This window comes from Phycisphaeraceae bacterium, from assembly GCA_040222855.1.
In the GTDB taxonomy this organism is placed as follows: Bacteria; Planctomycetota; Phycisphaerae; order Phycisphaerales; family Phycisphaeraceae; genus Mucisphaera.
In genome coordinates, this window is record JAVKCD010000025.1 from 519,045 (window position 1) to 943,019 (window position 423,975).

The 423,975-nt window shown below is 61.7% G+C and carries 363 protein-coding genes and 5 tRNA genes (1 of these 368 cut by a window edge); 201 read left to right on the forward strand and 167 right to left on the reverse strand.

The features are described from left to right. The 3 genes from RIG82_11950 to RIG82_11960 form a co-directional block, all read left to right on the forward strand. Positions 1-1,528: the 3' portion of a hypothetical protein gene (locus tag RIG82_11950; protein ID MEQ9461653.1), read on the forward strand. Its footprint begins 203 nt before the window's first position; 1,528 of the gene's 1,731 nt are visible here — the last part of the coding sequence; its start codon lies off the left edge, out of view; the stop codon is at positions 1,526-1,528. 125 nt (positions 1,529-1,653) lie between these two features. Next, positions 1,654-1,776, forward strand: coding sequence for a hypothetical protein (locus RIG82_11955; GenBank protein ID MEQ9461654.1), 123 nt, complete (start codon positions 1,654-1,656; stop codon positions 1,774-1,776). After that, a complete protein-coding gene (locus RIG82_11960) occupies positions 1,773-1,907 on the forward strand; it encodes a hypothetical protein (GenBank protein ID MEQ9461655.1) in 135 nt (44 codons plus the stop codon). Before RIG82_11955 ends, RIG82_11960 begins: the two co-directional genes overlap by 4 nt. 237 nt (positions 1,908-2,144) lie before the next feature. Here the strand turns inward: RIG82_11960 and RIG82_11965 are convergent, their stop codons facing one another. The 5 genes from RIG82_11965 to RIG82_11985 all read right to left on the reverse strand — a co-directional run bounded on the left by RIG82_11965 (position 2,145) and on the right by RIG82_11985 (position 6,007). Then, the gene (locus tag RIG82_11965; GenBank protein ID MEQ9461656.1) at positions 2,145-3,107 is read right to left on the reverse strand and encodes a hypothetical protein; all 963 of its coding nucleotides are present in this window, start codon (positions 3,105-3,107) and stop codon (positions 2,145-2,147) included. 23 nt (positions 3,108-3,130) lie between these two features. Then, positions 3,131-3,544, reverse strand: coding sequence for a PGPGW domain-containing protein (locus RIG82_11970; protein MEQ9461657.1), 414 nt, complete (start codon positions 3,542-3,544; stop codon positions 3,131-3,133). Between the two features lie 70 nt (positions 3,545-3,614). Next, complete coding sequence (gene trpB / locus RIG82_11975) at positions 3,615-4,829, reverse strand: tryptophan synthase subunit beta (protein ID MEQ9461658.1); 1,215 nt, start codon at positions 4,827-4,829, stop codon at positions 3,615-3,617. A gap of 108 nt (positions 4,830-4,937) precedes the next feature. Then, complete coding sequence (locus tag RIG82_11980; GenBank protein MEQ9461659.1) at positions 4,938-5,264, reverse strand: PilZ domain-containing protein; 327 nt, start codon at positions 5,262-5,264, stop codon at positions 4,938-4,940. 20 nt (positions 5,265-5,284) lie between these two features. Continuing rightward, a complete protein-coding gene (locus RIG82_11985) occupies positions 5,285-6,007 on the reverse strand; it encodes a B12-binding domain-containing protein (GenBank protein MEQ9461660.1) in 723 nt (240 codons plus the stop codon). Positions 6,008-6,235: 228 nt separating this feature from the next. Between RIG82_11985 and RIG82_11990 the strand changes: the two genes are divergently transcribed. Together RIG82_11990 and RIG82_11995 are read left to right on the forward strand one after the other, a co-directional pair. Continuing rightward, a complete protein-coding gene (locus RIG82_11990; GenBank protein MEQ9461661.1) occupies positions 6,236-7,219 on the forward strand; it encodes a M48 family metallopeptidase in 984 nt (327 codons plus the stop codon). Between the two features lie 2 nt (positions 7,220-7,221). Beyond that, positions 7,222-7,983, forward strand: coding sequence for a ubiquinone/menaquinone biosynthesis methyltransferase (locus RIG82_11995; protein ID MEQ9461662.1), 762 nt, complete (start codon positions 7,222-7,224; stop codon positions 7,981-7,983). Between the two features lie 98 nt (positions 7,984-8,081). On the opposite strand, the gene RIG82_12000 is transcribed toward RIG82_11995, so the two are convergent. Next, a complete protein-coding gene (locus RIG82_12000; GenBank protein ID MEQ9461663.1) occupies positions 8,082-9,887 on the reverse strand; it encodes a SpoIIE family protein phosphatase in 1,806 nt (601 codons plus the stop codon). Between the two features lie 138 nt (positions 9,888-10,025). On the opposite strand from RIG82_12000, the gene RIG82_12005 reads away from it, so the two are divergent. After that, a tRNA-Pro gene (locus RIG82_12005) sits at positions 10,026-10,099 on the forward strand. A 105-nt stretch (positions 10,100-10,204) separates the two neighbouring features. Here RIG82_12005 and RIG82_12010 read toward each other — a convergent pair. After that, a complete protein-coding gene (locus RIG82_12010) occupies positions 10,205-10,828 on the reverse strand; it encodes a hypothetical protein (GenBank protein MEQ9461664.1) in 624 nt (207 codons plus the stop codon). Positions 10,829-11,000: 172 nt separating this feature from the next. Here RIG82_12010 and RIG82_12015 point away from each other — a divergent pair, with 172 nt between their 5' ends. Genes RIG82_12015 through RIG82_12030 form a run of 4 tightly spaced genes read left to right on the forward strand, consistent with a single transcriptional unit; the run spans position 11,001 to position 12,834 of the window. After that, entirely contained in the window at positions 11,001-11,867 is an 867-nt protein-coding gene (locus tag RIG82_12015; GenBank protein ID MEQ9461665.1) for an SMP-30/gluconolactonase/LRE family protein, read from the forward strand. Between the two features lie 49 nt (positions 11,868-11,916). Further along, complete coding sequence (locus RIG82_12020; protein ID MEQ9461666.1) at positions 11,917-12,111, forward strand: type II toxin-antitoxin system VapB family antitoxin; 195 nt, start codon at positions 11,917-11,919, stop codon at positions 12,109-12,111. Then, a complete protein-coding gene (locus RIG82_12025) occupies positions 12,108-12,461 on the forward strand; it encodes a PIN domain-containing protein (protein ID MEQ9461667.1) in 354 nt (117 codons plus the stop codon). The genes RIG82_12020 and RIG82_12025 overlap by 4 nt, the downstream gene beginning before the upstream one ends. A gap of 4 nt (positions 12,462-12,465) precedes the next feature. Next, a complete protein-coding gene (locus tag RIG82_12030; GenBank protein ID MEQ9461668.1) occupies positions 12,466-12,834 on the forward strand; it encodes a DUF2237 domain-containing protein in 369 nt (122 codons plus the stop codon). Between the two features lie 200 nt (positions 12,835-13,034). Here the strand turns inward: RIG82_12030 and RIG82_12035 are convergent, their stop codons facing one another. Beyond that, on the reverse strand, positions 13,035-13,580 hold the full coding sequence (locus tag RIG82_12035; GenBank protein MEQ9461669.1) for an MGMT family protein: 546 nt from the start codon (positions 13,578-13,580) through the stop codon (positions 13,035-13,037). Positions 13,581-13,765: 185 nt separating this feature from the next. Between RIG82_12035 and hpnH the strand changes: the two genes are divergently transcribed. From hpnH to RIG82_12055, 4 genes are read left to right on the forward strand one after another with little or no spacing between them, the layout of a single operon-like run. Beyond that, positions 13,766-14,911: an adenosyl-hopene transferase HpnH gene (gene hpnH, locus RIG82_12040; protein MEQ9461670.1), complete on the forward strand. Its 1,146-nt coding sequence runs from the start codon at positions 13,766-13,768 to the stop codon at positions 14,909-14,911. A gap of 9 nt (positions 14,912-14,920) precedes the next feature. Then, positions 14,921-15,454 carry an HAD hydrolase family protein gene (locus RIG82_12045; protein ID MEQ9461671.1) on the forward strand — a complete coding sequence of 178 codons (534 nt, stop codon included), beginning with the start codon at positions 14,921-14,923 and terminating at the stop codon, positions 15,452-15,454. 21 nt (positions 15,455-15,475) lie between these two features. Continuing rightward, entirely contained in the window at positions 15,476-16,024 is a 549-nt protein-coding gene (locus RIG82_12050; protein MEQ9461672.1) for a hypothetical protein, read from the forward strand. 17 nt (positions 16,025-16,041) lie between these two features. Further along, the gene (locus RIG82_12055) at positions 16,042-17,847 is read left to right on the forward strand and encodes a serine hydrolase (GenBank protein MEQ9461673.1); all 1,806 of its coding nucleotides are present in this window, start codon (positions 16,042-16,044) and stop codon (positions 17,845-17,847) included. 3 nt (positions 17,848-17,850) lie between these two features. Here RIG82_12055 and RIG82_12060 read toward each other — a convergent pair whose 3' ends face one another. Both RIG82_12060 and RIG82_12065 read right to left on the reverse strand, forming a co-directional pair. Then, positions 17,851-19,251, reverse strand: a complete 1,401-nt coding sequence (locus RIG82_12060; GenBank protein MEQ9461674.1) for a dihydroorotase — start codon at positions 19,249-19,251, stop codon at positions 17,851-17,853. 41 nt (positions 19,252-19,292) lie between these two features. Next, positions 19,293-19,610, reverse strand: a complete 318-nt coding sequence (locus RIG82_12065) for a hypothetical protein (GenBank protein MEQ9461675.1) — start codon at positions 19,608-19,610, stop codon at positions 19,293-19,295. Positions 19,611-19,756: 146 nt separating this feature from the next. Here RIG82_12065 and RIG82_12070 point away from each other — a divergent pair, with 146 nt between their 5' ends. Both RIG82_12070 and RIG82_12075 read left to right on the forward strand, forming a co-directional pair. Then, positions 19,757-21,973 (forward strand): hypothetical protein, encoded by a 2,217-nt coding sequence (locus tag RIG82_12070; GenBank protein MEQ9461676.1) that lies wholly within the window; start codon positions 19,757-19,759, stop codon positions 21,971-21,973. Beyond that, positions 21,973-22,911, forward strand: a complete 939-nt coding sequence (locus RIG82_12075; GenBank protein MEQ9461677.1) for an ABC transporter ATP-binding protein — start codon at positions 21,973-21,975, stop codon at positions 22,909-22,911. The genes RIG82_12070 and RIG82_12075 overlap by 1 nt, the downstream gene beginning before the upstream one ends. A 140-nt stretch (positions 22,912-23,051) precedes the next feature. Here the strand turns inward: RIG82_12075 and RIG82_12080 are convergent, their stop codons facing one another. Further along, positions 23,052-23,993 carry a hypothetical protein gene (locus RIG82_12080; GenBank protein MEQ9461678.1) on the reverse strand — a complete coding sequence of 314 codons (942 nt, stop codon included), beginning with the start codon at positions 23,991-23,993 and terminating at the stop codon, positions 23,052-23,054. Positions 23,994-24,137: 144 nt separating this feature from the next. Here RIG82_12080 and RIG82_12085 point away from each other — a divergent pair, with 144 nt between their 5' ends. Then, positions 24,138-25,256: an Mrp/NBP35 family ATP-binding protein gene (locus RIG82_12085; GenBank protein MEQ9461679.1), complete on the forward strand. Its 1,119-nt coding sequence runs from the start codon at positions 24,138-24,140 to the stop codon at positions 25,254-25,256. A gap of 9 nt (positions 25,257-25,265) precedes the next feature. On the opposite strand, the gene RIG82_12090 is transcribed toward RIG82_12085, so the two are convergent. From RIG82_12090 to RIG82_12100, 3 genes are read right to left on the reverse strand one after another with little or no spacing between them, the layout of a single operon-like run. Beyond that, positions 25,266-25,844: a rhodanese-like domain-containing protein gene (locus tag RIG82_12090; protein MEQ9461680.1), complete on the reverse strand. Its 579-nt coding sequence runs from the start codon at positions 25,842-25,844 to the stop codon at positions 25,266-25,268. A 27-nt stretch (positions 25,845-25,871) separates the two neighbouring features. Next, positions 25,872-27,557, reverse strand: coding sequence for an FAD-dependent oxidoreductase (locus tag RIG82_12095; GenBank protein ID MEQ9461681.1), 1,686 nt, complete (start codon positions 27,555-27,557; stop codon positions 25,872-25,874). 16 nt (positions 27,558-27,573) lie between these two features. Continuing rightward, positions 27,574-27,894, reverse strand: coding sequence for a metalloregulator ArsR/SmtB family transcription factor (locus RIG82_12100; protein ID MEQ9461682.1), 321 nt, complete (start codon positions 27,892-27,894; stop codon positions 27,574-27,576). A 123-nt stretch (positions 27,895-28,017) separates the two neighbouring features. Between RIG82_12100 and RIG82_12105 the strand changes: the two genes are divergently transcribed. Both RIG82_12105 and RIG82_12110 read left to right on the forward strand, forming a co-directional pair. Then, a complete protein-coding gene (locus RIG82_12105) occupies positions 28,018-28,368 on the forward strand; it encodes a helix-turn-helix transcriptional regulator (protein MEQ9461683.1) in 351 nt (116 codons plus the stop codon). Next, the gene (locus tag RIG82_12110) at positions 28,365-30,170 is read left to right on the forward strand and encodes a hypothetical protein (protein MEQ9461684.1); all 1,806 of its coding nucleotides are present in this window, start codon (positions 28,365-28,367) and stop codon (positions 30,168-30,170) included. Before RIG82_12105 ends, RIG82_12110 begins: the two co-directional genes overlap by 4 nt. A gap of 159 nt (positions 30,171-30,329) precedes the next feature. Here the strand turns inward: RIG82_12110 and RIG82_12115 are convergent, their stop codons facing one another. Both RIG82_12115 and RIG82_12120 read right to left on the reverse strand, forming a co-directional pair. After that, positions 30,330-31,520, reverse strand: a complete 1,191-nt coding sequence (locus RIG82_12115; GenBank protein ID MEQ9461685.1) for an 8-amino-7-oxononanoate synthase — start codon at positions 31,518-31,520, stop codon at positions 30,330-30,332. A 34-nt stretch (positions 31,521-31,554) separates the two neighbouring features. Continuing rightward, on the reverse strand, positions 31,555-31,878 hold the full coding sequence (locus tag RIG82_12120) for an HU family DNA-binding protein (protein ID MEQ9461686.1): 324 nt from the start codon (positions 31,876-31,878) through the stop codon (positions 31,555-31,557). A 197-nt stretch (positions 31,879-32,075) separates the two neighbouring features. Between RIG82_12120 and def the strand changes: the two genes are divergently transcribed. Together def and fmt are read left to right on the forward strand one after the other, a co-directional pair. Beyond that, positions 32,076-32,588 (forward strand): peptide deformylase, encoded by a 513-nt coding sequence (def, locus tag RIG82_12125; GenBank protein MEQ9461687.1) that lies wholly within the window; start codon positions 32,076-32,078, stop codon positions 32,586-32,588. Beyond that, positions 32,588-33,589, forward strand: a complete 1,002-nt coding sequence (fmt, locus tag RIG82_12130; GenBank protein MEQ9461688.1) for a methionyl-tRNA formyltransferase — start codon at positions 32,588-32,590, stop codon at positions 33,587-33,589. Before def ends, fmt begins: the two co-directional genes overlap by 1 nt. Positions 33,590-33,918: 329 nt before the next feature. Here the strand turns inward: fmt and RIG82_12135 are convergent, their stop codons facing one another. The 3 genes from RIG82_12135 to aspS all read right to left on the reverse strand — a co-directional run bounded on the left by RIG82_12135 (position 33,919) and on the right by aspS (position 38,356). Beyond that, positions 33,919-34,617, reverse strand: a complete 699-nt coding sequence (locus RIG82_12135) for a hypothetical protein (GenBank protein MEQ9461689.1) — start codon at positions 34,615-34,617, stop codon at positions 33,919-33,921. 73 nt (positions 34,618-34,690) lie between these two features. Further along, a complete protein-coding gene (gene asnB / locus RIG82_12140) occupies positions 34,691-36,553 on the reverse strand; it encodes an asparagine synthase (glutamine-hydrolyzing) (protein MEQ9461690.1) in 1,863 nt (620 codons plus the stop codon). A 3-nt stretch (positions 36,554-36,556) separates the two neighbouring features. Then, on the reverse strand, positions 36,557-38,356 hold the full coding sequence (gene aspS, locus RIG82_12145; protein MEQ9461691.1) for an aspartate--tRNA ligase: 1,800 nt from the start codon (positions 38,354-38,356) through the stop codon (positions 36,557-36,559). 115 nt (positions 38,357-38,471) lie between these two features. Here aspS and RIG82_12150 point away from each other — a divergent pair, with 115 nt between their 5' ends. Then, positions 38,472-39,167: a riboflavin synthase gene (locus tag RIG82_12150; protein ID MEQ9461692.1), complete on the forward strand. Its 696-nt coding sequence runs from the start codon at positions 38,472-38,474 to the stop codon at positions 39,165-39,167. An 11-nt stretch (positions 39,168-39,178) separates the two neighbouring features. On the opposite strand, the gene RIG82_12155 is transcribed toward RIG82_12150, so the two are convergent. The 4 genes from RIG82_12155 to gluQRS form a co-directional block, all read right to left on the reverse strand. Then, positions 39,179-41,071, reverse strand: a complete 1,893-nt coding sequence (locus tag RIG82_12155; GenBank protein MEQ9461693.1) for a DUF4914 family protein — start codon at positions 41,069-41,071, stop codon at positions 39,179-39,181. Positions 41,072-41,240: 169 nt separating this feature from the next. Continuing rightward, positions 41,241-42,434 (reverse strand): PP2C family protein-serine/threonine phosphatase, encoded by a 1,194-nt coding sequence (locus RIG82_12160; GenBank protein ID MEQ9461694.1) that lies wholly within the window; start codon positions 42,432-42,434, stop codon positions 41,241-41,243. 61 nt (positions 42,435-42,495) lie between these two features. Next, positions 42,496-43,002, reverse strand: a complete 507-nt coding sequence (locus RIG82_12165) for a DUF192 domain-containing protein (protein ID MEQ9461695.1) — start codon at positions 43,000-43,002, stop codon at positions 42,496-42,498. After that, positions 42,981-43,976, reverse strand: a complete 996-nt coding sequence (gene gluQRS, locus RIG82_12170) for a tRNA glutamyl-Q(34) synthetase GluQRS (GenBank protein ID MEQ9461696.1) — start codon at positions 43,974-43,976, stop codon at positions 42,981-42,983. Before gluQRS ends, RIG82_12165 begins: the two co-directional genes overlap by 22 nt. A 20-nt stretch (positions 43,977-43,996) precedes the next feature. Between gluQRS and purN the strand changes: the two genes are divergently transcribed. Further along, positions 43,997-44,626 carry a phosphoribosylglycinamide formyltransferase gene (gene purN / locus RIG82_12175; GenBank protein ID MEQ9461697.1) on the forward strand — a complete coding sequence of 210 codons (630 nt, stop codon included), beginning with the start codon at positions 43,997-43,999 and terminating at the stop codon, positions 44,624-44,626. Here the strand turns inward: purN and RIG82_12180 are convergent. Next, a complete protein-coding gene (locus tag RIG82_12180; GenBank protein ID MEQ9461698.1) occupies positions 44,623-45,162 on the reverse strand; it encodes a DUF2726 domain-containing protein in 540 nt (179 codons plus the stop codon). The genes purN and RIG82_12180 overlap by 4 nt on opposite strands. A 165-nt stretch (positions 45,163-45,327) precedes the next feature. Between RIG82_12180 and RIG82_12185 the strand changes: the two genes are divergently transcribed. Next, the gene (locus RIG82_12185) at positions 45,328-45,996 is read left to right on the forward strand and encodes a class I SAM-dependent methyltransferase (GenBank protein MEQ9461699.1); all 669 of its coding nucleotides are present in this window, start codon (positions 45,328-45,330) and stop codon (positions 45,994-45,996) included. 19 nt (positions 45,997-46,015) lie between these two features. Here the strand turns inward: RIG82_12185 and RIG82_12190 are convergent, their stop codons facing one another. Continuing rightward, the gene (locus RIG82_12190; protein MEQ9461700.1) at positions 46,016-46,591 is read right to left on the reverse strand and encodes a uracil-DNA glycosylase family protein; all 576 of its coding nucleotides are present in this window, start codon (positions 46,589-46,591) and stop codon (positions 46,016-46,018) included. A gap of 173 nt (positions 46,592-46,764) precedes the next feature. Between RIG82_12190 and RIG82_12195 the strand changes: the two genes are divergently transcribed. The 3 genes from RIG82_12195 (at position 46,765) to RIG82_12205 (ending at position 50,177) form a co-directional block, all read left to right on the forward strand. Then, positions 46,765-47,646: a LamG-like jellyroll fold domain-containing protein gene (locus tag RIG82_12195; protein ID MEQ9461701.1), complete on the forward strand. Its 882-nt coding sequence runs from the start codon at positions 46,765-46,767 to the stop codon at positions 47,644-47,646. A 150-nt stretch (positions 47,647-47,796) separates the two neighbouring features. Next, complete coding sequence (gene shc / locus RIG82_12200; GenBank protein MEQ9461702.1) at positions 47,797-49,746, forward strand: squalene--hopene cyclase; 1,950 nt, start codon at positions 47,797-47,799, stop codon at positions 49,744-49,746. Further along, complete coding sequence (locus RIG82_12205; GenBank protein MEQ9461703.1) at positions 49,728-50,177, forward strand: hypothetical protein; 450 nt, start codon at positions 49,728-49,730, stop codon at positions 50,175-50,177. Before shc ends, RIG82_12205 begins: the two co-directional genes overlap by 19 nt. Before the next feature lie 8 nt (positions 50,178-50,185). Here the strand turns inward: RIG82_12205 and RIG82_12210 are convergent, their stop codons facing one another. Both RIG82_12210 and RIG82_12215 read right to left on the reverse strand, forming a co-directional pair. Then, entirely contained in the window at positions 50,186-50,314 is a 129-nt protein-coding gene (locus RIG82_12210) for a hypothetical protein (GenBank protein ID MEQ9461704.1), read from the reverse strand. Positions 50,315-50,385: 71 nt separating this feature from the next. After that, entirely contained in the window at positions 50,386-50,928 is a 543-nt protein-coding gene (locus tag RIG82_12215; protein MEQ9461705.1) for a hypothetical protein, read from the reverse strand. A gap of 283 nt (positions 50,929-51,211) precedes the next feature. Between RIG82_12215 and RIG82_12220 the strand changes: the two genes are divergently transcribed. Then, positions 51,212-51,745 (forward strand): fasciclin domain-containing protein, encoded by a 534-nt coding sequence (locus tag RIG82_12220; protein ID MEQ9461706.1) that lies wholly within the window; start codon positions 51,212-51,214, stop codon positions 51,743-51,745. 67 nt (positions 51,746-51,812) lie between these two features. On the opposite strand, the gene RIG82_12225 is transcribed toward RIG82_12220, so the two are convergent. The 8 genes from RIG82_12225 to cmk all read right to left on the reverse strand — a co-directional run bounded on the left by RIG82_12225 (position 51,813) and on the right by cmk (position 59,041). Next, the gene (locus RIG82_12225) at positions 51,813-52,127 is read right to left on the reverse strand and encodes a hypothetical protein (GenBank protein MEQ9461707.1); all 315 of its coding nucleotides are present in this window, start codon (positions 52,125-52,127) and stop codon (positions 51,813-51,815) included. A gap of 57 nt (positions 52,128-52,184) precedes the next feature. After that, positions 52,185-52,910 (reverse strand): 1-(5-phosphoribosyl)-5-[(5-phosphoribosylamino)methylideneamino]imidazole-4-carboxamide isomerase, encoded by a 726-nt coding sequence (gene hisA, locus RIG82_12230; GenBank protein ID MEQ9461708.1) that lies wholly within the window; start codon positions 52,908-52,910, stop codon positions 52,185-52,187. Positions 52,911-53,010: 100 nt separating this feature from the next. Further along, a complete protein-coding gene (locus tag RIG82_12235; protein MEQ9461709.1) occupies positions 53,011-53,583 on the reverse strand; it encodes a gamma carbonic anhydrase family protein in 573 nt (190 codons plus the stop codon). After that, on the reverse strand, positions 53,580-55,262 hold the full coding sequence (nadB, locus tag RIG82_12240) for an L-aspartate oxidase (GenBank protein ID MEQ9461710.1): 1,683 nt from the start codon (positions 55,260-55,262) through the stop codon (positions 53,580-53,582). Before nadB ends, RIG82_12235 begins: the two co-directional genes overlap by 4 nt. Before the next feature lie 9 nt (positions 55,263-55,271). Further along, entirely contained in the window at positions 55,272-55,742 is a 471-nt protein-coding gene (locus tag RIG82_12245; protein ID MEQ9461711.1) for an LEA type 2 family protein, read from the reverse strand. A 46-nt stretch (positions 55,743-55,788) separates the two neighbouring features. Further along, a complete protein-coding gene (locus RIG82_12250) occupies positions 55,789-57,633 on the reverse strand; it encodes a carbon starvation protein A (protein MEQ9461712.1) in 1,845 nt (614 codons plus the stop codon). A gap of 41 nt (positions 57,634-57,674) precedes the next feature. Further along, entirely contained in the window at positions 57,675-58,355 is a 681-nt protein-coding gene (locus RIG82_12255; protein MEQ9461713.1) for a lysophospholipid acyltransferase family protein, read from the reverse strand. Beyond that, the gene (cmk, locus tag RIG82_12260; GenBank protein ID MEQ9461714.1) at positions 58,352-59,041 is read right to left on the reverse strand and encodes a (d)CMP kinase; all 690 of its coding nucleotides are present in this window, start codon (positions 59,039-59,041) and stop codon (positions 58,352-58,354) included. The genes RIG82_12255 and cmk overlap by 4 nt, the downstream gene beginning before the upstream one ends. A 53-nt stretch (positions 59,042-59,094) precedes the next feature. On the opposite strand from cmk, the gene RIG82_12265 reads away from it, so the two are divergent. Both RIG82_12265 and RIG82_12270 read left to right on the forward strand, forming a co-directional pair. Next, positions 59,095-59,766, forward strand: coding sequence for a site-2 protease family protein (locus tag RIG82_12265; GenBank protein ID MEQ9461715.1), 672 nt, complete (start codon positions 59,095-59,097; stop codon positions 59,764-59,766). A 31-nt stretch (positions 59,767-59,797) separates the two neighbouring features. Beyond that, positions 59,798-61,336 carry a sulfatase gene (locus RIG82_12270; GenBank protein ID MEQ9461716.1) on the forward strand — a complete coding sequence of 513 codons (1,539 nt, stop codon included), beginning with the start codon at positions 59,798-59,800 and terminating at the stop codon, positions 61,334-61,336. 64 nt (positions 61,337-61,400) lie between these two features. Here RIG82_12270 and ppdK read toward each other — a convergent pair whose 3' ends face one another. Together ppdK and RIG82_12280 are read right to left on the reverse strand one after the other, a co-directional pair. After that, positions 61,401-64,268 (reverse strand): pyruvate, phosphate dikinase, encoded by a 2,868-nt coding sequence (gene ppdK / locus RIG82_12275; GenBank protein MEQ9461717.1) that lies wholly within the window; start codon positions 64,266-64,268, stop codon positions 61,401-61,403. Between the two features lie 176 nt (positions 64,269-64,444). Continuing rightward, entirely contained in the window at positions 64,445-65,344 is a 900-nt protein-coding gene (locus tag RIG82_12280; protein ID MEQ9461718.1) for a hypothetical protein, read from the reverse strand. Between the two features lie 381 nt (positions 65,345-65,725). Between RIG82_12280 and RIG82_12285 the strand changes: the two genes are divergently transcribed. Further along, entirely contained in the window at positions 65,726-66,202 is a 477-nt protein-coding gene (locus RIG82_12285) for a DUF1772 domain-containing protein (protein MEQ9461719.1), read from the forward strand. A gap of 339 nt (positions 66,203-66,541) precedes the next feature. Here RIG82_12285 and RIG82_12290 read toward each other — a convergent pair whose 3' ends face one another. Together RIG82_12290 and RIG82_12295 are read right to left on the reverse strand one after the other, a co-directional pair. Continuing rightward, positions 66,542-67,279, reverse strand: a complete 738-nt coding sequence (locus RIG82_12290; GenBank protein MEQ9461720.1) for a hypothetical protein — start codon at positions 67,277-67,279, stop codon at positions 66,542-66,544. 103 nt (positions 67,280-67,382) lie between these two features. Beyond that, a complete protein-coding gene (locus RIG82_12295) occupies positions 67,383-67,976 on the reverse strand; it encodes an NADH-quinone oxidoreductase subunit B family protein (GenBank protein MEQ9461721.1) in 594 nt (197 codons plus the stop codon). A 253-nt stretch (positions 67,977-68,229) separates the two neighbouring features. On the opposite strand from RIG82_12295, the gene RIG82_12300 reads away from it, so the two are divergent. After that, positions 68,230-68,898: an MBL fold metallo-hydrolase gene (locus RIG82_12300; protein MEQ9461722.1), complete on the forward strand. Its 669-nt coding sequence runs from the start codon at positions 68,230-68,232 to the stop codon at positions 68,896-68,898. On the opposite strand, the gene RIG82_12305 is transcribed toward RIG82_12300, so the two are convergent. Further along, the gene (locus tag RIG82_12305; protein MEQ9461723.1) at positions 68,871-69,887 is read right to left on the reverse strand and encodes a Gfo/Idh/MocA family oxidoreductase; all 1,017 of its coding nucleotides are present in this window, start codon (positions 69,885-69,887) and stop codon (positions 68,871-68,873) included. The two genes, RIG82_12300 and RIG82_12305, sit on opposite strands and share 28 nt — an antisense overlap. 91 nt (positions 69,888-69,978) lie before the next feature. Here RIG82_12305 and RIG82_12310 point away from each other — a divergent pair, with 91 nt between their 5' ends. Then, a complete protein-coding gene (locus RIG82_12310) occupies positions 69,979-70,389 on the forward strand; it encodes a thioesterase family protein (protein MEQ9461724.1) in 411 nt (136 codons plus the stop codon). A gap of 79 nt (positions 70,390-70,468) precedes the next feature. On the opposite strand, the gene RIG82_12315 is transcribed toward RIG82_12310, so the two are convergent. From RIG82_12315 to RIG82_12335, 5 genes are all read right to left on the reverse strand, one after another. Continuing rightward, on the reverse strand, positions 70,469-71,485 hold the full coding sequence (locus RIG82_12315) for a LacI family DNA-binding transcriptional regulator (GenBank protein MEQ9461725.1): 1,017 nt from the start codon (positions 71,483-71,485) through the stop codon (positions 70,469-70,471). A 348-nt stretch (positions 71,486-71,833) separates the two neighbouring features. After that, a complete protein-coding gene (locus tag RIG82_12320; protein MEQ9461726.1) occupies positions 71,834-73,588 on the reverse strand; it encodes a hypothetical protein in 1,755 nt (584 codons plus the stop codon). 32 nt (positions 73,589-73,620) lie between these two features. Beyond that, the gene (locus RIG82_12325) at positions 73,621-73,998 is read right to left on the reverse strand and encodes an FHA domain-containing protein (protein MEQ9461727.1); all 378 of its coding nucleotides are present in this window, start codon (positions 73,996-73,998) and stop codon (positions 73,621-73,623) included. Between the two features lie 154 nt (positions 73,999-74,152). Further along, on the reverse strand, positions 74,153-74,698 hold the full coding sequence (locus RIG82_12330; protein MEQ9461728.1) for a PEP-CTERM sorting domain-containing protein: 546 nt from the start codon (positions 74,696-74,698) through the stop codon (positions 74,153-74,155). Positions 74,699-74,786: 88 nt separating this feature from the next. After that, positions 74,787-76,571, reverse strand: coding sequence for a hypothetical protein (locus RIG82_12335; GenBank protein ID MEQ9461729.1), 1,785 nt, complete (start codon positions 76,569-76,571; stop codon positions 74,787-74,789). 467 nt (positions 76,572-77,038) lie between these two features. Here RIG82_12335 and RIG82_12340 point away from each other — a divergent pair, with 467 nt between their 5' ends. From RIG82_12340 to RIG82_12350, 3 genes are all read left to right on the forward strand, one after another. Next, positions 77,039-78,175, forward strand: coding sequence for a saccharopine dehydrogenase C-terminal domain-containing protein (locus RIG82_12340; GenBank protein MEQ9461730.1), 1,137 nt, complete (start codon positions 77,039-77,041; stop codon positions 78,173-78,175). Between the two features lie 101 nt (positions 78,176-78,276). Further along, the gene (locus tag RIG82_12345) at positions 78,277-79,818 is read left to right on the forward strand and encodes an aldehyde dehydrogenase family protein (GenBank protein MEQ9461731.1); all 1,542 of its coding nucleotides are present in this window, start codon (positions 78,277-78,279) and stop codon (positions 79,816-79,818) included. Between the two features lie 25 nt (positions 79,819-79,843). Next, positions 79,844-81,412 (forward strand): peptidoglycan-binding protein, encoded by a 1,569-nt coding sequence (locus RIG82_12350; GenBank protein MEQ9461732.1) that lies wholly within the window; start codon positions 79,844-79,846, stop codon positions 81,410-81,412. Positions 81,413-81,487: 75 nt separating this feature from the next. Here the strand turns inward: RIG82_12350 and RIG82_12355 are convergent, their stop codons facing one another. Continuing rightward, the gene (locus RIG82_12355) at positions 81,488-82,498 is read right to left on the reverse strand and encodes a peptidoglycan recognition family protein (protein MEQ9461733.1); all 1,011 of its coding nucleotides are present in this window, start codon (positions 82,496-82,498) and stop codon (positions 81,488-81,490) included. A 209-nt stretch (positions 82,499-82,707) separates the two neighbouring features. Here RIG82_12355 and RIG82_12360 point away from each other — a divergent pair, with 209 nt between their 5' ends. From RIG82_12360 to dacB (RIG82_12380), 5 genes are read left to right on the forward strand one after another with little or no spacing between them, the layout of a single operon-like run. Next, positions 82,708-83,754: a prepilin-type N-terminal cleavage/methylation domain-containing protein gene (locus tag RIG82_12360; GenBank protein ID MEQ9461734.1), complete on the forward strand. Its 1,047-nt coding sequence runs from the start codon at positions 82,708-82,710 to the stop codon at positions 83,752-83,754. Positions 83,755-83,814: 60 nt separating this feature from the next. Then, positions 83,815-84,819: a nucleoside recognition domain-containing protein gene (locus tag RIG82_12365; GenBank protein MEQ9461735.1), complete on the forward strand. Its 1,005-nt coding sequence runs from the start codon at positions 83,815-83,817 to the stop codon at positions 84,817-84,819. Beyond that, a complete protein-coding gene (locus tag RIG82_12370; protein ID MEQ9461736.1) occupies positions 84,819-85,361 on the forward strand; it encodes a nucleoside recognition domain-containing protein in 543 nt (180 codons plus the stop codon). Before RIG82_12365 ends, RIG82_12370 begins: the two co-directional genes overlap by 1 nt. 51 nt (positions 85,362-85,412) lie before the next feature. Continuing rightward, a complete protein-coding gene (dacB, locus tag RIG82_12375; GenBank protein ID MEQ9461737.1) occupies positions 85,413-87,008 on the forward strand; it encodes a D-alanyl-D-alanine carboxypeptidase/D-alanyl-D-alanine-endopeptidase in 1,596 nt (531 codons plus the stop codon). Between the two features lie 29 nt (positions 87,009-87,037). Further along, positions 87,038-88,474, forward strand: a complete 1,437-nt coding sequence (gene dacB, locus RIG82_12380) for a D-alanyl-D-alanine carboxypeptidase/D-alanyl-D-alanine-endopeptidase (GenBank protein MEQ9461738.1) — start codon at positions 87,038-87,040, stop codon at positions 88,472-88,474. A 64-nt stretch (positions 88,475-88,538) separates the two neighbouring features. Here dacB (RIG82_12380) and RIG82_12385 read toward each other — a convergent pair whose 3' ends face one another. Next, positions 88,539-89,576: an LD-carboxypeptidase gene (locus RIG82_12385; GenBank protein ID MEQ9461739.1), complete on the reverse strand. Its 1,038-nt coding sequence runs from the start codon at positions 89,574-89,576 to the stop codon at positions 88,539-88,541. 92 nt (positions 89,577-89,668) lie between these two features. Here RIG82_12385 and RIG82_12390 point away from each other — a divergent pair, with 92 nt between their 5' ends. After that, the gene (locus RIG82_12390) at positions 89,669-92,605 is read left to right on the forward strand and encodes an FAD-linked oxidase C-terminal domain-containing protein (protein ID MEQ9461740.1); all 2,937 of its coding nucleotides are present in this window, start codon (positions 89,669-89,671) and stop codon (positions 92,603-92,605) included. A 78-nt stretch (positions 92,606-92,683) separates the two neighbouring features. Beyond that, complete coding sequence (locus RIG82_12395; protein ID MEQ9461741.1) at positions 92,684-94,087, forward strand: DUF839 domain-containing protein; 1,404 nt, start codon at positions 92,684-92,686, stop codon at positions 94,085-94,087. Between the two features lie 63 nt (positions 94,088-94,150). On the opposite strand, the gene RIG82_12400 is transcribed toward RIG82_12395, so the two are convergent. Continuing rightward, positions 94,151-96,787 (reverse strand): hypothetical protein, encoded by a 2,637-nt coding sequence (locus tag RIG82_12400; protein ID MEQ9461742.1) that lies wholly within the window; start codon positions 96,785-96,787, stop codon positions 94,151-94,153. A 51-nt stretch (positions 96,788-96,838) separates the two neighbouring features. Next, a complete protein-coding gene (locus tag RIG82_12405; GenBank protein MEQ9461743.1) occupies positions 96,839-97,279 on the reverse strand; it encodes a (deoxy)nucleoside triphosphate pyrophosphohydrolase in 441 nt (146 codons plus the stop codon). Between the two features lie 122 nt (positions 97,280-97,401). Between RIG82_12405 and RIG82_12410 the strand changes: the two genes are divergently transcribed. Both RIG82_12410 and RIG82_12415 read left to right on the forward strand, forming a co-directional pair. Next, positions 97,402-98,034 (forward strand): hypothetical protein, encoded by a 633-nt coding sequence (locus tag RIG82_12410; GenBank protein MEQ9461744.1) that lies wholly within the window; start codon positions 97,402-97,404, stop codon positions 98,032-98,034. Between the two features lie 148 nt (positions 98,035-98,182). Next, a complete protein-coding gene (locus tag RIG82_12415; GenBank protein ID MEQ9461745.1) occupies positions 98,183-99,232 on the forward strand; it encodes a lipid A deacylase LpxR family protein in 1,050 nt (349 codons plus the stop codon). Between the two features lie 31 nt (positions 99,233-99,263). On the opposite strand, the gene RIG82_12420 is transcribed toward RIG82_12415, so the two are convergent. Beyond that, on the reverse strand, positions 99,264-100,157 hold the full coding sequence (locus RIG82_12420) for an RNA polymerase sigma factor RpoD/SigA (protein ID MEQ9461746.1): 894 nt from the start codon (positions 100,155-100,157) through the stop codon (positions 99,264-99,266). Between the two features lie 370 nt (positions 100,158-100,527). On the opposite strand from RIG82_12420, the gene ispH reads away from it, so the two are divergent. Continuing rightward, positions 100,528-101,469, forward strand: a complete 942-nt coding sequence (gene ispH, locus RIG82_12425) for a 4-hydroxy-3-methylbut-2-enyl diphosphate reductase (protein MEQ9461747.1) — start codon at positions 100,528-100,530, stop codon at positions 101,467-101,469. A gap of 140 nt (positions 101,470-101,609) precedes the next feature. Here ispH and RIG82_12430 read toward each other — a convergent pair whose 3' ends face one another. Both RIG82_12430 and RIG82_12435 read right to left on the reverse strand, forming a co-directional pair. After that, on the reverse strand, positions 101,610-102,971 hold the full coding sequence (locus RIG82_12430) for a hypothetical protein (GenBank protein ID MEQ9461748.1): 1,362 nt from the start codon (positions 102,969-102,971) through the stop codon (positions 101,610-101,612). Between the two features lie 244 nt (positions 102,972-103,215). Beyond that, positions 103,216-104,739, reverse strand: a complete 1,524-nt coding sequence (locus tag RIG82_12435; GenBank protein MEQ9461749.1) for a GGDEF domain-containing protein — start codon at positions 104,737-104,739, stop codon at positions 103,216-103,218. A gap of 171 nt (positions 104,740-104,910) precedes the next feature. On the opposite strand from RIG82_12435, the gene RIG82_12440 reads away from it, so the two are divergent. The 18 genes from RIG82_12440 to RIG82_12525 all read left to right on the forward strand — a co-directional run bounded on the left by RIG82_12440 (position 104,911) and on the right by RIG82_12525 (position 132,790). Continuing rightward, the gene (locus RIG82_12440; GenBank protein MEQ9461750.1) at positions 104,911-106,245 is read left to right on the forward strand and encodes a DUF2868 domain-containing protein; all 1,335 of its coding nucleotides are present in this window, start codon (positions 104,911-104,913) and stop codon (positions 106,243-106,245) included. Further along, the gene (locus RIG82_12445) at positions 106,238-107,668 is read left to right on the forward strand and encodes a DUF3482 domain-containing protein (protein MEQ9461751.1); all 1,431 of its coding nucleotides are present in this window, start codon (positions 106,238-106,240) and stop codon (positions 107,666-107,668) included. The genes RIG82_12440 and RIG82_12445 overlap by 8 nt, the downstream gene beginning before the upstream one ends. Positions 107,669-107,827: 159 nt before the next feature. Then, positions 107,828-108,925 (forward strand): hypothetical protein, encoded by a 1,098-nt coding sequence (locus tag RIG82_12450; GenBank protein ID MEQ9461752.1) that lies wholly within the window; start codon positions 107,828-107,830, stop codon positions 108,923-108,925. 28 nt (positions 108,926-108,953) lie between these two features. Further along, entirely contained in the window at positions 108,954-109,094 is a 141-nt protein-coding gene (locus RIG82_12455) for a hypothetical protein (protein ID MEQ9461753.1), read from the forward strand. A gap of 14 nt (positions 109,095-109,108) precedes the next feature. Continuing rightward, positions 109,109-117,814, forward strand: a complete 8,706-nt coding sequence (locus tag RIG82_12460) for a peptidylprolyl isomerase (protein ID MEQ9461754.1) — start codon at positions 109,109-109,111, stop codon at positions 117,812-117,814. Positions 117,815-117,848: 34 nt separating this feature from the next. Then, the gene (gene hrpA, locus RIG82_12465) at positions 117,849-121,763 is read left to right on the forward strand and encodes an ATP-dependent RNA helicase HrpA (GenBank protein MEQ9461755.1); all 3,915 of its coding nucleotides are present in this window, start codon (positions 117,849-117,851) and stop codon (positions 121,761-121,763) included. Positions 121,764-122,032: 269 nt separating this feature from the next. After that, complete coding sequence (gene groL, locus RIG82_12470) at positions 122,033-123,730, forward strand: chaperonin GroEL (GenBank protein MEQ9461756.1); 1,698 nt, start codon at positions 122,033-122,035, stop codon at positions 123,728-123,730. A gap of 90 nt (positions 123,731-123,820) precedes the next feature. Next, the gene (locus RIG82_12475; GenBank protein MEQ9461757.1) at positions 123,821-124,147 is read left to right on the forward strand and encodes a co-chaperone GroES; all 327 of its coding nucleotides are present in this window, start codon (positions 123,821-123,823) and stop codon (positions 124,145-124,147) included. Positions 124,148-124,234: 87 nt separating this feature from the next. Beyond that, positions 124,235-125,848, forward strand: coding sequence for a chaperonin GroEL (gene groL / locus RIG82_12480; protein MEQ9461758.1), 1,614 nt, complete (start codon positions 124,235-124,237; stop codon positions 125,846-125,848). Positions 125,849-125,933: 85 nt separating this feature from the next. Further along, positions 125,934-127,070, forward strand: coding sequence for a molecular chaperone DnaJ (gene dnaJ / locus RIG82_12485; GenBank protein ID MEQ9461759.1), 1,137 nt, complete (start codon positions 125,934-125,936; stop codon positions 127,068-127,070). Positions 127,071-127,085: 15 nt separating this feature from the next. Beyond that, a complete protein-coding gene (locus RIG82_12490) occupies positions 127,086-127,631 on the forward strand; it encodes a nucleotide exchange factor GrpE (protein MEQ9461760.1) in 546 nt (181 codons plus the stop codon). A gap of 29 nt (positions 127,632-127,660) precedes the next feature. Beyond that, entirely contained in the window at positions 127,661-128,008 is a 348-nt protein-coding gene (locus RIG82_12495; protein ID MEQ9461761.1) for a zinc ribbon domain-containing protein, read from the forward strand. An 11-nt stretch (positions 128,009-128,019) separates the two neighbouring features. Beyond that, positions 128,020-129,273, forward strand: coding sequence for a tyrosine--tRNA ligase (gene tyrS / locus RIG82_12500; GenBank protein MEQ9461762.1), 1,254 nt, complete (start codon positions 128,020-128,022; stop codon positions 129,271-129,273). A gap of 9 nt (positions 129,274-129,282) precedes the next feature. Then, on the forward strand, positions 129,283-130,464 hold the full coding sequence (locus RIG82_12505) for a WD40 repeat domain-containing protein (protein ID MEQ9461763.1): 1,182 nt from the start codon (positions 129,283-129,285) through the stop codon (positions 130,462-130,464). Between the two features lie 103 nt (positions 130,465-130,567). Further along, positions 130,568-131,530, forward strand: a complete 963-nt coding sequence (locus tag RIG82_12510; GenBank protein ID MEQ9461764.1) for a DUF502 domain-containing protein — start codon at positions 130,568-130,570, stop codon at positions 131,528-131,530. Between the two features lie 60 nt (positions 131,531-131,590). Next, the gene (gene raiA, locus RIG82_12515) at positions 131,591-131,890 is read left to right on the forward strand and encodes a ribosome-associated translation inhibitor RaiA (protein MEQ9461765.1); all 300 of its coding nucleotides are present in this window, start codon (positions 131,591-131,593) and stop codon (positions 131,888-131,890) included. A 63-nt stretch (positions 131,891-131,953) separates the two neighbouring features. Further along, positions 131,954-132,433: a PTS sugar transporter subunit IIA gene (locus tag RIG82_12520; GenBank protein MEQ9461766.1), complete on the forward strand. Its 480-nt coding sequence runs from the start codon at positions 131,954-131,956 to the stop codon at positions 132,431-132,433. Positions 132,434-132,457: 24 nt separating this feature from the next. Continuing rightward, positions 132,458-132,790: an HPr family phosphocarrier protein gene (locus RIG82_12525; GenBank protein ID MEQ9461767.1), complete on the forward strand. Its 333-nt coding sequence runs from the start codon at positions 132,458-132,460 to the stop codon at positions 132,788-132,790. Here the strand turns inward: RIG82_12525 and RIG82_12530 are convergent. After that, positions 132,765-133,442 (reverse strand): CDP-alcohol phosphatidyltransferase family protein, encoded by a 678-nt coding sequence (locus RIG82_12530; protein MEQ9461768.1) that lies wholly within the window; start codon positions 133,440-133,442, stop codon positions 132,765-132,767. The two genes, RIG82_12525 and RIG82_12530, sit on opposite strands and share 26 nt — an antisense overlap. 12 nt (positions 133,443-133,454) lie before the next feature. Here RIG82_12530 and RIG82_12535 point away from each other — a divergent pair, with 12 nt between their 5' ends. The 6 genes from RIG82_12535 (at position 133,455) to RIG82_12560 (ending at position 138,445) form a co-directional block, all read left to right on the forward strand. Then, complete coding sequence (locus RIG82_12535) at positions 133,455-133,919, forward strand: DUF2752 domain-containing protein (GenBank protein MEQ9461769.1); 465 nt, start codon at positions 133,455-133,457, stop codon at positions 133,917-133,919. 12 nt (positions 133,920-133,931) lie between these two features. Continuing rightward, a complete protein-coding gene (locus RIG82_12540) occupies positions 133,932-134,567 on the forward strand; it encodes a hypothetical protein (GenBank protein ID MEQ9461770.1) in 636 nt (211 codons plus the stop codon). Next, complete coding sequence (locus RIG82_12545; GenBank protein ID MEQ9461771.1) at positions 134,564-135,223, forward strand: hypothetical protein; 660 nt, start codon at positions 134,564-134,566, stop codon at positions 135,221-135,223. Before RIG82_12540 ends, RIG82_12545 begins: the two co-directional genes overlap by 4 nt. Before the next feature lie 4 nt (positions 135,224-135,227). Beyond that, complete coding sequence (locus RIG82_12550; protein MEQ9461772.1) at positions 135,228-136,106, forward strand: hypothetical protein; 879 nt, start codon at positions 135,228-135,230, stop codon at positions 136,104-136,106. A 384-nt stretch (positions 136,107-136,490) separates the two neighbouring features. After that, the gene (gene rny / locus RIG82_12555; protein MEQ9461773.1) at positions 136,491-138,116 is read left to right on the forward strand and encodes a ribonuclease Y; all 1,626 of its coding nucleotides are present in this window, start codon (positions 136,491-136,493) and stop codon (positions 138,114-138,116) included. Between the two features lie 20 nt (positions 138,117-138,136). After that, positions 138,137-138,445: a PF20097 family protein gene (locus RIG82_12560; GenBank protein ID MEQ9461774.1), complete on the forward strand. Its 309-nt coding sequence runs from the start codon at positions 138,137-138,139 to the stop codon at positions 138,443-138,445. A gap of 3 nt (positions 138,446-138,448) precedes the next feature. Here the strand turns inward: RIG82_12560 and RIG82_12565 are convergent, their stop codons facing one another. Continuing rightward, positions 138,449-139,210 (reverse strand): isoprenyl transferase, encoded by a 762-nt coding sequence (locus tag RIG82_12565; protein ID MEQ9461775.1) that lies wholly within the window; start codon positions 139,208-139,210, stop codon positions 138,449-138,451. A gap of 68 nt (positions 139,211-139,278) precedes the next feature. Continuing rightward, on the reverse strand, positions 139,279-140,628 hold the full coding sequence (locus RIG82_12570; protein ID MEQ9461776.1) for an adenylosuccinate synthase: 1,350 nt from the start codon (positions 140,626-140,628) through the stop codon (positions 139,279-139,281). A 299-nt stretch (positions 140,629-140,927) separates the two neighbouring features. On the opposite strand from RIG82_12570, the gene RIG82_12575 reads away from it, so the two are divergent. Together RIG82_12575 and RIG82_12580 are read left to right on the forward strand one after the other, a co-directional pair. Continuing rightward, a complete protein-coding gene (locus RIG82_12575; GenBank protein MEQ9461777.1) occupies positions 140,928-141,368 on the forward strand; it encodes a hypothetical protein in 441 nt (146 codons plus the stop codon). Positions 141,369-141,598: 230 nt separating this feature from the next. Then, a complete protein-coding gene (locus RIG82_12580; protein MEQ9461778.1) occupies positions 141,599-142,075 on the forward strand; it encodes an Rrf2 family transcriptional regulator in 477 nt (158 codons plus the stop codon). A gap of 85 nt (positions 142,076-142,160) precedes the next feature. Here the strand turns inward: RIG82_12580 and RIG82_12585 are convergent, their stop codons facing one another. From RIG82_12585 to hemL, 3 genes are all read right to left on the reverse strand, one after another. Continuing rightward, complete coding sequence (locus tag RIG82_12585; protein MEQ9461779.1) at positions 142,161-142,331, reverse strand: hypothetical protein; 171 nt, start codon at positions 142,329-142,331, stop codon at positions 142,161-142,163. A gap of 429 nt (positions 142,332-142,760) precedes the next feature. Further along, positions 142,761-144,425 (reverse strand): phosphoglycerate dehydrogenase, encoded by a 1,665-nt coding sequence (gene serA / locus RIG82_12590; protein MEQ9461780.1) that lies wholly within the window; start codon positions 144,423-144,425, stop codon positions 142,761-142,763. A gap of 52 nt (positions 144,426-144,477) precedes the next feature. Then, entirely contained in the window at positions 144,478-145,860 is a 1,383-nt protein-coding gene (gene hemL, locus RIG82_12595) for a glutamate-1-semialdehyde 2,1-aminomutase (protein ID MEQ9461781.1), read from the reverse strand. A 155-nt stretch (positions 145,861-146,015) separates the two neighbouring features. On the opposite strand from hemL, the gene rpsO reads away from it, so the two are divergent. From rpsO to RIG82_12615, 4 genes are all read left to right on the forward strand, one after another. Next, a complete protein-coding gene (rpsO, locus tag RIG82_12600) occupies positions 146,016-146,285 on the forward strand; it encodes a 30S ribosomal protein S15 (protein ID MEQ9461782.1) in 270 nt (89 codons plus the stop codon). Positions 146,286-146,496: 211 nt separating this feature from the next. Further along, complete coding sequence (gene pnp / locus RIG82_12605) at positions 146,497-148,644, forward strand: polyribonucleotide nucleotidyltransferase (protein MEQ9461783.1); 2,148 nt, start codon at positions 146,497-146,499, stop codon at positions 148,642-148,644. A gap of 282 nt (positions 148,645-148,926) precedes the next feature. Next, the gene (locus RIG82_12610) at positions 148,927-149,154 is read left to right on the forward strand and encodes a cold shock domain-containing protein (protein MEQ9461784.1); all 228 of its coding nucleotides are present in this window, start codon (positions 148,927-148,929) and stop codon (positions 149,152-149,154) included. A gap of 66 nt (positions 149,155-149,220) precedes the next feature. Further along, positions 149,221-150,090, forward strand: a complete 870-nt coding sequence (locus tag RIG82_12615) for an ATP-binding protein (GenBank protein MEQ9461785.1) — start codon at positions 149,221-149,223, stop codon at positions 150,088-150,090. 66 nt (positions 150,091-150,156) lie between these two features. Here the strand turns inward: RIG82_12615 and RIG82_12620 are convergent, their stop codons facing one another. After that, positions 150,157-150,702, reverse strand: a complete 546-nt coding sequence (locus RIG82_12620) for a hypothetical protein (protein MEQ9461786.1) — start codon at positions 150,700-150,702, stop codon at positions 150,157-150,159. 245 nt (positions 150,703-150,947) lie between these two features. Here RIG82_12620 and RIG82_12625 point away from each other — a divergent pair, with 245 nt between their 5' ends. The 7 genes from RIG82_12625 (at position 150,948) to RIG82_12655 (ending at position 156,480) form a co-directional block, all read left to right on the forward strand. Continuing rightward, the gene (locus RIG82_12625; GenBank protein ID MEQ9461787.1) at positions 150,948-152,819 is read left to right on the forward strand and encodes a HEAT repeat domain-containing protein; all 1,872 of its coding nucleotides are present in this window, start codon (positions 150,948-150,950) and stop codon (positions 152,817-152,819) included. Then, positions 152,819-153,262, forward strand: coding sequence for a hypothetical protein (locus tag RIG82_12630; protein ID MEQ9461788.1), 444 nt, complete (start codon positions 152,819-152,821; stop codon positions 153,260-153,262). The genes RIG82_12625 and RIG82_12630 overlap by 1 nt, the downstream gene beginning before the upstream one ends. 240 nt (positions 153,263-153,502) lie before the next feature. Then, positions 153,503-154,090 carry a class IV adenylate cyclase gene (locus RIG82_12635; GenBank protein MEQ9461789.1) on the forward strand — a complete coding sequence of 196 codons (588 nt, stop codon included), beginning with the start codon at positions 153,503-153,505 and terminating at the stop codon, positions 154,088-154,090. A 24-nt stretch (positions 154,091-154,114) separates the two neighbouring features. Next, positions 154,115-154,507 carry a hypothetical protein gene (locus tag RIG82_12640; GenBank protein ID MEQ9461790.1) on the forward strand — a complete coding sequence of 131 codons (393 nt, stop codon included), beginning with the start codon at positions 154,115-154,117 and terminating at the stop codon, positions 154,505-154,507. Positions 154,508-154,558: 51 nt separating this feature from the next. Continuing rightward, the gene (locus RIG82_12645; GenBank protein MEQ9461791.1) at positions 154,559-154,951 is read left to right on the forward strand and encodes an acyl carrier protein; all 393 of its coding nucleotides are present in this window, start codon (positions 154,559-154,561) and stop codon (positions 154,949-154,951) included. Between the two features lie 4 nt (positions 154,952-154,955). Beyond that, on the forward strand, positions 154,956-155,468 hold the full coding sequence (locus RIG82_12650; protein ID MEQ9461792.1) for a hypothetical protein: 513 nt from the start codon (positions 154,956-154,958) through the stop codon (positions 155,466-155,468). A gap of 43 nt (positions 155,469-155,511) precedes the next feature. Then, positions 155,512-156,480, forward strand: a complete 969-nt coding sequence (locus tag RIG82_12655; protein MEQ9461793.1) for a WYL domain-containing protein — start codon at positions 155,512-155,514, stop codon at positions 156,478-156,480. On the opposite strand, the gene RIG82_12660 is transcribed toward RIG82_12655, so the two are convergent. The 6 genes from RIG82_12660 to RIG82_12685 are packed head-to-tail and all read right to left on the reverse strand — an operon-like array spanning position 156,468 to position 161,835. Then, positions 156,468-157,334, reverse strand: coding sequence for an NAD(P)H-hydrate dehydratase (locus RIG82_12660; protein MEQ9461794.1), 867 nt, complete (start codon positions 157,332-157,334; stop codon positions 156,468-156,470). The genes RIG82_12655 and RIG82_12660 overlap by 13 nt on opposite strands. After that, the gene (gene larB, locus RIG82_12665) at positions 157,331-158,125 is read right to left on the reverse strand and encodes a nickel pincer cofactor biosynthesis protein LarB (GenBank protein ID MEQ9461795.1); all 795 of its coding nucleotides are present in this window, start codon (positions 158,123-158,125) and stop codon (positions 157,331-157,333) included. The genes RIG82_12660 and larB overlap by 4 nt, the downstream gene beginning before the upstream one ends. Then, positions 158,122-159,525: a hypothetical protein gene (locus RIG82_12670; protein MEQ9461796.1), complete on the reverse strand. Its 1,404-nt coding sequence runs from the start codon at positions 159,523-159,525 to the stop codon at positions 158,122-158,124. The genes larB and RIG82_12670 overlap by 4 nt, the downstream gene beginning before the upstream one ends. A gap of 9 nt (positions 159,526-159,534) precedes the next feature. Continuing rightward, positions 159,535-160,272 (reverse strand): glycosyltransferase family 2 protein, encoded by a 738-nt coding sequence (locus tag RIG82_12675; protein MEQ9461797.1) that lies wholly within the window; start codon positions 160,270-160,272, stop codon positions 159,535-159,537. A gap of 50 nt (positions 160,273-160,322) precedes the next feature. Beyond that, the gene (gene rsmA / locus RIG82_12680; GenBank protein MEQ9461798.1) at positions 160,323-161,171 is read right to left on the reverse strand and encodes a 16S rRNA (adenine(1518)-N(6)/adenine(1519)-N(6))-dimethyltransferase RsmA; all 849 of its coding nucleotides are present in this window, start codon (positions 161,169-161,171) and stop codon (positions 160,323-160,325) included. A 10-nt stretch (positions 161,172-161,181) separates the two neighbouring features. After that, complete coding sequence (locus tag RIG82_12685; GenBank protein ID MEQ9461799.1) at positions 161,182-161,835, reverse strand: SGNH/GDSL hydrolase family protein; 654 nt, start codon at positions 161,833-161,835, stop codon at positions 161,182-161,184. A gap of 19 nt (positions 161,836-161,854) precedes the next feature. Between RIG82_12685 and mutL the strand changes: the two genes are divergently transcribed. The 3 genes from mutL to RIG82_12700 all read left to right on the forward strand — a co-directional run bounded on the left by mutL (position 161,855) and on the right by RIG82_12700 (position 168,296). After that, positions 161,855-163,804, forward strand: a complete 1,950-nt coding sequence (gene mutL, locus RIG82_12690; GenBank protein ID MEQ9461800.1) for a DNA mismatch repair endonuclease MutL — start codon at positions 161,855-161,857, stop codon at positions 163,802-163,804. A 259-nt stretch (positions 163,805-164,063) separates the two neighbouring features. Further along, entirely contained in the window at positions 164,064-166,220 is a 2,157-nt protein-coding gene (fusA, locus tag RIG82_12695; protein MEQ9461801.1) for an elongation factor G, read from the forward strand. Between the two features lie 78 nt (positions 166,221-166,298). Further along, positions 166,299-168,296: an ABC-F family ATP-binding cassette domain-containing protein gene (locus RIG82_12700; GenBank protein ID MEQ9461802.1), complete on the forward strand. Its 1,998-nt coding sequence runs from the start codon at positions 166,299-166,301 to the stop codon at positions 168,294-168,296. 11 nt (positions 168,297-168,307) lie between these two features. Here RIG82_12700 and RIG82_12705 read toward each other — a convergent pair whose 3' ends face one another. After that, positions 168,308-169,084: a HEAT repeat domain-containing protein gene (locus tag RIG82_12705; protein ID MEQ9461803.1), complete on the reverse strand. Its 777-nt coding sequence runs from the start codon at positions 169,082-169,084 to the stop codon at positions 168,308-168,310. A 100-nt stretch (positions 169,085-169,184) separates the two neighbouring features. Between RIG82_12705 and RIG82_12710 the strand changes: the two genes are divergently transcribed. From RIG82_12710 to pstB, 4 genes are all read left to right on the forward strand, one after another. Continuing rightward, positions 169,185-170,174, forward strand: coding sequence for a phosphate ABC transporter substrate-binding protein PstS family protein (locus RIG82_12710; protein MEQ9461804.1), 990 nt, complete (start codon positions 169,185-169,187; stop codon positions 170,172-170,174). A gap of 63 nt (positions 170,175-170,237) precedes the next feature. After that, a complete protein-coding gene (locus RIG82_12715) occupies positions 170,238-172,823 on the forward strand; it encodes an ABC transporter permease subunit (GenBank protein ID MEQ9461805.1) in 2,586 nt (861 codons plus the stop codon). After that, complete coding sequence (pstA, locus tag RIG82_12720; GenBank protein MEQ9461806.1) at positions 172,820-174,562, forward strand: phosphate ABC transporter permease PstA; 1,743 nt, start codon at positions 172,820-172,822, stop codon at positions 174,560-174,562. Before RIG82_12715 ends, pstA begins: the two co-directional genes overlap by 4 nt. A 22-nt stretch (positions 174,563-174,584) precedes the next feature. Then, positions 174,585-175,478, forward strand: coding sequence for a phosphate ABC transporter ATP-binding protein PstB (gene pstB, locus RIG82_12725; GenBank protein ID MEQ9461807.1), 894 nt, complete (start codon positions 174,585-174,587; stop codon positions 175,476-175,478). Between the two features lie 12 nt (positions 175,479-175,490). Here pstB and RIG82_12730 read toward each other — a convergent pair whose 3' ends face one another. From RIG82_12730 to RIG82_12745, 4 genes are all read right to left on the reverse strand, one after another. Then, entirely contained in the window at positions 175,491-175,745 is a 255-nt protein-coding gene (locus RIG82_12730; GenBank protein MEQ9461808.1) for a hypothetical protein, read from the reverse strand. A 141-nt stretch (positions 175,746-175,886) separates the two neighbouring features. After that, positions 175,887-177,098, reverse strand: a complete 1,212-nt coding sequence (locus RIG82_12735) for a DUF1343 domain-containing protein (protein MEQ9461809.1) — start codon at positions 177,096-177,098, stop codon at positions 175,887-175,889. 19 nt (positions 177,099-177,117) lie between these two features. After that, the gene (locus RIG82_12740; protein ID MEQ9461810.1) at positions 177,118-177,654 is read right to left on the reverse strand and encodes a hypothetical protein; all 537 of its coding nucleotides are present in this window, start codon (positions 177,652-177,654) and stop codon (positions 177,118-177,120) included. A 399-nt stretch (positions 177,655-178,053) separates the two neighbouring features. Next, positions 178,054-178,461 (reverse strand): NADH-quinone oxidoreductase subunit A, encoded by a 408-nt coding sequence (locus RIG82_12745; GenBank protein ID MEQ9461811.1) that lies wholly within the window; start codon positions 178,459-178,461, stop codon positions 178,054-178,056. Positions 178,462-178,658: 197 nt separating this feature from the next. On the opposite strand from RIG82_12745, the gene RIG82_12750 reads away from it, so the two are divergent. After that, positions 178,659-179,453 (forward strand): thymidylate synthase, encoded by a 795-nt coding sequence (locus tag RIG82_12750; GenBank protein MEQ9461812.1) that lies wholly within the window; start codon positions 178,659-178,661, stop codon positions 179,451-179,453. An 80-nt stretch (positions 179,454-179,533) separates the two neighbouring features. Continuing rightward, positions 179,534-180,046 carry a dihydrofolate reductase gene (locus tag RIG82_12755; protein MEQ9461813.1) on the forward strand — a complete coding sequence of 171 codons (513 nt, stop codon included), beginning with the start codon at positions 179,534-179,536 and terminating at the stop codon, positions 180,044-180,046. Here the strand turns inward: RIG82_12755 and RIG82_12760 are convergent. After that, entirely contained in the window at positions 180,027-180,452 is a 426-nt protein-coding gene (locus RIG82_12760; GenBank protein ID MEQ9461814.1) for a peptidylprolyl isomerase, read from the reverse strand. The two genes, RIG82_12755 and RIG82_12760, sit on opposite strands and share 20 nt — an antisense overlap. Before the next feature lie 84 nt (positions 180,453-180,536). On the opposite strand from RIG82_12760, the gene RIG82_12765 reads away from it, so the two are divergent. From RIG82_12765 to RIG82_12775, 3 genes are all read left to right on the forward strand, one after another. Then, positions 180,537-180,610, forward strand: a tRNA-Val gene (locus RIG82_12765). Between the two features lie 54 nt (positions 180,611-180,664). Continuing rightward, positions 180,665-181,627 (forward strand): phytanoyl-CoA dioxygenase family protein, encoded by a 963-nt coding sequence (locus tag RIG82_12770; GenBank protein ID MEQ9461815.1) that lies wholly within the window; start codon positions 180,665-180,667, stop codon positions 181,625-181,627. A 41-nt stretch (positions 181,628-181,668) separates the two neighbouring features. Next, the gene (locus tag RIG82_12775; protein ID MEQ9461816.1) at positions 181,669-182,637 is read left to right on the forward strand and encodes an ROK family protein; all 969 of its coding nucleotides are present in this window, start codon (positions 181,669-181,671) and stop codon (positions 182,635-182,637) included. Positions 182,638-182,663: 26 nt separating this feature from the next. On the opposite strand, the gene RIG82_12780 is transcribed toward RIG82_12775, so the two are convergent. The 6 genes from RIG82_12780 to RIG82_12805 all read right to left on the reverse strand — a co-directional run bounded on the left by RIG82_12780 (position 182,664) and on the right by RIG82_12805 (position 191,054). Then, complete coding sequence (locus RIG82_12780) at positions 182,664-184,112, reverse strand: MFS transporter (protein MEQ9461817.1); 1,449 nt, start codon at positions 184,110-184,112, stop codon at positions 182,664-182,666. A 90-nt stretch (positions 184,113-184,202) separates the two neighbouring features. After that, the gene (locus RIG82_12785) at positions 184,203-185,597 is read right to left on the reverse strand and encodes a DUF4832 domain-containing protein (protein ID MEQ9461818.1); all 1,395 of its coding nucleotides are present in this window, start codon (positions 185,595-185,597) and stop codon (positions 184,203-184,205) included. A gap of 17 nt (positions 185,598-185,614) precedes the next feature. Then, the gene (locus RIG82_12790; GenBank protein ID MEQ9461819.1) at positions 185,615-186,982 is read right to left on the reverse strand and encodes a Gfo/Idh/MocA family oxidoreductase; all 1,368 of its coding nucleotides are present in this window, start codon (positions 186,980-186,982) and stop codon (positions 185,615-185,617) included. Then, entirely contained in the window at positions 186,979-188,820 is a 1,842-nt protein-coding gene (locus RIG82_12795) for a sodium:solute symporter family protein (protein MEQ9461820.1), read from the reverse strand. The genes RIG82_12790 and RIG82_12795 overlap by 4 nt, the downstream gene beginning before the upstream one ends. Positions 188,821-188,894: 74 nt before the next feature. After that, entirely contained in the window at positions 188,895-190,112 is a 1,218-nt protein-coding gene (locus tag RIG82_12800) for a Gfo/Idh/MocA family oxidoreductase (protein MEQ9461821.1), read from the reverse strand. Positions 190,113-190,172: 60 nt separating this feature from the next. After that, a complete protein-coding gene (locus RIG82_12805) occupies positions 190,173-191,054 on the reverse strand; it encodes a prepilin-type N-terminal cleavage/methylation domain-containing protein (protein MEQ9461822.1) in 882 nt (293 codons plus the stop codon). 211 nt (positions 191,055-191,265) lie between these two features. Between RIG82_12805 and RIG82_12810 the strand changes: the two genes are divergently transcribed. The 9 genes from RIG82_12810 (at position 191,266) to RIG82_12850 (ending at position 200,910) form a co-directional block, all read left to right on the forward strand. Further along, complete coding sequence (locus RIG82_12810; GenBank protein ID MEQ9461823.1) at positions 191,266-192,369, forward strand: GntR family transcriptional regulator; 1,104 nt, start codon at positions 191,266-191,268, stop codon at positions 192,367-192,369. Positions 192,370-192,453: 84 nt separating this feature from the next. Continuing rightward, positions 192,454-193,107 (forward strand): PEP-CTERM sorting domain-containing protein, encoded by a 654-nt coding sequence (locus RIG82_12815; GenBank protein MEQ9461824.1) that lies wholly within the window; start codon positions 192,454-192,456, stop codon positions 193,105-193,107. Positions 193,108-193,255: 148 nt separating this feature from the next. Further along, positions 193,256-194,398 carry a PEP-CTERM sorting domain-containing protein gene (locus RIG82_12820; protein ID MEQ9461825.1) on the forward strand — a complete coding sequence of 381 codons (1,143 nt, stop codon included), beginning with the start codon at positions 193,256-193,258 and terminating at the stop codon, positions 194,396-194,398. 95 nt (positions 194,399-194,493) lie between these two features. Beyond that, on the forward strand, positions 194,494-195,672 hold the full coding sequence (locus RIG82_12825; GenBank protein MEQ9461826.1) for a spherulation-specific family 4 protein: 1,179 nt from the start codon (positions 194,494-194,496) through the stop codon (positions 195,670-195,672). A 28-nt stretch (positions 195,673-195,700) separates the two neighbouring features. Then, positions 195,701-196,537, forward strand: coding sequence for a sugar phosphate isomerase/epimerase family protein (locus RIG82_12830; protein MEQ9461827.1), 837 nt, complete (start codon positions 195,701-195,703; stop codon positions 196,535-196,537). Positions 196,538-196,569: 32 nt separating this feature from the next. Next, positions 196,570-197,595 carry a Gfo/Idh/MocA family oxidoreductase gene (locus RIG82_12835; GenBank protein ID MEQ9461828.1) on the forward strand — a complete coding sequence of 342 codons (1,026 nt, stop codon included), beginning with the start codon at positions 196,570-196,572 and terminating at the stop codon, positions 197,593-197,595. 16 nt (positions 197,596-197,611) lie between these two features. Continuing rightward, positions 197,612-198,724: a DUF5009 domain-containing protein gene (locus RIG82_12840; GenBank protein ID MEQ9461829.1), complete on the forward strand. Its 1,113-nt coding sequence runs from the start codon at positions 197,612-197,614 to the stop codon at positions 198,722-198,724. Continuing rightward, positions 198,724-199,296, forward strand: coding sequence for a GNAT family N-acetyltransferase (locus RIG82_12845; protein ID MEQ9461830.1), 573 nt, complete (start codon positions 198,724-198,726; stop codon positions 199,294-199,296). The genes RIG82_12840 and RIG82_12845 overlap by 1 nt, the downstream gene beginning before the upstream one ends. A gap of 141 nt (positions 199,297-199,437) precedes the next feature. Then, the gene (locus RIG82_12850) at positions 199,438-200,910 is read left to right on the forward strand and encodes a serine hydrolase (GenBank protein MEQ9461831.1); all 1,473 of its coding nucleotides are present in this window, start codon (positions 199,438-199,440) and stop codon (positions 200,908-200,910) included. Here the strand turns inward: RIG82_12850 and RIG82_12855 are convergent. Beyond that, positions 200,899-201,693 carry a heme-binding protein gene (locus RIG82_12855; GenBank protein ID MEQ9461832.1) on the reverse strand — a complete coding sequence of 265 codons (795 nt, stop codon included), beginning with the start codon at positions 201,691-201,693 and terminating at the stop codon, positions 200,899-200,901. The two genes, RIG82_12850 and RIG82_12855, sit on opposite strands and share 12 nt — an antisense overlap. A 131-nt stretch (positions 201,694-201,824) precedes the next feature. Between RIG82_12855 and RIG82_12860 the strand changes: the two genes are divergently transcribed. Continuing rightward, positions 201,825-203,243, forward strand: a complete 1,419-nt coding sequence (locus RIG82_12860; protein MEQ9461833.1) for an SLC13 family permease — start codon at positions 201,825-201,827, stop codon at positions 203,241-203,243. A gap of 123 nt (positions 203,244-203,366) precedes the next feature. Here RIG82_12860 and RIG82_12865 read toward each other — a convergent pair whose 3' ends face one another. The 3 genes from RIG82_12865 to RIG82_12875 form a co-directional block, all read right to left on the reverse strand. Continuing rightward, positions 203,367-205,403 (reverse strand): pentapeptide repeat-containing protein, encoded by a 2,037-nt coding sequence (locus tag RIG82_12865; GenBank protein MEQ9461834.1) that lies wholly within the window; start codon positions 205,401-205,403, stop codon positions 203,367-203,369. A gap of 300 nt (positions 205,404-205,703) precedes the next feature. Then, positions 205,704-206,837 (reverse strand): bifunctional methionine sulfoxide reductase B/A protein, encoded by a 1,134-nt coding sequence (locus tag RIG82_12870; protein MEQ9461835.1) that lies wholly within the window; start codon positions 206,835-206,837, stop codon positions 205,704-205,706. A gap of 104 nt (positions 206,838-206,941) precedes the next feature. Then, a complete protein-coding gene (locus RIG82_12875) occupies positions 206,942-207,718 on the reverse strand; it encodes a type II secretion system protein (protein MEQ9461836.1) in 777 nt (258 codons plus the stop codon). Between RIG82_12875 and RIG82_12880 the strand changes: the two genes are divergently transcribed. From RIG82_12880 to RIG82_12935, 12 genes are all read left to right on the forward strand, one after another. After that, positions 207,687-208,175, forward strand: coding sequence for a hypothetical protein (locus RIG82_12880; protein MEQ9461837.1), 489 nt, complete (start codon positions 207,687-207,689; stop codon positions 208,173-208,175). The two genes, RIG82_12875 and RIG82_12880, sit on opposite strands and share 32 nt — an antisense overlap. Before the next feature lie 109 nt (positions 208,176-208,284). Then, positions 208,285-208,605 carry a DUF4212 domain-containing protein gene (locus RIG82_12885; GenBank protein ID MEQ9461838.1) on the forward strand — a complete coding sequence of 107 codons (321 nt, stop codon included), beginning with the start codon at positions 208,285-208,287 and terminating at the stop codon, positions 208,603-208,605. Further along, the gene (locus RIG82_12890; protein MEQ9461839.1) at positions 208,605-210,635 is read left to right on the forward strand and encodes a sodium:solute symporter family protein; all 2,031 of its coding nucleotides are present in this window, start codon (positions 208,605-208,607) and stop codon (positions 210,633-210,635) included. Before RIG82_12885 ends, RIG82_12890 begins: the two co-directional genes overlap by 1 nt. Before the next feature lie 223 nt (positions 210,636-210,858). Further along, complete coding sequence (rpmF, locus tag RIG82_12895) at positions 210,859-211,044, forward strand: 50S ribosomal protein L32 (GenBank protein MEQ9461840.1); 186 nt, start codon at positions 210,859-210,861, stop codon at positions 211,042-211,044. Positions 211,045-211,046: 2 nt separating this feature from the next. After that, complete coding sequence (gene plsX, locus RIG82_12900) at positions 211,047-212,081, forward strand: phosphate acyltransferase PlsX (GenBank protein MEQ9461841.1); 1,035 nt, start codon at positions 211,047-211,049, stop codon at positions 212,079-212,081. Then, positions 212,078-213,088 (forward strand): beta-ketoacyl-ACP synthase III, encoded by a 1,011-nt coding sequence (locus RIG82_12905; protein MEQ9461842.1) that lies wholly within the window; start codon positions 212,078-212,080, stop codon positions 213,086-213,088. Before plsX ends, RIG82_12905 begins: the two co-directional genes overlap by 4 nt. A 32-nt stretch (positions 213,089-213,120) precedes the next feature. Then, positions 213,121-214,089 carry an ACP S-malonyltransferase gene (fabD, locus tag RIG82_12910; protein MEQ9461843.1) on the forward strand — a complete coding sequence of 323 codons (969 nt, stop codon included), beginning with the start codon at positions 213,121-213,123 and terminating at the stop codon, positions 214,087-214,089. A gap of 79 nt (positions 214,090-214,168) precedes the next feature. Continuing rightward, positions 214,169-214,918 carry a 3-oxoacyl-[acyl-carrier-protein] reductase gene (gene fabG, locus RIG82_12915; GenBank protein ID MEQ9461844.1) on the forward strand — a complete coding sequence of 250 codons (750 nt, stop codon included), beginning with the start codon at positions 214,169-214,171 and terminating at the stop codon, positions 214,916-214,918. A gap of 132 nt (positions 214,919-215,050) precedes the next feature. Then, positions 215,051-215,299: an acyl carrier protein gene (acpP, locus tag RIG82_12920; GenBank protein ID MEQ9461845.1), complete on the forward strand. Its 249-nt coding sequence runs from the start codon at positions 215,051-215,053 to the stop codon at positions 215,297-215,299. 113 nt (positions 215,300-215,412) lie between these two features. Next, positions 215,413-216,657, forward strand: coding sequence for a beta-ketoacyl-ACP synthase II (fabF, locus tag RIG82_12925; protein ID MEQ9461846.1), 1,245 nt, complete (start codon positions 215,413-215,415; stop codon positions 216,655-216,657). A gap of 111 nt (positions 216,658-216,768) precedes the next feature. After that, on the forward strand, positions 216,769-217,059 hold the full coding sequence (locus tag RIG82_12930; protein ID MEQ9461847.1) for a twin-arginine translocase TatA/TatE family subunit: 291 nt from the start codon (positions 216,769-216,771) through the stop codon (positions 217,057-217,059). A 35-nt stretch (positions 217,060-217,094) separates the two neighbouring features. Then, positions 217,095-217,168 (forward strand) — tRNA-Val (locus RIG82_12935). A gap of 59 nt (positions 217,169-217,227) precedes the next feature. Here RIG82_12935 and RIG82_12940 read toward each other — a convergent pair. After that, positions 217,228-220,038, reverse strand: a complete 2,811-nt coding sequence (locus RIG82_12940) for a serine/threonine-protein kinase (protein ID MEQ9461848.1) — start codon at positions 220,036-220,038, stop codon at positions 217,228-217,230. A 332-nt stretch (positions 220,039-220,370) separates the two neighbouring features. Here RIG82_12940 and RIG82_12945 point away from each other — a divergent pair, with 332 nt between their 5' ends. The 6 genes from RIG82_12945 to RIG82_12970 all read left to right on the forward strand — a co-directional run bounded on the left by RIG82_12945 (position 220,371) and on the right by RIG82_12970 (position 227,506). Next, the gene (locus RIG82_12945; GenBank protein ID MEQ9461849.1) at positions 220,371-221,309 is read left to right on the forward strand and encodes an ABC transporter permease; all 939 of its coding nucleotides are present in this window, start codon (positions 220,371-220,373) and stop codon (positions 221,307-221,309) included. A 25-nt stretch (positions 221,310-221,334) separates the two neighbouring features. Continuing rightward, positions 221,335-223,194 carry an ABC transporter substrate-binding protein gene (locus RIG82_12950; protein MEQ9461850.1) on the forward strand — a complete coding sequence of 620 codons (1,860 nt, stop codon included), beginning with the start codon at positions 221,335-221,337 and terminating at the stop codon, positions 223,192-223,194. 12 nt (positions 223,195-223,206) lie between these two features. Continuing rightward, positions 223,207-224,295 (forward strand): ABC transporter permease, encoded by a 1,089-nt coding sequence (locus tag RIG82_12955; GenBank protein MEQ9461851.1) that lies wholly within the window; start codon positions 223,207-223,209, stop codon positions 224,293-224,295. Next, the gene (locus RIG82_12960; GenBank protein MEQ9461852.1) at positions 224,292-225,530 is read left to right on the forward strand and encodes an ABC transporter permease; all 1,239 of its coding nucleotides are present in this window, start codon (positions 224,292-224,294) and stop codon (positions 225,528-225,530) included. The genes RIG82_12955 and RIG82_12960 overlap by 4 nt, the downstream gene beginning before the upstream one ends. 18 nt (positions 225,531-225,548) lie before the next feature. Next, entirely contained in the window at positions 225,549-226,613 is a 1,065-nt protein-coding gene (locus RIG82_12965; GenBank protein ID MEQ9461853.1) for an ABC transporter ATP-binding protein, read from the forward strand. Between the two features lie 362 nt (positions 226,614-226,975). Beyond that, positions 226,976-227,506: an iron-sulfur cluster co-chaperone HscB C-terminal domain-containing protein gene (locus tag RIG82_12970; GenBank protein ID MEQ9461854.1), complete on the forward strand. Its 531-nt coding sequence runs from the start codon at positions 226,976-226,978 to the stop codon at positions 227,504-227,506. 45 nt (positions 227,507-227,551) lie between these two features. Here the strand turns inward: RIG82_12970 and RIG82_12975 are convergent. Further along, positions 227,552-227,635 (reverse strand) — tRNA-Leu (locus RIG82_12975). A gap of 95 nt (positions 227,636-227,730) precedes the next feature. Here RIG82_12975 and rsmH point away from each other — a divergent pair. Genes rsmH through RIG82_13005 form a run of 6 tightly spaced genes read left to right on the forward strand, consistent with a single transcriptional unit; the run spans position 227,731 to position 234,241 of the window. Beyond that, positions 227,731-228,660: a 16S rRNA (cytosine(1402)-N(4))-methyltransferase RsmH gene (gene rsmH / locus RIG82_12980; GenBank protein ID MEQ9461855.1), complete on the forward strand. Its 930-nt coding sequence runs from the start codon at positions 227,731-227,733 to the stop codon at positions 228,658-228,660. A gap of 42 nt (positions 228,661-228,702) precedes the next feature. Next, positions 228,703-229,773, forward strand: a complete 1,071-nt coding sequence (locus RIG82_12985) for a LysM peptidoglycan-binding domain-containing protein (GenBank protein MEQ9461856.1) — start codon at positions 228,703-228,705, stop codon at positions 229,771-229,773. 2 nt (positions 229,774-229,775) lie between these two features. Then, entirely contained in the window at positions 229,776-230,144 is a 369-nt protein-coding gene (locus tag RIG82_12990; GenBank protein MEQ9461857.1) for a hypothetical protein, read from the forward strand. Between the two features lie 38 nt (positions 230,145-230,182). Further along, positions 230,183-231,889: a penicillin-binding protein 2 gene (locus RIG82_12995; protein MEQ9461858.1), complete on the forward strand. Its 1,707-nt coding sequence runs from the start codon at positions 230,183-230,185 to the stop codon at positions 231,887-231,889. Positions 231,890-231,928: 39 nt separating this feature from the next. Further along, positions 231,929-233,068, forward strand: a complete 1,140-nt coding sequence (gcvT, locus tag RIG82_13000) for a glycine cleavage system aminomethyltransferase GcvT (GenBank protein ID MEQ9461859.1) — start codon at positions 231,929-231,931, stop codon at positions 233,066-233,068. A 57-nt stretch (positions 233,069-233,125) separates the two neighbouring features. Next, the gene (locus RIG82_13005) at positions 233,126-234,241 is read left to right on the forward strand and encodes an acyltransferase (protein MEQ9461860.1); all 1,116 of its coding nucleotides are present in this window, start codon (positions 233,126-233,128) and stop codon (positions 234,239-234,241) included. 6 nt (positions 234,242-234,247) lie between these two features. Here the strand turns inward: RIG82_13005 and RIG82_13010 are convergent, their stop codons facing one another. Both RIG82_13010 and RIG82_13015 read right to left on the reverse strand, forming a co-directional pair. Next, positions 234,248-235,666: a class II fumarate hydratase gene (locus RIG82_13010; protein ID MEQ9461861.1), complete on the reverse strand. Its 1,419-nt coding sequence runs from the start codon at positions 235,664-235,666 to the stop codon at positions 234,248-234,250. Between the two features lie 153 nt (positions 235,667-235,819). Continuing rightward, the gene (locus tag RIG82_13015; GenBank protein ID MEQ9461862.1) at positions 235,820-237,604 is read right to left on the reverse strand and encodes a hypothetical protein; all 1,785 of its coding nucleotides are present in this window, start codon (positions 237,602-237,604) and stop codon (positions 235,820-235,822) included. 196 nt (positions 237,605-237,800) lie between these two features. Here RIG82_13015 and metK point away from each other — a divergent pair, with 196 nt between their 5' ends. The 9 genes from metK to RIG82_13060 all read left to right on the forward strand — a co-directional run bounded on the left by metK (position 237,801) and on the right by RIG82_13060 (position 251,952). Then, positions 237,801-239,024 (forward strand): methionine adenosyltransferase, encoded by a 1,224-nt coding sequence (gene metK, locus RIG82_13020; protein ID MEQ9461863.1) that lies wholly within the window; start codon positions 237,801-237,803, stop codon positions 239,022-239,024. A 29-nt stretch (positions 239,025-239,053) separates the two neighbouring features. Next, positions 239,054-240,820 carry a phosphoenolpyruvate--protein phosphotransferase gene (ptsP, locus tag RIG82_13025; protein ID MEQ9461864.1) on the forward strand — a complete coding sequence of 589 codons (1,767 nt, stop codon included), beginning with the start codon at positions 239,054-239,056 and terminating at the stop codon, positions 240,818-240,820. 183 nt (positions 240,821-241,003) lie between these two features. Beyond that, the gene (locus RIG82_13030; GenBank protein ID MEQ9461865.1) at positions 241,004-243,208 is read left to right on the forward strand and encodes an Rne/Rng family ribonuclease; all 2,205 of its coding nucleotides are present in this window, start codon (positions 241,004-241,006) and stop codon (positions 243,206-243,208) included. Continuing rightward, on the forward strand, positions 243,205-244,440 hold the full coding sequence (gene dxr, locus RIG82_13035; protein MEQ9461866.1) for a 1-deoxy-D-xylulose-5-phosphate reductoisomerase: 1,236 nt from the start codon (positions 243,205-243,207) through the stop codon (positions 244,438-244,440). The genes RIG82_13030 and dxr overlap by 4 nt, the downstream gene beginning before the upstream one ends. Before the next feature lie 16 nt (positions 244,441-244,456). Next, a complete protein-coding gene (locus RIG82_13040) occupies positions 244,457-246,472 on the forward strand; it encodes a site-2 protease family protein (protein ID MEQ9461867.1) in 2,016 nt (671 codons plus the stop codon). A gap of 134 nt (positions 246,473-246,606) precedes the next feature. After that, positions 246,607-248,880: a YidC/Oxa1 family insertase periplasmic-domain containing protein gene (locus RIG82_13045; protein MEQ9461868.1), complete on the forward strand. Its 2,274-nt coding sequence runs from the start codon at positions 246,607-246,609 to the stop codon at positions 248,878-248,880. After that, entirely contained in the window at positions 248,877-250,238 is a 1,362-nt protein-coding gene (locus RIG82_13050) for a GTPase (protein ID MEQ9461869.1), read from the forward strand. The genes RIG82_13045 and RIG82_13050 overlap by 4 nt, the downstream gene beginning before the upstream one ends. A 47-nt stretch (positions 250,239-250,285) precedes the next feature. After that, positions 250,286-250,774, forward strand: a complete 489-nt coding sequence (gene smpB / locus RIG82_13055) for an SsrA-binding protein SmpB (GenBank protein MEQ9461870.1) — start codon at positions 250,286-250,288, stop codon at positions 250,772-250,774. 8 nt (positions 250,775-250,782) lie between these two features. Beyond that, positions 250,783-251,952, forward strand: coding sequence for an MFS transporter (locus RIG82_13060; GenBank protein MEQ9461871.1), 1,170 nt, complete (start codon positions 250,783-250,785; stop codon positions 251,950-251,952). Here RIG82_13060 and RIG82_13065 read toward each other — a convergent pair. From RIG82_13065 to RIG82_13115, 11 genes are all read right to left on the reverse strand, one after another. Further along, the gene (locus tag RIG82_13065; GenBank protein MEQ9461872.1) at positions 251,923-252,354 is read right to left on the reverse strand and encodes a hypothetical protein; all 432 of its coding nucleotides are present in this window, start codon (positions 252,352-252,354) and stop codon (positions 251,923-251,925) included. The genes RIG82_13060 and RIG82_13065 overlap by 30 nt on opposite strands. Further along, positions 252,351-252,770 (reverse strand): alkyl hydroperoxide reductase, encoded by a 420-nt coding sequence (locus RIG82_13070; protein MEQ9461873.1) that lies wholly within the window; start codon positions 252,768-252,770, stop codon positions 252,351-252,353. Before RIG82_13070 ends, RIG82_13065 begins: the two co-directional genes overlap by 4 nt. Position 252,771: 1 nt before the next feature. After that, positions 252,772-254,196 carry a deoxyribodipyrimidine photo-lyase gene (locus RIG82_13075; protein ID MEQ9461874.1) on the reverse strand — a complete coding sequence of 475 codons (1,425 nt, stop codon included), beginning with the start codon at positions 254,194-254,196 and terminating at the stop codon, positions 252,772-252,774. Between the two features lie 5 nt (positions 254,197-254,201). After that, a complete protein-coding gene (locus RIG82_13080) occupies positions 254,202-255,569 on the reverse strand; it encodes a TIGR01777 family oxidoreductase (protein MEQ9461875.1) in 1,368 nt (455 codons plus the stop codon). A 68-nt stretch (positions 255,570-255,637) separates the two neighbouring features. After that, complete coding sequence (locus tag RIG82_13085; protein MEQ9461876.1) at positions 255,638-259,954, reverse strand: tetratricopeptide repeat protein; 4,317 nt, start codon at positions 259,952-259,954, stop codon at positions 255,638-255,640. Positions 259,955-259,958: 4 nt separating this feature from the next. Beyond that, positions 259,959-261,356 carry a sugar transferase gene (locus RIG82_13090; GenBank protein ID MEQ9461877.1) on the reverse strand — a complete coding sequence of 466 codons (1,398 nt, stop codon included), beginning with the start codon at positions 261,354-261,356 and terminating at the stop codon, positions 259,959-259,961. 32 nt (positions 261,357-261,388) lie between these two features. Beyond that, positions 261,389-263,926 carry a hypothetical protein gene (locus tag RIG82_13095; GenBank protein MEQ9461878.1) on the reverse strand — a complete coding sequence of 846 codons (2,538 nt, stop codon included), beginning with the start codon at positions 263,924-263,926 and terminating at the stop codon, positions 261,389-261,391. After that, positions 263,923-264,642, reverse strand: a complete 720-nt coding sequence (locus RIG82_13100) for an exosortase-associated EpsI family protein (GenBank protein ID MEQ9461879.1) — start codon at positions 264,640-264,642, stop codon at positions 263,923-263,925. The genes RIG82_13095 and RIG82_13100 overlap by 4 nt, the downstream gene beginning before the upstream one ends. A gap of 25 nt (positions 264,643-264,667) precedes the next feature. After that, a complete protein-coding gene (locus tag RIG82_13105) occupies positions 264,668-265,552 on the reverse strand; it encodes an exosortase/archaeosortase family protein (GenBank protein MEQ9461880.1) in 885 nt (294 codons plus the stop codon). Then, on the reverse strand, positions 265,539-266,513 hold the full coding sequence (locus RIG82_13110) for a hypothetical protein (protein MEQ9461881.1): 975 nt from the start codon (positions 266,511-266,513) through the stop codon (positions 265,539-265,541). Before RIG82_13110 ends, RIG82_13105 begins: the two co-directional genes overlap by 14 nt. A 107-nt stretch (positions 266,514-266,620) precedes the next feature. Beyond that, positions 266,621-267,409 carry a WecB/TagA/CpsF family glycosyltransferase gene (locus tag RIG82_13115; protein MEQ9461882.1) on the reverse strand — a complete coding sequence of 263 codons (789 nt, stop codon included), beginning with the start codon at positions 267,407-267,409 and terminating at the stop codon, positions 266,621-266,623. Positions 267,410-267,501: 92 nt separating this feature from the next. Between RIG82_13115 and epsC the strand changes: the two genes are divergently transcribed. From epsC to RIG82_13130, 3 genes are all read left to right on the forward strand, one after another. Beyond that, positions 267,502-268,440, forward strand: coding sequence for a serine O-acetyltransferase EpsC (gene epsC / locus RIG82_13120; protein MEQ9461883.1), 939 nt, complete (start codon positions 267,502-267,504; stop codon positions 268,438-268,440). A gap of 58 nt (positions 268,441-268,498) precedes the next feature. After that, on the forward strand, positions 268,499-269,200 hold the full coding sequence (locus RIG82_13125; GenBank protein ID MEQ9461884.1) for an LON peptidase substrate-binding domain-containing protein: 702 nt from the start codon (positions 268,499-268,501) through the stop codon (positions 269,198-269,200). Between the two features lie 165 nt (positions 269,201-269,365). After that, complete coding sequence (locus RIG82_13130) at positions 269,366-270,451, forward strand: metallophosphoesterase (GenBank protein MEQ9461885.1); 1,086 nt, start codon at positions 269,366-269,368, stop codon at positions 270,449-270,451. Between the two features lie 554 nt (positions 270,452-271,005). Here RIG82_13130 and RIG82_13135 read toward each other — a convergent pair. From RIG82_13135 to ispG, 4 genes are all read right to left on the reverse strand, one after another. Next, positions 271,006-272,034, reverse strand: coding sequence for a DUF1559 domain-containing protein (locus RIG82_13135; protein MEQ9461886.1), 1,029 nt, complete (start codon positions 272,032-272,034; stop codon positions 271,006-271,008). A gap of 198 nt (positions 272,035-272,232) precedes the next feature. Further along, a complete protein-coding gene (locus RIG82_13140) occupies positions 272,233-273,231 on the reverse strand; it encodes a prepilin-type N-terminal cleavage/methylation domain-containing protein (GenBank protein ID MEQ9461887.1) in 999 nt (332 codons plus the stop codon). Positions 273,232-273,601: 370 nt separating this feature from the next. Next, positions 273,602-273,674 (reverse strand) — tRNA-Ala (locus tag RIG82_13145). Between the two features lie 99 nt (positions 273,675-273,773). After that, positions 273,774-275,036, reverse strand: a complete 1,263-nt coding sequence (ispG, locus tag RIG82_13150) for a flavodoxin-dependent (E)-4-hydroxy-3-methylbut-2-enyl-diphosphate synthase (GenBank protein ID MEQ9461888.1) — start codon at positions 275,034-275,036, stop codon at positions 273,774-273,776. Between the two features lie 134 nt (positions 275,037-275,170). On the opposite strand from ispG, the gene RIG82_13155 reads away from it, so the two are divergent. Further along, positions 275,171-276,211 carry a class I mannose-6-phosphate isomerase gene (locus RIG82_13155; GenBank protein MEQ9461889.1) on the forward strand — a complete coding sequence of 347 codons (1,041 nt, stop codon included), beginning with the start codon at positions 275,171-275,173 and terminating at the stop codon, positions 276,209-276,211. A 184-nt stretch (positions 276,212-276,395) separates the two neighbouring features. Continuing rightward, positions 276,396-276,881 (forward strand): hypothetical protein, encoded by a 486-nt coding sequence (locus RIG82_13160; protein MEQ9461890.1) that lies wholly within the window; start codon positions 276,396-276,398, stop codon positions 276,879-276,881. Positions 276,882-276,883: 2 nt separating this feature from the next. Here the strand turns inward: RIG82_13160 and RIG82_13165 are convergent, their stop codons facing one another. Next, positions 276,884-278,470 carry a MiaB/RimO family radical SAM methylthiotransferase gene (locus tag RIG82_13165; GenBank protein ID MEQ9461891.1) on the reverse strand — a complete coding sequence of 529 codons (1,587 nt, stop codon included), beginning with the start codon at positions 278,468-278,470 and terminating at the stop codon, positions 276,884-276,886. An 80-nt stretch (positions 278,471-278,550) separates the two neighbouring features. On the opposite strand from RIG82_13165, the gene RIG82_13170 reads away from it, so the two are divergent. Beyond that, positions 278,551-279,078 carry a hypothetical protein gene (locus RIG82_13170; protein ID MEQ9461892.1) on the forward strand — a complete coding sequence of 176 codons (528 nt, stop codon included), beginning with the start codon at positions 278,551-278,553 and terminating at the stop codon, positions 279,076-279,078. 43 nt (positions 279,079-279,121) lie between these two features. Here the strand turns inward: RIG82_13170 and RIG82_13175 are convergent, their stop codons facing one another. From RIG82_13175 to RIG82_13200, 6 genes are read right to left on the reverse strand one after another with little or no spacing between them, the layout of a single operon-like run. Continuing rightward, positions 279,122-279,532, reverse strand: coding sequence for a rhodanese-like domain-containing protein (locus RIG82_13175; protein MEQ9461893.1), 411 nt, complete (start codon positions 279,530-279,532; stop codon positions 279,122-279,124). Further along, a complete protein-coding gene (locus RIG82_13180; GenBank protein ID MEQ9461894.1) occupies positions 279,510-280,613 on the reverse strand; it encodes a serine hydrolase domain-containing protein in 1,104 nt (367 codons plus the stop codon). Before RIG82_13180 ends, RIG82_13175 begins: the two co-directional genes overlap by 23 nt. Beyond that, entirely contained in the window at positions 280,613-281,983 is a 1,371-nt protein-coding gene (gene nuoF / locus RIG82_13185; GenBank protein ID MEQ9461895.1) for an NADH-quinone oxidoreductase subunit NuoF, read from the reverse strand. The genes RIG82_13180 and nuoF overlap by 1 nt, the downstream gene beginning before the upstream one ends. 53 nt (positions 281,984-282,036) lie before the next feature. Next, complete coding sequence (locus RIG82_13190) at positions 282,037-282,282, reverse strand: hypothetical protein (GenBank protein ID MEQ9461896.1); 246 nt, start codon at positions 282,280-282,282, stop codon at positions 282,037-282,039. A 12-nt stretch (positions 282,283-282,294) separates the two neighbouring features. Next, positions 282,295-282,819, reverse strand: a complete 525-nt coding sequence (gene nuoE / locus RIG82_13195; protein MEQ9461897.1) for an NADH-quinone oxidoreductase subunit NuoE — start codon at positions 282,817-282,819, stop codon at positions 282,295-282,297. Between the two features lie 33 nt (positions 282,820-282,852). Continuing rightward, positions 282,853-284,145, reverse strand: coding sequence for an NADH-quinone oxidoreductase subunit D (locus RIG82_13200; protein ID MEQ9461898.1), 1,293 nt, complete (start codon positions 284,143-284,145; stop codon positions 282,853-282,855). A gap of 126 nt (positions 284,146-284,271) precedes the next feature. On the opposite strand from RIG82_13200, the gene queG reads away from it, so the two are divergent. The 3 genes from queG to RIG82_13215 all read left to right on the forward strand — a co-directional run bounded on the left by queG (position 284,272) and on the right by RIG82_13215 (position 286,583). Next, a complete protein-coding gene (gene queG, locus RIG82_13205) occupies positions 284,272-285,300 on the forward strand; it encodes a tRNA epoxyqueuosine(34) reductase QueG (protein MEQ9461899.1) in 1,029 nt (342 codons plus the stop codon). Positions 285,301-285,365: 65 nt separating this feature from the next. Then, positions 285,366-286,169, forward strand: coding sequence for an enoyl-ACP reductase (locus RIG82_13210; GenBank protein MEQ9461900.1), 804 nt, complete (start codon positions 285,366-285,368; stop codon positions 286,167-286,169). Between the two features lie 42 nt (positions 286,170-286,211). Next, complete coding sequence (locus tag RIG82_13215) at positions 286,212-286,583, forward strand: hypothetical protein (protein MEQ9461901.1); 372 nt, start codon at positions 286,212-286,214, stop codon at positions 286,581-286,583. Between the two features lie 90 nt (positions 286,584-286,673). On the opposite strand, the gene rpsD is transcribed toward RIG82_13215, so the two are convergent. Beyond that, positions 286,674-287,297, reverse strand: a complete 624-nt coding sequence (gene rpsD / locus RIG82_13220; protein ID MEQ9461902.1) for a 30S ribosomal protein S4 — start codon at positions 287,295-287,297, stop codon at positions 286,674-286,676. A 234-nt stretch (positions 287,298-287,531) separates the two neighbouring features. Here rpsD and RIG82_13225 point away from each other — a divergent pair, with 234 nt between their 5' ends. Genes RIG82_13225 through RIG82_13240 form a run of 4 tightly spaced genes read left to right on the forward strand, consistent with a single transcriptional unit; the run spans position 287,532 to position 291,438 of the window. Continuing rightward, the gene (locus RIG82_13225; protein MEQ9461903.1) at positions 287,532-287,924 is read left to right on the forward strand and encodes a hypothetical protein; all 393 of its coding nucleotides are present in this window, start codon (positions 287,532-287,534) and stop codon (positions 287,922-287,924) included. 54 nt (positions 287,925-287,978) lie between these two features. Further along, positions 287,979-289,529, forward strand: a complete 1,551-nt coding sequence (locus RIG82_13230; protein MEQ9461904.1) for a S41 family peptidase — start codon at positions 287,979-287,981, stop codon at positions 289,527-289,529. Continuing rightward, a complete protein-coding gene (tsaD, locus tag RIG82_13235; GenBank protein ID MEQ9461905.1) occupies positions 289,526-290,626 on the forward strand; it encodes a tRNA (adenosine(37)-N6)-threonylcarbamoyltransferase complex transferase subunit TsaD in 1,101 nt (366 codons plus the stop codon). The genes RIG82_13230 and tsaD overlap by 4 nt, the downstream gene beginning before the upstream one ends. 14 nt (positions 290,627-290,640) lie before the next feature. Then, positions 290,641-291,438, forward strand: coding sequence for an MBL fold metallo-hydrolase (locus RIG82_13240; protein ID MEQ9461906.1), 798 nt, complete (start codon positions 290,641-290,643; stop codon positions 291,436-291,438). Positions 291,439-291,457: 19 nt separating this feature from the next. Here the strand turns inward: RIG82_13240 and RIG82_13245 are convergent, their stop codons facing one another. The 3 genes from RIG82_13245 to trpC form a co-directional block, all read right to left on the reverse strand. Beyond that, positions 291,458-292,171 (reverse strand): hypothetical protein, encoded by a 714-nt coding sequence (locus tag RIG82_13245; GenBank protein MEQ9461907.1) that lies wholly within the window; start codon positions 292,169-292,171, stop codon positions 291,458-291,460. Positions 292,172-292,308: 137 nt separating this feature from the next. After that, positions 292,309-293,298, reverse strand: coding sequence for a hypothetical protein (locus RIG82_13250; protein MEQ9461908.1), 990 nt, complete (start codon positions 293,296-293,298; stop codon positions 292,309-292,311). Positions 293,299-293,324: 26 nt separating this feature from the next. Then, the gene (trpC, locus tag RIG82_13255) at positions 293,325-294,140 is read right to left on the reverse strand and encodes an indole-3-glycerol phosphate synthase TrpC (GenBank protein MEQ9461909.1); all 816 of its coding nucleotides are present in this window, start codon (positions 294,138-294,140) and stop codon (positions 293,325-293,327) included. Between the two features lie 215 nt (positions 294,141-294,355). On the opposite strand from trpC, the gene RIG82_13260 reads away from it, so the two are divergent. Both RIG82_13260 and RIG82_13265 read left to right on the forward strand, forming a co-directional pair. After that, positions 294,356-294,880 (forward strand): metallophosphoesterase family protein, encoded by a 525-nt coding sequence (locus RIG82_13260; GenBank protein ID MEQ9461910.1) that lies wholly within the window; start codon positions 294,356-294,358, stop codon positions 294,878-294,880. 13 nt (positions 294,881-294,893) lie between these two features. After that, positions 294,894-295,415, forward strand: coding sequence for a GNAT family N-acetyltransferase (locus RIG82_13265; GenBank protein MEQ9461911.1), 522 nt, complete (start codon positions 294,894-294,896; stop codon positions 295,413-295,415). A 9-nt stretch (positions 295,416-295,424) separates the two neighbouring features. Here the strand turns inward: RIG82_13265 and RIG82_13270 are convergent, their stop codons facing one another. After that, on the reverse strand, positions 295,425-296,741 hold the full coding sequence (locus tag RIG82_13270; protein ID MEQ9461912.1) for a complex I subunit 1 family protein: 1,317 nt from the start codon (positions 296,739-296,741) through the stop codon (positions 295,425-295,427). A 97-nt stretch (positions 296,742-296,838) separates the two neighbouring features. On the opposite strand from RIG82_13270, the gene lepB reads away from it, so the two are divergent. The 4 genes from lepB (at position 296,839) to RIG82_13290 (ending at position 301,610) form a co-directional block, all read left to right on the forward strand. Further along, on the forward strand, positions 296,839-298,392 hold the full coding sequence (gene lepB / locus RIG82_13275) for a signal peptidase I (GenBank protein MEQ9461913.1): 1,554 nt from the start codon (positions 296,839-296,841) through the stop codon (positions 298,390-298,392). 449 nt (positions 298,393-298,841) lie between these two features. Beyond that, on the forward strand, positions 298,842-299,423 hold the full coding sequence (gene ilvN, locus RIG82_13280; protein MEQ9461914.1) for an acetolactate synthase small subunit: 582 nt from the start codon (positions 298,842-298,844) through the stop codon (positions 299,421-299,423). Positions 299,424-299,556: 133 nt separating this feature from the next. Beyond that, positions 299,557-299,946, forward strand: coding sequence for an aspartate 1-decarboxylase (locus tag RIG82_13285; protein ID MEQ9461915.1), 390 nt, complete (start codon positions 299,557-299,559; stop codon positions 299,944-299,946). 23 nt (positions 299,947-299,969) lie between these two features. Continuing rightward, the gene (locus tag RIG82_13290; GenBank protein ID MEQ9461916.1) at positions 299,970-301,610 is read left to right on the forward strand and encodes an ATP-binding protein; all 1,641 of its coding nucleotides are present in this window, start codon (positions 299,970-299,972) and stop codon (positions 301,608-301,610) included. Between the two features lie 2 nt (positions 301,611-301,612). Here the strand turns inward: RIG82_13290 and RIG82_13295 are convergent, their stop codons facing one another. From RIG82_13295 to ychF, 4 genes are all read right to left on the reverse strand, one after another. Next, a complete protein-coding gene (locus RIG82_13295) occupies positions 301,613-302,668 on the reverse strand; it encodes a FemAB family PEP-CTERM system-associated protein (GenBank protein ID MEQ9461917.1) in 1,056 nt (351 codons plus the stop codon). 61 nt (positions 302,669-302,729) lie between these two features. Beyond that, positions 302,730-303,332 (reverse strand): acyltransferase, encoded by a 603-nt coding sequence (locus RIG82_13300; protein MEQ9461918.1) that lies wholly within the window; start codon positions 303,330-303,332, stop codon positions 302,730-302,732. A gap of 57 nt (positions 303,333-303,389) precedes the next feature. Beyond that, positions 303,390-303,875: a hypothetical protein gene (locus tag RIG82_13305; GenBank protein MEQ9461919.1), complete on the reverse strand. Its 486-nt coding sequence runs from the start codon at positions 303,873-303,875 to the stop codon at positions 303,390-303,392. A gap of 149 nt (positions 303,876-304,024) precedes the next feature. Beyond that, complete coding sequence (ychF, locus tag RIG82_13310; GenBank protein MEQ9461920.1) at positions 304,025-305,119, reverse strand: redox-regulated ATPase YchF; 1,095 nt, start codon at positions 305,117-305,119, stop codon at positions 304,025-304,027. Between the two features lie 208 nt (positions 305,120-305,327). On the opposite strand from ychF, the gene gyrA reads away from it, so the two are divergent. Then, a complete protein-coding gene (gene gyrA / locus RIG82_13315; GenBank protein ID MEQ9461921.1) occupies positions 305,328-307,943 on the forward strand; it encodes a DNA gyrase subunit A in 2,616 nt (871 codons plus the stop codon). A gap of 17 nt (positions 307,944-307,960) precedes the next feature. After that, complete coding sequence (locus RIG82_13320) at positions 307,961-308,308, forward strand: STAS domain-containing protein (GenBank protein ID MEQ9461922.1); 348 nt, start codon at positions 307,961-307,963, stop codon at positions 308,306-308,308. A gap of 45 nt (positions 308,309-308,353) precedes the next feature. On the opposite strand, the gene RIG82_13325 is transcribed toward RIG82_13320, so the two are convergent. From RIG82_13325 to RIG82_13350, 6 genes are all read right to left on the reverse strand, one after another. Then, entirely contained in the window at positions 308,354-309,709 is a 1,356-nt protein-coding gene (locus RIG82_13325; GenBank protein ID MEQ9461923.1) for a hypothetical protein, read from the reverse strand. Between the two features lie 9 nt (positions 309,710-309,718). Continuing rightward, the gene (locus RIG82_13330) at positions 309,719-311,083 is read right to left on the reverse strand and encodes a hypothetical protein (GenBank protein MEQ9461924.1); all 1,365 of its coding nucleotides are present in this window, start codon (positions 311,081-311,083) and stop codon (positions 309,719-309,721) included. Between the two features lie 11 nt (positions 311,084-311,094). Beyond that, a complete protein-coding gene (locus tag RIG82_13335) occupies positions 311,095-311,502 on the reverse strand; it encodes a response regulator (protein ID MEQ9461925.1) in 408 nt (135 codons plus the stop codon). A gap of 85 nt (positions 311,503-311,587) precedes the next feature. Beyond that, on the reverse strand, positions 311,588-312,625 hold the full coding sequence (locus RIG82_13340; protein MEQ9461926.1) for a lysophospholipid acyltransferase family protein: 1,038 nt from the start codon (positions 312,623-312,625) through the stop codon (positions 311,588-311,590). A gap of 30 nt (positions 312,626-312,655) precedes the next feature. Further along, positions 312,656-314,005 carry a hypothetical protein gene (locus RIG82_13345; protein ID MEQ9461927.1) on the reverse strand — a complete coding sequence of 450 codons (1,350 nt, stop codon included), beginning with the start codon at positions 314,003-314,005 and terminating at the stop codon, positions 312,656-312,658. A 90-nt stretch (positions 314,006-314,095) separates the two neighbouring features. After that, entirely contained in the window at positions 314,096-314,578 is a 483-nt protein-coding gene (locus RIG82_13350) for a RidA family protein (GenBank protein ID MEQ9461928.1), read from the reverse strand. Positions 314,579-314,655: 77 nt separating this feature from the next. Between RIG82_13350 and fliM the strand changes: the two genes are divergently transcribed. Beyond that, positions 314,656-315,684, forward strand: coding sequence for a flagellar motor switch protein FliM (fliM, locus tag RIG82_13355; GenBank protein MEQ9461929.1), 1,029 nt, complete (start codon positions 314,656-314,658; stop codon positions 315,682-315,684). On the opposite strand, the gene RIG82_13360 is transcribed toward fliM, so the two are convergent. Then, positions 315,681-316,526 carry a hypothetical protein gene (locus RIG82_13360; GenBank protein ID MEQ9461930.1) on the reverse strand — a complete coding sequence of 282 codons (846 nt, stop codon included), beginning with the start codon at positions 316,524-316,526 and terminating at the stop codon, positions 315,681-315,683. The two genes, fliM and RIG82_13360, sit on opposite strands and share 4 nt — an antisense overlap. Before the next feature lie 53 nt (positions 316,527-316,579). Between RIG82_13360 and RIG82_13365 the strand changes: the two genes are divergently transcribed. Next, positions 316,580-317,254, forward strand: coding sequence for a phosphoribosyltransferase family protein (locus tag RIG82_13365; protein ID MEQ9461931.1), 675 nt, complete (start codon positions 316,580-316,582; stop codon positions 317,252-317,254). On the opposite strand, the gene pheT is transcribed toward RIG82_13365, so the two are convergent. Further along, positions 317,251-319,269, reverse strand: coding sequence for a phenylalanine--tRNA ligase subunit beta (gene pheT, locus RIG82_13370; protein ID MEQ9461932.1), 2,019 nt, complete (start codon positions 319,267-319,269; stop codon positions 317,251-317,253). The genes RIG82_13365 and pheT overlap by 4 nt on opposite strands. Before the next feature lie 114 nt (positions 319,270-319,383). Here pheT and RIG82_13375 point away from each other — a divergent pair, with 114 nt between their 5' ends. Further along, positions 319,384-319,608 (forward strand): DNA-directed RNA polymerase subunit omega, encoded by a 225-nt coding sequence (locus RIG82_13375; protein MEQ9461933.1) that lies wholly within the window; start codon positions 319,384-319,386, stop codon positions 319,606-319,608. Between the two features lie 21 nt (positions 319,609-319,629). Further along, the gene (locus RIG82_13380) at positions 319,630-320,241 is read left to right on the forward strand and encodes a flavoprotein (protein MEQ9461934.1); all 612 of its coding nucleotides are present in this window, start codon (positions 319,630-319,632) and stop codon (positions 320,239-320,241) included. Positions 320,242-320,243: 2 nt separating this feature from the next. Here RIG82_13380 and RIG82_13385 read toward each other — a convergent pair whose 3' ends face one another. The 4 genes from RIG82_13385 to RIG82_13400 are packed head-to-tail and all read right to left on the reverse strand — an operon-like array spanning position 320,244 to position 325,929. Continuing rightward, on the reverse strand, positions 320,244-320,711 hold the full coding sequence (locus tag RIG82_13385; protein MEQ9461935.1) for a pyridoxamine 5'-phosphate oxidase family protein: 468 nt from the start codon (positions 320,709-320,711) through the stop codon (positions 320,244-320,246). A 9-nt stretch (positions 320,712-320,720) separates the two neighbouring features. Next, on the reverse strand, positions 320,721-321,971 hold the full coding sequence (locus RIG82_13390) for an LL-diaminopimelate aminotransferase (protein ID MEQ9461936.1): 1,251 nt from the start codon (positions 321,969-321,971) through the stop codon (positions 320,721-320,723). A 1-nt stretch (position 321,972) separates the two neighbouring features. Further along, positions 321,973-324,783, reverse strand: coding sequence for an alanine--tRNA ligase (gene alaS / locus RIG82_13395; protein MEQ9461937.1), 2,811 nt, complete (start codon positions 324,781-324,783; stop codon positions 321,973-321,975). Between the two features lie 48 nt (positions 324,784-324,831). Further along, positions 324,832-325,929 (reverse strand): mechanosensitive ion channel, encoded by a 1,098-nt coding sequence (locus RIG82_13400; GenBank protein ID MEQ9461938.1) that lies wholly within the window; start codon positions 325,927-325,929, stop codon positions 324,832-324,834. An 82-nt stretch (positions 325,930-326,011) separates the two neighbouring features. On the opposite strand from RIG82_13400, the gene RIG82_13405 reads away from it, so the two are divergent. Further along, on the forward strand, positions 326,012-327,256 hold the full coding sequence (locus RIG82_13405; protein ID MEQ9461939.1) for a glycoside hydrolase family 57 protein: 1,245 nt from the start codon (positions 326,012-326,014) through the stop codon (positions 327,254-327,256). Between the two features lie 544 nt (positions 327,257-327,800). Next, entirely contained in the window at positions 327,801-328,595 is a 795-nt protein-coding gene (locus RIG82_13410) for a metallophosphoesterase family protein (protein ID MEQ9461940.1), read from the forward strand. 23 nt (positions 328,596-328,618) lie between these two features. On the opposite strand, the gene RIG82_13415 is transcribed toward RIG82_13410, so the two are convergent. The 6 genes from RIG82_13415 to RIG82_13440 are packed head-to-tail and all read right to left on the reverse strand — an operon-like array spanning position 328,619 to position 333,748. Beyond that, the gene (locus RIG82_13415; GenBank protein MEQ9461941.1) at positions 328,619-330,313 is read right to left on the reverse strand and encodes a UbiD family decarboxylase; all 1,695 of its coding nucleotides are present in this window, start codon (positions 330,311-330,313) and stop codon (positions 328,619-328,621) included. A gap of 20 nt (positions 330,314-330,333) precedes the next feature. Next, entirely contained in the window at positions 330,334-331,038 is a 705-nt protein-coding gene (locus RIG82_13420; protein ID MEQ9461942.1) for a methyltransferase domain-containing protein, read from the reverse strand. Further along, positions 331,022-331,579 (reverse strand): PH domain-containing protein, encoded by a 558-nt coding sequence (locus RIG82_13425; protein ID MEQ9461943.1) that lies wholly within the window; start codon positions 331,577-331,579, stop codon positions 331,022-331,024. The genes RIG82_13420 and RIG82_13425 overlap by 17 nt, the downstream gene beginning before the upstream one ends. A gap of 1 nt (position 331,580) precedes the next feature. After that, positions 331,581-332,045, reverse strand: a complete 465-nt coding sequence (locus tag RIG82_13430; protein ID MEQ9461944.1) for a DoxX family protein — start codon at positions 332,043-332,045, stop codon at positions 331,581-331,583. A gap of 30 nt (positions 332,046-332,075) precedes the next feature. Next, positions 332,076-332,864 (reverse strand): pyrroline-5-carboxylate reductase, encoded by a 789-nt coding sequence (proC, locus tag RIG82_13435; GenBank protein ID MEQ9461945.1) that lies wholly within the window; start codon positions 332,862-332,864, stop codon positions 332,076-332,078. An 8-nt stretch (positions 332,865-332,872) separates the two neighbouring features. Further along, positions 332,873-333,748 carry a prephenate dehydrogenase gene (locus RIG82_13440; protein MEQ9461946.1) on the reverse strand — a complete coding sequence of 292 codons (876 nt, stop codon included), beginning with the start codon at positions 333,746-333,748 and terminating at the stop codon, positions 332,873-332,875. A gap of 77 nt (positions 333,749-333,825) precedes the next feature. Here RIG82_13440 and RIG82_13445 point away from each other — a divergent pair, with 77 nt between their 5' ends. The 6 genes from RIG82_13445 to RIG82_13470 all read left to right on the forward strand — a co-directional run bounded on the left by RIG82_13445 (position 333,826) and on the right by RIG82_13470 (position 339,942). Next, positions 333,826-334,818, forward strand: coding sequence for an acetyl-CoA carboxylase carboxyltransferase subunit alpha (locus tag RIG82_13445; GenBank protein MEQ9461947.1), 993 nt, complete (start codon positions 333,826-333,828; stop codon positions 334,816-334,818). Positions 334,819-335,018: 200 nt separating this feature from the next. Then, entirely contained in the window at positions 335,019-335,360 is a 342-nt protein-coding gene (locus RIG82_13450) for a metalloregulator ArsR/SmtB family transcription factor (protein MEQ9461948.1), read from the forward strand. 50 nt (positions 335,361-335,410) lie between these two features. Next, the gene (arsM, locus tag RIG82_13455; protein ID MEQ9461949.1) at positions 335,411-336,298 is read left to right on the forward strand and encodes an arsenite methyltransferase; all 888 of its coding nucleotides are present in this window, start codon (positions 335,411-335,413) and stop codon (positions 336,296-336,298) included. A 216-nt stretch (positions 336,299-336,514) separates the two neighbouring features. Beyond that, positions 336,515-338,113 (forward strand): SulP family inorganic anion transporter, encoded by a 1,599-nt coding sequence (locus tag RIG82_13460; GenBank protein ID MEQ9461950.1) that lies wholly within the window; start codon positions 336,515-336,517, stop codon positions 338,111-338,113. 203 nt (positions 338,114-338,316) lie between these two features. Beyond that, positions 338,317-338,847: a hypothetical protein gene (locus RIG82_13465; GenBank protein MEQ9461951.1), complete on the forward strand. Its 531-nt coding sequence runs from the start codon at positions 338,317-338,319 to the stop codon at positions 338,845-338,847. Between the two features lie 48 nt (positions 338,848-338,895). Beyond that, positions 338,896-339,942: an aldo/keto reductase gene (locus RIG82_13470; GenBank protein MEQ9461952.1), complete on the forward strand. Its 1,047-nt coding sequence runs from the start codon at positions 338,896-338,898 to the stop codon at positions 339,940-339,942. 8 nt (positions 339,943-339,950) lie between these two features. Here the strand turns inward: RIG82_13470 and RIG82_13475 are convergent, their stop codons facing one another. After that, positions 339,951-340,700: a flavodoxin family protein gene (locus RIG82_13475; GenBank protein ID MEQ9461953.1), complete on the reverse strand. Its 750-nt coding sequence runs from the start codon at positions 340,698-340,700 to the stop codon at positions 339,951-339,953. Between the two features lie 233 nt (positions 340,701-340,933). Here RIG82_13475 and RIG82_13480 point away from each other — a divergent pair, with 233 nt between their 5' ends. The 12 genes from RIG82_13480 (at position 340,934) to RIG82_13535 (ending at position 357,646) form a co-directional block, all read left to right on the forward strand. Beyond that, complete coding sequence (locus RIG82_13480; GenBank protein ID MEQ9461954.1) at positions 340,934-342,730, forward strand: ATPase, T2SS/T4P/T4SS family; 1,797 nt, start codon at positions 340,934-340,936, stop codon at positions 342,728-342,730. Between the two features lie 48 nt (positions 342,731-342,778). After that, complete coding sequence (locus RIG82_13485; protein ID MEQ9461955.1) at positions 342,779-343,906, forward strand: type IV pilus twitching motility protein PilT; 1,128 nt, start codon at positions 342,779-342,781, stop codon at positions 343,904-343,906. Between the two features lie 175 nt (positions 343,907-344,081). After that, positions 344,082-345,821, forward strand: a complete 1,740-nt coding sequence (locus RIG82_13490) for an ATPase, T2SS/T4P/T4SS family (GenBank protein MEQ9461956.1) — start codon at positions 344,082-344,084, stop codon at positions 345,819-345,821. Between the two features lie 19 nt (positions 345,822-345,840). Continuing rightward, complete coding sequence (locus tag RIG82_13495; protein MEQ9461957.1) at positions 345,841-347,169, forward strand: type II secretion system F family protein; 1,329 nt, start codon at positions 345,841-345,843, stop codon at positions 347,167-347,169. Positions 347,170-347,206: 37 nt separating this feature from the next. Then, entirely contained in the window at positions 347,207-347,803 is a 597-nt protein-coding gene (locus RIG82_13500) for a hypothetical protein (protein MEQ9461958.1), read from the forward strand. Positions 347,804-347,825: 22 nt separating this feature from the next. Next, positions 347,826-348,908: a type II secretion system protein gene (locus RIG82_13505; protein MEQ9461959.1), complete on the forward strand. Its 1,083-nt coding sequence runs from the start codon at positions 347,826-347,828 to the stop codon at positions 348,906-348,908. A 9-nt stretch (positions 348,909-348,917) separates the two neighbouring features. Continuing rightward, positions 348,918-349,628, forward strand: coding sequence for a type II secretion system protein (locus tag RIG82_13510; GenBank protein MEQ9461960.1), 711 nt, complete (start codon positions 348,918-348,920; stop codon positions 349,626-349,628). A 14-nt stretch (positions 349,629-349,642) separates the two neighbouring features. Next, on the forward strand, positions 349,643-350,608 hold the full coding sequence (locus RIG82_13515; GenBank protein MEQ9461961.1) for a type II secretion system protein: 966 nt from the start codon (positions 349,643-349,645) through the stop codon (positions 350,606-350,608). Positions 350,609-350,624: 16 nt separating this feature from the next. Continuing rightward, the gene (locus tag RIG82_13520) at positions 350,625-351,674 is read left to right on the forward strand and encodes a type II secretion system protein (GenBank protein ID MEQ9461962.1); all 1,050 of its coding nucleotides are present in this window, start codon (positions 350,625-350,627) and stop codon (positions 351,672-351,674) included. Further along, complete coding sequence (locus tag RIG82_13525) at positions 351,671-353,134, forward strand: prepilin-type N-terminal cleavage/methylation domain-containing protein (GenBank protein MEQ9461963.1); 1,464 nt, start codon at positions 351,671-351,673, stop codon at positions 353,132-353,134. Before RIG82_13520 ends, RIG82_13525 begins: the two co-directional genes overlap by 4 nt. A gap of 34 nt (positions 353,135-353,168) precedes the next feature. Continuing rightward, entirely contained in the window at positions 353,169-356,723 is a 3,555-nt protein-coding gene (locus RIG82_13530; GenBank protein ID MEQ9461964.1) for a hypothetical protein, read from the forward strand. A 479-nt stretch (positions 356,724-357,202) separates the two neighbouring features. Then, positions 357,203-357,646, forward strand: coding sequence for an HIT family protein (locus RIG82_13535; GenBank protein MEQ9461965.1), 444 nt, complete (start codon positions 357,203-357,205; stop codon positions 357,644-357,646). 36 nt (positions 357,647-357,682) lie between these two features. On the opposite strand, the gene hisB is transcribed toward RIG82_13535, so the two are convergent. Then, complete coding sequence (gene hisB / locus RIG82_13540) at positions 357,683-358,291, reverse strand: imidazoleglycerol-phosphate dehydratase HisB (GenBank protein MEQ9461966.1); 609 nt, start codon at positions 358,289-358,291, stop codon at positions 357,683-357,685. 4 nt (positions 358,292-358,295) lie between these two features. Continuing rightward, positions 358,296-359,393, reverse strand: coding sequence for an aminotransferase class I/II-fold pyridoxal phosphate-dependent enzyme (locus tag RIG82_13545; protein MEQ9461967.1), 1,098 nt, complete (start codon positions 359,391-359,393; stop codon positions 358,296-358,298). Positions 359,394-359,511: 118 nt separating this feature from the next. Between RIG82_13545 and RIG82_13550 the strand changes: the two genes are divergently transcribed. Next, positions 359,512-360,696, forward strand: coding sequence for a DegT/DnrJ/EryC1/StrS family aminotransferase (locus RIG82_13550; protein MEQ9461968.1), 1,185 nt, complete (start codon positions 359,512-359,514; stop codon positions 360,694-360,696). A gap of 4 nt (positions 360,697-360,700) precedes the next feature. Here RIG82_13550 and rsmG read toward each other — a convergent pair whose 3' ends face one another. From rsmG to RIG82_13590, 8 genes are all read right to left on the reverse strand, one after another. After that, positions 360,701-361,432 carry a 16S rRNA (guanine(527)-N(7))-methyltransferase RsmG gene (gene rsmG / locus RIG82_13555; protein ID MEQ9461969.1) on the reverse strand — a complete coding sequence of 244 codons (732 nt, stop codon included), beginning with the start codon at positions 361,430-361,432 and terminating at the stop codon, positions 360,701-360,703. A 95-nt stretch (positions 361,433-361,527) separates the two neighbouring features. Beyond that, a complete protein-coding gene (locus RIG82_13560) occupies positions 361,528-362,748 on the reverse strand; it encodes an FtsW/RodA/SpoVE family cell cycle protein (protein ID MEQ9461970.1) in 1,221 nt (406 codons plus the stop codon). Then, complete coding sequence (locus tag RIG82_13565) at positions 362,748-364,934, reverse strand: penicillin-binding transpeptidase domain-containing protein (GenBank protein MEQ9461971.1); 2,187 nt, start codon at positions 364,932-364,934, stop codon at positions 362,748-362,750. Before RIG82_13565 ends, RIG82_13560 begins: the two co-directional genes overlap by 1 nt. Positions 364,935-365,144: 210 nt before the next feature. Beyond that, on the reverse strand, positions 365,145-365,543 hold the full coding sequence (locus tag RIG82_13570; protein ID MEQ9461972.1) for a F0F1 ATP synthase subunit epsilon: 399 nt from the start codon (positions 365,541-365,543) through the stop codon (positions 365,145-365,147). Positions 365,544-365,573: 30 nt separating this feature from the next. Further along, positions 365,574-366,686, reverse strand: coding sequence for a hypothetical protein (locus RIG82_13575; protein ID MEQ9461973.1), 1,113 nt, complete (start codon positions 366,684-366,686; stop codon positions 365,574-365,576). A 206-nt stretch (positions 366,687-366,892) separates the two neighbouring features. Then, positions 366,893-369,949, reverse strand: a complete 3,057-nt coding sequence (gene uvrA, locus RIG82_13580) for an excinuclease ABC subunit UvrA (GenBank protein MEQ9461974.1) — start codon at positions 369,947-369,949, stop codon at positions 366,893-366,895. Between the two features lie 134 nt (positions 369,950-370,083). After that, a complete protein-coding gene (rpsR, locus tag RIG82_13585; protein ID MEQ9461975.1) occupies positions 370,084-370,326 on the reverse strand; it encodes a 30S ribosomal protein S18 in 243 nt (80 codons plus the stop codon). 161 nt (positions 370,327-370,487) lie between these two features. Continuing rightward, positions 370,488-371,603 (reverse strand): Nif3-like dinuclear metal center hexameric protein, encoded by a 1,116-nt coding sequence (locus tag RIG82_13590; GenBank protein MEQ9461976.1) that lies wholly within the window; start codon positions 371,601-371,603, stop codon positions 370,488-370,490. A 105-nt stretch (positions 371,604-371,708) separates the two neighbouring features. On the opposite strand from RIG82_13590, the gene RIG82_13595 reads away from it, so the two are divergent. Then, positions 371,709-372,314, forward strand: a complete 606-nt coding sequence (locus RIG82_13595) for a hypothetical protein (GenBank protein MEQ9461977.1) — start codon at positions 371,709-371,711, stop codon at positions 372,312-372,314. A gap of 12 nt (positions 372,315-372,326) precedes the next feature. On the opposite strand, the gene RIG82_13600 is transcribed toward RIG82_13595, so the two are convergent. The 3 genes from RIG82_13600 to RIG82_13610 all read right to left on the reverse strand — a co-directional run bounded on the left by RIG82_13600 (position 372,327) and on the right by RIG82_13610 (position 376,279). After that, positions 372,327-373,529: an aminotransferase class I/II-fold pyridoxal phosphate-dependent enzyme gene (locus RIG82_13600; GenBank protein MEQ9461978.1), complete on the reverse strand. Its 1,203-nt coding sequence runs from the start codon at positions 373,527-373,529 to the stop codon at positions 372,327-372,329. Between the two features lie 120 nt (positions 373,530-373,649). After that, positions 373,650-374,615 carry a hypothetical protein gene (locus RIG82_13605; protein ID MEQ9461979.1) on the reverse strand — a complete coding sequence of 322 codons (966 nt, stop codon included), beginning with the start codon at positions 374,613-374,615 and terminating at the stop codon, positions 373,650-373,652. A 29-nt stretch (positions 374,616-374,644) separates the two neighbouring features. Continuing rightward, positions 374,645-376,279 carry a hypothetical protein gene (locus RIG82_13610; GenBank protein ID MEQ9461980.1) on the reverse strand — a complete coding sequence of 545 codons (1,635 nt, stop codon included), beginning with the start codon at positions 376,277-376,279 and terminating at the stop codon, positions 374,645-374,647. Between the two features lie 114 nt (positions 376,280-376,393). On the opposite strand from RIG82_13610, the gene RIG82_13615 reads away from it, so the two are divergent. Together RIG82_13615 and RIG82_13620 are read left to right on the forward strand one after the other, a co-directional pair. Then, a complete protein-coding gene (locus RIG82_13615; protein ID MEQ9461981.1) occupies positions 376,394-377,584 on the forward strand; it encodes an aminotransferase class V-fold PLP-dependent enzyme in 1,191 nt (396 codons plus the stop codon). A 62-nt stretch (positions 377,585-377,646) separates the two neighbouring features. Continuing rightward, positions 377,647-378,597, forward strand: coding sequence for a hypothetical protein (locus RIG82_13620; protein MEQ9461982.1), 951 nt, complete (start codon positions 377,647-377,649; stop codon positions 378,595-378,597). Here the strand turns inward: RIG82_13620 and RIG82_13625 are convergent, their stop codons facing one another. Together RIG82_13625 and RIG82_13630 are read right to left on the reverse strand one after the other, a co-directional pair. Next, a complete protein-coding gene (locus RIG82_13625; GenBank protein ID MEQ9461983.1) occupies positions 378,598-379,497 on the reverse strand; it encodes a sulfotransferase in 900 nt (299 codons plus the stop codon). A 7-nt stretch (positions 379,498-379,504) separates the two neighbouring features. Further along, a complete protein-coding gene (locus tag RIG82_13630; GenBank protein ID MEQ9461984.1) occupies positions 379,505-380,578 on the reverse strand; it encodes a hypothetical protein in 1,074 nt (357 codons plus the stop codon). A 216-nt stretch (positions 380,579-380,794) separates the two neighbouring features. Here RIG82_13630 and RIG82_13635 point away from each other — a divergent pair, with 216 nt between their 5' ends. Genes RIG82_13635 through RIG82_13645 form a run of 3 tightly spaced genes read left to right on the forward strand, consistent with a single transcriptional unit; the run spans position 380,795 to position 384,591 of the window. Further along, complete coding sequence (locus RIG82_13635; GenBank protein MEQ9461985.1) at positions 380,795-382,174, forward strand: O-antigen ligase family protein; 1,380 nt, start codon at positions 380,795-380,797, stop codon at positions 382,172-382,174. Between the two features lie 3 nt (positions 382,175-382,177). After that, the gene (locus RIG82_13640) at positions 382,178-383,425 is read left to right on the forward strand and encodes a radical SAM protein (protein ID MEQ9461986.1); all 1,248 of its coding nucleotides are present in this window, start codon (positions 382,178-382,180) and stop codon (positions 383,423-383,425) included. 14 nt (positions 383,426-383,439) lie between these two features. Continuing rightward, complete coding sequence (locus tag RIG82_13645; GenBank protein MEQ9461987.1) at positions 383,440-384,591, forward strand: glycosyltransferase; 1,152 nt, start codon at positions 383,440-383,442, stop codon at positions 384,589-384,591. 7 nt (positions 384,592-384,598) lie between these two features. Here RIG82_13645 and RIG82_13650 read toward each other — a convergent pair whose 3' ends face one another. Together RIG82_13650 and RIG82_13655 are read right to left on the reverse strand one after the other, a co-directional pair. Beyond that, positions 384,599-385,087 carry a hypothetical protein gene (locus RIG82_13650; GenBank protein MEQ9461988.1) on the reverse strand — a complete coding sequence of 163 codons (489 nt, stop codon included), beginning with the start codon at positions 385,085-385,087 and terminating at the stop codon, positions 384,599-384,601. A 3-nt stretch (positions 385,088-385,090) separates the two neighbouring features. Continuing rightward, positions 385,091-385,573, reverse strand: coding sequence for a hypothetical protein (locus tag RIG82_13655; GenBank protein MEQ9461989.1), 483 nt, complete (start codon positions 385,571-385,573; stop codon positions 385,091-385,093). 120 nt (positions 385,574-385,693) lie between these two features. Here RIG82_13655 and RIG82_13660 point away from each other — a divergent pair, with 120 nt between their 5' ends. Then, positions 385,694-387,223, forward strand: a complete 1,530-nt coding sequence (locus tag RIG82_13660; GenBank protein ID MEQ9461990.1) for a YifB family Mg chelatase-like AAA ATPase — start codon at positions 385,694-385,696, stop codon at positions 387,221-387,223. 188 nt (positions 387,224-387,411) lie between these two features. Here the strand turns inward: RIG82_13660 and RIG82_13665 are convergent, their stop codons facing one another. After that, the gene (locus RIG82_13665) at positions 387,412-388,203 is read right to left on the reverse strand and encodes a metallophosphoesterase (GenBank protein MEQ9461991.1); all 792 of its coding nucleotides are present in this window, start codon (positions 388,201-388,203) and stop codon (positions 387,412-387,414) included. Between the two features lie 143 nt (positions 388,204-388,346). On the opposite strand from RIG82_13665, the gene RIG82_13670 reads away from it, so the two are divergent. The 3 genes from RIG82_13670 to RIG82_13680 all read left to right on the forward strand — a co-directional run bounded on the left by RIG82_13670 (position 388,347) and on the right by RIG82_13680 (position 390,531). After that, positions 388,347-389,246, forward strand: a complete 900-nt coding sequence (locus RIG82_13670) for a helix-turn-helix domain-containing protein (GenBank protein MEQ9461992.1) — start codon at positions 388,347-388,349, stop codon at positions 389,244-389,246. A gap of 65 nt (positions 389,247-389,311) precedes the next feature. Continuing rightward, complete coding sequence (locus tag RIG82_13675) at positions 389,312-390,073, forward strand: phosphatidylserine decarboxylase (protein MEQ9461993.1); 762 nt, start codon at positions 389,312-389,314, stop codon at positions 390,071-390,073. After that, positions 390,070-390,531: a nucleoside deaminase gene (locus tag RIG82_13680; GenBank protein ID MEQ9461994.1), complete on the forward strand. Its 462-nt coding sequence runs from the start codon at positions 390,070-390,072 to the stop codon at positions 390,529-390,531. The genes RIG82_13675 and RIG82_13680 overlap by 4 nt, the downstream gene beginning before the upstream one ends. A 30-nt stretch (positions 390,532-390,561) precedes the next feature. Here the strand turns inward: RIG82_13680 and RIG82_13685 are convergent, their stop codons facing one another. From RIG82_13685 to RIG82_13710, 6 genes are all read right to left on the reverse strand, one after another. Continuing rightward, positions 390,562-393,261 (reverse strand): MMPL family transporter, encoded by a 2,700-nt coding sequence (locus RIG82_13685; GenBank protein MEQ9461995.1) that lies wholly within the window; start codon positions 393,259-393,261, stop codon positions 390,562-390,564. A gap of 56 nt (positions 393,262-393,317) precedes the next feature. Continuing rightward, complete coding sequence (locus RIG82_13690; protein ID MEQ9461996.1) at positions 393,318-395,453, reverse strand: ATP-dependent DNA helicase RecG; 2,136 nt, start codon at positions 395,451-395,453, stop codon at positions 393,318-393,320. Between the two features lie 121 nt (positions 395,454-395,574). Further along, positions 395,575-396,327 carry a PEP-CTERM sorting domain-containing protein gene (locus RIG82_13695; protein ID MEQ9461997.1) on the reverse strand — a complete coding sequence of 251 codons (753 nt, stop codon included), beginning with the start codon at positions 396,325-396,327 and terminating at the stop codon, positions 395,575-395,577. A gap of 251 nt (positions 396,328-396,578) precedes the next feature. After that, entirely contained in the window at positions 396,579-397,352 is a 774-nt protein-coding gene (locus tag RIG82_13700; GenBank protein MEQ9461998.1) for a hypothetical protein, read from the reverse strand. Between the two features lie 200 nt (positions 397,353-397,552). Next, a complete protein-coding gene (locus tag RIG82_13705; protein ID MEQ9461999.1) occupies positions 397,553-399,973 on the reverse strand; it encodes an NAD(P)-binding domain-containing protein in 2,421 nt (806 codons plus the stop codon). 42 nt (positions 399,974-400,015) lie between these two features. After that, complete coding sequence (locus tag RIG82_13710; GenBank protein ID MEQ9462000.1) at positions 400,016-400,813, reverse strand: DUF547 domain-containing protein; 798 nt, start codon at positions 400,811-400,813, stop codon at positions 400,016-400,018. A 144-nt stretch (positions 400,814-400,957) separates the two neighbouring features. Here RIG82_13710 and uvrB point away from each other — a divergent pair, with 144 nt between their 5' ends. Further along, on the forward strand, positions 400,958-403,039 hold the full coding sequence (gene uvrB, locus RIG82_13715; protein ID MEQ9462001.1) for an excinuclease ABC subunit UvrB: 2,082 nt from the start codon (positions 400,958-400,960) through the stop codon (positions 403,037-403,039). A gap of 28 nt (positions 403,040-403,067) precedes the next feature. Next, a complete protein-coding gene (locus tag RIG82_13720) occupies positions 403,068-403,760 on the forward strand; it encodes a hypothetical protein (GenBank protein MEQ9462002.1) in 693 nt (230 codons plus the stop codon). A 338-nt stretch (positions 403,761-404,098) separates the two neighbouring features. On the opposite strand, the gene RIG82_13725 is transcribed toward RIG82_13720, so the two are convergent. After that, on the reverse strand, positions 404,099-404,875 hold the full coding sequence (locus RIG82_13725; GenBank protein MEQ9462003.1) for a PEP-CTERM sorting domain-containing protein: 777 nt from the start codon (positions 404,873-404,875) through the stop codon (positions 404,099-404,101). A 205-nt stretch (positions 404,876-405,080) separates the two neighbouring features. Beyond that, a complete protein-coding gene (locus tag RIG82_13730) occupies positions 405,081-406,349 on the reverse strand; it encodes an SGNH/GDSL hydrolase family protein (GenBank protein ID MEQ9462004.1) in 1,269 nt (422 codons plus the stop codon). 147 nt (positions 406,350-406,496) lie between these two features. Here RIG82_13730 and RIG82_13735 point away from each other — a divergent pair, with 147 nt between their 5' ends. From RIG82_13735 to RIG82_13745, 3 genes are all read left to right on the forward strand, one after another. Next, positions 406,497-408,650: a PQQ-binding-like beta-propeller repeat protein gene (locus RIG82_13735; GenBank protein ID MEQ9462005.1), complete on the forward strand. Its 2,154-nt coding sequence runs from the start codon at positions 406,497-406,499 to the stop codon at positions 408,648-408,650. Between the two features lie 146 nt (positions 408,651-408,796). Beyond that, the gene (locus RIG82_13740; protein ID MEQ9462006.1) at positions 408,797-409,654 is read left to right on the forward strand and encodes an AraC family transcriptional regulator; all 858 of its coding nucleotides are present in this window, start codon (positions 408,797-408,799) and stop codon (positions 409,652-409,654) included. Positions 409,655-409,683: 29 nt separating this feature from the next. Continuing rightward, positions 409,684-410,526, forward strand: coding sequence for a phytanoyl-CoA dioxygenase family protein (locus RIG82_13745; protein MEQ9462007.1), 843 nt, complete (start codon positions 409,684-409,686; stop codon positions 410,524-410,526). Positions 410,527-410,755: 229 nt separating this feature from the next. On the opposite strand, the gene RIG82_13750 is transcribed toward RIG82_13745, so the two are convergent. Genes RIG82_13750 through RIG82_13770 form a run of 5 tightly spaced genes read right to left on the reverse strand, consistent with a single transcriptional unit; the run spans position 410,756 to position 416,272 of the window. After that, positions 410,756-412,081 (reverse strand): N-succinylarginine dihydrolase, encoded by a 1,326-nt coding sequence (locus tag RIG82_13750; protein MEQ9462008.1) that lies wholly within the window; start codon positions 412,079-412,081, stop codon positions 410,756-410,758. Then, positions 412,078-413,556, reverse strand: coding sequence for a succinylglutamate-semialdehyde dehydrogenase (locus tag RIG82_13755; GenBank protein ID MEQ9462009.1), 1,479 nt, complete (start codon positions 413,554-413,556; stop codon positions 412,078-412,080). The genes RIG82_13750 and RIG82_13755 overlap by 4 nt, the downstream gene beginning before the upstream one ends. Before the next feature lie 9 nt (positions 413,557-413,565). Further along, the gene (locus RIG82_13760) at positions 413,566-414,570 is read right to left on the reverse strand and encodes an arginine N-succinyltransferase (GenBank protein ID MEQ9462010.1); all 1,005 of its coding nucleotides are present in this window, start codon (positions 414,568-414,570) and stop codon (positions 413,566-413,568) included. Next, positions 414,567-415,442: an ion transporter gene (locus tag RIG82_13765; GenBank protein MEQ9462011.1), complete on the reverse strand. Its 876-nt coding sequence runs from the start codon at positions 415,440-415,442 to the stop codon at positions 414,567-414,569. Before RIG82_13765 ends, RIG82_13760 begins: the two co-directional genes overlap by 4 nt. Positions 415,443-415,492: 50 nt before the next feature. Continuing rightward, on the reverse strand, positions 415,493-416,272 hold the full coding sequence (locus RIG82_13770; GenBank protein ID MEQ9462012.1) for a prepilin-type N-terminal cleavage/methylation domain-containing protein: 780 nt from the start codon (positions 416,270-416,272) through the stop codon (positions 415,493-415,495). A 126-nt stretch (positions 416,273-416,398) separates the two neighbouring features. Here RIG82_13770 and RIG82_13775 point away from each other — a divergent pair, with 126 nt between their 5' ends. Then, positions 416,399-416,818, forward strand: coding sequence for a hypothetical protein (locus RIG82_13775; GenBank protein MEQ9462013.1), 420 nt, complete (start codon positions 416,399-416,401; stop codon positions 416,816-416,818). Between the two features lie 51 nt (positions 416,819-416,869). Here RIG82_13775 and RIG82_13780 read toward each other — a convergent pair whose 3' ends face one another. Further along, complete coding sequence (locus tag RIG82_13780) at positions 416,870-420,901, reverse strand: PKD domain-containing protein (GenBank protein MEQ9462014.1); 4,032 nt, start codon at positions 420,899-420,901, stop codon at positions 416,870-416,872. Between the two features lie 511 nt (positions 420,902-421,412). Here RIG82_13780 and RIG82_13785 point away from each other — a divergent pair. Beyond that, positions 421,413-423,975, forward strand: a 2,563-nt coding sequence (locus RIG82_13785; GenBank protein ID MEQ9462015.1) for a hypothetical protein, incomplete at its 3' end; no start/stop codon positions are given.

The window sequence follows — 423,975 nt, forward strand, 5'->3', positions numbered from 1 at the left end:
CAATAACAACAATCAGGTCCTGACCAGTATTGGTTCCGACGTATCTGGAATCATCATTGGAGGAACGCATCGTGTTGATGATGCCTATTTTCTTGACGGCCTGTTTGACGTGAGTATTAGTGGCAGCTTGCATACAGGAGAAAGTGCGACAGACACATATGACTTTGTTGTCGGAGCCGGTTTCACGTTCGGCAACCCGCTTGACGCTGATCGAGGTAGGTTTTCGAGCACAGATGAGTCTGGCAGCGTCAGCTTATCGATCTCCGGGTCTGGCCTTCTAGAAACGCGGGCTCTACTCGTGGGTGGCCCTAACGGCTACGGTCAGTTGAGCATCTATGACGAGGTACTTCAGGCAAATTTCATTGACATTAATAACGGTGGTATTACTGCAGAACCGGACTCTTTAGTGCTGGTGCAGGCCGGTACTGGCAACCTTCCGGGTGTTCGCAATGGGATCACTTTGGTGGGTGAAAACTCTTTGAATCCTGCCGTATTGCGCGTTAGAGATGGGGCTGAGTGGATTGGTGAAGGTCAAGTCACTATCGGCATCGAAGGTCATGGCAGGTTGTTCTTAGAGCCTGGCGCTTCTATGCAGAGTGGCTATTACAATAGCCCTACCTTCACTAGCGGGGCTATAGGTGGAGGCGTGGGTGCACTGGGCGAAGTTTTCATGGATACGAACTCATCATGGACCCAAGACGGAGCAATGACCGTAGGTTTTTCAGGAGCAGGCATCTTGAAGATGGATGCAGGCAGCCGTTTAGATAGTCGATTTGGCCTGATCAGTCGGCTTCCCGGTTCGTCGGGTGAGGTCATAATCGATGGTCAAGGCTCTGTTTGGAAGACCGATGAGGAATTCATCATGGGAGGTGATTTCTCTTTGAGTTCGGGAGCAGATGCGGAAGTCGTTGTCAAGAATGGCGGTCGTCTCGCCGTGGGTACCCGACTCGGGCTATTCGCCTCAGGCGTCCTGGACCTAACCGGCCAGGGTGAGGGCGGTGGGACTGTGGTTGTTGGCAGTGATCCCGACGTGTTTCTTAGCCCGGGTACACTGAAGATCCTGCCTGACGGATCAATGTTTAATGCCGGCACTATCAATGCTAATGTGGTGCTTGGTGGCGTGTTCAATCCGGGCAGTTCGATCGCAGATTCCACGATTAACGGCGATCTCATTCTCGAGTCAGGCGGCACGATTGTGATCGAGATCGGTGGCAAAAATAGCTTTGACCGTCTTGGGGTTTCTGGACAGTTCGATGCCAGTGATGGCGAGTTGGTTTTTCGATTCGTCAACGGCTATTCGCCCAAAGCTGGCACTCAGTACGAGTTTCTTGGATACAGCGAGCTTGTCTCACAGGCCAGTTCGACACGAATTGAGAATCTTGTCGATGGGTTTCAATACTCGCTGGTCAATGTCCCTAATGGAATCGCTTTGTTTTCAGAGTCCGACGGTGTGTTTATTCCTGAACCAAGTCTGGCCACACTCATTCTTACTGGGCTACTGGTACGACGAGGCGTAATGAAATCCTGATTAACTCATACGTCTTCACATCGCTTGTGTCATTTTAGAACTTAGTGGAACCAGTCGGTTACGACAGGCCTTGACTGAGCCACCAGTTATATTAGGACTTGGGGTGTGATTGCTGCGCTGGCGAGGTGCTGCTGACGGAGCGTGATGATTTCGGGCTGGTGGAGATCATCCGGAGCGGGGATGCGTTGGCTGGGCGGTTCATTGAGCGGTTGTCGACGGCGGGTCTGGGACGCTGCTGCCGTCGATGAATGATGCGGGGAGCGTGGCGTTTCGGTATTCTTTGGAGAGAGGCGGCACGGGTGTGCTGTTGTGGACGGTGCTGGAGGCGTTGGGGTTGGTTTCGTTGGGGGTCTTCGGGCTGGGGTGGCGGGTTGTGTGAGGGTGATGGCACCGCCGGGCTTGCGCCCGGGGCTCGTTTGATGCTTGGGTCGTTTGTTGTGGCGTGGGGTTGGCGAGGGGATGGGCCCATAGGCTGGCGCCTATGGTTCGTGACACGCTTGGGGCGGTTGATGGGGGTGGCGCTGCTTCGCCGAGGGTGGGCGGGGATTGAGGTGAGGTGGCGGGGTGGGGTGTTGGGGAGCAGAATTACGGTGATGGGCGTTGAGGTTGGGTGTCTTTAGAAGGCGAGTCCGAATCCGAGGGCGTAGCCTTCGGCGTTGTCGCCGATGATGTAGGCGGCGGTGAGGGAGAGACCGGCGTCGAAGGGGAGGATTTCGCGGAGTTCGAGTCCGGCACCGAGTTGGGCGTAGTTGGTGACGCCGAAGAGTTGTCCTTCGAGGAAGTTTCGGTATCCGGCGAAGGTTCGCCATCGGAGGGGCTGTCCGAGGAGTTCGACGCCTGTGGGTCCTGTGAGGTCAGCGCGGAGGGTGAGGAGCTGGATGCGGTTGGTGACGTCCTGGGCGGGGTCGTCGGAGTTGAGTGTGTCGGTGAATCGGAGGTCGTAGCGTGTTCGGAGTCGGAGGTGGAGGTCGTTGGGGAGAGGGCGCTGGTAGTCGAGCTTCGGGGCGACGCCGAGGCCTGCGGTGACGGCGTCCCAGTTGAAGGCGATACCGTCGGTGATGGCGGCGGTGACGGCTCTGCCGGGCCCGGAGTAGGTGGTGTCGTTTTGCAGGTAGGCGAGGTTGGCGTTGGCGATGAGGGCGAGTTTGAGGTCGGGGAGGATTTCGAACTCGGGTCCTGCGCCGACGATGATGCCGAGCGTGGACCATGTGGTTTCGACGCCTGTGGCGATGGCGGGGAGGGTTCCGTTGTAGATGTCTGGGAAGCGTTGCCTGGCGGAGGCGTAGCCGATGGCGGCCTCGGTGTAGAGGTGGGGGGCGTCTTCGCCGAAAATGGTGAAGCTGCGTGAGAAGGGGATGGAGAAGGCGGAGATGCGTGTGTCGGCGTCGTCGTCGATTGAGAGTCGGGTGCCTGTGAGTTCGAGTTCGTCGGAGAGGAGGATAAGTCCGTTGAAGGTTGTGGCGAAGTCGGTGGCGGCGAGGTCGTCGGAGAGCTGCTGACGGATCTGGGCGAGGGTCTGGCCGAGGGCGGGCGTGGTGAGGAGGAAGGTGAGGAGCAGAGGAACGAGGTGGCGCGTCATGGGGCAAGTTTAAGGGCTGGGGCTCAGGCTGACTTGCGTCGGGTGTGCTCGGCGGTGCGGTCGTCATCGGGGCCGAGGAGGGTATGGCTAAGGGTTTTGGCGTGTTGTTCGGCGGTGTTGATGGAGGCGTCGAGGACGCGGTGTTGGGCGCGGATTTTCTTGAGCAGGTGTCGTGCCCAGACGAACTCGGTGGCGAGGGTGACGAGTCCGAGGGGGAGGATGATCCAGCCGAGGGGTAGGGGGAGGATGAAGAGGATCCCGCCGAGGATGAGGATGGTGGTGCCGATGATGCCGATGACGATGCGACGGACCCACTTGGGGGTGCGCCAGCGTTTGGGGATTGGGCGGATGGCGAGTGGTGTGCGGGGGGCACGAGGTTGGTCGGGCTGAGCCTGACGCTGAGCACTGAGTCGTGTTGGGTGGTGTGTGGTGGTCATGTCAGGGCAGTCGATCCAAGTGCTGGTTCTTACAGCGTCCAGTGGTTTACGCCTGAGATGATCGGCAGGTTCAGGTGGTTTCCATGCCCAGGAGTCGGACGACTTCGTCGAGGTCTTTGTCGCCTCGGCCGGAGACGTTGATGAGGACGATGCTGTCTTTTGGCATGGTGGAAGCGAGGTCTAGGGCGTGGGCGACGGCGTGGGCGGATTCGAGGGCTGGGAGGATGCCTTCGTCGCGGGTGATGGCCTGGAATCCGTCGAGGGCGGCGGTGTCGGTGCAGGCGGTGTAGGTGACACGGCCAGCGTCGTGCCAGTATGAATGTTCGGGGCCGACGCCTGGGTAGTCGAGACCGGCGGAGATGGAGTGGACGTTGGAGGTCTGTCCGTCGGTGTCCTGCAGGACGTAAGAGAGTGAGCCGTGGAGGACGCCGGGTTGCCCGAAGGTGAGGGGCGCGGCGTGGTCGCCGAGTTGTTGGGATCGTCCGCCGGCTTCGACGCCAATGAGTTTGACGTTTTGATCCTGGATGAAGGGGTGGAAGATTCCGGCGGCGTTGGAGCCTCCGCCTACGCAGGCGACGATGACATCGGGGAGTCGTCCGATCTGCTTGGTGCATTGCTCGCGGGCTTCGGTTCCCATGACGGATTGGAAGTCGCGGACGATCATGGGGAAGGGGTGGGGTCCGACGACGGAGCCGATGATGTAGTGGGTGGATTGTGAGGAGGCCATCCAGTCGCGCATGGCGGCGTTGGTGGCGTCTTTGAGGGTGCAGGATCCGGATTCGACGGGGATGACGTTGGCTCCCATGAGTTTCATGCGGAGGACGTTGGGTCGTTGGCGTCGGATGTCTTCGGTGCCCATGTAGACGTCGCACTCGAGTCCGAGTCGGGCGCAGGCGGTGGCGGTGGCTACGCCATGCTGGCCGGCACCGGTCTCGGCGATGACGCGCTTCTTGCCCATGCGGAGGGTGAGGAGTGCCTGGCCGAGTGAGTTGTTGATTTTGTGGGCGCCGGTGTGGGCGAGGTCTTCGCGCTTGAGCCAGATCTGCCCCCCGCCGGCGCGTCTGGTGAGACCTGGCGCGAACTGAAGGGGTGTTGGTCGGCCGACGTAGTTTTTGAGGGTTTCTTCGAAGAGCTGTTTGAAGGCGGGGTCTTCTTTGGCTTCGGCGTAGGCTTGTTCGAGTGATCGGAGGGCGTGGATGAGGGTTTCGGGGACGTAGACCCCGCCGAAGCGGCCGAAGTAGCCGTTGGTGTCGGGTCGGAGGAGGATGGGGTTGGTGGCGGTCATGTTGATAGTTTAGCCCGCGTATGGGGTGGGGCGGGGGCTCTAAAATTATGAAAATGCACACAGCACGCCTTCGGCGTGCCATGTGCCACCCCGATGGATTAGGTTGAATCAGGCGGCGATGAGGGCTGATTCGGGGACGCCGAGACGGATGCCGAAGGCTCCGGTGTTGTCGATGCGGGCGACGGTAGCGGGGACCATGGCGTCGGCACGGAGGAGGCCTTGTTGTGATTCTGAGGGGAGGGTGACGTCGATGGGCTGGCCGATTTTGAGGGAGGCATCATTGGCGAGTCGGAGGCGGAGGCCGGTCCACGAGGCGTCAAGTGATTCGCCGGCGAGGTAGTGTCCGGTGAGTCCGCAGCGGACCTTGACGGCTTTGGTCATGGGCCAGCGGGGGTGGAGTCGGCGGTCGTCCTGGTTGCTGTCTTGATCTGGCATCGAATGAGTCTCCTGGGGTATCAGGCGGCGTTCTTGTTTTGTTGTTGCTGTCGTCGACGGCGTCCGACGGTGCGTTGTTCGGGGATCATGCGTCGTTCGGGTTCTTCGTTGATGACTTCGACGAGTTCGACGGGATCGATGGCCCAGAGGTCGGCACCGATTTCTTCAGCGAGTCCATCGGCGCGGTTGAAGACTCCGCCGCCGACGGTGATCTGGATGTTGGGGCAGGCGCCGATGTCGTGGAGGCGGTCGATGAGGAGTCGCGTCTGGGGGACGGTGGGGGGGATGCAGCCGAAGACGATGAGTTTGTGGATGTCGAGCTTGGCGAGTTCCTCGACGATTTCGTCGTTGGCGATTCCGCCGCCTGCGAAGAAGACTTCGTAGCCGTCGGCTTCGAGGAGGTCGGCGGCGAGTTGAGCGGCGAGTTCTTCGATGATTTCGTCGCCACAGATCAGGAGGACGCGTTGGTTTCGGGAGGCGTGGGTTGGGAGTTTGGGTTGTAGCTGGTTGATGATCTGGTGGAGTTGTCTGGTGGCGTAGTGGTAGGCGAGGTTGGTGAGTTGATCCTCGCGGTTGATCTTCTGGAGTTGCTCGAGGCATGGCCAGAGGATGGTGTTGATGACTTCGACAGGGTCTTCGACCTTGGTGAGTGCCTGCTCGATGATCGAGCGTGCCTCGCGGCGGTCGCCGGAGATCAGGTGGGTGAAGAACCGCTCGTTGCCCAGGTGTCGCTGGCTCGGCATGGGGTCAGAGTCCTAAATCATTCGGTCGCGTGTCGGGCTTCCTGCCCATCCGTCCGTCCCTGCGGCCGTTGGCCCTAGGGTTATCCCGAGGCTTGGAGCCTGGGTCACCAGAGGAGTCATCGGATTTTTCTGTGGCTTTGGGGATCAATCCGCGTTGAGGTCCGTTATCGAGGTCCGCGAAGTGATGAAGGGGGGTCTCGGGGTGTGTTGAGGGCGTAGAATGTGGGGATGAATGAGTCAAAAAGGGTTATGAGCGGTGCGTGGCGGTCCTGGGTGGCGGGCTTGAGGGGGGCTGCGCTATCGGTCCTGCTTGTGATGGGAGGGCTGTCGGGTTGTTCGACGAATCCGGCGACGGGTCAGTCGCAGCTCAATATTCTGAGTGAATCGAGGGAGATCACGCTGGGAGAGGAGGCGTCGCCTCAGTTTCTTGCGGAGTATGGGGGGGCATTGCCGGATGCTCAGGTGTTGTCGTATGTGCGGGGTCTTGGGCGTCAGCTGGCGGCGGTGAGTGAGCGGCCGGAACTGCCTTGGTCGTTTGAGGTGGTGGACTCGTCGGTGATCAATGCGTTTGCGCTTCCAGGTGGGAAGGTGTTTATCTCGCGGGGGTTGCTGGCGAAGATGACGAATGAGGCGCAGCTGGCGGGGGTTCTCGGGCATGAGATCGGGCATGTGACGGCGCAGCATATTGGTCAGCAGATGACGCGGGCGACTGGGATCCAGCTTGGTTTGGTGGTGGCGGGTGTGGCGGCGTCGATGTCAGATGAGGATCTGCTGGCGGTGCTTGGGGTCGCTGGGGGTGAGATGGCGGCGGGGGTGTATCTGTTGAAGTTCGGGCGGGATCAGGAGCATCAGGCGGATGAACTGGGGCTGCGGTATATGACGCGGCTGGGTTTTGATCCGATGGGGCAGGTGCAGGTGATGCGGATTCTTAAGGATGCGAGTGGGGGTGGGGGTTCGGTGGAGTTTTTATCGACCCATCCGCTTCCCGAGAGTCGGATCGAGCGGCTGGAGGGGATGATCCGTGAGCGTTACCCGGACTCGGGGACATCGGCTTATGGGTTTGGGGAGGCACGGTTTGAGCAGGAGGTGCTGAGTCGGTTGCGGGCGTTGCCGGCGGCGAAGCACCCGAAGCAGGGGGCTGACGCTGGGGGGGCGATGCCAGTGGTGGCGTGGTGTGGGTCGTGTGCAGAGTCGCATCGGGTGGGTGGTTGAGGATGGGTAAGGGTGGCTGGGAGCGTGAAGCGCTTGGCGATGTTCATGCAGCGTCGGATAAGGCGACGCGGGTGCGATCGATGTTTGCGGCGATCGCGCCGAGTTATGACCTGAATAACCGGCTGCACTCGGTGGGTCTGGATCAGTGGTGGCGGAGGCGGCTGGTTGCGATGGCGGGGGTGAAGGCGGGGGATGAGGTGCTGGATGTGGCGACGGGGACGGGGGATGTGGCGTTGGCGTTTGCGCGGCGGGGGTGTCGTGTGGTGGGTGTGGATTTCACGGCTGAGTTGTTGCGGATCGCGCAGGGCAAGCGTGTGGGTAAGGGGTTTGTTGAGCCGGTGTATGTGGCGGGGGATGCGACGCGGCTGCCGATGGCGGATGGGGCGTTTGATGTGGTGAGTATTGCTTTTGGGATTCGGAATGTGGATCGTCCGGAGGTGGCGTTGGCTGAGTTTTATCGGGTGCTGCGGCCGGGCGGGCGGTTGGTGATTCTGGAGTTTTCGACGCCTGGGTTTGCGCCGGTACGTTGGGTGAACTCGCTTTATTGCGATGTGATCATGCCGAGGACGGCGGCGTGGATCGCGGGGGATCGGGTGAATGCGTACCGGTATCTGCCGGCGAGTGTGGCGAGTTTCATGAGTGCGGATGAGATGAAGGGTGCGATGAGGGCGGCGGGTTTTGAGGGGGTGGCGGATCGTGGGTTGACGTTGGGGGTGGCGCGGGTTTATCGGGGGGTGAAGCCCTGCTTCGCCAAGGCTACGTAGGGTTCGGTGGTTTGAGGGGATGAGGTTCTGAGAGGAGGGCGGGCACAGGGCACTCGGCTACGCCGAGTTGCCCGGTGGCACCCGAGCGTGGAGGGGGGTCAAGCCCATTGGAGGGCGACGGCGGTGGCGTCGTCGGCGAGTTGGGTTCGGCCGGCGTGTTGTTCGATGGCGGTGAAGAGGCTCTGTACGGGGCAGGTCTGGGGCGGGAGCTGGTTGATGATGGACTGGATTCGTGGGAAGCCGAACTCTTCGGCGCGGCCTTCGTCATCGGGTTGGGCTTGTTGTTCGACCATGCCATCTGAGACGATGAGGAGGCATCCGCCTGGGTAGAGTTCGAGTGTTGCGGCGGGGTAATCGAAGGATGAGGCGATGCCGATGGGTGGCCCGCCTCGGTCGGCGAGGGTGAGCAACTCGCCTTCGGGTCGGCGGAGGAGAGCGTAGCCGTGTCCGGCGTCGACGTAGGTGAGGGTTCGTTGTTGGATGTCGATGACGGCGGCCCAGAGGGTGATGAATCGGCTGTCGGCGCAGCGGGCCTGGAGGAAGGTATTGAGGGCGGTGACGACTTTGGCGGGGTCGTGGGTGTGGTTGAAGGCGGCGTGGATGTATCCCTGGGCGGCGGTCATGAGGACGGAGGCGGCGACGCCTTTGCCTGCGACGTCGCCCAGGGTGATGGCGAGTCGTTGTTCGTTGAGCGGGATGACGTCGAAGAAGTCGCCGGAGATGACGCGGCCAGGGCGGCTTTCGCCGGTGTAGGTGATGCCTGAGATGGAGCCGGTTCGTTGGGGGAGGACGAAGGCCTGGGCTTCGGCGGCGGCGGCGAGGTCGGACTCGACGCGGGCGTAGCGTTTCTGGAGGTCGAGGCGCATGAGGTTGGAGAGGGCGAGGGCGGCGATCTGTGCGAGTCGGACGGCGAACTGGGTGGCGTCGGTGGAGAGTTTTGCGGCGCGACCGGTGCCGTGGCGGTTGTCGAGGTAGAGGAAACCGGCGACGGTGGGTCCGAGTTTGAGGGGGACGCAGAGGGCTTCGTCGATGCCGAGTTCGAAGACGGAGACGGCGAGGTCGGGGTCGGACTGCTGGCGAGTGAGTCGGGTGGGGAGGCCTTCGACGGCGGCGCGGCGGATGAGGGAGCGGGAGAAGCTGGGGCCGTCGGCCTGACTGGTGAAGGAGCCGTGGGCGGCGAGGACGGTGACGTTGGCGTCATCGGTCATGGGTCGGAGGATGGCGGCGTTGGTGTAGCCGGTTCCGCGGATGGCGGCTTCGAGGACGCTGGTGGCGAGTTGAAGTTCGGTGTCGGCATCGTGGATGGATTCGGCGCAGTCGAGGAGGAGGTTCATCCACTGGCCGGTGGATTTGTTGGCGGCGGCGGGTTCGACGAGGGTGATGTTGCCGTTGCTGCTGTGGGTGGTGTCGTCGAAGGTTTGGGAGAGTCGGCTGTCGGTGCCGCGGAGGGCGGGGTTGACGACCTGGAAGACCCAGGGGGCCATTTCGATGAGGTCATCGGGTTCGATGGGGTAGCGTTGGTCGGGTTTGAGTTTGATGCCGTTGAGGCGGGTGCCGTGCCGGGATCCACGATCGACGAGAAACCACCCCCCCTCGCCCCCCGCCCCCCCCGCACTCCCCGCACTCCCCCCACCCCCCGCTCCCCCCGCCTTGGGGTGGAAGGTGGTGGTGTCGGGGTTTTTGGGTTGTCGGGGGGTGTCGGTGACGAGCATGGCGTGCTCGCGGGAGACGGAGTCTTTTTCGATGAGTTGGAGGGTGTTGCCGGCTCGGCGGCCGAGGGTTACGGGGCCGGGGGGTGTGAGGGTGTGGTTGATGACGCGGGGCCCGGCGACGGAGACGAGGGCGAGGGTGGTCTGGGGGGCGTCGAGGGTGGAGGAGGGGGGTTTGGAGGCGGTCTGGGGCATGGGCGCGGCGTCCTGATTGTTGTCACCACCCGACTTAGGACAGTTTAACAGGTGGTGGTCGGAATCCGAGGTTTGATGTTTGGCGGAAGGCCGGAGATCGGCTAGGCTTACGGATTCCCCGCAAGGCGGGGCACAACTCGGGGCGTAGCGCAGCTTGGTAGCGCGCTTGACTGGGGGTCAAGAGGTCGCAGGTTCAAATCCTGTCGCCCCGACTTCGATAAAAACCCCTGAGAGATCGGGGGTTTTTGCTATTTCTGCCATAACTCTTTGTGTGCCCTAGACAGCCTTCTTTTATTTGGAGAAAAGTAAGTGTGGATTCATGGGCACATCAGAGAGGCCAAGAACGCATCGACTGAGCTCGCATGACAGTAGATTTCGCCCGAGACAGTGAGTGGATATCCATTGGCCTCATCTTTGGCTACTGCGTCTGCCAGCCGTTTATAAGCTTCATTGTCCGGCGAGGTGACGCCATACCGTCTCGCTAGCAGGATGACATGAACCATAAGATTGAATATTGCGGGGTAGAGATTTACGTACTGGCCATACCACTTCAAAGCATGCATTGCTAGTGGCTGCTGTTCGGCCTTGTATTTGGTGTCGATGGCCTGAATGGCGGTCAGGACTACTTCCCTGTCGATGAGGCAGAGAATGCCTAAGTCGCTGACCAGTGGCTGGTTGCTGATAGCTAGAGGCTTGACATTATGGGTAACCTCTCCACCGTGATGAAAATGATTACGAAGCGCCTTCATTGCTACGAATTCACCATGTTTGAATAAATCACTCCTCATCGCCTTAGGTACTCGGTCGTGCATGGAGTGAAGTGCGTTGGACCAGTTGAACAGAACGTCCTCACTTGGTGTTTCTACGAACGCGATGTAAGCGCGGCACAAGCGGGCTACTGCATCAGAGCCATCTTTTTTCATATTTGCCTTCACCATCATTAAGTTCCGCGCGTCCTTTAATTCTAAACTTATTGTTGCCAAATAAACTGCTCAGGCATCAGCAACTACAGAACTGTAAACCGAAACCGAGGGCTGCATCAGATGGCGTGAAGGGGACAGGTTGGTGAGTGTCATTTAGCCGGTGCTTTGTTGAGACTGGTAAACTCTTGTGATGAAAGCAATCCCAGGAGTGCCGGTGTTGAGGCTTGGTGAGGGGCCGGTTTGGTGGGGGGGTGTGTTGTGGTTTGTGGATATTGTGGCGGGGAAGTTGTGTCGGTATGAGCCGGAGACGGGGGGGTATGAGGATCGGGTGGTGGCGGAGTTGCTGGGGGCGGCGGGGCCTTGTGATGATGGGCGGTGGATGCTGGCGACGGAGCGGGGGCTGAGTTTGCTGGATTGGGGGAGCGGTGAGGTGGAGGTGGTCTCGCAGGTGCTGGCGGATACGGCGTTTCGGTTTAATGACGGGAAGGCGGACCCGGCGGGGCGGTTCTGGGTGGGGACGATGGCGACGGGGCGGGATGCGGGGCCGGGGTGGTTGTATCGGTGGGAGGCGGGCAAGGGTGAGCCGGAGGCGGTGCTGCCTGGGGTGACGATCTCGAACGGGTTGGACTGGTCGGCGGATGGGAAGCGGATGTATTACATCGATACGCCAACGCGGCGGGTGGATGTGTTTGATTATGACGTGGCGAGCGGGTCGATTCGTGATCGGCGGACGCTGGTGGAGATTCCGGAGGGGAAGGGTTCGCCGGACGGGATGTGTCTGGATGCGGAGGGGCACGCGTGGGTGGGTTTCTGGGGTGGGCGGTGCGTGCGGCGGTTTGATGGTCAGACGGGTGAGTTGTTGGCGGAGGTTGCGGTGCCGGCGTTGAATGTGACGAGTTGTTGTTTCGGGGGTGAAAATTACGAGACGCTTTATGTGACGACGGCGTCGGTGGGGATGTCGGAGGAGGAGCGTGCTGAGCTGCCGGAGGCGGGGCGGGTGTTTTCGGCGGAGGTTGGGGTGGGGGGGCGGGCCGGGCATGTGGTGCGGGTGGGATAGATTTCATAAAGTTCTTGGCCAACGCATCAATCACGGGTATGATTGATGCATGAGAACGACTGTCAATCTTGATGATGCGTTGCTGGAGCAGGCGGCGAAGCTGACGGGCGTCAGCAACAAGACGGCGCTGGTGAACAAGGCGCTGGAGGTGCTGGTGGCCCGGGAGAGCGCGCGGGCGCTGGCGCGGCTGGGCGGGAGTCAGCCGGAGATGAAGGAGATCCCGCGACGGCGATCGGCGTCGTGATCCTGGCAGACACGTCGGTGTGGGTGGAGCACTTTCGGGCGACGGATCGGCGGCTGTTTCGGCTGTTGGACGAGCAGGGGATCGTGCTGCACGAGATGGTGATCGGTGAGTTGGCGTGCGGCGGGCTACCGGAGCGGGCGCGGACGATCGGTCGGCTCAAGCGGATGCCACGGGTGCGGACTTGCGGTGCTGAGTCGTGTCTGGATCTGATCGAAGTGGAGGGTCTCGTGAGCCGAGGGATCGGGTGGGTGGACGTGCATCTGCTGGCGAGTTGTCTGCGGGATGGGGTGCGGCTGTGGACGCGTGACCGGAGGCTGCATGAGGTCGCCCGGGGACTTGGGCTAGGATAATGACATGGCAAAGAATGTGCTTGGGACGGAACTGGCTGAGTGTTCGCGGGACCCGTTGACGGGGTTTTACCGGGATGGGTGTTGTCGGACGGGTGCTGATGATGTGGGGTTGCACACGGTTTGTGCGCGGGTGACGGCGGCGTTTCTGTCGTTCTCGAAGCAGGCGGGGAATGATTTATCGACGCCACGGCCGGAGTATTCGTTTCCGGGGTTGAAGGCAGGGGATCGGTGGTGTGTTTGTGTGGAGCGTTGGAAGGAGGCGCTGGAGGCGGGTGTGGCTCCGCCAGTGGTGCTGGAGGCGACGCACATGTCGGTATTGGAGTTTGTGGAGATGGACGTGTTGGAGGAGCACGCTGTGGGGTCGGGGGCTTGAAGATTACGGCAGTTGCGCTCGCTTCATTGATGGGGGGAGTAAGTTTTTCAGGGGATGGGCCCACAGGCTCGCGCCTGTGGCTCGTGACGCGATCGGATCGATTCTTGGTGAACTGACAGGGCGTGATGATGCGCCACGGGTCACTCGCCTTTGGCTCGATGACCCGTGGCACCCATCGATGAAACTGAATGCTTTGGGGCTTAGAACAGCGTGATGCCTTCGGCGCGGAGGAGTGTTTCTTTGCGTTGTAGGCCCCAGCCGAAGCCGGTGAGTTGGCCGGAGGTTCCGATGACGCGGTGGCAGGGGATGAGGAGGGCGATGGGGTTTGAGCCGACGGCCCCGCCTACGGCACGGGCGGCGGAGGGGTTGCGGCCGAGGCGTCGGGCGATGTCGGCGTAGGTGGCGGTGCTGCCGTGGGGGATGCTCAGGAGGGCGTGCCAGACGGCTTTTTGGAAGGCGGTGCCTTCGGGGGCGACGGTGAAGGTGTGGGGCTGGTCGTCTAGGACTTGATCGAGGATGGTCTGGGCCACGGGGTCATCGTGCCTGGCGTGCGTGGGCAGGGGGGCGGTTTGGCGATCGTCTTCGAGGAGGTCGAAGGCACAGATGATGTGATCAGCGGTAGTGACGCGGATGCGGCCCAGGGGTGTGGTGGCAATGCCCCAGGCGAGGTCAGCCTCGGCGGGCTCGGGGAGGTGGTCGAGCCAGTGGATGGTGTGGTTTGGGAGGGTGAGGGTGGTGGTCGACATGCGTGGAGGATAGCCGGTGGGCACCGGTCGGGTGGGTAGCGCCTCGCTGGGTACACAGCAGCTACGCTGCAGTGTGACACCCGATCGGGTTGACCGGTGGGGTGATCCCGTAGACGATGGAGTTTGAGGGCGAGGGGTCTGTTGTAACTACCGACATCACACCGATTTCCCAGCAAGGACCAGGCATGGGCGTACCGATATCTCAGATGTGGACTGTGGCGAGTTACGTACTGGGGCAGAAGCTGCGGGGGAAGAAGCGTTATCCGCTGGTGCTGATGCTGGAGCCGTTGTTTCGGTGCAATCTGTCGTGTGCGGGGTGCGGGAAGATTCAGTATCCGGCGCATATTCTCAAGCAGAATCTGCCTGTTGAGGATTGTCTGAAGGCGGCGGACGAGTGCGGGGCACCGATGGTGTCGATTCCTGGTGGTGAGCCGTTGCTGCATCCTGAGATGGAGAAGATTGTCGAGGGGCTTATTGCGCGGAAGAAGTACATCTATCTGTGCACCAATGCGATTCTGTTGAAGGAGGCGTTGGAACAGGGGCGGTTTAAGCCGAGTAAGTATTTGACGTTCTCGGTGCACATGGACGGGCTGGAGGAGCATCACGACTTCGCGGTGTGCCGTGAGGGGACGTATGAGAAGGCTTATGCGGGGATCAAGCTGGCGGTGGAGCAGGGTTTCCGGGTCACGACGAACACGACGATTTTCGAGGGCGGGGACCCGAACAGCTTGCGGGGTTTCTTTGATGCGATGATGGACCTTGGTGTGGAGGGGATGATGGTGTCGCCTGGGTATGCGTACCCGAAGGCGCCGGATCAGAAGAGTTTTATGGCGGAGCGGCAGAAGACCAACGAGTTCTTCGAGATGCTGCTGAGCAATCGGAAGAAGCGGTGGGTATTTAATCAGTCGCCGTTGTTCCTTGAGTTTCTGATGGGCAAGCGAGAGTATGAGTGCACGCCCTGGGGGAACCCGACCTTTAATATGTTTGGCTGGCAGAAGCCGTGTTATCTGTTGCAGGACGGGTATGTCGACTCCTTTGAGGAGTTGATGGAGACAACGGACTGGGACAACTATGGCCGGGCGTCTGGGAATCAGGCGTGTCAGCAGTGCATGGTTCACTGCGGGTACGAGCCGTCGGCGGTGGATCACACGTTCTCGTCGTTTGGTGGGATGTGGGGGACGGTGAAGGCGATGGTGTTCAACGCCTACGCGAATCCTTCGGCGGGCAAGCGGTTGGCGGCGGAGGCGAAGAAGCCCCATGGTCCGTTGGTGCAGTTGGGGATCGAGTCGGCGGAGGAGGAGCGTGAGGCGGCGACGGCGGGTGCGGCGTAGACTGGTGATATGACTGAATCAGCTGAGAGTTCTGCGGATCATCTGGCGTTGCGGGTTGAGCGGCTGCCGTGTCCGGTGGCGGCGTTGATCTGTGATTTTGATGGGGTGCTGACCGACAACCGGGTGATCGTGCGGGAGGACGGGCTTGAGTCGGTGGTTTGTGATCGCAGTGACGGGTTGGGGTTGCAGATGGTGCGTGACTCGGGCGTGGCGGTGGGAGTGTTGTCGAAGGAGCGGAATCCGGTGGTGTCGGCGCGCTGCAAGAAGCTGGGGGTTGCGTGCATTCAGGGGATTGATGACAAGCTGCCGGTGCTGCGAAAGTGGGCGGAGGAGCACGGGGTCAAGATGGAGCACCTTGTTTACATCGGCAACGATGTGAATGATGTGGAATGCCTGAAGGCGGCGGGGTGCGGGGTGGCGGTGGCGGACGCTTATGACGTGGCGATGGAGGCCTCGGATTTTGTGCTCGAACGATCGGGTGGGTACGGGGCCGTGCGTGAGTTGTGTGATCTGATTCTGGCGCGGAATGCGCAGGCGAGTTAGTTAACTTCTGGAGGTCTTGTGATGGATCTGAGTGCGGCTCATCTACACGTGGCGCTGGTGCATCTCCCGATGATTGGCGTGGGGGCGGCGGCGATCCCGCTGATTGTGGGGTTGATCCTGAAGAACCGTGCGTGTACGGATACGGGGTTGTGGATGCTGGTGGTGTTTGGGTGGTCGATCGCGGCGGTGATGTCGACGGGTGAGACGGCGAAGGAGTTAGCGGAGCAGGGGTTGGGGATCGCGCCGTACCTGGATGAGGCGGCGTGGGGGATTATGGATCGGCATTACGATGAGGCGGAGGTCTACGCGAAGCTGGTTTATCTGACGGCGGCGCTGGCGTCGATCGCGATCGTGCTGCGGTGGTTCAAGAAGGTTGCCTGGCAGAAGCCGGTGGCGTGGCTGGCGGCGGTGGCGGCGGTGGTGAGCGTGCCGGGGATGGTCTATGTGGCGATGTCGGGTGGGCAGATCCGTCATCCGGAGTTTCGGCCGGATCGGCCGGTGCTCACGGAGCCGGTGGCGGTGCCGGAGGGGGTAGGCGATGTTGATGAAGAGGGTTACGATCGGGACTAAGAGAGGTTGGCCCGCAGATGCGTGGGACGGTCTGGATTTCTGGTTTTGCGGTGCTGTGGCTGTGGGCGGTTGCCAGCGGTCAAGTGGGTGATGATCTGCGGGCGGCGGCGCGGGAGCCGATGATGGAGCACCGAGCGGACCGTGTCATTGATTATGAGCACCTGGGGCGGGCGGATGCTGCGATTGAGGCGGCGATTCAGCGGGGTGAACTCCCGGGCGCGGTGCTGTATGTCGGGGATCGAGAGGGGGTTTTTTACCGGAAAGCGTATGGGGATCGGTCGGTGGTGCCGGAACGGGTGGGGATGGGGATCAACACGATCTTTGATCTGGCGTCCCTGACCAAGCCAATCGCGACGGCGACGGCGATTCATATCCTGATTGATGAGGGGAAGATCGAACTGGACGCGCCGGCGTCGGACTACCTCCCGGTCTTGAGGGAGAAGGATGCGAATGGGCGGATCACGATCCGAGAGTTGTTGCTGCATCACAGTGGGCTTCCGCCTGCCAATCCGATGAGCGACTACGAGGGAGATCGCGAGACGATGATCGCCAACGTGGCGTCCTGTGCACTGCGGGGTGAGCCGGGTGATGCGTATGCGTATTCGTGTCTGGGGTACATCCTGCTCGGTCAGATCGTGGCGGAGGTGTCGGGGCAGGCGTTGGATGTGTTCGTGACGGAGCGAGTGTTCGAGCCGCTGGGGATGACGGACACGGGGTACAACCCTGGTCCGGCGTACTTGGTGCGGACGGCGCCTACGGAGGTGGTGGAGGGCGAGGCGATCCTGGGGCGGGTGCATGACCCTCGGGCGTGGGCGCTGGGGGGTGTTTCGGGGAACGCGGGGTTGTTTTCGACGGGGCGGGATGTGGCGAGGTACGCGCGGATGATCCTGAATCGCGGGCAGTTGGAGGGGGCGCGGGTGATGTCGGAGGCGGCGGTCGAACGGATGTTGACGCCTGCGTCATTGGCGGACGGGACCGGATGGCGGACGCTGGGGTTTGATGCGCGGGGCTCGGCGACGTCGGCTCGGGGTGCGGTGATGGACCGGGAGTCTTCGGTCGGTCACACGGGGTACACGGGGACGGCGGTGTGGATCGATCCGAAGAATGATCTGTTCTATGTGCTTCTCACGAACCGGGTGCACCCGTCGGATGCGGAGGGTAAGGCGGCACCGGTGCGTCGAGATGTGGCGACGCTGGTGGGCGCGGCGGTGCTGGGGATTGCGGGTGATCCGGGGAAGGCAACGAAGGAGGCGCGTTTTCTGACGCCTCGGCCGCGGGAGCATCTGGAGGCGACGGCGTTCCTGCCGGAGGGTTTCGTGTTGAGGTTGCCGTACAAAGGCGGTTACGAGGTCGGCACGGGCTACGGGCATCAAGCGTCGTCGTGGACGCATAACACGATCGGTCGGGACTCGGCGGCGAATGACTATTTTGCGATCGACTTCGAGATGCCGGGGGGAACGGAGGTGCGGGCGGCGGCGGCGGGGCGTGTGATGACGAGTCAGGACCGAACGGGTAACGACGGTTACGGGCAGTACGTGGTGATCGATCACGGTCACGGGGTGACGACGATCTATGCGCACCTGTCGGAGCGGCGGTTCGGTGAGGTGAGCTACGGCGAGCCGGAGGTCCGGGTGGAGGCGGGGGAGGTGATCGGGCTGTCGGGGGATTCGGGGACGTCGTGGCCGCACCTGCACTTCGCGGCGCACACGGGGTCGCGGCTGTCGCACTCGGGTGCGGACGTGGGCGGGAAGGCGACAGTCCCGGAACCGATCGGGGGGTACTACGGGGTCCGGAAGGGTCAGGTGCTCAGCGGCGGCGAGTGACGGCTAGGGACGGTCCTGAGTCGAGGTCCGCTGCTCGATCAAGTCGATCAGGTCCTGTTCGGTGGCGGGGGGGCGGTGGTTGGCGGCCTTGAGTCGTTCGGGATCGCGGAGGAGTTTGATGTCGCCGGAGACGATGGTGGCGAGGGCTCGGCCGGTGACGGTTTGGCCTTGGAAGGGGCAGTTGCGGGACTTGCCGGCGAAGGTGGCGGTGTCGATGGTCCAGTTGTGGTTGGGGTCGATGAGGGTGATGTCGGCGTGGCTGCCGGTGGCGAGGTGTCCGCGGGCTTCGAGCTCGCAGAGTTCGGCGCCGCGCCAGGTCATCATCTCGATGAGTCGGGTCCAGGTGATGGTGTCGGTGTCGATGAGGGCTTTGATGTAGAGGGCGAGGGCGGGTTCGAGGCCGATGATGCCGTAGGGCGCGTCCTCGAACTCGAGGGCTTTTTCTTCGGGTGTGTGAGGGGCGTGGTCGGTGGCGAGGAGCGTGATGGTGCCGTCGGCGACGGCGGCGCGGAGGGCGTCGATGTCGGCCTGGCTGCGGAGGGGCGGGTTCATCTTGGCGAGGGTGTCGTAGCCGGCGCAGGCTTCGTCGGTGAGCAGGAGATGGTGGGGGCTGACTTCGCCGGTGATGCGGTGGACGTTGGGTCCGGCATCGTGTTTGGCGCGGCGGAGGAGTTCGGCACCGTTGGCGGTGGTCATGTGCTGGGCGTGCCAGCGGGTTTTGTATTGCTGATCGCGGGCGATCATGAGGTCGCGTTGGATCATGAGGTCTTCGGCGAGTCGTGGCCAGCCGGAGAGGCCGAGTCGTGCGGCGAGGGGGCCTGCGTTCATGGCGCCGCCGCCGAGAGTGGGGTCTTCGCAGTGCTGCATGATGCAGCGGCCGGTCATACCGACGTAGGTCATGGCCTTGGCCATCATGCCAGCGGAGGCGACGCCTGTGCCGTCGTCGGAGAAGGCGACGGCGCCGCGCTGGGCCATGAGGCCGATCTCGGCGAGTTCGCTTCCGTGTCGTGACTTGGTGAGTGCGCCGACGGGGAAGACGTTGGCCATGCCAGCGCGTTCGGCGCGTTCGTAGACGTAATCGATGCTGGCGTCGTCATCGAGGGTCGGGTTGGTGTTGGGCATGCAACAGACGGAGGTGAAACCGCCTGCGATGGCGGCGGCAGCACCGGTGGCGATGGTTTCTTTCTGCTCCTGGCCGGGCTCGCGGAAGTGGACGTGGACGTCGATGAGTCCGGGTGTCACGAGGAGGCCGGATGCGTCGAGGGTGGGTAGTCCGTCGGTCTGAGCCGATGTGAGTTTGCCGACAGAAGCTACGCGGCCGTCTTCGATGAAGAGGTCGGTGGTGGTGTCGAGGTTGTTCTTGGGGTCGATCAGACGCCCGCCACGGATCAGCAATCGGCTCATGGCGTCACGATAACAAGCCGGGCGGGGAGGCGGGGAGTTGGTCAGGCGGCTTGCTTTTTGGGGGTCTCTTGAGGCTGAGGCATGGCGAGGGGCCCGGAATCTTGGGCTTCGTCATCGTCGATGATCTCGACGGTGTCCTCGTCGTCATCTTCGATGACGGTGACGCCTGAGGAGCGTTGGACGCGATCGATGACGGAGTTGAGGTATTCGTTGCGGCGGCGGCGGCTCTCGCAGACGAGGTCGTGGCGGATGATTCGGAAGTGGGCGAAGCTGGTGAGGGTGCTCAGGGCACAGGTCAGGAGCATGTAGCCCATGAGGCCGAGGACCGCGAGCATGGAGAGGGTGACGTGGTTGAACACAAGAGCGGTATCGACTGGTTGATGGTGGGGTTCGCGCCTGATCGGGGTCGTGCGGTTTATCGGCCCCGCAGGGATGGTGCTGAGGGCTTAGAATCGGGTGCCCTGGGGCTTTGCTTATGAAGTATGTGCTGAGTTTGGCTGTTTGGATGTTGTTGTTAGCTGTGGTTGCGCCGTCAGCGTGGGGGCAGATTCGTCTGGAGGCGGAGCAGGCCTCGCTGGGGTTTGAGGGGTATCTTTATCCGGGGTTGTGGACGCCGGTCCGGGTGGGTGTGGAGAACACGACGGGTCAGCCGTTGGCGGTGCGGCTGACGGTGCCGGTTCGGGATAGTGATGGGGACCAGGTTCAGTATCAGCGGGTGGTGACGGTGGACGCGAACCGGACGGCGGATGCGTGGTTGTATGTGATGAGCCCGCAGTCGTTTCAGACTGTGGTGGAGGTGCGGGCGGCCAACGCTGAGACGGGCGCTTCGTATCCCGGTGTTCAAATCCGCAGTGCGTCGCCAGCGGTTGTGCATGCCAAGCGGGTTTTGGTGCTGTCGACGGGTCGGGTCGGGCTGGAGGATTATGTGGATGGGGTCACGCGGCACGAGCCGGTGTATCCGATCGAGGGTTTGACGCTGCGTGATCTGCCGGATCGTGCGCATGGGTTGGATGCGATCGATGCGGTGGTATGGGCTCCCGGCGGGGGCGATCCGGCGACAGCGCGATGGACGCCGGCGCAGCAGAATGCTTTGCGGGGCTGGGTGCGGCGGGGCGGTCATCTGGTGTTGATCCTGCCGTCGGCGGGTCAGACGTGGGGGGCTTCGTCGCTGGCGGACGTGTTGCCGGTGGACCCGAGGCGGATGGAGCGTGTGACGATCGAGCCGCCTCGCTGGCTGGGGAGGTCGCTGACCTCGGAACCGGTGACGATCACTGCGACGGCGATGATTCCCAAGCCTGGGTCGATGGTGCTGCATGAGCTTGAGGATGGCCGGGCTACGCTGGTGGCGGGGACTTATGGTTTTGGGCGTGTGACGGTGCTGGGCGCGGATGTTACGGATATCGCGCTGCGACGGATCGTGGCGGATGACGGGAGTTTTCGGGTGTGGCAGCGGGTCTTCGGCTGGCAGGCTCCGGTGCGTCCCAAGGCATGGATTGAGCAGCAGATCAGGCAGGGTGAGGTGACTTCTGAGGACTCGCCGGTTCGGGTGAAGGTCACACTTGATGAGGGGATGTCGGCGTATACCGATCTGCGGCGAGCGGTGGGGCCGTGGCTGAATCTGTTGCTGATTCTGCTGGCGGCTTACTGGGCGGTGGCGGGTCCGCTTAGTTATTTGGCGGTGCGTCAGCGTCAACGAACAGAGTTGGCGTGGCTGGCTTTTGCGGTGTGTGTGGTGGTCTTTAGTTTGTTGTCGTGGGTGGTGATCGCGTTTGCGGCACCAGCTCAGACGCAGGTGCGTCATCTCACGGTGCTGGATGTTGATGCGCGGGCGCGGATTGCGAGGGTCAATGGGTGGGCTTCGGCGTTCACGCCTGAGTTTGGGCGGGTCGCTATTCGGTTTGGGCATGAGCCGATCGTCGGGACGTATCTGTCGTCGCCGGGTTGGCCGGGTGCGGCGATGCTGAGCTTTATTGATGCGCGGCCTTATCCGGTTGAGGCTGACGACCCGTCGGGGTTGGGTGTGCCGTCGCGGTCGGCGGCTCGGATGGTGCGGTACGAGACGATGGGGCGGCTGGATGATCTTGGTTATCCGGGGACGTTTTACGACACACTGACGCTGGTGGATGGCTTGCCTTCGGGGACGGTGCGGCATGAGGCGCCTGCGCCGATTCGTTATGTGCGTGCGACGTTTCTTCCTTTTGGTGAGACGGCGGACCGGGCGATTACCTGGGCGATCGATGAGCCTTGGGTAGCGGGTGAGTCGCTAGCGATCGCGCCTGAGAACGCTGTGCGGCTGGTGAATCGACCGGGCGGGCTGCGGTTTGATCGGCAGCGGAGCCTGCGGAACGAGGGGCATCTGGGGGGTCAGTTGTCGGTGTTCCCGACGCAAGATGGGTGGCTGCAGACTTCGGAGGGTGCGTTGCGGCCTCGTCTGCTGGCGATGCTTCGTGTGCTGACGTTTTATGACCTGCTGCCAGCGCCACGGTTTCATCAACTGGAGCTGACGGATCGGGCGAAAGTCCTGAGGCGTGGGCAGCTCAAGCGTCTTGATCTGTCACAGAATCTGCTGCCGGGGCGGCTGATTCTGACGGGCCTGATCGAGGGGGCTGAGCTACCAGCGCCGCTGCTGATTGGCGGGCAGGAGCCCTCGTCTTCGGGGATGACGGCGGTGCGGATTGTGTACGACCTGACGGACGCCAGCGGTGGCGCGGAGACACGTTGATGGCGATGATTCAGACCAAGAATCTCACGAAGAAGTATGGCGACCTGGTGGCGCTGGATCACCTGGATCTGACCGTCGAGGCGGGGGATGCGTTTGGCTTTCTGGGTCCGAACGGGGCCGGGAAGACGACGACGATGAAGATTCTGGCGACGCTGTTGAAGCCAACATGGGGTGAGGCTCGGATCGACGGGCTGAGTGTCGGGCCGGTGAATGCCCAGGAGGTGCGGCGGATCATTGCGTATGTTCCGGATTTCTTCGGGTCATATGCAGACCTGACGGTGACGGAGTATCTGGAGTTTTTCGCTTCGGCTTATCAGATCAACGGGCCGGAGCGGCGGCGGGTGATCGGGGATGTGCTGGAGCTAACGGACCTGACGGGTAAGTCGTTGTCGGAGGTTAATGGTCTGTCACGCGGGATGCAGCAGCGGTTGTCCGTGGCGCGGGCGTTGCTGCACGACCCGAAGCTGTTGCTGCTTGATGAGCCGGCGTCGGGTTTGGACCCGCGGGCGCGGGTTGAGATGCGCGAACTGCTCAAGGAGCTGCATCGCATGGGCAAGACGATTCTGATCAGCTCGCACATCCTGCCGGAGCTGTCGGAGCTGTGTACGAAGTTCGGGATCATCGAGCGTGGGAAGCTGAGGTTTGTGGGGACCAAGGAGGAGTTGCTGCAACGGACCGAGACGGGGGCGATGCTCAGGGTGCGGGTGGCGGAGAAACCGGACTTGGCGCGGAAGGCTCTGGAGGGATTGACGGGTGTGCTCGAGGCGACGGTCGATCCGGATGGTATTCGCGTGCGGCTGGAGGCTCACCATCCGGAGACAGTCGGTCAGATTGCGCGATGTCTGGTGGAGGCGGGGTTGAAGCTGGTGGAGTTGCGGGCGGAGGAGGCGAGTCTCGAGACGGCGTTTATGCGGATGACCGAGGGGGCTGTGCAGTAGAGTCTGGAGGACGCGGATCGCCTATCCCCCTTGTCTTGACAGCGGGAGTTACAAAAAGAGACCCGACAGGCTATCGCCCGTCGGGATCCCGTGTCTCGCCACCTTTTCCGGTGTGCACGGAGCCACTAGCTCCGCATAAATCATAAATCGAGTTGGTCATCCTGTCGATTATTTTCTGCGGTCTGGCCTGATGATTCTTGTGAATCCAGGTCGTTCATGCCGGACCTTCGGTCCCGCTGGCCTCTGGGGCGTTCCTGCCTGCCTTCGCCAGACCCCCCACGTTCACGAGCGCCCTGCATCCGGCGTTCCATCTCTTCGCGGGCTTGTTCCACGTTGGCATCGAAGGTCTCGAACTGTTCTGTGGTCAGGAGTTCGCGGATTTCAGCGAGGCTGTCGATGAGCTTGGGAGCGGTTTGTCGGAGTTCACGGAACTCGGCCATGAGGCTTTGGAGTCGATCGCGGTCCTGAAGCTCCCGGGCGTCGCGGGCCTCGGCCATGAGGTCGCGGAGGGCTTGTTCGTTGGTCTCATGCCAGGCTTCGAGTTCTCCGCGAAAGGTGGCGGCGATCTCCATGACCTCATCACGTTGGGCGTCGTCGAGGTCGACGCCACGGAAGAGTTCGCGGAGCATCTGTCCTCGCTCGGGCTGTCCGGATCGAGGGGGCGCCATGCCGGGCTCACCGCCGGGCCCGCGGCGGTCGCCGAAGCGATCGCCACGCTCGGGTCCAGGGCCGGGGGCACCAAACTCGTTGCCACGAGGCCCTCTGCGGTCACTCATGCCGCGACCATCGCGGCCGGGTGGGGGCATAAAGCCTTGTTGGCCACGGGGTTGTCCCTGCATGCCACGGCGGCCGTCACGCGGATCGCCGAAGTCCTGTCCACGGGGTCCGCGCGAGGGCGGCGGCATGAACTCGTGGCCGCAGTTGGGGCAGGTCATCTCGGCGTGATGTCCTGGGGTGTTTTGGCCCATGCCCTGTCTGGGACCTGGCTGAGCGAAGGCTGGGACAACGGCGACGCCAGCGAAGCCTATAGCGACGGTAGCGAGTCCTGCGATGAGAAGGTTACGGGTAGTCGGGAGTTTCATGGTCAGGTCCTTTCCCTGATGGGTGGGTGATTCTCAAGCGGAGTAACGCTGTTGCGGGGGGTTCATTGCAGGGCAAGTCGAGAAATGCGTGGTTGGCTAAGGATCGCCGATCGACCTAGGATCGAGGTTTGAGGAGCATTCAGCATGGCAACGACAAAAGAACAGGTCCTTCAGACGCTGCAGACTGTGCAGGACCCCGAGCTTCACAGGGACCTGGTGTCATTGAATATGGTGCGTCACGTGGCGGCTTGTGATGGGGTGGTGCAACTACAGATCAAGGTGTCGTCGCTGAATGAAGATCTGCGTAAAGAGCTACGCGGGCGGATCGAGTCAGCGTTGCGTGCGATCGACCCGCCTGTGGAGAAGCTGGAGGTTGAGTTCGTGTCCGGGCTGGCTCAGGCAGGAGGTCAGAAGCCTCAGCCGCAGGCGACAGTGGGTGAGTCCGGCGAGAAAGAGAATCTGCTGCCAGGTGTTAAGCACATCATCGCGGTGGGTGCCGGGAAGGGGGGTGTCGGGAAGTCGACGGTGGCGGTGAATCTTGCGATTGGACTCGCCCGGCGGGGCGCGCGGGTTGGGATTCTGGATGGCGATATTTACGGGCCGTCGCTGCCGACGATGCTCGGGTTGGATCGGTTCAGCCCGAAGGCAGAGGGGAAGAATCTGCTGCCGTTTGATGTGCATGGGGTTTTTGCGATGTCGCTTGGGTCGCTGGTGGAGGATGAGAAGCCTCTGATCTGGCGAGGGCCGATGGCGCATGGTGCTTTCAGGCAACTGGTGACGCAGACGCTTTGGGGAGCGTTGGACTACCTGATTATTGACCTCCCGCCTGGGACGGGGGATGTCCCACTGACGATGGCGCAGTTGTTGCCGTTGACAGGTGCGGTAGTGGTGTGCACGCCTCAGAAGGTGGCGCAGGACGATGCTCGGCGGGCGGTGGCGATGTTCCGGCAGTTGCGGATCGAGGTGTTGGGAGTCGTCGAGAACATGAGCTACTTCATCGGTGACGATGGCAAGGAGTACGACATCTTCGGTAAGGGCGGAGCGGAACTGATGGCCCAGCAGATGGGTGTGCCGTTTTTAGGGCAGATTCCGATCAACACGGCGATCCGTTACAACGCCGACGCTGGCGATCCGACGGCGAACTACACGGGTGATGATCAACTCGCGAAGGAGTTGACGGCAGTCACGGAGAAGCTAGCGGCGCAGGTATCGATGCACCTGATGTCGGAGGCGGCGGATCGGCCGACGCTTTCGGTGAGGTAACAACCGGGATCAGATCGTGCAGTTTTGTGAGGATGGCTTCTTCTTGTTCCACGGCATTCGCGCCAGGAGCATGGCCATCCCGCAGGTGTCGGTGAGGCCTGCGAAGAGCAGGCCAGCGCCGACGAAGCCAGAGAGGCCGATGAACCAAGGGTGAACGATGGCGGCGAGGATCACGCCGAGGAGGATGAGTGATCCGGCGGTGATCTGGACCTGGCGCATGATGGAGATCGCGCCCCTGGCTCGGGTCACCGGGAGTCCGGCGTCGGCCCAGGCGGCGGTTCCGCCTTCGGTGTTGATGATGTTACTCAGACCTGCGGACACCAGGCGTTCACAGGCTTTGGCCCCGCGACCGCCAGCGTGGCAGATGACGTAAATCGACTGGTCATCGGTGGCTAGCGTTCGGATCGTGTCGGTGTCGAGCTGGTCGAGAGGCATCAGGCGGGCCTGTGGGATGTGGACGGCGTGATACTCGGCGGGCGTGCGGACGTCGATGAGCAGGGCGTTGGGGTCTGACTTAAGGTGCTTGGCGAGCTGCTCGGGGGTGATCGAGCCGTAGGCGGCGATTGGTGATTGGGCGGTGGTGGTCATGGAGAGGACTCCGGGTGAGTATTGCCTTCAGGCGTTGGCGTGTTCGCAAACGTTTGAGCGATTGCGGACGGTTGCGCCGCCAGCAAGTTCGAGGATGTTGCGGAAGCCGTGTTGGGCAAGCAATCGTGCGGCGACATGGCTGCGGACGCCGGAGGCGCAGGTCACGATGGTGGGTTTAGATGGATCGAGTTCGTTGAGGCGGTCGCGGAGGTCATCGACGGGGATGTTGATGGCGTGCTCTCCGGCACGCAGCGGTGCTTTGGCGACCTCGCTAGGCGTGCGGACATCCACCAGTTGATACGGGGTCAGGTCGGAGTCGCTGTCGGCGAAGGTGTCGGAGCCATCGAGGGCGTTGCAGGCGGCGAAGGCGGCCATGTGGAGCACGTCCTTGGCGGAACCGAAGGGTGGGGCGTAGGCAAGGTCGAGGTTGGCAAGGTCGCGGACGGTGCCCTTCATCGCCATGAGGGTGGCGATGACATCGAGTCGTTTGTCGATGCCCTCAGCGCCGACGGCTTGGGTGCCGAGCACGCGGCCGGTGGTCGGGGCGTAAGCGAGCTTGAGGGTGACGGGTTTGGCGCCGGGGAAGTAGCCCGCGTGATGATTGGCGATGACGGTGACGGTCTGCATCGGGATACCGAAGCGTTCAGCAGAGCGGTTGGTCAGGCCGGCGAGGCCTGCGGTGACGCTGAAGACCCGAACGATGGAGGTCCCGAATACATCACCCATCGGGGAGGCGTCGCCAGTGGCAGCGTGGGTGCCCGCGATCCGGCCGGCGCGGTTCGCAGGCCCGGCCAGGGCGATGCGCATCGGGTTGCCGGTCGGGCCATAGGCGTACTCGACGGCATCGCCGACGGCGTAGATATCGGGGTCGGAGGTGCGCATGAAGCGGTCGACGGTGATGCCGCGGGTCGAGCCGAGTTCGAGTCCGGCGTCCTCGGCGAGTTTGGTGTTGGGAATCACTCCGACGCCAAAGATGACAGCGCCGACAGCGACGGTCTCGCTGGACTTAAGCGTGGCGGTGAGGGTCTGGCCTTGTTGCTCGATGGCGACGACCTCGTCTCGGACACGGAGGTCGATGCCTTGTCGTTGGAGCTCCTCAGCGATCGGCGTGGCCATCTCGGGGTCCATTAGCGCGAGGACCTGAGGGGCGCGTTCGACGAGGGTGACGTGCATGCCGCGGACGCGGAGCTGCTCAGCCATCTCGAGTCCGATGTAGCCGGCGCCAACGACCAGGGCACGTTGCTGTTCCAGGCCTTCGAGATGGTCGTGGATAGCGTCGGTGTCATCGAGGTTACGGAGCGTGAAGACGCCGGGGAGCTCCTTGCCCGGGATCTCCGGGACGATCGGGCGGGCACCCGGCGCGAGGATGAGCTTGTTGTAGGGCAGGTCGAGTTCTTCGCCAGCGACGTGGTTGTGGACGCGGACGGTCTTGTTCGCACGGTCGATGCGGATGGCTTCATGCCTTGGGCGTACGTCGATACGGAATCGCTGGCGGAGGAGTTCCGCGGAGGCGACGGTGAGCTTGGCGCGGTCGGCGATCTCTCCGCCGAGGTAGTAAGGCAGTCCACAGTTGGCGAAGGATACGTGATGGTCTTTCTCGAGTAAGACGATGTTGGCGTGTTCGTTCATGCGTCGGGCGCGGGCTGCTGCGGACGCTCCGCCAGCGACTCCGCCGACGATCACGATGTTGAGATTCTGTTGGAAGGTGTTCATGGTGCTGTCAGTTCTGTCAGGTGGACAACTCGTCACGATGGGTCTGGAGGCACTCGATGATGAAGCTGGCCGCCGGGTGATGGACGCGGTAGAACGACTCGCGTCCCTCGCGCTCGACGCGGAGGATGCGGTGGGCTTTGAGTTGTGTGAGGTGGCCGGAGACGGCGGCCTGGGGCAGGTCCAGGGTGAGGGCGAGTTCGCCAACGGACAGGCGTCGGTCTAGGAGGGTCTCGATGAGGCGCAGGCGGTGCGGGTGAGCCATGACCCTGAGCAGCGGGGCGGCTGCGTCGAGCAGTTCGGTCGGCAGGGCATCACGGTTGGTGGTGGGTGGGCTCATTGCCTATCAATATATCGACAGATTTCGATAAATCAATCTATCAGGGAGGATAAATCTTGATTTTATTGTGGATCGAGTTGTCTTTGGCTGATACTATGTTTTACATAGCATAGGAGGCGTACTATGAAGCTGGAACGCGAGTTGATGCGGGGGGCAGGGCCGTTGGCGGTGCTCAAGCTGCTGGAGCCGGGGGAGAAGTATGGGTACGAGCTGGTGCAGTCTCTCGACAAGCAGACCGGCGGTTTGCTGGCGATGGGGCAGTCGACGCTGTATCCGATGCTCTACAACCTTGAGGCCAAGGGGCTGATCGCCGGGCGGAGCGACACGGCCGGAAGTCGGCCGCGGAAGTACTACCGGCTCACGACGCGTGGTCGGCGGAAGCTCGCCAGCGATGGGGCGCAGTGGGCTCGGCTGGTCGAGGCGATGCAGGCGCTCGGGCTTGGCGAGCAGAAGGCGGCGGGGGGGATGGCATGAACCGGAGCAAATCTCAGCCGCCGACGTTGATGAGAAAGCTACGGACGACGCCTCTGCTGGACCTGATCCGGGGTCGGCTGTCGGGGCGGCTGGACTGGCGGGGGTTGATCGAGCGGTGTGACTTGCCCGAGCCCTGCCGGGGAATCGTGCTGGAGGTGACCCGGCGGACGCGGCTGTGGCGGCACGAACGCTACGAGGTGGCGGGCGAGTTGATCGCGCACTTTGGTGATGGACTGGAGGCCGGGGCGACGGCGGAGACGCCGGTCGAGCGTTTCGGGGACGCGAGGCAGACGGCGCGACTGATCCGGCGAGCGAAGGTGCGCGGGCGGTCGGCGGTGTATCACGCGCGAGTCTGGACGGGCAGAGGGCTTGGGGCGGTGGTGGTGGGGTATGTGCTCGCGGCGGTGTGGCTGTCGATAGGTGAGCCGGAGCCGATGAGCGTGGATGAGATCATCGCCAAGATCAACGCCCCGCTCACCAGCATCCCTGACGACCAAAGAGCCTGGCCGGAACTTAAAGCCATCTTGATCGCGGTCACCGCCGCCTCACCCGAAACCGCCTTCACCGATGATCGCCGTGACGAACTCGAAGCTCAGTTCGGCACCCAAATACCGAAACACCTCGCAGAACTCACACCCAATAACCCCGCCTGGTCTCACGCAGAGAACTTCACGCACGATCATGCGTCCATGATCCAGCAGCTTATCGAAGTCACCCGCCACCCGCACCTCGGGTTCCATATCGATTTCTTCTACCGCATGCACACCGAGGACTATCAGGTCATCACCAACACACCGATCGGCGACCCGCTCTACCCCCAGCCGCCTGAAGACGACTGGGAGAGCATGACGACTGCTGAGAAGCTGGCCAAACAATCGACCATCAACACACCTCTCCCGCATCTCGGCTGGCTCCGCCGCCTCGCCCGCATTCTTGAAGTGGAGATGGTCGTCGCCCACCAACGGGGCGAGTCAGCACGTGTTCTTCATTGCCTCAGCGCCATCAGTCGCCTTGGGGACTGGGCCAGCGAACAACCCCTTCTCATCAGTTGCCTTGTCGATGTTTCTATCAAAAAGATCGCCATCAAACGACTGGGTCGCCTTCTCCAGCACCGGCCGGATATGTACGTCAACTCAGACCTCGCTTATGCCGCCCATCGCCTCGCCAGCATGCGCATCTCCGTGTCTGAAGGTATCGATTCGGAGTTCAGCATCTGGTTCGAGGACATGCTCGACCGCATTTACAACCAAGACGGCCAACTCTCCGACGAGGGCCTGGAGTTTCTTTTTCGACTCGATACCTTCTTAAACGGTGAGCCCATCGACGACAGAAATACGGCACCGACATGGTTCCACGACAAGTTTTTCGAAATTGCCACATCACGCTGGAGTTTCCGACTCGCCACTCCCCTCGCCGCCGTCTTGATCGCCGATCGCCAGGCACTAACCAATCAGATCGAGAAGTTGTTTCTGGAGATTACTGACTACGGGGACATGCCACTCGGTCAGATGATCCGATCAGACCCCGACAATCTCATCGAGGACATGGCCTCGACCACCTGGACAGGGCTTTACTACTTCCCGATCGTTGCCTATCTGCCGGCGATCTCTGCTGCCCACCGCACCCCCGCTGGCCTTCGCAGCGCACGAGATGCTCTACTCATCGCGATCGCAGCCGAACTCTATCGGCGCGAACACAACACATGGCCCGCTGATCAGCAAGCTCTTGTGCCCAAGTACCTCCCCAAAGCCTTCGCCGACGAATCCGATGAGCACCTAGCCCCCACTCCTCCTGCATGCTGACGATAACAACCAGTTAATCGTCTATGGCCGCGGCCTCGACGAGCATGATGACCATGCAAAACCTGGCGACCGCTCTTGGCCACAGATTGATTTCGACTTCGAGTACGACATCGCCACGGGAACCGATACTCTGATGATCCCCGATTCGGACTGGGTCCTTTATCCCCCGCCAGCACCGGGTGCCGACTGACTTACCGCCTCCACCACCCGCTCAACCTGCTCGTCCGTCAGATCAGCCCGCAGCGACAGCCGCACCCGCGCCGAGCCCGGTGGGACCGTCGGTGGGCGAATCGCGACGGCGAGGATGCCTGCGGACTGGAGTCGTTCGGCGAGCTTGAGGGCGGCGGGGGTGTCGCCAGCGATGAGGGGGATGATCGGCGTCGCGATACCCGACGCGAGTTCGGGGAGCGTCCAGCCGGCGCTGGTCAGGGCGGCACGGACGCGGGTGCTCATCTCGGTGAGTCGTTGCTGGCGGTGGGGTTCGTCGCGGAGGACGCTGATCGCTGCGGTGAGGGCGGCGGCCTGGCTGGCTGGTGTGGCGGTGGTGTAGATCAGCGAGCGGGCGCGGTTGATCAGGGTGTCGATGACGACGCGCGAGCTGGTGATGATCCCACCCAAACCGCCGAGGGCTTTGCTGGCCGTGCTGACGACGGCGAGGACGCGGTCGCTGACGGCCTGTACTTCGACGAGACCCGCGCCGGTCGCTCCGAGGACGCCGGTACCGTGGGCTTCATCGACGATGACGTGGGCATCGTATTGTTCAGCGAGATCACAGAGGGTTGGCAGGTCGGCGGCGTCGCCGTCCATCGAGAAGACTGAATCGGTCAGGACGAATCGTCGGTGGGCCGCGCGGCCGTGCCTATCGAGCAGGGCGGCCATGCGGTCATAGTCGCCATGGGGGAAGGTGCGAACGATCGCGCCGGAGGCGCGGGCGGCGTCGATAAGGCTGGCGTGGCTGAGCTTATCGAGGGCGATCAGGTCGCCGGGTTCGGCGAGGCTGGTCATCAGCGCGAGGTTGGCGAGGTAGCCCGAGCCTGTGAGCAGAGCGGCTTCGGCGTGTTTGAAGGCGGCGAAGGCCTCCTCGGCTTCGCGGTGAGGCGGGAGGTCGCCGACGACCAGCCGACTCGCGCCCGAGCCGGTTCCGTAGCGCTGGCTGGCTTCGGTGGCGGCCTGGATGAGCCTGGGGTGCTGGCTGAGGCCAAGGTAGTCGTTGGAAGCGAGGTTGAGCAGGTCGCGGCCGTGGAGGCGGACGATCGGGCCGGTGTTCTCGACCGGGCGGAGCTGGCGCAGCAGACCTTCGTCCTCGCGGCGGGCCAGATCCTCGCGTAAGTGATTGGTAAGACTGTCCATAGGTCCCTGCGTCGGTCAGCAGGGCAAGCCGAAATCAGATCTCGTCGTCGTCACTGTCGATGAAGGTGGCCTCTTCGCCGGAGAGGGTCTGCTTCATCAGACGGCCGATTTTGAACTTGACGGTCCTCTTGGGCGGGACCTCGACGGGCTCGAGGGTCTTGGGGTTTTGGGCCATGCGGGCTTGCCGCTGCTTGACCTCGAACACGCCGAAGTCTCGGAACTCCAAGCGGTTACCCTTGCCCAGCTCGATGATGATGCTGTCGAGGAAGCTCTGAACGATTTTTTTGACGACGACCCGCTTCTGGCCGGTGGCGTCGGCGATTTGGTCAATCAGTTCTTTTTTCGTGATCGTCGCCATGCGTGCGCCCTGCTTATGCGTCGCCTCAGCGAGGCTTACCCAGGTTCTCAGGCCAATGATTCTTGGGTGGGCCGACTGCGTCCCACTCGGATTGCAGTATGACAGTCGATTTGGGGGTGGTCAAGCGGCAACCCTTTGCTGTTAGTGAAATTAGCACTCCGGTTGAGACCCGGAGCGAGCGGTTCTAGCATGCTCAGATGCCGGTCGATCCCGCCAGACTGCAGATCGTGGTCCACCCCCATCCGGTCCTCCGTCAGAGGGCTCAGGAGGTCGCTGCGGTCACGGATGAGGTCCGGGGGGTGGCCCTGCGTATGCTGGACCTGATGCACGAGGCCCCTGGCGTCGGCCTCGCGGCCCCTCAGGTGGGTCTGAGCTGGCGGATGTTCGTCGCCAACCCGACCGGAGAGCCCGAGGACGACCTGGTCTTTGTTAACCCCCGGTTTGCGGAGTTGGGGCGGGATCAAGACCTCCATGATGAGGGCTGCCTGAGCCTGCCGGATATCACCTGCCAGGTCCGCCGACCGACGTTTGCGGTCATCGAAGCGTTGGATCTCCAAGGGCAGTCGTTCCGGCTGGCGGGGGAGGGGTTCGCGCCTCGTGTCTGGCAGCACGAGTACGACCACCTCGAAGGGGTGCTGATTATCGACAAGATGTCGCCCTCTGACCGGATCGCCAATCGACAGGCGCTGCGCGCTCTTGAGGAGGCGTGATGCGCATCGTCTTCTGCGGCTCCGGCGAGTTTGGCCTGCCGACGCTCGAATGGATCGCCAGCCACCACGAGTTGGTGGCGGTCGTGACGCAGCCGGACAAGCCGGCGGGGCGCAAACGTGTGATGACGCCAACACCGATCGGGGCCTGGGCTGATGCTCAGGGCGTCGAGACGCTGAGGTCGGAGAACATCAACACGGAAGCCGAACTTAACCGGCTGCGCGACTGGAAGCCTGATGCGACCATCGTCATTGCGTTTGGTCAGAAGATCGGTCCGGAAGCGATTGAGGCGATGGGGCGGTTGACGGTCAATCTCCACGCTTCACTCCTGCCGAAGTATCGGGGGGCCGCGCCGATCAACTGGGCGATGATCGAGGGCGAGACGCGCACCGGCGTCTCGGTGATCGGCCTGGCTCAGAAGATGGATGCGGGTGTGGTGTATCACCAGTCGTCGCTCGACATCGATCCGGCGGAAACCGCGGGCGAGCTGCACGATCGTTTAGCTTTGCTGGGGCCGAATGCGATCGGCGCGGTATTGAATCAACTCGATGCGGATCGACTTGCGCCGATCGAGCAAGACCACAGCCAGGCGACCAAGGCCCCGAAGTTCACCAAGGCCGATGGAACCGTTGACTTCAACCAGACCTGCCACCGGGTGCGCTGCCGGATTCATGGATTGACACCTTGGCCGGGATGCCGGGTGCGCTGGGTGGCCGCGGACGGCTGCGAGCGCGGGGAGCTGATGATTCGCCGGGTGAGCGAGGTGCCCGACCTCTCCTGTACGATCGGTCTGGAGTCGATCGAATCTCCTCCCGTGCCGGGCACACTGCTGGCCCCCAGCGAGGACAACCGCCAGCAAACGGACCTGATCGCCACCCCGGATGGCGCTGTCCGACTGATGGAGATCCAAGCTCCCGGTCGCAAAGCGATGAGCTTCCGGGAGTTTCAGCAGGGCAAGGGAATGACGCCGGGAGACCGGCTTGAGCCGTTTACAACTGAGTAGAGGCCTCATGGACAATCGTCTACTTTACGTCTCAGAGAAACTGCATGATGCAGTAATCACATTAGCAGTCGCCCCAGGTGATGTTCGTTCAAGGCTGGCAGCGGCATATATGAGTTTTCATCTCTTGAAACCCGGGGATTTTCCTGAGGATTTGAGAGCGGCTTACGCCTCTGTTGTTGATCGCTTAACCAAGTATGAGGGGGAGTACCGTGGTGAAGGCAGAGTTCACGCTAGCACTCGCCGAATGAAGCGTGCCACTGGGAGCAAGCTTGCTCGAACGATCGTATACCTTTGGGAAGAATCGGAACGACGGCTACGGATTGACTTTATCACTTTAGTCGCAGCACCAGCGGAAAGCTCACCAGCGCCAGTAACGACGACGCCGGCTCGGGCACGATCAGCGAAAAATCAAAGAGCGCCTGCGGGCCTGCGAACGAGTCATCGTTCGCGCTGGCTTCGGCGGTGATGGTGTAGTCACCCGGCAGAAGGATGCCGCTGAATCCCTGCAGACCGGTGAAGAGCACGCTGCCGAAGGAACCTGTGAACTCACCGATTTCTTCTTTTGCGATCTCACCCGACGGCCCTGTCAGGATGACCGAGGCACGGTTGAAACCAGTGGGGGCCGAGATGAAGCCCTCAAGGCTGTATGCGGTCGGTGATGTGACGGTGAAGGTCGCCTGAAGGTAGCTCGTCCCGCCCGCGAAGCCGGTGCCGACCCCGGCTCCTCCGTTTCCGGTGCCGGTTCCGTCGCCAGTAATCACCCAAGGGTAGATCGCGGACGTCTGCAGGGCCATGCCTGTGCCCCCGCCCCCGAACTGAGTGCTCGTGTAGCTGAAGGTGATGGAATCGTCATAGCAGCCAAAGCCAGAGGCACTCTTGCTGTCCGACATCGTGCCTGAGGCATCACCCGCGCTGGCCCTGACGCTACGGGTCTGCCCCGTCAACAGCACATCGCTTTTTGCCATCGCTGGCGTGAGCACCAGCGCGCCACCCAACAACCAACCGACGTTGACATGCAATCTCGACATCGCTTTCCTCCTTAAAACGATTAAAAGACCCGTTGATTGCAGTCTAACGCCGAAAGCCAAAAAACCTAGCGATCTAGTGTAAACCCTCAGCCCACAGGGACAGTTGCCAGAGCGCGAAGAGTCGGTGGCTGTGATCGCGGCGGCCATCGCAGTGCTCCTCGAGCATCTGCTGGATGGGCTGGGTCTGGAAGCCAACTCGTTGGAGCGCCTGGCCGGTGATCGCAGCTTCGAGTGGTTCGGTCAGGCGATTGCGCATCCAGTCGCCAAGGGGGATGGCGAACCCGCGTTTGGGGAGACGGGTGATCGGCTCGGGCACCAGTTCTGCTGCGAGTTGGCGGAGCAGGCCTTTGGGACGACCTCCGGGCATTAACACGGAGTCGGGAAGATGGCCAGCAAGGTCGCAGACTTGGGTGTCGAGGAGCGGACAGCGCACTTCAAGAGCCACCGCCATCGAAGCGCGATCGACTTTTCGCAACAGCACGTGCGGCAGGTAATGCGTGAGGTCCCATCGGAGCGAGGCGTGAACCCGGTCATGGGTTCCCGGCCAGTCAGGCACCATCGGTGCGTCGAACGGCTCGGTCTCGATCAGCCCGGGCATGAGTTCCCGGATCTGACCATCGCGAAACAGATGAACCATGTCGTGATACTGCGCCGCAGGATTTCGTCCGGCCCGCGCCGAATCAACTAGCCGGCGCACGCGCGTGCTCATAGCCCGAGGGCTGGTACTCGGCATCAGATCGGCGGGCAATCTCTTTAACCACCATCTGTGCTTGCGAAGCAGACGCATGGCGCGGTACCGATCGTACCCGCCGAACAACTCATCGCCTCCATCACCGGATAGCGCCACGGTAACGTGCTCTCTGGCTGCTTTGCAGAGCCAGTAGGTCGGCAGAAGGGAGCTGTCTGCCATCGGGTCCCAGGTCATGCTCATCAGCGATCGCAGGTCATCGGCCATCGAATCCGGTGAGGCTTGCAGGACGACATGCTCGGCCCCGATGTGCCTGGCGACACGCGCGGCGTTCTCCGTCTCGTCGTAACGGGCACCGGGGATCCGGACGCTAAAGCACCGCAGCCGATCGCCGCCTCGCTGTCTCAGTCTCTCCTGAGCCAAAGCGGCGATCACCGAAGAATCAATGCCCGAAGAGAGGAAGCAGCCCAGAGGCACATCCGACTCGAGACGTGAATCGACCGCCTCGGTCAAGACCTCACGCAAGGCATCGACAGCCCCGAGGCGCGTGCTGGTCTTGGAGATCGGTGGCGGGCGCCAGTACCGCTGGATGTGGATGGCCCCGGTTCGATCAACCTGCATGCTGTGTGCTGGTGGGACCTCGCCAATGCCCTCGATCAGTCCGTCGTCGAACGGATACCCGTAGCGGAGATACGTCAGCAGGGCGGTGGGGTTGATGACAATCGATTCCCCGCCCACCAGCAGGGCCGGGATCAGGCTGGCAAATCGAAAACCTGATTGAGTCCATTTCCAGTAGAGCGGTTTCTTGCCGGTCCGGTCTCTGGCCATGAAGAGCGTCTGCTCGTCTTCATCCCAGATCGTGAAAGCGAACATGCCGTGAAGGTGCTTGGGCAACTCGGCACCCCACTGCCTGTAACCGTAAAGCAGCACCTCAGTGTCGGAATGATCGGAAAGAAACTTGTGACCCCGCCGCTGCAACTTCCGACGGAGATCACGGTGGTTGTAGATCTCCCCGTTGAACACCAGATGCAGGGCACCTTTCGACTCGGTGCGGGTGATGTGCATCGGCTGCTGCCCACTGAGCAGGTCAATCACGGACAGCCGGGCATGGACCATCGAGCACCGACCGTGGTGTGAGACCCCTTCGCCATCGGGTCCACGGTGCTTGACGCAGGCCAGCATCGAGCGCAGCAGCGCCTCGTCGGTCGGCGTGCTGTCGTGTCGGAGAATGCCGGCGATCCCGCACATCGATCAGGCCGTCGGCGTCGCGGCTGGAGCGTCGGGGGGTGTGGGCTGCGGGAGATTCACTCGCAAGTGCAACTCCTTGAGCTGATCGAGATCGACTTCCGACGGGGCCCCGGTGAGGAGGTCGGCGCCGTTCTGAGTTTTCGGAAAAGCGATCACATCGCGGATGTTGGTCGTCCCGCAGAGGTGCATCACGATCCTGTCGAGGCCGAAGGCGATCCCGCCATGGGGCGGAGCGCCGTACCTGAGCGCATCGAGTAGAAAACCGAACTTCTCACGGGCTTCGTCATCGTCGATGCCCAGCACCTTGAAGACCTGCTTCTGCAACTCGGTGTTGTGCATACGGATCGAGCCGCCGCCGAGTTCCGAGCCGTTGAGCACCAGGTCGTAAGCCAGCGACCGAACGGCACCAGCGTCGCTCTCGAGTTTTTCGAGGTCTTCGGGGTTCGGGCTCGTGAAGGGGTGATGCAGGGAGTGGTAACGCTGGGCCTGCTCGTCCCACTCGACCAGCGGGAAATCAACAACCCAGACCCATTCCCATTGGCCATCGCGGATCAAGCCCAGGTCCTTCGCCAGCCGGACCCGCAGCTCGCCAAGCGCCCGATGCACGATCGCTGGCTTGTTGCTCACACCAAAGCAGACCAGGTCGCCGTCTTCAATGCCCAGTCGCTCGACCAAACCATCCGCGATGGACTCGATAAACTTGGCGATACCGGTGCTAAACGCTCCGTTCTCGCGCTTGACGACCGGCAACCCGCCCACGCCAAACTGCTTGACCCACTCGGCCAGACCGTCGGTCTCTTTCCGCGAGAGCTTGGCTCCGCCCGGTACGCGGATGGCCTTGACGACCCCGCCGGCCTGTATCGACGACGTGAAAACCTTGAAATCGGTGCTCTGTGCCAGGTCAGTTACATCAATCAGCTCAAGCCCGAATCGCAGGTCGGGACGATCCGAGCCGTACTTGTCCATCGCCTCGGCGTAGGTCATCTTCCGGATCGGCGGGACATCGACATCCAGCACCTGCTTCCAGATCGATCGCATCAGCCCTTCGTGGGTGTCGATCACGTCGTCCTGATCGACGAAACTCATCTCGACATCAAGCTGCGTGAACTCCGCCTGCCGATCCGCTCGCGGGTCTTCATCACGGAAACAGCGCACGATCTGGAAGTACTTGTCGATCCCGCCCGACATCAGGATCTGCTTGAAGAGCTGCGGGCTCTGGGGCAAGGCATAAAACTCGCCGGCCTGCAGACGACTCGGCACCAGGAAATCCCGGGCACCCTCGGGGGTCGAACGGCAGAGGAACGGCGTCTCGACCTCGTAAAAACCTTCGCCATCGAAGTAGTCACGCATGATCTTGGCGACACGATGCCGAGTGCGCATGATGTTCTGCATCGCCGGGCGACGCATATCGATGAACCGATACCGCAGCCGGGTTTCCTCACCGGTCCTCGCCGCATCATCCGGCGTAAACGGCGGGGTGTCGGTCTTGTTGAGGATCTCGACTTGTTTGGCATCAACCTCGATCTCGCCGGTGGCGAGCTTGGGGTTGGCCATCCCCTCCTCACGCCGAAGGCACACACCAGTGATCCGCACCACGTCCTCGTTGCGCAGCTTGTCCGCGACCTCATGCGCCTGACCGCTCTCGGGGTGGAAAACGATCTGGGTGATGCCCTCGCGGTCGCGCAGGTCGATGAAGATCACCCCGCCATGGTCGCGATAGCTGTTCACCCAGCCGCACAGCGAAACAGTCTGGTCAACGTGATCCGCCCGAAGGGCGCCGCAGTGGTGTGTTCTCTGGGCCATAGCCCGTTCATCCTGTCAGGTTAAAGTTCTGATATCCGGTGAGGGGGCGGCAGTTTACCCGACATCGGCTCACCCCGACGGCGACCTGAACCCCGCGACCGACTAAGCTCTGGACATGTTCACCGGCATCATCCAGACCATCGCAACCGTCGCTGACACCACCCCCACCCAAGCGGGCGTCCGCCTGACCATCGACACCCAAGGCTGGGTTCCCGATCGTGGCTATCAGCCCACTTTGGGCGACTCGATCGCCGTCTCGGGCGTCTGTCTCACCCTCGCAGCGATCGAGAGCGGCGGGGCGGTCTTCGGCTTCGACGCTATCACCGAGACCCTTAACAAGACCACGCTCGGCCGCCTCCGGCCCGGCAGCAAGGTCAACCTCGAACCCGCGGTCCTCCCGACGCAGCCCATGGGCGGCCACACCGTCCAGGGTCACGTGGATGGCGTCGGGGTCATCACCGCCATCCACGATAATCCCGCCGACTGGCGACTCACCCTCCGCCCGCCCGACAAGATGATGCGCTGGATGATCCCCAAAGGCTCAGTCTGCATCGACGGCGTCTCCCTCACCCTTGCCGAGGTCGCCAACGACACCATCACCATCGCCCTGATCCCGACCACCCTCGAAATCACCACGCTCGGCCAGGCTCGCGTCGGCGACGAGGTCAACCTCGAAGCCGACGCCCTGGTCAAAGCTATTGTCCACACGATGGAGACCATGAAAAAGCAGGGCGGTGATAGCGAGGCGGTGACGATGGGGTTGCTAGCCCAAGCAGGCTTCTACAGAAGCCATAGCCCTAGCAGTAACTAACTAGGGTTATCTCAAGCCTCCGGCCCCAACGCCTCATACTCCTCCACAGTCGCGCCCGCCAAGCAGGCCTCGATGATCTTGCGGCCGTGCGGGTTCAGGTCCGATTCCTGCAGGAAGGGCGCGATCTGCTGATGGAAGAAACCGGTCAGGACCTCAGCACCCCGGTCATACCCCGCCTCGCCGACTTCCGGCTGCTTCTCCACCCGCAGGAACCCCTCGGGGATCTCTGTTCCTTCAACCTGCATGCTCTTGAGCGAGTAACCCAGCAGTGCTAAGCGCGCAGCCAGCAGCCGATCCTTCGGGAACACTGACGAACCACGCCTTGAGAGATATTCACGCACCACCCACTGAGGCGCAAAGCCGGTCTCCCAGCAGCCGATGTGCTGGTTCGGGATCAGCACGAACAGCGTCTCCTCCGTCTTCATAAACTGATCCAGCAGCAGGTTGGCCTGATCGACGGCTCGACCGGTCGCGAAAGGCCAATAGCTGCCCACACCCTCGCTGGTCATGCCCTCGGTATCAACAATCGACGGATTGGCATGACCTCGAGGGGCCACCAGCCGCCACAGCCACGCCAGCGCTGGCGGGAGGATGTTGAGCATCCCCAGTACGCCATAGGTCGGCTTCTCAGCCGTGCAGGGGGGCGTCCGGACCCCGAAGCTTCTCACGTCCACCGTCACCGGGTCCATCACGATATTCGGATAATCCTTCCGCGGCATGATCACCCGTGGGTTGGGACAGGGCACGCCCGGCGAATCGTGGATTGGCTCCCAGATCAGCGCCGTGCTCTCGGGCTTGGCGTCAATGTTCATAAACAGCAGCGGAGAAGGGGGGTTGATCGTCATCGCTTCAAGATGCGGGTCTGTCCCGTACTTCGTGATGTGATTCACCCTCAGAAACCAAGCGTCCTCGGCATCAAACAGCGTCAGTTTCTTGACCTCCGGCTTCTGGTAATCCGGATGACACAGTGCCATGTCATCAGTGACCGGGTTTAGCCGGCATCCGCGCGGCAAAACCAGATACTTGGAGTCACCCGTGACCGTGTTGGTCCCGAGCCGGATCTGCCCGTCTTCTTCACGGTGCATCTGCTCGAGCATCTCGCTCTTGCCGCCACCCGACGCCCCCTCGTGCATGATCGTGCAAGTGTTGTCGTAAGGCGTGACGACCTGAACCGTCGAGCAGTGCGCCGTCACCCAGCCCTCACCCTCACCCCGATTCAGCAGCACGCCGTAGATCCCCTTCTTCGCCGACGGACCCGGGTAGAGGTTGTAACTAAACAGCTCGTGAAGCGGCTCACGCCGGTTGTGCACGACGACCTGTCTCCCGCCAAAGTGCGTGTGCCGGAAGGGGGGTGCCACGTAGATGATCGCCTCGTGGAAGAAGTCCTCCCGGATCTGCTCGCGCGGAATAATCCCCTGGAGCATCGCCAGCCCAAGCCCGAAGAACGCCGCGTTCGCCGGACAGATCGCGACGGCCTCGGTCCCCTTGCCCGCGAGCCCCGCCTGAAAGAAAAAGTAGGCCAGGTCCTGGGTCTTGAGCCAGTCGAACGTCTGCTGACGCACATCTTCCCAAACCATGTCCGGGTACCGCTGTTCCCAGGTCCGCTTGCCGGTTGGCCGCTTATCGGCGATGACCATGCAGTCCGCATCGCGCCGACGCATATACGACTCGACGTAGTTGGCACTCACGCCGTTGCGTACCCGGCACACCTCCAGTTCCGGCACGAACCCGCGTCCCTCCACGTCGTAGCCCACCGTGAAAATACCACGCGCATCGACTTGATCTTTCGGGACCGCCAGCCGAACCAGCTCGTCGACACTCCCAACAAACGTGGCGGATTTCGCCTCACGAAGCACCGCCTCGGCCGATTGCGAGAGACTCACGGGCAACTCGGTCACACTCATTATTCAACTCCGTTTCTCTGTCTGGGTACGGCGTCCTGGCCACTGAACGCACCGAACCGCTACACCATAGCTCATCGCGAACCCTCGCCTCAACGCCTCACCGCGCACACAACAGCCGCAGCCCGGAGGTGTGCGAATTTCACAAAGAAACTGTTTTGATCCGTATAACTCACGCAGCCAGACACACCACCGTCAGGTCATCCTGTTGATGCAGCGAGCCTGCGTGACTAGACAGTCTCTGCTCCAGCGACACCAGCGAGTTCTCCGCCGACTCTTTGCCCAGATCATGGAACGCTTCGAGATATCGCGTGCTCGCCTCGCCCGCGACAGTGTCCGGGAAAGCCATCTCAAAACCATCGGAATAGATCAGCAAACGGTCGCCCGTACCCAACTCGACCTCAGCGACCTCGAACTCGGGATCCGGAAACACGCCAAGCAACGGGCCATCGCACGCATCAATCGTCTCGGTCCGACCGTCCGCCCGGAGCACCAGCGGCAACGGGTGACCGGCCCGCGCTATCCGCGCCGTCCTGGTCTGCTTGTCGTAGACGCCAAACACCGCCGTCGCAAAACGCACCTGCTCATCCTGGCGAGCCAGCAGCTCGTCATTGAGTCTCCGCAGCGCCTCCTCAGGCGGAACCGGCTCAGTCCGACCGGTGACCCGAGTCGGCAGCAGCGCGTGCTGCAACGCCTGGCGGATATACACCGTCAGCAGAGCCGCTGGAACACCATGCCCGACCGCATCAGCAACAAAGAACGCCAGATGCCGGTCATCAACTTCACGCGCATCATAGATATCCCCACTCACATACCCCGCCGGCCGCCAGAGCACATGGACATTCAAACCCTCACCACAAGGCAGCTCACGTGGCAGAAACTCTCGCTGCAACACCGCCGCCGACCGGAGTTCCTCATCAATCTTGTCAATCTGCTCGGCCAGCCCGACCTGCTCGCGCCCGATGCGCTCCACATCATCACTCAGCAGCCGGATCAGCGACGACTGGCTCATCAAACCCTGCAGCAACGCGATAGCACGGATCGGGTCCGTCGCTGGCGGACAGATCACCACCCCCGGCCTGTACACCCGTCCAAACCCGCGCCGCTCCGGCCAGCGTGTGAACATCGAGGGGATTGCCTCACGCTCGAGACGATCCAGCACCTCATAGGACAAAGGCCCCAGTGGCTCGTGCGACCGAAACCAGCAAGCCGCGGGGCGGTCCTGCTTCTCCAGCATCTCCGGGCCGATCAGCTTGACCTCCGGCCGATCGTTGACCGGCCAGCAACCTAGAAATCGTGTCAACTCCTGCTGAGCCGCCACCAGGTCCCCATCATCAACGATCAGCAGCGTCGCCGGTTCCGACATAGCCCAAGTCTCCCAACCGGAACGACCGTCAAGGCCACCGGCTCCAGACTTGGCTATCGGACTATCGAGCCATCGCCTTAAGCTGCTCTATTGGCAGCTCAATCACGTCCCCCTCTTCAATCGCCATGCCTTCGAGCAGCCCGCCTCGGATTTCAATAGCAAACTGAGCCGGCCACCGCGATCCATATCGCTTCAAGGCTAACTCCGGCCGGTCATAAGGCTCGACCTTCATCGCGTGCGTCTTCACCACGGTACCCCGACCATCCAGAAACAGGATGTCGATCGGCACCAGACACCGCCGCATCACGAACTCCCGCCTCGCCTCACTGGGAAACACAAACAACATCCCCCCGTCTTCCGCGATCTGCTCACGATCCGACAACCCCTGAAACCGCTGGTCCGCATCCGCCGCGACCTCCAGCCGAAACACCCGCCCATCCAGCGTGACCTCCTGATACTCCGCATCAGCGATCGCCTGCGCAATCTCCTCCTGCGTCTGCGGCTCCGGACCGCAGCCCATCAGCCCCACACTCACCGCCAAAATAATCAGCATCCATCGAGTAGCCACGCCACATCCTCCTGGGTGCACGTTACCGCGCCCCTCGGCAGCCGGTCCAGCGCAAAACCGCCAGCAAACTCCTCCGCCGACATCACCTCCCGCTCATCAAGAAACCCAGACCACCACGCGACCAACCCAATCACCCGCTCCGCCGACACACCCCGCTCCCGAAAGAACGCCACTCGCGTATCCCCATGCCGCTTGGCTAGCCGCCGACCATCCTCACCCACCACCAACGGAACATGCACATAATCCGGCAGCCGATCCTCCCAACCCAGAAACCGATACAGCCACCGCTGCCGAGCCGTCGCCTCAAGAAGATCATCCCCGCGCACCACATCCGTCACACCCTGCCGCGCGTCATCCACCACCACCGCCAGTTGATACGCCGGCAGCCCCGCCTTGCTCGCCACCACAAAATCCCCGACAGCCGCCTGCACATCCACCCGCACCGATTCCGCGAATCCATCCACGACCTCCACCTCCTCATCCGGGATCACCACCCGCCACGCCCACGCATCCTCCGAGAGCAACCCCCGATCCGCCGCCATCTCCGCCACCCGCGCCCACTCCGCATCGCTCCGCGGCCGATGAATCCCCGGATACCACACCTCATGATCCCCCCGATGCGGGGCCGACAACGATGCCTCGATCTCCTTCCGCGACGCCGGACACGGATAAATCAGCCGCTGCGCCAGCAGCCGATCCAGCGCCGCCTGGTACGGCCCAAGATCCGTCGCCTGATACACCGGCCCCTCATCCCAGTCCATCCCCAGCCACCGCAGGTCCTCGATCGCCCCCCGATCCGCCCCCGCCTTCACCCGCGGCCCGTCCAGGTCCTCCACCCGCAGCAGCACCCGCCACCCGCTCCGCCGCGCCATCGCCCAGTTGATCAGAAAAGTCCGCGCATTGCCCAGATGCAAAGCCCCCGTCGGCGACGGGGCGAGTCGAGTCACACGCTGGGGGACACCTGCTTCCTGCATCAAAGCGGTATCGTAAGGCCATGGCTGCTGCTGACCCGAAATCCCCCAAACTCGCCGTCCTCATCTCAGGCGGAGGACGCTCCCTCCAGAACCTCGCCGACCGCATCGCCGACGGCCGCCTCGACGCCTCCCTCGCCCTCGTCATCGCCTCGAACACCAAAGCCTTCGACGCCGCCCGGGCCCGCGACCTCCATGCCCAGGTTCCCATCCTCCAACTAAGAGGCAAGGACTACCCCGACCTCGGCACCTTCTCCGCCACCATCTTCCAGGCCTGCCGCGAACACCACGCCGACCTCGTCGTCCTCGCCGGCTTCCTCAGCCTCCTCAAGATCGCCGACGACTTCCAAGGCCGCGTCCTCAACATCCACCCGTCCCTGCTCCCGTCCTTCGGCGGGCCCGGCATGTACGGCCACCACGTCCATACCGCCGTCCTCAAACACGGCTGCAAGGTCTCCGGCTGCACCGTTCACCTCGCCGACGACCGCTACGACAACGGCCCCATCCTCATCCAGAAAACCAGCCCCGTCCTCCCCGACGACACCCCCAAGACCCTCGCCGCAAGAGTCTTCGAACAGGAATGCGAAGCCCTGCCCGAGGGCATCACAGCCGCATGGGACAGTGTCGTATCCTCTTCACAGAACAAGTCCTAACGAGGGCGATTCGAATAATCGGCATCCAGCACCTTCCGAAAGAAAGTTTCAAGCTCCCCGTGGTGATAGTCTGAGGCCACACGAACACGCAACAAGGGCAACCCAGCCGCTCGAAACGCCTCGTTCACAAACTTATCCCGTTCCACACGCTTGCCCCGCGCATGCGATCGATCATCCAACTCGATCGCCGCCACCGGCCGATTACCTAGAGAGATCAGAAAGTCCACGTGCTTCGACGACACGCGATTGAACCAGTGCTGCCACCTCGGCGTCCCGGGCGGCACCAGTAGGACGTCCGCGATCCGCACCTTCCGATGAACCCGCAGATCGAACATCCCAGCAACGCGCTCCAGATGACGATCAAACCGTTCCTCAGCCTCGCTGAGAAAATCAGGACGCACGACATAAGGCGTCTCGCCAGCATCCTTCCGTTTCCTCGAAGCCTCAGACCCGCTCGCCTCCGGCACACCGAAGAGCAGCACCAAGAGCCACCGAATAAACGCCAGGATCACATTGCGGGGACGATTCTTGCTCATGACCACAGCTTAGAATTAGAATCCTTTCTTGCCCCCCTTCCCCACCCCCAAATCCAAGGTCCGATAATGATAGTTATGTATAATTGATAGCAGAATCATGCTAAAAGGGCGGTCCTAAACCTCGCAAACACCTACACTTACGCCCATATCCCTCAGGAGACCGCCATGGCCAACAAAGGCCCCGACCTCACCCCCGCCATCCACGATTACCTCGACAACCTCTTCACCCCGCGACTCCCCGACCTCACCGAACTCAAAGCCGCCACCGCCGCAACCGACCAGCCGCAGATGATGACCGAGCCTCTCCAGGCCCAGCTCCTCGTCTTTCTCATCCACACCCTCAACGCCACCCGCGTCCTCGAAGTCGGCGTCTTCACAGGCGTCTCCACCCTCTGCATGGCCAAAGCCCTCCCATCCGATGGCCGCATCACTGCCTGCGACCTCTCCGAAACCTACACCACCATCGCCCGCGACGCCTGGCAGAAACACCACGTCGCCGACCGCATCGACCTCCGCCTTGCACCCGCCGACACAACCCTCAACAAACTCCTCGAAGAAGGCCACGCCGACACCTACGACCTCGCCTACATCGACGCCGACAAGGACCGCTACCCGACCTACTACGAACTCACCCTTCGCCTGCTCCGCCCAGGCGGGATCGTCGCCCTCGACAACATGCTCCGCTCCGGCCGCGTCGCCGACCCAGCCAACACCGACCCCTCCGTCGCCGCCATCCGCGACCTCAACGCCGCCATCGCCGCCGACAATCGCGTCGATATCACCTTTCTCCCAATGTTCGACGGCGTCCTACTTGCTCGAAAACGACCCGTCTGAACAAGTCCTCCTTGTGATATCACGCCAGTGCTTTGGCAATCGTGGTCCTGAGCCTGGGCACCAGCTTCTTCTCGAACCACGAGTTCTTCTTCAGCCAGATATTGTTTCTCGGCGAAGGATGCGGCAGCACCAATCGGTCTGGCAGCAACGCCTCATAATCCGCGACCGCTTCAGTGATCGCCCTGTAACGCCCGGATAAATACCGCTCCATCGCATATCTCCCGATCAGCAGCGTAAGTCGTAACTTCTTCATCCCCGATAGCATCCCCGGGTGCCAAAGCGGCGCACACTCCTGCCTCGGAGCAAGGTCTCCTGACCCGCCCTTACCCGGGTAGCAAAACCCCATCGGCATCAGGGCTACCTGCTTGGCCTCATAAAACACTTCATCCGTCACCCCCAGCCAGTCCCTCAGCCGCCTCCCACTCGCATCATCCCAGGGCACACCCGACTCATGAGCCACCGCCCCGGGTGCCTGCCCAATGATCACCAGCCGGGACGCCGACGAGACCTGAAACAGCGGTCGCGGACCCTCAGGAAGGTACGTCGCACATTCCCTACAGGAGCGAGCCTCCTTGATGACCTGAGTCAACTTCATACCACCCAGCTTAAAAAACAACAATGAAATCTGCCATATAACGCCCCAATCCACCTATCTTGACAGCCCGAGACCTCAAAAAAAACACGAAACGCTATCGCCAGCCTGTTCGAGGAGTTATGCTGACATATTCTGCAAGCTCATCAACGACAGTCCACTAGGAGAAAGTAATCATGTCAACCCGACGCACCCTCACCACCGCGCTCGCAGCGGCCACCACCCTGACCCTCGTCGCCAACGCCCCGGCAGCCCTGTTGCTGGAGTGGACCTTCGACGAAACCGGCGGACCCGCCATCAACTCCGGCAGCCTCGGTGCCGCTGGCGATGGAACCCTCGGTGCAACCACGACCCGCACCGCCAACACACCCTCTGGCTCCGGCTTCGCCGCTGACCTTAGCGCACCCGGCTCGACCAGCACCGTCTCCGCTGGCGACCTCGACATCATCGACGGCCTCACCACCTTCACACTCTCCACCTGGATCAACATCCAGGACCTCAACTCAGCCCAGGGCGGCTCCGGCAATGTCCGCCTCATCTCCGAGCAAGGCGGCGGAACCTTCCCCGGCCCGTCATGGAACCTCAACAACCCTAACGCTGGCGTCCGCGCCGCTGACAACGTCCGCACCGCGCTCTTCGTCGGCGGAGACTCTGCCTTCGGCGCTGGCTTCCAGGACCTTGTTGACATCGACGCCGAAGACAAATGGGTCTTCCTCGCCGTCACCGCCAACACCTCGGGCGCGAATCCCGTCATGGTCTTCTACGTCGGCGGGCAGAACACACCCCTTGTCGTCGCCGGTTCGACTCTGCTCCCCAACCTCGGCCCCGTCGCCTCAGACGGCGCAGCCGCCACCGAGTTTGGCATCGGCTTCACCTCCGCAGCCCCTACCGCCGACGTCTCGCTTAACGGCTATCAGGACAACGTCCGCGTCTGGGACGAAGTCCTCTCCCGCCAGGCCCTCGAAGACATCCGCATCGCCGACGGCGGCGGAATCCCCGAGCCCGCTTCCCTAAGCCTCCTGGCCCTCGGCGGACTCACCCTCCTCCGTCGCCGCTAAGCCACCGCAATACGTCCGATAACCTATCGATCTCCGAAGCGCGGCCATCAAAGGCCGCGCTTTTTCTTTCCCGCCCACCCCGATACCCTAAAATCTACGATTAAGCCCCCACACAGGCGCTGAACCCTAAGACCCACACTAGGAGACCCGATGGACAGCGCCCTCTCCGAGGCACTCGCCCACACCAAGTCACTAGCCAACGCTGGCGAACTCCGCACCCGAGTCCGCTCCGGCCTCGACGCCGCCATCGCCAAACTCCTCTCCCTCCAGCACGCCGACGGCCACTGGTGCGCCGAGCTCGAAGGCGACTCCATCCTCCAGTCCGAGTACATCCTCATGAAGTGGATCCTCGGGCAGGAAGACGACCCCCGGCTCCCCCACATCACCGCCTACCTCCGCAAACAACAACGACCCGATGGCACCTGGGGCCAGTACCCCGGCTCCCGCATGGACCTCTCCGCCACCGTCAAAGGCTACTTCTGCCTCAAGCTCGCCGGCGACGACGTCCGTGCCCCCCACATGCGCCGCGCCCGCGAAGCCGTACTCGCCGCCGGCGGAGCCGAACGCGCCAACACCTTCTCCAAGTTCTACCTCGCCTGCCTCGGACAGGTCCCCTACTCCGCCATCCCCTCGATACCGCCCGAAATCATCCGACTCCCCAAGTGGTTCTACTTCCACCTCGACAAAATCGCCTCCTGGACCCGGGCGATGATCATCACCCTCTCCCTCGTCGTCACCCACCGCCCCGCTCGCCAACTCCCCGATGACCTCGGCATCGACGAACTCTTTCTCTCCGAAAAAAACCGCGCCCGCCTTCTCCCCACCGTCCTCGACCCTCACCCCTTCTGGACACCCGCCTTCTCCTTCATCGACAAAGCCCTCAAACTCGTCGATCGCCTAGGCGGAACACCATGGCGGCCCGGCGCGATCCGCGCCATGGAACAATGGGTCCTCACCCGACTCAACCAATCCGATGGCCTCGGCGCCATCTTCCCGCCCATGGTCTACCTCCAGGTCGCCTTCCAGCTCTGCCTCGGCTACCCCGAAGACCACCCCGTCCTCGTCGAGGCCCGACGCCAACTCGACCGCTTCATGCTCAAAGACCCCGATACGGGCGACATCCACCTCCAGCCCTGCTTCTCGCCAGTCTGGGACACCGGCATCGCCGCCTACGCCCTCACCGACGCCGGACTCGACCACACCCACCCCGCCATGAACCGCGCCGCCGACTGGCTCATCAACAAAGAAGTCAAGATCAAAGGCGACTGGGCCAACAACCTCCCCGATGACATCCCCGCCGCTGGCTGGTTCTTCGAGTACGAAAACGCCTGGTACCCCGACTGTGACGACACCGTCATGGTCGCTATGGCCCTCCATCGCACCGGCCACCCCGACGCCATCGCCGCCGGCCAGCGCGGCGTCGACTGGGTCCTCGCCATGCAGAACCCCGATGGCGGATGGGCCGCCTTCGACAAGAACGCCGCCGGACGATCCATCCTCGAATACGTCCCTTTCGCCGACCACAACGCCATGCAGGACCCCTCCTGCCCCGACATCACCGGCCGCGTCCTCGAATGCCTCGGCCACCACGGCTTCACCGCCGACCACCCCGCCGTCCAACGCGCCATCACCTTCATCCAGTCACACCAGGACCCCGAAGGCCCCTTCTTCGGCCGCTGGGGCGTCAACTACATCTACGGCACATGGCAATCCATCGGCGGGCTCGACCGCCTCGGCTACGACATGACTCAGCCCTGGATCCTCCGCGCCGGCGAATGGCTCAAGTCCGTCCAACAACCCGACGGCGCCTTCGGCGAGTCCGCCGACTCCTACGAAGACCCCTCCCTCAAAGGCCAGGGCCCCACTACCGCCTCCCAGACCGCCTGGGCCATGATGACCCTCCAGGCCATCTACGGACCCAACGACCCCGCCGTCACCGCCGCCGCCCAATGGCTCATCAGCACCCAACAACCCGACGGCGACTGGCTCGAAACCGAATACACCGGCACCGGCTTCCCCCGCGTCTTCTACCTCCGATACCACCTCTACCGACTCTACTTCCCGGTCATGGCGTTAGGACGATGGCATGGATCACAATGAACGCCAATGAACGTCGTAGAGGTAGAGGCTTAAACGTCTCACTACCCGATAAACCCGATCCATTCTTTGGCTTGTTCGTGCCGCTGCTAGTTGCTTGCTACGGACTCTTCGGCGTGATCACCGGGCTCATCTACCTACCGAATACATCGGGGCTGGGTAACAGAGATATGGATCGACTGAAAGAACAGCTTCATGACAGCGGGATTGGCTATTTCCCGCAGACGAAAGATGAAACAATCATCTACACATTCGAGGGTCTCTCTGGCCGTCTGCTCGGAGGCGGTATCATGTGCATCGCTCTCTGCATGTATCTGATGCTGGATGTTTACCTAAGAAACAAATCACCAGAAGCACAAACGAAAGCGATCGGATTCTTTCTTGCTTCAGCCATAACTGGCATGTCACTCATTACAGCCTCGCTGATGCAGTGACCGGCCCCTCACCCCTCCAACTTCCCCTCCATCACCGGCCCCGACACCTCAAATACCCGCAGCAGCATCGCCTTCGTGATCGTCATCACCTCAGACGGCCAGTTCAACTCCGGACCGTTCCTATATCGCTGCGGCATCGCCCCTCATGACTGCAAGTCCACCTGCGCCAAAGCCACGGGTTGCACAAGACTCTACCTGACTCAACCCCTCACCGCCGCCGCATCGCCCCCAGCCCCAGCAGCACCAACCCCGCACCAAACGCCCCAGGCGTCGGCACCGCACCAGGCGTTGGGCCTGGATCGGAAACGCTCGCAGGGACATACAACGAGGCGTGAGATAAACCCTTGCCATTAGCGCTCGAAGCGTTGTTCTTCGCCGTACCAACTGTCAAAAAGTCTAACGATGTCACACCGGTGAATGAGGCATCGAAAAAGTAGTAGCTCGTGAAGGTGGCCGACTTCAGCGAAACAACAAACGGGCCGTCCTGAGCAAGATTAAAAGTCAGAGTCCCATCGTTCACATCAACACCAAAGTTGCCAAACGGGCCTGATGACTGGTTCTCGTTGGTCGTCCCCACATAGTCCCACACGATCGAACCATCCACCAAACCAAAAACATCGCCGTTCAATCGCGTCTCGCCGACCGAACCACCCCCCTGCGCATCGTTCTCTCCGAAAGCTCCTGCCGCAGCGGTTGCACTGGGCGAGAAATCGCCAACGCTCGCCGTTCCCCCCACTGTCGCAGCCTGCACAGAAACCGACCCTATCCCCACCGCCAACAGACCCACGCAACAGCGACTGACATCAAACATCTGGTTTCCTCTCACCTCGAGTGCTGCTCACTCTTGGCTTATAAAGCTTTTCTCTAGAATAGATTACCCGGTGAACCCATCCGCTGCCAGATGGGGAGAACCCTAGTGCCATCCCATCGATCCCTGCCTCACCCGCGCAGCACGCCTAGTGTTTTACGTACCCAAGGGCGCGGAGAGGAATCCTGCCCTCGGGTACCGAGAAACACCCCTGAAAGGACCTCTCATGCAATTCACAGCCTTTAGATCACTCCTCATCCCCGCCATCGCCGCCCTTACCCTCTGCTCAGCCCTCGCCGTGGCCAACCACCACAAAGATGCGGAAAAGAAAAAACCCGACATCGTTGATGTCGCCGTCTCCACCGGTCAGTTCAAGACCCTGGTCGCCGCCGTCAAAGCCGCCGACCTCGTCGACGTACTCAAGGGTGAAGGCCCCTTCACTGTCATGGCACCCAACGACGCCGCCTTCGCCAAACTCCCCGAAGGCACTGTCGAGACACTCCTCAAACCCGAGAACAAGGACAAGCTCGTCGCCATCCTCACCTACCACGTCATCCCCGGAGCCGTGAAAGCCGAAGACGCCCTCAAGGCCAAAAAGGCCAAGACCGTCCAAGGCGGATCACTCACCTTCGCCCTGGTGACCCATGGCGACCACAACCACGCTCAGGTCAATGGCATCGACATCCTCGCCACCGACATCGAGGCCTCCAACGGCGTCATCCACGTCATCGACCAGGTCCTTATGCCACCCGCCGAGTAATCAACCAAACCTCACACCCACCCGCCCTAACCGGTCGGTGGGTGCTTCTTAACTCAAACCCACAGCCTCACTCCGGAAACTCCGCCTCCAGCACACCCCCAGCAACCTCAAACGTCCGTAGCAAGGTCGCCTTCGTGATCGTCATCATCACTTCAGGCGGCCAGTTCAACTCCGGATCGTTCCGATATCGCTCCGGGATCACCCCCAGCGACAACGCCGACACCTCCTCCTCAACCCGCCGGCGACGACGCTCCGCCGCCTCGGTGTCCCCACGCTCAACCGGGTCCGCCAGGTCATACGCCAGCAAGAGCGTCGTCACCTGCCACTCAAAATAACCCTGCAACGGATTTTCGGAACCCTCATCCGATCCTGTCTTCACCATCGTCAACACTCCTTAGGTCTGGGTGCCACACTTTGCGAAGCAACGTGTGCCGCAAGCTCACTCACCCTCAAACACCCCCAACGCCTCCTCCAACGTAAACCGCCCCTCATACAACGACCGCCCGATGATCGCCCCCTCCACTGGCAGCTTCCGGATCGCCCTCAAGTCCTTGAGCGTACCCACCCCCCCGCTCGCCACCACCGGCACCAGCGTCGATTCCGCCACCTCACGAGTCGTCTCCAGACTCGGACCCTCCAGCGTCCCGTCCGTCGCAATGTCTGTATACACGATCGCCGCCAGCGGCCAGTCCGACACCCTCCGGGCCAGCTCCACCGCCGTCGTCTCCGTCGTCTGCTCCCACCCATCGACCGCGACCTTCCCCGCCTTCGCATCCAGCCCCAGCACCAGCCGACCCCGATACGTCGGATTCCCCATCAACCCCTCGAACCACGACCAGTTCTTCAAAGCCGCCGTCCCTAACACCACCCGCTTCACCCCCGCACGCAACAGCAAATCAATCGACACCTCCTTCCGCACCCCGCCACCAACCTCCACCTTCAACGACGTCTCCTTACAAATCGACTCGATAAACCGCAGGTGCTCCATCTTCCCCGTCCGCGCCCCATCCAGGTCCACCAGGTGCACCCACTCAGCACCCGCCTCCTCAAACGCCCGCGCCTGACTCAGCGGATCCTCCCCGTAAGTCGTCTGCCTACCGTAATCACCCTGATACAGCCGAACTACCTTCCCCCCTCGCATGTCAATCGCCGGAAATAAAATCACCCAATCGCCGCCTTTCTTCTGCCTTCACGAGCCCCGGGCGCAAGCCCGGGGTGCTCGCGTCCAATCACTCTGGATCATCACACAACACCACAAACAACCCTCAACCATACAACGGCGGAGGCGCCGGATGCTCCACCTCAACACCCTCCGGCGCATTCCCATCCCACGCACGAATCCGAGCATGCCCCGGCTCGCCCACATGCAGCTTCGCCAGCTCCACATAGTGCGCCGCCAGCCACGCCATGTACTTCTTCTCGTTCTCCGTCGTCTCCCGCACCACCTTCCCAGGCAGCCCCATCACCACCATCCCGTCCGGCACCTCCATCCCCGGCCGCACCACCGCCCCCGCCGCAATCAGACACCCCTTCCCGATCTTCGACTGCCCCAGCACCGTCGCCGACATCCCAATCAACGACCCATCCCCCACCTCAGCCCCATGCACCACCGCCGCATGACCGATCACCACGTCCGACCCGATGACGTTCGGCATCCCCGAATCGCAGTGGATCACCGCGTTGTCCTGCACGTTCGTCCGATCCCCGATCGCGATCGGCGCCACATCCCCGCGCACCGCCGCCCCGTACCAGAACGTCACATCCTTCCCGATGCGCACATCCCCCAGCACCCGCGCCGTGTCCGCCATGTAAACGCCATACCGATACGCCATGCTCATCGCGCCACCCCCGCTTCCGCCAGCTCCAGCTTCCTCGCCGACTCATGCCCACGCATCCACACATCCCGTACCCGAAACGCCGGCCGTGGCTCCGGATGATCCAGCCGAAAATGAGTCCCACGACTTTCCTCACGCCACAACGCCGACCGCGTGATCATCCCACCCGCCGTCAGCATGTTCTGCGCCTCCCACCCCGCCACGTCGTCAAAGATCTTGTCCATCGTATACCGCGCCCAGAAATCAATCATCCCCTCTACTTCACATAGCCGCTCGCCCGCCCGCTCAATCCCCACATGACGCCACATCACGCTCCGTAGCGACGACCGCACGTCTGACAAGTCCAACTCCGAACGATCTGAAGGCCGGATATCCGAGATCACCTTCATAGGCGTATGCCCCGACAACCCCGCAGCCCGCTCCCGCGCCAACACCCCCGCCCGCGACCCACACACCAACCCCTCCAGAAGACTATTCGACGCCAACCGATTCGCGCCATGGAACCCCGTCGCCGCCGCCTCGCCGACGCATAAGAAACTCTCGATGTTCGTCCGCCCGTGCGTGTCCGCCAGCACCCCGCCCACCATGTAATGCGCCGCCGGCTGGATCGGGATCGGCTGCTCCGTCGGATCGATCCCAAACTCGCGCAACCGCCGATCAATCCCAGGGAACCGCGCCGCAAAACGCCCCTTCTCAAAATGACGCACATCCAGATACACGTTCGTATGCCCCGTCTTCGCCATCTGCGCGACGATCGACCGGCTCACCACATCACGGGGAGCCAGCTCCGCCCGCTCGTCGTAGTCCGGCATGAACCGATGCCCCGTCCGATCCGTCAGATAAGCCCCCTCACCCCGCACCGCCTCGGTGATCAGCGACCGCGAAGCCCCCGCAATGTAAAGCGTCGTCGGATGAAACTGGATAAACGCCAGATCCGCCATCTCCGCACCCGCCCGATACGCCATCGCCAGACCATCCCCCGTCGCCACCTCCGGATTCGTCGACTCACGAAACACCTGCCCGCACCCACCCGTCGCCAGAATCGTCGTGTGCGCCCAGATCACCTGCAGCCCGTGCTTCGGGTGATAAGTGATCGCCCCCAGACAACTCGACGGCTGCCCTTCCCGTGTAATCAGGTCCAGCACAAAGCAGTTCTCAAACAACCGGACCCCTGCCGTTGACATCAGCCCCCGATAGAGCGTCGCTGCCAGCACCTTGCCCGTCGCATCACCATCCGCATGAACGATCCGCGGCACCCGATGCCCACCCTCACGCCCCAGACTAGGCAGCCGCGCCCCCTCCTCACCATCGAGCTTCATCCCCATCTCAACCAACCGATGAATCTGCTCCGCACTCTCACCAATAATGTCACGCACCACCCCCGACTCACACAGATCCCCACCCGCCAGCATCGTGTCCTCGACATGCGCCTCAACCGAATCATCCTCACCCAGCACCGCCGAAATCCCACCCTGAGCCCACGCCGTACTCGTCCGATGCCACGGACCCTTGCACGCAACAATCACATCCGCACCACCCCCCTTCCCACCCGCCGCCGACAACGCCGCCGACATCCCCGCCACACCCGACCCGATCACCAGCACATCCGTAAAAATCTGCGGCAACAACGTCGCCCGGAAGGGAATGAGATACCGCCGTTCTTCAAAGAACTCACTGAGCATCACAAACCCTCAACGATCCGCAGCTTTCGCCACAGGAACCTCCCCCGACCACGAAAAATCAGCCCGCGGAAGCGGGACACCCGTCTCCGTCAGGATCACCCGAAGATCCCCAGGCGGGGTGTACGTGATCTCACCCCGCGCCGTCATCGCTCGACCCGCCAACGACGCCAGCGACCCCGGCAACGCCGCCCGCAACTCGATCGTCTGAACACCACCCGCCGGAAGACTCACAGGCGGAACATCCGTATCCGAAAAACGCGACACACCCTCCACACTCACCGTCAGCGATGCCGTCCCGATCGCCACCGGCTCATCCCATGGGTTCTCCATCGCCACCAGCACCCGAAACGACACACCCTCAGAACTCTCGTCGATCACATCCACCCGCACCACCTCAACCCCCGGCCGAGGCGCTAGACAACCGCCCAGCACCGGACAAAGCACCACCAAAACCAACAGCAATCGCTTCGGAAATCCCATAAGCCCAACAGTTTAGGCCCACAGCGACCCACGCACCAACCCATCCTCAAATCCCCGCACCAACCCCCGTAAACGCCCCCCCAGGCCGCACCTTACGCCACACCACCGCCGCCTCCGCCACCATCCACACCTCCAGCGCCAACGTCGCCACCGCCACACCGATCAAAACCCAGTTCGGCCGCTCCGCCACCCACCAATCCCCCAACTGGGCCACCATCGCCCACGCCGGAATCACCAACATGAACACCATCGGAGCAATCAAAAACCACACCGGCTTGCCCTTGCGCCTCAAATAAAACGCGATCACCAGAAACGCCAACCCGCCCAACAACTGATTCGTCGCCCCGAACATCGGCCACAGAATCAACCCTCCACGGCCCGCATTCTCCCAACTCCAGACACTCCCAGGCGTCGGCATCGCCGCCATCACCACTGCCACCACCACCGCCAAACCCGTCGCCCCCCAACGACTCCGCAGCAACCCCCACACCGGTCCTCTGCGCAACCCTTTCGCTTCACCGCCCCGCGACAGCGTCCCCGCCAGCTCCTGCACCACATACCGCTGCAAACGACACGCCGTATCCAACGTCGTCCCCGCGAACGACGCCACCAGCACGCCCATCAACGCCACCGCCACCGTCTCCGATATCCCAATCGCCTCCAACAGATTCGCCGAGCCGTCCACAAACCCGCTGATCTTCCGCGCCAGCGAGTTCGCCGTCCCCCACGAGTCATACCGACTCGCCCACGCCTCCGAGCCCGTCAACACACCACCACTCGCACTCGTGATCCCAAGCCCCAACCCCGCCACACAAGCCAGGATCACGATCGTCGCCAGAAAACCCTCCGTCAGCATCCCCCCATAACCCACACACTGCGCATCCGACTCATTCTTGAGCTGCTTCGACGTCGTCCCGGAACTCACCAGACAGTGAAACCCGCTGATCGCTCCGCACGCGATCGTGATAAACAAAAACGGCAGCATCGCCGGTGCCCCCGAAGGAGCCCACTCAAACGCCGGTGCCACCACCTCCAACGGCACCCGCTCCCCCGTCCCCGGCAACGGAGCCCCGCCGATCAACGCCGCCACCAACAACCCCAGCACAATCAACCCCATCGCACTGATCAACTGCAGACTGTTGATGTAGTCCCTCGGCTGCAACAACACCCACACCGGAACCACCGACGCCACCGCGCTATAAAGCAGCAACGCAATCACCCACCACATCGGGCTCTTCTCAGCCAGATGATGATTGAACCCCGCCAGCACACCCACATCTCCGTAGATCACCGACAAATACATCAGCACCAGCACACCCAGCGACGGCAGCAACAGATTCGTCCCACCCCGACGCATCCACAACCCGATCATCACCGCCAACGGGACCTGCAACAAACAAGGCGTAATCGCCCCCGGATACGTCCTAAACACCGCCGCGATCACCAACCCGAAAATCGCCAGCACGATCGTCAACGCCATAAACAAAACAACAAGAAACAACACCCGCACCCGCGGCGCAATCACACGACCCGCAATCTCTCCCACCGTCTGACCACGATTCCGCAGAGACACCACCAGCGACCCGAAATCATGCACCGCCCCAATAAAAATCGACCCCATCAACACCCACGCCAACGCTGGCACCCAACCCCACATCACCGCAATCGCCGGACCCACAATCGGACCCGTCCCCGCGATCGACGTGAAGTGATGACCAAAAACCACGCTCGTAGGCGTCGGCACATAGTCCACACCATCCGTCAGCTTCCGCGACGGGCACACCGCACGATCGTCCAGCTCAAAAATACGCCGACCGAGCCATCGGCCATACGTCACATAAGCCACAACCAGCAGCAGCCCCGACAGCAGGGCAATCGCAAGAGGTCCCATCCGCTACAGCTTCCCCGCTACAACACCAACCCGCAAACCCCTCAACCCCACCGATCAAACCGCTCTCTCATCTCATCTACCTGCTCAGCCACCCGATCCCGCAGCAAACCCAGTGCACCCTCAGCCCCCAACGGAATCAACGCCTCCGCCTCAATCGGCTCACCAAGACTCAAACCCAGCCTCCCCGATAGCCGCGGAAAACCCCGACCCTTCGGCCAGATGTCATAAGCACCCTCCACCGCCACCGGCACAACCACTGGCTTCGCCCGCTTAATCAGCAGCATCAAGCCCGACTCAAACGGCTGAACCTCCCCATCCTCGGTCCGCGTCCCCTCTGGATATACCAGCAGCATCTGCCCATCCTTGAGCCTCTCAATAAACCCCCGCATCGCCGCCATATCCCCATCACCCTGACGCACCGGCAGCGAGTGCACCGAGTTAAGCAGAAACGCCAGCCACCCCTTCCGCCAAAGCGTCGACCGCGCCATCGAACAATACGTCCGACCCGGACACCCCAAGCACATCAACATCGGGTCGATGTACGACTGATGATTGCTCACCAGCAGCACCGGACCCGTCCGCGGAAGATTCCCGCCACCCCACAACCTCACCCGGTACAACACCAGACACCACACATACACCAGCGACTTCAAAAAGAACCACCACCGGTACTCCAGCCAGCTCCGCTCAATCCGCCGCTTCACCGCCTCATCATCACTCATCCGACCTCAACTCCCACCATCGCCCGCACCCGACCCGCCAGCAACTCAACCACATCCTCCAGCGACATCCCCGACGTATCGATCCGCTCCGCATCCTCTGGACAGATCAGCGGGCCATCGCTCCGACTCGCATCTTTCCGGTCCCGCAAAATAATCGCCTCACGGATCTGATCCAGGTCCACCGGCTTCCCCGCCGCCCGCAACTGATCCGCACGACGCTTCGCCCGAACCACCGGCGACGCATCCAGATAAAACTTCGCGTCCGCATCCGGAAACACCACCGAACCCTGGTCACGCCCCTCCGTCACCAGCCGCGGGTGCTCCGCCGCAATCCGCTGCTGCGCCTCAACCATCACCAGCCGAACCGGCGGCATCGACGACACATCCGACACCCACTGCGTCACATCCGTATCACGCAACCGATCCGTCAGATCACGATCACCAATCCACAGCCGAGGCGGACGACTCTCCCAATCAAAACGAATCTTCATCGACCGCGCCAACTCCACCACCGCATGACCCTCCGACTCAATATCAATCCCCCGATCCAGCGCCTTCGCCGTCAGACCCCGATACATCGCCCCCGTATCCAGCATCTCCAGCCCCAAACGCTCCGCCAGCAGCCACGCAGCCGTCGACTTCCCCGATCCCGCCGGCCCGTCCAATGTCACGATCAGTCTGCGCATGCCCCGAAGTCTACCGGCACCACACCAACCTCGCATACGCTTAACATGGGCCGATGATCGAGTTACCACCCCACTTCGGCTATCGCATGACGATGCTCACCGAGCCTACCACCCAGTTCTATGCCATCTGCTGGTTGTTAGCCATCGTCATCTCCATCACCCTCCACGAACTCGCCCACGGCTGGGCCGCCGTCCGCATGGGCGACGACACCCCCCTCCACGCCGGCCGCCTCACCGGAAACCCCATCGTCCACATGGGCCCATTCTCCCTCATCGCAATGCTGTTCATCGGTATTGCCTGGGGACAAATGCCCATCGACCCCTCTCGACTCCGCGGACGCCACGCCGAAGCCCTCGTCGCCGCCGCAGGACCCGCGGCCAACCTCATCCTAGCCATCGCCGCTCTCTCGTTACTTGGCATCCTCGGCCGCTTCGGCGTCCTCGTCGACGATAACCAGGTCGCGGAAAATGCCACAATCTTTCTCTGGGTGATGGGCTCCGCCAATCTCCTGTTGATGCTCTTCAATCTCCTTCCTATCCCACCCCTCGACGGTAGCCACATCCTCGCCACCTACAACCGCCCCTACCGCGATTTCTTCGCCGACCCCTCTAAACAAGGCTTCGCCCTACTCGCCTTCATCTTCGCCTGGATGATCTTCTCCCCCATCGTCGTCCCCCCCGTCCTCACCGCCGCCACCGCCTATCTCGACCTTCTCGCCGGCTGAGCCCGTCTCACCGGATTCACGGAGCGATCTTATGCGCAGCCTCACCCTCCTCCTCACCCTTCTCCTCACCACCCCCACCCTCGCTCAACCCGCAACAACACCTCCCAACATCATCTTCATCTTCTCCGACGACCACGCCGCCCACGCCATCTCAGCCTACGGCTCCACCCGCAACACCACACCCAACATCGACCGCCTCGCCGCAGAAGGCATGCTCATGCGCAACTTCTTCTGCGGCAACGCCATCTGCGCCCCCTCCCGCGCCACCCTCCTCACAGGACTACACAGCCACGCCAACGGCCAACGAACCAACCAGCAGACCTTCGACGGCTCCCAGATCACCTTCCCCAAACGCCTCCAGCAAGCCGGCTACCACACCGCCCTCATCGGCAAATGGCACCTCAAGTCCGACCCCACCGGCTTCGACCACTACGAAATCCTCCCTGGCCAGGGTCAGTACTACAACCCCGACTACATCCACCACACCCAAGGCCGCCACCGCGAACGAGGCTTCGTCACCGACCTCACCACCGACAAAGCCATCAACTGGCTCGACAACACCCGCGACGCAGACCGCCCCTTCCTCCTGATGGTCCACTACAAAGCACCACACCGAAACTGGCAACCAGGACCCAACGAACTCGCCCTCTTCCCCGACCCCATCGCCGAACCCGACACCCTCGAAGACAACCACCAGGGCCGCTCAGGCGTCCAGTCCCTCCAGGAAATGACCATCGCCAACGATCTCTGGTACGGCTTCGACCTAGCCCTCGATCACCCCGATGACACCAGCCAATACACCTACCAACAAACCGTCGCCCGAATGTCCCCCGACCAGCGACACGCCTACGAAGCCACCTTCGCCCAGGACAACGCAGACTTCCTCAAAGCCCAACCCAACATGACCCCCTCCGAGGTCCTCCGCTGGAAATATCAGCGCTACATCACCAACTACCTCCGCGTCGTCGCTGGCGTCGATCGCAACATCGGTCGCCTCCTCGACCACCTCGACAACACCAACCTCACCAACAACACCCTCATCATCTACAGCTCCGACCAGGGCTTCTTCCTCGGCGAAAAAGGCTGGTTCGACAAACGATGGATGTACGAAGAATCCCTCCGCATGCCCTTCATCGCACGCTGGCCCGGACACATCCCACCTAACACCACCTCCAACGCACTCGCCCAGAACATCGACATCGCACCCACCCTGCTCGACGCCGCCAACGCACCCATCCCAACCCACATGCACGGCCGCTCCATCCTCCCAATCCTCCGAGGCGACCAACCCGACTCACCCCGCGACGCCATCTACTACCACTTCACCGCCTCCGAAGCCTGGCACAAAGTCCCAGCCCACTACGGCGTCAGAACCGCCACCCACAAACTCATCTACTTCTACGACCACAACGCCTGGGAACTCTACGACCTCGCACTCGACCCCGATGAACGAAACTCCGTCTACAACGACCCCGCCTACGCCGACATCCAGACCAACCTCACCCACCGCCTCCAAGACCTTCGCACCCACTACTCCGACAACACCGGCAAGCCTCTGCCTACTGATTAGCCCATAAAAAAAGCCCGCCGGCAAAACGCCGGCGGGCTCATCAACAACTGAAATAGTCAACCGATCAGTCCATCAAAGCAGCCTGCGCCGCCGCAAGTCGCGCGATCGGCACACGGAACGGCGAACAACTCACATAGTTCAACCCAACCGTGTGGCAAAAACGGATCGACGCCGGATCACCTCCGTGCTCACCGCAGATGCCAACCTTCAGGTTCTTCTTCACACTCCGACCCTTGGCCACACCCATCTCAACCAGCTGACCAACACCCGTCGTATCCAGCGACTGGAACGGATCCTTCTCCAGAATCTCCTGCTGGATGTAGTGAGGCAGGAACGTATTCACATCGTCACGGCTGTAACCAAACGTCAACTGCGTCAGGTCGTTCGTACCAAAGCTAAAGAAGTCCGCATGCTCCGCGACCTCATCCGCCGTCAGCGCAGCCCGCGGGATCTCAACCATCGTCCCGATCAGAATATCCAGCTTGCCCTTGTAGGCCTTCGCCTTCTTGACCTCGGCAATCGTCTGCGCCGTCAGATCACGCAGAATCTCAAGCTCCTTCGCCGTACCCACCAACGGAATCATGATCTCAGGAACAGCCTTGACCTTCTTCTTCGCACACAGAATCGCCGCCTCGACGATCGCCGTCACCTGCATCACCAGAATCTCAGGATAAGTCACCGACAAACGACAACCACGGTGACCCAGCATCGGGTTCGCCTCATGCAACTGAGACACCCGCTGCTTCACCATCTCGGCCTTCACATTCAAAATCCTCGCCAACTCGGCTTGGCTCTTGTCATCGTGAGGCAAAAACTCATGCAAAGGCGGATCAAGCAACCGCACCGTCACCGGCAAACCATTCATCGCCGTAAAAATGCCCTCGAAATCGTCTCGCTGGTAAGGAAGCAGCTTCGCCAAAGCCGCCTCACGCGCTGGCTTCGAACTCGCCAGGATCATCTCACGCATCGCCGTGATCCGATCACCCTCGAAGAACATGTGCTCCGTACGACACAGACCAATGCCCTGCGCACCAAAATCACGCGCTCGCTTCGCATCCTTAGGCGTATCCGCGTTCGTACGAATCAGCAGCTTCCGATACTTGTCAGCCCACTTCATCACCGTCGCAAAATCACCCGACAGCTTAGGCTCAATCCGCGCAATCTCACCGACAAACACCTCACCCGAAGAACCATCGATCGAGATCGTGTCCTTCGGACCCAGCGTCTTGCCGTTCACCGTGATCTTCCGGCTCTTCTCATCAATGTGAACCTCGCCCGCACCCGCCACGCAGCACTTGCCCCAACCACGAGCAACCACCGCCGCGTGCGACGTCATGCCACCGGTCGAAGTCAGAATGCCCGCAGCACTGTGCATCCCGTCCACGTCCTCAGGACTCGTCTCCTTACGCACCAGGATGACTTTCTCACCCTCATGCGTCCGGTCAACCGCCTCCTCAGCCGTAAACGCCAACTTGCCGATCGCCGCACCAGGAGAAGCCGGGAGACCCGTCGCAATCGCCTGAGCCTTCTGCTTCGCAGCCGGGTCAAATGACGGCAGCAGCAGCTGCGTCAGATCATTCGCAGGAATCCGCTTCACACCCGTCTTCTCGGGGATCAGCTTCTCCTTCACCATGTCGCACGCAATCTTCACCGCCGCCGCACCCGTCCGCTGACCCGTCCGGGTCTGCAGCATGTACAACTTACCAGCCTCGATCGTGAACTCGATGTCTTGCATCTCTTTGTAATGCTTCTCGAGCTGATCCTTGATCTTCAGCAGCTCCTTATGGATCGCCTTGTTCCACTTCGGCATCTCCGCCACCGGCTGAGGCGTCCGGATGCCCGCCACCACGTCCTCGCCCTGAGCATTAATCAGAAACTCGCCATAAAACTTGTTCTGACCCGTCGAGGGGTTGCGCGTAAACGCCACACCCGTCCCACAGTCATCACCCATGTTCCCGAACACCATCGCCTGCACATTCACAGCCGTGCCCTTCAGGCCCGTGATCTCATTGATCTGCCGGTAACGAATCGCCCGCGTCGTCATCCAGCTGCTAAACACAGCCTCCACACCCTTCGCAAGCTGCTCATACGGGTCCTGCGGGAACTCCTCCCCCGCGTACTTCCGGTACACACCCTTATAAGCCTCGACCAGCTCCGACATCCCCTCCGCACTCAGGTCCGTGTCGTCCTTCACGCCATACTTGGCCTTGATCCGGTCAAACTCAGCTTCAAAATGCTCGTGATGAACCCCCATCACCACATCACCAAACATATTGATCAGACGACGATAAGCATCAAACGCAAAACGAGGCGAACCCGACGCGTCCTGCAAACCATCAACCGCCGCGTCATTCAAACCAAGGTTCAGCACCGTGTTCATCATGCCCGGCATCGACACCGCCGCACCCGAACGCACCGAAACCAAAAGCGGGTTCTTCGCGTCACCAAACTTCTTCCCCGTCTCCTTCTCCATCACCTTCATCGCCGAACGAACCTCGTCCATCATCCCCTTCGGCAGCCTCTTGCCCTCTTTGTAATAACGATCACAAGTATCCGTCGTGATCGTAAAACCAGGAGGCACCGGCAAACCGATCGACGTCATATCAGCCAGGTTCGCACCCTTCCCGCCCAACAAAAGCTTCATCGACGTGTCACCATCGGTCTTCGTCCGACCAAACGAATACACCATCTTCCCCGTGACCCGCTTCTTGCCCGCAGCCTTCTTCACGCCACGCTTGGCTACCTTCTTCTTCGCAGCCACTTTCTTCTTAGCTGACGACTTCTTCGAGGCGCCCTTCTTCGCCGTTGACTTCTTCGCAACCTTCTTGGTCACCTTCTTCTTCGACACCTTCTTCTTCGACTTAGTCTTCTTGGCCATGGCGGGGGAGAGGTCCTTCCTCGTGAGCTGGCGAACCAGCGGGTCTTCAACCATCGCCGTCGTCCTTCCAGGACGCCAGCGACAGGCCCGAGCAACATCATGCGCTCGGCAAATGTCCGGTACAGGAACAACCGAGCGATACTCGCACGGCTGATGAGAACAGAGAGTGTAGAAGATCAGCCATAACCGTCAAAAGCGACGGATCGCCAACACCCCCACCGCCAGCCGATTCATCCCCCCGCCGACAGATCCCGACCACCCGCCAGTGCCGCCGCTTGACGGATCAGCCCACTGATCCGCAGCCGCGCCCCCTGAGCCATCCCCCCAGCCGGCGGGTCCACCACCAGCACTTTCCCCTGATAAACCAGCCCAAACATCCCCTCCGACATGTAAACCAGCCCATCCACCGGGTCCAGCAACCACACCCCGCCTCGATCACTCACCTCCAGCAACGTCACCATGTGATACCGACCCGCCTCGAACTGCAAAGGCGTCATCGCCGGCATCATCACCCCACCCAACTGCTCCTGCGCCAGCCCCACCACCGACACCCCCGCCTTCCCCGCCAGCTTCCGCTCCATCGCCGCCGCCGCCCGCACCAACGTCGCCCCACGACCAGGCCGAGTCCTCGTCAACTCAGCCATCTCCGCCTCCGAAGCCCGCACCCCCAACAACCGAAGCGTCGTCGTACAAGCAGCCGGAACACAACTGTAATCATTCGCCTGCATCACCACCGCCGACCGACCAAACCCGCCAAACGCATTCGCAGGCGTACTCTGCAGCATCCACCACCCACCATAAAACAGATACACAAGCCCCAACGCACCCGCCGCCGCCGTCACACCCCCCTGCCGCCACCCCGCCGCCCGACCAAACGCCGCCCCAGCCAGCAGCATGAACACCGGCACACTCCCGACACCCTCAACAAACGACAACACACCCGCCGGAATGATCCGTAGCGTCACCTCCGGGTTATGCATCAACCACGCCCACACCCCCAACCACACCAACGACCCCAAGATCACCGACTCCGCCACCCAAGGCCGCCCCCGCGTCAAACGAACACCACCCCACCAAGCCATCACCGACAAACCCAGCAAACCGGCAAACCAAAACGAACTGCCATCCATGCCGAGCCTCCAACCCAGCCAGCCCTCCCGGACGCAGAACCAAAAACCAGCCAGCTCACTCTGGCCTTCGTCCAAAACCCACCTCGACTTAGTCACCCCCCACCCAATCACCCCAAAACCACACAACTCAACCCCCTTACCGGACCCAGACCAACCAACAACCCAAGCATGACACGAGTCCCGAACTTGCTTCGGGAGTCCATCCCCTCAAAAACCCTGCGTAGCCTCGGCGAAGCAGGGCCGGGTGCCACAGGTCATCGAGCCAAAGGCGAGTGACCCGTGCCCGCCACCAAGAACCACCAAGCGTTCGCACCCCACTCCTTGCCAAGCCAAAGACCTACCCACAAAATCACAAACCACCCTCACCATGGAGCCCACCCCATGCCAAACACCCTCCAACTCCTCACCCTCCTCACCGCCTTCGCCACCGCCATCAACGCCGGCGTCTTCTTCGCCTTCTCCAACTTCATCATGGCCGCCCTCGCCCGCTCCCCCGAACCCGAAGCCACCCGCGCCATGCAGCACATCAACATCACCGTCCTCAACCCCGGCTTCTTCGCCTTCTTCTTCGGCGCCCCCCTCCTCTGCCTCGGCCTCCTCGCCACTGCCTGGCTCACCCGCCCCACCGACCACCTCCCCCTCATCACCGCCGCCTGCCTCCTCCACACCCTCGGCTGCTTCCTCGCCACCATCGCCTTCAACGTCCCCCTCAACGAACGCCTCGCCAAACGCGACGCCGACGCCCCCGAAACCCTCACCCACTGGCGTCACTACCTCACCACTTGGACCCGCTGGAACCACCTCCGCACCACTGCCTCCGCCCTCGCAACCCTCCTCCTCACCTACACCCTCATCTGATCCCCACCACCAACAACCATTCCAAGCATGAAACGAGCCATAGGCGGAAGCATATGGGCCCATCCCCTCGCAACCCCACCACCCCAACAAGCGCAACACCCACGCCGGTTGTCGCAACACCCCTCATCCTAAAGAGCCCACAGCGCAAGCCGTGACTGCCGACCTCCAACCAACGCCGGGTGGCCGGGGTCCAGCGCAGCTGGCCCCCGGAACCATCAACCTCACCCCACCCCAACGAGCCCCCGACGGAAGTCGGGGGGGGCCTGCGTGGTACGTGCTCAAATCCTTAGAGATTTGGATTACTGACAAAAGAGCATCGTCATGAAATTCTGATGACAACTACTGAGCGTTGGTTGTCTCAATGCGAGCAATCAGAAGGTCGACTTCCTCTTCCGTCATGACCCAGCCGAGCGCCATCGTCCGGTTGATCGATGTGTAGATCTCAGATGACCACATGAGTTCTCCATCGATCCAAACACCCGTACGTTTGCCAATGTTCGCCGAAGTTAGCTCATGCAGCCTGTCCCCGGAAGCCTCCGTCAGCATCAGCGATACAGCAGGTCCACCCAGACGATTCTGTGTAGGGGACGCATCAAGAACGTCCCTATGGGTGAGGATCGCTTCCTCTCCAATATCAAAACCATCAACAAGTCTGATCTCAAGATCAATCGGGAGAATCTCCTGGGGTTCTGCCCATGTTGAAGATGGTGAAACAGGCATCAGAGAATAGTCAGCTTCAAACTCCAACGCGATCGGATTTGCTGCCAGCAAGGCAACGAGAACAAACGCACCGACTCGGAACTTTCCTGATCGATCACGCAGCAACCTAAGGATGCCGAACGACACGCCTACAGCAAACAACGCAGCAGCAGTTGTATGGATCCCATAGCCAAAGACGTACCACAGATACCATGGCAAGTAATCAAGCGTGATGAGGAGGTCAAGGACATCCAGCAAGAACTGGGCAAGGCGGAAACCGGCGACTGCAGCTGCAGCGGCAATGAGTAGCGTCAACAACTGCGAATTATCTTGGCGGTGACTGCCGACAGCATCACTTGGTAATGACTTGCTGTTCAACCGAAGAACCCCGTTCTGATTTGCGCCCAGCGGCAAGACTGGACTGACGTTTGCAAAGCACCTGAGCCGAGAGAACTGAATCTAAGCTGCTAACGCCGCCCCCTCACACCCCAACCCGCTCCACACCCTCACGCCCCTCCACCGAAACCCTCACCGGCTGCGCCCGCACCTCATGCGTCGGCGACACCGCAATATTCAACGGCAACCGCTTCCCATCCTTGTCCCGCGGAATCTCATCGTTATCAATGATCCGCTGGATCGCCATGATCCCCTCGATCAGCGTCTCCGGCCGAGGCGGACACCCAGGCACATAAACATCCACCGGGATGTACTGATCAATCCCCTGCACCACCGCATACGTATCAAAAATCCCACCCGTCGAAGCACACGCCCCCATCGAGATCACCCACTTCGGCTCACACATCTGCTGATAGATCCGCTGCAGCACCGGCAGAATCTTCACCGGCACCCGACCCGCCACCAGCATCAGGTCCGCCTGCCGCGGACTGAACCGCATAACCTCCGCGCCGAACCGCGCCAGATCGTAACGACTCGACGCCGCCGCCATCAGCTCGATCCCGCAGCAAGCCGTCGCAAACGGCATCGGCCACACCGAACTCCGACGCGACCAGTTCACCACCTTCTGCAGCTGCGTCGTCAAAAACGTGTCGGCGGGCAAAGCGGATTCAATTCCCATGCAAACATCCTCTGGAGTGATCAAAAAAGTCTAGGCGGGCCCCACACCCCCGACCGCCAACTCCCCCCGACACTACTCTATCGGAAAACCACACCCCCCTACACCGATCCGGACCGCTCCCGTGCGCACCAAAGCGGTCTGCCACACCCAGACAGGCCGCACCACCCGAAACCACCGCCGAACCCTTAAACCGCGATCATGCGCACATTCGGTTGTCAAAAACACCCCGCAAACCACGTTTGATTGACGAGTCATGCCAGAAAACAACCTCGAACTGCTCCGTTTCACCCTCGGAGCGTGGCAAACCAACTGCTACGTCCTCGCCGCCCACCCCGACCCCGGCAGCCCCTGCTGGATCATCGACACCGGCTTCGACCCCGATGAAATGCTCGACGCCATCGACGACAAAGGCTGGATCCCCTCCCGCATCCTCCTTACCCATGCCCACGTCGACCACATCGCCGGCCTCGGCCGCACCCGCGAACGCTTCCCCGATATCCCCGTCGCACTCCACGCCGACGAACGCAACTTCCTCGACCGACCCGACTTAAACCTCTCCGCCATGCTCCCCACACCCATCACCTGGCCCCCCGCCGAGGACACCCTCCACCACGAGGACACCCTCACCCTCGCCGATGGCCTCCACTTCCAGGTCCGCCACGTCCCCGGCCACTCCCCAGGCGGGGTCTGCTTCTACCAGCCCGATTCCGCCCTCGCCATCGTCGGCGACGCCCTCTTCGCCGGCTCCATCGGCCGCCACGACTTCCCCACTTCCGACGGCCCTCTACTCCTTAAATCCATCGCAGAACAGATCTTAACACTCCCCGACGAAACCGTCATCTTCCCCGGACACGGCCCCGAATCCACCATCGCCCGCGAAAAACAGACCAACCCCTACGTCGGCTCCAACCCCTCAGCCTGATCCGCCTCGACCGCAAGTCCTGATTCCGCAGAGGCATAGATCATCTCCATCAGCATCGAGTGCACCAGCCCATTCCGCGGACTCGTCAGCGGCTCCGCCTCCCCCCGGATCACCTCGATCAGATGATCGATCGGCTGTAGCGCCCCCCCCGCCACCGCCGGGTACTTCACCTCCGCCGGACCGTCCCACACCCGGATCCAGTTCCCGTTCCACCCGTCAATCTCGATCCGCCCCCGCTCAAAACAGAACACCATGAAGCTGCCAAACCCCGAAGCCGAGTCCCCGGCAAGGGTTATGTTCGCCGTCACATCCTCACCAAACCGCGCCAGGATCGACGCGTTGATCTCCACCGGCCCGCCCAGCTCATCCAGCCACGCCAGCACCCGCGTCGGCAGCCGGTCAATCGCCCAGCACACCGAGTTCAGCGGGTGTGCGCCCGAGTCGTACGCGAACCCCCCACCCGACAACGACACATCCTCACGCCAAGTCCCTTTCACAAACGGCCGCCACCCCTGGCTGATGTACCCCGACACCATCTGCAGCCGCCCAAAACGCTCCTCCCGGATAACCTCCCGCAGATAACGGAACTCCGGCGAATAAGGCGAGTTGTAAGCCACCAGCACGTGCTTCTTCGACGCCTCCGCCAGCTCGATCATCCGCCGCGCCCCCGCCACCGTCGTCACCATCGGCTTCTCCACCATAATGTGCAGATCAGCCTCCAACGCCTTGGCGATGTGCTCATCGTGCATCGTGTGCGGCGTCGCGATCACCACCGCGTCAATTCCCCCGTGCGCATACAGTTCATCCATCGACGCGTACCGCGCAACACCCGATGGCGTGACCTTCTCACTCTCCAGCAACACGTCAATGTTGGCCGCATTCGGATCGGCAAAGGCGACCGCCACCGCGTCATCACGCCGGAGCAGCCCGCTGAGGTGCTTACGCTGAATCCGCCCGCAACCGAGGAAGCCGATCCGGAGCTGGTTCATAACGTGATCTCCTGGAGTTCAACCTTGAAGTGGCGTCCCGGGGCACGGTCGCTAGCCTACGGCGTCATCCAGATTCTAATAAGGCAGCAGCATGAAGCATCCTGAAGCGGGTAAGCCCGTAAGCCTGACCATTGACGTGCAGGTTCGTTACAACGAGTGCGACCCTCAGGGCGTTGCCCACCACGCCTCCTACCCCATCTGGCTCGAAATCTCCCGGACCGACCTGCTCCGGGCTCAGGGCATGGCCTACAAGGACCTCGAAGCCCAGGGCATCCTCTTCGTCGTCGCGCGGATGAACCTCCGCTACCAGCGACCCGCCCGCTACGACGATGTCCTGTCGATTGATGTGACACTCGAACCCTCTGGCGGGGTCAAGCTGGTGCATGGGTATGTGATCCGTCGCGGAGACGAGGTGGTGGCCACAGCGGAAACCACGCTGGCGTGCATCGACCAGGCCGGGAAGCTGAGGCCCGTGCCGAAGGGATTGCTGGGAGAGGATTAAGCCGGCGCGCGGGGAGGCCCCCGTCAGCGGAAACAACATGGCCAGACGGGGGCCTCGTGGGTGGTCGCGATCTTTAATTCTATGCCGAGGCCCGAGACACCATCCGGGATTCCACAGTCAGCACCGTGTCGTGCGTCAGCGGCTGGTTGTCCTCGATCGCAGTGATCAGGTGATCGACCGCCATCAGGCCCATGTGTCGCTCCTGGAGATCGACCGTGGTCAGGGCGGGGGCGGTCAGCTCGGCGATCGGCAGATTGCCGTAGCCGACAACAGCGACCTCGCGGGGGATCTTCCACCCGCCTCGTTGGAGCATCTGGACGATGCGCGCGGCCCAGATGTCGTCGTAAGCGATGATCGCATCAACCCCCGCTTCGAGGACCAGCCGGTCAATCGCGGACTGGGTGTCTGTGCTGTCTGGCCAGGGGTCTGCCGAGCGCGGGAGCCGGACCGTGAACTCATCATTGCGTGACCAGCCGAGGTCTTCGGTGGCGAGATCGACGCCAAGGATGCGGTCATCGAGCCCGTGCTCGTGGCCGACGGGGAGGATCATGCCGATGCGTTGACGACCGGTGTCGGCGAGATAATGAACAACGGAGCGCATCGCGGCGCGATGATCGGGACCGATCCGCGTGTGGCCGGCGTTTGGCGATCCGATGGTGACGACGCGGCGGAAGCGTTCGAGCTGCTCGCCGAGGTTGTCGGCGTGGCCGAGCATCCCACGTGCAAAGCAGATCACGCCATCGAGGTCATAAGGTTCGAGCTGCGCGAGCGCATTGGCCAGCGCGTCCTCAGCGGAAGGCACCGTGTTGACGATCATCTGGTAGCCACGCATCCGCGCCGTGGTCAGCGCCGCCTGGATGATCGGCCCGTGGACAGGGATGGCCCCTGCGGGCAGGAGCAGGCCGAGCAGGCGCGTGGACTTCCCAGCGAGGTGGCGTGCGGCGAGGTTGGGCCGGTAGTCCAGGTCGCGGATGGACTGAGCGATCCGCGTCCTACGCTCTGCGGAGACGAGGTGAAGGTTCTTCTGGTTGAGCACGAACGAGACCTGTGTCTTGGAGACGCCTGCGTGACGGGCTACATCAGCGAGAGTGACCATGATTCGCCCTTTCCGGCCCGCCTCGTTGAGGGGATGTGCGGGCCTATGTGATCGATCCACCCGAGTCCGCCGGCCTCCGCCCGGCGTCGGGCCTCGGGGTTTCCCTTAGCCCGCCCTACATGACGTTACGCCTGCCAATGACAAAAGCGGCGCAGAATCGTGGCTGAATGCGCAAGTTTATCTCTGCGAGCCCAAATTCCCCAGACTTACATAAGTTGAGCACCGCTTACAGGTTAGGTTTCGTGGGCCTGGCTGATTGTGGGCGCAGGGACAAAATGCCCTGGCAGAGGGCGGCTCGCTTGGGAGCAGGGATGATCCGTGGCTTGGATGCTGATGGCGACGAGCGATTCAGGCCAGTCTGTTTGACCTGGTTCTGCGTGTCGAGAGGCCAAGGAGAGGCAGCAGGAGCGCCGCGGCTGTTGGCTCAGGGATGGCGGTGCCGGTCTGACCAAAGTTGCTGGCGAGAATCGAGAGGTCGATGAGGTCAACGGTGTTGTCGCCGTTGAAGTCGCCGCTTGCCCAGCCTGCTTCGGTGGACCCGAAGTTGCCCGCGAGGATCGAGAGGTCGATGAGATCGACGACGGCATCGAGGTTGGCGTCGGCATAGAGCGAGCCGAGGATGTTGGAGATCATCTCATCGATGTCGGCCACGGTGACCTGGTTGTCAGCCGTCAGGTCGGCGAAGTCGAGGAAGCGTGTGTCGCCGAGGAGTTTGAAGAGTTCGTCGATGTCGTAGGCGTCGATCTCGCCATCGACATTGACATCGCCAAAGGTCGCGAGGTTGGGGTTAAAGCGCACGCGGAGTTCTGCGGTGGGGTGATCAAAGACCAGGTCATCAAACGCGCCTGAGTTGATGTCGCCAAAGCTAAATGGCTCTGAAAAGAACAGTGAAGCGACCAGGTAGTTCATCCCGAGGATGCCGGGGAGGGTGAGGGTTTCCTGAGTGACCGGGTCAAGGACGGTGATATCGCCAACGAGGACGGGTGCGTTGAGGTACTTGAGGTGCCGCGGGTCATCCGGGTTGTTGGGATCGCCCTCGGCGGTGGGGATGACGAGTTCATTGAGGAAAAGCCCGGCGAGCTGGGTGGTCCCGCCGATGCCGCCAATGGACAGACGGAACTGATTGGGAGCTGGGGCTCCATCGATGAGCAGCGTTGGCGTGAGGGCGTTTTCGTCGTAGGTGATGCCGAGGTTGGCGGCGACCGCTTCGGAGAGGATTGAGGCGGCGGCACCCGTATCGAACAGCCAGCTATCGGTTGATGCGAGCCCGTTGTGGCGGATGGTGATGCCCGCGGGGGCATCGGATGGGATCGGTTCGCCGGTGAGTACGGCGAGGGGGTTGGGGCCGACGAAGGGGTTGCCATTGAGGGTCGGGGCCTCGGCCTGAGTGGGCGTGACCTGGGTGAAGCGATCGAAGTCGGCGTAGGTCATGCGGATGGAGCGATGGGTGCCGATGTTGGCGGTGGTGGGGTCGCCAAAGTCGTAAACCCGGGTGTCGATGGTGCCCTCGCCCAGGTTGACCAGTCTGGCGTCCATGTGAACGGACTTGTTCTGAAACAGCGGCATGCCGAAGACATCGAGGCCGTCGAGAAGCGGGTTGTCCGTGGCCCCGATGGGACCGATCTGTGTACGGACCGGACCGAAGCTGTGGTCGTAGACGCTGGTGTAGCTGGAGGCGTTGTCGATGTTGGCATCGGGTGTGTAAGGGGCGAGGTCGATGAAGACTTCATCGGAGACGTTGAAGGGGCTGGCTCCGCCGACGCCGACGTCTTCAAAGATGACGTCCTGGCCGCCGAACTGCTGGCGAGGTAGGCCCAGGGCGTCGGCGGTCTGTGTGCTGACGAGGATGCCCGAGGCGCCGGTGTCGTAAAAGGCTTGGATGTTGAAGGTCTCGAAGATGTCGCCGAAGAAGTCCTCCGCGAGGGCGGTCAGGGGCGTGGCGCTGCCGGGCAGCCGGATGGCGGCATTGATGCGGGGCTGGTCGAGAGAGGCGTTCTGGACGCCTTCGATGACGATCGCCTGGCTCGCGGCGGGCACGGCGAGCGTAAGGATCGATGTCAAGATAGAGAAGCCGCAGGTGCGGGCGGTAAGGGTATTGGGCATGGTTGAAGTAGACCCGCTGAAAGGGGTTTGGGCTAGTCGATCAGGGTCTGCTTCTCACGCTGGCCGGGCTGGCGAAATGCGGTGAGGGCGGATTCGATGGAGGGGAAGTCGCGGGTGGTGAAGATGAGGGTGGAGTCGCCGAGGGCGATGCGATCGCGGTCGGCCAGGGGGTGCTCCTGATCACCCTGGAGGGGCTTGTCGGCGACGGTGGTGCCGTGCCTGGAGCCAAGGTCCTGAGCCAGCCAGGCGTCGGATGCTGCGTCGTAACGGACGCGAAGATGCTTGCGGGAAACCCGCTGATCGAGGACCTGGAGGGGGAGGGACTCATCGCGGCCGACGACGACGGTGCCTTCGCGCAGCGGGAGGTACTTCTTCTGATCGGGACCGTCAATGAGGACGAGTGATGCCACGTCCCCACCATAGCAAAGAGGGTGGTTGTCGTGTAGGGGTTAGCGCCGTCAGCGGGGTGGTTAGGCCGAAAAAGAAACAGGCCCGCCTTTCGGCGGGCCTGTCTTATTCGAATCGGTTACTCAGACTAGCTGAGTGTGCCGTTCCGGGTCGTGATTACGCACGACGACGGAGGGCTGCGAGACCACCGAGGGCCAGCAGGGCGGCCGAAGCGGGCTCGGGGATTACTTCGGTGACGCTACCTTCGAAGATCACGTCATTGGCACCGTCACCAACGCCACCGAGGATGGTCGCGGTAACCGTATCGCCATCAGCGATGACGAGCTGGGCCAGACCGAAGGGGGCGCTGCGGTTGCTGTCGAAAGCGAAGACCGCCTCCAGGCTCGTGTCCGACTCGGTGGCCGAGACCAGCAGGTTGGGACGATCGAACGTGAAGAAGCTGTCGGTCGCGGCGAGAGCCGGGAAGAAGACCAGCAGGCCATCGTTCTGGAACTGAGCCGAGAGGCCCTGGACTTCCTGGTTCAGAGGACCAGAGAAGCTGGCGTTCATGGCGTTGAACTCGCCATCACCAACGAGGGTGAGGGTGTAGGTGCTGTAGCCAGCGAGACCCGTGGTCGGGGCCGAGGTGACTTCCAAGCTCAGGGCCGAGGCCGACGAGGCGGCGGCGAGAGCAACGGTAAGAGCGGAAACAGTCTTGAACATCTTAGTTTCTCCTTCGAAATCGGGAAAAAGGTGTGCGAGCAAAAGAACTATACACCAAACAGTGGTGTGTGCAAACGTTAGTTATGAGTTACTTACGTGAACGACGGAGGGCGGCGAGGGCACCGAGGCCGACGAGGGCCGCACCTGCGGGCTCAGGAACTGCGGCGACGAAGCCGAAGTTGGAAGCCAGGGTAGATAGGTCGATCAGGTCGACTACGCCGTCTGAGAGGGGGTTGAAGTTGCCTTCACCCCAGCCGCCCGAGAGGCCGAAGTTGGTGGCGAGGGCAGAGAGGTCGATCAGGTCGACGGCGCCATCGAGGTTGGCATCGCCGTAGACGGTGCCGAGGACACCTTCGATGAGGTAGTCGAGATCGACTTCATCGAGGACGAAGATTTCGTTCTCAGTGGCTGGGTCAGCAAGGGGGATACCGGTGAGTTCCGAATCCCAGACGCGGACGATGTCGTAGGTCAGCCAGCGATCCCAATCGGCGTTGAGGTAGCCGATGGTGCCGGTGGGGTTGGTGAGGATTTCGTTGACCAAGAGGTCAACATCGGTGCCGTTGGCGACGCCGTCAAAGTTGAAGTCCGCACGGATGCGGGCTGCGTTGAAGGAAGGAGCCGAGGTGGCGACTTCGAGGATCGCGTTGTCAATGATGGCGAAGTTGGCACCTTCTGGGCTGGCCGCGAGGGATCCAAGGAACGGGTCCTGAAAAGCGACCATCGGGTAGCCAGCGCCTGAGGAGGTCTGGTCGGTGCCTTCCTGGGTGGTGTAGTTGGCGACATCTTCCTGGAAGAGGACGACGGTGCCATCGATCACGTAGGTGATGTCACCATCGACGTAGTAGATCTCATGGGTGTTCCAGCCACCGCCGGTGACGGTCTGTGACCCGCCGGGATCGGCGAAGCCACCGGTGACGGTGCCGGTGTAGGTGATGCCAGCACCCGGGACGCCGGCCTGATTGGAGTTAAAGCCAGTCGAGGGGAAGGCGTTGCGGAGCTTGGCGGAGTATCCGTGGTCGGAGATGGCACCGTCGGAGAGCGTGGAAACGCGGGGGCCGGAGACCGATGAGCCCAGGATGGGATCGGCAACGGCCTGGATGTTGGCGTTGCCGGGGTAGAGCGTGCGGATATCGACGACGGTGGTCATCTCGACGTAAGAGGCGGCCAGGCCGGAGCGATTTTCCTGAACGACGTCGCCGTTAATATCGGTTTCGAAGTCGAAGCGAGGGGCAACCCAGAATCCGCCGTAGTTGGGGGCCCAGTCGATGCTGGAGCCGGAGTCAGCGGTGCTGACGAGGGACTGGCCCTGATTCGTCGTGGTGGGTGTTCCGATCTGCTGTCCACGGACGCGGACGTCGGTGGTGCTGGTGAAGTTGATGCCACCACCCGCGACGTTGGTCGTGCCGGTGAAAGTGCCGGTGAAGCGATCGTCGTCGCCGGTCGCGTGGAGCATGTCGAACTTGAAGACGTAGTTGGGGTTGGCGGTACCCGTACCGACCATGGGGGCACCGGTGCCGAAGAGGGCCGAGAGTGCCGGGCCTGTGCCGAAGTTGGCGTTGAGGCTGTCATCGTTGGCGGAGATCAGGATGCCGGTGGTGGAGCCGCCGCCGTTGGGCGAGGCGGGGAGGGTGTAGCGGAAGCCGTCGCCGAGGTCGGCGGCGTTGACGCCGTAGGCACCCACGTCGGCGTAACGCTGGAAGTCGGAGTAGTCGAGGTCGAAGATAGCGACGCCGGTGCCGCCATCGACTTCACCACTGAGGTGGGTCCAGTCGGAAGCGCTGTCGCTAAAGTTGTAGATGACCTGGGCGTTGGCCGAGGTCGCTGCGACGAGGGCAGCGCCGAGGAGGGCTGAGGTGGTGATTCGTGAGTTCATATTGCTATCTCTCCTTCGAGGGGACTTAATCGGATGACCGAACGTGGATCAACCTATGTGACATGCAGGCTTAACGATGTGTCCTTGAGTGAATAGAAGGTTTTGCCTTCCGAGCGATTCTCCCAATGCTGATGCTGAGGACTTCTCGACTCACTCTTATAGGACTAACGTACAATGTGTGCAGTGTGCCTCAAGACGAGGCAGAAGTCAATGGCGGTTTCGGCTGAGGTAGGGGTTTTTCGCACATCTGGGGTACGATTTTCGTCCTAATCGGCCTAAACGTCTGTTTGACGGGGGTTCTGGCAAGTTGGGTAGTTTTGGCTGTGGCGATGAATGAATTCTATGGGTCGATCACGGAGTATGGCCAAGTCTTATGCAAACTATTCCTGTGTTATACTGATGGGTTCGCGGCTGGCGGAGGGCTAGCAAGCGGTGTTCGCATATTTTGTGGAAGATAAGGACAGCTTATGACACACGTTCTGCTCCTGGGTGCCGGCAAGATCGGTACGGCAATCGCGACCTTTCTCAAATCGACAGGTGAGTACGACGTGCTGGTTGGGGATGTGAATGAGTCGGCGCTGGCGATCGTGAGCGAGCGAGCCGGGGTGTCTACGCGTCGGGTGGACGTGACGGACCGCTCGCAGCTGCTGGACGCCTTGAAGGGTCGGACGGTGGTGATCTCGGCGTTGTCTTATATGTTCAACCCGCTGGTGGCGGAGACGGCCTTAGAGGCTGGGGCGAGCTACTTTGACCTGACTGAGGACGTGGAGACGACGCGACGGGTTCAGGCCGTTTCGGCCAAGGCCGCGGATGGGCAGATCTTCATGCCGCAGTGCGGGCTGGCCCCTGGTTTTGTGGGGATCGTGGCGCACGATGTGGCCAAGCGGCTGGACTCGATCGACAGCGTTCAGATGCGGGTCGGGGCGCTGCCGATGTATCCGACGAATATGTTGAAATACAACCTGACGTGGTCGACGGATGGGTTGATCAACGAGTATTGCAATCCGTGCGAGGCGATTCACCGGGGCAAGAAGACCGAGGTCCTGGCTCTGGAGGGGTTGGAGCACTTTTCGGTGGACGGGGTGCGTTACGAGGCGTTTAACACATCGGGCGGGTTAGGGACGCTTTGCGAGACGCTAGAAGGCAAGGTTCAGACGCTGAACTACAAGACGGTTCGCTACATGGGGCATCGCGACCTGGCGGATTTCCTGATCAACGGGCTGCGGATGAACAGCAAGCGGGATGTGCTCAAGTCGATCCTTGAGGACGCGATTCCTATGACGACGCAGGACGTGGTGATTGTGTTCTGCACGGCGACGGGGATGATCGACGGTCGCTATTCGCAGATCAGTGACGCCCGGAAGATTTATCACGGGACCGTGGACGGAGCGCACTGGAGTGCGATCCAGATCACGACGGCTGCGGGCATCTGCGCTGCGGTGGACCTGCACACACAGAGTAAGTTGCCGCGGAAGGGTTTTGTGGCTCAGGAGCAGGTGCTGCTGGAGGATTTCCTCGCCAACCGTTTCGGTCAGTACTACGACTATGTGGGTCACCCGACGGTCAAGGTGAAGCATGTCGAGGCGGTCATCGAGTCGGTGTAGCGGCGGGGTTTACTGAGCGTTTTGTTTTATTTCCGGGCCAATTGGGTCCGGCCGGCGGGTTTGCTTTGATCACGACATCAATCTGTAAGGACACTGTGGCGATGAGCGATTTTGATTCGGTACTCAAGGGCCTTGGACTGACGAGCCATCCCGACGCGCTGGCGATCGGGCATTCGAGCCGTGCGTGTTCGGGGGCGAGTCTGACGGTGACCAGCCCGATTGATGGTCGCGCGTTGGCGACGATGAAGCTGGCTACGCCCGGGGATGCCGAGAAGGCGATTGATGCGGCAGCCGAGGCGTTTGTGTCGTGGCGGACCGTGCCAGGTCCGCAGCGTGGCGAGCTGGTTCGTCGTTACGGCAACAAGCTGCGGGAGCACAAGCAAGCTCTGGGGGCGCTGGTGACGTGGGAAGTCGGCAAGATCCCGGCTGAGGCGGAGGGTGAAGTCCAGGAAATGATTGATATCTGCGACTTCGCGGTCGGTTTGAGTCGGCAGTTGTATGGCTTGTCGATCCAGAGTGAGCGGCCAGGGCATCGGCTCACGGAGCAGTGGCACCCGCTCGGCGCGATCGGGGTGATCTCGGCATTCAACTTCCCTGTGGCGGTGTGGGCATGGAATGCTGCGTTGGCTTTGGTGTGCGGGGATTCGGTGGTGTGGAAACCGTCGGAGAAGGCCCCGCTTTGTGCGTTGGCGTGTCATGGGTTGCTGATGGAGACGATCAAGGAGTCGGCAGATCTTGAGGCACCGGAGGGGTTGTCGTCAGTGGTGATTGGTTTGCGGGATGTGGGTGAGGCGTTGTCGGGATCGAAGAAGCTGCCGTTGGTGTCGGCGACGGGTTCGGTACCGATGGGCAAAGCGGTGGGTGCTGCGGTAGGTGCTCGGCTCGGCCGGGCGTTGCTGGAGCTGGGCGGAAACAACGCGATGATTGTTACGCCTACGGCTGACCTCGATCTGGCGGTGCGGGCGATCACGTTCTCTGCGGTGGGGACTGCGGGCCAGCGGTGCACAACGCTGCGGCGGCTGATCGTGCATGAGAGCCTGAAAGATGAAGTGGTTGGCAAGCTGGAGAAGATTTTTTCGAGCGTGAAGATCGGCGATCCGACGCAGCCGGGTGTGCTGGTGGGGCCGCTGATTGATGCGGCGGCGGGGGATGCGATGGAGGCCTCGCTGGCGAAGGCCAAGGAGCAAGGCGGGAAGGTCCGTGGCGGCGGGAAGTTGACTGAGGGTGTTCCGGCGGGCGGGACGTATGTGAAGCCAGCGATCGTGGAGATCGATGCCAAGGCTCCGATCGTGCAGCATGAGACGTTTGCTCCGATTCTGTATGTGATGACGTATCGTGACCTGGATGAGGCGATTGCGATCCAGAATCATGTGCCGCAGGGCCTAAGCAGTGCTATTTTTACAGGGAGTGTTCTCGACGCTGAGGTCTTCTGCAGTCCAGCGGGTTCGGACTGCGGGATTGCGAATGTGAACATCGGCACCAGTGGCGCAGAGATCGGTGGCGCGTTCGGCGGCGAGAAGGAGACGGGTGGGGGGCGCGAGAGCGGGTCGGATTCGTGGAAGAACTACATGAGACGTTCGACGAACACGGTGAACTACACGACCGCCCTGCCGTTGGCGCAGGGGATCAAGTTTGATGTTTGACGGTTAGTTTTTTGAAGGGCCCGCCATGATGTTTCGGTTGCTGCCTGCTCTGCTAGCTCTGCTGGTTTCGCCGATGGTGGCGGCTGCCGGGACGATCGAGGTGTTTGGCCGGGTCGGCGATCTGATCCGGGTTGATCTCAAGGCGGCACGGGGTGGGACAAGCTTTGATCTTGGGTCGGTCATTGGCGGCGGGTTTGAGGTCCTGACTTCGGATGATGTGGAGGGACTGCCGTTTGCACAGACCGGGCGTTTTTATGTCGTGCCGGGTGTTGTGAACACGCCAAGGCGGAGCACCGAGTCGATCCTTGACCGAGGGTTCCAGGGGACGGTGCAGGTTCCTGTAACGATTGATGGGCTAGCACAGGATGTCGCTGTCACGGTGCGGCCTGGGTTCACCTACGACGGTCCGCTGCGGATACCTAACGATGGATCGAGTGTGGCGGTCGCGGCGGCGCAGCAGCGGCTGAACTTTCTGGGCTATCAGAAGGCGGGTGGAGGGTCGCTGGTGGTGGACGGGCTGACTGGCGCGGCGACACAGTCGGCGGTCCGGCTGTTTCAGGCGGTGGTGACGGCTACCGGGGAAGTGAATCCCGGCGGGTTTAGTGGGAATCTGGATGCGGGGACTGTGGCTTATCTGAATCTGGGCGGGACGCCGGAGTGGGTGAACCTGATTGACCCTGATCTGCCTTCAGCGGGTGGGCAGCGAGGCGGCGGATCGGTCGTGACGCATCCGAATGGGGTGCGGGGCAACTTCGACATCTGGACCAGCACGAGTGAGCGTTACGCGTCGAGTTGGACGATTGACACGGTGCTGGCGGCATCGGAAGCGATGCCGGGTCAGCACATCAACGCGATGACCATGCGGGACGGTGTGGGGTCGGTCTGCTGTCACAGCACGCACCAGGCGGGGCTGGATATCGATGTGCATATCCCGAGCTCGGTGTGGAACTACGGCAACGGGTCGCTGTCGGCAGATGAGCTGGAGGCGGTCGCGATCATGCGGGCGTTTTATGAGAACACGCCTTCGGGGGCGCGGGTCTGGCGGATCATTGTAAGCAACAACGACGTCCGGGAGGAGTTCAACAGGCAAACGGGGACGTCGGTCGCGGTCGGTGATTCCTCGGGCGTGCACCTGAATCACCTGCATATTGACCTGCAGCGGACGCGGCCGGCGTCGGGGCCTTCGGTGGCTGACGGCGATCTCGACCTGGATGACGTGCTCACTGTGGCGGATATCGACCTACTGGGATCGAATCTGGGCGGGGACCCGTTCTATTTTGATCTCACAGGCGATGGTGTCGTCGATGGCGACGATCTGGATGAGCTGGTGTGGAACGAGTTCGGTACGGTCTACGGGGACGCGAATCTCGATGGCGGGGTTGATCTCATCGACCTGTCGTCGCTGGCTGGTGGGTTCGGGCTAGCGGATCTTGGTTGGGGCGGGGGTGATTTCAACGCCGATGGGATGACGGACCTGATTGACCTGTCGCTGCTGGCCGGGAACTTTGGCGGGGGACAAGGGGTGCCAGAGCCCGTTGGCCAGTTGGCCTTTGTGCTGGCTACGACGATGCTAAGAAGAAAGCCGCGGTGTTAAACCGCGGCTTACAAGGTTTGGGTTGATGGGGTTCCTCACGCAGCACGCCAGAGGTGTGCCATGTGCCACCCGGAATCAGAATGGCATGCCGTCGAGTTCCTTCTTGGCACCCTCGACGACACGGTCCCAGTCGAACGCGGGGCCGGGGTCCTGCTTGACCTCGGTGAGGTGGTAGTGGCCGATGAGGCCGCGGAAGTTTTCCTGTTCTTCCATGGGCATCACGACCATAAGCGGGTCGCCGTTGGGGTCGGTGGGGTACTGAAGTTCGATGAGGGGGAAGACCTTGTGGAGGGCAGCGGTGAGTTTGATGAGGGAGTCATACTGCTCGGGCGTGAGGTCGTACTGGTAACGGGTTTCGTTCTGGACCGGGCCTTCGATCATGTGCTGGCGGATGGGGTAGCCGACGAAGTTCTTGGTGAGGACCCCGCCATCGCCGAGGGATTCGGGGACGGTGATGCGAACACGGCCTTTGTCATCGCGGGCGTACCAGCGGTCGAAGACCGGATCGTTGGGGTCGCGGTAGGCGCCCATGTTGGCGATCTCGATGCCGATGGAGCGGGAGTTGGCGTGACCGGCGTGCCAGGCGCGTTCTTTGAGGTCGAGGGTCTGGTAGATGGTGCCGTCGATGTCGAGCATGAAGTGAACCGAGAGCGTGCGCATGTCATGGAGCACTTTGAAGCACTGCTGGGAGGTCCCACAGACGTCGTAGTGGATGACGAACTGATCCACGGTGCGCTGGAGCAGGGGGAGGTCCCAGCCGCCGCCTCGGATCTGTTCGAGGGTCTCGGCGGGCCAGTCGCCTTTGTGGCGGAGGTTGAAGCGGTTGGGCTCGCGGACGAACTCCTTGGAGGCGTCCCAGTGGGATTCTTCCCAGGCGGAGAAGCGTCGTTCGACGCGGTAGGCGTCGTAGCCGTTGGGGTCGGTCCAGAGGACGACAGGTGCTCCGGTGTGGAAATACTGGCCAGCGGCAACGATCTCGTCGCCTTGGCGTTCGAAGGCGCTGGTGCCGGGGGTGGCGGAGCAGCCGGTCATCAGGAGGATGCCTGTGAGGATGGGCAAGAGGGCGAGTCGGGCAAAGAGGGGCATAAAAAGGCTCCGGAGGGTGTCATGGCTAAAACCGAGCTGCCTGTGGCGAAGTTTTTGGCCTGCGGCCGATGTAAGTCTTATACTAAAGTCTAGAAGATCGCGGAAGTCGATTAATCCCTAATGATGATGTAGAGCCGTCTCGTGGCCTGCGGGTTTTGTGGTTCTGGGTCGGGCTTCCGTGAGTCAAACCAAAATTGAGGACAGATTCTATGAGACTGAGTAAGACCCTAAACAGTGCATTTACGCTGATTGAGTTGCTGGTGGTGATTTCGATCATCGCGCTGCTGATCGGGATCCTGCTGCCGGCCCTGGGGGCGGCGCGGAACACGGCGCGGAATGTGGCATGTTTGTCGAACATTCGGCAGTTGGCGATAGCGAACTACTCGTACGCTACAGACAATGCTGGCTTCTATGTCCGACATGCCGAAAGCATGACTGCCAGTCCATTTTCCATGCGACTTGGGAATACTACTGAGTACTGGTGGTCATCAAAGCTAGTCTTGGGCAGCTACATGCCTGGACCTGCAACTTTTACTTGCCCAAGCTTCGAGACTTCACACTCGGAACTGCTTGAAGCGGGTATTGATCGGACCGGTAGTTCCTCGGATGCTAACCACCCCGGGAACAGCCGATGGAACACGGTGCATTACGGTGCCAATGCTTTTTTCCTGACCAATAGCTTCTGGTTCGGCAAGCTTGGCACCGGCTTCACCATCCCAGGCATTAGCGTTAGTCAAATGGATGCTCAATATCAACAGAACCAGAGCTTGAACGTAGTGACGTCAGAAGGGCCAATCAATACCGCCAATCTGGATTGGGTTCGTAATCCTACCGAGACGATTGCTTTTGCAGATTCAAAGGACAGGGCATTGGAGCTCTCTTCGTCCGGAGGCGGGTCGGGTCAGCGTGGCGGAGGTTCTTCGGCGGGTGGCTTGAACCAAGGCGGTGCGACACAGGGTGTTGGGTATCTGTATCCGGCTGGTGATGCCGCTGCTGGACAGGGAGGCTATGCACACGCCAGGCACAGCAATAGCATCAATGTTGCATGGGCGGATGGACATGCAAGTCCGGTAGCTATCGATCCTGAGCCAGGACTGGATGTTCCTGATGACCCTTACGACCTGAACGAACTGACCTCAATTCGTGCAAGCGATATCGAGGGCGTTAGTGCTGGTGGCGGGCAACGTGGTGGCGGGACCACCAACAGTAACGTCCAGGGCGGTGCCTACCTCGACAACCCGTGGGATCTCTGGTAACTCTCCCTTCCACGCTGGCGCGGTTTGATCTCGCTTAGGCTGGCGTGAAGGGATGATGGCATGATGAACTGGATCTGGGCGGGGCTGCTGGTGGCGGCCCTGCTTTTTGCATTCGGCGCGGATTTTTCGGACATCACGAGTGATCGGTATCGGAACGGGGAGGCGGTGCCGGTCGAGCTTTCATACGAGGGGGCTCTGACGGAGACGTTTCGGCCGGTGGAGGTGACGATCCTACCCGGGGCGTTTGTGTCTCATTTCGGGATTGAGGATGTGGGTGCCGCGGAGGAGATCCAGCGTCTGCTGGGCGAGCCGTTGGCTGGGGAGATTCGGGAGACGTCGGATGGCGTCGTGGAGCTGGTGCTGCCTGGGGACACGGTGTTGCCGGAGCCGCTGGCGACGATTGTGGGGATCGAATCGAATCAGCTGCGCAACGGCGGGATCGTGGCGAGGGTGACGGCGGATGGGAGGGGACTAGATTTCGAGTCCGTACGGCTGCTGAAGCTCAAGGGTCTGATGGCACGGGCCTTTGATGATGTGGAGTTCGCTGTGACCCTGTCTCTGGGGCTGATCGGGGTGTTGGCATTGTTCCTGGGGTTGCTGCGGATCGCTGAGAAGGCGGGGCTGATTGACCTGCTGGTGTGGTTCGTGCGGCCGGTGCTGGGTCCGTTGTTCCCGGAGATCCCGAAGGGGCATCCGGCGATGGGGATGATCGCGTTGAACCTGTCGGCGAACGTGCTGGGGCTGGGCAATGCTGCAACCCCGCTGGGGCTCAAGGCGATGAATGAGTTGCAGAAGCTCAACAGCACGAAGGACACGGCAACGAACAGTATGGTGATGCTGCTGGCGATGAACACCGCGAGCGTGCAGTTGATCCCGCCGGTGACGGTGATGGCGATCATGGGCGTGGTGGCGATCGACCTGTATCTGTCGATCCTGCTGGTGACGGGGTTGTCTCTGGTGTTTGCGATCACCCTGGCGAAGCTAACTGAGGGCTGGGGTTCATTCGGGAGGACGAACCCGGCGAAGACGCCTGTGTCGGCTCCGACGGAAGGGGGTGGGGCATAATGGACCTGCTGCGAGAGTACGCGACGGATTTCGGTGTCTTTGTGGTGCTGTTCATGATGGTGGGGTTCCCGGTGATCGGGATCCTGCGTGGCGTGAACGTGTACGAGGAGTTTGTGGAGGGCGCCAAGGAGGGGTTTAACATCGCGGTGATGATCATCCCGTACTTGGTGGCGATTCTGTTTGCGATCGGGTTGCTGCGGGAATCGGGTGGGCTCAGCGCGATCGCGGAGTTTCTGCGACCGGCGTTTGAGGTGCTGGGGATCCCGCCTGAGATCCTGCCGATGGCCGTGACGCGCCCGCTGACGGGTGGCGGGTCGGTCGGCGTGCTGGGTGATATGGTCAACAACTACGGTGTTGATCACATCGTGACGAAGATCTCGGCGGTGATTTTTGGATCGACGGAGACGACGTTCTACATCATCGCGGTGTATTTCGGTGCTGTGGGGATCCGGAAGATCCGTCACGCGGCGCTGGTGGGGCTTTCGGCGGATGTGTTTGCCATCATCATGGCGATCTACATTGTGCAGTGGCTGAATGGTTGAGTCTTGTATCCGATCGAGCATGGTCCCTGGTTGATATGGAGTTGATTCGTTATGGCAGACGTTTCTCGGCGGCGTGACGTGATCACCTCGGGCTGGTGTCCGAGCCTTGTGGTGTTGTTGTTGGTGATGATGACCTGCCTCGCGGGTTGTCAGACGATGCTCGAACCGAGGCCGACGGCGGCGAGCAACCCCCCTGCTGTTACAGAGGCGTCTTATGGTGAGTTGTTGGGCTTGCGGCTGGATGAGGTGCTGAATCGGCTGGAGGAATCCGGGACGGTGGTGGGGGTGCGTGTGCTGGATGCGGAGACCGGGGACGAGTTGACTGCGAATGCGTGGGCGGACTACCCGCTCAAGCCGGCGTCGAACATGAAGCTGATCAGCACGGCGATCGCGCTGGAGGTGCTGGGGCCGGAGCACACGTTCAAGACGTATCTGGCGCGAGAGGGTGAAGACCTCTATGTGGTGGGGACGGGGGACCCGGCGGTGGCGGACCCGGCGATCGCAGAGGCTCGGGGCGAGGAGCTGCTGGCGGTGTTTGATCGGTGGGCTGATGCGCTCAAGGCAGCGGGGATCACGGAGGTCAGCGGAGGGATCGTGGTGGATGAGTCGGCATACGAGAGCTTTCATACGCATCCGAGCTGGTGGCCGGAGGACCTGCTGTATTACTACGGGGCCCCGGTGTCGGCGCTGAATCTCAATGACAACTGTGTGGACATCACGGCAGAGGTGACTTCCGCTGGCCGGCCGGTGAAGGTGTCGCTGGTGCCAGCGACGCAGTCGGTCGAGGTGGTCAACCGGATGACGACGGACGATGGCGTGGAGCCTCACGAGCAAGCATCGGTGTACAAGGTGTCGGGCAAGAACACCTATGTGCTGACGGGCGAGTTGAAGGACGGACCGATGACGGCGAGTTTGCCGGTGTCGGACGCGGCGATGTTTTTTGGCGATGCGCTGCGGACGGCGTTACTGGAACGGGGGATTGTCGTGACCGGCGGGGTCCGGAAGGGAGTCTGGCCCGGAGAGGCGGGGATCGATGGGGACGAGCGGGTCGTGGCGGTGCACGAATCGACCATGGACGAGGTGCTCAAGCGGACCAACAAGCCGAGTATGAACCTGTTTGCCGATGCGCTGATGAAGGCGGCCGGTCTGGCGCATCAGCGGGCGAATGACCGGCCGTATCCGGGGTCGTGGCTCTCGGGGCGACGGGCCGTGGAGGCCTGGTTTGAGGAGGAGGGCATCGAGTCGATCGGGCTGGTGATCGCGGACGGATCGGGGTTGTCTCACAACAACCGGGTGACGGCGCGGATGATCTCGGACATGCTCCTGGTGATGCACCGGCACGAGGATGCGGCGATGTTCAAGGATTCGCTGACGATCGCTGGAGTGGACGGGACGCTGCGGCGGCGGATGACGGATATCGCTGGAGCGATGCGGGGCAAGACGGGGACGATCACCGGCGCGAGTGCGCTGTCGGGTTATGTGACGACCGAGGATGGACGTGAGCTGATCTTCTCGATCATCCACAACCGGAACCCGAGTTCGCGGGCGGCGCGGGCGCTACAGGATGAGGCGGTGCGGGTGATGTACTACGGGGCGGACTGGTCGCCGGAGCCTGCGGCTGCGGCTGCGGCTGCGGCTGCGGAGTAAATTGTTGTTGACTGATTGAGGATTGATGCATGAGGCGTTTTGCGAGCTGTCTGGCTGTGGTCTGGTTGTTGTTTGTCGCCGGTGCCTGCTGGGCAACGGTGGCGGAGCTAGGGGAGCGGGTCGGTGCCATCCTGAATCAAGTCGATCAGGAAGGTTTGGTGGTGGCGGCACGGGTGGTGGACCTGGAGACTGGCGCGGTCATCTTCGAGCAGAATGCGGATCAGCCCGTGAAGCCGGCGTCGAACCTGAAGCTGCTGGTCACGGCGGCGGCGCTGGACAAGCTGGGGCCGGAGGCGACGCTGGATACTTATCTGTATCTGGCGGGTGATGATCTGGTGGTGGTGGGGACGGGTGATCCGGCGTTCGGGGACCTGACGATCATGCAGGATCAGGGGCGGACGATGCTGGCGGGGTTTGATGACTGGGCGGAGGCGCTCAAGGCGAGGGGAATCACGGAGATCAAGGGTGACCTGCGTTACTACGACGGGGCGCTCGGTGATGAGTGGATCAGTCCGACATGGAGCCGTGGAAACCTGGTGCATTGGTACGGGGCTCCGTCGGCGGGGTTGAACCTGAACAACAACTGTATTGACATCGTGGTGGAGCCGATCGAGGGAAGTGATGGGGTGGGCCGGGTGAGCTATCTGCCCGAGGCGGCGATGATCCGGGTGGAGAATCGGACGGGTGGTGAAGGATCACTTCGGGTGGACAAGACGCCTGGGAAGCACGAGTACATCGTGACGGGGAAGGTGGAGCGAACGCGGACGTTTTACAAGCCGGTGGATGATCCGGGGCGGTTTTTTGCGGAGGCGCTCAGGGCGCATCTGGAGCGGCGGGGGATTGAGATCAATGGAGAGATTATTTGGCAGCCGAACGCAGAACGATCGGCTGAAGCCGTGCTGGTTGTGGCCCATGAGACCCCCCTGCTGCCCGTGCTCAAGCGAGTGAACAGCAACAGCCAGAACATGATGGCGGATGCACTGATGCGCATGGCGTTTCCGGCCAGAGCAATCAATCAGAATGATGAGATTGTGGAAGACTGGGAGCTTTCCGGGCTTCAAGTCCTAGGCCAACTTCAGGAGATAAGAACGCTGGTGCATGATGCCCGTGTTTTGGATGGCTCTGGCTTGTCTCACGACAACCGCGTCACGACGCTCCTGCTGTCTGGACTTTTGGTTTTGATGTCTTCCCACGAATATGCAGCGACCTACTACGACTCCCTCGCCATCGCCGGCGAGCGGGGATCGCTGCGGAATCGGATGAAGGAGGTGGCCGGGAAGGTCCGAGGAAAGACGGGAACGATCTCGGGGGTGCGGGCGAGCAGCGGGTATATCGAGACAGAGGAGGGTCGGAAGGTTGTTTATTCGCTGATCTATAACGAGGTCGCTGGCGGGAATGCAGGGAAGGTGCTGGCGGCGATGGACGAGGCCTGCGTGACGGTCCAGCAGTGGGATGATTGGGATTAGTTGAGTTTCTGAGTCGAGGGCTCGCCGTGCTTGACCTCGGCCGCCCAGCGACTTCGATCGTTACTCAGGCGTTGAGCCAATCCCAGTTCACAAGGTTGAAGTGGGCGTCGGGGGTGAGTTCGAAGGTGGCACCGAGGGGTAGTGGCGCGAAGCCGGGGCCGTGACCGACGGGGAGGCCGGTGAGAACCGGGATGCCACGTTCGCGGCAGGGGTTGATCAGCATGTGTTCGAGGGCCTCGGCCTGGGAGACCTGCGGGCGGAGGTCAGCGAGGCGACCGGCGGGGAGATGGGAGACGCCCCGATCCGCGAGTTCGGGGAGTTCCGAGGGGTCGGGTGCGGAGGCCAAGCGTTTGCCGGCTTCGTCGTCGCAGTTGGTGAAGTCGCCGAGGACCACGCCTGCGATGTCATCGAATGAGCCGGACTGCCAGAGGTGGGTGATAAAGCCGTCGAGCCGGTAGTGGTGCTCGTTGAGGTCCTCGAAGAAGAGGATCTTTCCGCTCTTGGACTTGGGTTGCCAGGGTGTGCCGAAGAGGGCGTTCCAGACCGAGACATTCCCCCCCACCACCGGTCCCCTGACAGGCTTCGCGGGCGCGTCGGTGAGATAGCGGAAGGCTTGGCCGTGCCAGGCGGGTGGCGCTTGTTTGCCATGAGCCCAAGCGAGAGTGGTCTCGAACTCGGTGGCGTCCATGGTGTTGAACGAGAGTGAGGCAGGCATGTTGGCGTGGAGGGTGGACCAGTTCCAGTGGTCGGCGACGTAGGCGTGGAGTGCGGTGATGTCGGAGTAGCCGATCAGCAGCTTGTGTGGAGGGACGCCGTGCTTGGTGGCTTTCTCGTCGAGCAGGGGCAGTAGCTTGGCGGCGCCGTATCCGCCTCGGGCGGCCCAGACAATGTCGATATCGGGGTCGCGGCCAGCATCGTAGAGGGCCTGGGCACGGGCCTGATCGGTGCCCGCGTGGATGTACCAGGTTTGGCTGACCTGGTCGGCGACCTTGAGAGAAAAGCCGGCATTGCGGAGGCGACTGAGTCCGATCTCCAGCTCAATCGGCGGGACGACAGAGGACGGGGCGACGATGGCGACACGTGTTTTGGCGGGGTTTGGCATGCCAGACAGGGTAGCGGATCGGGGCCGGGTGGCGGGGGCTGGCGGGTGCCCTATCATCTTGGGTTCTCAGAGTTTGTGAGGATGTTTAAGTGATGATTCAGCCTGCTGCGACGACCCACCGGACTTTCGATCTTCCAGCGATCGAGCGCGACTTACAGGCCGTAACTCGTGGGGAGGTGATGACGGACATCGTGAGCCGGGGGATCCACGCGACGGACGCATCGCACTATCAGATCATGCCAACGTGTGTGGTGGTACCAATGGATGAGGCGGACTGCGTGGCGGCGGTGCAGGTGGCGGCGAAGCACGGGCTGCCAGTGACGGCGCGGGGCGCGGGGACGTCGCTGTCTGGCCAGACGCATGGCGTGGGCATGGTGCTGGATGTGTCCAAGCACATGGACCGTGTGCTGGAGGTGAACGCGGAGGAGCGGTGGGCGCGGGTGCAGCCGGGTGTGGTCAGAGATCGGCTTAATGCGGAGTTGAAGTCGGCCGGGCTTCATTTTGCTCCGGACCCCGCGACGGGCTCGCGGGCGACGGTGGGTGGGATCATTGGGAACAACTCGTCGGGGACACGGTCAATTCTTTATGGCAAGGCGCAAGAGAACCTGATCGGATGCCGGGTGCTGCTGTCGGACGGGACCGTACTGGACCTGGACGCCTGTGATTGGGATCGGTGGTCGGCCAAGAGCCAGCAGGACGATCGCGAAGGGGCGATCTACAGGCGAGTTGGACAGATTATTGAGTCGAATAAGCAGGAGATTGCGGCGCGGTTCCCGAAGGTGATGCGCAAGGTTGGGGGCTACAACCTCGATGCGTTTCTGAGTGACCCGGCGACGACGCCTTGGAATCTGAGTGATCTGATCGTTGGTTCCGAGGGAACGCTCGGCGTCCTTCTTGAAGCGAAGATCAAGCTCGTCGAGAACCCCAAGGCGACGGCGTTGTGCGTCGTTCACTTTGATGAGCTGCTCCCGGCGCTCACCGGCTTGCCGGCGATGTTGGAGCACGGGCCGTCAGCAGTGGAGTTGCTGGATCACTATGTCATCGACCAAGCGATGGTCAACCCGGCGACTAAGGACCTGTGTCACTTTATGGAGGGGCATCCCAAGGCGGTTCAGATCGTCGAGTTTTATGGGATGGATCAGGAAGACGCGTCGCAGAAGGCAGAGCGGTTCGCCGAGGACATGAAGTCCAAAGGCATTGGATTCGCGCAGGCGGTGCGTCGTGATCCTAAGGAGATCGCCGAGGCGTGGGACGTTCGGAAACTGGGGCTGGGGCTGATCTCGAACACGCCAGGGCCCAGGAAGGCATTGGACTTTGTGGATGATGCCTGCATCCCCGTCGAGCATCTTCCGGCATATGTCGAGCGGCTGCTGAAAGTCTGTGAGGAGCACGGGACCAGTGCTGCGGTCTACGCGCACGCCTCGGTCGGTGTGCTGCATATCAAGCCTCTGATTGATCTGCATCACGAGGAAGAGCAGCAGAAGATGCGGGCGATTGCTTGGGCGGCGTTTAAGATGTGCAAGGAATATGGCGGGTCGTGGTCTGGCGAACACGGCGACGGATTGGTACGTGGTGAGTTCGTGAGGCCGTTCTTCGGAGACCAGATTTATCACGCTTTCGAGGAAGTCAAGAGCCTGTTCGACCCGGCGTGGTTGATGAATCCGAACAAGATTCTCGATGCCCCGTCGATGACCGAGCACCTGCGGTACGGCAAGGAGTATCGGCTCGATGTCATCCGAGAGACCGAGTCAAAGACGAACTACCACTACCGGGACCAAGGCGGTTTTGCGCACGCTGTCGAGCAGTGCAACGGCGTCGGAGCGTGCCGCAAAGTGGGCTCTGGGACGATGTGCCCTTCCTATATGGCGACCAAGGACGAGGAAGCATCGACGCGCGGTCGAGCCAATGCGCTGCGGATGGCGATGTCGGGCCAGCTAGGTGTGGACGCGATGACCGGCAAGCGGATGAAAGAAGTCCTGGAGCTTTGCCTGGCGTGCAAAGCGTGCAAGACCGAGTGCCCCAACGCTGTGGACATGGCGAAAATGAAATCGGACGTGCTGCAGATGATGCACGACCAGGGCGGCCTACCGGTGGGCTATCGGTTAATGGGAGATTCGCCGACGGCTGCGCGGCTGGTTTGCGGACCGCTGGCGCCGGTCGTCAACTTCGTGCAGGGTCTCTCGCCGTTCAAGTGGGTGCTTGAGAAGGTGGCGGGGATCGATTCACGACGACCACTGCCAAAGTTTGCCTCGTGGTCCCTGCAGGGCTGGTTCCGCAAGCGTTCGCGCCCGGCCAGCGGGACCGAGAAGACCGAGGTTGTTCTGTTCGACGACACCTATGCGAGCTACTTCGAGCCGAGCGTCGGCAAGGCGGCGGTGGAGTTACTCGAAGCGTGTGGGTACCGAGTGACGCTGGCGAGAGCCGGGTGTTGTCAGCGACCACGTCTGTCGAAGGGGATGGTTCGGGCGGCGAAGCGTGATGGAGAGAAGACGCTGCGGAATCTCGACGGCTATGCCAAGCGGGGCCTGCCGATTCTGTGCCTGGAGCCGAGCTGCGCTTCGTCCCTGTCTGATGACCTGCCCGATCTGATCGATGATGTCGAGCTTGGGCAGCGGGTGGCCCCGCAGGTGATGATGATTGATGCCTTCCTCGCTCAGGAGGCGGAGGCGGGAAGGCTGCCCGCCAGGCTCAAGTCGAGGTTCGACAAGCTTCTGATTCACGGCCACTGCCACCAGAAGGCACTCCAGAGCACCGCGGGCATGAAATCGCTACTGGAGCAAGCGGGCGGGGTGTCGTTCCACGAGGTCGATTCAGGCTGTTGCGGGATGGCGGGATCGTTTGGGTATGAGCAATACAAAGTGTCCAAAGATGTCTACGACCAGCGGCTTGGTCCGGCGGTCGAGCAAAGCAAGACTGCGGGTGAGACCGTGGTGGCCTGCGGGTTCTCCTGCCGGCATCAGGTCTCTGACTTTGGTGGCGTCAAAGCGAAGCACTGGGTTGAAGTCATGGCCGCAGAACCGTCGTCCTGATCTTTAACCTGATCTGAACGCGAGGCCGCGTATGATCTCCATAGAGATATCGAATGCGAACCAACAGGAGTGCTTGAGATGGTGCAGATGAATCGACGATCTTTTCTTCAGGGTGCGGCGGCGGTTTCGCTGGGCTTTGCGGGGCTTGATCTGTTGTGCCGAACCTCCGGCGTCACGCTCGCGGCGGCTACGGGGAACACGGGTTATGGCCCGCTGATGCCTGATCCCGCCGGGGTCTTGTCGCTGCCTGAGGGCTTTAGCTACCGGATCATTTCTCGGCTGGGCGAGGTCATGGACGATGGCCTGCTGGTTCCGGGGATGCACGATGGGATGGCCGCCCTGCCCGGGCCGGATGGCAAGACGATCGTCGTGCGCAACCACGAGATGCAGCCAACGCAAACCAACGAGAGTCCGTTCGGCCCTGACGGTCGGCTGATGAGCAAGATTGATCGGTCGCTGCTTTATGACGGCGAGACGCCCTGCCTAGGCGGGACGACGACTCTCGTCTACGACACCAAGACGGGGCAGCTCGACAAACACTTCCTGTCGCTGGCTGGGACGATTCGCAACTGCGCGGGCGGGCCGACGCCTTGGGGGAGTTGGATCACTTGCGAGGAATCGGTCACTGCCAAGGGCAACGGCTTTGCTGAGAATCACGGTTACAACTTCGACGTACCCGCTTCGGTGACGCCTCGGCTGGAGAAGCCTGTCGCACTCAAGGCGATGGGCCGGATGAATCACGAGGCGATCGCTGTCGATCCGAAGACCGGCATCGTCTACCAGACCGAGGATCGTGGCGATGGCCTGATCTATCGCTTCATCCCGAACGTCGCCGGGAAGCTCGCTCAAGGCGGCAAGCTGCAGGCGCTGGCGTTGGTGGACCATGCTTCGGCTGACACCTTCAACTACACCAACCGCGATGGCTCACATCGAGGCCTGCACATCCCTGTGCGAGAAGCCCTGTCGGTCCGGTGGGTGGATATCGAGAACGTCGAGGCTCCGAAGGACGACCTGCGATTCCAGGGCTATGGCAAGGGTGCGGCGCGCTTCGCGCGTGGTGAGGGAATGTGGTACGGCAACGACTCGATTTTCTTTGCCTGCACCAGCGGCGGGTCCAAGCGTGGCGGGCAAGTGTTCCGCTATGTGCCCAGCCGTTTCGAGGGCACGCCCGATGAAGCCCGATTCCCCGGACGACTGGAGTTGTATATCGAACCAGATGATCGCGGGGTGCTGGACATGGCCGACAACCTCACCATCGCACCGTGGGGCGATGTGGTGATCTGTGAAGACGGCGCGGACGAGCAGTTTGTCGTTGGCGTGACGCCAGAGGGGCAGGTCTATAAGCTGGCAAAGAATACGATCAGCAGCTCGGAGTTTGCCGGGGCATGCTTCTCGCCAGATGGATCGACGATGTTTGTGAACATCCAGAAGAATGGGCTGACGCTGGCGGTCACCGGACCTTGGGGCAAGCGAGTGAGTTGATGCGGGTAGCACTCACTTCATGCCACACGAGACATCGCAATCAAGTCGATGCTGATCGAAGGGCTATCGCCCGCCGATGGTGATGCCTGATTCCACTTCTTCGATCTCCTGCCGGAGTGCCTCGGAATCCTTACGGATCGTCTCGAGCAAGGCGGCCCCGAACTCGACAGAGAGATAGAAATAGCGTGCCACTTCGTGGTCAATCAGGAAGATCTCATCTTCGCTGATCTCGGGCATGATGAGCTGGCGTCCGCGATTGAAGTCCTTGAGTTTCGGCTTGGCCTGATCGGTGTTGAGATCGACGGCGTAACGCAGCACGATGCAGCGCATCAGACGTGTAAGGTCGTCTTCATCCCGGATAAGGATGGTATGGCGGGCGTGGCCGTTGGCATCGGGGCGGTTGAGTTCGTAGAGCAGGGAACGAAAGGTGTCCTGATCCGGGCAGTCCACAAGACGAACCTCGGGCAGAGCCTTGTCGAGAACACGGTGCGCCGGGTAATCCTTCTGAACGGTGTAGGTCAGGGCCAGCGCACGACCCGGCATCTTGTTGAACAACCAGCGGAAGCCGATGCTGATTCGCGGCACGGTGATGTTGAGCTTCTCACCCAGATAAGGAATCAGGAACTCGACGCCAGCGCCAGAGGGCCTGTCCTCACGGGGCTGGTAGAAGATGATCTTCCTCGGCCTGATGATTTCCTCGACTTCACGCCTCGCGATGACCTCGTACATCAGGTGATAAACGAGAAACTCCTCGCCGGGGATCCGATCTTCGAGAAACTGATTGAACGGGTAGCGCGTAGCCAAATCCGGGCGTGTACGGATGACGCGTTCGGCTGCATCCCGTGAACGCTGTAGCTCGGGGTTGTCGTTGAGAAAGGCCAGGTCGGGCACATCCTCGGCGCGGATACGGTAGACCTCGCCGAAGAGCTCGTTGTCGAATGAATCAAATACGTCCTTGTCTTCGGGGAGCACGCGGCCAGCGATGCCTGTGACCGGCAGAACGTAGGGCGTGATGACGATGATGACCTCGCGCTTGACGCGCTCACGAACAGAGGAACGAAACAGGTTGCCGACGACCGGGATATCGCCGAGCAGCGGGACTTTGTCCTGTTCTTCGTTGACTTCATTCGAAATCAGACCGCCGATGATAAACGGCGTGTTATTGGCGATGCGGGTGTGCGTCTGGACTCGCCGTGAAGAGATCCGCGGGGCGCGGCCTAGCTCGTTGCCATCCTGATCGACGACGACGAGGTCTCCACCCGGCACCTCGTTGGACACAATGCCGTCGACCTGCATCGTGACTTCCTGACCATCCGCCGCGATGCGCGGGCGGACGTTGAGGAGGATGCCGACGGGGATGTAGTCGAAGGAGAACTGGATGGTGTCGCCACCGGTTGCGCCACGAATGGAGGTGGCGATGGGGATGTCTTCACCAACGCGGATAGAGGCCTGCCGATGATCGAGCGTGAGGACCGACGGGCGGCTGAGGATCTCAGCGTCTCCCGTCCTGACCAGGGCCTGGACCTGCGTGCGCCAGTCGCCAGCGATGTCCGCAAGGGTCAGGTCGAACGTAGCGCGTTCGCCGAGCCGACTGTTGAACTCGGGTAATCGTCCGAGACTCAGTGCCTCGATCGAACCTTGCGGGACATCGGAGAGCTCCCACTGGACTCCGAGTCGATTCAAACCGGTTTCCGAGATCTCCAGGATCATGGCCTCGATCACCAGCTGGCGGGCCGGGACATCGATTGTCTCGCGGATACGCTTGACCAGCGATGAAAACACCTCGGGGTAAGCGGGGTCATAGAGCACCATCAACTGCATCAGGGGCGTGGCCGAGGTGAAGTTCTCCATCTCGCCAGCGATACTCGGCACAATCGAGAGCTTGAAGCTTCCCGTAGCTCGCTGGTCAGCACCGAGCCCAACAAGACCCGTTCCCTCAGCACCGGGCAGCGACATGATGATCGGCACGTTGCGGACATCGATCTCCTCCGCCGGTTCAATGATCCGGGCACCACCCACGCTGTTCTTGTCATCGCTACCGAACTTGAAGTTGATCGTCTGGTAGCCGAGCCCCTTAAGGATGCCCATGCACCGATCGGCCTCGATGTAACTCAGATCAATGATGCCTGTGGCGAGTTCTGCTGCGCGAACACGCCGGTAGAAGGTATCGACATTCTTCACGGTCTGATCGATCAGCTCGCGGACGCCGTCGAGGTCGTTGTTAGCCGCGGCACCATTGGGGGTGATGGTCTGCCCGTAGACCCATAGGTGTAGCGGCTGGTGATCGAAGAGTCGGTAGCCGAGTTGGATGTAGTGTTCGCCAGCCGAGGTGCGGCGGCGCAAATAGGTCGTGCCGCGAAGGTCGGGGGGGCCGGTAGGAAGAATCGCCCCGGGGTCCGGGATGATCTGGTAGCCAAGGGCCGCGGTGGCCTGCGAACGGACCACGTCGATCACCTCTTCAGCGATTTCCTCGGTCATCCGCTCCTGAGGCAGAAAGATGCCAGCGTTCGCCAACGACAGCGGGCGATCGTTCTGAGCGATCGCCAGACCCGGCAAAACAAGCATCAGCGTCAGACACACCAGCGTGATCTGGAGGGGGCGGAAGGCAGCAGGCCGGGCTGCATCAATCGTCACGGAGTGCACCTTCTTGTGTCGCTGGTCCTGGCGGAGGCTGATCGCGCGAACAACACCGGCGATCACTGCTTAGGATCGACCAGCGGCCAGGAATTCCACGAAAAAAGCCGGGTCTGGTTAGATGCGGAGGGCCTCGGCGATGCGTTGGATCAGCGCAAGGCTGGCCTCTGGGTAATCGCGCTCCAGAAGTTGCTCGGCATCGACCCAGGCGACCTGCTCAACCTCGATAGGGCGAGCCTGTCCCTCGATGATGGAACACCAGAACGCTTGGAGCCGAACATGTGCGTGCGGGTAGTGATGCTCCCAAACGCCTAATCCCTGACCGACCGCGACCTTCAGTCCGACTTCTTCATACAACTCTCGGGCCACACACGCCTCGATCGACTCGTCACCTTCACGCTTGCCGCCAGGGATTTCCCAGAGCCCTGGCAGAACCGTGTCGCCGCGGCGGAGCGTGACCAGAACGCGATCAGGATGACCAGCATCGGAACGTCTGATGACACCCAGACCGACGTCAATGGGCTGGGCGGTGACCGAGAGATGCGGAACCTGCTTCATCCACTCAGGATACGGCATGAGCACCCTATGTAAAAATTACCGAATCAAACCCGAACTAACGCTTGACAGGAGAATGATTACGGGTATTGTTAGGTCCAAACATTTAACGAACGGAGTGGCTTATGCTCTCATTACCTCAGATTCAGCGACATGTGCTTTCCAGCGATACGGACCAGCTCCTGGGCGATTTGGCTCGTAACGGAACCCTCCTGCCCTTGCCGATCCGCCTTCAGCTCTCACACTCGATCGAGGCTGGCCTTGGGCTTGCCCTGCGACGCGTGGCGGAGCTTACTCACGGGCCCACCCAGCTCAGCCGTACCATCATGGAGCGACTGCTTATGAGTCAGCAGACGCTGGAAGGTCAGGAGATTGTCGTGCTGGTGGCCCAGATGGCGGGTCTGGCAAGAGCGTTGTCCCTAGGCGTCGTGGACGCAGACCTCGAAACACCTGTGCTTCAGCGACTCAGAGAGCTGAGCTTCACCCTGGCCAGTCTGCAGGCCTCTGACGGGCTTCTGGGAACCACGACGGATTGCCGGGAAGCAGACAGGGTCCGAAGTTCGGCTTTTGCCGTGTACCTGCTGGCACCGGTTCGCGATGAGGTGTCGCTGGTGGGCATCGCTGCGCTTTTGACCGCTCTGGAGGAACGTCGCCCGCTCGATGATCCCGGCTCCGAAGAACTCGTTGAGGTAGCTCTGGCGACCTGGCCTCGGGGCCAAGGGGTTCGTGCTCAATGGCTGGACTCCCTAGCCGCGTGAGTCGTTCTGGATTCGGAACTGGCGGCTGGTATTTGCCTGCAGGCTGCGGTTTGGGGACAGTGCCCGGATGCAGGATGCGCTTCGCAGGATTACGGCAGGACGCCTCAATGGCTGGTTGACCCTATCTTTGATCTTGTGCGCCCTGTTGGTGAGCACCGAAACCCGGTCTTTCGCGGACAATAATCCTGCGGAATCTGCGGCTGAGGGCGCTCAAGCGGCCTCGGCGCGGCGTGCCGAGATCACTTTGTTTTTCGAGAATGACTCGACACCCCTCAAACTGATCGACCGGACCGATCGCCAGTACACCAGCGGGCTGGGCCTGCTGGTGGCTCACCAACCGGCTTGGGCGGAGAGTTTCTCGAAAACGCTGCCATCGTTTGATGGGCTCGACCGCCCCGCCGCGACCGCTGCGGGCTATATGCTCCAGCAGCAGATCTACACGCCGGATGATCTGCGTCTCCCAACGGCGGCCAATGGGGATCGGCGCTACGCGGGCTACGTGGCCGCGAGTGTCTTCGTCCAGCGGGCGGATGTGCGCACACTTGATCATCTCCAGATCGATTTAGGGGTCATCGGAGAGGCTTCCGGTGCCGAGATCACGCAACAAAACTGGCATGACGCCGTGGGAATTCAGGAGCCCCAAGCATGGGATACCCAGCTCGATGACGAGCCGACGTTCCAGATGATGGCGAGGAAGAAGTGGCGATGGGCTTTGTACGAGCGTGGGGACGCCTTGAGGCATGAGTTGATCCCCCGCGTCGAACTCGTCCTCGGAACGGTCAGGCGGCATGTCGCTGCCGATGTTCTCTGGCGGGCCTCGTTCATGGCCTTACCGAACGACTTTGGGCCGAGCCAACTCAATGACCCTGCCGCTCCCCTAGCTGGGTTGCCGTCACTTGTCGAGGTGTCACCGTTGGACCTGGAAAAGTCGTGGTGGGCTTATGGGTATGTGCGGGCTGGCGGGATGCTCGTCGAGCACGACACGTTTATTGAGGGCAGCGACTTCCAGACATCGACCGGGCTGGATGTAATGCCAGTGGTCGGTCGTGTTGAGATCGGGCTTGAAGCGGTCAAACGACTGGGAAGCGGGAAGTTACGCTTCGGCTTCTACCAGCGGTTTCTGACCGATGAGTTTGAGGGGCAGACACGCCCGCACAGTTATGGGGGGCTGGTGCTCAGTTGGTCGTGGGCACTCTGAAACGATGACGTGATCGTGTCGTTGCGATGGCTCAGGCTGATTGGCGTTTACGCTCGGCCTCGACGGCTTGACGGGCACGGACAGCGGCAAGGGGGCGATCGCTCTCGAGACGCCTCTGGAGCTTCCGGAGGGCTTCGATCTCGATCTGGCGGACACGTTCGCGGGTGAGTCCGATCTCGGCACCGATTTCCTTGAGGGTCATAGGCTCGTTGCCATCGAGTCCGTAGCGCAATCGCAGAATCCTCGCCTCCCGATCGTCGATCGCCTCCAGGAGCACGCGGATGGCATTGAGATCGTCATCGAGCGAGACCTGCATGTCGGGAGCAAGAGTTTTCTCGTCGGCAAGCATCTCGGAGAGCGTGGGGGCCTCGTTGTCTTCGCCGGAGCCGCCACGGGTGGGTCGCTGGGAAGCGCGGACCGCTTTGACGATGATGCGGATCTTCTTGGGGGGCAGCTCCATGTGCTGCGCGAGCTCATTGAGCGTGGGCTGCCGGCCCAGTTGCTCTTCCATCTCGCGGTTGGCACGCTTCCACTTGGCGATCAACTCGACCATGTAAGCCGGGATGTGAATGGGCTGGACAGCGTTGATGAGGGCGCGCTTGATCGCCTGCTTGATCCACCAGCAGCCGTAGGTCGAGAACCGAGCCCCCTGATCGGGGTCAAACCCCTCGACCGCACGCATCAGACCGATGTTGCCCTCTTCGATGAGGTCTACCAGCGGGAGCCCACGATTCATGTAGCGCTTGGCTATGGCAACGACCAGGCGGAGGTTGGACCGGATCATGTGCTCGCGGGATTTGGCGCAGTTCTCGTTGATGATTTTCCGGGCGAGTTGCTTCTCCTCATCAGCGGTGAGGAGGGGTGACTCGTCGATCTGGCTCAGGTAGAGTTCAAGACCGGACTTGAGGCCTTTACTGGTGGTCATGGACTTGCGTTCCCTGCGAGGTCGGGCCTGCTTGCCGGTCGGTTTTTGAGCGGTGTCCGTACGCATAAGGTTCCCCACGGGGCGATCGGCCATCGGAGAGGTCTTCTTTATGGTTACGCGTCTGATAAGAGATGCTGCTAGTTGACACAGAAATACTTGCCTGCAGTTATCTCCCACTTCGCCAGAATGATATCCGCGTTTTGAGGCAAAGCGAGGGGGTGAGGTCGGCTTTCCGCTGCATCAAGAAGGCGTTGAGACAGAAGGCGGTTTATCCGGATTGGCCTTCTGGGCAAACTGGTGAAACGGGTAAAAACCGGGACGGGTTAGGCTCTCGTTTTGTCGGGGCGTCCTGGTCGTCTATGATCCCGGCATGAAAATTATGCTCGCAAACCCCCGCGGCTTCTGCGCCGGGGTCAACATGGCTATCCAGACTGTCGAAGAGGCCCTGAAGCTCGTGGGGCGACCGCTGTACGTCTACCACGAGATCGTGCACAACCGGCATGTTGTCGATCGGTTTGTGAAGCAGGGTGTGGTCTTCGTGGACGAGATCGACGAGGTACCCGCGTCATCAACGGTCATCTTCAGTGCCCACGGGGTCAGCCCCGAGGTCCGAAGGCGAGCCAAGGAGCGGGGGTGCACGATGATCGATGCGACCTGCCCGCTGGTGACCAAAGTCCATATGGAGGCGGTTCGGTACGCCAGGCAGGGATACCGGATCCTGCTGGTGGGGCACGCCGGTCACGACGAGGTGGTCGGTACCGTTGGCGAGGCGCCCGATGCGATCACAATTGTCGAGTCAGTGGAGGATGTGGCCAAGCTGGAGCTGCCAGATGATGTCCCGCTGGTGTATCTCACGCAGACCACGCTGAGTATGGACGATGCCAATCAGATTATTGGGGCGCTGCAGAAGAAATACCCGCAGGTGAAAGCTCCGCCGAGCGAGGACATCTGCTACGCGACAACGAATCGTCAACACGCGGTTCGGCATCTGGCGGAGGACGCTGATCTGGTGCTGGTGGTGGGTTCCAACAACAGCTCAAACTCGGTGAGGCTGACGGAGATCAGCGAGAACTCCGGGACGCCCGCGTTTCTGATGGATGACGTGAGTGAGCTGCAAGACACATGGTTCGAGGGTGTGGAGACGGTGCTGGTAACCGCGGGCGCCTCTGCCCCCGAGGACTTGGTGCAGGAGATCGTTCATCGTCTGCAGACGACCTATGGCGGGACGATCGAGGAGTTCAGCGTGGTCGAGGAAGAGATGCACTTCAATCTGCCGATCACCTTGCGTGTGATGCAGAAGCAGCACGCTTAAGACATCTGGGTTGAGGTCTCCAGCAGGCGTCGCCATTGTCGCTTGCAATCACGATTCGCTCTACCACCGAACTGACTACAAAAAAGACCCCGGCCGCGTGGCCGGGGTCTTGCAGTCATATGAATCAGCGGTCGTTCGTCTTAGCGACGACGGACCAGAGCGAGACCAGCGAGGCCGATGAGGGCCGCCGAGGTGGGCTCGGGAGCAGCGACGCCGGTGCCGAAGCTACTGGCTAGCAGCGACAGGTCGATGAGGTCAACGACGGTGTCGGTGTTAAAGTTGCCGCCAGCCCAGCCAGCGGTCAGGCCGAAGTTGGAGGCGAGGGCCGAGAGGTCGATGAGGTCGACAGCGAAGTCGAGGTTGGCGTCGCCCTCAACCGTACCCAGCACGGTGGCGATCATCTCGGCGAGGTCATCGGCATCAACGGTTGTTGAGCCATCGAGATCGAACAGGAGGTCAGTCGACCCGTTGCGGATGGCTTCGGTCAGCAGATCGATGTCATCGGCATCAACCAACGTGTCGGCGTTGAAGTCGCCGGTGATCCCAACAGCGGCTTCCATGACTTGGATGAGGATGTTGTCCCAGTAAACTGGGTTGCCCCCCGAGGTGATGAACGAAGGGCCGCCGATACGGACCGAGCCGATACCGTTGGCCGTGGGAGCGTTGCCGGTTTCGACGACTTCGGCGTCAACAATCCCATCGGCAAGATAATCGAGGGTAAACGTCTGCGAAGTTTCGCCGACCGTAAGGGTAAAACGATGCCATACGCCGGGCTCACCATCGGGGATGAAGTTGGTGGCCGAAGCGTTGGGGATCGATGAGTCATCAGAATCGATGAACGAGCCGGGATTCTCGGGGTCTTCGATCTGGATAAAGATGGGGTCATCGTTTTCGTCGAGGTTCTGGGTCGTCAGGTCGAATGCCTGCCAGTTCGGGCCAGAACTACCGTGACCGGTATCAGCCCAGAGAATCTGGCGGTAACCGATCGCGGGGAATGCCTCGGTCAGATCACCGGAGTTGTCGAAACTGTTGTAGAAGCCCATCTCGACGATGTTGTCAGCGCCACCGCCCTGACGAAGACCGAGTGTGCGGCGGGTGTTGCCGTGGGTGCCGTCATCGAAGATATCGAAGGAGATGAACAGGGGATTGGCGTCCGTGGGGACATAGTTGTGGTAAGCGGGATCAAGGCCGGCGATGTCAGCAAAGGTCACGCTGCTGCCACTGCCACCGGCGGTCGTGGCTCCGAAGCCAACCGACGCCGCGCCGCCCGGGGTATTGTTGACGGTCTGGCCGCCTACCGGGAAGTTGAAGCTGTTCACGTCAGCCGAAAGGAACTGGAAGAAATCTCCATCACCCCACACGGCATCAACGGCAGCCTGGGGATCGACTTCGCCGAGATAGCTTTCGAAGTCCTCATCCATGATGGTCACGAGAGGGGTGAGGGCGAACGCCGGGGTGGCGAACGCGGCCAGAGCTGCTGCACCAAGCATTTTCTTCATCATGATTCTTAACCTCCTAAGGGATTGGTCTTTACAGAGAGCGATGGATCGAAGTTGAGTCCATCTCTCGACACTTGAGTATGGCCCATGAACGCTCGGGGGCCAGTAAACGCGGGTAAATGATCCACAGATAAGTATAAGACTAACCGCCTCACTTCTATAAGACAAGTGAATAACTGGCTTCTGGCAGATTTAACCGGCCCCAGCCCTAGAATGATAAGATGAGAAAAATAGCGGGCTCTGGCGGTCAGGCAGAGTGGCGAAGCGGCTGATCGGGGGCCGTCACAATGCGGTCGCGGCCGGCTTCCTTGGCCTCGTAGAGCGCCGCGTCGGCTCTGGAGATGAACTGCTCGGGACTGGAGGGCTTGGAAGCACCGGTTTTGAGCACCGCGACCCCCCCGCTGACGGTGACCTTGATCGAGTCGCCTTCCGGGAGTTGGAACGGCTCCTTGACCAGACAGACCCGCAATCGCTCAGCGATCTGCAGGGCGGACTCCTGTTCCGTGTCGGGCAGGACGAGCAGGAACTCCTCGCCACCAAACCGGCCGAGGCAAGCCCCCTGCCGCAACTGCCCGCTGAAGCGTTCGGTGGCCACCCGCAGCACATGGTCGCCAGCGTTGTGGCCGTGGCGGTCGTTGATGGCCTTGAAGCGATCGAGATCGAAGAGAACGATCGACAACGGACGAGACAAGGCGATCGCGCGTTCGTAGAGACGAAGCAGTTCTCGATCGAGTGCTCTGCGATTGAGCAGCCCGGTGAGACCATCCACATCGGCTTGCTTGCGCAGGCTGGCGTTGGCGTCGTCGAGCTTGGTGAGCCGCTGATGCTGATCCAGGGCGATCTCCTGCAGGAGCCGGTTGGCCTGCTGAAGCAACTCCATAGGATCAGCCATGCGGGTGGTATCAAACTGGAAGCTGCGCAGGAGCGAGTTCGCGGTTTCTCGCGTGTGATCAAGTACTGAGATGACCAAATCTTCACGAACGCTGAGTCCGGTCGCGGACTCGAGGAGTTTTCCGGCTATGGCATGGTCGGGAGTTTGTTCTTGATCGAGTGCAAGGGCGTCGGCAGCAAGACCGCCAAGCGCCGAAAGTTTGGCGAGGTGAGATGCGTGTCGCTTCTCCGGCTCGGCGTGCCAGCGGATGGCGTCAACGATCTCAGGGGGGAATCCCCAGGATCGAGCCAGCGCAGCACCGACGCGGGCATGGTCCGCTCCGTAGAGTTTGCACTCCGCAGTGGCCAGGTCCACGTGACTCTTGGTAGAACGAAGCAGGTCGTTGTAGGGGTCCCGCAGCTCGGCCAAGATCGCAAGGACGCCAAGGTCCTGGAGAAGCGAAGGCACGAAGATGTCATCGACGGCCTGCTGATCTTCGGTGGCTTTGGCGAACTCCAGGGCCGCAACGGCGGCGATCACGCTCCGTCGCCAGACGCACTCCAGGGCGGGCATCGTGTCAGCGGACTCACGAAGCATGGGTAAGAGCGAGAAACCGAGAGCGAGTGAACGTACTGCCTTGATCCCGAGCATGGCGACGGCGTGATCGACACTGGTGACCTGCTGACGGAGCCCGTAGCGAGCGCTGTTGACGACCTCCAGCAAGCGTGCTGTCAGAGCCGGGTCGACACGGATGACCTCACCGAGGTCAGCGGCGTTGGTATTGGCGCTCCGACAGAGCTTGAGCAGACGTATCGCCGCTGCGGGTAGCGTCGGGACCCGAGAAGACCCGACGATGCGATCAACCAGCTTCAAGGGGTCGTGAGAGGTGTTGAGGGTCATGCCGCGTACCATGAGAGTTGACCTCATCAAGATCGGGCGACCGATACGATGGCTTCATAGAAGAGATCGACAAAGGATGACGGATTGCTCGGACCCCTGATCCAGATTAGCCAGTCGCTGCACAAAAGAGCGGACCAGCCTCGCTCGGCTGGAACCGATAAGCCTGACCACGTGCTTATCGGTCATGCGCTGGGAGGAGACGCCCGCGCCGCCGAACGATGTCTGTTGGCCTGGAGTCGTGCGCAAGGCGCCGACTCAACTCACGCCAGCGGGTTTCTCTGGTTGATCCAGATGGGCATCTTGCTGGTTGGTGCTTTCCTGGGTGGCGGCTTGGCTGGAGCTCTGCTGGCTTATAGCGGCGAGCGCCCTGTGAATGTGCTCCCGCTGCTGGTTGTATTCGTACTGCTTCCCCTCGTATTAAGCCTGCTTTTCATCGTGGGCATAGTGACCCAGCGCTGGTGGCCACGGCTGCCGGTGCTTGGCGATCTCTCCACCGTGTGGTCAACCACGCGAATGATGGTGGCTCGACGCTGGCTGGAACGATCGCTGAAGGTTGAACTCTCAGGACCCGGTATCGATCGCGTTTGGAGCCCAATCGCCGGCTGGTTGGGCGCACGATGGAGTCTGGGTCTCGGTCTCGGCTTTCAGTCGGGAGGGTTGGTGGTGCTTATTGGGGCGGTCACACTAAGCGACCTTGCTTTTGGGTGGGCGACGACGCTGGAGGTCTCCAACGAGCGAGTTGCCCAGTGGGTACAAGCCTCCGCAGAGCCCTGGGTCTGGGCTTGGCCGCCAGCCACGGTTGACTATGAACTGATTGAGCGTTCCAGGGTCTACCGGCTCCCTGGGGATACAACGGGAGTCGAATCCGGCACACGTGAGGAGGGCGTCATCCTCGGCGGATGGTGGCGCTACCTGCTCATGGCCATGCTGGTCTATGGGCTGATCCCGAGACTTTTGACCTATGGCTACGCCGGCTGGCGGGTGAGGCACGAAGCACGCTCAGCGGTGCTAAGTCTCGATGGTGCCCGCGATGTACTGCTGGGGATGCTCGAATCGCCACTTCCGCTTGGCGATGGTCGCTCTGAGGGTGCCGTTGAGGCTCAAGGCTTGGCACGACTCGATCGCCAACCGGCAGCCGTTCTGTGGAGCGAGCCCGGTGACTGCTCGCAGAGCTGGAAATCCTGGGTCGATGATGGGTGGTCAGGGCCTTCGGGTTCGCTGAATGATCTCACGATCCTGACGCAACTCACCGGCAGTGACCACGGCGATGTGCTGGTCATCGTGCCAGGTTGGGAACCGCCGATGGGCGATCGTCTGGATGACCTCTCGGCGTTGCGGCAGCGACTGGGTAACCGCAATCAACGGATCGTCGTCGTGCTCGCATCACCCGACTCCAGGGCACTGGCGGAGGAAGAGATCAGTGACTGGCGGCGATGCCTCCTTGAACGAGGTGATCACGCGATGGCGTTGTCGATCGCTCCCGTCGAGGAGCCTCGCGATGCATGAGGTGCCGACCTTTGTCGTGGTGGGACATCCCAACAAGGGCAAATCGAGTGTGGTGGCGGCATTGACCCAGGACGACTCCGTGCGCATTGCCCCGAGGTCGGGGACGACGACCCAGAGCGAAGCATTCGATGTGACGATCGATGATCGCGTCATCTACCGGCTCGTGGATACGCCCGGTTTCCAACGCCCAAGACGCGCCCTGAGCTGGATGCGTGAACACGCATCGACCGCAGCGGATCGCCCGGATGCTGTGCGTGCGTTTCTCACACAGCACGCTGGCACAGGCGTGATGGATGAAGAATGCGCACTGCTTCAACCCCTCATAGACGGCGGGCTGGCGGTCTATGTTGTCGATGGCTCCGTGCCCTACGGGCCGGAGTACGAAGACGAAATGGAAATTCTCCGATGGACCGGACGCCCCGGACTGGGCCTCGTCAACCCGATACGAAGCAGCGAGCACCTCGACTCGTGGATCACGGCTCTTCGTCAGTTTCTCGGCGTGGTGTGTGTCTTCAATCCCGTCGAAGCCGACTACCGGGTACGCATCGATGTGCTCAATCAGTTCGGCACCATCGCCTCCGCTCACGATGGCCCCGCCATCACCGACAGCTTATCACTGCTCGAAGCGGATCGAGAGCGAGCGCACCAGCGGGCGGCACGGACCCTTGCCGAGTGGGTCGCCAGGGCTTTGACCGAACGCGTCGAGCAGCTGCTTGGCAAAGACGCCATCGTGACGGCGTGCGAGCCCGAGTTGCGCGATCAGTACCAAGAACAGCTACGCGAGGCTGAGAAGCGTTGTCGAAGTGAGGTGGAGCGGGTCTATCGACACCGGCGACTTGAACGGACCGAAGAGGCGCTCGCTTTTAACGAAGGTGACCTGTTTGCCGCCGATCGGTGGTACCTCTGGGGCCTGGATCGTCGGCAGATGCTGACGACACTCGGGGCTTCGGGTGTGACGGCCGGAGCGGCGGGTGGTGTCGTCGTGGATGTCGGACTGGGCGGCAGTTCGCTTGCAGCGGGGGCCGTCATCGGCTCGATGATCGGCGGGGCGTCGGGGCTCTGGGCGGGCCTGCGGTACAGCGACCGACTGGCCGATGTCCGACTCGGGCCGGTCAAACTAGCTGGCCGCCGGGCGATCTACGGCCCATCGACCAACCCGAATCTGCCCTTTGTTGTGCTCGGACGCGCATTGGCCCATCACCGAGTTGTGGCCCGCTGGTCCCATGCTCGCCGAGAGGTCATGGCCATCGAGCCCGAATCGGCCGAGGCCATTTGGCACGAGCCCGCGTTCGACGCCGTCCGGCGTGACCTCGAAATCGCCTTTAGAAAGATTCGCTCGACCAGAGGGGATGATGCCGCCATTCAACGGCTCTCAGGTCTTCTGAAGCCACTTTTATCCCTGACAGACTCCTATCAGGACTAGCCTCAAAATGAGACGACCCCTGCCAGCCGTCAAGCTTTTCTTCGACAACCCGACCGACACGACCGATAATGGTAGAAGCTACGCCTGAAGTGGCCTGAGGACAGGCTGCTGCGTGGCAGGGCTCAGCCCGCTTCGTTTTGGCCGACAGGAGCCCCCCGGATGGCATCCATAACCATGAAGCTCTCGGAGCGACTCTGGCGTTTGTTTGACTGGCGACGACCGCGACCCGTGAGCAGTGAGGAACATGCCGCTTCAAGCGGCACGCTGCCCCTGACCCCTGCGCGGGGTTCCAGAGAGACTACTACCAGCCGTCTCGAACAAGGCTATGAGCAGATCGTCGAGGTGATGGACGCCGTCAAGACCCACACCCGCGATCAGGCCGAGCGATCCGAGCGACTTCTTGAAGCGGTCTCCGATCTCCCCGAAGCGGTGGTTCATCTCCAGCAGGTGTCCGAAACCCAGCGGAAGATGGCTGCACTGATGCAGAAGCAGATCGCCTCGGCAGCCGAGGAGCGGACCGTGATGAACGCCGCCCTCGAACGGCTCGCCATCGCTTACGAGAGCGAGCGAGAGAGCCTGCGGGTCATTGCTGACTCACTCATGGACCGAAAAAAATCCGACGGCGTGCTCGCCGATCGTCTCGGAACCCTGGGCTCAACCCTCGGCCGCCTCGATGAGACCAGTCAGGCCAGCACGCTGATGCTCAGAACCCTGGCCGAGCGCACCAAGCGATCAGATACTCAAGTCCGCGATCTCTATGACAAGGGCCGTCGGCAGACGATGGTTCTGGCTGGAGTGAGTCTGGCAGTCGCCCTCGTCGCGGTCATTGTTGCTGGTGTTGCGGTGATCGCCGCCGGTGCATCCTGGGGGTCCGCGTATGGTGCGGATCCAGCACCCACGATCGTGGTCCCGATCGAGCCAACCACCCAATCCTTGGTGCCTTTGCCAGCACCGCCAGCAGTAACCGCGAAGGCCGCCCTCCCGGCAATCGCTGACGTGCCTCCGACTGTTGAAGCCGGTGCCCCAGCACCAGCGATTGAAGCGCCGCAGGCAGCTACGTCAAGCCCGCCTGCCGCGACGCAGCCCGCTGTGGAATCACTCCCGTCAGAAACACCGGTGATCGAAGCGACAACGCCTGTTCAAGAGATTGTCGATGAAGCGGCGGCGCTGATTGAGCCGGCAACCGATGACCTTGAAACAAAGCCCGAGACCGCGATCGTGAGCCCCGCGGACCCCGGAGTCGTGACCGGCGATTGAGCGAGTATTTGTGTTGAAGCAGTGCAAGATGTCAGCACGGCGTTCGTTTGACGCCGTGCTGTGCTGCGCAGACCGCATCCACAACACTCACCAGTACACGACCGAGAAGCCTTTGGACATCGTGCCGTTCCATCGAACCCTCCCGATCAGCCCGATCGTTACCCCCTGAGAACAGGTCCAGATATGAGCCGTTGGAATAAGAAGTTGCACCGAGATGAACCCGCGTTCGGCTACGGCATCCCAGCCCCCCTTGAACGACTCGAGGACCGGCTGTTGCTGACGGTTGACGTCAGCAACCCGATCAGCGATTTCACGGTAGCGGCGCAACTCAATGACCAGTCAGTCGATCTCTTTAATGTCTTTACCGATCCCGACGCGATCTACCGCTTCACACTCACCAACTCCGTCGGCACAGCCAATGATTTCTTCGACGTGGACCTGTTTGAGACCCAGACACCGATCACGGTCGCTAACTTCCGGGCCTACGCCGACAGCGGAGACTGGGTGAACACGCTGATTCACCGGGCTGTATCTGGCTTCATCATCCAAGGCGGTGGGTTCAACATCAACCCGGCATCTGATGCTATCGGTGATGTCACGAGCCGGGGACAGATTCAGAACGAACCAGGCATCTCCAACACGCGTGGCACGATCGCCATGGCTAAAGTTGGCGGGAACCCTAACTCAGCCACGAGCGAGTGGTTCTTCAACCTCGGAGATAACTCGGCAAACCTGGATAACCAGAATGGCGGCTTCACCGCTTTCGGTGAGGTTCTCGGTGACGGCATGGATGTCATTGATGCCATCGCGGCTTTGAATCGCGCTGTGATCGCCGAGTTGCCTACCGATACCAACAATCCTTCAAATCCTCTAGTCCCTGTCCTTGATGACACCGCCAACCCCGTCCTCGACGACACCAACCTCATCAGCTTCTCGTCCATCCGTGAGGCTTTGACCTTCACTGTTCTTAGTTCCGATCCGAGCATCGTCTCCGCCTCGATCGACGCTGATGGCATTCTAACCCTCGACTACAACGACGCTGCGAAAGGTGAGGCAACCATCACCGTTACGGCGACCGACGTGAATGGCAACGATACTGAAGAGCAGTTCATCGTCACCACCGAGGCGTCGACGAGGCCGGACCTGGCCGTCCAGAGCGTGACCGATGACATCGCCACGCAGATCAGCCCCGATGTCACGACCGATGGCACCATCAATGTCACGATCGAGAACCTCGGCGACGTCGATGTGCCCGAGGGCACCGAGATCCCCATCGGCGCCGTGCTCCGCCCCGTGGGCAACACTAATGACAGCCAAGACATCATCATCGGCACGTCCATCGTCACCGTTGGATCGGGCGACCTGACTTCCCTGGGGGGCACCCTCTCCGGCAGTATTCCCATCTCGATCCCTGCGGCAACGAACGTTGATGAGTATGAGATTCGGGTGGTCCTGGACACACTCGATGTCATCGATGAACCCAATGAAACTAACAACGATCAGGTCTCCAGCACGGTCACGATCGCCAACAACACCGACCTCAGCCCCACATCGGTGACCGCCTCGCTCTCCAGCAGTGGGGGCTTCTACACCCAGACCGGCAATCTGACCGGCACTGCCAGCGTCACCATCCTCAATCGTGGCCTCGACCTCACGGGAACCACGACCATCGAGGTCGGCTTTGCCTTTCGGCCATTGAATGCGACCGATGACACCCAGGACATCGACCTGGGAAGCGTGAATGTTGACCTCGTGGACCTCGATCTCGGGAACACGCAGACCCTCACTGGCCTGGCGTTGACGATCCCTGATCTGCTCCCCATCGGCTCGTTTGTCCTGGTGGCCAAAGTCAACCAGAACGATACGCCCGCTGAGGACAACACGAACAACAACGAGGCAGAGACTTCAGCGACGGTCTTTACGGTCCAGGCGGGCCGCGACTTGTCGATCAGCCTCGACACCAACGACTTGCCCTCAACGATCACTCGCGGGACCGGCACGCCTGCAACAGCGGACATCACCGTCATCAACGTCCTCGAAAGCCTCGATGCTGGACAGGAAGTCGCGGTCCAGTTCTTGCTCCGTCTGGTCGGCGCGATCGACAACACTGGCGACATCAGTGTTGGCACTCATGACCTCACCCTCGGAGCCCTCGATTTCCTTGGCACCGAATCCTTCACGGACCTGGACATCACAGTCCCCGCTGATGCAGCCGTTGGCGCCTACAACCTCGTTGCTGTCATCGACTCGAATGATGCACTCGGCGAGTTCAACGAGAACAACAACGAGGCGGTTGACGCGGGGGTGGTGACGATTGTCGCCGAAGAACGCCTGTCCTCCGTTATTACCGCCACAACACTGCCTGTCAGCCTCCCCTACCAGCGAGAGTTCGTGGCCGAAGTCACCTTATCGATCACGAACAATGGCGTAATCATTCCTGCGGGTCAAGATATCAATGTCGACTTCTTCCTACGCAGCAGCTCCGGAGATACAGCTCCTATCGGCTCAGTCCTGATTGACCAACTGGATGGACTGGCCACTGGCGACACACAGGTCTTTGAGAATCTTCAAGTGACCATACCGTCGAGCATCGATATCACCGGTCAAGGCGTGATTGATCTCGCTCCCAACGAGGCTCTCGCATTCGAACTCATTGCGAACGTTGACACCGGGTCCGTGCTGGACTCCGAACCACGTGAAGCAGACAACGTAGGTTTCATCGGATTCACAGTTATAAACAGGGCAGACTTAGCCGTCGTCTTAGATAGTTTTACCGGCATCACCGATGGCCAGATCGTGAACAACTCAGTTGGCGCTTCGGGCACGGTCACGTTTGACATCAGAAACAATGGCATCAACACCCCAGGGTCTTCCTTCGATGAAGTTCCCTATCACGTCGTGCTGCGCCCGACTGGAGGCGGCCTTGACCGGGTCATCAGTGATCCAACCCTGACGATCAATCTCGAAGCTCTGGCACCCAACGCCGTAGAAACGATCACCGATCTCGATTTCAGCGTTCCAGATGACATCGCGCCGGGCGAATACCAGCTTATCGTCACCGTTAATTCTGAAAATGCAACTTCAGATGAAGCCAATGACGTTAATAACGAAGTGATCCTTGCCACAATCACAGTCGATGCCCCCGACCTCACCGCCACGATCACGGGCACGACCCTCCCCGCAGCCATCCCGCAGGCAGACTCGCCGGGCACGGTGACCGTTGATCTCATCAACAACGGTCTGGATGTGGGGTCCTCTGTCAACATCGATGTCGAGGTCTTTCTTCGCCCAACGACTGGCCCGGACATCTCTATTGGCACAGCCACTGGCATTGCCATCGATGGCCTTGCTACGGGATCGCCTCAATCAGAAGTCATCAACGTCAACATCCCCGCCTCACAGGACCTTGGCGAGTACACTCTGGTCGTCGTTGTCGACACTGGCGATGCCGTGACCGAAACCGACGAAACCAACAACGCCGTGACCGGCGACACCATCACCATCGCCGACGCTCCCGATCTGACCGGCGCAATCACGGCGACCAGCCTGCCTCTCGTGCTGGATCAGTCGGCGACCGCCGGGACCGTGACGGTTGATCTGATCAACAACGGTCTTACGGTGGGGAACCCTGTCGCCATCGATGTCGAGATCTTCCTCCGCTCCGCAGATGATTCAGGTGATATCAGCATCGGCACGTCCACTGGCATTGACATCAGCGACCTGACGGCAGGCTCCCCACAGTCGGCTGTCATTAGCATCAATATCCCCGCCGCACTAGCCCTCGGTACCTACACCCTGGTGGTCGCCGTCGATACCGGCGACTCGGTAGCCGAAACCGACGAAACCAACAACACCGTCACCGGCAGCACCATCACCATCGCCGACGGGCCCGATCTGACCGCCACAATCACCGGGAGCACTCTACCCACAGCAGTCGATCAGGCCGCTACCGCCGGAACCATCACGATCGACCTGATTAACAACGGCGTCGTCTTAGGCAATCCCGTTGTCATCGATATCCAGGTCGCTCTCCGACCCACCAGTGCGGTCGATGATTCAAACGACATCACCATCGGCTCGTCACTCGCCCTGGACGTGAGTGACCTCGCCGCAGGCACACCGCTAGGCGAGCTCATCAACGTCACCATCCCCGCGATGACCGCGCCCGATGACTACATCCTCATCGTCAAGATCGATACGGGCGATGATGTCGCCGAAACCAGCGAAGTCAACAACACCGTCACCGGCGACACCATCACCGTCAACGCACCCGACCTCACCGGTCAGTTCACTGCAGTATCCGGTTTCGAGCGGTTCCTCGTTTTGGGCGCGGACGATACCGGCAACTCAGTCACCCTCCGCATCGACAACGCCTTCCTGGCCATCCCGAGTGCGACAACCATCGACGTGAGCATCGTCCTCCGCCCCTCAGCGGCCACGGACGCCTCGGGTGATGTCCTCCTCAATACAGACACCATCGACATCAGTTCACTGGCCGCTGGCGGGTCCACCACGCCGACGGTGATCTCCGCCGACATCACCGGCAATCCCTCAACTCTCCCCGTCGGTGATTACAGGGTCATCGCCATCCTCGACACCGGCGATGCGGTCACGGAGCAAGACGAGACCAACAACCTTGTCATCGGCCCCACCGTGACGATCGTCCTCGGACCTGATCTGACGGGCACCCTCAGCCAGCCCGTTGTCAGCGGGTTCATTGACGGCGCAGGCGGCACCATCACCACCACACTCTCTCTGACCATCGGCCTCATTGATGTCCCCGGCGGACAGAGCGACATCACCGTGACCTTCGGGCTCAGAGCCGAAAGCGATCCGGGCACCGGCCCCTTCGTGACCCTGGGCACTACAACCGTGGTGATCGCTGGCGAAACCGTCGGGACGGTGATTGATACGGTCGTCAACCTGACACTCAATAGCTCCACCGCCGTCGGTCTCTACGAGGTTGTGGGCTTCATTGATTCCAGCACCACCGCCCTCACCGACCCCGGCGACCTAACGGAGGAGAACGAAACCAACAACATCGCCAGCGGGGCATTTATTACCGTCGGCGAACCCACCGTGGTCTCAGGCAATGAGATCGCTGACATCACCACCAACGCTTCGGCTGGTAATCAGACGATCAATCTCTTCGATGTCTTCGATCATGGCAGCAATCTCTACCGCACAACGCTTCTGAACACACTGGCGGGGCAGGCTGACAGTTTCTTCATCCAGCTGTTCGATGCTCAGGCCCCGAACACAGTGCTTAACTTTCTCAACTACGTCGAGAGGGGTGATTTCAACAGCTCTTTCTTCCAAAGACTAGCCTCAGGTTTCGTCCTCCAAGCGGGTGGCTTTACCTTCGATACCATCAGCGACCGACCGATTCGCGTCCAGACCGATGATCCTGTCGACAATGAGCCCGGTATATCCAACACCCGCGGCACGCTCGCGATGGCCAAGGTAGCGGACGACCCGAACTCGGCAACCAGCCAGTGGTTCATCAATCTCAGCGACGACAACGCTGGCGTGGACGCGATCACAACGCCGAATGGCCTCGATTTCCAGAACGGCGGCTTTACCGTCTTCGGCCAAGTGATCAAGGGCAGCATGGACCTGATCGACGCGATCGCGGACCGCACGCCGAGTGACCTCTCAAACACACTTGGCAGCGATGTGTTCTCCGAAACCCCTCTCATCGACTCGGCGCTCCCCGGCGGGCTCGAGGACAACCTGTTTATCTTCGAGTCTCTCAACGAAGACTTGGCGTTCTCTTTGAGCAATGACAACCCCGCCGTTGTCAATGCCGTCATCGATAACGTCACCGGCGAACTAACCCTCGACTTCGTCAATGGCGGCTCAGGCACGGCAACCATCACCGTCACCGCCACCGACTCCGATGGACTCACCGCGCAGGATACCTTCACGATCACAACCTCCGCAGAGCCCGACCTCAGCGGCGTAATCACCAACACAACACTAGACCCTGATGAACGCCTCCCCGTAGGCAGAACTCACAACTTCAACGCATCGGTAGAGCTGACCAATCCCAGCGCGACCGCCCTTTCCGCGAGCCAGCAGGTCGCCGTGACGTTCGTCCTCCGCCCCGAAGGATCACCTGTTAGCCTCAATGACATCATCCTAAGAACGCTCATCGTGAATGTCAGCAATCTGGCCCCGTCAGCCACCACCGCACTCAACAACGTCCGTCTGACCATCCCTGAGTTCATCCCACAGGACCGCTACGAGTTGCTGGCTATCATCGATTCAAGCAGCGATCTGGCAGAATCGAATGAAACCAACAACACGGCCTCCGCTGGCGCAGGCATCAACACAATCATCGAACTGGATCAACCCGCCTTCGATCTCGGCATCGCATTCGGGAGCGCCTTAGACCTCCCCTCAACAACACTCACCTCCGGTGATGGCACTCGAATCCGCGTCCCGATCGAGATCATCAACCTCGGCAATGACCGGATCCCCAACCGAGCCACGACCTTCGCCTCGTTCTACGCCAGGCCGTCTGGCTCAGCAGGCAGCAGCGAGGACATCCTGTTAACCGTGAATCGGTCCAGCTTTATCCGTGTCAACGCCAGCTCGCTCAACCCCGGACAGAGCAGACGCATCAACACAACCATCGAGTTGCCACCCGACATGCCGATCGATGATTATCGAATCATCGCCGTGCTAGACCCACTGGTCGGTGTCTTTGACCCGACAACTGGTGAGTTTAGATCGGAGAGCAACCTCACCGACACCGCGTTCACCAACAACGAAGTCGTCTCCATCGGCACCATCGATGTGGTCACAGGGTCTGTTGATTTCTCCGCCTCGATCCGTAGAGAAACGCTGCCAGACACGACGCTAGCTGCCGAAAGCATCCGAGCCACGGTCTCCGTAGACCTCACCAACGTGGGCAACATCCGCAGCGCCAACGGCGCTACTGCCACCATTGAGGTGCGAGCCATCCTAGGGAGCACCGAAGTTGTTCTGGGGAGCGCCGAGAATGTACGCCTACCCGCCATCAAACCAGGTCAGAGCAGGACGATCAACGTCAGGCTCGATCTCCCCGATGGGCTGCCTCAAAGCATGACGATGAGTTCTGAGACCTGGACGATCGAGGCCGAGATCGTTGAACTCAACGGCATCACCGATGACAACCCGAGCAACGACACGACTGACTTCACTATCGAGGTCGCCAACCGTGCCGTCGATCTCACCATCGCACTTGACGACACGACCGTTCCCGCTTCCGCCATCGGCGGGGGAGACGGTTCACCCATCCGGGTGCGTGCTACCGTCACCAACGAAGGCAGTGATCTCGTTCCCGCCGGATCGTCAGTTGAGGTTCGCGTCTACGCCAGCACAGATGGTGATCCAGCCAACACGGACAATGTCCTCCTGCCTAGCCACAACCGCCTCCAGGACGGGACCATCGTCAACCTCAGCAACTTACGCCCCGGCCAGTCCAAACGAGTCAACCTGACCGTCGCGGTCCCGCCAGGGACCAACACCAACATGCTTGATGATGGCAACTATTTCCTTATTGTCGAAGTTGATTCCCTCGATGAAGTCGAAGAATCCGACGGCACGCCCGCCAGCACCGTCGCTGAAGACAACAACACCGACACCAGCGCCGGCACGATCGCCATCGTCAACGGTGCTGTCGATATGGTTGCGAGCCTCGACCGCGTCAGCCTCCCACCGGCAGTCCTCAGAAGCCAGAGTTTCCGAGGTTCACTGCGCGTCATCATCGAGAACACCGGGACGACTGCTCTGGCTGCCGGGCAGAAGGTGGACATCGAAATCCAGATAGTCCGAATCAGTGGAGGGTCTGCCGTCACACGCGTGATTGGAACGGCTGAAAACGTGAGCGTGAGCCGTCTCGACGCCGCGAGAAGCATCTCACGCAACGTGCGCATCAGCTCGGATGGCCTGCCAAGCGATGGTGTCTATGAAGTCCGTGCCGTGATCAACCCTCAGACCAGCATCGACGAGGACAACACCGACAACAACACCTCTGCTCTGGATCAGGATGGCTCAACCGTGTCAATGGTTGTCTTAGGCGACGAATACAAAGACATCTCCTTAGCCTATGGCAGCAGGTTCTCGCTCCCAACATCGACCGTGATCGCAGGGTCCAACACCCGTTTGTCGATTCCGGTTGAACTGACCAATCTTGGCAATGTCAACTTCGACCGCGGAGCCACCGCCACGCTCACCTACTTCGCCCGGCCGATCAGTGGGGCCAGCGATGGCTCTGATGATTACAGGCTCAGCCTCACCAACAACCAGACCTCACTCACCACGAGCATCTCCAACCTGCGCCCGGGACAGGTCAAAAACGCCAACGCCAACGTCACCCTCCCAGGCGGAATGCCGACAGGTAACTACACCATCATCGTCGAAGCCACCGCAACCGGAGAGCGAACCAGCAACCTCCCGTATGCGGGAGCCCCTTCAGTGCTCGGTAACAACCGGCTCACTTCCACAACCCGCTTGACCGTCCTAAACGACAACACCACCGACCTCGCGATCAGCGCCACGACGAATGGCTTTGACTCTACAACGCCCCTTGTTGGCACAATCACCGCCATCATCAGCAATGTGGGGAGCACTCGAATTGCTGCCAACCAGTTGATCGACCTCCAGGTCATCGCGACCAACAACGCCACCACGGCCCAGACAACCCTGTTGACCGTCCAGGACGTCTCGATTGCCTCCCTCGCCTCGGGCTCATCGCTCGATCGCGCACTCGCGATCAATGCGTCAGCCCTCGCAACCGGAACCTACACCATCGAACTGATCGGCACCCCGAAGCCTTCGCTGATCGAAACCAGCTCATCCAACAACCGTACCACGGTCTTCTCCGACTTTAACAGAGCCTGAGCCATCGCTGTTTGAGTGCTCTAAGCTACTGCCCATGCCACGGAGCGATCAGGTTGATTGGACACGACTCACCGCCCGACTCGACCGAGTCATGGCCGCAGATCGCGCCCACCTCAAAGACCTGATTAAACGCTGCCAAAACGCCGAGCGCGATGGCCACGCTTACGACCAGCACCGCGCACGCCTCGATCAGCGGATCGAAGCCTCTCAAGCACGCTACGAAAACAGACGCGCCCGGCGGCCAGCGATCAGCTACCCCGTTGACCTACCCATCACTGCTCATGCCGATCAAATCGCCGACCTCATCAGGGATCACCAGGCCATCGTTATCTGCGGAGAGACCGGCTCCGGCAAATCAACCCAGCTCCCCATGATCGCCCTCCAGGCAGGCCGAGGCGTCAGCGGGCTCATCGGCCACACCCAGCCAAGACGGATCGCCGCCCGATCGGTCGCCGCGCGCGTCGCCGAAGAGCTTGGCTCACCGCTTGGCCGCGACGTCGGGTTCAAAATCCGCTTCACCGACACCACCTCTGCCGACGGCTATATCAAAGTCATGACCGATGGCGTCCTGCTCGCCGAACTCCAGAGCGACCCACTGCTGACCGCCTACGACACCCTAATCATCGACGAAGCCCACGAACGCTCCCTTAACATCGACTTCCTCCTCGCCGCACTCCGCAGAATCCTCGACCGACGCACCGACCTCAAGCTCCTGATGACCTCGGCCACCATCGACCCCAAACGCTTCAGCGATCACTTCGCCACCCAAGGCAAACCCGCCCCCATCGTCGAAGTCGCCGGCCGCAGCTACCCCGTCGATGTCCGTTACCGACCCGTCGAACCCACGGAATCAAACCCCGAAGGGGACCCCACACGCGCCCTCATGGATGCCATCGACGAAGCCTTCCACGATGGCCCCGGCGATGTCCTCGTCTTCGTCGCTACCGAACGTGATGTCCGTGAAACCTCCCGACTGCTCCGCGGACGGTATGAAACCAAACGATCCAACAGCGTCGATATCCTTCCTCTCTACGCACGGCTCACCAGCCCCGAACAGAACCGCGTCTTCCGGGCTCACCAACGCCGACGTATCGTCATCGCCACCAACGTCGCCGAATCCTCCATCACCGTCCCCGGCGTGCGCTACGTCGTCGATACCGGGCTCGCCCGCATCAGCCGCTTCTCTTCAAGAGCCCGCGTCCAGCGATTGCCCATCGAACCGGTCTCGAAAGCCTCCGCCGACCAGCGCAAAGGACGCTGCGGCCGCGTCGGACCCGGCGTCTGCATCAGACTTTTTAGCGAAGAAGACTACGAAGCCCGCGAGGCCTACACCCCACCCGAAATCCTGCGCACCAACCTCGCCGCCGTCATCCTCAGGTCCATGGGCCTCGGCCTGGGCACCCTCGAACGCCTGCCTCTTTTAGAACAGCCCCGTCCCACCCGGATCAGCGATGGCCGTAAAACCCTCTACGAACTCGGAGCCATCGACAACAACGGCAAGCTCTCGCGCATCGGCCAGCAACTCGCGCGAATGCCCGTTGACCCACGCGTCGGTCGCATGGTCTTTGCAGCCGACCGGGAAAATGCCCTCAGCGAGGTCATCATCATCGCCGCAGCCCTCGAGGTAGGCGACCCCAGAGACCGACCCGCCGAACAGACCACCCAGGCCGACGCCGCCCACGATCGGTTCGCAGACGAACGCAGCGACTTCATGGCCTACCTCGAACTCTGGGATTTCTATCACGACCTCAAGGATAAACTCTCCCGTAATCAACTTCGAAAAGCCTGCGCCCAAAACTTCCTCTCTCCGACGCGCATGCACGAATGGACCGAGATTCACCGCCAACTCCGCGAGGTCGCCCTCGCCGGCGGACTCAAGCCCCAGCCAAGGAAAGACGACTTCGACGCCATCCACCGCTCTCTCCTGACCGGCCTGCTCAGCGGATTGGCTTACCTCAAGGACGAGCGCGAGTACATCGGCGCTGGCAATCAGAAACTCGTCCTCTGGCCCGGGTCCGGACTCGCAAAACGCAAGCCCAAGTGGATCGTCGCCGCAGAGCTGGTCGAAACCACACGCCGCTTCGCCCGCACCGTTGCCCAGGTCGATCCCAACTGGATCGAACCACTCGCAGAGCACCTCATCAAGCGCAGCTACCGCGAGCCGCTATGGGATCGCGCCGCCGGCAGTGTTATGGCCGACGAGCGCGTCTCGCTCTTCGGCCTCCCGGTCATTCCAAAACGTCGCGTCCGCTACGGCCGTATTGATCCCCAGGCCAGTCGTAAGATCTTCATCCACCAAGCCCTCGTCGCTGGTGATGTCGATCTGATCGATAAAGCCTTCCAGGCCAACCGCGAACTCGTCGGCCAGATCGAAGTCCTCGAAGCCAAAGCCCGAAAACGCGGTCTCCTCGCCGAATCCCACGCCATCTACGACTACTACGACAAAACACTTCCCGCTGGCGTCTTCGATGTCGTCACACTCCGCCAATGGCTCAAGCAGGAGCGACAACGCAACCCCAACGCCATGCGCATGAGCCGCAAGGACGCCCTCAAAGAGGATGCCGACTGGGTCACGCCCGAAGCCTTCCCCGACACCATCCGCTTCGGCCGACTCGACCTGCCCCTGGTCTACCGACTCGAACCCGGCGATCAACGCGATGGCGTCACCGTCGAGGTCCCGCGCGAGGCCGTCGGCCAGCTCGACGCCCACCGCATCAACTGGCTTGTTCCGGGACTGCTACCCGAAAAGATCGAAAGCCTTATCCGCCTGCTCCCCAAGGAAACCCGACGACGCCTTGTCCCCGCCCCAGAGATCGCACGCAAGGCCGCTAGCCTCCTCGCCTTCGGCCACGGCGGCTTCCGCGAAGCCCTCGCCCGAACACTCACTGATCTCGCCCAGGCACCTGTCGAAGCCAACTGGATCAACACCACCCGCGTCGAACCACACCTCCGCATGGCCATCGAAGTCTTTGACGCGCAAGGCAAGTCACTCATGGTCAGCCGAGACCTCAGCGAGGTCCGTCGCCGCTTCGGCCTCGATCTCGACTCCGAGGTCATCCCGGATGACCAAGCCTCGCCCTGGCCCCGCGTCGGCATCACCCGCTGGGACTTCGACGACCTCCCCGAATCCATTGAAGTCAAACGTGGCGGTTTGACCCTCCGTGCCTTCCCGGTCCTTCGAGATGAAAGGCAGACCGTCTCGCTCCGCCTGATGCAGGACCCCGACCAGGCCCACGCTGAGATGATGCGCGGACTGATCCGGCTCATCAGTCTCCAGATCGAGAGCGGACTTCGCCATCGCCTACGCCACGACCTCCGCATGGACAAACTGCGCCTCGACTTCGCCACCCTGGGCGACAGCCGAACCCTCGAGTCACAACTCATCGACCGCATCATCGAACGTGCTTACCTCGACGATGGCATCCCGATCCGACGCCGCTCTGCCTACGAGTCCCGACTCGACCGCGGCTGGAATCGACTTGAGCCCGTTACCGATGACATCCTCACCCGCACACAAGCCATCCTCACCCACTGGCAGAAGGCCTGTCTCGCAGCCGATCGAGTTCAGCGGCGCGAACCCTCTGCCGCAGCCGACCTCAATGGACAGATCGGCTACCTCATCCAACCTGCCTTCCTGATCCGCACACCATGGCCCTGGCTCGCCCAGTTCCCCCGATACCTCCGCGCCGCCGAACTCCGTGTCGAGAAAATCGAACGCGGCGAAGCCGGTCGCGATCGCCAACAGATGAAGCGGCTCGCCTTCTGGTGGAACCGCTACGCCAAACGCGCCACCGAACACCGCGCCGCCAGCCTCCACGATGACCAACTCGACCACCTCCGCTGGATGCTCGAAGAGTACCGCGTATCCCTCTTCGCCCAGGAACTGGGCACCGCCGTCGCCATCTCAGACCGCAAGCTCGAAGACCAATGGGCCCGCGTCAAAGGCTGACCCAGGCTGGCAGTGCTGTCAGACTCAACCATGCCAGCCTGCCAGCATGACAGCAGACCAGCCAGCCACGCCCTGTCCCTCTGACAGCGATACTCAACCTAACTCTCTGTTATTGATTGATTTAGCTAACAATCAAAACCCTGCCAAAGACATCCTCACACTGGCCCACCCCTTGCGGTATCCCACAGAGTCGGACCAACCCGACGTGCTGTACCCGCACAACAACCAAGCAACCGTCCCACTGGGACCCTGCTGGAGAACGACGAAACATGGCCGCCAAAGACCTCGTATTTGAAACCGAAGCACGCAAAAAACTCCTGGCTGGCGTTCAAAAGCTCTCCGCCGCCGTCAAGAGCACCCTCGGCCCCCGTGGCCGTAACGCGGTGATCGACAAGAGCTGGGGCGGACCAACCGTCACCAAAGATGGCGTCACCGTTGCCGAAGAAATCGAACTCCTCGACCCCGACGAGAACATGGGCGCCCAGCTCGTCAAAGAAGCCGCCAGCAAGACCTCCGACAAGGCTGGCGACGGGACCACGACCTCGACCGTCCTCGCCGAAGCCCTCGTCAAGGAAGGGCTCCGCCAGATCACCGCAGGTGCCGATGCCAATGCCCTGGTCCGCGGGATGAAGATCGGCGTCGAGCAGGTCGTCGCCAGCATCGGTAAGCTCGCCAAGCCCATCGACGCCACCCGCAAGGACGACATCGCCAACGTCGCCGCCATCAGCGCCAACAACGACATGACCATCGGCAAGATCATGGCCGATGCGTTTATGAAGGTCGGCAAGGACGGCGTCATCACCGTCGAAGAAGGCAAGAGCCTCGAAACCTACGTCGATGTCGTCGAAGGCATGCAGTTCGACCGCGGCTTCCTCAGCCCCAACTTCGTCACCGACCAGGACGCCATGGCCGCCGAACTCGAAAAGGCCTTCATCCTCGTCTACGAAGATAAGATCGACACCATCCAGAAACTGGTCCCCGTCCTCGAAAAGATTCAGGGAACCAAGCGTCCGCTCCTGGTCATCGCCGAAGACGTCTCTGGCGAAGCCCTCGCCACCCTCGTCATCAATAAGCTCCGCGGCGTCCTCAATGTCTGTGCCGTCAAGGCTCCGGGCTACGGCGACCGCCGCAAAGCCATGCTCCAGGACATCGCCGTTCTCACCGGCGGCACCGCCATCATGAAGGACCTCGGCATCGACCTCGACAAGGTCGAACTCGAGCACCTCGGCGTGGCCAAGAAGATCACCATCGACGCCGACAACACCACCATCATCGAGGGCGCTGGCGACTCGAAGCAGATACAGGCCCGCATCGAGCAGATCCGCCGCGAGATCGAGACCACCTCCAGCGACTACGACCGCGAGAAACTGCAGGAACGCCTCGCCAAGCTCGCTGGCGGCGTCGCCCAGATCTACGTCGGAGCCGCCTCCGAAGCCGAACTCAAAGAGAAGAAGGCACGCGTCGAAGACGCCCTCCACGCCACCCGCGCCGCCGTCGAAGAAGGCATCGTCCCCGGCGGCGGAGTCAGCTTCATCCGTGCCATCGACGCCCTCTCGAAGCTCAAAGTCAACTCCGAGGACGAACAGGTCGGCATCGACGTCGTGCGGCGTGCCCTACAAGTGCCACTCCGAACCATCGCCGACAACGCCGGCGAACGCGGAACCGTCGTTGTTCAGAAAGTCGCCGCAGGCAAGGGTTCCTTCGGCTTCGACGCCCTCAAACTCGAATACACCGACCTAGTTGAGCGTGGCATCATCACCCCCGCCAAAGTTGACCGTACCGCCCTGCAAAACGCCTCCTCTGTTGCCTCGCTTCTGCTGACCTGCGATTGCACCGTCACCTCCATCCCTGAAGACGAGCCCGCCGGTGCTGGTGCTGGCGGCCCGGGTGGAATGGGTGGAATGGGCGGCGGCATGCCGGGCATGGGTGGAATGGGCGGTATGGGTGGCATGCCCGGAATGATGTAAACCACCAACTGCCACACCACTTTCAATCAGCACGTTCACTGATCAAACACAACCAAACCAACACCCTCAAAGAGAGGCACGGATAAAAACATGGCCACTGCCACCAAAACCAAGACCAAAATCTCCACCAAGATCAAGCCCATCGACGACCGCGTCGTGGTCCAGCCCGAGGCCAGTGAAGAGAAGACGGCCAGCGGCATCTTCCTCCCCGAGTCCGCCAAGGAAAAGCCGGTCTCCGGTACCGTCATCGCCATCGGACCCGGCAAGCTCCAGGACGATGGCAACCGTACCCCCCTCAGTGTCAAGAAGGGCGACAAAGTGCTCTACGGCAAGTACGCCGGGACCGAAATCGAGATCGATGGCGTCGAGGTCAAGATCATGCGCGAGAGCGAACTGCTCGGCGTGGTCGAGGGCTAACACCAGCCCGCAACCTGAATCGTCACAGCTCCACCAACCGTGAATGACTTGGCTGGCTCACCGCCCGCCAGAGAGGACCAGCTAACGATGTCCAAGAAACAAATGATCTACGGAGCCGAGGCCGCCGTCGAACTCCGCAAAGGCCTTGAAAAACTCGCCGCAGCCGTCAAGGTCACCATGGGACCCACCGGCCGCAACGTGGTGATGGAAAAATCCTACGGCGGACCCAAGGTCACCAAGGACGGCGTCTCCGTCGCTAAGGAAGTCGAGATCGCCGAACCCTTCCAGAACATGGGAGCCAAGATGGTCGTTGAGGTCGCCAAGCGCACCTCCGACAAGGCTGGCGACGGAACCACCACCGCCACTGTGCTCGCCGAAGCCATCTACAACGCCGGTCTCAAGCACGTCACCGCAGGTGCCAACCCCATCGCACTCCAGCGTGGCATCAACGCCGCCGCCGAAGTCGCTGGCGAAGCGCTCACCGCCATGGCCACCAAGTGCAAGGGCAAGGATGACCTCAAGAAGGTCGCCACCGTCTCCGCCAATCACGACATCGAAATCGGTGAGATCATTGCCGAAGCGATCCACAAGGTCGGGGCCGATGGCGTGGTCGAAGTCGAAGAAGGCAAGTCCGCCGATACAACCCTCGACTACGTCGAAGGCATGCAGTTCGACAAAGGCTACCTCTCCCCCTACTTCATGACAGACCCCGGCACCCAGGAATGCGTCCTCGAAGACGCCCTGATCCTCATCCACGAGAAGAAGATCAGCAACCTCCCCGACCTTCTGCCCCTGCTCAACAAGGTCGCGATGGCGCAAAAGCCTCTTCTCATCATCGCCGAAGACGTTGAGAACGAAGCTCTGGCTGCCCTCGTGGTCAACCGCCTCCGCGGCATCCTCAAGGTCGCCGCCGTCAAGGCCCCGGGCTTCGGTGATCGTCGCAAAGCCATGCTCGGCGACATCGCCGCCCTCACCGGCGGAACCTTCCTGAGCGAAGACCTGGGCCAGCAACTCGAGACCGTCGAGATCGACGCCCTTGGCTCGGCCAAGCGAATCGTCATCGACAAGGATTCGACGACCGTCATCGAAGGTGCCGGCAAGAAGAAGGACATCAACCAACGCATCGATCAGATCCGCACCCAGATCGAAAAAACCACCAGTGACTACGACCGCGAAAAGCTCCAGGAGCGGCTCGCCAAGCTCTCCGGCGGCGTCGCCATCATCCGCGTCGGCGGGGCCACCGAGACCGCGATGAAAGAACGCAAAGACCGAGTCGATGACGCTCTCGCCGCAACCAAAGCCGCCGCCAACGAGGGCTACGTCCCGGGCGGCGGAGTCGCTCTCGTCCGCACCATCGAAGCTATCGAAGCCGCCCGCGCCAAGGCCAAGGGCGATGACAAACTCGGCTACGACATCATCGCCGAAGCCGTCGAAGTCCCGCTACGGCAGATCGTCGAAAACGGCGGCGGAGACGGCTACGTCGTCATCGAAAAAGTCCAGGAGCACAAGGGCAACTACGGCTACAACGCGGCCACTGGCGAGTTCACCGATCTCGTCAAGGCCGGCATCATCGACCCCGCTCTGGTCCCACGCACCGCCCTGATCAATGCCGCCTCTGTCGCAGGCCTCATGCTCACGACCAACGTCTTGGTCACCGAGCTGAAGGAAGACGACGAACCAGTCCCCGGCGCGGTTGCCTGATCAAGCAGCATCGACTGTCACGACGATGAAACACGGGCCCAGGGAACTCCCTGGGCCCTTTTCAGAAGCAGCATCAAGAGGTCTCATGGCAACCGATCGCGACTACTACAGCGTGCTTGGCTTAGAGAAGTCGGCCGATGCCGACACCATTAAGCGCGCTTACCGAAAACTCGCGATGAAGCATCACCCAGACCGCAACCCAGGCGACGCCGAGGCCGAAGCCAAGTTCAAAGAAGCCGCCGAAGCCTACGAAGTCCTCTCTGACGCGCAGAAACGACAACGCTACGACCAGTACGGACACGCCGGACTCCGCGGAACCAGCGGGCATGACTTCAACTCCATGCGCGCCGACGACATCTTCTCGATCTTCGAGGATATCTTCGGCGACGCCAGAGCTGGCGGAAGACGCTCTCGAGGTGGGCAGCGCGCCCGCCGAGGATACGACCTCGAAACCGAGGTCGAGATCAGCCTCGAAGACGTCGCAAACGGCACCGAACGTGAAGTCGAGTTCACCCGACAAGACACCTGCGAAACCTGCACCGGCACCGGTGCCAAACCCGGCTCGTCACCAGTCACCTGCGTGACCTGCGGCGGGGTCGGCCAGGTCCAGCAGCAGGGCTTCGGCGGGATGTTCCGCATCGCCACACCCTGCCCCGCTTGCCGTGGCGCCGGCCGCGTCATCAAAGATGCCTGTACCACCTGCAAAGGCTCCGGCCGCCAACCACGACACCGCATCCTGTCCGTTCGCATCCCACCGGGCATCCACGATGGTCAGGCCATCCGCGTCCCAGGCGAAGGCGAGCCCGGCAGCCAGGGCGGGCCCCGTGGCGACCTCCACGTCGTCGTCCGCATCACCAAGCACGCCCTCTTCGATCGTGATGACGACAACCTCATCCTCAGGATGCCCGTGAGCTTCGCGCAGATGACTCTCGGCGCCGAGATCGAAGTCCCCGGCCTCGGCCAGGAACACAAGACCTCCATCAAACCCGGAACCCAGCACGGCGAAACCCTCCGCCTCCGCGGGGCAGGCCTTCCCAATCTCCGAGGCGGCTCCACTGGCGACCTCATCGTCGTGCTCCAGGTCGAAGTCCCCCGAAAACTCACCTCCAAGCAGCAAAAACTCCTCCGCGAGTACGCCGAGACCGAAGACCACGATGTCCTCCCCGAAGCCCGAGGCTTCTGGGACCGCATGCGCGAGTACATTGGAACAGCCAAAGATTAGTGACCGGAGCTCGTCATGACAGACAACACACCCCCCACCGACGAACACAACAACCCCGATACCGAGCAGCACGATGATACGGGCCTGGAACTAACTCCAGAAGAACCCTTGAGTGAACTCGAACAACTCAGAATCGAACGCGACGAGTTCGAGTCCAAGTTCCTCCGCGCTGCCGCTGACTACCAGAACTACGCACGACGCGCAGGGCTCAACGCAGACGCCGCCCGCGAGCAGGCCGTCTTCGACACCGCCAAGAAACTCGTCAGCGTCATGGACGCTTTCGATCGCGCCCTCGCTATCGACCCTGAAAAAACCACCATCACCGACCTCCTCGCCGGTGTCAGCCTCGTCCGCGAAGAGTTCCTCAAAACCCTCAACTCCCTAGGCGTCGAACGCATCGAAGCCCAACCCGGCGAACCCTTTGACCCCGCTCGCCATGAAGCACTCATGCGCGCCAACTCCGACGACTACGAACCCAACCACGTCGTCCAGCAGTTCCAGCCCGGCTACGCTGCCCGCGGCAAAACCGTTCGCGGAGCACAGGTCAGCGTCAGCGCCTGACCCAGGCACCAAGCCACAAGAGACCCAACATGCCGACCTACGAATACCTCTGCCAGGCCTGCGAGCACCAGTTCGATGAGTTCCAGCCCATCACCGCCAAGCCACTCCGCAAATGCCCCGAATGCGGAAAGCAAAAACTCAAACGCCTGATCGGCACCGGCGCTGGCATCATCTTCAAAGGCTCCGGCTTCTACGAAACCGACTACCGCTCCGACGCCTACCAGAAGTCCGCCAAAGCCGAGACTGACGCCGGCAAACCCAAGGACGAGAAGAAAGCCGACACCAAGCCGGCAACCGACGCCGCCAAAACGCAAGCCAAATCCGAGAAACCCGCCGCTGAAGCCACGAAATCAGCCGAAAAACCCACAAAATCATAACGTGTAACCGGATGCCCCAAGCCCAAGCAACCACCTCCGACAACCTCTACGACGTGCTCTCCGAGCGCGGCCTTGTCGCCCAATCCACCGACGCTGACATCCGCAAACGACTCGAAAAACCCCTCAAGGCCTACATCGGCTTCGACCCCACCGCCGACTCCCTCCACGTCGGCTCCCTCGTCCCCATCATGACCCTCGCCTGGCTCAGCCGCTGCGGGCACAAACCCATCGTCGTCGTTGGCGGGGCCACCGCGCTTGTCGGCGACCCCTCCGGCAAAACCGAATCACGCCAGATGCTCACCCGCGAACAGATCGACACCAACGCCGCCGCGATGGTCAAGCAGATCGGCCGCATCGTTCCCTTTGGGGACGCACCCAACCACGCCATCATGCTCAACAACGCCGACTGGCTCGCATCACTGAGCTGGATCGAACTGCTCCGCGATGTCGGCAGCCGTGTCTCCGTAAACCGAATGCTATCGATGGAAAGCGTCAAAGCACGCATCGACAGCGAGTCTGGCATCAGCTACCTCGAGTTCAGCTACATGATCATGCAGGCTTACGACTTCGCACACCTTCACCGCGAACACGGCTGCACCCTCCAGATGGGCGGGCAGGATCAGTGGGGCAACATCGTCATGGGCGTTGAACTCGCCCGCAAACTCGATGACGCCTCACTCGCCGGACTCACCATGCCCCTCATCACCAAACCCGATGGCGGGAAGTTCGGCAAGACCGAAGCCGGCAACGTCTGGCTCGACCCCAACCGCACCAGCCCCTACGCCTTCTACCAGTTCTGGCGCAACACCCCCGATGACGCCGTCGGCCCCTACCTTCGCTACTTCACCTTCCTGCCGATAGACCAAATCCAAACCCTCGAACAACGCCAGGGCCAGGAACTCAACGCCGCCAAAGAAACCCTCGCCTACGAGGTCACCACCATCGTCCATGGCAAGGACCAGGCCAATAAAGCCCAGGAAGACTCACGAAAAGCCTTCGGCGCTGCGCAAGACGTCACCGGCGACAGCATCCCCCACGCGCCGATCGCCGAAAACGAACTCACCACCATTCGCGACCTCTTGGTGACCAGTAAACTCGCTGCCTCCAATGGCGAAGCCAAAAAACTTATCCAGGGCGGTGGCGTACGCCTCGGTGACGAAAAAATCAGCGATTTTAACCGGCCTGTGAGCAGAAACGACGCCCCGGAGGGGTATCTCCTCCTGAGGGTGGGGAAGAAGCGACTCTTCCGCTTCGACCTGGCCTAGAGACACACCATGCTCACCAAACCGGGACGCCTCACGGCAGCCCCCCTGCTCTGCTTCATCCTCACCGGATGCAGCACACCCCTCTTCACACCTTCGACCTGGGAACCGCCTCAGTCCCAGGAGCTCACAGCGCAGCAGTCAGACCCCAGCGTCACACCACTCGACTGGCGCGACTGGCCGGTCATGCCCGAGCCGGTCGTCGGTCACCGCGTGAGCCCCGGACCCGAGTACCTCACCGTCACAGGCGGAATCACAGGTCTCGGGCAGATGACGCCCGACATCCAACGATTCAACGGCTCAGCATGGACGATCTCAGAAGTCCAGCTCATCACCCCGCGTGCCTTCCACGCTCAGGTCCGGCTCAACGACACCCGAGTCTTCGTCGCAGGCGGGCAGACAGGCTCCGCCATGGAACCACAGGCCACCGACACCACCGAGATCGTCAACTTCTCCTTAGCCAACAGCATCCCCGGCCCCACACTTCCCGAACCGATGACTTCGCCCACCACCCACCTGCTCAGCGACGGCCAAGTCATCATCATCGGCCGCACCACAATCAGCATCTTCGACCCTCGCGATGCCTCCGCCATCCATTCATTCCCCCTCGCCGCCGAGCGAAGAAACCACGCCTCCGCTCTCCTGCCTGACGAACGGGTCGTCATCGTCGCCGGTCGATGCAACACCATCGAAGTCTTCGACCCCGCGACCATGACCTCATCGCTCCTCACCACCCAACTCCCCGCACAACTCGATGACCACCAGGTCGTCACCCTCCCCGATGGCAGAGTCTGGATTCTCGGCGGGCAAGAGACACAGACCGGCGAAACCACCGACAAAACATGGTTGCTATCGATCGAACCCTCCGAAGCACTCATCCAGGGCCCTCACCTCGACTACTCCACGGGCGTCGCCGACGCATGCCTCGTTCGCTCCGGAAACACCGCATGGCTCATTGGCGGAGAGTCACAACGCGCCCGCAAAGACGTCGAACTCAGCCTCGTCCGTCAGCTCGATCTCAAAAAAGTGAGCGTCGCTCAGCAGGCCGCGACCCGATTCGACCACGATGACGCCGCCGCCACCCTCTGGCGCGGACGCCTCGTCGTCCTCAGCGGGCTCTCCTACACACAACTCCTCGGACGCCGACTCCCCTACCCCAACGGTCAGGTCGAGTACGCTGTAGTCGATCGGTAAACACCGAATATCCTGGTTGACCCTCAACCGACCGATGACCTAGGGTGAACCACGGCCTGCTGTCCGGCGTAAACCGGCCCCTGACCACCCTAGACCTGGACTGATGACCAACTTCAAACGCTTCTTCTTTCGCGGACTCGGGATCATCCTCCCCACTGTCCTCACCGCCTACCTCTTGGTCCTCGTCTACGGTTTCGTCAACGACAACATCGCCGAACCGCTCAACCAGGGCGTCCGCGAAGCCCTGATCCAGTTCACCTACTACCCCACCGCCACTGACGCCGACATCGACCGACTCGCCTCCGACCTGCCCGGCGAGGTCGAGCAGGAATGGGCCCTCATCGATGATGACCGCAGGAACAAACTCGGCCCCTCCTACGGCCGCGCCCAGCAGATCGAAGCCAAACGACAGTGGCTCCGCGAAAAACCCGAAGTCGTCCTCGAAGCCAGACGACTCGCCCTCCGACGCGCCTGGGACTCCGTACAGATCGGCAACTGGTCCGCCCTCGACCTCGTCGGACTCGCACTTGCCGCCGTCCTGATCTACTTCGTAGGCGTGATCCTCGGCAGCTACCTCGGCAAAACCTTCTACCGACAATCCGAAGACTTCATCCTCGCCATCCCACTCGTCAGCCGCGTCTACCCCTCAGTCAAGCAGGTCACCGACTTCTTCTTTGGTGACAAACCCGCCAAACGACCACTCAACTTCAACCGCGTCGTCGCCGTCGAATACCCACGCAAAGGCATCTGGTCCGTCGGACTCGTCACCGGCGACACCATGCGCGACATCCAAATACGCGCTGACGCAGACTGCATGACCGTCTTTATCCCTAGTTCCCCCACGCCTTTCACTGGCTATGTCATCACCGTGCCCCGAACCGACACCATCGATCTGCCGATCTCCATCGAGGAGGCACTCAAGTTCGCCGTCAGCGGCGGAGTCCTCATCCCGCCCAGCCAGGTGATCTCAGATGACGAACACCGCGCAACCTACCGGCCCGAGATCACCGAACCCAAAACCCAGAACCCGCCGCAACCCGCCCTGCCACAGGCCGATTCCCAGTAGAATACGGCTCAGCCCAAGGCCACAAACACACGGGCCATCACGCCCGCCAGGAGGTCAGATTTGGACATCATCGTCACAGGCAAACACCTCGACGTGACCGATCCCATCCGTTCCTACGCAACCCAGCGGCTCGAAAAAGTCTCTCGCTACTACGACCGCGCGTCCAAGGCAGAAGTCGTGCTCGACAAGAACGACGCCAACACCTTCGCCGTCGAGATCATCGTCCACGTTGACCGACACGAGCACTTCGTCGCCCAGGACCACAGCGACGACCTCTACCGCAGCATCGACATGGCCACCGACAAGGTCGCCAGGCAAGTTCACGATCACAAGGAAAAAGTGCGCAACCACAAGGGCTAAGCCCCGCACACCCAGACAAGACCATAAACCCGTAGAATCGGGACGGACTTTCGAGGAACACGTATGAAGCTCCAGGCATTCATCGCCACACACGCCATCCTTCCCGACCTCGCCTCAACCACACGAGACGATGTCATCCGCGAGTTGATCGAGGCCGTCCTCCAGGACGCCGACATCGCCGACCCCGCCCTCGCACAATCACTCATCGATGCCATCATAGAACGCGAGAAACACGGCTCCACCGGATTCGGTAAAGGCGTTGCCGTCCCCCACGTCAAGCACGACAAGATCCTCAAAATGGCCGCCGCCGTAGGCGTCAGTCGCAAAGGCGTCGACTTCAACGCCCTCGACAAACAGCCGGTCTATTCCATCATCCTCCTGCTCTCACCCAAAGACCGTCCGGATGAACACCTCCAGGCCATGGAAAGCATCTTCTCTCAACTCCAGAACGATCAGTTCCGCAAGTTCCTCCGCCAGTCAACGACCAAGCAGGAAATCCTCGAACTCATCGAAGAAGCCGACGCCCAGCAACTCCCAAGCTGACCAACACCCCTGACCGAAGACGCGATGAACCAGCCCACCCCATCCTCATCCGGCCTCGGGCCGACCTCAGGCGGAGACGCCAACGGCCACCGTGCCGAGACAGTCGTCGTCATCCGCAACCGGCTGGGCATGCACGCCAGACCCGCGATGTCCTTCGTCGATACCGCCTCCCAGTTCTCCGCCAGCATCCAGGTCATCAAGAATCAGCAATCCGTCGACGCCAAAAGCATCATGCAACTCATGATGCTCGCCGCCACCCAGGGCACCGAACTCAAGGTCATCGCCGAAGGCACCGACGCTCAGGAAGCCGTCACCGCCATCGAAGACCTCGTTAACCGCGGCTTCGACGAAGAGTGATCCCCACCACCCCGTAGGCGATAGCACCCCCCAGCACGCCAGCGTGCAGCACCTGCTCTTGCGCACTCGCCGCCGCCATGCCCGCAACCACCGCGATCACCACCAACCGCACGCCCCCAAGCCCTGCCAATCGCCTCATCGACACCGGCAGCACCATCCCCACCGCCACCGCCGGGACGATGATCCCTTCTGCTCCAATCCCCATCGAGGCCGCCACCGCCAGACCCGCAGCCGGAAACGCCAACCCCTCAAACTCAGGCGACAACCGCCTTGTCCCCCAAGCCCGCACCAACCGTCCCGCACCACCCACAACCAACAAGACGGCCAGCCACAACCCGACTTCCTGATCCACTAGGACCACCGCTGGACACAGCACAAACGCCACCCAATCGACCATCAGGTCCAGCCGCCGACCCGCCTCGCTGGCCACGCCCCATCGTCTGGCCAACGGCCCATCCAATCCGTCCAGCACCGCCGCCACCATCATCCAGCCCAACAAAACCTCAGCTCCTCCCGAGCCCGCCGCCACAGCACCAACCAGCGCCAACAACGCAACCCCCACCGTCAGCAGATCAACCAACCAGCTCCTAAACCCCCGCTGCACAGGCGACGCTGGGTCCCTCAAGTTGTCCATAACCTGAAAACGGCTCATGATGCACAGCTTATGACGATTCGACGCCAGCACTGCCTCCGTCTGCCCAGGAAATCTGAGCATCGCCGACTCAAGCGACGCATCGCCGCAGTCCCCCTCGCGATCGCCTGCCTCGCCGCCCTCATCCTGCTCAGCACAATCGAGCCCGCCCGCGCTGGCTACGGCTCCCACCTGCAACTCGGCCTCGAGCCCTGCGGCTGGACCGAAAGCTTCAACATCCCCTGCCCGACCTGTGGCGTCACCACCGCCGCCTCCCTCGCCGCCCGTGGAAACCTCGTCTCCGCTTTCAACACCCAACCCTTCGGCACCTTCCTCACCCTTGGAATCGCCATCCTCTTCTGGCTCCAGGTCGGCACTGCCTTCCTCGGCTGGGCTGGCCCCGACTGGTCGCGTATCCTCCTCTCCCGACGACCCTGGCTCGTGCTCCTGAGCCTCTTGGTCATCGGCTGGACCTGGAAACTCATCACCTGGACCTGAAAGACCTCCCGGATGCCCCACCCCTCTCGATGGCCAAGTCTCCTGCTCCTGATCACGCTCACCCTGCCCATGGCAGGGTGTGATTTCTTCGCCTGGATGCTCCTGGGCGGGGAAGGAACCCGAGAAGTCGATGCCAGCTACACCGGACTCGACGGCAGAACCGTCGCCGTGCTCGTCGCTGCTGATGACCAGATCCTCTATCAGCACCCCGCTGCCGATCGGATCATCGCCCAACAGGTCGCCGCAGCGTTTGCCGAATCCATCCCCGACATCCGCCTCGCCGACCCCAGCACACTCGCGTCCTTCAAAACCCAAAACCCCTACTGGCAGAGCCTCCTGCCCTCGACACTCATCACCGGCCTTGGCGTCGATCGACTCGTCATCGTCAGCCTTTACGAATACCGCCTCCACGAACCCGGTAACGCCCACCTCTGGCGCGGCATCATGAGCGCCGATATCTCCGTCATCGAGGCCGAAGCTGAGGACCCCGACAACCCCAGTTTCTCGACCGTCGTCTCCACCGAGTACCCCACTGGGAGCAAGGTCGGCGTCCTCGCCTCCGACAGCCAGACCATTGAACTCGGGCTCCTCAAAACCTTCTCCACCCAAACCGCCAACCTCTTCCACGACCACGAGGTGCCCAAGTGACACGCCCTCGCTTCATGATCCTCACCCTCACGCTGATGACGCTCTTCTCTTCCGGCTGCCAGGAAATCGGCTACATCGCTGGCATCTTCACAGGATGGGCGGGCCTCGACCAGATCCCCGCCGTCTACGAACTGGAAGAACGCCCCACCCTGGTCCTTGTTGATGACCGCCAGGGACTCCTGGGCTCACCCGCCACCAGTCAGCAGGTCGCCAACGTCGTCGGCAATCGCCTCATCGCCCGCGCCGAGTTCACGGAGTCCATGATCATCGACCCCAGGCGGATCACCAAGGTCGCCGAAGAACTCGGCCCGCTCTACGCTCAGACCCCCATCGACGCCATCGGCCGAGCCCTCGACGCCGAGCAGGTCATCGCCGTCTCCGTCATCAGCGCCCAGCCCGAACTCGCCCCCGGCATCCTCCAGCCCAAAGCTCAGGTCCTTGTCGAAGTCATCGACGTCGCCTCCGGCCGCCGGCTGTTCCCCGCTGGCACGACCAGCAGCAACGTCGCCGCCGGATACCCCATCTCTGTGCAGCTCGGAACCCAGGCCTTCCAGGACGGGCGAGCCAGCATGCGCCTCGCCGCGAACGACCTTGCCCGGCTGCTGGGTCTGCGCATCGCACAACTCTTCTACGACCGCGAGCCCGACGAAGAGTAGCCCTATGATCCTCCACCTCGCGATCGCCCCCGACAACCTCGATGTCCTCCGCTTGGTCCTGGCCCGCCAAAAACGACCCAATGCCGTCATCGTCTGTGTCGGCGCAAGTCGCACCCGGCGCGTCCTCGACGCTGCTGGTCTCACCCCCAATCTCCTCATCAGCCCCCCGCTCGGCTCACCGGTCATCGGCTACCCCAGGATGCGCAAGATTGCGCAGACCTACCCGCAGCCCCTCCGGGTCATCGTCTGGTCGGACCGCGCCCAGACCTGGGCCCAATGGCTCTGGCCCGGCTTCCGGATCGACAACGCCATGCAGACGCCGATCGACCCCAGCCTCCTCGACCTCGCCGAATCCCTCCAAAACGACACCGACCCCGATCAAACTCGCGCCGCATGGCAGGCAAGGGCGGGCAGCAGCCCCGAAACCCCCTTCATCGGCCTGCTCACCGACCACGCTGAGGCCGCCAGAACACTCACCTTTGCCAGCGCCATGGCGGTGTACTGCGAAACCCACGACCTCCGCGGCCCCGCCACACCCAAACTCGTCATCGATCCCGAACTCACCGACCGCCCTGCCATCGAGGGTCTCTGGACCCGAGACGATGTCCAGAACGTCCTGCTCCAGGAACCCGACTGGCTCTGGCCCTGGCGACGCCTGCCCGCCCTCGATGCCGCCATCGTCCCCGCCGGTGCCCGCGAACCCGGACTCCTCTGCTCTCTCGCTCTCCAGGCAGGCTGCCCCGTCGCCCTGGAGGTCAAACGCCCCGACCGTGTCCCCGATGACCTCAAACACCACCCGCAGCTCCGCATCACCCCCGAAGGTGCCCCCAAGCCCCTCGCCGAAGCCCTCCTCGATCTCGTGCCGTACCCTTCCCTATCCTGACTCTTCCGCCAGACTTGACCCTCCCGGCCCCCGCCGACTACATTGTCAAAATAATGCAAGATTCTCCGGTGCTGAGGTTTACCTTAAACCCGCGCAGTCGAGAATCGGCGAGTAACTCGGCTCTCTGCACCACGGCGCGTGCCGGCAACAGAAGCCGATGAATCGGGCTCACACCATCGAGCCCGGACGCTCGGCCGGAAGGCCAGCGGGATAGATTGAGGAAACGTCTCCCAAGACGCGGCAACGCCGCGAGATGAGGTCTGGCCCTGATGACGCCCCAAATAGGTAGGGCGCCTTCTCCTTGCTGTACCCCACCCCGGCTCTCTCAATCCCCCCTGCTGAGCTTTCGGACGACCGCGTCAATAGGACGCACGAAGGCCCAGCATGACCATCATCACCCTGATCGCCGAAGTGTCCGATCTGATCGCCGCCTTCCTCCTGCTGGCTGGCGTGATCGGCGGGGCCATCGGTACCTACTTCCTGACCCGTTTCATGGGCACCCAGGCGCTGACCCAGGCCAAACGCGAAGCCGACAGCATCCTCAGCAACGCCCACGCTGAGGGCGACACACTCCGGAAGCAGATCGAACTCGACGGCCGCGCCGAACTGACCCAGCTCCGCGAAAACTTCGAAAAAGAAACCGAGGCCGCCCGCAACGAGATCAAAGAAGTTGAACGACGCCTCACCAAACGCGAAGACAACCTCGACCGTAAACTCGACAGCCTTACCAATCGCGAAGAGAACCTCTCCCGCCAGGAGGACGAGTTCAAGGACCGCGAGAACAAAGTCCGCGAGCGCGACGCCGAACTCGACCAACTCCTCAATGAGCACCGCGAGCTCCTCGACAAAGCTCGCGAAGAACAGAAGCAGGAGCTGCTACGGATCGGAAAAATCTCCGAAGACGAGGCCCGCAAGCAGGCCCTCCGAGCCATTGAACTCGAGGCTCAGGAAGAAGCCGGTCAGCTCATCCAGCGCATCACCGAACGCACCGAGCAGGAAGCTCGCCAGAAATCCCTCGAAATCACCCTCAACGCCATCCAGCGCTATGCCTCAGAGCACACCGCCGAGGCGACCGTTTCCGCCATTGCCATCCCCTCGGACGACCTCAAGGGCCGCGTCATCGGCCGCGAAGGACGCAACATCCGAGCCTTTGAGAAAGCCACCGGCGTTGACGTGATCGTCGATGACACCCCGGGCGTGATCGTCGTCTCATGCTTCGATCCCGTCCGCAGAGCCATCGCCTCCCAGTCCCTCCAGAAGCTCGTCGATGACGGGCGCATCCACCCCACCCGGATCGAAGAAGTCGTCGAGCAGATGGGTAAGGAGATCCAGGAACGCATCGTCAAGTACGGGCAGGACGCCTGCATCGAAGCCCACGTCCGCGGACTCCACCCCCGCATCTCCGAGATGATGGGACGCCTTTACTACCGGATGTCCTACGGCCAGAACATCCTCCGTCACTCGATGGAAACCGCGTACCTCTCGCAGGTCATCGCCGACCAGCTCGGACTCGATGGCGAGCTCGCGCGTCGCTGCGGGTTCCTCCACGACATCGGCAAGGCGATGGACCACGAAGTCGAAGGCGGACACCCCGCCATCGGCATGGAGTTCGCCCGCAAGCACGGCGAAACCGACGAGGCCGTCCTCAACGCCATCGGCGGCCACCACAACGACATCCCCTCGACCACTCCTTACACCCCGATCGTCATGGCCGCTGACGCCATCTCCGGCGCCCGCCCCGGCGCCCGCCGCGAGACCCTCGAAAAATACGTCCGCCGGCTCGAACAGCTCGAAGGCATCGCCATCGAGCACGAGGGCGTTCAGCACGCCTACGCCATCCAGGCTGGCCGCGAAGTCCGTGTGATCGTCGATCCGGACAACATCGACGACGCCCGCTGCGCCTACATCGCCCGCGACATCGCCAAACGCGTCTCTGAAGAGATGACGTTCCCCGGCGAGATCAAGGTCACCGTCCTCCGCGAGATGCGCACCATCGAGTTTGCCCGCTGATCACGGTCTAGGATGTCGGGATGGCCCCCCCTCAGGAACCCAAAACGCTCCGCTGCCCGCAGTGCCATGCACGGATGCAGCCGGGTGTTCTGCCCGTCTCAGGCGGGCTCAACTGGCTGCCCTGGTCGCCGAGCGCACGACCGATGATGGCCGAGAGCCTTCCGGGCACCCATGCCGTGCTGCGGGCCAACCGCCTGCCCGCATGGCGGTGCCGAGCCTGCGAACTCGTGCTGTTTAAGGTCGGACACAAACTCCGTGACCCCCTCGGCGAACCCGAAGAGCTTCCGCCGGAGTCCGATGACATCCATGACATCAACCCACGCCGATGAGGCTTACGCTTCTTCCTTGCCGAAGCGCCGCTTGCGGCTGGCGTAATCGCGGAGGGCCGTGCGCAGGTGCTCGGGTTGGAAGTCCGGCCACAGCACGTCCGTCACCCAGAGTTCCGCGTAGCTGATCTGCCAGAGCAGGTAGTTGCTCAGGCGCATCTCGCCCGAGGTGCGGATCAGCAGGTCGGGGTCGGGGCTCCCGGCGGTGCCGAGTCGTGAGCTGATCAGGTCTTCATCAACCTCCGCGGGGGTCAGATCGCCTGAGGCGACGTCATCGGCGATCGAACGCACCGCGCCGGTGATCTCGATGCGGCTGCCGTAGTTCAGCGCGAGGTAAAGGGTCAATCCCGTGTTGTTTCGGGTGAGTTCGACGTTGGCGTCGAGTTCTGTGAGCACCTGGCTGGGCAATCCCTCACGCTGGCCCAGGTGGCGGAAGCGGAGGTTGTTGTCGGTCAGGAGCGGACGCTGCGAGACGAGGTACTCGGTGTACAAGTCCATCAGGCAGCCGACTTCCGCCTCCGAGCGGGCCCAGTTCTCGGTGGAGAAGCTGTAGAGGGTCATCGCCTCGATGCCGAGTCGGCTGGCGGTCTCCACCACGGGCGGGGTGCGCATGGCCCCGACCTTGTGGCCTTCGCTGCGGTCGAGGCCGCGGGATTTTGCCCAGCGGCCGTTGCCATCCATGATGATGGCCACGTGCTTGGGCAACGCTGAGGCCGGGAGACCGAGAGTTTCGAGTTCCTGAGTCGAGTCGGAGGTTGTCGTGGTCATCGAGTCAGTTCCGCGGATCGTTGATCCAGGTGATGTGATCCTCCGACCGTGGCCTTACGCCCGTGTGTTCACGCTTGTTCGCGAAAGATGGTCTGGTCACGAGCGGGGCCGACGCTGATGATCGACACGGGGACGCCAACGACCTCCTCGATGCGGCGGACGTAGGCCTGCGCCGCATCAGGCAGGTCGTCGAAGCGGCGGCAGGTGGTGAGGTCGTCATCGAAACCCGCGACGGTCTCGTAGATCGGCTCGGCGCTTTCAAGGATCGAGGCGTCGGCGGGGAAGCGGTGGAGCTCCTGCCCATCGACGCGGTAGCCGGTGCAGAGCTTGAGGTCGCCAACGCCGGCGAGCACGTCGAGGAGCATGAGGGCGATGTCGGTCGCGCCGGAGATGCGGGTGGTGTAGCGGAGGGCGACGAGGTCGAGCCATCCGCAGCGTCGAGGTCGGCCGGTGGTGGTGCCGTACTCGCGTCCCTGTTCGCGGATGCGGTCGCCAGTGGCGTCGAAGAGTTCGGTGGGCATGGGCCCCCCGCCGACGCGGGTCTGGTAGGCCTTGACGATGCCGACGGCACCTGTCACGACGTGTCCGGGGACGCCGGTGCCGGTGTGCGCACCGGGTGAAGAGCAACTACTTGAGGTGACGAAGGGGTAGGTGCCGTGGTCGACGTCGAGGAGGGTGGCATTGGCACCCTCGAAGAGGATGCGTTTGTTGGTGTCGATGGCATCGTGGAGAAGCTCGGCGGTATCGGAGACGTGTGCGGCGAGGCGTTTGCCGTGGGCGAGGGCTCGCTCGATAAGTACCGACGGATCAAAGGGTTCAAAGGATTCGCCGAGGTCGGCTGCGAGAGCGCCGAGGGCGGTGTTTTTGATGCTGGCGATCTGGGGGATTTTGGTTTTGAGGGTTTGCGGGTTCTGGAGGTCGCAGACGCGGATGGCGGTGGAGCGGGTGGCTTTGTCGGCGTAGCAGGGTCCGATGCCGCGGCCGGTGGTGCCGATGGCGGCGGCCTCGCCGGATCCCTTGGTCAGGGCGCGTTCGACGAGGCCGTCCTGAACCTTGTGCCAGGGCATGACGACGTGAGCGCGGTCGCTGACGCGGAGGTTGGTCCCGATCGTAACCCCTTGTGCTGCCAGATCATCGATCTCTTTGACGAGTTGGTCGACGTCGATGACGACGCCGTTGCCCAGGACGTTGAGCTTGTCTGAGTAGAGGATCCCGCTGGGGATGAGGTGGAGGGCGTAGCGTTTGGTACCGACCTGGACAGAGTGGCCGGCGTTGGCCCCGCCGTTGTAGCGGACGACGGCGTCGAACTCGGGTGCGAGGAGGTCGACGATCTTGCCCTTGCCCTCGTCGCCCCACTGGAGGCCGACGATCACGCAGTGCTGGTGGCTGGCGATACGACGGGCGGCGGTCTGGTTCATAAGATCTGATTTTTCAAGGGTTTGCTGTTGGCTAGAGGGCATGAGCAGACCGGTCTATCGGGGTGCTTGGTGCGGTTGGGCGCGAAAGTGAGATGGTATCAGGCGGCAGGGATCGGTCCAAGCGGATTGTTGGGGTTTTCGTAGCTTGCCCAGCCGTCATAAGCCCATGTTTTTCAGGGTTTTGAGCTGAGGCTGGTGCGGCTGGGTTCAGTCACGATGCAGGAGGATCGATGGCTTGAGGGTCCGGTAACCCCCCCCCACCCCCCCGCTGCCAGCGTAATTCACTAGGAGTAGAAGTCATGGGTCGGATTCATCGCGGCGTTACGTTGTCAGAAGTCACTGTGTCGCTTGCGATTATCATCATGCTGGCGCTGATTGCGATCCCGCAGTACGGGGTGGCGGCGGTGGATCGGGATGCGGATGCGACGGCGGATATTGTGCGGGAGGTTCAGGCGAGTATTGACGCGTTTCACCAAGCTCGGGGGCGGTATCCCGGGACGGTGGAGGCGGACTGGTTCCCTCTGAATAAGATGGTAACCCCTTACCGGCCAGAGGTTAAGCGAACGATGATCGAGCGAGGGGGCTTTGGTGAGGCGGAGCCGTTGGACCCGCGGCTGAGTGGTCCTGCGGGGTACTGGTACAACGCGGAGACGGGTTCCTTCCGGGCGTTTGTGCCGGATCAGGGGACGCCTGGGGCGACGCAGAAGCTGTTTGAACGGGTCAATCGGTACGCGAGATAGCCCGAAGTCGTCAATCAAACGTGACCGATGGGGCTTAAAGTGCAACGCTTTGTGCGCGCGCGACGCTGGTGCGCATGGCTTGATGCTGATCTGCTAATCAGGTTATTTCGGTCTCTACATCCTGACAATCAGGGGACGCGGGGGTATGCTGAGTGCGAGCGGATGATGACGACCGTCCGGTTGTTTTATTTTTGACCATGCTGCACGGCTTGGGTCTGAAGGATGCTGACATGATCTATTCAAATGCGTGTGCTTACGCGATCCGTGCGATGAGCCGGCTGGCGATGCTTCGTCCTGACGGGTATGTGCTGCTTGACGAGTTGTGCGAGGGGTCGGACCTGCCGCGTCATTTTGTGGCGAAGATTTTTCAGGACCTAGTTCGGAAGGGTTTGCTGACGTCGGCGAAGGGTCGGGGCGGCGGGTTTGCGTTGGCGCGGAAGCCGGAGCAGATCAGTCTTTATGACATTGTTGAGGTGATTGACGGGGTGGAGAATCTCAACGCGTGCGTGGTGGGGATGCACCGGTGTGATGACCATCAGCCGTGCCCGCAGCATGATGAGTGGAAGCCGATCCGGAACCAGCTCAAGGAGTATCTGGTGCGGACGACGCTGGCGACGATGAGCGCGACGATGCAGCGGAAGCTGGAGCTGCTGGGTGAGAAGGTTCCGGAGCTGACGAGTAAGTCGAAGCCGGTGCGGTTGGGGTAGGGGTGTTGGTTGCGGATTACAGTGTTGTATTGAGTTAAACTATTACCAACTTATTCGTTCGTGCACTTTATTATTCTCGCCGAGTTCAAATAAGCTCGACACCCGGCGTGATGGTTTCCATATGTTTGCCGAAGCTATCGAAGCCTGATCTTCCCATTTTGTGTCGTTTGTTCTTGTGATCGATGAGGTCAAATCTGAAAACCCGAGCTTTGACTTTTTCCAGCATTTCCAGGTAGACCCAGATGTTGATCGTCATGCCAGCAGGTATATCGAAGGCTGTTTGCGAAGGCTCATTGCGTATGACAACATTCTTTTTGACGCGGTCGATTGGCTGGACTGCTATATCTACGTCGCAGATGTGAATCGACCAGTTATGTGGATTTGTCGCGCGGACATTAAAAATTGCATATCTGATCCCATCAGTGACCCGGCCATCGCAATGCTTGACTAAAAACAGAGGGGTTTTCGCCAGAAATTTAGACGGCCCCGTAGATCTCCAAGCCCGAGATTTATATCGATTAATTTTATGCTAAAAAGACTCATTCTATTTAGTCTATCTTGTACCCACAGAACATACTGCCCCGGTTTAGAGTTTATCGACCGATGACTGCGGCGGTGCGCGTTGACCCCAGGCTTGGCGCCTGGGGCTCGTATCTGTGGGAATCTTGATGTTTGAGAGGGGTGTTCAGTTGTGGACTGGGGCTAGTTTGACGGCGGCGGCTTTTAGGAGGCCGGGTTGGTCGGTGAGTTTGTCGAGGGTGGCCTGGTCGGGAGGGGAGTCGACTTTGAGGAGCATGAGAGCGGTGACGTTGCCGTCGGATCCGGCGCGGCGGGAGATGGTCATGTCGGCGATGTTGAGACCGGCCTGGCCGAGCATGGTGCCGACGAGGCCGATCATGCCGGGGCGGTCTTCGTTCTGGAGTAGGAGCATGTTGTCGCGGGGGATCATGTCCATGTGATAGCCATTGATCTCGACGATGCGTGGTTTGAGGTCGTCGTAGATGTGGCCGACGATTCGGCGGGCGCGGTCTTCGGGGTGGGTGCCGGGGTCGATGGCGTCTTTGGGGCCTTCTACGAGGATGGTGAGTTCGGTGGCGCTGCTGGCGGTGGCGTCGGAGGTGGTGACTTTGGAGGTGATGCCGCGTTCTTTGGCGACGGAGCCGACGTTGATGAGGTTGACGGGGGAGTCGAGTCGGTCGGCGAGGAGTCGGGTGAGGGCGGTGCGTTCGATGGTGGAGGCGGCGTGGGCGAGGTCCTTGCCTTTGACTTCGATGGAGACGTTGCAGAGTCCGCGGGTGATCATGGGTCCGATGAGTCGGGCCATGCGGTCGGCGAGGTCGGCGTAGGCGGCCTGGAGGGGTGTGAGATCGACGCGGAGCCCGCCAGCGTTGACGGCGCCTTTGATGCCTTCGCCGCGGAGGTAGTCCATGACGGCGTGCGCGGCGTCGACGGAGACGGCCTGCTGGGCTTCGATGGTGGAGGCGCCGAGGTGGGGTGTGACGAGGATGGCGGGGTGTTTTCGGAGGGGGTTGTCGGCGGCGGGTGGTTCTTCTTCGAAGACGTCGAGGGCGGCGCCGGCGATGAGTTTCTGGTCGAGTGCGGTGATGATGTCGGCTTCATCGACGACCCCGCCTCGAGCGGCGTTGATGACGAGGAGGTTGGGTCGGGCGGTTTTCATGACCTCGAGGTTGAGCATGCTGCGGGTGTGGGTGTTGAGGGGGACGTGGAAGGAGAGCATGTCGACTTTGGGGACGAGGTCTTTGAAGTCGCGAATGACTTTGACCTGTCCATCGAGGATGGTGTCGGTGTTGACAAAGGGGTCGTAGCCGAGGACGTCCATTTCGAAGGCGAGGGCGCGTTTGGCGACGGTTTGTCCGATGCGTCCGAGTCCGACGACGCCCAGGGTTTTTCCGGCGAGTTGTCGGCCTTTGAACTTGTTGCGGTCCCATCCGCCTTCGGCCATGGTTTTGTAGGCGGGTCCGATCTGGCGCGCGGCGGCGAGGAGGAGGGCGAAGGCGTGCTCGGCGGTGGTGATGGTGGAGGCTTCGGCGGTGTTGAGGACGAGGATGCCCTTGTCGGTGGCGGCGGCGAGGTCGATGTTGTCGATGCCGACGCCAGCGCGGGCGATGACCTTGAGCCTGCCGGGGTTGGCGAGGACCTCGGCGGTGATTTTTACGCCTGAGCGGACGATGACGGCGTCGTGGTCGCCGATGATGGTGGCGAGTTCATCTTCTTTGATGCCGGCGCGGTCGGTGAGGGTGGCGTCGGTCTGGGCGGAGATCCAGTCGAGGCCTTCCTGGGCGAGTTTGTCGGCGGCGAGGATCGAGAACGTCTGCGTGGCCGTGGTCACGGGGGTAGCTCCAGCGTCGGTTGTGGATACGGGGTCCGGTAGGGAAGGTGGTTTATGCGATCTCGGCGGCGGCGGCAAACCCGTAGGCGGAGGCCTGGATGGTCTGCTTGATGAGCTCGTCGGAGTGAGCGGTGGAGAGGAACCAGCACTCGTATTGGCTGGGTCCGAGGATGACGCCTCGCTCGAGCATGGCGTTGAAGAAGGCGGCGAAGCGGTCGGTGCGGCAGGCGGAGGCGGTTTCGTAGTTGGTGACGGGTTGATCGGAGAAGAAGAGGCAGAGCATGGAGCCGACGCGGGCGAGTTGGACGGGGACGCCGGCGGCGATGGCTTTGGCCTGGAGTCCTTCTTCGAGTTGCTTTCCGGCGCGTTCGAGTTGCTGGTAGACGGCGGGGTCCTGGAGTTCGGTGAGGGTGGCGATTCCTGCGGCCATGGCGAGGGGGTTCCCGGAGAGGGTTCCGGCCTGGTACATGGGTCCGGCGGGAGCGACGTGGAGCATGAGGTCTTTACGCCCGCCATAGGCGGCGCAGGGGAGTCCTCCGCCTATGACTTTGCCCATGCAGGTGAGGTCGGGTGTGACGTTGTAGAGGGTCTGGGCCCCGCCGGGGTGGACGCGGAAGCCGGTCATGACTTCGTCGAAGAGGAGGAGGGTGCCGTGGGCGTCGCAGAGGTCTCGGAGTCCCTGGAGGTAGCCGTCGGCGGGTGGGACACAGCCCATGTTTCCGCCAATGGGCTCGACGGCGAAGGCGGCGATCTGTCCGGGGTTGGCTTCGAAGATGGCTTTGGCGGCTTCGAGGTCGTTGTAGGGGACGAGGAGGGTGTTGCGCGTGATGGATTCGGGTACGCCTGGGGAGGAGGGTTGTCCGAGGGTCATGGCGCCGGAGCCGGCTTCGACGAGGAGGGCGTCAGCGTGTCCGTGGTAGCAGCCGGTGCATTTGATGATGAAGGGTCGTCCGGTGGCTGCGCGGGCGAGTCGGATGGCGGACATGGCGGCTTCGGTGCCGGAGTTGACGAATCGGACCATCTCGACGGATGGGACGGCGTCGATGACGAGTTTGGCGAGGGTGGTTTCGGCCTCGGTGGGCATGCCGAAGGTGGTTCCGCGGCCGGCGGCTTTAGATAGAGCTGCGAGGACGGTGTCGGGGGCGTGGCCGAGGATGAGCGGGCCGTAGGAGCCGACGAAGTCGACGTATTCGAGTCCGTCGATGTCGGTGACGATGGCTCCCTTGCCGCAACGGATAAAGACCGGCCCCCCACCACCACCCCCCGCATCTGAAGCGCCCCCTGCTGCTGCGTTGGTTTGTGGTGGGTTTGAGACGGCTTTGTAGGCTCTGACGGGGGATGAGACCCCGCCTGGCATGACAGCGGAGGCATCGGCGAAGGCCTTGGCGGAGGACTGTCGGCGGCTGGTGAGGTTGAGTTCGGCGGTGGTTGTCATAGGTTGGGTATGGTATCAGGCCGGTGGGAGAGGTCTTGCGGTTGAAGGGCCCCTCGGACTTGACTACACTGCGTGACTTCGCCCAAGGACCGCGTCGGGGCGGTGACAGCGCCCGATCCGGCCGCCAAGATGGCCCAGAAACAGGATTTAGACGGATGACGATTACAGCAGAACGCCGGACTGAGTTGACCAGTGAGTTTCGGCGGGATGAGAAGGACAGTGGTTCGCCGGAGGTTCAGGTTGCGATCCTGACGGAGCGGATCAAGGGATTGACTGAGCATCTTCGGGCTCACAAGCATGATTATTCATCGCAGCGAGGTTTGCTGTTGATGGTTTCGAAGCGGACTCGTTTGCTTCGTTACCTGTCCCGTGTCAACCACGCGAGCTATCGCGAGTTGATCGGGCGTTTGGGTCTGCGACGCTGACGTTGCGGGCACTCTGCCGGGTCACCGGTCCGGGATGTTCCCGGGTTGGTGCAGACGGCAGTCGGCTCGCGGCATCCGCAAGTTTTGCGATGTGCCCCCAGCCATCTGTCTTCTGCATGCTCCGTGACCCCGCTCCTTGGGATCCCCGCGTCGGCGTTGCCGATGTTCCCGAGGGTTGATCATTCGGGGTCACGAAAGGATGTTGAAGACGATGGCTATCCACCGTGTTGAGATGGAGCTTGGGGGTCGCACGCTATCGATTGAGACGGGGAAGATTGCGAAGCAGGCGACGGCGTCTGTGATGGTTCAGTATGGGGAGACGGTGGTGTTGGGGACGGTGGTTCACGGCCCGCCTCGTGAGGGGATTGATTTTTTCCCGCTGACGGTTGATTACCGTGAGAAGTACTCGGCGGCGGGTAAGTTCCCGGGTGGTTTCCGTAAGCGTGAGGGTGCGCCGAATACTAAAGAAGTGTTGACGATGCGGAACATTGACCGTCCGTTGCGGCCGTTGTTCCCGAATGGTTTTTTTGATGAGGTTCAGATCCAGTGCTGGGTGATGGCTGCGGACGGTCAGAACGAGCCGGATGTGTTGGCGGGGATTGCGGCGTCGGCGGCGCTGGGGATTTCTGGGGTTCCTTTTGATGGTCCGGTGGGTAATGTTCGGGTGGCTCGGGTTGAGGGTCAGTTGGTGATCATGCCGACGGTTGCTCAGAACGAGTATTCGGACCTGGACATGCTGCTTTGTGGTCATGAAGACGGTCTGAACATGATTGAAGTGGGGGCGATGCTGATTCCTGAGGACGAGATGGCTGACGCCATCGAGTTCGGTCATGGGCACATCAAGCAGATCGTGGGGTTGATCAAGGAGTTGAACGCGAAGGCTGGCAAGCCGGCGATTGAGTTTGTTTCGCCGGTGTCGGCTGAGGTTCGGCAGAAGGTTGATGCGTTGGCGGGCCCGCTGAAGGCGGCGAAGACGACGGATGGCAACAAGCTGGATCGTCAGGAGGCGGTGCGGACGTGCATCAAGGAGTTCATCGGTTCGGCGTTCCCGGAGCCGGCTGCTTCGGCGGGTGTGGGTGAGTTCAATGCGTGGCGCGATGCGGTGAAGCAGGCGAAGACGGCGGTCCATGATCTGGAAGAGCAGATCACACGTGAGATCATCCGGTCGGGTTCACGGACGGATGGTCGTGCGGCGAAGGACCTGCGGAATATCGAGGCGGAGGTTGGTTTGCTGCCGCGGGTGCATGGCTCGGCGCTGTTTACGCGTGGTGAGACTCAGGCGCTGGTGACGGCGGTGCTGGGTAGCGGGCGTGATGAGCAGATCGTTGACGGCTTGAATAATGAGTATGCGGAGAAGTTTTATCTGCACTACAACTTCCCGCCTTTCTCGGTAGGTGAGGCGAAGCGGATCATGGGTCCGGGTCGTCGAGAGATCGGTCACGGGATGCTGGCGCAGCGGGCGTTGCAGGCTGTGCTTCCGCCTGTGGAGGAGTTCCCGTATACGGTTCGCCTGGTGAGTGACATCATGGAGTCGAACGGGTCATCGTCGATGGCTTCGGCTTGTGGTGGTTCGCTGGCGTTGCTGGATGCGGGCGTGCCAATTGTGTCGCCGGTAGCGGGTATTTCGATCGGCATGATCAGCGGGGATGACTCGGGTCAGGACGATGTCTATCTGGTGGACATCCAGGGTGAGGAAGATCACTTTGGTGACATGGACTTCAAGGTGACGGGGACTGAGTCCGGGATCACGGCGATCCAGCTCGACCTGAAGACCCGTGGCCTGACGATGGATCAGATTCGCAAGACGTTTGTGATGGCTCGAGAGGCGCGGCTTGAGATTCTCAAGACGATGAATGCTGCGATCAGTACGCCGAAGGAGTTGTCTCCTCATGCTCCTCGGATGCTGACGGTGAAGATCCAGCCGGACAAGATCGGGAAGCTGATCGGTCCTGGCGGGAAGATGATCCGTGCGATCGAGGAGAACACGGGTGCGACGCTGACGATCGAGGAAGACGGGACGGTGTTCATCTCGGCGGTTGGCGCCGGGAAGGCCGAGGCGGCCCGCGAGGAGGTCGAGAAGATCTCGGCGGAGGTGAAGGTCGGCAAGACGTACAGCGGTCGTGTGACGGCGGTGAAGGATTTTGGTGCTTTTGTCGAGGTTATCCCGGGCCAGGACGGGTTGTGTCACATCTCTGAGCTGTCAGATGGCTTTGTGAAAAGCGTGACGGATGTGGTGAGCGTGGGGGACCAGGTCCGGGTGAAGGTGATCCTGGTGGATGACCAAGGGCGGGTGAAGCTGTCGCGGAAGGCTGTGCTTATGGAGGAAAATGAGCAGGAAACTGCTTCCACTCCGGCCTGAAGCGCTGTATCTTAACATTCGGTAGGCCTGCGTCCCCCCCTTTCAGGGGGGTGTTCGCTAAGCATGTCTGAGATGATGCAGGTTCTGCCGGGCCGCGTGGGCGGTCGACAGTACGAAAGGGTTGGTCTATGGACCGGCTTCCAGAATCCTTAATGGTTGTGTTTTTCGTCACCGGGTGGTGACCTCTGGTTTCTTTGCGTGCGCTGATGGCACGCCTGCACATCTCGTTTCTTTCTTTTCTAGTCGGGCATTCGCCTGCGATCTGTTGTGAAGGAGTTTCTTATGTCGATCCGTGGACGCGTGAAGTGGTTTGACCCGAAGAAGGGCTTTGGCTTTATCGTGGGTCCGAGTGAGGAAGACGTTTTTGTTCACTACTCGCACATTCACAGTGACGGTTTTAAGTCGCTCAAGGACGGCGAGGCGGTTGATTACGAGTTGATCGAGTCTGACAAGGGGTTCCAGGCTCGGGAAGTACAACGAGTCGGGAATCTAGAACACGCGACCGGCTGAACGTGGCTGGGTTGTGTTTGGGGACCTGAGTCGTCAGTCCGAGCGCGGTCGTTGTAAGCTGACTGCGTGATAACGGGTCTGATCCTTGGTTTTGTGGTTGGCGTGTGCGTAGCCGCGGCGGTTCTGGTGCCGTGGTCGCGGGGTCGGGTGCGTGCGAGCCGGTTGCGAGAGCAGAAGGCGGTGCGGGATGAGCGGCTGGCTGAGTTGACCATGCTGACGAGCGGGTTAGCGCACGAGATCAAGAACCCGCTGTCGACGCTGGGGCTGAATATTCAGTTGATTGATGAGGAGCTGGCGGAAGTGGACCGGCTGCTGGAGCCGGAGAGCCCGAGCGAGCAGAGTATCCGGCGGGTGCGTCGGCGGTTCGCGGGGTTGGGGCGTGAGACGCGGCGGCTGCGAGAGATTCTGGAGGATTTTCTGAGATTTGCGGGTCGCGTGAAGCTGGAGCGGCAGCCGGTTGATGTGAACGTGATGGTGGAGGAGTTGACTGATTTTTATGAGCCTCAGGCGACGGAGGCTGGGGTTCGGCTGCGGACTCAGCTTGATGCGGGTGTGGGTGAGATCATGGCGGACTCGCGGCTGCTGAAGCAGGCGCTGCTGAATCTGATGATCAATGCGGTGCAGGCGATGACCGAGGCTCGGGAGCGTGAGCAGGCCCATGGCGGGGCGAATGAGTTGCTGCTGCGGACGGAGCGGGTGAGTCAGGGGTTGCGTGACCAGGTGCGGATCGAGGTGACGGACACGGGGCCGGGGATGGATGATGAGGTCCGGTCGCGGGTGTTTCAGCCGTACTTTTCGACGAAGCGTCAGGGTACGGGTCTGGGGCTGCCGACATCGCGGCGGCTGATCGAGGAGCATGGGGGTCAGCTTGCGATGCACTCGGAGAGCGGACGGGGGACGTCGTTTCTGATCACGCTGCCGGTGGGTGGGGGGTGAGACGGGGTATGAAAAACCCCGATCGTGGGACCGGGGTTCGTGAGGCTGTGTTTTGGGCGGTAGGGTTTATTTACGGATTTCGAAGATGGACTGGGTTCGGAGGACGACGCCTGTGGAGCCGAGGAGGTGGTAGGCCTGGATGTGGTATTCCTTGCGGTACTTCTGGGCATCGACGAGGGAGAGGCAGGGGACGGCGTTGGCATCGACCCAGTCGTGTGAGATGGAGCCGGTTTCGATGGCGAAGTCCTGCATTTCCTTGAGGGTGGCGTTGTAGAGGTTGTCGGTGAGGTTTTCGGATTGGACGGTGGTGACGTAGGCGAGTCGGCCCTGCTGTTCCATTTCGTAGTCTTTTTCGCCCATGCAGGGGAGGGCGTGGACGAGTCCGCTTTCGGGGAGGTGGTCGCCGCGGTCGATGACGGTTTCGGTGAGGGTCTGGCCGGGGATCTGGAAGCGGACGATGTGCCCGCCTGGGATGAGCCAGGTCTCGATTTCGTACTCGCCGTGGCGGTCCATGCGTCGCCCCTGGAGCTTGAAGAGCTCGGGGTGGAGGGATCGGCTGTAGACGAGAAGTCGGAAAGACTGGGTAGACTGGGACTTATGGCTAACGCTCATGGGGATTCCTAGGTTGTTAAAGGCTGTGTACACGGGACCGGGAAGGCCGCCGTGGTTGTCGATCGGTTGTTATGGAATTATAGCGATGGGGTATCAGAGTGGAAGCGCTAAGTTGGGCTGTGGACTGGTTTTTTTGCATTGTGGTTGTGTGTCTGGTTGTACGACGTGGGGCTGTGGAGGGTTCGGGTGGGGTGTGCCGATAAAAGTGACTGGCGGAGCTAGCCAGACAGGATCGGTGACGGACTATGGGGCGACCCAGCCAGGGCCAGATTTTTGAGCGGCTGTCTCGTGAACTTGCTTCACGAGCGGATGGCGTGCTGCTGGCGGCGATTGATCATGCCCGGGCGGACGAGGTGCGTGGGCTGGTGGAGGTGGCGTTAGAGCATCCATCGAAGCGGTTGGTGTTGGGGTTGATCCGGCGGTCGTCGAGGCTTCATTCTCGGCAGATGGGGCGGCTGGCGGCGTATCTGGAGGGTCACGGGAATCTGCTGCGGGATGCTGCGGGGGCGCGGGATGCGGGTCTTAGAGCGGGGTGCTTGTCGGTGCTGGAGCATCTTGATGACCCTCGGGACTTGGATTTGCTGCGGTCGACGCTGGCGGATGAGCGGGCCGGGCTGCGGGCGCGGAGCGAGCGGTTGATGGTGCGGTGGGTGCGGCGGGTATTTGCGGATGATGAATCGAGTGCGTTGACGGCGACGACGGCGGAGACGGTGGGTGAGTTGTTTCGGCGGTTGGCGGATGGGCCGAGTGAGGCGTTGGCGTGGGGTCTGGCGGTGGCGGGGCCTACGCTGGGTCGTCGGGTTGAGGGCGTTCTGGAGGCGGCTCCGAGACGGCATGTGGCGTCGTTGGAGCGGGTGCTGAGTGAGGCGGATGATGTTCTGGTGGCGGATCGGCTGACGTGGTGGACGGGTGTGGAGGCGTTGGCGGAGCGTGCGGCGCGTGGTCTGGCGGGGGTACCGGTTCGGGATCAGCCGCAGCTGGTGCGTTATCCGGAGACGGCTTGTCTGGCTTCGGTGCAGCGGTCGGTGCTGGGGACGACCTCGGTGCAGAAACTCACGCGGCAGTTGGGGACGGCGGTGGTGTCGGGCGTTGCGGCGGAGCGATCGCGAACGGCCGAGGAGCGGGTGGCGGTGCTGGCTGATCTGGTGGGGGATGGTTCGGTGTCGGTGCGGAGCGTGGCGCTGCGGCAGTTGACGACGCTGGCGAATGAGACAGCGGAGGCGGCGCGGGTGATTGAGCGTTATCTGGGGGATGCGTCGGAGGACCTGGCGCGGGCGGCGATGGCGTGGCTGATTGGTGCGGGGAGTGGTCGGGATGTGCTGACGCGGGCGCTGCGGAGTCCTCATGCTTCGGTGCGGTCGATGGCGGCGGCACGGGTGGCCCCTGGTGTTTTTGAGGGGCTTTGTGCATCGTGGCCAAGGCTTGATGCGGAGCAGCGGCGGGATGCGGGTCAGAAGTTGATGCGGCTGGATGAGCGGCTGATTGAGCGGCTCGATGGTTTGCTGCGGCGGCCGGATCGGGCGCTGCGGTTGCGGGCGTTGGCGATGGTGCGGGAGCTGGGTCTGGCGGCGGCGCTGGAGCCGCGGGTGGCGGAGCTGGCGTCGTCATCTGACGAACGGCTGGCTTCGGCTGCGGTCACGGTGCTGGGTGTGAGTCGGACGGAGACGAGTGCGTTGTCGATCGAGCAGGCGCTTGGTCATGCGGATGGTCGGGTGCGGGCGAACGCGGTGGAGGCATTGCCTGCGCCGGCGAGTGAGACGGAGCTGCGGAGGCTGGTGACGCTGACGAACGAGCGTCATAACCGGGTGCGGGCGAATGCGATTGCGAGTCTGATTGATCATGCGCGGCTTGATCAGGCGCTGAGTCGGTTGCGTTTGATGCTGGAGGATGCGAGGGAGGCTCATCGGGCGTCGGCGATCTGGGTGGCGCAGTCTCGGGTGGTGGAGCCGGTTACGCCACGGCTGGTGGAGATGGCGGCGGGTGATCCTTCGGTGCGGGTGCGGGAGCGGGCCCAGCGGGCGGCAACGGAGGTGATTGTGCGTATTGAGCGCGAGGCGATGAATACGAGCAAGCTGCTGGCCTCGCGTAAGGCGACGCTAGCGAAGGGAGCTGCGTGATGGGTTTGATGATGTTGATGGCGCAGGTGGGGGGTCCGGTGGGTCCTAGTCGTCAGGACGCGATTGATCCGGGGCGGCTGGCGAATGTGGAGCTCCAGGCGGTTAGTGATGCGATTACGGGGAACTATGCGTATTCGGCGTGGTGGCTGGTGGTGCTGCTGAGTCTGGTGACGGTTGCGTTGGCTGTGGCGGTGACGCGAAAGGCGTGGCTGGCTTGGCGGGATCGGGTGATGGCGGCGTGGTTATTCTGGCGGGTGGCGCGGGACTGCGGGCTGAGTCGGCGTGAGATCGTGTCGTTGTGGCGAGCGGGTCGTGAGCGGCCGGTCGAGGTTCGGCTGGCGATGCTGCTGAGTTGCGGGGCGTTGCGGAAGTTTGGTGGGCCGGACGCTCGGGCGTGCGAGGGCAGGTTGTTTGGTGAGCCCGACGGTCGGATGGCTGCTTAACCCCCCTCCCCCCTGCACCGCGCACCTGCCGCCCTGCTTGGTGTATCGAGCGTGTCGTTATTGTCTGGTCGATAGCGTTCCTATCTAAATATGTAGTGGGTCGTGGATAACTTGGCGACGGTTTTAGTGATTTCACACAGCACGCCTTCGGCGTGCAATGTGCCACCCGGAGGACGCTATGATTGGTGTTGATGTGCTGCTGTGCTGTTGGCTGTACGCCCTTGAGCTTTGGAGAGACTGATGCCCCTTGAGATCGAAGCGAAGATGAAGGCGGTTGATTTGGGCGCGTTGCGCGAGCAGCTCAGGGCGATAGGTGCTGAGCGGTTGGGAGAGAGTTTGGAGACGAATACTTATTTTGATACGGACGACCACACGCTAAAGGCTCACGATCGTGGGCTGCGGGTGCGGATCAGCCGGTCGTGTGAGACCCAGGAGAAGGTGGTCTACATCACGCATAAGGGTCCGCGGTCGCATGGGGGTCTCAAGCGGCGGAGTGAGGCGGAGGTGGTGGTGGCGTCGGCGGATGAGGCGGCGGCGTTGCTGGTGGAGCTGGGGTATGAGCCGAGATTGACGTTTGAGAAGAAGCGGGAGCGATGGCGGATTGGCGAGACGGATGTGATGATCGATACGTTGCCGTTGCTGGGGGACTGGATCGAGATCGAGGGTCCGAGTGAGGCGGAGGTGGTGGCGGTGCGTGATCAGCTGGGGTTGGAGGAGAGCCCGCTGGTGAAGGCGAGTTATGTAGCGATGCTGCAGTCGTATGCGGGTGAGCAAGGGTTGCCGACGGACATGTTCCGGTTTGAGCAGGTTGAGTCGGCAAGCATGTGATCGTGAGAGGTTGGAGGGCGTGGTATGCGTTTTACGTTGATTGACCGGGTGCTTGAGTCGAGTGTGGAGCGGGTTGTTACGGTGAAGGCGGTGACGTCTGCGGAGGAGTATCTGGGGGATCATTTTCCTGGGTTTGCGGCGTTGCCTGGGGTGTTGATGGTGGAGGCGATGGCGCAGGCGGGGCGTGTGTTGGCTGGCGTGTTGGGGTTGGATAAGCGGATGATGATTTCGGAGGTGCGGAACGTGCGGTTTGCGGCGGTGGTCCGGCCGGGCCAGGTGTTGAGGGTGACGGTGACGCCTCGGAAGTTTTCGGAGGGGTTGCTGGCGTGTGAGGGTCGGGGTGAGGTTGAGGGTGCGTTGGCGGTGTCGGGTCGGTTTACGCTGGCCGCCGCTACGGCGGAGGGTGTGCTACCTTAAAGGGTTGTTGAGACGGACTATCTATCTTGGTGACGACACGGAGCAGACGGCATGGCGATGAGCAGGGACGAGGTATACGAGAAGGTTCAGGTGGTGCTGGAGGATGCGTTGGGTGTTGATCCGGATGAGGTGACACCTGAGGCAACGATCGGCCCGGACCTTGGTGCGGAGTCGATTGATTTTCTGGACATCGCGTTTCGTTTGGAGAAGGAGTTTGAGATCAAGATCGAGCAGGAGCAGATGATGCCGATGAACCTGCTGAACGATCCGAAGTATGTGCAGGATGGGAAGGTGACGGACGCGGGGATGGCGGAGCTGAAATCGCGGATGCCGCACGCTGACCTGGGTGAGTTTGAGGAGAGTCGTTTGGTGGAGGATTTTCCGAAGGTGTTTACGGTTGATGCGGTGGTGAAGTTCGTGCAGAGCCGACTGGCTGGGGCGTAAGCCGGTGCGCTGGGTCTGGATTGATCGGATTACGGAGTTTGTGGCGGGGGAGCGGTGTGTGGCGATCAAGTGCGTGTCGGCGGCGGAGGATGTTCTGCACGATCATTTTCCGGCCGAGGGTGGGCGTGAGGCGGAGCCGATGTTCCCGCATAGTCTGCTGATTGAGGGGATGGCGCAGACGGCGGGTGTTCTGGTGGGGCATCGGGGGAGGTTTGAGCACAACGTGGTGCTGGCGAAGATCGGGCGAGCGGAGTTTGTGCGGGTGGTGGGTCCGGGTGAGGTGGTGCGGTTTACGGCGACTCTTGATCGATACGACGACGCGGGGGCGGCGACTTCGGGGGTGTTGGAGGTGCTTGATCCGGTCGGTGGAGAAGCGAGGGCGCTGGGGCGCGTGGATCTGATGTTTGGGCATCTGGATGCGGAGCGGGCGGGTGATCTGGACCTGCCGGAGCGTCCTTTTGTGTTTACGGGGGCGCTGATGGATTTGCTGGATCGTTCGGGTGTGCCGAGGCCGTAGACTGGCGTGCGGGTCAGTGTTTCTCTTTTCTGGAGGGACATCGTTGGCGACTGTTCGACTAAGCCGGCTGATACGGTTGATCACGCTGGTCCAGTCGGGCCAGGCGAAGAGCCCTGATCATCTGGCGGATGAGTTGGGGGTGAGTCGGCGAACGGTTTTTCGTGATCTTGATTTGCTCAAGCAGGCAGGGGTGCCGTGTTATTTTGATGATGAGGGGTCGGGGTATCGGGTGGCGGAGCGGTATTTTTTGCCGCCTGTGAATCTGACGATTCAGGAGACGCTGGGTTTGTTGATGCTGGGGAAGACGGCGGAGTCGAGTCGTGATCAGCCGCTGGGCGTACCGGCGGTGTCGGCGATTCGGAAGCTGATCAGTGCGGTGCCGGAGCCGATGCGGAGTGCCTGTGTGGATGTGATGGATCATGTGTCGATCCGTCCCTCGGCACGGGTGCCGGGCGACCTGGAGACGCGTTATCACCAGGTGTTGCAGGCTTGCATTGATGAGGGTCGGGCTTGTTCGATTGATTACCGGGCTGCGCGAGCGAATCAAGACGAGCCGATTGTGCTGCATCCTTATGCGCTGCATTTTGCGGCGCGGGCGTGGTATGTGTTTGGTTATGCGGAGGCGTATGAGGAGGTGCGGGTGTTCAAGCTGGTTCGGCTGGGCGGGATTGAGCCGTTGGAGCGTCGGTTTACCGCGCCAAAGCGGTTTCGGGTAACGGACAAGATTGGCAAGGCGTGGCTGCTAATCCCGGAGGGGAAGGTGTATCGGATCGAGTTGGAGTTTTCACCGCGGGTGGCGCGGAATGTGATGGAGGTGTCGTGGCACTCGAGCCAGAAACAGCGGATGCTGGGTGACGGGCGGGCGCGGCTGAAGTTCGAGGTGGATGGGCTGGGCGAGATCGCGTGGTGGGTCTGCGGGTACGCGGATCAGGTACGGGTGCTGCGGCCGAAGAAGCTGGCGGATCGGGTGAGGGATATGCACCGGGCGGCGGCGGGGGCTTATGACTCGTGATGATGGTCGGCGATGGCCTGGGTGAGGTGATCGGCGAGTTCGCGGGCGAGGAGTCCGCGGTCGGTGTGGTGTTGTGACCAGAGGTCGGCGGCGCGGCCGTGGAGATGGACGGCGAGGCGGGAGGCGTTGAAGGGGTCCATGCCCTGGGCGAGGAGTGAGGCGATGGTGCCGGTGAGGACATCGCCTGTTCCGCCGGTGGCGAGGGCGGCGGAGCCGGTGTTGTTTTCTGCGGCGCGATTGCACGTGGCGGCGATCTGGGTTTTGTGGCCTTTGAGTACGACGGTGGCGGAGAGGGCTTCGGCGAGGGCCTGAGCTGCGTGGGGTCGTTGGACGGGATCGGTGGGCGAGGCGTCGATGCCGAGGGCGCTGGCGAGTCGGCCGAACTCGCCTGGGTGGGGTGTGAGGACGAGTCGGGGTGGTGTTGAGCCGGGGATGAGGCAGCGTTGGCGGAGGAGGGAAGCGAGAGCGTTGATGCCGTCGGCGTCGAGGACGACGGCGCGGGGCTGATCGGCGAGGAGGTGTTCAACGATGGACTGGGTGGTGCGGGTGATGCCGAGGCCGGGGCCGATGGCGAGGATGGCTTTCTTCTCGGGGTCGGCGCGGTCGATGGCGGCGAGTGCTTCTTTGGGGTCTTCGGGGAGGATGAAGCCGGTGGCGCTGGGTTCGAGGGCGATGATGGGATGGAGAACTTCGGCGGGGGCGGCGATTTTGACGAGTCCAACGCCGGTGCGGAAGGCGGCGCGGGCGACGAGGGCTGGGGCGCCGATCATGCCGATGGCCCCGCCTACGACGAGGACGGTGCCGAAGGTTCCTTTATGAGCGTCTTGAGGTCTTGGGGGTAGTGGGACACTCATTGTTCTTCTGCTTTGGCCTTGGGGCCAGAGGCGAGGGCGTTGATTCGGGCGGCGATGTAGGCGGCTCCAAAGCCGTTGTCGATGTTGACGGTGGCGATGCCGGAGGCGCAGGCGTTGAGGCAGCTCAGTAGAGCAGTGACGCCCTGGAAGTTGGCTCCGTAGCCGACGGAGGTTGGGACGGCGATGATGGGGGCGTCGATGAGGCCGGCGACGACGGAGGGGAGTGCTGCTTCCATGCCGGCGACGGTGATGACGACATCGGCGGAGCGGATCTCTTCGAGACGAGCGAGGAGTCGGTGGAGTCCGGCCACGCCTACGTCGGCGATGAGTTGGGTGGGTTGTCCGAGGGCGCGGCAGGTGACTTCCGCTTCGCGGGCGACGGCGAGGTCGGAGGTTCCTGCGGTGACGATGGCGATGGGGGACCTGGCGTCAGCGGTGGGTGCGTCGCCGATCATGACAGTGCGTGCGAGTTCGTCGATTTCGAGGGGATGGCCTTTTTCGAAGGCGGAGCGGACGAGTTGTAGATGGTCGCGGTTGCAGCGCGTGGCGAGGACGCATGAGCCCTGCTCGCGGAGGGTTTGTGCGATGGCGACGAGATGCTGTGCGGTTTTTCCTTCTGCGAAGATGACTTCGGCGGCGCCACAGCGTCGGGGTCGGTCGAGGTCGATGGTGGCGAAGCCGAGGGGTCGCGCCTGGAGTGACATGAGTTGCTCGCGGGCCTGTTCGCGCGTGAGTTTGCCGTCGCTGAGTCCGTTGATGATGTCGTCGATTGGCCCACGGGTGTCACTCATGGTGCTGATCCTATGCTGAGCAGGCGTTGGGCGTGTGGGCGGAGTTGATCGGCTATTTGATCAAGAACTGACTGATCGTAGAGGCCAAAGAACCAGTCGCGGCGGTTGGCGATCGTGTGGTTGGCGACGCCGGCGCGGGCGGTGGTTAGTTGGGTCTCTGCGTTGCGGATGGCTTGGGGGTGTTGTGACCGGAGTTGGTCGTTGATGGCGTGGATGCGTTGGAAGGCTTGCTGGCGGCGGAGTTGGTTGCGGTCATCGTTCATGTGTTCGATGAGGTGGTGTTTTTCGGTTGCCAGTTTCTGGTCTGCGTCTTCGACGTGGCGGGCGATGTTGTGGTGGAGGTGGTGGAGCCAGTGTTTGGCTTGGTGGAGGTCGTGTGGTGTGGCGACTGGGACGTTGAGGTTGAGGTAGGCGTCGGCGGTGACCATGGTCATGGGAGCGAGGGGCTCTTGCTGCCAGTCCTGCCACCAGGCTTCGGTGATACGGTCGTAGAGGTGCCCGCCTGTGCCGTGGATGAAGAGATCGACGAGCGCGGAGCGGAGGAAAGCGGTGAGCAGGAGGGCGCGGGGGAGGAGTCGGAGGTTGGTGTCGCGGGTGGGGGTGCCGTCGCTGAGGACGGGGATGGGTTTGGCGTCGGCGGTGTCGGCGAAAACGCGTTGGCGGGATTGCTTTGGCGCGAAGGCCCAGAGGGGGAGTTCGGTGAGGAGGTTATCGGTGTGGAGTGGGCTAATGCCGGCCTCGGGGAAGCGGAGGCAGGCGCGGTTGTAGGCGGTGATGGCTGTGGGTGCGTTGGCGATCAGTTTTTCAAGGAGTGTGTTGTAGGCGGGGAGTTGGGTGAGGTCGGAGACGAAGAGGACGGGGAGCGGGTCGTTGGGCCAGCGGGTTTGCGCGAGGAATGAGGTCATCTGCTGAGCGGAGGTGTCGCCTGGGAGGCCGTGTTGGAGGGTGTTTCTGAGTGCGGGGATGTTGGCATCTTGTGCGACTTGTTGGAGTTTTGAGGTTGGCAGGGGTGGTCGTGAGGCGGTGGGGAGGTCGCGGTGGGGTTCGGACGCGGTGATCTGGCGGGCGGTGGCTCGGTCGCCTGCGGTATGAGGGATGTCGAGGGACCAGATGTCGTGAAGATCCTGATCGACGACGATGTGGAGAGCCGTGACGCCGGCAGCGCGGGCCTCGCGGAGCATGAGGTCTTTGGCGAGGATGCCGGGGTGATGGAAGGTGGGCTGGTGGCCGGTGGCGAAGATGGATTTGTGGAGATCGGTAGGGTTGATGCGGCCGGTGCCGAGGCGGTCGGCGTGGGCGTTGATCAGGTCGGTGAGTTGTTGGGTGTCGTGGGTCTTGCTTCGAGGGGTGAGGCTGTCTGGCCAGTCGGCGACGCGCACCTGTGGGGTGAGGTCAGGCATGGCTTGGGCTCAGCCAGCCATACAGGGGCTGATCTTCTGTTCGGAGAGAGAGGGGTGTTTGGCGATTTCGTCCTGGAAGACCTCGCGGTAGTGTTCGAGGCGTGTGGCGGCGATATCGAGGGGCCCGCCAAAGCTGCGGTTAGGGTCGTTGTAGATGAGTCGGATGGGGACTTCGCGGACTCTGGTTTTGGTGGCGGCGGCCTGAACCCAGAACTGGAGGGGGATGGCATAGCCATCGACGTTGAGGTCGAAGTTGGTCAGAGACGAGACGCGATAGGCCTTGAAGCCGCAGAAGGCGTCGGTGATGGTGAGTCCGAGGCAGTCGCTGACCCAGCGGGTGACTTCGGCGTTGATCTGGCGGCGGTCGGCAGGCGGCGGATCGCCGCAGCGGGCGGTGTCGAGATAGCGGCTGCCGGAGAGGACATCGGCGTCGTTTTCTTCGATGGCTTTGTAGAAGTCGGGGAGGCTGGAGGGCTCGTGCTGCTCGTCGCAGTCCATGGTGATGAGCCAGTCGTACTGGTAGCTCTGGGCCCAGCGGAAGGCGTCGCGGATGGAGCGGCCGTAGCCGAGGTTGGTGCGGTGGCGGATGACGTCGACGGGTTGTTTAGCGAGGAGGGTGGGGGTTTCGTCGGAAGAACCGTCGTCGATGACGAGGATGTCGTCGGCGTAGTCGCTGACGCGGCTGAGGACGGGGGTGACGTATTTCTGTTCGTTGTAGACGGGAATGGCGACGAGGGTCCGTGGCATGAGGCACTCCATCGAGGGGGTGATGCGGACCCAGTGGGGCCGGAATGACTCTAGTCAGGCTGGGTCGAGGGGTCCAGCCCGATTTTAGAGAGGGCGATGAGGCCGTTGATATCGACCTGTTCAGGGCGATCGGTGGGGCTGATGCCCTGGGGCCAGGGGCGATCGCGGCCGAGGAGGGAGCCGAGTTGCTTGCGGCGGTGGCCGAAGACTTCGTGGAGGAAAGCGGCGAAGGTTTCGAGGTGTTCGAGGGGGAGTTCGGGGTGCTGGGATCGGGTGAGTCGGATGACGGCGGAATCGACTTTGGGGGGTGGGTAGAAGCAGCCGGGGGGGACTTTGCCGATGAGGTCTGCTTTGAAACTGACCTGGAGGAGGATGCCGAGGATACCGTAGGTTTTGGAGCCGGGTCCGGCGAGGATACGGTCGGCGACCTCTTTCTGGATGAGGGCGACGGCGTGGGTCATAGCGGGCATCTGGGCGGCGAAGTTGATCAGGAGAGGTGAGGCGGCCTGGTAAGGGAGGTTGGCGACCATCTTGAAGGGGTGGTCGGCGAGGGCTGTGGTGAGTTGCTGATTGAGGCCGTGCTTGCCGTCGAGGGCGTCGGCGAGGATGAGTTGGAAGCGGTCGCTATCGTCGCCGAAGCGTTCGCGGAGGAGTTGCTCCATGTCGCGGTCGATCTCGACGGCGATGACCCGTGCGCCGGTGTTGATGAGTTCTGCGGTGAGGACGCCGGTGCCGGGGCCGATTTCGAGGACGGTGTCGGAAGGCTCGAGGTTGGCGGCATCGACGATACGGCGGAGGTGGTTGGGATCGACGAGGAAGTTCTGGCCCAGGGCTTTTTTGGGGAAGAGGCCAGCGGCTGAGAGCTGATGTCGGATGCTGGGGCGCTGGGTGTTGGTCACGGGGAGCCGTTCACAGGGCGTTCGCGGCGGCGAGCCAGGCGTCGGCCATCTTGCGGTGGCCAGCGAGGGTGGGGTGGACGCCGTCTTCGGCCCAATACTGGGCCGGGGCGATTTCGAGGGCGTCGTCGAAAATGGTCTGGTAGCTGACGGGGACGGCGTCGAACTCGGCGACGAGGCGGTGGACGATCTCGCGGCGAGGGTCGAGGTTGCTGCGCATGGGGAGTTGTTGGCCGGCCCCGCAGGGGAGGACGAAGGGTTCGGCGAGGATGAGGCGCAGGTCGGGAAGGTGGTGTCGTGCCTGGTCGAGGAGGGCGCGGTAGGTGTCTTCGAAGGCGTCGTAGGAGGTGGGTGATTCGGGGTTGTCGGGTGAGAGTCCGTGCCAGGTGTCGTTGACGCCTATGAGGACGGAGAGGACGGTGGGCTGGAGGTCGAGGCAGTCGGTTTTCCAGCGTGCTTCGAGGTGGCTCATTCGGTCCCCGCCGATGCCGCGGTTGAGGACGCTGATGCCGGGGTAATCGGCTAGTAGTCGGGCGGCGCAGAGGCGGGCGTAGCCGAGACCGAGGCCTTCGGGGGTGTTGGGGTCGGTGACGGTTCGATCCCGGCCGGCGTCGGTGATGGAATCGCCTTGGAAGAGAACCCGGTCGTTGGCGGTGAGTGCGGCCATGGCTCGCTACGATAGATACGTGTCCGTGATCCGCCAACTGCCGCAGGTGCTGGTGAATCAGATCGCCGCAGGCGAGGTGATCGAGCGCCCCGCGTCTGTGGTGAAGGAGCTGATCGAGAACAGTCTGGACGCGGGCGGGACGCGGGTGGAGGTGACGCTTGAGTTGGGGGGGACGCAGCTGATCCGGGTGCACGATGATGGGAAAGGGATGGGGCCTGAGGACCTGTCGTTAGCGTTGGCTCCGCACGCGACGAGCAAGATCGCTGGGGCTGAGGACTTGGCGGCGATCGGGACGCTGGGGTTCCGGGGCGAGGCGTTGGCATCGATCGGGAGTGTGGCGCGGGTGCGGATCACGAGTCGTCCGGCGGATGAGAGCGATAGCGGGGCGATGATCCGGGCTGAGGGTGGTGTGGAGACGGGTCCGGAGCCGTGTGGGTCGCCTGGAGGGACGACGATCGAGGTGCGGGACCTATTTTTCAATACCCCGGCGCGGCGGAAGTTTCTGCGGACGGCGGGGACGGAGTACGGGCATTGTTACGAGGCGTTTGTGCGGACGGCTATGGCGCATCCGGGGGTTCACTGGACGCTGATTCACAATGGAAAGACCACGCTGGACCTTCCGGCGGCGGAGCCGGTGGAGCGGTGTCTGGCGATCCTGGGGCATGATCTGGTGGGTGGGTTGCTGGCGTTTGAGTCGGAGGCTCGGCCTGGAGGGGCGGGTGTTCGGGTGTGGGGGTTGGCGGGGACGCCTGATCTGGCTCGGCCGACGTCGCGGCAGCAGTATGTGTTTGTGAATGGGCGCCCGGTGCGGGATCGTAGCCTGAGTCATGCGGTGCGGGAGGCGTATCGGGGGCTGCTGGCGTCGGACAAACAGCCGGTGGCGGTGGTGATGGTGGAGGTGGCTGCGGAGAAGGTGGATGTGAATGTGCACCCGACGAAGTCGGAGGTGAGGTTTCATGAGCCGTCGGCGGTGCATGGGGCGGTGTTGTCGGCGATCCGGCAGGTGCTGCTGGGGACGGACCTGACGGCCCCGGCGAGTCTGGCGCGGTCGTTTGGAGGCGGCGTGGGGCGTCGAGATGAAGGGGCTGCGGTCTTGGGGTGGAAGGACGCGGGGGGGGCGACGGATGCGGAGCAACGGCAGGAACCGGTGCGGGCGTTTGTCGAATACTTCAAGCAGATGGCCCCGTCGCAGCAGAAGCTGGTGCTCGACGAAGTCACCCCCCTCCCCACCCCCCCACCCCCCCACTCCCCGCCACATGCAGCTAACTCATCTAACGCCGAGAGTCCTGAGTCATCCTGGGCTGGTTCATCTGGTGGGGGTGTGTCGGGTGAGGCTGAAGGAGGGGCGCTGCATGACGTGCGCGCTTATGGTCGAGCTACGCCTATTTTGCAGGTGCATGGCAGTTATGTGGTGACGGAGGATGATCAGGGGTTGGTGATTGTGGATCAGCACGCGCTGCACGAGCGGGTGATGTATGAGACGTTGTTGGAGCGTGTGCTGGATCAAGGCAAGCCGCTAGAGACGCAGCGGATGCTGATGCCGGTGACGGTGGCGCTGGAGCCGTCGGAGATCGAGTTGCTGGGGTCGCTGGAGCCGTTGTTGACGAAGGTTGGTCTGGAGATCGAGGCGATCGGGCCGCGGGCGGTGGCGGTTCAGGCGTATCCGAGCCTGCTGGTGAGCCGGGGTGTGGAGGCGGAGGGGTTTGTGCGGTCGCTGATGGACCTGGCGGCGGCGGGGAGGTTGTCGGGGGCGGCTGGTGAGTCAGAGGAGGCGGCGTTGCATGAGGTGCTGGACCTGATGTCGTGCAAGGCGGCGGTGAAGGCGGGGGATCGGCTGAGTGATGAGGAGTTGTCGTCGCTGTTGGCGCAGCGGGAGCGGGTGGAGCGGTCGAGCCGATGCCCACACGGTCGGCCCACGACGCTCCGGCTGACGCTACGGGACCTGGAACGGCAGTTTGGGCGGACTTAAGGGGGCTAAGGGGGTCTGAGGCGGGGTCCGATACTTGACTGTCGGCGTGTGGTGGGTAATCTTTAAGATTCGCTGCTGTGGAAAAGTCCGAAGTCTGTTGTGTGCCCTTTGGGGTAAGGGCTCTGGTTCAGGACCATATCAGCGTGCTTGTAGCAGGAACAGGAACCCGCCTCTGGGCGTTCCGGTCGGCACCGGATGAGCCTTGGGGTATTGATGATGAGCCGCGGCCGTGAGGCGGGCGGCGAATAGAGGTAAGGCCATGACGACCATCTCGGCAGATACAACGACGAACTCGAAACTGGCGAAGTTCCGCAACTTCGGTGTCTGTGCGCATATTGATGCGGGCAAGACGACAACGACGGAGCGGATTCTGTTCTACACGGGCAAGTCGTACAAGATCGGCGAGGTGCACGAGGGCACGGCGACGATGGACCACCTGCAGGACGAGCAGCAGCGTGGCATCACGATTCAGTCGGCGGCGACGACGTGCCCGTGGACCAAGGACGGCACCGAGTACACAATGAACCTGATCGATACGCCCGGGCACGTCGACTTCACGATGGAGGTTGAGCGTTCGATGCGTGTGCTCGACGGAGCTGTCGTGGTGTTTGACGGCAAGGAGGGTGTTGAGGCTCAGTCGGAGACGGTGTGGCGTCAGGCGGATCGTTACCGTGTCCCGCGCATCTGTTTCATCAACAAGATGGACAAGATGGGCGCTGACTTTGCGTTTAGCTTCAACTCGATCCATGAGCGTCTGGCTGCTCCGGCGATTGCTGTGCAGATGGCGATCGGTGCTGGTGATTCGTTTGAAGGCGTGATCGATCTGATCAAGATGAAGGCTTATTATTTTTCCCAGGAAGACAAGGGGACGACGGTTACCGAGGGAGAGATTCCTGAGAAGTATCAGGCCGAGGCTGACCGGCTGCGACATGATCTGATCGAGAAGGTTGCGGAGCTGGATGACAGCCTGACCGAGAAGTTTCTGATGGAGGAAGAGATCACGCAGGAGGAGATCAAGGCGGCGCTGCGTGCGGCGACGATTGCTCTGAAGGCTCACCCGGTTTTCTGTGGTTCTGCGCTGCAGAATATTGGTGTCCAGCGGCTGCTGGACGGCATTGTTGATTACCTGCCGAATCCGACCGAGGTTCCTGAGGTTCAGGGCACGGACCCGAAGGATGCTGAGATCAAGCTGACGCGTCCACACGACAAGACCGCCCCGCTTTCGGCGTTGGTGTTCAAGATCGTGAACGATCAGCACGGTGACCTGACGTATGTACGGATTTACTCGGGTACGCTGGAGAAGGGCACCCGCGTGCTCAACTCCAATAACGGCAAGCGCGAGATCGTGAGCCGTATCTTCGAGATGCACTCGAAGGACCGTATTGCCCGGGAGACGGCGGAGGCGGGTGAGATTGTGGCGGTGGTGGGTCTGAAAAACTCGCAGACGGGCGAGACGCTGTGCGATCAGGACAAGCCCATTGTGCTGGACCGTATGGACTTCCCGGAACCGGTGATCTCGATGTCGATTGAGCCGGCGTCGCAGGCCGACAAGGAGAAGCTGTCCAACGCACTAGCAACGATTCGTCGTGAGGACCCGTCGTTCCAGAGTCATTACGATGATGAGACGGGTGAGACGATCATCGCGGGGATGGGCGAGCTTCATCTTGAGATCATCACGGTGAAGCTGACCCGAGACATGAAGATTGGCGTGAATGTGGGTACCCCACGGGTGGCTTACAAGGAGTCGATCTCCAAGAAGGCCGAAGCTCGCGGGACTCACAAAAAGCAGACTGGTGGTCGCGGTCAGTTTGGTGATTGTACGATCACGGTTGAGCCGTTCACTGAGGATGAGGCCAAGGAGGCTGGCCTCGACTGGAAGGACGGCATGGCGTTTGAGAACAAGGTCATCGGCGGCGCGATTCCGAAGGAGTACATCCCGTCGGTGGGTGTTGGCTGTCGGGAGACGGCGAAGTCGGGCGTCTTGGCCGGTTATCCGTTGCTGGGCGTGAAGGTCACGCTGATCGATGGCAGCTACCACGACGTGGACTCGTCGCAGATCGCGTTTGAGCAGGCGGGCACGCTGGCGTTCAAGGAGGCCACGCGTCGGGCGGGGCTTCAGTTGCTCGAGCCGTTCATGAAGGTTGTGGTGACGACGCCTGACGAGTTCTTTGGCAACGTCACGGGTGATATGAATCGTCGTCGCGCGTTGATCGTGGGTGATGAGGAGCGTGGGAACACGCGGCTGATCACGGCGGAGGCGCCGTTGTCGGAGATGTTTGGTTATTCGAACACACTGCGTGGCATGACTCAGGGTCGTGCGAGCTACGCGATGGAGCCGCTTGAGTATCGTCCTGTTCCGCCTAACCTGGCGACGGCGATCCTTGAGGGCGAGGGTAAGGGCGGCAAAGGCAAGTAAGCCGACGGCGTCTTTGATTGATCGTGACAACGAGATAAGGAACCGAGCCGGCTCTGTTAGGGCCGGCTCGGTCAGTAGATGAGCCTGCTGAGTGTTGCCAACCTGGTGTTTAGCTTCGGCGACCGGACGATCCTCGACGGCGTGAACCTGACGGTTGCGGCGGGTGAGCACGTCGGGCTGGTGGGTCGTAATGGGTGCGGAAAATCGACGCTGCTGCGCCTGGTGGCGGGTCTGGAAGCGCACAAGCCAGAGAGTGGTCAGATCCAGTTGGCACGGGGGGCGCTGGCGGGGTATCTGCATCAGGACCCGAAGCTGGACCTGGAGCGGACGCTGGTGGAAGAGGCGAGGACGGCGTTTGAGGGGCTGGATCGGCTTCACGATGAGCTGGTGGAGATTGCGGAGGCGATGGGGACGGCGGAGGGGGACGAACTGGAGATGCTGCTGAAGCGTTATGAGCGGGTGGAGCATCGGGTTCAGTCGATGGGCGGTTTTGCTGTCGAACATCGTGTGGAAGAGACGCTGATGGGTCTGGGGCTGGATGAGCGGGCGTTCGGGGTGAAGGTGCGGGACCTGTCGGGTGGGCAGCGGGGTCGGCTGGCGCTTGCGAAGCTGCTGCTGAGTGATCCGGACGTGCTGCTGCTGGATGAGCCGACGAACCACCTCGATATCGCGGGTCGTCAGTGGTTGGAGAGCTTTCTGCACGACTACGAGGGCGCGGTGGTGCTGATCAGTCACGACCGGTGGATGCTGGATCGCGTGGTCACGAAGATCTATGAGCTTGAAGACGGTCGGATGGTGGAGTATCCGGGGAACTACGCGCAGTTTCGGGAGCAGCGGGCGCAGCGGACGATCGCGATGGCGCGGGCTTTTGATAAGCAGCAGACCAAGATCAAGCAAGAGCAGGCGTTTATTGATCGGTACAAGGCCGGTCAGCGGGCGCGGCAGGCTCAGGGGCGTGAGAAGCGACTGGAGCGTTTCAAGCGGGATGAGAGCCTGGATCGTCCGATGGAGCTGGACGCGATGAAGCTGCGGTTTGCTCCGAAGCGGCGCAGCGGCGACATCGTGCTGCGGGCGAACAAGATGGGGATGAGCTACGGGGAGAAGACGCTGTTTCGTGACCTTGAGATGGAGGTCAACCGGGGTGAGCGGATCGGTGTGATCGGTCCGAACGGTGCCGGCAAATCGACGCTGATTCGGTGTCTGTTGGAAGAGCAGTCGCCTACGCAGGGGACGGCGCGGGTGGGGGCGAGTGTGGACATGGGGCATTTCACGCAGACGCACGACGGGCTGAATATGGGGCAGACGATCGTGGAGTATCTGCGGTTGTTTACGCCTAACGATCTGGAGCAGGAGGCGCGTGACCTGGCGGGGGCTTTTTTGTTTACGGGTCAGGATCAGGACAAGCAGCTTGGGGTGCTGTCGGGTGGTGAGCGGGCGCGGGCGGTGCTGGCGGGGCTAATGTCGGGTGGTCACAACCTGCTGGTTCTCGACGAGCCGACGAACCACCTGGATATCCCGAGTGCGGAGCGGCTGGAAGCGGCGCTGCATGCTTATGTGGAGGGCGATCAGGGGTACTCGACGGTTTCCAAGCGGTCGGGTGAGGGGACGCTGCTGCTGATCACGCACGACCGGATGCTGCTGGACCGTGTGGTGAATAAGCTGCTGGTGCTCGACGGTCATGGAGGGTGTGTGGTGTTTAATGGCACGTACAGCGAGTACGTCGCGGCGAGTCAGAAGTCGGCGGCGAAGCCCGAGGCTTCTACGGCGGCCAAGCCGAAGAAGGCGGAGCCTGAGGTGGTGGCGGTCAAGCCAAAGAAGACCGAGAAGCCCGGGTCGAAGAAGGCGTCAAATAATCAGCGGAATCGTAGCGGGAGTGTTTCCAAGCTTAGTCAGGAATCGCTCGAGAAGAAGATCGAGCAACTGGAATCAAGGATCCAGGAGCTGGATGCGCAGCTGGTGGACCCGGAGTTTTACAAAGATGCTTCGGCGTTCTCGAAGGTGCATGACGAGCGGATGAAGCTGGCGGATGAGCTGTCGCCGCTGGAGATAGAGTGGGCGGCTCGGGCTGAGGCTTGAGTCGAGAGAGGTCAGTCGCTGGTGGCTCCGGCGGGCGGCTTGGGGGTGGTGTCACGGTCGTCCCAGGGGGTGAGGTGTTCGTAGAAGCGGGGTGGCGGTGCGTACGGGTTGAAGCGGTAGGGTCGGGCGTTCGCGAAGAGGCTGCTTCGATGTTCCTGGACCCAGCGAGCCCAAGGGGCGGGGTCGGTGCCGAGGGTCTGGCCTGTGAGGGTGGTGAGGCTGTCGCGAACGGAGCGGACGACGATGAAGTCGGGGTCGTCGAGGGCGGCGACGAGGACATCGACGACACTTGAGTCTCGGTACTGGCCGAGGGCGAAAGCGGCAGCGGCGCGGACCTCGGCGGCCTCATCGTCCTGCATGGTGCTGACGAGAGCGTTGATGGATTGAGGGTCGTGAAGACGCGCGAGAGCCGAGGCGGCTTCCCAGCGGACGACCATGATGGGGTCGGCGATGGCCTTAATAAAGATGGGTGCGTCGGTGGGGTCGGGCTGGGTCATCAGGGCGCGGATGGCGGCAGCACGAACCGTGGGGTCATCGTCATCCGTGAGGTCTCTGAGGAGCGTGGCGTAACCAGCTTCACGGACGAGTCCACGATCGGCGACGGCACTGGCGGCGTGCCTGCGGGCGTCGGGGTCGTAGGGGTTGACCAGTCCCTGAACCGCCTTGGGAGCGTTTGGAGGGAGCTTCTGTGCGTTGGGGCCGAGGCTATCGGGATCGCTGGAGCAGCTGGAGAGGGACAGAAGGAGGGCGGCGAGGAGGCACGTTCTGGATTGGGCGGGCTTGCTCATGGTCTATTAACATATCGCCCCCTGCGGGTCGCGGAGATTGTTCTACAATCCGAGTCCTGCTTATTCATAAACCATCAATCGAGCTGAACTCATCATGCGGATGCGAAACCTAAAGAATGTGCTGCTGATGGCCTTGGGCCTGACCTTGGCTGTCGGGGTTTGGGCGGGTGCGGCTGAGGTTGATCCGAACCTGCCGAAGTATGAGCCTGTGGAGGGTGTTTCGGGGACGATCAAGAGCGTTGGTTCGGACACGATGAACAACCTGATGGCGTTGTGGACCGAGGATTTTCGGCGGATGTATCCGGCGGTGCTGCCTGAGATCGAGGGCAAGGGGTCGAGCACGGCGCCAGCGGCGTTGATCGCGGGGACTTCGACGTTTGGTCCGATGAGCCGGCCAATGAAGGATGCGGAGATCGATCGGTTTGAGGAGAAGTTTGGGTGGAAGCCGACGCTGCTGCCTGTGGGCATCGACATGCTGGCGATCTATGTGAACAAGGACAACCCGATCGCTGAGCGTGGGCTGTCGATGGCTGAGGCGGATGCGATTTTTTCTTCGACTCGGAAGCTGGGGCATGATGACATCCGGACGTGGGGGCAGTTGGGACTGAGCGGGGACTGGGAGAACTCGACGATCAACATCTACGGTCGCAACTCGGTTTCGGGGACGTATGGGTTTTTCAAAGAAGCGATCATGGGAGATGGTGATTTCAAGTCGACGGTAAACGAGCAGCCGGGCAGTGCGGGGGTGGTTCAGGGTGTGGCCCGAGAGCGTTACGCGATTGGGTACTCGGGAATTGGGTACAAGACGGCGGATGTGGAGACGGTCCCGCTGGAGGTTGAAGAGGGTGGGGAGTTGATTTATGCGACCGAGGAGTCGGCGTTTTCGGGAGAGTATCCGTTAACGCGTTTCCTGTATGTCGCGGTGAACATCGAGCCGAACAAGGCGTTGGACCCACTTCGGCGTGAGTTCATCAAGTACATGTTTAGCCAGGCGGGTCAGCAGGTGGTGCTGAAGGATGGCTATCTCCCGATCACGGCGGTGATTGCTAGGCGATCACTGGGTGCGTGCAACATTGAACCGGGGTTCTGATTTAGAGTCCGGCGACGGGTTGCACCGGGTGTCGGTAGGCTGAAGCAACGGGCGATTCCGATTATGCCGAGCCAAAGCCAGTTCACCGGCCGAAACCGCCGGAAAACCACGGGTGTCTCGACGCGTCTTTTAGACAAGATCGCCCGAGTGATGATCACGGTCGGCGGGATCGGGACGATCATCGCTGTGCTGCTGGTGGCGGTGTTTCTGGCATGGGTGACACTGCCGCTGTTTCTCGATGCCGAGTTTGGAGATACGCCGACGGTGACGGTCGAGTCGGTGGAGTCGGAGACGCTTTGGGTCGGGGTGGACGAGCACAAGGTGCTGGCTTTGCGGGGGCTGGCGGACGGGTCGTTCCAGGCGATTGATCTGGAGAGCGGAGCCGTGGTCACAACGGAGCGTCCTATGGAGGGGCGAACGATGACGGCCTGGACACGTTGGCCAGCGAGTGATTCGGTGGTGTTGGGGTTTTTGGATGGGACGTTCGCGACGGGTCGAGTGGGTTTTGAGACGAGCTTTGTGGAGTCGGCGGGTCAGGATGAGGTCTGGTCATCGCTTGGCGTGGGGGAGACTCGACGCGTGGGTGATCGTGTGGCTGAGCGGATCGATGAGCGGCAACTGCGGGTGCAGGAGTTGGCGATCAGTTTCGACGACGCGATTCCCAGCGGGTCGGATGATCCTGTGCTGTTGCTGGACCGAGCCTCGGGCAGTGTGCTGGGAACGACGGTGGTGCTGCTGACCGAGGCTCGTGATGAGCTTCGTGTGGTCCGGGTGCGGCGGGTTGAGAATGTGCTCACGGGGATGACCACGCTGCGACCATCGCGAACGGGCGTGGCGTTTGAGGATCGTCCAGGAGAGACACCTCTTGAACTGCTGGTCACGTCGCTGGGTGACAATGCGATGGTGGTTTGGGAAGACGGGGTGGTGGACCGGTACAACCTCAGAAGAAGTGGTGGGGATGGGCTTGGGCTGGCCGAGCGTTTCGAGTTGCCGATTGAGGCTCGTGCCACGACGGCGGCGATGCTGATCGGGCAGGAGACGCTGCTGATCGGCACGGATGCGGGCAAAGTCCTCGCTCTGTTTCGGACGCGGACGGAAGATGGAACTGGGGGTGATGGATTCCAGTTGGTGACAGGGCACGTGTTTGGTGAAAACGAATCGCCTGTGACGTCGTTGGCGAGTTCAACGCGGTCTCGGCTGGTGGCAATCGGTCATGCGGATGGTCATCTGGAGTTGGCACAGGTCACGAGTGAGGTGTCGTTCCTGCCTTCGGGTCGAGAGGGTCGTCTTGACGCTGTGGCATTTGCGCCGAAAGAAGACGGGCTAGTGGCGTGGACCGATGGCGGGTTGGCGCGGTGGTCGCTGGACAAGCGACATCCTGAAGCGAGCTTCAAGGCGCTGTTTATGCCGGTTTGGTACGAGGGTTATCCGGAGCCACAGCATGTCTGGCAGTCTTCCGGGGCGACTGATGCGCATGAGCCGAAGCTCGGGTTGATGCCGCTGGTGTTTGGGACGTTGAAGGCGACGTTTTTCGCGATGCTCTTTGCGACACCGATTGCCCTGCTGGCTGCGGTCTACAGCAGCGAGTTCCTGACGCCTGCGTGGCGCGGACGGATCAAGCCGACACTCGAGATGATGGCGAGTCTGCCATCGGTGGTTCTTGGTTTTATGGGCGGGCTGGTGATCGCACCGTTTGTCGAGCGATATCTTCCTGAGATGCTGGGGGTGTGTCTGGTGATGCCGCTGGCCTTGCTGACCGGGGCTTTTCTGTGGCCGCTGCTGCCGCAGCGTTGGAGTGTGACTGCGCGGCGACTGCGACTGATTGGTGTGTGGGGTTCGATGATTGTGGGCGTCGTGCTCGGCTGGACGATGGGGCCTCTGATTGAGTGGCTGCTGTTCTCGGGCGATCTGCGGCGGTGGCTGGATGGCCAGATCGGTAGTGCGACGGGTGGTTTGATGTTGCTGCTGTTGCCGTTGACGATCATTGCTTCGGCGTACTGGTTTGGTCGTTACCTGACGGATCGGATGAGAGACTCATCGATCGAGACTGATGAAGCGGCGGCGCGGGCGAATCTGGCAAAGTGGGGCGCGATCCTGGGGCTCGGTGTGGGGGTGGCTGGTGGTCTGGCTTATGTGTTGTCGCTGATGGGTGTGGACCCGCGACCGGGTTTGCTGGATACGTATGTGCAACGGAACGCGACGATCGTGGGGTTTGTGATGGGTTTCGCGGTGATCCCGATCATCTACACGATCGCGGATGATGCGCTGACGGCGGTGCCGAATCATCTTCGTTCGGCTTCTCTTGGGGCCGGGGCTACGCCCTGGCAGACCTCGGTGCGTGTGATCATCCCGATCGCGGCGAGTGGGTTGTTTAGTGCCTTGATGATTGGGCTGGGGCGGGCGGTGGGTGAGACGATGATCGTGCTGATGGCCGCGGGCAATACGCCTGTGATGGACCTTAATCCGTTCAATGGCTTCCGGACGATGAGCGCGAACATTGCGGTGGAGTTGCCGGAAGCGGTGCGGGACTCGACGCACTACCGGACGCTGTTCTTGGCTGCGTTGCTCTTGTTCGCGATGACCTTTGTGCTCAACACGATCGCTGAAATAATTCGTAACCGATTCCGCAAGAGGGCTCAGGTGCTATGAGTCAGGCCGGAGTCACATCCTCGAGTGGTAGGCGTCGGACGCATCACGCGGTGAGCAGTCTGCTGTCTCGTGGCGAGCCAATGATCTGGCTGATGGCTGGCGGCTTGGCGCTGGCGATCGCGATGGTGACATGGCTGCTGGGACTGGTGCTCATTCAGGGGATGACGACGTTCTGGCCACTGGCGATCACTGAGCTGGAACTCATCGACGGTCGGACGATTATGGGGCAGGAAGTCCGACATGAGCGGTTGGAGGTCGATGAGGCGTTCTTCGCCGCCCTGCCCGAAGCGCAGCGCGAGGCGGCACGGCTTGCGGCTGATGAGGGAAACGGATCGGTTCGGCGAGTGCTGCTGCGAACGGGCAACTTCGAGCTGACGCGGACGCGTTTTACCTGGGTCTTTGACTTTGAGCGTTTAGAAGAGAACAGACCGAAGGATGCGATGCTCTTGGAACGCCTGGAGTGGGGACGTTTCTATGGGATGCCGGTCCGATTTGAGCGTGGGGGAGAGGTGCTCGCCGAGGGGTCTGCATCGACCAGAGCCCTGCTAGAGCGTCGCTTGCCTGAGGTTCTGGCGGTGCGTGAGCAGATCCGTGAGATCGAGCGAGAGCAGATCGCCGACCTGACCCGTCAGCAAGAGCGGGGGCGCTTACTCTTGCGGAGTGAGCAACAGACGAGTGAGGGTGATGCCTCTGCGCTTGAGACGGCGCAGGATGTGCATGACGCAGAGTTGGCTGAGATCGAGCAGGCCGTGTCGGCGTTGCGGGCTGAGGTGGCGGAGCTGCGTAGCAAAGTCTCCGAGGATTACCTGGTGCTGCGGACGGCGACGGGCGTTGAGCATCGCACCGCACTGCTCCAGATCGTGAGGCCAGTGGCCACCAATGACCTGAGCATCGGCGAGATGTTTAGTCTCTATTTCGCGAGGTGGTGGGAGTTTCTCAGTGATGATCCGCGAGAAGCGAACAGCGAAGGTGGGGTGTTTCCGGCGATCTTTGGCACGGTGCTGATGACGCTGATTATGAGTGTGCTGGTCGTTCCGTTTGGTGTGATGGCAGCGTTATACCTGCGGGAGTACGCCAAGGGCGGGCTGGTTACGAGTTCGGTCCGGATCGCGATCAACAATCTGGCGGGTGTTCCGAGCATTGTTTTTGGCGTGTTTGGGCTGGGGTTCTTCTGTTACATCGTGGGTGTTGAGATCGACCAGTTGTTCTACGCGGACCGGTTACCGAACCCGACGTTTGGCAAGGGTGCGTTGATCTGGGCGTCGTTTACGCTGGCGCTGCTAACGCTACCGGTGGTGATCGTGGCGACCGAAGAGGCGATCGCTGCAGTGCCAAACTCGATGCGTGAGGGTTCGTATGCGTGCGGGGCGAGCAAATGGCAGACGATCCAGCGGATTGTGCTCCCGCGAGCGATGCCGGGGATCCTGACCGGCACGATCCTTGCGATGGCGCGAGGAGCCGGCGAGGTGGCCCCGTTAATGATCGTGGGTGCCGTGAAGTTGGCGCCGGAGCTGCCGATCAGCTTCTCAGCGGAGGAGCAGTTCGGGCTCAACCGGAGTTTTATGCACCTTGGTTTTCACATCTATGATCTGGGCTTCCAGAGCCCGGACTCGGAGGCGGCGCGACCGATGGTGTACACGACGACGCTGCTGCTGATTGCCATTGTCGCGTCGCTGAATGTGGCAGCGATTGCGATGCGTAGCAGGCTCAAGAAACGGTTCAAGAACGCGGCGTTCTAACATAACCAGGACAGGAAAGACCATGACTGAGATGTCGAGCATCCAGACGATCACGGGGCCAGCGGCCTGGGATGCGCATCAGGGCAAGGGGGTCTCTCGCCTTGAGGCGATCGCGTCGGGTTCCGAGGTCCCCAGTGAGGTGCACGAATCGCTGAGTAAGACCCAAGGCGTTCTGCAGATCAAGGATTTCTGCCTGTGGTACGGGGAAGCTCAGGCACTGCATGACATCAATATGCAGGTTCCAAAGGGTGAGGTTACGGCGTTAATCGGCCCATCGGGCTGTGGCAAGTCGACGCTGCTGCGGTCGGTCAATCGGCTGAATGATCTGATCGATAGTGTGCGGATCGAGGGAGACATGCTGCTGAATGATGACACGATCTATCACTCGCGTGTTGATGTGATCGAGCTGCGCAAGCGGATGGGGATGGTGTTTCAGAAGTCGAACCCGTTCCCGATGAGCATCTATGAGAACGTGGTGTATCCGCTACGGATCGATGGTGAGCGGAACCGCGGGGTGTTGGATGAGGTCTGTGAACGGTCGCTGCGCGGAGCGGCGCTGTGGGATGAGGTCAAGGATCGGCTTAAGGAAAGTGCGCTGAGTCTGTCCGGTGGTCAGCAGCAGCGGCTGTGCATCGCCCGGGCGATTGCTGCGGAGCCCGAGGTGCTGCTGATGGACGAGCCGTGCTCGGCGCTCGATCCGATCGCAACAGGGAAGATCGAGGACCTGATCCAGGAACTCAAGGGCAACTACACGATCCTGATTGTGACGCACAACATGCAGCAGGCGTCGCGGACGAGTGACAACACGGCGTTTATGTACCTCGGGCGTCTGGTGGAATACGGGCCCACGGAAGAGATCTTTACGAAGCCGCACCTGACCGAGACCGAGTCTTACATCACCGGTCGGTTCGGCTAAAAAAAGGGTCGATTATTCGGGGAAGCTGACTTGTCCGCCAAGGCGCTGAGCTGCGGTGTAGAGCAGGTAGCGGGCGGACCATTTGCTCGCGTCGTGGTCGGGGTCTGCGGGGCAGGCTTCTTCGAGGACCCGTTCGATCTCGGGGTCATCGCAATGCCAGCGATGTTGTTCATCGAGGTGAGCGAACAGTCGAGAGTAGCCCTTGGCGAACTCGATCGATCCGATCGTCGCGGGCGGGTGAGACAGAGTGGGCGTGTTTAATCGCATGGCGGGTCCAGACCTTCGGGTGGTGAGACGCCGGGGCTGCAACTCATGGATTCTTGACAGAACCCTCCTGAAAGTAGCGACTTGAGGCGGTCTGGCCAAGTCAGCCAACATCATTGATCGCAGTTCATTTCGCAGCTTATATTAGGTGTAGAGGCAGGCATGACTTACGGTTTCACGCCAGGCGGGGCAGGCGGTGGATTGCTGGAGGATAACTCTCCTGGGTCCGGCTTCGAGCGCGGCGGCTTGCTCGATCCGTGTGACGGCGTCACTAACGCCAAGCAGGCGAATCAGGTGATCCTGGCCTGAGGGATGAGCACGCGTGGGGTAGCTCGCCCAGGCAAAATGATCGGGATGCGAAGCCATGATCTCGGCAAGAAGCCAGAGGCCAAAACTCACGGGACGCCAGTTGTCGGTGTCGATCACTTCGAGATGCACGCCACTGAGTCGAGACCCTTCTTGGCGTGAGTTGTCTGGTGTCGCTTCGATCGGCTGCGCCTTGAGAAGGTCTCCCCATGTGTTGTTGATGGCTTCTGCTAGAGGCTCGGCGTTGAGCGACGGGCCGAGAACCGCTTCGAAGGGATGCGGGGTGCCGCGGCCCAGCGAGAGTGTTGTTGCTTCGAGAAAGCAGAGGGCGGGGTAGAGCCATGCGGTTTGCGGTCGTCGGATGGCTGGAGAGGAAGGGGTCCAGGGTAGCCCGGTGTCTTGCCAGCTCATGCCTCGGTCGTAACCGTGCATCGTGAGCACGGCGAGCGAGGCGTCGATGATCTTCTGATCCACCCAGTGTCGAGCGAGTTCGCCAAGGGTGAGGCTGTGGCGAATCGGCATGGGGTAGCGACCGAGGAAGGTGGCGCAGGCGGGATCGAGCATGGGACCTTCGCAGGCGTCAAGGTCGCAGGTGATGGGGTTAGGTCGGTCGAGAAGAAGACAGGGTGTTTGTGTGCGCGCGGCGGCGTGGAGCGCGTGCCAGAGTGTCCAGGTGTAGGTGTAGGAACGGGCCCCGATATCCTGGAGATCAATGACGAGGAGGTCGAGATCGGCGAGTGAATCGGGGGGTGGTTCCAGGTGGTCGCCATAGAGACTGACGATCGGCAGACCGGTGGTGTAGTCGGTGTCGTTGGGGACGGTCTCGCCGTCGGCGGCGTTGGCCGCCAGGCCGTGCTCGGGTGAGAAGAGCCGAGTGATCGGGACGCCTGCGTCATGCAGGGCGACGTAGGAAGGGCGTGTCGGGTCTCCGCCTACGACGGCGGGGCTGTGCGTGAGCATGCCAACGGATGAGGCTGGCGGGAGTTCGACGTCACCCGTGAGCAGGCGGTCGATGCCGAGTTGCATACGAGGATAGGAAGGTCGTGGCACGCGCAGAGCGTACCGGTGATCACCAGAGTCGGTCGATCTCGGGCTCAATCGGCGCGGCCACCGTAAGGTCGAGGGCGTCTTCAGTGATGCCCTCGTCGGCGTAGAGGCGGGCGACGCAGCGGGCAAAGCCCTGGTCATCGAGCCAGCGGTGTAACGCGGTGACTGAGGTGAGCAGGTCGGCCTTGGTGCGTTGTCCATCGGCCTGGGCTGCGATCACACCTGGGGTGAGAAACGGAACGATCAGGGCGAGGTCTGTCTCGGCATCGATATGCACCTGTTGGCAGTACCAGTCGGCGAGGTCGACCGGGACGCGAACGGCGACCCGTTGGGGCCTGCGGAGTTCATCGTTGAGTTCCCCGCCCCGGCAGCGTGCCCAGGCCTCGGCGCGGATCTGCTCCATGCCTTGCTGCGAGGGCGTCAGGCTGGCCAGGCGGTGCATCGCGGCGGCATAAGCCTCCCAAACCGGGATCGGGCCACGGGCTCGGTCGAAGGCGAGCGAAACGAACGCCGGGAGACGAAGCCGGAGGGCAGAAACGGGTCCGGGATAACTGTCCACGATGAACTCCTTACGGGGGAGCTATCGGGGGCTATCCACGAGGCGTGTACCGGATGGGTCGAGAGGATGGAGGAAGTAGGACCGTCTGGGAGGGACGTGAGGGTTGTGCGGAAGTTGATGCTAATCAAGCCTTTATCGGTGTTCACCTGGCTTAGATGGGGGAGATGGCATGACTTTGCCGATTGTCCAGTTTGGTTTGCCTGTGCCGAATGTGGAGTTTATGCTTAACTAAGGCTTATGTGATTCACGATTCAAGTAACGACTCAAAACAAGAATAAACCGTCTGCGAGAGTCGTCGTCTGCACCTGCAGCGCCAAGAGAGTTTGACCCACCCCGAGACCCGTGCGGCTCTTTGCTGAGTAGCGCGGGTCTTGTTTTTTACCCACTAGGGTCTGGCGGTCAGTCGTATCGGAAGACGCCCTTGCGCCAGGCGTAAGCGAAGGCGATGACAGAGGTGAGCAGGAAAAAGAGCAGCCGAGCGAGGAAGACCCCGCGGTCGGGGTCGTCGAGGGCGAGGCTGGGATAGGTGACCGCCCAGGGGTAGAGGAAAGCGATCTCGACATCGAAGAGCAGGAAGGTCATGGCGACCATGTAGAAGCGGACATTGAACCGCCTGCGGGCTGATCCGATGGGGTTCATGCCCGACTCGTAAACCGTGCCCTTGGTCGCGCCTAGGCGCGACGGACCGAGGATCATGGTGGCGACGACGGCCCCGATGCCGAAGACGATGGCGATGAGCACCAGGACGCCGAGGGCGGCGTAGTGGTTGAACTCTGAAGGGGCAGTCTGGGCGAAGGTCACGAGCATGGCGAGAGTATAACGCCTCAGTTATCTGCTGGCAGCCAGACTTTACGCCAACAACACACCCACAAACGAAAGGTTTTCCACCGGTTCTGCAGATAATCACCCTCCTCAGAAATCACACGTCAATGACTGCGTCAGGCATTCTTCCGACAGTCCCCAGAAGTTAGAACTTTGAGTGAGCACAGCCGAGGATTGGTCGAATGCTCCAGTACCACGACCTGATGCAGCGGATCCTCGATGAGGGGATCGACAAGGCGGACCGGACCGGGACCGGGACGCGCTCGGTGTTCGGGCACCAGATGCGGTTTGATCTCGCCGAGGGCTTCCCGCTGGTGACGACCAAGAAGCTGCACCTCAAGTCGATCATCCATGAGCTGCTTTGGTTCATCGCGGGCGACACGAACATCGGCTATCTCAAGGAGCACGGCGTCTCGATCTGGGACGCCTGGGCCGATGAGAACGGCGACCTCGGGCCGGTCTACGGGGCGCAGTGGCGCTCGTGGCCAGCACCCGATGGTCAGACGATTGACCAGCTTGGTCAGGTGGTTCAGCAGGTCCGCACGAATCCTGATTCGAGGCGGCTGATTGTGTCTGCGTGGAATCCGGCGGTAATCGAGCAGATGGCGCTACCCCCCTGCCACTGCCTGTTCCAGTTCTATGTCGGAGACGGTCGGCTGAGTTGTCAGCTCTATCAGCGGTCTGCGGATGTGTTCCTCGGCGTACCGTTCAACATCGCCAGCTACGCGCTGCTGACGATGATGATCGCGCAGGTCACTGGACTGAAAGCCGGTGATTTCGTTCACACACTCGGCGATGCACATCTCTACGCCAACCACTTTGAGCAGGCTCGGGAGCAGCTTCGTCGAGAGCCACGGAAGCTGCCGACGATGGCGATCGATCCGAACATCAGGAGCCTCGAAGCGTTCCGGTATGAGCACTTCACGCTGATGGGTTACGACCCGCACCCGCACATCAAGGCGGTGGTGGCGGTGTGACCCCCCCACCTCATACACGTTCCTCTCACGGTCCGACCACGACATCTGCCTCTCGGATTCTGAGCGATTAGGATGAGACCATGATCCTCTCGCTCATCTACGCCCGGTCAGAAAATCGCGTCATCGGCAGGGATGGCGGGCTGCCTTGGCGGCTACCGGAGGACTTCAAGCACTTCAAGCGGACCACGCTGGGGCACCCGATCATCATGGGTCGAAAGACGTTTGAGGATCACCGATCGGTGCTGCCCGGGCGGACCAACATCGTGCTGACCCGTCGTGAGGATTTCAGCTTCCCGGGCGTCGAGGTCCGACGGTCGCTGGAGGAGGCGTTAGCCCCCTACCGGGACACGGACGAGGAAGTATTTGTCATCGGCGGGGCCGGGCTGTTCGCTGAGGCATTCCCGCACGCGGACCGTGTGTACGAGACGGTGGTGCACGCCGAGGTCGAGGGCGACGTCGTGCTGCCAGCATTTGACTTCAGTGGCTGGTCACGGCAGGTGCTCCTGGAGCATCCTTTGGATGAGCGGCATGGGTTTGGGTTTACTGTGCTGAAGTACGCGGACCGTTGTTTGGTTACGCCACCGTCACCTTGATCATCTTGTCCCCCGCGGCGATCTTATCGACAACGTCCTGGCCCTCGGTGACCTTGCCGAAGACCGAGTGCTTGCCGTCGAGCCATGGGGTGTCGGTGTGGGTGATGAAGAACTGGGAGCCGTTGGTGCCGGGGCCGGCGTTGGCCATGGAGAGGGTGCCGGGGCCATCGTGCTTAAGATCGGGGTGAAACTCGTCATCAAACTTATAGCCGGCGTCGCCGGTGCCGTCGCCCTTGGGGCAGCCGCCCTGGATCATGAAGTCGGCGATGACACGATGGAACTTCAGGCCGTCATAAAAGCCCTCGGTGGCGAGTTTCTCGAAGTTAGCCACGGTCTTGGGGGTCTTGTCGTCGTAGAGCTCGAGGGTGATGGTGCCCTTGGCGGTTTCGATGGTCGCGGTCTTCATGGGTCGGTCCTTGGGAACTTGGGTAGGTGGGGTACTGGGATAGTCTTCGATTGTAGGGCATAACGGGTTATACTTCCCGGCGTCGGGCGATTAGCTCAGCTGGCTAGAGCGCTTCGTTTACACCGAAGATGTCGCGGGTTCGAGTCCTGCATCGCCCATTCGCGGATCTTCTCGACGGGTCTTGTCTTGCCGCCTGCTTACCGAGGTACGCCATGATTCAGAAGGCTTCAGGATCGAAACAGCCCGGCTATGTCGATGCTTCCCGGCCGGGGTTCATGACGCCCGAGGTGATCGCATTCTTTCAGGACCATGGCTATCTGGTGCTGGAGAACGCCCTGAATGCCGAGGAAGTCAGGGCGCTCAACGAGGACGCGATGCAGATCTGTCGAGGCAAGTACGGCACCTACGACGGCTGGTCAGGTCCACACGATGGGCAGACGGACGACGAGGTGCTCCGCCAGTACCTGTGCATCCACTTCCCGCACAAGTTTTCCCCGGTGATGAAACAGCACCTGGCTCATCCAGCGATGGTCGAGGCGCTGGTTGGCATGATCGGCCCTGATGTCAAGTGCATGCAGTCGATGCTCTTCATCAAGGCGGCGGGCAAGCCCGGGCAGGCGTGGCATCAGGACGAGGACTACATCCCGACGCGCGATCGATCGCTGACTGGCGGATGGATCGCTCTTGATGATGCGACCGTACAGAATGGCTGCCTCTGGGTGATCCCCAGATCACATCGGCCGGGTGTGCTCTGGCCTCAGAGTCTTCAGGATGATCCGCGCTTCGACTGTGGTGAAGAGAGCCAGGGCTTTCCGTATACGGAAGCTGATGCTGTGCCGGTCGAGGTTAAAGCAGGGAGCATTGTTTACTTCAACGGCTACCTGCTGCACCGGTCGCTCCCGAACCAAGCCGAGACGGGCTACCGCCGGGTGCTGGTGAATCACTACATGAGCGCCTCCTCGCTGCTGCCGTGGGTCGCCAATCTGCAGGAGCACGACTGCTATCTCGATCACACGCGATCGGTGGCGAAGTGTGATGTGCGTGACATCGTGATGGTCGCTGGTCAGGACCCTTACGCCTGGATGGGAGTCTCTGACCTCAACAAGCCTCACGTCCGGCCGACCGGTGAGGGAGGCTGTGCCAAGGCTGCGGAGCCGGGCAAAGCATCAAGGTAAATCGACGGCGTGTGATCGCTTCTTCAGTAAGATCCACGGCGATGCATAAGCCAAGCCCAGAATCTTCAGGCACATCTTCAGAGACGATCCTTCTCGGCCTTGATATTGGAGGGACCAAGTGCAGTGCCCTGATCGGGACGGCGGCAGGTGATGTGCTGGATCGCTTGACCTGGCCCTCCGATGCGGCGCATGGTCCCGATGCGATGCTGGATGATCTGATCGGTCACGCCAGAGCGTTGATCAATCGGCATAAAGGCGAGCTCGCGGGAGCAGGTGTGGTCGTGGGCGGGCCACTCGATTCTCGCCGGGGTCTGGTGCTGAGCCCTCCCAACCTGCCGGGGTGGGACAACATCCCGTTGCGTTCGAGGCTTGAGGATGCGCTATCGATGCCCGTCGGGCTTGAGCATGATGCCGCAGCCTGTGCCCTGGCTGAATACCACTGGGGTGCGGGCCGAGGCGAGCACTCGGTTGCCTACCTGACCTGCGGGACCGGCTTTGGGATGGGGCTCGTGATCGACGGCGTGCCTTACTACGGCGCTGGCGGGCATTCCTGCGAGATCGGTCATGTGCTGCTCGAAGGCGAAGGCCCGGTCGCGTTCGGCAAGGCGGGTAGCGTCGAAGCTTTTTGCGCCGGGGCATCGCTGCCCAAGCTCGCCGCGTGGAAGTACCCGGATCGATGGCGTGATGCAGCGCCGACCGGGCCCGAGTTATCTGATTTAGCCGGGTCTGGCGATGCAGACGCCAGATCAATTATTGATGTGTGGTCGGACTCCGTGGCCAGAGTCGCGGCTTCGATCGCCGACACGCTCTTCTGTGATGTGATCATCCTCGGCAGTCTCGCACGTTATCTAGGACCGGAAGTCTTTCAAGCCATTCACGAAGCGTACCTGGCGCAGGTTCATCCGCATGCACGCGATAGCTGCCGATTATGTGTTACCGAGCTTGGCAACAGGCTCCAGGATAGTTCTGCGCTCGCCGCAGCAACGCGGGCTCGTTCAATTCGTCAGTAACCAAAAACTCAAAGCGTGGGACTGAATCAGTCGAGAACCGGGCTCGCGGCTTTCTTCGCTGCGATCTGCTCGCGGATCTCGTGGCTACGCTCTTCATTGAGCTTGTAGCCGAGCATGATGAGGATCGCCAGGAGCGTGCCGGTTACCGGCACGACGATATAGGCTAGGCGGAGGCCATCGAGGGCTTCGGGAGTCTGTACGGCGGCGTTCTGATCGAATCCGACCCACTTCATAATGAGACCTCCGCCAAGCCCGGCGATGGCGAAGCCGAACTTGACCGTCCACCAGTAAACGGCACCAAAGGCTCCCTCGCGGCGGGAACCGGTGTTGAGTTCATCGAGGTCGCAGACGTCCGCGGTCATCGACATCATGAGCGTGAAGAGACTGCCGATACCAAAGGCAAACAACGGAAGCGGGAGAAAAAGCAGCCAGGGATTCTCGGGGTTGAAGCACCACCAGAAACTGATGTAGCCGACGATCGAGATCGACTGCGAGAATAGAAACGCGTTCTTCTTGCCGAATTTTTCGGACATATAGGTCACTGCGGGAATGGCGATAAAGGTGGTCATCAGCGCACTGACCGTACCGAACCAGGTCGGCCAAGTCCCCGCACCGTCAGGCCCTGCGTCGCCGCCGAACATGTAGTGGACAATGATGAAAAAAGACATTCCCGCCACGGTGTTGAAGGCATTGAACACCAGGAAAGTCGCGAGGCAGATCTGGACAAAGGGCAGACAACGGAAAGTCGCGCCGAAGCCAAGAAACAAGCTCAGTAGGCTGTCTCCGACTTTCCTGAGTGAGAGTTCTTCCTGAGTGCTGGGGTCTACGGGCTGGGTCTTACAGAAAATGGCGGGGATCATCGCCATGATCATGCAGCCGACGCCGACCCAGATCGCGAGGTGGCGGGCGCCCGTTACGGCGTCGGGATAGATGTCAGGGTCATACAAGATGACCCAGAACCACGGGACGATGACCCAGGCCCACTGGCCAATCCACTGCGCAACCGCCATGAGCCGGGTGCGCTCGTGAAAGTCATCACTCATCTCGTAGCCCATAGCCACATAGGGCGTCGCGAAGATTGTCAGGCCAAGGTAGAAGACAATGGAGAGCAGCAGAAAGTAGGTGAAGTTGTAAGCCTCGCCGTTCTCCGGATAGAGCTGCCACATGAGCATGTAGGAGAGACCCGCGAGAATGGCACCGATGAAGATATACGGCCTGCGTCTTCCCCAGCGGGACTTCGTGTTGTCGGAGATGTAGCCCATCACCGGGTCAGTCAGGGCATCTGACAGGCGCGGGAGGAAGAACAGGATGCCCCATAGCAGCGGGTCCATCCCGAGGCTCTGGACCAGAATCACCATGAAGATCCCGAGCGCCGCAGGGAACATCTGATTCCCGAGCATCCCCACGCCAAAGGCGATCTTCTGACTAAGCGGAACGTGTGACGGACGCGCCAACGAGTCGGATGAGTGAGTCAACGTGATCTCCGAGAAGTGCGGTGAGACATCGAGCAGAGGCTAGATGCTAGCGGCAGACTTCACGAGATGCGGCATAGTGGGATGGAACAGTTACTTGGCGGGCAGGAACCGAACATCAGAAAGGATGGCAGCGGTGCTCTCACCTTCGACCTTGATGGTGATGCCGAGGTCGTGCCAGCCGGTGTTGGCGTCGTACAGACCATCGTTGGCGAGTTGGATCGCGTACTCCGGTCGATCGCGGAGCGAAGCCGCGCCGTCAGCGAGCATCAGGTGCAGGCTGTAGTCACCCTCAACCAGGTCGGTGGGTAAGCCTAGAGTTCTGGTCACGGCGATCGGAGCCCCGGGTAGCCACAAACGCGGGTCATCCGGCAACGTCACGGCGTACAGCGCGCCGGTGGTCTTGTGCCTGATCGCCATCCGAAGATCTCGGGGGTTGTAGGGGGCCGCCCAGCCGTGGTTGCTTAGTTGCAGGTTGATATCGATTGCTCCTCCAGCCGAAGCGGTCTCCGGATAACTGAGCTTTTCAAGCACCAACCGGTATCCCAACCTGTCACGTACCTCGTTGAAGAACCCTTCATCCCGCCACATGTTGATGACCGCGGGCTGGTAGTCGAGGTTGAGATAGCTCCAATGCAGCATGGCTAACTCGTGACGCGCGTTGTCCGGCGCAGAAAACTCGGTGAGCTGACACGTCTCGCCGCCCATCGGCAGGTAACGGGTTTCCTCAGCGAGATAAGCCTTCTCGAGTTCGATGTCTTCATAGGTACCGACATCGGTCGGGCTGGAGAGGAAGCAGTCGTTGTGGTGTGCGAGTCGGCCCGCAGCGGTGCCCCATGCGTGATGCGACTGGATCGGGCGGCTGTGACCAAGGAGCATCCACTTGAGTCGAGGCGTGCGGATCTGAACGAAGCGTCCCTCCGGCAGATTTTCTAGCCATTTCGCGATGATCCGCCGGGCGTTATGCGGCTCCGCCAGGTCATTCATCGAGGCGTGCCACTCGCCCCAGGCGCCGACGAAGCCACCCTGAGCCACCGCAATCACGTCCGCATGCTTGTGCATCAGCGGACGCAGTTGCTCCATGTGCCCGAGCACCACATCGATCGGCGCGTCCGGGTCGCCGATGGCCTCGGTGTAAGCAAATCGGAGGATCGTCTTGAGCCCGGCCTCACGGAGGATATTCATGTCCTGATCAAACAGGTCGAGCTGGTCCTGCGTGAGCGGGCGATCACGGAACGTCTTGTAGTAGTAGAGCCGGAGCATGAGCGTCATGCCCGCAGCACGATGCTGCTTCATGGTCGCCAGGTCCAGCGCCCCGACGCCATCCTGCGAGTTCCACTGCCGATAGAACCCTCGCTCGGGATTGACCAGCTCCGCGTCAGAGGCCATATAAACACGCTCAATTGACATCTCCTGGGCCGACGCCAAAGGAGTTGTGCAGGCGAGCAGAACAGCAACAGCAAGTCCAAGGGAAGTGATGCGATGCATCGGGGGTTGCTCCTTATTCAACTGACGATGGCCAGCGGGGCCGTGGTTTCCCACGCCCCCCTGGAGAAATCAGGGAAAGCGGCTGGCGCACCGTCGTTCGCCACCGACTGCGCGCTGAGCGGACGGACCGCTGACCACGTCGCGCCTTCATACACATTCTGATCCATAGGCATCCCAGTCTGGAGACACTCGACGACCCTGCGCAGCATGATGAAGTCCATCCCGCCATGCCCGCCGGCTCGTTCTGCCTCGGCGCCCATGCGCGTCCAGAGCGGATGCTCGAACTCGCGATAGACCTCGTCAAGCGCCACGCCCTCGATCCACTCGTGGTAGTTGCCCCGCCCTTCGATCGCCACCCGCGTCGGAAAGCCAGCCAGAACCCCCTTCGTCCCCTGGATCAGATTCAAGCGGGTGTACGGCCGTGGCGTGGTCGTGTCGTACTGGACCATCACCGTCCGGCCAAGCCGAGTCTTGATCAGGCTTGTGTTCATATCACCGGCGATGTAGTTCATCCGGCGGCGTTCGTGCCCCTCCGGGAAGTTCGCCCGTGCATACTCAGCCCGCCCCGCCGCGGGTGAGCTGTACGACACGATGGTCTCGTAGCGATCCTCGCTGCGGTCGATATTCATGTACTGAGCGACCGGACCTACGCCGTGCGTCGGATAGAGGTTGCCGTTGAAGTTCGTGTGGTACTCGGTCCGCCAGGAGCCGGTGCCGTGGTCCATGTCCTGCATCTGCGATCGCAGATCATGGACGTAGGCCGCCTCAGCGTGTGTCAACTGACCAAAGACGCCCTGCCGACACATGTTCAGCGCCAGTAACTCGTCGCGGCCGTAGTTGACGTTCTCCAGCATCATGCAGTGACGCTGAGTCTGCTCCGAAGCTCGAACCATCGCCCACAGCTCGTCGACGGTCGGTGCCATCGGCACCTCGACAAACGCGTGCTTACCCGCCTGCATCGCCTCGATCGCCTGCGCCGCGTGCCATGCCCAGGGCGTAGCGATCACTACCGCGTCGATGTCATCCCGATCGAGAATCGCCCGATAGGCAAAGGGCCCACTGGTGTATAGCGACGGCGACAGTCGCCCGGCGTCGGTCAACACCTTCTGCTGCGCCGCTGAGACGCCCGGCCACGGATCGGCCAGTGCCAGCACATCAACATCATCCATCCGTGCCAGCAGGCGAATCAACTGACCCCCGCGATCGCCATTACCGATGACTGCGAAACGCGGACGCTCGATCGACTGCGCCGCCAGTCCTGCGACCGAGCTTTGCGTCGCGGTGCGCGGGCCACTCGCCGTGGTCGCGCACCCCGCGAGCCCAAGGCTCAACCCGGCGACCGCAGCGGCACGGAGAAAATCTCTGCGTGATTCGTCGTGACTCATGACGAGGAAACTCCTTGGGATTCACGGGCACCGAGCAACTCGGGATCGCTGCGGATCAGCCGAACGATCGCATAACCACACAAAAGCGCCGCGACGATCACACCAGCACCGGTCCCCGGCGAACCAAGCAGCAGCAAGCCAAGACCGATCAGCAGACCGAAGATAAAGCCCATCGACAGGAACCAGCCGATCATCGCGTTGCGGAAGCCCAGACCCTCCGCATCGACCCCCAACTCCTCGCGCACCCGCCGCCAGCCAGGACCCGGAACGCGGATCCGCTCGCAGAACTCACGATCAGCTGGCGTCGGCTTAGTGGACATCATCAGCGTGGCCGCAATCCAGATCGCGGCCGTTCCGAACGCCGTCACCAGCATCCGCATCCCCCACATGTTGACCGTCTCACCGCTCACCGGATCGACGTAATCCTTGAGGAGGTACAACTCAACCGCGTTACCGATCACACACGCGGCAAGGATCGAAACGATCTCCGACCACGCCGAGACACGCCACCAGTACCACCTGAGGATCTGAACCGAACCGACGCCAGCGGTAATGACCGCCAGGTACTTGTAGGCATCAAGGATGCCCGTCAGCAGCGTCGTCACCAGAGCCGCGAGGATCATGAAACCCAGCATGCTCAGTCGTGACACCATGACGTAGTGCTTAGCATCGGCTTTCGGTTTGATAAACGGCTGGTAAACATCATTGACCAGGTACGACGCTCCCCAGTTGAGGTGCGTATCCACCGTGCTCATATACGCCGCGAGCATCGCCGTCACCATGATCCCCTTGATACCCGGCCCGAGAAACTCATTGATCATCGATGGATACGACAGCTCAGCGTCCGCACCAGTCAGTTCCGGGAAGTAAACCATCGAGGCCAGTCCCACGATGATCCACGGCCAGGGTCGCAGCACATAGTGGCAAAAGTTGTACCAGAGGAACCCGAGCATGGCGTCTTTCTCGCTCTTGGTCGCCAACAAGCGCTGAACGAGATAACCCTGGCCCGGCGCCTGCACCCACCAGTTCACCATCACATAGACCAGGAAGGTAAACGTGAGCATGTCCATCGCTGAGAGGTCCGGAAAGATATGGATCAGGCTCTCTTTGAAACCCTCAGTCTTACGGAGCCTTTCAACAAAGCCGACCTCGCCCGCCGTCTCTGTATACGCCACGATCGCCAGCCAGAACGACCCGAGCATCGCCATGCCGAACTGGATCAGGTCGGTGTACACCACGCCGTAGAGACCCGAAGCCACTGAGTAGATCAACGCCGTAGTCGCCAGCGTCAGCAGCACCAGCGCCGTCGGCGTCACACCAATCTCGAACAGGTTGAAAACCGGATCACTCAGGGTGAACACCGGATCGCTCGACAACCCCAGGATGACCTGAATCACCTTGGTCGCCGCGAGCGTGACCGACGCCATGACGACGCAGTTCACGAACACGCCATCGAATAGAACCTTGAACACTCGTAGGACTGATCTGGCGAGCGAGGCGTCATACCTCTGGACAACGAACTCGATGTCCGTCAACGCACCCGTCCGCTGCCAGAGCTTGGCGAAGAAGAAAATGGTCGCCGTCTGACCGATCGCAAGCGACCACCAGAACCAGTTCCCGTGAACCCCCTCGTTTCGCGCCAACCCCGCGACAAACAACGGCGTGTCGGTCGAGAAGGTCGTCGCCACGATCGAAGTCCCGGCGATCCACCACGGCAGCGAACGACTGGCGACAAAGAAATCAGCCGTGTTCGTCGATGCCTTCTTGGAGAAGTACAGACCAACCCCAGTCGCCACGAGCAGGTACAGGCCGACGATCGACCAATCGATGAAGGTCATGCATGTCTCACGATCAGTGAACAGGGAAACTCAGACAGGATGGCCATCATCATGCCAAAAAGATCAGTCAGTGGTTAAGCATGCACACCGTTGCCGTTGGTCGGGGCACCCCGAACAGGCACGGTCTTGAGCGGGCGCGGGATCGACTCGAACGTCTGCTTCTGCGCCGAATCACGCGCCGCCAGGCACATCGCCGCACTCAGAAGACCAGCCTCCAGAGGCGACGCCGACGGCCCTTCATCACGAATGACATCGATGAAGTTACGCACCAGCAGCGCGTCTCCGCCATGGTGATCGTCACCGTCCTCGAGCTTGATCTCCTCGACGGCCTTGCCGTGATGCTCGATCACGCGGATCGTCGAGGTGTACCAATCGAACTCAAGCGTCCCCAGATACCCGGTCACGCGAGCACCCCGCGCCTGCGCTGAGCGCCGGCTGACGAAGTTCTGCACATAGTTGGCGTGTAACCCGCCGGCGTACTGGATCATCGCCGAACCCGCATCGTGATTCACGATCGACGAGCTAAAGGCGCAAGCGTGATCGCCCTTGCCCATCCCACCATCGTCATCACGAGCCTTGATGTTCTGCGGGCTCTCGGGACAACTCGCCGCCTCATCACAGGCCGAGCACATCAGCCCCTCCGGCTTGTCCCCGCCATAGACCAGCTGCGATTCCGTCGCCGCGATCTTCACCGGGTCGAGCCCGCTGAGCCGGGTGATGTAATCAAAATCATGAGTCGCCTTCTGCAGCCACATCCCGCCGGTGATCGAGTCATCGCGATACCACTGACCGAAATAAACCCCGCCATACGGCACATAGTTGACCGCCTGAACCTGATTGATCGTCCCAAGCCTGCCCGAGCGAACAATGGTCCAGGCCCTTCGGAACAACGGCGACATCCGCAGCGGGAACGACACCACCACCGACTCCGACCGATCACGATAAGCCCGAGCAATCGCGGTCAGGTCGTCAAGCGTCGTCGCGATCGGCTTCTCAAGGAACACCGGCAAGCCGGTTGGGGCCAGCCGCACCGCCAGATCGGCGTGCAGATCGCACCGCGTCCCGACGATCACGCCATCGAGATCACCCGCCGCATCAAGAAGCCGATCAATCCCGGGAACAAACGCCGTCTCAGGACCGAGTTCCACCTTCCACTCGGCCAGGTTCTTCTCCGCCCGCTGGCGGTCAGGGTCCGCGACCATCGCGAGCTGGACGTCCGGGTCCGCCTGCAGCGCCCGGCTGGCGATATACGCCGCCCGCTGCCCGCATCCTAATACGGCTAGTTTGATCATGATCGGGTCAACCCTGGGAATGATGAATAAGAAAATAAATGATCAGAGCAGATGCACGAACTACTTCGATGGATAACCAGCCTCGCCTGGGAACAAACCAATTGGCGACCACATCTTCCGAGCCTTCTCCAACTGATCTAGTGTCAGATTGAAGTCGTTGTAACCAAAAAGTGTCACATTTCGAACGGCTGAGGACGCATGGCCATCCGCATACATGATATTCATCCGCCCACTTGAATCGTCGAGTTCACCTGTATGCCGGCCCCACTCGGCGGTATTCCACAGACCGGCAGATAACTCAGTTTCAGTGTGCACGATACGCAAGCGATTGGCTGGGATAGGCGTGGAAAAATTATCCCCAACCAACATATGGCCGTAATAGATTTCGCCAGTTGCGACCAGCTCAGTTGGTGCGATCATTGAATCGATCTTGAACCAAACCTTACCCGAAGAAAAATCATCCACACCATCGGGCCCGGAGCCTGACGGCACACCCGCGCTCGACAGACCATCATTGATTGAGGTAAATAGATTCATCCCGTAACTCGATGCGACATTGCCCTCATCATTAGGCGGCTCATAGGTATAGGGGTCTGACGGACATACCACCGTCGAACTGGTGTCGCCGCCCTCGATTGAACCAGCAGCCACTCCATATTCCACCAACCGGTGCCACCAACGGATGGTCGGCCCTGTCGCATCTGCATAGGCCAGATACGGGAAATATCCTTTGTTGTCGGTACTGTAAATCACTAGCCCTATTCCCATCTGCCTCTGGTTTGAAAGACAGAGGACCCCTCGTGCCGTATTCCGAGCCGCCCCCAGCGCAGGCAGCAGGATCCCGATCAGCAGCGCGATGATCGAGATCACCACCAGCAGCTCGATCAGCGTAAACCCGGACCCACGGGCGGGGTGGGCGGAATGCTTCATGGTTCGTGACATGGGAGACTCGCTTCCTGAACGGGGATTCTCGTGATTCAGTCAATATAGAGCAGACACAGACAGGCACGTTGATGAACTTAACTTGACATGAGACGGCCAGCTTGTCAAGACATGTTCTGAAAAAATCTGCGTTCTATAACGATTATAACGCTATTTTTAGGTCGCTCATCTTTTCTCTTGACAATACAACTGGGCGCGTTATCTTATCCCCATGCCCGTTAGCCCCCTGCCCAAGTATGAACAAGTCAAGCAGGCCCTGATCAAAGAGATCAGGTCCGGCCGCTGGGAATCGGGCAACCCCTTCCCCTCTGAGTCGCAACTGCTTCAGAAGTTCGACGTGAGCCGCCCCACGCTCATCCGCTCCTTGCAGGACCTCGTCCGCGAGGGCTACCTCTACCGCAAGCAGGGACAGGGCACGTTCATCGCCGATGAGAAACCAGAACAGAAGGAGGCCGCGACGCTAATCCCGGTCTTCGTATCCGCCCACGTCGCCAAACTTACAGGCGACAAGCAGCTCGTCGAGCTCCACATCCTCGAAGGCATCCAGGCCGGTCTCGCTGAGGCCGGTGCCGATCCTCAGGATGTCGTCGTCCGGCATGCGACGCCCGGTCGCCTGGATGGGGCGACCCGCGCTTTTATTGACGACCTGACCGTCGGCACCGCCCTGGTCATCGAACCTTCTTACAACCGCCCGCTCTGGGACTACCTCGGCTCCAAGGGCTGGAACGCCTGGAGCCTCAACGAGGCGGTTCCCACAGGCAACTGCGTCTATGTCGATCAGACCGAAGCTGGCTACCTCGCCACCAAACACCTCATCGACGCTGGCCGCCAGCGCATCGCGCTGCTCAACGGCCCGCTCGACCAGTTCTGGGGCTTCGGCGCGAGGCTCGACGGCTACCTCCGTGCCCTCGACGAAGCCGGATTGTCCTATGACGAACGCCTGGTCCGTCAGGCGGACAAGCCGATCGATTCAGAGGCCGGTCGAGCCATGATGTCCGACCTGCTCAAGCTCGATCAGCGCCCCGACGCCGTCGTCGGCGTCTCCGATGCTAAGGCCATGGGGGCCATCGCCGCCGCGCAGGAAGCCGGCCTGACGATCCCCGATGACCTGATGTTCACCAGCATCGATAACACCCTCGCCGAGCGATCCGATGTCCCGCTTAGTGCCGTCTCAATGCCCTTCCATGAAGTCGGTCGCCGCGCCGCCATCCACGCCGTCAAAGCCGATGCCGATCGAAAATCACAGGCTAGCAGCGTTGACGACTGCGAGATCCACACCCATATCTGCCTCAAACCATCGTTGGTCAAGAGGTAACAACCAGTTTCTGTCCTGCCGTCTCGTGACGGCCTGCGTTTCTTTCACACCGTTTCAGTTCCACATTTGAGGAGGGTTCGAAACATGAGCATCACCAAGCATCTGATCGCAGCGGGAGCGCTGCTGTCCTTGGCCCCGTTGGCCATGGCTGGCACGTTCAAGACCATCACCATCGATGGCGACTACTCCGACTGGGCCGATGTCCCGGTCCTCGACAGCGATGCCGCGGACAACCCCGGCACGCTGGACATCGCCGACATCCAGATCGCCAACGACAACGACTTCCTGTACATCCGGTACACCCACCACACGGCGCAGTCGCTGGGCACCTTCATCGCCCTCGACGTGGACAGCAACGTCGGCACCGGCTTTGACGTGTTCGGCCTCGGCCTTATCGGATCCGAAGCCGGCTGGCAGAACGACTTCCCGTTCACCCAGGACGCCGCCAACTTCAACAACGGCTCCGGGATGTCCGGCGACTTCTTCGGCTCCGGAGCCGCGTTGCTCGATGATTTCTCGGATGGCTCCAGCAGCGAGTTGGCCATCTCCCTGGACATCACCTTCAATGATGGTGGGGCGCCCGTCTTCGCCGACGACACGTTCACCATCCTGCTCTGGACCGATCTCGGCCAGGGCGATGTCAACGCACCCGTGACCTACACCCTCGCGGTGCCCGAGCCCGCCTCGGCCGCGATGGCCCTGGTCGGCCTCGCCGCAGTCGCCGGCCGCCGCCGCTGATTCGACCATCTCAATCTCCCGACCCCTCCCGGTTAACGCCGGGTCGGGTCCTTGACGGCGACAAGCCGACGGCGCGATGTCCGCGCTGACTTAGCCTGCTTCACCATGTATCCCACGACTCGAAACTGATCTAAGAGGAGCGAATCTCATGCACCGCATCACCACAGCATCCCTGCTCGCGGCCGCCACCGTGGCGACTCTCAATCCAGCCGCCATGGCCATTACCCTCAGCAACGAGGTCGCCAATGGCGACATCCTCGTCGATTTCCTGGACCCCTCCGAAGACCGCCGTCTCGGCTGGGAAAGCGTGACCCCATTCCCGAGTGATGATGATGTGGTCGTCCCGCTGCTGAGCATCGGCTCCATTTCCATCGCCCACGACAGCAACAACTTCTACTTCCGCATGATCATGGACAGCACCGCCGACCCGGTCGCCGACCCAGTCGATGGCCCATTCCAGTCTTTTTTCAGCTCCCACCACGCCATCTATCTCGACACCGACCAGAATCCCGACACCGGATACCGTGGCGGCGATGGTGACCCCATCGGCACGCCCGATGACCGCACCCTCCCGATCGGGGCCGATTACTACATCGAGGGCCCCACCCTCTTCCGCTTCGGCAACCTATCCAATCCCGGCGGGGCCAACCAGGAACTCTTCAGCTGGGGCACCATCATCCCCTTCGGGTTCATGAACTACGACGACGGTCCGGTCACCGACATCGAGTTCGAGATCCCCAAGTCCAGCCTGGCGAGCCCCACGGCCTTCGACTTCGTCGCTGTGACCACCAACATCGACTTCTCGCCTCAGGACGTCTACCCGACCTCGCCAGACGAGCCCCTGCTTAGCCCGCTTGGCGACTTCCTGAGCTACTCGACGGTGGCCGTATCGCTCCCAGGTGACTTCGACAACTCCGGCGTCCTCGACGCCCCCGATGTCGAACTGCTCATCGCCGGCTTCGGTAACTCAGCCTTCGACCTCGATGGCGACAACGATGCTGATTCCGCAGACATCGCCTACTGGGTCGAGACCCTCTACGGTTCAAGCATCGGCGACGCCAATCTCGATTTTAGCGTCGACCTGATCGACCTCTCGGCACTCGCCAGCGCCTTCGGCGAGCCCGGCAACTACGCCGATGCCGACTTCGACGGGTCGGGCGTCGTCGACCTGATCGATCTCTCGCTGCTTGCCACTAACTTCGGCTTCTCGGGCACCCCAGCCCCCGAGCCCGCCAGCCTCGCCATCCTCGGTCTCGGCGTCGCCGCTCTGGCCCGCCGCCGAACCGCCTGATCCTCTCCCCCTCCTATGGGACGTTGGCGTGCGCCGAAAGGCGCACGCCACACTTTCACGAATCATCCCTAGCGTGAGTTCCAACCATGACGAGCGTGACACGAAGTTCTCTCGCGATCGCCGCCCTCTCAGCAGCCCTTGTTGGCCCCGCTAACGCGGAAGCCCTCGGGATCGTGGTCCCCGCGTACTTCTATCCCTCATCATCCAGCCCGCTGTGGCCCGCGATGAACGACGCCGCCGAGCGTGTTCCGCTGATCGCCATCATGAACCCCAACAGCGGGCCCGCAGGGTTCATCGACAGCAACTACACCCGTGTCGTCAACGAACTCCGTGCCGCTGGCGGCACCGTGATCGCCTACGTCGCCACGACCTACGCCGCCAAGCCCCTAAGCCAGGTCTACGCCGAGATCGACCTGTACAACAGCCAGTACAACCTCGACGGAATCTTCCTCGATGAGATGAGCAACACCACCGCTGGCTCGACCGTCGATCACTACGAGAACATCTACAACTACATCAAAGGCGTCGATCCCAACTGGCTGGTGATGGGCAACCCCGGCACCACCACGCAGGAGGCCTTCATGTCGCGCCCGACCGCCGACAACATCGTGGTCTTCGAGAACTTTGCCAGCAACTACCCCGGCTACAACCCCAGCAACTGGAATGCCGATTATCCCCGAGAACGCCTGTCGCACCTGGTCCATACCCAGGGCTCGTCCTCTACCATGCTCGAAAACGTGGAACAGTCTTACGAGCAGAACGCTGGCTACGTCTATGTCACCAACGATGTCCTCGGTAACCCCTGGGATACGCTCCCCTTCTACTGGGACGAACTCGTTACCGCCGTCGAAACGATCAACGCCGGAGCCATCGAAGGCGACTTCAATCTTGATGGCGAACTGAATCTCACCGACCTTGAACTCATCCTTAACAACCCCGGTGCCCCCCGTTACGACGTTTCGGGCAACGGCATCACCGACAACAATGACGCCATCTTCTGGATCGAGAACCTCCTCGGCTCGCAACGTGGTGACGCCAACCTCGATCGCAAGGTTGATCTGGTCGACCTCTCGATCCTCGCTTCCAGTTTCTCTCAGCTGGGCGGGTACCCCGATGGCGACTTCAACTTCTCCGGAGCCGTCAATCTGATCGACCTCTCGATCCTCGCCTCCAACTTTGGCTTCGACGCCACCACGATCCCCGAACCGAGCGGGGTGCTAATCCTCCTCACACCTGCCCTACTCGCACGCCGACGCACGACCTCGTTATCCTGACAACTCGCACCTTCACCGGGAGTCACCCGTGATCCAAGGCATCAGCTACTGGTCCCTCGAACAGGGACTGGCGAACACCCATCCCCTCGACCGAGCCCTCGACGAAGTCTCCGCAGCAGGATTCAAAGCCCTTGAACTCTGCGTCGGGCCCGAGGGCGTCATCCACCCCAACCTCACCGAGAGCACGTGCAGCACGATCCGACAGCAGATCGAAGGCTCGGCGCTCATCGTTGAGACGCTTGCCAGCGGGATGAGTTGGGGATTCAACCCCACCTCCGATGACCCCGCGACGCGCAAACGAGCCATTGAGCTTCACGCCGGAGCCCTCCGCGTGGCCGGCAAGCTCGGGCTCAAGGGGATGCTCTTCGTCCCCGGCGTCGTCAAGAGCCCGATCAGCCCCGATCTGATCCGCTACGACCACGCCGTCGACCGGGCCCGAGAAGCTGTAACCCAACTCCTTCCGGTCGCTGAAGAAGCTGGCGTCGATCTCCTCCTCGAAAACGTCTGGAACGGCCTCTTCTACTCGCCTATCGAGTTCAAAGCCTTCATAGATTCCTTCAATCACCCGCGACTCGGGATCTACTTCGATACCGGGAATCTGCTCGGCTACCACCAGCACCCGCCTCACTGGATCGAAGTCCTCGGCAAGCGTATCCGCAGGGTCCACGTGAAAGATTTTAAACAGTCCGTCGGCACCCTCGACGGCTTCTGCGACCTGCTCGAAGGTGATATGCCTTGGGCCGAGACCATGGCCGCCCTTCGCCAGATCGGCTACGAGAAGACCGTCATCGCCGAGATGATCCCGCACAGCCCCGGGCTTCTAGAACGCACCAGCCAGGCCATGGACAAGATCCTCAAGCTTTAATCACACCGCCTCAACCCCACGGAGTTATCAAGATGATCAAGGTCGGCGTCTGCGGCCTCGGAATGATGGGTAATACGCACCTGGATGCCTACACCGCCCTGGATGGCGTGGAGGTGGTCGCCGTCGCCGACGCCGACCCCGATCGCCTCAGCGGGCAGGTCAAGGCCGGTGGGAACATCGAAGGTCAGGCGCAGGGTGGGTTCGACCTCCAGAAGGTCAAGCGTTACGCCGACGCCGCTGAACTCATCAACGATCCCGACATCGACCTTGTTGATATCTGCCTGCCAACGCCAGCTCACCTGCGTTTTGGCGTGCAGGCGCTAGACGCGGGCAAACACGTCCTGATCGAGAAGCCCGTCGCACGCAGCACTGAGCAGGCGCAGCAGCTTATTCATGCTGCGAAATCGGCCAAGGGTCTCTCGATGGTCGCGATGTGCATGCGTTTCTGGCCCGGCTGGACCTGGCTCAAGAAGACGGTCGCGGACAAGCCCTATGGCGATGTGCGCTCTGCGACTTTCCGCCGCGTCGCCTCTCACCCCGGCGGGGCCTTCTACCTCAACGGCGAAGCGTGTGGCGGGGCTGCCCTGGACCTCCACATCCACGACACTGACTTCATCCACCACTGCTTCGGCGTCCCCAATGCCGTGACCAGCCGTGGCTATTCGAGCATCACCAACGAGTTCGACCACATCGCCACGCAGTACCACTACGACCACATCCCCCTTGTGACTGCCGAGGGCGGATGGGCGATGGCCAAGTCGTTCCCCTTCACGATGCAATACGCCGTGAACTTCGAAAAGGCCACAGCCGTCTTCGACCTTGCTGCCAAGCACCCCCTGACGGTCTTCCACGCCGACGGTAAGACCGAACCGATCAAGCTTGAGTCCGGTATGGGCTACGAGCTTGAGATCGCTTACTTCATCGACTGCATCCGCCACGGCAAGACGCCTGATGTCGTCACCGTCAACGATGCTGCGGTGTCTCTCGCGATCGTCGAAGCCGAAATCGAGAGCGCTCGCACCGGCAGAACGATCGATGTCGCCGCCACCGTGGCCTGATCCAGAAGGGCGCAACATGACCTCGCCACCAGCAGCGTCGATCCAACCCACGCGCCTGCTGTCTCTCGATGTCTACCGCGGACTCATCATGCTCCTGCTGATGGGCGAGGGCGCGGGTGTCTACTACGCGCTGCACGAGTTCGAGAATCCCATCATCCAGGCGATCGCCACCCAGTTCACGCACCCGCCAAGCGGGCTGAGCTTCTGGGACACCATCCAACCCGGATTTATGTTCATCGTTGGCGTCGCGATGGCCTTCTCCATCCGATCGCGACGTGCTAAGGGCGTGTCGTGGGCCAGACTGACCGGCCACTTTGTTAAGCGCTCGATCATTCTCCTTCTCCTGGGTGCCGGACTCCACTGCTTCTACGCGATGAGCCTGGTGTGGGAGCTGTGGAATGTCCTCTGTCAGCTCTCGGTCACGATCCTGATCGCTTTTGCGATCTACCGGCTGCCGGTCTGGTCGCAGTTCATGATCTCCCTGCTGCTGATCCTGGCCACCGACCTGGCGTATCGCTTCATCCACATCGCCCCTTACGACCAGAGCTTTGTGCTCGGCTCTAACTTCGGTACTTACGTCGATACGCTGGTGATGGGCACGACCAACTCTGACGGCTGGGTCGCTCTCAACGCCATCCCGACCGCGGCGCACACGATCTGGGGTGTCCTCGCTGGCAAGCTGCTGATCGCGGAGCCGAGTGCGACACGTCGAGTCGTCATGCTGGCTGGCCTCGGCGTGCTGGGCATCATCGTTGGCTACGCGATGGCGGCCCTCGATATCGCGCCGATCATCAAGCGTATCAGCACCAGCTCGTTCGTCATCGTCTCGGGCGGGTGGTGCGTTCTGGCCCTCGCTCTGTTCCACGCGGCGATTGACCTCACGGGCTGGCGGAGAGGACTCGGCTTTCTTGTCGTGGTGGGGCTCAACCCCATCACCATCTACATGATTACCGAGGCGCTGGCCTATGGTTGGCTGCGGCCGCGCGTGGGGATCTTCACGGAAGGTTTCCTGGGACCGATCGGTCTTGCTGGTGCGGCCCTGGCGCTAATGACCGCCTGTGTGACGTGGTTCGTGCTCTGGTTCATCACATGGTGGCTCGACCGCCACCGCATCTATATCCGTATCTGATGTCCGCGAAGACCCCCACCATCAGCGATCCTGTCTACACGCTTGTGGAAGTGCACGAGATCACGTGCGACCTCGATCAGGACATCCGCCATCTGCTTTGCTCGGCTTTTCCGCACTCCGCGAGCACCTTCGCACGGACCCGGGCGTGGAACGGCAGCATCGCCCGATGGACCGCGATGCTCACCGACCCTGCGGGCAGGGTCCTGGCGCACGTCGGCGTCGTTGACCGACGAGCCGTGCTTGATGGTGCCCCGGTACAGCTTGGCGGGATCCAGAACGTCGCGGTTCACCCGAATCTGCAGGGTCAGCGACTCGGCGCGATGCTGATGCAGCGTATCAGCGATGACCTTGGGACCCTACCAGTTGATGCAGGCCTGCTGTTCTGTTCAATGAATCGTCAGAAGTTCTATGAGCGCTTCGGCTGGGTCGCGATGCCCACCCCCCCGCTGTTCACCGATGAGACCGGCAAGCCCGCCATCATGCGCCCCGACACGCTGGCGATGTGGCTCGGCACCGGGCATCCCGCACCGAGCCAAGGCCAGACCCTCAATCTGCGGGGCCCCGACTGGTAGCCACCCAGTTCCACTACCCCGCTCAGACTCAATCAGAAAACCGGACAACACGAGGCAATAGGAGAATCCATTGGGCGTTCTCCCCGCCATCGGGCAGACTTTCTGCATGGCCACAGCCACCCCAAGCGGATTCACCCAGCCATGGTTACCAATCGACTGATCCTTGCCAGCACGCTGACCCTTGGCACTGCTACGAGCATGGCGTCTGCAACCGCCCTGCCGACCCTCACCGCGTTGGCCGAGAGCGCCGTCTACGGGCTTAATGTCAGCCAACCGGTTCCCGGCTTCGAGATCAAGCTGCTTCAGGACGGACAGACGATCTACCACGAGGCGTTCGGTGACTGGACGATCGGTCGCGTTGCCGCAGCAGACAGCAGCACCAAGACGATCAGCGGCGCGGTGATCATGTCGGTTGTCGATTCCAGTTTCCTCCCCTTTACGCTCGACAGCCGCCTCGCCGACTTCATGCCCGAGTACGGCTCTGAAGGGAAGCAGGACATCACCATCCGCCAGGCTTTTAGTCATACCTCAGGGTTCTCCGGCCAGGAATCGTCCTCGCTGTCCCTGACCAACCCATTCATCACACTCCGGCAGGCAGCTTTTCAGATTGGTCAGCTTCCGCTGGCCAACGGGCCTGCGGGCAGCACCTTTGCCTATGGCGGGCTCTCGATGCACGCAGCTGGCGCTGCGGCGCAGGTCGCCACAGGTACCAGCTTTGTTGATCTGTTTGACGAGCGTCTTGCGGTGCCTCTGCAGATGAACGACACGCGGTTCTATATCGCCAGTGACGCCAATCCGCGGGTTTCGGGCGGGATCGAGTCCACTGCGGACGATTTTTCCCGGTTCATGGATATGCTGCTGAACGATGGCGTTGATCGTGTGTCGGGCACCCGAGTGCTCGAATCGTCCTCCGTTGATGCCATGCTCTCACGCCAGACGACGGATGAGCAGGTGATCGCCAACTCGCCGGTGGACAACAACCGCTACGGCATCGGGGTGTGGGTGGACCAGCTCACGCAGGCCAGCTCCGGCGTGGACGCCCTGGCTGGCGGAGCGCGAGGGTTCCACAGCTGGATCGACGAGTCTGAGGGGCTGGTGTTTACCTTTTCGACCGACCTCAGCCAGTTCGGGAATGTCGAGACTCTCAGCTCGCTGATGCACGCGGCGATCCTCGCCGATCTGTCCGGGGAGCTTGTGGGTGATCTCGACGGCGACACGTTGGTGAATCAGACAGACATCGATCTGCTCGCGGCGGCGATCCAGTCGGGGTCAACTGGCGTGGCCTTTGATATCAACCAGTCCGGCGGAGTCGATGACTTTGATCTCGCTTTTCTCATCACCGGGCTGCTGGGGACTGCGCCCGGGGACGCCAATCTGGACCGGAGAGTGGACCTGGTTGATCTGTCGGCGCTGGCGGCGAACTTCAACCGACCCGGCCGGGGTTGGGCGGATGGTGATTTCGATGGAAACGGGTTCGTCAACCTTGTTGACTTGTCGATCCTCGCGGGGAACTTCGGGTTTGGAGGAGCGGTCAGCACGATCCCGGAACCCGGCACCATCACGGGCCTGCTGGTGCTATCGCTGCTCAAGCGGCGGAGGTCATCACTCGGGTGAATCGGTCGCCCAGCGGACGGGGAGTTGGAGTTCCCACCACTGGTCGCGTCGGGGGGTGTCGGGGCCGTTGTATCCGAGGAGCCGGGCTTCGCCGTCGATGACCCAATGGTCTGGGCCCTGCTGGTCAGCGAGCCATTGGTCCAGGTCGGTGCGGAGTTCGCTGAGTCGTTGGCGGTTTTCGCGGCCGATGAAGCCCATGGAGAGGACGGTGGTGTGGGGGGTGTCCTCGACGATGATTCCGCGTTCGGCTTCGCCGGTGGGTCCGAGTTCGGGGGAGCGGTAGAGGAAGGCCATGGAGGATTGGTCGGCGTTGTCGCCGGCCATGGCGCCGGTCATGACGACGGGGGCGGTCATGGCGATGTCGCGGCTTTGGATGTGTTGGAAGAGTGGCCAGAAGGCGGAGCCTTCGCCGCGTTGGGTTTCGACGATCGCCTGGCGGTAGGGTGCGTAGACTTTGAGTTCGATGGCGCCGGGTGGTGTGGGTGGGGCGTAGCCGTCGGCGAGGGCCGCGGAGATGGCGGCGCGGCCGGCGCGGTAGTAGGGGGCGTCGTCGCCGGCTTTGGTTTTGCCGGGCATGACTTCGAGTTCGGCTTCGGGGTCGCCGGCGACGCGGAGGACACGCCAGTCGCCTGGGGCGAAGTCTGGGGTGGGCTGGTCGGGCGCGACGGCGTGGGCCTGGGCGTCGGGGGTGGCGGGGCCGATTTCGGATTGTGCGCACCCGGTGATGAGGGTGAGAAGGCCCAGGGCGGTGAGTTTTTGGAGTCCTGGGAGGATGGATTGCATGGCGGGTCTCCGTAAGGGCTGGATGTAGCCTTATGCATTATTGGAGCCCCGTTGGGTCAAGGCGCGGCTGAGATCGTCCGGCGAGCAGAAAACGATTATTCTCAGCGTTGGTTCAATGGATTAACGACCTCATGTCATCAAGCGTGATTCGATCGACGGCCCTGCTGCTCGGCCCCCTGGCCGGGTTGTTGGTGTATGCGTTGTGCGCCGGTTCTGCCGGGCTGTCGGCGGAGGCTTCGGTCACTGCGGGCGTGACGATGTTGTGCGCGGTGTGGTGGTGCACGGAGGCGATCCCGATTCCGGCGACGGCGTTGATTCCCTTCGCGGTGTTTCCGTTCGCTGGGGTGCTGGACCATGGCCAACTGGCTGTGGCGTATGGGGACAAGTTTGTGCTGCTGTTCATGGCGGGATTCATGTTGTCGCGGGCCGCAGAGCGATGGGGGACGCATCTTCAGGTTGCCCATGGGGTTATGCGGTTGGTGGGTGCGGGTTCTCCGCGGCGGGTGGTGGTTGGGTTCATGCTGGCGACGGCGTTCTGCTCGATGTGGATCTCGAATACCGCGACGGCACTGATCATGCTGCCGGTCGCCATGGCGGTCATTGAGCGTTCATCCCGGGAGGATGAGGGATTCTCGGTCTCGCTGCTGCTTGCGATTGCTTATGGGGCCAGCATCGGCGGGATGGCGACGCTTGTTGGCACGCCGCCCAACGGGGTGCTTGCGGCGGTGTATGAGACAAGCACGGACCGGACGATGGATTTTCTCTCATGGATGACCATTGGGACGCCGGTGAGCGTGTTGATGCTGGTGGCATGCGCACTGGTTCTGTGCTGGAATCTCAGGTCAGATCAGGATTTGCGCGTTGATCGGCCGGGGGATTGGACCCCGGGTCAGTGGCGGGTGCTGGTGGTGCTGGGGCTGACGGCGGCGGGGTGGATCACTCGTTCGCTGCCGTTTGGATTGGGTGGGTGGTCGGTGTGGCTGGAGATGCCGATGGCGCATGACGCGACGGTGGGGTTGCTGGCTGTGGTGGCGATGTTCCTGATTCCGGCGGGTGGCGAGGCAGGGCGTGGGAAGAAGCTGTTGGACTGGGAGACTGCGGCGAAGATTCCTTGGGGAGTTTTAATCCTTTTTGGAGGTGGGCTTGCGCTTGCTAAGGCGTTTGTGGTGACGGGGTTGGACGGTGCGATTGGTGAGGCCTTGGCGGGATTGGGTGGTTATCCAACGGTGGTGGTGATTGGTGGTGTTTGCCTGTCGGTGACGTTCCTGACGGAGCTGACGAGCAACACGGCGACGACGACGCTGCTGATGCCGATTGTTGCATCGCTTGCCGTAGAGATGGGTTATGACCCGTTGATGCTGATGGTCCCAGCGGCGTTGTCGGCGAGCTGCGCTTTTATGCTGCCGGTGGCGACCCCGCCTAATGCGATTGTGTTTGGCGGGAGTGATCGGCTGACGATCGGGAGGATGGCGAGGAAGGGGCTGGTGCTGAACCTGATCGGGGTGGTGGTGATCACGGTGATGTGCGCATGGGTCCTGAATCTGGGGTGAAAAGCGTCGTCCATGGAGGGTCGAATGGGCTGTGAATCGACGTGAGTCGTCAATCAACCGTGACCGATGGCCCCCGAAATGCGTTGGGATGTGCGCGCGCCTCGCAGGGTTTTGGGGTTGAGGTCAGCGGCGGGGTCGGTGGAGGGCGGCGAGGGAGAGGGGCAGGAGGGTGGCGGGTTCGGGGATGGGCGCGGGGGCGGGAGCGGACTGGCCGAAGTTGGCGGCGAGGATGGAGAGGTCGATGAGGTCGACGGTGTGGTCGTTGTTGAAGTCGGCCTGGTGGTAGCCGGTGGCGGGCCCGCCGAAGTGGGTGGCGAGGATGGAGAGGTCGAGGAGATCGACGGTTCCGTCGCCGGTGGCGTCGGCTTCGATGGCGGGGAGGATGGTGAGGTGGCCGGTGGTATAGAGGGCCGAGGTGTCGAGGGTGTAGATGAGGCCGGGGGCGTCGATGGTGATGGTGTCGAAGGTTCCTAGAGGGACGAAGTGTACGAGCCAGTCGAAGATGGGGAGGGTCTGGTTCAGGAGCGTTAGAGGATTGAACGAGGGTTCAAGGGAGAGCAGCAGTTCGCCGGCGAGTTGCGGGGTGACTCTGCTTATCATGCGAGGGCCGTAGGCTGGATCGGCGAGCCTGATCTCGAGTGTGCTCTCGTCATCGACACTGAACTTGTTCCAGACTTCAACAGGAAGCTGAGGATTGTCGCGGACGATCAGCGATTCACTTGGCTGCAGATCAATCCCTGCGGGGATGTTCCCGTCGGGTCGGATGGTGTGGCGCAGGACGGTGAGGTCCGCTTGGTTGCCGCCACGTTGCGGGACGGTCAAGATCGGATTGAAATCCGCAGCCTGGCGCAGGTCTGCTCCGGTGAGGTTCGCTCCGGTCAGATCGCTGTTTTGAAGACGTGCCGACGTCAGGTTTGCTCCTGAGAGATTCGTTGCGGTCAGATCACTGTTGAAAAGCTGTGCCGACTTGAGGTTCGCGCTGGCGAGGTTCGCCGAGGTCAGGTTAGCGCCTCCTGCCAGGTTTGCCGAGGTCAGGTTCTGGTCGCTGAGGTCCCAGCCTGTCAGGTCGTTTCCATTCAGGGTGATGCGTTGGAGGTCCTTCTGCTGGTAGCTGGCCGTGCTGTAGAGCTGGGCGGCGGTGAAGCCAGCAGAGACGGTCGAGCCGAAGTTTGCGGCGGTGATTCTTGCGCCGGTGAAGTCCGTCGATATCAGCGTGCTGCGGTAGAAACTTGCGGAGGTGAGGTTCTGGTGACTGAAGTCCCAGCCGGTCAGGTCGTTTCCGCTCAAGTCAACCTGATGGAGGTCCTTCTGCTGGTAAGTGGCGGTGCTGTAGAGCTGGGCGGCGGTGAAGCCACGGCTTACGGTGTATCCGAGGTTGGCTTCGGAGATGATCGCGTTGGCCAGGTTGGTGTTCTCAAGTCTGGCGACAAGCAGATCGGCGTTGTGAAGGTTCGCAGCGGTGAGGTCAGCGTCCTGGAGACGGGCTCCGGTCAGATCTGCGGAGCTTGCGTTGATGTTCTGCAGATTCGCTGATTGGAGCCATGATTCTCTTATCGTCGCGGAGCTTAGATTGGCCCCTTGAAGGTCGGCTGACGTCAGATGGATGCTCGTCAGGTTAGCTCGGGTGAGGTTTTGATGGCTCAGATCGGCTCCGGGGAAGTATGCCAATCCCAGATTGGTGCTGACAAGGTTCTTCTGCTGATAGCTCGCGGTGCCAGCGAAGTCGGCGAAGGTGAGTGGGCCGGAGGAGGAGAAGGCTCGGCTGAGGTTTGCGCCGGTGATGGTTGCTCCGGTGAGGTTGATCGACGTGAGGTTGGCGCTGAAGAGGTTGGCGTTGTGCAGGTTGGCCGAGGTGAAGTCGGCTGAGGTCAGGTTGGCTTCGAAGAGGTTGGCCGCAGCGAGGTCTGCGTGGTTGAAGTCGGTTGCGACGAGCGAGGCGGATCGGAGGAAAGCTGTTACGAGGTCGGCATAGCCGAGACTGAGGCCGTCCCAGTTGACGCTCGGTCCGGGGGTGAGGGATTCGGTTCCGGGGATGAGTTGGCCGTTGTCCCAGCGGAAGATCTGGGCTTGGACGTTGTTTGTGAGGGGTGCGGCGGCGGCGGCGAGGGCGGCGGCGATGAGGGTGGCGGTGTTTAAGGGGGAGGTGGGTGAGGCTGGCATGGTGTGTCCTGTCCCGGTAAGGACTGCGTTTGAGGCAACCGGAAGGTCCTGAATCCTGCTTTAGTTTACCTGCCGGGGGGGGGTAGCTATAGAAAAAACGTGTTTTTGAGGGTTCAACTGGGGTGTGGGACGCGCTGAAGCGCGTCGCCTACGTGGGGCGTGGGGATCGGCCCTGCTTCGCCGAGGCTTCGCAGGGTGCGTGGCACCCTGAGGGGAGGTGAAGGTGGTTGTTTGATTGTGAGGTAATGGGCTCCCGAAGCAAGTTCGGGACTCGTTTCTGCTTGGGGGGTCCCTAGTTGGTTAGCGGAGTTGGTCGGAGAACTTGGAGCGGACTTTTTCGACTTTGGGGAGGGCTTGTTGGCGGATGTAGGGGTTGGTCGGGTTTTGGTCGGCGTAGTCCTGGTGGTAGGCCTCGGCGGGGTGGAAGGCGGTGAGGGGTTCGAGGGTGGTGACGATGGGCTTGGAGAACTTGCCGGAGGCTGTGAGTTGTTCGATGTGGGTTTGTGCTTGTTGTTTTTCTTCTTGATTGGCATAGAAGATGGCGGAGCGGTAGTGGCGGCCGACGTCGGGGCCCTGGCGGTTGAGTTGGGTGGGGTCGTGGGCGGCGGTGAAGAAGACATCGAGGAGTTTGTCGTAGGTGATGACGGTGGGGTCGTAGGTGATCTGGATGACTTCGGCGTGATCGGTGAGGCCTGCGGAGACCTGGCTGTAGTTGGCGGTGGCGGCGTCTCCGCCGGCGTAGCCGGAGATGACATCGTGGACGCCATCGAGTTGCTGGAAGACGGCTTCGGTGCACCAGAAGCATCCGCCTGCGAAGACGGCGGCGGTGAGGGGACCGGTGTTGGCGGCGGGGTCGGCGAGGGAGGCGAGCTGGTCGTCGGGCGTGAACTCGAGGGAGATGGAGTTCATGCAGTAGCGGAGTCCGGTGGGGGCGGGGCCATCGGGGAAGACGTGGCCGAGGTGGGCCCCGCAGCGGGGGCATTCGTTTTCGATGCGGACCATGCCGTGGGAGGTGTCTTTTTTGTCGAGGACGTTCTCTTTGGCGATGGGTGCGGAGAAGCTGGGCCAGCCGGTGCCGGAGTCGAACTTGGTGTCTGAGTGGAAGAGTGGGAGTCCACAGCAGGCGCAGGTGTAGACGCCTTTCTCTTTGTTGTGGAGCAGTTCGCCAGTGCCGGCGCGTTCGGTGCCGTCTTTGCGGGTGACCTGGAAGCGGTGGTCGTCGAGGGTTTCCCGCCACTCGGCGTCGGTTTTTTCGATGCGTGGTGAGGGGACGGGGCCGACGAGTTCGCCGTCGGCGTTGAAGACTTTGACGTTGACGGACCGTGGCATGAAGGACTCCGATGAGGTGCGGGTGCCGGCGGCGGTGTCGGAACAGCCGGTGAGCAGAAGGGCAAGGGTCAGGATGAGGCAGGCTAAGTATTGGGTGAAGTTCATATCACAACCATAGCCCTCGAGCTTGTTTTATTCCCCCCCCCCCCACACCCCGCAAGGGGGAGGCTGGGTGCGGTCTGGTTTTAGATGGGTGGGCTTGGGGGTGGTCAGGGTTGGGGGTCGGGGTTGCGGGAGCCGTCGCGGTAGCCCTGGATGGTGGCCCACTGGTTGATGGGTTCGAGGGCTTCGGGGAAGGGGAGGAATCGAGCGGAGCCGTCGCCAAAGGCGTAGTAGGATCCGCCTTGGCGGCGGTCGGGGTTGCCATGGCGGGAGTGGTTGACGATTTCGAAGTCGTTGCCGATGCCTTCGAAGATATCCATGAAGAAGTGTCGTCCGGCGTTGCCGGTGAGTTCGGGTTCGTAGCTGATTTTTTCGCCGAAGTGGATGACGGAGCCGGGTGAGTGTATTTCGGGTTGGCGGACGGCGAAGTCGGTTGCCTGCCAGGCGTTGGTGGCGTTTTCTCTGGCGACGGCGATGTCGTTGAAGCCGTTGATGATGTAGCTGCGGGGCCGCCAGTCTTCATTGGCGTCGGTTTGCGTGCGTATGGGTTGGGGGTCGAGGTCAGCGGGGCAGATGAGTATGTCAGGAACGGTGTAGTAGTCCGACAACCGGGTGGGCCAGCGGATGTTGTCGTTGGTGTTCGGATTACGGGGTGGGAAAAACTCGCGGTTGTCCTGAGCGTAGAGTTCGAGTGATAATGCGAGTGTGCGGAGGTTGGTTCCGCAGGCGAGTTGTCGAGCGATGTCTCTGGCGCTGCCCAGGGCTGGCAGGAGCATGCCGATGAGGATGGCGATGATCGAGATGACGACGAGTAGTTCGATCAGGGTGAACCCGTAGCGGAGAGGTTTTGTGATGACGCAGCGTTCGTATTGGCTATTAGGCATCGTTGGCTTCCTGCTTTTGTCGTGGCTGGTGATGGCGTCGCCGTGGTCGGGTGGTCCTGAGTTGCAGGTGGTGGTCAAGCACAGTGCGGTGCCTGCGGGGGCCGAGCCTGAGGTGCTGATTGGTCTGAATCAGGCGTATGACGTGCGATCGGTCGTGGTGCATCGGATGGTTCAGAATGAGGACGGGGCCTGGGAGGTGCCGAAGTATGGGTTGGAGTCGGATCCTGTATGGAAGGTTATTCCGCGGGGTGCTGACACGCGAGAGCTTCATGCTTTTATGTACGGGACGCGTCCGCGGGGGATGCGGAACGAGGTGCGGCCGGTGGCGTTGGTGCCTGAGGGTCGGTATCGAGTAACGATTGATGCGGTACAGGGTGGGGGAACGGTGGATTTTGGTGGTGTGCCGGACCCGGTGGTCGAGGTGGCGAGTGAGGGTGATACTGGAACAACGCCGTAACACTTTTTGAGACAATCACTTGCCATCATGGGGGCGAGGGTTTAGCCTGCTCGGGTCGTTGGGTTTTTGATTCTGTTTTGATTGATGACCTGAATCAGGATGAGGGACCATGAACACGTTACCGCGTCGCGAGGGTCTGGCTGAGGCCCGGCGGGTCTACTGGCGGGCGAATCTTTGGTTGATGTCGGGGCTGCTTTGCGTGTGGGCGTTTGTGAGTTTTGGGTTGGGGATTTTTCTGGCGGATGTGCTGAATGCTTATTCGCCGTTTGGAGTCCCTTTGGGGTTCTGGTTTGCGCAGCAGGGGAGCATCGTGACGTTTGTGGTGCTGATTCTGATTTATGCGGTGTCGATGAACCGGCTGGATCGTTGGTATCACGAGGTCGTGACGCGGGAGCATCTGCGGCCGCATGATGATGGGGGCTCGAACTGATGGGGCTGACTGATCCGGTTGGAGTGTGGACGCTGGTGTTGGTGGGGCTGAGTTTTGCGTTGTACCTGACGATTGCGTGGGTGAGTCGGGTGCGTGATACGCGGGGATTTTATGTGGCGGGTCAGGGGGTACCGGCGGCGGCGAACGGGATGGCGACGGCGGCGGACTGGATGTCGGCGGCGTCGTTTATTTCGATGGCGGGGATCATTTCGACGTTGGGTTATGCGGGTGGGGTGTATCTGATGGGTTGGACGGGCGGGTATGTGCTGCTGGCGTTGATGCTGGCGCCTTATCTGCGGAAGTTCGGTCGATACACGGTGCCGGATTTCATTGGTGATCGTTATGTGTCATCGACGGCGCGGGTGGTGGCGGTGGTGTGCGCGATCTTCATCAGTTTTACTTATGTGGCTGGTCAGATGCGTGGTGTGGGGGTGGTGTTTGCGCGTTTTCTTGATGTGGATGTGTCGGTAGGTGTTTACATCGGGATGACGATTGTTCTGGTGTACGCGATTCTTGGGGGTATGAAGGGGATCACGTGGACGCAGGTGGCGCAGTATTGGGTGCTGATCACGGCGTTTTTGATTCCAGCCATTGCGATTTCGATCCAGTTGACGGGGAATCCGATTCCGCAGGTGGGGCTGGGGCAGGAGTTGGTGGAGGTGGGGCAGCGGACGGGGGTTACGCTGCTGGATCGGCTGGATCAGCTTCATGCGGACCTGGGTTTTGCGAGTTACACCGAGCCGTTTGTGGATGGGTCGCCCTGGAATAAGCTGAACGTATTTTGTGTGGCGCTGGCGCTGATGTGCGGGACGGCGGGGTTACCTCATGTGATCGTGCGGTTCTATACGGTGAAGAATGTGTCGGCGGCGCGGTGGTCGGGGTTTTGGGCGTTGCTGTTTATCTCGATGCTGTATCTGACGGCTCCTGCGGTGGCGGCGTTTGCGCGGTACTACATGATCGACTCGTTGAACGGGCGGGTGGCGGTGGTGCCGATCACGGAGGTTCAGGGTGATGCGGAGGCGTTGCTGGCGGAGGGCGTGAGGACGACGGAGACGGTGGATGGCGGGGTGGCTTATCTCTACAAGAGCGCATCGGGAGCGATTCGGGCTTCGGAAATCCCGCACTGGTTTCGGAACTGGGAGCGGACGGGGCTGATCCTGTGGTTGGATGATGGTGATGGGAGGGTCCGTTATTCGGGGCGTGAGGATAATGAGATTTTCAATAAGGGGGCTATTGGGAGCAGCGATCTGACTGAGGTGCGGGTGGAGCATCAGCAGTGGTTGGATACGGAGGGTGCGCAAGGTGTGGATGGGCGGGTGATGCTGCGCGAGCGGGGGCTGTCGGGGCCGGATCGGGACATTATTGTGCTGGCTACGCCTGAGATGGCGGAGCTGGCGAACTGGATTATTGCGCTGATTGCGGCGGGCGGTTTGGCGGCTGCGTTGTCGACGGCGAGCGGGTTGCTGCTGGTGATCTCGTCTTCGGTGGCGCATGATCTGTATTACCGGATGATGAATCCGGAGGCGTCGGAGAAGCAGCGGTTGCTGGTGGGGAGGGTGACGATTGCGTTGGCGGTGACGGTGGCGGGGTATTTCGGGATCTACCCGCCTGGATTCGTGAGCGAGGTGGTGGCGTTTGCGTTCGGGTTGGCGGCGGCGAGTTTCTTCCCGGCGTTGGTGTTGGGGATTTTCAGTGTTCGGGTGGGTGCGATCCCGGCGATTGCGGGGATGGTGACGGGGATTGGGTTTACGGCGTTCTATATTTTCTGCAACAAGGCGCATGTGATCGTTGGGCCTGAGTTGGCGGATGCGATGTTGGGGGCGGATTCGGTGCTGCGAACGCCTTGGCTGCTGGGGATTAATCCTCAGGGGATTGGTGTGGTGGGGATGGCGATCAACTTTGTGGTGACGCTGGCGTTGACGCCTTTGACGCCAGCGCCGGATGAGGCGACGCGGGAGCTTGTGGCGAGTCTGCGTGAGCCGGAGGGCGTGGGCCCGGCGGTGCAGATTGAGGCGGCACAGGACCATTGAGGTCGGTTTTTGATCCTGCGTAGGCTCCGGCAACCTGCGTGTGGTGCGGGAGATAGGCGGCTTGACGGTGGGATTGGGGGCTTCTAACCTATGGAGCTTGGCTCGACCGAGGAGGGCAGGCTTTTATTAGTCTGTCTGGGTCGAGCTTCTGCCGGGGTTTGCCCCTAACGCCCCCCTGCTCTTGCTTTCCCCCGCAAGGCCCTGCGGCCACGAGGATCTGACCATGCTTCCAGTGCAACGACAGACACGATCTCAGAGCCGTAAGCGTCGTTCTCACGATGCTTTGCGTCGTGGCCAGTGGGTGAACTGCCCGAACTGCGGAAACGCGAAGACGCCTCATGCGGCGTGTAATAACTGCGGCTATGTCCGCGCCGGGCTGAAGCTCAACCTGAAGAACAACAAGGACTAAGCGTGCGTATCGCCGTCGACGTGATGGGTGGGGACCATGCGCCATCCGCGATTCTCGCGGGTTGTCTTGACGCAGTTCCGCTGCTTGGGGATGCGCATACGCTGGTGCTGGTGGGTGAGTCGTCGGTGATTGAGCGGGGGTTGGATGAGCGAGGGCTGAAGGGCCATGCTCAGATCGAGGTGGTGGGGACGACGCAGGTGATCGAGATGGGGGACAGCCCGGTGGCGGCGCTGCGGGGCAAGCCGGACAGCTCGATCGTGCGGCTGATGGAGTTGGGCGGGCGGAAGGCTGGGGATTCGTACTGTGATGTTGTGTTGTCGGCGGGGAACACGGGGGCGTGTGTGGCGGCGGCTCAGATGTCGATGCGACGGCTGCCGAATGTTCACCGTCCTGGGATTGCGGTGACGATGCCGACGTTTGGCGGTCCTGTGGTGGTGTGCGATGTGGGGGCGAATCCTGAGCCACGGGCGGCGCATCTGCATCAATACGGGAAGATGTCGGCGATCTACGCGGAGCAGGTGCTTGGTCTTAAGGACCCGAAGGTGGCGCTGCTGTCGATCGGCGGGGAGGAGTCGAAGGGGAACGTGCTGGTGAAGGAGACGCATCAGCTGTTTAAGGGGGACAGCGGTGTGAACTACGTTGGTTTTGTTGAGGGGCGAGATCTGTTTTTTGGCAAGGCGAGTGTGGTGGTGACCGAAGGGTTTACGGGGAACGTGGTGCTCAAGCTGTCGGAGGGTCTGGCTGCGGGACTGTTTAAGACGATTGGCGCAGAGATTGCTTCGATCTCGACGGGGATGGCGGAGCAGTTTGGGCCGGTGGTGAAGAGTATTTACAAGAAGCACGACTATCACGAGTTTGGTGGGGCCCCGCTGCTGGGTGCGAACGGGATCTGCATGATTCTGCACGGGTCGAGTGAATCGCGGACGGTGATGGCGGCGATCCGGAGCTCGATGATGCATGTTGAGCATCGGGTGAACGACCGGCTGATCGAGTCGCTGTCTGAGGATGGCGTTCGTGAACCTGAGGGAGCGGCATGATTGAGCGCCCCGGCAGCGGTCGGGGAGTGCGCGTCGCTGGCACGGGTCTGGCGGTGCCCGACCGGGTTCTGACCAATGATGACCTGAGTCGTCTTGTGGATACGTCGGATGAGTGGATCACTCAGCGGACGGGGATCACTGAGCGGCGGGTGGTGGCGGAGGACCAGACGGTTATAGACCTGGGTGAGCGGGCGATGCGGGGGGCGCTGGATGAATCGGGGATGGTGCCTCAGGACTTGGAGCTGGTGATTCTGGCGACGATGACGGCGGAGATGGCTTGTCCGTCGAGTGCTGCGCAGCTGGTTTCGCAACTCGGTGCGGTGCCGGCGGGTGCGATGGATGTCTCGGCGGCGTGCTCGGGGTTTGTGTACGCGATGAATATGGCGGCGGGGTTGATCCAGTCGGGGCACTACCGGACGATCGGGGTGGTGGGTACCGAGACGATGACTCGGATCATGGACTACACGGATCGTGGGACGTGCGTGCTGTTTGGGGATGGTGCGGGGGCTGCGGTGCTGAAGGCGGATGATGATCCGGCGCGTGGGTGCCTGTTCCAGACGATGCGGAGTGATGGTGATCGTTGGGGGGAGTTGTATGTGCCCAGACACGAGGGGCACCTGCCGGAGCAGACTTCGGCGGATGTGTTTACGGGGAACTACGGCAAGCTGCAGATGAACGGTCGTGAGGTGTTTAAGTTTGCGGTGACGACGACGGAGGCGATCATTGATGAGACGCTGGAGCGGACGGGTGTGGACCCGGCTGATCTAGCGATGGTGGTGCCTCATCAGTCGAACCGTCGGATTCTTGAGGCGGCGCGGCAACGGCTGAAGCTGCCTGAGGATAAGTTCTGCATCAACATTGATCGTTACGGGAATACGTCGGCGGCGAGTGTTCCGATTGCGTTGCATGAGCAGCGTGCGGCGAAGAAGATCAAGGATGGCGATCTGGTGCTGTTTTTGGCGATTGGTGGCGGGCTGACGTGGACCACGAGTTTGTGGCGCTTCTAAGCAGGGCTGGACTGAGACCGAGGACGATGACCATGACTTCAACCTCAAGTGTTCGTGATGCGGCATCGGCTACTGCTGTGGCTTTGCTGTGTCCTGGTCAGGGCGCTCAGCATGTGGGGATGGGGCAAGCGTGGGCGGAGGCATCGTCGGCGGCGTGGGAGGTTTTTGAGGCGGCTGACGGGCTGCTGGGGTTTAGCTTGAGCGGTCTTTGTTTTGAAGGGCCGGAGGAGGAGCTGGCCCGGACGGACAAGGCTCAGCCGGCGATCTATACGGCGTCGGTGGCGTCTTACAGGGCGTTGGTTGCGGCGGGTGAGCTTGCTGAGGGTGATGTGGCGATGACGGCGGGGCTGAGTCTGGGTGAGTTCACGGCGTTGCATCTGGCGGGCGCGGTGAGCTTTGAGGACGGTCTGCGGCTGGTGAAGTTGCGTGGGGAGGCGATGCAGGCGGCGGCGGAGGCGGCGGACTCGGGGATGGTGGCGATTACGGGGGATGTGGATGAGGCGAAGATCCTTGAGTTGTGCGATCAGGCCCGGGGTGATGGTGTGCTGGTTCCGGCGAACTACAACTCGTCGATGCAGGTGGTGATCAGCGGGTCGCGGGATGCCTGCGAGCGGGCGGTGCCGGTGGCGGAGTCGATGGGTTTTAAGGCTACGGTTCTGGTGGTGGCTGGGGCGTTTCATTCGCCTTTGATGGCACCTGCGGCGGAGCGGCTGAGGGCGGCGTTGGAGGAGACGTCGTGGTCGGCCCCGAGGACGCCGGTGCTGTCGAACGTGACGGGTGAGGTGCATGATTCGGACCCGGCGATGATCCGTGAGCGTTTGGTGGAGCAGTTGACGAGTCCGGTGCGATGGTCGCAGTCGATGACGCTGGCAGCGGATCGTTATGGATCGCATCGGTTTGTGGAGTTGTCGCCTGGGCGTGTGCTGTCGGGGCTGATGAAGCGGATCGACCGATCGATCAAAGTCCAAAACCACGCCACCCCCCCCACCTCCCCCACATAGTGCATGGCTGCTTTGGTGTTTTCGTTTGCTGTTGTGTTTTGCGTGAGATCGGTGATCAACTTGGAAAGAGTCGCGTGATATGAGTCAGGACGTTGTGCAGCGAGTAGCGGTGGTGACGGGAGCCTCTCGGGGGATTGGTGCTGCGTGTGCGTTGGCACTGGGGCGTCAGGGGCGTCATGTGGTGTGTGTGGCTCGTGATGCGGGTCGGCTGGCGGGGGTGAAGGAGCAGATCGAGGCGGCGGGTGGGTCAGCGTCGGTGGCGACGTGTGATCTGAGCGAGTCAGGGGCGATCTCGGCGGTGATTGAGAAGGTGTTTGATGAGCACGGGCGGCTGGACATTTTGGTGAACAATGCGGGGATCACGCGGGATAATCTGTTGCTGCGGATGTCGGACGAGGAGTTTGATGCGGTGATCGCGACGAACTTGCGTTCGGTGTTTGAGTCTTGTCGGGCGGTGGCGCGGCCGATGATGAAGGGTAAGTTCGGTCGGATCATCAATCTGGGCTCGGTGTCGGGTCTGGTGGGGAACGCGGGGCAGGCGAACTACGCGGCGGCGAAGGCGGGGGTTGTGGGGATGACCAAGTCGATTGCGAAGGAGCTGGCCCCGAAGCAGGTGACGGCGAATGTGGTGGCTCCGGGGTTTATTCAGACGGATATGACGGATGTTCTGCCTGAGAGCATCAAGGAATCGGTGAAGCAGATGACCCCTCTGCGTCGATTTGGGCGTCCGGAGGAGATCGCTCACGCTGTGGCTTTTCTGGCGGCGGAGGAGGCGGGGTACATCACCGGGCAGGTGGTGACGGTCGATGGAGGGATGACGATGGCATAAAGTCTTGTTGGCTGGCCCGTTGTGGGCTGGCGCAGGCTTGGCAAAGGGGGTGTCCCCAAGATATAGTTCCGCGTTACGCCTTTAGGGCATGGAACGCCACCCCGGGCCTGAGGCCCGTTAGGAGAGCACACGATGGATGAACAAGAAATTCAGGACAAGGTTACGGCGATCGTCGCTGAGCAGATGGGTGTTGAGAAGGGAGAGATCTCTCGGGACACCAACTTTGTGAACGATCTGAATGCGGACAGTCTGGACACGGTTGAGCTGGTCATGGAGTTTGAGGACGAGTTCGAGACCTCGATCCCGGACGAAGAGGCCGAGAAGATCCAGACGGTTGGTCAGGCGATTGATTACATCAAGAGCCAGATCGACAAGAAGTAAGGCTTGGGCTCCTCTTTTTCTTCTGAGCGTGCAGGCCCCTTGTTGGGGGTCTGAGTTGCCCGTGATTGGAACGGGTAAGGCTTGGTTACCTCGTAATGGAACTCGCTGAGAGCATGGCTGACCGCCGCGTCGCGATCACTGGACTTGGATGGCTTACCACTCGTGGTACGTCGATTGATGATGTGTGGAAGCTGTTGCTGAATGGCGAGAGCTTCATTCACGAGATCCGGACGTTTGATGCGTCGGCCTATTCCACACGCTTCGCTGGCGAGATCGATGTGTGGGACGGGATCCCGGAGGTCGATAAGCGAGATCTCAAGCGGATGGATCGTTTTGCGCAGTTTGGTCTGGCGGCGAGTATCGCTGCGGTGAAGGACTCGGGCCTGGATTTCTCGAAGGAGGATCAGTGGCGGTGTGGGGTCAACATCGGGTCTGGCGTGGGCGGCATCGGTGAGTTCGCGGATGGCCATCAGAAGCTGCTGGAGAAGGGGCCGGATCGGGTGAGTCCGTTCATGGTTCCGAGGCTGATGTGTAATGCGGGCTCGGGTAATGTCTCGATCCATTTCAAGATCAAGGGTCCAAACTCGGCGATCGCGACGGCTTGTGCGAGTGCGGCGAACTCTCTTGGTGAGTCGGCGATGCTGATTCGTCACGGGGTTTCGGATGTGATGATTGCGGGTGGTGCTGAGGCGGCGGTGACGCCTATGGGTTTGGCGTGTTTCACGGCGATCAAAGCGTTGTCGAAGCGTAATGATGCGCCGACGAAGGCGTCTCGACCGTTTGATAAGGACCGAGACGGCTTTATTCTCTCGGAGGGCGCTGGGGTGCTGATCCTCGAGGAGATGGATCGTGCGAAGGCGCGTGGCGCGAAGATCTACGCGGAGATCGCGGGTTACGGCCAGACTTCGGATGGGTACCACATCACGGCACCGGACGAGAAGGGTACTGGGGCGGCTCAGGCCATGATCCATGCGCTGAAGGATGCAGGTGTCAATAACGATGAGGTGGGGTATATCAATGCTCACGGGACGAGCACGCCGTTGGGTGATCTGGCGGAGACGCGGGCGATCAAGCGTGTGTTTGAGGCGAACGGGAGCCGTTGCACCGTGCCGGTGAGTTCGACCAAGAGCATGACGGGGCATCTGCTGGGGGCGTCGGGTGGGATTGAGGCGATCATCACGGCGTTGACGTTGCAGTCGGGGATTGCCCCGCCGACGATCAACCTGGAGGAGCCGGGTGTGGAGTGCGACCTGGACTACATTCCGAAGCAGGCCCGTGAGATCAACCCGAAGGTTGCGATCAGCAACTCGTTTGGCTTTGGCGGGCACAATGTGAGCCTAGTTTTCCGAAAAGCTTGAGTGGGACTGATTGTTTGTGCGATCGTCGCGGGTGGTGATGGTTGGTCGCTACAATCAGGATAGGAATCGAGGCCAGACTCCCTGAGCCTTGTTGATCGGAAGGTGCCTGAGATGTTCACCCTTGCCATGCTGATGACTCCCTGCGTGCCGGTCCTGGGCTTTCTTGGGCCGATCGGCTGGCCGGAGATGCTGGTGATCGCGGTGGTGGGTTTGCTGTTTTTTGGCAAGCGTCTGCCTGAGGTGGGGCGAAGTCTGGGCAAGGGGATCGTGGAGTTCAAGAAGGGGCTGTCGGGGCTTGATTCGGATATGACGAAGGCGGGCGATCCGCCACGGATTGAGAACCAGGCGGACAGTGTGTCGGGCGAGGAGAAGGCGAAGAGCACGACGAAGGAGTCGGCTTGACCGGCTGATGGGCAGCGGGGAAGATCGCGGGATCAGGGCGGTTAGCTCAGTTGGCTAGAGCGCATCGTTCACACCGATGAGGTCGCTGGTTCGAGTCCAGTACCGCCCATTTGAGGCTTGTGGCGCACGTGAGGTGCTGGGGTGGGTTGTGAGTGGGTGGTATGTTGGTTATTCGTAGCGGATTCTGTCGAGGTCGATGGTGACCTGTTCTGCAGCGCCTGAGACGACGAAGACGACGCCTGAGAAGATTCTTGAGCGGTCGATCGCTGAGATATCCAGGGAGTAGGTTTGCCACTCTGTGGTGGCAGTGAACTGTTCTTCGATGAATCCGGTGTCGGCACGATGCTGGTCGTTTGCTCTGGTGCCCATCCCGATGGTGAAGAGTCCATGGCCTTCGGGTGATCGGGCGTCGAAGACGATTCGGGTCGCGGCGGTGAGGTCGTATCCGCCTGGTCTGGTTCCCCAGTTGTGGGCGGGGTCCTGCCAGACAATGCCTGTCCAGCTCGTCTCGGGTTTAAGGGTGATGCGGATAAACGAGCCGCGGTCTGGCTGTGACTCATCGCGGGCGTAGATGGTTATGTCGGTGGTCTGGGTTTCTCCCATGTGGCCGGAGGGCGCATAAATCTGCTGAGTCAGCGGTTCGTCGTAAACCCAAACAGGCAGCTGCGGTGGTTGGAGCGCGTGCTGCTGTGCTTTAGCGACGAGGTCGGGGCGGTCAGCAAGCCCGGCGGCTTGCTCGAGCATCGAGAGGATTTCACGGTGCTGCTTGTTGGTTGGGGAGATGGGCAGCAATCGATCGGTGAGGCTGGCGAGGTAGTCAGCGGCCTGGGCGTATTGCTCATCTTCGATAAGCCAGGTCGCGAAGGTGGTTTCGGCAAGGGTCGTGACGGCGGATCGCTCGCCGGTGTGGGCGCGCAGGAGGTCAATGATGGCGGGGACTTCAAGGATTGCCTGAGGGTCGCCTTCCTGCCGACGGCGGCTGATGATCATGAATCGTTCCTGGATGGTTGTTGGGTGGTACTGGCCACGAGATCGAGCGAGGGCCTCGAGGACACCTGCTTCGAGTGGCTTTGCTTCTTCGATACGCCCCAGCACTCGCAAGATCTCGGCGTAGCGGCGGGCAAAGACGGCCGTGTCGTGGTTTTCGGGGCCGGCGGTCTCGAGTGCTCCTTTGTAAGCAAGCTCGGCATGCACGAGTGCCTCCTGATATCGCCCGACGTCCAGGAGCACGGCTGCCAGAACGTCGTGAGCCCAGAGCGTGAGTCGATGCGTGGAGCCGAGTGACTGGGTTGCTGCGGGGATCATCGTAGTGAGGACTCGCATGGCCTCGGTGTTGGCAGAGAGGTCCCAGTAGGCGAGTGCGAGTTCGATCTGCGCATTGAGTGTCGCTGGCGCCTCTGGGCCGAGCGCCAGGGTGCCATCGGCTGCGGCTCGTTCGAATAGGGCAACGGCGAGGTCGGCTCTTCCGAAGGCTCGATAGACCTCGCCGAGTAGTTGGGCCAGCTCGATCCGTAGGACGGGGTCGTCGAGTTGTTGGGTGACCAAGTCGCGTCTTGCTCCGGCGAGGAGTATCTCGATTAACGTGGTGTCTTCGCCTCGGGCAATCGCGGGGTCGAGGCTGGTGAGCATGCGGGTCAGGAATGATTTGAACTCGGTCGCTCTGCGTAGCTCACGTTCGGCGCGCTGCGCGGCGTCGATGGCATCCTGTTCGTTCTGCTCGGCGATGGCCTGTGCGTTGACGGCGCTTTCTGCAGCGGTACTGGCACGCTGTGCTTCAATGTCTGCTCGTTGCCTCTCGGCGAGCGCCCAACTCATGGTTAACAGGATGCCGATCATGCTGACGATGAGCAGTGCAATAGCAAAACCGGCAGCGATCACCCTTGGGCGATGGCGTTTCATAAACTTGCGAATCTTGTAGGCGGCTCCGGGGGGACCTGCGATGACAGGCTCATCATTGAGGTGGCGCGTGATGTCCTGGGCCAGTTCGCTGGCGGTCTCGTATCGTCGTGTGCGGTCTTTCTCCAGACACTTCATGGTGATCCAGTCGAGGTCGCCAGTGAGTCGTTGCTGGAGGTGGTTGGTGTCGAGCCGTCTGGCTTTTGCCTTGCTGGTCGCCTCATCACCCAATCCTGAGATGCGAGTGCTGGGTTTATGGGGTTCTCGTTCGAGGATGATCTTCCTCATGACGTCGTAGCCGCCAGAGCTGAGTTCGTCCTGGCTGAAGGGGGTTGTGCCGGTCAGTAGTTCGTAGATCAGGACGCCAAGGGAGTAAATGTCGGACCGTGTGTCGATGTCGAGGCCAGACATCTCGGCCTGCTCGGGAGACATGTAGACGGGCGTACCGATCATCTGGCGGTGTTCTGTGAAGAGGGTGTGTTGAGTCAGTTCGGTGTTGGTGGCTTTAGCGATGCCGAAGTCGATGACTTTGGGTACGGCGATGCTGTCGTGCATAGTGACGAGGACATTGGAGGGTTTGATGTCGCGGTGGATGACGCCTTTCTGGTGGGCGTGCTGGATGGCGTTGCAGACATCGACCATCAATCGGAGTCTTGCTTCGGTATCGAGTCTTTGGTGGTCGCAGTATTCAGCGATGGGAATCCCGCGGATGTATTCCATGGCAAAGAAGGGGCGGCCAGTTTCGGTGGCGCCGGCGTCATAGACCTTGGCGATGTTGGGATGGTCCATCATGGCCAGTGCCTGGCGTTCGGCCTCGAATCGAGCGATGACCTGTTTGGTGTCCATCCCGAGCTTGATGACTTTGAGGGCCACTCGCCTCTTGATGGGCTCGCGTTGCTCGGCCATCCAGACGATGCCGAACCCGCCTTCGCCGATCTGCTGGAGGAGTTTGTAGGGGCCGATGGATTGGCCAGCCTGGGTGTTGTCGTCTATCTGAGCTACAGGCGGGCTGTCGGAGGTCTGGTCTGTGCCATCAGCATGAACGTCGGCGGTGGGAGAATCGTCGGCGTGGTGATCGGGCATCAACGGGCTCCGTTGGGGTTGAGGCAGCTCTCGATCGAGGCTTGTTCAGCATTCTCATTCGTCTGTGAGAGGTTATATCTGGAGATTGGCATGAAGTCTGTTATTTGAGGATAGATGATGACTTATGTGATTTTTTATTTGGTTACTCTTGAATGAGTCGCTGACCATTGCCGCTAGGCGCGAGTGTGTTGTTTAGTGGATGGCTTACTGGCGTACTGAGTATGTGAGGCCTCGGGTTTGTAAGCCGGTTGGGGTATGACGAGGTTGTTGCTGGTCTTGGTTTTGGCGATGAGGCCTGCTCGGGCGGTAGCGGGTCTGGTTATACTCCCGGGATGACGCAAGCGGCTGTTGTGCCAGTGGTTGAGCGAGGTGTGGGGTCGCGCCGGGTTTCGCCGGGGTTGATTGGTGCGGTGTTGCTGCTGGTGATTGCGTTGCCGTGTTTTCTGACGGTGCCTTGGGCGATGGCGGAGTATGACAACCAGCGGATGGAGCTTCAGTACACGGAGCCGGGGGTTGCGGAGCCGTTCGGGACGGACCTGCTGGGGCGGTCGGTGTTGTGGCGGTGCATGCTGGGGGGTGCGATCAGTCTGGGGATCGGTCTGTCGGCGGCGTTTATCGCGGTGCTTATCGGGACGACATGGGGTTGTCTGGCGGGGTACATGGGCGGGAATGTTGATGCGTTCATGATGCGGGTGGTGGATGTGCTTTATGGGTTGCCTTACATCCTGCTGGTGGTGCTGCTTGATCTGGCGTTGTCGCCGATTGTTGAAGCGGCGGCGCTGTTGTTTATGAAGGCGGATCTGGCGTCGGGCACGGCGGATGTGATTACGTTGCTGCTGGCGATTGGCGGGGTGTCGTGGTTGACGACGGCGCGGGTGATTCGCGGCCAGGTTTTATCGCTTCGGTCGCAGCCGTTCATGGAGGCGACGCGGGCGCTGGGATTGGGACCCGTTCGGGCGATGGCGGTGCATCTGCTGCCGAATTTGATCGGACCGATTGTGGTGTATGCGACGCTGGCGGTTCCGCAGGCGATTTTGCAGGAGTCGTTCCTGAGTTTTCTGGGGATCGGGGTGCAGGCACCGTTGCCGAGTTGGGGGAACATGGCGGCGGGTGGTGTGAAGGAGCTGCCGAGTCTGGCGGCGGGGCTGACGTTTCGTTGGTGGTTGCTGCTGTTTCCGTGTTTACTGCTGGGGTTGACGTTGATGTCGCTTAACTTCCTTGGTGATGAGCTTCGCGATCGTTTTGATCCGCGGAGCACACGCCGATCATGAACCTTTTAGATTCAGGGATGCCGTGATGGATCAGGGCTTTCGTTTCAAGGACGTGCTGGTGGTCGGGTTGTTGCTGGCGGTGCTGGTGACGATGTGGGTGAAGATGGTCCAAGATGATCGGCAGTGGGATCAGCTTGGCGAGATCAAGCAGACGATTTCGGACCAGACGAAGGACCTGACGGCGATCCGGAGGCAGTTGAATGAGCTGCCGAGTGGGATGGCGATGGCTCCGGGTTTGGTGCGGGCTCCGAGCGAGGAGCCGGAGGCGAGTCCGTTTCGTCGGTTGCGGGAGGTGAAGCAGCGCGAGGATTATGCCTCGGGGGATTGGTTGGTGGATGCTTTTCTATCGACGGTGCCGAATCTTAATGAGTTGACGGCTCAGGATGTATATAGCCGGGTGGTGTACACGAAGGTTCTTGAACCTCTAGCGACGTATGACCTGGAGACGCGGGAGTTGGTGCCGTTGCTGGCTGAGAGCTGGACGATGGCGGAGGATGGATTGTCGGCGGTGGTGCGGGTGCGGCGGAACGTGACGTTCTCGAATGGTGACCCGCTGACGGCAGATGATGTGGTTTATAGCTTCGGGATTCTAAAGAATGCCAACATCGTCGATGGGCGGGTGATCGAGTATTACCGACACATCACGGGCTGTGAGAAGATCGATGATTACACGGTGCGGATCACGTTTGGTCGGGTTTTCTATGAGAACCTGTATCGGGCGATCTTTGGGGTGATGATTCACAGTAAGGCGTTTTTGTCGGCGTACAGCGATGAAGCGTTGCGGCAGAATGTGGCGTTGCTGATGGGGACGGGGCCGTATCGGCGTCCGGACCCGCGCGCTTACACGCCTGGGGAAGCAATTGTGCTTTTGCGAAACGAGCGTTACTGGGGTGAACCGGCGAGTTTTGACCGGGTCATCTACCGGACGATCGGGACGGACTCGGCGCTGGATCAGGCGTTCCGTAATGGCGAGATTGATCTTCATCTTCCGACGCCTGAACAGCACCTGCAGCTGCTTGATGAGCCAGCGGTTTTGGAACGGACTCAGCATCTGGTGTATGAGCAGATCCGTTCGGGGTATCGGTACATCGCGTGGAATCAGTTGCGTGGCGGGGAGCCGACAGTGTTTGCGGATAAGCGGGTGCGTCAGGCGATGACGATGCTGCTGGATCGTGAGCGGGTGTGTGAGGAGATTTTCCTGGGCTTCTCGACGGTCACGAGCGGGCCGTTCCACGAGATTGGGGACCAGGATGATCCGACGATCACGCCTTGGCCTCACGATCCTGCGCGGGCGATGGCTCTGCTGGAGGAAGCGGGTTTTCGTCGTTCAGACGACGGGACGATGCTGGAGCCTGATGGGACGCCGTTTGAGGTCGAGATTACCTATCCGGCGGGCAGTGAGTTGAACGAGAAGGTGATGCTGGCGTTTAAGGATGAGTATGCGCGGGCGGGAATCAATCTGGTGTTGGTGCCACAGGAGTGGACATTGCTGCTGCAGTCTTTGAACCAGAAGGATTTTGAGGCGATGACGCTTGGGTGGGGTGCTGGGGGAATTGAGGGGGATATCGAGCAGATGTTCCACTCGCGGAACATCGCGGAGGGGGATAATCGGAATGCTTATTCAAATCCTGAGCTGGATGCGTTGATTGAGAAGGCGCATGTGACGCTGGATTATGACGAGCGAATGGAGGTTTGGCGGGCGTGCCATCGGATTCTGCATGAGGACCAGCCTTATACGTTTTTGTTCCGCTCGAAGGTTCGGCTGTGGATGGATGGTCGTATTAAGAATCTTGAGCCGTTGCCGGTGATGGGTGTGAACTACACATCGACGTGGCCGATTCCGATCGAGTGGTATGTGCCGGCTTCTGCGCAGTTACGGGACTAGGGGTTCAGGCGGATGGCGATCTATCTCATCCGACGGACGCTGCTGATGATCCCGACGCTGCTCGGGATTCTGTTGCTGGTGTTTGGGATCATGAAGGCGGCGCCGGGGGATGTGTCGGACTTGCTGCTTAGTGCAGAAGGTGAGATGACGGCTGGGGATCGTGAGGCAAGGGTCCGCTATCTTGAAGAGCGCTATGGCCTTGACCGGCCGTGGTACACGCAGCTTGGGAGCTGGATTCACAAGGTGTCGCCTGTTGGGTTTGAAGAGGTGGCGGCAGTGTCTGAAGATGATGAGGCTCAGTGGCGTTTTGGTTTTAAGACGCCTGATCTGGGGCAGAGCTTTATCAAGAATCGACCGGTGGTTGAGTTGATTGGTGAGGCGCTGCCGATCACGTTAATTCTAAATCTGCTGGCGCTGCCGGGGGCGTATTTCCTAGCGATCGTGTCGGGGCTTTATGCGGCGCGGTATCGAGGGAAGAGTTTTGACATTGTTTCGGGTGTGGCGATGCTGGCGTTGTGGTCGATCCCGGTGATCTGGGCGGGAGTGCTGCTGCAGGGGTTTCTGGCGAACAAGGAGTATCTGTCGTGGTTCCCGACGACGGGGATGCACAGTCTTGACAGTGATGCGATGTCGTTTTTTCCGCGCTCGGGTGAGGATGGTTTTGAGCGAGGTTACCTGCTGGACTGGCTGTGGCACCTGGTGCTGCCGGTGCTGTGTCTGAGTTACGGGAGTCTGGCTTTTTTGAGCAAGTTGTCTCGGGGTGCGGTGGTGGAGAGTCTCAATGCGGACTACATCCGGACGGCGCGGGCGAAGGGGCTGCCGGACAGTGAGGTTCTGTGGCAGCACGCGCTGGCGAATAGTTTGCTTCCGTTGATCACGGTGGCGGCGTTCATCATTCCAGGTTTGCTGGGCGGGTCGATCATCGTGGAGTCGATTTTCGGGATCCCCGGGATGGGCCGGCTGATGATCGAGTCGATCAAGTTCAAGGATCAAGAGGTGGTGATGGCGGTGACGCTGATCAGCGGGCTGTTGACGCTGGTGGCGTACCTGGTGGCGGACTTGTTGTATGCGGTGGCAGACCCGAGGGTGACGTTTGAATGAGCCCCGCCACCCCCCCCACCACCGAGCTTGAGATGGCGAGGCCCGCGTCGCGGGGTTTGTTTGCGGAGGCGTTGTCGGAGACGTGGCGGCGTCCGGGGGCGCGGCTGGGGATTGCGTGGATCGGTTTGATCGCGTTTCTAGGGGTGTTTGCGCCGCTGATGGCGAGCAGCTTCCCGTTGTTGGTGCGGGTGGATGGGCAGCTCGATAGCCCGTGGCTGGATCATCTCACGGCGACGGATCTGACGCTGATGGGAACGACGTTGTTGTGTGTGGTGCTGTGGTTTGTGCCGTGGTCAGCGGGTCGCAAGGTGATGGCTGCGGGGGTGGTGGCGGTCGTGCTGGCGGGGGTGGGTGTGTTGACGTTGAGCCCGCCTACGACGGTGGTGTACGACGCGTACCGGGTGGCGGAGGCGCGGGGCGAGGTGGAGGTATTGCTGCGGACGCCGATTGTTTATTCGCCGAACGATCGATTGCGGGATCGTGACGATCGCCGCGTTGATTCGCCTTGGTGGTCGGGTGAGGGTGAGTACAACCATTGGCTGGGGCAGGATCGTCGTCAGCAGGATATGGCGAGTCGGATGGTTCACGCGTCGCGGATTGCGGTGGCGATCGGGTTTATTGCGACGGGTATTGCGGCGGTTTTGGGGGTGCTGATCGGTGCGCCGATGGGTTACTTTGGTAAGACGATTGATCTGATCGGGATGCGGCTGGTGGAGATATTCGAGTTCATCCCGCAGCTGTATTTGTTGCTGATTTTCTCGGCGTTTTTTCCTGGTGATCAGCCGGAGATTCTGCCGGGCGTGGAGGTTCACCGGATTTATCTGATCATGGGGATCATCGGGCTGACGAGTTGGACGAGTTATGCGCGGTTTGTTCGGGCGGAGTTTTTGCGTTTGCGGAATCAGGATTTCGTGCAGGCGGCGCGGGCGTGCGGGCTGCCGTTGCAGTCGATTCTGTTCCGGCACATTTTGCCGAATGGGTTGACGCCTGTGATTGTGTCGGCGAGTTTCGGGGTGGCGTCGGCGATTCTGGCGGAGGCGACGCTGAGCTTTCTGGGGCTGGGGTTGATTGAGGAGCCGAGTTGGGGGCAGTTATTAAATCAGGCGCAGCAGTCGGGGTCGTTTTTGTGGTGGATTGCGCTGTTCCCGGGGCTGGCTATTTTTCTCACGGTGTTTGCTTACAACCTCATTGGCGAGGCGCTTCGTGACGCCATCGACCCCAAGACCGTACGCTGAGCGTGAAGGCTGGACTGTATGACTGAACAAGCCCTGATTGAGATTCGTGATCTGTCGGTGAGTTTTCCGGGTCCGCCTGGGGGACGCCGTGTGCAGGCGGCGGACCGCGTGAGACTATCGATATATCCGGGGCAGACGCTGGCGGTGGTGGGTGAGTCGGGGTCGGGTAAGTCGGTGTCGAGTCTGTCGGTGCTGCAGCTGCATGCGGTTCCGCCTACGCGGTACGACGGCGGACAGATTCTCTGGCGTCCTGATGAGAGCCGGGCGGCTGAGGATTTGATGAAGAAATCCGAGCGGCAGATGCGGGCCATCCGAGGCAATCAGATCGCGATGATTTTTCAGGAGCCGATGACGTCGCTGAATCCGGTGTACACGATTGGCAGCCAGATCATGGAGGCGGTGCTGCTGCACCAGAATGTGTCGCGGCAGGGTGCGGTAGAGATCGCTGCGAAGGCGCTGATGGATGTGGGGATCGCTGACCCGATGGCGCGCTTGAAGGAGTATCCGCACCAGTTGTCGGGCGGGATGCGGCAGCGGGTGATGATCGCGATGGCGTTGGCGTGTCAGCCGAAGCTGCTGCTGGCCGATGAGCCGACGACGGCGCTAGACGTGACGATCCAGGCGCAGATCCTCGAGCTGCTCAAGCGGCTGCAGCACGATCATGGGATGGCGATCCTGCTGATCACGCATGACCTTGGCGTGGTGGCGGAGTCGGCGGATGTGGTGGCGGTGATGTACGCGGGTCGTGTGGTGGAGTACGCGAATGTGGAGACGCTGTTTAGCCGACCGTTGCATCCGTACACGCGGGGTCTGCTGCGGTCGATGCCGGTGCTGGGGGCGAATGTGCAGAGGTTGGATACGGTCGTGGATGGGGCGACGATTCCTGACGACTTTCCGAGTGAGTTTCTGGTGCACCCGCACGAGCTGACGCCTGACCCGGAGGTGGGGTATGGCGGGCGGGATGTGCTGCTGCATGAGGTGGAGCCGGAGCACTGGGTGTTGTGCGAGCCTCGGGATGGTGGCGAAGGACGGGTGACGTTTCCGTCTGTGACGTGGCGCCGGGCTCCGGTGGCTGCCGGTTGAAAAATGTGCTCAAGCGCTTGATTATTGGGGCCGATGATCGTATATTGAGATAGTTGAGTGTTTTTATTGAACAGGAGCGATTGATGGCCGCCACTGATCCTGAACAGCATGCCGATCACGAGAAGCCGACATTTTTTCCTCCGCTTTACTGGGTGATTCTGCTTGTGCTAGCGATCATCGTGGGCGTGATGATGATGATCTAGGGCGTCGTCCCTGATCCAGCGGGGTTGATCTTCTTCGAGTGGCACTACGTGACATGGTGCTATCTCCTCAGCGAAAACGGGCCACCGGGGCCCGTTTTTGTTTTTGGGCTGGTTGAGATATTGAGGGTCTGGTTGTGTGGATACGGCTAGAGTCTGGGGATGGAGACGAATCCTTTTGGTGTTTTAGGGCTGCCGGAGCGTTTTGATCTGGAGGATGAGGCGATCGAGTCGGCTTATCTGGGGTTGGCGGCGGCGGCTCACCCGGATCGGTACAGCGACCCGCTGGAGCAGGCGGACGCGGCGGAGCGGGCCTCGGCGATCAACGCGGCACGGGAGGCGTTGCTGAACCCGGAATCGAGGGCTCGGGCGCTGTTCGGGATCAGAGAGGGAACCGAGGGTGGCGCAGGCGGTGATGAGAATGCATTGCCTGCGGATTTTCTGATGGAGGTGATGGAGGTTCGAGAGCGGCTGGAGGAGGCGGTGGCCAGCGAGGAGCCGGGCGAGCTGGCGGCGCTGCGGCGTTGGGCGGATGAGACGCGCTCGGAGCATCTGGCGACGCTGGGGCGTCAGTTTGAGGCTGGGGAGAAGGTCGGGGTGATTCGGCAGGAACTCAACGCGCTGCGGTATATCCAACGGATGCTGGATCAGATGCCCCCCCCCACCAGCCCCCCCACCACCAGTAGACCTTAGAGCAGCCGGTATTGTCTGTTTAGCGTGTTCGCTGGCCGATCTGAATGCCCGTGACAGGATTCGAACCTGTACTCCGGTGAAGGAACCGCCACCTGAAGACGGCGCGTCTGCCAATTCCGCCACACGGGCAAAGGGTCCAAAGCGGACCGAGTCGCGGAGTGTAGTGCAGATGAGCGGAGACTGGCAAGCCGGATGGCGGTGGGCTGAGCGGCTATAACGCGGGGATGCCTGACGACCCCCACGGTCATATTCCGGTGCTGCTTGAGCCCACGCTGGAGGTCCTTGCCGCGCGACCGGGAGAGACCGTTGTGGATGCGACGGCGGGTCGAGGGGGGCATGCTGCGGCGCTACTGGAGCGGATCGGACCGGGCGGGCGCCTTCTGCTGGTTGATCGTGATGCGGGGAATCTTGAGTACGCCAGGGGGCGGATCAAGGGTCGGGCTGAGGGGCTTGGGGTTGAGGTACGGTCCTGTCACGGCAGTTTCTCGCGGCTGCGGGAGGCTGTGGCTGGGGTGGGGCTGGATCGGGTTGATGTGTTGCTGGCGGACCTGGGGTTTGCGTCGAATCAGATGGACGATGCGGAGCGGGGGCTGGCGTTTAGCAATGACGGGCCTCTGGATATGCGGCTGGATCGGAGTTCAGGGTCAACGGCGGAGGAGCTGCTGGCGACGGCATCGGAGCAGGAGATCGCCGACATCCTGTTCCATGAGGGTGAGGAGCGGCTATCACGGCGGATCGCACGAAAGATTGTCGAGACCCGGCGTGAGCGTCCGATTAAATCAACAGCGGCGCTAGCTGAGTTGGTGCGCTCCGTTTACGGATCGGCCGCAGGCCGATCCCGGATGCATCCAGCGACGCGGACGTTTATGGCGCTGCGGATCGCTGTGAATCAGGAGTTGCCTGCTTTGGACGCATTGCTCAGCCAGGTCCCGGATGTGATGCGAGATGGCGGGCGTGCTGCGATCATTAGTTTTCACTCGCTGGAAGACCGGCGGGTGAAGCAGGCCTTCTCGGGTTGGGCGAAGGAAGATCGTGCCAAACTGCTGACGCGTAAGCCGGTTGAGGCGAGTCTCGCGGAAGCGACATCGAACCCTCGTTCGCGATCGGCTAAGCTGCGAGGCCTGACCTGGTTGGGCGGGGCCACACGGATGTGATGTAACGGGATATCGAGTTCACCCCTCAAGGACGATTGGGTGATGACCAGCGAAACAAAAATCAGTCTTCTCATTGGCTTGGGCATGGTCCTTGTGATTGGCATCGTCATCAGCGATCAGCTCGCGGTGCCGGACCCTGAGGCCAGTGCCCCCCTGCTGAGGTTTGCCGAGCCATCGGCACCTGCGGGTGATGTGGAGAGCCTTCCTGCCGTGCGTGCTGAGTCGCGCGTGGCTTCGGCTTCACGATCGGCGCCGATCCCGACGCCTGCGGAGGCGGAGTTGGCAAGGCAGGATGACGTGCTGACGCCTACGCCTGGGGTTCCGGCCATCCGGATCGATGGGACCAGAGCAGCTATGCCTGAGCCCGAGACGGAGGTGGTGGCTGCTGTCACTCCTGAACCTCAGAGACCTATCGATGCTGCGACTGCGTCGGTTACGCGGTCGCAGCCGATTGCTCGGTCTGAGCGTGTGACGCCGCCTCAGCGTGTGCTGCGGATCGAAACGGATGGTCAGCGTCCTGCGGGTCGTGTGCATACGGTGATGTCTGGTGACAACCTTTCGGCGATCGCGGAGCGTTATTACGGCGACCGGAATGCCTGGCGAAAGGTCGCAGAGGCGAATCGAGATTCAGTGGGAGACAACGGGTTGATCACGCCCGGGATGCGGCTGTCGATTCCTGACGTGGAGCCAGTCAGCGCCACTCCTTCAGGTGTGTCGAGTGCACATCCTCAGAATCGTGGCGCGACAGCGACTGTGCAATCGGGGGATTCGTTGGCGAAACTCGCGGCGAGACACCTGGGTGACAGCGGTCGATGGGATGAAATCTATGAACTCAATCGGGATGTGCTGTCGAGTCCTGACCGGGTGCTCCCCGGCATGGAACTGAAGCTGCCCGACTCGGCGTCGATGCGCAGGACTGCTACTGAGCGTACTCAACCTGTGGCTGGTGCGAACACCTACACGATTAAGACGGGCGATTCTCTGAGCAGTATTGCGGCGGCTACGCTGGGCTCGGCGAGCCGGTGGGATGAGATTTACGATCTGAACCGGGACAAGCTATCGAGTCCCGACCACTTGATTCTTGATGTCGAGTTGCGGCTTCCGGAGCGCTGAGCATGATCATCAAGGTCGCGCTGAATGCCTGGGGGGCGGTGTCTCCGCCGGGCCGACAGGCCATGCTCAAGGCGGCGGTGACGATCGTTGTGGGCGGGTGGATCGCGATGAGTCTGTTGGACCTGCGGTTCGCTCAGCAGGCGGCGCGTCACGAGCAGGGGCGGGTCTTCCGTGAGCTTGACGGGGCGAGGAAGAGTCTGTGGTCGGCTCAGGCTGAGATCGGTCGGCATACGCATCCGTTGCAGTTGATGGACCGTCTGAACATCTACAGCGTGCCGACGCTGCCGGTGGTCGAGAGCGATGAGGCTTCGGGTGAGGTGGCGGCCGAGGTCGTCCTGATCGGCCATTCGCTTGAAGAGGGTGGTCTGTGAAGCCCGGCGTTGCAGTCTCATCAGGTGCACGGGGTGACTTGCGTGCTGGCCGTGTTGGTCTGGTGCTGCTGTTGCTGGTGACCTTCGGTTTGCTGGGCGTGCTGGGTCGGGTGGCTCAGCTCACGATGGAGCCGGACCCGCTGATTACCGAACGGCTGACGTTGCAGCAGCGTGAGCGGACACTCGATGCGAGTCGTGGGGGGTTGGTGGACCGTCGTGGGCGGCCATTGGCAATCACTCGTCAGGGGTACAGGGTATTTGTTGATTCACTGTTGATTGATGACCCGCTGACGTTTGCTCCGCGAGTCGCTGAGGCGTTGGGGCTGGACGCGGTGGCGATCGATCGCTTGCTCGGCGAGCGGGAGAACAGTCGGTACATCGTGATCGATCCGGACCCGCCGGCGTATCGCATCGAAGCGGTTCGGTCGCTGGGTATGAATGGCCTGGCGCTGGACCCTTATCTTCGTAGGATTTATCCGCTTGGGGAACTGGGCGGGCAGTTGATCGGGTTTGTGGGGGTTGATGGCGATGGTCTTGAGGGGATTGAGAGGCTCCACGAGCGGAGTCTGGTTGCGAAGGCGGGGACGTACCTTGCGACGGTGGACGCGAGGCGTCGACAACTGTGGGTGGAGCGCGATGCTTTTGAGCCACAGCAGGACGGGCAGGCGGTACGGTTGACCATCGACGCGACGATCCAGGCGATCGCTGAGCGGCATCTGCTGGCTGCCGTGGAGCAGTACCGGGCGGCGTCGGGTCAGTTGGTGGTGATGGACCCGTGGTCGGGTGATCTGCTGGCGGTGGCTCATGCCCCGCTGTTTGACCCGAATCATTATCGACACTCGACGCCTGAGCAACGTCGGCTGCGGGTGGTGACTGATGTGTTCGAGCCGGGATCCATCCTCAAGCCGCTGATCTGGGCGATGCTGACGGACAAGGGGGCCGCGACGCCTCATGAGATGATCGATTGCGAGACCGATGGCGTGTACGTCAGTCCGAAGGGGCGAGTGCTTCGGGATGACAAGCCGCACGGATCGATCACCTGGGAGCAGGTGCTGATCACATCGTCGAACATCGGGATGGCGATCGTGGCTCAGCGGGTCCCGATGCGTGACCTGCACGAGACGGTTCGGCGTCTGGGTTTTGGCGAGGCGACCCAATCGGGCTTCCCGCTTGAGGCTGAGGGGGTGGTTCACCCGCTGCGTCGGTGGAATCATTATTCGCAGACATCGATCCCGATGGGGCATGAGATCAGTGTGACCGGCCTGCAGATGGTCAGGGCGTTCGCGACGCTGGCGAACGACGGGTTGCTGGTTCGCCCCCGGCTGGTGCTGGATGGCTCGGAGGTGCGCAGTGAGCGGGTGATGAGTGCGGAGATGGCTCGGTATGTGCGTTCCGTGCTTGACCGGGCGGTGTCGGAAGGGACGGGGCGTAAGGCTCAATCAGAACGGTATCGTCTGTTTGGCAAGACCGGGACGGCGCAGCTGCCGAATCTCGAGGAGGGTGGGTACTACCAGAACCGGTATGTTTCATCGTTTATCGCGGGGGCACCGACGCTTGAGCCTCGCCTGATTGTGGCATGTTTCATCCATGACCCGGATCGATCGGTCGGGCACTACGGCGGGACGGTGGCGGCCCCGGCGGTGCGGGCGGTGATGGAAGAATCGCTGGCGTATCTGGGCGTTGCCCCTCGCGGTGAACTCCGAGCGACGCCATCGCCGCCACGAGTGGCCCGAAGCCTTCCGTGAGTCATGCAATCGATCGGGGGAGCGGGTATCGTCGGCGGGATGAGTACTGATACCCTGCAGCGCAGTCCGTTTCATACCTATCACGAGGCGAATCAGGCCAAGCTGGTGGATTTTGCAGGCTGGTCGATGCCGATCAGCTACGGCTCAGCACTGGCTGAACACGAGCACACGCGGCGGGCCGTGTCGTTGTTTGACGTGTCACACATGGGCCGGGTTGAGGTCAAGGGACGAGATGCGAGGCGGTTTCTTGAATCGCTGCTGACACGACGGATTACCGACATGGCGGAGTACTCCTGCCGGTACGCGATGATCTGCAACGACCGAGGCGGGATCATCGACGACATCATTGTCTACCGATATCCCGAGCACTGGATGATGGTGGTCAACGCGTCGAACCGGTCGGCTGTGCTCCAGCACATGGGCGAGGTTGCCGATCGGCTAGCGTACAAGGTGAAGGTCAACGACCTGACCAAAAAGACGGCGATGGTGGCGATTCAGGGCCCGCAGGCGATGGAGGCTATTGCGCCAGCGTCGTCAGAGATCGGGGCCCTCAAGCGTTATCGTTTTTGCATCAAAAATCTGCTCCTCTACAAGATCACGATCTCGCGGACCGGTTACACCGGCGAGGATGGCGTGGAGGTCATCCTGCCAGCGGCGTTGGCGCAGCGGGCGGTTGATATGGTGCGCAGCGAGGCGGAGAAACGGGGTCTGGACATCCGCCCTGCCGGGCTGGCGGCGCGGGACTCCCTGCGGATCGAGGCGGGGATGCCGTTGTATGGCCACGAGATCGACTCAGATACGGACCCGTTCACCGCAGGGCTGGGCTTCGCGGTCACGCTTGGCGAGCCCCCTGCGGGCGTGCAGGACATTCCACGGTTTGTTGGCCAAGACGCGCTGGAGGCGCTGGTGGCCAGGGGGCCTGAGCAGCAGACAATCGGCCTGCGGATGGAGGGCAGGCGGACACCTCGGCAGGGCGACCCGATCATCCGCGGCGGGCAGGTGATTGGCCGCGTGACCTCGGGGTGCCTGGTCCCAACGCAACCTGGCCCGATCGCCATCGCACGGGTGCCCGCGGGGATCGATGCGGGAACGGAGCTTTCCGTCGGGCTAGGGAAGGGTCGGACGATCATCCCTGCAGTCACGAGCCAGCTGCCATTTGAGCGGTTAAGCGTCTCATAGGTCGTATCAAACGCTGACGACTGGAGCCTATGTGTTGAGCCGGTCGATGTTTGGGCCATGGAAAGCCAGATCAGTGACCCGTATATCTCGTATCAGCAGCAGAGGCACTTCGGAAGCCTCGATGGTGTGAGGTGTCTGGCGATTCTCGCTGTCGTCTGGCACCACAGCCAAGAGACGTCGTTGGCTTTGCTTAGCCGGGGTTTTCTGGGCGTGGATCTGTTCTTCGTGCTTTCGGGGTTTCTCATCGTGACGCTGCTGCTTCGGGAGCGTGATCACAAGGGGGTGATCTCACTTCGGGATTTCTACATGAGGCGATCGCTGCGGATCTTCCCGGTTTACTACGGCTTGCTGGCGGCGCTGGGATTGCTGTATTTGATCAAGCCGACGCTGGCCGGAGGGGACAGTTTTTTTCGTGATCTGCCCTACTACGCGACCTACACCAGTAACTGGATAAAGACTGACACGCCGAACATGGACATGGTGTGGTCGCTGGCGGCTGAGGAGCAGTTCTATCTGGTATGGCCAGCGATCGAGCGATTTCTCCCGACGCAGGCGACGCTGACGCTGCTGGGCGGGGGCCTGATCTTGAATCAGGCGGTCAACTACGGATTGCTCGATGACACTTGGCGATCGTGGACGGGTACAGAGCCGAATCTTCACATTCTTGACGCGACCTTCACGCCAATTCTACTGGGTGTACTGCTGGCGCATCTGCTGCATCGACGGTGGGGATTTGGATGGTTCTGCAGGATTGCTGGTGCTCAGTGGTCGTCGTTGGCGTGGGGGCTGGGTCTGCTGGTGGCTATCGCGATCAGCCAGGGTGACATTTCGGGCACGCCACGGCTTGTGATTCAGGTGTTGATGATGGTGTGGCTTGGATCGTTGGTGATCCGGGAGGATCATCTGCTGAGCCGCCCGTTGGGCTGGGCACCGATTGCTCGGCTGGGTGCGATCAGTTACGGCATGTACCTTTTCCACATGTTCGCGATTCACATCGGCCGCGAAGGCCTGGAGCGTCTGCCTGCGATCGCGTTTCCGGGGGCTCTGTTTGTTCTTGGGCTGTTGGTCACCATTCTCATTGCTGAGGTCAGCTTCAGGCTCTACGAGACGCCGTTCTTAAGACTCAAGCACCGGTTTGCATGGCGAGGCAAGCCCGACAGCGAGACCGCCTAACCTCAATCAATCAGGCCGGGTCATGGCGTCGTAGTTCATCAGCTCAGCCAGGCGGTTGTCGGGCATGAGTTTGAGTTCGCCGACGAGCTGCTTGATGGTTTTGCCCTCGTTGTGGGCTTGTTTGGCCAAAGCGGCGCACTTGTCGTAGCCGACTTCCGGGGCGAGGGCCGTGATGGTCATCAGACTCTGCTCGAGTAGCTCGGTGCAGCGCGTCTGATCGACTTCGAGCGCGTCGAGGAGCTTGTCGTTGAAGACTTCGGCGACGTTGCCAAGCAACTCCGCTGACTCGAGGAAAGCCTCGATCATCACAGGCATGGCCACGTTCAACTCGAAGAGCGAACCAATCCCGCCTAGACCTGAAGCGGTGACGGTCGCGTCGTTGCCGAGTACTCGGCAGGAGACCTGCATGACCGATTCGCAGATCACCGGATTGACCTTTCCGGGCATGATCGACGAGCCGGGCTGGATGGCTGGGAGGATGATCTCGCCGATGCCGCAGCGTGGTCCGCTGCCGAGGTGGCGGATGTCGTTGGCAATTTTGGTCAGGGACGTGGCGATGGTCTTGAAGTGACCATGGGCAGAGACGAAGGAGTCTTTCGCTGCCTGGGCTTCGGGGTGATTCTCGGCTTCGACGAAGGTGACGCCGCTGCGTTTAGATAGCGAGGCACAGACTTTTTCGGCGAAGCTGGCATCGGTGTTGATGCCGGTGCCGACGGCGGTTCCGCCGATGGGCATGTTGGCGAGCATCTCTTTGAGCGCCCACTCGGCGCGTTTGATCGACCATTCAACCTGAGCCGCGTAGCCCGAGAAGACCTGACCAACGCGGATCGGGGTGGCGTCCATGAGGTGAGTGCGGCCGGTCTTGATGATGCTGTCCCACTGCTTTGCCTTGGCATCGAGACCTTGATGCAGCTTGCGCAGCTTGGGCAACAGGTTGTTCTGGATGGCGAGGGCACCGGCGATGTGCATGGCTGTCGGGAAAGTGTCGTTACTGGACTGGCCCATGTTGACATGGTCGTTGGGATGGACCCCGCCTTCGGCCTTGACGTGGCGGCCAAGGCCGAGCTTCTCGTTGGCCAGCGTGGCGATGACCTCATTGGCGTTCATGTTGGTGCTGGTGCCCGAGCCGGTCTGGTAGACATCAACCGGGAAGTGCTGATCCCACTGGCCAGCAGCGACTTCATCGCAGGCGTCGATGATCGCCTTGGCGAGCCTCTTGTCGAGCTTGCCAAGTTCAATGTTGGCTTCGGCGCAGGCGGCTTTGAGGTGGCCAAAGGCGTGGATGACCGTGCCGGTCATCGGGCGGTTGGCAATCGGGAAGTTATCAACCGCCCGGGCGGTTGAAGCGCCGTAGAGAGCGTCAGCGTGGACGGGCATCTCGCCCATCGAGTCTTTTTCGATTCGAGTCGAGCCAGTCGCGGCCATCGTGAACCTCCGGGTTAATCAAAAGACCAAATGCACCTGCGATCTAGTCTAGTGGTTCAGGATACCCGCCACAACTCGCCTGTAGGTTGCGAAACATGAGAAAACCCCGAGAGCGGGTCCCGGGGTTGCGTGGGTTTATTTGGCGGGTTGTGGTCAGGCGGCTTCTGTCTTGGGCGCACTCTGCTGTGGAGCCATACCGACCTTCTGAGCCATGGCAGGGAGGGCGTCGCTGACGTTTTCGGCGGCGACCCTGGCGATGGCGGGCCAGGTGGCCTGGTCGGCTGCCTGACGGACGCGGGCGAGCGCCTCCCGGACGCTCTGGTCGGCTTCCTGGGTGAGTTTCTGCAACTGCGGGCGGAGGTTACTCAGGCGTTCGGCGATCCGCTGGTCGCTGGATTCGATCATGGCGTCGGCCTGAGCCTCGGCCTGAGCGAGTTTCTGCTCGATGGCCTGCTGGGCTTGAGCCAGCTCTGTCGATAGAGCCGGTCGCACGCCTTCAACCCGTCGGCGTAGCTGCGACTCGATCAGGCTGATCATCGCGTGTGACGACTCGCGCAGCTCACTCATCCGCTGCTGCATCGACGATTGCTCGCCCTCGAAGACCCCGCTGATCTGCTCGCGCATCTCACGGACACGATCGGCGCAAAGCCGAGTGATCGGCTCGACGGCTTCATCGGCCTTGGCTCGGAGACTGGCGAGCGTGTCGGCGGACTGCTCACGATAGCCGGAGAGCATGTCGTTGGTCTTCTGGCTCGTCTCGCGATCAAGGGCGGCGATGGCCTCGTCCGCTTCACGACGGATCTTGTCGGACACGTTGACAAGAGCGTTGCGGAGGTCGGCCTCGGCGCGGTCAGCGACGGTCTTGAGGACGGCTTCCTGCTCGACGCGGCCCTGTTCGATGCGTCGGATGATCTGCTGATGGCGATCCTCAATGGTCTGATCCATCGCACGCAACTGGGACTCTGCGTTCTGCTGAGCCTTGTGGATCAGGCCATCGGCGCGACCCTGAGCGTCGTCGGCGGTGGACTCGATCTGAGATTGCATCCGCTTCTGGATCTTCCTGGTGGATGCTTCGGCATCTTCGACCAACGCCGTGCGGGTCTGCTCGATCTGCTTGCCGGAGCGATCTTTGATGGTGGTTGCGAACAGTTCGAGCTGCTCTTCCATCTCGGCGGAGCTTTGCTCGATGATCGAGACCGCCTGCTCACGGACCTTGCCTGCGGCGCTGGCGAAGCGTTCATCGAGCGCCTTGCCGAGTTCAGTGAACTGCTGATTGATCCGCTCCTGTTGCTCTGCGGCACGGGTCTCAAGGATCTGCGTGAGCTTCTGATCAAAGATGCTTGCCTGTTCATTGAGCTTCTGCTCAGCGAGTCCGATCATCTGCGTGATGCGCTCGGCGAGTGGACGGGTTGCACGATCGAGATCAACGCGAAGGCTCTCGCTGGCTCGCTTCTGCTCCTGGGCCATCGCCTCCTGGAATGGTCGGGCCAGGTCGCGGGCACGCTCAGTGAGCCTGTCGCTGCCGTCTGAGATCTGCTGGTCAATATCTGATTGGAGACTGGTGGTCCGGGCATGGATCTCGCGATGGGCCTTCTCGGCTTCGGCAAGGCTATCCCGAGCCAACTCGGCGGCTTCGAGGAGTCCTTCGATATCGCGCCGACGGTTATCGGACGCCGACTCCTGCCCGTTGAGTTCGCTCAGGCGACGGGTGATGGCGTCGTCGAGTGTGGCGATCCGGTCGGCCAGCTTCTGGAGCTTGGCTGCAGGGATGGGGGTGCCGACCTCAGACAATCGGGATTCAAACTCGCGGATCAGCCGAAGCAGCCGGAGCCGTTCCTGATGAGCGCGATCGACGGTCTGGGATAGCTCCGCCTGAAGGCCACGGGCGGCCGAGGCGTCGAAGTATGCCGGTTCCGGGTTCGAGTTCATTGAGGTCACGTGATGGCTCCTGCGGGGGCCCCGCAGGGCCGGTTCGATCGCTTCTCCGGTATCGGGTGAGTCGGTCTGTAAGGATTGCACGGGTTCTGGGGCACCCCGGTTATCGGCCGGCATCTGGTTGCCCTGACCCCCAAAACCGGCTAAAACCCTTGCCCACACGCTCGTATGAGCTTTCCCCAGAAAGGATTCGTTTCCCATGCCCCAGCGCGGCCACCACCTATTTACCAGCGAGTCAGTATCGATGGGTCACCCTGACAAGGTGTCCGATCAGGTCTCCGACGCCGTCCTCGACCTCCTGATTGCCCTCGATCCTCAGGCCCGTGTGGCTTGCGAGACCATGTGCACCACCGGCTTGGTTGTCGTTGGCGGCGAGATCACAGTGCACACCCCCAAGGCGGTTGCCGCATTGAATGATGTTGAGCAGGTCACCCGCGAGACGCTCCGCAAGATCGGGTATGCGGGCGATATCGGGATGCACTTCGACGCCGATGGCTGCGGGGTGCTCCGGACCTTCCACGGCCAGTCCGCCGACATCAGCCGCGGCGTCTCCAAGAAGGAGCCGGGAGCGGGTGATCAGGGCTTGATGTTCGGGTTCGCCTGCAAGGAAACGCGGAATCTGATGCCCCTGCCGATTGATTTATCTCACCGCCTCGTTGAGAAGCACGCTCAAGTCCGTCAGGCCAACAAGGTCAAGGGCCTTCGCCCCGACGCCAAGAGTCAGGTCACGGTCGAGTACAACGCCAAGGGCAAGCCCGTCCGAATCGATACCGTCGTGCTCTCGACTCAGCACACCGCCGACTGGAACGGCACCAAGAAGCAGGCTCAACTCCGGCAGCAGATCATCAAGCACATCATCGATCCGGTGATGCCCAAGAGGCTCTACGACCCGAAGACCGTGCGGATCTATGTGAATCCAACCGGCCAGTTTGAGGTTGGCGGGCCGCATGGCGACGTCGGCCTGACCGGTCGCAAGATCATCGTCGATACCTATGGCGGGCGTGGCCGTCATGGCGGCGGTGCCTTCTCGGGCAAGGACCCTTCCAAGGTCGATCGCTCGGCGGCGTACATGGCACGCTACGTTGCGAAGAATGTCGTCGCTGCCGGGCTCGCCGATCAATGTGAAGTCCAGCTCTCCTACGCCATCGGCGTAGCAAAGCCCACATCGGTCAACGTCGATTGCTTTGGCACCGCCACGGTGGACGAGGATGACCTGGCCAAGGCGATTGCCAAGGTCTTCCCGCTGACCCCGCGCGGGATTCTCGATCATCTCAAGCTGCGTAACCCGATCTTCAGCCCCACTGCGGCCCACGGCCACTTCGGCCGGCAGCCGGGTACCGTGACGGTCAATGGCAAGAAGTACCAGACGTTTACGTGGGAAAAAACCGACATGGCCAACGCCTTGGCCAAGGCCCTGCGCTGAGCAGCGCCTCCAGGAACTGAGTCGCCGGCATGCTGATTAAGCAGGGCATCCCGGTCTCGCCCGGCGTGGCGATGCACAAGGCACTGGTCCTCGACGCGGAGGACCAGCCGGTCCCCCGCCGAGTGATCCCGGCATCACGGGTCAACAGCGAACTCGAGCACTTCGAGCGGGCGGTCACGCGCTCGATCACCCAGCTCCGGGAGTTGCAGAAGCAGACCGAGGAATCCCTCGGCAGGGAACTGGCCCGGATCTTTGCTTTCCACATCGGGATGCTCAGCGACGACAAGCTGCTCGAACAGGTCCGCACGCTCATCCGAACCGATCGGGTGACCGCTGAGTACGCCGTCTCGACGGTCCTCAGGCGTCTCGAAGACGTGTTCCTGGAACAGGAGACCCGCTACTTCCGCGACCGGGTCAGCGACATCTCTGATCTGGAGCGCCGGCTGCTCTCGGAGCTTCGGCCTGCGCCGACCAACAAGCTGCACAACATCACCGAGCCGGTGGTCGTGATCGCCCACGACCTGACGCCAAGCCAGACTGCCGATTTTGATCGCACGAAGGTGATGGCCATCGCGACCGACGCTGGCGGGCGCACGTCTCACACCGCGATCCTGGCGCACGCGCTGGGCATCCCCGCCGTGGTCGGGCTGGGCGACCTCACACGATCGGTGACCTCCGGCGACACGGTGATCATCGACGGTAACCGCGGGCGCGTGGCCGTAAGCCCGGATGCCGAGAACGTCCTCGGCTACCAGCAGGAAGTCCGCCGGTACGCCGCCTTTGCAACCATGCTCGCCGAGATCCAGTCGAAACCGGCCGAGACGACCGATGGCGTCGCAATCGAGCTGATGGCCAACATCGAGTTCCCTTCTGAGATCGAGGAAGCTCTGTCAGCCGGGGCGATGGGTGTCGGACTCTATCGAACCGAGTTTCTCTTTCTCGCCTCTCCGGTCCCGCCGACTGAGAACGACCAGGTTGCCAGCTACACCGAAGCCATCCGCGCCCTCGATGGCAAACCGCTGACCATCCGGACCCTCGACCTGGGTGCGGACAAGATCGCGCCATCCTTGGGCTCACTCGAATCCTCCGAGCGCAATCCTTTCCTGGGCTGTCGCTCGATCAGGCTGTGCCTCCAGAATCTCCCGCTGTTCCGCAACCAGCTCCGGGCCATTCTCCGCGCGAGTGCCGAGGGGCCGGTCAAGATCATGTTCCCTCTCATCAGCAACATCATGGAGCTGCGGCAGGCCAAGATGATCTTCGCTGACGTCCGAGAAGACTTAGAGGACCAGGGCGTCCCTTTTGACCCCGACATCCCACTGGGAATGATGATCGAGGTTCCTTCCGCAGCGATCCAGGCCAACTGCTTCGCCAAGGAGTGCGATTTCTTCTCGGTCGGCACCAATGACCTGATCCAGTACACCGTTGCTGTGGACCGAAGTAACGAAAGGATCGCCAGCCTCTATTCGGGCGGGCATCCGGCGGTGATCTCGCTGGTCCGCGATGTGATCCGGGTTGCCCGCCGGGCAAAGATCGGCGTGAGCCTATGCGGCGAGATGGCCGGTGAGCCGGAGTTTGCCCTGCTGCTCCTGGGCCTTGGCCTGCGATCCCTGTCGGTGACACCCCCGGCCATCCCGACGGTCAAGAAGCTGATACGATCCGTCTCCATAGGCCACTGCGAAAGGATCGCTCGGAAGGCCAGGAGCTTTGATTCCGACCGCGAGGTGATGAAATACCTCCGCGATGAACTCGAACGAACTCTCCCCGAGGCATTTGGTGGCCGTTCCACCACATACTAGACCTCGGGACCGTACAACGTCGGGCCCCCGCTCGCCCACAAGGCTCGAGCGCAAGGCCCCCAAGCAAGAGGCAGCCGGTTTGATCGGGAAGGATCCCACCACCCGTCAGCGCCGACCCCAAACATCATCGGGGACGCGCGATAGGTGCGGGCTTCATGCCCCGACTTCATCCGCTGGAGGAATGTGCCCAAGACACAAATGCTGATCAACGACATCGCAGGCGAAGAATGCCGCATCGCCGTCATCACCGACGGCAAACTCGAGGAGTTCTATCAGGAACGAGCCTCGGCCGATTCGCACGTCGGAAATCTCTATCTCGGGAAAGTCACCAACGTCGAACCGTCTATCCAGGCGGCCTTCGTCGATTTCGGGCTCGAACGAAACGGCTTCCTGCACATCTCTGATGTCCACCCGATGTACTTCCCCGGCGAAGACCGGGAGGAGTTCGAGAAGGTAGGCGTCAAGACGCCCCGCCGAGAGCGCCCGCCGATCCAGAACTGCCTCCGCCGCGGCTCCAAGGTCGTTGTGCAGGTGCTCAAAGAAGGCATCGGCACCAAGGGACCAACGCTCACCAGCTACCTGTCGATCCCCGGTCGCTACTTGGTGATGATGCCCAACATGAAGCACGCCGGGGTCTCGCGCAAGGTCGAGGATGACGAAGCACGACGCGAGATGCGCCAGATCCTCAAGGAGCTTAACCCACCCGAAGACTTCGGCGTCATCGTCCGGACCGCAGGCATCGGGCAGACCAAAACCGAAATCAAGCGCGACCTCTCCTACCTCACCCGGCTGTGGGACTCGATCGAGAAGCGTAAAAAGAAACTCCGCGCCGTCGGCCTGCTCTACGCTGAGTCAGACCTGATTATCCGCACGATCCGTGATGTCTACACCACCGCGATCGAGGAAATCATCGTTGACTCTCATGCAGCGGCTCAGCGCGTCGCCGACTTCCTCGCCGTCATCAACCCTCGCTCCAAGACCAAGGTCTTTCACGACAACAACCCGATCCCGCTGTTCCACCGACAGGATATTGAGCCGCAGATCGAGGCGATCTCAGCCCGCGAAGTCCCTCTTAAATCAGGCGGCTCCCTCGTCTTCGACCAGGCCGAAGCGCTCGTCGCCATCGATGTCAACTCCGGCAAGAGCCGCGATGCCAAGGACGCCGAATCCAACGCCTATAACACCAACGCCGAGGCGATCGAAGAGATCGCGCGCCAGCTCCGCCTCCGCGACCTGGGCGGGGTCGTCATCCTTGACCTCATCGACATGATGCAGCTCAAGAACCGTCGAACCATCGAATCTCGCTTCAAGGCACTGATGAAGGATGACCGGGCGCGAACACGCGTCGGCTCGATCAGCCAGTTCGGGATTTTGGAGATGACCCGCCAGCGTATGCGACCATCGCTGCGACGATCACTCTTTGAGGACTGCCCCTCCTGTCAGGGCATCGGGCAGGTCCGCAGCAAGGAGTCCGTCGTCCTGCATGTGATGCGTGAGCTCGCGTTCGTGATGCACCGCGAACACGTGGCACGTGTCGAACTGACGATCAGCCCCGACGTCGCCTTCCTCCTGCTCAATCGACGCCGAAGACAGCTCACGGCGCTGGAACACACCTTCAACAAAGATGTCACCGTCAGAGTCGGCGGGGCATCGGTCGATTACATCAACATCGCCGCCTTCGACGAGCGTGGCACTCTGATCAACATGGCGACCCTGACCGAGCAGGTACGCAAAGCCTCCAACGCAAAATCCGGGCTGACGCAGATCGTCGGTAAGCCCTCTGATCCCATCGAAATGGATGAGGAAGACGAGGCACCCGCGCCACCGTCGCAACAGCCAAAGGCAGCCTCTTCCGACGATGCCGCCTCGGGTAGTTACATCGATGCCGTGGATGATGACAGCCCCGAAGAAGGCCCGAAGAAGAAACGTCGCCGAAGGCGTCGACGCCGGGGCAAGAACGAGGAAGGCCAGATCGAAGGCAACGAAGCCGTCGCCAGCGATTCGACACCGCAGGAGCCAGACGCTCCGGAAGTGTCCATCGAAGCGCTAGCCGAAGAACAGTCCGAGCGCACCGATGAGAGCGACGAAGACGGCGCCCCCAAGAAGAAGCGGCGCCGACGACGACGGTCCCGAACTAAGTCAGCCACTTCGACTGACGAACAGACCGATGCACCGGTTACACCGGAAGCTGAACAACCCGCCGCAGCCGTCGCGCAGGCGGATGCCCCCCCTGCCGAGGAGACTGGCGAGGACGGCGCTCCCAAGAAGAAGCGACGACGCCGACGCCGATCTCGAAGCAAAGCTGCCTCCGACGAGGGACAGGATTCGGGTGATGGTTCATCGTCCGGTTACTCAAACTCCGTCCTTGCGACCGAGGAAGCCTCATGACACCGCCTCGGCCTCGGCGATTGATCGTACTTGGCAGCACCGGCTCCATAGGCGTCAACACGCTCAAGGTGGTCGAACACCTCAACCGTGCTCGCCCCGGCTCGATCGAGGTCGTCGGTCTCGCTGCCGGTCGAAGCGTTCAGGCGCTGGCCAAACAAGCCGAGCGATTCAAGGTCAAAACCGTCGCCATCGCCAGCGAGCACCTGCAACCGCAACTCGAAAAAGCCCTGCCCAAAGGAACCCGTATCCTGGCGGGCCTCGATGCCTCTGAGCAACTCGTCCGCGAAACCGACGCGACTGATATCGCCGGAGCCATCGTCGGCGCTGCAGGCCTCCCGGCGATGATCGCCGCAGCCGAACTCGGCCGCCGGATCCACCTGGCCAACAAAGAAACCCTCGTCGCTGCTGGCGATCTGGTGACCCGCATCGCCGCCGACTCGGGTGCCGAGATCCTCCCTGTCGACTCCGAGCACTCCGCCATCTTCCAGTGTCTTCAGGGTGCTGGTGACAAAGAGGTCATGCGCCTGGTACTGACCGCCTCAGGCGGGCCCTTCCGGACCGCCGACGCCCAAACCATCGAGAACGCCACCGTCGAGCAGGCCCTCAACCACCCGACCTGGACCATGGGCAAGAAGATCACCATCGACTCGGCGACCATGATGAACAAGGCGCTCGAAATCATCGAAGCCCACTGGCTCTTCAAGCAGCCCGGCAGCAGGATCGAAGTTGTCATCCACCCGCAGTCGATCGTGCACAGCTTCGTCGAGTTCAAGGACCACTCCGTGCTTGCCCAACTCGGCCCGCCCGACATGTGTGGGCCGATCCAGTACGCCCTGACCCATCCCGAACGCTGGGGCGGATGCGCTACCGCGACCGACTGGATGAACCTGGGCTCCCTCGATTTCCATGCGCCCGATGGCGACCGCTTCCCGGCATTGCGACTGGCATACCGTGTGATCGAGCTGGGCGGGACCGCCGGGGCGATTGCCAACGCCGCCAACGAGGCCGCCGTCGAAGCCTTCCTCGACCATCAGATCCGCTTCGGCCAGATCGCCCGACTCGCCCGTCAGGCCCTCGACACTCTCCCCATCGAGCCGATCCGCGCCCTCGACGATGTGCTCCGCGCCGACAAAGCCGCCCGCGAGTTCGTCAACGAACAGGTGAACGCCCAGGCCGATCTCAACGTAAGCCAGACGACCCCGTCAGACGCTCATTCCTCCACTCAGTCCTGATCCAGGAAGCCACGCGATGCTCGAAAACTCCTACATCGCCGTTGCCCTCTTCATCCTCGGCTTCGGCTTCCTCATCTTCATCCACGAACTCGGCCACTTCCTGGCCGCCAAGTGGGTCGGCATCAAGTGCACCCAGTTCGCTATCGGCTTCGGCCAGGCACTGGTCTCCTGGCGACAAGGCATGGGGCTGGCCATCGGCTCTTCTGAATCGACTTATCTTAAGCGCGTCGTCGCTGAACTCGATCAGGAAGACGGCACCACCACAGAGCCCGCCAACTACGAAGAACGCGTTCACAAAGCCGGCGACGAACGCGTCGACGCCATCAGCCAACGCCTGGGCCTCGGCGAAACTGAATACCGCCTGAACTACCTCCCCCTGGGTGGGTACGTCAAGATGGTCGGACAGGAAGACCTCGACCCCACCGCCGTCTCAAAAAGCCCCCGCTCCTTCAACAACAAATCCATCCCAGCCCGAGCCCTCGTGATCTCCGCTGGCGTGATCATGAACCTGATCACTGGCTTCGTCGTCTTCATCCCCGCCTTCCTCGCCGGCGTCGATTTTCCCGCCGCCGAAGTCGGCATCATCACCCCGGACTCCCCCGCCGCCGCCGCCACTCCTGTCAACGCTCCTGAGGGCACTGACGAGGGACTCAAGCTAGGCGACCGTATCCTCACCGTGGATGGCAAGCCTGTCCGCGACATGGTCGATGTCGGTATCTCCATCGCCTTGGCCCAAGCCGGTTCCGATCGCATCCTGACCGTCGATCGCCCGGGCTACGAAGAACCGCTGACCTTCAACGTCTCACCCCGACCCGATGCCCGCCGTGAGGGGCTGCTCTCCATCGGCATCGGCCCCAGCTCCACCCTCCAACTCGCGGCCGTCACTCAAGATTCACTTCTGGAACAGAACGGCATCACCCGCGGCATGACATTGTCCGCCGTCGGCGACACCCCCGTTGATCGCTTCCACGAACTCCGCAGCGCCCTGGACAACACCAACGGCGAGCCCACGACCCTGACCTTCACCGGCAAAGACGGCACAACCAAAGACATCGCCATCCAGCCCGAACCCGGCCTCTTCTACGACCCACAACTCGCTGAAGCCCTCGCCATCGAACCCGCCACGCGCGTCCTCGAAGTGGTCGAAGACAGCCCTGCGGCCAAAGCCGGTGTCAAGGCCGGTGATCTCATCGCCCGCATCGGCGGAACCGAACTCCCCTCACTCAGGCGATTGACCTCAGAAATCGAATCCGCTGGCAACACGCCGATGCGTCTGGTTGTGCGTGGTGAGGACGGCACCACACGAGACCTTGGAACCATCACGCCCTCCGACGGCCGCATCGGCGTCATCATCTCCCCAGCCATCGACTCTGGTATCGTCGGCCAGAACCCCGACTCAGCCACCCAGCGCATCCCGCCGGGCAGTAAGGTCGACTGGTACACCCTCCAGCGCGCGATCCAGACGAGCACTAACCAGATCGAAATCCCTTTTCAACCGACCGGTGAGATCTCCGCTGCCACGGTCACCTTTACCGTCAGCGACGAAGAACTCGCCCTCCTCCAGGGCGCTGGCTGGCGCCCCCCCACCCTCGGCGCCGCCTTCACCGAACTCCAGACCTCCCTCAAGGCCGACAACGTCGGCGAAGCCATCGGACTCGGCCTGGTCAAAACCGGCGACTTCATGGCCCAGACTTACCTCACCCTCCTTCGCCTCTTCCAAGGCTCGGTCCAGGTCAGCAACCTCCGCGGGCCCGTCGGCATCGTCGACGAGGGCCACAAGGTCGCCTCGCGTGGCTGGCCCTACCTCCTGTTCTTCCTCGGCCTGATCTCCATCAACCTCGCCGTCCTCAACTTCCTGCCCCTGCCCATCGTCGATGGCGGGCTGATGATCTTCCTCCTGGTCGAGGCCATCCGCGGCAAACCCGCCTCTGTCCGCATCCAGCAGGGCGCGACGCTCGCAGGCCTCGCCCTGCTCGGGTGCCTGTTTATCTTCGTGACCTTCAACGACCTCTGGCGATTGATCTTCGCCTGACCAAACAGCAGCAGCACCCCAGCCTCAACGGACCAGCCATCCCTGCGCCACCCTTCCGAGGCTGCTAAACTGCCCGATCCAACACCGCCCCTCCGCGCGACCCCGCGCTCCCCGCCTCTGGAACCCTCCGCCCGATGCGCATCATCATCCCCCTGCTCGCGGTCATCCTCGGCGTCCTCGCCGTCCTCGGCATGCTCAGCCGCACCGAAGAGAACGAAGCCCGCAACCCCGCCCGCCAGACCACGGTCCAGACCCAGCCCGCCGACCTCGCCGAAGCGCCCGCTGCACTGACGCAGGCCAATGAAGGACAGGACAACCTCTCAGGCATCGCCGTCGAGACTGACCCTTCTGCGGCCCCCATCGCTGATGCGCCAGTCTCAGCAGCACCCACACCCTCAGTCCCCGCCGCGACCTTCGCCGAAGCACCAGTCATCCTCCCCGCGGAGCAAACCTCCGCCATCACCATCGGCTCAACCGATCCCGAGTCGGGTTTCAAGTTTGAGATCCAACTCAGCCCGTGGGGCGCCGCCGTCTCGCAGGTCGCCCTCACCGACTACCTCAACAACCTCGAAGACAGACAACCCTACATCGTCCATGGTGTGCTCAAGGCACCGATCCCCGGCACGGTAGATGGCGAATACCTCATGCGGCCCTTCTCCGCCGTCGCCCTCACCATCGCCGGGCACACAGTCGATCTGATGAAGGTCGAACGCTGGACTCTGATTCCCACCGATCACTCCGGCATCCGCGACCACGCCACCTACCGCACCATCATCGCCACCGGCGACGACGCCAACACCCCGCTTGTGGAGGTCACCCGCACCTACCGCGTCGTCCCCGGCAGCTACCAGATCGCCATCGACCAGAAGGTGCGCAACCTCACCAGCCTGCCACTCAATATCGTCTGGTCCCAGTTCCTCCAGGGCGACCTGCCGCGCGATGGCGCCGCTTACCTCGGCGACAGACGCTACTACGTCCCCGGCTACTTCAACCTCGAATACGACGCACGCAAGTTCTCGATCTACACCGATGACGCCTTCCTCTCCCGCGTCGAAGCCCTCCGTAATCCGGCTCTCTGGCCCACCCCCGACGTGACGGCCAACAGCGAACTCGCCTGGATCGCTGGCGAAAACCGCTACTTCGCCGTCATCACCCACCTCCCGGTCCCCGCCAACACGACACGCTCCGCCGATATCAAACCCCTTGAAACCCTCTTCCCCCGACTCAACCTCTACGCCCTGCCCCAGCAACCCGTCGCCGATGACGCCCGGCTGAGCCTGGTCACCGCCAGCACGCCAACCCTCCGACTGGAACCCGATGCCGAGCACGACCTGAGCATCACCGTCTTCGCTGGACCTCGCAAAAACGAGCTGTTTGAAGAAGCCCCCTACAGCATCCTCCACTTCGATAAGACCATCCGCTACTCCCTAGGCGGGCTCATCGACCTCTGCACCTTCCAATGGCTCGCCCACGCCCTCCTGGGCTTCCTCGGTTTCTTCCACTGGCTGCTCGCCGACTGGGGCGTTGCCATCATCGTCCTCGTCGTCACCGTCCGCCTGATCCTCCATCCCATCATGAAAAAGAGTCAGCTCTCCATGATGCGCATGGGCAAGATCATGCAGAAACTCCAACCCGAGATCGAGAAGCTCAAGAAGAAGCACAAGGACGACCCCGCAGCTCTCCAGCAGGAACAACTCAAGCTCATGCGTGACGCCGGTGCCAGCCCCTTCGGGATGCTCGGCTGCCTGCCGCTCTTCCTCCAGATGCCGATCTGGACCGCCCTCTACGCCATGCTCTACTACGCCATCGAACTCCGCCAGGAACCAGCCTTCTGGGGCGTTTTCCAGTGGGTCTCAGGCGGCAACTGGACCTTCCTCGCCGACCTCGCAGCCCCTGACCACTTCATCGTCTTCGCGGGCGACGGCATCACCATCCCCCTCTACTTCATCGAACCCACCTTCAACGGCATCAACATCCTCCCACTGCTCATGGCCGTCGTCTTCTTTATCAACAACAAACTCATGAGCCCACCGCCGGCCAACGAACAACAGGCCCAGATGCAGCGAACCATGCGCATCATGTTCCTGATCTTCCCCTTCTTCCTCTACTCCGCCCCCGCGGGTCTCACGCTCTACATGACCGCCTCCACCGGAGCTGGAATCCTCGACTCCTGGATCGTCCGCAGACACCTCCAGAAAGAAGAAGAATCCGGCAAACTCTTCGAGAAGAAGCAGCCCAAACCCGGCGGACTCATGGATCGATTCAGCAAAGCCATGGAACAGGCCCGCGCTCAGTATGAGACGCAGCAGAACGCCAAGGCTGGCGGGAAGACCGGACGCAAGCACGTCAACAACGAAGCCGGTCAGCCCGGCGGACGTGCCACCGCCAGGAAGATGAAACGCAAGTGACCCCCGTCGGCGACACCATCGCCGCGATCGCCTCACCCCTCGGCCACGCTCCCCGAGGACTCCTACGCCTCTCCGGACCCAACAGCCACACCATCATCCAGTCCATCACGGACGGTACACCAACCGAGCCTCATCAACTCAGCCCAACACGACTCGCCCCGCCCCTCCTCCCCATCCCCTGCCTGACCGCAATCTTCCAGGCCTCCCACAGCTACACCAGCGAAGACGCCGCCGAACTCTGGCTACCAGGACACCCCTCACTCCTCGACCGCGTCCTCGCCGCAGCCCTCGACGCCGGTGCCCGACTCGCTGAGCCCGGTGCCTTCACCTTCCGCGCCTTCCGCGCCGGACGCATCACGCTCGATCAAGCCGAAGGCGTCGCCGCCCTCATCGCCGCCAACTCCGACGACCAGCGGCGTGCCGCTCAAGCCTGGCTCCAGGGTGACCTCGCCAAGACCACCACAGTCTGGATGAACACCCTCGCCGACCTCCTAGCCCTTGTCGAAGCCGGTATCGACTTCACCGACCAGGAAGACGTCGTCCCGATCCCAACACCCGACTTGATTCACCGTCTCGCCGAGACGCGTGACGCCATCGCCAGCCTCCGCCAATCCTCCAGAGCGATGGCCGAACGCTCCGGGCTCCCGCGTGTCGTCCTCGCAGGGCCGCCCTCCGCAGGTAAGTCCACCCTCCTAAACGTCCTGCTCGCCGAAAACCGGGCCATCATCCACCACCACCCCGGCACCACCCGCGACCGACTCGAAGCCACTCTCAAGCTCACAGCCAACGACAACCGCACCATCGACCTCACCCTCATCGACCTCGCCGGACTCGACCACACCGACACCTCCTCACTCGCCGCAGAAGCCCAGAGCATCGCCCGCATCGCTCTTGATGACGCCGACCTCATCCTCCGCTGCACCCCCGCCGATCAACCAACCCCAATCCATCTCAGCAGCAACACCCCGATCCTCGACCTGATTACCAAAGCCGATCTCCTCACCCCGGCACCAACAACTCAAGACCCGCTCCCGATCTCCACCCGCACCAATCTCAATCTCGATACCCTCCGCCACCAGATTGCCGACCGTCTGCTGAGCACGCAACGCCCGACGCTGGGCTCCTCGTCTCTCGCCCTCAACCCCAGGCACATCAACGCCCTCCAGACCACCGAGCAAGCTCTCGCCGCCGCCCTCGACCACCTGGACTCTGAGCCTGAAATCGGACCACTGGCCGAACCCGAGGTCATCGCGGCTTCCTTACGCTCCGCGCTCGACGCCCTGGGCACCATCGCCGGCCGTATCGCCGAAGACGAAATCATCGGCCGAGTGTTCGCCACCTTCTGCGTCGGCAAATAGTCCACGCACCACGTTTGCCCGACAATCCCTAAACTGTCGGGTTCCTCATGGCCCGCAACAAGAAACCCAAACCCGAACACTTCACCCCCCGGATCGAGAACCGTCGAGCCCGGCACGATTATCACATCACCGACACCCTCGAAGTCGGCATCAAACTCCTGGGCACCGAGGTCAAGTCCATCCGCAATGGACAGATCTCACTTGCCGAAGGCTTCGCCACCATCGACCCCCGCACCAGCCGCCTGATGCTCCTCAACGTCGACATCAGCCAGTACCCCCAGGCTGGCGTCAACCAACACCCCCCCCGCCGCCCCCGCATCCTCCTCGCCCACAAACGCGAGATCGCCCAGCTCGAAGGCAAACTCACCGCCAAGGGCACCACCCTCGTACCGCTTGCGATGTACTTCGTTCGCGGCAAAGCCAAGCTCCTCCTGGGCCTTGGCGAAGGCAAGAAGACCCACGACAAACGCCAGGACATCAAGACCCGAGACGCCAACCGCGACATGCGACGCGCCATGACCCGCAAGGTCATCTAGGAGCACGCATGCCCGTCGCTGGCAAACGCCGAATCCTCATCCTCACGTTCCTCGGCTCGATCGCCACCACGCTGATCGAACTTGGGATGTACTTCTACACCCACAAAATGCTCGGCTTTAGCGAGCTGGCCAACCTAAGCCTCGCCCTCGGCTGGGGACTCACCTACGTCGCAGGAGCACTCCTGAGCCACCGACTCGCCAAGCGCTTGGGCGAACGCAACCTCGCCTTCACCGTCTCGTTCGTCCAGCTCGCCATGAACTTGGTGATCTGGTCGAACCCCACACCCTTCGTCCTGACCACCTGTTTCCTGGTCATCGGCGTCGCCACCGGCATGATGTGGCCCGTCATCGAGAGCTATATCTCCTCCGGTCTGACACCCAGGCACGCCCGCCGCATCATCGGCTACTTCAACCTCACCTGGTCCTCCGCCGTCGCCGTCGCCCTCATCGCCACCGGCGTCATCCTCGACACGCTCCCACCCGCCAGCATGATGCTCGCCGCCGCCGGTCTCAACGCCCTCGTCTGCCTGATGATCCTCGGGCTCCGCGCCCGTCCCCGCCACATGGAGCTCGACCACCCCGAGCGCCCACCCGCTGACCAGCTCCACCGATGGCAGCACCTGCTCAACTCCAGCCGCTGGACCATGCTCGCCAGCTACACCCTGCTCTTCCTCATGGCCCCCCTGCTCCCCGAAATCTTCACCGACCTCGGACTCACCCCCGCCATGGCCGCCTATGCCGCCGCCGCCCTCCACGCCGTCCGCTTCCTGACCTTCGCTGGCATGATCTTCTTCCCGCAATGGCACAACCGCTCTTGGCCCCTCGTCGCCGCCCTGGCTCTTCAACCCGTCAGCTTCCTGATCATCCTCTTCGGACCCTCCGTCCCGATCGTGATCTTTGGTGAAATTCTCTTCGGCTGGTGCGCCGGCATTTCCTACTTCGCCGCCCTGTACTACGCGCAGGTCATCCAGAACGCCTCTGTCGAAGCTGGCGGAGAACACGAAGGTCTCATCGGCGCCGGCTTCGCCATCGGCCCTCTCCTTGGCATCATCGCCATGACCGCAGGCGGGTCTCTCTGGATCGTCGCGCTGACCACCGGACCCTTCCTCGCCCTCACCGCATGGAAAGCAGCCAGAACCCTCCCCGGCTCACAGCAGCGCCACCAGCCCGATCGCTAGAACCGCCCGTACCGACCACGCCACCGTCCGCACCCAGTTGGTCCACACCAACGCGGCGTGCGCCCGCGCATCGAAACCATCCACCAGCCTTGAGTGCAACGGCACCTGCACCAGGAAGGTCGACAGCGTATTAACACCAACGAGCACCAGCCCCACCCACACCACCACCATCGGCCATCCCCCCGGCACCAGCCACACAAGCATCACCGCCGTCACACCCTCCGCGAGCATCGCCGGACCCACAATCGGCGTGATACGCACCTGATGAGCCCGTGCAAACGCCCCAAACTCCTCGGGCAACACCCGATCCATCAGCGGATAATGAACCAGTTGAATCACCCAGATCAACCCCGCCAGAAAACATGTCGCCCCCACATGAATCGCCAACACCCACTCGATCATCCCGCCGACCCCACACGATGCTCAACACGCCACGCGTGCACCAGGATCAGCGTAAACGGCACCCACCAGATCAGATCATTAAAGATGATGTTCACCCCAAACGCTGGCGTGATCTCACCCATCCACAGAGCCTGCGCAAAACCGATCGGCCCAAACACCTTCCCCAACAAACCCACCAGAACAATCGGCCAATGCCGCGCCGGGTCCAACGCAGCACACCCATAGCCGATCCCATACACCCCTACGATCATCCCCACGCACTGCCATAGCCACGGATACAACGGAGCATCCATCCCCGCCACCTCAAAAAACCAGACCGGAAACAACACTGCCGCCGCACCCCACACAAGGTTGTAACCCGCCGCCAACCACAACACGACCGACATCCACCTCGGCGACCCAGCACGCTTAGTCATCTCACCCCTTCACCTTCTCAAACGCTTTAAGGGCGCGTTCACGGCCATCCTTCAGGTCAACGATCGGCTCCGGATACGACTCGCCAAGCGTCACACCCGCCTCCTCAAGCACCGACTCCGGTGCGTCCCACGGCTTGAACAACCACTTCGCAGGCATCTCCGCTAACTCCGGAACCCACCGCTTCGTATACACACCATCAGGATCAAACTTCTCGCCCTGCAACACAGGGTTGAACACCCGGAAGTACGGCGCTGCATCCGCCCCGCAACCCCCAGCCCACTGCCACCCCAGCGTGTTACTCGCCAGGTCCGCATCCACCAGCGTGTCCCAGAACCACTCAGCCCCCTCCTCCCAAGAGATCAACAACTGCTTGACCAACAGCGACGCCACAATCATCCGCACTCGATTGTGCATCCACCCCGTCGCCCACAACTGCCGCATCCCCGCATCCACAATCGGAATCCCCGTCCGACCTCGCTGCCACGCCTCCAGGTCCTTCTTGCTCGTCCGCCAGGGAAACGCCGCGTACTTCTCCCGCAACGGCTCCTCCGGCGTGTGCGGAAAGTGATACAGCAGGTGATAACCAAACTCCCGCCACACCACCTCCTTGATGAACTTCATCACGTCCTTCCGAGTCGCCCCCTTCGGCAACCCCTCCAGCACGCCGTGGTACACCTGCCGAGGGCTGATCTCGCCCCAATGCAGATGCGGCGACAATCGCGACGTCCCCTCGAGATCAGGTCGATCCCTTTGTCCCTCGTAATCCACCGACGACCGCCCTACAAACGCATCCAGCCTCGCTTGCGCACCCTCCTCACCAGGCGCCCACACATCCGCCATCTCCTCATACCACCGAATCTTCGGAAGTAAACTCAACGCCTCTAACTTCAACGAGTCAGGCCAAACCTCCGGTACCTTGAGCCGACCCGGCCGCTCCAGCGGAGAATCTGGCTCATCCCGCTCCAGACAGTTACGGCTAAACGGACTGTACACCTGATACGGCTTGCCCTCGCCCGTCTCCACCTCCCACGGCTCAAACAGCAGCGACCCATTGAGACTCTCCGCCTCGACACCATCCCCCTTGAGCCCCTTCTTCACGGCCTTATCCCGATCAATCACCGCAGGCTCGTACCGCCGATGCCAGACCACCGCCTCCGCTCCAGTTTCCTTGACGAGTTCCCGCAGCACCCCGAGCGCATCACCTCGCAGCACGATCAACCGACTCCCCACCGACTCGAGATCAGCCGCCAACGCCAGCAAACTCTGGTGCAGCCACCACCGCCCCGCCCCACCTGGTGCCCAGCGACCCTCCTCGTCAAACGACTCGATGTAGACCGGCACCACCGGCCCGCCACGCTCAATAGCCCAATGCAACGCCGGATGATCCGACAACCTCAGGTCCTGACGAAACCAAACAACTGTCACTCCACTCAACGCGCATCCTCCGCGCCCAACACCTCATCCAGCATCATCTCCAGGTCCGGCTGCCGATACCGATACCCCGACCCCGACAGCTTCGTGGGCTCCGCCCGAACACTTGCCAGCAGCACCTCATTCGCCTGCTCTCTTCCAAACAGAAAACGCACTAATCCCTGTGGCATCGGGATCACCGCCGGCCTCCGCAAAACCCCCGCCAGCGTCGCCGTGAACTCCCGATTCCTCACCGCCCGCGGGGCGACCAGATTCACCGGACCCTCAAGCGACTCCATCACCACCAGATGATGCAACGCCCCAGCTACGTCATCCAAACCAATCCAGCTCCACCACTGATTACCAAACCCCAATCGACCGGCCACCCCCATCCGAAACGCTGGCAGCATCGCTCGCAGCGCCCCGCCCTTCGGGCTCATCACCACACCAATCCGCGCATGCACCACCCGGACTCCTGCCCGCCGCGCTGGCTCCGCCGCCTCCTCCCAGTCTCTCGCCACCTCCGCCAGAAAACCCTCCCCGACCGGGTCCTTCTCATCCACAATCATCTGCCCACGGTTCCCGTAAACCCCCACCGCCGACGCCACCACCAGCACCCTGGGCTTCTTCTTGAGCCGCGAAAGCGTCTCCGCGATCAATCGCGTCCCCCGCACCCGGCTATCCCGGATCAGTTGCTTCTTACCGGGCGTCCAGGACCCCATGATCGGCTCTGCCGCCAGATGCACGACCGCATCCAAGCCCTCCAACCCGCCCGCATCGATCTGACCATGCTCCCAGGACCACCGAACACCACGCCCGCCCACAAAACCAGGCGGCTTGGAACCATGCCGAACCATGGAGACCACCGAATGCCCACCCGTCGTCAACAGACTCGCCAGCCGACCCCCGATCATCCCCGTCGCCCCCGAGATCGCCACACGCTTCGCCCCGCTCTCATCCTCTGCGTGCGCCGCCAGGTCCTCTCGTGTCACCGCATGACGCCATGCAAACGCTCGCCGCATCTGCCCCAGCAACCACCGCCCCACGATCAACTCCGTTAACCGCCCGCCGGGCATCTCAAAATCAATCGTGTCCACCAGCCGTGACCGCTTCGCATCGATCGCCTCAAACCGATGCCGATGCCGAAACGACCGAAAAGGCCCGCACAACAGGTGGTCCTCAAACTGAACCCCCGGCTGGTGATTCCGATGCTCGATCTTCCACACCGTCGGGATCGGCCCCTGCCACACCCGCAGGTCAATCCGATCCCCATCATCAATCCCACCACAACGCCGAAGAACATCCACACGCTGCCAAGGCGGGGTCAGACGCTCAAACGCCCCCGGACGCGCGTGCCACGCATACAGGGTCTCCGCTGATACTGGCATCTCACTCTGGTGCTCAAAGCGCATAGGAGAGACTCACTCGTTCGCCCGATCCTAGCTCAGACCGAGCCTCATGGCACCAGCGTGCCGGCATTAACCTCAGATTCCCCCGAGGCAGACGACCGAAGCATCTCCCGCACACCCTCCAGCCGCTCACGGAACTCATTACTCACCCGTGAACCACGAGCCAACGCTAGGTCAATCGCCACCACCGTATCCAACGCCTCCACAACACGATCAGCCCTCGCCAGCAACTCAGCCAGCGTCAACTGCCACTCGATGTTCATCGGCTCCAATGCCACCGATAGCTCTGCCTGCTCAAGCCCTTCCTCAACACGACCGTCCGCCGCGAGCGACAGCGCCAACGTATCCCTGAACGCCGCCACACCCGGCAACACCCGAACAGCTCGCTCCGCCATCGTGACAGCCTCGGAAGTATCACCCCGCAGCTTCAGAATCATCGCCAGATTATTCAGAGCCACCGGCTGATTATCCTGCAGCGACAACACCCGCCGATAGCCCGCCTCCGCCTCCATATCATGCCCGTCCGTGTCATCCATCATCGCCAGCGTCAATGTCGCCTGAACAGCCGTCTCACCCTCAGTCATCGTGCTAAGCAGCTCCCGGGCACGCTGCTCATAAGCCGCGACATCGTACCGATCCCCCAGCGTACGCCAGCCGATCGCCAACTGTAGCCGGGAAACGTCATGGTTCACGTCCACCACAGCCTCAAGGTCCTCCATCCACGCCAACCCCTCCTCACGGCTGCTCACAGCAGAAGACAACACCACCCAGTCATCATGCCATGCCTCATTGGCCAGCAGTGGTCGCAACCTCTCGCGAGCATCATCCGCACGCCCCATCGCGATCCGTGCCCGCGCCCATCGCGTCAGAACATCCGATCTCGCCTCAGGCGTAGCCAGCGCCGCTTGCATATACGGCTCCAGCGTGCTCACCGCCTGATTCGGTGCCCCCATCTGAATCATCGCCTGCGCAATCCGAAGATCAGCCTGCAGCGGGTCAGCCAAGCGGCTACGCCACTGCAGCGCCATGCTCCGACCCTCCGTCCATTTCCCCTGAGACATCAACAAGTCCGTCGCCAGACCCGCTGGCTCCGGGTTCTCCGGAAACTCACGAACCGCTTGCAAGGCCGCTGTCAGAGCCTCATCTCGCCGATCCATCGCCGCAAGTGCCTGCACCAGAATCATCTGACCCGGCAAATAACGTGGGTGCTCACGGATAACCTGCTGCAAACGCGCAACCAGATCGTCCGCAGCACCACCATCACGATCAACCTCATACGCTGCCCGAAGAATACCAGCCGATGCCCCACGAACATCAGGCCGCTCCACCATCTGCACCAGCAGCAACCGCAAAGCCGCATCCTCAACCTGTGCCTCAATGAGATCACGGTTCTCGCCCATGAACACCAGCGTTTGGTCTCCCGGGTTCGCCGCCAGACCGCCGTCGAGAACCTCCAGCGACTTCTCCCGATCGCCCTGAGTCAAGACGACCGCCAGCAACCGCTGCCACGCACCCGCCTGTGTCTGGTCAGCCTCAGCCGCCCGCTCATAAAGCGACCTGGCCTTCGCGAGATCCCCCGAACGCCGATAGTAATCACCCTCAATCTGGAACTGTACAGCGTCCGGTAGACCCGGCACGTCCTTTAGTTTCTCCAACGCAGCCATCGCCAGCTCAGACGACCCACGCGACTGATAGAAACGCGCAGCACTGTTCACAATCTGCAGATCGACGGGACCCGAAAGCAGCACCTCATACACCGGTGCAGCCTCATCGAATCGCCCGCCCCGCTCGAACAGTTGAGCCAGCAACAGTCGGTCGGCTGGCTGACCCGAAGACTCCAGCAGTGTCTGAACCATCGAGATCGCCAACGGCAGTCGGTTCAGCTCTGACAGCGAACGCGCCAACTGACGCACCTGCTCTGGACTCAAAGCCTCCGCATTCATCGCCAGGGTCTCAAGCGCTCTCGCCGCATCAGCATCACGCCCCACATCACGCATCAACTCGGCCCGTGCAAAATCGATCCGAACATCATCGCCGCGCAGGCCCTTGGCTCGATCCAACTGCGTGATCGCCAACTCCGTCTCACCCAGGCCCTGAAACACCTCCGCCAACATCAACCGTGGCCGGATCATCGTCGGCGACTCATCCGTAATCTCCTCCAGCATGCTTCTGGCACGCTCAAGGTCCTCTCGCTCACCAAACGTCATCAGCCAACGCGCCTCAGCCACCCGCCAGCCGATCCCATCCCGCCCTGTCAAATCACGCAACCGATCAATTGCACCCCGAGTCGCCTCACGCTCCGACCAAATCGCCCGCGATTCAAGCGCCCGCTGGAGCACGCGAACATTATCTGTCGAAGACCCCACCACCTCCGACCAGGCGCGACCCGCCCGCGCGTCGCCAATCCGCTCGAGCACCGCCGCCCGTGCCATCCGAACCGACAGTAACGCCTGCTCACCGTCAGCCGCCTCCACCGCAGCGTCCATCAGACCCACCGCACCTTCCGTGTCACCATCACGATGAAGCATCATCGCTCGCGCCACCAGGACATCCGCCGCATCCCTGCCGGTCCCGGCCTTGCCGATCAGCTCCTCCTCCAGCCCCAGCCCGTTATCCGCACTCACCTGAGCCGCCGCCAGTAAAGCCGCATCACTCACCTCTGCATCCGGCTCGATCAGCGAACGCATCACACCCACCGCATCATCTGACCGACCTTCAGCGACCAGCAACTTCAGATAAACAGGCAGCACCCGTTCGTTGCCCGGCACGATCTCCAACACCTGCTCAGAGAGCTGCAGCAAGCCGCGCCGATCCCGCTCAGGGACCCGATCCAGCACCAGGCCAGCAGCCTCAAGCAGATTAATGTTGACGCCCAGATTATTCGGGCTCCGCTGCAGCAGCAGCGCCGCAAAACCGTACGCCTCAAGATTACGACCGGCCCGCATCAGCTCGCGAACAATCGCCAGCGGCGGACCGTCCCAACTCGGTGCTAACTCCGTCGCACGACGCCACGAATCGATCGCCCGATCCCCCTCGCCCATCGCAGACAGCGCACTACCCTGCCAGAAATAAAACATCGGATTCGAGGGATCCCGCTGCGTCGCCGTCTCCGCCGTCTGAATCAGCCGCATCGGTTCCACCGAACCCCCGCCATAAACCAAGTTTAACATCGCCCCATAGGACAGTGCCAGATTGTCACTCTTACGATCCTCAAGCATCATGACGATCGCCATCGCCTCATCGCCACGGCCCAGGTCAAACAACGCCTGCGCCCGTGTGGCCAGCGACCGCACGCTCGCTCGATCAGGATTCTCAGCCATCTCATCCGTCAGGCGCACAACCTCTTCATTCTCCCCTGCATACAGAAGATGCGACAGCAGGAGGTGCTCGTACTGCAGCGATGGCGAAGAGGCCTGCAACACCCGCGCCAACTCAATCGTCGCCAGGAGTTGCCCCCGACGCCCCAGCTCTCGAACCAGCATCTGGATCACCAGATTGTCCGTTGGACTCGCATCAGCCTCCCGCTGAAGCCAGGCCAGCGACTCCTGCCGCAGATCAGGCCCCGTACTCGCCAGCCCCACCAGCAGACTCGTCCCCTCAACCTCAGGATGCTCTTCCTGAACGGACTTGGCCCAGCCCAGAACCTCAGCACGACTACGGCCCGCACCCTTCATCGACTCCAACGTCAGAAGATAACCCCGAAAGTCCTCGGGAGCATTCATGTTCAGCTCGATGGCCTGCGTGACAGCCTCATCCGTTCGCTCCAGACTCACCAGCGCGGTTGCCCGGTACCGCATCGCCTCCACCCGAAGCTCATCAGGGGCCTCCGCCCCTCGAGACAAGACCGCATCAGATTCCTTCAGCACATCCTCAAAACGCCGACTCGTCACCAACGCCCCCAACCGACGCGCCCACGCCTCAGCATCATCCGGATACGCTTCGAGAATCTGATCGGCCAGCGCCAACGCCTCCGGCGCGTAACCGAACACCGCATACAGATCCAGCAGCTTACGCTTCGCCTCCAGATTCTCCGGGTCCATCGCCACCACGTCCCGGAATGCCGCCGCAGCCGCCAGAAGATGGCTCCGACCATCCGCTTCCTCAACCTCCATCCGCGCCTGCCCATAAAGATAAAGCGCCTCAGCATCTCCAGGACTCTGATTCACATAGGTCCCCAGAGCATGCATCGCGTCGTAGTAGCGTTCCTCGTCGAACGCCGTCACCCCCTCGACACGCTTCAGCTCAACCGCCTGCTGCTGCTGCTGTTTCCTGAACGTATAAAAACCAGCACCAGCACCAACAACCAACACCACAAGGGCCAGCAATAAGAAAAGCCGGCGTCGTGCCTTGGATCGGATAGCCATCTGTTCAATCCCGTCGACTAAAAGGCGCACTCAAAACAAGCAAGATCGTCCTGTAGACAATCCACAGGTCCGTCCACAGCGTAGCGTGTTCCACATACTCAATGTCGTAACGGATCCATTCCTGGAAATCCTTGCCCTCTTCCCGCGTACGGCACACCTGCCATAAACCCGTTACCCCCGGCCGCACACTCAGCCTCGCCTCACGCCAAGGCGGGCAGTACTGATTCTCCTTTCGAGGACTCGGACGAGGCCCAACCACCGACATGTCGCCCACCAAAACATTGAAAAACTGAGGCAACTCATCCAACTGTAGCCGCCGCAGCCACCGACCAACCCGTGTGACTCGCGGGTCGTCCTCAATATAAAACTGCGGGCCATCCACCTGATTCTCACGCATCAATCGAGCCTTGATCTGCTCCGCATCATGACGCATCGACCGAAACTTGTAACACGGGAACTCACGCCCACCCACCGTCTCGCGTGCATGAGCAAAGAAGTACGGACCGCCATCCTCCAGCCAGATCGCCAGCATGATCAAAGGGAACATCGGCAGCACAATCAACAGCACCAACAGCGAAAACGCGAGATCAAACAGCCGCTTCAGCGCCCTCGACGCCGTCGACCGCTGCCGAACCTTCACCTGACGCCCTAGCATCTGCCCCGGCTCGATCTCGCGCCAATCAATCTTCTCCGCATCCGGTCGCAACTCAGGGTCATCCCACAAGACCGTCGGACCCACCACCGCCTGCCGCGGATCAATCGACCGCCCCGCACCGATCCAAGCAGGACCAATAAACGATACCGACTCCCCGGTCGTCACATCGCGATCACTCCACACCTCGCGACCAATCCGCTTGACCCGCTCGATCGTCGCGTTCGGCTGCCTCCACGTCCCGATCAGGTCACGCACAAACGTACTCACCTCAGCAGGCTTCTCACGATCATACGTCCAACCACGGATCTGATGACTCAGCCGCCGATTCGACGCCACGTTCTTGCGCAGCATGACCCACGCCTCATGTGAATCCGTACACGCCTGCCACGACCTCGCCAGACCCCGATCAGGCGTCAACGCCACACGAGCCAGCCGCGTGTCAGCCCCACCATAATCACGCTCAAATCCAACCAACCGACCATCCCCCTGCGACACCACACGCTCACGATACCCTCGCTGATGCGTGTCGCTGATACGCACCCACACCACCCGCGGCTTGACCCAACTAAGGTCCTCGATCAATCCTCGTAAACGAAAAATAGTCAAGAGCGCCGGTGCCGTCAGCAGAAACAACTCCGCCGCCTCCACCACGTCCAACGCCTCCCCACACCGCACCACCTGCACACCACGAGACGCCCAGAACCGATCATGCAACTCCACAGGCGTTAGCCCCCAGACCGTGGGCATCCCCGGCTGACTCGTCCCTTCTGCCGTCTGAATCAAGAGTCACCCAACCCTTTCTTCACCCCACCCTGCCTCAAACGCTGCCCGGAACGATCCACATCATCGCTGGCATAAGTCTGCGAAGCGATCAACGCCCGTGCCACCGCACCGAAGTTCGTGCCGTTATGGCCCGCCGGCGCCACCGCCTCACCCGTCCGCTGGTCCCGCGAGAAGCCAGCCGAACGACTGCTCAGCGACGCCGAGAGATGAGACTTCGCCAGGTCCGCCTCCTCCGCCCGGTTAAACACAAAGCCCGCCAGATTCGCGCCCAACGACTCCAGGAAACCAACCGCCGACGCCACCCGGTAACGCTCGTCACCACGAGCCACGATCATCACCACCTGATCCGCCTCCGCCGCCACCATCGACGTCTCTACACTCCCCGGCACCGGCCCGGTATCAATCAGCACCGCGTCAAAATGCCCGCGCGCCTCCTCGATCACCCGACGCACCGCCGCTGGCGAAATCCGACCCATATCATCCAGTAGCGCGCCACCTATCGGCAGCACCCACAGGTTCGGAATGTCCGTCGCCGTAATACACGCCTGCACCGGATCACCATTGATCGCATCCAGCAAGCCAACATGCGTAGAAGTCTGAAGTTCCAGAATCTCACTGAGCCGACTCGGCTCCAGCAACCCAAGATTAATCAGCGACTCACCCAGCCGCTGTCCAGTCGACGAAGCCGCCGCCAACGCCTGCTGCAACTCATGACTCGTGATCTCGCCAGCGTCCACCAGAATCCGGCCGATCTGCCGACGAACTACCGCCTCAAGACGATAGCTCAGCCCACCACCAGCCAGGTCCGAGTCGATCAACAACGTCTTCGCACCCGTCGCCGCAAACGACATCCCAAGCGCAATCGTCAGACTCGTCTTCCCCGAGCCACTAGCCGGACCCGTCACCGCAAACGCAGGCGTCGTCGTCGCACGATGCCCCAACTGTAGCAAGGTCCGCATGTGATGAACCGAATACCCCACCATCGCCGCGTTCGCCGGATCACCAAGATCCTCAGGCAGCAGCGGCAACACGCCCAGCAAACGCGCAGCCCCCAACCGACTCGTCGCCTCATCACTGCTCCGCACCCGCGGGTCCATCAACCCGATACCCAGCACAATCCCAAAACCAAGCATGGCCCCCGCACCAAACCCAGCCACCGCGAGCTGCTTGCGACTGCCACCATTAATCGGCTCCGGCATTGCAAACGCATTGCTCGCAATCTGCAACCGCCCCGCCATATCACCACGCCCCGCCTCCGTCTGGAGCCGCTGCAACCGATCCTCCGCCTTGCCCAGTTGCACCTCAAGCATCTCAACATCGCTCTTGAGCTCATCAATCCGCAGCCGCTTCTGCCCAAGCTCCAGCGTCTCCGAGTTCAGACGATCACGAACCTGCTTCTGACTCGCATAAATCCGGATCAGCTCGAACTCCGTCATCGAGTTCAGATCACCACCTCGCGAAACCACCACCTGCGGAAGCTCACCCACCTGCCCCTGCCTCGCCCTGGCACGCTCAAGATAAGACTCGATCTCCTCCTCATTCGTCTCGTACTGCAAACGAGCAGACCTCGTAGACAGATTATTAACCCCGAACTGCGCCGAACGCATCTTCACGACCGCATTCAACTCATCACGACGATTCATCAGATTACGCATATACGGGTCTCGCGCCGCAAGCATCTCCGCCGTCAGCTCCCTCTGCTCAGCCTCCCCCGTCCCGATCGCCTCCAGCTGCTCCGCCATCGTCATCGTCGGGTCGATACCCCGCATCGTCATCGCCGCCTCGGTCTCACGCATCCGCGACTCAAACTTCTGCAACTCCTCCAAACGCCCCTCGTACATCGACATCAGCGCATCAGATCCGAACTCATTGGCAATCAGGCTGATCTCCTGCTTCTTCCGCGCAATCTGCTGCAACAGATTTGCCCGGATCTCCTCCACCCGCGAGATCGTCGAGTTCGTACGATCAATATCCCGCTGACCATCAATCTCCATGAACGCCTCAGTGATCGCCTGCGCAGCGATCTCCGCGACCTCAGGATCGCTATCCTCATACCCGATCGAGATCATGTTCGTCCGCCGATCGTGCATCACACGCAAATGTTGCCGCAACACCAGCGTCGCCCGACGCCCCTCAATATCTTCATCTGTCAGCACAAAACGCTGCACCGCCTCATCACTCACCGCCTTGGTCAGCACACGCTCCGTGCTGATGATCTCAGCCCGCTGCGCTACCCACTGCTCAAAACGACTGATCGGCTGATGCTCCTCCAGTTGCTGCACCACCACCGGAATATCCGACTGTGCCTCAATCAGCGCCTGCGCCAGAAACTTATCCTCCAACGAAAAGTACCCAGTCACGCCTCCGATCACACCAAATACACTCGCCAGAGTGATCGCCCAGACATACCGGCCCTGCAGCAGGTGATGGACCCGCCGCAGAGGCGACACCTGCTGGTGTTCCGCCTCAACATGCTCACGCATCGCCGGACGTGCAGGCACCGGTAACATCGCTCCAGCTTCACCTTGACTCATAATCCACTTTCTCCTCGCTCCGGCAACTCCGCCGAACCAATCACCTCGATCGCAGGAAGGCTCAGCTCGATAAACGTCTCCGCCAGCCGCTCACGCCGCAGCGGATCATCCTCACCAGGCACCAGAACCTGCAACTGACCCGCGCCGAAGAAACGCCTCCGGTAGTCCGCCTCCAGCTCACTCACCGCATCCATCGACGTCGCCGTGCTCCCATCAGGCAGCAACAGCATGCTGATCACATGCAGACGCATCGAATAACCAGGTAATGACTGGTAAAACTCATACTCCAAAGCCCGAAGCTCACGCCCGCCCACCCTGAACACCAACGGACGACGATTCTCCACATTCTCCGTCCAACCACTGCTCGGATAGCACACCGGCGGGTAATGACCCACCATATCGCGAGCCTCTCGGCAGTGGACCAGCAACAAGTTCGCCAACCCCTTCGTCTCGTCGTTGGTGTACCGCTTCGAAAAAATCACATTCGGCTTCAGAATCTGAACCGCCTCACGCTGAGGCGTGATGTCCTCACTCGTCCAACCCTCAAACGCACTCGGTATTCGCAGCACCTCCGCGCGAACACGGTCATGGTACGGCTGAGCATCCACAGGTTTCGCGTAACCCTGCTGCATCCAGTCCCAACCCGCGATCAGGGCCAACGCCATCATCGTCGGGAGAAACCAGCTCCACCTCAGGCTTTCACGCTTGCTGACCATACAGTCCTCTACCTCTACCCTTCACTCAGTCACGAGCCAACACATAAGGCGTCACCGGCACCAACGCCCACTCCATCAGGCTCTTGAGCCCAAGAAGAAGCGTGAACGCCACCAACAGCATCACCCACCCACCCAGATCGTGGAACAACGTCCCCGCACCCTCACCAAACACGCCATACACCCACACCGTAGGCGACAACCGGATCACATTGCACAAGATCGCCGACAACGGGCTCATCAGCACAATGAACACTCGCACCGAGTTCCGCAAGGGTGTCCCAAACGCAAACGCGTATGACACCAACAGCAACGCAAACACCATCCGCATCCCGTTGCACGCCTCAGCAATACCCACCTGCATCCCGTTGATCTCAAGCACACTCCCGGAGCTGCTCACCATCACCCCAAACGTCGTAAGCGTCTCCGTTGTGATAAACGCCGTCCACTCCTGCAACGGGATCGCCAACTGCTGACGGATGAGCCCCGGCACCGGCACCAGGAACAACAACGCCACAAAAGCAGGCGCAAACCGCCTGAGAATGTCCGTCCCAATCACCGACACCAGCCCACCCACCGCCATCACCACAGCCCCCAGATGCCAGCCTGCCTGCACCGCATGGTTGTACCCATACCACGACAAAAACCAGCCCGCCGCCGCGATCAAGGGTCCAACCCACTGACCCCGCGGGTAACAAAACCGTAGCCGCTGCTTCCGCACCCACACCAGCCAGAACATCACAAACGGCACCAGGAAAATGTGGCTGTTTTCCTCATCGCTCCAAGCAATCAGGAATATGTCCGACCACGCCTGCCGACACACCCAAACCGCCGACATCAGCACGATCGCCGACGCCAACAAGTGAAAATCAGTCCACCCGTTCCGAGACCAGCCTAGTTTATTCGAGTCCATGCGGCCGTCCTCCCGTCCTCGCCGTACTGCTCCGACGCGTGCCGATCACCGAGTCAACACGCATCCGCCCCTGAGGCACCATCCCCGCAGCACAGACCACGCTGCGCACCAGGATCGCCTTCGCACCAACCCGCCCACCAGCCAGCACCACCGAGTCATGCAGCCGAACGCCCGCACCGACCTCGGCACCCGGCTCCACCACAGAGAACGTACTACGCCAGTCCTCCGCATAAGGTTCGCCCAACGCTCCACCCGCCTGTGACCGGTGGTAATCCCGCAAACCCTCCACATAATCATTCACAGTCCGCACCGGCACCGCCACCGCAGGATGATCCACCGTCATCACACGCTCGGTCTCAGCCAGCTTCGGCAGAAACTGCTCCTTCAGATCGATATACCCCTGCCTCGCAACCCCCTTGAGCACACCGCAACGCATCAAAAAGAAACTCGATGGCGTCCCATCCGCGTGCTTGAGCACACGAACCGCACCATCCACCGACATCAACGCCCCAACCGCACCATCAAGAGAACCCATCAGCAACTGACCGGCGTTCGCAACCAGCACCCAGTCGTCATCCCCATACCCCGCACATGCATCCCTCAACAGCCCCGCCGTCCCCCGCAACTCAAGCTCATCCCGCTCGATCTTCAGCGACACCCGACCATCATCCTCCCGGCCCTCAGGCGACGGGACCCGATCATTCACCAACACACGGACCGACAAAGGCGTGACCCCAAGCCACGCCGCCAACTCGCCCAGCCTCTGGACCCAGACATCCAGCAACCGCTGCTCGTCCGACACCGGCAACTCCAACGGCGACCGACCCACCTCATCCGCAAGACCCAGCTTCCGCGTTGCCCCCGCCAGCAACAACACCGCGCACGGCACCACCCCGGCCGCTTTCGCGTCCGCAACAGTCGCCTCATCCTCGGGGTCAGAACCCGAGCCACGAGGCCTCATAGCCAGGTCAGTGTCCACCGTCACGCTTCCAGATATCGGGTACTCCTATCCATAAGTATAGACCTCACATGCAATAGTCCCAAACGAAGCCGCCCGCGCCATCCGCATCATCCCCCACTCCGGCCCAGCCTCCTCCGCAACGACCACCACCCCAGCCGCACCGCAAAGGGCAAACCCTCCAGCAGATATCGACGCCACAACCGCCCAGGCTCCTGCACCAGCCGATAAAACCACTCCACACCCAGCCCACGAGCCCATCCCGGTGCCCGCTTCACCGTCCCCGCCACATAACTAAAGGAAATCCCTACCCCCAACCAGCACGACTCGGGAGCCAGCTCTCGCAGCCTCTCGATCAACAACTCCTGCTTCGGAAATCCCAGCCCAACAAAAATAATCGCACCCCCCAAACCCTTCACAACCGCCTCCACCTCAGCCATCGCCGCAGGATCCTCCTCAAAACCCACAGCCGGGCAATGCACCCCCAGCACCTCAAGGCCCGAATAACGCTCGGCCAGCACCCGCCCCGCCGCCTCCGCATCCCCAGGCGATCCCCCAATCAACACCACCCCCACACCAGCCCGCGCCGCCGCCTCACTCACCGTCCACACCAGACTCGATCCCGCCACCCGCTCCGGCAGCTCATCACCCGCCAAGCGACTCGCCCACACCAACGGCTGACCATCCGCCACCCGAACATCCGCACGACCCACCAACGCCCGCACCCCCTCATCCACCACACATCGCCGCAGAATATCCAGATTAGGCGTCACCACCCACCCCCCAACCCCCGAACGCGCATGACCCACCACCCACGTCACCACCTCTGACTCGGTCGCCCGTGCCAGACCCACCCCCATCACCTCCACCTCAGTCATCCGATCGCACTGTTCACGCACATCAAACCCTCGTCCGCGGTTAACCCAACGACACGTCTATAATCGGCCCCTCACCCCCCCGTCCTCCCGAGGACGCCCGGAAAGGACCACGGTTGGCCCAAGACCACAAAAAACAAACCACCGCTGACCTCGCCAAACGACTCGCCCAGGCCTACCAGGACCAGGACGGCTGCCAGCACCTCGACGCCACCTTCCTACCCTCACGCGCCAAAACCATCGAAATCATCGAACGCACCCGACGCATCATCTTCCCGGGCTTCTTCGACGACGCACGACTCACGTCCGAAAACATCCTTCCACACCTAACCACCCAACTCTCCCCCCTCTACGACCTCCTCCTCGACCAGATCGAACAAACCCTCCGCTACGAACTCAACCGCACCCTCGGCAACGGCACAGGCGACGACTGCGACGACTGCCACCAGCAAGCCCTCGACCTCACCCACAAACTCCTCAACCAACTCCCCGAAATCCGCCGACGACTCACCATCGACGTCGCCGCCGCTTTCGACGGCGACCCCGCCGCCGACTCCATGGACGAAGCCATCTACTGCTACCCAGGCATCGACGCCATCTTCATCCACCGACTCGCACACGAACTCTACAAACTCAACCTCCCACTCCTCGCTCGCATCATGTCCGAAGTCGCCCACAACGAAACCGGCATCGACATACACCCCGGCGCCACCATAGGCGACGCCTTCTTCATCGACCACGGAACCGGAATCGTCATCGGCGAAACCACCATCATCGGCAAACGCGTCAAGCTTTACCAAGGCGTCTCCCTCGGGGCCCTCTCCACCCGAGGCGGACAATCCTGGCGCGGCAGAAAACGTCACCCCACCGTCGAAGACGACGTCACCATCTATGGCGGAGCCATCATCCTCGGCGGAAAAACCACCATCGGAAAAGGTGCCACCATAGGCGGCTCCGTCTTCATCACCGAATCCGTCCCCCCCGAACACACCGTCACCCTCCAACGCGGCGAACTCCTCATCAAACACACCCCCCACAAATCCCAGAACCCCTGAATCCACCCCACCCAACAAAACCCGCAGACTCCTACACCACCAACGCCTAACATCACGCATGACCGAAGCGGGCAACATCAACTACCAGCAGCCCATCCCCCTCTTCCCCCTCGCTAGCTGCGTACTGCTCCCACACGCCACCATCCGACTCCACATCTTCGAACCCCGCTACCGCGACATGGTCGCCGACGCACTCGCTGGCGACCAGCTCATTGCCATGGCCACCTTCAACGACCCCGCCTGGAAATCCAACTACGCCGAAAACCCCATCATCCACCACGCCGTCTGCGTCGGCTACATCCTCCGACACAACATACTCCCCGATGGCCGCTACAACATCCTCCTCCAGGGAATCGCCCGCGCCACCATCAAATCCGAACTCGAACACAACCCCTACCGCATCGCCATGCTCCAGGACCTCGAGCAAAACAACAACACAAAACCCGTCATGGAAATCGACCTGCACGACACAAGACAACACCTCGATACCCTCATCCACGACGATACCCTCAGCCAACTCGCCTCCGTCCAGGCACTCCGCAACGGACTCTGCAACGACATCCCCACACCCGCCCTCGTCGACCTCGCCACCCTCACCATCTGCCAGGACTCACCCTCCCGATACACCATCCTCGCCGAACCTGACCCCCACGCACGCGCCACCTGGCTACTCAACCACCTCACCCAACTCAAACAAACCGTCACCAACGCCCTCCGATCCAACACCGGCGACCCCGACTCAGGTATCTACTACAACTAACACCCCCAGCAACCTCCCCAGGCATGTCACGAGTCCCGAACTTGCCTAGGGAGCACGTCCCCTCAATAGCTAACCACCCCAGATCACGATCAAAGCGCCGCAGGCGCATCAACACCCCACCCCCGGCTCCCCGCGCGTTACCCTCCGCTCAAACGGAGACACCTCATGACGCCACCCCTCTCCCGCAGAACCTTCCTCGCCGGATCCACCGCCGCCGCCGCCGCCCTCCTCACCGGCTGCGACCCCATCACACCCCCCACACCACCACCCAACACCTCCGGCACCACCAACCCCTCTAAAACCAACTCGCTAGATGCGGGGGCGGGGTTCTCCTTCTTGCACCTCACCGACATGCACGTCGCCCGACGCCGAAAAGGCCACCTCGGCTACCAGACCTGCATCAACGAAGTCAGCAACCTCACCCCCAAACCCGCCTTCGCCCTCATGGGCGGAGACCTCGCCTTCGACGGCCTCTACAACGCCAAGTCCGAGTTCATCGACCAGATTCGCCTCTACAAAGACGCCTCCGACCAGCTCCCCTTCCCCTACCACAACTGCATGGGCAACCACGACATCCTCGGCTGGGACCGCAACCGCAAAGTCCAACCCTCCGACCCCGACTACGGCAAAAAATGCATCATGGACCGCCTCGAATGGGAGAAGCCCTTCTACTCCTTCGACCACCAGGGCTGGCACTTCACCATCCTCGACTGCATCCACCCCATCACCGCCGACCACGGCCAGTCCTGGGAACCCCGCATCGACGACGCCCAACTCCAATGGCTCGCCCACGACCTCGGCCGCGCCGCCGACAAACCCAAAGTCGTCATGACCCACATCGCCCTCTTCTGCAACATCGGCCAGCAGAACGCCGACCCCAACGCCAAAGCCATGTCTGGCATGGTCATCCAGAACAACCGCGACCTCCGACACATCCTCGAACGACACAACGTCACCGCCGTCCTCCAGGGACACTCCCACCGCGCTGAGGTCTACCAGTTCAACAACATCTGGTACATCACCTCACCCGCCGTCTCCGGCGCCTGGTGGGCCGGCGACTTCAACGGCGGCGCCCCCGGCTACACCCTCCTGACCACCCATGGCCGCGACCTCCACTGGGACATGCGCTACTTCAACTGGACCCCACACCTCGAACCCAACGATACCCTCGAAAAACAACGCCTCAAACAACGCCAGGACTTCCTCCAACAACAAGCCGACCTCGCTGCCAAAGAACGCACCCCCACCTGACCTTCACTCGGGTGCCACATCTCCGCGTGCCACGCACCTTCAGGTGCGTACCCACCCCACTCACACCACCTGACCCCACTCGGGTGCCACAGGGCAGTCCCGATGCACATCGGGATGCCCTGTGCCCAACACCAAAATCTCCGCAGACCACCCACACCCATCCGCCACTCATCAACAACAAACACCCCTCGATACGAGCCTCAGGCGTCAAGCCTGGGGTCAAGCCTGGGGTCAAACCAATACCCAACCCGCCAAACCGAACCGCCTGATCACACCCACACCGCGTCCCCACCACACCATCTATAGAACCCCGCGTAGCTCGCGAAGCAGCGTGGCAAACCCTGCGTAGCTTGCGTAGCAGAGTTGCAAACCCTGCGTAGCTTGCGAAGCAGGGCCAAACACCCCACCCAAGCATGACACGAGTCCCGAACTTGCTCCGGGAGCCCATCCACTCGCCACCGCATCGCACGCAACAACCAACCCGAGCGTTAACCCCACCCACAAAAAAAGCCAGCCCCGCAGGGCTGGCTCTCATCATCAAGATTAAGACAAGATCAGTTATTGCCAGGATTCGCCGGGTTGAGATCAAACACACACTGACGATCATTCGTAGTAGTGCCCCCGCCACGCTGACCACTAGCACTGGTCAGCACCGAGCGACGATCCCCCAAAGCATCCTGCGAATAAGTCAAACGCTCGAGTGTGTCATCCTCAGAATAAACAAGGCGCTCAGAACTCTGAGAAGCGCCCGGCACGCTGGTAGAACTGACATGACCATCAACCCAGGCGATCTGAACATCGCCATTGTGACGTGCATCAGCAAAACCAGCCGCGGTTACCACAAAATCAGCGGTATCGAGAACGACATGCCCACCGTTCTCTTCGCCTTCAAAAGCGGGTACGTAATCCGGATCATTGCCCTCAGGGTTCGCATTGAAGCTCAGTGTCGTCAGCAGCACATCCCCTGCAGAAGGAATATCTTCAAGCCTGGCAGGCCGCGTCTGAGGTGCATCCCACCGATTCAATGCTACTTTTTTCTTTGCCGAATCGGGGGCACCGACGAAATCCGTCGTCCCCGCGATCACATTCGAGCCAACGTAAACATAGTTATAACCGTAGTGAATACGATTAAATCCTCGAAAGTTGGACGCGCCTGCATCGGCCGATGCCTGCGTACTTGAGTCGTAGTTCAGGTCAAGGAAGTCCGTGTTCGCCTGTCCCCACACAGGATCTGCGTAAACATCAAGCGTAGTAATGATGCCTAACTGAATCAGCCTGGTCGTCCAATACCACGCAATGGCATTATCGTTGCTGAATCCAAAAGGATCGCTGGCTGTTCGCCCCTTCTGCCACAAAGGGAACTCCCCCTTGTTTCCTGTAGCATAAATATGCATCGCCTGACCAATCGACCTCTGATTCGCCGACGACTGCATCACCCGCGCCGAGTTCCGCGCCGCCCCCAACGCCGGCAGCAGAATCCCAATCAGCAACGCAATGATCGAAATCACCACCAGCAACTCAATCAGCGTAAACCCGCCCCGGCCACCACCCACGCCAGACACAACACGGTTCCTCGAATCCATCGTGAAGACTCCAATAAGAGTTGAGGACCTGCACACCACACGCCAGCCCGTCTCCGGACCAACGCCGCGATGCCTTAGATCAACCAAATCAACGTGCGACCAAGTCGCCCAACAGCCGGTCAAAAAACGCAGACCTACCCCATTCTAGAACCCTCACGCCACGAGACAAGCCCGAAGCGGACCAAACCCCGAAACCAATCAGTCACCTGGGTTGGACGGCCAGAGATCAAAAACATTCTGCGGCCCGTCGAAAGTGATCGTGGTCCCACCCCCACCACGCTGACCGCCAGTCCGAACGTTATTCGTCACGCGAGCATCACCCATACCATCTGGCCCATAAACGATCGCATGGTTCGTCAAATCATCCTCTGCACCCGGCACCTGAATCCGGCTGACATGGCCGTCCGCCCACCCCAGAGCCATTCCGCCGTTATGCCTGGCGTGTCCCAGACCAGCATGGGTCACGCCAGCACTCGGATAATCCAGAATGACATGTGCCCCAACTTCTTCGCCGTTATACGCCGCTGTACCCGATAGGCCAGGATCACGAACTGGAGCAGTGAGCATGACATCCGGTGCAGACCGTAGTGAGTCATACTTCGCTGGCTGATCGCCCGCGACATCTGTTCGCTCAGGCACTTCCGAACCATCACAACTCGAATACCAAGACGAGATGTTCGAGCCCACCCAGACGTAATTGTAGCCAAAATGTATCTTGTTAAAAGATCGCTCCCAAAGCGGTGACTCACCGGCACTCAAACCCGTGGTGGATGCACTGCCGCGTTGGCCGCTGCTGGTGTTGACGAGAACCTTGGTCGTTAGATTTTTATCGAGAAAATCCGTGTTCGCAGCAAACGTCGGGTCAGCATAAACATTCAAATCCTGAATGATCCCATCGGCAACCATCTTGGTCGTCCAGAACCAGCGGACCGGATCGCTCCACATAACGTTCTCACCATTAGCGTCCGTATTCTCACTGAACTGCCAAAGCGGAAACGTCATGTCATTGGACGTCGCGTGAATAAACATGCCCTGGACAATCGACCGCTGGTTCGCAGACGCCTGCCCGGTTCGCGCAGAATCCCGCGCCGCCCCCAACGCCGGCAACAAGATCCCAATCAAGAGCGCGATGATCGAAATCACCACCAGCAACTCGATCAACGTAAACCCGCCTCGCTTCACCACGTCGCGCTTCATCGTCTTGACTCCATTCAATTAAACAAAAACCGACGGCGGCCGCCGCCAAAACCTCAACATCCATCACAGCGCCTGCTGGCAACCCCCCGCTCACAGGGAATCGCCCGACTCAGACACACAACACAGGCCTCATAATTATGAAACTTCTACACCAGAGTGCAACCCCAAAACCACCCACACCTCAAAATAAATCCCCCAGGCCCAACACCACCCGCCAACCACCTAAACCCGATCCATGCGCACAAACGACCGCATCTCAACCCCCATCGGTCACGTTTGATTGACGACTTCGGCCCATTTTTGGGCCCAATCCCCAAAAACCACGCAAAGCAAAGCAGTTTTTAACCCCCTAATGCGGGGGGGGGGGGAATGGAGCTGAGCGGGTTCGAACCGCTGACCCCCTGCTTGCAAAGCAGGTGCTCTCCCAACTGAGCTACAGCCCCTAGTTGTCGGCCACCAGTCTATCGGCCAGCGGGCTCCCCTTCATCCCACCCTTCACCCAAACCAACAAAACACGCCGCCACACGCATCCCCCAATCAACCTAACCCTTGCTCACCGTTAGGTTTGTGAGCTTCTCCACGCCCCCCGCCGCGATCTTGTCAAACCCCGAACCCAGCTCTCCGATCGGGTCAGGCGGCAAAATCTCCACGATCTTCTCCCCCAGCTTCGCCTCGCCCGCCCGCACCTTCGCCTCGAACTTCTTGCACTCCTCCAGAAGCCGCTCCAGGATCTCTTCCTCCGGCACGTTCGCCACCTTCTGCCCCTGAACGTAAATGATGCCCCGACGGTCACCTGCGAAAATCGCGACGTCCGCACCCTCCGCCTCGCCCGGCCCGTTCACGATGCACCCCATCACCGCCACCTTGATCGGTAACTCGATCTCCGACTGCAACTTAGCCCGCACCTCCTGCACCATCGTGAACAGGTCCACCTGGATCCGCCCGCACGTCGGACACGCGATCAGGTCCACCCCCTTGCGCTCCCTAAGCTCCAGACAATAAAGCAGTTCCAGCGCATCCTCGACCTCGAACACCGGATCATTCGCGTAGCTGATCCGCACCGTGTCCCCGATTCCCGACGCCAGCAGGTGCGCCAGCGGGGCGATCGACCGGATCGTCCCCGTCTCCTTCGGCCCCGCATGAGTCACGCCCAAGTGCAGCGGATGATCAAAACGCTTGGAAATCTCGGTATAAGCAGCAATTACAAGCGTCGGGTCCGGGCTCTTCGCCGAGATCGTCACATCATAAAAATCCCGCTCGTAGAAGATCTCCAGGTACTCCTCGAGCTTCGCAATCATGATCGCCAGGAAGTGCCCGTGCTTCTCCCCCGAGAACACGCCCCCTAACTCCTTCATCCGCTTCTGCTTATCACGACGCTCAATGATCGACCCCTCGTTCACCCCAATCCGGATCGGCAGCCCCCGCTCCTTGCACGCATCAATCACCTGCCCCACCTGCTCCCGATCCTGAATGTTCCCCGGATTCAGCCGGATCTTGTGCACCCCCGCCTCGATCGCCTCCAGCGCGCGCTGAAAATGAAAGTGCACATCCGCCACGATCGGCACCCGCACCTGCGGAATGATCTCCCGCAAAGCGTCCGTGTCCTTCTTCTCCGGAACCGCCACCCGCACGATGTCCGCCCCCGCCGCTGCAAGACGGTTGATCTCCACGACACAGGTATCCACGTCCCACGTGTACCCCGCGGTCATCGTCTGTACCGAAACCGGAGCATCGCCCCCAACCTTCACAAAACCGACGCGGTCGTCGCCCAGCGTCACCTGACGGGTTTTTCTGCGGTGGATCATGCCGGGATTGTACTCGCCCCCCCGCATCCCGCGAGTCCTCCGCACCCCCACCCGCCCACAGCGCATCCATCGATCCCTCTGCGTGTTATCTTCCGGGGTGAATGGGGGGAAGACCGATTCTCTGGAGATCTCCCATGGACCGACCCGAAATCTACCCGCTCCGCTTCCAGCCGATTTACAAGGAAAAAGTCTGGGGCGGGCGCACGCTCGAAAAACTCGGCCGCGACCTCCCCGGCGACGCGACCACCCAGATCGGCGAATCCTGGGAAATCACCGACCTCGACCAGACCTCCAGCTCCGGCGGGGGCGGCGACCCCGAGCACTCCGTCGTCGCCAACGGCCCGCTCATGGGCCAGCGGATCGATCAGGTCATCCGCGACTACGCCGACGAACTCATGGGCACCGTCGCCCCCAGCCCCGAGGGCGGGTTCCCACTGCTCATCAAGTTCCTCGACGCCCGCGAGAACCTCTCCCTCCAGGTCCACCCTTCGGAAGAGTACGCCTCGAAGCATCCCGAAGCGCACCTCAAGTCCGAAGCCTGGTACATCCTCGACGCCGAGCCCGGCGCACGGATCTACAAGGGCCTCGAAGAGGGCGTGACCGAGGAGCACCTGCGCAAGGCGATCGCCGCGGACTCAGTACGCGACATGCTCGTCGAAGTCCCCGTGAAAAAGGGCGACTGCCACTACCTGCCCTCGGGCACCTGTCACGCGCTCGGCGAGGGCGTGCTGGTCGCCGAGGTCCAGACGCCATCCGACACCACCTTCCGCGTCTACGACTGGGGCCGCCAGGGCCGGGCCCTGCACCTGGATCAGGCGATGCAGTGCATCCACTTCGGCCCCGCCCAGGTTTCCGCGTATGAGCGCAAGGCCCCGCCGATCAAGTACGGCCAGGCCTCGACGGCGCGGCTGGTGACGTGCGAGCACTTCGGCATCGATCGTGTCTACGGCCCCACCGGCTTCGAGGACTCGCTCGCCGAGACCAACCCAACGATCTGGATGATCCTCGAAGGCTCCGGCCGCTTCGAGATCCCGGGCATGGAGACCTACCCCTTCGCCGCTGGCCAGACCTGGCTGATCCCCCCCTACCTCGGCGACGGCTGGGCCGTCCTCGAAGAAGGCTCGGTCTGGCTGGAAGTAACGTTCGGGAAGACGGAGCCGGTGAGGATGGCGTGAATGTATAACTGGAGCTTGAGCCTATGACGCGACACTTGGTACCCTTATCTTGTTCTTCGTTCTATGTGTGGTCATACCTCACGCAGCAGCATCACCTGATCCGCCCAAGTACGGAGACCCCGAGTACCAGACCCGGTGGGATCAGGCTGATGATGAGGAACGCGACCGGCTACGCCAGCAGAGTGTGAATGCATCGACCCGTGGCTGGCAGTTACTCATGCGCGGTGATCTCGATACAGCCATGCGACGTTTTAACCAGGCTTGGACACTCTGGGAAGAGAACCCTGAAGCGCTGTGGGGCATGGCCATCATCAGCTTTGAACACGGGAAGCTACTATCGGGCGAGGAGCAACAGTTGCCGGAGGCTCTCATTCAGTTTGATCAGTCGTTGGAGTTGATCCGGGAAGCTGCGGGGTACACATCAGAAGATGCGGGGCTGCTGGCAGACGCAGCATGGCTGCACGCTTCGGTTGGAGGTTTCCGAGCACACGCTGGCGAAAAAAACGGTCCCGAGCTGATGCAGCGGGCCGTTGATTATCTCCACGATGCGCAAGACATTGATGATGAGCACCCTCGGATCCCCGATGTTCGAGCCTCGATCGACAAGTACTGCCAGGACATGGGTATTCCCATTCCCGAACCTAGTGAACAACAGGCTGTTCAAGAGTAGATTTAGATCATCTCCCCAAACAAACACAACCCCGCCGCGCCGGTGATCCTGACGTTGACGATCGACCCGGCGAGGGATTCGTCGCCGTCGAAGAGGGTGATCAGGTCGGTGGGGGTGCGGCCGGAGAGTTGGGTGGTGGCCTCAACAACCGCTGTTGATGTGGGGGGGGTCTCCCAGCCGAGTTCGACCCGGCTGCGTTGCTGCTTCTTCTGTTCCTTGCGGGAGGCACCCTCGACGAAGACCGGGACGGTGCGGCCGATGTAGCGGGCGTGGACGATCGCTGAGGCGGCGTTCTGGGCGTCCAGCAGCTCGCGGTTGCGGCGGCGCTTGGTCGTGTCGGGGATGTCGTCCTCGAGCTTGTCGAAGGCGACCGTGCCGGGGCGGGCGGAGTACTTGAAGATGTAGGCGTTCTTGAACTGCGACTCGGTGAGCAGGTCGAGGGTCGCCTGGTGGTCATCCTCGGTTTCGCCTGGGAAGCCGGTGATGATGTCGGTGGCGATCTCGACGCCGGGGATGATTCGGCGGGCCCGTTCGAGGAGATCGCGGTACTGGGCGACGGTGTAGCCGCGGTTCATGCCGGCGAGGATGCGGTCGGAGCCGGACTGGACGGGCAGGTGGAGGTAGGGGCATATGCGCGGGCAGTCGCGGATGGTGGTGAGGATGTCGTCGCCGAAGTCTCGTGGGAAGGAGGTGACGAAGCGGAGCCGTTGGAGATCGGGGACGCTGTCGTGGATCTGGCGGAGCAGGTCGGCAAAGGAGGTGACGCCCGGGGCGAAGACGGGCGAAGGCCCGCCGGTGCCGCGGTTGGGGGCGATGACCGAGCCGATCTGGGGCTGAGTGACGCCATCGACATCGACGGCGGCGTTGGTGTCGAAGTGGTAGTGGTTGACGGTCTGGCCAAGGAGCGTGACCTCGACCGCGCCGGCATCCACGAGCCTGCGGACCTCCTCGACGATCGAGGCGGGCGGGCGGTGGACTTCGCGGCCACGGGTGAAGGGGACTACGCAGTAGGTGCAGTACTTGTTGCAGCCCCGGGTGATGCGGACGTAAGCGGAGCGGCCATCGCGCTCGGGGGAGAAGGAGCGTGCGAGGTCGATCAGTTCGAGCGAGTCGCGGGCGGCCTGGAGGGTGGTGGCGCGGCGCTGGTTGTCGCCCTGGAGGGCGATCTGGGCGGCGCGGAGCCCGCCTCGGTCGGTGAGCTGGGTGCGGAGGACGTTGTCGATGAGGTGGGGGATCTTGTCGAGTTCGGCGGGGCCGGCCATGAGATCGACCTGGGGATGCCTGCGGACGAGGTCCTTGCCGTCGCGCTCGGCCATGCAGCCGATGACGCCGAGGACCAGGTCGGGGCGGTGCTCGCGCTTGTAGTCGCCGAGGATCCCGACACGGGACCAGACCTTCTGCTCAGCGTGCTCGCGGACCGAGCAGGTGTTGTAGAGAATCACGTCGGCCTGCTGCCAGTCGTCGGTGAAGCGGTAGCCCAGGGCGCGGAGCTGATCGGAGACGAGCTGGGAGTCGAGCTCGTTCATCTGGCAGCCAAAGGTCTCGAGGAAGATGGCCGGCGGGAGGGTCTGGGGGTGTTCGGTGTTCATGCGGTGGGGTAGTTTAGCGGAAGGGATGGAGAAGAATCGGGATTTGGGGATGGGGCGAGGGGGTGGCCGATAGGTGGTTTATGGCTTTAGCGCGCGCTGAGCGTGGTGTGAATCCTGTGGCGTTGCTCGCGAGCTGGCTGGTGCTGGCGGCGGGGTTGCTGCTGATTGGGACGATCGTGCTCGGGCCGGACACGGACCGGGTGCTGGTCGCCCGAGGCCAGACCGCCCTGCTGGCGTCCCGGCTGGACTGGTGGGAGCGGCGGGGTGAGGCTCATGGGTCGTTCCTGGTCGCTCTGGAGCGCGATGACCCGGTGGTGCTGGAGCATCTGGCGCTGACGGAACTCAACCGGGTCGTGCGGGGCAAGCAGCTCTACAACGAGGGCGATGCCCGCTTCGGCTCGGCGGGCGGGGCGATGCTCGGACACCTGGGGACCTGGATCGATCGGGCGGCGGGCCCACTACACACACCCTCGGTCGAAGTGCCGAGAGAGGGCTGGCTGGATCAACTGCCTACGACCAAGCGGACCGGTCTGGTGATCGCGGGCGGATTGTTTGTGGTCGCCGGGCTGCTGTGGAACCCGGTCGGGCGGCGGGAAGATATCTACTAGCGAAGGCGACAAGTATCTGTCGGTCCGTGGCCTATGCGACGAGTCATTCCTCCGGCGCGGTGAGCGTTCCATCGGTCTCGGTCCAGCGGGCGACCCCTCCTCGGAACGCCCGGATTTTCTTGAACTCGTAGGTCATCAGGCGTTTGGCCACGGCGGGGGTGCGGTCATCGTTGAAGTCGCTGCCATAGACGATGATCATCTCACTGTCGGAGAGCGGGCGATCGAAGCGGGTGACCTTGGGGAGCGGCCGGCTCAGGGCACCGGGGATGCGACCCGACACGAACTCACCGGGTGAGCGGGCATCGACGAGGACGGTGGTGTCGGGCTCATCCTGGAGTCGCTCGCGGACGTCGGCGGCGGAGATGTTGCGGAGGTCCTCATCGTTGATGCCGAAGTAGCAGCCCGGGGCGGTCAGGAGGATGAGGGAGAGGCTAAGCCAGATCGAGGTCTTCATAGAGGGCTCCGAGGGTGCGGTGGACGCGGTCCTGGTGGGCCGGCTCGCCCGGCGTGCCGTTCCAGAGTATCGCGACGGCGAGATTGTGGGCGGCATCGGCGAAGGCGGCGGAGGCCTGATTGCCCGAGTGCCCGAAGGTGTAGTGCGAGGCGTGGGGGCCGTAGCCGTAGGGAACGATCTCCTTGCCGTAGTCCTTGGAGTCGAGGATGAAGCCGAGTCCCCAGTCCATGGTCGCCTTGAAGGTGTGGTCGTAGAGGTTGACCCGGTGTCGAGCGGTGAACAGCTCGATGGCTTCGGGGTCGAGGATGCGCTGGTTGTCGAGGGCACCGCCCGTGACCAGAGCCTTGTACAAGCGGACCAGCTCGCGGGCCGGCCCGATGCCGTTGCTCGCCGGGGAACAGCCGGTCAGGAACGGGCGGGTTGTCCAGGGTCGAAGCGACCTGTCTTTTCTGGCGGTATCGGGGACGACCGCGATTCGCGGGGTGAGCGAGTCGTAGTCGGTGTCGCTCATCCCGATGTGGCAATCGGTCATGCCCAGCGGCTCGAAGATATGACTGCGAACGTACTCGGGGAACGACTGGCCTGAGAGACGCTGGATAATCTCGCCAAGCACGAACCAGGACGTGGTGATGTGGTACCCGGCCTTGTGTCCGGGGACCCAGTCGGGTTCGAGACGGGCGTCGTAGATGGTCTGGAGGATGGTGTCCCAGTCGTCGCGGGGGTAGTCGTAGGGTGCAGCGCGGAAGCCGCCGGTGTGAGTCAGCAGGTGGCGGAGCGTGATGACGTCTTTGCCATACGACTCGAACTCGGGGAGATAAGCGATGACCTGCTCATCAAGACCCACGCGGCCGAGTTCCCAGAGTTGGGCGATCGCGATGGCGGCGACGGCCTTGGTCGCTGAGAGCCATGGGAGCAGGTGGTTGTGGGTCATGGGGACGCCGAGGCTGGCGTCGCCGAGTGAGACGAGGGTCGGGGTCGTCGCCTTCTCGGGCCAGACGGCGACCTGAGCGCCAAGGTGATGGCCAGCGTCGATGCCCTCTCGGATGACGCTGCCAGTTCTGGTCAGAGGGCCATCAGACATCAGGCCGAGCCGACGACGGCGAGACTGACGTACTTCTGCTTGGTAACCCGACTGGCGAAGTCGTCCCAGAACTTGTTGACGATGGTGCGGACCGCCCAGTTGGCGCCGTCGGCAAGCCCGCAGATGGTCGTGCCGGGCATCGAGCCCATCGAGCTGGCGAGTTCGAGGAGCAGGTCGAGGTCGCGTGTCGTGCCGTCGCCTTCTTCGATGCGTGTCAGCATGCGGTACATCCAGTTGGTGCCTTCGCGGCACGGCGTGCACTGCCCGCAGGACTCGTGGCTGAAGAAGCGCACGATGTTGCGGAGGACGGCGACCATGTCGGTATCCTCGTCCATCACGATGACGCCCGCGGTGCCGAGGCCGAGGCAGGCGTACTTCTTGCCGATGTCGAAATCGAGCACGGCGTCGTATTGATCGGTCCCGAGGATACCCATGGAGATCCCGCCGGGAACCGCGGCCTTGAACTTCTTGCCGCCTCGCATGCCCTGAGCCTGATTCTCGATGAGGTCGCAGACCTTGAGCCCCAGTTCGTCCTCGTAAACACCCGGGCGATTGACGTGGCCGGAGATGCCGTAGAGCTTCGGGCCGTAGCTGGCCGGGACGGTCGGCGGAGCGCCCTCGGCTCGCGGAACACCCATGGACTTGAACCAGTTGGGCCCTTCGGACCCGCGTTCGAGGATGGGCGTGACGACGGCGAGGGTCTCGACGTTGTTGATGATGGTGGGGCGACCAAAAGCGCCGGCGACGGCGGGGAAGGGGGGCTTGATGCGTGGCCAGCCACGTTTGCCTTCGAGAGACTCAAGGAGCCCGGTCTCTTCGCCGCAGATGTAGGCACCGGCGCCGCGGTGCAAGTGAAGCTCGGGCCAGCGGTCATTGATCTTACCCATGCGCGAGTCGGGGCCGAAGACGCCGTTGGCGTTGGCCTCCTCGATCGCTTTGAGGAAGGCGTCACGGTGGTGGTGATACTCGCCGCGGATGTAGAAATACGCGGTGTCGAGTCGGCAGGCGTGCATGCAGATCGCGATGCCCTCGATGACAATCTGCGGGTCGAACTGGATCAGCAGTTGATCCTTGAACGTACCGGGCTCGGACTCGTCAGCGTTGATAGCGAGGTAGCGGCGACCGCCATCCTCGGGCGGGAGGAAGCCCCACTTCATCCCCGCAGGGAAGCCAGCACCACCACGTCCGCGAAGCTCCGATGCTTTAACCAGGTCCACGACAGCCTTGGGTTCGAGCGACAACGCGTGTTCGAGACCCTTGTAGCCGCCGGTCGCGACGTATTCGTCGTAGCTGATGTAGCGGCGGTCCTTAGGGTCACCCCAGGGATGGGTTGGGATGCGTTTGAAGAGGACGGGTTCGCTCAGGGGCATCGGCGGGTCTCGTGTCGGATGGACGGCGTGAGGAGTCGGGATGACTTCTGAGTCTAGGCGATTCTGGGGGGCTCGTCGCGATCGTCGGATGGATCATTCTGTTGTTCGGCGGGCCGAGAGCGGATCTCGACCTCTTCGATGGTGACTCGACGCACCCGCTGGATCGTCTCGCCGGGTGCCGCACCACCTGCTCCCTCTGTACTGGCGCGGTTTTCAGGCTGCGGCTTCTCGCGCACCCCCCGGGCGACGTGGTGGATGGCGAGCCCGGCGTGGTTGCAGAGGCGTTCAAACCATCCCACGGGGTAGGGTCCTTAGTCGAGTTCGTTGAGGATGTCGTCGAGGTTCTCGGGGTTGAGGTTCTCGTGGAGCACCTCGTTGACCAGTGCGACCGGGGCGGTCCCGCAGGCGCCGAGACACTCGACCTTCATCAAGGTGATCTTGCCATCGGGTGTCGTCTCGCCGACCTCGATGCCGAGTTTGTCCTTGAGCTTGCTTGTTACGGAGTGCTCGCCCATCAACTCGCAGGAGATGGATTGGCAGACCCAGAAGACGTACTTGCCCTTGGGTTCGAGCCAGAACTCCTCGTAGAAGGTGGCGGTGTCGAGGACGACCGAGGCTTCGAGACCGAGGAAGTCGGCGATCTCTTCGATCGCCTGCTTGGGCAGCCAGCCGATTCGGTGCTGCATCTCGTGGAGCAGCGGCAGCGTGGCGGCCTGACGCGTGGGAAACTTCACGAGGATCTCGCTCTCGAACTGCTCCTGGAGAGATTCGGTGAGATACGGCTCGGCTCTACGGTCGATCTTCTCGTTGGCGGAGTTTTTGGTGATCCAGGCCATGGTTTTATCCTGGTGCTGTGGCGTGTTAAGGGTTCAGCGGTCGAGTTCGGCGGCGATGATGTTCAGGCTGCCGAGGACAGCGACCACGTCGGAGAGCAGGTGTCCCTCGACGAGCTTGCCGAAGACGGAGTAGTTCACAAAGCTCGGGGCGCGGCACTTGGCACGCCAGGCACACGGCCCGCCATCGGACACGATGGTGAAGCCGAGTTCGCCGTTGGCGGTTTCGTTGGCGGCGTAGACCTCCGCGACAGGGGCTTCCCACTTGCGGTTGGTCATCACCAGCTCGAAGTGCTGGATCAGGCCTTCAATGGAACCATAAACCTCGGCTTTCGAGGGCTTGGTCATCTTGCCGTCGGAATCAACGTCCATGGGCCCGCCGGGGATGTTGTCGAGGAGCTGGTCGATGATCGCGACCGATTGCCGGATCTCTTCGAGACGGATGAGGTAGCGGCTCAGCACGTCGCCGCCGGTCGCGATGGGGACTTTGAAGTCGACCGCCTTGGCTCCCATGCCGTCCCAGTTGTCGGCGTAGCAGAGATACGGCTCGTCCTTGCGGAGGTCGCGACGCACGCCCGAGGCACGAGCCGCAGGCCCTGTGAGCCCCCAGGCGATCGCGTCCTCGGCCGAGATGGCGCCGACGCCCTCGGTGCGGTCGCGGAAGATCCGGTTTTTGTTGAGCAAGCCGGTGAGGTCCTCGAGTGCCTTGGGCATCGCGCCGTGGAGGAAGTTCTTCATCAGCTTGATGAACATTTCCTCATCGGGCAGATCAGCCATGGCCCCGCCAACACGGGTGTAGTCGGGGTGGTAGCGCTGGCCAGCGACGTAGTCCATGATGTCGTAGATGGACTCGCGTTCGTTGAAGCCATAGAGAAAACCGGTGAACGCCCCGAGGTCGAGGGCCGCAGTGCCGACGCACAGCAGGTGGTCCTGGATCCGGCCCAGTTCGGCGAGGATGGTGCGGACCGCCTTGCAGCGTGGGGTGAGGTCGATCCCGAAGAGCTTTTCGACCGCGGTGTGCCAGGCGATGTCGTTGGAGATCGGCGAGATGTAGTTCATCCGGCTGGCGATGCAGACGTACTGGTTGTAATCGAGTTCCTCGGCGAGTTTCTCGAAGCCCGAGTGTAGGTAGCCGATGTGCGGGACGGCCCGGACGACCCGCTCGCCATCGAGTTCGAGCACGATGCGGAGGGTGGTGTGGGTCGCGGGGTGCTGCGGACCGAAGTTCAGGGTCCAGCGGTCGCCTTTGGTACCGGCTTCGGGGTCGATATACGGCGTGGTCTCGACATCGACGTCGAAGGCTTCGAGGGGCTGGAGGTTGTAGGCCATGGGCTTGCGTGCCTGTGGAAGTCGTGGTGGGTTCGTAGATTGAGCATGTTAGCAAGCGCTTGGGGGCCGGGTGGGCTGCAGCGGTAACCGATCGCAGTAGAGAGTGGCGAGTCTGCTGATCGTCCGGTGCTCTATGCTGCCATCGTGGAGCACGACGACACGAGTTCGACCGACGCGGCAACCGCCAGACGGCTCGCGATACGCCTCGCCCAGGAGCAGGGCTTTGCGCTGGTTGGCGTGACCGATGGCCAGCCTTCATCTCACGAAGCGCATGTGCGGGACTGGATCGCCGGGGGCAAGCACGGGTCGATGGGCTATCTCAAAGAGAATCTTCAGGTCCGCCTGGACCCCGGCCTGTTGCTGGAGGGCTGTCGATCCATGATCTGTGTCGCCGACGCCTACGAGGACCGGGTCGAGCGCGATCCCGAGCGTCCGGGCAAGACCGCACGCTACGGGGCTGGCCGGGATTACCACAAGGTGATGAAACGCAAGCTCCATGCGCTCGCCGATGCGCTCCGTGAGCACCATCCGGATGAGACCTTCCGGGCGTGCGTCGATACCGCCCCACTGCTGGAGCGCGAGCACGCCGCCAGGGCCGGGTTGGGCTGGATCGGTAAGCACACGCTGCTGATTCACCCCCGGCACGGTTCGTATCTGCTGCTGGGATGCCTGCTGACGACGCTGGTGATCGAGACCTCGGGACAAGCGGGGTTTCCAGAGCCGACCGTGGAACCCGAGGACCACTGCGGGACCTGCACCCGGTGCATCGACGCCTGCCCGACCGGCTGCATCACGCCTTGGGATGTCGATGCCTCGCGTTGCATCAGCTACCTGACCATCGAACACCGGGGCGACTTCGACGAGGAGCAGGCGGGCAGCCTCGATGGCTGGATCGCCGGCTGCGACATCTGCCAGGAGGTCTGCCCGCACAACACCACCGAACACCGCGTCCAGCTGCCCATCCGCGACGACTATGCCCCCAGAGATCACGCCAAGGGCCTCGACCCCGCGGCGGTCGCCCAGTGGGACGAATCCGATCGCCTCCGCGCCCTCAGCGGGACAGCGCTCACCAGGCTGTCGCTGGAGATGCTCCAGCGAAACGCCCAAGCACTCCTGAGTGGAGGGCGGGCACCGGGTGCCGACGAGAGTGGATGAGCGGGGCGATGATCTCTAGGCTGTTGGCCTAGAAACAATCTTCCGGGCTAACAGGAGCTTCGAGCATGGGTCTGATGGACGGCAAAAAGGGCATCATCTTCGGCATCGCCAACGAGCGCAGCTACGCCTACTTCATCGCGAAGCAGCTCGTCGAGCAGGGTGCCGAGCTGTATTTCACGTACCTCCCGATCGGCAAGATGGAGCACCGTGTCCGCAAGGCGGTCGAGAGCCTTGGCGTGTCCGACCCCTGGCTGGTGCCCTGCGATGCCTCATCGGATGAGTCGCTGGATGAAGTCTTTACCAAGCTCAAGCAGGACGCCGGGACGATCGACTTCGTCGTCCACTCGATCGCGTTTGCGGACAAGGACTATCTCGCCGCCGACATGTTCCACAAGACCCCGCGGGGCGTCTTTACCCAGTCGATGGACATCTCCGCCTACACGCTCGTCGCGATGGCCCAGCGGGCGATGCCGCTGATGACCAACGGCGGCTCGATCCTCTCGCTGACCTACTTCGGCGGGGAGAAGGTTGTCCCGCGCTACAACGTCATGGGCGTCGCCAAGGCGTGCCTCGAGCACACCACGCGGTACCTCGCCTACGAACTTGGCGACAAGGATCCGGAGACCGGCGCGAGTAGGAACATCCGCGTGAACACCATCTCCGCGGGCCCCTTCAAGACCCTCGCCGGCGCGGGCGTCGGCGGGATGGACGAGATGATCGCCCACCAGGAGAAGAAGTCGTCACTCAAGCGCACCAACACCGGCGACGAGGTCGGCAACACCGCCGTCTACCTGCTCTCCGACCTGTCCACCGGCGTCACCGGCGAGACGGTGCATGTGGATTGTGGGTTCTCTATTGTGGGGTTTTAGAGCTGAGACACCCCCGATAAATGTGTAAGGAGTCCATGTCGCATGGATCGTGGCAGACTGGCAAAGCGGGCCATCATTTATCTTGCTGGTGCCTTGGTGCCTTGGATTGCAAGCCTTTATCAGCTTTATGGCATAATAATGTCGGACGTAGACGGCTTCAGCGCTAGCGATATGTATCGCATCGACGTTCTGCTTCTATCCATCATCTCTTCGATCTTTTGGATCCTTTTCATCTCTCTGATGGCTTCCTATATTATCGTGCCGTTCATAGCAAAACAGTTCGATATCGCTATTGATTCTGCCAAGCTGAATCTCTATCTCTGCACTTTTCTGATGTGTTTGCTCGCTGTGAGCTACGCGATGTTTCCTGTGATATTGTATTTCGCGTATTTCGCAGGATCGGATGGGTTTTGAGCCTCGGTAGAGTTTTGTCGTCGCGCATATAAAAACACCCCCGACCAACCGGCCGAGGGTGTCGCTAAGTTCAGATTGTCGGAAGTGGCTTTAGCGGTAGAACTCGATGACGAGGTTCATGTTGACCTCGAAGGGCACCTGATCCGAGGTGGGGATTGAGAGCGCCTTGGCGGTCAGGGTCGAGGGGTCGAAGGTCAGCCAGCCGGGGACCTCATGGCCGGGGAGCGACTCGAGGTTCTCACGGATCAGGTCCTCGACAGTCCGCTTCGAGCTCTCGCGCTTCCTGCGGATGACGGTGATCTCGTCACCCACGCGGACCTGATACGAGGGTCGGTCGGTCTTGCGGCCGTTGATGGCGACGTGCCCGTGGGCGACCATCTGCCGGGCCGCCCAGATCGAGCGCGCCCAGCCGAGACGGCGGATGATGTTGTCCAGCCGTTGCTCGAGCAGCGACAGAAGCACGTCGCCGGTGTTGCCCTGCGTGCGGGTGGCCTTGGCCATGTAGATGCGGAACTGCTTCTCCAGCACGTTGTAGTGGTAGCGGAGCTTCTGCTTCTCGTTCAGGCGGACGCCGTAGTCCCGCAGACGCCGGCCGCGGAAGCCGTGCATGCCTGGGGGATTGAGTTGACGCTTGTTCGTGTGCTTGGGCAGGTCGACGATCGGGACGCCGACGCGGCGGGAGAGCTTGACCTTCGGTCCGGTGTAGTTTGCCATAAATCCTTATGAAAGCCTTGATTAGGGCCTTCGGGTCCTTGGTGGCTCGGCCGTGGCTACGGCGTCGCGATGGGGAACACGCTGGACACCTTGTCCGGCGAGCCATGTAGTCCACCAGAAGTCCGCGATCCTGTCAACCGACACAGGCCGTCGAGACTGCCCGACCGGCGAGTCAGGCGGAACCTGATCGGGGAGGGAGTTATCACGGACTCTGGTGACGCCGATGGGTCCGGTATGAAGAAAATGATCGCCGTTCTGAGTGTTCTGGGTCTGGCGGGCCTGATGACGGCCTGTGCGCACGAACCGAAGCCGATTGAGACCGTTTCACGGCCTCTGGCTGCCGTTCCGAGCGCCGATGGAGCCCTATATGCGGGGCGTTTGGACGATGGACCGGCCGCTGTGGCTAATCCCGGGCCCTCCTGGACGGTGTTGACGGTCGAGGAGCTGCAGCATCGGACCCGTTATTTCGACCCGCGAACCGGGCTGATGATCACCAAAACCCAGAATCGCCAGACCGTGCGCGAGGACCCGTGGCTGGCCGCCCCGATCAAGCTCCCCGACACCAGGGGCGAGGGGCAAGACCTGCGTTATCACGGGCAGCGTGGCGGACACGGCGGGGGCGAGTAGCTCAGAATCTGAATCAAGGCTGGCTTACACGGCGGGCTGGCTTAGAATCCCATTATGAACGTGATCAAACCTGTCGATGCGGTGTCGCCCAAGCGGCGTTTCTGGGGCAACATCGCGCTGATTAGCGTGTTCTCAGCCATGGTCTTCGTCACGCTGGGTACCAGTCTCGCGCGGTCATCGACCGGCGATCAACTGAGCCTGCTGGTGGACGTTCGGCACTGGATCCTCAACAGCTACGTCGAGGATGTGGAGGGCCAGGACCTGACCGAGGCGGCGATCAACGGGATGATCGAATCACTGGGTGATCCGTACACGAGCTACTTCCCGCCTGAGGATCTCGAGAGTTTCAACGAATCGATCGAGGGCCAGTTTTCGGGGATCGGTGCGGAAGTGGATATGAAGGAGGGGCGGCTGCGAATCGTGAGCCCGCTGGAGGATTCGCCGGCGTGGCAAGCGGGGGTGCTGGCTGGCGACATGGTGTTGGAGATCGATGGCGAGTCGACCGAAGGCTTGTCGCTGCGGGAGTGCGTCAGCAGGCTCAAGGGTTTGGAGGGCACGGATGTCACGATCCTGGTCCGTCATCTCTCGGGTGAAGAGGCCGAGATCACCATCACGCGAGCTGTGATCAAGGTCGCGACGGTGCGCGGGATCGCTCGCGATGCGGATTTACACGAGACCTACTGGCTCGATGCCGATCGAAAGATCGCTTACGTCCGCCTGACGCAGTTTGGTCAGCGATCGGCGGACGAGTTAGCGGCGGTGCTCACCGACCTGCGTGATCAGGGGATGGAAGCGCTGGTGCTCGACCTGCGGTTCAACCTTGGCGGGTTGCTGACCGGTGCCCAGGCGATCTCGGACATGTTTCTGACCGAGGAACAGACGATCGTGTCGGTGCGGAATCGTCAGGGGGATGAGCAGTTTGCTAAGTCGACGGCTGAGACGATTCTGCCGGAGACGCCCGTAGTCCTGCTGGTCAACGAGATCAGTGCGTCGGCATCGGAGATTGTCGCGGGCGCACTCAAGGACAACGGGCGGGCCCGGCTGGTTGGCGTGCGGACGTTCGGCAAGGGCTCGGTGCAGCAGGTGCGTGAGCTGGATGGCGGGCGGTCGGCGTTGAAGCTCACAACGGCGTACTACTACATCCCTTCGGGCCGGAAGATCCATCGGGTCGAGGACGCGGAGAAATGGGGTGTGGACCCGTCGGATGGGTGCTGGGTGAGCATGACGCCTGAAGAGGTGCGGGCGCTGATTGAGGTGCGTCGAGAGGCGGCGATTGATCGCGGAGAGAACGGGACGCCGGTGCGTTCGACGTGGACCAGCGAAGCGATCAAGGAAGACCTCAAGGACCCGCAGCTCGCCGCGGCACTCGATTCGGTGACCGGTTATCTAACCGAGGGCAACTGGCCGGAGGTCGGGCAGAACAACGATGACGCCGTGGTCACGCTGATGAGACGAGCGTCGCTGGAACGCCGGCGTGATCTGCTGCGGGAGACGCTGGAGGATGTCGAGGAGGAGCTTGAGAAGCTCGACAAGCCGACCGAGGCGGCTTCGGTGCCGGAGGATGTGGTCGATGAGGCCATGGCACCGGACAGTGCCACGCCTTGAGTGATCGCGTACTGGTTTTAGGCCTGGAGACGAGCTGCGACGAGACGTCGGCGGCGGTGGTGGCGGATGGTGTTCGCGTGCTCGGTCATGTGGTGGCGTCACAGCACGATCTGCACGCGGAGTACGGCGGCGTGGTGCCGGAGATCGCGAGCCGGGCTCATCTGGAGCGATTGTTGCCGGTGATCCGGAGCACGCTGAATCAGTCCGGCGTCGGGCTCGATGACATCAACGCCGTGGCAGTGGGGAATCGGCCGGGGCTGATCGGGTCGCTGCTTGTTGGGGTGTCGGCGGCACAGGCGCTGGCGTGGTCACTCGGCGTTCCGCTGATCGGGGTGGATCATGTGCAGGCGCATCTCTATGCGGGCAGGCTGATTGAAGCTAACGATAGGCAACAGATTGCTGAAGCCCATGAGAACGAAGGGGCGAGCTTGGGCCTGGTCGTGTCAGGCGGGCATACGAGTATCTATGAGTTAGGCGAGGGGCTGGTCGCGCGGGAGATCGGGCGGACGATTGATGACGCGGTCGGCGAGGCGTTTGATAAGGCGGCGGTGATTCTCGGTTTGGGCTTCCCAGGCGGGCCGGCGGTCGAGCGATGTGCCCGTGAGGGTGATGCTTCGAGGGTTGACCTGCCGGTGTCGATGCTGGGCAAGGAGAGCCTGGATTTCTCGTTCAGCGGGCTCAAGACGGCGCTGCTCTATCGGGTGCGTGGGCAGCCCAAGACGGTGAATGGCAAGCCGGTGTTCGAGCGAGCGTTCGAGGACCTAGGTGACCAAGAGCGGGCCGACCTGGCTGCGGGGTTTCAGCGAGCGGCGGTGGCGGCGGTCATCAAAAAGCTCTCGCGGGCGGTCGAGCAGAAGCGGGCGAATGGCGAGGAGGTGTCGCGGCTGGTCACTGGCGGCGGGGTCACGGCCAACGGTCATCTCCGCAACGAGCTGCGGGCGTGGGGCCAGCGCGAGGTGGTCGAGGTCGTTATCCCGGCGATGGCGTACTGCGTCGATAACGCGGCCATGATCGCTGGGCTGGGGACGCAGCGATTTCTCGCTGGCGAGCGCGATGGGCTCGACCTCGCGGCGGTGGCGACGACCTCGCTGCGTTGACTTACACTCCGGCCATGTCACTTGAGTTGCTGTTTATGGGTAGTGGAACCTCGGCAGGCGTACCGATGATCGGCTGCGATTGCCGGGTATGCCGGTCCGACGACCCGCGCGATCAACGGAGTCGGAGTAGTGCGGTGGTGGAGTGGATCGATGACGGCGGGATCGCTAGGCGGGTGCTGATTGATGCGACGCCCGAGCTGCGGGCGCAGTGTCTGCGTGAGGACATCACCCGTCTCGATGCGGTGGTCTACACGCACGGGCATGCGGATCATGTGATGGGGACGGATGACCTCCGGCGGTTCAACGCGGTCCAACAGGAGGCGTTGGACATCTACGCGGACGAGGCGACCTTTGAGGTGCTCGGACGGATGTTCACCTACATCTTCGATTCGAGCATCAACCTCAACAAGAGCTTCGTGGCGACGCTGATCCCCCACCGGGTGGAGCACGGCGTGAGCTTCGAGCTTCACGGGGCCCGGTGGACCCCCCTGCTGCTGTACCACGGCCGGATGCCGATCACGGGGTACCGGATCGACCACGGTGGGCGGAGCATCGGGTACTGCACGGACGTGTCGAGCATCCCGCCGGAGAGCCTGCCGCTGCTCGAAGGCTTGGACGTGCTGGTGCTCGACGGGCTGCGGCACAAGCACCACCCGACGCACCTGACGATCGAGCGGGCGTGCGAGTACGCGGAGCGCTTGGGCGTAAGCAAGTGCTACCTGACCCACATCGGCCACGAGGTGAGTCACGCGGAGGTGAGTGAGGGGCTGCCGGAGGGGGTTTTTCTCGGCTCCGACGGCCTTAGAGTCTGACGCCTCTCCCGAGCACGGGTCATGCGGGGCGGCGGAGGGTGATCAAGCCAAGGAGTGTGAGTCCGGCCAGGGCGTTGGGCATCGGCACGGTGTAGTTCTTCGAGAGCATCATCTTATCGCGCTCGGAGGGGCTGACGAAGGGATCGGCGCGGGTGATGGTGCCCATGCCATCGTCGATGAGCTTGAAGTCGGGGTCCATGACGTTCTTGCGGTCGCCACTGGTCCGGGGGTCATCATCGAGCCCGAGGACGTGGCCGAACTCGTGGGCACCGAGGTTCTTCATGAACGTCGGGGCGACGGCGGAGTGACCGATCGCATCCGGGTGGATGGCGATGAAGCCTTCGGTGATGAAGACATGGTCTTTGTCGGTTGGGTAAGGATCCGGGACGAAGCCCCCGCCGGTGCCGTAGGGGGGAGGGGCGTCGTCTGGGAACGGCGGATTGTCGCTGGTCACATCGACATCGACGTAGCACTCAGCATCAATGGTCGGTTCGCCATCCTTAAAGACGATCTTGAGGCCGGGGAGGCAGTTGATCCAGGAGTTGATGCCCATCTCGAAGTTCGTGCGGTCGTCGCCGGCGATCGTGCCGGGGATAAAGACCGTGATGGTCTTGGGCAGTTTCCAGCCGTAGGACTGGACGCCATCGCGCGGGTCCGCGTCGATGAAGTTGGCGTGGGCAGCGGAAGTCAGGCAAAGCAACATCGCGGTCCCCGGGATGAGACGGCGTGTCATGGGAGTCTCCCTTGTGGTTCAGAGGCTGATTCGACGGGTGCAGTTTATGTGGCGGGCTGGGTGGGGGGTAGAGGGGGTTACCCTAGGCAAGCGCAAGTTTCGGAGGGGGTGTTTCTGTGGTGGGAAGGAGGGAGGGTTTAGAGAGTGAGATCCAGCCCATCAGACAGCAAATCTGAACAACTTAAGTCAGGTTCGTAGAACTTAAGAATTGTGATACTCGGCCCCCACTTGCCGGCCATCAGATGTAACTTGTGAAGCGAATTTTTACTCATTTTATAGGTCAGAAGATGAATTTCAGTCTTACTACTGATATTGTTAAAAAAGTTAAACCTATCAATAGATATGGGATCGTAAGAGAAGCCCATAAAGATTATTCGCTCAGCCGCTTGAAGTTGTTCATTAGCTTCTTTGAACTCTTCGGAAACAAAACTCCTCTCATTACCACTTAGATCGTTCAACTCAGATACAACGCGTATATTCTGGGAGGCTTTTTTGATAGAAACATCATCTTTGATCTCACCGTATTCATAAGTTTCCAGTGAACCAAGATCGCCATGCAGATGCAATGGATATAAATTTGATTCTCTCATTTTTGCTATCGCAGCATCTTCCGAAATATTGCATCGCTCTGAAAGTGCACTCATGAGAAAGTATTCTAAGGAGCGGTCATAGTTAAATGTGATAATTCGTAGGTCTGTTTTCGTTATCGCGTCCAATGGATCTTTACACCCCGAGACGATTGATTGCAATAATGACTGATACCATTTTTTTGCACCATCTCGGTTAAAATTGGGGTACTTGTATTCTTTATGTTTTATAATTTTTGCGATGAGAAACTTACCGACCACACGGAGGTCTTCTCTAGATTCAAGGAAAGTATCTATAGAGGGACAACCAGAAGCCGATAGTTTATTCGCGAATTCTTTACAGGCTTCCTCAAGCTGCTGCTTCGAAGTTAAGTACCTGTACTCGCCGCCATCTCTTGCTGCATACCACTCCGCGGGTGACATGACTTCCTTCTGGTGACTCAAAGCAACAATTTCATCGACCAAACCACCTGCTAGTGGATACCCTACATCCACACTCGCCCCCGCCCCCAGAATCAGCACTGTCGGTTTCGTGATCACGTGATCTCCTTTTCTGGAGTTCAGTTCTAAGCCCCCGCCATCGTCCCATGAATCAACTCATACAGCGCCAGCCCCGGGTCGGGCTGGCGCATGAGGTGTTCGCCGACGAGGACGCGGTGGACGTGGGCGAGGGCGAGTTTCTGGATGTCGGCGTGGGTGCGGATGCCGGACTCGGAGACGAGCAGGTCGGGGTCGGGCACTTCGCGGAGCAGGTCGAGGGTGTGCTGGAGGTCGGTCCGCATGGTGCGCAGGTTGCGGTTGTTGATGCCCAGCAGCGTATAGGAGGCCAGCGGGAAGCCGAGGTGGGGTTTGACCTGCACGAGCGATTCGAGGTCGTGGACCTCGACGAGGGTCGTGAGCTTGAGTTCGGTGGCGAGGATCAGCAGGTCGATGAGCTGGGATTCGCCGAGGCACTCGGCGATGAGCAGGATGGCGTCGGCGCCGTGGGCCCGGGCCTCGTAGACCTGATACGGGTCGACGATGAAGTCCTTGCGGAGCACCGGGAGCGAGACGGCCGCCTTGATCTGGTTGATGTAGGCCAGGTCGCCCTGGAAGTAGTGGCGATCGGTCAAGCAGGAGATGGCGGCGGCGCCGTTGTCGGCATACGCGGTGGCGATGGCGACAGGGTCGAAGTCGTCACGGATCACGCCGGCCGAGGGCGAGGCTTTCTTGACCTCGGCGATCACGCGCAGGGTGTTCTTGGGCCGGGTCACGGCGGCGAAGAAGTTGCGCGGGGGCTCGGCGTCGGCGGCGCGGGCCTTGATGTCGTCAAACGACACGGCGGCCTTGGCGGCGGCGATCTCCTGCCGCTTGTGCGCGATGATCTCGGCCAGGATGTTCAACCCTCGCCCTCCCCACGCTGGGCCCGGAGGGTCGTTCCTGTTTGCACCGGCATTGACGGCATCTGCGGTCTAATCATGAGATCAGCATAGCGGACGACTGGCGAGGATTCCGGCGTGTGTTTTAGCCCATCAGCCAGCAGACTTGGCTGGGGTGGGGTGGTCGGTTAGGCTTGGGTTGCCGCGTCACGAAACCACCTGCGCGAGGATACGGGCTGGTGCCAAGAATCGGTTTGTTGTCGGATTCTCATGGCCGCTCCACGACCACCCGCCGGGCGGTTGAGTTGCTGGTCGCAGAGGGGGCGGAGGTCTTGGTGCACCTCGGTGACGTGGGAACGGTGGAGGTCATCGACGCGCTGGCGGAGGTGGATGACGAGGGGTCGCCCATCGAGGCTCACCTGGTGTTCGGCAACACCGACTGGGACACGGGCCCACTGGCTCGATACGCCGAGGAACTGGGGGTCAAGGTCGACCACCCGGCGGGGAGGATCCAGCTCGAGCAGGGGTCGCTGTATTTTTGTCATGGGCATCAGCCGGAGATCATGGCGGCGGGGCTCCGAGAGGGGGCGAAGTACCTCTGTCACGGGCACACGCACCGGACACTGGATGAGCAGCAGGGGGCAACGCGGGTCATCAATCCGGGAGCCTTGTTCAGGGCGGAGACTTACACGGTGGCGCTGCTGGACAGCGGTTCGGATACGCTTCGGTTTCTGACGGTGGACGAACCCCGAAGCAGGCGATAGGGTCAACTGAGACATGAGTGCTTCTGAGTCATCCCGCCAGCCACAGGCTGATCTGGACCCGCTGATCCGTTCGTTCCGAGCGGAGGATCAGGCGTGCGTCTCTCGGCTGTACGTCGAGGGGTTGCTCGCTGGCCAGATCCCCCCAAACGACACGGGGGCGGACATCGAGAACGTGCTCGAGGCGTATTTCGATGACGACCGCCATCACTTATGGGTGGCGGAGGCCGAGGGCGAGGTCGTTGGGATGATCGGCGTCGGCAGCGACGAGCGAGACACGGCGGAGATCCGTCGGCTGCGGGTGATCCCGGACCATCAGCGATCGTCCATCGCACAGTTGCTCGCCGAGACGGCAGTCAACCATTGCAGGAAGCACGGGTTCTTGAAAGTTCGCCTGGACACCCGGTTCGAGCGCGACGCCGCACTGGACCTGTTCACACGACTGGGCTTCAAGCACAACCGGACCAAGACCATGAACGGCAAGGACCTGCACGAGTTCTACCTGGACCTGTACCGGGCGGAGAACGACGAGTCGTAAGCAGGCGAATCAGATTTCGTTGATCGGGGAGAACCGCGAGCCAGCGAGTGGGATCCGGCGGTTGACCGGCGGGTCTTTTGGCAGCAGCGCACTGAGGAACGGGGCGACCACGGCCACGATGATGTTGGCCAGCAGGTACGCCCACCACGCGGTGATGTCGAGGGCGACCATCACGGTGACGACCAGGAGCATGACGAGCATCAGCGGGATCATGCCACGCCAGGCGAGCTTCATGAGCTGGTCGAAGCGAAAGCGCGGCAGCGTCCAGCGGATCATCATCATCAGCCAGAGGAGGATGAGGACTTTGACGGCGTAGATGGTCGCCTGCATCCCAACGAGAAGAATCCCGCCGATGAGCGAGCCTTCGGCGAAGAGGCCGAAGAAGGTTCCGTCGTTGACGCGAGGCACGAAGTTGATGAACGGCAACAGGTCGGCCCCTCCCAGGAACAGGAGGACGAAGAAGGCACTCGAGGTGATCATGTGCATGTATTCAGCGAGGAAGAAAAGCGCCCAGCGGAGCGAGGAATACTCGGTGTGGAACCCGCCAACGAGTTCCTGCTCGGCCTCAGCCAGATCGAAGGGAGCACGGTTGCACTCGGCAAGTCCGCAGGTGAAGAAGATGATCGCCAGCAGCGGGTGGGCGAGGATTCCCCATGCGGAGTCGGCCTGGAGGAGCGTCATCTCGTTCGTCGAGGCCGACTGGAAGTAGATGATCATGATGAGCACGCAGAGGGCCATCGGGATCTCGTAGGAGAGCATCTGGGCGGTCGCGCGAAGCCCGCCGAGGAACGAGTATTTGTTGTTCGATGCGTAGCCGGCCAGCGCGACGCCATAGACGGCCAGCGACGAGACCGCGAGGAGATAGATCACGCCCAGGTCAGCGGGGAAGATCGTCACGAAAGTCAGCCCGGGTTCGATCCACCAGTTGCCCTCGGAGCCGAGGCCGGGGAAGTCCCAGACGCCGCCCCAAGGGATGACGGCAGCGCCAAGGAGTGCCGGGACAACGACGAGCATCGGCGCGAGATAGAACAGGAGTTTTTCGACGTGAGGCGGGGTGTAGTCTTCCTTGAACAAGAGCTTGAGGCCGTCAGCGAGGGCCTGGCCGAGGCCGAGCATGGTGTTCTTTGGGTCGAAGAGCCAGCCGAGGCCGATGGCGTTCCAGATGTCATTGAGACCAAAGGAAAAGTTGGTGCGGTTGGGGCCGAAGCGGTCCTGCACATAGGCGGCGACCTTGCGCTCGAGCATGATGAGGTAGGCGCAGGTGAGCTGGATCGCGGGCAGCGACATGGCGATCACGAGCATGCTGACGAAGAACTGGGCGCTCACAGGCGACTCCACGGGGGTCGTGTTCCGACTACAGTGGTAACGCGGCACGGTCGCCGCAGACGATGATAAAGGTAGGCCCCGCGGAGTGAGCGAGCAAATGACCGAGAAACGCACGGACGAGTCGATCAAGGAAACACTCGAGTCGCTGGTGATCGCTTTCGTCCTGGCGTTCGTGTTCCGGGCGTATGTCGTCGAGGCCTTTGTGATCCCGACGGGGTCGATGGCACCCACGCTTCTGGGCCAGCACGTCCGTGTGATGTCGGAGCAATCGGGCTACGGCTACGAGGTGGATGTCCCCGAGATCCCGCAGATGATCGAGCGGTTTCGGCAAGTCGGCCCGCTGGACCCGATGACCGGGGCCCCGTCGCGGATGATCAACCCGGCCGTCTCGCCCGGCGACCGGATTCTGGTGCTCAAGTATCTTTACGAGTTTGCTGAGCCCCGCCGATGGGACGTGGTGGTGTTCAAGGACCCGAAAGACCCGAAGACCAACTTCATCAAGCGACTGATCGGGTTGCCGGAAGAGGAGATCGCGATCCTCGACGGGAATCTCTACACCCGTGAGGCGGGGAAGACCTCAGACCGCGACTGGCGGATCGCACGGAAATCAGACCGACCGAAAGTGCAGAACGCGGTCTGGCAGCCGATCTATCACTCGCAGTACGTCCCGCTGGATGAGGGCTCGCGTTCCCGACGAGGCTCGGGTGCTCCGGGTTGGGAGAACCCATGGAAACCTTCCGAGGCTTCAGCGTGGGAGGTGGACAACCAGCGCATGTTCCGTCTGCGTAGCGATGAGGGAGCCCTGCGGTTTGATTTCGCAGCGGGCAACTACGGCGAACACTGGGCACGGTACGCTTACAACCAGTTCTCGCCCGAGACAACCGATGAGCAGATTGAAGACATCCGGCTGTCGGTTCACCTGACACCCAATGAGGCTGGCCAGGAGGTGTGGCTGGAGACAACCGCACGGCTGGATGATCCGGCCATGAGAGATGAGCGACTGCGAGTCACAGTTGCATCCGATGGCACCGTGCTGCTGGAAGCTCCCGATCGAGAGGACCAGGGACGCCGGTTGCTCACCCAGGGGAAGATCGATCCACTTGAGGGAAAACACGATGTCCACCTCGAATGGTGGGTGGTGGATCAGCAGGTGATTCTGTGGATGGACGGCGATCAGATCCTGACATGGTCCTTCGAGTTGCCTCTGGAAGACCTGATGCGTCGCGGGGCGCCTGATGAGCTACCGTCCATTGCTCTGGGGATGTCAGGAGGCTCAGCGGTCATTCATCGCATCGAACTGGACCGCGATCTGTACTACAGCTCATCGCTGAGTAGAGGTCCGATCTACGCCCGTAGCGGCCTGATTCGTGTGAGCACAGCGGTTCAGGGAAGCCCGTTGACGCTCGGGCCGGATGAGTTCTTCTGCGTGGGCGACAACGGCCCTCGGAGCAACGACGGGCGTTACTGGACCGATGTCGATCCCTGGGTCGAGACCCGGTACTTCGATCCTCAGGCGGACGGGCGTGGGATCGTGCCCCGGCGGTTGCTGGTCGGAAAAGCCTTCTTCATCTACTTCCCCGCCCCATACGCCGTCGCTGGAAATCGATGGAACGTCATCCCGAACTTTGGGGACATGGGCTTTATCCACTAGCCCTAGCGGCTCACCAACGGGGCTGAACACCGATCTAGGGCCGTTGATCGGATGGTCCGGTGTTTGGATTTCATCAGAAACCCGTTAGGGGCATCCCGCAGCCAGGAGATACGACCAGCTTATCCACATCGCCCGCCAGCAAGGCCGCCAAATCATCTGATATTTCAGTCCGATGATGGGGCTGAGCCGTGTTCCGCCAAGACCTCAGGATCAGCCGGTTTTTATGCTGTATTTCGGGACCCAAAGTGGCGAAGCTAATCGCGTGGGGTACCGACCTCCGCTGTGACGTGAAGCTGAACCATCCCTGAAGGCTCTGAGTCCACAGTTTTTGCACAGTCCCATGCCGCCTCTTGGCCCCCCAGAGGGATCAGTTGAAGGTGGCACGTGTCTTGCATGCGGTCTATTGAGGAGCGGTGTTGCGGGTGCCATTTTGCTATGCTTCTCAGGCTATGGACCCCAACAGCACCCGTCACATCATTGCCGCCTTGGTTACGAACGAGCCGGGTGTCCTCTCGCAGGTCGCCGGGATGTTCGCCGCCCGTGGTTTTAACATCGATTCCCTCGTGGTTGGCCGGACAGAGAACCACGAGATCTCTCGAATGACCATCGTGGTCGTCGGCGATGCCGCGGTTCTCGAACAAGTACGCAAACAGCTCATGCGCCTGGTGCCGGTCGTCAAGGTGGTGGACTACCAGAACGTCCCGCACGTCGAGCGAGACCTGCTGCTCGTGCAGGTGGCAACGGCCAGCGACACCCACAAACGGACCGAGCTGATCGAGCTGGCCAACCTGTTCCGTGCCCGGATCGTGGACGTCTCAGATGACCGCCTGATGATCGAGCTGTCGGGTACCGAAGAAAAGCTCGAGGCGTTTATCCGCCTGGTCGAGCCCTTTGGTGTGCTTGAGCTGGCCAGGACTGGCGTGATCGCGATGCCACGGGGGGCTTCCGCCCCGATGAGCCGACGCCCCGGCATGATCGCGGCAGGCGTCAGTGGGCCGACCATCGACGACGCCGACCTGCCGCCGGGCTAAAATACGCCCTGTCACTCAGGTCGGACACCTCGCTGCCCAGAACCACAAACGACCCCAGTGCTCCCGATTCCCGAGATCGGGCCTAGACTTATGATTATTCACCCCGTTGCGCAGGCCGCCGATGCTCCGCACGATGTTGTCAGGCAAGATCCACCGTGCCACGATCACCCAGTGTGATCCGGACTATGTGGGGTCCATCACCATCGACGCCGATCTACTCGAAGCCACTGGCATGTTGCCCAACGAGAAGGTGCTGGTCGCCTGCATGGACAACGCCGCCCGCTTCGAGACCTACATCATTCATGGGGAACGAGGCACAGGCGTCATCGGGATCAACGGGGCCGCAGCCCACCTGGTCGAAGCTGGGCAGAGGGTCATCATCATGTCCTTCGGGCAGTACCAGCCCTCGGAGTTGGAGGATCACGATGCACGGGTCGTAGTGGTCGACGAGCAGAACCGTGTCAGCCAGTTGCTCAGTTACGCCAGCCGACTCACGGACCCCGCTCTGGATGCTGGCGTTTAGCCCAAGACGGGAAACGGACACTGATGCTCAAACCGATCCGGATCAGCCTGGCGAACAAATGCCAGTTGCTCTTCGGCGCGGCGGTGGTGCTGATCCTCACTGCGGCACTCATCGTGGTGGCCATGCGGATGCAGGCCCTGGTCGAAGCCGCCCCGCTCGAGCGTGCGCGCGACTTCGCCACAGCCTGGCTCAACAACCACATCCGGTTGGGCAATGCGCTGCTTACGCTGGAAGAAGGCGGACAGGGCTTGCCCCCCGATCGTGACTTTGGGCTCACGCTCATCGAAGACTTCGAGTTCAGCCGTGCAGCCGAGATGGACGGCTTCCTCGCCGGGGCGATCGAACGATTCAGCACCACCCGCAGGCATCAGGCCTTCGGTGATGCAGAGGATTCTTCGGGGGAACGCTACTACCGCTACGCCCGAGCCATCCGTGCCGCAGACCTCGCGAGCGCACAGCACCTCGACGTCCCAACACGGGATGACGAGGCCACTGAGATCGGCCCGCCTGAGATGATCCTGCTGATCCAGCTCCGTGACGATCGAGTGGCGAGTGAAGCCGTTACCAACCGGATCTATCTTGTCGGTGCTGGCGTGCTCTCTGGCTTGCTCGCGATCGCGGTGTTCTGGTTCATCACCACGCGGATCATCCTCTCGCCGGTTCGCGTGCTCCGCGATTACGCCGCAAAAGTCTCGCAAGGCGACCTCAATCTCCGCTCGGACATCAACACCGGGGATGAGTTCGAGGAACTGTCAGATGTATTCAACACCATGCTGGAGTCGATCAAAGAGAAACAGCAGCGGCTCGGCGAGGCGAACAAGAGCCTGGACCTGAAGCTCGGCGAGCTGGCCGCGTCGAATCTAGCGTTGTACGAATCGAACAAGCTCAAAGGCGAGTTCCTCGCCAACGTCAGTCACGAGCTAAGGACGCCGTTGAACTCGATCCTGGGTTTCGCCGAGGTTCTCAGCGACTCGCTCTCGACCCGATCGGGACCGGTTGATGAGAAGCGCAAGCGCTACGCCTCGAACATCCTCGCATCGTCGCGTCACCTCCTGAATCTGATCAACGACATGCTTGAAATCGCTAAGATCGAGGCGGGACGCGTGGAGGTTCGCATCGCACCGGTCTCGATCGATGACCTGACCGAAGGGCTCATCAACCTGATGCGCCTTCAGGCTGAGAAGCGATCCATTGCCATCAAGCGAAAGATCGAGCGCGACCTGCCGATCATCGAGACCGACGCGAGCAAGCTCCAGCAGGTCCTGTTCAACTTCCTCGCCAACGCCGTGAAGTTCACCCCGGATATGGGGTCGATCATGATGTCGGCTTCGCTGATCCCCGAGATCCCGCACACCAAGCCGGCGCAGGTGCGCATCTCAGTCACAGACACAGGGCCGGGTATCGCGCTCGAAGATCAGCAGCGGATCTTTGAGAAGTTCACGCAGCTCGATCCGACCGTCACCAAAGAACATGGCGGGACCGGGCTTGGACTCACCATCTGCTCGGAGCTGGCCAACCTGCTCGGCGCTTCGATCGAAGTCGATTCGGAGACAGGAAAAGGTGCGACCTTCTCGCTGGTGGTGCCCGTGAAATACGCGAGACAGGCACCCGAGCGCGGCAAGGCACGGTTCACGCCCGTGGGCGTGCTGACCGGCGAGCTATAGGTTCAGGGAATCCCACGGACGATTGGCGGGCCGATGAGCCGGGTGACCCACACCGGCAACCTACGCCAGGTCTCGATTCGAGACCGATACTTCGGGTTGTCCGGGCGGGCGGCCATCGTCGAACCCAGAAGCGGCATCTGCTGCCAAGCGGTTGGCTGAGCCACCGCGCCCCATTGAGTCTTGAATCGGTATGTGCCCGAGTCGATGGTTGAACGGCCGAAGTCGAACTCAGTAGCCCCTCTGCCGATCGCTCGCTTGAGCAGAGCACGATAAAGCGCCATGTTGGCGTTGGTGGGATTCGCGGTGCGCAGGCAAGCTGCCGATGGAACCTGTGTCGTACGGTGATGCACCGGATCGTGGATCAACAGTGCACCCGCAACGGGCACCTGATCCAGGGTCAGGACGGCCAACTCCGCGTGCTCGGGCAACGCGTCGAGAATCCCATGAAAGAAACGTCGTGGATACACCGGCGTCCCCAGATCGCGCATGGTCACGGCAAAGACCGAATAGAACGCATCAAGCAACTCGGCACGACCGAACCTGACCAACGGATCGAACCGCTCGGACTTGCGGACCTGGTTTCGCACCTTAGATTTTAGACTCGACCACAGTGCCTCATCAGAGTCAGGCAGAGACAGAACCAGCCGCGGCTTATCATCACGAGTCTGCGTGAGGTCCTGGTGCTCAATCAGGCCGTCTGCGTGACGCAGCTCGAGATAATCGGCTCTGCCATCCCGAGCCTGACGGGACGCAGCGTCAATCAGTCGCTGCTCTGAATCAGGGCCATCGGCGAGCACGCCGGCTCGATTGAGGTACGGAAGACTCACAAGAAACCGGCCAAATAGCCGCGAGCGGACCCAGGCGAGCGGGAGGATGCCCCGGATGTCTGCGCTAGGGCTCGAACGATCGATGAGCATCTGAGGCTGATGTCCCAGGCCTGCCCGCAGCGCCTCCAGCCACGCCGGGTGATGCTCAGGGGCAGATCGGTCAGCGTGCACGAGGAAGGTAACAACCTCATCGCGGATGCTCGGCGTCAGGCGGGGGTAAATCTGGATCATCGCTCCCCTCTCTGATCGACTGCTGGCATCACAGGAACACTCGACGTGCTTATCGGTCTGCTTACGCGGCCTTAGCCCGCTTCGATTCGACGACTCGGGCCGGGACGCCCGCCACTCGAGCACCTGCTGGGACCGGACGAGTGACCACGGCACCCGCTGCGACGATCGCTCCGGGACCAACGTTCGCCATGACCACCGCGTTAGCCCCGATCCACGCACCACGGCCAATAGTGATCCGGTCAAACCGCTGAGGAGCAGCCTGAAAAGAGTCGGCAGGCGTGCTGTGCTGATGCCGGCCAGACAGTAGCTGAACACCATCCGCGACGATCACTTGAGCTTCCAACGTCACGCGCCCCACCGTGCAGAACCGCCCCAGATAGACAGCGTCATGGAGTTCAGCATCTGTCTTACTAAACAGCGTCATGAAGCCGATGTGAACACGATCGCCGACACGAGGCAAAATCGAACGAGTAAACGCTCTACGCAGCCAGACCCCGCGATGACCGGGGATCCGGGCCAGGGATTCCGAGACTGATCGGAAGGCTTCATCTCGCCCAAAGAATCGGGCTCCAAGCCGATAGCGAACCGCTGCGGGTCGGGTCAGGACCCACGCTGCAGTGGCGGCCAGAGCGCGGAGTATGCTGGAAGTTGCTGCGATAGGCACACCAGCAGCATCGGCATATTGATCCGGTCGGGGCGGAGCAGAGATTATCGGAGGCTCTCAGTGAGTCGACGTGCTTAGACGGTGAGATAGCTCATTGAGCATCTCATCGCCCTCACTGGTGAGTCGCCAGAGCGGACCGGTCGGGATCTCGAACTGCGTGACCCAGCCGTGACGGGAGGCATAGCAGATCAGAGCGTCCGCATAGAGAATCGACAAACGACCAACAACCGGGGGGAGCTCACGCCAACGCAGCAGCGCTCGAGCCCGCTCGGTGGACTGGCGCCAGAGCCGACTGGGGCCTTCCAATAGTTTCAGATCGCCATCCTTTTCCAGGTACTCGATTAGGGCGTTCATCATCCCCTCGGCCCGACGGCGACGCTCGTTGCCGGGGATCGAGCCCACCAGTTCATCCAGGGGGACACAGGCACGAGCCAGTTGCTCATTATCCAGCGGACCAGACTCCTTGAGAGCCATTAGCAGATCACACAACATGGCATCACGCTGAGCGTGGTCCCACCAGGGTTCAACAGGCGTTGTGTCCATGAGATGACTCCGCGAGCAACAGGCTCAACCCGAAGTCTGCGCTATGGAGAGACCGAGTCACCCCAGGATCACAATAAAGCGCGATCGAGACGCAACAACAGCCGTCATAAACCTCAGAACAAGCCAAAACTCCCCAGATTCACAGCTTCTTAGACGTTAAAAAGGAAGTGCACCACATCGCCATCCTGCATGATGTAGCCCTTACCCTCGACGCGCAGCCGCCCCGCTTCGCGGATGGCTTTCTCGGATTTCAGCTCATCCAGATCGTCAACGGAGTAGACCTCGGCACGAATGAACCCTCTCTCGAAGTCAGTGTGGATGACGCCTGCCGCCTGTGGTGCCGTGGCCCCGATGGGAACCGTCCAGGCACGAACCTCTTTCTCACCCGCCGTGAAATACGACTGCAGACCGAGCAGCCGGTACGTCTCGCGCGCGAGCACGGCCAGCGCCGGCTCTTCCAGGCCCGAGGCTTCCAGCAGTTCCTGCTTGTCCGCTTCATCAAGCTCGGCGAGTTCCGATTCAAGCTTGGCACACACCGGCACCACGTTCCCGCCAGAGCCATGTTCTGACGCCCAATCGCGAACCTGTTGTACCAGCGGGCCTTCACCTGCAGGGTCCGATTCATCCACGTTGGCCATAAACAAGATCGGCTTGGCCGTAATCAGCCCGAAAGAGCGCAGCAGCTTCTGCTCGTCGGGGTCCAAGTCAAGCGAACGCACTGGCTGGCTGTCGTCAAGCGCTTCCTGACACCGACTCAGCAACTCGACACGAGCCTTCGCTTCCTTATCACCCGATCGCGCATTCCTCGCCGCCTTATCTTTGCTCGACTCAACCGTCTGGAGATCGGCCAACAGCAACTCGGTCGCGATGGTGTCGATATCACGGATCGGATCGACCTTGCCATCGACATGGGTGATGTCAGGGTCCTCAAAGCAGCGGACCACCTGCAGGATGGCATCGACGTTGCGGATATGCGTGAGAAACTTATTCCCCAATCCCTCGCCCTCGGACGCCCCCCGGACAATCCCCGCGATATCAACCAGCCGCAACGCCGCCGGAATCACCTTCTGCGTCTTAATGTGGCTCTCGATCCGTTTAAGCCGACCATCGGGCACCGGAACGACGCCGACATTGGGCTCGATCGTGCAAAACGGATAGTTCTCGCTGGCGATGCCAGCGGCGGTCAGTGCGTTAAAGAGAGTGGACTTGCCGACGTTGGGCAGTCCGACAATGCCGGCTTCCATGGTGGGGCTCCGTCGCTGGGCGCGGGTTCAGCGGAGGGGCATGATAGCGGTCTGCGTGATTGCCGCATCATCACCGGCAGAGCAGTCACAGGAGGCTCAAAGGCAATGAGCAGAGGCCAGTCAACACGCTCGCTACTGGGGCGGGAAAGCCTTGATTTGGTACAATGACGGCTCTCGAATACAGCCCCAATCTACGACGCCGAGACCTATGACCGACACCCCACAAGAACCGAACATAAGCCCTATCGACGAGATCCCCGCTGGCGGGAGAACCGTCGATCTGGCCATCGAGCGCGAGCTGGCGGACTCCTACCTGACTTACGCCATGTCGACGATCGTCGACCGCGCCCTCCCCGATGTCCGCGACGGCCTCAAGCCCTCGCAGCGGCGAATCCTCGTCGCTATGAATGACCTCAACCTCTCGCCCGGCCGCAAGCACTCCAAGTGCGCGGGCATCGTTGGCGAGACGATGAAGAAGTACCACCCCCACGGCGACCAGGCCATCTACCCCACCCTGGTCAACATGGCCCAGGAGTGGAAAACCCGCTACCTCTTGGTCGAGAAACAGGGCAACTTCGGCTCGATCGACCCCGATCCGCCTGCGGCCATGAGGTACACCGAAGCCAGGCTCCACCGCCACGCGATGGAACTGCTCGACGACCTCAAACTCGACACCGTCGAGTGGCAGGCCAACTTCGACGAAACCGTCGAAGAACCCCGCTACCTGCCCGCCCGGTTCCCCAACCTGCTGGTCAACGGCTCGGTCGGCATCGCCGTCGGTATGGCCTGCTCGATCCCGCCTCATAACCTCGGCGAAATCTGCGACGCCATCACCCGCATGGTGGACGAACCGGACATCGAGATCCGTGAACTGCTTGAAATCATCCCGGGCCCTGACTTTCCCACGGGCGGCATCATCTGCGGCCGTCGCGGAATCTTCGATGCCTACGCCACCGGTCGTGGGCGCGCGGTCGTCAGGGCCAAAATCGAGCACGAGACCACCGCTCGGGGAAGAGAACTGCTCGTCGTCCGACAACTGCCCTACCAGGTCTCCAAGAACGACGGCGTCGTCGAGAAGATCAAGCAGCAGATCCGCGCTGACAAGCTGACCGACATCGCCAACGTCGTCGATGAATCATCGAACCGTGCCGGCATGCGGCTGGTCATCGAACTCAAGCGCGGAGCCGACCCCACCGCTGTCGAAAACCAGCTCTACCGACTCACCCCCCTGCAGTCGACCTTCAGCATCATCAGCATCGCTCTGGTCCGCGGCCAGCCACGCACCCTGAGCCTGCCCGAGTTGCTGAACCACTACATCGATCACCGCCGCGACGTTATCCGCCGGCGCACGGCGTACCGGCTCCAGCAGGCCCAGCAGGAAGCCCACCGCATCGAGGGCCTGATCTACGCCGTCTGCGACATTGATCAAGTCATCCGGCTCATTCGTGAGAGCCAGACGCGTGACGAAGCCATCGAGAAACTCATGGTCCGCGGATTCCGAATCCCCGCTGACCATCCCAGCGCCCCCAAGATCCCCGAGCGTCTGCTCGCGCAGTCCGCCGTCAATCCTGTCGCCCTCACTCGTTTGCAGGCTGAAGCGATCGGCCGGCTGCAACTGATCCAGTTGGTCGGACTCGAAATCGAACACCTGGTTGCCAACTACGCCAAGCTGGTCGCTCAGATCGAGGAGTACGAGTCCATCCTCGCTGACCCCGCGCGGGTCTCGCAGATCATCAAAGACGAGACCGCCGACCTCAAGGCGAAATACGCCGACGAGCGACGAACGGTGATCGAAGAAGGCGAAGTCGGCGAACTGAATCTCGCTGAGCTGACCCCGGTCGAACAGGTCGCCGTCACCATCACCAACGCCGGGTATATCAAACGCCTGCCTGTTGAGGAGTACCGCGTTCAGGGCCGAGGCGGCAAAGGTGTCATCGGCGGGAAGTCCCGCGAGGGTGACTTCACCGAGCACATGTTCGTGTCGTCAACCCACGATGACCTGCTCTGCTTCACCGATACCGGCCGCGTCTTCAAGATCAAGGTCTTCGAGATCCCGGAGGCCAGCCGCACCTCGCGTGGCATTGCGATCATCAATCTGATCAACCTCCGCCCGGAAGAGCGCGTCTGTGCGTTCATGCCCATCCAGGATTTCGAGAAAGGTGAAGATTACCTCGTCTTTTCCACACGAAACGGGCTGATTAAACGCACCGCGCTCAAGGACTACCGCAACGTCAACAGCGCCGGCATCATCGCCCTCAACCTCCGCGACGACGATGAGCTCATCGATGTCGCCTGGAGCACAGGGGACGACCACATCCTCCTCGGCACCCGTCGTGGGATGTCCATCCGCTTCTCCGAATCAGACGCCCGTGTCATGGGGCGTTCGGCCTCAGGCGTCAAGGGCATCGACCTCGCTGCAGGAGACGCCGTGGTCGGCATGATCAAGATCCCCCAGAATCACGAAGCCGATCTCCTCACCGTTACCGTCAACGGCTACGGCAAGCGCACGCCAACCTCGGAATACCTCGTCCAGGCCGAAGATGGCGCACGACCGCAATCCCGTGGCGGCAAGGGACGCCGGGACATCGTGACCGCGGGTCGCAACGGGGAAGTCGCCGCCCTCAAACTCGTCAACGAGCGCGACTCCCTGATGCTCATCACTCAGAAGGGGATGGTGGTCCGGGTCCAGGCCGAGTCCATCCGACAAACCGGCCGCGCCACTCAGGGCGTCCGCGTCATCTCCATCAAGGGTGAAGACATCGTCACCTCCGTTGCACGCATCGCTGAAGACGATCCAATCGAGGATGAGACTCAAGCCGACTAATCCGGCAAGGGAGTACGATGTCAATCCAGCAATGGTCCACAGGTATCTGGCTGGTCGCCCTAAGCGACGACCCGAACTTCGGCGAAGTGCTTGACACCCTGCACGAGCGCATGAAGCGCGCCGACCAGACACCGCACATCGTGCTCGACCTCTCTTCCGTCGCTCACCTCAACTCCTCGAACCTCTCCCAACTGCTGCGGCTGAGAAAAACCGCGATCGATCGAAGCTGTCGCCTGAGGCTGGCCGCCCCTTCCGATCCCGTCTGGGCCGTCTTCATCGCCACTGGACTCGATAAGGTCTTCGAGTTCGACGCCGAGACCGCCACCGCCCTCGCCGGCCTGCAACTCGACGAAAACCCCGATTAAGTCCAGCTAAAAGATTGAGATCGACTCTGACTCGGATCGAGTTGGTCAGAGTCCCAGATTCTGTGCGTAGGTCCGCAGCCGTTCGATCTGCCTGCGTACCAGACGCCCCTCTTGGGTGTCTTCTGCGTAGCGCTGAGCCAACTGATCACCCTGCTCAAGAGCCTGCTGGATCGCCTCAGCGACCGACTCCTTGGTCTCAGCCAGCTTTTCTTGCGCCGCCGCGATTGCCGCCGACACAGCCTGATCACCGTTGCCAAGTCGCGTGAGTGACTCCTGAACCGGCCGAAGCAGGTTGCCAAAGTCCTCAAGGACGTTCGCCCTGATCAAAGCGGCATGCGCCAACTCGGCTCGCTTGCCCAGCAACTCAATATCGATCGCCTGGCCCTCGTCCCGCGAGGCCAGCCGGCGGGCCTGATTGAGGTTCGCTACGGCCTTCTCTGCGGACTCAAGAGCATTCACCAACTGAGGCTCAACACGCTCATCGTAGGCCTGAGCAAACGACGCCCCAGCCGCCAGCAAGCGTTCCGCAGCATCCGCTGCCTGCCTCTGTGCAACCACAAAGGCCTCGGCTCGGCTCTGGTCAGCCGCCTGAGTCGCGGCCGCACGCTCACGCAGCCCCTTAGCCGTCTCGGCGTAGCCAGCCTGCATCGCCTGAGCACGGCCCATCTCGGTCTCGACCGCAAAGATCTGGCTGTCGAACTTCTCGGTCTCTGACGTGGCAAGACTCGCACGGACCTCCGCACGGGCGGCCTGATCCAATAACTCGTACTTCTCATCCCCGATCGCTGGTCCGGAGCGATTGATCAACTCGACCTGAGTCGCGACCGATTCCTCGTACACCCGACGCACGCGCTCACGCTCAGCCGCCAGCCGGTCACGTTCACGCCGATGGGCCTCCACTTCCTGAGAAGCGGCGCGGGCCTTCTGCTCCAACTCAGCGGCCTCGTTAGCCATCGACTCCGCCGTAGAGGCCTGGGAGTCCTTGAGTATGCCGATCCGCAGAACAGCCTTCTCAGCGATGTCCACCATCCCCGCAGCCTGAACACCCTGCACGGCAATCTCGGCAAAACGAGTCGTCGCCTGATCACTCAGAAGACGAGCTTGAGCAGCATCGATATCCGCCAGCAGACGGAGCGCCCGGGCGCGCGTCGTGTCCGATGCAGAGTTCGCCAACTCAGACAGCTCGGTCCGAGCCGCCGTGAGTTTCTCGATCCGGTAGTCCTTCAGAGACAGACCCGGTCGTTGATCCTGCTGCGGGATAAAGCCGATGTTCGCCTGCTCAAAAAGCTGGATCGCGGCGGCTAGCTGATTCCGGCTTGTGGCATCCGCCCCACCAGCGGGATCGCACGCGGGGACAGCGAGGAGCAGTGTCGTCAGGAGCAGGCTGGTTGAAATACGCAAGGCTCGTCCTCACGGGCTCTTAGGAACTGAGAAAGCATGAGGATACCCCAAGCCCACAGGCGAGGAAAGCAGGCCACTGCCCCGATCCGCCTCCACGGGCACCGGAGCCAAGGAATCGCCAGCAGCGCCGGACTCGTCACCGTCATCGGGCGGCCACGGAAAACCGTAGTCCGGCGGTCCCCCGGGCTCGTAAAAACTATCCACCCACTCGACCAGGAACAGATAGACCCGGTCATCCGTGCCCCGAAAATAGGGCCGCCAACCCGGCACCCGTGGGGCCGGGAACTCCGCAACGTCTCTCGGCAAGCCCCACTGGACATAGAGCGAACGAGCCGGGTCCGCCCGGTTGAGCATCGGTAAACCGTCGATCGAAGTGACCGCCAGCGTCGCGAAGTCAGCGTAGGCACCCGCAGGGTCAATCCCGGAGCCCGAGATCGGCAGACCCTCGATCTTTCCATCACCGAAATACCGTGCGAAATAACGCCCGTGATAACCCCGCCGGAGCACCCCCATGAACATCGCGATCACAGGCGGGTCCGTGAGAACCTCCACCCGGTCGTAATACTCCCTCGCTTCGAGATCAAACAGCAACTGCAACTGATCAAAGCCGTGACTGCGCATCAGCGCACCGCGAAGCGCTCTGGCCCTCGGCACTGCCGGGTGATCAGCGTAACGCTCGAACACCTCACGCAGCACCTCAGCCGGCACACGCACTTTGGGGCGCACCGACCGAAGGTCATCAGGCATCTCCCAGAGACGCAGCAGACTGATCTGCTCCGGGCTTAGACGCAGAACCCGCGACTCTATAATCTCTGGCGTGCTTCGCTCCAGCGCCGTGTCAGCAGCCTCTTCACGACGCAACCGCTCCTCCGCAGCAATCTGGTCTCGGATCAACTCATGCAGCGTCGTCACCCGCAGGCTGTCGGGATAATGCTCGCGAAGATCATCAAGTTCCGTCAAAGCCAGGTCGCGAAACCCCCGCTGATAGAAATCAAATGCCAGCTCATACCGTGCCTCGATATTCGTATCCGCGATCCTGGACCGCCGCTCTCGAAACTCCACCTCCGGCTCAGGCAGCTTGCGCACGTCCAGTAGCTGAAAGTCGCCAAACCGCGCCCGCGCCGATCCCACGCCCACCTCAATCCCGCTCTCCCCCCGGAGGACCCAATCGACCTCAAGCCGTCGCCCGTCACGCAGCCTCACTTCGTAACGACCCACCAGCGGCGTGATCACCGTCGTCACTGGCTGCTCACTCTCTGAGGCCGTCTCTACATCGCCTGACTCCGTTGACTGCGCACTCGAGAGATCTGGCGCGGAGCCAACCGCGACAACGCAGCCAAGCAACATCACCAGAGCCATCAAAGGTCGCATCATCAAACCTCGATTCAGGCCTCCTCGGCACGCTTCTCGAGCAGATCCTCAGCGAGAGAGATCAGACGCTCGAGACGAACGGGCTTGAGGATGTAACCATCCACGCCGAGCACCTCAGCGTACTGCTGATGACGCTTGCCCTCGTTCGCCGTGCACATGATGACCACAGGCGGGACCTCGATCTGCTTGATCTTCTCAAGCACAAGGAAGCCCGATCGCTTAGGAAGCATCATGTCCAGAACCACCAGGTCGGGCGGGTCCGTATCGCAGATGCGCACCGCCGTATTACCATCGCCACAGGTCTGCGTGAGGGCACCCTCGGCCTGAAGGGCGTGATCGATCGCGGCGCGCACTTCCGGGTCATCATCAACGATGAGAACCTTAATCCCATCGAGGCGAAGCTGTTCGTCTTGTTCCACCATAGTGGTTGTTCTCCTGTTATTGGCCCCGGGTAATGGATCATCATAGACCGAACCACGACCAAGCGTTCAATAAAACCCAGCGAGATCACGCCGGCTGTGCAACAGCCAAGGCCTCAGAATCCGACACCACCGCCGACAGGGCCTCCTCCGACATCCAAGGCAACTGGCTCAGGCTCTCTCGCAGCCGATCCGGGAAGGGCTTGCCCTGCTTCTCGTGCCGCGGACGGCTCTTCCACCGCCGGTGCATCCAGAAATACTGCTCGGGCCTGGGACGGATCATCCCCTCAATCGCCCGGCTGTACCGGGCCGTGATGTAGAGCATCGGGTCCGGCTGGCTCTCCCATTCCTCGGGCTCAATGACATCGCTGATCCCGAGTTCAAACCGAAAACGATCCGAGACCCGCCAGGCATACCCGCACACGATCGGGCAACGGTTCTTGATCGCCAGCATCCCGATCGACTTGTAATGACTCGCCAGCCTCCCGAAGAACGGCACGAACAAGCCTCGATCACCCGCATTCTGGTCCGCGATAAACGCCACCGACCCCCCGTCCTCGACAATCTTCTGCAGCCGCACCATCGCCTCGAACTTATTGACGATCCGCATCCCCGTCCGCTCACGAACATCGAGAAGCCACCGATTGATATGTGCGTTATCCAACGGCCGCGCAACCGCAGCGATCGGGAAACCCAGCAACCCCAGCGTGTACCCCACGATCTCCCAGTTGCCGAGATGCCCCGTCACCAGAATCGACGGCCGCCCAGAGGTCAGCACTTTCAAAGCCGGACCGATTCCATCAGTGTCAATCCGCTTGCGCCATGTGTAAGGCGTGATCACCCGCGGGGTCTGCAACGCCTCCACCGCCAGCAACACCAGGTGCTCAAACGTGTGTACCGCCACACGGTCAACCCGCTCTTCCGACCAGTCCGGGAACGCCAGCCGCAGATTGCTCCGCGCGGTTTCGCGATGACGCTTATCGATCCGAGACAACCATCGCCCAAGCAGACCTGCAATCTCAGCATTCCCATCGGGATCAAAACAGGTGATCGCCGTCGAGACCGTTCGCGCAGCCACATAAGCGGCACGATCGAGCAATGGATGTGGCTTACGGGTTCGGGCCATCAGGTGAGCCGCCGGGCGGCCAGTCAGCGGTTAACGCTCGTAGTAACCCACGAGCCCGAGGAAGCGGCTCTGGTTGAGGATCGGGATCGACAAGGCCTGAGCCTCCTCGATCAGACGCTCATATTCATTGGCCGCAGCGATCGCCTGGGCGTGCTGCTCGATCAACACCGGATCGATCACCGAAGGCGGCAACGGCGCCGGTCGCTGCGGACGAACACCAAGCACCAGGTAATCCACTTCGTAACTCAACTCCTCCGATAGTGATCCACCCCACCGAGTCACCATGCCCTCGACACGTTCACGATCCCCACGGGAGCTGCTCCCAGGATCGGTGAAGTCATACTGACCAAACACATAGAAGTTCACATTCCGCTCACGGTCGTAAGCGACGTTGACAATGCTGTCGCCCTCGCGGATCGACCGATTCCGCTCGATCCGCACCACCCGGCAGATCGCCGTGTTCGGCTCAATCGAGATCACCTCAATCGTCCCGATGCCCCGCACCTGCCCGTCCCGATCCGTCCGGATCAACTCACCCGAAGGGAAGACCTCGAACGTCAGTCCCAACTGCAGACGATCACTCTTGCCCAGGTTGATGAAGACCTCGCGGTCCTCCGCCGCCACCGCCACGATCTCACCATCCGTCGAGACCACCTGGTACTCCAGCGTGCCGCCCTCGATGAGCTTGAGCAGTTCCTGGATTCTCCGGTCCAGCGACCGCAACTGAGTCTCGAGGTCCTGAATCGTGCTCTGCTGCTGCCGGATCTCCTGATCCTTGTCACGACGAACATCCGTGAGCAGCGAGGTGTAGCGCTCGCCTGCCTCAGACATTTCCTCCATCGAACTGGTGTACGCCCCGCTCAACTGCTGGAACTGCCCGAGAATCCCCTGCGCCGCCTGATTAAACCGATCGCGGATCGACGCCAACTCGGTGTTCGCAGCCTCAAGCTGACCCCTCGACTCAGCGAGCGCCTCATCCTTCGATCGAATCTGCGCCTCGGCCTGCTGCAGGTTGTTGCGGGTCTGAGCCAGCGTCCGCAGCAACGAACTGTCGCCAGTCTCCTCGATGCGGGCCGCCACATCCTCGATCGGCAACGCAGCGTCCACGCCGATCAGCGAGCGAAGCTGCTGATTCTCCTCAAGCATCACGCCAACGACCGTCTGCCCACGGCCGGCTCGCTCGCGGTAAACGCCGACCTCAGGGGCTGACTGCTGCGATCGACTGACATACTCAGCCAGCTCGCTGGTCGCATCTTCAGCACGCTGATTGGCCCCACTTAGCTGGGTCCATGAGACCACAGCGAGGATGAGGAAGACGACCGCTGCAATCGCGGCCCCGATGGCGATGGTGGTGGCCCCGGTGTCCTGACCTCGTGCCATAGCGCGTCAACTCCTGTAGAGCTCTGGGTTTCCCGGTGCTCACCGGGGCTCAAATCGTTCCGGGCAGTGTCCGGGGCAGCGTCCTCACCGTCAAGCCGACCCCCCGCACGCCAGCCAGACTTCCACCTCCACCGCGGCATTCATCGGTAGCCCAGGCACCCCCACCGCCGCCCGAGCATGCCGTCCCGACTCGCCAAAAGCACGCACCAGCAGGTCGCTGGCCCCGTTGGCAATGACGTGCTGCTGGCCAAACCCAGGGTCACTGGCCACAAAAACCGCCACCCGAAGAATCCGCTCGACCCCCGACCAATCCCCTCCGAGGAGCCCATCAGCAGCCGCCAGCGCATTGAGGACGCACTGCCCCGCCGCCGTCGCCGCCTTCTCGACAGACACCGCACTCGGCACCGTCCCCGTCGCCATCAGCTCACCACGCCGCATCGGCAACTGCCCGCTGACGTAGATCACGCCCCCTTGACGGACCGCCGGGAGATAACTGGCCACCGCCTTGACCGGCTCGGGCATCTCGTGCCCAAGCGTCGCCAGAGCACGCCGCGGATGCTGAAGATCACTCATAGACCCCAGTCTACCGTTCCGCCACGGGTGAAGGCCGCAACCCCGGGTGTCCGATAAAGAACCCGGAGACCTTCGCCATGACCGACATGCTCGACCAGAACGAAATCGATTCGCTGCTCGCAGCCGTCGAAGGCGGGGACGTCGAAACCGAGGAAGAGGCCGCACCCGCACCCATCTACTCCCTCCGCCGAGGCGGGATCACCCACGAGCCTCTCGAAATCCGCGAATACGACTTCAAACGACCCGAGCGCGTCTCCAAAGACCAGATGCGCGCCCTCGAAACACTCCACGACGTCTTTAGCCGCAGCTTCGGTGCCTCCCTCTCCGGCTTCCTCCGCACCATCGTCGAGGTCAAAGTCTCCGACATCGAGCAGATGACCTTCTCCGAGTTCACCCACTCCCTGCCCAACCCCACCTGCTTCAGCCTCCTGAGCTGCGACCCGCTCGACGGCAGCATGTGTCTCGATATCTCCCCCTTGATCATCTACCCGATCATCGACCGCCTCCTTGGCGGGTCCAACGCCGACCTCTTCATCCCCCAGCGCCCGCTCACCGCCATCGAGCAGCGCCTGGTCAACAAGATCATCTCTCGCTCCATGGACGCCCTCCGCGAGGCCTGGGCCAACATCCTGGACATCACCTTCAAACTCGGCGAAACCGAGTCCAACCCTGCCCTCGTCCAGATCGTCCCTCCCAATGAGGTCGTCGTCGTCGTCGGATTCGAGATGAAAATGGGTGGACGCGCCGGGACCATGTCCCTCTGTATCCCCTACAACGTCATCGAACCCGTCGTCGAAAAACTCTCCAACCAGACCTGGGAGGCCTACAAAAAATCCGTCCGCAACAAGGCCATCCGTGGACGCGTCGCCTCCCACCTCGAAGTCGCCCGCGTCGGCATCCGTGTCCTGCTCGCCGAAACCAAGCTCTCCCTCTCCGATCTACGCCACCTCCAGCCGGGCGACATCGTCCTCACCGAGAAGCCCGCCAAAGCGCCGCTCGCCATGGAAATAGGCGGGAAACGCAAGTTCATCGGCCAACTCGGCCAGTATCGCGGCAACCGCGCCTTCAAAGTCTCACGCAAGATCGAACCCAAAGACCGGGTCTAGATCCCGCTCCCCTCAACCTCAGTCATCGACGCCACCTCCGGCCGCCCAAGTCTCTCGTGCGCGTGCTCAATCAGCCCACGCACCGGTCCATCCGTCAACAGCAGCCGAGGGTCCATCGTCTTGGTCCCAAGCGCCACATAAGCCGCTCCGGCATCAACAAACCCATCAATGTGATGGTTGCGCGTAATCCCCCCGCCGCCGATGACGCGCACCCCACGCCCGCCCGCACGACTGATCATCCGCTTGATGTCCCGCACGCACCGAAGCGCTAACGGGTGCAATGGTGCCCCGCTCATCCCCCCGCCCCGCACCGGCAACGTGTTGCAGGCATGTAGTCCCCACACCCCCGCCTCGATCGCCGCCTCCGCCATCGCCTCGAACCGGATCGGCGGAACCTTCACCACCACCGGCACCCCCGTGGCGACCGCCTCCTCGAACAGCCCCTCCGGCAACCCCACCTCCCCGACGTTCGGGCAGCTCATGTTCAGCTCAATCCCCAGCGGCTTCACCCGCGCCGCCAGACTCAGCAACGTCGACCACTCCGACCGATCAAAACCATGAACACTCACCAGCGCGTGATCGACCCGCTTCTTCCCCGCCTCCGCTCGCTCTACCAACCAAGGCATCCCGGGATTCCGCAGCCCGATCCGATTCGTCCACGCATCGAGTGAAAACGAATAACGCACCGTCTTGAGAATCCGCCACACACGACCCCCACGCCTCCCCAGCGTAAACGTCCCGAGCGTTGGCGTAGCCCCCTTCGGCTGAATGTAGTTGCCAAATGGCGCCGAAATCAGGATCGGCTCCATCACACGCTCAATCGGAGGCGAGGCGTCACTCATGCCCGCCATCATAGAGCTTTGGTTCCGCCACTCCTCACCCTATACTGGCCGTCATGCCATCTGCTATCGCTTTTATGCTCAACACCCTCGCCCCACCCGAGGTCAACACCACCGGCTGGCTCCCCGACACCTCCGAAGCCTACTGCCCGAGCTGCGGGGTCTGCGTTGGCCCCGGTGAGGTCCTCGACCGGCACTGCTCCCGCTGTCGCTCGCTCAAGCTCCCCTGGTCGTCCATGACCCGACTGGGCCGCTACAAACCACCTCTGAGCGACTGGATCAAGCGCCTCAAGTACCACGGCCGCCACTCCTGGGCCGATGAACTCGGCGTCACCCTCGCCGACGCTCTGCCCCCGCACCTCGATCGCTGCGTGGCCGTTCCTGTCCCTATGCACTGGCTCCGGCGGACCACCCGGGGGCTCGACCACACCCACCTGATCGCCCGCGCGATCGCACGCCACCAACGCTGGACACTCACGCCCCTGCTCCGCCGGTCGCGCCTCACCGCCCCGCAGTCTCTGATCCCCCCGAGCCAACGCGTCGCCAACCTCCGAGGCTCCATCGAACCCCGCAAGCCCCGCTGGATCGCCCGCGACATCCCCGAGCGAGTCCTGCTCGTCGATGACATCAAGACCACAGGCGCCACCCTCACCCGCTGCGCCCGCTGCCTCCAAAGACTGGGCGTCCACGAGGTCCACACCGCCGTACTCGCTGTCGCCGAACCTCACTAGACCCGCAACTCGGCGTTGACCTTCTTCGTCAACGCCTTAACCACCGCATCGACCTCGCCATCGACCGCGTCATGCCGGAGCGTCTGCTCCGGGTCACGAAACGCCATCCGCAGACTCACGCTCTTGCGCCCCTTGGGGATCGGCTTGCCCCGATACGTCCCGAGAAAATCCAGCCGCTCCATCCGCGCCGGCGCCACCTCATCAATCACCCCCGCGATGGCCTCCCACGCAATCGTCTCGTCCACCACCAGCGACAAGTCCCGCTCAATCCCCGGCAGACGGGGCGGGGTCTGAGCCGAGTACACCGGCGGATACAGAGCCAGCAGCGCATCCAGGTCCAGCTCAACCAACGCCACCCGTGTCTGCAGATCGAACCGATCCACCAGCGCCTTCGACGCCAGACCGAACACCCCCAACGCCTCGTCACCCAGCTTCACCACAGCCCCCGGATCGAACCAGCCCTGCGCAGACCGATCAAACGCCAGCGTCCCCACACCCGTCCCCGCCAAGGCCTCGACCAACTCGGTCACCACACCCTTGATCTCCCGCAGCGCCTCCGCTGGGTCCTCAGCATCCACCAGCATCGCCAGCCGACGATGCTCCGCACGCCCACCTCGCTCCGCCCACCACACCGCCGCCGCCTCAAACAAGCGCACCCCGTGATTGCCATGATCCTGATTGAGCTTCCTGCAGTGGAGCAAGCTCGGCAGCAGACTCGGCCGCAGCGCACGATCGGTCCGCCGCTGCCCCTCCAACTCAATCAGACGCGCCCCGTCAACCAGAAACGCCTCGCCCTCCAAAGGCTCCAGCAGCGAAGGCGTCACCGTCTCGTGGAATCCCAAGCCCTGCAGCGTGTTCGCGATCTCCTGCCGCGCCAACACCGCCTCCTGCGGGGCCCGTGCCACCAGCGAGATCTTCTCCGTCTCCGGGATCGCCGCCAAGCCGTGCAGCCGAGCGACCTCTTCGATCAGATCGACCTCACGCACCAGATCAAAACGGTAACTCGGGATGGCGCACTCAATCACGCCATCCTTCACCTGCGGCTCAAGCCCCAGCCGTGCCAGATAACCCGCCTGCTGCTCATCACTCAGGTCCATCCCCAGCAGCGTCCGACACCGCTCCCCACGCAGACCCAACGGCTTCGTGCCAACAACAGCTCCCCCGACCTCAATCACGCCCCCGCAGACCGTTCCACCGGCCACCTCAACGATCAATCGCGCCGCCCGTCGGCTCGCCCGATCCACGCCCGCAGGGTCCACAAACCGCTCGAACCGGAAGCTCGAATCACTCGCCAGCTTCAACGCTCGACTCGTCGATCGCACCGTCAGCGGAGCGAAAATCGCCGACTCCAACAAGAGGTCCGTCGTCGATTCGGTCACCTCGCTCTCAAGCCCTCCCATCACCCCCGCCACGGCGCAGGGCCGCTCCGCATCCGCGATCACCAGCATCGACGCGTCGAGCTTGTGCTCGCTCCCATCAATCGCCTTGAACGCCTCCCCCTTCGCCGCGCGCCGCACCCGAATCTCCCCGCCCGCCAGCTTCGCCAGATCAAAGGCGTGCAGCGGCTGTCCCAACTCCATCAGCACGAAGTTCGTGACATCCACCACATTGTTCACGCTCCTGAGCCCCAGCGACTCAACCCGCTGACGAAGCCAGTCCGGACTCGGACCTACCTTGACCCCACGAATCACCCTCGCCGTATACAGCGGGCACCCCTCCGCATCGTCAACCGACACCTTCGCCAAGACCCCAGCACCCTCACCCGCCTCCTCATACCCCAGCTCCGGCATCACCAACGCCCGATCCGACCCCGCCACGATCTCCCGAGCTACCCCCACATGCGACAGACAGTCCCCCCGATTCGACGTCACCTCCACGTCCAGCATCACGTCCCCGCCCTCCCGGGCCACCCGCTCCTCGATCGGAAACCCGTGGTCCGTCAGCAGCCGATCGGCCTCCTCCGCATCCACAGGCCGTGACAGATAGGTATTGAGCCATGCCAGACTGATCTTCATAGGTTGGGAGTGTAACGTCTGGTCCAAAAGGGGCCTACCGCTCCCCGAATCCCGTTTGAGTCCCCCCGATACCCCGGCTATACTGATGGGTCCGACCAAACAGGAGCAACCCCCTTGATCGAAGCCCTCAAAGACGACACCGTGATCAACCAGCTTGGTGGTCGCTTCAAGTTCACCGCTTTGGTGCAACACCGGATCCGTGAACTCATGGATGGGGCACGCCCGCTCGTCGAGCGCAAGGGCCGTAACGACTTCGAGATCGCCGTCCAGGAAATCGTCGAAGGCAAGATCACCCTCGAACTTCCCAACGCCAATGTCGAGGACGAGGCCAAGGCCTGACCCGCCTCACCCCGTAACCCCATGAACGAGCGGGCTCCATCCGACCCGACCGAAGCCGACAATCCTTCGCTGTCGTCTCTGTCTGGCCGCAGCATCCTGCTCGCCGTCACAGGCGGGATCGCCGCTTACAAAGCCGCCGCCCTCACCTCGACCCTCGTCAAAGCCGGAGCGTCGGTCCGCATCGTGATGACCGAATCGGCCACCCGATTCGTCGGACGCCTCACCTTCCAGTCGCTCTCCGGCCGTCCGGTCATCACCTCCATCTGGGACGCCGACGACCGGCCCGATGCCCAGCACATCGCCATCGCTCGCGAGGCTGACCTGATGGTCATCGCCCCGGCCACCGCCAACCTCATCGCGAAACTTGCCGCCGGGCTCTGCGACGACCCCGTCTCGCTCGCGGCTACCGCCCTGCCCGCCGATCGCCCCCTTGCTATCGCCCCGGCCATGAACGCCGACATGTGGGCCAACCCCATCGTCCAGCGGAACCTCCGCCACCTCGCCGAGATGCTCCCCAGCCTCACGATCATCGAGCCCGACTCAGGCTGGCAGGCCTGCCGAACCGAAGGCGCCGGCCGCATGGCCGAGCCCGACCGCATCGCCGCCACCCTGGCCGAGATGCTCAAGTCCTGAACCTAAACCAGCTCCCGCTCCACCTTCCAGCCGAACCCGCGCCGGTTATCGATCCACCGCAGCCAGCTCGGCGTAAACCTATAAAACGCCTGCTTCTCCACCATCACCTTGAACTCTGGGTCCACGGCCACAAACGGAAACTTCGCCGTGTACGCCTCCCACGCCGTATTCCAAGCCCCCTCGTCCTCGACCCGCTCCACCACCCCACGCATCTGCACCCCGTGAATGGAGGCCGGCCGATCATCGTGCGCGTACACCGTCACCGCCGCCCGCTGGTCGTGCTCCAGGTCCTGACTGTGATCCGCCGCTGGCGACGACACCCACAGCAGACCAAACGCCCCATCCCCCGTGTACTGCACATTCGCCGCGTGCGCCGCCCCGTCCACCCCGACCGTCGCCAGACTCGCGGTCCGACACGAGGCCAGGAACACGCTCACTTCCTGCACCAAATCAAAATCCGGCTCACCCATAGCGGGCCCCTAAAAGATCGCGCCCAGTCGATCAACCACACGCATCACGTCTTCTCGACTCGGGAACGCCGAGACCCGCACAAACCCCTCGCCCGCAGGCCCCATGCCCGACCCAGGCGTTGTCACGATATGCCCCTCGCGCAACAACCGATCGAAGAAGTCCCAACTGCTTATGCCACCCGGCGCTTCCACCCAAAGATACGGCGCACTCTCCCCGCCATACACCCGCAGCCCCGCCGCCATGATCGCCTCCCGTAGCAGTCGTGCGTTCTCAAGGTAATACCCCACCATTTGCTTCACCTGCGTCTTTCCCTCATCGGTGTACAGCGCCTCAGCGGCCCGCTGAACCGCATAGCAGACCGAGTTGAACTGCGTCCGCTGCCGCCTGACCCAGAGCGGGTTCAGCTCCACGGCACGCCCGTCCGCCGTCGACGCCGTCAGCCCCTTCGGCACCACGCAGTACCCGCATCGCGTCCCCGTGAACGCCGCCGACTTGGAATAACTCCGAAACTCGATCGCACAAGACTTCGCGCCGGTGCACTCATAGATCGAATGCGGGACCGCCGGGTCCGTGATGTACGCCTCGTACGCGGCATCAAACAGCAGCAGCGCGCCCGTCCGATTCGCCCAGTCCACCCAGTTCTGCAACGCAGCCTTCGAGATCACCGCCCCCGTCGGGTTATTGGGGTAACAGAGATAGACCACATCAACGTCATTTCCGGAGGGCTTAGGCGGGTCGAATCCGTTGTCCGGGGTCATCGCCAGATACACCAAACCCTCGTACCCGCCGCCCTGAATCCCCGCGCCCGTGTTCCCCGCAATCACGTTCGTGTCCACGTACACCGGATAAGCCGGGTCCGTGATCGCAAACCGATTCGCATCCCCCGCTGCCAGCAGGTCGAGGATGTTGGCACAATCACTCTTTGAGCCGTCCGAGATAAACACCTCGTCAAACGAGATATCACAACCCCGCGATCGAAAATCGTGCTCCGCGATCGTCTCTCGCAGCCAGTCGTAGCCCACGTGCTGCGCATACCCGTGAAACGTCTCCGCCCGCGACTGCTCATCCACCGCCTGGTGCATCGCCTCGACACACACACCCGGCAACGGCTGCGTGACATCCCCCAGCCCCATCTTCACGATCGGCTTTGTCTTGACCTCCGAAGCGTGCTCCTTGGCATACGCCTCGACCCGCCGGGCGATCTCGGGGAACAGGAACCCCGCCTGCAACTTCAGAAAATGCTCATTAACTCGCGGCATCTCACGCCCCCACCTTCCCGCTCACAAACGCCCGGGCCGTCTCCAACGCCTCATCCACCTTGCCGGGGTCCTTGCCCCCGGCCTGCGCCATATCAGGCCGCCCGCCACCCCCGCCACCGACCACCGGCGCGACCGCCTTCACCCAATCCCCCGCCTTGAGACCTTGGCCGATCAACTCCTTCGGCACCGCGGCGAGTAGCGACACCTTGTCCCCGCTCACCCCCGCCAGCAGCAGCGGGCTCGCCGGCCGTTTCTTTCGGATCACGTCCATCGCCGTCCGCAGCGCGTTGCCGTCGGCATCCTCGAACCGCGCGACGATCGGCGACCCATCCTCCGACGCCTCCGCCACCTCCCGCGCGACATCTGCCACCGCCGACGCCGACTGCTTCGCCAAAGCCTTCTGCGCCTCCTTGAGCTTGTCCTGCAGCGACACAATCCGACCCCGCACCTCGTGCTTGATCGTCAACGGCATCACGGCTATCTCAACCTCCTTGCTCAACTCAGGCAGCACCGCCCCCAGCTTCTCCGCCGAGACCCTCGCCAGCGAATCCACCCGATTCCGCAGCATCTCGCCCATCGACTGCGCCCGATGCCCCTCCTCGCCGGTCAGCCCGACGATTCGGCGGATGCCCTTCGCGACATTCTCCTCGCTCACGATCACGAACCCCTCCGCCGCGCCCGTCTGCGTCAGGTGCGTGCCGCCGCAAAACTCGATGCTCAGCTTCGCCCACGCCTTGTGGTCGGGTTTCGCCAGCAGCTCCTTCACCGACGCACCGATCGACACCACCCGGACCTTGGGCGGGTACTTCTCGCCGAACACCGCCCGCAGGCCGTTGATCTTGAGTGCCTCCTCCTGATCCGCGACCTCCGCGTACACCGGCAGGTCCGCGGCGATGTCATCGTTGACCTGCTTCTCGAGGGCCGCGATCTGCTCCGCCGTCACCGGCGACCCGTGCGAGAAGTCGAAACGCAGACGCTCCTCATCCACCAGCGACCCGCGCTGCATCGCGTCCTCATTCACATGATCCCGCAGCGCGCGATTGAGCACATGCGTCGTTGTGTGGTTGGCCATGATCCTCCGCCGCCGCTCCTCATCGACCTCCGCGGTCACCGTCATCCGCCCGCCCGTCACCGTCCCCTGGTCGACGACGCCTAGATGGAACCAGACCGCCCCGACCTTCTGGGTGTCCTCGACGCCGACCCGGCCATCACCAAACTCCAGCGTCCCGCTGTCCCCGACCTGACCGCCGGCCTCGCCATAAAAAGGCGTCACGTCCACCACCACCGCGACCCGCTCACCCACCGTCGCCGATCCCCCCTCGACCAGCCGCCCATCCTTCTCGACAAACAGCCGCACCACCTGCTCCACGCCGGGCGTCGATAGCGTCTCGTAGCCAATAAACTCCGTCGCCCCGAGTTCGTGCTTCTGCACCAGCTCGACCAGCTGCGCCTTGAGGTCCGCCCCGCCAGCCTCACCCCGCGACACCTCCGCGTGCTCGGCCTTCGCCTTCTCATACCCCTCAAGGTCCACCGTCAGCCCTCGCTCCTCCACCATCACACGTGTCAGCGAGATCGGGAAGCCGTAGGTGGCTTCGAGGTCGAAGGCGGTCTCACCCGAAAGTGTTTCACCTTTCCGTAGCCCTTCAATGGCTCGATCAAAGATGCCAATCCCTCGCTCCAGCGTCTTGCGAAACGCCTCTTCCTCCTCGCGCAGTTCGTCCGCGACCTTGCCGGGCGACTTGGTTAGCTCCGGGAACGCGCCGCCCATGTGCTCGACGACGGCGGGCACGAGCTTGTAGAGGAACGGCTCCTCGACCCCCAGCGTCTGGTGCCCGTACCGCACCGCGCGCCTCAGGATCGTTCGCAGCACGGCGTCGCGGCCCTTGTTCCCGCAGTGCGCGCCGTCGGACAGTGCAAACGTCAGGCTGCGCACATGATCCGCGATGACTCGGTAGGCGGTGTCGATCGGGTCCTTGAGCGACTCCGCCCCGCCTTGGTACGCCCGCGCCCCGGTCACCTTTTGGATCGCGTTGAAGATGGGCATAAACACGTCGGTGTCGTAGTTGCTTAGCTTGCCCTGCAGGATCCGTACGATCCGCTCGAAGCCCATGCCGGTGTCCACGTGCTTGGCTGGCAGGGATGACAGCTTGCCGTCCGTCCCGCGGTTGAACTGGATGAACACCAGGTTCCAGATCTCGACCACCACGTCCTGGGCGTCAGCGTTGACCAGCGACCCGCCCGACTTGTCCGCGCTGCGGTCGTAGTGCAGCTCCGAGCACGGCCCGCAGGGCCCGGTGTCGCCCATCTCCCAGAAGTTGTCCTTCTTGTTGCCGGGATGCACCCGCTCTGAAGGCAGATATTTCTCCCACAGCGCCTTGGCCTCCAGGTCCGGCTCCAAGCCCTCCGAGGCGTCGCCCTGGAAGTACGTCGCGTGCAGCCGTTCGGGGTCCAGGCCCCATTGCTCGACCAGCAGCTCCCACGCCCACGCGATCGCCTCGGCCTTGAAGTAATCCCCGAACGACCAGTTTCCCAGCATCTCGAAGAAGGTGTGGTGGTAGGTATCCTTGCCCACGTCATCGAGGTCGTTGTGCTTGCCGCCGGCCCGGATGCACTTCTGGGTGTTCACGACGCGTGTCGCCTCGGGCTTCTCCGTGCCCAGGAAGTAGGGCTTGAACTGATTCATCCCGGCGTTCGCGAACAGCAGCGTCGGGTCCTCGTGCGGGACCACCGGCGACGACACGACATTCACGTGCCCGTGCTTCTTCACAAAGAAGTCGACGAACTGCTGGCGAATCTCAGAACTGGTCGGCATGGAAGGCTCTTTCTCGACGAGTGTGCTGGGCATCGAGTATAGAGTCATTCACGCCTGAGGCGGTGACTCCGATAGCTCCGTGTCGATCTCCTCCAGCCGCCGCTTCAGTTGAACCGCATCGAGCGGATCAGACGACGGTTCTCCCTCCGCGAGCGCCTTTAGCCGTGCATCGATGAGATCCCGCTCTTCCTCCAGGCTCGTCCGACGTGCCGCCTCGTCCGCCTTATCGAACAGTTGCTTCTCAACATCGCCAGCACCCTCCGCGAGCGCAGGCAGCGGCTCTGTCTCGCCTCCCTGAGGGATTGTCGTGTCCTCCATCGTTCCACGACGTTGGATCACGAGCGAAGGCGAAGCGATCTCGATACCCGCCTTGTGCAACGTCGTGAGCACATTCGACCGCAGCCTCGAGCGGACCGAGATCAGACCCGTCACATCCTCCAGCAGGCCCGCAACCCGATAGACCACCGCGTGATCTTTCAGTTCCATGATCCACACGAACGGATTCACGAGCCCGGTCAGTGTCGCCGCCTCAAGCAGCAGAGGCTCTACAGCGTGGTGCGGCGTGTCATAACCCAGCGACAACTCAGTCGAGATGATTGTCCCCCGTTCATGCAGGATTCGCACTGGATTCGTCGCCAGCAACAGGTTTGGCAGCGAGAGGAGGTCTTTGTCCTCGGTCTGCACCTCTGTGTGGAAGAGTCCCCGCTCCGTGACGCGGCCAAAGTGCTCGCCAACACGGATCCAGTCCCCGCCACGAAACGGCGCCGTCGCTCGGAGCATCAGACCCGCCATCGCGTTCGCCGCCAGCGTTGTCGAACTCAATGTGATCAACGCTGTAACGCTCAGGCCGATCAGGCTCAGCAGGTTGCCTCGTGTCGACTCCGAAACACCGAGCTCAGTACCCGGCAGTGCGAGCACGGCCATGATCACAGCAAGCAGCGTGAGCACCGCCATCGTGATCTGCCGCGGCAGCCGCTTATCAGCACTCAACTTCTGTCTGCGCAACAGCAGTAGGTCGAATAACCACAAAGCCCCGCCCATCAATCCAAGCATGACCGCGAAGGGCAACCAAACCAGAAACAAATCCGGCACCCAGGAGAAATCAACCACACCCAACATCAGAATGACAGCTGCCGCGTCAACCATGGCCAGAGTGTACAGGCACCGCAGGCGTGATCACCCGTTCCAAGGGCGTTCCTGTCTGCCGCGGGGCTGGTAGACTGCGTCAATGCCCTCTGTCTGCCTCTACTTTCAGGTCCATCAGCCCGAGCGTCTGCGCCGGTACTCCGTCTTCGACGCGGACACCAACTACTTCGATCCGGGGAAGAACGCCGAGATCCTCCGCAAGGTCGCGGCCAAGTGCTATCTGCCGACGACCGAGATCCTGCTTGAGCAGATCAACCGGCACGATGGCGCGTTCCGCGTGGCCTTTTCCCTCACCGGCACCATCATCGAGCAGTTTCAGCAGTTCGCCCCGGACGTGATCGACCGGTTTCGTGAGCTGGCGGAGACCGGGTGCGTGGAGTTCCTCGCGGAGACCTACCACCACTCGCTTGCTGCGCTGTACGACCGCGAGGAGTTCGCCGCTCAGGTCGATATGCACAGCGACCTTATCGACCGGCTGTTTAATCAGCGGCCGACGATCTTCCGCAACACCGAGCTGATTTATAACAACGACATCGCTGCCGCCGCGGCTGAGTTGGGCTACCGGGGCGTCATCGCGGAGGGCTACGATGATGCGCTCAATGGTCGGCGGCCCGACATGGTGTACCGGACGCCGGACACCGAGATCGCGCTGCTGCTGAAGAACTACAAGCTGTCGGACGACATCGCTTTTCGGTTCTCGAACACCGCCTGGGCGGAGCACCCGCTGACACCTGAGAAGATGGCGAAATGGATCCACGCGTTGGGCCGGTGCGACGAGGGCACCACGCCTGCCCCCGGCCCCGCCAGCCAGCGGGCGGCGCAGGTGTGCAATCTTTTTATGGACTTCGAGACCTTCGGCGAGCACCAGTGGGCCGAGACCGGGATTTTCGAGTTCCTGCGCGGCTTGCCCAAGCAGGTGCTCGAACAGGGCGACAACTTCCTGGTGCCGTCGGAGGCGATTGATGCTTACCCGGCGGACGACACTTACGACTGCCCGCAGATGACGTCGTGGGCGGACTCGGAGCGTGATATCTCGGCGTGGGTGGGCAACGCGATGCAGTCGTCGGCGTTGCACGAGTTGTACCGGCTGGGGTCGGCGATCAAGCGACTCGATGACGAGAAGCTGTTGACGCTGTGGCGGCGGCTGACGACTTCGGATCATTTCTATTACATGGCGACGAAGTACCACGGGGACGCGACGGTGCACGATTATTTTTCGCCTTATCAGTCGCCTTATGACGCGTACATCAACTTCATGAACGTGCTGGATAATCTGCGGGCGCGGGTTGAGGCGGCGACGCCTGCGGAGCGGCTGGCGGCGGAGTAGGGCGGGCTGTGCGCATGGGGTGTTGTGCGCTGGCGGGGGGTGATTCTGGCTGGTGGTGGGAGAGCTGGGGCCGTTTTTGGGCTGTGGCGGGGGTTGAGTGGTGAGTCTGGCGGTTTGGGCGGGTTGCTGCGGGGGTGGTTTGCGACCGGGAAACGACGGGAACGGGCCTTGATCGACCGTGAAACGACATGGATGGGGGGTGAACGGCGGTGGTTTGTGCGCATGGGGGGTGGGTGTGCGCACGGGTTAACTGCCTGAGAACGATGAGCCCGTCTCAAGGAGCGTCGGTGAGGAACGATGATGAAGGTGGTTGGCACACTTTGACTGGCCTTCGGCGTGTCAAAGTGTGGCACCCGCCATAACACTCTAACAAGGCTCGCGAATAACTCTGTCCTCTTGACTGCCTCGCCCTATCAGGGCATCTTGTGAGGCATACATCAACTTCATGAGCGTGCTCGATAATCTGCGGGCAGGTGATTTCGGCGAAGACGTAAGTTCTATACGTGGCATATTTGCGTAGACTTCAAGGGAATAGGCAGAATTAGTGAAGCGAGTAGCAAAACCATTTCGAGTCCTAGCTTTTTCCGATTCACACGGGAATGCTGACTCTATTCGTCGGCTCACAGAGTTAGAGGCAAAGAACAGATACGACGCGATATTAGCTCCTGGTGACATCGGTTCATGTGATGCTCGTGACATGAACGTGATCGACTCCATCCGTCTACTAGAGGACTTCAACTGCCCGGTCCTTTTTGTTCTTGGCAACTCAGATCCGGAATTAATTAGAAGGACAAACCATTGGCCAAGTTTTGCAGAACCACTCCATCAGCGATTAGTAACTATTTCCGGCTTCACATTCTCCGGCCTTGATGGCATTTTCGATGTTTCAGAATCACGCAGTAAGGATAATGACTATCCAATGAAGACAGCGAGAAGACTCTTAAGCGAAGCTGTAAAGAAAGACATAGATCCACGCCGTCTAATAATTACTACACATGAACGACTTCCTAAAATTCACGACGCCTGCGGCGATTGCACTCCATTAGCTTATATGTTCGGACACATCCACTCACCTGCATGTACGGAATGGAAAGAAACGACCAACATCAATACGTCAATTCTTGACGGGAATAGGTCTGCGTGGGGTGCAGGCAATTATTGGGTGATTGAGGCTTGGCGAGGAAGATTACGGGCTACACCCAAGCCTCTAAACCAGCCCAACGAGTTCAGACTAAATAACTTCCTCGAATGCATCGAACTAGTGGGCCAATCACACAGACATAAGCAGCAACTCACGATTTTCCGTCAACTATATCCCGACATTGAAATCCCGTTCTAGTTCTAAGCACTTCATGCGTAGACCTAGAGTCCCAACTCCCCCCACCTCTCCGTCACTCTTGCCTTGATCTCTTCCTCCATCTCCAGAATAGGGGGGAAGTCGCGGACGGCGTGGCCGGCGCATTCTTCGCCGGGCCATTTTTTGGTGGCGTCGAAGCCGATTTTGTGGCCGGCGCCGAGGCGGGGGGCGGCGTGGTCGAGGATGTCGAGGGGGCCGTTGACGATTTCGAGGTCGCGGCCGGGGTCGCAGTTGGCGGCGATGTGGAAGAGGACGGCTTCCTGGTCGTGGACGTTGACGTCGTGGTCGACGACGACGATGGACTTGGTCCAGGCCATCTGGCCGGCGCCCCAGATGGCGTGCATGACGCGGCGGGCCTGGAGGGGGTAGCTCTTGCGGATCTTGACGAAGGCGCAGTTGTGGAAGGTGCCGAACATGGGGAGGTGGTAGTCCTCGATGTCGGGGATGAGGGTTTTGAGGAGCGGGAGGAAGAGGCGTTCGGTGGCTTTGCCGAGGTAGTAGTCCTCCTGTGGCGGGAGGCCGACGATGGTGGAGGGGTAGACGGGTGCTTTGCGGTGGGTGACGGCGGTGACGGTGAAGATCGGGTAGCGGTCGGGGAGGGAGTAGAAGCCGGTGTGGTCGCCGAAGGGCCCTTCGAAGACGGCACCGGGTCCGAGTTCTTCGACGCGGCCGTCGGCTCGGACGACGCGGGGGTCGAAGCCGATCCCCGCCGCTTCGGTGCTGACGTAGCCCTCGATGACGAGTTCGGCGTTGGCGGGGACGTGCATGTCGATGGTTCTGCACTTGACGAGCGGGATGGAGGCTCCGTTGAGGAATCCGGCCATGAGGAGTTCGGAGATGCCGGGCGGGAGCGGGGCTGTGGCGGCGTAGGGGAGGACGCTTTCGCCGCCGAGGACGATGGCGGCGGGCATGCCGGCGTCGGGCTTGCCGAGTTTTTTGTTGTGCGCTTTCCAGGCCCGCCAGTGTCTTGCGCCATCGTGGTGGACGTGCCAGTGCATGGCGGTGTGGTTTTTGTCGATGAGCTGGGCGCGGTACATGCCGATGTTGCGTGACGGGCGCGGCTCGCCCTCGGGCTTGCCGGCGTCGTCGGGGTGGATCGTGTAGATCCCCGCCAACGTGATGTAGCGCCCCTGCCCCGCGTGGGTGCCCGATTGTTCTGGCGTCCATGGGTATCCGCAGGAGGTTGGGTCGCCGTCGCCGGGCCAGCACTTGATGATGGGGAGTTCGAAGAGGTCGATCTCGTCGCCCTGGCGGACGACTTCCTGGCAGATGCCGGTGCGGACGACCTTGGGCGGGAGGCTGGCGATCTTGGCCAGTTCGAGGCCTTTTTTCATTTTGGCGAGGAGGGTGGTTGGCGGCTCGGGCTTGACGATGTCGGCGATTTTCCCGGCGAGGGCTTCGAGGCCGCCCTGCTCGCAGCCGAAGGCCATCTCGACGCGGCGGTAGCTGCCGAAGAGGTTCATGGCGAGGGGCATCTGCGCGCCCTCGATGTTTTCAAAGAGGAGCCCGTGCCCGCCCCGGTCGGCCTGGGCGGGATCGAACGAACTCGCGTGCTGCGAGGTGTGAGCCGCTTTCGATTTGCTGACGCGGTCGGTGATCTCGGTCACTTCGAGGATCGGGGAGACCTTTGGGCGGATGCGCTTGAGTTCGCCTGCGGCGTCGAGTGCTTCGATGAAGTCCTGGAGGTTGGTGTAGGGCATGCCATGAGGATAGGTCGGACTCACGATCCGGGCTCATGGACCTTAACGAGCGCTTCGCTGAGTGCCGGATTCCCGCTCAGGTCCTGCTGTGAGCCGACGAAGACGGCGCGAGTGAGTCTTGAGCCGTCGGCTTTGGACCAGTCTCTTGGGAAGTCGGGGTGGTCGGGCTGGGTTCGTGTTGTGTAGGCATAGGGGAAGAGGTCGCGTAGCCGATTCAGGACCCAGAGCCGTGTTGGACGGCAACCGAAGCCGCTGACGGCCTGTGAGGGGCAGTGCGCGACTTCTGTTGCGAGCTCGATCTGGTCCTCATCGCCGAGAGCGACGCAGGTTGAGATCACCATGAAGGCGTCGCAGCGCTTGGCGAGCCATTGCATTGCTTCCAGGGGTTGGGCGAGGTGGTAGAGGACGCCGTAGGCGAAGACGATGTCGAAGCGTTCTTCCCAGGCGGGAGGTTTGTCGAGGTCCCAGACTTTGACCTTGGCTTGCGCTTCGCGATAGCGGTCGCGATAGACGGCGGCGTTGTCTTCGCGAGGTTCGATGGAGACGACCTTGCAGCCTCGATCGAGCCAGAAGCCGGTGAGTTCACCGATGCCGGCTCCGGCTTCGAGGACGCGCTTGCTGTGCAGATCGAGACCGAGGCTTGCGAGGTGTTCGAGGCGTCGGCTGTTGATGCGGAGCGCCTCGGGCTTGCGGAACTCCGCGACCGGATCAGATCGCGTCAACATCGCCCCCTTCGAAGTCGACGGCGCGGGTCTTGGTCTCCATGCGGCGTTTTTCGACGTGCTCGCGAATGAGGTCGCGCACCTCTCGCGCCTTGCGGACGGCGCGGATGGTCATGACGGGGTGCGTACGGTCGGAGGTTTCCATGACGATGTCGCCGAGGCCGAAGATGCGGTACCAGAACGGCTGGTGGATGGTCAGGTCGCGCACGCGATAGAGTTCGAGGTCATCGGTGGTGCGTGAGAGGACGCCGGTCACCACTTGGATACGCTGGGTGGACAACTCGAAGCCCCAGCAGGCCAGCTCGAGCCATTTCCACATTGCGTGGCACGCTGGCAGCAAGACCGCGAGCCCGACATAGAAGCCGGCCGGCGAATCCTCCATGCGCAGGTTCAGCGCGATCCCGCACACGATCAACAGCAGGCCGATCGCGCCATCCATGACGTAGACCGGGAGGTTGAGGACCTGTGAGGGACCGCCCTTCCAGAGCTCGCGTTCGGGTGCATTGACTTCCGGCCCGGCTTGCTTGGCGCGCAGCTCGCTCACCTCAGCCCCCTGTTGCGCGTTTTGCCGCGCGGCCCATGAAGGTCGCATCGACCGAGAAGGGCCCGCCACCGACGACGACGATGTGCGCGGCGATCACACAGAGGAAGACGTTGGTGTGGAAGACGCCGGGCCCGCCGCCGCTGAGGCCGTTCGCCATCATCAGGGCGATGGTGAAGCTCAGGGACATCAGGAAGGTCAGGGCGGCGTTGATCTTGGTGAACAAGCCGATCGCCAGGAGCGCGCCGACCACGACTTCTGCCCAGGGCAGGGCGTAGCCGTAGGGGGCCGCGAGCGCATTCGGAAGCCAGGAGGGCTGCATCGCCTTGAAGGGACCGTTGTAGAACGAGCCGATGCCGTCGTTTAGCTCTCCCTGGACCTTGGCCACGCCGGCACCGAGGAAATAGAGCCCCAGGAGCACGCGGTTGAGGGCGATCAGGAACACTGAGGCACGTCCAGCTTGAGCCATGATGAATCCTTTCTAAAGGTCCGAGTCATTCTAACTCCCCAGCTCCCGGCCACGATCTCGTGCGGCCACGATGGCTTTTACGATCGCCTGACGGACGCCGGCGGCCTCCAGCGTGTTGATGGCCGCCTCGGTGGTCCCACCGGGGCTCGTTACTCGTCTGCGCAGGTCTGCGGCGGACTCATCCGAGCGTGCCAGCAGCTCGGCGGCACCGGAGAGTGTCTGGCGGACGAGTTTTTGCGCGTCGTCCTCGAGCTCGACGACGCCGGCGGCCTCCATCATGGCTTCGGCGAGATAGAAGAGGTACGCCGGGCCTGAGCCGGATACTGCGGTGACTGCATCCATGAGTGATTCGTCGATCCGGACGACTTCGCCGCCGGCCTCGAAGAGCCGCACTGTGAGTTCATCATCACCCTCGCGGGCATCGGGACCGAGGCAGACCCCCGCCATGCCTTTGCCGACCATCACGGGTGTGTTGGGCATGACGCGGACGACGCGCAAGCGTTTGCCCACGGCGTCGGCGATTTTCGTGGTGCCCATCCCTGCCATGATCGAGATCACGATGTGCTCATCGCCCAGCCCCTTTAACTCGCTGGCGATCTTTGTGAGCACCTGCGGTTTGATGGACAGCATCACCTGGCTGCAGGCCCTCACGAGTTCATCGTTTGAGTCTGCGACGCGGACGCCCATCGCCTCGAAGACGGCCAGCCGCTGCGCTGACGGGTCTGCGGCGATCATCTGATTGGCGTGCAGCACGCCCGCGCTGATGGCGCTGCGGGCGATTGCTTCGGCCATGTTGCCTGCTCCGACAAAACCAAGCATCCCGTCACTCAAGACTGTGCCTCTCTCTCAGCAAGCCATGTATCGCGCTTCGCCTTCGCCGATTCCAGTAGCTCCAGCAGGCGTGGCTGATCATCGCGCTCCACCAGCTCGGCCATGGCGGATATCCGTTTGGCGTAACCGCGCAGCACCTCCGCGAGCGCTGCACGGTTCTCGTGAATGATGTCGGCGCGCATGGGCGGGTTGCTGCTGGCCAGTCGGCTGGTGTCCTTGAGGCCGGTCGAGGCGACCTGCCAGCCGCCAAGTTCGGAGACGACGCCGATCAAACCCACCGCCGCGAGGTGCGGGAGATGGCTGACTGCGGCCATGCACCGATCGTGCTCGTCCGGGTCCATGCGTACGACCGACATCCAAACCCCGCGCCAGAGTTGTTCCACTAACTCGATCGCATCGGCGTCATCCTGCTGCCCCGCGGTGATCACGCACGGTTTGCCGCGTAGCAGGTCTGCGGTCGCGGCTTCGGGGCCGGCCTGCTCACTGCCGGCCATCGGATGGGCCCCCACCACTCGTTTTGCGCCCTCGCCGAAGATCTCTTGAGCGAGTCGCATGACGCCCGCCTTGGTCGAACCCACGTCCGTCACGACCGCGCCCGAGGCCAGGACTGAGTCCTTGATGGCGTGGAACACCGCCTCGAACCCCCCGAGCGGCACCGCCACCACGATCAGCCCGGCTCCCTTCGCCGCCTCGCCGGCATCGAGTGATATTTCATCTACACAGCCCCGCTCCAGCGCCACTCGACCCACCTCTTCTCGCCGGGCCACGCCGACGATCCGGCCACGAAAACCCGCGGCTTTGGCCGCCAGCCCCACGCTCGCGCCGAGGAGCCCAGTCCCTACGATCACCAGCTTGTCCACGCCATCAAGCATCCGGCAGAGCCTCCATCACGCCGGAGCACCCTACCCAGTTTCCGCCCGGCCCGCGATCCTTGTAAAATCGTATCCCTATGTCACAAGCACCCACCGCCAACCCCCTGTACGAACTCGACTTCGAACGGCCCGTCCTCGCGCTCGAACGGCAGATCGCCGAGCTTGAAGCCGCTGGCACCGGGCCGGCCAACGGGGTCGATCTCTCTTCTGAGGTCAAAAAAGTCCGGCAGTCGCACCAGGCGATGCTCAAGAAGATCTACACCAAGCTCTCGCCGTGGAACACGGTCAAGGTTGCCCGTCACCCCAACCGGCCGCAGTCGATCGACTACATCAAGAGTTTCGTCAAGGACTACGCCGAGATCCATGGCGACCGGTGCTTTGGCGACGACCCGGCGATCATGGCCGGCTTCGGGCGGATCGGTCCGCACAAGGCGATGATCATCGGGCACCGAAAGGGCAAGGACACCAAAGAGAAGATCCGGTGCCACTTCGGCTGCGCTCACCCCGAGGGCTACCGCAAGGCCCTGCGGGCGATGAAGCTTGCCGAGAAGTTCAACCTCCCGGTCATCTGCCTGATCGACACGCCCGGTGCCTACCCCGGCATCGGCGCCGAGGAGCGCGGGCAAGCCCAAGCCATCGCCGAGAACCTGCGCGAAATGGCCAGACTCCAGACGCCGATCATCGCCGCGGTCATCGGCGAAGGTGCCTCCGGTGGGGCGCTGGGGATTGGTGTTGCGGACCGCATGGCGATGATGCAGTTCGCCTGGTACACGGTGATCTCGCCGGAGGGCTGTGCGGCTATTTTGTGGAAAGAGGCGAACCCCGAGACCAACAACGCCGCCGCTGAAGCGCTCAAGCTCACCGCCAAAGACAACGTCTCGCTGGGGACCATCGACGACATCATCGACGAACCTCTCGGCGGAGCCCACCGCAACCTCGCCCAGGCCGCGACCTCACTCGAGGCGTACCTGACCCAGACGCTGCGCGAACTCAAGCGGTTCAAGATCGAGAATCTTGTCGCGAAGCGGTACCAGCGGCTGCGGGCTATAGGGGAATATGCTCAAGGCTAAACCTGTCTCGTATGCGTAGTGTTAAGTATGCTCCACTACGACCCCGATCCCGGAACGTCAGCTCTTACGGTGGGCCTCATCGTCTTCGTTCTGGCTGGCCTGGGCGGGCCCATCCTCGCGGTTTTTCTATTCTGGTTGCTCTGAGGCTGTGTCTCGCTCTTGATTTCCCTATCTGGCTGTCTATATTCGTATAGACGAATATGACCTACACCTCACCATCACCGATCGATAGCCTCTTTCGCGCCTTTGCCGACCGCACCCGGCTGCGCATCCTCAACCTGCTTAGCGACCACGATGAGCTGTGCGTCTGCGACATCATTGCTGCGCTTGACCTCCCCCAGGCGAAAGTCTCCCGGCACCTCGCCTACCTCCGCCGCGCCGGCCTTGTCGATACCCGGCGCGAAGGCCAGTGGGTCCACTACCGACTCCGCCAGGCCAGCTCCCCCCTGCACACCCGCCTGCTCGACTGCCTGCGTTGCTGCCTCCACGAGGTCCCCGAACTCAAGGCCGATCGCCAACGCCTCGCTCGCTGCTGTACCTGACTTGTTTTCGCCCTGTTAATCCGTCTGAACTAGGACCGAAGGAACCCGCCATGACCAACCCGACCCACATCATTCGCGACAAGTACGCCGAAACTGCCCGCTCAGGGCTCTCCTCGGAGGACGCCAACGTCGCCGCCGTCGCGCGGGCCTTCGGCTACTCCGCTGAGGACCTCAAGGCGATCCCCGCCGAAGCCAACATGGGGCTCTCGTGCGGGAACCCGATTGCGCTGGCCAACCTCAAGCCGGGCGAGACCGTCGTCGATCTCGGCTCGGGCGGGGGGCTCGATGTCTTCCTCGCCGCTCAGAAGGTCGGCCCCTCCGGTCGCGCTATCGGGATCGACATGACGCCCGACATGATCAACCTCGCCCAACAGAACGCCCTCAAAGGGCCAGGCGGCGAGCCCTACGCCAACACCGAGTTCATCCTGGGCAGCATCGACCGGCTCCCGCTGCCCGACCGGACCGCCGACGTCGTGATCTCCAACTGCGTGATCAACCTGGCTTCCGACAAGAACGCCGTCTTCCGCGAGATCTTCCGCGTTCTCAAGCCGGGCGGGCGGATCGCCATCTCGGATATCGCGCTGAAGCACGACCTCCCCGATGAACTTGCTCACAACGCCGCAGCGCTGGTCGGCTGCATCGCCGGTGCCATCCCGATCACCGATTTCGAGCAAGGCCTTAAAGACGCCGGCTTCGACCAGGTCGCCATCATCGACGCTCAGGCTGACCTCACCGCCTACGCCAAGGTCGATGGCCAGGCTGCCTGCTGCACGCCAAGCCCCGTCGAGACGACCTCCTCATCATCCCTGCCCATCGCCGAGTCATCCTGCTGCACCCCGGCCAAACCGATGCACCGCGACCTCGCCGATCTCTTTGCCAAGTACGACGTCAACCACTACGCGGCCTCGGTCAAAGTTTTCGCCATCAAACCCAACTAAATCAAGCCTCACCACACGCGGCGTGTCTTAGCGGGCACGCCTCGCCTTCACATCACGGCCACAAGCCGTTACGATCACGCCACATACAGTCCTTCCCCACCCACCCGATCCGGCCATCGCGCGGCCAACAAGCTGCGCCCCACCCGGCCGAAACACGGTCGATTCTGACCGACCAACTCATCTAAAACCCCACCAAGCCAAGGTGCTCGCACACCCATGCTCAACTTTTTCATCAAACGCACCGCTGGCGTGAAAGACGAACTGCTCTCGGGACTCACGGTCGCGCTGGCGATGGTCCCCGAGGCCGTCGCCTTCGCGCTGATCGCCGGCCTGGCTCCGCTCACCGGTCTCTACGCTGCCTTTACCGTCGGGCTGATCACCGCTGTCATTGGCGGGCGGCCCGGCATGATCTCGGGGGCCACCGGTGCTCTCGCCGTGGTCATCGTCTCGCTGGTCCGCGACCACGGACCGGAGTACATCTTCCCCGCCGTCGTGCTGATGGGCATCATCCAGATCGGCGTCGGTATCGCGCGGCTGGGCAAGCTCATCCGGCTGGTGCCTCACCCGGTCATGCTCGGCTTCGTCAACGGACTCGCCATCGTGATCTTCATGGCTCAGCTCGAGAGTTTCCATGTCCCTGTCGAAGGCGCCGCTCTGACCGCCACTGACGGCCACGGCCACGCCGTTACCCAATGGATGACCGGCACCCCGCTGTTCATCATGATCGGTCTCGTCGCGTTGACGATGGCGATCATCACCTTTCTGCCTCGCCTGACCCGGGCGATCCCCGCCACGCTCGCGGGCATCGTCATCACCACGCTGATTGCGACCTTCCTTCTGCCCGTCTTCGGACTCGATACCCGCACCGTGCAGGACCTGGCCGGCTCGATCAAAGGCGGGTTTCCCACCTTCGAGTTCCCGGTCAGCCCGATGACCTGGGGTTCGCTGCTGACCCTCGACACCTTCTGGATCATCCTGCCCTACTCCCTGATCCTCGCCGCGGTCGGACTCATCGAGTCCCTGATGACCATGTCGCTGATCGACGAGATCACGGAGACTCGCGGGCGCGGTAACCGTGAGTGCATCGGTCAGGGCGTCGCCAACATCACGACCGGTATGTTCGGCGGGATGGGCGGATGCGCCATGATCGGGCAGTCGCTGATCAACGTGAACTCGGGCGGGCGACGGCGCATCTCGGGTATCGCCGCGGCCCTCTTTCTGCTGCTGTTTATCATGTTTCTCTCGCCCATCATCGAGGTCATCCCGATGGCCGCGCTCGTTGGTGTCATGTTCATGGTCGTGATCGGAACCTTCGAGTGGGCGTCGCTTCGCATGTATAAGCGAGTCCCCACCTCCGACCTCTTTGTCATGATCACCGTCACCGGCGTCACCGTCTTTCTGCACAACCTTGCGCTGGCTGTGTTCATCGGCGTGATCATCGCGGCGCTTGTGTTCGCGTGGCAGCAGGCCACCTACCTCGCCGCCGACATCAAGCACAACGAGCACGGCAGCAAGATCTACCAGCTCCACGGGCCCTTGTTCTTCGCCTCCGTCACGCGCTTTCGCGACCTCTTTGACCCCGCTAACGATCCCGATGACGTGGTCATCGACTTCTACTACACCCGCGTGCTCGATCAGTCAGGCCTCGAAGCCATCAACGCGCTCGCGACCCGCTACGCCAACGCCGGCAAGCGTCTCCATCTGACCCATCTCAGCGCCGAGTGCCGCGATCTTCTGGACAAAGCCGCTGAGTTCGTCGAAGTCAACATCTCAGAAGACCCGCAGTACCACGTCTCGACCGACCGTCTCGCGTAAACCACGCATCAGCTGACAACAGCGGACGAGTTACCACGACTGGCTTGCTCCTGCGCCGTCAGCATGAGCGATGAACCTCAGACGCCGATCTGGACGGCACCATAACCCTCCCAGATGAGAGCTCCGCAGGGACTATGGTGGGATTATCCTCATTGATCGCAACTCATCAAAAGATAAAATGGTCTCTCAAAAGGAGGCTCAGCATGCCTCGCGTAACCACCCTGCTCCTTGGCATCGCCCTGGTCATCATCACCCTGATCACCGCCTCTCCCGCCGCTCCACCACCCGACAAGATCCGGATAGGCGTCTACGATACCCGGGCCATCGCCATCGCCTACGCCAACTCAGCCGAGTTTCAGACCGTGATACGCGAGAAGAAGCTCGAACAGCAGGCTGCTGTACAGCGCAACGACACCGAAGAAGCCCAGCGACTCGAAGCCTGGGGGCAGACCCTCCAACTGAAACTCCACTTCCAAGGCTTCTGCCGCGTCCCCGTCTCCGACATCCTCCAACCTCACAAGGATCAACTCAATCAGATCGCCGCAAAGCTTCAGTTGGCCGCCATCACCTCATCCTGCGACCTGACCGTCGAGAACACCATCACGGTCGATATCACCACCGAACTCGTCAAAATCTTCGATCCTTCCGAAAAAACGCTCGAGATGACCCAGAGCATCAGCGAGCATCAACCTCTACCCCTGACCGATGTCGCCAACATGCCAGCCCACCACTAATCAGTCTCAGATTGTCACTCTCCAACCTCATCCTCTAACCTCACGATCATGGAATACCGCTACCTCGGCCGCACCGGAGTCCGCGTCTCTCCCCTGACCCTCGGCTGCATGATGTTCGGCTGGCGTACCGAGCCCGAGGACAGCTACGCCATCATTGACCACGCCATCGACGCGGGCATCAACTTCCTCGACACCGCCAACGTCTACTCCACCGGCCGCAGCGAGGTCGTCGTTGGCGAAGCTCTCAAACGCAACGGCCACCGCCCCTGGATCGTGCTCGCCACCAAGTGCCACGGCAACATGCACAAGACCGACGCCCCCGCTGGCTTCGAAGCCTCCGAACAACACGCCAGGCTCAACCCCAACCAATGGGGCAACTCTCGGCGGCAGATCATCGAGCAATGCGAAGCCTCCCTGAAACGACTCCAGACTGACTATATCGACCTGTACCAGGTCCACCGACCCCACCCCGACTGCGCGATCGACGAGACCCTCCGCGCCCTGGATGACCTCGTCCACTCCGGCAAGGTTCGCTATACCGGCTGCTCGACTTTTGCCGCCTACCAGCTCATCGAGTCCCTCTGGGCCGCCGAGAAACACCAGCTCAACCGCTTCGTCACCGAGCAGCCCCCCTACCACATTCTCGACCGCCGTATCGAACGCGAACTCATCCCCGCGTGCCAGTCCCACGGCCTTGGCATCATCCCGTGGTCGCCTCTCGCCGGCGGATTCCTCACCGGCAAGTACCAACGCGACAACAAGCCTAAAGAAGCGCGCTTCTCGCAAGGCCACCCGCGCGATGGCATCTTGGAGGTCGATCGTGCCTACGACATCGTCGAGAAGCTCAAAGAACTCGCCCAAGCCAAGAACTGCACCCTCGCCCAGCTCGCCCTTGCCTGGTGCCGAGACCAGCCCGGCATCACCTCACCCATCATCGGCCCACGCACCCTCGAACAACTCAACGACAACCTCGGTGCCATGCAGGTCAGCCTCAGCGATGACGATCGTCAGGCCATCGACGCCCTGGTCCCTCCAGGCGAACACATCGTGCCGTTCTACGATGCGCAGTGGCAACCTGCCCAACACAGTTTCTAGAGCAGACCTCAGCGATACGCCGGATTATCAAAATCAAACCGGCACCCCGCGTCCCACTGCGACCGCTGGTTCCCGTGCGCAGGAACCCCACCCGCATCCTTGAGCATCCGAGCCATGTGCAGCAGGTTCCACGTCATGAACGTCGTGTTGCGGTTCGTGAAATCATTTTCCGGTCCGCCTGACCCCTCATCGAGATACGACGGTCCCGGCCCCGCTTCCCCCAGCCACGCCGCGTCCGCCTGTGGCGGGATCACACACCCCAGATGCTGAAGCGAATACAGAATATTCATCGCACAGTGCTTCGCGCCATCCTCATTGCCGGTAATCAGGCACCCTCCAACCTTGCCGTAGTACGCATACTGGCCCGCATCATTCAACTGGCCCGACATCGCGTACAACCGCTCGATCAACTGCGTGCACACAGAACTCTTCTCACCCAACCAGATCGGCGTGCCCAAGACCAGGATCTCAGCGGCCTTGACCTTCTCAAACAAAGCTGGCCACTCGTCCACCGCCCAACCATGCTCGGTCATGTCCGGGTACACGCCCGCAGCGATCTCATGATCCACCGGGCGAATCAGTTCCGTCGAGACGCCGTTCTTCTCCATGATCGCTCGCGAAATCCGGATCAAACCCTCCGTGTGTGACAACGCAGGAGACTTCTTGAGCGTGCAGTTCAAAAAAACCGCCCGAAGGTCTGAGTAATCCGTGGTCGATTCTGCACAAAGACGTTCCTGATGCTCACTTGGCTTGCTCATAACAATTCCTGATCGTCCACCTCCAGTTCGATCGAACAGCGCCGATCACTCGATCAGCCCTGCGCTCGACTATACCCCCACAAAAGCCGCTCATAAACCACCCTCCCTTGCCCCCCCGCCTGATGCCATCCATAATCTAAGGGTTACCCCGGCCGAGAGGCCCAGGCACGCCAGACGGATCAACACCGCCCGGAAGCCTCTTGTTCCAACAACACGCGAACCCCGAAGGCAACATGGCACACAGGCGAAAGCAGATCGGCGAAATCCTCAAACACTGGGGTCTCATCGATGACAAGAAGATCACCGAGGGCCTCACCATCGCCTCCGGCACCCGTAAACGGCTCGGCGAAGCCCTCGTCGATCTCGGGTACATCGGCGAGAACGAGGTCGCCAAAGCACTCGCCGCTCAGTTCGACATGGAGTTCGTCGATCTCGACCAGCCCGACGCCATCAACATGGATCACCTCCCGCTGATCCCCACCGACCTGATCAAAAAATACACTGTTCTGCCCCTTGGAAAAGACGGCGACAAGATCAAAGTCCTCGTCCACGACCCCAACGACTACGTCGTCATCGACGACCTCCGGTTTAGACTCAGCTCCGAAATCGAACTCTCACTCGGCGCCAAATCCAAGATCCGCGAGTTCATCGACTCCGTCCTCTCCGAGACCAAAGCCTCGATCGATGAGGCCGTCCGACAGATGACCATCGACGCCTCGATCGACTCCTCGATGGACCTCTCGATCGACCGCGGCGCTTCAATGGACATCGCCACCGCAGGCAAAGCCGCCGAGAACGCCGACGACCCCTCCGCTGCGCCTGTCGTCCGCCTTGTCAACAAAATCATCGGCACCGCCGTGAACATGCGCGCCTCGGATATCCACATCGAACCCTTCGAAAACCGCGTCCGGCTCCGGTACCGGATCGACGGTCGCTGCCACGAGCAGGACCTCGTCCCCAAAAGAACGCAGAACGCCGTCATCGCTCGACTCAAGATCATGTCCGGCATGCGCGTCGAAGAAAAACGTATTCCACAAGACGGCCGCATCAAAATGAACTTCTCCGGGACTTCGGTCGACTTCCGTGTCTCCGCGTGCCCCGCATACCACGGCGAATCGGTCGTCCTGCGTATTCTCCGCTCCGATGCCGCGAAACTCGGACTCGCTAACCTCGGGATGCAGCCCGACACCCTCGAAATCTTCCAGAACATCATCAAGCGCCCCAACGGTATCTTCCTCGTCACCGGCCCCACCGGCTCAGGAAAAACTACGACCCTTTATTCAGCGCTCAACGACCTCAACACGTCCGACCGCAAGATCATCACCGCCGAAGACCCCATCGAATACAACTTCAAAGGCATCAACCAGTGCCAGGTCAACGAGTCCATCGGACTCACCTTCCAGAACATCCTCCGCGCCATGCTCCGCCAGGCACCCAACATCATCCTCGTCGGCGAAATCCGTGATAAAGAGGTCGGCGAAGTGGCCATCCAGGCCGCCCTCACCGGGCACATGGTCTTCTCGACCCTCCACACCAACGACGCCCCCTCCGCGATCACCCGCATGATCGACATGGGGCTCAAACCCTTCCTCGTCGCCAGCTCCATCCAGGCCATCCTCGCCCAGCGACTCGTGAGAATCCTCTGCCCTGACTGCAAAGAGCCCGAGGATAAACCCGACCGACGACTCATGGCCCAACTCAACTTCAAACGTTCCGACTTCGAGGGCAAAACGATCTACAAACCCGTCGGCTGCTCCTCCTGTGGCGGGAGCGGATTTCGAGGGCGCCGCGGTATCTACGAAGTCCTGGAAATGAACACCGAAATCCGGAACCTCGCCTTCGAACGCGCCCCGGTCAATAGACTCCGCGATGCCGCCGAAGCCACGGGGATGCGTAACCTCCTCGGCGACGGAAAGCTCAAAGTCCTCGAAGGACTCACCACCATGGCCGAGGTCTCCCGCTTCGCTCAGGTCGAGGGCACGGTCCTCAACACCGACGATGAGGACGATGGCGAAGCCGACGCCGCCTGACCAATCATCTGACTACAAACGCCAACGCAGCTACCAAGGAGTTCCAAGATGTCGACGATCCAGATCGACCGCCTGCTCGATACCGTCGTAAAACAAGGTGCCTCCGACCTCCACCTCTCCGTCGGAAAAGCCCCGACCGTCCGCATGCGTGGGCGACTGGTCGAACTCAAAACCAAAATCCTTGAACCCGCCGACACCACCGCCCTGATGAAGGCCATCGCACCCGAACGCGCCCAGAACGAACTCCAGGAAGAAGGCGGCTCCGACTTCGGCTTCGCTTACGGCGACGCTGCACGCTTCCGTGTCTCCATCTTCAAACAAAAAAACAACATCTCGCTCGTCCTTCGACAGATCCCCAACAAGCTCCTCGACATCGACGCGATCGGCCTGCCCAAACTCGTCCCCGACCTTCTGAGGCGACCCCGCGGGCTCTTCCTTGTCACCGGACCCACCGGCTCGGGAAAAACCACCTCCCTGGCCTCGATGATCAACTTCATCAACCTCTCGATCGACCGCCACATCATCACCGTCGAAGACCCCATCGAGTACTACCACGAACACAAAAAATCGGTCGTCAACCAGCGCGAGGTCGGCAACGATGTCCCCTCTTTCGCCGAGGCCCTCCGCCGCGCCCTCCGGCAGGACCCCGATGTCATCCTCGTCGGCGAGCTCCGCGACCTCGAGACCATCGAAGCCGCCATCACCGCCGCCGAAACCGGGCACCTCGTGTTCGGCACCCTGCACACCACCGGTGCCGCCGGAACCATCAACCGAATTATCGACGCCTTCCCCGTATCCCAGCAGGCACAGATCCGCGTCCAGCTCTCCACCGCCCTGATGGCCGTCGTCTCCCAGCAGCTTCTCCCCCGGATCGACGTCAAGGGCATGGTCGCCGCCTACGAGTTCATGGTCGTCACCCCCGGCATCGCCAACATCATCCGCGAAGCCAAAACCTTCCGTCTCGACTCCGAGATCCAGACCGGCAAGAAGTTCGGCATGCAGCTCCTTGACGACCACCTCTGGGACCTCTACGAGAAAGGCTGGATCGCCGCCGACGAGATGATCGACAAATCCAAGAACCCCAACGAGCTCATCGAGAAGGTCCACCGCGCCGGAAAATCAGTCGGCCGCGTCGAACTCGACGAGTCGGAACCAGCCTCCTCGACCTCAGATTGACGCCTGGCATAACCCGCTTGAGGTGCAAGACACGCGATATTGTCCTGATATCTCATTGTCGAATGCTTTATTTTCACATGAACGGCTTGTGATCAACCCGAACTAGGGTCATAGTGAATCTGGCGAGACTTTGACGCCGTGACCCGCCTTCCCCTCGTGGAGACCCCGGAGCACCATGTCTCAGGTACCCCTCGATGAACTCCGTGGCCGCAAGCTCGGCCGAATCCTGACCAAAATGGGCCACGTCAACCGCGGCCAGGTCCAGGAAGCCCTCGGACTCCAGGCCGAGCGCAAGCTGCCCCTCGGTCAGCTCCTCATCGAACTAGGCTATGTGAACTCCGATCAGGTTAACCTCGCTCTCGCCGCCCAGGCTGGCATGGAGACCGTCGATCCCTCCACCATGGAGATCGCGCCCGAGGTTCTCAAGAAGATCCCCGCTGAAATGGCCCAGGCCTACCAGGTCCTGCCCCTCGCCTACGACGAGCAGGCCAACCGACTCACCGTCGCCCTCAAGTCCGCCGACAACTTCCGCGCCGTCGATGACCTGCGACTCCTCATGGGCTTCGACGTCAAAGCCGTCGTTGCCCCGGGCGAAGCGCTCACCAAACTCATCGACCAGCACTACGGACAATCCGACGAGTCACTCGCTGAACTCGTCTCCGAACTCGCCGGCGACTCCGAGTTCGAGGAGTTCGCCGGCCGCGGCGAATCTATCGACGTCGAAGAAGTCATGTCCGCCGCCGATGACAACAAAATCAGGCGACTGCTCAACCTCGTCCTCCTCCAGGCCATCAAAGACAAAGCCTCCGACGTGCACTTCGAGCCCTTTGAAGACGAGTTCAAGATGCGCTACCGCATCGACGGCGTCCTCTACGAAATGATCCCGCCGCCCGCGCACATGGCCCTTCCCATCGTCTCCCGAATCAAGGTCATGGCCAACCTCGATATCGCCGAAAGACGACTCCCGCAGGACGGGCGCATCGAACTCGACGTCAACGGCGAGCCCATCGACCTCCGCGTCGCTGTCCTCCCAACCATGTTCGGCGAATCGGTCGTCATGCGTGTCCTCGACCGCGGAAACACCGCCCTGGACCTCGACAAGCTCGGCATGCGACCCGACACCCTCGACGAAGTCCGACAGCTCATCCGCAAGCCCAACGGCATCGTCATCGTCACCGGCCCCACCGGCTCCGGAAAGACCACCACGCTCTATTCAGCCCTCGCCGAACTCAACGAGATCACCGAGAAAATCCTCACCTGTGAAGACCCCGTCGAATACGACATCGACGGACTCGTCCAGGTCCAGGTCAACGCCGGCGTGGGGCTCACCTTCGCCGCCGCGCTGCGCAGCTTCCTCCGGCAAGACCCCGACATCATCCTCGTTGGCGAAACCCGCGACCTCGAAACCGCGCGCATCGGCGTCCAGGCCTCACTCACAGGCCACCTCGTCTTCACCACCCTCCACACCAACGACGCTCCCTCCTCCGTCGCACGACTCCTCGATCTCGGACTCGAACCCTTCCTGATCACCGCCACCATGGAAGGCATCGTCGCCCAGCGGCTCGTCCGCAAGGTCTGCCAACGCTGCAAAGGCGAGTACCAACCCACCGAGTCCGAACTCATGCTCCTCAAACTCACCCCCGAAGACGTCGAGGGACGCACCTTCTTCCGCGGAAAAGGCTGCGACTACTGCAACGGCTCGGGCTACAAAGGCCGCATGGGTCTCTACGAAGTCATGACACTCGACGACGAGATGCGCGAGCTGATCATGCAAAACGCCTCCACGCAGGTCCTCGCCAACGAAGCCAAAAAACGCGGAATGCGAACACTCCGCGAATCCGGACTCATGGCGCTCTACGACGGGATGACCACCATCGAAGAAGTCGTCAAGGAAACACTCGCCAGCGAAGCCTGAACCACCCGCGAGAACAAACATGCCTACCTTTCAGTACGAAGCACTCAACGACGCTGGCAAACCTCAAAAAGGTTCCATCGCCGCAGGAACTTCCGAGGAAGCGATCTCCAAGATCCGCTCCCAGGGACTCTTCCCAACCTCCGTCCGCGAACAAAAAGCCAAAGCCAAAAAAGGCAAAGCCGACAAAAACGCCAAGGGCGCAGCCAAAGGCGGACCCAAGAAAAAAGCCGGTGACATCAACATCACCATCCCTTTCCTCGATGGCGTGACCCAGAAGCAACTCGCCACCCTCACCCGCCAGATGTCCACGCTCCAGGACGCCGGCCTGCCCATCCTCCGCTCACTCGACATCCTCCACAACCAGCAAAAAGCAGGAAAACTCAAGCAGACCCTCGGCACCGTCTACGAAGAGGTCGCCTCAGGCACCGCCCTCTCCGACGCCATGTCCAAGCACCCGAAGGTCTTCAACAAACTCTTCACCAAAATGATCGCCGCTGGCGAAATCGGCGGCGTCCTCGACCTCATCCTCAAACGACTCTCAGAGTTCCTCGAAAAAGCCGAAAAACTCAAAGCCCGCATCAAAGGCGCGATGACCTATCCCATCGCCGTCATCCTCATCGCATCCGTCATCGTCCTCGGCATCATGATCTTCATTATCCCGTCCTTCATCGAAATCTTCGATGACTTCGACGCCGAAATGCCCTGGCTCACACTCTTCCTCATGAACTCCTCAAGATGGCTCGCCGGCCCACTCCTCGACTGGCTCGGTGCTGAAGCGCCCCCAGGACAACGCATCCCAGGCGTCGTCTGGGTCGCTGTCGCCCCCTTCGTGCTCTTCGGCGTCCTCAAAATCATCCGCATGACCACCATCGGCAAGGCCGTCACCGACTGGATCCTCATCACCGTTCCCATCATCGGACCCCTCGTCCGCGTCGCCACCATCGCCCGTTTCTCCAGAACACTCGGCACCCTCATCCACGCCGGCGTGCCCATCCTCGACGCCATCAACATCACCTCCGAAACCACCGGGAACTACATCTACGCCAAAGCTCTCCAGGGCGTCCACGACTCCGTGCGGCAGGGCGATTCCTTCTCCGAGCCCCTCCGCAAAGCCAAAGTCTGCGACTCACTCGTCACCAACATGCTCGACGTCGGCGAAGAAACCGGCGACCTCGACAAAATGCTCATCAAGATCGCCGACGACTACGACGAACAGGTCGATGTCGCCGTCGCTTCGCTCACCTCACTCCTCGAACCCATCCTCATCGTCATCCTCGGCGTGATCGTCGGCGGAATCGTCATCGCCATGTTCCTCCCCATGATCTCACTCATGCAATCCGTCATGTAATCAAGAACCATCCGCACACGCACCAAAAAGCACAACCATGACCTTCTCACTTCACACAACCACGACACTCGCTGGAGTACCACAGGACACGTCGCGCCCCGCGATTGCCCTGTGCGAACACCAACGACGACCTGTGGATCGTGTGCAGAAATGCCCAGCAACACGCCACGCCCTCACCACCTCCGAAACCCTCCTCACACTCGCCATCGCCACGACACTCCTGATCACTGCGCTCTGGACCGCCGAAACCTACGCCGATCAGCTCCGCGAAGGCCGCAACGAACGAATCCTCACCTCCCTGGGTATCGCCATCGAACGATTCGAACGCACCACCGGTCAACACCTCCCCGGCCCCGCATCCATCGCCATGACCCAGCTCACGCAACTCGAAGACATCCGGCCCGTTATCGCCAACCTCCCCGTCCGAGTCGATCGCAGCGGTCGCGTCACACCCCTCGACGCCTACAACAACCCCCTCGCCTACCTCGAAACCTCGCAAGGCGCCATGTCCGTCAGCGACTTCGTCTCTGCAGGACCCGATGGACGCTTCGGCGACGCCTACAGCGACGACCCCGCGAAAATCTCAGCCCTCATCGACGACCAATACGCCTCCGACTTCGAACTCATCTTCTAAACACGAAGAACAAGAGAACACCATGAACCCTCTCAACAACACCAACCACAAGAACCAAACCGAGTGCGACACGAGCCCCGGGCGGAAGCCCGGGGGCAACCCATCATCCTCGACGCCCCGCCACCACAAGGCCAATGCGGGGGGGGCGTGGGGTGGCTTCACCACCATTGAACTCCTCGTCGTCATCTCCATCATCGCTCTCCTCGTCGCCATCCTGCTGCCCACCCTCGGCGCCGTCCGCAATCTGGTCCGCCAGACCGAGGCCCAGTCCCAGGCCAGGGGCATCCAGACCGGCCTCACCCTCTTCGCCCAGGACAACAACGCCTGGTTCCCGGGACTCTCCAACCAGGGACGAGCCACACCCTCCGAGTTCAACGACGGCGGATACCGCGGAGCGACCGCCGAACTCGACGCCACCGAACTCGCCTCCGAACTCTCCAGCAGCAACATCAACGATGTCGAAACCTGGTGGGCCGACGCCATCACCTGGACCCTCCTCAACAAAGGCCATGTCACCCCGGACCAGCTGATCTCCCCCGCCGAACCCGACAAGGCCCAGTGGGACGCCGGCTACGAAGACAGTGACCTCACTGACTACCTCGCCCTACACACAGAGACGCAGGGCCCCGCCCACTCCTACGCCTACCTCGATCCACGCAACGGCGACCAGCACCCCATCAATCCCGGACACGGCCCCACCAACCGCGTCCGCATTGCCGCCTGGCGCGACAGCGCCAACAGCCAGATCCCCGTCGTCTCCGACCGCATGCTCCTCGCCGACGGCTCAGACTTCCGTGAACTCGATCCCACCGCAGCCGCGGACTACACCGACGCCAACGACACCGCCACACCGGCAACAGGCTTCTCCGTCCACCAACTCAACACTGGCAACCGCGAGTCCGCTTCATGGCAAGGCGTCGTCGTCATGAACGACGGCTCCGCCTCCTTCCGCGACCGCATCCTCCCCGCCACCCAACTCTCGCAAACCTTCGCCGTCAAACAAAACGCAAACCGCACCGGCGACGACATCTTCTTCCCAACGTCACAAACCGAATCCAACACCGAGATCAACGACGCCGTCATGCTCTACGCCGACACCCAGTAAGGACCGATCATGATCCCTCCCCTCAACCAACACGAGCATGACAGAGGCTCCGGCCTAACGAGCCCCAGGCGGAAGCCTGGGGGCTCAATCCCCTCACGCCGCGCCTTCACCCTCATCGAGATCCTCGTCGTCATCTCCATCATCACCGTCCTAGTCGCTCTCACGCTCGTAGGCGTCACCGCCGTCACCGCCAACTCAAACCAGTGGGCCACCGAATCCACACTCGCCACACTCGACGCAGCCGTCGACGAGTACTACCAGCTCAACAACCGCTACCCCAGAGCCAACACCGGCAACACCGTCTACTGGGATACCTCCCAAAACCGCATGCGCGGATGGCCCGAACAGTTCTTCGATGAGCTCCAGAAATACGGCGACATCGGAGCCATGCTCGGGCCCCTCCTCCAGTCGCCTCCAACCCTCGCCGGTAATGAAGACAACCTCGACATCCGCGACGCCTCGCCCATCGCCGACGGCTGGGGCTACGGCATCGTCCCCATCGTCCCCAGAGACCTCAGCACCAATCCCTCTGTCTCCGATCTACGCCCCTTCTTCTACTCCTCAGGCCCCAACGGCACCGACCAGAACAACACCGACAACGGCGGAATCGAAACCGACGTCGTCATCGCCATGAACGAAAACTCCACCCCCGCCAACCTCGACCTCAACGACATCCAAACCCCCGCCGGCGACGACCTCTACAGCCCCTCCGCTCCGTAATGAAAGGGATGACCATGCATCACCCATCCCCTCTCAACCCCAACACCGCAGCCACCGACCGTACTGAGCGCGAAACGAGCCTGAGGCGCAAGCCTCTGGGCCCATCCCCTCGCAACCTAAACACCACCATCAATCACCTCAAGCGCAACACCCACGCCCAGGCCCATCGGACGGGCTTCTCCCTCATCGAACTCCTCGTCGTCATCACCATCATCCTCATCCTCGCCGCCACCACCGTCGGCACCATCATCACCGTCATGCGGGCCAACAACGTCGGCAACGCCGTCAACGCCATCAACGCCCAGGCCAACACCGCCCGCTCCATCGCCCTCCGCGACGCTACCGAAACCGCCCTCATCTTCCGCTTTGCCCCCTCCGAATCCGATCGCGTCACCCTTCACATCGCCCAGCGGACCAACGCCAACGCAAGCCCCGGCACCACGCCTATCTACGAACCCATCGACGACCGCGCCCCCACACGGCTCCCCGAAGGCGTCCGCATCTTCAGCCCGCTTCTATTCTTCGGCGGGCTCGACTGGGGAACCCCTTACACAGATCCCTCCGCAATACGCTCAGGCTCTGGACAACGCGGGGGCGGGAGCCCTTCCAACAACGCCGTCGTCTACGCCGTCCGCTTCACCCCCAGCGGGCAGCTCATCATCAACGATGAACGCATCGGGTACCTCGATGAATCCACACGTCCTCTCTGGCTTGGCGAGACCATCATCCTCCTCGCCGTCATCGACGAGCGCGAACTCCAGGCTCAGGGCTTCGCGCTCGACGACCAAAATCCCAATCCCATATCTGACCCCGCCAACTACGAAGGCCCCTCCAACGAAACACCCCGCGACTTCATCGAACGAGCCTACGTCCTTAGCGACCCCGATGACCCCGACTTCATCGAAGCCGACATCGCCATCATCACCTACGCACCCAACACCGGACTCTCCTCCGTCCAACGCAACCGCGAAACCCCCTAACACCACCCCGCACACCATGCTAAACCCCAATACCACCATCAAACTCGCCCAGCGCAACCACCGCCGCGCCTACACCCTCATCGAAATGCTCGTCGCCGCCGGCATCCTCGCCTTCGGCCTCATCCTCCTCTCCGCCCTCTTCCCCGTAGGCGGAATCGCCCGAAAAAACGCCGCCGACGACACCTTCGCCAACACCCATGCCCGAAACGTCCTCGCCGTCCTCCAGGCCATGGGACAAACCCAAGTCCTCGACCGATCAGGCGTCACCACCCCACTCGCCGGTTTCGAGCCTCTCGTCGTCGAAATCGATCCTTCGGACGAACCCCTCCGCAACGCCATCAGCCCAAGCGCTAGCGATCGCCGCGAAACCCTCTTCGCCCTTCCCATCATCCCCTCGCCCTCCGACCCCTGGCTCTACCAGGCCCAGACCGACACCCGCTCCCTGACCCGCGGAGCCACCAACACCGACACCATCATCGCCCACTACCCCTTCATCGACTCCTACCGCATCGTCGCCAACACCCTCGGTAACGCCCGCTTCGACAACCGCTACCCCCTCGCCCCCGATGCCCCCGACCCCACCTACGACCACCGACTCCTCGCCCGCGCAACCGCCGATCAACCCCTCGAAGCCGCCGTCTTCGTCTTCCGCAGAGAAGACGCCCGCGACCCCAACGCCCTCGTCATCAACGACTTCAACAACAACAACGAAGTCGACCCAACCCCATTCGGACTCATCGAAATCTCAGGTGCCCTCAGCAACGAGCTCGACCTCGCGACCTCTGGAGCGATCGGCGACGCAACCACGACTTACGGCCTCGAGTTCCCCACCGGCGGAATCCGCAACCACTCCATCCTCATGGTCGGCACCAACCTCCCCCAAGAACCTGCCTTCATCACTCGAATCGTCGGCAGCTTCGATGTCGATGACGATCTCTTCGCCATTCTCGGTGCTGATAGACCCCCCGCTCAAGTAAACCCAGCGAGCCCTGGAACACCCATCGAGTTCGAAATCTTCTGGCTCCCCGCACGAACCGCCACCATCGTCACAGGACTCATCCCATGACCCCCACCACACACCCCAACAACACGCAGTGCCAGCGGGGGGCGCGGGGGGTGCGGGGGGGGTTCTCTCTCATCGAGATGATCACCGCCGTCACCGTCCTCGCCCTCGTCTTCACCGTCGTCGTCTACATCGTCGGTGCCATCCGCGACACCGTGAACCTAGGCGGGGCCCAGGACGAAACCCTCTCCGTCGCCCAGGCCGTCGAAGCCCGCATGCGCGACGACATCGCAAGACTCAACACCGACGCCTTCATGGTCATCCGCGCCGCCTCCGTCACCTACACACCCGACGGATTCGACTCCGCTGACATCGAGCGCGAACACCGCGTCGACCAACTCGCCTTCTTCGCCAACGGACCCTGGACCTCCACCCTCGACAGCACCATCCAGGCCCCCACCGCCTGGGTCTCCTACGGACACCTCCGTTTCGATAACACCGCCATCGTTCCCGAAGGCGACTCCCGCTACGACACCGCGCCACCCCACCTGTCCAACCGCCCCGAGGCCATCAATAAGTTCATCGTCCCCCGCCAGTGGACCCTCGGCCGCAGAACCACCCTCCTCTCACCCATCATCCCAAACGATGACCCTCTAACAGGTGTCCCTTATTACCACACCGCCAGCATCTGGCGCAACGACAACAACTACGCCACGCCACTCCCCAACGCCCAAAGCCGACTGACCCTCATCGACACCGCCACCACCGACCTCGCCGTCGGCAGCATCTCCTCCTACCGACAAGCCCTCCTCCAGCCCGCCGCCACCACCGCCAACATCTACACCTTCATGGGCATGGCCGCCACCAGACGCTGGGGATTCCGCGACTACAACATGCAAGGCGCGATCGTGGCCCCATCCGATCCGCTCTCCTTCCCCCTGCGCTTCCAGGCCCCCCTCGTCGCCGCCTCCTTAGCACCCTACTGCTCCGACTTCCGCGTCGACTACGCCATCGACGCCGACAATGATGGCGCGGTCGACATCCAGGACGCCGACACCACCAACGGCTACCCCGCCCACATCATCTGGCACCGACTCAACCCAAGACCCGCAAACGCCAACGAGTTCGAACGAGGCGGGTCCATCTTCACCTCCGGCGACATGCGTGCCTTCGGCTTCGACATCGCACACGATGACACCGGCATTGGCTTCAATGAGAACAACCCCAACCTTCCCGACTACGGCCGAACCTACGATGAAACCGATTCCAACGTCCGCCAAATCTTCGGTGAAGGACTCGAAGTCACCGGCGACGGCGCCTCCGGCATCTACCGCGCCTGGCCCGTCCTCCTCCGAATCACCATGACCCTCCACGACGCCGAAGGCTACCTCCACCAGCAACACGAGGAAACCCGCGAACTCTACGAGGAAACCGTCGGACAACGAGGCTCCCAATGGGTCTTCCGCGGCGAGCCCGATGGCCAGAAACTCCAGCTCATCCTCCGCGTCCCGCCAAAACCCTGACCCCGCGCCCCAAACGCTGTCCAGGAGCGCCACCATGAACACCACACAACCCCGTAACACAACAAACCGCCCCCCCACAACCACCCGCCGCGGCTCCGCACTCCTCCTCGCCGTCGGCGTCCTCCTCCTCGTCTTCCTCGCAGGCGTCGCCTTCGTCTCCTCATCACAATCCGCCCGCATCGCCGGATCCGCCGCCTCAAGAGCCTCCAGCAACGACGCCGCCATCCAGGCCACTGTCAACTACATCGGACAAGTCATCGCCCGGGACTGGACCGACTACACCACCGGCGTAGCCGGCTCCGAATACCACGACTACCCCCACCCCGATGTCGACCCCTGGCTCGCCTCCACCGAACCCGAAGATTTAGTACGCCTCGATCCTTCTCAGCAGAACTTTTTAGTAGCTGAACCCTTCACCGGTTTTCTTGGATCTCTGGGCCAAGTAAACGATGATGGCGATGGTGACAATACAAACGACTGGGAAGCCTGGCGTAACGTCTCCAACCTGACCGACTCAAACAATACGAAACTCCGATTCATAGACCTTGAGCATTTTCTTCCACTTGGTGATTTTGAGGGTTTAAGCATCTATACAGGTGGTACAGACCTTGCAAGGTCTGCTCTGACATACCACCCTACAACTGAAACATACAGCAACGAAGAGTTCCTTAACGACAGCCGCCCCTTTAACCCCGATCAGGCCGCCGACGCCGACGGCGACGGCTACATCGATTCACGCTGGGTCGAACTCCCCATCAACGCCCCAGGCGGACTCCGCTGGGCTGCCGCGGTCCGAATCATCGACGAGTCCGCCCTCGCCAACGTCAACACCGCCACCGAAATCGAACCCATCATCCTCCAACCTCGGGACAGCATGGTCCTCGGCACCACGCCCGCCGACCTCGACCTCCAGCGACTCCTTGCCCGCACCGACTTCACCCACGATGCCGGCAACAACGCCGACTGGGGAAACCCAAGCCCACTCTGGTTCTCCCAAGGAGAAGGCTACGACGGCTTCGTTGCTAGCGACATCTATCAACAAGTCGGCACCACCGGCGGACAACGCGGCGACTCGCCCTACTACGGCGTCGCCTCACTCGCCGCGCCACCCGTCACCAGCTCACAAGTGCCACGAGAAGCTCTCTACAAGGCGCTCGGATACCCCGAAACTATCGCAGGCAACCCGCCCAGCACGATGCCCTCCGGTGCCTACCCCTACAACCGCACCGACCGCGAAGCTCGCTACCACCTCTTCGGCCGCAACCTCGATCAACCCAGCCTCGCCAGGTACTCAACCACAAACCAAGGCATCTACACAGCCCCTTGGAATGAAAACAACTTCATCCTGGCTGAACGCCCCTACATACCCTTCGGCACCGAAACCCTCGCCGAACTACGCACTCGCTTCGGCCTCAACAGCCCCGGCTGGTCCGCCCTCGAATACAGCCTCTACAACGCCTTCGAAGCCACCGACGGCAACGGCTTCTCCGTCCTCCGCTCCAACCGCATCGAAACCCCGGGCTACGCCTCAAGACGACAGATGCGCCAAGGCATCCGACACCTCATCACCACCTACTCCGGTGCCCGTCAGGTCAGACCAGCTCTAAGCACCACACCTTACTTCGCCACCGCCCCCGACCGCGCCAAACTCAATCTCGACCAACTCTACATCGAGGACACCGCAGGCACCTCACCCTCCCCGGAAGCTCAGGCATTTCTCGATCGCGCCGAAGAAGCCGGACTCACTAGCGCCGAACGCCACGCGCTCCTCGCCAACCTCATGGCCTACCGCATCCCCGGCGTCTACGACGATGTACCCGCTAACTTAGGCGCCGATAACACCGACACCCGAACCAACACACTCTCTGACTTCCAAATCGTCGACGGTGCCACCACCTACACCGGCCTCGAAGCCCAGCCCTTCTTCCGTGAAGCCGTATCAGTCATCATCGCCGAAGACCCACCTGATGCCAATCAACTGGTAACGAATGAAAACCGCTACCTTCTCGTCGAGCTCGCCAATCCATGGAGTGTTGGCATGGGCTACGATGCCGATGTTCAGCTTGAGGACTTCAGCATCACCATCCTGATCAACGGCACTCCACTCGCAGCGGGTGCCATACCGTTGAACCCAGGGACACTCGGACCCGGAGATGAATTACTTCTCTCCTCCCCCGGTATTGATCCAGCCACCAGGACCGCCATCACCGCAGCGATGACCGGGCCCGCTACTCAAGCCATCCTTCCCGATAACGCATGGGCTCAAGGCGACGAGATCACCTTCGAACTCCGCTATACCCTAGGCGGCGCCAATCTTCTCGTTGATCGTTTCGAGGCTAGCTTCAACATCGCCACGGTCACTGACGATCCATTCCCGCTCGATGAAGCCGCGCTTTATGGTGGAGAAGCGATCCCTGCGGATGGTGAAACCGTGGTCTATTCCAACTACCTCCGTCGCGACGACACACCAGCAGCATCATTCGCTCACTTTGTTTTGGAAGACTCCGATCAGAACGAAGTCCCAGCCACCCCATCAAGAACGGTATTTACACCACCACTACCGGCCGACTATTCCGCTGCTTTGCTCGAGACCTTTGGCGACGCCAACAATGGCGTCACCTTCACCCCAGCACCTCCAGACTTCCAACTCCACCTCGGCAAGCAGGCCGATGGCACAACCGCCGACACCACCGCCCCAACCCTCGACTCCGTCGCCGAACTCGGACTCCTCCTCACCGTCGCCCACGAAACCGGCGGCGCTGCCGGCGACATACCCATCTCCGAAAACCTCGCCGCGGCCATCAACGCCGCAAACGAGCGCTACTTCGCAAAACTCGACTGGGAAAACGTACCCGCCGGGTCCAATGACCTCCCCGATCCCGTCAACCTCATGGACCAGTTCACCACCGTCCAGGCCGCCGACTCAGGACTGACCGGCACCGCCACCCCAGCCCTCAACCCCGGCATGGCCTTCGGCGTCGTCAACATCAACACCGCACCCCAACGCGTCCTCGAAGCACTCCCCTACACCCTCGGCGGAAGAGTCTTCAACAACCACCCCATGACACCCGGCAGCGAGATGGGCCAGCAACTCGCCGCAGGCCTCATCGACTACCGCGACAAGCCAGCAACAGCCACCACCATCCCCGGCGTCGGAACCTCACCCTTCGACGTGAACGCCAGACAACAAGCCACCACCGGCGTCACCGGCCTCCGCAATGACCCCGGCTTCGCCTCCATCGGTGAAATCGCCATGGCCCGCACCGCCGCCGCAAGCAACTTCACCTCAACCTACCTCTCCACCGACGGTGCCAATACCAACGAACGCGAGGGCGACTTCACCTCCGACAACGTCACCGATGACCTCGAGGAAGAACTCCTCCCCCTCATCCGCACCGCCGCCCTCACCTCAGTCCGGTCCGACGTCTTCACCGCCTACGTCCTCCTCCAGGGAAGACGCCCCAACCCCGACACCCCCACCACCTTCGACAAAGTCGTCGAGCGCCGCTTCATCGTCACCTACGACCGCTCCAACGTGAACGCCCCCGGCGACCAACCCCGCGTCCTCATGTTCATCGAAGACCGCTAAGCCCCCACCCCCCACTCGGGTGCCACGTCCCTTCAGGGTCGTGCCCACCACCCACAAACTTTCACACCTTCCATCACAACCACAAGACCTCCGCCACCGCGCACAATCACGACCGACCAAACTTCCGTGCGCACATCCGACCGCACTTCAACCCCCATCGGTCACGTTTGATTGACGAGTGCGCACAAAAAACCACCCCATCTCACCCCAAAACCGTCCTATAAGATCAAGTCTTTTCGCCAACACAACACCGATTCCCCTAACCAACGAACTTTTTTCTCACCAATTCGTAACAAGGGGTATTGACACCAACATCTTGCTGTTAAAATAGGGATACTTCTCTTCTCCTCCTGGGCCGGCGTCGGGCACCTTTCCCGCCGCCGGCTCTTCTTTTACCCTGATCAAACCACCCCTCCAGCGGCCCGCCCTGCCCAAAAAAGCAGAAGGGTCGGCGATCTAACTCTAGACGGAGCCTCACCTTGCCTGACCAACCCCCCGCCCGTCCCCACGACCCCGACTGCATCTTCTGCCGCATCATCCAGGGCGACATCCCCTGCCACAAACTCCACGAAGATGACCACACCCTCGCCTTCCTCGACATCAACCCCGTCGCCCCCGCCCACACCCTCCTCATCCCCAAAGCCCATTACGCCACCCTCGATCAGCTCCCCCCCGCCACCGCCGCCGCCCTCTTCGCCCCGATCCCGAAGCTCGCCGCAGCCGTCACAAAATCAGTCGGTGCTGAGGCTTACAACATCCTCCAGAACAACGGCGTCGCCGCCGGGCAGGCCGTCCACCACGTCCACATCCACATCATCCCCCGCGGTCTACCCGACTCGAACTTCACCTTCACCTGGCCCGCCACCCACCTCGACAACGACCACGCTGCGGACCTCATCCAGAAAATCCGCGCCAACCTCTAACCCGCGATCGGCCACGAGCCCCGTTTTCCTCAGTGGTTACAGCGACCCCTTAGTCGATGGCATATCCCCACGCGTCACCCGCGTCGCCTGATAAAGCGCCCGCCCAAACGCCTTGAAGATCGCCTCCGCCACGTGATGATCGTTCTCGCCGTGCGGCACCTCGATGTGCAGATTAAACCGCCCCGCCTGCGCGATCGCGTGCATAAACTCTTTCACCAACTGCACATCGAATGCACCGATCTTGGCCCCCGGCCCGCTGAAACCGTCCGCAAACACCAGCGAAAACCGCCCCGACAGGTCCACCGACACCCGCGCCAGCGACTCGTCCATCGGAACCGAGGCAAACCCATACCGCTCAAGACCTTGCCGATCCGCTAGGGCCTGATTCAGCGCCTGTCCCATCACGATCCCCACATCCTCCACCGTGTGGTGATCGTCCACGTGCGTGTCCCCCCGCGCCGTCACCTGCAGGTCAAACCGCCCGTGCCGCGCGATGTGATCGAGCATGTGGTCAAAGAAACCCACGCCAGTTAAGCACTTATAGTCAGGACCGCTCTCCTTGCAGTCCAGCCCAAGCTCCAGCGTGATCGCGGTCTCGCTGGTCGTGCGCTCAATTTTCGAGGTCCGGGTGGGGGGGGGATTCACAGGGTTAAACCTTGGCTGGCTTGAGGATAAGGTCGATCGCGCTGAGCAACGCCCGATTCTGCTCCGGCGTGCCCACCGTGATCCGGAGCTTGTCGCGCAGACGCTCCTGATCGAAGTATCGCACCAGAATCCCCGCCGCCTTGAGCCTTCCGTAAAACTCCCCCGCTGGAACCGACCCCACAGGCACCTGCGCCAGCACAAAGTTGCTCTCGCTACGACCCACCACAAATCCACGATCCTGCAGGGCTTGCGTCATCACACCTCGCTGCTCGATCACCCGATCCCACGTCGATCGGGCGTAGGCCTGGTCGCGGATCGCCGCCTCCGCCGCCGCCTGCGCGACGATATCGGTATTGAACGAATCCCGCGCCTTGTCCATCGCTGCGATCAGCCCCGCGTGCCCAAGTCCATAGCCGAACCGCAGCCCCGCCAGACCGTAGCCCTTCGATAACGTCCTGAGAATCAGGACGTTATCCAGCCCACGCTTCGCATCCAGCAGCGGCAACGCACTCCGCCCCGCGAAGTCCACATACGCCTCATCAACCAGCAAAATCCCGCGTCCCTGCAGCGCTCCAGCAACCTCAGCGAGCCGATCGATCGACTCCAGCCGCCCCGATGGCGCGTGCGGGTTGACCACAAACGCGATCCCCACCGGCCGCTGCGCCAGCCGACCCTCCCAGCCCTCCGGCAGTCCGAACGCGTCCGTCAGCATCTCGGCGTAGACCGGCGTCCCGTGGATCCCGGCCAGCACGCGGTATAGCGAGTATGTCGGCTCAGCGACCGCGATTCCACGGCCGTCGGACTGCGGATCGGTGAAGACCGTCAACGCGAGCCGCAGCAACTCGTCCCCGGCGTTGGTCGCAATAACATTCTCTGGCTTGACGCCGTGGACCTCCGCTGCGGCGCGGCGAAAGCTCGCGGCCGTCGGCGGGGGGTACTTGCGGAGCAGCTCCCCGCTGACCCCGGCAATCGCTTCGAGCACCTTCGGCGACGGCGGGTAGGGGTTCTCATTGGTATTGAGCTTGATCGTCTTGCCGTCAGTCGGCTGCTCCCCGGAGACGTAGGCAGAAAGCTCGGTGATGTTCGGACGCTCGTACGGCATGACTCTAGTTTAGGGCACCAGAACCATCTGCGATAAATCGCCAAGGCTCGATCCTGACGCCGGTCGGCAGCGTGCGGCTGCGTTACACTGATGAAATCGCACCCCTTGAGAGACGCTGATGACCGACCTGCCGCTGAGTCTGCCGGATATTACCGACGCCGAGATCGATGCCGTGGTGGAGGTGCTCAGGTCGGGGCGGCTGAGCATCGGGCCGAAGCAGGAGCTGTTCGAGGACGTCATGGCCGGGCGGATTGGCAGGCGGCACGGCATCGCGGTGTCGTCTGGCACGTGCGGGCTGCACTTGATTCTCCTGGCCTTGGGCGTCGGCCCGGGCGATGAGGTGGTGACGACGCCGTTTAGTTTCGTCGCGTCTTCCAACGCCATTGTGATGTGCGGCGCTACGCCGGTGTTTGTTGATATCGATCCCAAGAGCCTGAACATGACAGCGGAGGCGGCGGAGCGGGCCATCACCGAGAAAACCAAGGCGATCCTCGCCGTCGAGGTCTTCGGCAACCCGACCCACATGGATCAGCTCGAACGTCTGGCCAACAACCACGAGATCGCGCTGGTCGAGGATTCCTGTGAGGGTCTTGGCGGGGTGTGCGCCGGCCGGAAGATCGGGAGCTTCGGGCGGGCGAGTGTCTTCGGCTTCTATCCGAACAAGCAGATCACCACCGGCGAGGGCGGGATGATCCTCACCGACGACGACCGGCTGGCGTCGCTCTGCCGATCGATGCGCAACCAGGGTCGTCCCGACCCCAAGGCCCAGCGGCGCGAGCCGGTGGGTGGCGGGCAGTCGACCGGGTCCTGGCTGAGCCACGAACGGCTCGGCTACAACTACCGGCTCTCCGAGATCGCGGCGGCGCTGGGGCTCACGCAACTCGACCGCCTCGACGGCATCCTGGAGCGCCGGCGTGATGTGGCCTACGAGTACATCAACATGCTCAAGGACCTCGACGACATCATCCTCCCCAACATGCCGCCCGGCGAGGAAGACACGATGTCGTGGTTTGTGTTCGTGGTCCGGCTCGCGGCTGAGTACGGCCGGCAGGAGCGAGACCGGATCATCGGCGGGCTCCGGCGGCACGATGTGGGCGCGTCAAACTATTTCCCGTGTATCCATCTCCAGCCCTATTACCGGGAACACTTCGGCTACAAGCAGGGCGACTTCCCCGTCGCCGAGTCGATCAGCGACCGGACGATCGCCCTGCCGTTCTTCAACCGGATGGATGCAACACAAATCGAGTTGGTGTGCCACACGCTCAAGGTGATGATTCAGCGCGAGCAGTTGCTCCGGCGATGATCGCTTACAGCGGTTGATTCTTAGGGATCCCCGGGTCGCGCGGATAGGTCTTGGGGGTGTTGCGTTCTTTATGAATCAGGACGAGCACTAGGTCGTTGTCGAAGCCTTCCGGGTAGGCGTCGATGACCTGGACTTCGCCGCCGCCGAGGACGGCGAGGGCGTCGGCGGAGCGGGCGAGTTCTTCTTCGACTCGGGGACCCTTCATGGCGATCGCCCACCCGTCCTGGCGGACAAACGGGAGAGCGAGTTCGAGCACCGTGGGCAGCGGGCCGAGGGCGCGGGACAGGGCGATGTCGTATTGCTGACGATGGTTGGAATGCTTGGCCAGACGCTCGGACCGCTCGGCGACAGCTGTGACGTTGGGGAGGCCGAGTTGATCCGCGGCTTCCTGGACGAAAGCGATTTTCTTCTGCGTGGAATCAACCAGCGTGAAGCGGAGGTCGGGTCGTGCGATGGCCAGCGGGAGACCGGGGAGGCCCCCGCCTGTGCCGAGGTCGATGATGCGGGCGTGGTCGGAAAGTTCTTCGAGGGCGGGGAGCACGGTCAGGGAGTCGAGAATATGGCGCGACCACGCCGCCTCGGGCTCGCGGATCGCGGTGAGGTTCATCGTCTGGTTGCGTTCGAGCAGCAGAGCCAGGAACAGGCCGAGCTGCAGCCAGGTCGAGTCTTCGATCTCGAAGCCTAGTTTCTCGGCGTCGGCTCGGGCGTTGTCAGGGACGGGGAGAGGGTTGGTCATGGAGGGCAGAGGATAGCGGGGCGCAGCAGGTGGCGGGCTGGCATGACTGATCCCGAGTCAGCCTTTGGCATGACTCGGTCCACCCAGCCATAAGGTCACTGAAAGATCGCTTCGGCGTTGTCGAACTCGAAACTCGGCCGGGCGAGCGGGGCCGGGCGGCGGGAGGCGAAGTTGAGAACCAGGCCAATCATGACGGCGGAGAAGAGCAGCGACGACCCGCCGTAGGAGACGAAGGGCAGCGTGATGCCGGTGATGGGCAGGAGGCCGACGGTCATGCCGATGTTGATCGAGGCCTGCGTGAAGAGGATGCCGGCAAAACCGACGGTGGCGAGGCGAGCAAAGGGGTCTTTGAGTTCCGCGGCGATCAAGACCATCGCGGTGACGATCATCATGTAGAGGGCCATGAGGCCGAACCCGCCGAGCCAGCCCCAGCGGGCACAGACGACGGCGAAGATCATGTCGTTGTGGTCGAAGGGGAGTTTGTTGAGCTGGATCATGTCGCGGACGCGCTGGGGGTCGTAGCCGGTCAATCCGCCTGCGGAAACAAGGGTCATGGCGGTGTCCTGCTGGTAGCCGGTGGTGGTGGCGTAGCGGGTATCACCCTGAGCGAGAGAGATCATCGAGACGATGCGTTCGCGCTGGTGGGGCTTGAGGAGTTGCATCGAGTCAGGCGCGTAGAGTGCGATGAGGATGTTGACGCCAATGACGACCGCGGCGACGCCGATGAGCCCGACGAGGTGTTTGAGACGAGCGCCCGCGGCGAGGAGCATGATGAAGAGGGTCGGCGCGAACAGGATGGCCGTCCCGAGGTCGGGCTGTTTGAGTATGAGCGCGACCGGCACGAGCATCAGCAGGAAGGGTTTGAGCAAGCCGAGCAGGGTGCGGTGTGATTTGCGGTGACGCAGGTACCACGCCATGGCGAGGACGAAGGCGACCTTTGTCAGTTCAGCGGGCTGGAAGTTCATCACGCCGAGGTTGATCCAGGCCTTGGCCCCGTTGATGACGGGCACGAGCCAGCGTGGCGTGAACGGGAGGACCAGCAGGATCAGCAGTGCGAGGGCGAAGGCCATCAGCGGGTACGCCGAAGTGCCGATCCACCGCGGCCTAGGCAGGAAGGCGACCAAGAGCCCGAAGATGGCGATGGGCACCCAGACCGAGCCCTGCCTTGAGGCGAGGCCGGGTTCGACGATGCCAATCGAGAAGATGCCGACCGTCGTGAGCAAGACCGCACCGATCAGGAGGATCCAGGCGGCGCTCTTCGTGGCGACGCGAGTGAGTTGATCGAAAAGATGCTCAATCGGCTCGGGGAGCTTCATCAAAGATAGCCCTCCAGGCGGAGAGCGCGGACGACTTCGTTGAAGATCGGGCCGGCGGCCTGCGAGCCGGAGCCGGCGTACTCGACGACAACGGCAATGACGACGACCGGTGGCCCGCCTTCGGGTCCGGCGAGGCCAACGAACCAGGCATGGTCCTCGTCCTCGGCCATGCGTTCGAGTTCGCCTTCATCGCGCTCATTGTTGAAGTTGCGATCGACCCAGCGGACCGAGCCGGGGTCGGCGGTACCCGATTTGCCCCAGATGGTGACGCCTTCGACGTTGTTAATCTTGGCTCGTTCGCCCTCGGCCTGGACGAAACGACCCGTTCCCTGCGGGGCCTCGACGACCTGTCGGAGTCCGGCCATGGCTTCGTTAACGGCTGCGCGCGGGAGTTCGAGGTCTCTGGCTCCGCGGTCTTCGGGGTAGGGCTCGAGATAGACCGAAGGGCGGTAGGCGATCCCACCCCGGGCCAGCGTGGCGTAGGCAGCGGCGGCCTGGAGGGGGGTCCATGTGACAGGCCCCTGCCCGATACCCATGAGGGTGGCATCGGTCTCGCCTAAGCGGCCAAGAAGCGTGCCATCCGGTAGGTCGCCAGAATGTTCATCGGGAAGCCCGCAAAGGGTCGCGGTGCCGAGACCAAATCGCTGGAGCCAGGTGACCATCCGATTCATGCCAAGGTCACGACCAAGGGTATAGAAGTAGATGTTGCAAGACTGTTCGATGGCCGCCGCGCCGTCGAGGGGGCCGTGGCGCATCAGGAATCGCTTGAAGATCCAGCAGCGGAAGCGATCGGGGTGATCCGCGTGAAGGTGGCCGTTGCAGGTGATGGTGTCTTCCGGCCCGATGACGCCTTCGGCCATTGCCGCGGCCAGGATCAGAGGCTTGATGATGGAGCCCGAGGCGTAGGCACGACTGACCGGGCGGTTGAGATACGGCAGGTACTCGGCATCGCGGAAGACCCGTTCGGGGTGCTCGCGGCGTTCTCGGATCGACATCCCCGGCGCGGTGACGGCGGCGAGGATCTCGGAGGTCTCGACATCGAGCACCACGACCGCGCCCGCGAGAGGTTTGCCGGTCTGCCCTTCAGCGGATTTCCGGTGCCAGGGCTGGAGGGTCATCAACCCGATGTCCGGGTGCATCAAAGCCTGGATGCGGGCCTGCAGGTCGATGTCGAGGGTGATGCGAACGTCTTCACCTGCGACGGGGGCGAGTCGTTCTTCTTCGCCGGTGTCGAGGAACGTGACGATGCGCCCGCGAGACCCACGGAGCCGGCTCTCCTGAGTCCTCTCGACACCAAACGCCCCGGTCCTGTCACCGGGGAGGTAGCCGCGGAGGTCGGTGCCGGTCTCGCCCGAGGGCAGGAGCACGCGGAAGGGTCGGCGGTCTTCATCCTCCTCGTAGGTTCGGCGGAGTTGCCCGATGATGTGCAGGGCGACGCCTTCGACATCGACAAGGACCGGGGTGTCCGAGCGGAGAGGTCCGGGCAGTCCCTGGCGATCGACCTCGACGGTCATGGTTTCGAGGGGGTAGCGCCGCTGACGCGGGCGCTCCATGCGGACCTGCTTCCAGACGGCGAGGCTGGGGTCGCTGGGGGCTTCGGCGATGAAGGACTCGACTTGGACGCGTGTGCGCTCGGAAACATCACGGACGATGGAGTAGTGCTGGCGCTGCTCGGCGATCGCGGTGGCGACATCAGCCAGAGAGACGGCGTGGCCATCGGACTCAGTTCGGCGTTGCTGGCGGAGGTCCCAGACGTGGGCGGCGAGGGCCTGGACGCGTCGGCGGATGTCGTTCTTGGCCTCCTCGATGTCGGCTCGGGACGTGTCGCCGGGCGACCACTGGCCGAGGTCGGCGAGGGTCTGCCAGAGGGTCTCGATCTGCTGGAGGTAGCCCTCGGCGTTCCGCTCGATGCGGGCTTCGCGCTCTTCGGGGGCGGCCTCGGCCCACCACCCGCGATCGGAGCGGGCGTCGATCCGTGCCCGGTCGTAGGCCCACTGGCCGGTGATCACGGTGTAGTTGATGGTCACGTCCCAGCCTGGCTCATCGTGAGCCAGAACGCGGCCGTAGCGGTCGATGATCCGCCCGCGCCGGGTCTCGACCAGAGCGGGCGTGCGCATGGCCTCTTCGGCACGCTGGAGCCGTGACTCGTGGATATCGCCCAGAGACAGGCGAGCGGCCTGGGCCATCAGGCTAAGGGAGACCAGACATGCAACAGAAAACAGCAACCACAGTCGCCTGTGGAACATGCTGGGGATCGCGCTGCGCAGGGCCCTGCGGATCACGTGCTTGTCACCTCCGATACCACCTTAAGGCTATCGGGTTGATCCAGATTAAACCGGGAAATCTCCCAACCCAACCATATGGCTGATGGGAGCATCGATCGCTTGTAATCAGGCTCAGTGGGCTGCCGAGGCGAGGGCCTTGGCGCGGGTCTGGAGCTTCTGCTGCCGCTGCTTCTCGGACGGGCTGGTCTGAGGGGCGTCATCGGCCTCTGCCTGAGCCTCGGCGACGATCTCGGCGGAGAGTTCCTCGGTCGGGATGGCCTCGGGGGTCAGGACGGTGAGGTGGTTGTCCTGGACCTGAGCAAACCCGCCATTGACGAAAAAGGTCTTCGAGCTGCCCGAGCTGGCAAAATCGACGCGGAGGGTCGAGAGGCCGAGTTGGGCCATGAGGGGAGCCCGTTTGGCCATGACGCCGAGCTTACCATCGTGGAGCGGGATCGAGGCATAAGCGACCTCCTCGTCAAAGACCTGCTTCTCGGGCGTGATGATGGTGCAGCGGAAGGGATGGATCATGGGTCAAGGACTCCGTAGGGGAACGGTAGTTTAGCGGGTTCGCGGGCGGGTTCCCAGTGGAGCCAGGGCGAGGATAGCGAGAGCGATGATGCTGGCGGGTTCAGGCACGGCGTCGGCAAAGTGGATGTCGTCGAGCCAGACCTGGGCGCCGCTCGGGCCGTCGTAGGTCAGGCTAAGAGTGACGTGATCGAGGCCGAGCCAGGACGGGTCCTCGATCCGGGCATAGCCCTGACGCAGGCCTGGCTCCGGGAGCGTCTCGGGCGCTACGAGGTGACCAAGGTCCAGCGTCCTGCCATCGCGATCGGTGAGTCGGATCGTGAGTGCGCCAGCGGACGTCTGGTGCTCATAAGCGAAGGTCAGGTAGAAGGGGTCCATCGGCGTATCGAGGACCTGGGACACGGTGACGGGAGAGCCGGCGATCATCTGCAGGAGTTCGTCGTTTTCGAGATAGGGGTTGTGGCGGGTGATCGCGGTGCCCCCGCCGGAGTCGACCGACCAGCTCCCGAGGCCGTTGCGGAAGTCGGGATCGGTGATCTGCAGGGCTCCGTATGTGGCGAAGATAATGAAGGGCTCGTAGCCCTTAGTCCCGTTCCATGTCTGGCTGTTGCGGCTGACGAAGCTGGCGCTGTTGTTGAAGCTGTTGGTTGCGTTGCGAAGACAGAGGGAGAGATAGCCGTCTTGCTCCCAGCCCGTCAGACCGGCACCGATATCGAACTCGTACCAGATGCCCGCGTAGCCGGGGCCGATCCATGTGTTGGTGATCACGCGGTTGGTTAGGTAACGACTACGAAAGTCAGAGGGGAAGGGCATCGAGGCTTCGGAGAAGTTATCGTCGTCGTAGTGATAAACGTTGACTTGCGAGGCGGTGTCGTTGTGCCCGCCGTAGAGGTAGAGCTTGGCATCACGAAAGGCCACGGCGGAAGACCAGGAGGTATCGAACTTCATGAGGATTCGTCGGCCGGTGTAGATCTGAGATGGGCCTTCGCCCCACTCGGTATGAAGCGTTGAGCCGGTGGTGCTGTTGCCGACGCCGGAGTATGTGATCGCGCCATCAGCGACGGGCATCAGCTTGCGATCGACGGCAAGACACGGGGTGGTCGAGAGGATGAGGGCGAGCGCAACAACAGCGTGCGTCTGGTTCATAGCGGGCTCCCTTCCGTCAGTAGATTTCTGCTGAGATACAACATCTCGATGGCCTAAGCAGAGGCTTGGCTCAGCACGTCTATGGATATTTTACTCTTGTTATTAAGCTTGTCCGTAGGGGAGTTCACTTAGCCCGCAAGTGTGTGGGATCTGCAGGACGAAAAACCCCTGCTCGGTCCGTGCTCAAGCGTTAAGTCTGGCCTAAATCAGGCTATTGCTTCTTCGCCATACAGAACTTTCGCCAGATACTGGCCGGTGTACGACTCCGGGTTCTCGGCGACTTCCTCCGGGGTGCCGGTGGCGATGATGGTTCCGCCGGCGGCACCGCCTTCGGGGCCTAGGTCGATGATGTGGTCGGCGGCTTTGATGATGTCGAGGTTGTGCTCGATGACCAGGACGGTGTGGCCGTCATCGGCAATCGTCTGCAGGACGTGGAGCAGGCGTTCGACGTCGGCGAAGTGGAGGCCGGTGGTGGGCTCATCCAGAACGTAGAGGGTGTGGCCGTTGGGGCGTTTGCCAAGCTCGGTGGCAAGTTTGACGCGCTGCGCCTCGCCGCCAGAGAGGGTGGTCGAGGCCTGGCCTAATTGGAGGTAGGAGAGGCCAACGTCGTTGAGGGCGGTGAGCAATCGTTTCACATCGGGGAAGGCGTCGAAGAAGGCGAGGGCGTCTTCGATGGTCATGTCGAGCACATCGGCGATGTGCTTGCCGCGGTACTTGATCTCCAGAGTCTCGCGGTTGTAGCGAGCGCCCTTGCAGGTCTCGCAGGGGACAAAGACATCGGGGAGGAAGTGCATCTCGATGCGCTTGACGCCCTGACCCTGGCAGGCCTCGCAGCGGCCACCTTTGACGTTGAAGGAGAAGCGACCGGGTTTGTAGCCGCGGGCCTTGGCTTCGCGGGTCTGGGTGAAGAGGTTGCGGATGGCATCGAAGACGCCGGTGTACGTCGCCGGGTTGGATCGCGGCGTGCGGCCAATCGGCGACTGATCGACCTCGATGATTCGCTCGACCTTGTCGGCCCCTTTGATCCGTTTGTGGGCACCGGGTTTATCGCGTGAACCCAGGACCTCACGCTTGACGCCCTTGAGAAAGATCTCGTTGACGAGCGTGGACTTGCCGGAGCCGGAGACGCCAGTGACGACCACCAGCCCGTGCAGCGGGAAGGCTACATCGATGGTCTTGAGGTTGTTCTCCGAAGCGCCGTAGACGGTGATGGCGTCGGTGGTGGTCGAGAGGACCCGGCGTTCCTCGGGTGTGGGGATCTCGCGGGTGCCAGCGAGGTACTGACCGGTGAGTGACTTGGGGTCGGCGGCGACCTCATCGGGCGTGCCTTGGCTAACGATCTGCCCGCCGTGGCGTCCGGGTCCGGGGCCGATGTCGATCAGTCGGTCAGCCGAGCGGATCGTGTCCTCATCGTGCTCGACAACCAGTACGGTGTTGCCGATGGACGTGAGTCTGCGGAGGGTGGCGATGAGACGATCGTTGTCTCGCTGATGCAGGCCAATGGTGGGCTCATCGAGGACGTAGCAGCAGCCGACGAGCCCGGAGCCGACCTGCGTGGCGAGTCGGATGCGCTGAGACTCGCCGCCCGAGAGCGTGCCGGTGGTGCGCGAGAGGGAGAGGTAGTTCAGACCAACGGACATCATGAAGCCGAGACGTGATCGTATTTCCTTGAGGATCGGCTCGGCGATGGCGGTCTGTTCGTTGTTGAGGATCAGGTGCTCGAAGAAGCCGGAGGCCTCGTCGATCGTCATGGCGACCACGTCCTGGATGTTGATCAGGCGTCGAGGTTCCGCTGGCGGGTCGCCGGGGTTGACAAAGGTGTTCTCATCGGTGCCAAAGCTCCCTACCTGACCAGCCTCGGGCAAGGCATGGAGGAACACGTGCATGGCCTCGGTGCGGAGTCGCCCGCCACGGCAGGTCTGGCAGGGCTTCTCGGATTGGTAGCTGTGCAGCCGGGATTTCACGAACTCGGAGTCGGTGGTCTCCCAGCGGCGTTGGAGATTGGGCACGACGCCCTCGAAGTGGGTGTTGTACTTCTCCTCATCCTTGGGTGTCGTGCCATTCATCAGGATGGCGCGGATGGCTTTGGGCAGTTTGTTGAAGGGGGTGTCGATATCGACATCGAAGTCTTTGCAGAAACGGCGCGTGGTGCGGCTGTAGTAGATGTTCATGCGCACGCCGTTCTTGCGCCAGGGTTGGATAGCGCCGTTGGCGAGCGAAAGCGACTGGTCAGGAACGATGAGGTCGGGGTCGAACTCGAGGATGTTGCCCAGGCCATTGCAGGTCGGGCAGGCACCGTAGGGCGAGTTGAACGAGAACAGTCGGGGCTCGAGCGCTTCCAGCGAGCACTCGGGGTGAATCGGACAGGCGTGCTTCTCGCTGAACAGAGCATCTTCCCACCCCCCCGCCCCCCCCACACCCCCTAGGCCCTCTGCTCCGCCGGTCAGATCGGGCGTCTCGATCGAGAGAATCACCAGGCCTTCGGCGAGGCCGAGGGAGAGTTCGATCGAATCGGCCAGGCGGGTGCGTGTCGTCGCCTCGGCTTCTTCATCGGACTTGCGGATGACGATGCGATCGACCACAGCGTCGATCGAGTGCGCCTGATACCGCGAGGTCTTGGTCGTGAAGGGCGTGCCGTCCTTGGACTCGGTGATCTCGCGAAGGTCCATGACCTCGCCATCGACACGGGCGCGGACGAAACCCTGGCGAAGCAGACTCGCGAAGACTTCTTTGTGCTGGCCCTTCTTGCCACGGATCACCGGCGCGAGCGCCATGAGCCTGGTTCCATCGGCGAGGTTAAGGGCGTGGTCGACGATCTGCGTCGCCGACTGCATGGCGATGGGGTGCCCGCAGGCGGGGTCATCGGGAGAATCACGGTGCCAGCAGCGGGCCTCGCCGGCACGCGCGAGCAGCAGCCGGAGGTAGTCGTAGATCTCGGTCGTCGTCGCGACAGTCGACCGCGGGTTGTGCGAGGCAGAGCGTTGCTCGATGGCGATCGTGGGCGGGAGGCCTTCGATCGATTCGACATCGGGCTTCTGGAGTTGATCGAGGAACTGGCGGGCGTACGCCGAGAGCGACTCCATGTACTTCCGCTGGCCTTCGGCGTAGATGGTGTCAAAGGCGAGCGTCGATTTGCCGGAGCCCGATAGCCCCGTAATCACCACGAGCTGGTCGCGAGGAATATCGATGTCAATGTGCTTGAGGTTGTGCTCGCGAGCGCCGCGGATGGCGATGACAGGGGATGAGGCGTTGTCGGTGGGCATGGGCGGAGTATAGGACGGCGTGAAGGCTTCTCGGGGCACGATGATTACTGAGACTTTGGGCGGGAATTAAGACGGGCCCGCGTCTCCTTGCGGATCGCAGGCCCGTGCGGGGGGGGGCTAGATTTGGCTCTGCGTCAGAGCGTTGCTGAAGTATACGGCAAAAGTGACATAAAGCGAGCCCGTTTGATGGCCTGGGACAGAAGTCTTTGCTCGCGGGCGGTCAGGCCGGTTTTTTTGCGGGACTGGATCTTGCCGTTGGGGGTCAGAAAACGGCGGAGATCATCGGCTCGCTTGTAGTCGATGTGCAGGGTGCCATTCGAGGACCTGGCGGTGACCTGAACGCGGGCACCGGGTGTGAAGGATCGAAAATCTGCCATAGTCGTGTTCTCCGTCGTGGTTTGTAGCCCCTCGTTGCATCAAAGGGGCGACGGTTTCGAGCTAAGCACTATAGCAGGAGCCAAGTGAGGGGGAAAGCCGGTCATTCAGAAGGGCCGGATTCTCGATGATTGAAAGCTTTATCTTTATCGATGACAGATATTTACACGATTTCAAGGGGTGGTTTGTCGGCTTTGCTGATGAGCACCTCAAGCGACTCGGGCACGAGGTCGAGGATGCGTCGGCGGTAGGTGGGGAGATAGCAGCGTTCGGTCTGGGTGTGGCCAGCAAGGATGAGCCCGATCCCCTTGGAGGTGGCGTCCAGAGCGTCGTGGTGGCGAACTTCGCCGGTGAAAAAGACATCAATGTCGCCTGCTTCGGGGATCAGGCTGGCACCCGCTCCGGCACAGAGGCCCACCCTACGGATGGACCCGCTCCTGGCGGGTCGATGAACCTTCAAATAAGGCTGTTTGAGGCCCTTGCGCAGGCGTTCGACGATTTTTGAGAAGGACATCACCCGTTTTAACTCCAAAACACGGCCCTGTCCGGCGAGGGCGGGGGTGTCCGGCGCGGGTTCGAGCTCAATGATGTCGAAAGCGGGTTCCTCGTAGGGGTGAACAGCCCTCAGCAGGCCGACCGCTGGCTCGATCAGGTGTCGCGGGACGACGATCTCCATGCGGATCTCGTGGACCCGTTCGAGATTGCCGGGGACGCCGACGGCGGGTTGGCTGCCCGGCATCGGCCTGAACGTGCCGTGGCCGGCGTGCACAAATGAGCACGCCTCGTAGTTGCCAATGACGCCAGCCCCGATGGTCGAGAGCGCATTGCGGAGGCGGTCCTCGCTGGATTCCGGAATGAACGTGACGAGCTTGACGTGCTTCTGAGCGTTGAGTTTGGCGGGAAGGATCGGGCGGACACGACCGGTGCCAATGAGAGAGGCAAGAAAATCGTTGAGCCCGTTGGGCGCGGCGTCCAGCGCGGTATGAGGGGAGTAGACCGTGATCCCGGCACGAGCCGCCTGCCAGGCTAACGCGCTCTTGGGGTGATCATTGGTCAGTCGCTCAATCGGTTTAAACAGAGGCGGATGGTAGGCGATGATAAAGTCGGCCTTGACGCTGCGCGCTTCCGCGAGCACCGCGCCGGTCAGATCAATGCAAAGCAGAACGCGTTTGATGCGTGCCGAACGATCCCCGATGTGCAAACCAACCTGATCCCAACTCTCGGCCAGCGTCGGTGGGGCGATCTGCTCAAGTGATTGGATAAGGGCGTCAGCTTTCATGCACCTGAGAATACGGCGGGCCACGGGATTTTGCAGGCGATCACGCGAGTGGTCGATGACTGGTTAGTGGAACAGCGGCTTGCGGCCCCTCTCGGAAGTACGTCTATGAGCAGTGTTCTCGATCGTGAGACATCAACGGTTCGGGTGGGTGCGATGACGCCCGCGATCGTCGAAGAGCGGGTTCGACTCGGCGCCCGGCTACTTAAGGCCGCTCAGGACCGACTCGAAGCGCGCGAGGAGCTGAACCTGGTCACCGCATCGGCTCTGGATGATGCGAGGACCCGGCTGGCGGCGGCGGAGAAGCGCGTGGCAGAACAGGCCAAGGCGTTGGATACAGAGAAGCAGCGGAGAGTCAATGAGAACGAGGCGCTCAAACAGGCACTGGGCATCCTGACTCAGCAGTTGGCATCGTCGGAGAGGGCGATGCAGCAACTGCAGAGACGGGTGGACCTCCAGGACCGGCACCTGTCAGAACTCAGCACCGCCCTGATCAAACTCGAGTCGCGGCCTGCGGCGATGCCTCCGGTGGAGGTAGACCCAGGGATGGTGGCCAAGGTGGTTGAGCAACCGCTGACGCTCGAGACCCAGACCACAGTCACGCAAGCTGGAACCGACCAGAAGCGACCGGTCTACGGCAAGCTCCTCGCGCAACTCCGTCAACAGGTCCAAGAGCCCGCAGAGACCACTGCCGAGCGGCCCAGCGCAGCCTGATCGCCCACGTATTCAGTAACTGATGGGGGTCGGAGCCAACGCCTTGGTGAGCTGCCGTAGGGCCTGCTTGATGCGCTGCTCGTTCTCGACAAGCGCGAGTCGGACGTAGCCTTCACCGCGCGGACCGAATGCCGCACCGGGGGTCATCGCAACCTCGGCATCGTGAACCATGGCCAGACACAGTTCATTCGTTGAGTTGCTGTACGCGGCCAGATGCTCGGGATTGACCTTGGCCCAGACAAACATCGTGGCACGCGGGCTCTCCACTTGCCAGCCGAGCTTGCGTAGGCCCGCGACCAGGATGTCACGGCGTTTGCCGTAAACCTCGTTCTGCTTCTGGATGTGCTCGTCGCCCGAGCGCATGGCGATGATCGCCGCGATCTGCACCGCTTGGAAAATGCCGTAGTCGTAGTAACCCTTGATCGTTGAGAGCGCCTTGATCATCTGGGCGTTGCCGCAGCAAAAACCGATACGCCATCCAGCCATGTTGTAGGGCTTCGAGAGGGTCGAGAACTCGACGCCATACGCCTTGGCGTTGGCGGCCTGGAGGTAACTCGGAGCTTTGTAGCCGTTGAAGGTGGTCTCGCCGTAGGCGAAGTCGTGCAGGACCATCACCTGATGTCGCTCGGCGAGTTCGACCACGCGATCGAAGAAATCGGGCTCGACCGTCAGAGTCGTCGGGTTGTGCGGGTAGTTGAGGATCACGACCTTGGGCTGAGGCGTCAGCGTGTCGAGGACGTTGTGGATGCGATCAAGGAATGCCTGGTCGTTGCCGAGAGGCACGGTCACCGTAGACCCCCCCGCCAGGACCACGGCGTAGGTATGAATCTGAAACGCTGGGTCGGCGACGACCGCGATGTCACCCGCCCCAAGCAAGGCCAGACACATATGGCTAAAGCCTTCTTTGGAGCCGATCGTGGCGATGACCTCGTGGTCGGGATCAAGCTCGACGCCCCAGTTCCGCTGGTACTTGAGGGCCATATCCCGGCGGAGGTTGTAGATGCCAGCGGAGGCTGAGTAACGCGAGTTGCGCGGGTCGGTCACCGCCTCGCGGATCTTGTCCACAACAGCATCGGGGGGCGCATCGGAGGGATTGCCCATGTTCAGATCGATGATGTCAGCGCCCGCCTTGCGGTGCTCATAAATCATCGATTTGAGCTGACCAAGGATGTACGGCGGCAGACGGTGGATGCGGTCTGCGGGCTGGATGTCCATAGATTTCTCCGGTGTCGGAGGGATTGTAGTGACTCGTTCGCTATCGGATGTTTCCAGCAGGGCGCGTAGACAACAACACGGCCTGCGCCGGTGTGCCGGGGCGAGGTGTTCTAGAAGTCGTCAAGGCAGTTGCAGGCTGGTGAGCTGCTCCCGCTGGCGTTGCCAAGCGTCGGTGAGTCGCGGGTCGAGGGTGATGACATCGGTCGAGGTGAGAATGACACGAGCCAGCTCGCGCATCCGCAGGTTCTCGGCGCGACCGCGGACCTCTGCGGCGAGCTGCTCACGAACGCTCGCCAAAGGCTGGAGTTCGGTCTCGACGGTTCGCTCGAAGCGCAGGATGGCGTAGCCGGTTTCGAGGGCGAGGATGTCGGACAGACCGGCAGGTCGGCCCGGCAGACCACGCAATCCGGCGCGGATGGCTTCGGGCAACGCGGGGTCAAGCGGGCTGAGGGGTTCAAGCAACCCGCCCCGGGCTGCGGAAGGGTCGGTGGAAAACTCTCCGGCGAGCGAAGCGAAGCTGACCCCTTCGGCCAGTTGTTCCATCACGTCCGAAGCCTGGGCGAGCGTGTCCGTGGTGATGAGTCGGGCCTGGACGCGATCGCCAAAACGCAGGTCATACGCCCGCTGAATCGCCTCATCAGAAACCGTCACGTCCGAAGCAACCAGAGCCCGCAGACCTGCCGAGCGACGGAGCAATCCCTCAAAACCAGACGCATCAAGCCCTCGCCGCTCCCGAAGATCATCCAGCAGGCGGGCGGCCTCATCGGGATTGTCAGAGAGCGCATCAAGCAGCCGCTGACGCTCCGCGTCGAGCGTCGCGGAGGTAAGACTCAGATTGTTGTTCCGCAGCCGGGTCGTGATACCCCGCTCAAGAACGAGGTCTGCGAGTGCCGCCGCACGATCCGCAGGCGGAATCGCCTCGTAGAGCTGGCTCTCGCTGATCCGCTCCGCAGCGACATAGGCGACCAGCTTGGACCTGCCATCCCTTGACGGGACGCTGCCAGTGCCGCTCGCCAAAGGGCTCAGACTCGCGCTCTGACACGCGGGGAGAAAGCCAAGCGAGAGAAGGACCCAGACATAGCGCATCGGCATCATTTTTCACGTTCGTTAGAGGTTTACGGCATCGGAAGATGCTCTTCCAGGGCGTCAAGAATCTGATCAGGCTTGAGATTGGCCGCGAGGATCACACCGTCGGGATCAACAATCCAGGTCGAAGGAAACCGACGAACGCCATAGTCATCATCAGCCTTGGTGAAACGGACCCCGCCAAGCAACAGCTCGGGCCAGGGGATCTTGTTCTTCCTGACGTACCCCAGACGACTCCCCTTGTCCTCGTTGATGACAAGACTGAGGATGACCAGATCGGGGTAGCGCCTCGGGATTCTCCACTCGTTGAGCATGGCCTGATCCAACTCCGTACAGGTGCGGTCGTGTGAGTGCGTGAAGGTCATCAGAACATACTTGCCTCGATGATCCGAGAGCTTGCCACGCGTGCCCGTGGTGTACCAGGCATTGATCTCGGGAGCCTCGTCGCCAGGGCCGACCTTGGGCTGGGTCGAGGCGACCTCGACCGGGAATACGCCGAGGTCGATAACCCCGTCGGAAGAGTGATCGGGAATGGTCAACTCGAGTTGGGTGCTGAGCAGTTGCTCCTGATGGTCGCTGCCATAGCTCATGATGGAGGCGTGCATCGTTCCCTGACCCGGCGCGGCATCGGGGATGTAGAAATGGCCATCTTCATCGAGTAAGTAGACCTGAACGTGTCGAGTCGGCCTCGACTGGCTGGCGTTGCGCTGGCGGGCCTCAACCCACGCCCTGCCCTCATCGGTCGCCATCCACTGCTGGCGTTCTGCCAGACCCATCGCGCGAACGTGCTCGGGGATGCCTGAGTCGCGCTGCTGAGGAGGATACCTGATGTACATGCTTGTGTGGTAACGGCCATCATCCGGCAGCGGACTCGAGAACTCCAGTCGGCCCATGGCAGGCCGCTTAGGCCGGACGGTCAACTCGACCGAGCCGCCGGGCTCGAGCATCGGTCGATCCGGTAGGACATACAGGTGACCCGTCGACCCTAAGGGGGAAGGCACCGCCGACATCATCTGCAGCCGGCCTTTGGGAAGCCGCTCCGCGAGGAAGACGCTCGGCGTGACGGGATCGATGTGCTGCTGGAGCTGAAGGACGCTCGGTGCCCCGGATTCCTGATGGTCGATGGTCGAAGTAAACCACATGCCCTCGACCTCGTAACCCTCCGGGAACAGTCGATTCTCGACATGCGCACGAGCCCACGGCTCGATCGTGAGTGTTAGGTCGTCGGCCCCGGTCGACCACTGGGTGATGATGCCGTCATCGGTCCGAGCCAGAACCCAGAAGCCGGAGTCCGGCAACTCAGCCGGCAAGGCGAAACGGTGGCGGTCCGGGGGGCGGTCCGGGTCGAGTTCGATCAGAATCTGACCCATGTCATGTGACTGCATACGGAGGGTTTCGTCCCTGAGATAGACCCTGAAGTTGCTCGGCTTCAACATCCGCTGGCGCTCGTCCTCGAGCATCTGCTCGGGGATGTTGGCGCCGCGGTAGCGTTGCTTAAGTTCGGCCTCGACCTGTTTCTCATCGATATCAAAGTAGGCCAGGAAGACGTAGGCGTTGGCCGCGGGGCGCCCGTCAGGCGTGAGGACGCTAATCGTCTGCGCCGACACATGGCCAACGATCAGCAGAGAGGCCATCAGGGCGAGGGCGAAGAATCGATAGAGCATTCGAGGTCCCCTGAAAGGTGTCGCCAGCTGGACTGATTATCTGCTTGGGCCAAGCCGGATACAAGCCCGGCTTCTGGAATCGCCTAGAATCCCAGCCTAGGAGGTCCACCGATCGTGACCCAGCGGATTTACATGGACAACGCCGCCACCAGCTTCCCCAAGCCGCCCGCAGTCGCCGAGGCGATGACGCGCTTTGCGACGCAGATCGGAGCGAGTCCCGGACGGGGAGCTTACGCCGAGGCTCAGGAGGCGGGCGCACTGATGCGCGTCTGCCGGGAGAGGATCAACCAGTTGATCCACGGCGAGAACCCCGACCACATCGTCTTCACGCTCAACACGACCGACGCTTTGAACCTCGGGATTCGCGGGATGGTCAGATCGGGCGATCACGTCATCACGACCTGGCTGGATCACAACTCCGTTCTCCGACCCCTGAACCGACTCGAAGCCGATGGCCTGATCGAGCAGACACGCGTGACCTGCGATCCGATGACGGGCCTGGTCGATCCCGAAGACATCCGCCAGGCGATGCGTAAGAACACCAGACTCGTCGCCGTCGTCCATGGCTCGAACGTGACCGGAACCGTTCAGCCAATCGGAGTGATCGGCAAACTCTGCCGCGAGCTAGCGGTCCCACTCCTCGTCGATGCCGCCCAGACCGTGGGCCACCTGCCGATCGACGTGCAGGCCGACTGCATCGACCTGCTCGCCTTCCCCGGCCACAAGGGTCTGCTCGGCCCGCTTGGCACAGGCGGGCTCTACATCCGGCCCGGTCTCGAAAAAGTCCTGCGCACCGTGCGCGAGGGCGGGACCGGATCGGTCTCAGAACTGGACGTCCAGCCGGAGTTCATGCCCGACAAGTACGAGCCCGGCAGCCACAACGCCATCGGACTCATCGGCCTATCCGAAGGCGTGGCCTGGCTGCTCTCAAAGGGCGTGGCAAACCTCTGGGCTCACGAGCAGTCACTGGTCAGCGTCATGGTCGAGGGCCTCAGCGCCGCAGAGACCTCAGGCGTCCATGTCTACGGCCCACGAGGCGTTGCCAAGCGATGCGGGGTCTTTAGCGTCCGCGTGGACGGCTACAACCAGCCACAATCGCTCTCGGATGCACTCGAAGAGCGCTACGGGGTCCTGACCCGATCGGGTATCCATTGCGCCCCCCTCGCGCACCAGACCGTCGGGACCCACGAGTTGGGCGGGACGACACGACTCAGCTTCGGGCCATATTTATCGGTCCAGGACGTGAAATACGCCTGCGATGCCCTCTTCGAGCTGGCTGAGAAGCGAGCGGGCGTCGTCGCCTAAACGGATTCTCGGGACAAGCCCCGTTCGTCGAGCCCCGCGAGCCTCTGGTCGATAAACAGAGCGTGGCGCACCAACCCACCACCTCCGTCTGCTTCCTCGCCAGCGATGGCGTCTACGACTGGGCCATCGCCCTGCTCGAAAGCCTCAAGGCCAACAGCCCCAGCGTCCGCAAGGTGCTGATCCCATACAAAGACGACATCGATCGACTACTCACTGCGCAAGCGCGTTACGACTTCGAGGTCATGGACGATCCACGGCTGGCCGAACTCGAACGGATCGGCCGCCTGTTCGGCGAACACCGGTTTGTGCGGAACTTCAAAAAACTCGCGGCCTTCTTCGGCCCTTGCGATGTCAATGTTTTCCTCGACGCCGACGTCGTCGTCCTTGACGACCTGACACGGCTCACGACAGCCATGGCGGAACAAAACTGCCAGTTCTCATACTTCGATCAGAGCCGCAACTGGGTCTACAACACCTGGTCGTTCATCGAGAAGATGGAAGCCGAATACGGATCAGGCTTGTTTAACTCCGGAGCCTGGGCGGTTGGGCGCAATGCACTATGCATCGAACGCATCGATGAACTGACACGAGAGGCCCTGACCCTCCGCGATGAGATGTACCCGGGCTATGATCAATCCGTACCGAACTACTGCGTCGATCGGGGCGGGCTACGACCAAAAGCAGTCGCCGACCTCTTGCCGGAGTACGCGCAGAGCCATCGGCCGCTCCACAAACGCATGGTCTACCAGGACCGCATGGGCTCGTATCGCATGAAAGATCGGCGATCGACGGCGGAAGGCCAGCGTGTCATGCTGCTGCACTGGGCAGGCTCGGGACTACACCCGTTCATGCCGATGCGGTCAACGTTCCTGAACTACCGGCTCGCTGGGGCTCGACCCCTTGATCGGCTGGGTTACTTCTCCCGTGTCTGGTCACGCCTGCCGGGTGATCGCTGGAACGCCTGGCGAAAACGCAACACCTACCCCTCCCGGCAAAGACCAACCCCCGTCTGATTAATCAATCAACCGGATGCTGTTGGCTGACAGGTCCCAGGTTGATTCCGGACGACCCAGACGCCGCAGGACTTCCTGTGCCTCCGGACGGACCGCGGTCAGAACACGAGTGTAGGTCTCGCGGGTCCATCCCGGACGCTCGTTAATCGGCTGCTTGAGGATCGATCGCGCCGCACGAATCATCGACCTCGGCGTGTGATCAGCAACCCAACGAAAACCCGGAAGACGTCGCAGAAAAGACGCCGTATGCGTGTCCACCGTGTGACGCACCGAGACATTGCGCGGACGATCATCGGGCGGCGAAAACTCAGGATCAACACCAAGAAAAGCAAGCGTCCTCGCCAGCGTTTCCCTAGGCTTGGCTTCCAGGTCGTCCAGCAGCAACAGCAGAACCCGATCGTCATCAACGTAGCGACGATACGGGTCCAGCTGCCGAGCGTAGCAGGCCCCATCGATCAGATAAGAACAACGATGGATCGCGCGATTGAACTCGTGCGGGACCTGCTTCCCGGACACCTTGCGCCGCTGAAAGAACATCGACTCGATCTGCTGCAACGGATGGCGCACGATATAAATCAGCTTCGCCTCGGGCAATGTCTCAGCAATGCGCTCGGCGACGCCGGGATAACTCGAACGCATCGTGTAGGTGACCGACGCTTCCCCGCAGATCGAACCAGCAGGAGCCTCCGAGAACAGGTCGGCGTACCACCCCAGACCACGCTCGTGGTGATGCGAGAAAAACCAAGGCTCCTTCACCCTCGGCAGGAAGACCTCAGGATGCTGGCCCAGCAGATGCCAGAGCGTCGTTGTCCCGGACTTGGCCGCACCGATGATCAAAAAATCTGGCAAACGGAACTGCGTCTCGATCCGGCAAGTTGGATTAGTGTCGAAATTAGTCATCGCGGGATCAGGCCGCCAGGGCAACCGACTCCCGATGTGGTTCCAGGGAACTCGCGAGCTGGTGAAGCCTGTCAAAATAGGCTTCCGCCTCAGGCCGCAAGCCCCCCCGCAAGGTGCTGTCGATCGCCGTCGCCATCGACCTCAGACCGTTCACTCGGTCAGCGGAGAGATTCAATAGACGAACCCGGCGGCCAAGAATCGTGGCATGCTGATCCACGATGTCAGCAGCTTCAAGGCTTCCGGAAACACCCGAAGCCTCAAGCAGAAACGGGATGAGCGGGGTCGTCATGTTCGCCGGAGCCGTGTAATCCGGACTCCGAAGTAGCTGCTGGCTCTGACAGATCATCTGCGTGGCATGAACGATCGCCCCGGATTCGACCGGCACCAGATCGGTGACCGCACGCGCCTGAAGAGCGTGGAACGTGTCGAGATCAACCGTTCGGTCATACAGCCGTGATCGCTGATTGAAGACATCGATCGGCCGCGCGTTGCGGCGAACCCACGCCGCATCGAACATCATCTCCCAGGTGCCGACCAGACCATCAGACGCCAGGACGGGCGGGTGACTGTAACGCTCCACGCCCAGGAACTGAGTATCGCTCTCACGGATCAGCCGATGCCGCTGCGCCAGAAACTCCGGATCGAGAAGAAACGCGTCGAAGTCGTGGAGCATGGCGTGCCGACTCTGCACCCGCGCAAGCCCAAGGCACCATGATGCCCACGAAAAACACTTGGACCAGCCGATCCCGTGAAGCGCCGCCGCCTGAATCGGGTTGTAACCCACCAGGCGAAGCGGTAGATGAGCAAACCGCTCGACCAACGGCTCCAGCGTCGATCGCACCTTCGACAACGAGGTATCAAAAACTAGGATGATGTCTTCGAGGCCGGACCGGTTCTGGGCGTCGATCAGTTGCAGCTGAAGGTTCAGCAGCGGGGCCAGCGGCCGCGTCACCCCGATGATCATCGAGTAGCCCAGTCGAGGCGCATCGATCGGCTTCCAACGAATCAGCGGCCGCAGTGCAGCCCGCGTGGCAGTCCATCGGACCCGCTGAGCCAGTGGGGTGACGAGATGAGGTGGCATGAAGGTCTCGCTAACCGGGTGTGTCGATCCCATCGACTCAGCAGGACCCTCCCGGACAACCGCTCATCAAGGGACCGGTAATCACGGCCCTGTGAAGGTAGACCGGGCAAGCGGATTGGACGTTAAGGGCTAAGCGGATCGTGCCGACGATTCGGGTTGTAGGGGCCTTGGCTGCGCGTGTGCCGCAGCACCGGCCCCAAGCCTGAAAGGGCGATCGTGAAGCAGTTCCTGTTGATGAGTCTGCTCGTGCTCCTCACGGCGATGGCCGGAATGGTCTCGCCGTTCTGGCCGCTACTGCTCTACTACGGATTCGCCGTGATGCGGCCCCAGGCCCTCTGGAACTGGGCCCTGCCCATGGACATCCGCTGGTCGTTGGTCGCCGCAGGGCTCCTGTTCCTCAGCGTGCTCGTGCATCTCTCAGGCATCTTCACCCGAGCACGGCTGACACCCATGCTCCTCTGCCTCCTGGGCTTTAGCCTGCTCCTGGTGATGGGCACACTCACCGCCTACGACGTCAATCGTGCTCAGACCTGGGGCACCGAATACGCCAAGGTCCTGCTCGTCGCCCTGCTGGCCATGCTCGTCATCGATCGTCTCTGGCAACTCCGTGTGATGGGCTTCATGATCCTGATCACCGTGGGGTACGTCGCCTACACCTTTAACAGTTTCTACTTCTTCGAGGGCTACCGACTCGACATCTTCCATCACGGCTACGCCGGTCTGGATAACAACGGCGCAGGCCTGATGATGGCCATGGGCGTGCCCCTCGCCTACGCGTTCGTCATGGGCGCTGGCGGGCCAAGCCGCCTCTGGCTACGACTGCTGGCTGCCGGCGCTGGCCTGCTGATGCTCCACGCCACCATGCTCAGCTACTCGCGTGGTGCCATGCTCGCGGGCTGCGCTGGACTCGCCTGGCTGGCTTGGAAGCACACGCCTCGCTGGCAGGCCGCCGGTGTCGGCACCGCCTTGGTCTTCGCCCTCGCCGTGATGGCCGGTCCCGAGATCCGGACCGAGTTCTTGTCCGTCCAGGACTACGAGACCGACTCATCAGCACAGTCACGCTTCGTGACATGGTCCGCTGCCTGGGCCATCGCCATGGATCACCCTCTATTGGGCACGGGCATCCGAAACTCGCCCATGCTCATGCAGAACTACGGCACCGCGATGGTCGAGCGAACCGTGCACAACCAGTACCTCCAGATCGCCGCCGACTCCGGAATCCCCGCTCTGGCGCTATACCTCGCCATCGCGTTCATCGCCTTCCGAAACCTTGGCCGCACCGCCAAACGCGCTGAGATCACCTCTCGCGATCCATCCCTCGATAAGAGGGTCCAGTGCGAACTCCAGCAATCGTCATCGATCTGCATCGGCTTGCAGGGCAGCCTCGTCATGTTCCTCGTAGGCGGGGTCTTCCTCTCACTCGAAGTCTTCGAGTTCGCCTGGCTCCTGATCGCGCTGGGAGCTGTCGCGCCCGTCGCACTCGAAAACAGACTTGCATCAGCTCGGCAAGCCAAGGCTCAGACGCCACAACCCGAAATCATCAACAAACCCCTCAACGAACCCTGGCCGGGCAACCTCCGGCTGCGCGGAGCCTGATCCATGACCGCCATCGCGATTGACCTCGACGCAGGACTCGCACGGATCGTCAAGCGCACCGGCGCCTGGCGGCAGCGCCTCCGCAAGACATGGCGCGTCCTCGGTGCCGTCGGCGCGGGCATCGACATCTTCGCCAAAGGTGTCTACCACCTCTACCGCAACCATCGGTACTACACCTTTGCCAAACTCATCAACATGGCTCTAGTCGAGCTCCAGTTCAAGCTCAAAACCGAGGTTGTCTGGGGACGCCCCTACCGGATGAAGATCGAGTCCACCAACATCTGCAACACCAAGTGCCAGCTCTGCCCCACCGGCATCGGCCTCGAAGGCCGCGACAAGGGCAAGATGAACACCGTCAAGTACAAGAAACTCGTCGACGAACTCAAGTGGCACCTCACCACACTCGACCTCTCGATGTGGGGCGACCCCCTGATCGTCCCCGACATCTACGACATGATCCGCTACGCCCACGATCGCGGCGTGTGGACCTACATCAGCTCCAACCTCCACGCCTTCAAGATCGACCCCAAAAAAGGCGAAACCAAAGACCAGGCCACCAAACTCGTCGAGTCCGGCCTCGACCTGATGACCTGCTCCCTCCACGCAGCCACCCAGGAAACCTTCGCGATCTACCAGCCCGGCAAGTCCCTCGCCGACACCGTCGACAAGGTCCGCCACATCATCAAAACCCGCGACGCCATGGGCTCCAAAACCCCCTACCTCCAGCTCAACTTCGTCGTCACCAAATACAACCAGCACGAACGCGCCGCCTTCCAGAAACTCGCCGATGAACTCGGCTGCAAGGCCGTCTTCTCCACGCCCTCCCTCAACATCCGCTTCCAGTCCCGCGACCAGCAGCTCGTGCCCCTGGGTCTCGACGACGACCTGCTCGAGACCCGCATCCGCTCCCACATCCAAAAGTGGCTCCCCGAAGAAGACGAGTACGCCCTCGAACCCTACCGCGACCTCCTCGATGGCAAACCCCTCGACGAGGACCGCTTCAACGGCGACAAGATCTTCAACTGCGACTGGCCCTGGCGACAATCCGTCATTAACTGGGACGGCGAAGTCGTCACCTGCTGCGGGTCCTTCGATCCCGTCGAGGACATGGGCAACGTCTTCGACCAGGGCTTCTCCAAGGTCTGGAACGGCCCACGCTACCGCGCCGCACGACGCAGCTTCACAAAGAAAGTCACCGGCGACGACGCCGAGGGCAACGCCTGCGCCACCTGCCCCGGCTTCATGCTCTGACCAAGAAGGACGCGATGCGACTCTCCAACCGCCCCACCGTCCTCCACGTCCGCGTCCTCGCCGACCACGGCGGAGGCCCCGACAAAACCATCCTCCGCTCCATGAGCTACCTCAAGGCCGCCGGCTACCGCGCCGCCGCCGCCTACATCCACCCCCCCGAACACGACGGCATCCTCACCATCCTCGGCCACGCCCGCACCGCAAAAGCCTCGGTCTTCCCCATCCCCGACCGCGGCGCCCTCGATGTCTCCACCACCTTCCGACTTGCCCAACTCTGCCACGACCTGGGCGTCAAAGTCTGGCACGCCCACGATTACAAATCCGAAGCCATCGGACTCATGATCAAGTCCGTCCTCCCGATGCGCCTCGTCTCCACCCTCCACGGCTACGTCCACGCCGACCGCAAGGCCCAGCTCTACTACGAAATCGGCCGCCAGTGCCTCCGCGGCTACGACCACGTCCTCGCCGTCAGCCCCGACCTTGTCGAACCCGCCCAACGCGCCGGCGTCGCCCCCGACCGCATCACCTACGTCCCCAACGCCATCGAACTCGACCGCTTCACCCGCACCCGCACGACCGAACAGGCCAAAGCCGACCTCGGCATCCCCAAGAACCGCCTGGTCCTCGGTACCGTCGCCCGGCTTTCCGGCGAAAAACGAATCGACCGCTCCATCACCCTCCTCGCACAACTCCAACAAGCCGGCCACGACGCCGAGTTAAGAATCATCGGTGACGGCCCCGAACGCCAGGCGCTTGAGGAGCAAGCACGAGCTTTAGGCGTGGGGGGGGTCATGTTCCAGGGCTGGTCCACCCACCCCGCCAAACAGATGGAAGCCATGGACCTCCTCCTGCTCCCCTCCGACATGGAAGGCCTCCCCAACGCCCTCCTCGAAGCCATGGCCCTCGGCGTGCCCGTCGCAGCAACCTCGGTGGGGGGGGTCCCCGACCTCCTCGACCACGGCAACGCCGGCCTCCTCCTCAACACCCCCCCCGAAACCTGGCCCGACCGCCTCACACCCCTCCTCACCAACCCCGACGCCCGCGCCGCGCTGGCCCGCACCGCCCGCCACCGAATCGAAGACCACTTCACCTTCGACCACCGCATGCGCAAGGTCATCACGATCTACGACGGGCTGCTGGGACGATCAAATAAGCTCGCAGCCTGATAGACCATCATTGTTGTGACCCAAAGTTCACATGGATCGCATCAATAGTTCTCCTGAGCTCCTTTCGGATCTCAACTGGTCGATCTAAACGAAATCGCTCGGGGCTTTCAGAAAGACATTTCTCCACGAGCTTTGAGAAGTGGTAGAGAGCCCCTTTACAGTATTCTTGAATCGCCCGCCTGTCTGAAGCAGAGAATCTTGCAATATTAATATGCGCTGCACCCGATTGATTTCTTAGGTATATAGCTGGTATAAAGTACTTTTCAATTTCTTCATTATACCCCATTTCTTCGAGGCCAATACGAGCTGATTCTGCGGATCCATGACTACTATCGATAAGAAACAAGACGTCTAGTATTTTGCAGTACTGGATAATTACTTCAGCCAGAAATTCAGACGGCGACTTCCTGCAATCCATTAATCTCTTTGCTGTATGGAGGTATGCCACAACATTCGACAGTCTCTCGTATCCAGGCATAGTTGTTATCTCAAGCATCTTTCATGAATCTTGGATCGAACAGACATGCTCTTCTCTCGTGGTGATAAGGAGATTCATTGTAAACGGATGTACGCCCCAACCAAACTCTGTATCGTTTAGATACCCGCTAAATTCATCTGCATAAACAGCCTGAGGTGATCTAATTGACATAATTTGAGTCAAGTAGTAGTAAATTGCGTTGCAATATTGATGAATCTGCTCGTATGAGGTTGACTTGAATCTAACTATTAGCTTATTACCTTTTAGTGAGAATGATGCTCCGTAAACAGATAGATCTAAACGAACTTCTTTAAACCACTCTTCATTTAATTCAGACTCATAGCATCCAGTTAAGTCATGGTAGCTACAGCTGGCGGCTTTACTCTGATAGGCAAGCGTTCCGCCGCGTGTTGATGCGCCAAAGTATTGCGCTGGCTGCAATCGAAACTCAAGACGACACTCTGCTGGAAGATCTGGCAAACGATCGCTGTCGCGCGGAATCAATGCCCTATTCTCGAATCTGTATGCATCCATGTGAGACCCAGATTATGCCAGTGCAATGCAACGATCGCATTTCTACGGGCTAAGTTGATTTAATAGTGTTGTTACTTTATTCTTGCTTTTATGCTCGCCCAACTCCACTCCTTCGTCCTCCAAGGCATCGACCCCCTCCCCTGCGAAGTCGAGGTCGATGTCGCCGAGGAAGGACTCCCCAAGACCATCATCGTCGGACTCCCCGACGCCGCCGTCAAGGAATCCCTCGAACGCGTCCGCGCCGCCATCAACAACTCCGGCTACCCCTTCCCCGTCGCCCGACTCCTCGTCAACCTCGCCCCCGCCCACATCCGCAAGGAAGGCCCCGCCTACGACCTGCCCATGGCCCTCGGCCTTCTCCTCGCCGGCGGGGTCATCACCGGCCGCAAGCACCGCTCCCTCATGGTCGCCGGCGAACTCGCCCTCGACGGCCGCGTCCGCCGCATCTCCGGGGCCATCAACCTCGCCATCCTCGCCGAAAAACTCGGCATGCAAGGCGTCATCGTCCCCGCCGAAAACGCCCGCGAAGCCGCCGCCGCCGGCGGAGTCCCCGTCTACCCCGCCGACTCCCTCGCCTCCGTCGTCTCCTTCCTTAATGACATCCACGAGATCGAACCCGAACCCGCCGTCGACATCGAAACCCTCCTCGGCCGCGCCACCCCCGCCGTCGATTTCGCCGAGATCAAAGGCCAGGAAGCCGCCAAACGCGCCATGACCGTCGCCGCCGCTGGAGCCCACAACCTCCTCATGCTCGGACCCGCCGGCACCGGCAAATCCATGATGTCCAAGGCCCTGCCCGGCATCCTCCCACCCCTCACCCGCGAGGAAGCCCTCGAAATCACCCGCATCTACTCCGCCGTCGGCCAGATCCCCGCAGGCCAGTCCCTCGTCACCCGCCGACCCGTCCGCACCCCCCACCACACCGCCTCAGGCGTCGCCCTCGTCGGCGGCGGAACCGTCCCGCGACCCGGGGAGATCTCCCTCGCCCACCATGGCGTCCTCTTCCTCGACGAAGCCGCCGAGTTCCCCCGGCCCGTCCTCGAAACCCTCCGACAACCCCTCGAAGACGGCGTCGTCACCATCACCCGCGTCAACGCCTCCATCCGATTCCCCGCTCGATTCATGCTCCTCGCCGCCATGAACCCCACACCCGCTGGCGGAACCCCCGACTCCTTCGCCGGCGAACAAGCCATGAAACGCTACCTCGGCCGCATCTCCGGCCCCCTCCTCGACCGCGTCGACCTCCACGTCGAAGTCCCGCCCGTGCCCTTCGGCGAACTCACCGGAAAACGCACCGGCACCGACACCGACACCATGCGCCACCAAGTCCTCACCGCCCGCAACCTCCAGCACCAGCGCAACGGCAGACTCCGCCCCAACGCCGCCCTCCCCGGCAAAGACCTCGACCGCCACGCCCACCTCGAACCCCCCGCCATGGAACTCCTCAAACAGGCCATGACCGAACTCGGCCTCTCAGCCCGAGCCTACGACCGCATCCGCCGCGTCGCCCGAACCATCGCCGACCTCGAAACCTCCGAGACCGTCGAACCCCACCACATCGCCGAAGCCATCCAATACCGCCTCCTCGACAGAAAAGGCCTTGTCCACGCGGGGAGATGAAACATGGATATTCATGAGTCGCTAGTCTTTGACTGCATGTCCGGAAAAGACCATTACCGCCAGTGATGTCAGAGAAAACCGTGATCTGCTCAACAAAATACCCATGATTCGACTCACCGGAAGCATTGATGTTGATGCAGATGTAAGTAATGGTTACAGCGACTTTGATGTTTACATAAACAACTGACTCACCACCACCTCAACAACCGCATCGAATCCGTCCCCACCCCTGGCAGCGACCGCCGCCTCAGTGTGTACACCGGGATATGTGGCGGGCAGAACGTCCGCAGCGGCAACGCGATCTCACCCAGCCCCCGCGAGATCGCGATCTGACTCTCCCGATGACGGAGCAACCCCGACGTCAGCGACTTCGGCAGGTCACACGAGTTCAGCAGCGCATACCCCGGGTGCGGCCGACACTGCCCCCCGTGCGTGTGCCCGCAGAAGATCAGGTCCGCCCCCAGGTCCGCCACCGCCGGAGCGTGCGACGGGTTGTGCACCAGCCCCAAACGCACCGCGGGTTTCCGCTCCGGCTCACGATCCAGCGCCACCGCCACCGCGTCCAGACCCGAGTTGGTGATCCCGTCGAGACCAAACACCTCGATCCCCAGCGCCCCCAGATACACCGACCGGTTCCGCAGCCAGGTGATCGGCAGACCCGCCAGCCGCTCAGCCAGATCAAACGTGTCGTGATTCCCGAACACCCCGAACTGCCCGTACCGAGGCTTCAGCGACGACACCAACCGGCTCATCACCTCCGCCGCCGCGTCCTCATCCCCGACATGAGACATGTAATCGCCCGTGTAGACGATCAGGTCCAGCCGCAGCCGCGTCAGCCGATCCAGAATCGTCCGATGCCGATCCCGAGGCCGCCGGATATGCAGGTCCGACAAGTGGGCGATCCTCAGCCCGTCCAGCGACTCCGGCAGAGTCGGCAGGGCTAGCTCGCAAGCGTCAAGAAGGCCGGATCCAGGGGGCAAGAGTCGCTCCGATGAGGAAATAGGGCTCGAATCCACCAGACTAACGCCAGCCACCAAAAAAGGTTCCTTGTCGGGCCTCACCACCCGGCTTATCCTTATACGGAGAACTGTTTCCGATCCCCCCTTGCGGAGGTTAAACCGGCATGGCCAAGATGTTTTACACGCTCGAAGAAGCCGCGGCGAAGCTGGGCGTGGCCCCGGACAAGATCAAGGACATGGCCGGCTCAGGCCAGATCCAGCAGTTCCGCGACCGCGACAAGCTCATGTTCAAACGCGACCAGATCGACGCCATGGCCAACGAGACCGACCTCGACGAAGGAGCCGACGCCTCAGGCGGACCCATCGCCCTCGCCGACACCTCCGCCGGCATCGGACTCGAAGACTCGGTCATCGGCAGCGGAGACTCCAACGCCGGCTCAGGCTCAGGCGTCAACGTCTTCGAAGGCGGAGAAGTCAACGAAGCCGATCCCCTCGCACAGACCCAGTTAACCGACTCCGACCTCGGCGACGACCTCAACCTCGAACCCTCCGGATCATCCTCCGGCTCCGGTCTCCTCGACCTCACCAACGAATCCGACGACACCAGCCTCGGTGCCGAACTCCTCGACGAGATCTACCCCGGCTCCGACGCCGGCGACACCTCCATCCAGACCGCTGAAGGCAGCGGAATGTTCGGACCCGGCGCCAGCGGGTCCGGTACCGCCATGACCACCACCATGGACTCCGGCGGATTCGGTGCCCTCGGCGAAGTCTCCGCCGTCGAACCACAGGCCGGCGACATGGAACTCGGCGCACTCGCAGCAGCCTCCTCAGGCGGTGGAAGCACCCGTGGCGAAGACTTCCTCAGCGGGAGCCTCTTTGGCGTCATCGTCACCCTCGTCGTCGCACTCCTCGTCATCGTCCCCGTATGGGCTGGCAGCAGCAGCCCCATCACCGTCTCCATGATGTCCAGCGCCATGTTCTACGGCATCTGGCTAGGCGGGCTCTTCATCGCATGGGTCCTCTTTGGCGTGATCGGGATGGTCCTCGGCGGTCGCGGCTAAAATCACGACCCTGATCTGGTCAGGATGACCCACTCATGCTCGGTGCTCATACCCAACGGGAATGGGTGACAGCCGCTGTCACCACGCTGCTACTCGCCACCGCCGCTGGCTTCATGCTCTGGTGGTGGGCTCTCGCCATCACTCTCATCGCCGGAACCCTCATCCTTGTCTCATTCCGCGACCCCGACCGCAGCCCACCCTCCCAGCGCGGCGTCGTGGTCTCAGCCTCCGACGGCACCATCAGCTCCATCCACCCAGTCGAAGAACTCGAAGCCTTCGACGGCAGCGCCGTCTGCATCCGCACCTTCCTCTCCCTCACCGATGTCCACATCATCCGCATGCCCTGCTACGGCCGCATCGATTCGGTCCGCCACCAACCCGGCCGACACATCTCCGCACTCAATCCCAGGTCGATCGAAGAAAACGAATCCGTCACCGTCACCCTGCTCCATCCCACCCGGCAGGAAACCGTCGCCGTCGTCCGCCTCATCGCCGGACAGTTCGCCCGCACCATCCGCCTCTTCGCCCAGCAAGGCGACACCCTCCAACGCGGACAACGACTCGGCACCATCCTGCTCGGCTCCACCGTCGAGGTCTACCTCCCCACCGAATCAAGCTACCGCATGATGCTCGAAACCGGAGCCACGGTCCGCGCTGGCGAATCCATCATCGCCGAGCCCCGCCGCGACCAGCCCGTCACCGCAACCCTCGTCCCGATGAACCAGCAGACTTCCGAACCGACGCCGCCCTCCGATCACCAATCACCTGAGCCTCATCAGCAGCTCAACCTACCCGACCCAACCCTGACCCCGAGCCAGCCGGGGTGACCACGCCAACCCAGACCGACCTACAGATGATGCGCCTCGCACTCGACGCCGCCGACCGCGCCGCCGAGATGAGCGAAGTCCCCATCGGAGCCGTCGTCTATCGCGGGGACCAGGTCCTCGCCACCGCCCACAACCTCCGCGAAACCGACGCCGACCCCACCGCCCACGCCGAGATCATCGCCCTCCGCCAGGCCGCCAAGTCAATCGGCCACTGGCGACTCATCGGCTGCTCCATCGCCGTCACCCTCGAACCCTGCCCCATGTGCGCCGGAGCGCTCGTCAACTCAAGGCTTGATCGAGTCGTCTACGGAGCTGATGACCCCAAAATGGGCTGCGTGCGCACACTTTCAAGCCTTTGCGATGACCCCAGATTCAACCACCAGCTCGAAGTTATCCCCAACGTGATGGATTCAGAGGCCATCCAACGCCTCCAGGCCTTCTTCCGCGCCCGCCGATAGCCTCATCGACCCGAAGAAACACAAAAAACGCTACTTGCCCCTCATGCGCACAGGCGTAATCAACCGCAGAATCGCCGGCACCACCGTAAAACACGCGAGCAACGTAAACCCGATCCCCAGCGTCATCACCAGCCCAAGCCCCGCCATCCCACGATGCGACGCTAGCAACAGACTGGCAAAACCAATCAACGTCAGCGAACCCGTCAACGCCACCGACCACCCCGTGCCGTCGGTCAGCCCCGGCCAGCGCACCCGCGGGTGCAGCCGATACCGATGCAGCAGGTGCACTCCCGAGTCCACCCCAACACCAAACAGCAGCGGCAACCCGATCACACTCGCAGGCGTCAACGGCTGATCCAGCAACACCAACGCCGCCGCACCAAGCACCATCCCCACCAGCACAGGCACCATCGCCATCACGGCATAAACCAACGACCAGAAATCAATCGCAACCACACTCAGCACCAGCACAAACGACACCAACCCCGCGAACAGATACGCCCGCTGAATCAGCCGTCCGGACTCATACACCTGGACAATCACCCCAGTGGCCTCAGGATCAACACCACGAAGATCCCCAATAAACGCTGGCAAAAACTCCGGGTCAAGGGGGTTATCAATCCCTTCAGGAAGCCGCGGATACACCTCGATCGCGTACCGCGCTGGCTGCTCCTCCGAAACCGCGGTCGCCACCAGCAAATCCGGCAACTCTTCCACACCCAGCGGGTCAGGATCGGTCGCAGCTCGCAGCATCGACAACACATCCGATCGCCACCGCCCCACATCCCCCCGCAGCGCCTCGATACCCGCATCGCGATCTGCCTCTCCGAGTTGACTGATCCGCTGCCACTCATCCCCCCGCTCAAGCAGGCTCGCGGCCCAGCGAGCATCACCGGTCAACTGCGCGAGCGTTGCCCCCGCGATCAGCCCATTCATCAGCCGATCGACCTGAGCAAACGCCTCCTCATCATCCGCCGCCAGCAGCGACACGCCGGGATCGACCGCCAAGACTTGCTCACGCCGCTCCGCCAGCGCCGCCATCCGCTGCTCTTCATCAGGCGGGAACAGCATCGCGATCCCACTCAAGTCGCCAAATCGATTCCCCGTCCCATGACGACGAAACGCCCAAACCCGCTCGCGTGCCTCCTCCAGCGAGTCAGCGATCGACACGCCATACCACACCGTCCGCTCCCCATCCCGCACGATCCGGTTCTGCCAGATCACGGATTCAACCCCGACCGGCAGCAGCTTGAGCAGGTCATAATCAAACCGGGACTTCTCACTCACCAGCAAACCCGCCCCACCCAGCAGCAGCACGCCAACCCCAGTCACCACCCACGCCGTCGTAGGCCGGCGCTGGTTAATCCGCTGCGTCGCCCGGCCGGTACTCGACCGCGATAACCCTGCCAGTTGATGCCGGCACAGCCACAGCAACCCCGGCAGCATGACCAGCGTCGCCACCACCGCGAGCAGCACCCCCCCCCCCGCGATCAGCCCCATCTCCGCGACACCCGTGAAGTCGGTCAGCATGGTGGTCCCGAACGCGCACGCCGTCGTCACCGCCCCCGTCACCAATCCCGGACCCGCCGTGCGATACGCCGAGATCACCGCCCGCTCATACCGCCCCTCACCGATGGTGATGCCCTTAGGCAGCCGACGCGCCAGCGACCCGATCACATGCACCCCAAAATCCGCCCCCAGTCCCAGCAGGATCGCCGCGAACACCACGCTGATCACCTGCAGATGCCCCACCGCCAACGATGTAAAGGCAAACGTCCACGCCATCGCCACCGTCAGCGTAGCCGCGAGCGTCAGCGGGATCGCCAGCCCGCGATAACTCAGAAACAACACCAACAAAATCAGCCCCGCCGCGACCAGACTCGACAGCGTCGCATCACGTACCGCCGCCGCCGTCTCGTCCGATTCGATCGCCTCGATCCCGGTCAAACCCAACTCGACGCCAGGATGACTCACGCGAACCCGGTCGATCTCCTCATGAATGATCCGCATCGCCGCCTCGTACGGCTCCACCGTCTCATTCGATCGCGCCGGACGGACGGGCATCAACAACAGACGACCATTCTCCGTCGCCAGATACGTCGCCGGCCCAGTCAGGCTCGCACCCAAATCCCGCGCAAAATCAATCGAATCGTCCGCATCCTTCGAGAACCGATTCAGCACAAGACCAAAGAGCGTGGCTGCGATCGCACCTTGCTCCTCAGCGTCACCAGCTATCGACACCGTGAGCATCTCATCGAGTGACCTGATCCCAAGAAACGCCAGCCCGGCGTCAAGCCCCGCCAGCCCCGCAGTAAACTCCTGCACCGGTGCAATCCGAAGCAGCCTTGGGCTCAGATCAGCCGTATCGAGTCGCCATCGTGCCGTCGAGGTCTCCTCGTGCACTAGCAACGCGGCACCGAGCGCATCCATGGCGGCTTGCGCTCTCGCACGAGATCGCTCACTCACTTCCCCGTTGCTGCCCGCAGCGTCCACCACGATCAGCAGGTCCCCACCCGGATTGAATGCCTCCTGCCAGGCCAGAAACCGCTGATTCCAGTCGAGTCGATCGGAGATCAGCGCATTGCGATCCGACTGGAACCCCAGCGTCATCACCGAGAACACAATCGCGACGAGCGCCAGCCCCGCGCAGACCGAAAGATTCAGTCGTCGATGACGAAAGGACCAGCGGGCCAGTGCCGTGAGCAGGCGATCACGCAGGCGGTCGTGCATAAGGGCGATGGTAGCCGGGGCGAGGCCGGCGGTGGGGCGTCAGTGATGCGCGATCATCAACCGATGTCGATCAGGTCGATCGACTCGCCCAGTTGCAGTTCGAGCACACGGCGGATCAGCCGGTGCTCCGGCCGCATCAGCCGTGGATCATCCTTGATGATCCCTTTGGCATCCCGCCCCGCCAGTCGCAGCAACGGCTCGTCCTCTGGCAGCCGCGCCATCCGCAAGGGCGACGCCCCCGCCTGACGGGTACCGTAAAACTCACCCATCCCTCGGATCTGCAAGTCCAGCTCCGCGATCTCGAAGCCGTTGGTCGATTTCACGATCGCCGCCATCCGCTGCACCGCCTGGTCCGTCGTCGGACGGCTAATCAGGTGACACACACAAGGCGTGTCCCCTGCGATCCGGCCAATGCGACCACGCAACTGATGAAGCTGCGCCAACCCAAACCGCTCGGCCTGCTCAATGACCATCCACCCCGCATCCGGCACATCGACGCCAACCTCGATCACCGTCGTGGCCACCAGCACCTTGCTCCGGCCCGATCCGAACGCGGTCATCGCACGCTGCCGCTGATCCGCAGGCATCCGCCCGTGCACCATCTCGACTCCAAACTCCCCCAGCGGGCTGTTCATCAGTTGCCGCGCCCGCGCCTCAACCCCCAACACCGTCTCCTCATCGTCATCCGTCTCACCCCGATCATCGATCGTTGGCAGCACAACAAACCCAGGCTCACCAGCCCTTGCCCGTTCGATCACGTCCGCCAGGACATGATCCATCTGCTCCGGCGAACTGACCTTGGTCTGGATCGGCCGTCGCCCCTGAGGAGCCTCACGGATGGTCGAGACATCAAGGTCACCAAAGAGAGTCAATGCCAACGTCCGCGGGATCGGCGTCGCCGTCATCACCAACTGATGAGGCCGGTGATGCTTCTTAAACACTGTCGCTGGCGCAGACCCCGCCTCCGTCTGCCTGAGCTGACCACGCTGCCTAACACCGAACCGATGCTGCTCGTCAATGATGACCAGCGCGATGCGCTCCGTCAGACCCTCACGGTTCAGCAGCGCCTGAGTCCCCACAAGCAGCCTGGGCCGGTCAGCCGTCAGAGCTGGCACCTCCATGCCCGCCGTCACCAGGTGCACCGGGAGGTCCGCGCCCGTTAGCGTCTGAGCCAACCGCTGATAATGCTGGATCGCCAACACCTCAGTCGGGGCCATCAGCGCCGACGACCAGCCCTTGGAGGCCGCCAGCATCATGGCGTAGACCGCGACCAGCGTCTTGCCCGCGCCCACGTCTCCCTGCAGCAGCCGGTTCATGGGCAGATCACGAGCCATATCCGAAGCAATCTGCGCAACCACCTCGTCCTGCGCCCCCGTTAGCGTGAATGGCATCCGATCACGAATCCGCTGATCCACTCGATCGCTCGACTCAATACTCGGAGCCGAGTAGTGATCGCGAATAAACGCACACTTGAGCTGCACACCCAGTTGAACCAGCAGTAGTTCGTTGTAAGCCAGCCGCCTGCGTGCGGCCAGATGATCATCTTCCTGATCAGGCGTATGGATCATCTCAAACGCCCGCGCCAGCGTCGGGAGATTCTGATCCTTCCGAAGCCCCTCGGGCAGCGGGTCCTCCACCTGCTCCAGTGCCCACGCCAGGGTCTTTGATACATGGCCAGCGATCCGGTCTGAGGTCAGTCCCTCCGTCGTCGGATAGATCGGCCGCAACCGCGGACCCGCACGCTCAGGCGCTTCGTCTTCGCCAAGGACCCGCCATCGCGGATTCACCATCTCAGCCATGCCATCGACCCGACGCACCTTCCCGTTCACTGTCAGCCGAACACCGGGCTGGACCTTGTCACGCAGAAACGGGCTGTTGAACCAGATCATCCGCAGCACCCCCGTATCGTCCTCCAGAACCGCCTCGAAGCGGCCCTTACGCCCCCAACCTCCAGAGACCCATCGAGACCGGGCGACGATCCCCGCAGCCGCCCCAGGCTGACCACCGACCAGGTCAACCACGGCCGTATGGTCGGGCCTCGTCTCATACCGACTCGGGTAGTGCCGGATCAGGTCAGCGACCGATCGAATGCCTAGTCGCTGATAACCCGCTAGGAGTGTCGGATAAACCCCCGGAGCCTGCTCTATCGGCATCGCCAGTCGTGGACCAGATTGCGTAGCAGGTGCCTTCACGCGGCCATCATAAGCAGCTGCATCGATCACGCTCGACGAATGCCACCTACGTCACTCATATAAAAAAACAGACCCACGGGATGAACCGTGGGTCTGCGAGAGATCGAGTGGGATGGCCGTCTTAGCGACGACGCATCAGGCCAGCGAGGCCGAGGCTCAGGAGGGCTGCGGAAGCAGGCTCCGGAACGATCTCGACGTCGATCTTGGTCAGCTTCTTCTTGATGAAGGCGGCGGCACCATTACCGTTCGAGGTCGAGAGGGTGTTGTCAAAGGTCAACTCAACACCTGTCACATTACCCGTGATGCTGGCGCTGGCGGCCAGAGCAACGATGTCAATGGTTAGGTCACCACTCCAGATCACGCCGACACCGACACCGTCAATGCCAAGGTCGTAAACGCCGCTTCCAGGGGTGATGAACAGGTTTGTAGCAAGCTCAGGACCATCGATGGCAACGCCATCAACCTCGATGATATCAACGAAGACAGGAGCGGAGACACTGGCGATGGCGAAAGTCCCGGGACCACCGATGATCGTGTAGTCGCCGGTCTCGAACAGATCAATGCTGACAATGCCAACACTGTTGCTGTTCGAGGAGATGATCGTGCGGAGTTGGCTATCGATGATCGAAGCACCCGGAGCACCAACCGAGGAAGACTCGAAGGTCGTCGGGTTGAAGGTCATCGCGTTCTGAGCGACAGACGCCGGGGCACCCTGCAGCGGGAGCGTACCCGTGCCGGAAGACTCAGTGACATTCTCAAAGGTCACGTCGTCGCTGACGAACGTGCCGTAGTTGAGAGAAGCAGCCTGAGCAAAGCTGCCACCAAGGGCAACCGTCACCAAGCATCCAGTAAGTGTCATTTTATTCAAGGTCATCTCGGTCTCTCCTCCTTGGCCTAAGCCAGGATATTCGAGTGCTGTTCTAGATCACTGGCCCATCCACCGCCAGCGACTGTCATAACTAGTATACGGATGATGAGGGCGGATGCAACGGCATTGGGCCATTTCGAGCGATTTTCTAGTAGGATCGGCCAAAAAAGAACCCCACGCGCCTTCTGGATATAAAACCGCCCCATCAGGATTGATAGGGCGGTTTAAAATAGGTAAGTTAGCCTAAACTGGCTGTTTTACGACCGACGGGCGATCGCCGCGAGGCCGAGGGCGAGCAGGGTCGCCGTGGCCGGCTCAGGGATGTCACCACGGTCGATCGTCGTAATCTCGATGACTACGCCGTCAGTCTCCTTCTTCTTGATGAAGGAAGAAGCTCCGCCAGCGGCAGCCGAGGCTAGAACGTTATCAATCGTGATGTAGGCTTCGGTCACACCCTGACCCTCAAACTCGGTACCCGCCAGGGCGCCAAGCAAGTCGATCTGGATCGAACCGCTCCAGATGACGCCAGTGATCACGCCACCCGTGCCCGGCAGGACAAAGTTACCGCTCGCGGGAACGATGACCATGTTGAAGGAGCCGCTGGGTCCATCGACCTCAACACCGTCAACGCCCGTGATGTCAAAGAACACAGGCGTCGAAATAACCGCCTGAGCGAAGCTTCCGGGAGGGCCGATCAGCGTGTAATCGCCCGTCTCCGTCAGCTCAAACATCGTCAGGCTGGTGTCGTTGTCGTTTGTCGAGAGCGTGAACGACAACTGCGAATCCGTGATGTCCGCAGGGACACCGGCGTTCGCGAACGATTCATAGTTGTTGGGGCTGAAGCTCATTGTGTCGCCCACAACCGTGGGAGCACCAAAAAGCGGCAGCGGGTCCGTGGTCGAGTTCTCGGTCACATCCGTGTAGGTCACGTTCGCGCCGACGAAGCTACCGTAGTTCTGGCCTGCTGCCCATGCATTTCCAGCAACAGCAAGACCGGCCACGATGCTCATTCCAAAGGTCATTTTATTCATGATTCTAGTTCTCCCGCGCCTTTATGGCACTGATAGCAGTTCTCTTTCCTACCTCCCAGCACATGTAGAATACTCCAGGACTTGAGGGTCTGCAAGCCTTCTCGGACCATATGGCCATGAAAATACGCTGAGTCGACCGGATTCCTTGTTCTAGGGGGTCTGGGTAAGCCTCAGGACGCTTGGCTGGGGAGTGCCGGGCATCAACTCTGACCAATCGTCAGCCGAACTTCCGCCATCCGAACCGGGCTCGCCGCCAGCCAATCCGGGTCCAGCGACAAGGTCTCCCCATCCCCATCTACCTGACCGAATGCCAGCACCCCCGTCGGACAAGACTGAACACAAGCCGAACACCGCACGCACTCCGGGTCCTGCATCGCCCGACCCTTGTTCGCGAAGTTCATCACGTCAATCCCCTGATGGCAAACCGAGGTGCAGACGTTGCATGAGATGCACTTCTTCTTCTCCGGGATAATCGCAAACCGACTGAACCGCGCATACACATGCATCAACGCCGCCAGCGGGCACGCGAATCGACACCACACCCGACCCGAAAAGTGGAAATACAGCCCGAACCCAATAATGCCCGCCCACAGCAGGTCCACGAACCAGGCATAGTTCAGGCCCGGCAACGCATCACTGTATTTCGACGGCCCCAGCACCACGCTGTACGCATCCGTCGCCCAACTCGCCCCGGTTACCCAGCTCACCACCCTCAACACCAGCAGCAGCAGCGCCAGCACCAGAAAGACCTGGCCGAGCATATTAAGACGGTTCCAGAACGGCCCGTGAGGCATCTTGTGCCGATGCGTGTCGCCCAGCGTCTCCGCCATCGCCCCGCACGAACAGACCCACCCGCAATAAACACCCTTGCCATAGAAGTAGATCGCCACCGGGATCAGCACAAACGTCTGAACCAGACTGATGATCAGCCAACCCCACAACGGCTGATCTGTAAACACGTTCCACAGAAACAGCGGCCACGCCAGAATCAGCCCGAACGCCCGCCAGTACTCCCGACCATGAGGGTCATACTCAACCTCCGGAAACAGGCTGTCTGCGAGCGACTGACCCACCCCAGCATCGAACCACCCGTTGTGCCCCATCCACGGGATCACCAGATACGGCAGCAAAAACAGCGGGATGCACTGGATCGCCATCAAGGTGATCGTCTGCGTCGTGATGTAAGGCGTCTTCCGCCGATTAATCCGCCGAACCCCAAACACCACAATCAACGTGCAATAAAGCAGCGAAAACCAGAACCCCGGACTGGACCCCGTCATCCCTCGCAAACCCGCAGCAGACAGCTTCAAAGTCCCCACCAGCGTGCTCGGGTCGGTAAACACCTCTGACCACGAAGCCAGCCAAGGCCCCAGGTTGTGAGGGAACCAACCGTTTTTCTCGAAGGTCTCCGCCAAAGGCAACCACGTCCCCGGCTTCTTCCACTGATAGAAGAACGTAAAAATCGCCAGCATCAACACCAGCGTCGCCCACCACATCCCCCCACGGTCCCCCGACACCTTCACCCCCGACTTCCTGAAAAAATCCAGCGGGGCCTCCCGCCCAATCATCGCAAACACCGCATCGTTTTCGATGCTCTGGTCACTCCCGTCCGCATCCGTGACCACTACCCGCGAGTCCTCCACCGCCTTGACCTTGCTCGCCATCATCAACGTCACTGACCCCGTCGCCCCCTCCGGCCGCATCGAACTATCCGCCGCCGTCGTGATCCGCTCAGAACTCGGGCTATCCACGCCCACCACAGCCTCCGGATTCTCCGCCAAAGCCTCCAGTTTCTCGATGTTCTCCGGCTTGGGCCTCGCAAACTCAGCCTTGCGGTAGCTCAGCGTCACATTCGCCCCGCACGCCCCCAACGCGCTCGCCGCCTCCAACGCCGAATCCCCCCCGCCAACAACCAGGACGTCCTGGCCGCAGTAATCCTTCGGGTCATGCAGCCGGTTGTAAACCTTGTCCTTCTCCTCACCCGGCACCCCCAGCTTCCGGAAGTTCCCCGATCGACCGATCCCCACGATCACCCGATGCGCCCGAATGTCCACCCCGTCTGCGACCACCAGCTCAAACACCTTCCCCGACCGATTCACCCGCTCAATCCGAGCCTTCACCGGCTCTATCCCTTGCTCCAGAGTCTGCTCGTGCAGGTCCTGGATCAGCCCCTCCTTCACTTCCGATTTCTCATGAAACTGCAAATCGCCCGCTGGCGTCATGTCCGTCGGATAGGTGTAAATCGGCTTGCCTTTAGGGAAGTTCACGATGGTCGAAAACGGCTCCGCCGCCTCAAACAGCGTATAGGACAGCCCCTGCTTCTTCGCCTCCATCGCCGCCGCAAACCCCGATACCCCCCCGCCGATGATCGCGATATCCACCACGCCCGAATCCCCAAGGTCTCGCTTGGCGAACCCCGGCTCCCGCGCAATCGTCTGCACCGCCCGGCTCCCGGTATCCGCCGAAAACTTCAGCAACGGAATCCCCGTCAGGTCCCCCACCACATACAACCCCGCCACATTCGTCGAACCATCCGGCTGCACCACCGGCAACTTCTCAACCGTCCCCGCAGGCCATTTCCCGTGCAACCAGTGGTAATAACCGGAGATCAATCCAAGCATCCCGAGTCCCTTCTGATGGTCTTCAATAGGCCCAAAGCCCGTTTAACGCTGGGCATTCAGCGCCCACGAATAATCAACAAACTCAATCCGCGGGCTGCGTCCCCGGTCCATCGCCGTCTTGAGCGCAGGCATGTATCGCGCCGCATAAGCCTCCACCGACCCCGCTTCATCCACAAAATCCTGCCCGTACCAGTCGTACAACTTAGTCAACCGCAGCCGGTTGCGACGCACATCGTATGAAGCCCAGCGCGGGTCACGATGGCTTGCCGCCGTCGCCCGCTCAAGCTGTTCATCGAGATCATCCCCCGTGTACGCAAACCGCCGAAGCAGCGGGCAGCTCTCCGCCGCACAGACCAGTGCAAAGTGAATCCGGGCATCCTTAAAGACAGGCCGAATCAGCTCATGCTCGATCTGATTCAGGCTGTACGTCCCCCCCGCTACCGCCCACCGCTCATGATCCCACCGCTTCGCCTCAGGAATATCCATGATCGACTCAAGATCGCCCCCCTCGTCGTACTCCGTGATGAGCTTCAACGTGAAAGCGTTGTACGCATTGATCAGCAACGCCAGATGCTCCTCCTCACTGAGCCTCTCGACATCAACACGACCGACCGCCCCGATGTACCCATCCAGAACCGAAGAATCAGAGGCAACGCCACCATAATCCACCTCACCCTGCTCATTCACATGAGCCTTCAGCAGCGCATCAAACGGCCCGTGATCAATCTCCGTCCCACCGGTCTCCCGGGCCACCCGCTTGATCGCCCCCAACGGATTGGCCAACACAGGCGTAACAGCCACCAACAAAGCAAGCAGCAGAACAAGGTGGCGGACGCTCATAAATAATAGATTCCTTCCTGGCGTGGTCTCAATCAACGCGCCACCATCCCACTTGATTCCCGACCCCTCAAGCCTAACCACTCAAGCCCGAGCACGAACCCCCAGATCGTGACCTGTCCCGGTCCCGACCTCTAGAATGCCACGATGGGCGACAACCCCTTCCAACTCGTCTCCGAGTTCACCCCCATGGGCGACCAGCCCGCAGCCATCGACGCGCTGACCGATGGCATCGAAGCCGGCGAGCGCTACCAGACACTCCTGGGGGCCACCGGAACCGGCAAAACCTTCACGATGGCCCACACCATCGCCCGAATCAACAAACCCACACTCATCATCTCCCACAACAAAACCCTCGCCGCCCAGCTCTACGAAGAGATGCGTGAGCTGTTCCCCAACAACGCCGTCTCCTACTTCGTTTCCTACTACGACTACTACCAGCCCGAAGCCTACATCCCCCAACGCGACATCTACATCGAAAAAGACTCCTCCCGCAACGACGACCTCGACCGACTCCGCATGGCCGCCACCTCCAACCTCGTCTCCCGCCGCGATACCATCGTTGTCGCCTCCGTCTCCTGCATCTTCGGACTCGGCTCGCCCGACGCCTTCAAGAACGCCGTCATCTCCATCTCCGTCGGGCAGATGCTCCCCCGCCAGGACTTCCTCCGCGCGCTGACCGACCTCCAATACAGCCGCTCCGAGTACGAACTCAAACGCGGGACCTTCCGCGTCCGTGGCGACGTCATCGAACTCGTGCCCGCCTCCGAAGAGTTCGCCTACCGCATCGAACTCTTTGGCGACGAGGTCGAGTCACTCGCCCTCATCCACCCGACCTCGGGCGAACTCCTCGCCCAGGAACAGCACCTCCACGTCTTCCCCGCCGTCAACTACGTCATGCCCGAGGAAAAACTCGCCTCAGCCCTCGACTCCATCAAAGAAGAGCTCGACCGCCACGCCATGAAACTCCGGTCCGAAGGCAAACTCCTCGAAGCCCAACGACTCGTCGCCAGAACCAAATACGACCTCGAAATGATGGAAGAAGTCGGCTACTGCTCAGGCGTCGAGAACTACTCCCGGCACCTCGACGGCCGCCCGGCCGGCTCCCGACCCTACACCCTCCTCGACTACTTCCCGCCAGAAGACTGGCTGTTCATCATCGACGAATCCCACGTCACTCTCCCGCAGATCAAGGCCATGTACAACGGCGACCAGGCCCGCAAACGTGTCCTCGTCGATCACGGCTTTCGACTCCCCTCCGCACTCGATAACCGACCCCTCAAGTTTGAAGAGGTCGAAAAAACCTGGCACCAGGTCGTCTTCGTCTCCGCCACACCCGGACCCTTCGAACTCGAAAGAACCGCGGGCCAGGTCGTCGAACAGATCATCCGCCCCACCGGACTCGTCGACCCTGTGATCGAAATCCGACCCGCCGCCGGACAGGTCCCCGACCTGCTCGAGCAGATCGTCCAACGCAAAGCCGCCGGTGAACGCGTCATCGTCACCACCCTCACCAAACGCCTCGCTGAAGACCTCGCCGCCTACCTCGCCGGTCAGGACATCAACTGCCGCTACCTCCACTCCGAGATCGACACCCTCGACCGCGTCGTCATCCTCCGCGAACTCCGCGAAGGACAGTTCGACGTGCTCGTAGGCGTCAATCTCCTCCGCGAAGGACTCGATCTCCCCGAGGTCTCCATGGTCGCCATCCTCGACGCCGACAAAACCGGCTTCCTCCGCTCCGCCACCAGCCTCATCCAGCAGATCGGCCGCGCCGCCCGAAACGTCAACGCCTTCGTCGTCCTCTACGCCGACGAAGTCACCCCCGCCATGCAGGAAGCCATAGACGAAACCGAACGCCGCCGCGAGAAACAGCTCGCATACAACGCCCAACACAACATCACCCCTCAGACCGTCAAAAAAGCCATCCGCCAGGGCATCGAACTCGAACTCCGCGCCCGCCGCACCGCCCGCCAGCTCATGGCCCCCGAAGCCGAAGACCAGGACATCGACCGCGAAGAACTCCTCGCCGAACTCGAAAAGCAGATGTTCACCGCCGCCGAAGCCCTCGAGTTCGAAAAAGCCGCCTCCATCCGCGACAAAATTAAACAGGTCAAAGAAACCCCCGAACTCGCCCGCCTACCCATCGAACGAACACCCAAAAGAAAACCAGGCACCCCCGGAACACGCGTCGTCAAACGCAGTAAAAAATGGAACGCCCCCGGCTGATCCAACCCCATCCGAAAGCAGACACCCTATGAAACCATCACTCCTCCTCGCCCTCCTCACCACCGCCACCCTCCTCACCGGCTGCGCCGCCACCCCCGCCGCCCCCGCAACACCCAAAGAACGCGTCCTCCACCACTACGGCTACGACAACTGGGACCAGATCACCGGCATCGCCTTCGACTTCAAAGTCCAACGACCCAACGGCGACATCATGACCCGAAGCTGGCTCTGGAACACCGCCGAACACTACGCCGTCCTCAACCCCGGCGACCCCGACTCCGTCCTCATCGACCTCAACCACCCCGACCGCACCGACCAAACCAAACAGGCCCACGGCCGCTTCATCAACGACACCTACTGGCTCCTCTTCCCCTTCCAACTCGAATGGTCAGAGCCCACCCTCGAAGACCGCGGCATCGCCGAAGCCCCCGACGGCGCCGACGCCGAGATGACCGAACTGCTCGTCGCCAGCTACCCCCAAGGCGGGTACACCCCCGGCGACGCCTACGAACTCTACGTCACCCCCGAAGGCCGCATCGCCGCCTGGGTCTTTGTCCGCAACGACAACCGCCGACCCGCCATCTGGAACAACCAGGCCAACGCCGGACCCATCAAACTCAACCTCAACTTCAAAGGCCCCAACGGCTTCCACCTCTGGTTCGACAACACCCGCATCCGACTCCAGGGCGAACGCTTCTGGCGAACAATCGAAGCCGAGTAACCCCGTCAACTGGCACCGCCACGCCACTTGAGCACACACAGTCCAGCCGTAACGTCCGGGTGGCGCATTGCACGCCGGAGGCGTGCTGTGTGAACTCATCAAAGACTGTAGCCATCACACCCATAACCCGCTACGAACGAGATGAAAGCGCTCTAACAAACGCCCACTAAACCGCCGACAACCCGAGCGCGACACGAGCCATAGGCGCAAGCCTGTGGGGCCATCCCCTCAAAAACCCACCACCATCACACATCACCCGCGTCGCAACACCACCAACGAAAAAAAGCGGCACGACCCCAAGGCCGTGCCGCTTCAATCTAAACAAAATCAGTCTGACATTACGCCGAGCGACGACGCAGGCCAAGGGCCGACAGTCCAGCCAGCGCCAGAGCCGCCGTGCCGGGCTCAGGAACAACCTCCAGCAGCACGTTGTCAAAGCTCACGCCACCGTTCAAGCCCGAGCCCAGGTCCGAAGGACCGCCCAGACGAACGATATCAAAGCCAAAAGCCGCGTTCTGAACGATCGAAGCGACGTGCGTCCCGTTGATGTTGCCGTCGCCATTGAGGTCCAGCGTGAACACGACCTGGCTGTCCGTGATCTCGGCACGGAACGTGTGCCAGCCCTGCACAGGTGCGTTCACCAGCGGATCGCCAGCATCATCAACCATGTTATCGAACGCCACCCAGGAGCCGTCACTACCCGCGCCAAACAGAACCGTCCGGATAGCGTAGTGACTTGGCGAGTTGTACATGCCCATCTCGATGATGTTTGCACCCGCGGCCGCCCGCAGGCCCGCCGTGTTCCGCCGATTCGCATTCGCCGCGTCATCATAGATGTCCGCACTGAACACCAGAACCTCGCCCGCACCCGGATAAACCGAGCCAAACGAGAGGCTGTTCGTGTTCGCACCCGTGAAGCTGCCACCCGTACCAGGGTGTGACATCGACTGACCCGGATTACCAAAACCGGTATCCAGCGTGCCATCGCCCAGGCTCCACACGCCACCGAGGCCAGCGGTGTCGGCGTACGACTCAAAATCCTCGTTGACGATGCTGGCCGAGGCCAACCCCGTCGTCATCAGAACCGCAGCAGCACCGAACAGACAAGTCTTCATCTTCTTCCTCCTAAGGAAATCCAAAAACAGTGTTGATCACTAAAAAAAGCCGCAGGCAACTGCCCACAAACCACTCCTACTATGACCGACACCGCCCCCGCCGTCCATTCAGACTAGAAGATTAAGCACAATAAACCTCAGCCAGACCCAAAAACCTACGTCACTCCCCCAGCCATCCCATCTTCCAAACTCAGGCCCTGTCCCATCACCATGTCTTCCGCAACCGCAACAGCCCAAAGCTAAGCAGCCAGAACCCCCCCGGCTCCGGCACGACCCCACCAAAACCAAAGCTCCCAGCCAGAATCGACAGGTCCACCAGATCAATCACCCCGTCAAAACTCGCATCGCCCGCCAGATAATCCCCGGTCCCCCCAAACCCCCCTGCCAGAATCGACAGATCAATCAGGTCCACCGACCGATCCAGATTCAAGTCCCCCGCTACCGACCCGAACAGCTCTGTGATCCACGCCAGCGCATCATCACCATCAACCACCAGATCCCCATCAACATTCGCCACGCTCGCAGCATCCGCCACCCCCAACCGATCCAGAATCAACAGCAGATCACCCGCATCCAACCCGCCCGAGGCATCCAGATCACCCCCCAGCACAAGCTGCCAGGCACCCTGCGCCAGATACCCATGCGCCCGCGCCGTCGGATGCACACCATCAAAAAAAACATAGCCATTCACATCACCCACCGGACTATCCAGATACGCATCCGTCGTATTCACAAATCCGTAACGCCCAGGATCATCCACCCAAGCATTCGTCATCGAAAACACGTCCAGCGGATAAATCTCTGCCGGCCCCGTCTCATTCAACCCCTCGAGCACACCAGCCAGTTGGCTGTTATACGACGCCACAAACGTATCGATCACTTGCACCCCACCCCCGAAGTCCGGCGTCTGCCCCAGCGCCGGCAGATTCGGCACCACAAGGTGCCGCGCCCCCGCCGCCGTCAGACGCCCGATGTTCGTCTCGACGTTCGCCAGCATCGCCGCCACCCGCCCCGGCCCGTCCGCCGCCAACGACCCCGAAATATCAAACAGATCATTCCCCCCCGACCACAACGTAATCAACTCATCACCATCCAGCACAGGGGACGAACCCAGAAAACGATTGACCTGCTCCCCCGCATTCGGGAAGTTGAACGTAAAAATAAACTCCCGCACCGTCAGAAAACCATCACCGCTCGTCGTCCCCCCATAAGCATAGTTCCGACCCCCCGAAGCACTCCGCACCGGATTCGCCACCCCAAGCCGTCCTGCCAACCCCTCCACCCACACCGGCCCATCCGAAAAACGCCCAGCAAAATAATCCCCGCCCGGCACAAACCCAAACGTCCCCGCCGAAATGTTCCCCACATCCGACAACGAGTCACCAAACGCAATCAACTCCGTGATCGCACCGGAAGCAGGCTTCGCAACCAGCGTCAACACGACCAGCCATGCTGTCAGAAATCGGGCTCTCATCCCCAATCGCTCCGTAAGTAAAGTAACACACATCATCCTAGCGACAGTCTCGTCAAAAAACGCATACTTCTCAGACAACCACAGCGACATGCCCTGTCGACCCGTGCTCTAAACTCAAGAGCACCACAGACCACCCCGGAGTTACCCATGCGACCCATACTCTCCTTACTCCTCACCCTCCTCCTCGCCACCACCACTCTCGCCCAGCAGGTCGAAGACTTCACCTTCCTCCAACTCAGCGACATCCACATCAACCCGCGCCCCGAAGGCCAACCCTACGACCCCAACGGCCGCAGCATCGAAAACCTCCAGTGGATCGCCTCCCAAACCAACCAACCCCAACACCTCTCCCCCTACAACATCACCGCACCAGCCCCCGACCTCGCCATCATCACCGGCGACCTCCTCGAATACGCCACCATCGCCGATACATGGAACGACCTCTATCGTGCCATCAACCCTCTCCCCACCGACAACTACCTCGTCGCCGGCAACCACGACAACACCTGGGCAAGCATCAACCACAAACTCCGCGAACACTTCGGCGGGGACAACTACGCCTTCTTCCACAAAGGCATCCACTTCATCCAGATCAACTCCGCCGGCCTCCTCGAACCACTACCCGCCATCGAACGCCGCACCCTCACCTGGCTCGAACAACAACTCGAACGCATCGGCACCAACACACCCATCGTCCTCTCTCTTCACCACCCCCTCATCGACACCAACAGCTTCGCCTCCGAGTTCGACACCCTCCGACTCCACGAACTCCTCCGCGGACACAACGTCATCCTCATCATGGACGGCCACTGGCACAACGCCCAGACACGCAAGTGGCACCACTTCGACTCCGTCTGTGGCGGAACCACCTTCGGCGACAACACCGGCTACAGCACCGTCTCCATCCTCGACAACACCCTCCGCGTCGCCTACCGCTTCAAGAACCCCAAGCGCCCCATGCAGGGCCTCATCGAAAAGCCACTCACCACCCAACCACGAAACCTCGACACACAGCTCCTCCTCCCTCCACGACTCGAACACAATCAAACGCTCCGTGTCGGACTCCGCATCGATGCCCCGCCCTCACACATCAAAGAGGTCCGCCTCCGCATCAATAGCAACCCCGAATCCTCCACGCCGCTGAAACCCGTCAACGACAACTGGATGGCCTCGATCAACACCTCCAACATGGTCCCCGGCCGCCACTTCGCCACCATCGATATCCAGCACGCCGATGGTGAAACCTTCACCCGCGCCGGTGAGTTTCTCATCCAGCCCGATCCGCAACTGATGTCCTACGACCTACGCCGCATGGAGGCAGGCTCAAAAACCACCCCAACCCTCCTCGATCAAGGCATCGCCGTCGCCGACACCAACGGACTCGTCCGCGTCTACAACCATGACCTCAGCCTACGCTGGTACACCTCCACCGGTGCCCAGATCGTCCACAGCCTCACCCGCCACAACGACCAACTCCTGGTCGGATCCGATGACGGCACCCTCCGTTTCTACCTCGCCGCCACCGGTCGACTCGACGCCACCTACAACGCCAAAGCCCCCATCTACGCCCCCGCCGTCACCGCCGTCACCGCCGACAACACCATCTATCTCGCCGACGCCTCAGGACGCATCCACGCCATCAACCACGAAACCGCCAAGCCCATCTGGATCACCAAAGCCGCCGACTACGCCATCGAACAAGCACCCCTCATCACCAAAGACCTCGTCATCGTCGGTGCCTGGGACGGCATGATTCACGCCCTGGACCGAACCACAGGCGAAAAACGCTGGTCCGCATGGTCCGCCAAAGGACAGACCGACCGACAATCCCGCTACTACGGTCCCGCCGACTCTCCCCTCGTCGCTATCGACAACAACCTCTTCGTCACCGACCGAGGCTACGTCCTCGGACAGTTCAACCTCGACGGCGACTTCATCCGCACCCTCGACACCAACATCAGCGCCATCTCACCCAGCCAGGACGGCCCCGCCTTCTACGCCCGGGCCGTCGATAACCGACTCATCAAGTTCAACGCCCAAGGCGACAAACTCTGGGAAGTCCCCGTCCCCACCGGACGCCTCCCCACACCACCCACCCAACGCGGCAACATCGTCGCCATCACCTCCAACGACGGTCTGCTCTCCATCCTCAGCGCCTCAGACGGCTCCCTCATCAACCAGATCCGCGTCAGCCCCGGAACCTACGTCCAGGCCGCCCCCGCCATCGACGCCCAGGGTCGCATCCACGTCGTCGACCTCGACGGCGTCCTCTCCCGAATCCAACACCACCAACAACACTGATCACACACTCATCGCGCGAATCCACCTTCACGATCGGCTCGCTTGGCCAATACGATCTCCAAGCCACACTGCGCACAGATAATCACAATCGATACTTATTTTACATTGACGGGGGATAATCCGAGAATTATGCTCAAATATCACCCATGGAACCCCTCCTCGAACACCTGACCATCACCCCCCAATCCTCCTTCCGGCTCTACACCCGAGTCGATGAAGAGTTCGCCTTCGAGTGGCACCACCACCCCGAATACGAACTCACTCTCATCGTCGAAGGCCACGGCCGCCGCTTCGCCGGCGACGCCATCACCGGCTACCAGCCCGGCGACCTCGTCCTCCTCGGCCCCTACCTCCCCCACACCTGGCACTCCGACGAAACCTCCCGCGACAACACCGCCATCGTCATCCACTTCACCCCCGAATGGCTCAAAGCCGCCACCGCCAGCTGGCCCGAGATGCAGGTCCTCCACCGCATGCTCCGATCCGCCACACACGGGCTCTCTTTCCAAGGCGACCACGCCGAACAAGCCTCCGGTTTCCTCCGCAGGATCTCAAGCCGCTCCGGCCTCAGCCGCCTCGCCCTCCTCCTCGAAGTCCTCCAGGAACTCAGCGCAGACGCTAGCGCAAGACCCATCGCCTCGCCCGGCTACCGAACCTCCTCACGACCCATCGACCCACGCATCGACCGCATCTGCCGACACGTCAACGACCACATCCACGAAGACCTCACCCAAAGCGACATGGCCCTCATGATCCGCATGAAGCCCACCAGCTTCTCCAGACTCTTCAAACGAGCCATGGGAAAAACCTTCATCGAATACATCCACGAACTCCGCATCGCCAACGCCTGCCGCGCGCTCATCGAATCCGATGACCCCATCACCGACGTCTGCTTCCGCGCCGGATTCAACAACGTCTCCAACTTCAACCGCGTCTTCCGACGAGTCGTTGGCGTCAGCCCCCGCACCTACCGCAGACAGTTCCACAACCCCGCCGAACAATAAAACCCCGCCTGAACATCAAGGGATATCACATGACCACCGCAACCGACACACCGCCAGCCATCCTCGCCGAACTCGACCAGCCCTTCGACCTCAAACCGCAAACCATCGACCGCTTCCGCAAGTACGGCTACGCCAAGATCCCTGGCGTCCTGTCTCCCCAACTCCTCCAACACTTCCGCAAACCCATCAACGACGTCGTCCACGCCAACAACAAACTCGCCGGCGTCCCCATGGAACAACGCGACACCTACGCCAAAGCCTTCATCCAGGTCATCAACCTCTGGGAAAAACAAGACGAAGTCAGAAAACTCACGCTCAGCAAACGACTCGGACAGATCGCTGCCCAACTACTCGAAGTACAGGGCGTCCGCCTCTACCACGACCAGGCCCTCTACAAAGAACCCTCAGGCGGAATCACCCCCTGGCACGTCGACCAGTACTACTGGCCACTCGCCACCGACCGTACCGTCACCGCATGGATCCCCCTCGTCGAGGTCCCCATCGAAATGGGCCCCCTAACCTTCGCCGCCGGAAGCCAGCAACTCGACTTCGGCCGCGACCAGGCCATCTCCGATGACTCGGAAAAACTCCTTCGTGACAAAATCGAAGCCGAAGCCTTCCCCATCGAAGCCTCCGCCTTCGCCCTCGGCGAAGTCTCCTTCCACCTCGGATGGCTCGCCCACCGCGCCGGACCCAACCGCTCCAACAACGCCCGCGACGTCATGACCATCATCTACATGGACCGCGACATGAAACTCGCCGAACCCAAAAACGACAACCAGATCAACGACCGCGATGCCTTCTGCCCAAACACCCAACCCGGCCAGATCATCAACACACCCAAAAACCCCATCATCTACGAACCGGCATAAATATACTCTCTATAAAAAACGAGCCGCGTGCGGAAAGCTCTGCGTAGCCTCGGCGAAGCAGAGAGCCCGGGCTGCTCGCTCACCACCAACCAACAACCCAAGCGTGTCACGAGCCGCAGGCGCAAGCCTGCCGGGCCCATCCCCTCGCAAGGCAACAGCCATCAGACCACCCACAAGCGCCCGATCGGCCCCGTCACCGGTTCTCATCACACAGGCCCCGACAACACCATCACAACCCAATAACCCCAACCAACGCCTCCTTCGCCTCCCGACACACCCGCACCAACCCCGGGTCCGCCAACTCCTCAGCACTCAGCCGCTCTGGATAAAACCGCTCCGCCCAATTACACAGCGCCGCGTACCGCTCCTCCGTCAACCACAGCCCCGCCGGGATCGCCGCCCGCTGCGCCGCATCCATCACCACTCTAAGCCGCAGACACGCCGGTCCCCCGCCATTACGCATCGACTGATGCAGATCAAAAAACAGCACTTCATCCACCACACCATCACGCTTCCAATCCTCAAGCAACCCGCCAACACACTCAACCCGCTGACACTGCTCCGGACACACCATCACCCGCCGCCCATCACCCGCCGTCAGCAACTGACTGTTGAACAGATACGACCGCACCGCATCCTCGAGACTCACCCGCTCCGCCGCCACCTCCACCACCCGCAGCGTCCCCCGCCCAAGCCCCTCGTAGCACCTCCGAATCCGGTCCAGCGTCGCCGCCTGACCCACATAAGCCAGCTCGTGCACCAGCAGCAGGTCCCGATCCCCCACCGCGATCACATCGTTGTGAAACACGCCACCATCAATCGCCACTGGCGACTGCTGCACCATCACCACACCCTCCGGATCCAGCCCATGCCGCCGCGCCACCGCCTCCGAGGCCGACCGCATCTGCCGCGCATTAAACGTTCTCGGCTCAACCCCACCCGCCACCGACCCCCTCGGCCCCTCCGCCCCGTACACAAAAACCTCGATCCCCGTCTCGCCATGCTCCGCCGCCAGCCGCGTGTGGTTCGCCGCCCCTTCATCCGACAACGCCGCTGGCAACGGATCATGCACCGCAAACAACGCCTCATCCGCAAACACCCGCCTCAGCATCCGCGTCGTCAACCCCGCCTCGATCGACCGATGCAGCGCACTCGACAGATTCGCCGCCGACACATGCAACCGCCCATCCGCCGTGTCCGCCGAAGGACTCACCGTCCCCGCGTTCGCCGTCCACATCGCCGACGAACTCCACGCCGCCGCCAGCAAACCCGGCGCCTCCTGCTGCGCCTTCCACAGCACCGCCGCATCATCACCCGAAAACCCCACACTCCGAAGCAACCCCAGGTCCGGCCTCAACTGAGGCGGAAACACCGCCTGCGCCACCCCCAGCCCCGCCACAGCCCGCGCCTTCGCCAACCCCTGCAACACCGCCGCCCTCGGCTCCGACACCAACCCCCGATTCCCCCGCGAAGCCAGATTCCCCGGACCCAAACCCGCGTAGTTGTGACTCGGACCCACCAACCCATCAAACTGAACCTCCGCCGCCCCACTCACCCATTCACCTCGATCCCCGGCAGCGGCTTCTCCACCGCCGCCAGCTTCGCCGCCTCAATCGACGCCACCGGAAACGCGCAATACCCCGCCGCCGCCGCCGCACTCGGCCGATGATTCCCACTCCGGCCCACACCCCCAAAAGGCAGCTTGCCCGAAGCCCCCACCGTCGGCCCATTGAGATTGATCACACCCGCCCGAACCGAATGCACAAACCGCTCAAAGTCACCCACCTCATCCGTCAGAAGCGACGCCGCCAACCCATACCGCGTCCGATTCGCCAGTTCGATCGCACACTCCAGATCATCCGCCGTCATCACCCGCAGCAACGGCCCAAAATGCTCCTCATCCGGCAACCGATCCACCATCGAATCCACATCCAAAACCCCAGGCCGCAACACCCCATCGTGCGCCCCACACACCGCCACCGGCTCCAACACCCGCGCCCCAAGCTCAACCAGCCCCTCCTGCGCCGCCAACATCGCACGACCCGCCTCCGGACTGATCACCGGACCACAAAACGACGCCGGCTCCGCATCCTGCGCCCCCACCCGGATCGACCGAGTAATCCGTAGCAGCCGATCAACAAACGCATCACGATCCACCGCCCGAGTCAGAATCACCCGCCGCGCACAGTTGCACCGCTGACCCGCTGTCGAAAACGCCGACACCGCCACCGTATAAGCCGCCGCCTCCACATCACCCACTCGATCCACCACGATCGGATTATTCCCGCCCAGCTCCAGCGCCACAATCTTTCCCGGTTCATCCAGCAGCCGCTGTGCAATCGCCCGACCCGCACCATAACTACCCGTAAACAACACCCCATCCACCTGCTCATGCGCCACCAGCGCCTCACCCGTCGCCCGACCACCCACCACCGCCGACACCACACCCGCAGGCGCCTCCGCCTCCTGCCACAACGCCGCCATCAGCATCCCCGCCGTAGGCGTCTTCTCACTCGGCTTGAACACCACCGTGTTCCCCGCCAGCAACGCGGGCGTAATGTGCCCGTTCGGCAAATGAACCGGAAAGTTAAACGGCCCCAGCACCGCCAACACCCCATGCGCCCGATACCGCGCCACCCCGCGACCATTGGGCAACTCAAACACCCGCTCACCTAGCTGCCGCTCATGCTCCGCGATCGACGTCTCGATCTTCGCACCAATCAGCCCCACCTCACCCCGCGCCTCCCACATCGGCTTGCCCGACTCCCGCGCCACCGCCTCCGCCAAATCCTCAGCACGCTCCGCCGCCAACGCCGCAAACCGCCGGACAACAACGACCCGAGCCTCAACCCCCATACCCGACCACTCAGCCAACGCCGCCCGCGCCGCCATTATCGCACGATCCACCTCCACCCCCGTCGCCTCCGCCCCCACCCACGTCGCCTCAAGCGACCACGGATCCTGAGCCCGAAGCTCCGCGCCACCACCCTCAACCCATCGCCCACCAATCAGATGCAGACCGTTTTCCATAACCCCAGCTTAACCTCTGACAGATGAATAAAGCCGAGCAGCCCGAACCGCCTCTCCAGAATCAACACCAAGACGCCCCATCACATCCGCCCCAACCACCAACCCCGCCTCACCAACCTCCGCCACCGCCAGCACCGCCCGAAAATTCTCTTCAGTCGCCGCGATCATCCACCGCTCACCCCCCGCATCAACCTCTCCCGAAAGCACCTCAAAACGCTCACTAGCCCGCACCGTCGCAATCTCCGCCGTCGCACACCGCAGCACCGGACCCGCATCAAAAATATCCACCAGGTCCGTCACCTCAAAACCCTGCTGCTCCAGCAACCGCAACGCCGGCAGCGTGTCCTCATGCACCTGACCCACCACATCCCGAGCCGACTCAGGCAGCAGATTCAGATACACCGGGTGCCTGGGCATCAACTCCGCAATGAACTGCTTGTCATAAGCCGACCGAAAATCCGCCGTCGTGTAGTCCACCGCAAAAAAATGCCGGCCCACCGCATCCCAAAACAAACTCCGCCCCACCGAATCGACCACGCCCCGCAACTCCGCAATCACACCCGTCTGGTACCGCTCTGGCCGCTCCGCCATCTCCAGAAACCGCGCCAACGACAAAAAACGCCCCACCCCGGACCGCCGCGCATTCGGACTCAAAAACAGCGTCCCAATCTCACTCGGACCATGCCGCTCCACATACCGATGCAGCACATCCACCTCCTGCCGGATCCCCAGACCCTCCGACTCATGTGTTAGCTGCTCCCGCCGAAACGCATACCACGGCTCCCCCACACCAACCTGCCGGACAATCCCTGATGTCCCCAGCAGCCGCCCGCTCCGCACATCCTCCAGCACAAACAACCGCGTCTCCCACGCTAGCGACCGCTCAATCCGCTCCCGCAACAAACCCTCCTCCGCAGGCAACGTCGTCAAACCATGCCCCGTCTGCATGGCCAACTCATGCAGACCATCAAGATCACCCCCCCGCACCAACCGCATCAGCAAATGATCACTCAACGGCTCTCCTTCTCCAGCATCTGATGCCGAACCACACGCAACTTCTCCTTGATCCGATCCAACTCTCCCTCCAACGCCACCAACTCCTCCGCCGCACCCGTCGATGCCTTCCTCGCCTCAGCCTCCGCCTGAGCCTCATGCATCGAGTTGATGATCACACCAATAAACAGATTCAGCATGATCATCGTCCCCACCAGCACAAAACTCACGAAATACAACGCACCCACCATCGGCTGCGCATGCGAACGCTCCGGCAGCACCGCCGGATTATCAATCGCATACACATGCGACCCGAACATCTGGATGTACATCACATCCGTCCAGTCCTCCAGCGTCACAATCCGAAACAACGACAACAACGCCAACTGCAAATTCCCAAAGTGAATTGGATCATTCTCCCGAAACAAAAACACACCCAATACCGCATAAATATAAAACAGGATGATGAGCAGCATCCCCACATAACCCATCGAAGGGATACTCTTAAGAAGCGCCTCCACCAACAACTGAAGCCTAGGCAGAGCCGACACAAGACGAAGCGCACGAAGCACCCGCGCCAACCGCAAAACCGCCGCCGCATGACCCTCCATAGGCAACAAACACACCGCGATGATCACAAAATCAAACACATTCCACGGATCATGAAAATACCGATACCAGTGACGCCCATGCTGCGCCATCTTCAGCACAGCCTCCAGCACAAACAACCACAGAATCGCCCAATCCACCGTGTAGATGATCGCCCCATACCGCTCCATCACACCCGGATACGTCTCAAGACCCACCACCACCGCAGCCAACAAAATCAGCCCCAGCACCCCGTACTGGAAAAACGACGACTCAACCAGTAACCGGATCTTCTGGCTCAGCATGGCCGGAAGCATACCCGCTTCACCATCACCCGACACCAACCCCCATCAACTCAGTCCTCACAGCCGCAACGCTCATCACCCTCCGCTGGCTGACGCGGATCACCAGCAGGATCCCACCAGCACCAATGCCCACCATCAAGCACCAACTCCTCGTCCAGCATCCTCGACGCATGACCGTCAGCAAACACCATCGGCGAACCCGAATCCTGATGCCGATACCCACGCTCAGGAATATGCCCCGTAATCCCCGCCCACCGCGTAAAACCCGGAATCACATACCAACCGTCAGACGTCACCTGACGCTCAAACGGCTCCACCGCCTGATCACCCAACAAAATAATCTCCGACGGAGCCGGGATCACGTCATACCCAAAGCCCCACCGATCAAAATACATCGCCCCATTGATCCCATAAGACGAATACTGCTCACCCGGATAAGGCAAAATACCCCGCGATGCTAGCCGATCCAGATCATCCTGAAGCACCGAAGGGCAATGCAGCACCGAACCCGCCCCCGTCATCGCATCCCGCGCGCTCACATCAAGCCCTAGGTAACCCTCCAACGGCGAGATCATCCGCACATGCTCCGCCTCCCCATCACTCACAGACCCCGCCCACAACCTCGAAAACACACCATAATCCAGCTGATACGCATACTGCGCCACCGCCAGTTGACGAAGCTGACTCATACACTCAGCCTCTCGAGCAACCGGACGAACCTGCGCCAACGCTGGCAGCAACAAGCCGATCAGCAGCGCCAGAATCGACACCACCACCAGCAACTCGATCAGCGTAAACCCCGGTTGCCTCCGGACCGTAAAGATTCCCATACCCAAGAATACACCTCTCTCACGCGCCAAGCAGATCAAAAAGCCCCAACATTGAATAAAGATAGTTTGGTCATTTATATCACATTCTTGTAAAGTGATAACGACTTAATAGAAGGGAACCCGCTGATGGCATTTCTCGTCAAACTCATCGTCTTCGGATTCATCGCACTCGTCGCCTCCTACTACGGGATCTACTTCCTCGTCGCAGGCGGGATGAGCCCCGAAGAGCAGGCCCAGCAACTCCGCGACCAGGTTCAACCCGGCATGAGCTGGGTCGATGTCGTCGACATCCGCGAACCCAAACGCGTCCTGCGCACCTCCTTCAGCAACATGGGCATGCCCCGACAGATCGAATCCGACTACGACAAAGACAACGTCCGAACCATGGTCAGCTCAGGCAAAGCCGCCGACGGCTTCGCCTTCCCCTTCGTGTTCTCCAGCAACACCGCCTTCAGCATCAACTTCGACGCCTCCGGAGCCGTCACCTCCGTTACCGATGACGCCACCGCCAACGATCTCTTCAACGGAAAACTCTTCTCACCCTGAGCCAAGCCAACCCCGCGCACCACACACCCCTAGCCCCCTGCAACCCAACACCTACAGCCCGAACAGCGACGCCTCATCACCCCCCTCAACCCAGGCCGGAACCGCCCCGATCATCTGCCGCGTCCCCTGAGACGCAGGCACGACCGACAGCATCAGCCACTGATCAGAACGCTGCCCCAGCCCATCTGTCACCCGAATCAGCAACTCAACATCCCGAGCCTCAGACACCGAACCCCGCAACGCACCCGCCTCCGTCAGAATCAGACCCGCTGGCAGCACCCCTTCAACCAGCGACCACCGCTTTACGCCCCAGCCCCCCGGCACAAACAAAGCGTGATCGATCGACTTACCCTCCTCAAACTCCAGCTCAACGCTCGACACGCCGCCAGGCACCGCAGGCGGAAAGACCCGCGCATCCGTCAACGGAACATGGACACCATCAGGACCACTGATCGTCACATCCAGAAACTCCCCGCCCGTCTGCTCAAAGTACAGAATCTCCACATCATGATGACCAGCCTCGAGATACACCCCGCCGCTTCGAGATATCACCCCCTGAACACTATCGTTGTCGATCACCACATGACCATCAATCCGCAGAACACTCCCGTTGTCCGACTCCGTTGCAAACCCGACATAACCCGATGAATCCAACAGAAGATGCCCGTAAAACCGGATCGCATAGTTGTCCGACACACCCTCAGGCTTCAAACCCGCATGGATACGGTCAGTGATTCCCGTCTCAATCAGGACCCCATCCCCAAACGCCTGCTCCACACTCAGCGCCCCGTTGTGGCGATAAACCTCATACCTCAAGCCACTCCCACCCAGCACCGGGTGATCCAGCACCACAAGCTCAATCTGATCTGTCGCCAATCCACCGTCCTCATCCATCACCGTGACCTCAACCCCGTAAACACCCGGCGTCGCCGTCGTCGTCCCGGTAATCACGCCATCAACACCCAGCACCAGCCCTTCAGGAAGTGACGACGGATCCGCCGACCACGCCAACACACCGTTTCCACCCTGCACCTGAATCAAATGCTCATAAGCCAAACCCCGCGCCACCGCAGGCAGAATCTCGCTCGTGATCCTTGGCGTACTCTCCACCACCACCGCATCGCGAAGACGAACATCATCCACCCACACAACATCACCACCCGGAACATTCACATCGGCGGCCACAAACGCAACCACAATGAACTCATAGCCCGACCCGAAATCCACCTCAAGCGAATACGACCCATCACCACCCGCTTCGCCAATCAGATCACCACTGCTCAGCAGCGCATCCACCGCCCCGCCCAGACCGTACAACAGCGCCGGCGACTCAGTACTCCCACGATCAAAATGAAACTCATCACCATTCACACCAAACACCACGACACGAAGATCATTGTCAGGCCCGACAGCCTCCACCGAGCCAGCCTCGAAAACCAGCTGATGCGCCCCGACGGTGACACCCTCGTCCCGCACCACCAAACTCATACTCCTCGCATGATCTGGAAATGCCACATCCCCGACACCCTTCACAGCACGCCCACCCTCCGACCGCCAGCCATAGCCCACCCAGCCTAGACCCTCATCCCCGTTCGAGGGCTCACGCCAACCCGGGAACACCAACACACCACCCGCACCCTCAAACCCAGCCGAACCCAACGGGTCATACGACGACGCATCATCCGCATACACCACCTCACTCAACGCCGCCCGACGCCCAGACAAGTCCGTCACCGTCAGCGTAACCGTCTGCACGCCACCCCCCTCAAACACGTGCCGAACCCGAGAACCATAAGCGTCCGCCTCACCATCACCATCAAAATCCCACGCGTAACTCACGATCCCGTTCGTCTTATCCCCCAGCGGATCAAGACTCAACGACCCTCGCGCATCAAACCCGAACGAACGACTCGCCAGCAACTCATAAGTGAACGAAGCAAGGACAACCACATCACTCACAGGCTCGATCGTCTCGAACGTCACCCCATCCAGCACCAGATACTCGGGTACCAGACCGTCATTAATCGTCCCCCCACGATCCCGCAACATCGCCCGCTCCACACCAGTGAAGGTGCTGTTGACGACCCGCATCGCCGATGAACGCGCCGGAGTCTCATCCGCCAGATTCCAGATCCCCTCGGACAAGACCCACATCCCGATCTCAAACCCACCCACCGTTAAACCCTCGTACAACAGACTCTTCGACGCAGCATTCGCCGCAAACCCCCGACCCCGCGCATCACCATTCCCATTCGGGGAATACGCCACCGGGTCCTCAAGATCACCCAGAATCAACCCATCCACAAAATCCACCTGGCTCGTGTACTGACTGAAAATACCCTCACCGTGAATCGCCCAGAACCGAAATCCCTCGATCGTCGTCCTCAACCGATGCGCCGGCGTCCCTTGGCCAAACGTAAACACCCCCTCGCCATCCTGATTCCGCATGTGCCCCCACGTCACCAGACCAAACAGCGAGTTGATCGTCGTCGAACCCACGATTCCCCGCGCCGGAACATTAAACGCATCCACCTCCTCTAACCCCTGGGTGATCGCCGGATCATCAAGCACCGCCGAAGGAATCTTCACACTCCGCATCCCGTCCACATTGCTAAACAGCATAAAACCCGCACCCGCCGCACTCGCCGCAATGTTGTCCTCTAGCAGGACCTGACCCGCCCCCTGTACCCAATATCCCTCGCCATTAAAACCAAAATCAAACAACGGCACCCGCGGCGATAAATCAAAATCCTGCTGCCACCGATCATCTCCCGTCGTCTTGATCGTCAGATTCCGCGACCATCTCCCAATCTCGTTCCCATCCTCCGACGCGATCGCCGTGCCCACCACATCAAAAACCACGTTCTCCTCAAGCACCGCGTGGCTGTCGTGATGCACAACTCCCCACCCCGGACTACCCCACACCACATTCCCAGTCACCAACGCCGGCGTCGAACTCAAATCACCCGCACCCAACCGATGCAGATGCAGCGCATAACGCCCCCGCGGATTAGACCCCACACCCACCGTGCCATCCACGTTCACCACCGGATCATCAATCAACCGATTCTTGTCCGTCCGCCCCAGATCCGTAAAACTCGCATGCCGCACCACCACCTCCGCCGAGTGCATCAACATCACATGACCACGCTCCTGCGTCGGCACCGACTCAGCCTCCAGCGTACGAATCTCCACGTTCCGAGTCATGTTCGCGCCGTAAACATGCAGCTGCCAATCACCATAACCCTCAGGCGGAGCATGATCCCACAACAACGAAGTCAGCCCATCCGCAGCGTCATTCGTCCGATTAATAAACGTCACCACCGTCTGTCGCTGACCAACCAGCTCCACCGATACAATCTCCAACACCTCATCATGAAACCGCGTATTGGCTTCATCCGAACCATTCGCGTCATACGAAGTCCCCGTCAAAACCAATATGTCCCCCGGCAGCCAACCCTGTGCTCCACCCAGAAATACCAAACGCTCATCACCGCTCCGCGGCGCCACAGCCAACGGCAGATACGCCGTCTTATCCGCCCCCACAATCCAGGTCTCACCATGCGTTAATAAACCTCGCCCCAACTTCGTCGGGTCCGTGATCGGCCCCGCAGAAGCATCAATCAACAACTCAGCACGAACCCCCTCCGCAATCGGCCCTGAATCATTACCCATACTAAAGACCGACCCCGGCATCGCCACAAACGTATCCACCACCAGCCGTGTATCCACATCCGACCTGAATGCAAACGTGCCCCCACCATCCACACGAACGCCACGGTAAGACACATCACTCGCAACGTCATAGATGACATAAACACCAGACGGAACAAGCACCGACATCCCCTCACCAGGAACCACGCCGCCCCAAGTTGACGCGTCCGACCACAACCCCGAACGCACCGCCACCGCATCCGCCTCCTCCGCAGGCAACAACGCACCCAACTCACCATGCATCCCACCACCCATCGACATCGACGCCGACGCCGACGCCGCACCCGGCTCCTCCAAAACCGAAACCCCCGCAATCTCATAAACCGGTACCAACTCAGCGCCATCCAACACCGACGCAGAGAACAACAACCTCGGCTCCAGAGCCTCAAGCCGACCAGCGGCCTCAACAGACCAACCGCGCACAGTCTCTAACCGCTTCCACCACATCAAGAATGACTCCATCCACAGGCGTCGTCGAAAAGCCCGCAAGGATCGCGCACCAAATCACGCCCCGAAACCGGGTCGCTTTCTCTAACGCTAATCATCCGCTTCTTTCAGCCTCCGACGACGGAACTACTCTCACCGTCCCCATACCGCACCATATCCGACCGACAGCCGAACACAACCCCCCAGACAACACATCACACGCCTCATGTCAAAACAGGCAATCCCTCTCATTGCCTCAGCCCACCTTGACACCGCCACAACACGATTCAATCAAAGAACTTACAGCACGAACAAACCGACAGCCAACCCCTCGCCAAATAACACAGAACGATCAAGAAAAAATACCGCGAACTGCTTTCAACGTATATATTATGCAAGGACGAACGCTGACTCACACATTCTCGATTCGAGAGAGGGAAAAAGGAACACACCCATGAGCAAGACCATCCCCTGCGCGCTGACCGCTATCACCACACTCGCCCTCACCACCTCTCTCGCCTCCGCCGTCACCTACGACGGCCCCGCCACCGGCAGCTGGAACATCCCCGCCCACTGGGACACAGGCAGCGTCCCCAGCAGCACCGAACCTGTACTCATCGACGCTCGCGCCCAAAACTCCACCGTCGAACTCAACATCAACACCACCATCGGCTCACTCCAGATCGCCATAGGCGACACCCTCCAGCTCAACAACAGCTTCGACCTCATCGTCGGGCCAACAACCTCGGTTGATAACAACGGCACGATCATCACCCAGGCCTCCAGCGGCACCACCGTCCTTAACGTCCAGGGCTTCGCCATCCAGGGCACCGGCGAAATCATCCTCAACCACCCCACAGTCGCCCAAATCCTCACCACCGACCAGGTCCTCCTCCACGACACCGCCCACACCATCCGCGGCGCCGGCCGCATCCTCAACAACACAGGCGGAATGAACAACCTCGGCTCCATCATCGCCCAGGGGGCCACCGCACTCACCATCAACCCCAACGCCCAGGGATACACCCAGTCGGACACCGCAACCCTCCGAGCCGAAGGCACTGGCGGACTCACGTTCGATGACGGCACCTTCACTCTTGGTCAATCCACCATCGATATCCTCGACGGATCAAGGCTCACCACCTCCTCCGGCACGGAAATCATTGGCGGACGATTCGCCACCACCGGATCAGGCTTCGTACAAACCGCCAACGGAACCATCTTCGACGCCATCACGCTCAACACCGGCGCCCGACTTAACCACCTCAACGTCCACGACGTCACGGTCCGCAACGGACTCACCAACAACGGAACCTGGCAGTATCAGGCCAGCTCTTCCTCAAGCATCACCACCTTCGAGGGCAACCAGACCATCACCGGCACTGGTGAGATCGTCCTCAACCACCCCACCGTCGCCATCATCAACACCGACGGCAGCACCGTCACCAACGCCGCCGGACACACCATCCGAGGCACAGGCAACATCCTCAGCAACGTTGGCAGCATGATCAACGACGGCACCATTCGTGCCGACGCCGCCTCAGCACTCACCATCGATCCCGATGCCTCTGGATTCACCAACAGCAACGCCGCCAATCTTGAAGCCACAGGCACCGGCGGACTCACCTTCGCCGCTGGCGACTTCAACCTCAACAGCTCCACCGTCAACATCAATAATGGATCACGACTCACCCTCTCCCCCGGCACCAACATCATTGGCGGAACCCTCCAGACCTCCGGCTCTGGCCACGTCATCACCGCCAACACCGCCTCACTCAACGCCGTCACCATCGCCGCCGGATCCCTCGTCAACCACCTGAATGTCGACGATGTCGACATCACCAACGGACTCACCAACAACGGCACATGGCAGTTCCAGGCCTCCAACTCCAGCTCCATCCTCAACTTCATCGGCTCTCAGACCATCTCCGGCACCGGCGAGATCGTCCTCAATCACCCCTCCGTCGCCATACTCCGTGCCGACGCAGGATCCACCATCACCAACGACGCCAACCACACCATCCGCGGGACCGGCAACCTCCTCAACAACACCTCCGGCATGCTCAACCTCGGCACCATCATCGCACAGGGACCCAATGCCCTCACCATCGATCCCGACGCCACAGGCTTCACCACCGAAGGAACACTCCGCGCCGAAGGCACAGGCGGAATCGACTTCGCCGAAGGCGAGCACACCTTCGTCAACACCACCCTCGATATCCTCGATGGCAGCCGCGCCGATGCGCTCACGAACGCTACCCTCATCGACCTCGATCTCGTCGGATCAGGAACCGGAACCTTCCACGCCAACAACAACTCAACCTTCGTCCGCCCCACAATCACCTCAGGCACCGTCAACCAACCCAACGTCGCCGACGCCACCATCCAAGGCGGACTCACCAACCACGGAATATGGCACCTCGACGGATTCAACGTAGTAACCATCCTCATCTTCGACGGAAGTGAATCGATCGCTGGCACCGGCGAGATCACCCTCTCCAACTCAGGCGTAAACGCCATCCGCGCAGCCACCGATGTCACCATCACCCACGGACCCGATCACACCATCCGAGGTGCCGGCAACCTCCTCAGCAACAGCTCCGGAATGGATAACGCCGGAACCATCATCGCCCAGGGATCCATCGCTCTCGTGATCGACCCCTCCAACCTCGGCTTTAACAACACCGGAACCCTCCGCGCCGAAGGCACAGGCGGACTCACCCTCGAAGACGGGCTCTTCACGCTCAACAACACCACGACACAAGTCCTCGACGGCTCAAAAATCACCCTCGCCTCAGGAGCACACCTCGCCAACGGAACCCTCGAAACCCTCGGCTCCGGCCAGGTCATCACCGCCACCGGTACCACCTTCCAGACCATGACCATCACCCCGGGCTCCGTCGTCAACCAGAACAACAGCCATCAGGTCGCCATCGTCGACAGCCTCACCAACAACGGAACATGGAACGTCAACGGGTTCAACATCCCCACCACCATCACCCTCTCCGGAACCAGCA

Excerpts from the sequence above, each read along its gene's own strand:
- RIG82_11960 (MEQ9461655.1), top strand. The coding sequence starts at position 1,773 with ATGAATGATGCGGGGAGCGTGGCGTTTCGGTATTCTTTGGAGAGAGGC.
- RIG82_11965 (MEQ9461656.1), bottom strand. The coding sequence starts at position 3,107 with ATGACGCGCCACCTCGTTCCTCTGCTCCTCACCTTCCTCCTCACCACG.
- RIG82_11970 (MEQ9461657.1), bottom strand. The coding sequence starts at position 3,544 with ATGACCACCACACACCACCCAACACGACTCAGTGCTCAGCGTCAGGCT.
- trpB (MEQ9461658.1), bottom strand. The coding sequence starts at position 4,829 with ATGACCGCCACCAACCCCATCCTCCTCCGACCCGACACCAACGGCTAC.
- RIG82_11980 (MEQ9461659.1), bottom strand. The coding sequence starts at position 5,264 with ATGCCAGATCAAGACAGCAACCAGGACGACCGCCGACTCCACCCCCGC.
- RIG82_11985 (MEQ9461660.1), bottom strand. The coding sequence starts at position 6,007 with ATGCCGAGCCAGCGACACCTGGGCAACGAGCGGTTCTTCACCCACCTG.
- RIG82_11990 (MEQ9461661.1), top strand. The coding sequence starts at position 6,236 with ATGAATGAGTCAAAAAGGGTTATGAGCGGTGCGTGGCGGTCCTGGGTG.
- RIG82_11995 (MEQ9461662.1), top strand. The coding sequence starts at position 7,222 with ATGGGTAAGGGTGGCTGGGAGCGTGAAGCGCTTGGCGATGTTCATGCA.
- RIG82_12000 (MEQ9461663.1), bottom strand. The coding sequence starts at position 9,887 with ATGCCCCAGACCGCCTCCAAACCCCCCTCCTCCACCCTCGACGCCCCC.
- RIG82_12010 (MEQ9461664.1), bottom strand. The coding sequence starts at position 10,828 with ATGATGGTGAAGGCAAATATGAAAAAAGATGGCTCTGATGCAGTAGCC.
- RIG82_12015 (MEQ9461665.1), top strand. The coding sequence starts at position 11,001 with ATGAAAGCAATCCCAGGAGTGCCGGTGTTGAGGCTTGGTGAGGGGCCG.
- RIG82_12020 (MEQ9461666.1), top strand. The coding sequence starts at position 11,917 with ATGAGAACGACTGTCAATCTTGATGATGCGTTGCTGGAGCAGGCGGCG.
- RIG82_12030 (MEQ9461668.1), top strand. The coding sequence starts at position 12,466 with ATGGCAAAGAATGTGCTTGGGACGGAACTGGCTGAGTGTTCGCGGGAC.
- RIG82_12035 (MEQ9461669.1), bottom strand. The coding sequence starts at position 13,580 with ATGTCGACCACCACCCTCACCCTCCCAAACCACACCATCCACTGGCTC.
- hpnH (MEQ9461670.1), top strand. The coding sequence starts at position 13,766 with ATGGGCGTACCGATATCTCAGATGTGGACTGTGGCGAGTTACGTACTG.
- RIG82_12045 (MEQ9461671.1), top strand. The coding sequence starts at position 14,921 with ATGACTGAATCAGCTGAGAGTTCTGCGGATCATCTGGCGTTGCGGGTT.
- RIG82_12050 (MEQ9461672.1), top strand. The coding sequence starts at position 15,476 with ATGGATCTGAGTGCGGCTCATCTACACGTGGCGCTGGTGCATCTCCCG.
- RIG82_12055 (MEQ9461673.1), top strand. The coding sequence starts at position 16,042 with ATGCGTGGGACGGTCTGGATTTCTGGTTTTGCGGTGCTGTGGCTGTGG.
- RIG82_12060 (MEQ9461674.1), bottom strand. The coding sequence starts at position 19,251 with ATGAGCCGATTGCTGATCCGTGGCGGGCGTCTGATCGACCCCAAGAAC.
- RIG82_12070 (MEQ9461676.1), top strand. The coding sequence starts at position 19,757 with ATGTTGTTGTTAGCTGTGGTTGCGCCGTCAGCGTGGGGGCAGATTCGT.
- RIG82_12075 (MEQ9461677.1), top strand. The coding sequence starts at position 21,973 with ATGGCGATGATTCAGACCAAGAATCTCACGAAGAAGTATGGCGACCTG.
- RIG82_12080 (MEQ9461678.1), bottom strand. The coding sequence starts at position 23,993 with ATGAAACTCCCGACTACCCGTAACCTTCTCATCGCAGGACTCGCTACC.
- RIG82_12085 (MEQ9461679.1), top strand. The coding sequence starts at position 24,138 with ATGGCAACGACAAAAGAACAGGTCCTTCAGACGCTGCAGACTGTGCAG.
- RIG82_12090 (MEQ9461680.1), bottom strand. The coding sequence starts at position 25,844 with ATGACCACCACCGCCCAATCACCAATCGCCGCCTACGGCTCGATCACC.
- RIG82_12095 (MEQ9461681.1), bottom strand. The coding sequence starts at position 27,557 with ATGAACACCTTCCAACAGAATCTCAACATCGTGATCGTCGGCGGAGTC.
- RIG82_12100 (MEQ9461682.1), bottom strand. The coding sequence starts at position 27,894 with ATGAGCCCACCCACCACCAACCGTGATGCCCTGCCGACCGAACTGCTC.
- RIG82_12105 (MEQ9461683.1), top strand. The coding sequence starts at position 28,018 with ATGAAGCTGGAACGCGAGTTGATGCGGGGGGCAGGGCCGTTGGCGGTG.
- RIG82_12110 (MEQ9461684.1), top strand. The coding sequence starts at position 28,365 with ATGAACCGGAGCAAATCTCAGCCGCCGACGTTGATGAGAAAGCTACGG.
- RIG82_12115 (MEQ9461685.1), bottom strand. The coding sequence starts at position 31,520 with ATGGACAGTCTTACCAATCACTTACGCGAGGATCTGGCCCGCCGCGAG.
- RIG82_12120 (MEQ9461686.1), bottom strand. The coding sequence starts at position 31,878 with ATGGCGACGATCACGAAAAAAGAACTGATTGACCAAATCGCCGACGCC.
- def (MEQ9461687.1), top strand. The coding sequence starts at position 32,076 with ATGCCGGTCGATCCCGCCAGACTGCAGATCGTGGTCCACCCCCATCCG.
- fmt (MEQ9461688.1), top strand. The coding sequence starts at position 32,588 with ATGCGCATCGTCTTCTGCGGCTCCGGCGAGTTTGGCCTGCCGACGCTC.
- RIG82_12135 (MEQ9461689.1), bottom strand. The coding sequence starts at position 34,617 with ATGTCGAGATTGCATGTCAACGTCGGTTGGTTGTTGGGTGGCGCGCTG.
- asnB (MEQ9461690.1), bottom strand. The coding sequence starts at position 36,553 with ATGTGCGGGATCGCCGGCATTCTCCGACACGACAGCACGCCGACCGAC.
- aspS (MEQ9461691.1), bottom strand. The coding sequence starts at position 38,356 with ATGGCCCAGAGAACACACCACTGCGGCGCCCTTCGGGCGGATCACGTT.
- RIG82_12150 (MEQ9461692.1), top strand. The coding sequence starts at position 38,472 with ATGTTCACCGGCATCATCCAGACCATCGCAACCGTCGCTGACACCACC.
- RIG82_12155 (MEQ9461693.1), bottom strand. The coding sequence starts at position 41,071 with ATGAGTGTGACCGAGTTGCCCGTGAGTCTCTCGCAATCGGCCGAGGCG.
- RIG82_12160 (MEQ9461694.1), bottom strand. The coding sequence starts at position 42,434 with ATGTCGGAACCGGCGACGCTGCTGATCGTTGATGATGGGGACCTGGTG.
- gluQRS (MEQ9461696.1), bottom strand. The coding sequence starts at position 43,976 with ATGCAGGAAGCAGGTGTCCCCCAGCGTGTGACTCGACTCGCCCCGTCG.
- purN (MEQ9461697.1), top strand. The coding sequence starts at position 43,997 with ATGGCTGCTGCTGACCCGAAATCCCCCAAACTCGCCGTCCTCATCTCA.
- RIG82_12180 (MEQ9461698.1), bottom strand. The coding sequence starts at position 45,162 with ATGAGCAAGAATCGTCCCCGCAATGTGATCCTGGCGTTTATTCGGTGG.
- RIG82_12185 (MEQ9461699.1), top strand. The coding sequence starts at position 45,328 with ATGGCCAACAAAGGCCCCGACCTCACCCCCGCCATCCACGATTACCTC.
- RIG82_12190 (MEQ9461700.1), bottom strand. The coding sequence starts at position 46,591 with ATGAAGTTGACTCAGGTCATCAAGGAGGCTCGCTCCTGTAGGGAATGT.
- RIG82_12195 (MEQ9461701.1), top strand. The coding sequence starts at position 46,765 with ATGTCAACCCGACGCACCCTCACCACCGCGCTCGCAGCGGCCACCACC.
- shc (MEQ9461702.1), top strand. The coding sequence starts at position 47,797 with ATGGACAGCGCCCTCTCCGAGGCACTCGCCCACACCAAGTCACTAGCC.
- RIG82_12205 (MEQ9461703.1), top strand. The coding sequence starts at position 49,728 with ATGGCATGGATCACAATGAACGCCAATGAACGTCGTAGAGGTAGAGGC.
- RIG82_12210 (MEQ9461704.1), bottom strand. The coding sequence starts at position 50,314 with ATGCCGCAGCGATATAGGAACGGTCCGGAGTTGAACTGGCCGTCTGAG.
- RIG82_12220 (MEQ9461706.1), top strand. The coding sequence starts at position 51,212 with ATGCAATTCACAGCCTTTAGATCACTCCTCATCCCCGCCATCGCCGCC.
- RIG82_12225 (MEQ9461707.1), bottom strand. The coding sequence starts at position 52,127 with ATGGTGAAGACAGGATCGGATGAGGGTTCCGAAAATCCGTTGCAGGGT.
- RIG82_12235 (MEQ9461709.1), bottom strand. The coding sequence starts at position 53,583 with ATGAGCATGGCGTATCGGTATGGCGTTTACATGGCGGACACGGCGCGG.
- nadB (MEQ9461710.1), bottom strand. The coding sequence starts at position 55,262 with ATGCTCAGTGAGTTCTTTGAAGAACGGCGGTATCTCATTCCCTTCCGG.
- RIG82_12245 (MEQ9461711.1), bottom strand. The coding sequence starts at position 55,742 with ATGGGATTTCCGAAGCGATTGCTGTTGGTTTTGGTGGTGCTTTGTCCG.
- RIG82_12250 (MEQ9461712.1), bottom strand. The coding sequence starts at position 57,633 with ATGGGACCTCTTGCGATTGCCCTGCTGTCGGGGCTGCTGCTGGTTGTG.
- RIG82_12255 (MEQ9461713.1), bottom strand. The coding sequence starts at position 58,355 with ATGAGTGATGATGAGGCGGTGAAGCGGCGGATTGAGCGGAGCTGGCTG.
- cmk (MEQ9461714.1), bottom strand. The coding sequence starts at position 59,041 with ATGCGCAGACTGATCGTGACATTGGACGGGCCGGCGGGATCGGGGAAG.
- RIG82_12265 (MEQ9461715.1), top strand. The coding sequence starts at position 59,095 with ATGATCGAGTTACCACCCCACTTCGGCTATCGCATGACGATGCTCACC.
- RIG82_12270 (MEQ9461716.1), top strand. The coding sequence starts at position 59,798 with ATGCGCAGCCTCACCCTCCTCCTCACCCTTCTCCTCACCACCCCCACC.
- ppdK (MEQ9461717.1), bottom strand. The coding sequence starts at position 64,268 with ATGGTTGAAGACCCGCTGGTTCGCCAGCTCACGAGGAAGGACCTCTCC.
- RIG82_12280 (MEQ9461718.1), bottom strand. The coding sequence starts at position 65,344 with ATGGATGGCAGTTCGTTTTGGTTTGCCGGTTTGCTGGGTTTGTCGGTG.
- RIG82_12285 (MEQ9461719.1), top strand. The coding sequence starts at position 65,726 with ATGCCAAACACCCTCCAACTCCTCACCCTCCTCACCGCCTTCGCCACC.
- RIG82_12295 (MEQ9461721.1), bottom strand. The coding sequence starts at position 67,976 with ATGGGAATTGAATCCGCTTTGCCCGCCGACACGTTTTTGACGACGCAG.
- RIG82_12300 (MEQ9461722.1), top strand. The coding sequence starts at position 68,230 with ATGCCAGAAAACAACCTCGAACTGCTCCGTTTCACCCTCGGAGCGTGG.
- RIG82_12305 (MEQ9461723.1), bottom strand. The coding sequence starts at position 69,887 with ATGAACCAGCTCCGGATCGGCTTCCTCGGTTGCGGGCGGATTCAGCGT.
- RIG82_12310 (MEQ9461724.1), top strand. The coding sequence starts at position 69,979 with ATGAAGCATCCTGAAGCGGGTAAGCCCGTAAGCCTGACCATTGACGTG.
- RIG82_12315 (MEQ9461725.1), bottom strand. The coding sequence starts at position 71,485 with ATGGTCACTCTCGCTGATGTAGCCCGTCACGCAGGCGTCTCCAAGACA.
- RIG82_12320 (MEQ9461726.1), bottom strand. The coding sequence starts at position 73,588 with ATGCCCAATACCCTTACCGCCCGCACCTGCGGCTTCTCTATCTTGACA.
- RIG82_12330 (MEQ9461728.1), bottom strand. The coding sequence starts at position 74,698 with ATGTTCAAGACTGTTTCCGCTCTTACCGTTGCTCTCGCCGCCGCCTCG.
- RIG82_12335 (MEQ9461729.1), bottom strand. The coding sequence starts at position 76,571 with ATGAACTCACGAATCACCACCTCAGCCCTCCTCGGCGCTGCCCTCGTC.
- RIG82_12340 (MEQ9461730.1), top strand. The coding sequence starts at position 77,039 with ATGACACACGTTCTGCTCCTGGGTGCCGGCAAGATCGGTACGGCAATC.
- RIG82_12345 (MEQ9461731.1), top strand. The coding sequence starts at position 78,277 with ATGAGCGATTTTGATTCGGTACTCAAGGGCCTTGGACTGACGAGCCAT.
- RIG82_12350 (MEQ9461732.1), top strand. The coding sequence starts at position 79,844 with ATGATGTTTCGGTTGCTGCCTGCTCTGCTAGCTCTGCTGGTTTCGCCG.
- RIG82_12355 (MEQ9461733.1), bottom strand. The coding sequence starts at position 82,498 with ATGCCCCTCTTTGCCCGACTCGCCCTCTTGCCCATCCTCACAGGCATC.
- RIG82_12360 (MEQ9461734.1), top strand. The coding sequence starts at position 82,708 with ATGAGACTGAGTAAGACCCTAAACAGTGCATTTACGCTGATTGAGTTG.
- RIG82_12365 (MEQ9461735.1), top strand. The coding sequence starts at position 83,815 with ATGATGAACTGGATCTGGGCGGGGCTGCTGGTGGCGGCCCTGCTTTTT.
- RIG82_12370 (MEQ9461736.1), top strand. The coding sequence starts at position 84,819 with ATGGACCTGCTGCGAGAGTACGCGACGGATTTCGGTGTCTTTGTGGTG.
- dacB (MEQ9461737.1), top strand. The coding sequence starts at position 85,413 with ATGGCAGACGTTTCTCGGCGGCGTGACGTGATCACCTCGGGCTGGTGT.
- dacB (MEQ9461738.1), top strand. The coding sequence starts at position 87,038 with ATGAGGCGTTTTGCGAGCTGTCTGGCTGTGGTCTGGTTGTTGTTTGTC.
- RIG82_12385 (MEQ9461739.1), bottom strand. The coding sequence starts at position 89,576 with ATGCCAAACCCCGCCAAAACACGTGTCGCCATCGTCGCCCCGTCCTCT.
- RIG82_12390 (MEQ9461740.1), top strand. The coding sequence starts at position 89,669 with ATGATTCAGCCTGCTGCGACGACCCACCGGACTTTCGATCTTCCAGCG.
- RIG82_12395 (MEQ9461741.1), top strand. The coding sequence starts at position 92,684 with ATGGTGCAGATGAATCGACGATCTTTTCTTCAGGGTGCGGCGGCGGTT.
- RIG82_12405 (MEQ9461743.1), bottom strand. The coding sequence starts at position 97,279 with ATGAAGCAGGTTCCGCATCTCTCGGTCACCGCCCAGCCCATTGACGTC.
- RIG82_12410 (MEQ9461744.1), top strand. The coding sequence starts at position 97,402 with ATGCTCTCATTACCTCAGATTCAGCGACATGTGCTTTCCAGCGATACG.
- RIG82_12420 (MEQ9461746.1), bottom strand. The coding sequence starts at position 100,157 with ATGACCACCAGTAAAGGCCTCAAGTCCGGTCTTGAACTCTACCTGAGC.
- ispH (MEQ9461747.1), top strand. The coding sequence starts at position 100,528 with ATGAAAATTATGCTCGCAAACCCCCGCGGCTTCTGCGCCGGGGTCAAC.
- RIG82_12430 (MEQ9461748.1), bottom strand. The coding sequence starts at position 102,971 with ATGATGAAGAAAATGCTTGGTGCAGCAGCTCTGGCCGCGTTCGCCACC.
- RIG82_12435 (MEQ9461749.1), bottom strand. The coding sequence starts at position 104,739 with ATGACCCTCAACACCTCTCACGACCCCTTGAAGCTGGTTGATCGCATC.
- RIG82_12445 (MEQ9461751.1), top strand. The coding sequence starts at position 106,238 with ATGCATGAGGTGCCGACCTTTGTCGTGGTGGGACATCCCAACAAGGGC.
- RIG82_12450 (MEQ9461752.1), top strand. The coding sequence starts at position 107,828 with ATGGCATCCATAACCATGAAGCTCTCGGAGCGACTCTGGCGTTTGTTT.
- RIG82_12455 (MEQ9461753.1), top strand. The coding sequence starts at position 108,954 with ATGTCAGCACGGCGTTCGTTTGACGCCGTGCTGTGCTGCGCAGACCGC.
- RIG82_12460 (MEQ9461754.1), top strand. The coding sequence starts at position 109,109 with ATGAGCCGTTGGAATAAGAAGTTGCACCGAGATGAACCCGCGTTCGGC.
- hrpA (MEQ9461755.1), top strand. The coding sequence starts at position 117,849 with ATGCCACGGAGCGATCAGGTTGATTGGACACGACTCACCGCCCGACTC.
- groL (MEQ9461756.1), top strand. The coding sequence starts at position 122,033 with ATGGCCGCCAAAGACCTCGTATTTGAAACCGAAGCACGCAAAAAACTC.
- RIG82_12475 (MEQ9461757.1), top strand. The coding sequence starts at position 123,821 with ATGGCCACTGCCACCAAAACCAAGACCAAAATCTCCACCAAGATCAAG.
- groL (MEQ9461758.1), top strand. The coding sequence starts at position 124,235 with ATGTCCAAGAAACAAATGATCTACGGAGCCGAGGCCGCCGTCGAACTC.
- dnaJ (MEQ9461759.1), top strand. The coding sequence starts at position 125,934 with ATGGCAACCGATCGCGACTACTACAGCGTGCTTGGCTTAGAGAAGTCG.
- RIG82_12490 (MEQ9461760.1), top strand. The coding sequence starts at position 127,086 with ATGACAGACAACACACCCCCCACCGACGAACACAACAACCCCGATACC.
- RIG82_12495 (MEQ9461761.1), top strand. The coding sequence starts at position 127,661 with ATGCCGACCTACGAATACCTCTGCCAGGCCTGCGAGCACCAGTTCGAT.
- tyrS (MEQ9461762.1), top strand. The coding sequence starts at position 128,020 with ATGCCCCAAGCCCAAGCAACCACCTCCGACAACCTCTACGACGTGCTC.
- RIG82_12505 (MEQ9461763.1), top strand. The coding sequence starts at position 129,283 with ATGCTCACCAAACCGGGACGCCTCACGGCAGCCCCCCTGCTCTGCTTC.
- RIG82_12510 (MEQ9461764.1), top strand. The coding sequence starts at position 130,568 with ATGACCAACTTCAAACGCTTCTTCTTTCGCGGACTCGGGATCATCCTC.
- RIG82_12520 (MEQ9461766.1), top strand. The coding sequence starts at position 131,954 with ATGAAGCTCCAGGCATTCATCGCCACACACGCCATCCTTCCCGACCTC.
- RIG82_12525 (MEQ9461767.1), top strand. The coding sequence starts at position 132,458 with ATGAACCAGCCCACCCCATCCTCATCCGGCCTCGGGCCGACCTCAGGC.
- RIG82_12530 (MEQ9461768.1), bottom strand. The coding sequence starts at position 133,442 with ATGAGCCGTTTTCAGGTTATGGACAACTTGAGGGACCCAGCGTCGCCT.
- RIG82_12535 (MEQ9461769.1), top strand. The coding sequence starts at position 133,455 with ATGACGATTCGACGCCAGCACTGCCTCCGTCTGCCCAGGAAATCTGAG.
- RIG82_12540 (MEQ9461770.1), top strand. The coding sequence starts at position 133,932 with ATGCCCCACCCCTCTCGATGGCCAAGTCTCCTGCTCCTGATCACGCTC.
- RIG82_12550 (MEQ9461772.1), top strand. The coding sequence starts at position 135,228 with ATGATCCTCCACCTCGCGATCGCCCCCGACAACCTCGATGTCCTCCGC.
- rny (MEQ9461773.1), top strand. The coding sequence starts at position 136,491 with ATGACCATCATCACCCTGATCGCCGAAGTGTCCGATCTGATCGCCGCC.
- RIG82_12560 (MEQ9461774.1), top strand. The coding sequence starts at position 138,137 with ATGGCCCCCCCTCAGGAACCCAAAACGCTCCGCTGCCCGCAGTGCCAT.
- RIG82_12565 (MEQ9461775.1), bottom strand. The coding sequence starts at position 139,210 with ATGACCACGACAACCTCCGACTCGACTCAGGAACTCGAAACTCTCGGT.
- RIG82_12570 (MEQ9461776.1), bottom strand. The coding sequence starts at position 140,628 with ATGAACCAGACCGCCGCCCGTCGTATCGCCAGCCACCAGCACTGCGTG.
- RIG82_12575 (MEQ9461777.1), top strand. The coding sequence starts at position 140,928 with ATGGGTCGGATTCATCGCGGCGTTACGTTGTCAGAAGTCACTGTGTCG.
- RIG82_12580 (MEQ9461778.1), top strand. The coding sequence starts at position 141,599 with ATGATCTATTCAAATGCGTGTGCTTACGCGATCCGTGCGATGAGCCGG.
- RIG82_12585 (MEQ9461779.1), bottom strand. The coding sequence starts at position 142,331 with ATGACGATCAACATCTGGGTCTACCTGGAAATGCTGGAAAAAGTCAAA.
- hemL (MEQ9461781.1), bottom strand. The coding sequence starts at position 145,860 with ATGACAACCACCGCCGAACTCAACCTCACCAGCCGCCGACAGTCCTCC.
- rpsO (MEQ9461782.1), top strand. The coding sequence starts at position 146,016 with ATGACGATTACAGCAGAACGCCGGACTGAGTTGACCAGTGAGTTTCGG.
- pnp (MEQ9461783.1), top strand. The coding sequence starts at position 146,497 with ATGGCTATCCACCGTGTTGAGATGGAGCTTGGGGGTCGCACGCTATCG.
- RIG82_12610 (MEQ9461784.1), top strand. The coding sequence starts at position 148,927 with ATGTCGATCCGTGGACGCGTGAAGTGGTTTGACCCGAAGAAGGGCTTT.
- RIG82_12620 (MEQ9461786.1), bottom strand. The coding sequence starts at position 150,702 with ATGAGCGTTAGCCATAAGTCCCAGTCTACCCAGTCTTTCCGACTTCTC.
- RIG82_12625 (MEQ9461787.1), top strand. The coding sequence starts at position 150,948 with ATGGGGCGACCCAGCCAGGGCCAGATTTTTGAGCGGCTGTCTCGTGAA.
- RIG82_12630 (MEQ9461788.1), top strand. The coding sequence starts at position 152,819 with ATGGGTTTGATGATGTTGATGGCGCAGGTGGGGGGTCCGGTGGGTCCT.
- RIG82_12635 (MEQ9461789.1), top strand. The coding sequence starts at position 153,503 with ATGCCCCTTGAGATCGAAGCGAAGATGAAGGCGGTTGATTTGGGCGCG.
- RIG82_12640 (MEQ9461790.1), top strand. The coding sequence starts at position 154,115 with ATGCGTTTTACGTTGATTGACCGGGTGCTTGAGTCGAGTGTGGAGCGG.
- RIG82_12645 (MEQ9461791.1), top strand. The coding sequence starts at position 154,559 with ATGGCGATGAGCAGGGACGAGGTATACGAGAAGGTTCAGGTGGTGCTG.
- RIG82_12660 (MEQ9461794.1), bottom strand. The coding sequence starts at position 157,334 with ATGAGTGTCCCACTACCCCCAAGACCTCAAGACGCTCATAAAGGAACC.
- larB (MEQ9461795.1), bottom strand. The coding sequence starts at position 158,125 with ATGAGTGACACCCGTGGGCCAATCGACGACATCATCAACGGACTCAGC.
- RIG82_12670 (MEQ9461796.1), bottom strand. The coding sequence starts at position 159,525 with ATGCCTGACCTCACCCCACAGGTGCGCGTCGCCGACTGGCCAGACAGC.
- RIG82_12675 (MEQ9461797.1), bottom strand. The coding sequence starts at position 160,272 with ATGCCACGGACCCTCGTCGCCATTCCCGTCTACAACGAACAGAAATAC.
- RIG82_12685 (MEQ9461799.1), bottom strand. The coding sequence starts at position 161,835 with ATGGCCGCACTCACCGCCAACGACCGGGTTCTCTTCCAAGGCGATTCC.
- fusA (MEQ9461801.1), top strand. The coding sequence starts at position 164,064 with ATGACGACCATCTCGGCAGATACAACGACGAACTCGAAACTGGCGAAG.
- RIG82_12700 (MEQ9461802.1), top strand. The coding sequence starts at position 166,299 with ATGAGCCTGCTGAGTGTTGCCAACCTGGTGTTTAGCTTCGGCGACCGG.
- RIG82_12705 (MEQ9461803.1), bottom strand. The coding sequence starts at position 169,084 with ATGAGCAAGCCCGCCCAATCCAGAACGTGCCTCCTCGCCGCCCTCCTT.
- RIG82_12710 (MEQ9461804.1), top strand. The coding sequence starts at position 169,185 with ATGCGAAACCTAAAGAATGTGCTGCTGATGGCCTTGGGCCTGACCTTG.
- RIG82_12715 (MEQ9461805.1), top strand. The coding sequence starts at position 170,238 with ATGCCGAGCCAAAGCCAGTTCACCGGCCGAAACCGCCGGAAAACCACG.
- pstA (MEQ9461806.1), top strand. The coding sequence starts at position 172,820 with ATGAGTCAGGCCGGAGTCACATCCTCGAGTGGTAGGCGTCGGACGCAT.
- pstB (MEQ9461807.1), top strand. The coding sequence starts at position 174,585 with ATGACTGAGATGTCGAGCATCCAGACGATCACGGGGCCAGCGGCCTGG.
- RIG82_12730 (MEQ9461808.1), bottom strand. The coding sequence starts at position 175,745 with ATGCGATTAAACACGCCCACTCTGTCTCACCCGCCCGCGACGATCGGA.
- RIG82_12745 (MEQ9461811.1), bottom strand. The coding sequence starts at position 178,461 with ATGCTCGTGACCTTCGCCCAGACTGCCCCTTCAGAGTTCAACCACTAC.
- RIG82_12750 (MEQ9461812.1), top strand. The coding sequence starts at position 178,659 with ATGCTCCAGTACCACGACCTGATGCAGCGGATCCTCGATGAGGGGATC.
- RIG82_12755 (MEQ9461813.1), top strand. The coding sequence starts at position 179,534 with ATGATCCTCTCGCTCATCTACGCCCGGTCAGAAAATCGCGTCATCGGC.
- RIG82_12760 (MEQ9461814.1), bottom strand. The coding sequence starts at position 180,452 with ATGAAGACCGCGACCATCGAAACCGCCAAGGGCACCATCACCCTCGAG.
- RIG82_12770 (MEQ9461815.1), top strand. The coding sequence starts at position 180,665 with ATGATTCAGAAGGCTTCAGGATCGAAACAGCCCGGCTATGTCGATGCT.
- RIG82_12775 (MEQ9461816.1), top strand. The coding sequence starts at position 181,669 with ATGCATAAGCCAAGCCCAGAATCTTCAGGCACATCTTCAGAGACGATC.
- RIG82_12785 (MEQ9461818.1), bottom strand. The coding sequence starts at position 185,597 with ATGCATCGCATCACTTCCCTTGGACTTGCTGTTGCTGTTCTGCTCGCC.
- RIG82_12790 (MEQ9461819.1), bottom strand. The coding sequence starts at position 186,982 with ATGAGTCACGACGAATCACGCAGAGATTTTCTCCGTGCCGCTGCGGTC.
- RIG82_12795 (MEQ9461820.1), bottom strand. The coding sequence starts at position 188,820 with ATGACCTTCATCGATTGGTCGATCGTCGGCCTGTACCTGCTCGTGGCG.
- RIG82_12800 (MEQ9461821.1), bottom strand. The coding sequence starts at position 190,112 with ATGATCAAACTAGCCGTATTAGGATGCGGGCAGCGGGCGGCGTATATC.
- RIG82_12805 (MEQ9461822.1), bottom strand. The coding sequence starts at position 191,054 with ATGTCACGAACCATGAAGCATTCCGCCCACCCCGCCCGTGGGTCCGGG.
- RIG82_12810 (MEQ9461823.1), top strand. The coding sequence starts at position 191,266 with ATGCCCGTTAGCCCCCTGCCCAAGTATGAACAAGTCAAGCAGGCCCTG.
- RIG82_12815 (MEQ9461824.1), top strand. The coding sequence starts at position 192,454 with ATGAGCATCACCAAGCATCTGATCGCAGCGGGAGCGCTGCTGTCCTTG.
- RIG82_12820 (MEQ9461825.1), top strand. The coding sequence starts at position 193,256 with ATGCACCGCATCACCACAGCATCCCTGCTCGCGGCCGCCACCGTGGCG.
- RIG82_12835 (MEQ9461828.1), top strand. The coding sequence starts at position 196,570 with ATGATCAAGGTCGGCGTCTGCGGCCTCGGAATGATGGGTAATACGCAC.
- RIG82_12840 (MEQ9461829.1), top strand. The coding sequence starts at position 197,612 with ATGACCTCGCCACCAGCAGCGTCGATCCAACCCACGCGCCTGCTGTCT.
- RIG82_12845 (MEQ9461830.1), top strand. The coding sequence starts at position 198,724 with ATGTCCGCGAAGACCCCCACCATCAGCGATCCTGTCTACACGCTTGTG.
- RIG82_12850 (MEQ9461831.1), top strand. The coding sequence starts at position 199,438 with ATGGTTACCAATCGACTGATCCTTGCCAGCACGCTGACCCTTGGCACT.
- RIG82_12855 (MEQ9461832.1), bottom strand. The coding sequence starts at position 201,693 with ATGCAATCCATCCTCCCAGGACTCCAAAAACTCACCGCCCTGGGCCTT.
- RIG82_12860 (MEQ9461833.1), top strand. The coding sequence starts at position 201,825 with ATGTCATCAAGCGTGATTCGATCGACGGCCCTGCTGCTCGGCCCCCTG.
- RIG82_12865 (MEQ9461834.1), bottom strand. The coding sequence starts at position 205,403 with ATGCCAGCCTCACCCACCTCCCCCTTAAACACCGCCACCCTCATCGCC.
- RIG82_12870 (MEQ9461835.1), bottom strand. The coding sequence starts at position 206,837 with ATGAACTTCACCCAATACTTAGCCTGCCTCATCCTGACCCTTGCCCTT.
- RIG82_12880 (MEQ9461837.1), top strand. The coding sequence starts at position 207,687 with ATGACGCAGCGTTCGTATTGGCTATTAGGCATCGTTGGCTTCCTGCTT.
- RIG82_12875 (MEQ9461836.1), bottom strand. The coding sequence starts at position 207,718 with ATGCCTAATAGCCAATACGAACGCTGCGTCATCACAAAACCTCTCCGC.
- RIG82_12885 (MEQ9461838.1), top strand. The coding sequence starts at position 208,285 with ATGAACACGTTACCGCGTCGCGAGGGTCTGGCTGAGGCCCGGCGGGTC.
- RIG82_12890 (MEQ9461839.1), top strand. The coding sequence starts at position 208,605 with ATGGGGCTGACTGATCCGGTTGGAGTGTGGACGCTGGTGTTGGTGGGG.
- rpmF (MEQ9461840.1), top strand. The coding sequence starts at position 210,859 with ATGCTTCCAGTGCAACGACAGACACGATCTCAGAGCCGTAAGCGTCGT.
- RIG82_12905 (MEQ9461842.1), top strand. The coding sequence starts at position 212,078 with ATGATTGAGCGCCCCGGCAGCGGTCGGGGAGTGCGCGTCGCTGGCACG.
- fabD (MEQ9461843.1), top strand. The coding sequence starts at position 213,121 with ATGACTTCAACCTCAAGTGTTCGTGATGCGGCATCGGCTACTGCTGTG.
- fabG (MEQ9461844.1), top strand. The coding sequence starts at position 214,169 with ATGAGTCAGGACGTTGTGCAGCGAGTAGCGGTGGTGACGGGAGCCTCT.
- acpP (MEQ9461845.1), top strand. The coding sequence starts at position 215,051 with ATGGATGAACAAGAAATTCAGGACAAGGTTACGGCGATCGTCGCTGAG.
- fabF (MEQ9461846.1), top strand. The coding sequence starts at position 215,413 with ATGGCTGACCGCCGCGTCGCGATCACTGGACTTGGATGGCTTACCACT.
- RIG82_12930 (MEQ9461847.1), top strand. The coding sequence starts at position 216,769 with ATGTTCACCCTTGCCATGCTGATGACTCCCTGCGTGCCGGTCCTGGGC.
- RIG82_12940 (MEQ9461848.1), bottom strand. The coding sequence starts at position 220,038 with ATGCCCGATCACCACGCCGACGATTCTCCCACCGCCGACGTTCATGCT.
- RIG82_12945 (MEQ9461849.1), top strand. The coding sequence starts at position 220,371 with ATGACGCAAGCGGCTGTTGTGCCAGTGGTTGAGCGAGGTGTGGGGTCG.
- RIG82_12950 (MEQ9461850.1), top strand. The coding sequence starts at position 221,335 with ATGGATCAGGGCTTTCGTTTCAAGGACGTGCTGGTGGTCGGGTTGTTG.
- RIG82_12955 (MEQ9461851.1), top strand. The coding sequence starts at position 223,207 with ATGGCGATCTATCTCATCCGACGGACGCTGCTGATGATCCCGACGCTG.
- RIG82_12960 (MEQ9461852.1), top strand. The coding sequence starts at position 224,292 with ATGAGCCCCGCCACCCCCCCCACCACCGAGCTTGAGATGGCGAGGCCC.
- RIG82_12965 (MEQ9461853.1), top strand. The coding sequence starts at position 225,549 with ATGACTGAACAAGCCCTGATTGAGATTCGTGATCTGTCGGTGAGTTTT.
- RIG82_12970 (MEQ9461854.1), top strand. The coding sequence starts at position 226,976 with ATGGAGACGAATCCTTTTGGTGTTTTAGGGCTGCCGGAGCGTTTTGAT.
- rsmH (MEQ9461855.1), top strand. The coding sequence starts at position 227,731 with ATGCCTGACGACCCCCACGGTCATATTCCGGTGCTGCTTGAGCCCACG.
- RIG82_12985 (MEQ9461856.1), top strand. The coding sequence starts at position 228,703 with ATGACCAGCGAAACAAAAATCAGTCTTCTCATTGGCTTGGGCATGGTC.
- RIG82_12990 (MEQ9461857.1), top strand. The coding sequence starts at position 229,776 with ATGATCATCAAGGTCGCGCTGAATGCCTGGGGGGCGGTGTCTCCGCCG.
- gcvT (MEQ9461859.1), top strand. The coding sequence starts at position 231,929 with ATGAGTACTGATACCCTGCAGCGCAGTCCGTTTCATACCTATCACGAG.
- RIG82_13005 (MEQ9461860.1), top strand. The coding sequence starts at position 233,126 with ATGGAAAGCCAGATCAGTGACCCGTATATCTCGTATCAGCAGCAGAGG.
- RIG82_13010 (MEQ9461861.1), bottom strand. The coding sequence starts at position 235,666 with ATGGCCGCGACTGGCTCGACTCGAATCGAAAAAGACTCGATGGGCGAG.
- metK (MEQ9461863.1), top strand. The coding sequence starts at position 237,801 with ATGCCCCAGCGCGGCCACCACCTATTTACCAGCGAGTCAGTATCGATG.
- ptsP (MEQ9461864.1), top strand. The coding sequence starts at position 239,054 with ATGCTGATTAAGCAGGGCATCCCGGTCTCGCCCGGCGTGGCGATGCAC.
- dxr (MEQ9461866.1), top strand. The coding sequence starts at position 243,205 with ATGACACCGCCTCGGCCTCGGCGATTGATCGTACTTGGCAGCACCGGC.
- RIG82_13040 (MEQ9461867.1), top strand. The coding sequence starts at position 244,457 with ATGCTCGAAAACTCCTACATCGCCGTTGCCCTCTTCATCCTCGGCTTC.
- RIG82_13045 (MEQ9461868.1), top strand. The coding sequence starts at position 246,607 with ATGCGCATCATCATCCCCCTGCTCGCGGTCATCCTCGGCGTCCTCGCC.
- smpB (MEQ9461870.1), top strand. The coding sequence starts at position 250,286 with ATGGCCCGCAACAAGAAACCCAAACCCGAACACTTCACCCCCCGGATC.
- RIG82_13060 (MEQ9461871.1), top strand. The coding sequence starts at position 250,783 with ATGCCCGTCGCTGGCAAACGCCGAATCCTCATCCTCACGTTCCTCGGC.
- RIG82_13065 (MEQ9461872.1), bottom strand. The coding sequence starts at position 252,354 with ATGATCGAGTGGGTGTTGGCGATTCATGTGGGGGCGACATGTTTTCTG.
- RIG82_13070 (MEQ9461873.1), bottom strand. The coding sequence starts at position 252,770 with ATGACTAAGCGTGCTGGGTCGCCGAGGTGGATGTCGGTCGTGTTGTGG.
- RIG82_13080 (MEQ9461875.1), bottom strand. The coding sequence starts at position 255,569 with ATGCCAGTATCAGCGGAGACCCTGTATGCGTGGCACGCGCGTCCGGGG.
- RIG82_13085 (MEQ9461876.1), bottom strand. The coding sequence starts at position 259,954 with ATGGCTATCCGATCCAAGGCACGACGCCGGCTTTTCTTATTGCTGGCC.
- RIG82_13090 (MEQ9461877.1), bottom strand. The coding sequence starts at position 261,356 with ATGCCCACGGTCTGGGGGCTAACGCCTGTGGAGTTGCATGATCGGTTC.
- RIG82_13095 (MEQ9461878.1), bottom strand. The coding sequence starts at position 263,926 with ATGAGTCAAGGTGAAGCTGGAGCGATGTTACCGGTGCCTGCACGTCCG.
- RIG82_13100 (MEQ9461879.1), bottom strand. The coding sequence starts at position 264,642 with ATGGTCAGCAAGCGTGAAAGCCTGAGGTGGAGCTGGTTTCTCCCGACG.
- RIG82_13105 (MEQ9461880.1), bottom strand. The coding sequence starts at position 265,552 with ATGGACTCGAATAAACTAGGCTGGTCTCGGAACGGGTGGACTGATTTT.
- RIG82_13110 (MEQ9461881.1), bottom strand. The coding sequence starts at position 266,513 with ATGAGGCCTCGTGGCTCGGGTTCTGACCCCGAGGATGAGGCGACTGTT.
- RIG82_13125 (MEQ9461884.1), top strand. The coding sequence starts at position 268,499 with ATGACCGAAGCGGGCAACATCAACTACCAGCAGCCCATCCCCCTCTTC.
- RIG82_13130 (MEQ9461885.1), top strand. The coding sequence starts at position 269,366 with ATGACGCCACCCCTCTCCCGCAGAACCTTCCTCGCCGGATCCACCGCC.
- RIG82_13135 (MEQ9461886.1), bottom strand. The coding sequence starts at position 272,034 with ATGGATTCGAGGAACCGTGTTGTGTCTGGCGTGGGTGGTGGCCGGGGC.
- RIG82_13140 (MEQ9461887.1), bottom strand. The coding sequence starts at position 273,231 with ATGAAGCGCGACGTGGTGAAGCGAGGCGGGTTTACGTTGATCGAGTTG.
- ispG (MEQ9461888.1), bottom strand. The coding sequence starts at position 275,036 with ATGATCCACCGCAGAAAAACCCGTCAGGTGACGCTGGGCGACGACCGC.
- RIG82_13155 (MEQ9461889.1), top strand. The coding sequence starts at position 275,171 with ATGGACCGACCCGAAATCTACCCGCTCCGCTTCCAGCCGATTTACAAG.
- RIG82_13165 (MEQ9461891.1), bottom strand. The coding sequence starts at position 278,470 with ATGAACACCGAACACCCCCAGACCCTCCCGCCGGCCATCTTCCTCGAG.
- RIG82_13170 (MEQ9461892.1), top strand. The coding sequence starts at position 278,551 with ATGGCTTTAGCGCGCGCTGAGCGTGGTGTGAATCCTGTGGCGTTGCTC.
- RIG82_13175 (MEQ9461893.1), bottom strand. The coding sequence starts at position 279,532 with ATGAAGACCTCGATCTGGCTTAGCCTCTCCCTCATCCTCCTGACCGCC.
- RIG82_13180 (MEQ9461894.1), bottom strand. The coding sequence starts at position 280,613 with ATGTCTGATGGCCCTCTGACCAGAACTGGCAGCGTCATCCGAGAGGGC.
- nuoF (MEQ9461895.1), bottom strand. The coding sequence starts at position 281,983 with ATGCCCCTGAGCGAACCCGTCCTCTTCAAACGCATCCCAACCCATCCC.
- nuoE (MEQ9461897.1), bottom strand. The coding sequence starts at position 282,819 with ATGGCCTGGATCACCAAAAACTCCGCCAACGAGAAGATCGACCGTAGA.
- RIG82_13200 (MEQ9461898.1), bottom strand. The coding sequence starts at position 284,145 with ATGGCCTACAACCTCCAGCCCCTCGAAGCCTTCGACGTCGATGTCGAG.
- RIG82_13210 (MEQ9461900.1), top strand. The coding sequence starts at position 285,366 with ATGGGTCTGATGGACGGCAAAAAGGGCATCATCTTCGGCATCGCCAAC.
- RIG82_13215 (MEQ9461901.1), top strand. The coding sequence starts at position 286,212 with ATGGATCGTGGCAGACTGGCAAAGCGGGCCATCATTTATCTTGCTGGT.
- rpsD (MEQ9461902.1), bottom strand. The coding sequence starts at position 287,297 with ATGGCAAACTACACCGGACCGAAGGTCAAGCTCTCCCGCCGCGTCGGC.
- RIG82_13225 (MEQ9461903.1), top strand. The coding sequence starts at position 287,532 with ATGAAGAAAATGATCGCCGTTCTGAGTGTTCTGGGTCTGGCGGGCCTG.
- RIG82_13230 (MEQ9461904.1), top strand. The coding sequence starts at position 287,979 with ATGAACGTGATCAAACCTGTCGATGCGGTGTCGCCCAAGCGGCGTTTC.
- RIG82_13240 (MEQ9461906.1), top strand. The coding sequence starts at position 290,641 with ATGTCACTTGAGTTGCTGTTTATGGGTAGTGGAACCTCGGCAGGCGTA.
- RIG82_13245 (MEQ9461907.1), bottom strand. The coding sequence starts at position 292,171 with ATGACACGCCGTCTCATCCCGGGGACCGCGATGTTGCTTTGCCTGACT.
- RIG82_13265 (MEQ9461911.1), top strand. The coding sequence starts at position 294,894 with ATGAGTGCTTCTGAGTCATCCCGCCAGCCACAGGCTGATCTGGACCCG.
- lepB (MEQ9461913.1), top strand. The coding sequence starts at position 296,839 with ATGACCGAGAAACGCACGGACGAGTCGATCAAGGAAACACTCGAGTCG.
- ilvN (MEQ9461914.1), top strand. The coding sequence starts at position 298,842 with ATGGACCCCAACAGCACCCGTCACATCATTGCCGCCTTGGTTACGAAC.
- RIG82_13285 (MEQ9461915.1), top strand. The coding sequence starts at position 299,557 with ATGTTGTCAGGCAAGATCCACCGTGCCACGATCACCCAGTGTGATCCG.
- RIG82_13290 (MEQ9461916.1), top strand. The coding sequence starts at position 299,970 with ATGCTCAAACCGATCCGGATCAGCCTGGCGAACAAATGCCAGTTGCTC.
- RIG82_13295 (MEQ9461917.1), bottom strand. The coding sequence starts at position 302,668 with ATGATCCAGATTTACCCCCGCCTGACGCCGAGCATCCGCGATGAGGTT.
- RIG82_13305 (MEQ9461919.1), bottom strand. The coding sequence starts at position 303,875 with ATGGACACAACGCCTGTTGAACCCTGGTGGGACCACGCTCAGCGTGAT.
- ychF (MEQ9461920.1), bottom strand. The coding sequence starts at position 305,119 with ATGGAAGCCGGCATTGTCGGACTGCCCAACGTCGGCAAGTCCACTCTC.
- gyrA (MEQ9461921.1), top strand. The coding sequence starts at position 305,328 with ATGACCGACACCCCACAAGAACCGAACATAAGCCCTATCGACGAGATC.
- RIG82_13320 (MEQ9461922.1), top strand. The coding sequence starts at position 307,961 with ATGTCAATCCAGCAATGGTCCACAGGTATCTGGCTGGTCGCCCTAAGC.
- RIG82_13330 (MEQ9461924.1), bottom strand. The coding sequence starts at position 311,083 with ATGATGCGACCTTTGATGGCTCTGGTGATGTTGCTTGGCTGCGTTGTC.
- RIG82_13335 (MEQ9461925.1), bottom strand. The coding sequence starts at position 311,502 with ATGGTGGAACAAGACGAACAGCTTCGCCTCGATGGGATTAAGGTTCTC.
- RIG82_13340 (MEQ9461926.1), bottom strand. The coding sequence starts at position 312,625 with ATGGCCCGAACCCGTAAGCCACATCCATTGCTCGATCGTGCCGCTTAT.
- RIG82_13345 (MEQ9461927.1), bottom strand. The coding sequence starts at position 314,005 with ATGGCACGAGGTCAGGACACCGGGGCCACCACCATCGCCATCGGGGCC.
- RIG82_13350 (MEQ9461928.1), bottom strand. The coding sequence starts at position 314,578 with ATGAGTGATCTTCAGCATCCGCGGCGTGCTCTGGCGACGCTTGGGCAC.
- fliM (MEQ9461929.1), top strand. The coding sequence starts at position 314,656 with ATGACCGACATGCTCGACCAGAACGAAATCGATTCGCTGCTCGCAGCC.
- RIG82_13360 (MEQ9461930.1), bottom strand. The coding sequence starts at position 316,526 with ATGAGTGACGCCTCGCCTCCGATTGAGCGTGTGATGGAGCCGATCCTG.
- RIG82_13365 (MEQ9461931.1), top strand. The coding sequence starts at position 316,580 with ATGCCATCTGCTATCGCTTTTATGCTCAACACCCTCGCCCCACCCGAG.
- pheT (MEQ9461932.1), bottom strand. The coding sequence starts at position 319,269 with ATGAAGATCAGTCTGGCATGGCTCAATACCTATCTGTCACGGCCTGTG.
- RIG82_13380 (MEQ9461934.1), top strand. The coding sequence starts at position 319,630 with ATGAACGAGCGGGCTCCATCCGACCCGACCGAAGCCGACAATCCTTCG.
- RIG82_13385 (MEQ9461935.1), bottom strand. The coding sequence starts at position 320,711 with ATGGGTGAGCCGGATTTTGATTTGGTGCAGGAAGTGAGCGTGTTCCTG.
- RIG82_13390 (MEQ9461936.1), bottom strand. The coding sequence starts at position 321,971 with ATGCCGCGAGTTAATGAGCATTTTCTGAAGTTGCAGGCGGGGTTCCTG.
- alaS (MEQ9461937.1), bottom strand. The coding sequence starts at position 324,783 with ATGCCGACCAGTTCTGAGATTCGCCAGCAGTTCGTCGACTTCTTTGTG.
- RIG82_13400 (MEQ9461938.1), bottom strand. The coding sequence starts at position 325,929 with ATGGTTGACGCGGCAGCTGTCATTCTGATGTTGGGTGTGGTTGATTTC.
- RIG82_13405 (MEQ9461939.1), top strand. The coding sequence starts at position 326,012 with ATGCCCTCTGTCTGCCTCTACTTTCAGGTCCATCAGCCCGAGCGTCTG.
- RIG82_13415 (MEQ9461941.1), bottom strand. The coding sequence starts at position 330,313 with ATGCCCTACACCAACCTCCAGGACTTCATCGAAGCACTCGACGCCGCA.
- RIG82_13420 (MEQ9461942.1), bottom strand. The coding sequence starts at position 331,038 with ATGTTGACGCGATCTGATCCGGTCGCGGAGTTCCGCAAGCCCGAGGCG.
- RIG82_13430 (MEQ9461944.1), bottom strand. The coding sequence starts at position 332,045 with ATGGCTCAAGCTGGACGTGCCTCAGTGTTCCTGATCGCCCTCAACCGC.
- proC (MEQ9461945.1), bottom strand. The coding sequence starts at position 332,864 with ATGCTTGGTTTTGTCGGAGCAGGCAACATGGCCGAAGCAATCGCCCGC.
- RIG82_13440 (MEQ9461946.1), bottom strand. The coding sequence starts at position 333,748 with ATGCTTGATGGCGTGGACAAGCTGGTGATCGTAGGGACTGGGCTCCTC.
- RIG82_13445 (MEQ9461947.1), top strand. The coding sequence starts at position 333,826 with ATGTCACAAGCACCCACCGCCAACCCCCTGTACGAACTCGACTTCGAA.
- RIG82_13450 (MEQ9461948.1), top strand. The coding sequence starts at position 335,019 with ATGACCTACACCTCACCATCACCGATCGATAGCCTCTTTCGCGCCTTT.
- arsM (MEQ9461949.1), top strand. The coding sequence starts at position 335,411 with ATGACCAACCCGACCCACATCATTCGCGACAAGTACGCCGAAACTGCC.
- RIG82_13460 (MEQ9461950.1), top strand. The coding sequence starts at position 336,515 with ATGCTCAACTTTTTCATCAAACGCACCGCTGGCGTGAAAGACGAACTG.
- RIG82_13465 (MEQ9461951.1), top strand. The coding sequence starts at position 338,317 with ATGCCTCGCGTAACCACCCTGCTCCTTGGCATCGCCCTGGTCATCATC.
- RIG82_13470 (MEQ9461952.1), top strand. The coding sequence starts at position 338,896 with ATGGAATACCGCTACCTCGGCCGCACCGGAGTCCGCGTCTCTCCCCTG.
- RIG82_13475 (MEQ9461953.1), bottom strand. The coding sequence starts at position 340,700 with ATGAGCAAGCCAAGTGAGCATCAGGAACGTCTTTGTGCAGAATCGACC.
- RIG82_13480 (MEQ9461954.1), top strand. The coding sequence starts at position 340,934 with ATGGCACACAGGCGAAAGCAGATCGGCGAAATCCTCAAACACTGGGGT.
- RIG82_13485 (MEQ9461955.1), top strand. The coding sequence starts at position 342,779 with ATGTCGACGATCCAGATCGACCGCCTGCTCGATACCGTCGTAAAACAA.
- RIG82_13490 (MEQ9461956.1), top strand. The coding sequence starts at position 344,082 with ATGTCTCAGGTACCCCTCGATGAACTCCGTGGCCGCAAGCTCGGCCGA.
- RIG82_13495 (MEQ9461957.1), top strand. The coding sequence starts at position 345,841 with ATGCCTACCTTTCAGTACGAAGCACTCAACGACGCTGGCAAACCTCAA.
- RIG82_13500 (MEQ9461958.1), top strand. The coding sequence starts at position 347,207 with ATGACCTTCTCACTTCACACAACCACGACACTCGCTGGAGTACCACAG.
- RIG82_13505 (MEQ9461959.1), top strand. The coding sequence starts at position 347,826 with ATGAACCCTCTCAACAACACCAACCACAAGAACCAAACCGAGTGCGAC.
- RIG82_13510 (MEQ9461960.1), top strand. The coding sequence starts at position 348,918 with ATGATCCCTCCCCTCAACCAACACGAGCATGACAGAGGCTCCGGCCTA.
- RIG82_13515 (MEQ9461961.1), top strand. The coding sequence starts at position 349,643 with ATGCATCACCCATCCCCTCTCAACCCCAACACCGCAGCCACCGACCGT.
- RIG82_13520 (MEQ9461962.1), top strand. The coding sequence starts at position 350,625 with ATGCTAAACCCCAATACCACCATCAAACTCGCCCAGCGCAACCACCGC.
- RIG82_13525 (MEQ9461963.1), top strand. The coding sequence starts at position 351,671 with ATGACCCCCACCACACACCCCAACAACACGCAGTGCCAGCGGGGGGCG.
- RIG82_13530 (MEQ9461964.1), top strand. The coding sequence starts at position 353,169 with ATGAACACCACACAACCCCGTAACACAACAAACCGCCCCCCCACAACC.
- RIG82_13545 (MEQ9461967.1), bottom strand. The coding sequence starts at position 359,393 with ATGCCGTACGAGCGTCCGAACATCACCGAGCTTTCTGCCTACGTCTCC.
- RIG82_13550 (MEQ9461968.1), top strand. The coding sequence starts at position 359,512 with ATGACCGACCTGCCGCTGAGTCTGCCGGATATTACCGACGCCGAGATC.
- rsmG (MEQ9461969.1), bottom strand. The coding sequence starts at position 361,432 with ATGACCAACCCTCTCCCCGTCCCTGACAACGCCCGAGCCGACGCCGAG.
- RIG82_13560 (MEQ9461970.1), bottom strand. The coding sequence starts at position 362,748 with ATGAAGCTCCCCGAGCCGATTGAGCATCTTTTCGATCAACTCACTCGC.
- RIG82_13565 (MEQ9461971.1), bottom strand. The coding sequence starts at position 364,934 with ATGGCCCAGGCCGCTCGCCTGTCTCTGGGCGATATCCACGAGTCACGG.
- RIG82_13570 (MEQ9461972.1), bottom strand. The coding sequence starts at position 365,543 with ATGATCCATCCCTTCCGCTGCACCATCATCACGCCCGAGAAGCAGGTC.
- RIG82_13575 (MEQ9461973.1), bottom strand. The coding sequence starts at position 366,686 with ATGAACCAGACGCACGCTGTTGTTGCGCTCGCCCTCATCCTCTCGACC.
- uvrA (MEQ9461974.1), bottom strand. The coding sequence starts at position 369,949 with ATGCCCACCGACAACGCCTCATCCCCTGTCATCGCCATCCGCGGCGCT.
- rpsR (MEQ9461975.1), bottom strand. The coding sequence starts at position 370,326 with ATGGCAGATTTTCGATCCTTCACACCCGGTGCCCGCGTTCAGGTCACC.
- RIG82_13590 (MEQ9461976.1), bottom strand. The coding sequence starts at position 371,603 with ATGAAAGCTGACGCCCTTATCCAATCACTTGAGCAGATCGCCCCACCG.
- RIG82_13595 (MEQ9461977.1), top strand. The coding sequence starts at position 371,709 with ATGAGCAGTGTTCTCGATCGTGAGACATCAACGGTTCGGGTGGGTGCG.
- RIG82_13600 (MEQ9461978.1), bottom strand. The coding sequence starts at position 373,529 with ATGGACATCCAGCCCGCAGACCGCATCCACCGTCTGCCGCCGTACATC.
- RIG82_13605 (MEQ9461979.1), bottom strand. The coding sequence starts at position 374,615 with ATGCGCTATGTCTGGGTCCTTCTCTCGCTTGGCTTTCTCCCCGCGTGT.
- RIG82_13610 (MEQ9461980.1), bottom strand. The coding sequence starts at position 376,279 with ATGCTCTATCGATTCTTCGCCCTCGCCCTGATGGCCTCTCTGCTGATC.
- RIG82_13625 (MEQ9461983.1), bottom strand. The coding sequence starts at position 379,497 with ATGACTAATTTCGACACTAATCCAACTTGCCGGATCGAGACGCAGTTC.
- RIG82_13630 (MEQ9461984.1), bottom strand. The coding sequence starts at position 380,578 with ATGCCACCTCATCTCGTCACCCCACTGGCTCAGCGGGTCCGATGGACT.
- RIG82_13640 (MEQ9461986.1), top strand. The coding sequence starts at position 382,178 with ATGACCGCCATCGCGATTGACCTCGACGCAGGACTCGCACGGATCGTC.
- RIG82_13645 (MEQ9461987.1), top strand. The coding sequence starts at position 383,440 with ATGCGACTCTCCAACCGCCCCACCGTCCTCCACGTCCGCGTCCTCGCC.
- RIG82_13650 (MEQ9461988.1), bottom strand. The coding sequence starts at position 385,087 with ATGCTTGAGATAACAACTATGCCTGGATACGAGAGACTGTCGAATGTT.
- RIG82_13660 (MEQ9461990.1), top strand. The coding sequence starts at position 385,694 with ATGCTCGCCCAACTCCACTCCTTCGTCCTCCAAGGCATCGACCCCCTC.
- RIG82_13670 (MEQ9461992.1), top strand. The coding sequence starts at position 388,347 with ATGGCCAAGATGTTTTACACGCTCGAAGAAGCCGCGGCGAAGCTGGGC.
- RIG82_13685 (MEQ9461995.1), bottom strand. The coding sequence starts at position 393,261 with ATGCACGACCGCCTGCGTGATCGCCTGCTCACGGCACTGGCCCGCTGG.
- RIG82_13695 (MEQ9461997.1), bottom strand. The coding sequence starts at position 396,327 with ATGACCTTGAATAAAATGACACTTACTGGATGCTTGGTGACGGTTGCC.
- RIG82_13700 (MEQ9461998.1), bottom strand. The coding sequence starts at position 397,352 with ATGAATAAAATGACCTTTGGAATGAGCATCGTGGCCGGTCTTGCTGTT.
- RIG82_13705 (MEQ9461999.1), bottom strand. The coding sequence starts at position 399,973 with ATGCTTGGATTGATCTCCGGTTATTACCACTGGTTGCACGGGAAATGG.
- RIG82_13710 (MEQ9462000.1), bottom strand. The coding sequence starts at position 400,813 with ATGAGCGTCCGCCACCTTGTTCTGCTGCTTGCTTTGTTGGTGGCTGTT.
- uvrB (MEQ9462001.1), top strand. The coding sequence starts at position 400,958 with ATGGGCGACAACCCCTTCCAACTCGTCTCCGAGTTCACCCCCATGGGC.
- RIG82_13720 (MEQ9462002.1), top strand. The coding sequence starts at position 403,068 with ATGAAACCATCACTCCTCCTCGCCCTCCTCACCACCGCCACCCTCCTC.
- RIG82_13725 (MEQ9462003.1), bottom strand. The coding sequence starts at position 404,875 with ATGAAGACTTGTCTGTTCGGTGCTGCTGCGGTTCTGATGACGACGGGG.
- RIG82_13730 (MEQ9462004.1), bottom strand. The coding sequence starts at position 406,349 with ATGAGAGCCCGATTTCTGACAGCATGGCTGGTCGTGTTGACGCTGGTT.
- RIG82_13735 (MEQ9462005.1), top strand. The coding sequence starts at position 406,497 with ATGCGACCCATACTCTCCTTACTCCTCACCCTCCTCCTCGCCACCACC.
- RIG82_13740 (MEQ9462006.1), top strand. The coding sequence starts at position 408,797 with ATGGAACCCCTCCTCGAACACCTGACCATCACCCCCCAATCCTCCTTC.
- RIG82_13745 (MEQ9462007.1), top strand. The coding sequence starts at position 409,684 with ATGACCACCGCAACCGACACACCGCCAGCCATCCTCGCCGAACTCGAC.
- RIG82_13755 (MEQ9462009.1), bottom strand. The coding sequence starts at position 413,556 with ATGGAAAACGGTCTGCATCTGATTGGTGGGCGATGGGTTGAGGGTGGT.
- RIG82_13765 (MEQ9462011.1), bottom strand. The coding sequence starts at position 415,442 with ATGCTGAGCCAGAAGATCCGGTTACTGGTTGAGTCGTCGTTTTTCCAG.
- RIG82_13770 (MEQ9462012.1), bottom strand. The coding sequence starts at position 416,272 with ATGGGAATCTTTACGGTCCGGAGGCAACCGGGGTTTACGCTGATCGAG.
- RIG82_13775 (MEQ9462013.1), top strand. The coding sequence starts at position 416,399 with ATGGCATTTCTCGTCAAACTCATCGTCTTCGGATTCATCGCACTCGTC.